The organism is Pandoraea pnomenusa, assembly GCF_000767615.3.
Classification (GTDB): Bacteria; Pseudomonadota; Gammaproteobacteria; order Burkholderiales; family Burkholderiaceae; genus Pandoraea; species Pandoraea pnomenusa.
Map to the genome: position 1 here is coordinate 2,115,503 of NZ_CP009553.3, position 461,373 is coordinate 2,576,875.

The window sequence follows — 461,373 nt, forward strand, 5'->3', positions numbered from 1 at the left end:
GGAATCGCTGGTTTTGCCCGGTCGCCTGCGGTAGATTGGCGGTGCGCCTTTTGCGCGCCGCCTTTTACGTCATCGGGCGACCGGTGATGTTGTCCGGGTTGGGCGGCACGGGCGGGTGACGTGGGCGCCCCGCGGGCCATCCCGCCTCAACCGGGCGCCGGGAGGACGAACCTCTCGGCTGGCGCATTTTCACTGGAACGATTCGATGGCAGGCATGGAACGCCCCGATCCCGACGAATTACTCGACAAGCTGCATCGCGACGAAGCGCGCGAGCAGCGCGGGCGTCTGAAGATTTTCTTCGGTGCGTCGGCTGGCGTCGGCAAGACATTCGCGATGTTGCAGGCCGCGCGCAAGCTACGCGATGAGGGCACCGACGTCGTGGTCGGCGTGCTCGAGACACACGGCCGCGAAGAAACGGCGAGTTTGCTCGAAGACCTCGAAGTGTTGCCGCAGCAGTCGGTCGAGTATCGTGGCCGGGTGTTGCGCGAGTTCGACCTCGACGGCATGCTCGCGCGCAAGCCTGCCGTGGCATTGATCGACGAACTGGCGCACACGAACGTGCCTGGCGGCCGACACCCGAAGCGCTGGCAGGACGTGCAGGAGTTGCTGGGGGCTGGCATCGACGTGTACACCACGCTCAACGTGCAGCACCTGGAACGGCTCAACGACGTGGTCGGACAGATCACCGGCATCCGCGTGTGGGAGACGGTGCCGGATCGCGTGTTCGATCTGGCCGACGAGGTGAAGCTGGTCGATCTGCCGCCTGACGAGTTGCTCGAGCGCATGCGCGAGGGCAAGGTGTACCTGCCGGCGCAGGCGGAGCGGGCCGTGCGCAACTTCTTCCGCAAGGGCAATCTGATCGCGTTGCGCGAGCTGGCGCTGCGCCGCACCGCGGACCGGGTGGACGCGCAGATGCGCGAGTACCGTGCGGATCAGTCGATCGGGCATGTCTGGCAGGCGCGCGAGCGACTGCTTGTCGCGATCGGCCCGGGCCCGGAAGGGGTGACCCTTGTGCGTGCCGCGGCGCGGCTGGCGGCGAGTCTGCGCGCCGACTGGTTGGCCGTGCATGTGGAGACCCCCGCCATTCTGAAGCAATCGCCCGAGCGTCGGGAAGGGACGTACGCGACGCTCAAGCTCGCCCAGGAACTCGGCGCAGAGACGCTGACGCTCGACGGCGCGCACGCGGCGGCCACACTGCTTGCCTACGCGCAGATGCGCAATGTCTCGAAGCTGGTCGTCGGCGCGAGCGGCGCGCGGCGCTGGTGGACGGCGCACACGCCGTTGCACGAGCAACTGGTGCGGCTCGCGCGCGGCGTGGAAGTCGTGCTGATTGCCCCGGCGGCGGGCGATGCCTCGGCGGACAGGCGCGTGGTGCGCGGCGATTGGCGCGACTGGGTCGATACGGCGGTGCCGGAGCTCGGGATCGTCGGTGGGCCGTGGCGTGCCTACGCGTGGGCGGCCGCCGTGTGCGGCGCGGTGTCGCTCGCTGCCGCTGAGCTCACCTCGTTCCTCGATCTCGCCAACATTGCCATGCTGTATCTGCTCGGCGTGATCGCGGTCGCCATGCGACTGGGGCGTGGGCCGGGAGTCTTGGCGTCGTTCCTGTCGGTGGTGGCGTTCGACTTCTTCTTCGTGCCGCCGAAGATGTCGCTCTCGGTCTCCGACACGCAGTACCTGCTCACGTTCGCCGTCATGCTCACGGTAGCGCTCGTCATCAGTCACCTGACGACGAGTCTGCGATTTCAGGCGCGACTGGCCACCTGGCGCGAACGACGGACGGGCGCGGTGTACGCGATGGCGCGCGAACTGGCGGCGGCGCTCACGACGACGCAGATTCTGGAGATCGGGGCGCGCCACGTGCGCGAGGTGTTTCAGGCGCGCGTGGCCCTGTTGCTGCCGGACAGTCAGGGCAGCGTGCGTCAGCCCGTGGAGAATGTGCAGGTCGAGACGATGCCCGCGCATATCGATACGGATGTCGCGCAATGGGTCTACGACCGTCAGCAGGCCGCGGGCCGCGGCACCGATACGCTGCCCGCGTCGGATGCTTACTACCTGCCGCTGCGCGCCCCGATGCGCACGCGCGGCGTACTCGTGGTTGCCGCGCAGCCGAACGCGGACGGCGCGCTCGGCTCACCGGAGCAGCATCGTTTGCTCGACACGTTCGCGGCGCAGATCGCGCTGGCGCTCGAGCGCGTGCATTACGTGGAGATTGCCCAGGATGCGCTGGTGACGATGGAGTCGGAGCGGCTGCGCAATTCACTGCTGTCGGCGATCTCGCACGATCTGCGCACGCCGCTGACCTCGATCGTCGGCTTCGCGAGCATGCTCTGCCGCAATGCGCAAACGCCGGGGCCGCTGCGCGCCGAGCTCGTCGATGCCATCCACGAGGAAGCGCAGCGCATGACCGGGCTGGTGACCAACCTGCTCGATATGGCGAAGTTGCAGGCCGGTGGCGTGCAACTCAATCGTCAGTGGCAAATGCTCGAGGAGGTTGTGGGTACGTCGCTGAGGGCCTGTCGCCGAGTGCTGGCCGCACACGCGGTCACCACCCGGTTGCCGGCCGACCTGCCGCTGCTTCGCTTCGATGCGGTGCTGCTCGAGCGATTGTTCGCAAACCTGCTGGAGAACGCTGCCAAGTATTCGCCGCCCGGTTCGCACATCGAGATCGCCGCGCGCGTGCGGGGCGACATGGTGGAGGTGAGCGTGAGTGACGACGGCCCGGGGCTGCCTGCCGGCACGGAGGGCCGCATCTTCGAGAAATTCATGCGGGGGGAGAAAGAGTCGTCGAAGCCCGGCATCGGACTCGGACTGGCGATCTGTCGCGCCATCGTTGAGGCGCACGGCGGTAGAATCCACGCTGACAACGTGCCACAGGGGCACGGTGCGCGCTTCACCTTCACGCTGCCGGTCGAGACCCCGCCTGAGGCTCCCCTTGGCCCGCTTGCACCGCTGGCACCACTGGCGGCGATGCGGGGCGATGCGGCGCTCCCCGGGCAGGACGACGACCGTGCATCGCCGAGTGGGCGTGAGGGCCTCGACGAGGACGCCGCCGGCCATCACGATGACGCGCATCCGACACGCGAGCCAGGCACCAACGCGACACGAGAACATGAGTGAACCGACCGTCACCATCGTGGTGATCGAAGACGAAAGACAAATTCGCCGATTTCTGCGCACTTCGCTCGAAGCCGAAGGCATGATCGTTCACGAGGCGGAGGCCGGGCGGCAGGGCATGGTCGAGGCGGCCACGCGCAAGCCCGATCTGCTGATCGTGGATCTGGGCCTGCCGGATATCGACGGCGTGGAAGTCATTCGCGAAGTGCGAAGCTGGACGGACATGCCGATCATCGTGCTGTCCGCCCGCAACGAGGAAGCGGAGAAGGTCGTGGCGCTCGATGTGGGTGCCGACGACTATCTGACCAAGCCGTTCGGCGTGTCGGAGCTGCTCGCGCGGATTCGCGCGCAGTTGCGGCGTCATCATCGCGGTGGCAACGCTGAAACGCTCGACGAGGCGTTCTCGTTCGGCGAGATCAGCGTCGATCTGGCGCGCCGCAAGGTCACCCGGGCCGGCGAGGCCGTGCACCTCACTCCGATCGAGTACCGCCTGCTAGTCACGCTCGTGCGACACGCCGGGCGTGTGCTCACGCACCGCCAACTGCTCAAGGAGGTGTGGGGGCCGTCTCACGTCGAGAGCAATCACTATCTGCGCATTTACATGGGACATCTGCGCCAGAAGCTCGAGGCCGATCCGGCCCAGCCGAAGCATATCCTCACGGAGACCGGCGTGGGCTATCGGCTCGAGGTCGACGCGACGAGTTGAGATCGGGCGGAACGGCGCGGGCGAAAACCCCTGTCGGCGACAGGGCGTCTCTCGGGATGTCGTCGCCTTTGATAGAATCGCGCAGTTCCATCCGAAGCGCTCGGCTGTTGCCTCCGCCCCGGTTGACGCACTCCGGTGCGCTCCAGTGCGCTCCAGTGCGCTCCAGTGTGTTTCGGCGGGTGTCTACGCATTACATGGCCAGTCGGCGCGTTCGCCCAAGGCGGCGCCGGACGCTGCGGCGTCGCAATACCGGGTGCGTGCCATTTTCTTCGATATCCGATGGAACCCTTGTCGGGACGACCCGACAAGCGGCGCCTCTTTTCCGGGGACGACCCCGACCATTGCATCGGAGTTCGTCATGGCCTGGATTATTCTCGTTGTCGCCGGTTTGCTTGAAGTGGCCTGGGCCGTTGGCCTCAAGTACACCGAAGGTTTTTCCCGCCTTATCCCTTCCGTTTTCACGATCGCCTCGATGGTCGGCAGCGTCTGGCTGCTTGCGCTGGCGGTGCGCTCGTTGCCGTTGGGGACGGCCTATGCGATCTGGACCGGCATCGGCGCGGTCGGCGCTTTCGTGCTCGGTATCGTGTTGTTCGGCGAGTCCGCATCCGCTGCGCGCATTGCCAGCGTGACCCTGATCCTCGCGGGCCTCGTGGGTTTGAAACTCACGGCGGCCTGAGCGCCTGAGCCCCTGAGCCCCTGAGCCCCTGAGCCCCTGAGCCCCTGAGCCCCTGAGCCCCTGAGCCCCGATCGTGCCCCGAGCCACGCCGGACGTGGTGGTTTCCCCACGTTTTCCGTGGCCGGTGGTGCGTTCACGCCACGCGCGGCATAATGGCGCGGTAACGGTCGGAAAACCCGCTGAGCGCGCGTTTGTCAGGTCGTTTCCGCGTCGGCGGTAGGAGGCGCGTGATCGTGCGACGCCGTCATGCCGGCGGCAGCGAGGTCACCATGCTTGAATCGATTGCGCTGGGCGCAGGGCTGTCTTGGGGCAGCGGCCTGCGGTTGTATCTCACGGTGTTCTGCGCGGGAATGGCTGCGCGTCTGGGTTGGCTGCATCTGCCGCCGTCGCTCGAAGTGCTGGCGTCGACGTGGGTGATCGCCTCCGCGGGTGTGCTGGCGGCCATCGAGTTCTTCGCCGACAAAATCCCCTTCGTCGACAGTGCCTGGGATGCGATTCACACGTTCATCCGCATTCCGGCGGGGATCGTGCTGGGCGCGGCCGCCCTCGGACAGATGGACCCGACGGTCACGGTGCTGGCCGGTCTGGCCGGCGGCGCGCTCGCCGGCACGGCGCATCTGGCCAAGGCGGGCAGCCGGGCGCTGATCAATACGTCGCCGGAACCATTCTCCAACGTTGCGGCCTCAGCTGGCGAAGATGTCTCCACGGTGGGCGGGCTGGCGCTGGCATTCTTTCTTCCCGCCGTTTTTCTCGTGATGCTGCTGGTCTTCGTGGTGCTCGCCTGGTGGTGGTTGCCGAGGGTCTGGCGGGGTTGGCGCTCATTGCTGGCGCGGGTCAAAGGATTGAGGAACGATGGGGTTCACTGAGGTTGCCCGCCAGGCATGGCGGATGTTCCTGCGCGACTGGCGCGCGGGGGAATTGCATCTGCTTCTCGTGGCGCTGCTGCTGGCGGTCGGAGCGCTCTCCAGTGTGGGTTTTCTCGCGGATCGGATGCAGGGCGGGCTCGAGCGCGACGCGCGTCAGATGCTCGCCGCCGATCTCGTCGTGCGCAGCGATGCCCCGTTGTCCGCCGAATTCGACCGGCAGGCGAAGGCAGACGGCCTGACCACGGCCGTCGTCGCCAACTTTCCCAGCATGGCCAGTGCGACTGGCGGGAGCGGTGGAAGCGGCCAGGTCAGCGCAAGCCGTTTGTCGTCGCTCAAGGCCGTCAGCGGGGGCTACCCGCTGCGCGGCCGGGTGCGCACCGCCCCCGACGCCGGTGTCGATACGCCGGATGCGCCCGCCGCCGACATTCCCGCCCCCGGTACGGTCTGGGTCGATTCGGCCCTGCTGGACGCCCTGCATGTCAAGCCCGGCGACTCGATCCGCGTGGGCAACCGCACGCTGCGCATCGCGGCCGTCATCACCCGGGAAATGGATCGCGGCTACGGCTTTGGGTCGCTGGCGCCGCGCGTGATGATGCGCTTCGACGAATTGCCGTCCACCGGACTGGTGCAGTTCGGTAGCCGGATTACCTATCGCTTGCTGGTCGCCGGGGCCGATGCGCAGGTTGGCAAGTTCGCCGCGTGGGCGCGTGCGGCGGCCGGGCGGGCGCGCGGCGTGCATATCGAATCACTGGAGGACGGCCAGCCGCAGGTGCGGCAGACACTCGATCGCGCCGAGCGCTTCCTGTCACTGGTGGCGCTGCTCGCCGCGGTACTCGCCGCCGTGGCCGTCGGCATCGCGTCGCGCCGCTATAGCGAGCGTCATCTCGACGCGTGCGCGGTCATGCGTTGTCTCGGGTTGTCGCGTCGCGCCCTGCGCGGCATGGTCACGCTCGAATTCGTCGGCCTTGGCCTCATCGGCGGCATGCTCGGGGTGGGACTCGGTTATCTCGCGCATTGGGTGCTGATCGCGCAACTTGGCAATGTCATCCCCGCCGGGCTGCCGGCGCCGACATGGCGTCCCGCCGCGTTCGGGCTGGCCAGCGCGATGGTGATGCTGCTGGGCTTTGCACTGCCGCCGCTGCTGCCGCTGTCCGAGGTCCCGCCGCTGCACGTGTTGCGCCGCGATGTCGTCGGGGGGGCGCGCCGTCAGGGGTGGCTCGCCTATGGTGCAAGTGCGCTGGCCTTCGGGGCGCTGCTGTTGTTCGCTGCGCGGGATCTGCGTCTTGGTGCGATGGTCGCCGGAGGTTTTGTGCTTGGGGCGCTAGTCTTCGGGGTGCTTGCGTGGCTGGCGATCCGTGTGCTGGCGGCGTGGGCGCGTGCCCGCCGCGGGGCCGGTGGCGCGATGGGCGGCATCGGATGGCGTTACGCGGTGGCCGGCCTGCGTCGTCGCGGACTCGGCAGCGCGCTGCAGGTGGTGGCGTTGGGCCTCGGATTGATGGCGCTGCTGCTCCTGGCGGTCACGCGCAACGACCTGGTGGCCGGTTGGCGTCAGTCGAGCCCGCCGGACGCACCGAACCGATTTGTCATCGACATTCAACCCGGACAGGACGCGGCGGTCCTCGCGCAGTTGCGCGCCGCGGGGCTGCCGGACGTACAGCTCTCGCCAATGATTCGCGCGCGCCTGACGGCCGTCAACGGCAAGCCGGTGACGGGCGAGCGTTACACGGAGGAGCGCGCGCGGCGTCTCGCCGAACGCGAATTCAATCTCTCGTACACGGCGGCATTGCCCGATGGCAATCGCATTACGTCCGGGCAGTGGTACGGAAATTCGACGACGCCGCAAGTCTCGATGGAAGAGGGCATTGCGAAGACATTGGGCCTGAAGCTCGGCGACACGTTGCGCTTCGAGGTGACGGGGCAGACCATCGATGCGCCGATCACGAGTCTGCGCAAGCTTGACTGGGGATCGATGCGTGTGAATTTCTTCGTGGTCATGCCGCCGGCCGCGCTGCGCGAATTCCCGACGACCTGGATCACCTCGTTTCATCTCGGGCCGCGTCAGCAGCCGGTCGCGGACGCGCTGGTGCGTCAGTTTCCGAACGTGACGGTCATCGATACGGGCGCGTTGCTTGCGCAGATTCAGCAGATTCTGGCCCAGGTGATCGACGCCGTGCAGGCGCTGTTCCTCTTCACGCTCGCGGCGGGCGTACTGGTCCTGTATGCGGCGCTGGCCGGCACCCGCGACGAGCGCATGCGCGAGAGTGGCATCCTGCGCGCGTTGGGGGCATCGTCGCGACAATTGCGCGACGTGCACCTGGCGGAACTCGTGACGGTCGGTGCGCTGGCAGGCCTGCTGGCCGCATTCGGCGCGGGAGCGCTCGGATGGGCGCTGGCGCGTTACGTCTTCGAATTCGCGCTGACCTTCAATCCGTGGCTGCCGGTGCTCGGCGTGGGCGCGGGCGTGCTGTGTGCGCTGATCGGCGGATGGAGCGGCCTGCGTGCGGTGCTGCGCCAATCGGCGCTTCGTACGCTACGGGACGTTTGATTACCGCGCCGGCACGATCTGGGGGCGGTCCGGATGCAGGCTGGAAGCCGATTGACGGCGGATCGGAAGCGGGCCGGATCTCCCGTCCGGGCGCGGCAACCTGCCGCGCCCCAGAGGCGTGGCACGCCCGACGGGCCTGGGGCACAATAACGTTCATGACGAACGAAAACACCCCGCAAACTTCCCCGGCGGACGACGATGCGCAGGACACGCCTGCACAGCCGACCGCCTTTTCCCTGCTCGGCGGCGAAGACCGCGTGCGCGAGCTCGTCGACCGTTTTTACGACCTGATGGATCTGGAGTCCGAGTTCGCAGGCATTCGCAGCCTGCATCCGGAATCGTTGGGCGACTCGCGCGACAAGCTGTTCTGGTTCCTGTGCGGCTGGCTGGGCGGCCCGAACCACTATATCGAGCGCTTCGGTCACCCGATGCTGCGCGCCCGCCATCTGCCGTTCCCGATTGCCACGAGCGAGCGCGACCAGTGGCTGCGGTGCATGGCCTGGGCGATGCAGGACATCGGTGTCGAAGGGTCGTTGCAGGAACGCCTGATGCAGGCGTTCCACGGCACCGCCGACTGGATGCGCAACCGCAACGGATAATCGCCGTCGATCGCCTGACGGGGGCAACTACGCACACGGTCAATCGCCGCGCCATCGGCCTCGCATGCGGGGGGGGCGTGGTGGGGCGGGTATCGGGTATCCTGAACGCCAATAATGATTCGCTCAACTCGATTGAGCGCGTTCAGGAGACCGTATGCAGACCGCCATTCATCAGCCCGATTCGCGCTATGCCGTTTTCCGGCTGATGGTGGCGCTGCTCATCATGACGGTGGGCAGCAGCAGTATGTATATCGTCTCCGTGGTGTTGCCCGCCGTGCAGGCCGAGTTCGGCGTGCCGCGCGCCCAGGCCGCACTGCCTTACACCTTCCTGATGATCGGCTTCGGCCTGGGCGGGATCGCGATGGGACGGATGGCCGACCGCTTCGGCGTGATGCGTCCGCTGCTCGTCGGCGCGCTTTCGCTTGGGATCGGCTTCGCGGCCAGCGGATTCGCCAGCGGCATTCTCGCGTTCACCCTCATCCAGGCATTGCTCGTTGGCGCGATGGGCAGTGCGACGACGCTCGGCCCGCTCATCGCCGATACGACCCTGTGGTTCGTTCGACGGCGGGGTATTGCCGTGGCGGTATGCGCCAGTGGCAACTATCTGTCCGGGGCCATCTGGCCGCCCGTTGTTCAGGCTTTGGTCGAGCGCCACGGATGGCGCCAGACGTATATTGAGCTCGGCGTATTCTGCGGCGTGACGATGTTCGCGCTGGCGTTGTTCATGCGCGCCCGGCCACCCGCGATTCGGCCCGTCGTGTCGGTCGCCACGCCAGCGAAGGCGGTGGGGACCTCGGCGCGTTCATCGACGGCCGGTCAACTGGCTTCGTCGCGGCCGTTCGGCCTGAGCGTCGGCATGGCCCAAGGACTGCTGAACGTCGCAGGCGTTGCCTGCTGTGTGGCGATGGCCATGCCGCAGGTGCACATCGTGGCGTATTGCGGAGACCTCGGCTACGGCGTGGCGCGTGGCGCGCAGATGCTGTCGCTGATGTTGGGCTTCGGCATCGTGAGCCGGCTCGTGTCGGGGCTGATCTGCGACCGCATCGGCGGGCTGCGCACCCTGCTGCTCGGCAGCGTGCTCCAGTGCGTCGCACTACTGCTTTTCCTGCCGTTCGACGGACTGGCGTCGCTCTACGTGATTTCCGCGCTGTTCGGACTGTTCCAGGGCGGCATCGTGCCGGCTTACGCGATTGTGGTGCGAGAGTATTTTCCTGCATCCGAGGCGGGCGGACGCGTCGGCACCGTGCTGATGGCGACGCTGCTGGGGATGGCGCTGGGTGGGTGGATGTCAGGCAAGGTGTTCGACCTCACCGGCAGCTACCACGCGGCATTCCTGAACGGCATCGCGTGGAATCTGCTCAACATGACGATCGTGATCACGTTGCTGTTCCGTTCGCGCCGCGGCCTGCGCGGGCTGCTGCCATCGCGCGTCGCCGGTTGACGCCGTGCCTGTCGTGGCCACCTGTCGTGGCAATCTACCGGCGGCCGGCTATTCGGATTTCGCGCGTGACCGGCTGCCGATGACGCTTTTGGTCTTGTACGTCACGCCGTGGTGTTCGAGGTATTCGCGAATCAGTTGACGCACCACCTGAGACGGCGTGAGATCCTGGGCGGCGCAGAGCTTTTCGAACGCGTCTTTCTTGACCGGGTCGATCAGAACGGTGAGTCGTGCGCTTTTCGTTTCCATCGCGGATGAGGTCCATTATGTTAATCAAATTATAATACATGATGGATGCCGTTCCGCCAGGCGGCCGTGACCTGCGCTGTCCGTACAGACGCTATCGGCGCAAGGGCGCGCCCATGCACGCGCGTGCGCATTCGTGCGATCGTTGCCCGGTCATGGTGTCTCGCCGCCGTGCGCGCCATCGCCATCACGCCTGACGGGGCGCGCGCCGCCGTCCCGAAGTTCGACCTGATGCGCTTGCGACGCGGATTCACTCGTCCCGGCGATCGCATCGCAGCGCGCGATGGCGTCGGCGAACGTGCTCACGTAATTCGGCTCGCCGAGGGTGGCGAGAATGCCCGCCTTGCGCAATTTGCCCCGCACGCGATCATTGGCTTCGCTGACGAGCACCACGACGCCGCGTTTGTGAAGTTTTCCGATCACCTCGTCGAGCACCTGCAACCCGGTCATGTCGATGAACGGCACGCGGCGCAGCCGGATGAGCAGCACGCGCGGATCGGAGTGTGTCTGCACCAGCGCGCGCTCGAAGTTCTCGACGGCGCCGAAGAAGAACGGGCCGTCGATCGCAAAGACGAGCACGCTCGGCGGCAGTTTCAAACGGGCCTGGGCGCCCAGCTCGCCCGAGATCTCGTCGCCGGATTGCTGTGTGACTTCGACCGACGAGGACATGCGTCGCAAGAACTGGAGCGTCGCGAGAATCACGCCGATGTTCACGGCCACTACCAGATCGGCGAACACAGTGAGCAGGAACGTGACGAGCAGGATCGCGACGTCGGCCTTCGGCGCCTGACGCGCCATGCGAACGAAGTGGCGCATCTCGCTCATGTTGTAGGCGACGATGAACAGGATCGCGGCGAGTGACGCCAGCGGAATGCGGGTCGCCAGCGGCGCGAGGAATACCACGATCATGGCGAGCGTTGCGGCATGGACGATGCCCGCGAGCGGGCTGGTTCCGCCGTTGCGGATATTGGTTGCCGTGCGGGCGATGGCCCCGGTCGCGGCAAAGCCGCCAAACAGCGGCGACAGGATATTGGCCAGCCCTTGTCCCTGCAATTCCTGGTTCGCATTGTGCCGCTGGCCGGTCATGCCGTCGGCGACCACCGCCGAGAGCAGCGACTCGATGGCGCCCAGCATCGCGATCGTGAAGGCCGGCCCAATGAGTTCGAGTACGCGCGAGAGCGTGATGGCGGGCAGCGAGAAGGCGGGAAGGCCTTGCGCGATGCCGCCGAAAGTGCTCCCGATGGTGGCCACGCCGTCGAAACGGAAGAGGGACTGAAGCGACGTTGCAAGGACCAGGCCCACGAGCGGGCCGGGCACCCGCCGCAGGTGGGGAATGCGCGGCGTGAAGACGACCGCGAGCAGTGTGAGTAGGGCGATCGCCGTTGTCGCGAGGTGCAGGCCGGGGAGCGCCTGCAGCGTGTGCCAGAACTTCTCGTGAAAGTGCGCCCCCGTGATCCTGGGCAAGCCGAAGAAGTCCGGCCACTGCCCGATCCAGATGATGACGCCGATGCCTGTGGTGAATCCCACGATCACCGGGGCGGGAATGAACCTGATCACGCCGCCCAGCCGCGCCTTGCCCATCACCCACAGCATGATGCCCGCCATGAGCGTGGCCAACTGAAGTCCGTCGATGCCGTACCGGGCCGTGATGCCCGACAAAATGACGATGAACGCTCCCGTCGGTCCGGCGATCTGCACCCGGCTGCCACCGGTACACGAGACGACCAGCCCCGCGACGATGGCGGTGTAGAGCCCTTGTTCAGGCTTCGCCCCGAGGCGATCGCGAACGCCATGGCCAATGGCAGCGCCACGACGCCGACCACCAGGCCGGCCACGATATTGGGTAGCCATTGCTGGGGACGCAGCAGGCCGGCACGGTAGGCTTCACGCAGGGCGATCATACGTGTTCTCTTCGGAGAGTATGCATTGCATTATAATGATATGCACATAAGGTGTGCGTACTCGACATATTCCTCGAGCCGCCGCACACCGATGTCGATCCCTGAATTCCGGAACCCATCCATGTCGAATGTGCCTGCCTGCCCCCAATGCTCCCTCGAAAACACGTATCCCGACGGGGACAATTTCGTCTGTGCCGATTGCGCATACGAATGGCCGATGGCGGCAGACGCTGCGGAGGATGAGGCGCAGGACGCCGTGGTGCGAGATGCGAACGGCAATGTGCTCGCCAATGGCGACGCCGTCGTGCTGATCAAGGACCTGAAGGTCAAGGGCTCCTCGATCACGTTGAAGGTCGGGACCAAGGTCAAGAGTATTCGCCTCGTCGGCGGCGACCACGAGGTCGATTGCAAGATGGACGCCGGCAACTTCATGCTCAAGGCCGCGTTTCTGCGCAAAGTCTGAGTACGGCACGTCGGGTGTGCGCGGGTGCGGCGTGTGAAAGCCCGCGAGGGCCTTCGCCGCCGCCCCGAGCCTCGCGTGGCGGGGACGTCGGGCGTCGAGAAGGCCTGCGCCTTCCCGGTGCGTGCGATGACGTTACTGAACGCGACGTAGCACTGGCATCATCGCGACGGGTCGCGCTGGCGAGGTCCTGCCGGGCAGCGAGAACAGTCGCACGGCTTCATCGAGCACATTGGCCTGACCCGACAGTTGTTCCGCGGTGGCGGCGCTTTGCTGGACCAGCGCGGCGTTTTGCTGCGTCGAGTCGTCGAGCTGCACCACGGCGCCGTTGATGCCCGCCAGTCCCTTGGCCTGTTCGCTGCTGGCCGTGGCAACCTCGTCCATGACCACCGACACCCGGCTCATGGCCGACTCGATCTTGGCGATCTGTGCCGCCATGTTCGCCACCATCTCCCCGCCGCGCTCCGACGTCGTCACGGTCTCGGTGACGATCCGCTTGATCTCCTTGGCGGACGCCGCACACCGCTGTGCCAGACTGCGCACTTCGCCGGCCACCACGGCGAATCCCTTGCCGGCCTCTCCGGCGCGGGCCGCCTCGACCGCCGCATTCAGGGCGAGCACGTTGGTCTGAAACGCGATGCCATCGATGGCGCCGACGATCGACGTGATCTGGGCCGACGCCTGGGCGATCTCCTTCATTGTGTGCTCGGTGCTCCTCACGGCATCGACGCCCTGTGCCGTGGCGTCGCGCGCCTCGCTCAGCAACGCGCTCGCCCGTGCGGCCGACTGCGCATTGTTCGAGACCGTGGCCGTCAGTTGTTCCAGCGACGCCGCCGTCTGCTCCAACGAGGCGGCCTGATCCTCCGTGCGGGCCGACAGGTTGGTGTTGCCGCCGGCGATCTCGGTGGTCGCGCGCTTCACCCCTTCGATCTGACGTCGAACATCGGACACGATGGCGATCAGGCTGACCTTCAACTGCGTGAGGTTGCGGATCAGGCTGGTGAGCTCCTGGTGGGAAGCGCTGTCGGTGCTGACCGTCAGATCGCCGGCCGCCAGACGTCCGGCGAGATCGCCGACCTGCGCGAGTTGCCGACGTCGCGCCCGCTCGAGCCAATACACGGGCACGGAGACGAGCAGCACGCTGATGCCCACGACGGCGCACAGCATCCACGCCGAAGGCAGGCGTTGCTCGAGCGACCAGCCGCCAGCGATGACCGCCGGCCCGGCGAGTGTGGTGAGGGTCGCCCGGTGACTGACGAGCCCGCGCCGCCAATTGCCCAGCAGGCCCGGTAGTCCCTTTCTCACGAGTTGTCCGGACGACAGCCGGTACCGGCTACGGTTGGCGCGCATGTCGGCGTACAGCGCTTCGGCGCTCGCGACTTCTTCGCGCCCGGGCTTGGTCCGCACGCTCAGGTAGCCCACCGTCTCACCGTTTTCCACGATCGGGGTCACGTTCGCGCGCACCCAGTAATGGTCGCCGTCGCGCCGCCGGTTCTTGACCAGCGCGCTCCAGGATCGGCCGGCGCGAATCGTTTTCCACATGTCCGCAAAGGCTTCCGGCGGCATGTCGGGATGCCGGATGACGTTATGCGGCTGCCCGATCAGGTCCTCCTTCTCGAATCCCGAAACCTCGACGAAGGCCGGGTTGCAATATTGGATGATGCTCGACAAGTCGGTCGCGGAGACCAGCATGTCGTGCTCATCGTAGTTGTACTCTCTGCCCGAAACGGCACCGTTGTTTCTCATTATTCCCCCGCGTGGTGGCCTGAATTGCCCTGTCCTGCCTTGATAAACCCGGGTCGATGCCCCGACCCATGCACTGCCGCTGCTGCAATCTTCGAAATACGTTTCGCGTCGTCGCGTGGGCGCATCGGGGGGAGAGGCTCACGTCGTCGAAACGGTTCGGGGGGCGGGGCAGATCGTCCGGTGCACGGGCTTCATGGCCCCGGATGTCTGCCTCTCATGTCTGTCTGTTATGTGCGCCTTTTATGTGTGCCTTTTATGTGTGCATATTATTAGCATGCAAGATGCATATGATGTTGATCGTAGAGACATCAAATTGCACTTCTATTCGGACTCACCCTAGTCGAAAAATGTGCATGCGTTGTCCGGTTGCCGCGTCCGCCGCGCCAGATGGCGCGGGCGGTCGTCCGGCGAGCGAGCGGGTCGGTTCGGGCAAACAGGTTCAAGCGATCGTTTGAATATCCGGCACGGGAAGGCCGTCCTCCAACGAGCGGAATCGCTGGGGATCGACCGGGCCGTCGGCCGACGACGATCCGAGCGCTTCGGTGAAGTCATAGCGACGTCGTTTCTGTTTGGCTTCGTCCAGATTGACGCACGTCGTGACGATCGGCGGGACGATCGCGCGTACGGTCGTGCTGGCCAGCGCCGCAGCCAGTTGCGCGCACTCGAGACGATTGCTGGTCGAGGCCGTGTGGTGCGGCGAAGGCTCTGCCTCGATGCCATCGTCCTCCGGCGTCAGCGCGGGCTGCGCCTCGCTCAGCCCCTCGCGCGTTGCCCACAACGCCCCGGCCGAGCCCACCGCGCCGAAGAGTGCGGCATTGGCGATGCCGTTCTGAATCGTCTTGAAATGTTCCGCGAACGGTCTGAGCGCTTGCGACAGGTTGGCCAGCCACGGCAGCCATTGCGTGTCCTTGATCTGCCTGGCGGTCTTGTCGCGATCGAGAAAGGCCGCGGTCGCCGCGAGACAGTCCAGCGCCGTCGACGCGCACAGTACCCCCGTGCCGGTCATGGCGGCACGATGCTCGAGTTTGAGCGTCTTGTGATCGGCGCCTTCGTCCAGCGCCTCGCTCGCGCGCGCGAGCGCGAAGATCGATGTGTGCGCCGCCGCTGTGACGAAGTGTTGGAACAATGCCGAGAGTCGCGCGTGCGTCAGTATCGGCAATTGCGTGTCGGTCGCCTTCGTCCGGTCCGTCGCGAGGGGGGCCGCATCCTGAGGGGGCGGGCTGTGCGACTCGGCGGACAGTGACGTCATGGCCTCGTCGAGCATGCCGGCGGAGTCGAGGTCGTGAAGGGCGCCGTCGGACAATGCGTTGGGCGACGGGCCGCGAATCGCGATGGATTGGGGCGGGAGACTGGATTTCATCGAAGGGTTCTCCTGTCGGTCATGAGGATGAGAGGGTGTCGAGCAACCGTTGTGCCGAGGCCAGCACACGCGCGTGCCGATGCGAGCGACGAGCAACGTCGAGGGCGTCGGACGCCATGTCGCGAGCCGCGCGAAGGTCGCCGCTGCGCTGGTTGCACAGCGCGCAGACGTACAGCGGCGTGGGGTCGGTGCCGTCGCAAAGGAACGCAAAGAGCAGGGGCGAGGGCGCCCGATCGCAGTCGCCAAGCGCATAGAGCACGTAGCCGAGCGCCTTGTAGGTCTCGATGCGCTCCGGATACCGCAGGCACAGACTGCCGAACGCATCGGCCGCGCCGCTCAGATCATCCGCTTCGCGTAGGGCGCAGGCGTGCGAGAAAGCGGCGGGGAAATCGTGGGGGCGCGAGCCGGTGTGCGGAGCGCGAGGGCCGAGTGTCGGCTGTGGGGGAGGTGTCGGTCGCGGCACGGCATTCCAGTGAAGTTGGGGGGAGGGAGCACTGTAAGGGGCCATGCTTGCGGAGACTTTCGGTGCGCGCCAAAGCTTTCGGGGCGTGCCGCTGGCTGCGGTGGTTTTGGGCGCGAGCGTCGCACGCGGCGTCCGCAACGGCGCAAAGTCGCCGCGCTTGGGAGAATTCGGGGAACCGAGGAACCGGGATGTCGTGGTTTCGGGGGGGGGGGGGAGGGGGGAATGGGGTAGTACGGCAGTGCGGCAGTGGTGACACTGGGGTAATCGGCGCACCAAGGCGCGGGAGGCGGGCGCCCCGTCCGTCGGAAGCGACCGTACTGGCGCAACTGCCGAGGATTGTCACTTGTCACGGGACCGAAAGTCGCGCGAACATGTCCCGTTCCCAAAGGAGGCCCCATGACGACCGAAGCGTTGTTCCGTCAAGACGCGTATCTGCGCCACTGCGAGGCGCGCATCACCCATATCGACGAGACCGGCATCATGCTCGACCGGACGGTCTTTTACCCGCTCGGCGGTGGGCAGGCCGGCGACGCCGGCCACTTGGTGCTTGCGGACGGCACCCGCCTGAGCGTTGCCGACACGCGCAAATCGAAGCGCGAGGGGGCCACGCCCGACGACGCGGTGCACGTGCCCGCCGAGGGGCAGGCCGACGTACTGGGCGCACTCTCGGTCGGCGACACCGTGGTGGCCGAAATCGACTGGGAACGCCGCTTCCGGCACATGCGCTTTCACACGGCGTCGCATTTGATGTGCGCGGTGCTGCCGCACCCCGTCGACGGATGCAGCATCACCACCGAGTACGCGCGACTGGATTTCGTCACGAATGAGCCGATCGAGCGCGAGACCGTCGAGGCCGGGCTCGCGGCGCTCGTGGCTGCGTCACGTCCGGTGGCCATCGACAGCATCAGCGACGAGGAAATGGCCGCCCGCCCCGAACTGGTCCGCACCATGAGCGTAAAACCGCCGGTGGGGTTGGGGCGCGTGCGACTGGTGCGCATCGAGGGCGTCGATTTGCAGCCGTGCGGCGGCACGCATGTGGCGAACACATCGGAGATCGGCGCGTTGCGTGTGGCCAAGATCGAGAAGAAGACGTCGCGTACGCGCCGGGTAGTGTTGGCATTTGCCTGAGTCTGGCATCATGCATGCCATCTCTGTAAGCATCAGGACGATCGATGGCAACTCCGGCAACTGACATGGTTTCGCAAGTCCCGCCCTGGCAGGCGGTACTCGACTTCTGGTTCGGCGCGTCCGATGCACCGGAGTTCGGGATGGCGCGTGTCGAATGGTTCCGCAAATCCGACGCGTTCGATGAAGAGATTCGTAGCCGCTTCGGCCCGTTGCACGAGCGAGCGCTCGACGGTGAGTTGGCCGATTGGGCGGCGACACCGCCGGGTGCCTGCGCACTGATCGTGGTGCTCGATCAGTTCTCGCGCAATCTGTACCGCGGCCAGGCGAAAGCGTTTGCCGGGGACGCGCAGGCGCTGGCGGTGGCGCAGCGTCTGGTGGAGGCGGGGGACGACCAGCGTCTGCCCACCGCGCAGCACCGGGTTTTCGTCTATCTACCGTTCGAACACGACGAGTCGCTCGATAGCCAGCAACGTTCGCTCGCGCTGTATGAGCGTCTCGCGAAGGCGTCGGGACTGGTCGACAATCTCGACTACGCGCGCAAGCACGCCGTGATCATCGAGCGGTTCGGCCGCTACCCGCACCGCAACGCCGCGCTCGGACGTGTTTCGACGCCCGAGGAGATCGAATTCCTCAAGCAGCCGGGATCGTCGTTCTGACCCCAGGGGGGGCGGGCATCGGGCGGGATCAGCCTCGACGTCGCGATCCCACCATCGTGACGCTAACGGGCTGGCGGCGCTCCCGCCAGCGAATGGCGAAATAGCCAATGACGTACGCCAGTGCGCCGCCCACGATGGAGCATGCCGTGAGCCCGGCGGCCAGATGCAGTGTCGCGGTGCCGAAGTCGAATCTCGTCAACTGGCTCCAGACGCTCTCGCCGGCGCGCGCCGCGGCCGCCACGGTCGCCTCGATTTCGGCTTGTGGCGACCACGTCAGCATCCATCGGCCCAGCCGGTGCGCCCCGAGATATACGAACGGCGCCGTGAGCGGATTGGTCACCAGCGTGCCGACGGCTGCCAGAAACAGGTTGCCGCGCAGCAGGGCCGCCGCCAGTATCGCGACGAGCATCTGTCCGAACGGAATCAGAATCCCGAAGAACACCCCACAGGCCAGGCCGATGGCCACGCCGCGCGGCGTCGCTTGCCACAGGCTGCGGCGCAGCAGCAGGCCGGCGTGCGGTCGCAGCCACCGCGATCGCAGTAGCCGCATGGGGCGAAGCATCTTTAACATGATGGGCAAGTAGCGCGTCGGAGAACGTGGACCCGTCCGGATGTCGGGGCGGACGTGCATGCGCGTGTACGCATACGACGGGAGTCTGAGTCGCCCATTCCGCAAGAGTTCAACCCCGGCGTGGAGCGCCCGGCGGTGGCTGTGGCGTGATGCTGTAGGCCCGGGGCGACGCAGAATTCCCCGCCGACGCGCAACGAGTCCTTGTCCGGAGCGGCGGAGCCATCGATTGGCGAAGGCGATGGTTTAGGCGATGGCGTGGTCGAGAGCGTTGTTGGTGAGATAGCCGACGAGGCAACCGATGGGGATCGATCGGCACCTTGGGAAATGTCCCGGCCAAGCGGCTGGCGAGCGGCCGCGCGGCTGCCGGGCTGTTACTTGCGCTGCGCGGCGATTGGGCCACGCAGCACGAAGATGCGCGTCGAGGGGAGTTGCCTGAGGCTTAGATCTGCGAGCGCTGGTTGGCCCAGCGATCGATTTGCGCCGGCTTGAAATGGCGCATCGTATCGAGCAGCGCCTCGGGCGACGTGGCGATCTGCAACTGGTCGAGCTGCGGCGCCTTGAGGAACTGTTCCGTCACCATCGACTTGAGGAAGGTCATCAGCGGATCGTAATACTGCTCGACATTGAGCAGGCCGATCGGTTTGGCGTGGTAGCCGATCTGGAGCCATGTGAAGACTTCGAACAGCTCTTCGCAGGTGCCGATGCCGCCGGGCATGGCGATGAAGGCGTCCGACAGATCGGCCATCATCTGCTTGCGCTGATGCATGTTCTCGACGACGTGCAGCTCGGTCAGGCCGGTATGGCCGACTTCCTTGTCCATCAATGCCTTCGGAATGATGCCGACGGCCTGACCGCCATGGGCGAGCACGGCGTCGGCGATGATGCCCATCAGGCCGACCTTGCCGCCCCCGTAAACGAGACGAATGCCTGATTCGGCCATGCGACGGCCCAGTTCGCGGGCGGCCTCGGCGTAGGCCGGGCGCGCGCCCGCGGCGGCGCCGCAATAGATGCAGATGGATTTGACTTCCGACGACATGCCTTACTGTGCTCCCTTGGCCGATGATTCACGTGCCATCTTCTCGTACAGCTCGCGCGAGCGGCCTTTCAGATAGGGCGCCATCTGCGAGAGGATGTGATAGCTGGATTGATGCAGCCCGGCGCCGATTTCTTCGGGATCGTTGTACTTGCGCGGGTTCATCACGAATTGATAGGACAACCAGTACGTGGAGAGCACCACCATGTTGGTGGTGACCACTTCGATCTGCTCGGGCGTGATTTCCATCTCGCCGTCGGCCACGAGCAGGTCGCACATCTCGCGCGCGAAGCGCTTCTTGTGGCCCACGATCTGCTTGAAGTGCGTCTCGAGCGTGCGGTTGCGCGCAAGCAGGTCGTTGAGGTCGCGATAAAGAAACCGGAAGCGCCACAGGAATTCGGACATGTATTGCAGATATGTCCAGACCTCGTCGAGCGTCGGCTTGTGATCGTCGGGCAGCCTCAGGCGTCGTTCGATTTCCTGCTCGAACTGCGCGAAGATGCTGTTGATGATGTCGTCTTTGTTGCGGAAATGGTAGTACAGATTGCCCGGGCTGATCTTCATCTCCTCGGCAATCGTGGTGGTCGTGACGTTGGGTTCGCCGATTTCGTTGAAGAGTCGAAGCGACACCTCAAGAATTCGTTCGCGGGTTCGGCGTGGCGGCTTTGCTTCCATGACTGTCGGCCCCGGTGGCTGGCAAGCTCGGCGAAGGAGATTCTCCGCTTGCCATTATGAGTTGAGGAGTATCAGGTATACGGCGACCGATTATACCCGGCAGCGGGGCACTGCCAAGCACGGGGGCAGGGGCGACGAGCGATATCAGAAAAACGCTGTACGTACGAGATCGACGATGACGGGACCGGCGAGCGATACCCAGGTGAGCAGGCACAGACCGAGCGCGATGAGTACCGCCGCGCTGCCGAAATCCTTCGCCCGTTTCGACAGCTCATGGCGCTCCAGCGAAATGCGGTCGATGGCCGCTTCGATGCTGGAGTTGATCAACTCGATGATGAGCACGAGCAGGATCGAGCCGATGAGCAGCACGCGCTCGACGGCCGTCACCGGCAGGAAGATGGCCGCCGGCAACAGGATGACGGCGAGCGCCAGTTCCTGCCGGAAGGCGCTCTCCTCGAACACGGCGAATTTGAAGCCGGACAGGGAATACTTCAGCGCGCGCCAGGCGCGCATCACGCCCCGGTTGCCCTTGTACGGATTCGGCTGCTCGTCGCGCGGCGGCGGGTGATCGATGAACAAGCGTCGGGTTCCTCGCCGCAACGGGCTCTGGAGGGTGGATCAGACCGCGGGCGCGAGCGACGGCTCGGGCTTGCGCGGATGCAGGTGCGAGGCGAACTCTTCGGACGCGGCCTGCCAAGAGAATCGTTCGGCCCAGGCCCGCGCGCTCTCGCGTGGGACCTTGAGGGCGTCGAGGCAGGCCTCGCGCAGATCCTCGCGCAGTGCGCCGCCTTCGCCCTCGGGGCAACCGTTCAGCACATCGACCGGACCGGTCACGGGGTACGCGGCGACGGGCAGGCCGCACGCCATGGCCTCGAGCAGCACCAGACCGAACGTGTCGGTGCGGCTCGGGAACACGAACACGTCCGCCGACGCATATACCTTCGCCAGCTCGGGTTGCGAGAGCATACCCAGGTAGTTCACGTCAGGATAGCGCGAACGCAACTCGGCCAGTTGCGGCCCTTCGCCCGCGACCCACTTCGAGCCGGGCAGGTCGAGTTTCAGGAAGGCTTCGATGTTCTTCTCCACGGCAACGCGCCCCACGTAGAGGAAAATCGGATGTGCCGAATTTAGCACATGTGCGTCCTGGATACGGAAGATGTCCAGATCGACGCCGCGCGTCCACAACACCACATTGCCGAAGCCGTTCGCTTCGAGATCGCGCTTGACGACGGGCGTTGGCGCCATCACGGCGCGCGAGGGCCCGTGGAACCAGCGCAGGAAGCGGTAGGTCGTGGCAAGCGGCAGGCCGAAGCGCGCCTGCACGTACTCGGGAAAGCGCGTGTGGTAGGCGGTCGTGAACGGAAAGTCGTTGCGCAATGCCCACTTGCGCGCGGCCATGCCGAGCGGACCTTCGGTGGCGATGTGCAGCGCGTCAGGCCCGAACGCCTCGATGCGGCGCGCGACACGACCACCCGCGAAGAATGCGAGACGGATTTCGGGATAGGTCGGGCAGGGAAGGGTTCGGAATTCCTGTGGCGTGAGCAACTCCACGCGGTGGCCTGCGGCTTCGAGCTGAGCGCGCGTGTTCTTCAACGTGCGGACCACGCCGTTGATTTGCGGGTCCCAGGCGTCGGTGATGATCATGATTTTCATCGGGCGCTCCTTCGCGCACATGGCGCGCTTCGGTAACACGCGCCAGGTGGCGCGTGAAGAGGGGGCACACGTGCGGCGGGGCCTTGCCGCGCGGGTGCGGGGTTCATCTGTGGGACATCAACGACGACGCGCGGATCGGGCTCGACCGGGGTGGGCCGACGACGCGGGCCGCGCTCGCCGTGCGCCGGCGCTCACGCGCTGACCGGCGTGACTTTCGCGGGCGCGCGGGTCGCGCGCTTGTGCGTCCAGTGGACGATGCGCAACTCGCCCTCGGCCGTCTCGACCAGCGCGGAGAGGCTCTCGACCCAATCGCCGTCGTTGCAGTAGAGCAGGCCGTCGATCTCGCGGATCTCGGGCTTGTGGATGTGGCCGCACACCACGCCATCGCAGCCGCGGCGGCGTGCCTCGTCCGCCATCACCTGTTCGAAAGCCGAAATGAAGTTCACGGCATTCTTGACCTGATGTTTCAGGTATTGCGACAGCGACCAGTAAGGAAAGCCGAACCGCGTGCGTACGCGGTTGAACCAGCGATTGAGCAGCAGCGTGAGCGTGTAGAGCGAATCGCCGAGATACGCGAGCCACTTGGCGTGCTGGATCACGCCGTCGAACAGGTCGCCGTGCGTGATCCAGAGGCGCTTGCCCGACAAGGTGGTGTGGAACGCCTCGTCGCGTACGGCAATGTCGCCGAATGCCAGTCCGCAGAACTGGCGCGCCGCTTCGTCGTGATTACCCGGCACGTACACCACCTGAGTGCCCTTGCGCGCGCGGCGCAGCATCTTCTGCACGACGTCGTTGTGCGCCTGCGGCCAGTGCCAGCCCTTGCGCAGATGCCAGCCGTCGATGATGTCGCCGACGAGGTACAGGTAGTCGGACTCATGGTGGCGCAGGAAGTCGAGCAGGTATTCCGCCTGGCAGCCTTGCGTGCCGAGGTGGATGTCCGAGAGCCAGATGGTGCGGTAGCGGGTAATGCCTTCGGGCGGCGGGTCGAGCGGATCGGGCGTGTCCGGCGGCAGATCGATGGTGGTGGGCGGCGTGGCGGGAGGGTTGGCGGGCGGCGTGGCGGGGCGGCCCGGCGGCGCGTCTGCGAAGTGACCGGCGCGAGCCGCCGGCGTTGGGATCGGCAGATCGAAGGTCGGGGTCGTCGTCATAGCGGCTCGCACGTCGCGTTGAACATGCGAGCATTGCGCCATGCGTTCATGAAGCGACGATGACAGTCATGCGCGTGTCGTGAAACTGTCTTCAGGCGTCGCGACATCGCGACATCGCGACATCGCGAATTCCGGCCGCACGCCGCAGGCGGATGACGCCGACGCAGCGCTCAGTCGCTGTGCCGCAAACCCTGCGCGATGCGCTCGAGCGTCTCGAGCACCAGGGCTCGCGCGCGGGGATGCGTGGCGAGCGACACGTGGCCCAGCCGGTCCAGGGGGAGATTGTGCGCGCCGGGCAAGACCGAGGTGCGCACCGGGTAGACGACGTTGTCGTGGTTGCTGTAGATCGACGTGATGCGCGCGCGTTCGGCATCGGTCTCGCTGTTGGCCAGCGCCACGAGCCAGTCGCTGCCCAGGCGCATCTGGTGAACGTTCGTCCCCACGCCGTTGCGCGTGTGCAGGGTGCCGAAATGCGGTGAGCCGAGGGTGATGGTGTGGGCCACTGGCAGCGTGCGGTAGCGCCTCAGGCTGGCGCGGGCGGCCAGACCGCCCATGCTGTGCCCGATGATCACGACCGGCAGCCGCGTGCGTTCGGCCAGCGCCTGCGCGGCCGTCGCGACGTTGCCGGCATAGCTGTCGATGTCGCCGAACATCTGGCCGAGATTGATGGCGTCGCAGGCATAGCCCGCTTCGGCCAGATGGCGGGAAAAACGCAGCCAGAACGCGCGGTTGCATCCGTAGCCGTGCAACAGCAGGACCGCAACGGGGCGGGCCGGACCGCTCGGCGCCGGCAGCGGCGCGGCGCTCAGCCACGGCTGATAGATGTCGAGCAACAGGATGGAGGCGGCACATTCGTAGGCCCAGATGGCCACGTTCGTGCCGGCGCTGACGCGTCGCGCCGGCGCCGGATCGCCGTTGGCCGCCATGACGAAGCCCGCGGCAAGCCCGAGTGCGTGCGCAACGGGCAGCCACAGCACCGTCCACAGCAGCGTCGTCCATACGCTGTGCCACGTGGCCCAGGTCACGATGGCGACGACCAGCGACAGGCCGGCTTCCACGCCGCCGTATATCAGGTGGGCGCGAGACGGGCGAAGCCTGGACGGTGACGTCGGGGACGTGGGCGGCGGTGGGTTCATTTGCCCAGCACGCTCACGAGGCGCGTGCCGGCGAGTCGGTCGTGCACGAACTGATGATCGGGCATCACGCGCATGGCGAGCGCCCAGAGCACCATCCAGCCCGCGAGCAGCCCGACGCTGGCCCAGCCGGTCAGCCCGAGCGCCCAGTCGATGGCCATGGCCGGGAGGACCCACAGCCACGCGAGCACGTAGCGTGCAACGGCGCGTGCGGGGCGCACGGGCAGGCCGCGCGCATCGACCAGGCGGATCTTCCAGGTTTTCATGGCCAGGGTCTGGCCGCCGTGGGTCCAGAACCAGACGAAGTAGGCGCCGAGCACGAGAAACAGCCAGGCCTGCATCGCGTGACGGTACATCAGGCCGCTGCGTTGCTGGGTCAGGGCACTGAAGAGGTAACCGGCGAGGAACAGCACGCCGAACAGCAGAAGCGACTCGTAGACCATGGCGAGTACGCGGCGGCGCAGCGTCGGTACTGCATAGGTGCCGGAATCGGCCCCCGGTGCGGCGTCGACCGGTGGGATCGGCGCCTGGGAGGGCTGGCGAGCGGACGACGAAGCAGAGGCCGGGGTGGCGGCGGGCGGAGTGACGGAGTCGGTCATCGCGGCGTGGTCTGGGATCTTTTGTCAGAGGCCCGGACGTGCCGCGCGTGGAACTCCCGCGTCGGACACGTCGAGCCGTGTGCCGCCCATTATGCGGAAGATTGCGCCCGCGAGCCAGCGCGGCGGCCCCGCGACGAGCCTTGCCCGGATCGCGGCGCGGGAATGCAAGAACGGCCGCCCTGGGGCGACCGTTTGCCATTTTCCGTATTTCCAGTGCAACGACGCGGCGCGCCAGTCGCGATCAGTTGTGGTGATAGAGGTCGGAATTGAACACGGCGTCGGCACTCCTGTCGCTGCCCGCGGCACTCGCGCCGGCGCCGCCGGCACCCGATGCGGCCGAAGCCGGCGCCGACGGCGCCGCCGAGGACGACGCCGGTTGTGCGGCGGTCGGCGCGGAGGCGCTCGTCGGCGCCGGTGCGGGCAACGCCCCGGTCTTGCCGGCGGTGATCGATTCCTTGCGGTGGACGGCGGCGTAGGGGTTCTTCACGCCTGTGCGACCCGTGGGGGGGGCGCTCACCACGTTCGGACGATTCGCCTGCTTCCGGTCGACTTCGGCCAGACGCTTCTTCTGCTCTTCGGTCAGTTCCTGGTACTGCTGCCACACCTGTGCCTTTCGCTCGGGCGGCAGGGTCTTCGCGTTCTGATAGCTCTCCCTCGCGAGTTGGCGCTGCTCGGGCGTGAGGCGCACCCAGTCGGCCATGCGGTCATGCAGCCGCTTGCGGCCTTCCGCTGACAGGGTGTGAAACCGCTTGGCGATCTCGACCCACTTCTCGCGCTGACGATCGCTCATGCGATTCCAGTCCTGGGCGAGCGGGGAGAGCGCCTCCTGCTGCGCTGGCGTGAGCCTGGCCCAGTATCCGCCCGGGCTCGGAACGGCGGCCCCGGGAGTACTGCCAGGCGCGGCGGCACTGGCCGACAGCGCGCCGACCGGCGCACTGGCAGGGCCCGCGACATCGGGTGCCGAGGCGGAGGAGATCGTCGGCGGCGCATCGGACACGGGGACCGGCGCTGGCGAGCGGCGCAGCGCTGCCGTGCCGGCGAGCGCGGCCACGATCAGCGCGGCGACCAGAAAAAGTACGTTGCGTCGCGTCACTGGGCGGTCTTGGGTGGGGGAACTACTGGGCACGCTTCAGATAGGCGTTGAAGCCATGGTCGGCATAGGCCGACAACGGCAGTTCGTCGCTCAAAACGGCGGCATCGATGTCCGCCAGATCCTGAATGTGCTGCTGATGTTCCCAGTACGCGATGCCCGCCAGGCCGATTACCAGTGCGGCAAGCGGCCAGAGCAGGCCGAGACGGCCCAGCCGGTCGAACGCGCGGCGCGGACCGCCGACGTCCGGCGCCTGCACGGAGCCCACGCCCGCGAGCGCCAGCGCCGGTTGCACCACGGCGACCGGTTCCGGCTTCTTTCGGGCGAGCGCCTCCTGGCGAGCGGCGGCCAGCCGGGCCGCGATATTCGGCGACGGTGCGTCGGACGCTTCGTCCAGTGCACGCCGCACGCGATGTGCGAAGCGGATTTCCCTCGTTTCCAGATCGTGACTCATAACCTGATCCCTTTTGCCTTCAACGCCTGCGCCAGCGCGTGCGTGGCGCGGGAGCAGTGCGTCTTGACGCTGCCTTCCGAACACCCCATCGTGGCGGCGGTCTCGGCAACGTCCATGTCTTCCCAGTAACGCATGAGGAAGGCTTCTCGTTGACGTGTCGGTAGTTTCTGTATTTCCGTCTCGATGACGGAGAGGATTTCGGCACGCGAAACGGCGTCCTCGCTGCTCTCCGTTTGCACGGACCCGTCCTCGCCCAGCAAGGTTTCCAGCGGATCGAAATCGTCGCGCTCGTCGTCGCCCGGGCCCGCCAGATTCGAGAACAGCGTGACCCAGGTGTTGCGCACCTTTTGCCGGCGGAAATAGTCGTGAATCGTGTTCTGGAGGATGCGCGTGAAGAGCAGCGGCAGGTCGGCCGGCGGCTTGTCGCCGTACTTCTCGGCCAGACGGATCATCGCATCCTGAACGATGTCGAGGGCGGCCTCGTCGTCGCGTACGGCATAGACGGCCTGCTTGAAGGCGCGCCGTTCGATGCCTGCGAGAAAATCCGCCAGTTCCTTGTCAGATGCCATCCGGTGGGGTGCGCGCAGCGTTGCGTGCCGCGCCTGTGAAATGCCGTGTAAGCGTAAAGTTCGCGTAGTCGGAGCGGATGCTACCAAAAACGCGCCCGGCTGTAACCGCTTTTGCTTTGCGTCGCCTCATGTGAGGACAGCCCCCCGGGGGCGACGGATTCCTATGATGTGAAGATTGTGCACCAGCATGGGGCGTTGCGGGGGATTCGGCGCGAAGGCCGTGGTGGCGGACTTCGCACTCATGCTGCAAATGCATAAACATGCTTGACCATTTTGCTGCGAACCGGTAAGGTTGCCAGTTCGCAATATCTGTGATTGTCTCAATATCGGCACGCCTATCCGGGGTGCCTATCATTCAGACGCGCAGCTTGAGCCCGAACCACAAGTTCGCGGGGAGAGCACCCGATCAAAATTTTTGCCGAAACTTTGAAAGGTCGACGATGAACATGCCAAGCGCGGAATTCTCCGAGGCGGAAGCTACACGCCACCAAAATACTTCCGAAGACATGATCGGCGCCGAAATTCTCGTGCGCTCGCTTCAGGAAGAAGGGGTCGAACATCTGTGGGGTTATCCCGGCGGTTCGGTTCTCTACATCTACGACGAACTCTACAAGCAGGACAAGATCCAGCACATTCTGGTGCGCCATGAGCAGGCAGCCGTCCACGCGGCCGACGCTTATTCGCGTTCCACCGACAAGGTCGGCGTGTGCCTCGTGACGTCGGGCCCCGGCGTGACCAATGCGGTCACCGGCATTGCCACGGCGTACATGGATTCGATCCCGCTCGTGATCATCACCGGGCAGGTGCCCACGGCCGCGATCGGCCAGGATGCCTTCCAGGAGTGCGACACGGTCGGCATCACCCGTCCGTGCGTGAAGCACAACTTCCTCGTGAAGGACGTGCGCGATCTCGCCGCCACGATCAAGAAAGCCTTCTATATCGCCAGGACGGGCCGTCCGGGGCCGGTGCTGGTCGATATTCCCAAGGACGTGTCGAAGGCGCGCTGCCGCTTCGAGTATCCGAAGTCCGTGTCGCTGCGCTCGTACAGCCCGGTCACGAAGGGACACTCGGGGCAGATCCGCAAGGCCATGAGCCTGCTGCTCTCGGCCAAGCGTCCCTATATCTACACCGGCGGCGGCATCATTCTGGCCGACGCGTCGAAAGAACTGAACCAGTTCTGCGATCTACTCGGCTACCCGGTGACCAATACGCTCATGGGCCTGGGCGGGTATCGCGCGAGCGATCCCAAGTTCCTCGGCATGCTGGGCATGCACGGCACGTACGAAGCCAACATGGCCATGCAGCACTGCGACGTGCTCATCGCCATCGGCGCGCGCTTCGACGACCGCGTGATCGGCAACCCGGAGCACTTCTCCTCGAACGCCCGCAAGATCATTCACGTCGATATCGACCCGTCGTCGATTTCCAAGCGTGTGAAGGTCGACATTCCGATCGTCGGCGACGTGAAGGAAGTGCTGCGCGAAATGATCGAGAACCTGCAGACGGCCGAGCATGGCCCGGACACCGCGGCGCTCGCCGACTGGTGGAAGCAGATCGAGCAATGGCGCTCGCGCGATTGTCTCGCGTTCGATCGCGAGAGCGAGATCATCAAGCCCCAGCACGTGGTCGAGACGTACTGGAAGCTCACCGACGGCGAAGCCTTCGTGTGCTCGGACGTCGGTCAGCACCAGATGTGGGCCGCTCAGTACTATCGCTTCAACAAGCCGCGCCGCTGGATCAATTCCGGCGGACTCGGCACGATGGGCTTCGGCCTGCCGGCCGCGATGGGCGTGAAGATGGCGCATCCCGATGCCGAAGTCGCGTGTATCACCGGCGAAGGCTCGATCCAGATGTGCATCCAGGAACTCTCGACGTGTCTGCAATACCGCACGCCGATCAAGATCCTCTCGCTCAACAACCGCTACCTGGGCATGGTGCGTCAGTGGCAGCAGATCGAATACAGCAAGCGTTACTCCAGTTCGTACATGGACGCGCTGCCTGACTTCGTGAAGCTCGCGGAGGCGTACGGGCACGTGGGCATGCGCATCGAGAAGTCGTCGGACGTCGAGCCGGCGCTGCGCGAGGCGATCGCCCTCAAGGACCGCACGGTATTCATGGATTTCCAAACGGATCCCACCGAGAACGTCTGGCCGATGGTCCAGGCGGGCAAGGGCATCAGCGAGATGCTGCTCGGTTCGGAAGATCTGTAAGACGACGAGGCGCGTGCGCGCCGCCAGCGGCTGCCGGCATCGCCGGCGCACGGGCGCGACGTCCCAAACCAGGACAATCCGGGATACACCATGAGGCACATTATTTCTGTTTTGCTCGAGAACGAGCCGGGCGCGCTGTCGCGTGTGGTCGGCCTCTTCTCGGCGCGTGGCTACAATATCGAGACCCTCACCGTGGCGCCGACCGAAGACCGGTCGCTCTCGCGCATGACGGTGGTCACAACGGGCTCCGACGATGTCATCGAGCAGATCACCAAGCACCTGAACCGCCTGATCGAGGTGGTGAAGGTGGTGGATCTGACCGAAGGCGCGCATATCGAACGTGAGCTGATGCTCATCAAGGTTCGCGCCGTGGGCAAGGAGCGGGAAGAGATGAAGCGGATGTCGGATATTTTCCGCGGCCGCATCATTGACGTTACCGAAAAGACCTACACGATCGAACTCACGGGGAATTCGTCGAAACTCGACGCCTTCATCGAGGGACTGGATCGTACGGCGATTCTCGAGACGGTTCGTACCGGCGGCTCGGGCATCGGACGCGGCGAGCGCATCCTGAAGGTCTGAGCGGTAGCGGCAACGCGGTAAGCGGATTTCGATCCAAATTCTGATTTCAGTTATTTTTTTGGCATTACGGGACAATTCCAAATGAAAGTTTTCTACGACAAAGACGCCGACCTCTCCCTCATCAAGGGCAAGCAAGTCACCATCATCGGTTATGGCTCGCAAGGCCACGCCCACGCGCAGAACCTGAAGGACAGCGGCGTGAACGTGACGGTCGGTCTGCGCAAGAACGGCGCTTCGTGGAACAAGGCGGTCAACGCCGGCCTGAACACCAAGGAAGTGGCGGAAGCCGTGAAGTCGGCCGACATCGTCATGATGCTGCTGCCCGACGAGCAGATCGCCGACGTGTACAAGAACGAAGTGCACGCCAACATCAAGGAAGGCGCAGCCCTGGCCTTCGCACACGGCTTCAACGTGCACTACGGCTGCGTGATCCCGCGTGCCGATCTCGACGTCATCATGATCGCCCCGAAGGCCCCGGGCCACACGGTGCGCTCGACGTACTCGCAAGGTGGCGGCGTGCCCCACCTGATCGCCGTGGCGCAAGACAAGTCGGGTGCTGCCCGTGACATCGCGCTGTCGTACGCAGCCGCCAATGGCGGTGGCCGTGCCGGCATCATCGAGACGAATTTCCGCGAAGAGACCGAAACCGACCTGTTCGGCGAACAAGCCGTGCTGTGCGGCGGTACGGTCGAGCTGATCAAGGCCGGCTTCGAAACGCTGGTCGAAGCGGGCTATGCCCCGGAAATGGCCTACTTCGAGTGCCTGCACGAACTCAAGCTGATCGTCGACCTGATCTACGAAGGCGGTATCGCCAACATGAACTACTCGATCTCGAACAACGCCGAGTACGGTGAATATGTCACTGGCCCGCGCGTCGTGACCGAAGAGACGAAGAAGGCCATGAAGCAATGCCTGACCGACATCCAGACGGGCGAGTACGCCAAGTCGTTCATTCTGGAAAACAAGGCCGGCGCGCCGACCCTGATCTCGCGTCGCCGTATCACGGCCGAGCACCAGATCGAGCAAGTGGGCGGCAAGCTGCGCGCGATGATGCCGTGGATCGCCAAGAACAAGCTGGTCGATCAGTCGAAGAACTGATTTCGACACGCCTCGCGGCACGTACGCGTCGGTATTGCCGGGCGCACGTGCCGCGAGCGTTGTCCAGTTGGGGCCGTCTGTTTTGTCGTAGCCAAGGCTATGGCAACACGGGCGGCCTTTTTCATTGTCCGCACGCCGTGGTGGGCCGGGCGCTGCCCTGTGACGTCGGTATGGCGTTTGGGGAAAAAGTGCCGCCGCGGCGCGCGCATTGTTACAATGCCGCCACGTCAACGGTTCGGCTCGATGCGGACCGAACCGCTCACTCAACTGTATTGCCAAGGACGCGAACTCAATCGCATGCATTATCCACACCCGATCATTGCCCGCGAGGGCTGGCCCTTTCTGGGTGTCGCCGTTGGCATCGCGCTCGTGGTGCATTTCATGTCCGGGGTGTTGTGGGCCGCGCCGTTCTGGGTGATCGCCCTGTTCGTCCTGCAGTTCTTCCGTGATCCGCCGCGCGAGGTGCCGCAGCAGTCGGGGGCCGTGCTCTCGCCGGCCGACGGCCGGGTCGTGGCGATCGAAACCACACAGGACACCTACGCAGGTCGTGAAGCGCTGAAGATCAGCGTATTCATGAACGTCTTCAACGTGCACTCGAATCGTGCTCCGGTTGACGGCACGGTGACCAAGGTGGAATATTTCCCCGGGCGTTTCCTCAATGCCGATCTCGACAAGGCATCGCTCGAGAACGAACGCAACGCCCTGGTGATCGACGTGGGTGGCCAGATCGTCACGAGCGTTCAGGTGGCCGGACTCATCGCCCGCCGCATTCTTTGCTACGTCAAGGCAGGCGATACGCTCGCGCGCGGTCAGCGATACGGTTTCATCCGTTTCGGTTCACGCGTCGACGTATACCTGCCGCTGGGGTCGCGCCCGCGCGTGGCCATCGGCGACAAGGTGTCGGCCACCTCGACGATCCTCGCCGAACTGTAAGCCCGTCACGGAGGTACTGATGCCGGAAAACCATCGCGGCCGCTTGCGCAACAACGTAAGGCACCTCTCGCCGTTCGGCCGCAACAAGCCATCTTCTGAGCCATTGATGAACGAAGACCAAGACCCGCATCTGGAGGACGAACTTCCGGTGCGCCCGCGCAATCGCGGCATCTATCTGCTGCCGAATGCCTTTACCACGGCAGCCCTGTTCTGCGGCTTCTTCGCGATCGTTCAGGCGATGAACGACCGCTTCGAGCAGGCCGCGATCGCGATCTTTTTCGCGATGGTGCTCGATGGCATGGACGGACGTGTCGCCCGCATGACCAACACGCAGAGCGCCTTCGGCGAGCAATACGACTCGCTCTCCGACATGACCTCTTTCGGCGTGGCGCCGGCGTTGGTGATGTACGAGTGGATCCTGCACGAGATCGGCAAGTGGGGCTGGCTCGCCGCGTTCGTCTACGTGGCGGGCGCGGCGCTGCGGCTCGCGCGCTTCAATACGAATATCGGCGTGGTCGACAAGCGCTTCTTCCAGGGGCTGGCCAGCCCGGCGGCGGCGGCGCTGGTGGCGGGCTTCGTCTGGATCACGATCGACAACAAGTTGCCCGTGAACGTTTTCTGGATGCCCTGGGTCGCCTTTGGCCTCACGATCTACGCCGGCATGTCGATGGTCTCGAATGCACCGTTCTACAGCGGCAAGGCGCTCGACGTGCGCCAGCGCGTGTCGTTCGGCGTGGTGCTGCTCTTCATGGTCGGCTTCATTCTGGTGTCGTCCGATCCGCCGCTCGTCCTGTTCGGCATGTTCTGCCTGTACAGCATTTCCGGATATGTCCTCTGGGCATTCCGCTTCCTGAAGGGCCGTCGACAGCGGATCTTCGGCGAAGTCGACGAGTAACGGCATCAGTGCAAGGGGCGTCTGCGTACGCCCCTTGTCACCTGCGCCTGTCAATGTTGTCAGGCGACCCCGCAGGCAGATGTTGTAGTCTTGAGGCGGGTAAGTCGCAGCATCCCCCCGTGGCCCGGACACGCCGTGGCGACTCTGGCCGAACCGGCGCCGTTTCCGCAGTTTCGCAGTTCGACGTAAGCAAGGAGCAATCATGGGCATTCTGGACTTCGTGAAGGAAGCAGGTCAGGCACTCCTGGGCAGCAAGGCGGAAGCCGCCGAGCCGCCCGCCCCGGGCCCCGACGCAGATGAGGCGAATCGGAAAGCGGCCGATGCCATTCAGAACTACATCAACACGCAAAACCTGAACATCACCGGGCTGACCGTGACGTTCGACGGCGCGACTCGCACGGTGTCGGTATTCGGCGTGGCCGCGGATCAGGCCACGAGGGAAAAGGCATTGCTTTGCGCGGGCAATGTGAAGGGCGTGGAGAAGGTCGATGACAAGATGTCGGTCTCGACGGCCGAACCCGAGTCGCGCTATTACACGGTCGCCTCGGGCGACACGCTATCGGCGATCTCGAAGGCGCAGTACGGCGACGCGAACAAGTACAACGTGATCTTCGAGGCGAACAAGCCCATGCTGAGCAGCCCGGACAAGATCTACCCCGGGCAGAAGCTGCGCATTCCGCCGCTCTGATCCCGCGACATTGCGCCAGTCGCCCGCCCGGCCCGGTGTCGGGCGGTTTCGTTTCATGTGACCTCGCGCGCCCGTCGATATTGGGCTGGCGGCCCGTGCCCGCGTTGCGAAAACACCCGATTGGGACTATATTGGCGCTCATGATTTGAGGCGTCATCCCGGCTTCGGGCCTTCCTCTCGCACCGCCAATGCCATGCCGTATTTCCGCCTTCGGGCCGGCCATGCCTGCGCGCGTCGCGCGCTGATCCCCTCCCGGTAGTTGCCTGCGCATTCGACGATTGCGCCGATGTTGCCGCGATGTCACGTGGCGCGCGGACGGCGGTCGTCAGGGGCGGGGCGATCGCGGGCCCGCGGATGCGCCGACCTCCCGACATTCAAAACAATCCGAACCTTACGAGATCCCCACAGGAGAGAGTCATGGCCGACAAGCTGATCATTTTCGATACGACCTTGCGCGACGGCGAACAGTCGCCGGGCGCGTCGATGACGCGCGATGAAAAGATCCGCATCGCCCGTCAACTGGAGCGTCTGCGGGTCGACGTTATCGAAGCGGGTTTCGCGGCCAGCTCGAACGGCGACTTCGAGGCCATCCGGGCCATCGCCGGCATCGTGAAGGACAGCACGGTGTGCTCGCTCGCACGCGCCAACGACCGCGATATCGCGCGCGCCGCCGAAGCGCTGAAGGGTGCGAATTCCTCGCGAATCCACACCTTTATCGCCACATCGCCGCTGCACATGGAGAAGAAGCTGCGCATGAGCCCGGAGCAGGTGCTCGAGCAGGCGAAGCTCGCGGTGCGTTATGCGCGTCAATTCACCGACAATATCGAGTTCTCGCCGGAAGACGGCAGCCGCTCCGATCTGGACTTCCTGTGCCGCGTGCTCGAAGCCGTGATCAGCGAGGGAGCGACGACCATCAACGTGGCCGACACGGTCGGCTATGGCGTGCCTGAACTCTACGGCCAACTGGTGCGAACGCTGCGCGAGCGCGTGCCGAACTCGGACAAGGCGGTGTGGTCGGTGCATTGCCACAACGACCTCGGCATGGCCGTGGCGAACTCGCTGGCAGGCGTGAAACTGGGCGGCGCGCGCCAGATCGAGTGCACGATCAACGGGCTGGGCGAGCGTGCGGGCAACACGTCGCTCGAGGAAGTCGTGATGGCGCTCAAGACCCGCAAGGATTACTTCGGTCTGGAGTTGGGCATCGACACCACGCAGATCGTGCCGGCATCGAAGCTCGTCTCGCAAATCACGGGGTTCAATGTGCAGCCGAACAAGGCGGTGGTGGGCGCCAACGCGTTCGCGCACGCCTCCGGCATCCACCAGGACGGCGTGCTCAAGGCGCGCGACACCTACGAGATCATGCGCGCGGAAGACGTGGGCTGGACCGCCAACAAGATCGTGCTGGGCAAGCTCTCGGGCCGTAACGCGTTCAAGCAGCGGCTGCAGGAGCTGGGCATCGAGATGGAGTCGGAGCAGGACGTGAACGCCGCGTTCACCCGTTTCAAGGAATTGGCCGACCAGAAGGCCGAGATTTTCGACGAGGACATTCTGGCCATCGTGTCGAACGAAGCGCAGGCCGAAGGCAACGAGCACTTCTACCTCGTGTCGATGGCCCAGCACTCCGAAACGGGCGAGCGTCCGAGCGCGCGCGTGGTGTTTACCGCGCAAGGCAAGGAGCTCGTCGGCGAGGCCGAGGGCAACGGACCCGTCGACGCGGTGCTCAATGCCATCGAATCCCAGGTGCAAAGCGGCGCCGAGCAATTGCTGTACTCGGTCAATGCCATCACGACCGGCACGCAGTCGCAGGGCGAAGTGACGGTGCGGCTGTCGAAGTCGGGCCGGATCGTGAACGGCGTGGGCACCGACCCGGACATCGTCGCGGCGTCGGCCAAGGCCTATCTGTCGGCGCTCAACAAGCTCTATTCCAAGGCCGAGAAGCTCAACCCGCAACTCACGCCGTAATGTCCGGGGCCGCCTGTACGCCGCGATCGGCCTCAGTCGGAGCAGTAGATGCAGTCGCGGTGTCGTGAATGCCGACGTGGGAAAAACGCCCGCATCCCGGAGTCCGGGATGCGGGCGTTTCGCATTGGGCGGCGCAGGGTGGGCGCAGCCGCCCGTGAGTGTCAGAACAGCGTGTTGTCGCGCCGCTCGTGCAGTGGGTCGGGGCTCACCTGCATGGTCCTGAGCACGCCTTCAGGGTCGAAGTAGAAGTTCATCATCGAGAACCAGGCACCGTCCTGCTTGTAGCGATATGTCCAGACGTCACGATGCATGCGCGCAAACGCGCTGGTCTCGACCGGCTCGCCGTAGTGATGGAGCACGTCGGTTTTCGTCCATTTGTCGACCAGGGCCTTGTTGAATTCTTCCGTGGAGAGCACCTGGGCGGTGCTCAGCAGGCGACCCTGGGCGTCGAAGTCGGCGGCAATCGTTTCCTCCCCGAAAGGCTTGGTCGGATACAGCCAGCGGGTCACGCCCGGTGTCAGCGGATAGACTTCCGGCGGTTTGCCGAGTCGTGCCTGCACGTCGGCCTGTGACATGTTGGGCGTGAGTTGCTGCCAGGTCGGCGTGATGCACGCGGTGAGCGACGCCGCGAGGGCGCCCGTCGCCAGCCAGCGCGCCACCATGGCGGTCGCGGCGTAGCGCGCGAGGTGGGCGGTGCGAGAGCGGCGCGGCAACGCGATCGCTTCGGCGACGTTCGCAGGTGCCCGGAGAGGATGCGTCATGGGTGGCCTCGCATGATGGGGGAGGTTCGTGGGAAGCGGATTGCCGACGCGCCTCGCCCCGGGGTGCCGAGCGCTTTCGGGGCGCGGGCACGAGGGCTTGGGGCGTTGGCGCGCCATGCCGATAGCATACCGCCGCCCGGGTCGTCGCGGGGCGCGTCGGCTTGCCGCGTGGGGAGTGGGGCGTTATGATGCGCGCCGAGAGAGTTACTGGGGTCTCGATGAAAGTTCAAGTCTTGCTGGCGCGCTCGTGCGCGATGCTGTGCGCCGTCGGTCTGCTGGCGGTGTCCGGCCTGGCACAGGCCGCGCCGCCGATCCGCTTCGCGCTGATCGAGGGCATGAGCGGCCCGTTCGGCAATGCCGGCGCCATGGTCGAGCGGAACCTGCGCTTCGCCATCGACCGCGTGAATGCGCGCGGCGGCGTGAAACTGCGCGACGGCGCCCATCCGCTCGAATTGACGGTCTTCGACAGCAAGGGCGGCGTGGAGGACAGTCTGGTGCAACTCAAGGCGGCGGGCGACCTCGGCATCCCGTTCGTGTTGCAAGGCAACAGCTCGGCCGTGGCTTCCGCGCTGATCGACGCCATCAACAAGCGCAACGCCCGCGAACCCGGACAGCGCATGCTGTTCTTCAACTATTCGGCGGTCGATACCGCGCTGACCAACGAACAGTGCAGCTTCTGGCACTTCGCGTTCGATGCCAACGCCGCCATGCGCATGCAGGCGCTGACCGAGGCCATCAAGGAAGACGCCGGCATTCAGAAGGTGTACCTGCTCAATCAGGACTACAGCTTTGGCCGGCAGGTTGCGGGGCTGGCGCGCGAGATGATCGGCGCGAAGCGGCCGGACGTGCAGATCGTCGGTGAGCAGTTCAGCCCGGTCGGTCGCGTGAAGGACTTTACGCCCTACCTCGCGCGCATCCGCGCGGCCGGAGCCGACACGGTGGTCACGGGAAGCTGGGGCAACGACCTGACACTGCTGGTCAAGGCCGCGCGCGAGCAGGGCATGGAGCTCAAGTTCTACACGTTCTACGGCAACGCGCTTGGCGCCCCGGGGGCGCTGGGTGACGCGGGCGTGGGGCGGGTATATGCGGTCGCCGAGTGGCATCCGAACGTGGGAGGCGAAGCGTCCGATGCGTTCTACAAGGCCTTCCGTGCCCGATATCCCGACGCGCGCGACGATTACGCACTGCTTCGCATGAGCGTGATGATCGACATGATCTCCGCGGCGCTGGAGCAGGCGGGCACGATCGACGTGACGACGGTGGCGCGTGCGCTGGAGAATCGCCGGATTCGCGAGGCGCCCGCCGACGCCTGGATGCGCGCAAACGATCATCAGATGATCGAGCCGCTGTACGTATCGGTGATGCGCCGCGCCGGCGAACCGGGGGTGAAATTCGACAACGAGGGTTCCGGCTACGGATTCAAGACCGTCATGGAACTGCCCGCGAGCAAGGTCGCGTTGCCGAGCACGTGTCGGATGGCGCGCCAGCGCTGACGGGCAGTAAACGTCGATTTGTCGCAATTTTCGGAGTAATTCGGCGAATTTGACTCGATTGTTCCGGATGTTTGGCGAATCTTGGCGCGCCGGCAGGCCTGCCGGCCCCGCCGGTCAAGGCAAAGCGCGGAAAAATGTGGCGTCGCGACGTCGACTCCCGTATAATCGCGCACTTGCAGTTTTGTTTATGTGCGACCTCGTTGCACATGTTTTTGTAAGTTCACGGCACGGCCATTCTTCCGTGACCGCGTGTATTCAAAGGAAAGACAATGTCGAACGCAGATATCAAGAAGTCGGACGTCGTGGCGCAATTCGCCCGCACCGCCAATGACACCGGCTCCCCCGAAGTTCAGGTTGCGCTGCTCACCACGCGCATCAACGAACTGACCCCGCACTTCAAGGCCCACATGAAGGATCACCACAGCCGCCGCGGTCTGCTGCGCATGGTGAGCCGTCGCCGTAAGCTGCTCGACTACCTCAAGGGCAAGGATGCGGACCGCTACCGCGCCCTGATCGAGAAGCTGGGCCTGCGTAAGTAAGCGATTGCGATTACGACGAGATGCCTGTATCAGCGTGCTGATGCAGGCATTTTGTTTTTGGGCGGTGCCGGATTCGACGCGAACGACGCGTCTTTCGGACGATCAACCTGGCGAAGTGCCGGGTTCCCGGTTTACGGGGCCTCGTCGGCAAGCAGGGCTTGTGTCATTCCAGGGTCGCATCAGACATGCACGGCAGTCGGCCGAGCAACGCTGGAATGGCATAACACTCCCCCCTGTGAGGCGTCGGGATCACCCCGGCAGCGATATCGCGCCGCTGCTGCATTCGCGCGATTCGATATAGGAGTGCAAATGTTCAATAAAGTCGTGAAGTCTTTCCAATGGGGACAGAACACGGTTCGCATGGAGACCGGTGAGATTGCTCGCCAGGCCTCGGGCGCCGTGCTCGTCGACATGGACGATACCGTCGTGCTCGCCACGGTCGTTGGCGCCAAGAATGCCAAGCCGGGTCAGGATTTCTTCCCGCTGACGGTCGACTACCTGGAAAAGACTTACGCCGCCGGCAAGATCCCGGGTGGCTTCTTCAAGCGTGAAGGCCGTCCGTCGGAAAACGAAACGCTGACGTCGCGCCTGATCGACCGTCCGATCCGCCCGCTGTTCCCGGAAGGCTTCTACAACGAAGTTCAGGTCGTGGTGCAGGTCGTCTCGCTGAACCCGGAAGTGCCGGCCGACATTCCGGCCCTGATCGGCGCATCGGCCGCACTGGCCATCTCGGGTCTGCCGTTCAACGGCCCGGTCGGTGCCGCGCGCGTGGCGTATGTCGACAGCCAGTACGTGCTCAACCCGTCGCGTGACCAGATCGCCAAGTCGAAGCTCGATCTGGTCGTCGCCGGTACGGAGCAAGCCGTGCTGATGGTGGAGTCGGAAGCGCAGGAACTGCCGGAAGACGTGATGCTGGGCGCCGTGGTGTTCGGTCACGAGCAAATGCAAACGGCCATCAACGCCATTCACGACCTCGTGCGCGATGGCGGCAAGGCCGAGTGGGATTGGGCCCCGGCCGCCAAGAACGAAGCCCTGATCGCCCAGGTGGCCGCGCTGGCAGAAGGCCCGCTGCGCGCCGCTTACCAAACCCGTGAAAAGCAGGCCCGCACGCAACAGCTGCGCGCCGTGACCAGCGACGTCATCGCCAAGCTGGGCGAAGCCGCGAGCGCCAAGGGCGAAGCGGCGCCGGACGACATCGACGTGGGCAACATCCTGTTCGATCTGGAATCGAAGATCGTGCGCAGCCAGATCCTCGCGGGCGAGCCGCGTATCGACGGTCGCGACACGCGCACCGTGCGTCCGATCACGATTCGCACCGGCGTGCTGCCGCGTGCGCACGGCTCGGCCCTGTTCACGCGTGGCGAAACGCAGGCGCTCGTGGTGGCCACGCTGGGCACCAAGAGCGACGAGCAGATTATCGACGCGCTGCATGGCGAATATCGTGATCGCTTCATGCTGCACTACAACTTCCCGCCGTTCTCGACGGGCGAGACCGGACGTGTGGGTTCGCCCAAGCGTCGTGAAATCGGTCACGGCCGTCTGGCCAAGCGCGCGCTCGTGGCTTGCCTGCCGAGCGCCGACGATTTCGGTTATACCGTGCGCGTCGTGTCGGAGATCACCGAGTCGAACGGCTCGTCGTCGATGGCTTCGGTTTGCGGCGGCAGCCTCGCCATGATGGATGCCGGTGTGCCGATGACCTCGCCGGTCGCCGGTATTGCCATGGGCCTGATCCTCGAGGGCAACAAGTTCGCCGTGCTCACCGATATTCTCGGCGACGAAGATCACCTGGGCGACATGGACTTCAAGGTGGCCGGCACGTCGAATGGCGTGACCGCGCTGCAGATGGACATCAAGATCCAGGGCATCACGAAGGAAATCATGCAGGTCGCGCTGGCGCAAGCCAAGGAAGGCCGCCTGCACATCCTCGCCAAGATGACCGAAGCGCAGTCGGGCGTGCGTACGGAGCTGTCGGAATTCGCGCCGCGCATGGTCACGATCAAGATCAACCCCGAGAAGATCCGCGATGTGATCGGCAAGGGTGGTTCGGTGATCCGCGCGCTGACGGAAGAGACGGGTACCAGCATCGACATTTCGGACGACGGCGTGGTCACCATTGCCAGCCCGAGCGCGGAAGGGATCGCGGAAGCGAAGCGTCGCATCGAGTTGATCACCGTGGAAGTCGAAGTGGGTCAGGTGTACGACGGTACCGTGCTCAAGCTGCTCGAGTTCGGTGCGATCGTGTCGGTCCTGCCGGGCAAGGACGGTCTGCTGCACATCTCCGAAATCGCCAACGAGCGTATCAAGGACATCAACGAGTACCTCAAGGAAGGCCAGTCGGTGCGCGTGAAGGTGATCCAGCAGGACGACAAGGGTCGTCTGCGTCTGTCGCACAAGGCGCTCACGGAAGAGGAAAAGCAGGGTGGTCCGGCGCTGGTCAAGCGCGAAGGCGACGCCCAGTAATTCCGGTTGTCGGCAGGTCACGAGGCGGCGCGCCAACGCGCGTCGCCTTGTAAGGAAGACGGCGGCTCTCGCGAGCCGCCGTTTTTTTCATTTTTCGCACGGATTCGCAAAATAATGCGGAAAAAATGCGGGTGAGGTATTTACAGGAAAAGGGATTGTCATTAGAATCTCATTTCTCTGTTCGGGGGGGTATAGCTCAGCTGGGAGAGCGCTTGCATGGCATGCAAGAGGTCAGCGGTTCGATCCCGCTTACCTCCACCACGGATTCGGAAGCTTGATATTCAAGCGCATCGAAACAGCAAGATTCTTGCAAAAACGATGCGAAAAACTTGAAAATAAAGCTTCACAAGCGAAGAAATGTTGTTTAGAATAGCGTTCTTCGCGAAATGCAGTAAAGCGAAACAGACAAAGTTTTGACGATTTTGTCCCCTTCGTCTAGAGGCCTAGGACATCACCCTTTCACGGTGAGTACAGGGGTTCGAATCCCCTAGGGGACGCCAGAATTGGTGCCGGTAGCGAGTCGGTATCAGTTTGAAAATGCCAGCAGTTTGTGGCGTAAAGCCCGCTGAAAGTCAGGCGGGTTTTTTTGTCGGTTTTGGAGCGGTAGTTCAGTTGGTTAGAATACCGGCCTGTCACGCCGGGGGTCGCGGGTTCGAGCCCCGTCCGCTCCGCCAAAACCTTCGAAGTTCGGTGATTTGCGCGTGAAAATGCTGCAATGCCGAGCGAAAAGCAGGAAAGCAAAGCGATTGACCTCGTGATGCTGTAGCAAGTTTGGAGCGGTAGTTCAGTTGGTTAGAATACCGGCCTGTCACGCCGGGGGTCGCGGGTTCGAGCCCCGTCCGCTCCGCCAAACGAAGAAAGCCCAGGCTAACGCCTGGGCTTTTTTTTATCTCCGCTGTTCTCTTCATGCCCCCGCTGTCGAAGGCCCGATCAACGGCTTTCGAATATTTGAGAAGCAAATTTTCCCGCTTCCATCCGCTCGCAAGGTCGAGCGCGGAATTTTCGCGCTGATCCCACTGAACGCGCAAAATTGACGCATCGGGATGCCGCGAAGGGCCCGGGCAGCGAATTCTCGTATCGAGATCCTTCCTGGCGGTGCTTTTCAGCGGACCAGACACGGTCGTTTCGGGTCGAATTTCCAGTTCGGAATGATCGATTGCATCGCAACGCTGTCGTCCCGAGCCCCCAATCCGTGCTCGAGGTACAGTGCGTGTGCCGCCTGAACCGCCTCCATATCAAGGCTAACGCCGAGTCCAGGTGCGGTCGGTACCCTGACGTTGCCGTCGATGATCTGCAACGGATCTTTGGTGAGGCGCTGTCCATCCTGCCAGATCCAGTGTGTGTCGATCGCGGTGATCTTGCCCGGCGCCGCCGCGGCGACGTGCGTAAACATGGCGAGCGAGACGTCGAAGTGGTTGTTCGAGTGCGATCCCCAGGTCAGGCCCCAGTCATGGCACATTTGCGCGACTCGCACCGAGCCCTGCATTGTCCAGAAATGCGGATCGGCCAGCGGGATGTCGACGGATTGCAGCTGAATCGCGTGGCCCATCTGACGCCAATCCGTTGCGATCATGTTGGTAGCCGTCGGCAGCCCGGTGATGCGACGGAATTCCGCCATCACTTCGCGGCCCGAATAGCCGTTCTCTGCGCCGCATGGGTCTTCGGCATAAGCCAGCACATCGTGCTTGTCGCGACACAGACGCACTGCCTCGGAAAGTGACCATGCGCCATTCGGATCGAGCGTCACGCGCGCCTTCGGGAAGCGTTTGGCGAGCGAAGTCACCGCTTCGATCTCGGCATCGCCTTCGAGCACGCCGCCCTTGAGCTTGAAGTCCTGGAACCCGTAACGCGCGTGTGCGGCCTCCGCCAGCCGCACGACGGCATCAGGTGTCATCGCGACTTCCGTGCGCACTCGCTCCCAGTCGTCGCGCGCCATGCGATTGTCTGCGTAAGGGAGATCGCTGGCATGGCGATCGCCAATGAAGAACAGATAGCCGAGCATCGCGACTTCGCTGCGCTGTTGCCCGTCGCCCAGCAGCGCGGCAACCGGCACTTCGAGATGTTGCCCGAGCAGGTCGAGAAGGGCGGCTTCCAGTGCCGTAACGGCATGAATCGTCGTGCGAAGGTCAAAGGTCTGCAGGCCGCGACCCGCAGCGTCGCGGTCGGCGAAAACGCGCCGTGTCTGGCCGAGAATGGCCTGAATATTGGCGATCGACTGACCGACGACATAAGGACGCGAATCGTCGATTGTCTGGCGTATCGCTTCGCCGCCGGGGACTTCGCCAACCCCCGTGTGGCCCGCACTGTCTTGCAGAATGACGAGATTGCGAGTGAAGAACGGTCCATGGGCGCCGCTCAGGTTCAGCAACATGCTGTCGCGGCCGGCAACGGGAATGACGCGAAGATCGGTAACGATGGGGGTTCGGCTCATGGTGGATGTGAGAGCGGGCATGAAGGTCGATGGCAGTGATACATTTGTTGTATGTCGTCAGACAACATTCTAGGGAATGCTGTTGAGACTGCCTTTGGGGGTATACCCGATTTCCCTGAGATTTAATGCGGGAAGACGGCGATAAGATCCTGATGTCGCACCATCTGAATGCCGGCACATGTTTCCATGTGTTGTCGTACAACGTGCGGCTCGTTGAGATGGAAAGGTGGTTTGGTTGCTGACTGACCGTCGAGGTCTCGGCGCTGGAGCCTGCGTCGTCAGCCTTTGATGCGTACGACCCAGCGCAGGTAAAGGAGCAGACCGAGGGCGGCGACACCCAGGCTCGCACTGTTCGCGAACCAGAAGCCGGCGGCGCCGTGAAGCCATGCCGGCGACATTCCGCCGACATCGAAACCCAATACATAGCCGCCACCCAGGCCAACGCCCCAGAGCGACAGCGCGTAGATAACCGTGGGCACCACGGCGACCTTCCACGCGCGGAGCACGAAGACCGCGGTCACTTGCAGCGCATCGAACACGTGATACAGGGCAACGATCGCGAGCAGCGGGGTCGTGACGGCGGCCACGAGCGGGTCGGCGGTGTACGCGGCCAGGATCAACGGGCGGCCGATCCACATGAGCGTTGCGAGCAGCACGCCCAACATGCCGGCAAACTCCACGCCCCTGCGTCCGACCCGGCGAGCCAGCGTAAAGTCGCGCGAGCCGATCGCCTGGGCGGTGAGCGTCGAGGTCGCAATGCCGATCGACATCGGCAGCATATACATGAGCGCACCGAGGTTTGCGGCAATCTGATGTCCGGCGAGCGTAACGTCGCCCAGGCGTGCAATGAAGATCGCCATGAACGAGAACGCCGTCACCTCGATCAGGTAGCTCAGCCCCATCGGCACGCCGAGCTTGAGCAGAGCGCGAATGGCATGCCAGTTCGGCCAGCAGAATCGCGCGAAGATGCCGAACTCGCGGAGCTTGGCGTGACGCGCCATGAGCGTGAGTCCCAGTGCGCATGACACCCAATTGATGGAAGTCGTGGCAATGGCGCAACCGGTACTGCCGAGCGCCGGAATGCCCAGGCGCCCGACGCCGTAGATCAGCGCGAGGTTCAGAGGGATTTTCAGCGCAAGCCCCGTCACCTGAATCGCCATGACGATGCGCGGCAGACCGACCGCCGTCGACAGCGAGGAATACAGTCGAAAGAGCAGCGCCGCGGGCAGGCCGAAGGCTAGCGTCTGCAGATACGCGCTCGCTCTCGCCTCGAGTTGCGGGGTCGCCTCGGAGAGCTGCAGAATGAACTGCGGATGCGACAGGATGAGTACACCCGGCACCGCGAGGAACAGGGCCAGCCAGAAGCCCTGACGCACTTCCTCGCCGATGGCGTCGCGCGCGCCGCCGCCGAACAGCTGCGCGACGATCGGCGAGAGCGCCACGAGAATGCCCATCAGCCCGACGTACACGGAAATATAAATGGAGCCGCCGAGTGCGAGCGATGCGAGATCGAATGCTGAGGCGCGCCCCACCATCGCGGTGTCGATCACGCCAAAGGCGATGACCGCCAGTTGGCCGACCAGCACCGGCCAGGCCAGCCCGGCAATGCGTTTGATGTCATGCCACATGCTGTCGCGCATCGGCTCCGGTCAGCGTGGCCGCGCGGCACGACGCCACGGACGCTCCTGCAGCACGTAGAGACGGAAGCGCTCGTCGCGGTCGGCCGCACGGCGGCCTTCCCACAATTGGCGCCACTCGTAAGGTGCGAGCGAGAGCGGTTCGCTGTAATCTTGCGAGTCCTGGCGTAACAGCACGTCGCAGTCGTCGTCGGCCGAGCCGAAGTGCATCTTGCCGAAGTAGGCGAACGACGCCAACTGTGCATCGCCCACGCGCGCAGTGCGAATGCATGTGTAATCGGCGGGAAGATGCGCGGCGATCTGTGCGGCAACGTCGCGATACGTCCGGCCGTAGTTCACGACCGGCAGCCACAGCGTCATGAGCAGCACCCACATGAGCGTGGTGCCTCCCGAGGACAGCACGACGCTGCGCCACAGCACCTTGGGGCTGCGCGACACGCGCCAGGCCACCAGTGCGACCCAGGCGCCGGTCACGATCAGCGCACTTATCAGCGTGATCCAACTGAACTCGGGCTGAAAGCCCGGCACCAGGCGACGCAGGTTACGCGCCGTGGACGCCGGAAATCCGGTAATGCCGGCGAGCCACACGATCCAGACGAAGCCGGCCAGCACGGTAAAGGACAACACGGCAAACCAGTCGATGGCGTTGACCGTGCCGCGTTTGAGCGTGGGCAGGCCAAACGCGGCGATGATCGACAATGCCGGTAGCGCGAGCATGAAGAGCTGGTTGCCCTGATGCGCCTGAAGCACGATCAGCACCAGTATCACGATGGCGAAGGCCAGTGCGATCGCGATGTGTGGGGCGCGTCGCATACCGCGCCATGAGTACAGGGACCAGGCGGCCAGCGGCCACGCCGGCCAGGCGAACAGCGCGAGGTTTTTCGCGATATAGCTCAGCGACGCGAGCGATGGGCCGCTGAACGTATCGACGCCGATGTCCGCCCACTCGCCGAGCCATTGCCGCGCGCCATCGGCCAGTTTCAACGCGGCGAGCGGCCAGGTGCAGGCGATGAGCAGTGCGACGGGCGTGGCCACCAGCAGCAGCATGCGCAGCGGCAACTGGCGACACACGATTGCCGCAGCGATGCCGGCAATCCATAGCGAGAGCACCATCATCGGCGACGAGGCGAGCGCCATCCCGCCGAGGGCAAGACCGAACCACATGGCGCCCTGGCGCGGCTTGTCGAGACTGCGCACCAGACCGTAGATGGCCATGGAAATCAACGTGAGCTGACCGACGGTGGACGTCGTTTCGTGGCCGCGTTCGGCCAGGCCGAAGCAGGCAAGCAGAATCAGCAGGGCGCCGTCGGCGAGGGTACGTCCGTAGTCGCGCGGCTCGGGTTCGCCGCCGAAGGCATACTTGAACGGCTGGACTTCGGGCCGACGGCCCAGCAAGTACGTGCCGTACCAGATGAAGGTGCAGGTCGCGTAAAAGCAAAGGCCGGTGACGACGCGAGCGGCGTCGGGTGCGTCGAGCCACGAGAAGGCGCGAATGGCGAGCGCTCCGAGCCACGAGACCAGCGGCCCGCTGTCATAAATGGGTTTGCCGGCGATGTTGGGCAGCAGCCAGTCCGACAGGTGGCCGTGCGCCATCGTCCACATCACGCCGAAGCCCGCTGCATCCTCGTTTTTCCACGGGTCGCGACCGAACAACCCCGCCAGCACATAGATGACGCAAATGGCGATGAGCAGCGAGCGGGGCAGCGCGCTGGTGGCGGAGGCAGTGATGCGAACTCGTTTCATAGGCGATACGGCAAGCCCGGCGCACCGGCCGGATGGGAAAACTCAGGAGAAGAGCCGGAACCGGCCCGAGGGTGAAGCCTGGGTGATGCTCAGGGTGCGCCCAAGGGAAAACTCGGGCGTACTGCGAAAGCCGACAGTATGACAGTAACCGGCATTTCGGCGCAGGCCAGACCCAAGAAAAAAGGGCAGCCTTAGCTGCCCCTTTCCAATGCCTTTCGCAACGCCGCGGAGGTGTTCCGCATGCCTTGTGGCCCGCTGACTGCTCTCGGGCCCGGCACTGCGTTGTCTGGCGCGTCGCCGGTGAAACTCAGGCGATCTTGCCGCCGGCGCGATTGCCGAACTTCTGACGGAACTTGTCGACACGGCCGGCCGTGTCCATGATGCGCTGTTCGCCCGTGTAGAAGTTGTGAGAAGCCGACGACGTATCCATCTTCACGAGCGGATAGGTCTTGCCATCCTTCTCGGCCGTTTCCTTGGTCTGGATCGTCGAGCGGGTGATGAACTCGAAGTCGACGCCGGGCGTCATGTCGCGGAACAGGACTTCGCGGTAAACCGGGTGGATGCCTTCTTTCATGATGTACCTTGGGTTAGATCGGTAGCCAGTCTGCGCGAGCCCCTTGGCCCGCTAACGCCGTCGCCGTCTTGCGACCGGGAAGGCGCCAACCACTTTCCGGGTGAGTAAAACGCGCATTATGCCATGAAAACAACGACTTTCGCAAAGTTTTCATGGGGTTGCGCCGGGGCGCGGCGCCGACGTGCCCGGCACCCCGCCGCCGCCGTCGGCCGGGGCGGCCGGATCTTGCAGGAAGTAGCGCGAAAACAGAGTGTACAGGGCCGGGTATTCGTCGCGAAACGCTTCCGGTGCCACAAAAAAAGCCTCGGCACACACGGCGAAAAACTCCGACTCGTGTTCCGTCGCATAGGGGTCTAGGAGCGACGTTGCGCAAAACGCCTCCCAGCGATCGTCCGGTACGTTCGCCACATGGTGGCAGAACGCCTCGTAGGCCGGGTCGAACACGTCGCACCATGCTTGCGTCGTCAGGTCGCCATGCAGGCGGCGCAACATCGGCGGCACGCCGTCCGCTTCGCCGCCTTCCATGTCGATCTTGTGGACGAATTCGTGAATCACCACGTTGTACGCGAGGACATCGCTCGCTTGCACGTCTTGCCATGAGAGCAGCACGGGGCCGCCTTCCCAGGCTTCGCCGCTCGCCTCCTGTTCGACGTCGTGAACCACGCCCGCGTCGTCCTGCACCGTCTTGCGAATCAGGAATTCGCCCGGATAGAGCACGATGCCGGTCCATCCGCGATAAAGGGCGCTTGGCAGATGAAGAATCGGCAGGCAGGCCTGAGCGGCCACCGAAACGCACATGGCTTCGGTCAGCACCAGGTCGTGCGCGGTGGAGAAGTGCTTGCTGGCGAGGAAGTCGGTCGCCAGATGACGCAACTTGTCGAGATCGGCGGCGCTGCGGCGTGCCAGAAACGGCAGGGCCGCCACCACTTCCTGCCATATGGCATCGTCGATTTCCGGGCGGCTGGGCGAGAGCTTCAGGCGAGCAAGCAGAGTCTTGAGCATGGCGGGAGGAGCCGAAGTTGCGTGATGGCGTGGCGTCGTGCGGCGAGGGGGCCGCGAGCCGATGTCACGCCGATGGCGCCTCGATTCTAATTTAGCGGCGTGCGGAGTGCCGCAAAGATCGCGTTGCCTTGCACTGCCGCGGACTGTGCCGTGACGGCGTCGGCACGGGGCCGGGGCGCGCGCGACAGTGAGCGTTCAGCGCGGTACGAGCTCCGGCGCCGTTTCCCAGCGAACGGCGCGAACACCTGGCGTGTCGCCGAGCATCGAGACGAGGCGCACGAGTGCCGCGCGACGGCTGCGTTCGCAGCGCAGTACATATTCGAGCTCGAGCAGGTAGCCGCCCGAACGCTCGGTGCGGCTGGTGTGCCCGGGGGTGAGTCTCTCGCTGCGGAGCTTATGCCGTACTTGGGCGTCGATGGCCTGGGCCTTCGAGGTGAGCGCCAGCACCACGAGGCGGTACTGCGGCGACGCGGCACTCGCGGGGCCGGTGGTCGCGGAAGTCGGCGCGAGCCGGGCGCGTGCGCGATCGAGCAGTGTGGGGATGAGCATTTGCAGCGTCATGGTGTCCTCCTGATTCAAGGGCCTGAGACGGCGACTGCCGGGGCATGGCGAGGCATGGCGCGCCAACGCTGTCGCGGTGCGGCATGACAAGGCGACGCGTGGCGCTATGCGATGCATGAAATCGACGCAAGCGTTGGCAAGCTTCGCGAGCTTGCAGGTCGGGCCGACGATGCGATGTCGGCCCGCTACAGACTCGCCAAGCGTGCCCCTTGCCGGACATGCGGACATATCCGGCAAACGGTGAACTGCGGTCAGGGGTGCGGGAAATACGGGATCGCCGTTGCTGCTGGGGCCGACCTCCCGGTCGGTCCGTCAATGCGATCGGTGCACTACCACTGCGGTGTCGAGCCCGGCAGCGGCAGTCGGAGACGACTGCGGGTTACCGGGCCAACGCCTCGCCGGTCATTGCCGACGCTTGCGTGCTACTAGAGCAACTGCCCACGGAAAACTCCGTCGTGATGAGAAAGACGTGATTTTAGAGGGTTGTCACGCATCTGTAAAGCAAATGAGGGGATTTTGCAGTCATTTGTCGCAATCTCGATGGTATTTCGGCGGATTTTGAATCGATATTGCGATTTTTGATGCGTGAGCGAGGGCGCCCGCGCCGCGTGATTGTCCGCTGGGCCCCGGCGCGGACTCAATCCGGCAGCACCTTGCCGGGATTCATGAGCCCATCTGGATCGAACGCCGCTTTCAGCCGGCGCATCAACGCCATTTCGACGGCCGACTTGTAGTGCGCCGATGCGTCGCGCTTGTATTGTCCGAGGCCGTGTTCGGCGCTGATCGTGCCGCGATGCGCATGCACGCTGTCATGGACGGCGGCGCTCACCGAGGCCTGATACTGATCCAGGAAGCGTGCGGGATCGACCCCGGGCGGCGCCATCACGTTGTAATGCAGATTCCCGTCGCCAAGATGGCCGAAGGTGACCATGCGCGCGCCGGGCGCGATGCGCTGCACGATCGGATCGGTCGCGTCGAGAAAGGCCGGAACCTGTGACACGGGCACGGCGATGTCGTGCTTGATGTTGAGCCCGGTGGCCGACTGCGCGAGCGGGATGCTCTCTCGCAAATGCCAGAGCGCATTCGATTGGGCGAGACTGTTCGCGACAATGGCGTCGCGCACGATGCCGTCGTCCGCGGCGGCGTTGAGCAAGCGCTCCAACAGGTCGCGGGCATGGGTTTCGTCCTCGATGTCGGAGAGTTCGAGCAGCACGGCCTGGGGATGCGATTGCGCGAAAGGATAACGCTGCTGAGGGAAGACCTGCGCCACGAGTTGCAGGCAGAAGTCGGACATCAACTCGAAGCCGGTAAGCAACGGTCCGGCCATGCGCTGCGCCAGATTGAGCAAGGCCAGCGCCTGCGCCGGGCTATCGAGCGCGGCGAGCGCTGTCGTGCGGGCGGCGGGTTGCGCGAAGAGTTTGAGCGTCGCGGCGGTGATCAGCCCGAGCGTGCCCTCCGCGCCAACGAACAGGTCTCGCAGATCGTAACCGGTGTTGTCCTTGCGCAGCCCGCGCAGGCCGTCCCACAGTTCACCTTGCGGCGTGACGACTTCCAGCCCGAGACACAGCTCGCGCGCGTTGCCGTAACGCAGCACGGCGGTGCCGCCCGCGTTCGTGGCGAGGTTGCCGCCGATCGTGCAACTGCCTTCGGCGGCCAGGCTCAGCGGGAAAAGCCGCTGCACCGCGGCCGCCGCGGCTTGGACGTTGGCGAGCAGGCAACCGGCTTCGGCGGTCAGCGTCATGTTTGCGGCGTCGACCTCGCGAATGCGGTCGAGGCGGCGCAGGCTGATCACGATCTGGCGGCCGCTGTCGTCGGGGGTCGCACCGCCGACGAGGCCGGTATTGCCCCCTTGCGGCACCATGGGCACGCGATGCATGTGGCACAACCTGACAATGGCGGCGACCTGTTCGGCGTTCGCGGGGCGAACGACCGCCAGTGCGCGTCCGGTGTAGCGTTTGCGTTGATCGGTCAGATAAGCCACGGTGTCCGCGGTGTCGGTCAGCACATGGTCGTGGCCGAGCAGGTCGCGACAGGCCGTGAGCAAGCGAGCGTCGTTCATGACAGGCGGGGCGTTGCGCAAATGTCACGCGAGGGCGCGGAAAGGCGTGTGGTGAACATCGCGTAAGGGCTATCGGGTGACGGCGGCACGCGCCTTTGCCGCGCGCTTGAAGGGGCGCAGGTAAAAGACGGTCGCGAAAAAGAAAATCACGCACAGCGCCGTTTCGATCCACGCGAGCGTGGCGGACGCTCCGGTGTCGGACATGCCGCGCACCACGCCTTCGGCGAGGAACAGCAGAATGAACATGCTCGACCACTGGAGCGTATACAGGTCGCCTCGCAGCACGCCTCGCAGCGGTAGCAGCAATAGCAGGGCCTTGAGCACCAGCCACGATCCCCCTGGGCGCAGCGGCGCGAGCCACAGCTCCCATGCGACGGACAATGCGATCAATGCCAGCAGGCTCGCGATGCTGATCCGGCGCAGCAATGGCGAGGCGCCCGACGATACGCTCGTCGCTGATGGACTTGTGGTCGGGTCGGGCGGCATGACAGTCATGGATGGGTCTCGTGGGCCGGCGCTGCGGCGCTGATAGCGCGTATTGCGCCGGGGCGGCATGTCGGCCATGCCGGGCTCTTGATCGGACATGCGGCTTCGCGCCTCGCCGCAAGCGTCAGGCGCACGTCCTCATTCTGCCAGCTTGCAGGCGGCGCGTGCGAGTCGCGCACCCAGCGCCGACGCCAGTTGACGTTCGTCCGCGGACAGCGGGTTGCCATCGTGTGCGAAGTGCGTGGCGCCATAGGGGGAGCCGCCGGTGCGGGTGCTCGAGAGCGCCGGTTCGGTGTACGGCAATCCCATGAGCAGCATGCCGTGATGCAGCAGCGGAATCATCATCGAGAGCAAGGTGCTCTCCTGACCCCCATGCAAACTTGCGCTGGAGGTGAATACGCAGGCCGGTTTGCCCGAAAGCGCGCCGGAGAGCCATTGCGGCGTGGTGCCGTCGAGGAAGTACTTCAGCGCGGCGGCCATGTTGCCGAAGCGCGTGGGCGAGCCCAGGGCGAGTCCGGCGCATTCTTCCAGATCGCGCAATTCGACATACGGCGGCCCGCTGTCGGGAATGTCCGGCGCGGCGGCCTCGCAGACGGTCGATACGGCGGGAACGGTGCGCACCCGCGCCTGAGCGCCGGGCACGCTGTCGATGCCGGCGGCGATACACTGCGCAAGTTGTGCCGTGGTGCCGTGGCGGCTGTAGTACAGGACGAGGATTTCGGTCATGAAGTCGATTGGGCCGCGCCGTGGCAGGCCGCGCGCGCGAGCTGGCTGGCGTGCCGGTAAACCGCCCGTAAACCTGGGGCTTGAGTGAAAAGCGAACAAAAAGTGCGGGTATTATAGGGCGTTCCCGGTGCGGTAACGGATCGGGCGCAGCGAGTGATCTCCGGTCCGGTATCCCGACCGGTCTTGCGACCCCTCACCCTCTGTTGTCGCCCTGTGCTCCGGCCGGTTGTGCGTCGCCGTTTTCTTTGAGGAGCCCGATTTGCCCAAGGTACCCCGTGTAAACTGGAACAACGTTCGACAACTGCTGCGATACGCGTTGGCGCGGGCGCAGGACGACCGGATTCCGCAAGTGGCGGGGAGTCTCACGTTTACCTCGATCCTGTCGATCGTGCCGCTGTTTGCCGTGACCTTTGCGCTGTTCACGGCCTTCCCGATCTTCAATTCGTTTCGCGACGCGCTGCAGGGGTTCCTGCTCGAGCACCTGATGCCCGAGAGCGTCAACGCGCAGATTTTCAAATACCTGAACCAGTTCGCCTCGAAGGCGACGGGACTGACGGCGTTCGGTCTGGTCGGTTTGCTGGTGACGGCCGTACTTACGTTGATGACGATCGAGTCGGCGTTCAATGTGATCTGGCGGGTGCCGCGACCACGTCCGCTCGCGCAGCGACTGATCATCTACTGGAGTCTGCTCACGTTGGGGCCGCTGCTGTTCGGCGTGAGTCTGTCGATCAGTTCGTATATCTTCACGCAGTCGATGTCGCTGGTGAGCACCATGCCGCCCGCGGTGGCTTCTCTGCTCAGTCTGATCCCGCCGGCCCTCACAAGTGTGGCGTTCATGCTGATGTATGTGTACATGCCGAATTGCAAGGTGGAGTGGCGCGACGCGCTCGTGGGCGGCATCGTCGCCGCGATCGCGTTCGATCTGACCAAGCGCGGCTTCGGCATGTACATTCGCCGGTTCCCGACCTACACGGCGGTGTATGGCGCATTTGCCGCGGTGCCGATTTTTCTGCTGTGGGTGTATCTGTCGTGGCTGGTGGCACTGCTCGGCGCCACGATTACATCGGTGCTGCCGGCCTTGCGCCTGGGACATTTTCAGTATCCGCGCTTTCCCGGCAGCGACCTGCTCGACGGCCTGACGCTCATCTACCTGCTCAATCAGGACCGTGAAGCGGGCCGCGGAGGGCTCACGACCCAGCAGCTCGCGCGGGCCATGCGCACCAGTCTCGAGCACGCCAACGACCTGCTCACGCGTCTCGAGCGGATGAGCTGGGTGGGCAGGCTGTCGATGCAACCGCCTGCCGAGCGCTGGCTGCTGCTGGCGAACCCGCGCAAGACCACGCTGGCACCACTGGTCGCGCAACTGGCGCTCAATGTCGACGAATTGGCGCGGCAACTGGAGCGCCATGCGCTCGATGGCGCGCACGTGGCGGCGATGCTTCGCGAGGGCAATTGGGACGTGCCGCTCGCCGACGCGCTTCCTTGCGACATCGGGGCCGATGACGCCACTGGGCAATGTGGCGACGGCCGTGTCGATGCGGCGAACGGCATGCGCGGCGCCAGTAACGCGGGGCGCTAAAGCTTGATTCGCCCGAGGCAGATGTCCCGAAACATGACCCAGTCGCCCATCAGGCTGTAGAGCGGGTGACGAAAGGTGGCGGGGCGGTTCTTCTCGAAGAAGAAGTGCCCGATCCAGGCGAATCCGTAGCCGCATACGATGGCGGCGGGCAGCCACCCCATATTGCCGGTCACGGCGAATGCCACGACAAAGGCGATCACGCCCCACGAACCGGCGAAGTGCAGGCGGCGGCAGACGGGATTGCGATGCTCGCCGAGATAGAACGGATAGAAGTCCGCGAACCGGTGAAACGCCGGTGCGCTGTCGTGCGTATTTCGCATGGCGAACCTCCTCGCTTCATGGTGAGGGCGACGCGTTCAGTGTCGCACGAATTGCCTGAGCGCATCGAGCAGGGCGTCGGGCTGTTCGGTCATGATGGCGTGCCCGGCGTCGACGACGGTGACGCTCACCGCCGCGCCAGCCGCGCGTAGCGCGTCGAGCAGCCCCTGCGCGGCGCGTGGGGGCGTCATCTGGTCGCGTTTGCCCAGCACGGCAAGCACTGGGCACGTTACGCGCGCGGCGGCGTTGGCGCCTTGATCGTAGCGATTGCAAGCCTCGAAGTCGGTGAGGAAGACTTTCGCCGGATTGCGTTGCGCGACGCGTTCCATCAACCGCTGATTGCCGCCCCAGGTCCAGAAGCCGGGCCCCGGCGCCGACGGCTTGGCGGCCAGTGTGCTGTGCGACCAGGCGTTGACGAGCGCGATGGCCTCGGGCTCCCGCTGCGCGGCAGCTTCGAGCAACGCATCGGACACTTTCATCGGATACGCCGTGCCCACCAGGGCGATGCGCGTCACCCGCGCCGGATGTCGGGCGGCGGCGTCGAGCGCAACCAACGATCCCATGCTGTGCCCCACCCAGGTGGCCTCGCGAATGCCGACCGCATCGAGGACGGCCACGACGTGATCGGTCATCTCGCCGATCGTGCGCAAGGGCGCGCCGGTGCTTCGGTGGTGCCCGGGCAGATCCAGCGCGAGCACGTTCATGCCGTGATTGGCGAGATACCGGCTCTGTAGCCCCCAGACGCTGTGATCGTGCTGTGCTCCATGCAGGAACACCACGGTGGGTTGTTCGGGCTGGATCGGTTTGCCTGCCGTGTAGGCGTAGACGTCGTTTCCCGCGATCTCCAAGTTCATCAGGCTTGCCCCCGGGAAGCGGATTTGACGGCCGCCTTCAGGCCACGTTTCAGATCCTGAATCAGGTCGTCGGGGTCTTCAAGGCCGATCGACAGCCGTACCGTGCCCTCACCGATGCCCGCCGCCGCCAACGCCGCGGTGTCCATGCGGAAGTGCGTGGTCGAGGCGGGATGAATCACGAGCGAGCGTGCGTCGCCAACGTTGGCGAGATGCGAGAACAGCTGCAGCGACTCGATGAAACGCCGTCCGGCTTCGCGATCGCCCTTCAGGTCGAAGCTGAACACGGCGCCCGCACCGCGCGGCAACAATTGCTTGGCGAGCGCGTAATCCGGATGCGATGGCAACTCCGGGTAGGCCACGCTCGCCACCGCGTCGTGGCCGGCAAGGAATTCCACGACACGACGGGCATTTTCGACGTGCCGCGCCATTCGCAACGGCAGCGTCTCGACGCCTTGCAGCAGTTGCCAGGCCGCCTGCGGATGCAGGCAGGCGCCGAAATCGCGCAGACCCTCCCGTCGCGCGCGCAGCAGGAACGGAGCGACGGAGTTCTCTTCGGCGAAAACCATGCCGTGAAAGCCGTCGTATGGTTGCGTCAGTTCGGGAAACTTGCCGCTTTTGTCGAAATCGAAGGTGCCGCCGTCGACCAGCACGCCGCCGATCGTGGTGCCGTGACCGCCCAGAAACTTGGTGGCCGAATGGTAGACCAGGTCGGCGCCATGATCGAACGGCCGGATGAGCCATGGTGTGGTGAAGGTGCTGTCGACCAGCAATGGCACGCCGGCGTCGTGAGCGATCTGTGCGACGCGTGGGATATCCAGGACATCGATGCCCGGATTGCCGAGGGTCTCGCCGAAGAGCAACCGGGTCTGCGGGCGCACGGCGGCGCGCCAGCCATCGATGTCGCCGGGGCGCACGAACGTGGTCTCGATGCCGAAGCGCCGCATCGTGTAGTGCAACAGGTTGTGCGAGCCGCCGTACAGCGCGCTCGATGCCACGATGTGCGATCCCGCACCCATCAGCGTGGCGATGGCCAGGTGCAGCGCCGCTTGCCCGCTGGCCGTCGAAATGGCGCCGACCCCGTTCTCCAGCGCGGCCATGCGCTCCTCGAACACCGCGTTGGTCGGATTCGAGATACGCGAGTAGACATGGCCGGCGCGCTCCATATTGAACAGCGCCGCAGCCTGATCGGCATCGGAGAAGACGAAGGAGGTGGTCTGGTAGATCGGCGTGGCGCGCGCCCCCGTGGCGGGGTCGGGCGCGGCCCCGGCGTGCAGGGCGAGCGTGTCGAAGTGCGGTACGGACATGTCGAAGAGGACCTCGCGGTTGGCTTGACGTTGACCTGACGTTGACGGCTGACGTGGACTTTACGTATACGGCAATCCTAGCATCCCCTTCGTCGTCGGCGGCACGCTTTGCGGCTTGGATCAGGGAAATTGCGGTGTTGTCCGATGCCACGCATGCGGCGATGTCCGATCGATGGCTCGGCATTGGCCGAGAACCCGCGTCGCACGGTCATGTGCGCGCCAATTGCCTTTCCTTTTCAGACGCTTTCCGATAGCATCCATTGAACGGGTTCCAACCATTATTTATACGGAGACAGCGGCGTTCGCGCCGGCGCTCCGTCTCGCAAGCCGAAGTCTGGGCGAAGTCCGGCAATACGTCGCGCGGCAGCGTTCCGCCACGATTGCCCGAGCAACACAATGAGGAGTGTGTGCCATGCGTGTGTCTGACATCCTGAAAGTAAAGGGCAACACCCTGTTCACCGTGACCCCGGAGACACCGCTTGCCGACGCCGTCGACACGATGGCAGAGCACGACATCGGTTCGCTGGTCGTCATGGAGTATGGCGATCTTGTGGGCATGCTCACGTTCCGGGAAATCATCAACACGATCAGCAAGAACGGCGGCACCGTCGGTGGCTCCACGATCCGCAAGGTCATGGACGATCATCCGCTGACGTGCACGCCGGAAACGGATGTGAACGAGGTCCGTCGCATGATGCTCGAGCGCCATGCCCGTTACCTGCCGGTGATGGACAACCGCACGCTCATGGGTGTGATTTCCTTCTACGACGTGGCTCGGGCGGTCGTCGAGGAGCAGTCGTTCGAGAATCGCATGCTCAAGGCGTACATTCGCGACTGGCCTGCCGAGGAAGCGGAAAGCGCCAAGTGAGCGAGGCCAGCCAGCGCGGGGCACGCGGCGAGGGCCACCAATCACGACTGCTGAAACAACGGCGTTTCGCGCCGTTTTTCTGGACGCAGTTCCTGGGTGCAATGAACGACAACGTGTTCAAGATCGCGTTCACGTCGCTCGTCACCTATCACGCATCGCTGTTTCAGGACGTCGACGGCAAGACCGCGGCGTTTCTGATCTCGGCGATCTTCATCGCACCGTTTCTGCTGTTCTCCGCCACGAGTGGTCAGATCGCCGACAAGTGGGACAAGGCGCGCCTGATTCGCTTCGTCAAAACGCTCGAGATTGGCATCATGGTCGTGGGCGCCGCCGGATTTCTCTGGACAAGTGCACCGCTGCTGTACGTTTGCACGTTCCTGATGGGCCTGCATTCCACGCTCTTCGGGCCGGTGAAGTACGCGTATCTTCCGCAGCATCTCGCCAATCATGAGCTGGTCGGCGGCAACGGACTGGTGGAGATGGGCACGTTCGTCGCCATTCTGATTGGCACGATCGTGGGCGGCGAGCTGGCCGGCGCGGGGGCGGGGTCGTTGCCGTGGATCGGCGGCGTGTGCCTGACGCTGGCGGTGCTCGGGCGTCTGGTGTCGACCTGGGTGCCGCAAACGCCGGCGGCGCAACCGGATCTGCGCATCAATTGGAACCCGCTCACGGAAACGTGGCGCAACCTGCGCATTGCGCGCACGGATCGGGCCGTTTTTCAAAGCCTGCTCGGCATCTCCTGGCTCTGGTTCCTCGGTGCCACGTTTCTCGCCTCGTTCTTCAATTTCGCGCATGACGTGCTCGGCGCCGATCCGAGCGTCGTGACACTGCTGCTCGCGATGTTCTCCGTGGGCATCGGCGTGGGGTCGCTCCTGTGCGAACGACTCTCGGGCGGGAAAGTGGAGATCGGGCTGGTGCCTTTCGGCTCGATCGGCATGACGCTGTTCGCCGTCGATCTTTACTTCGCGAGCCGGGGCGGCACGCCGGGCGGTGCGCTCCAGTCCGTGGGCCAGTTTGTTGCACAACCGGCGCACTGGCGCATTCTTGCCGATCTGTTCCTGCTCGCGATGTTCGGCGGGTTCTACAGCGTGCCGCTGTACGCATTGATCCAGAGTCGAAGCGCACCCTCGCATCGTGCACGCATCATTGCCGCCAACAACATTCTCAACGCGTTGTTCATGGTCGTGTCCGCGCTCATGGCGATGACGCTGACCAAGGCGGGCTTCACCGTCGATCAGTTGTATCTCGTCACGGGCATCCTCAACGCGCTGGTCGCGGTCTATCTCTATACGCTGCTTCCCGAGTTCCTCATCCGTTTCGTCATGTGGCTGTTGTTGCACACGGTCTACCGCATCGAGGTCAGAGGGGCGGACAAGATTCCGCACGAAGGCCCGTGCGTGCTGGTGTGCAATCACGTGAGCTTCGCCGATGCGGTGGTCATCGGCGCCTCCATTCGGCGGCCGGTCCGTTTCGTGATGGATCACCGGATCTTCCGAATTCCGGTGTTGTCGTGGTTCTTCCGCACGGTAAAGGCGATTCCCATCGCGCCCGCACACGAAGACGCCGAGGGGTTGGACCGCGCCTACACGCAGATCGCCGCTGCGCTGGAAGCGGGAGAGGTGGTTTGCCTCTTCCCCGAAGGCAAGCTGACCGCTTCGGGTGACCTGCAGGTGTTCCGGCAAGGCGTGCGGCGCATCATCGAGCGCACGCCGGTGCCCGTGGTGCCCATGGCGCTGCGCGGGCTTTGGGGCAGTTTCTTTTCGCGGCACGGCGGGGCGGCCATGACCCGTCCGTTCAAACGCGGCGTGCTCAATCGCCTGGAGCTGGTCATTGGCGAGCCGGTCGAACCGGCCCAGGCGTCTCCCGAGGTGCTGCGCGACAAGGTCCTCGAGCTTCGCGGCCCCTGGCCGGTCTGACGGCCACGGCGCGGCGCATTCCGAATGCGCCGCCCCGACCATCGGACGGTTCTCAAAATGCCGCCCTTTGCCCGATTGGCATCACGTTATGCCGCATGGGGCGGGGCGATGCGGCGGGATCGCTGGCATAATAGGGCTTTCCCGTCCCACCCGACCTGATCCCGTATGTCTGGCAATACGCTTGGAACCCTGTTTACCGTCACCACTTTCGGCGAATCGCATGGCCCGGCCATTGGCTGTGTGATCGATGGCTGCCCGCCGGGAATGGCGCTTGCGGAAGCCGACATTCAGCTGGAACTCGATCGCCGCCGTCCTGGCACGTCGCGTCATGTCACGCAGCGCAATGAGCCGGATGCCGTCGAGATTCTCTCGGGCGTGTTCGAAGGGGTGACAACGGGCACACCGATCGCGCTGCTGATCCGCAATACCGATCAGCGTAGCAAGGACTACGGCAATATCGTCCAGACGTTCCGTCCGGGGCATGCCGACTACACTTACCTGCAAAAGTACGGCGTACGCGACTATCGCGGCGGCGGGCGTTCCTCGGCGCGCCTCACCGCGCCGGTGGTCGCGGCGGGCGCGGTGGCCAAGAAGTGGCTCGCCGAACGGTTTGGCGTGCAGGTGCGTGGCTGCATGACGCAACTGGGCGACATCGAGATTCCGCAGACCGACTGGTCGCAGGTGCCGCGGAACCCGTTTTTTGCCGCCGACGTGAATGTCGTCCCGCGGCTCGAAGCGTACATGGACGACCTGCGCAAGGCGGGCGACTCGGTCGGCGCGCGACTTCGCGTGGTGGCAACGGGCGTGCCGGTTGGCCTGGGCGAGCCGTTGTTCGACCGTCTCGACGCTGACATTGCTCACGCGATGATGGGCTTGAATGCGGTCAAGGGCGTCGAGATCGGCGCGGGCTTTCGCAGCGTGACCCAGAAGGGCTCCGAACATGGCGACGAACTGACGCCGCAGGGGTTCGTCGGCAACAACGCGGGCGGGATTCTCGGCGGTATCTCGACGGGGCAGGACATCGACGTTTCCATCGCGATCAAGCCGACCTCGAGCATTCGCACGCCGCGTCGCTCGATCGATATGGACGGACAGCCGTCGACGGTCGAGACATTCGGTCGCCACGATCCCTGTGTGGGGATTCGCGCGACGCCGATCGCCGAAGCGCTGCTGGCACTCGTGCTGATCGATCACGCGCTTCGTCACCGGGCGCAGTGCGGCGATGTGCACGTGAATACCCCGGTCATCGCGGCACGAGCGCCGGAGTGATTGTCGCGTGACGTGGCAGCGGGTCGTGCCGACGGGACAGTTCGAGCGTTAGCTCGAGCGCGACCTTCAGAGCAAAACGCCAGACCGATCGTCTGGCGTTTTTTTCATGCGAGCGCGCTCATTCTCGACATTGCGTGATCGGGCGCTCGTCCCCGGCCGTGTAAAGGGTGCCCTCGGGGCCCTTGCTCCACCACACCAGCGTGCGGCCCACGTGCTTTTCTCCGCTCGCGGCACGCGCTGGCTTGAGCACCTCGCGTTTGCCCATCCAGTACAACGTGACATCGCCACCGAGATGGTGATCGTCGTAGACGACCAACGCGACGTGCTGGTTGTCGCACAGGTAGGACACCGACTTCGCCTGGACCGCACCGCAGCTCAGCGCGAGTGCGCCTGCCAATGCCGTGCCCGAGCGCCATACGGAAGTTCTCGACATCATGCCTCCTCGCCATTGGCGTGGGTTCAAAATCCGTGAGACTGCCGTGCGGGCGCATCGGTTGCAGGCTCGATGGCGGGCGCGACGCCAAGCGCGAACCTGTCGCCCCGACACGAGCGCGGCACCCGCCACGAACGCGATCCGGCAAACAAAAACCGCCGGGCGAACCGGCGGCAACACGCGCTTTACATGTTCGGGTAGTTCGGTCCGCCCCCCCCTCCGGCGTTACCCACACGATGTTCTGTGTCGGGTCCTTGATATCGCACGTCTTGCAATGCACGCAGTTCTGCGCATTGATCTGCAGACGCTCGGAATCGTCATCGTTCTTCACGAACTCGTACACGCCGGCCGGGCAATAGCGTTGCTCCGGCCCCGCGAACTCGGCCAGGTTGATGCCGACCGGCACGCTCGGATCCTTGAGCGTCAAATGGGCCGGCTGGTTCTCTTCATGGTTGGTGTTCGAGATGAAGACCGAAGACAGGCGATCGAACGTGAGCTTGCCATCCGGCTTCGGGTAGACGATCGGTTGGCATTGCGCCGCCGGCAGGAGGCATTCGTGATCGGCCTTCTTGCGGTGGATGGTCCAGGGCATCTTGCCGCCCAACAGCTTCTGCTCGATGCCGGTCATGAGCGTGGCGACCGTGAGGCCCTTCTTGAACCACTGCTTGAAGTTGCGCGCCTTGTTCAGCTCTTCGTGCAGCCAGGATTGCTCGAACGCCACCGGGTAGGCAGCGAGTTCGTCGCGCTGACGCGACGCGGCCAGCGCGTCGAAGGCGGCGTCGGCCGCCAGCATCCCGCTCTTGATCGCGGCGTGGCTGCCCTTGATGCGGCTCACATTGAGGAACCCGGCCTCGCAACCGACCAACGCGCCGCCCTTGAAGACGAGTTTCGGCAGCGCCAGCAGACCGCCCGCCGTAATCGCGCGCGCGCCATAGGAAATGCGTTTGCCGCCTTCCAGGAAATGGCGAATCGACGGGTGCGTCTTGTAGCGCTGGAATTCCTCGAACGGCGACAGGTACGGGTTGCTGTAGTCGAGGCCGACGATGAAGCCGACCGCAACCTGATGGTTCGGCAGGTGATAAAGGAACGAGCCGCCGTACGTTTGTGCGTTGAGCGGCCAGCCGGCCGTGTGAATGACCAGGCCTTCCTTGTGCTTGGACGGATCGATCTCCCACAACTCCTTGATGCCCAGGCCGTAGGCTTGTGGATCGCGCCCTTCGTCGAGATTGAACTTGCGCATCAACTGGCGGCCGAGACTGCCGCGCGCGCCTTCGGAGAAGATCGTGTACTTGGCGTGCAATTCCATGCCGAGCTGGAAGTTTTCCGTCGGCTCGCCGTCCTTGCCCACACCCATGTTGCCGGTCGCGACGCCCATGACGGCACCGTTCTCGTCGTACAGGATTTCCGCGGCGGGGAAACCCGGGAAGATCTCGACGCCGAGCGCCTCGGCCTGCTGGCCGAGCCAGCGGACAACGTTGCCCAGGCTGATGACATAGTTGCCGTGATTCTGGAAGCATGCCGGCAGCAGCCACGACGGCGTGGAGGTCGCCCCCGTCTCATTGAGAAACAGGAAGCGGTCTTCGACGACGGGGGTGTCGAGCGGCGCACCAAGTTCCTTCCAGTTGGGGATCAGCTCGGTCAGGGCGCGGGGGTCCATGACGGCGCCGGAGAGAATGTGGGCGCCGATCTCCGAGCCCTTCTCCAGCACGCAAACGGAGATCTCCTTGCCTGCTTCCTGGGCACGTTGCTTCAAACGGATAGCCGTGGACAGGCCGGCCGGACCGCCGCCGACAACGACGACGTCATATTCCATCGACTCCCTCGGGCCGTACTGCTCAAGCAGCTTCGGATCCATTGATGCTCCTGTTATAAACGTTAGAATTCGTGGGTGCGGCCATTTTCCGGGAATGGGGAACACCTCGCAACCGCATATTAATAGCACGATCGTTCGGTATGGTAGGTAGGAAGCTCTAGCGGCGTGCCTCGCGGCAGCGCCGTCATTCAATGGCGATCCGGGTCCGAGGGGGAAGACGATGGGGCGTTCGCTGAATCTGGAAGGCAAGGTGGCGATGGTCACCGGCGCGTCGAGCGGGCTCGGCATGCAGTTCGCCAAGGTCCTCGCGCAGGCCGGCGCCAAGGTGGTGCTGGCCAGTCGCCGCGTGGAGCGGCTCAAGGAACTGCGTGCGGAAATCGAGGCGCAAGGCGGCGCGGCGCACGTGGTGCCGTTGGACGTGACCGACTACGACAGCATTCGGGCGGGCGTGGCGCATGCCGAGACCGAAGCAGGCGCGATCGACATTCTCATCAACAACTCCGGGGTATCGACGCAGCAGCGGCTGGTCGACGTCACGCCGCAGGAGTACGACTACGTGCTCGATACGAATACGCGCGGCGCGTTCTTCGTCGCGCAGGAAGTCGCCAAACGCATGATCCGGCGTGCCAAGGGCGATGCGCAGCGCCAGCATCGGATCATCAATGTGGCGTCGGTTGCGGGGCAGCGCGCGATTTCCATGCTCGGCGTGTATTGCGTGAGCAAAGCGGCGGTCATTCACATGACACGCGCGATGGCGCTCGAGTGGGGGCGTTTCAACATCAATGTGAACGCCCTGTGTCCGGGCTATATCGATACCGAGATCAACCACGAGCACTGGCAGACGGAAGCCGGTCGCAAGCTGGTGCAGATGTTGCCGCGCCAGCGCGTTGGTCAGCCCAGCGATCTCGACGGATTGATCCTGCTGCTTGCCTCGGACGACGCCCGATTCATCAACGGCTCGATCATGACGATCGACGACGGACTGGCGGTCGGCTGAGCGCCGCGGCGGCGCGATCCGCAGGCGTTTGCCGATTGCGCAGGCTCGCTGCATTGCGGCAATCGGGGATTGTCCGAGGCAGCCAGCCAGATGGCCTCGAGCGCATAATTTCACGACGCTCACGGGATCGCAAAGGGCGTCGTGTTGACGTCGGATCCCGAATCATCTCGAGGACACCATGCGTAATCAAGGCTGGCGGGGGCTCGTTGGAGTCGCGCTTGCCCTCGCCGCAATCGCGTTGCCGGTCGGCGCGCAACCCTACAAGTCGGAATACTCGCTTTCCATCGTGCCCGATGCCGGCACGCCCTGGGCCAAAGGCACGCAGCTCTGGGTCGACATGGTGCGCGAGCGCACGCGCGGACGCATCAACATACGGCTGCACCCGGGCGCGGCGCTCGTGGGTGGGGATCAGACGCGCGAGTTCACGGCGCTGCGCCAGGGCGTGATCGACATGGCCGTCGGGTCGACGATCAACTGGTCGTCGGCCATCCCGGAATTCAATGTTTTCTCGCTGCCGTTCCTGCTGCGCAGCTACCGGTCGCTCGACGCCCTCACGCAAGGCGAGGTGGGGCGCGAACTGTTCCGTCGCGTGGAAGAGCAAGGCGTCGTGCCGCTGGCCTGGGGGGAAAACGGCTTCCGGCAACTGAGCAATTCGCGCCGCGCCATTCGCACCCCGGAGGACATGCGCGGATTGCGGTTTCGCGTGGTCGGTTCCCTGTTGTTCAACGACATCTTCACGTCGCTGGGGGCGGTGCCTACGCAACTGACCTGGAACGAAGCGGTGCGCGCGCTCAAGTCGCGCAGCATCGACGGCCAGGAGAACCCCATCACGGTCTACAACAACGTACGGCTCGACACGCTTGGGCAGCGCTACGTGACGATCTGGGATTACGTGGCGGACCCGATCCTCTTCGTGGTGAATCGGCAGGTCTGGGACAGCTGGTCGCCGCAGGACCGCGACATCGTGCGCGATGCGGCGCTCGAGGCGGCGCGTTTCGAGATCGCGCTCGCCCGCGAAGACCTGCTCGGCAATGGGCGCGGCACATGGGACGACCTGGACGCCCGTGGCGTGAAGGTGACCCGGCTCACGCCGGAGCAGCGCCAGCGCTTCGTCGATGCCACGCGCGCTGTCTACGCGAAATGGAAGTCACTCGTGGGGCGAGATCTGGTCGAGAAGGCCGAAGCCGCAGTCAAGGACGACGGCGTGGCCATCGGCGCGCGCAAGTAAGTTCGGTGTCCCGACTCGGACTTGTCTCAGGCCGGGGCACCGCCAGTCCGAAAACGCGGCCTTGCGAGGCCTGAGGCGGCCGTCTGGCGCGCGCCGCCCCATCCGAAGCGCTACACTTCATTCCCATGGCGCGCTGTCGACTCACGGCGGGGCGTCGATTTTCAACATGGGGAATTTGTGGTGTCGTCAGAATACAAGGAAGTCTTTCGCATGAGCATGCCCATTCGCTGGGGCGATATGGACGCGTTCGGCCATGTGAACAATACGGTCTACTTCCGTTACATGGAGCAAGTGCGGATTTCGTGGCTCGAGTCGCTGAGCATCGCCTCGGAAGAGAGCTCGACGGGCGAGGGGCCGGTGATCATCAACGCAAACATGACCTTCCTGCGCCAACTGCGTTATCCCGGCGATATCGATTGCCGCATGTTCATCGGCACGCCGGGGCGCAGCAGCGTCGATACGCGTTTCGAGCTGCGGCGCGCCGACACGCCGGACGTGCTTGTGGCGCAGGGCGGGGCGAAGATCGTCTGGGTGAACTACAAGGAAGAGAAGTCGGTGCCGCTGCCCGACGAGGTCCGTGCGCTGATTGGCTGACAAGGCGGGGCGTCGCCTCGCCCCGTCGCTATCCATCAATTGCCGAGCAGGCGCTGCACGAGTTCGGTGGCGGTGCCCGCGCCGTACTTCTGCATGAGCCGCGCGCGATAGATGTCCACCGTGCGCGGACTGATGTCGAGAATCTTGCCGATTTGCTTGCTGGTCTTTCCCTGGACGAGCTGCGCCGCGATTTCCCGTTCGCGGGCGGTGAGGGCGACGGCGACGCGGCGCGTTGCGGAAATGTCCTCGAACGTCCAGAGGCCGGCGGCATGGGGATCGTTGACGTCGAGCGAGCGTCCGGTGACGTGGCACCAGAACAGTTCGCCGCTCGCGCGGCGCATGATGCGCTCGTCGGAATACACGCCCTGAGCGGTCATGATCGGCGGAATGCGCTCGCCGATGCGCTCGAACTCTTTTGGCGACGGGTACAGGACCTGGAACGACTGGCCGATGAGCGCTTCGGGTTCGTAGCCGAAGATCTTGCCGAGCTGGCGATTGCAGTCTTCGATGATGCGCTGGCGCGATATGACCAGCCCGACAGGCGCAATGTGAAAGGCAGTCTGGTAATCGAACGTCGGCATGGGGGTAATACGGATCCGGTCGGGTCGTGCGCTGCGGCGCGCCGCGCGGGAAGATATGTAATTTGACGTATTGTGCCCCATTTGCGCGCCACAGTAAGCTCTATGATTGCATGAGGGGTGCCGCCATGAGGTTTCTCGAGGCGGCGCAAGCCTCGCAACGTGCGCGAGCGCGGCATAATTTCAATTCTCAACCGAGGGAAAGGGACAAACGATGAACAAGGTATACGCCAGCGCCAAGGAGGCGCTCGCCGGTGTCGTCGCAGACGGGCAAACGCTCGCCGTCGGTGGCTTCGGCCTGTGTGGCATTCCGGAGGCCCTGATCGCTGCGCTGCGCGACTCGGGCGTCAAAGGGCTCACCTGCATCAGCAACAACGCCGGCGTGGACGGCTTCGGTCTGGGTCTGCTGCTCGAGACGCGCCAGATCAAGAAGATGATTTCCTCGTACGTCGGAGAGAACAAGGAGTTCGAGCGCCAGTACCTCGCGGGCGAGCTCGAACTCGAATTCACGCCGCAGGGCACGCTCGCCGAAAAGCTGCGTGCCGGTGGCGCCGGGATCCCGGCGTTCTTCACCAAGACCGGTGTGGGCACCGTGGTTGCCGAAGGCAAGGAAACGCGCGAGTTCGATGGCGAGACGTACGTCATGGAGCGCTCGCTGCGCGCCGATGTGGCGCTGGTCAAGGCCGCCAAGGCCGATCGTGCCGGCAATCTGGTGTTCAACCGCACGGCCCGCAACTTCAATCCGGTGGCCGCCATGGCCGGCAAGATCACCATCGTCGAAGTCGAGGAATTGGTGGAGACCGGTTCGATCGATCCGGACGATGTGCACCTGCCCGGCATCTTCGTTCAGCGCATTGTGCTGAACGCGCATCCGGAAAAACGCATCGAACAGCGCACGGTACGTGCCAAGTAAGCGCCGAGATCAAGGAGATAACCATGGCATGGAATCGTGATGAAATGGCCGCGCGCGCGGCGCGCGAGCTCGAAGACGGCTTCTACGTGAACCTCGGCATCGGTCTGCCCACGCTCGTGGCAAATCATGTGCCCGAAGGCATGGAAGTTTGGTTGCAATCGGAGAACGGCCTGCTCGGTATCGGCCCGTTCCCGACGGAAGACGAAGTCGATGCCGACATGATCAACGCGGGCAAGCAGACCGTGACGACGCTGCCGGGCTCGTCGATTTTCTCGTCGGCCGATTCGTTCGCGATGATCCGCGGCGGTCACATCAATCTGGCGATCCTCGGGGCGATGCAGGTCAGCGAAAAGGGTGACCTCGCGAACTGGATGATCCCGGGCAAGATGATCAAGGGCATGGGCGGTGCGATGGACCTCGTGGCGGGGGTCGGTCGTGTGGTCGTGCTCATGGAGCACGTTGCCAAGGGCGACGCCCACAAGATCCTCAAGAACTGCGACCTGCCGCTCACCGGCGTGGGCGTGGTCAACCGCATCATTACCGATCTCGGTGTGATCGACGTGACGCCGGACGGCCTGAAGGTGGTGGAACTGGCGCCGGGCGTGACGAAGGAGGAAATTTCGCAGAAGACGGGGGCACCGCTCGACACGAGCGCTGTCTGACACTTCGGCGACGTGCCGGTCGCACTGTGCCATGCCTGGCATGCGGCGGTCGGCACACAGCCTTGCTGAGGATCGTCGGGCCGTTGAACCCGGCGATCGGTGGAAGGCGAAACGGGCGGGGGGATCCCCGCCCGTTTTGTTTTGATGCACGTACCCTGCGTGGTGCGCGACGCGCCCGAGGTCCGGCCAGCGTTACTGGGCGGCCCAGCCGCCGTCCATGTTCCAGGCGGCGCCACGTACCTGTGCGCCTGCGTCGCTGCACAGAAAGACCGCAAGCCCGCCGAGTTGCTCGGGCGTCACGAACTCACCGGACGGTTGCTTCTCGCCCAGCAGCGACCGCTTGGCCTCGTCGCCGGAGAGGTGATCGCGCGCGGCGCGGTCGTCGACTTGCTTCTGCACGAGGGGCGTGAGCACGAAGCCCGGGCAGATCGCATTGGCAGTCACGCCTGATTGCGCATTCTCGAGCGCGGTGACCTTCGTCAGTCCGACGATGCCATGCTTGGCGGCAACATACGCCGACTTGCCGACCGAGCCCACCAGACCATGTACCGACGCGATATTGATGATGCGGCCCCAGTTGCGCCTGCGCATGCCCGGCAGCGCCAGTCGCGTGGTATGGAATGCGGACGTGAGGTTGATCGCGATGATCGCGTCCCATTTGTCCGTCGGAAAATCCTGAATCTCGGCAACGTGCTGAATCCCTGCATTGTTCACCAGGATATCGACACCGCCGAAGGTTGTTTCAGCGTACTGCATCATCGCCTCGATCTCGCTTGCGCGGCTCATGTCGGCGCCGTGGTAACCGATCGGAGCGACGGGGTGACCGGCGCGGGCCGCCGCGTCGGCAATGGTCTTGCGTGCCGCATCGGCGTCGCCGAAGCCGTTCGTGATCAGGGTCGCACCCTGCGCGGCGAGCGCCTGTGCGAGCCCCAGGCCGATGCCGCTGGTGGAGCCGGTCACGAGGGCGATTTTTCCTTTGAGCATGGCGTCGTCTCCGATCGATAGATGGGGATGGGGCAGAGACAGTCTCGATGCGGCGTGCCTGTCGTCGATCGATGCGGCTCTTGAGTGACCTCATTCTAGCTTACGGTTCGAGGCAAGCGCGGTAGAATTCGGATCTGGAAATCGATCCGACGAGTCTGCCATGCCGAGCCAAGTGCCGCGTTTGTCGAGCGTTCAATGCCTGAGTCCGTCCGGATTGCATCGCATGGCGTATACGGAGTGGGGGGACCCCGAGAATCCCCGCGTCCTGGTCTGCGTGCATGGCCTGACGCGTTGCGGGCGCGATTTCGATGCGCTGGCAAAAGCCTTCGCCGATGACTACCGCGTGGTATGTCCGGATGTGGTCGGGCGTGGTCTCTCGTCATGGCTCACCAACCCCGCCGGTTACGTGGTGCCACAGTATGTTGCCGACATGGTCACGCTGATCGCGCGGTTGGATGTCGCGTCGGTCGACTGGTTCGGCACATCGATGGGCGGGTTGATCGGGATGGGGTTGGCGGGGTTGCCGGATACGCCGATTCGCAACATGCTGCTCAATGACGTCGGGCCGCATATCGATGCGCCGGCGCTCGAGCGCATCGGCAAGTATGTCGGCAATCCGAAGCGTTTCGCGTCGGTCGAGGAGGGTGCCGAGTACCTGTGGTCGATCTCGTGCGCGTTCGGTGCGCACACCCCTGAGGAGTGGCGGGCGTTGTGCGAACCGCTGCTCAAGGCGGAGGGCGACGGCTACGTGCTTCGCTACGATCCGTCGATCGGCGCCGCCTTCTCGGCGATACCGGCCGAGGCGATCGCCGCGGGCGAAGCCATGCTCTGGGCGTCGCTCGCGGCGTTTCCCGGACGCACGCTGATCGTGCGCGGCGAGACATCGGACCTGCTCTCTCGCGCAACGCTCGAACAAATGTTGGCGCACGCGCAGCACGCGCGCGCCGTGGAAATCGCCGGTGTCGGTCATGCGCCCACGTTCGTGCATGCGGACCAGATCGAGATCGCACGCCGGTTTTTTGAGGGATACGCCGATTGATGCCCGCCAGAGCGGTGGGGCGGCGGCGGATCCGAAGTCAGAAGAACACGAGGAGTCTTACATCATGGCAGTACAACGTTTCTACGTCGAAAAGCGCTGGTCGGACATGGCCGTGCACAACGGCACGGTTTATCTGGCCGGGCAAACGCCTGACGATCGTTCGCAGGACATGGCCGGGCAGACGCGTCAGGTGCTCGCGCACATCGATCGCCTGCTCGCCGAGGCCAACAGCGACAAGTCGCTGATCCTCTCCTGTCAGATCTTCATCTCCGACATGAAGTACTTCGGTGAAATGAATCAGGTGTGGGACGAGTGGGTGCCGGCAGGCAATGCGCCCCCGCGTGCCACGGTGCAGGCGTTGCTCGCCGACCCTGCCATGCTCGTTGAAATCGTGGTCGTGGCGGCTCAGCGCGAGAGCTGAGCGCGCGACCCGCATCATCGGGGCGCTTGCCGCCCCGCGTTCCGACATGAACCAACATCAAGCACCGGCACCCACCGGACCGAATGCCCCGGCGTCGACGGACGCCGTCAATCCGGCCGCGGCCTCGGGTGCGGGTGATGCACATCTGCCCGCTACGCTCGACGACGCCCTCGCGTTTGCCGAGACGCTCTGCGGCGAGCAATTGCTCTCGTCCGGCGAGCCGATCATGGCGCACGCGCGTGGCATGCTCGCGATTCTCGACACGTTGCGTGTGGACGAGGCGACGCATCAGGCGGCCGCCTTGTTCAGTGCCGTCGAGTTCTTGCCAGATCCGCAAGCCACGCTGACCCAGAAGTTCGGCGCCGAGGTGGCGGCGCTCGTCATCGACGTGCGCAAGCTCCAGCGGCTCTCCGGCGCCGGCGCGCGTGCCGCGCAGGCCATGCCCAACGACGGGCGCGATCGCGATGCCTCGGCCGAGCGCAAGTCGCAGGTCGAAGGGCTGCGCAAGATGCTGCTCGCGTTCGCGCAGGACATCCGCGTGGTGATGATCCGTCTCGCGTCGCGCCTGCAGTCGTTGCGCTGGTATGCCGCGCAGAAGATCGCACCGCCCGAGGACATGCCCCACGAGGTGCTCGAGATCTACGCGCCGCTGGCGAACCGTCTGGGTATCTGGCAACTCAAGTGGGAGCTGGAGGATCTCGCATTCCGGTTTCTCGAACCCGTCACCTACAAGCAGATCGCCAAGCTCCTCGAGGAGAAGCGCGTCGAGCGCCAGACGTTCATCGAGGGCGCCATCCAGCGGCTTCAGGATGAACTTGCGCGCGCCGGTGTCAGAGCGGAGGTGTCTGGCCGCCCGAAGCATATCTACAGTATCTGGAAGAAGATGCGCGGCAAGGCCGTCGACTTCGCGGAGCTGTATGACGTGCGGGCGTTCCGCGTGATCGTCGACGACATCAAGGATTGCTACACGGTGTTGGGCATCGTCCACAACCTTTGGCAACCAATTCCGAAAGAGTTCGACGACTACATTTCGCGTCCGAAGCCCAACGGATACAAATCGCTGCACACGGTGGTGATTGGCGACGACGGGCGCGCGTTCGAGGTGCAGATACGAACGCACGAAATGCATCACTTTGCCGAATACGGCATCGCGGCGCACTGGCGGTACAAGGAAGCCGGCCAGCGCGGCTATGGCGGCGCGTTTTCGGCCGGCGATGCTTATGACGAGAAGATCGCGTGGCTGCGTCAGTTGCTCGCGTGGAAGGACGATGTGTCCGACACGGTTGGCGCCGAGGGCGCCGCGCAGCCATGGGAGCAACTCAAACGCGCAACGATCGACGATCACATTTACGTGCTCACGCCTCAGGCCCGCGTGATTTCGTTGCCGCAGGGCGCCACCCCGGTCGACTTTGCGTACCATCTGCATTCGGAGTTGGGGCATCGCTGCCGCGGCGCAAGGGTCGATGGGGCGATGGTGCCGCTCAATACGCCGCTGCAGAACGGGCAGACGGTCGAGATCGTGACGGTCAAGCAGGGCGGGCCGTCGCGCGATTGGCTCAACCCGCAGTTGGGGTATTTGCAGAGCCATCGGGCGCGCCAGAAGGTGCGGCAGTGGTTCAACGCGATCGACCTCGAAGAGACGATCGCGCATGGGCGTACGCTCATCGACAAGACGTTACAGCGCGAAGGCAAGACGTCGGTCAATCTGGAGGAGCTGGCTGGGCGCCTGGGGTTCCGGACGCCGGATGATCTCTATGCCTCGGTGGCGAAGGACGAGTTCAGTCTGCGCCATGTCGAGCAGGCGCTGTCGGGCAATCTGCCTGGGCCGGAACCGCGTGACGAAGACACGCTCGTCGCGAAAAAGAGTCTCGATACCAGCGTGACGCAGGGGGCCAAGAGCGGTGTGCTGGTCGTGGGGGTGGGCGCATTGCTGACCCAGTTGGCCAAGTGCTGCCGCCCGGCACCGCCCGATCCCATCGTCGGATTCGTCACGCGCGGCAAGGGGGTGTCGATTCATCGTCAGGACTGTGCCAGCTTTCAGGCCATGAAGGCGCGTGCGCCGGAGCGGGTGATTCAGACCGCCTGGTCGGCGGACGTGCTGGAAGGTCGCGGTGTGGCGGCCTACCCGGTCGACATTCAGATCGAGGCGACGGACCGGCAGGGCCTGTTGCGCGATATCTCGGAAGTGTTCTCCCGGGAAAAGCTCAATGTGACGGGTGTCAGCACGCAGTCGCGAGGGTCGCAGGCGTTCATGCAATTCACCGTCGAGGTTCGCGACGGCGGGCAGTTGCAACGGGCGCTGGCACAACTCACGGGCGTCGCCGGCGTGGTGTCGTCCAGGCGTCGGTGAGGAGGGGATGCCGCGCCAAAGCCTTGATTGGCGCGGTTTCTCGTCGGCAGGCACAATAATCGCTTGGCGATTGGTCGAAAGATTGCTAGAATCTCGTTCTCTTGCAGTAGGCTCGTAGCTCAGCTGGTTAGAGCACCACCTTGACATGGTGGGGGTCGTTGGTTCGAGTCCAATCGAGCCTACCAACGAATATTTGATGCATGACAGTCCGCGAGACCCCGCAGACACAGGCGCTGGAAAACACTCATGTTGAAGACTGCCCGAACTTTCACAGTGGTGAAGGTGCGACGTTAAGTCGAGGGTGTTTTTCGTCTGGATGCAAGGAATGAAGAGACGGCCTCGACAAACAGTCGAGGCCGTTTTTTTTCGTGGTTTTGCCGCGCGGCGTGGGCCGCGCGTGACGTTTTTGCGCATGGGAGTGCGACATGATTTCGGTACGTTTGCCTGACGGTTCGCAACGCCAGTACGAGGCCCCGCTCACGGTGGCGCAGGTCGCCGGCTCGATCGGCGCGGGCCTGGCCAAGGCCGCCCTGGCCGGTCGCGTCGATGGCAAGCTGGTCGATACGTCCTACCTGATCGATCGCGACGTGAGTCTTGCCATCGTGACCGACAAGGATGCCGACGGTCTCGACATCATTCGCCACTCGACGGCGCACTTGCTGGCCTACGCCGTCAAGGAGCTGTTCCCGGAGGCGCAGGTGACCATCGGTCCGGTCATCGAAAACGGCTTTTACTACGATTTCGCCTTCCATCGCGCCTTCACGCCGGAAGATCTCGAGGCGATCGAGAAGAAGATGCACGAACTCGCCAAGAAGGACGAGCCGGTCACGCGCGAGGTGCTCTCGCGTGACGACGCCGTGCGTCTGTTCATGTCGATGGGCGAAAAGTACAAGGCCGAGATCATCGAATCGATCCCCGCCACGGAGCAGATCGGCCTGTACCGCGAAGGCAAGTTCGTCGACCTTTGTCGCGGCCCGCACGTGCCGTCGACGGGCAAGCTCAAGGTTTTCAAGTTGATGAAGGTCGCCGGCGCCTATTGGCGGGGCGATGCCAAGAACGAGCAATTGCAACGCATTTACGGCACGGCCTGGACGAAGAAGGAAGACCAGGATGCGTATCTGCATATGCTCGAAGAGGCGGAAAAGCGCGATCACCGCAAACTCGGCCGTGCGCTGGACTTCTTCCACATGCAGGAAGAAGCGCCGGGTCTGGTCTTCTGGCACCCCAAGGGCTGGACGCTCTGGCAACAGGTCGAGCAGTACATGCGCCGCGTCTACCGCAACAACGGTTACCAGGAAGTGAAAGCGCCGCAGATTCTCGATCGCTCGCTCTGGGAAAAGTCGGGGCACTGGGAGAACTACAAGGACAACATGTTCACGACGGAATCGGAGAGCCGCGCCTACGCGCTCAAGCCGATGAACTGTCCGGGACACGTTCTGATCTTCAACTCGTCGCTGCACAGCTACCGCGATCTGCCGCTGCGCTATGGTGAGTTCGGTCAATGTCACCGCAATGAGCCGTCGGGTGGTCTGCACGGCCTGATGCGCGTGCGTGGCTTCACACAGGACGACGGTCATATTTTCTGTACGGAAGACCAGATTCTCGAAGAGTGCGTGAATTACACGGCGCTGCTGCACGCCGTGTACAAGGACTTCGGCTTCACGGACATGATCTACAAGGTCGCAACGCGCCCCGAACATCGCGTGGGTTCCGACGAGAACTGGGACAAGGCGGAGTTCGCGCTGATGGAGTCGCTGCGTCGCTCGGGTTGCGAGTTCGTGATCGCCGAGGGGGATGGGGCATTCTACGGGCCGAAGATCGAGTACACGCTCAAGGATGCGCTCGGTCGCCAGTGGCAGTGTGGCACGATGCAGGTCGATTTCTCGATGCCGGAGCGCCTGGACGCCGAGTACGTGGCGGAGGACAACAGCCGCAAGCGCCCGGTCATGCTTCACCGCGCGATCCTGGGTTCGCTGGAGCGCTTTATCGGCATTCTGATCGAGCACCATGCTGGTGCAATGCCGGTCTGGCTGGCGCCGGAGCAGGTGATCGTGATGAATGTGTCGGAAAAAACCGCCGATTATGCCCAGGAAGTGACGAAAAAGTTGAAAGAACAAGGGCTTAGGGCTCGGAGCGATTTGCGCAACGAGAAAATTAGCTATAAAATACGCGAGCACTCGTTGCAGAAAGTTCCCTATCTCGTGGTAGTGGGGGACAAGGAGCAAGAGGGTAATACGGTAGCCGTGCGTGCCCGTGGCGGCGTGGATCTGGGTGTCATGCCCGTTGATGCGCTCATCGAACGTCTTGCGCAAGCGTGCGCAACGTTCCAATAACGCCTGTCGGACAGCGCGGCTAAATTTTTGACTTTTTTCGAGGATAAGCAACATCGCTACCGATAAGTCGCATCGCATCAACGGCGAAATCACCGCGCCCGAAGTGCGTCTAACTGGCGTTGACGGTGAGCAGCTCGGCATCATGAAACTCGCCGAGGCTTTCCGTCTGTCCGAAGAAGCTGACGTCGATCTGGTGGAAATCGCGCCGCAAGCGCAGCCGCCGGTGTGCCGCCTGATGGACTATGGCAAGTTCAAGTATCAGGAACAGAAGAAAGCGCACGAGAACAAGCTGAAGCAGAAGGTTGTTCAGATCAAGGAAGTCAAATTCCGACCTGGCACCGATGACGGTGACTACAACGTCAAGTTGCGCAATCTGAAGCGGTTCCTCGAAGAGGGCGACAAGACCAAGATCACGCTGCGTTTCCGCGGTCGTGAGATGGCTCACCAGGAAATCGGCGCTCGTATGCTGGAACGTCTGAAGACCGATCTCGAAGAGTTCGGCCAGCCGGAACAGATGCCGAAGATGGAAGGCCGTCAGATGATCATGGTCATCGCGCCGAAGAAGAAATAAGGTCGTGGCGGTGTCGAACGACACCGCCGGATCGTAGGAATTGCCGCGACTTCCCGCAAGAGAGGTCGCAGCGATACAGGGTGCTGTCCGACCCTGAAAATAAGTGATCCCGGGTTCTACAAGGGGCGCGAAATTGGCGTCACACCTGTGATCATGTTAAAAACCCCGGAGTTTTTCATGCCCAAGATGAAAACCAAGAGCGGTGCCAAGAAGCGCTTTCGCGTGCGTCCTGGCGGTACCGTCAAGCGTGGTCAGGCCTTCAAGCGTCACATTCTGACGAAGAAGACCACCAAGAATAAGCGTCACCTGCGCGGTGCCGTCGGCGTTCATGAGTCTGATCTGAACTCCGTACGCGCAATGCTGCCCTTCGCTTAAACCCCGACTTAGATAGGAGAGAAACATGCCTCGAGTCAAACGTGGGGTCACCGCACGGGCCCGCCATAAGAAAGTCATCGCTGCAGCCAAGGGTTTCCGCGGCCGTCGCAATAACGTCTTCCGCATCGCCAAGCAAGCGGTCATGCGCGCCGGGCAATACGCCTATCGCGATCGCCGCAACAAGAAGCGCGTTTTCCGTGCTTTGTGGATTGCGCGTATCAACGCAGGTGTGCGTCAGCACGGTATGACCTACAGCGTGTTCATCGCTGGTCTGAAGAAGGCCTCGATCGAACTCGACCGCAAGGTGCTGTCCGACATGGCCATCAACGACAAGCCGGCGTTTGCCGCGATTGTCGCTCAGGTGAAAGCCGCCGTCGCAGCCTAAGCTGTAGTTAGCGTATAGCGCGTTTTACCGCGCGCCATTCGCCAGGAGGGGGCTCTCATCGGAGCCCCCTTTTGTTTTTCGCCTGCCGCCTGCTTTTTCGTACGCTTTTTTGCTTGAACATGCGGCCATTCGACCGCCTAACTTGAGTCTGTAGCATATGGATCTGGAACTTATCGTCAGCGAAGCGCAGCGTGCGTTCGCCGCCGCTCCCGACGCCGCCGCGCTGGAAAACGAGAAAGCTCGCTTTCTTGGCAAGACCGGCCAACTGACCGAGTTGCTCAAGGGCCTCGGCAAGCTCGATCCCGAAGCACGCAAGACCGAAGGTGCGCGGATCAATGCGGCCAAGCAACAGATCGAAGGCGCGCTGCAGGCGCGCCGTCAGGCCATGGCCGACGCGCTGCTCGACGCGCGACTGTCCGCCGAAGCCATCGACGTTACCCTGCCCGGCCGAGGCCTGGGCGCCGGTAGCCTGCACCCCGTGCTCACCACCTGGGAGCGCGTCGAACAGATTTTCCGTTCCATCGGTTTCGACGTGGCCGACGGCCCCGAGATCGAAACCGACTGGTTCAACTTCACTGCGCTGAACAGCCCGGAAAATCACCCGGCCCGTTCGATGCAGGACACTTTCTACGTCGAGGGCAACGACGACGCCGGCAAGCCGCTGCTGTTGCGCACGCACACCAGCCCGATGCAGGTGCGCTACGCGCGCATGAACAAGCCGCCCATCAAGGTCATCGCGCCGGGTCGCACGTATCGCGTTGACTCGGACGCCACGCATTCGCCGATGTTCCACCAGGTCGAAGGCCTGTGGATTGCCGAAGACATCAGCTTTGCCGACCTCAAGGGCGTGTACACCGATTTCCTGCGCAAGTTCTTCGAGCGCGACGACATTCAGGTACGTTTTCGCCCGTCGTACTTCCCGTTCACCGAACCGTCCGCCGAGATCGACATGCAGTTCGAGACCGGCAAGAATGCCGGCAAATGGCTGGAGATCTCCGGTTCGGGTCAGGTCCACCCGACCGTGATCCGCAACATGGGCCTCGACCCGGAGCGCTTCATCGGCTTCGCATTCGGCTCGGGCCTGGAGCGTCTGACGATGCTGCGTTACGGCGTGCAGGATTTGCGCCTGTTCTACGAGAACGATCTGCGCTTCCTGCGCCAATTCATGTAATCGATGCCGAGGCCCCGGGCTGGCGCGCCAGATCGCTGCCGCCGGGCATTCGGAAGTGAAGTCTTAACTGCGAGCGAACTGATCCATGCAATTCTCTGAATCGTGGCTGCGTACCCTGGTCGACCCGGATTTGTCGACCGACGCGTTGGCGCATGCCCTGACGATGTCCGGGCTCGAAGTCGAGGAAACCAATCCCGTCGCCCCGCCGTTTACCGGCGTGGTGGTGGCCAAGGTGCTCGAGGTGTCGCGTCATCCGGATGCTGACCGCCTGAACGTTTGTCAGGTCGATGCCGGCACCGGCGAGACGCTCACCATCGTGTGCGGTGCGCCGAACGTGGCGCCGGGCATCAAGGTGCCGTGCGCCACGGTGGGTGCGGCGCTGCCGCCGGCGCAAGCCGGCGATGCGCCGTTCCAGATCAAGGTAGGCAAGCTGCGCGGCGTGCAGAGTTTCGGCATGCTGTGCTCGGCGCGCGAGCTCAAGCTCTCCGACGACCACGCGGGTCTGATGATCCTGCCGGAAGACGCGCCGGTGGGCATGAACATCCGTGAATATCTCGACCTCGACGACACGGTGTTCGTTGTCAAGCTCACCCCCAACAAGGCGGATTGCCTGTCGCTGCTCGGTGTGGCGCGTGAAGTTGCCGCCATCACCGGGGCGCCGCTCAAGGATCTGCCGGGGCAAGGTGCGCAGCCGGCCACGATTGCCGACACGTTGCCGGTGCGCATCAGCTCGCCGCAGGGCTGCGGACGCTTCGGTGGCCGCATCATCCGCAACGTGAATGCCGCCGCGCCGTCGCCTCGCTGGATGGTCGAGCGTCTCGAGCGCGCGGGGCAACGCAGCATCTCTGCGCTGGTGGACATCACCAACTACGTGATGCTCGAACTGGGGCAGCCGCTGCACGTCTACGATCTGAACCGACTGCAAGGCGGAATCGACGTGCGCTTCGGGCGTGCGGGCGAAACGCTCAAGCTGCTCAATGAACAGACCGTGGCGCTCGACGAGAGCGTGCTCGCCATCACTGATGCCAGCGGCCCGATCGGTCTTGCCGGCATCATGGGGGGCGATTCGACCAAGGCCGGTTTGCAGACGCAGAACATCTTCCTCGAGGGCGCCTTCTTCTTCCCGCAGGCCATTCAGGGCCGTGCGCGCAAGTACAACTTCACCAGCGATGCGTCGCACCGCTTCGAGCGCGGCGTGGACTTCGCCGGCAACGTACGTGCGCTGGAGCGTGCCACGCAACTGGTGCTCGAGATCTGCGGCGGCCAGGCCGGTCCCCTGGAGGATCAGGTGGCGCAGCTGCCCGAGCGCGCACCGGTGAAGATGCGTGTCGCACGAGCCGTCAAGATCCTGGGTGTACCGGTCTCGGAGCAAGAGATGAGTGCCATCTTCACGCGCCTTGGCTTGCCGTTCACGCTGGAAGACGGTGTGTTCGAGGTCGCTCCCCCGTCGTATCGTTTCGACATCGAGATCGAAGAAGACCTGATCGAGGAAATCGCGCGCATTTACGGCTTCGACCGTATTCCGGCCAATCCGCCGGTGGCCGCGAGCGAGATGCGCCCGACGAACGAAGGTCGTCGCTCGCAGCATGCCGTGCGGCATGCCGTCGCGGCGCGCGATTATCACGAGACGGTCGGCTTCAGCTTTGTCGACATGGAGTGGGAAGCCGACTTCGCCGGCAACGACAATCCGATCAAGCTGCTCAACCCGATCGCCAGCCACCTCGCGGTGATGCGCTCCACGCTGATCGGCAGCCTGATCGCGACCGCGCGCTACAACCTGAACCGCAAGGCCTCGCGCGTGCGCGTGTTCGAGATCGGTCGCACCTATCATCGCGACAATTCGGTGGCGTCGGGCGAACTGAGCGTTGCCGGCTACCGCCAGCCGCTCACCGTCGCCGCGCTCGCCTATGGCCCGGCGCTCGAGGAGCAGTGGGGCGCCCCCGCGCGTCAGGTGGACTTCTTCGACGTGAAGGGCGACCTCGAGGCATTGCTGGCACCGCGCACGGCGCGTTTCGTGAAGGCCGAGCACCCGGCGTTGCACCCGGGACGCAGTGCTGCCATCGAAGTGGACGGCAAGCGCGTCGGTTTCATTGGCGAGTTGCATCCGCGGTGGCAGCAGAAATACGACCTGCCGCATGCGCCGGTGCTGTTCGAGATCGAGGCCGAGGCACTGTTCGCCCGCGATGTCGCGAGCTACGAGGAAATCTCGAAGTTCCCGCCGGTCACGCGCGACATTGCGCTGGTCGTCGATCAGTCGCAGCCGGTGCAGGGATTGCTCGATGCCATGCTCGCGGCACGCCAGGACGATCCGGCATGCAGCATCGTGCAAACGGTGCGGCTGTTCGACGAATTCCGGCCGAAGGCCGGTGCCCCGTCGGGCTCGCTGGGCGCGCAGGACAAAAGCGTGGCGTTTCGTGTTACTCTGCAAGACCCCTCGGGTACGTTGCAGGACGAGACGGTCCAGGGCGCCATTAACGCACTGGTAAAACGGGTAGAAGGGTTCGGCGCGCGCTTGCGCGGTTGAGGCCCGGTAGAAATCCGGTTGCGAGTGGGTTATCGCACTGTCATCGCCATCGCGTGGGACGTATGAACGAAATGAATCCTGGTGAATTTGAAGCCATGCTCGCAGCGCAGCGCATCGCGCTGGGCCGCAGCGAAATGAACGAGGTCTCGACCGAAGCGCCGACGCTGACGAAGGCCGAACTGGCGGAGTTGCTGTTCGAACACGTCGGTCTGAACAAGCGTGAAGCGAAGGATATGGTCGAGGCGTTCTTCGAATCGATTCGCGATGCGCTTGAATCGGGTGACAGCGTCAAGCTTTCCGGCTTCGGCAACTTCCAGTTGCGCGACAAGCCGCAACGACCGGGTCGGAATCCGAAGACTGGTGAGGCCATCCCGATCGCCGCGCGTCGCGTCGTCACCTTTCACGCCAGTCAGAAGCTCAAGTCGATGGTGGAGTCTGGCGTTCTGAGCAAGTAAATCCCGGCCGCCGCATTCTGTGGCGGCCGCTGGTTTTTCGTCCGCAATTTAACCGTCGTCCCATTCTGCTCGCGCTGCGATGGATCACGTTGCCTTGCCGCCGATTCCCGCCAAGCGTTACTTCACCATTGGTGAGGTGAGCGAACTGTGTGGCGTCAAGCCTCACGTCCTGCGCTATTGGGAGCAGGAGTTCACGCAGCTGCGTCCGGTCAAGCGGCGGGGTAATCGACGGTACTACCAACATCACGAAGTCCTGCTCATCCGGCGTATCCGGGAGTTGCTCTACGAGCAGGGGTTCACCATCAACGGCGCCCGCAACCGGCTGGAGGCCGATTCGCCGCGCGGTGCGAGAGCGTCAGGCGTGGCCGGTGCGACGGGGCAGGGCGAGTCGACCCAGGACACCGCGACGGCCGAGCCCGCTCTCGATGTTGGCGATCTGCGCCGGCGTCTCGAATCGATCATCGATCTGCTCAAGTCCTGAGCCGCCGACCGGCCGGCGGCCTTCCCGTGTCCGCAACCTCGGGATTGTCCCAATGCGGCACTCGCCGAACTGTCCGTAATCCGAGATATGACACGCTGCAAGGCGGGCTGGCGCTCGTCCGTTCGGATGGGCCCGACGATTCCTTCGACCAAGAAGGGCGGAGACGACTTCCGGGGGCGCGGCGATTGCCTTACACTTGCCGGAAACAGGGGCACCTGTCAGCGATGCCTTTCCGGATCCTTATGACAACCGGGCCATCACAGACCTCTTTTGCGCGGGGGCGCGAAGGCTGAAAGGATCTCCACCTATGGCGGAACCGAGCACGGCGGAAATGCGACACGGTCGTTGGACAACGTCCTATCGCTCGATCGTCGCGATCCTGATTTTCGGTTTGCTGATCCTGATCCTGCTTTGGACGGCGGTGCTTTGGCGCGTCTCCATCGAGTACAAGGCGATTCTTCGCGACGCGGCGGCGTCGGCCTCGACCGTGGCATCCGCCCTCGAGCAGCAAACGCTGCGCGCGATTCGCCAGGTCGACCAGACCACCCGTTTCGTGAAGTACGAGTACGAGCACCGTCGCGGCGAATTCGATCTGCATCGAACGCTCAGCGAGGGCATCGTTGCCGACCGGTTCATGGTGCTCGTGAGTCTGGCGGATGCCAATGGCGATGTGTTCGCCACCACGCTGCCGGATGCCGCACGTGTGAACATCGCCGATCGCGAGCATTTCCGGGTGCATTTGCAGAGCGCGAGCGATGGCCTGTTCATCAGTCATCCCGTGTTCGGTCGCGTATCGCGCAAATGGGTGCTCCAGTTCACCCGGCGACTGAATCGCCCGGACGGCTCGTTCGCGGGCGTGGTCGTCGTGTCGCAGGAACCGAGCTACTTCACCAGCGATTTCTATACCAATGCCGTGCTCGGCCAATTCGGCCAGATCGCCGTGATCGCGGACGATGGTGCGTTGCTCGCGCGCAGCACGGGCGCGAGCGTGGCGATCACCGGCACGGGCGAGCTGCCGCCGTTCACGCCGGAGCAGCGAATGTCAGGCGTGCAGCGCGATCCCATCGACGGCATCGAACGCATCGTGGCGTACCGCCATCTGCGCGACTATCCATTGGCCGTGCAAGTGGGACTGTCGATGGACGAGGAACTGGCGGAGTACCGCCATGTCGAGCGGGTTTATCTGACGATGGCGACGTTCGTGTCGGTCGCGCTCGTGGTTTTCTTCGGGATGATCGCGTACCTCATGCAGCGCCTCATTGGCCGGGATCAACAGCTCACGCGGCTCATCTCGTACGATGCCCTCACCGGATTGCCGAATCGATATGCGCTGATGGAGTCGCTGCGCCGGGCGCTTTCCACGACAACTCGCGTGGGCAAGGTTGCGCTGCTGCACATCGATCTCGACAACTTCAAGAGCGTGAACGACACGCTCGGTCATGCGCAGGGCGACGACATCATCCGACAGGTCGCCGAGCGATTCGCGCCGCGCATGCCCGCCGAGGCCATGCTCGCACGTTTTGCCGGCGACGAGTTCATGGTGCTGCTCGAGGGCGACGATGCGCCGGCGCAAGCCGAACCGCTCGCCAACACCTTGCTCGCTTCGCTCAAGGCGCCGATGGTCGCCGACGGCACGTCGTTCGCCCTGCACGCGAGTATCGGCGTCGCGTTCTGGTCGAAGCCGGACGAAACCGAAGCCGACCTCATCAAGAAGACGGACCTGGCGATGTACTCGGCGAAGGAGGCCGGCAAGAGCACCGTGCATGTCTATACCCAGGAGATGACGTATCCGGCACACCAACTGGTCGTGTGGGAGCGTCAGATGGAACAGGCGCTGGCGAACAACGAGTTCTTCCTCGCGTACCAGCCCATCATCGCGCTTGGCGCCGATTGCGTCTGCGGCATGGAGGCGCTGATCCGCTGGCGCCATCCCGAGCGCGGTGTGCTCGCGGCGGGCGAGTTCATCCCACTGGCCGAGACCACCGGGCAGATCGTGGCGATCGGCGAGTTCGCGCTCACCCAGGCGTGCCGTCAACTGGCGGCCTGGCGCGGCACGCCGATGGCGTCGCTGAAGCTGGCGGTCAACGTGTCGTCGGTACAGTTCTGGCGCGGCGACATTGGCGAACTGGTGGAGCGTCTGATCAAGGCTTACGAGATCGAGCCGAATCGCCTCGAACTGGAAATTACCGAATCGGTGATGATCAAGAACCCGGCGCTGGTGGAAATGAAGATCCAGCAATTCAAGCGGGCGGGCGTGCGCATCGCGCTCGACGATTTCGGCACGGGGTATTCATCGTTGTCCTATCTGACGCGTTTCCCAGTCGATACGCTCAAGGTCGATCGCTCGTTCGTCGAATCGATTCCCGATTCCTCGCGCTCGTGTCTCATGATTTCCAATATCGTCAATATTGCGCGTTCGCTCGGGATCGAGCTGGTTGTCGAGGGGGTGGAGAATGACCGGCAATTGGATTGGTTGCGCCATTTCGTTCCGCTTTGTGCGCAGGGTTATCTATTCTCCCGGCCGGTGGAAATCGGGCAAATGGATTCGGTAATCGAACGGTTTGGGATTTGCCAATAAAGCAGTTGAAATCCAAATACCATGTATTCGCCTAGTTAATAGATTAAATAGGGCTTCAGAATAAATCGATTGCTTGCTGGTTTTTCGTGCGGATCGACCGTCGGAGTGCTATAGAATCACGAGGTTATCGCGACGCATGTGCGCCCGCGTCAAACGGGACGGAGCCGGGCGTGGCGGGGCGTCAACAGCCGGCAATTGTCAGGGTGGACCATTGCCGGGTAGTCAGGATCCGAAGGCGCGGGGCGCGACAAGCCGGGGATCGGGAACGAGGAAAAGGGTTCGACGCGCAGACCAGAATTGGCAGACATACGCCGGCACCACGAATGCCGATCGCGACCAGTGATGCTGTCCGGGGAAGATGACAGAAACGCGATTCGAAAGAGGCGATGCCCTTGCCAACGTAACAAGTGAAAAATAATAGAACGAGCGTTTGATTTTCGGAATGAGGATAAGGCATTGGCTTTATGCCGCCTGTCTCTCGGCTGGCGTGCTGGTCGCCTGCTGGGTCGCGGCGGACCGAACCGCCACGTCGCTGGTCGGCGACAAGCTTGCGCAGAGTGTCGACGCCGGGCAAATGGTGGCCGATCGGGTTGCCGACGGCATGGTTCACGCGATCAATACTGATCTGGCGATGGTGCGGGCCATCCCCTCGACCTTCGCCGAGGTGGATCTGCTGCGCGATGTGCTGCGTGCGTCGCAGGACGGCGGCCCGTCCCCCGATACGGTCATGCGCGCCAACGAGTTTCTGCGCGGCGCGCAGGGCTACTTCGGCGTGGACCGCATCTGGGTGATCGACGCGCATGGCGCTTGCGTGGCGGCCAGCAACTTTCGCGACACGCCGTCGCCGGTCGGCCAATCGGTGGCCGGTATGCCGTACGTGAGCCGTGCATTGCTTGGCGGGCGTTACGAGGGTTACGCCGCAGGTTGGGAGCCCCGGTCGCCCGGTCTCTATTTCAGTGCGCCCGTATACCGCGAGGGCGAGCTGATCGGCGTGGTAATGACGAAAATCGGGCTACTGCGCCTGCGTCACTGGGTCGGCAGCGGCGAATCATTCATCACCGACGGCAATGGCGTGGTGATCATGAGCCACGAACCGCGCTTCGAAAATCGCTTCGCGCTCGATGGCAAGCTCGGTTCGTTGACCGACGACGAGCGCCTGGCCCTGTATCAGCGTCAGGCGTTTGCCCGCATGCCGATTTCGCAATTCCGGCGCGCCCCTGGGCGCGCGAACGCCTGGGTGCCGCAGGCGCTGCTCGAGCGCATGTCGGCGTTCGACGACCAGCCCAAGCCGTTTGTAATCGCATCCAGGCCGAGTTCCAGCAACGACCTGATCGTCTACGCGGTCGAGGGCGTCGATGCCTGGGAGGCGCTCACGCGCCAGCACGCGAAGGACCTGGCGCTGTGCTTCCTGCTGTACCTGGGCGGCGCGGTCATCCTGGCGCTCGGCGGATGGATCTACTGGCGCGAGCGGGTTCAACACCGCCAGGTGCGCCAATCCAACGAAGCATTGCGCGCCGCGAATCATCAACTGGCATTCGAGGCCAGTTACGACGAACTGACCGGCAGCCTCACGCGTCGTTACTTCTTCCATCGCTTCGAGCAATTGCTGGAGGCGGCGCAGCGCAAAAACGAGCCGATGAGTCTCATCGTGGCCGATCTCGACCACTTCAAATCGATCAACGACACGTACGGTCACGCGATCGGCGACCAGGTCCTGTGCCGGTTCGTGCTGGTGTGTTCGTCGACGCTGCGTGGCGACGATCTGATCGGTCGGATCGGTGGCGAAGAGTTCGCGATCCTGCTGCCCGGGGCGAGCGAGCGCGATGCGCTGCGCGTGGCCGATCGGATTCGAGAGCGCTGCAAACGCGAATCTGTGGAAGGCAGCGAACCGCCGCTGCGTTTTTCGTCGAGCTTCGGCATCACGGAGTGGCAGGACGAAGACTCGCCGATGAACATGGTCGAGCGCGCCGACATGGCGTTGTATCGCGCGAAACGGGCCGGGCGAGACCGTTGCTGGGTGTTCTGAAGTCTGCGCGCGCCCCGGGCGCGTGAGAGGCGTCGAGGCGTCGCCGTGAATCTCGGCGCGGCCGCCTTGCTTGCCGACGCCGCTGCAAGCACAACTCCCATGTGGTTACCAATGTCACGTTTGGTAACCAAAGAGCTATGCCTTCCCGCGCATTTCAGCGGAACTTCCGTGTCTAATTCGTCAAGCCGCGCGGTGGTGACCGACTTGCCGTCAACCTTTGCCGCGCAAGACTCGACATCCAAACTGCGGGAGACATTATCGTGAAACGTTTACTCATGCTGGCGGGCGGGGTTGCCGTCGCCATGACGATGGCCGGCTGCGTGGCCGTGCCTTATGGCGCGCCGGCGTATGGCAATGCCTACTACGACAACTATGGCTATGCGCCGGGCTATGCCGTGGCACCGGCCCCGGTGGTGACATTCGGCGTCTCGGGAAGTTATTACCGTGGCGATTACGACCGTGGCTGGCGGGGGCGCGGTGGGCGCGGCTGGGGCTGGCGTCATTGACAGCGGTGACATGCGTCGCCGTGTCGGCAGCAAAATCGTAACAGACGGAACCGCGGCGCAACGCAGGCGAGCGCCGCGGCCGCGATCAGAACTCCGACAGCGCGAAGTCGGCCTTGGAGACGTCACATTCCGGGCAACGCCAGTCGTCGGGTACGTCGCTCCAGCGGGTGCCGGGCGCGAGGCCGTCGTTCGGCGCGCCTTCGGCTTCGTTGTAGATCCAGCCGCAGATCAGGCAGATCCAGTTCTTGAATTCGGTGGGAGTGTCCAGCGTGGTGGTCATGATGTCGGGTCAAGGGGAAAACTTTCGCGACCCGCATTGTAAGGCACGCGCCGGTTGGCGCCGGCGCGCGCATGCGGTGTTTCTGCTCACCAGTGGATCTGATTGAGGAAGATCGGTGCCATCTGGGCAAGTGAGTTGAGCAGCGACATGGCGGTGTCGCGATGGGACACCTCCTTCCACAACCGGCTTTCCTTGATGACCCGGTCGCGATCTTCCGCGGTTTTCACGTCGGGCGAACGCAGTGTCTTGATCAGATCGATGACGGACGCGCGGTCAACGGTTTCCGTGACCGAGTGGTGCGCGAGCAGATCGTCGAGATGCAAGCGTTCCGCTTCCGTCCCGGTCGTCGCCGACGACGGATCAGGCGTTGCAGCAGGCACGGACGGCTTGTCGGATTGGGTCATACGAGTCGGTCTCCCGAAAGTCACTGGAAAGCGAGACGGCGCAGCATGTGAAAGCCGGCGAGGCTCCCGCGTCATGCATGGCGAGGTATCGCATGTCTCCATCATAGGCCGAATCCCATGCGCTGCGAACCCTGCAATCCCGGGGAGCGACACCTCGACGCACATCCCTGCCTGACAGGTCGGTGCCGTGTCAAAGCCGTGACGCGGCGGCACAGAAGCCTGACCAGACGTCAAGCGCAAAAAATTTATCCAGGGTTGATGCCGAAACGGGCAATCCTCTTGACAGCCTGTGCCTGTGGGCGTTTCGAGAGGAGGGTGGCGGGTTATCCAGTGGGTTATCCACAGAAGCTGTGGGTAACTCGCCATCGACACATCGGGCGTCGACCGTGTCGATGGGATGACCTGTGCGTGACACGTCATCCTCCCCGGCTGGGCGTTACGTCAGCGAAGCAGTGGACGCAACATGAGCAAGGCGAAGAATAGCGCGACCCCCACCGGCAGCAGTCCGGTAAAGAACGCCGGCCACGGCGCACGACCGCGGCGACGGGCGCCGAATGACGAGATCAGTCCGGCGCAAAGACAGAGCACGCCCACGGCCCAGGTCGGGTTCGGGTGCTTCAGCACCCAGGCGGCAGCCGCCAGCAATCCGACCCAAGCCAACGGTAAAGCGCCCGGCGGCGGCGGGGTGACGCCAGCGGGTTTGGCCTGCGTTCGCGGGGCGGCCGGGTTCGTATTTTCGGGCAAATCGGGGCGTTTGTCGGGCATCGGGATTCCGGAAATGCGCGCGTGACGGGGGTGTCTCGCGAAAGCCGCAGCATAGCAAACGTGAAGGCCCCATGCTCAGGAGGTATGCCTGGGCAAGCCCGGCGGTGAAGGATGGCCGAACGCCGCGGACGCGATGGAGGTGACGGAGGCGGGGCGCGTGTCCGTCGCCGGGGCACGGACATGCCAGACCGAGGTGGGATCGCTGATGCGGGTCGGTGCGAACGCGGGAGGCGTGGCGCAGCGATTATCCAGATCGACATATTGCCTGAGGCGCCGAACGTTCCGAACGTCCTGGCCGTCCGGCGCATTGAGGCCGAGTGGCGCGACGAGCGCGCCAGCGGCGGCGCTGGACGGCAGGTGTACGGCAACGCAGGGCTGATGAAAGAGGTCGACCGGCGTCGGGCCGGCGGGTATCGACTGGGCGCGCACACTCGCGGAACCGATCGCCAGTATCAGGCCTCCGACCATGAGGCCGAGCCGCGAAGCGGTGGCGCAGGGGGCGTCGGCTACATGACGAATGTCATGGCACGGGGAACGCTCGAGGTGTCTCGGCGGCATGGTTCGCTCCGTCGGGGCGGACGTTGACGATCGCGACGTCGCGCCTCGCGAGGAGGACGCCGCGTGTTCGCACATTCGCAAGCCAATTTCATGCCGGAGTGCGCAAGCCAATGATTTTCTTGGGAATTTGTTGTTGTCCGGCGCGCGTTTGCCGATCGACCTGCGGGAGATGTTGCAGTTCCGAAACGTGCAGCCGAGAATCGACCCAACCGCCATTCGATGCGAAATGGCATTCTCCGATGCGCCAGATACTGTATATAATTACAGTATCCCCCTCTACGGCGAGACAGAACCTCACATGAAAGCCAATTACTCCATCGCCGACATCGAGCAGGCGATCAACTACTGGACGAGCCATCAGGCAGCGGACAGCAACCTGTCATTGTGCAAGTCGGCCCGCGCGCTCGCCAACGTGTATGGCGAGATGATCTACCGGCGTGCGACGAGCGTTGCGGCCGAATCGCTCAATGCCGAGCAGAGTCAGGCCCTCGAGACGGCCCTGCACCAGATGGAGCTGGGCCTCGCGCCGTGATCCGGACGCGGCACGGTCGCGCGAATGGTGCGCAACGCCGGCGGGACCATCGCGACCCTCATGATGAAAGGGGCGGCGACGCGAGCCGCATGGACCAGCGCTCCAGCCAGCGCTCCAGATCCCCGGCGGACAGGGCGGGCGAGAACAGATACCCTTGGCCGACGCGGTAGCCTTGCGCAACGAGCACATCGCGCTGGGTCTCGTCTTCGACCCCCTCGGCCACCACGGTCAGATGCAAGCTGTGGCCGATGCCGATGATGGCGCTGGTCAACGCGCGCACCGTTTCGTCGCGCGTGATGTCATGCACGAAGCTGCGGTCGAGCTTGAGCTCCGACACGGGCAGACGTCGCAGATAGCCCAGACTCGAATACCCGGTGCCGAAGTCGTCCATCGACATACGCACGCCCATCGCGTGCACTTCGTCGATAATGCGCAGCGTGCTCGGGTTGTGATCCATCAGCACGCTTTCCGTGATCTCGATGGCCAGGCACGACGGCGGCAATCCGTGATCGGCCAGCGCCTGCGCAATGGTGCGCGGCAGTTCGTGATCGTGGAAGTTGGTGGGCGACAGATTGACCGACACGTTCGCGATGCCTACACCGCGACGGCGCCAATCGGCCAGTTGCCGGCAGGACTCACGCAGCGTCCACGTACCGAGCTCCCCGATCAGCCCGCATTCCTCCGCCAGCGCGATGAAGCGTGACGGCGGCACGTCGCCGTATTGCGGATGAGGCCAGCGCGTCAGCGCCTCGGCACCGTACACGGTCTCGTCGAGCAGGTTGATCTGCGGTTGGTAGAACAGTTGCAGTGTTCCGCGGCGCAGGGCCTCGCGCATGGCGGTTTCCAGCTCGAGCCGCTCCTGCGCGTGAATGTTCATGTCCTCGCTGAAGAACCGAACGCTGCCGGGGCTGGTCATCTTCGCCTGATACATCGCCATGTCCGCGCGTTGGAGCAGGATATCGAATTCCCTGCCGTGGCTCGGATACAGGCTGATGCCGAAGCTGCCGGACGGTGCGAGGGTCACCCCGTCGACCTGGCAGGGTGCGTTGAGCGCGCTACGCATACGCTCGATGGCGATGTCCAGGCGCTCGGGGTCGCATTCGGTGAGCACGGCCACGAACTCGTCGCCCGACAGGCGCGCCACGATGTCCGCGCCGCGCAGCGCGCGACGCAGACGCTGCGCGATGGTGCGCAGCAGAACGTCGCCCGCCTGATGGCCCAGCGAGTCGTTGACCTGCTTGAATCGGTCCAGGTCGATGAAGATGACGGCCATGCGCGTGCTCAATTCCGTCGCGCTGGCGATGGCCTGCGCCGCGAGCACGTTCAGCATGCTGCGATTGGGCAGGCCGGTGAGGCTGTCGGAGAACGCCAGCTGGCGGATGCGCGTGCGCGACTCGTCGCGCTCGAAGGCCAGCTTGCAAAGATGCACGCACACGTCGACGAGGCGCTCGTGCAGCGCGTCGGGACCGCGCGGCGTACGGTAATAGAAGGCGAGCACACCGAGCACACGTCCATCGTTGGCGATGATCGGCATGGACCATGACGCAGCCAGGCCGAACTCGGCGGCCATGTCGCGGAAATTGGCCCAGCGCGGATCCGTGGCGATATCGGTCACGACGACCGGTCGCGCCTGAAACGCCGCGGTGCCGCAGGTGCCCACGTTCGGGCCGATGGCCAGGCCGTCGATCATCTGATGGTAACGCGCGGGCAGGCTCGGCCCCGCTTGCGGACGCAACCGTCCTTCGGCGTCGACCCGAACGACCGAGGCCATGACTTCCGGGGCGATCTGTTCGAGTTCGCGGCAAACGAGCGTGAGCACTTCCACGAGGGGCGCATCGCGCACCATGGCGGCGAGCGCCTTGTGCTGGAGCACTTCCTGAATCTTCGACTGCGTGATGTCCGTGAACAGCACCACGGAATGCGCGAGTTCGCCGTTCGCGTCGAGAATCCTGTTGGTCACCATCGACACCCACAGCGGTTGATGCTGCGCCGTGCGCACGAGCACTTCGCAATGGCAACTTCGGCCATCGCGGGCGGAGAGCATGCACCCGACCAGCGCCTGCTTGACGTCCACGGCCGCCGCGCCGTCGGACGGCTCATCGGTCGACATCTCACCGAACGAATTGCCGACCGACTGGCCCACGACATCCTCGGCCGCATAGCCGAACATGCGAGTGAAGCCGGCATTGACATAGCAGACGGTGCTTTGCGCGTCTGTGATCAGCACCGCGTTGTCGGTCTCGTCGACCCCGAGCGAGAGCAGATGCAGACGCGCGTCGTCGGCCGCCTGGCGCGCCACGCGTGCCGTCACGTCGACGGTCAGCTTGATGACGAAGGCAAGCTCGCCGGCGTCGTCGAATACGGGGTTGTAGGTGGCCTCGAGCCAGATGGGCTGTCCATCGCGTCTGCGGCGGCAGACCTGTCCGGTATGGGAGCGCCCGGAGCGCAGGACTTGCGTGAGCGCGTCGCCGCAGGTCGGGTCGTCCGGTGCGCACAGCAGCGTATGGGGTTGACCGAGCAGTTCGTCGCGGGTGTAGCCGAACTCGCCGAGCAGCTTGTCGTTGACGCCGACGATGATGCCGTCCGGCGTCAGCGTGAGCATGCCCAGCGAGTGATCGAGCGCCGCGAGCAGCGCCTCGCGTCCGGGCGTGGGATTGGCGCCGGCGGTGGACGGTGAACCGCGCACGACCATCGAAAGGACCTCCTCGGACGTCCTGTGGACATTGTCGGATGTGACTGGGGCTGACACGCCAAAAAACGCTTTCAAGTATAGCGACCTGCAACGGCAGGCTCACGTGGGAGAAACCGGGAGAGCGTCACGGGGGTGACGCCGCCCCGGGCAGCGGGCGATCGGCGCAGTGGGGCGCCGATTGCCACGTTTTCAGCGGGTCGGACGGCCTCGGGTGGCCATGGGCAAACTCGGAAACAATGTCTCGAACGAAGGCGAACGAAGGCGAACGGGCCTGGACGGCCTCAGGCGCCCCTGACGCGAATGCGCACCCCGTCAACCGAAACGGTCTGGCCGGCGCGGATCTTGCAGGTCTTGCGGGTCTCGATCCGGCCGTCGACGCTCACCGCGCCATTGGCCACCATGACCTTGCCCGCACCGCCGGAATCCACCACACCGGTGAGTTTGAGAAGATCGTTCAGCGCGACGAATTCGCCGGTCAATTCAAAAGTAACGTTTTGCATGATGGTGCGGATACTACGTAAAAACCCAACGCGCGTCGACAGCCGCCGCGCATCGTCCGGGTGCCGCTGAATTGGAGGGCGAGGAAGGTCGAACCTATCGCTCGAGCACATGCTCGATCCGGCGGTCCGGAATCAGCCACACGGCGGCGACCAGCGCATACAGCGCGAGCGACACTTCCGGTATCACGAACGCCAGTCCAATGGCCACGGCATAGACGAGTACCGACATCTTGCCCTTGAAGTCGCGGCCCAGCGCGGCGGCCAGCTTCGTGTTGCCGCCCTCGCCATGCACCGCGAGCAACGCGCGCGTGAGGATGTAGTACGCGACGGCCGCCATGAACAGGACCACGCCGTAGAGCGCCGTCGGCCACGCGGTGAAATGATTCTCGCCCAGCCAGTGAGTGACGAACGGAATCAGCGAAAGCCAGAACAGCAGGTGCAGGTTGGCCCAGAGCACGCCGCCCGAGACTCGCTGCACGACGTGAAAAAGGTGGTGATGGTTGTTCCAGTACAGTCCCACGTAGACGTAACTCAGGATATAGGTGAGGAACGTCGGAGCGATCGGCAACAGATCGGCCAGCTCGCTGCCATGCGGCGCTTTCATCTCCAGCACCATGATCGTGATGATGATGGCGATTACGCCATCGCTGAAGGCTTCCAGTCGGCTCTTGCCCATGCGTGTCCAGGTGCTTGCGGATCGAGGATAGGTATTACAGCGTCGGTATTACAGCGCGGCCACGCGGTTGCGCCCGGCCTGCTTTGCGGCATACAGCGCGCGGTCGGCGCGTTGGAGCACGGTGCCGAACTCGGCGTCGTCGGGTGCGAGACCGCCCACGCCAATGCTCGCGGAGAAGCGTATCGGCGCATTGGGGCCGGGCACGCTCGCACCGCCAATGGCCGTGAGCAATCGCTCGGCCGCCTGCATGGCGCGTTCGGCATCGGCGTCGGGCAGCAGCACCGCGAATTCCTCGCCCCCCAGCCGCCCGATCACGGTGTCCTTGCGCAGCGTGGCGCGCAGCACCACCGTCAGTTCGACAATGACGCGGTCGCCGACGGCATGCCCCCAGGTGTCGTTGATCGCCTTGAAGTGATCCAGGTCGAGCATCAGCACGGCCAGGCGGCGCTGCTGTGCCCGGGCTGCCGCGAACTGGCGCTCGGCCTGCAGGAGAAACGCGCGGCGATTCAGCGCGCCGGTGAGCGCGTCGCGCATGGCCATGTCGCCGAGCACCTGATTGACCCGGCGCAGTTCCAGCTCGTCGACGACCAGCACCGACAGGTCGGCGAGCAACGCGCGTTTCTCGTCGTCGAGCGTGCGCGGTTTGCGATCGATCACGCACAGCGTGCCGAGGCGATGCCCCTGTGGCGTACGCAGCGGGGCGCCCGCGTAGAAGCGGATGTTCGGTTCGCCCACGACCAGCGGGTTGTCCGCGAAGCGACGGTCCGCGCGGGCGTCGGGTACCACCAGGACTTCGTCGTCGAGAATCGCGTGGGCGCAGAACGCCATGGAGCGCGGTGTCTGTTCGGCTTCCAGGCCCTGACGGGCCTTGAACCACTGCCGCGACTCGTCAATTAGCGAGACGAGCGAGATCGGTGTGCCGAGCACGTACGACGCCAGCCGCACGATGCGGTCGAACGCGGGTTCGGGCGGGGTGTCGAGAATCTCGTAGCGACGCAGGGCGGCGAGGCGCTCGGCCTCGTCCGGATGGGAGTGGAAATTCAGGGGATCTGTCAATGTCGACACTCGATCGATAGCCTCCGTGACGCCGTCAATTCTGCCGCGCCCGCCCTCGCTTGGCAATCGCGGCGCCGCCGAACGTGCCGCGCCCGGCATGTGGGCCGTCCGCCACAGCGCCTGAGCGGCCAGCCGCTCGTCCTCGGGGGAGGGGGGCAAATGCCCGGCGTCGGCCGGGGCGCAAAGAGCGAGTGTCATGGCTTGACTTCGAACGCTTCGCCGGTCTCGAAGAAGTTGCCGCCGGCAATGTAGTGCAGGCTTCGCAATCCTCCCGATCCGCCCGATCCGGCGGATTCACCGGTCGCACCGGTCGCACCGGTCTCATCGGTCCCGAACTGCCAGCGTCCGTCGCGAAAGGCGCGCGGATCGGCCCAGGCCGCCACGACTTCGCCGAGAAACAGATCGTAGCGCTCCTGGTTGTGCGGCTCCGGAATCACGCGGCATTCCAGCCATGCCAGGCAGCCCTCGATGAGCGGCGCCCCGATCTGCGAACCGCTGAACGCCCGCACCCCGGTACCCGGGGCGAACTTGTCGGTATCGCGCCCGGAGATCGAGCCGACCGCGAGTGTCTCGCGTGCGATGGCGCGTGCCGGCACGTTCAGCGAGAACTCGCCCGAGGCGTCGACCAGCTCACGCGTGAGCGTATTGCGATCGATGACGACGGCGATCTTCGGTGGGGAAAAGTCCACCGGCATCGACCAGGCGGCGGCCATCACGTTCCGGCGCCCGGCATGGGCGCTGCCCACGAGCACGGTCGGGCCGTGATTGAGCAGCCGGTAGGCTTTGGGGAGTGCGACGGGCAGACGTTCGGTCATGATGGGCGCTCGGCAGGCGAAGTAAAGGATCAGGCGGCCCATGATAGCGCGCATCGGCACGCTGCCGGCGGCGCTTGACGCGACGGCTGACATCCGAAAAAGGCGGCCCGCAGGGTGAGCTGCGGGCCGTACAAACGGCACGGTGCGGGGAGCGCGTGCCGGATCAGATGTGCTCGCAGTATTTCATGCGTTCGTCCCAGTCCGGTCCCCATGCGCGTGGGATGGCATCACCCCGGTCGCCCCGATCGCCCCGATCGCCCTATACTGAGGCGCATGTCCGGGGGGGGTCTGTATTTGGCCGCCGTCTCCGGGAGCACCCCAACGGTTGTCATTGCCAACGGGAGGGCGGGGTATGCGCCGATCTCAGTCGTCGAGCGCGGGGCAGCGCGATTTGCTGACGGGCGGCACGCCCGAGGACGCGAACGTCCCGCGGCATGCCGGGTCGGGGCGCGGCATGGCGCGCACCGGTGCCAACGTCTACGTCGGCACGGCCTCATGGACCGACAAATCGCTCATTGCCTGCAAGCGCTTTTATCCGCCCGGACATACGTCGGCCGAGGCGCGCCTGCGCTACTACGCCAGCCGCTTTCCGATGGTCGAGGTCGACAGCAGTTATTACGCCATGCCGTCGGCCGTCAATGCGCAGCTCTGGGTCGGGCGCACGCCCGCGGCATTCGTGTTCAACATCAAGGCGTTCCGCCTGCTGACCGGCCATCAGACGCCGCGTATCGCGTTTCCGAAAGACCTTCAGCCCGAACTGCCGCCGGGCGGCGGGCCGAACGTCTACTACAAGGACATGCCCGACGCGCTCAGGGACGAGATCTGGCGGCGCTATCTCGAAGCGCTTGCCCCGTTGCGTCTGGCCGGCAAGTTGGGGTTGGTCCACTTCCAGTTTCCGCCGTGGCTCACCGGCGATCGGAAGAGCCGCGCGCACGTGGAGGACTGCGCGCAGCGCATGGCCGGCTACGGCGTGGCCGCCGAGTTCCGTTCCCGCGGCTGGTTCGATGGGGTGCATGCGGACGAGACGCTGACCTGGCTGCGCTTGCTCGGTTGGGTCAACACGATCGTCGATGAGCCACAGGGCTTCGCGAACAGCATTCCGCAAGTCTGGCAGACCACCACGCCGCTCGCCGCCGTGGTCCGTCTGCATGGCCGCAATCACGCCACGTGGAACGTGCGCGAGAGCACCGCGGCGTCGGATCGCTTCAACTACGACTATCGCGACGCGGAGCTTGCCGCGCTGGTCGACCCGATACGCGTGATCGCCAGAGAGGTCGCACGCGTGTACGTCGTGTTCAACAACAACTACGAAGATCAGGGGCAGCGTAATGCGACGACCCTGATGCATCTGCTGGGCGATGATGCGATGCAGTAAGATATTTCGCCAGCCGAAGCATGCGTTCTGACGTTTCGACATCGAAATAATGGAGACGACACCATGGCGACCGACCGCCGCGTAACCTTCTTTCATGCGCCCAACACTCGTTCATCGGGTGTGCTGGTGCTGCTCGAGGAACTGCAGGCCGAGTACGATCTGCATCTGCTGCGCTTCGCCACCGGCGAGCAACGTGGCTCGGACTATCTGGACGTCAATCCGATGGGCAAGGTGCCCGCGATTCGCCATGGCGACGCCGTGATTACCGAGCAGGCGGCGGTCTACATGTACCTGGCGGAGCTTTATCCGGAGCAATCGCTGGCGCCGCCGCCTGGCGATCCCCGGCGGGGGCCGTATCTGCGGTGGATGGTCTACTACGGCTCGTGCGTCGAGCCGGCAGTGGTGGACAAGTCGCTCGGGCGCGACGGCGCCGAGCGTTCACGATCGCCTTACGGCGACTACGAGTCGGTCATCTGGACCATCGATCGGCACTGGGCGCAGAACCCGGGGCCGTGGTGGCTCGGCGAATCGTTCACGGCGGCCGACGCGCTGTGGGGCAATGCGATGCACTTCCTCACGCACTTCAAACTGATTCCGCCGACCCCCGCGATCACGGCCTACGTCACCCGCTTTCGTGAGCGCGAAAGCGTGGCCCGTGCGCTCGCGCGCGATGCCGAGTTCGCGAGGCAACTGTCGGGCTGAGCGAACGGCACGCAGGGGCCGCCTTCGTCCGCCGCGCCAGGATCAACGCTCCAGGGCCTCGATGACCGGATCGCACTCGATCGGAAAATTGACCGAATTGGCGATGTAGCATTTCTCATGCGCGGCGTGGTGCAGACGCTCGGCCAGCGCAACGTCGCCGCCCGCGCGAATCGTCACGCGCGGGTGGAGCACGATCCTCGTGAAGCCGCCCTGCGTGGCCGTGTCGATCATCGTGCCGACGGCGTGGTCGACGTACGCCTCCACGACAATGCCCGCCTCCGAGCACAGATGCAGATACCAGAGTTTGTGGCAGGCGCTGGCCGACGCCACGAGCAGGTCCTCGGGATTCCAGCGCGCCGGATCTCCGCGAAAGGCCGGGTCGGACGAGCCGGGAATCGTGGGCTTGCCCTCGGCGCGAATCTCGTGATTGCGCCCGTAGTCGCGATACCCGGAGGTGCCGCTGCCCTGATTGCCGATCCACTCGATGCTGATTCGGTACTGATGTTCGCCTGATGCCATGACGTGTCTCCGCTGCGTGTGCACGCAGCCGTAGGGGTGGGAAGAAGCCTGGCGCGAGGTTTGTGCAATCGTGCGCACGATGGGCACGATGTGCGGGATGCACGGGAGGTGCGATCTTCCGCAAACGCGCCAGCAGGCCGCCTGACCATGCGGCATTTTCGCAGGCAAGCAGGCGCGGCGCTGGCCATTTTCGGCCATCAGATCATCAAGACGCCAAAACGACCGGTGCCATGCGTCGGGACGGCGTCATGCCAGCGGCTCGGTCGTCAGCGCACGCGTGAGGCCATGCATCGGGCGGCGCATGGCCACGTCGAACGGATTGGTCTGCGGGCCGATCAGCTCGGCCTGGCGACGCAACAATTCCACCACCATCGGCAGTCGATCCTGCGACAGCCTTGCGGCCAGCGTGCCCACGCTCAGTGCGGCAACGGCGTGTCCGGTGCGGTCGAACACGGGCACGGCCACGCCGGCCATGCCATCGAGCACGCCACTGTTGCTGCCGGCGTATCCCAGTTGCCGCACGCGTTCGATCTCGGTGCGCAGATAGACCTCGTCGAGCACACCATAGCCGCGCAGCCGCGGTACGTTGAAGCGAATGATCTCTTCGCGCTCGGCTTCGGGCAGGAACGCCAGAATCGCCAGGCTGCCCTGGCCGACGCCGAGCGCGACCCGTCCGCCAATGTCGCCGGTGAACGACCGGATCGGGAAGGGGCCCTCGCACATGTCGAGACATACGGCGTCGAAGCTGCTGCGCACGAGCAGGAAGATGGTGTCGCCCAGGCTGGCGCACAGCCGCAGCAGCGACGGCCGGCATAGCGTGCGCATGCCGCTCGGATTGCCGGCCTGCGCGGCCATCGCGAAGAAGTCGATGCTCAGCCGATACATCTTCGACGTTTCGTCCTGTTCCACCACATGCTCGGCGATGAGCGCGTGCAGGATTCGGTGCACGGTCGCCTGACTCAGCCCGACGGCCTTGGCGATGTGGGTGACGCGCTCGCCTTCGGGTTTGGCATCGCCCAACGCGCGAATTACGGCAAATGTGCGCTGCAGGATGCCCGTGCCGGCAGCGTCCGGCGTCGTCGTGCGAGGTGAATCGGCGGTCGTCATTTGAGCCTCAATTATTCCGTCAAACGAAATGTTAGCCTAAGCCGTCGATGCTTGAAAACTATCGCGGCATGCCAGTTTTATTAAAAACGGCCTGTATTCACCATAGCTTAGGGATTATCCCGAGGCGTTGACGCGAAACGAATCGATCCCCGTGTTGCGCAAACATTCCGTCAATCGAAATAATCAGAAAATTTATCTCATTTCGCGGAATCGTTGTCTTGCGGCAAGCAATTTGGCTCGCTACTGTTCGATGCAATTGCATTTCTAGCGGCGCACCTGCGCCCGAAGGTAGGGACCATGTCTTTCCTGACTTTGACGGATGTTTCCAAGACGTTCGGCGAGCTCAACGCCGTCTCGAACGTCAATCTCTCGGTGGAAAAGGGCGAGTTTGTCTCGCTGCTCGGCCCGTCGGGCTGTGGCAAGACCACGACTTTGCAGATGATCGCGGGATTCGTCGAAACCACGACCGGGCGCATTACGCTCGACGGGCGCGATATCACGCACATGCGCCCGAACAAGCGCGGTCTGGGCATCGTGTTCCAGAGCTACGCGCTCTTTCCGCACATGACCGTCGCGGACAACGTGGGCTTTGGCCTGGAAATGCGCGGCGTGGACAAGGCAGAGCGCCAGGCGCGCATTCGCGAGGCGCTCGCCCTGGTGCGGCTCGACGCGCTGGGTCATCGCTATCCGCGCGAACTCTCCGGCGGGCAGCGTCAGCGGGTGGCGATCGCGCGCGCCGTGGTGATCGCACCGCCCGTGCTGCTGCTCGACGAGCCGATGTCCAACCTCGATGCCAAGCTGCGCGAGGACATGCAGTTCGAGCTGCGCGCGATTCAGCGCAAGATCGGCACGACCACCATCATGGTCACGCACGACCAGTCCGAGGCACTCTCGATCAGCGATCGCGTGGTCGTGATGGAGGCTGGGCGCATCACGCAGGTCGACACGCCGTATCGCGCTTATGAGCGTCCGGAAACCCCGTTCGTCTCGCAATTCATCGGCAAGGCCAACATGCTCGCCGGCCGGGTGGCGGCACGCGACGGCGAACATCTGCATGTCGCGCTGGGCGCGCAGCTCACGCAACGCGCGTCGCTTGCCGAGCTCTCGCCGCGCGAGCGCGACCTGGCCGTGGGCGACGCGATCACGTTGTGCCTGCGCCCGGAAAAGGTCCGGTTGTGCGCGCCCGCGGCAGGCCGCTTGCCGGCCACGGTGACAAGTCGCTTCTTCCTGGGCAGCCAATGGCTCTATCGCGTGGACAGCGCACTGGGCGAAGTGCTCGTGTGTTGCCAGAACGAAGGGGGTGAGCCGCTCGACGAGGGGGCGCCGGTGGGGCTCGACTGGCAGTCCGAGGCCGTGCGCTTCATCTCGCAGGGGGCGGTCAATGCAGGAGAGCGCGCCCATGTCTGAGACGCTGCAAGTCATGCGCGCCGACGCCCCGCCCGCCGCACGCGCGCCCTGGCATGCGTATTTGCCGATGTGGCTGATGAGCGCGCCGGCCATGCTGCTGTTCGTGGCGCTGGTGCTCATTCCGTTGCTGATGACGCTCGCGCTCACGTTCTACCAGTTCGATCCGGCGAGTGGTCCGATTGCGGCGTTCCAGTTCGACAACTATCGGGAAGTCCTCTTCGACCCGTACTTCCATACGATCTTCCTGCGCACGTTCGGCATCTCGCTCACGGTCACGGCCGTGTGTGCCGTGGTCGGCACATTCGAGGCCTACGTGCTCTCGCGCATGGGCGATCCGTGGCGCTCGCTGTTCCTGCTGATCATTCTCTCGCCGCTGCTCGTGTCCATCGTGGTGCGCGCTTTTGGCTGGAGCATGCTGCTCGGCTCGGGCGGTCTGGTCAACCAGACGTTCGGCCTGCTCGGGATGGGGCCATTCAAGCTCGAGTACACGAATTTCGCGATCGTGATCGCGCTTGTGCACGTGATGCTGCCGTTCATGGTCATTCCCGTATGGACGTCGCTGCAACGGCTCGATCCGCAGACGGAGAACGCGGCGCTGTCGCTCATGGCCTCGCAGGCGACCACGCTGCGTCGCATCGTGCTGCCGCAACTGGTGCCGGGCATCCTGTCGGGCAGTCTGATGGTGTTCGGCCTGTCGGCGAGCGCGTTCGCGATTCCGAGCCTGCTGGGCGGGCGACGCCTCAAGGTCGCCGCCACCGCCGTGTACGACCAGTTCCTGAGTTCGCTGAACTGGCCGCTGGGCGCGACCATCGCCGTGCTGCTGCTGGTGGCGAACCTGATCGTGATGCTGACGTATTACCGCCTGCTCGAGCGCCGCTACTCGCGCAGCATGGGCTGAGGCGCCACGTTTTCCGCAGAACAGAATCCATTGGCCATCATGCGTAAAAACAGTCCCCTGGCGCTCGCGTTCCACGCGCTCGTCATTCTCTTCGTGCTTGCCCCGATGATCATCGTGGTGCTCGTCGCGTTCACGCCGGAGCAAACGCTGTCGCTGCCCACGCGCGGTCTCTCGCTTCGCTGGTTCCGCGCGATTCTCGACTACCCGGACTTCATCGCGTCGTTCTTCACCAGCCTGAAGCTCGCCTTCCTGTCGGCCACGCTCTCGCTGGCGATTGCGCTGCCGGCGGCGCTGGCGATCGGGCGCTCGCGTTTTCCCGGGCGCAACTTTCTCAACGGCCTGCTGCTCTCGCCGCTGGTCATCCCGGGCCTCGTGCTCGGCATCGCGCTGTTGCGATTCTTCGCGATGCTCGGCGTGACCGGCTCGTTTGCCGCGCTCACGTTCGCACACATGATCGTCGTTACGCCGTTCATCATGCGCCTGGTGCTCGCGTCGATCAGTGGCCTGGACCGCAGCGTGGAGCACGCCGCCGCCTCGCTCGGCGCCGGGTCGTGGACGACCTTTCGCCGCGTCACGATGCCAATGATTCTGCCCGGCATCACCGGCGGTTGGTTGCTCGCCTTCATCAACAGTTTCGACGAGCTGACGATGTCGGTCTTCATCACGTCGCCGCAGACGGTCACATTGCCCGTGCGCATGTACATGTACGCGACCGAGTCGATCGATCCGATGATGGCGTCGGTCTCGGCGCTGGTGATCGCCGTGACGCTGGGTGCGATGCTGCTGCTCGACCGGGTCTATGGCCTGAACCGCATTCTGATCGGCCAGCATTGAACACGCGCTTCGGAACGACATTCATGTCCCGCACTTCCCATTGCCTGCCAGACGCGAGCGTGCCGCGCGCGTCGGCGCAACCCCAGTTGACGCGCCTGGCCGAGACGGCGCGCACGCCCGTCATGTTCTATCTCGATGGTGCGCCGGTGCAGGCGCTCGCGGGCGACACGTTGCTCACGGCGATCCTCACGCACCAACGGCACCTTCGGTTCAGCGAATTCAGCGGCGCGCCGCGCGCGGGCTTTTGCCTGATCGGCGCATGCCAGGATTGCTGGGTGCGCTGCGAGACATCGGGCGGGGTCCCGGGCGACGCGCAGTGCATCCGCGTGCGCGCCTGTTCCACGACGGTACAGGCCGGCATGCGTATCCTGACCGATGCGCCCCGCGCCCCGCATGCCGATGACGACCGGGGAGGCGCGCATGGCTGAGCCCGCCAAGGTCGTAGTCGTCGGCGCCGGTCCCGCCGGCGTGCGTGCGGCGCAGACGCTCGTGTCCGCCGGACTCCGCCCGGTGGTACTCGACGAAAACCCGCGCTGGGGCGGACAGATCTACCGGCAGCCGCCAGCGGATGCGGGTTTCGCCCGTTCCCCGAAAACGCTGTACGGGTTCGAGGCGGCGAAGGCCGAAGCGATTCATCGCACCATGGCCGAGCTGCTGCCTCGGGTCGACTACCGGCCCGAGACGCTCGTATGGGCCTGCGATCCGAAACAACTCCACACCATGCACGGCGGCCGCGAGACGCCCGTCTCGTTCACGCATCTGATCATCGCCAGCGGTGCCACCGACCGCGTGTTGCCGGTGCCGGGCTGGACGCTGCCGGGCGTGTACACGCTGGGGGGCGCGCAGGTCGCGCTCAAGGCCCAGGGTTGTGCCATCGGGGAGCGCGTGGTGTTCGCGGGTACGGGACCACTGCTGTATCTGGTTGCGTATCAGTACGCGAAGGCCGGGGCGAACGTGGTGGCCGTGCTCGACACGAACACGTTCGTTCGGCAGGCCCTGGCCACGCCGCGTATGCTGAATCAACCTGCCACGCTGGCCAAGGGTCTTTACTATGTCGGCGCATTGCGTGCGCGTGGCGTTCGCGTGGAGCACGGTGTCACGCTCGAGGGGATCGAGGGGGGCGAGGGGAGCAAGGGGGGCGGGAAGCGCGACGGCGTGCAGGCGATTCACTGGCGTCGTGACGGGCGCAGGCACACGCTTGCGTGCAGCGCGGTCGGGTTGGGCTTCGGCCTGCGTCCCGAGACGCAACTGGCCGATCTGGCGGGCTGCCGCTTTGTCTTCGACACGCTTAATCAGTGCTGGCTGCCCGAGCGCGACGCGGCTGGGCGGAGCTCGCAATCCGGGATCTATCTGGCGGGCGACGGCGCGGGCATCGCGGGGGCCGACGCGGCCGAGCTGGCCGGTCGGCGCGCGGCGCTCGCCGTGCTCGAGGATATCGGTATCACGACACCGGCCATCGCCACTGCGACCGACGGGCCGGACGCGCTCACGCTCGAGCGCAAGCTCGCGAGCATCCGGCGTTTTCGAGAGGGCATCGAACAGGCGTTCGCCCTGCCGCGCGATCCCTCCGCCGACTGGCCCGACGACATGCTCGTGTGCCGTTGCGAGGAAATTGACGCGCGTACGCTGCGCGACTGCGTGCGGCATGACGGCGTGACCGAGATCAACCGCCTCAAGGCGCTCACGCGCGTCGGCATGGGCCGCTGCCAGGGCCGCATGTGCGGCGAGGCAGCGTGCCATCTGCTGGCCGAGGCGAGCGGACAAACCCTCGCACAGGTGGGGCGTTTGCGTGCGCAGGCGCCTGTGAAACCGATTCCGATCGCCCCCATGCTGTTCGACGAGAACGTCGCGGCGATTCCCGAGGAGGCCCGCGATGAGTAGCGCGCTCAATACCCGTCATACGCCGCACACCCGGCATTACGACGTCGTGGTGGCCGGCGGTGGGCTCGTCGGCGCGTCGGCCGCGCGCGCGCTGGCCGAGCGTGGCATGCGTGTCGCATTGTTCGAGCGCCGCTACTGCGGCGCGCAGGCCAGCGGCGTGAACTATGGCGGCGTGCGTTGCCAGGGACGACCGGAAGAGCAGCTTCCGCTTGCCATGCGCGCGCGCCGGCTGTGGGACCGGCTGCCGGAACTCATCGGCATTGATGGTGAGTTCGTGCGCTCCGGGCACCTGCGCCTGGCGCGCCGCGAGAGCGATCTTGCACCGCTCGACGCGTGGTCCGGGATGGCGGCCGGTTACGGTCTGGCCACCACCGTGCTGCGCGGCGCGGAATTTCGCAAGCGTTTCCCCTGGCTGGGCGAGGGCGCGGTGGGCGGTTCGCTGTGCATGAGCGACGGCCACGCGAATCCACGGCTCGTGTCGCCGGCGTTTGCACGCGCGGCACGCGCGCTGGGCGCCGAGGTCCACGAGCGCACGCCGATCACGGCGATGGCGCATGACGGCGTGCGTTTTCAGCTCACGGCGCAGCCCGAGACCGGCGAGCCCCTGAACGTGAGCGCCGACTGGCTGCTCAATACGTCGGGTGCCTGGGCCAATCACATCGCGGGCGCCTTCGGCGAGCGCGTGCCGATGCACGCCATCTATCCGAACATGTGGGTGACCGAACCGCTGCCAAGGTTCATCGGCCACAATCTCGGCGTGTACGGTGGCGGCGTCTACGCGCGTCAGGTCGAGCGGGGCAACTGCGTGATCGGCGGCGGGCGCGGCACGGGCAACGGCGAGTATGCGCAGCCGTCGGCCGACACCACCCGCGCGGTCATGCGCGAGGCGTGCGCGTTGTTGCCCGCGTTGCGCAACGCGCTGCTCATCCGCACCTGGAGCGGCGTGGAAGGCGAGACCCCGGACAACAACCCGATCATCGGCATGAGCCGCACCACGCCCCGGCTCGTGCATGCCTTCGGCTTTTCGGGCGGCGGCTTCCTGCTCGCGCCCGGCGTCGGCGAAGTGCTGGCCGACCTCGTTACCCACGGCGAGACGGAAACACCGATCGGCGCGTTTGCCGTCGACCGGTTCGCCGCCGTGAGCGAGGCCGCCTGATGCGCCAGGCGCGAACCCTGGTTCCGAGTCTGTCTCAACCCACACAGTCCTTACACCCTGAAAACGCAAGGAGAACCACGATGAAGCTATCCCGAAAGGTCGTCATGTGCGCTGCGGCGCTGGCATTGGGCGCGAGCGGCGCGGCCTGGTCGCAGTCCAAAACGCTTTACGTCGGCATGAACGGCGGCTCGATGGAAAAGGCTTACACAAGTCAGGTCTTTCCGGAATTCGAGAAGGCCAACAACGTGAAGGTCGTGGTCGTGCCCGGCACGTCGTCCGATGTGCTCGCCAAGCTGCTGGCCAACCGGAACAGCCCGCAACTGCATGTCGTGTTCCTCGACGACGGGGTGATGGCGCGTGCCATCGCCATGGGCGTTTGCCAGAAGCTCGACGACTCGCCGGTGCTCAAGGAGCTCATGCCGTCGGCCCGCGTGAAGGACGACATGGCCGCGGGTGTGCAACTGGGCATGACCGGTATCGGCTACAACACCAAGATCTTCAAGGAGAAGGGCTGGGCGGCACCGACGTCGTGGACGGACTTCGCCGACCCGAAGTACAAGGGCAAGGTGGTGTTCCAGTCGGCGTCGAGCAGCACGTTCGGCCTGCATGGCTTCCTCGCGCTCAACCGGATCTGGGGTGGCAGCGAGACGAACGTCGAGCCGGGCTTCAGCAAGTGGGCGACCACCGTGGGGCCGAATGTCGTCGAGTACATCCCGAACTCGGCCAAGCTCTCGGAAATGATCCAGACCGGCGAGGCGGCGATCTTCCCGCTCACGCCCACGGCCGTGAGCGAACTCCAGGAAAAGGGCATTCCGGTTGCGTACGTCGCGCCCAAGGAAGGCGCCGTGCAATTGCTGGTTGACCTGTGCGTGGTCAAGAACAGCCCGGACAACGCGATGGCGCAGAAGCTCGCGCAGTATCTCCTCTCGGCCCGCGGGCAGACGCTGGCCGCCGCGGCGGGCGCCTATATCCCGACCAATACGCAGGCCACCATGCCGCCCGCCATGCAAAAGCGCCTGGGTAAGATCGACGACCTGGTCAAGAACCTCAAGACGGTGGACTGGGACGCCATCAACCAGCGCCGCGCACAGTGGGATCAGCGCTGGAATCGACAGATCGAGCAATAAGCGCCGAAACGGACGGCCTCGCACGTGAGCCTCTCGCGTGTGCGGCGATGTCAGGGAAAAACGCCGGATACCCGAGAGGATCCGGCGTTTTTTTGCGGCGCGATTTCGGATGGTGTCGGGCGGGGGCTACATGGCGTCGGATTTCGCCGCAAGCGCGCCGAAGGCGCTCACCAGCGCCGCGTGGTCGGCGGGCATGACAAAGGCGCGCAGCGAATGCGCCGGTTCATCGAGCATCAGATAGCCCAGGCTCCACGTCGAGAACGCGCCACTCGTGCGTGGCGTGCCGTCGATCAGGATTTCGATGTCGGTATGATGGCGCGACGCCTCGATGCGCCCGCGTGCATCCGCGATCGCTGCATGAGGTCCCTCGATGTACTGATAGAACACTGCGCCGTCGTAAAGCAATACGCCGGTGACGCCGTGCGCCGCATTGAACCCGCGGGAATTGACGATGATTTTCGACAGTTCCAGCGGATCGAGATCGGGCAGCGCGCGGCTGACGTATGCGTAGCACTCAAGCAATTTTGGTGTCCCCAAGACAGTCCACGCGAACTCGCACGCGAACTCGCACGCGATAGGCATCCGAACGATTTGGCGAATGGATGTCGACGAAGCGCACCGGCCAAGCGTACGCGCACATTAGAATACTCGATGTGCGGTGTCCCGGTGTGAACGGCGCCGGGGTCGTGTCGTCCCACGATCTCGGCCGGGAACATCGCAACCTTTCGTTGTCATCCCGCAAGGCCATTCGATATGACCCAACGCTCGGGAGTACTTTCGCAAAAGAAGTGGCCGGCAAGGCTGCGTGCCCTGTCGGAAATGATCGATGCCCGGCCGTCGGCAGTGGGTTGGGCAGGCACCGCGATGGCGCTTGCGATCCTCATTGGCGTGGGCGTGTTGTTGCGAATGGACCAGCAGGCCCGGGAGACGCTTGTACTGGAGCGGGCGCAGAGCGTGGCATCCGTGGTCGCGGCAAGTCTTGGCGCCAATATCGCCGTCTATGACGCGTTGCTCAAGGAGATGGTGCGCGAGGCGGAAGACCCCGCCACCCCCGTGTTTCCCGAGCGCGTGCGCGAGCGCGTTCGTTTCGGTCAGGCGCTCGTCCGCGATTTTCTCGATGATGCCTACATCGTCGACAAGAGCGGCATCATCGCGGCGCCGCTCCGCGCCATGGAGGCGGCGCCCGAGAGCGTGGCGGACCGCGATTACTTCCGCTCGCACCAGATGAACCCGTCGCTCGGGCTCTATATCTCGCAGCCCTATGCATCGCGCAATCACCGGGGGACGCTATCCGTCGCGCTCACGCGCCGGATAGCGGCGCCGGATCATTCGTTCAATGGTGTCGCCGTCATTGCATTGCGCCTGGACCACCTGGGCTCGCTGGTCAAAGACATCGATTCGGCCGATCTTCGGACGATCGACATCGTCGAAGAGAAAGGCGCCGTGCTTTCCTGTGATCCTTGCATCGGATCGCGCCTGGGAGCGCTCGTGTCGCTGCCGGGAAATGCCACGCGCGAGCGCAACCTGACCGAAGCGTTGTCTTTCCCGTTGGGCGTACGAGCGCGGGAGTATCGCTCCGTGCGCGTGCCGGGGGCTTCGATGTACGTGGTGGTCACGCCGTCGACGCAAGCGGCGATGCGCGAATGGCGGCGTAACGCCGCGCTGCTGGGTGCGATCGCCGCCACTTGCGCGGCCACATTGATTGCCGGGTCATGGTTGCTGGTGGCGGCGATGCGGTCGCGGGCGGCAGCCGTCGCGCAACGCGAACGTCTCTCGGCAACGGACGGCCTGACGGGGCAGGGCAATCGCCGTGCGCTCGACGCGAAACTGGCCGATGCGTGGCGTCGCGCGCAGCGTTCCGGCAATCCGCTGTCGGTGCTGATCGCCGATATCGATCACTTCAGACACTTCAACGACACCTATGGGCACGCCGTGGCCGACGATGTCTTGCGCGCGGTCGCCTCGAATATCGGTGGACACATGCGTCGGGATACCGACCTGACGGCGCGATACGACAGCGATGCGTTGGCGGTGGTGTTGCCCGAGACCGATGCGGCGGCCGCGGCCGTCATGGCGGAGCAATTTCGCCGCGACGTCGAGCGCCTGCATATCGCGCACGAGGGCAGCGCGACGGGGACGCTCACGATCAGCGTGGGCGCGGCGACCGGCGTGCCTGGGGAGTGCGACAGTGCCGAAGTGCTCCTGAAGGCGGCCGAAGCGCAGCGCCGGCTTGCCAAGCTGGCCGGGCGAAACCGGGTCAGTGCGGTGGTGGTGCACCGCGAAAACGCGGGCGCGTGAGTCCTTTATGGCGAGAGCATTGCGGCAAGCCGCAACAGTTCCCCCTGGCGATGGCAACCGGTCTTGCGCAAAATCGAGGAGAGTTGCGTGCGCAACGTGCTGGCGCTCAGCTTCAGCACCTCGCTGCACTCCCCGATGGTCAGCCCCGCCACAAGATGGTGGAACAGGCGCGCTTCGGCCTGCGTGAGCGCGAAATGGTGGCGCAGGGCGGCTTCCGTGGGCACATTGAAAATGCTGCGGCGTTCGATGCGAATCCCGACCGCTGAGCGCAGCCCGTGATTCATTTCGTGCCCCACGGCGCGCATCGTTAGGCGAAACGCGTTGCCCCATGAGTCGGGCAGTACGAGCGAGGCGGGTTCGCGTGAGGCGCCGACCCGTTGCAAGGCCTGCGTCAGGCGTGCCTGCCATTCGGACTGGCGATGCACGAGCTTGCGCTGCCGGATCATCAGTTGGCTGTCGTTGCCGCCGAGCAGCGAATCGAGTCCCGGCGCCGAGGCCAGTATCCAGGCGTCCGGGGAGGCGATGGCGAACCCCTCGCGCTCGGGGTCGAGCATCTGGCTGAGGATATCGAGGCTGGCGCGCGTGGCGGCGCGGCGCGTTGCGAAGGCAGCGGCGAGCTGTCGTTCGTACTCGGCGATTCGCGCAGCATGCGCAAAGGACGGTTCGACCACATGCATGCGCTGGATGCTCAGTGCCGTGAGGGCGTCGTCGTCGTTGCAGATCACCACGCCGACGAGCTACTGTAGCTGGTGCGGCCGCATGAATTCGTTCCAGAACACGCGGTCGTTCGCCGATTCGTGCTTCAGCGCGATGGAGGAGTCGAACCAGGTGCCCGCCGGCGCGTCCCAGAAGCGCCGCGTCGAATCGTCATACTGGTAGAAGCGCTGGGAATATTCTTCGATCAGGCCGGCCTCATGTCCGGATTGCTCGACGAAGCGCACCGAACGGCTTTGCTTGTCGTGGCAGAGGAACGTGGCCGCATCCGCGCCGAGAAATTCGCGCGCCGTCTGCACGACATCCAGCCAGTCCGCCTGACCGGCGCCCACGGCCCGCACCGCTTCCGATGCTCGTCGAAAACTGACGTCGTCCGACATGGGACCCCCCGTTATCGCTTATTGCCGAGCCGTTGACTCGCTTTTTCGCGAAGTGTAGCAGAGCGGGCTGTCGATATTGATAGGGAAGTCTACTGTGATTTATGCAGGCGACAATGTGTCGCGTCGCTGCGACAATGCGAGCCATGCCGGGATCCGGCCTGCGCGAGGCGGTGTGAAAGCGCAAGGGCGCGGAGACCGCACGTTGCAACCGGGTCCATCCAACGGGGAGCCATTGTGAACCACGGCAAATTCATCGTCGTCTTTCTGAGTCTCGCAGCCGCATTGCTGTCCGGCCAGGCCGGCGCGCAGTCCTATCTGGGGGCGGGAGATCTTGGCAGCATCCGTCAGGCCAACCAGTCGCCGGCCCGAAGCCCGGCGGTCACGGCGGTCGGTGCGCCGTCGATCGGCGTGACGGATGCCCAAAGCGCCAGCGCCACCATCAACCGCACCGCCAGCGAGCGCAACGGTGCCGCGTCCACGTCGAACGAACAGGCACTCTCGGCAAGAGAGCGCGCGCTCGACACGCGCGACCTCCAGCACCCCCGCCAGACCCGCTCGTTCGATGCCATCCCACGGCCCACGCGGGCACAGTGACCGCGCGTGCACGCGCCGCAACGTCGCGTTACTCGGCCATCGCGGGAATGGCGCCTTCCTGGAAAAGCACGCGTGGCGCGTCCATCGTGCCGTCTTCCTCGTCGACCAGCACCTCGTAGGCGGCGATCCCCGCGAAGCCGGACGCCATCGATTGTGCGATGCGCACCGCACCGAATTCCGTGCTTGCCTGGCGCAACTCGCCCGGCTGCAACACACCGTCCTTGTTCTTGCGGTACGGCACGACGATAAACCTGATGGATTTGGTGTCGCTCATGATGTCTCTCTCGATGATGGGAGTGATGAGCGGAAATGTAGCATGAATACTGTATAAAAATACAGGTATTTTGCGAGGCCCGGCACGCTCGTCTTTCGGGGCGCCGGGGCGTTCCGGTCCGAGGCGCGCGCCTGCTAATATGTGACGTCGACGACGGCGGGCGAGCACATCGTCGGCGGACGCGCTCGGGGAGTTCGCCTCGAAACACTGGACGCAGACCATCGTGAGCGGGGAAGACATGAAAGTCGTTGCCGTGCAAGCCAATCTCGACGAGACGGTCGATCTCGTACGCAAGTTCGCCCATGACGAGTTCGCCAGGTCCATCGGCGTGGAATCGCCGTCCGATCAGGACATCCGGGGTTTCCTGCTCGACCGTTTGCGCTGCATGCGCCTCAATGCCGTGGAGTCGGGCGCCGACCCCACGATCCAGCGGGTTTTCGACTGCGTGTACGTGATGCCTGTGTTCACAAAGGTCGAAGGCACCCGCGTCGTGGAGGCGCGCCTGGTGGTCATGCCCGACGCGAAATTCGCCCTGCGCGCCTATATCCCGATCTCCGACTAGGCGCGCACGCGCCGGCCGCTTGCCTGCCGCCACCTCGCCACGAGCCGCACCGGACAAGGCGATGCGGGGTGGCGCGATGTCCAAACAACATCGCGTAATGTCTAAATTACTTCTTAATGGTCGTCTATTCCCGCTCAGCTTGATAGCCTGCCGGTCGACTCGCGACATGCGACCACAAAACAACAGGCATTGAGAGCGTGGAATGAATGCAGGCAATCTGATTTCGGCGAACCGGCTCGAAGACGGCTTGGTCGTCTGGCTGGACAAGCATCACGACTGGGTCGACGACCTTGCGAAGGCGGAAGTGTTCGATGAGCATGGCCTCGAGTCGGCCCAGGCGGCCGCGCAGGTCGCGCTGGCGGCCAACCGGATCGTCGATCCGATGCCGCGCCCGGCGCAGATCGGACCGACCGGCCCTGTGCCGGTGGATTTCCGCGAGCAACTGCGCTCGCGCGGCCCGTCCGTGCGTGCGGACCTCGGCAAGCAGGCATCGGACGCCGCCTTCCAGGCCGCGCTCGCCGACGCGCCGGCGCTGAGCGTCGCGCCGGAACATGCGGGCATCTATCGCTACGATCCGTCGGAGCGCGAGTTCCTCAAGGACCGTGCCAACGAGTTCGGCAAGCAGGTGGCGCGTCGCCTGAGCGGAGAACTGCGCGAAGACGACTTCAAGGTCTACCGCCTGATGAACGGCCTGTACCTGCAACTGCATGGCTACATGTTGCGGGTGGCGATTCCCTATGGCACGCTGAGTGCGGTTCAGTTGCGGCAGCTGGCCTTTGTGGCCAACCGTTACGACAAGGGTTACGGCCATTTCACCACGCGTCAGAACCTGCAATTCAACTGGCCGACGCTGACCGATGCTCCCGAGATCCTGTCGAAGCTCGCCGACGTCGACCTGCACGCCATTCAGACGAGCGGTAACTGCATTCGCAACGTCACGACCGATCAGTTCGCCGGCGCCGCCCGCGACGAGATCGTGGATCCGCGCGTATATGCCGAGATCCTGCGTCAATGGTCGACGGACCATCCCGAGTTCACCTATCTGCCGCGCAAGTTCAAGATTGCAATCACGGGCGGCCAGACCGACCGTGCGGCCGTGCGCTTTCACGATATCGGCATTCTCGCGCGCACCAACGAACGCGGCGAAGTGGGCTTCCAGATCTATGCCGGCGGTGGTCTGGGGCGCACGCCGATCGTTGCCACGCTCGTACGGGACTGGCTGCCCGAGGGCGATCTGCTACGCTTCGTCGAGGCCATCCTGCGCGTGTACAACGCGCTGGGCCGCCGCGACAACATCTACAAGGCGCGCATCAAGATCCTCATCAAGGAAATGCAGCCGGCGAAGTTCATCGAGATGATCGAGGACGAATTCGAGCGTATCGCGCAAACGCATCGGCCGTTGCCGGACGAGGTCATCGCCGCGATTCGCGAGCGATTCATCGTGCCGGAATTCGCGACGCTGCCGCACACATCCGCCGCCTTCGAGCAGTCTTACGCGAGCGACGTCGATTTCCGTCGCTGGGTCGACACCTGCACCCATGCGCACAAGGTGCCCGGCTACATCAGCGCGGTTGTGTCGCTCAAGCCCGCCGGCGGTATCCCGGGCGACGCCAGTTCGCAGGAAATGCTGTTGCTCGCCGACCTGGCCGAGCGTTATTCGCACAACGAGTTGCGCGTGACGCACGAGCAGAATCTGGTACTGCCGCACGTCAAGCGCGACAAGCTCCATGCCCTGTGGACGCGCCTGAAGGCGGCCGGACTGGCGACGCCCAACATCGGCTTGATTTCCGACGCGATCGCGTGCCCGGGCCTGGATTACTGCGCGCTCGCCAACGCCCGCTCCGTGCCCGTGGCCCAGCGCATCGCCCTGCGTTTCACACCGGAGCAGCAACGCGACATCGGGCCGATCACGCTCAACGTGTCGGGCTGCATCAACGCGTGCGCGCACCATCACGTCGCGCACATCGGCATTCTCGGTGTCGACAAGGCGGGCAAGGAAAACTATCAGATCACGCTGGGCGGCTCGGCGGACGACAACGCCGCGGTCGGCAAGATTCTCGGCCCTGGCGTGAGCTACGACGACGTGCCGCAGGTGATCGAGAACATTCTCGATCGCTATCGCTCGCTCAGACACGAGGGCGAGCGCTTCATCGATACGCTCGCTCGTGTGGGCGCAGAACCGTTCAAGGGAGCTTTGAATGTTGATTGATCGAAACGGGCTGCCGGCCGCAGACGTCTGGACCTATCTCGGTGACGATGCTTCGGCGACGTCGGGGGCGCGCAACAAAGACGTGCTGCCGCTGGACGCCTGGCTGTCGGCGAACGCGCAAGGCGCGGCGCCTGCCGGTGTGCGCGTGCAGGGCCACGACGACCCGGAACGCATCGCGCCGTGGCTGGCGCAAGTCGAGCTCGTCGTGATCGAGTTTCCGAAGACGCGAGACGGACGGGGCTTCACGCTTGCCAGGGTGCTACGCGACAAGTGGGGTTTCGAAGGCGCCATCCGTGCCGCCGGTCCGTTGCTGCCGGACCAACTGGCGATGCTGTGGGCCTGTGGCTTCGACAGCCTGCTCTCGCCTTCGGACGTGCCGACGGCCCGCTGGCAAGAAGCTGCACAAGTCGCCGCCGGACGCGCGGCCCGCCCGCGCACGCTGCTTGCGCGCCTGACAGCTTGATGCACTCAGCGCGGTCGCCGACCGCACAGGGCCTCGACGGAAAGCCGCCAGAAATGGCGGTTTTTTTTCGCCCCAACGCGACGGCGCGACGGCAGGGGAGAGGCTCATGTTCATGAATCGGGGGAGTGAATTTCAATTTAGTGAAAATTTCACGTAAATATGTCGGTTAATTTCACATAGGTGAAATCTCTAATATCGACAGCGATTTCGGCTGCCCAGAATGCAGGCGCAGGTCACAGCAACGTCTCGCTCTGGAATGTCACATATGGAAAGCACCAAAATCGGTAGTTTCGTCGCCCGGGAGCCTCGCACGGGAAGCCGCACGCGCGACGTGATTGCGGCAAACTTCGGTACGTTTTTCGAATGGTTCGATCTTCTGGTGTACGCGATGTTTGCGATCACCATTTCCAGGCTGTTCTTTCCGCAGGGCGATCCGCAGTCGGCGCTGCTCCTGAGCCTGATGACGTTCGCGAGTTCGTTCCTGATCCGGCCGGTGGGGGCGGTGGTGCTGGGCATCATGGCCGACAAGGTCGGCCGGCGCGCGACGTTGAGCTTTGCCGCGATGCTCATGCTCGCCGGCACAATCCTGATCGCGATCTCGCCGACCTATGACGCGATCGGCGTCTGGGCGCCGGTGATTCTCGTGACGGGACGGTTGTTGCAGGGCTTTTCGGTCGGAGGGGAGTTCGGCACCGCCAACTCTTATCTGACGGAGCAGAGTGCCTCGCGCAAGGCATTCTTTGCGAGCCTGCAGTTCTCGGCGTCGGGGCTCGCCGTGCTTGCCGCGTCGCTTTTCGCCTATTTCTCCAACCACTTCCTCTCGCAGGACCAGATCTACGCGTGGGGCTGGCGCTTGCCATTCCTGTTCGGCTGTCTGATCGGGCCGGTCGGCCTGTACATCCGCTCCAGGATCGAGGAGACAGCCGACTTCGAGCAGGTCAAGCGCGAGGGGGCGACGGTGCACAATCCGCTGGCCGAGACGTTTCGCTCTCACAAGCGCTTTGTGCTGATCGGCGCCGTCGTGGCGGCCGCGGGCGTCGTTGCCAGTTTCCTCAATCTCTACATGCCGACGTTCGCCATCAACAATCTGGGGCTGACGAAGGACGACGCGTTCATCGCCTCGATCTGCAGTGGCGTGGTCTGCACGCTCGTGCCGATGCTCGGCGGGATCACGGCCGACCGGCTGGGCACGGTCAAGGTCATGCGCACGGCGCTGGTGCTGGGCGTGATTCTCGTCTTCCCGCTGTTCCAACTGCTCACGCGATCGCCCTCGCTGCTCACGCTGGCGGTGTTCCAGTGCACGCTCTCGGTCGTGTTCTACAGCTTCTACTTCTCGCCGATCGGCTCTCTGCTCTCGCAACTGTTCCCTACGTCCTGCCGCACCACCGGCGTGTCGATTGCCTATGTGATCGCGCAGACCTTCTTCGGCGGCATCACGCCGCTGGTGGTCGGTTTCATGGTGAAGGCCACGGGCAGCGTGATGGCCCCCGCTTACTACATCGTGGTCATCGCGGTCTTCGCGCTGATCGGCCTTTACGCCAGCCGCAAGCACGTGACGTAAGCCGTGCCTCGATATCTTTGAAGTATGATTGAAACTTGCCTGGCGCAAGTTTCAGTCCCCCCCCATTTGCGCCTTCGTCGCGATCCTGATTTTCCATTGCCATGCCATCGAAGCCGAAAGCCGCTGCCGTACCGACCTCCTCCGTGATTGCCGGGCATGAGCCGGAGACCGAGACGTTCGCCCCGGTGACGGGCGATTTACCCGAGGACGATTCGGCTCAGGCCAGCGACCGGGAGCTGGGCATGCGCCTGCGGGCGATGCGCACCGAGCGCAAGTTCACGCTCAAGGCGCTTGCGGCACGTACCCACATGTCGATCGGCATGTTGAGTCAGATCGAGCGAGGCGTGAGTTCGCCGTCGATGCGTTCGTTGCGCCAGTTGTGTCATGCGCTGGGGGTCGACGGTGCGGCGCTGTTTGCGTCGGCGCCGGCCGAGGCGGGAGGCGCTCCGAGCGCGACCGAACCGAGCGAGTTCGTCGTGTGGGCGAGCCAGCGCAAGCCGCTGCGCCTGGCCGGCTCGGGCGTGACGAAGTCGCGGATCACCCCGGCGAACTGTGCGTCGCTCGAGGCTTTCCTGATGGAGCTGGCGCCGGGGGCATCGTCCGACGCGAACTTGCTGGTGGCGAGCGGTGACAAGGTCGGCTACGTGCTGAGCGGCAAGTTGCGTGTCCATATCGACGACACCACGCTGTTGCTGGGGCCGGGCGATACCTACGGCTTCACGGGCAACCGGCCGTATCGCTGGGAAAACGCTTGGGACGACACGACTGTCTTCATGGTCGTGAACAGCAACCACTTCTACGTCTGAGCGGGTTCGCCGCGCGGGCATCCCGATTCATCTTCTCTTCTCGATGGGTAATTTATGGCTAGCGTTCTCCCCAAACAGGTCGATGTCGCGATCATCGGGGCCGGCATTATCGGACTGAGCACGGCGTGGGCACTGGCCAGGGCCGGCGTACGCGTGGCGGTGTTCGAGAAGGGCGTGATCGCGGGCGAGCAGTCGTCACGCAACTGGGGCTGGATCCGGACCGTGGGCCGCGACCCGAGGGAACTGCCGCTCGCGATGCACGCCATCGACCTGTGGAAGGAAATTCAGGCACAGCACGATGTGGGGTATCGGCAAACCGGTGTGGCCTATCTGGCGGAGACCCAAGCCGACATGGACGGCTATCGCACATGGCTCGACAAGGCGGTAGGGCTGGGTGTGCCGGCGCAGCTGCTTGATCGCGAGCAGCTGCCTGGTCTGTTCAAGACACGCTCGGCGCGCGCCTGGATCGGCGCATTGCATTGTGCGGTGGATGGCGTGGCGGAGCCGGATCGGGCCACGCAAACGATCGCGAAGCTCGCCATCGCTGCCGGCGCGCAGGTATTCGAGCAGACGGCCGTGCGCTGTCTCGACCGCACGGGCGGACTTGCGAGCGGCATCATGACCGAGCGCGGGCGGGTGGCGGCCGATGCCGTGGTGCTGGCCGGTGGCGCGTGGTCTCGATTGTTCTGCGGCAATGCTGGCGTGAGTTTTCCGCAACTGAAGGTGCATGCGTCGGTACTGCGCACCACGCCGGTCGACGCGGGGCTCGACCTTGCGATCAATGGCAAGGATTTCACCTGCCGCAAGCGTGCCGATGGCGGGTATTCGGTGTCGCAACTGGGGGCGTCGGTGGCCGATCTCACGCCCGACAGCATTCGCCTGTGCCGGCAATTCTTCCCGGCGTGGCTCTCGGAGAAGAAGTATCTGAAGCTGCGCGTCGGCAAACGCTTTCTGGACGAGTTACGCATGCCGACCCGCTTCGGCGCGAACGACGTCACGCCGTTCGAAGTGCATCGCACGCTCGACCCGGCACCGGGAATGAAGTCGATTGGCGTGGCGCTCGACAAGCTCAAGCAGGCGTTTCCGGCGTTCGAGCCTGCGCAGGTCGCGCACGCGTGGGCCGGCTTCATCGACGTGACGCCGGACGCGATTCCCGTGATCTCGGGCGTCGATGGGGTGCCCGGTTTCTATCTGGCGTCGGGCTTCTCGGGCCACGGGTTCGGCATTGGTCCGGCCGCCGGGGCGCTGATGGCGGATTTGGTGCAGGGCAATTCGCCGCGCGTCGATCCGCACGCCTTCCGTCTGTCCAGGTACGACAAACGGTGAGCGACGGGCCTCGAACTTTCCCGGCATGACGAACCGAGGCAGGGCGTCGCGATGCGTGCCGGCTGGCATGTGTGTTCGTCGTGCGCTGTGCTTCACGCGCTGTTCGTCGTGCGATTCATTCCAGAATTTTTTCCCATCGATAACGAGGTGAGTTGTGGCCGAGAGTCATTCGCGTCTGGTGCGTTTTAGCGCCGGTCCCCTGGAGCATCCCATTGTCGGCAAGCCGAAGCGCCCGATGGAGGGCGATACCGTGTTTCGCAGCATGCAGGGCTTTGAAGGTAACGGGGGACGCGCGTCCTCGGGCGTCTGGGAGAGCACGGCGGGCAAGTTCCGGGCGGACACCACGGGCTATATCGAATTCGGTTACATCCTCGAAGGCGAGTGCCGCGTGGTCGATCCGGACGGCACGGTGCACGCCCTGAAGACCGGCGATCCGTTCGTGATGCCCGAGGGTTACAAGGGCCACTGGGAGGTCGACGAATTCGTCAAGAAGGTCTGGTTCGTGTCGCTCACGGATTGAGGCGGGGGCGCGCCGACTTGACTTGACGGGGCGGGAGCGCCGTGGCTCGCGGCATCGACCTGTCCTCGTCAACCGTCCGTCGAAACCGTGATCGCTTCCCACGCGTTGAATTCCTCGTTCAACGCGGACAGCTTTGCCCGAACGAGCCCGAGCGCGTCGCTGCCGAGCAGGAGATGCGCGGGAGGATGGTCCGCCGCAATGGCGGTCAACATGGCGCGCGCGGCTCGCACCGGGTCTCCCGGTTGCTTGCCGCTTTTTTCCTCGCGCGCACGCCGCACGGGATTGAACGTCTCGTCATAGTCGGCAATCGAGCGAGGCGTTCGCGCCATCGAGCGGCCTGCCCAGTCGGTGCGAAATGAGCCCGGCGCCACCGCCGTCACCGCGATACCAAACGGTGCGACCTCTTTGCCAAGCGCCTCCGAGATGCCCTCCAGTGCAAACTTGCTGCCACAGTAATAGGCGATTCCCGGCATCGTGATGTAGCCGCCCATCGACGTGATGTTCAGAATGTGGCCGCGGCGGCGCGCACGCATGTACGGCAGCACAGCCTTCATCATGGCGACCGCGCCGAAGACGTTCACGTCGAACTGCCGCCGCATTTCCGAGAGTGGCGATTCCTCCATGATGCCTTCGTGCCCATAACCGGCGTTGTTCACCAGTACGTCGATCGGCCCGACCTCGGCTTCGATGGCGCTTACGGCGCCGTCGATACCGACGAAGTCGGTGACGTCGAGCACACGTCCCCACGCGGCGTTTGCCGACAGTGACTCGAATTCCCGTCTCGCCTCGTCGCTTCGCACCGTGCCGATGACCTTGTGCCCCGCCGCCAGGGCTTCGCGTGCAAGCGCGCGTCCGAAGCCGCTGCTGACGCCAGTGATGAGAAGTGTCTTGCCGGGTGTCATGGAGGTATCTCCCAAATGTCGATGGAAGATTGCATGTTAGGCTTGTGAAGGTGCGGAGTTAATCCAAATTCCGCGAACTTTCTTGCACAAAACTATGAATCTCGGACCGGCTTCAAATTCGCTGTCTTCGCCGTCGCCACGGTCCGCACCTTCCCCGCGAGGTCGAACGCGCATGGTCCCCTTGCTGGAAGCGTTGGCGCCGGATGAGGGTTACAACCTGACGGCGCTGCCGAGCGTTCGCGTCCTGCGCTCGAATCGTCCGTTGTCGCGCACCCCCGTTCTGTACGATCCGGGCATCGTCATCGTCTGTCAGGGCACCAAGCGAGGCTATTTCGGTGATCGGCTATACCTATACGACGAGCAGCATTACCTGGCCGTATCGGTGCCCGTGCCGTTCAGCATGGAGACGGATGCCTCCGAAGATCGTCCGTTGCTCGCGTTGTACCTGCATCTGGATTTCGCATTGGCGGCCGAGCTTGCGGAGCGGATTGCTCACGAAGGGGGCGCGGCGTCGGGGGTGGCGCCGCAGAGCATGATGTCGACGCCGATGGAGGACGCGATGCGCGCCTCCGTTCTGCGCCTTCTCGAGGCGCTGCATCGGCCGCTGGAAGCGGCGGTGTTGGGGGAGGGACTGCTGAGGGAGCTGTATTTCCGCGTGCTCACCGGCGCGCAGGGTGGCGCGATGCGCGAGGCGTTGGCCATGCGCGGGCAGTTCGGCCGGATCGGCCGCGCGCTGCGATTGATTCACGCGAACTACGCACAGCGTCTCGACGTGCGCCAACTGGCCCGGGAGGCGGGCATGAGCGTGCCGAGTTTTCACAGTCATTTCAAGGCGATCACGCGGGTCTCCCCGATGCAGTATCTGAAGTCGACACGGCTGCATCAGGCGCGTCTGTTGATGGTGCGTCGGGGGATGACGGCGGAGGCTGCGGGCCTTGCCGTGGGGTACGGGAGTGCGTCGCAGTTCAGTCGTGAGTTCAGGCGTCTGTTCGGTTCGACGCCCGCGGCGGAAGCCCGGCGTATGCGCGAGAGTTTCGCGATTCCGGCGGAGTTTGCCGATACGCCTTATGTCTCGTCGCACTGAATTTTGCGCGACCGCTTCACCCGGATGCTGCGCGGGAGCATACTGCGTCGCATGCGTGGCGGGTGTCGCGCATGAACGGACTGCCCAATGCGGTTTCACACGGATCGGAATCCTCAATGACAACGTTTCAACGCCGCGCTCATCCGGAGCGTCATCGCACCGAACACATCGGCTGGTTGCGTGCCGCCGTCCTGGGGGCCAATGACGGCATCATTTCCACGGCCAGTCTGGTCGCGGGCGTCGCCGCGGCCCATGCGAGCCATGCCAGCATCACGACCACGGCGGTCGCGGGACTGGTGGCCGGGGCCATGTCGATGGCGGCTGGCGAGTTCGTATCGGTCTATTCGCAGGCCGACACGGAAAAGGCGGATTTGACGCGGGAGCGCGAAGAGCTGAAGAACAGCCCCGAAGCGGAGCATCGGGAACTGGCCGCCATCTATGTACGGCGGGGCCTGGATCACCAGCTCGCGGACCAGGTCGCCACGCAACTGATGGCGCACGATGCGCTGGGCGCGCATGCGCGTGACGAATTGGGGATCTCGGAGGCGTTGAGCGCGCGTCCGCTGCAAGCCGCGCTGGCTTCCGCCGGGAGCTTCGCCGTCGGGGCCGCCATGCCGCTGGCGGTGGTTCTGCTGGCACCCGAGCAAAGCCTGCTCTATTGGGTGGTGGCAACGGCGATTGTTTTCCTTGCCCTGCTCGGTGTCGCCGCCGCCGCCGTGGGCGGAACGCCTTTGTTCAGAAGCGCCTTGCGCGTGGCCTTCTGGGGCACCCTGGCCATGGCGGTGACTGCCGGCGTGGGGGCCGTGTTCGGCACCACTGTCTGAGTCGGTAGACGGTTCGACCGCGGTGTAGCCGTCGCAGACGGCTACACGGTTACCACGTCGGTCGGATCGTGTACGCGTGCCGGAAATAGGCGCGACCAAACTCGGTCGGTTCGAAGTGCTTGCCGACAGGGCGGATCAGTTCTCGCGCGAGCAACGCGTTGATCACCGCATCCGACGGCTGCTGAGGGCTTTTTTCCGCGATGCGCTGGAGCGCGGCGGTAATGGCTTGCGCTGAAAGGGCGAGCATGATGTGCTCCTGTTGGATTTGTAGGAAACCCTCGGGATTGCGTTTCGATAGAGACGCTCAGTGGGGGCGTTGAAGGGCGTGGACGGCCGGTGAGGCGCGCAACCGGGTCCATTTTCCAACGCGACCGTGTCGGCATCGTGTCGCGGAAGCGGTCTTTCGGCTGAGTTCCATGGCGTCATCAATCGACGCGACCGAAAGGAACCTCGCCGGGTTCGACGGCGCATGCCGCGCAAACGGAAACCAATGGGCGGGTGCGGTCATGGGCGTTATGTTGGCACTAGGCCTGCGCCGCGCTTCGGTCGAAAAAGCCGTCGACGAGCGAGCGTGCGTACTCATCGCCGGCGCGGCGTGCGTCACCGATCGAATCGAACAGCACGCTCTCGAGTCGAAAGACGCGCGAGTCGTCCGACGGCGCCCGGTCTTCCGCGTCGACCGGGCTGATCCGTACCGAGACGGCGAGTAGTCTTTCGTGCTTGCGCCCGTTCGGATCGCCGGCAGGGTCGTGAAACACCAACGTTTCCAGGCGAAAACCTCGATACGACGGGGTTATGTGGGACATATTTCCTCCGACGGGATGAGCAGATTCACGTCACCGTGCATGCGCGAGGCGAGCGGGAAGGCGGAGCGCGAAAGGATCAGGCGGGCTTGATATTGGACGCCTGCAAGCCCTTGGGGCCGCGTTTGACGTCGAACGTGACGTGCTGATTCTCTTGCAGGCTGCGGAACTCGGTGCGTCCCTGCGGCTGAATCTCGGAAAAATGCGCGAACAGATCGTCGCTGCCGTCATCCGGCTTGATGAAGCCGAAGCCTTTGCTGTCGTTGAACCATTTGACGATTCCGGTGCTCATGTGAACTCCTGGTTTTCCCGGCGAGCCGACAACGCGAAATGCGTGACTGGGCGCCAGTGGCGGACAAACAAGAAATTCAGAGATCGGAAGTGTCTCGCAAAGATCGGTGAGATCGACGCTTGATCGATAAACGTCAGACTTGATGTTCGATAGATCACTTATACGCGGGTTGGGTACCTAACACAATGAATATTGTGTAAGTGCACTTGCGCGCGACGCGACGTCCGGGGGCGCTCAGGTTGCCTGAAAGTCGGACGCGCGCCCGCGGTTGTCGGCTGGCACCGCTACAAACGAAAAACCCGCACAGCCAATGACTGTGCGGGTTTTTCTATTCTGGTCGGGGCGAGAGGATTTGAACCTCCGACCACCTGCACCCCATGCAGGTACGCTACCAGGCTGCGCTACGCCCCGTGAGAGATGCGTCTGGAAGATGCATCGCTCGAAAGAACGCGATTATAGCAGAGCTTTTCGCGGGATTGAAAGGGGCGATGCAGGCCGGACGCATATTTTTTTGCGTGACGGGCGTCATCGCTGCGTTCGTCGCGCATCATGCATCGATTCACACCGAATTTTCGGGCGTCCAGGACGACCTATTTCCGCTCCCGAGCACGGTGATGGTTATCCCGAATGTCGAATTCGAAGGCGCTCACGATAATGGAATTCTGCCGACATCCTGCCCCCTCGTGGCTCGGAGACAAGCCATGCCGCAAACCCTGAATTTCGAGGACGCGCGCGATCTGCTGCTCGCACAGCGCGCGCACTACGATGTGGCGTATCGTGACTTCCGCTGGCCGGTGCTGACCCGCTTCAACTGGGCGCTCGACTTCTTCGATCCGCAAGCGCAAGGCAACGATCGGCCCGCCCTCTGGGTCGTCGAAGAGGATGGGCGCGAGACGCGTCTGTCGTTCGCCGAGATGTCGGCGCGCTCCAACCGCGTCGCCAATTTCCTGCGTCAGCGAGGGGTCGCGCGCGGCGACCGTGTACTGCTCATGTTGCCGAATCAAGTCGAACTCTGGGACCTCATGCTCGCGTGCATGAAGCTCGGCGCCGTCATGATTCCCGCCACGACGCTGCTCGCCGCCGGCGATCTCGTCGACCGACTCGAGCGCGGTCGCGTGCGGCACGTGATCACCACCGCGCGCGAGGCCGCCAAGTTCGCCGCGCTCGCCGGCGACTACCAGCGCCTTGCCGTGGGCGAGGCCCCGCCCGAAGGATGGACGCCGTTCGCCCCGGCCTACGAGGCCAGCGATCGGTTCGTGCCCGATGGCGAGACCCTGGCGACCGATCCGCTGCTGCTGTACTTCACGTCGGGCACGACATCGCGTCCGAAGCTCGTGCTGCATACCCATCAAAGTTACCCCGTGGGGCACCTCGCCACCATGTATTGGCTCGGACTCCAGCCCGGCGACCTTCACTGGAACATCAGCTCGCCCGGTTGGGCCAAGCACGCATGGAGTTGCTTCTTCGCGCCGTGGAATGCCGGCGCGGCGATCTTCATCTATAACTTCTCGCGCTTCGACGCCCGCACCGCTCTGCAAACCGCGGCACGCTGCGAGGTCACCACCCTCTGCGCCCCACCCACCGTCTGGCGCATGATGATTCAGGAAGATCTCGCGCGGCACCCGGTGAAGTTTCGCGAACTCATCGGTGCGGGCGAGCCGCTCAATCCCGAAGTCATCGATCAGGTCAGGCGCGCCTGGAACATCACTATCCGCGACGGCTACGGCCAGACCGAGACGTGCTGCCAGATCGGCAATTCGCCCGGCCAGCCGGTCAAGGCGGGCGCGATGGGGCGTCCCATGCCCGGCTACCGCGTCGTGCTGCTCGATCACGACGGCAACGAGACCGACGAAGGGGAGATCTGTCTCGCGCTGGCGTCGCGTCCAACCGGACTGATGCAGGGGTACGAGGATGACAGGGAGAAGACCGCCGAAGTCATGCGCGACGGCTATTACCACACCGGCGACGTCGCCATGCGTGACGAGCGCGGCTATTTCACTTACGTGGGCCGGGCCGACGACGTCTTCAAGGCATCCGACTACCGCATCAGCCCGTTCGAGCTCGAGAGCGAACTGATCAAGCATCCGGCGGTGGCCGAGGCGGGCGTCGTGCCGAGCCCCGATCCCGTGCGCCTCGCGGTGCCGAAGGCCTTCGTGTCGCTTCGCAGCGGCTTTCAGGCGGACGATAAACTCGCTCTCGATATCCTGCGTTTTTGCCGCGACCATCTCGCGCCATACAAGCGGATTCGGCGCATCGAGTTTTGCGAGTTGCCGAAGACGATCTCCGGAAAGATTCGGCGTGTCGAATTGCGCCGGGCGGAGGAGGGGCGTGCGCTGGAGTTGCGCCGCGAGATGGAATTCTGGGACGTCGACTTTCCCGATCTCAAGTGACGTGCGGCGCCATGCTCATCGGATGTGCTGAATCACCAGCTCCGCACCGAGCATTGCCAGGCCGACAAAGAAGCATCGGCGAAAGACCGGCGCACTCACACGGGTGCGCACCCACTGGCCGAGGAACATCCCGCCCAGCGCCGGGACGAGCGCCAGCAGGGAAACCCCGATCGCATGTCCGTGGAAGATGCCGTCGTGCGCCAGCCCCGCGGCAAGTGCCAACGTCGACACGGTAAACGACAGCCCCAGCGCCTGAACCAGATCGTCCCTGTCGAGGTCGAGCGCCTGGAGAAACGGCACGGCAGGGATCACGAATACGCCCGTCGCCGCCGTGACCAGGCCCGTGATCGCGCCAATGCCACCCCCGAGCGCACCGGTCGTCGCCCGCGACCAGTGCCCGGGCACATGCAGGCGCACGGCCGCGAGCCCCAGCGCCGCATAGACGAGCAGCGCCACACCCAGTGCCATGCCGGCCACATTGCCGCCGTTGGCAAGCCATCCGCTGCCGGCCCAGGTGCCGACGCAGATGCCGAGCAACATCGGCCACAGTCTTCCGGCCAAAGCCGCGAAACGTGGACCGGCGAGCAGTTGCCAGACGTTGGTAACGAGCGACGGTACGATCAGTAGTGCCGCGGCTTCGGCGGTCGGCATGGCCAGGCCGAGCAATCCGACGGCCACCGTCGGCAGGCCCAGTCCGATGACCCCCTTGACGAAGCCCGCAAGCAAAAAGGTAACGAGCCCCAGCGAGAGCACGGGGATGAGATGGGTCATGTGTTGGATCGTCGTCATGGCGCCAGTATCGGCGTCGCGCATCGGGCCGCCAATGCGGCATTCGCGCAGGCGGACTCAGGCAGACGCTGAGGCTGGCGCGAGCGGTGAGGCTTGCGCCCGGACGGCGTCCGACGCGGTTTGGCGTTTTCAGTTATGCTCAGGCCAAATTCGCGCCGTGCCGCGCATCGGGCGCGTCCCCCGGAGCCCTCGCTCCGGCGGCCGTGCCGATGCCATCGGCACCCCGTAGACCCCCGTCGCTGCCCCCGCACCGATCATGGCCTTCGTCATGAGGGGGCGCCGGCGACGACAGCCATGCCAATGCATTGCGCCTGCCCAGAGGGATGGAAGTTGGAAAACCAGAATCGTCAACACGAACACATCGCACACGCCGGTCAGGAGGCCGCTCACGGGCTGCTCGATCGGCGTCTGGCGCTCATCATGCAACCCGCCCACCGCGCGCTGCTCGCTGATGGCCTGTCCGGCATTGAACGCGAGACCCTGCGCGTACAGGCCGATGGCGCGCTCGCACTGACCCCGCATCCGCGTGCCCTCGGTTCGGCGCTGACCAACGACGAGATCACCACCGATTACTCCGAAGCGCTGCTCGAGTTCATCACGCCACCCCAGCACGACGCCGCCGACGTCATTGCCCGGCTCGACGAGATCCACCAGTTCGCCTATCGCAAGCTCGGCGCGGAACTGCTGTGGAGCGATTCGATGCCGCCCGCGCTGCCGCCGGAAGACGTGATTCCCATCGCCGACTATGGCACGTCGCACATCGGCATGCTCAAGCACGTGTATCGCCGCGGTCTCGCGCTGCGCTACGGCAAGCCGATGCAGTGCATCGCCGGTATTCACTACAACTTCTCGCTCGCCGAGCCGGTGTGGGAACTGCTTCGCAAGCACGAGGGCGCAACCGAGTCGCCGCGCGATTACCAGTCGGCCCGCTATGTTGCGCTCATCCGCAACTTCCGCCGCTATAGCTGGCTGCTGATGTATCTGTTCGGTGCGTCGCCGGTGTTGCATGCCGAATTCCTGCGCGGACGCGAACACGGCCTCGACGCTTTCGACGAAGGCACGCTCGGCCTGCCCTACGCGACCAGCCTGCGCATGAGCGACCTGGGCTATCAGAACAGCGCACAGTCGGAGGTGTCGCCGTGCTACGACTGTCTGCCCAGCTACATCGATGCGCTCACGCAAGCGGTGAGTCAGCCGCACCCGGCGTACGAGGCGCTTGGCACGAAGCGCAATGGCGAGTGGATCCAGCTCTCGACCAATCTGCTGCAAATCGAAAACGAGTTTTATGCCACGATCCGCCCTAAGCGGGTCACATACAGCGGCGAGCGCCCCGTGCAGGCACTCGCGCGGCGCGGCGTGCAGTACGTGGAGGTCCGCTGCATCGACATCGATCCGTTCCTGCCGGTCGGTATCGACGTCGACACCGCACGCTTCATCGACGCGTTCCTGCTGTTCTGCGCACTCGAAGACAGCCCGTCGTGCTCGAATGCCGAGAACATGGAAAATCGCGACAACTTCGCGCATGTCGTCAAGGAAGGCCGCAAGCCCGGCCTCGTGCTGCATCGCGGCGGCGAAGCCATTACGCTGTTCGACTGGGCGCAGGCGTTGCTCGATCGCATCGATCGCACGGCGGCGGCCTTCGACGCCCAGCGTGGCGGCGCTCATTATGCGCACTCCATGGCACTGCAGCGGGCCAAGGTGCAGGACGTCTCGCTCACGCCGTCGGCGCGCGTGATGGCGGCGCTCGAACCGCTGCGTGGCACGAAGGGCGGCGCATTCCAGGCGTTCGCGCTCGAGCAGAGCAAGCGTCATGCGAAGACCTTGCGCGACATGCCGCTCGACCCGAAGGTCGAGGCGCATTTCGAGGCGCTCGCGCAGAAGTCGCTGGCATCGCAGGCCGAACTGGAGCGCACGCAAGTGGGCGACTTCGACGCCTTCGTGGCTGCCTATCGCGCCGGCACGCTCGGGACGGTCAGCGTCTGAGGACGAACGAACCGCTCTACGAAACAAGCGCCCTTCAGGGCGCTTTTTTTACGAGCGTGGCATGGCGTCAGGCGAGCACGCCGAGTTGCCAGGCGAAGAAGACCGCCAGCCCGGCGCCGATAGTGAGCAATTGGTGACGCGTGGCCGCGCACACGGCGATCGCCACCAGCGCGGCCACGAGTTGTGGATTGCGCCAGGTCAGCTCCAGTCCATTGCCGTGGGGCGCGAGCGTCATCGGTACGATGATGGCCGTGAGCACGGTGACGGGCACGAACGACAGCGCCTCGCGCAGCCACTCCGGGAATCTCACCCGGTCGCCCAGCACGAAGATGCCGGCCTTGACCGCCAATGTCACGGCCGCCATGCCGAGAATCGCCAGAACGTAGTTCATTGCGCACCTCCCGCCGGCTTGCCAGACGCGCGCATGCCACCGGGTTTGCGCGCATCGTCTTCGCCGCTCTTGCGGGACGGGCGTGCGCCGTTGCGACGCTTCGCATGCAGCATGATCATGCCGGCCGCGATGCCCAACGCCACGGCCGCGAGCAGGCCGAGCTTGTAGGGCAAGCCCTGGCATGCGTAGGCGCTCGCGCCGGCGACCACGGTAGCCACCGCCCAGGGCACGCGGGCCATCTGGGGCACGATGATCGCAATGAACGTGGCGACCATGGCGAAATCCAGGCCCAGGGTTTGCAGGCGTGGGAAGGCGGCGCCGAACAGCAGACCCGCGAGCGTCCACACCTGCCAGTTGAGGTACATCGACAGCCCCGAGCCGAGGAAGTACCACTGCCCCAGTGGATCGTCCGGGTGACGATGGAAGTGACCGCTGGTGACGGCGAAGGTCTCGTCCGTGAGCAGGAATCCCAGCACCGTGCGCCACCGCAGATCCAGATGCTTCACATGGGGCAACAGGTTCGCGGCGTACAGCATGTGACGCAGATTGACGATCAACGTGGTGGCCCACAGCACCGCGTAACCTACGCCGGTGGCGAACAGGCCTGCGGCGATGAACTGGCTCGAGCCGGCGAAGACAGTGAGTGACATGAGCTGCCCGTGCCATGGCGCGAGCGGCGTGGTGGCAACCAGCGCACCGAAAATCAGGCCGAACGGTGCTGCGCCGACGATCATCGGCAGGGTGTCGCGAGCGCCTGCGGCGAAGCTTGCCGCACGGGACGGAGCCGGCATGGAAAAACGTTCCTCGATAGAAGTCGACCGAAGTCGATGCAGGTCAATGGAAGCGGCGCGGGCAGGATCGCGCGCCAATGCCCGGAGCTTAGCGCCTGCCCGGGCCGACGCGCTTGTACGTTCTTGCGCTTAAAGTGCGTGATGTGCTTGAGGTGCTTGAGGTCGAAGGCCCGTGCTCATGAAAAAGCGGCCACCGCCTGGGTGGCCGCTCAGCGCATGGACGATGCCCGGCGCGACTCAGGGATGTTTGAACAGGTCGAGAATGCGCGCCTTTTCGCGGGCATCCACGCCGCCGGGCGAGGGCGGCTGGGCGGCCGCCGGTGGCGGCGCGGCGGGTTCGGGGGTGCTGTTGCCGAAGAACGGCAGCGAGAAGCCCCCGCTGTTGTCGTCGATGCCGATGCTCGCCACGAAGCCGTTGCCGGGCAGCTTGTCCGACTCGTAAAGCTCGCCGTTGACCACGCTCACGCCCGGCGGCATGGCCATCTGCTGCTGCGGCACGCCGTTCAGGGCAACGCTCATGTATTTGGTCCAGACCGGCAACGCCAACTGCGCGCCGAATTCGCGGCTGCCGAGCGTTTTCGGTTGATCGAAGCCGAGCCAGGCCACCGCCACGAGCGTGTGCTGGTAACCCGCGAACCACCCATCGAGAGCGTCGTTGGTGGTGCCGGTCTTGCCGGCCAGATCGGTGCGTTTGAGCACGTTCGTGCCGGCGCCCGTGCCGCGCTGCGCCACCGATTGCAGCAGGCTGTTCATGATGAACGCGTTCGGTGCCGAGATCGCGCGCGCGGCGTTCACATTCGCGATGACCGGCGTGGCCTTGTTGAGCACGTTGCCGCGCGCGTCGCGAATTTCGCTGATCAGATACGGCGCGACACGGTAGCCGCCGTTGGCGAACACCGCGTAAGCGCCCGCCAGTTGCAGCGGTGTGGTCTGGCCCGCGCCGAGCGCCATCGGCAGATACGGCGGCACCTTGTCGGCGTCGAAGCCGAAGCGCGTGGCGTATTCCTGCGTGTATTGCGTGCCGGCGAATTGCAGCAGACGAATCGCCACCAGGTTCTTCGAGCGCTGCAGGCCTTCGCGTACGGTCATCGGACCGCTGAAGGCGTCGTCGTCGTGCGGGTCCCAAGCCTGCCCGCCGGTCTGCGAGGGCGGCAGGTTGAGCGGGCCGTCCATCACCATCGTGGCGGGGCTCACCCCTTTCTCGATGGCCGCCGAATACACCACGGGCTTGAACGTCGAGCCCGGCTGGCGCCAGGCCTGCGTGGCGCGGTTGAACTTGCTCTGATTGAAGTCGAACCCGCCGACGAGCGCGCGGATCGCCCCGTCGTCGGGCGAGAGCGAAACCAGCGCGCCTTGCACCTCCGGCAACTGCGCGATGCGCCACTTGCCGCGCGCGTCCTTCATCACGCGGATGATCGAGCCCGGGCGAATGCGCAGCTTCTCGCTCGCTCTGGACGAGAGTGCCGACGACGCGAAGCCGATGCCGTCGCCGCTGACCACTACCGCGTCGCCCGAGAGCGGCACCGCGGTGACCTGCGACGAGCTGGCGGCTACCACGACCGCCGCGACGAGGTCGCCGTTGTCAGGATGTTCCAGCAATGTGTCCTCGATCAATTGCTGTCGATCGGGCATGGCCGCCGGCAGCTCGACGAATCCCTCCGGCCCGCGGTACGCATGACGGCGCTCGTAATCGAGCACGCCCATGCGAACGGCGTCGTAGGCCGCCTGCTGCTTTTTCGAATCCAGCGTCGTGATGACCGTCAGGCCGCGCGTGTATGCGTCGTCCTTGTACTCGTCGTACACGGCCTGGCGCACCATTTCGGCCACATACTCGGCATGCACGTTGTACTCGTTGCCCGCGGTCCGGGTGCGGATCGGTTCGTGCAGTGCATCTTCGTATTGGTTGCGAGTGATGTAGCCCAGGTCGAGCATGCGCTTGAGGATGTATTCCTGACGGATTTTCGCGCGCTTCGGATTGACGATCGGATTGTAGGCCGACGGCGCCTTCGGCAGGCCGGCCAGCATGGCGGCCTCGCCAAGCGTGATGTCCTTGAGATCCTTGCCGAAGTAGATGCGCGCGGCGCTCGCGAAGCCGTAAGCGCGCTGGCCCAGATAGATCTGGTTCATGTACAGCTCGAGAATCTTGTCCTTCGACAGCGCGGACTCGATCTTGTACGCGAGCAGCATTTCGTAGATCTTGCGCGTGGCGGTCTTCTCGCGCGAGAGGAAGAAGTTGCGCGCGACCTGCATGGTGATCGTGCTGGCACCCTGCGCGGCGCCGCCGTGCAGTACGTCCGACACCCCGGCTCTCAGGATACCGATGAAGTCGACGCCGCCATGATCGTAGAAACGATAGTCCTCGATCGCGAGCACGGCCTTCTTCATCACGTCCGGAATCTGGTCGATCGTGACGAGACTGCGGCGCTCCTCGCCGAATTCGCCGATCAGCACGTTATCGGACGTGTAGATGCGCAGCGGTACCTTCGGGCGATAGTCGGTAATGACGTCGAGCGGCGGCAGGTTGGGGCGCATCACGATCAGCGCATAACCGACGATCAGGGCGCCGACGACCGCCAGGCCAGCGAGCGTGGCCAGGACGACGGCAAGCGTGCCGAAGCCGCGCTGACGACCATGGCGGCTGGTCGAGGCAGCAGGCGCCTGGGATGCGATGGCGGGGGCGTGTTGGCGGATTTGGCGGTGTTGGCGCGCCGGATGAGACGGCGTGCGAGGCGGCAAACAATGCTTCAAGGACATACCCAACGAAAATTGCAGGATGGGAACAGGCCGGCCGGCCTAGCGCTGCGTGGATCCCCGCCGCGCGGCGAAATCGGAGCAGTATGCCACGCCCGGCGCGTCACCCTCCAAAAAAATGGGGGGAGGCCCGGAAGGCATACCACGTATGGGTCAGCGACGGGCTTCCGTGGCCATGCGCAGGGCGAGCGCCCCAAGCACGCCGCCCATGAGCCAGCGCTGGATGCGCAGCCATGCCGGACGCTGGCCGAGGAATCGCGCGATCCCCCCCGCCGACAGGGCGACACCGGCGTTGACCATCACGCTGCACACGATCTGCGTGGCGCCGAGGGCCAGCGACTGCGTGAGCACGCTGCCATGCTCGGGATGCACGAACTGCGGCAGCAGCGCCAGGTACAGCATGGCGATCTTCGGGTTGAGCACCGATGTGAACAGGCCCATCAGGAACAGGCGGCGGTTGCCGTCGCGCGCCAGGGCGCGAACCTCGAACGGGGAGCGCCCGCCCGGCTTGAGCGCCTGCCAGGCCAGCCAGAGCAGGTAGAGGGCGCCGCCGAAACGCAGCACGTCGTAGGCAAACGGCACCGCGAAGAGCAGGGCGGTGATGCCGAAGGCCGCGCACAGCATGTAGAAGACGAAGCCCAGCGCCACACCGCCCAGCGAAACGAGTCCCGCGGCCGGTCCCTGGCACAGGGAACGCGAAATCAGGTACATCATGTTCGGCCCCGGGGTGAGGGCCATACCGATAGCGACCAATGCGAAGGCCAGCCAGGTCGAAAGTGCAGGCATGTTCGATGCGTCTCAAATGGGCAAGCTGCACGATACCACGGTGCCGACGGGTTCGCCGGTTGGCCCGAACCGCTCGGTCACGCGATGCGAAATCAGCCCAGCCGTTTGAGAAACACGGTCATTTCCTTTTCGGCCTGACGGTCGCCGTGCGCCTGGGCCGCCGCGATGCCGCGCGTCCAGGCATCGCGCGCGCCTTCCACGTCGCCGGCGCCCTGGCGCGCCTTGCCCAGCAGCTTCCACGCAGCGGTGTAGGCCGGGTCGAACGCCACGCATTGCGTCAGATGGGTGGCCGCGACCGGATAATTGCCGGCGTCCAGATAACCCTTGCCGAGGCCGAAGCGCAGCAGCGCGTTGTCCTTGCCGGCGGCCAGCAGTTTCTCGAGTCCTTCGATCATGATTTGTATATATGTAATTGATATATAAAAAACGTAATAAGATTGCGAGGCTTCCCCGATCACCGGCGGCGCGATGGTCATTCGCCGTGGCGTTTTCCGTTTCGGCGTTCGAGACGCCCGACGCCACCTCGTATGCGTCGACGACTTGACTTGCATCAACCGGACGCCGCGACATCCCGTGGCGCATGGGCACGTAAACCCGCACGATGCTCAAGTCTGGTGCACATCGCGCCGATGTGACAAGTGATAACGGCCCGTCAGAGGCCCGGATCCACGGGTGGTGACCCATTACGAAAGACGGAGACGACAGAATGTTGCGTAGCTTCTCGATCAAGGCACGCCTTGGCATCACCATGGCGCTGCTGGCGGTATTGTTGATTCTGTTAGGGGCCCTGGGCATCGCGGGCATGACGCGCACCGGTGACGCATTGCGAGAGACGTATGCCAATCATCTCGCGGCCACGGTGGCACTTGGCAAGGACAACGCGACGCTCGCGCGCACCCGGGCCATTCTCGACCGCGTGGTGCTGCATCCCGAATCGCCCGATGGCGACAAGATCGCCGCCCGCGCGCGCGGCATGATCAAGGACGCGAATGCGGCATGGGCCACGTATCAGGCGTTGCCGCGCGAGGCGCAGGAGGCGCGGCTCGCGGATGAGGTCGCGCGCCAGCGCGCGACGTTCTTCGACAAGGGCATGAATCCGATGCTCGCCGCCATCGATGCGCGCGACCGCACGGCGATGGACGATCTCACGATGAACGCGCTGCCCAAGTACTACGCGGCGCTCACCGCCGCGAGCGACGCGCTCGCCGCGTACAAGCTGAAGCTTGGGCACGACACCTACGAGGCGTCGATGACCGAGCTCGCGGCGTTTCGCTGGCTGAGCATCGGCGCGACGGTGTTCGGCGTGCTGATCGCCATCGCTTGTTACTTCTCGTTGCGCGGCGCGATCATGCGTCCTCTCGGCGAGGCACTGACGCACTTCGATCAGATCGCGGCAGGGCGCCTGGACAATCCGGTGGAGGTGCGCGGCAAGGACGAGATGTCGATGCTCATGCGCGGGCTTGACGCCATGCAGTCCCGTCTGGCGGACACGATTCGCGGTGTACGGCGCAGCTGTGACGCCATGGCGACGGCCACCGCCGAAATTTCCGCGGGCAATACCGACCTGTCCGCGCGCACCGAGCAACAGGCCGCGTCGCTCGAGGAGACGGCGTCGTCGATGGAGCAACTGACCGCAACCGTGAAGCAGAACGCCGATAACGCCCGGCAGGCGAGCCAACTCGCGGTCAACGCGTCGGATATCGCCGCGCGCGGCGGTCAGGTCGTCGCACGCGTCGTCGACACGATGCAGGGCATCTCGGCGAGTTCCTCGCAGGTGGTGGACATCATCGCCGTGATCGACGGCATCGCGTTCCAGACCAATATCCTGGCCTTGAACGCGGCCGTGGAAGCGGCGCGCGCAGGCGAACAGGGGCGGGGCTTCGCGGTGGTGGCGGGCGAGGTGCGCACGCTCGCGCAGCGCAGTGCAACGGCTGCGCGCGAGATCAAGGGACTCATCGAGACGTCGGTGCAGAAGGTGGCCGACGGCTCGACGCTCGTGACCGAGGCCGGCCGCACGATGGACGAGATCCTTCAGGCGGTGCAGCGCGTGACCGACATCATGGGCGAAATCTCGGCCGCGTCCGACGAACAAAGCGGGGGTATCGAACAGGTGAACCAGGCCGTCACCCAGATGGACACCGTGACGCAGCAGAACGCGGCGCTCGTGGAGCAGGCGGCGGCTGCCGCGGCGTCGCTCGAAGACCAGACGAACGCCTTGCGCGAGGAAATGGCGCGGTTCCGCCTGGGCGACGAGGGAGGCACGAGCGGTGCCGCACGGCGACCGGCGCTGCATGCCGTGGGGGCGTCGCCGCTGTCGCTGGCGGCCTGAGTCGGGGGCGCGAGACGCCGGTGCGCGGGCAAAAGCGGGGCAGGTTCATGGCGGCGGCACGCCGAACCGGGTAACATTGCCCATCTTTTGCTCAGTTGAGGGTGTCGAAGTATGAAGCGAATGGCGCTGATGGCGGCGGTGGCCGTGGCTGTTCTGGCAGGTTGCGGCCCGATCAACCAGATGAGCCGGCCCGATCCGGCAACGGGTCGACTGCTCGACCAGGGGACCGGGGCTGACCGCTTCATGGTGCTCAACTGCATCTACCACGGCTGGAGCGAGCTGTCGCAGAACGTCGATTCGACGTCGTACGCCCGTCAGGGGGCCGACCGCGTGCGTGTGTATCGAGGTCAGGACGCGCAGGGCAACGCTATCTACAATCCCTACGTCGACATCATGCAAGGCGGCTTCGGCACGCGTTTGCAGTATTTCGAGACGCCGGGCAGCCATCTGCCGCGCGATTTCGAGAATACGGTCAAGCGTTGCATGGTGCCTTACTCGGGCAGCAACGACTGAGCCCGATCCAGGCAATTCCATGACGGCAAGCCCCGGCACGATGTGGCCGGGGCTTTTCTTTTTTCAGCCGTGAAAGTCCTCGCGCGCCTCGATGACTTCCTTCACCACGCCCTGGCGCACCAGAAAGTCGCCGAATTTTTCGCCGGCGTCGCGCTCCTTCGCGTAGCGATGGAAAAGGGGCGTGAGCTCGGCCACGACCTGGTCTTCGCTCACCGACTCCTTGTACAGCTTGTTCAGGCGCTGGCCGTGGAAGCCCGCGCCGAGGTACAGGTTGTACTTGCCCGCCGATTTGCCGACCAGTCCGATTTCCGCGATGTACGGCCGCGCGCACCCGTTCGGGCAGCCCGTCGTGCGAATGGTGATCGGCTCGCCCGCGAGGCCGGCGTCGTCGAGCACCGACTCCAGCCTTGTGACGAGGCCGGGCAGGGCGCGTTCGCTCTCCGCCAGCGCGAGGCCGCATGTCGGGAAACCCACGCACGCCATGGAGTTGATGCGCAGGGCGCTCTGGTGCTTGCCGTCGAGCAGGCCGTATTGACTGACCAGCGCTTCGATCTGCGCCTTCTTCGCGTCGCTCACGCGCCCGACGATCAGGTTCTGGTTGCCCGTGATGCGAATGTCGCCATCGTGCACTTTGGCGATCTCGCGCAAACCGGTCATGAGGCGATAGTCTTCCCAGTCCTTCACGCGGCCGTTCTGGATGAACAGCGTGAGATGCCACAAGTCGTCGGCGCCCTTGAGCCAGCCGTACTGATCGCCGTTGGTCGTGAACCGGAAGTCGCGCGCCGGGGCGAGATGCCACCCGAGATACTGGTTGAGTGTTTCCTTGAACCACTCCACGCCGCGGTCGTCGATGGTGTACTTCAGGCGGGCATGCTTGCGATTGGTGCGGTCGCCGAAATCGCGCTGCACGAGCAGCACCTTCTCGGCCACGTCGACGATGCGATCGGCCGGCAGGTAACCGATGACGGTGCCTGTGCGCGGATACGTCGCGGCGTCGCCGTGCGTCATGCCCATGCCGCCGCCCACCGAGACGTTGAAGCCTTCGAGCTTGCCATCGGTGCCCACGATGGCGATGAAGCCCAGATCGTTGGCGTAGACGTCGACGTCGTTGTTCGGCGGAATGGCGATGGCGATCTTGAACTTGCGCGGCAGGTAGTGCTTGCCGTAAATCGGCTCGTGATCTTCCTTGCCTGCCCCAAGACGCTTGTCGCCGAGCCAGATTTCGCGATACGCGGTGGTCTGCGGCAGAAGATGGCGGTCGATCTTCAGGCACCAGTCGAGTGCTTCGGCGTGGGCCGGTGAGAGGTGCGGATGGTTCGAGACGAGCGTGTTGCGATTGACGTCGCCGCACGCGGCGATGCTCGTCATGGCCACTTCGTCCACGCCCTTGATCAGCGGGCGCAACTGGTGCTTGAGCACGTTGTGATACTGCACCGTCTGGCGGGTGGTCAGCCGGATCGTGTTGCCGCCGTATTTCTGCGCGAGCTCGTCGAGCTTGAGCCACTGCGCGGGCGTGCACACGCCGCCCGGCATGCGCAGCCGGATCATGAACTGATACGCGGGTTCGAGTTTCTGCTTCTGCCGCTCGCTACGCAGGTCGCGATCATCCTGCATGTAGGAGCCGTGGAACTTGAGCAGTTGCGCGTCCTTCTCGAAGATCGCGCCCGTGAGTGGGTCGGCCAGCCCCTCGGCAATGGTGCCACGCAGATAGTTGCTGGCGTCCTTGATCTTCTCGACTTCGGAGCGCGCCGGGGCGGCGCTGGTAGGCGTAGTTTGCGTCATGTGGGCCTGCTGTCTCTGTGAGCGCGCGGTGCGGGTGCTCGGGCGCGCCTCATGTGCGAATTGGGGACGAACCGTACGCTTATCGCGTTCTCATCGGTGGCGTGTCGCTTGCGTGTCGGGGGCGTGGCGCGCGCCACGTTCAGTACACGTCGCGCTGGTAGCGCTTCTCGCGCTGCAATGTCTTCACATACTCGGCCGCGGCGTCGGGTGCGAGGCCGCCGTGCTCCGCGACGATGTCCACGAGCGCGGTGTTCACGTCGCGGGCCATTTGATCGGCGTCGCCGCACACGTACAGGTGTGCGCCTTCCTGAAGCCACGCATACAGCGCCTTGCCTTGTTCGCGCATGCGATGCTGGACGTAGACCTTGTCTTCGGTGTCGCGCGAGAACGCCAGGTCGATGCGGGTGAGCGCGCCGTCCTTCACATAGCGCTGCCATTCGCGCTGATACAGGAAGTCGGTACGGAAGTTGCGGTCGCCGAAGAAGAGCCAGTTCCTGCCCGGCGCATCGAGTGCCTGCCGTTCCTCGACGAAGGCGCGAAATGGCGCAATGCCGGTGCCCGGGCCGATCATGATCACCGGTGCGTTGCTGTCCGCAGGCAGCTTGAAGTTGCGGTTTGCCTCGATATACACCGGCACCGACTCGCCTTCGCGCGCGACGTCGGCCAGATAGGTCGACGCCACGCCGCGACGCGCACGGCCATGACTCTCGAAGCGCACGGCGCCCACGGTAATGTGGACCGCTTCCGGGTTGGCGGCAAGACTCGACGCAATCGAATACAGACGCGGCTGGAGCGTGCGCAGCGTGCCGACGAATTCGGCGGCCTTGACCTTGCGCGCCGGGAACTGACGCACGACGTCGAGCACGTCGCGGCCGTGGAGATACTCCCGCAACGCCGTTTCGTTGCCCGCCGCGAGCAAGGTCTTCAATTCGCTCGATTCAGCCAGCGCGGCATACTTCTCGAGGAAGGCGCGCGAGAGCGTGGTGATGTCGTACGCGCCCAGGAACGCGTCGCGCAGCGACAGCGTGCTGTCCTGCGTGGTGGTCGTGGCCTGCGGATCGAGCGCGAGCGTGTCGATGAGTTCGTCGACCAGCGCCGCGTCGTTCTTGACCACCACACCAAGCGCGTCGCCCGGCTCATAGGTCAGGCCCGAGCCTTCGAGCGACAGTTCGATGTGGTGCACTTCCTTGGACGAGCCGCGACCCGAGAGTGTGATGTTCTCGATGACGCCGGCGTCGAACGGGTGCTTGCGACTGTACTGACTGGCCGCCGCGCCGGTGGAGGACGTAGCGCTCCCACCCAGGGCGGCGAACGTGAAGGTGTCGATGAGCGATGCGGCGCTCGCATTGCCGCCCGTCGTTACCGTCGCCCCTGCGGTACCGGCGGGCGCGGCCACGCGCGAGAGCGCCTCCACCGCGTCTTCGATCCAGCGCTCGGCCGGAGCGTCATAGTCGACGTCGCTGTCGACGCGCGGCACGAGACGCTCCGCGCCGAGTGCCGCGAGTCGGGCGTCGAAGTCCTTGCCGGCCTGGCAGAACTTCTCGTAGCTCGAATCGCCCAGGCCGAGCACGGCGAAGCGCGTACCCGCGAGCCTGGGGGCCTTCTCGCCGTGGAGGAATTCGTAGAAATCGCGCGCGTCGTCGGGCGGTTCGCCCTCGCCCTGCGTGGAGACCGCCACGAGCAACAGCTTGTCGTTCTTCAGGCGCGAGGCCTTGTAGTCGCCCATCGCGAACAGATCGACCTTGAAGCCGGCGGCAACGGCGCGCGCCTTGGCTTGCTCCGCCACTTCCTGCGCGTGGCCGGTCTGGGAACCGTAAAGGATGGTCAGCGCTGGTGCGGTGGCGCCGGTATTGGCCGGCGTGGCAGCAGGCGCGCCGGCCTGGCGCACCGAGTGATTGATGCCCGCCAGAAAGCCCCGCACCCAGGCGAGTTGCTCGGTGGAGAGTCCGTCGACCAGTTGGCTGAGCAACTGGGCCTGCTGGGAGGAAAGGGGCGTCTCTTGCATGTCGTGCTTGGCTCCAGGGGCCGGATCAGCATGGGGGCCAGGGCGGGTCGATCCCGCCAGGCCACCCCCAGATGGACCGGCAAGGGGATACGCAACACCTTATCGGCTGGTGCTTAGAAATTAAAATAATAAAATTTAATTCTTATATATCTATTTTCCATATAAGCATAAAGACGGGGCGTCTTGGCGGGCAGGGACGGGGGGATGGCAATGTGCGCGATGACGGCATGTTCGCGGTAGGTTCGATGGCAGTGCCGCTCATTGGGGGTCGGATGTGGGCACGATGCGACCATGGCAAACGGGCGTTCGAACGGGGCCGGGCCGGCGCCGGGGACGCATGCGGCGGGCACGCCGGAAGTCCCCGTGTGACGGCTTTCCGGGGGGATGGCTGTCGGTAAAACGTGCTATGCTCCTCGCCGTGATTGATCAGGTCCTTCCAAGCACCACTTGATTCTCGCAATCCGCTAATCGGTCAGGCCGTGTCGCGGAAGGTTTCGTAACCCGCTATTTCTCGAGACACTCGTAGAAAAGGTGAGCGCAAAATGAGTTTGATGGAACAATTCCAAGCGAACTCGTATCTCTTCGGCGGCAATGCCCCCTATGTCGAAGAACTGTACGAGTCGTATCTTGATAATCCGGCGTCCGTGCCGGACAACTGGCGCCAGTATTTCGACGCGCTGCAAAACGTTCCCGCTGTTGATGGTTCCAACGCCAACGACGTGGCTCACGCCCCGATCGTGGAGTCGTTCGCCCAGCGCGCCAAGGCCAATGCCTTCGTGTCGCACGCCGGCGCATCCGACCTGGCCGTGGCCCGCAAGCAGGTTCACGTGCAGTCGCTCGTGGCAGCCTACCGATTCCTCGGCGCTCGCTGGGCCAATCTGGACCCGCTCAAGCGTCAGGAGCGCCCGGCCATTCCGGAACTGGAACCCGCGTTCTACGACCTGACCGAAGCCGACATGGACAGCGTGTACTCGGCCGAGAACACGTACTTCGGTTTCGAACAGGCCAGCCTGCGCGATCTGCTCAAGGCGCTGCGCGACACGTACTGCGGCTCGATCGGCGCCGAGTACATGTACATCAGCGATCCGGTGCAAAAGCGCTGGTGGCAGGAGCGTCTGGAGAAGGTGCGTGCAACGCCCAACTTCAGCGCCGACAAGAAGAAGCACATCCTCGAACGTCTCACGGCCGCTGAAGGCCTCGAGCGTTATCTGCACACCAAGTTCGTCGGCCAGAAGCGCTTCTCGCTCGAAGGCGGCGAATCGTTCATCGTGGCGATGGACGAGCTCGTCCACCACGCCGGTGCGAAGGGCGTGCAGGAAATCGTGATCGGCATGGCCCACCGCGGCCGTCTGAACGTGCTGGTCAACACCCTCGGCAAGATGCCGTCGGACCTGTTCGCCGAATTCGAGGGCAAGCACGTCGACGACCTGCCGGCCGGTGACGTGAAGTACCACAAGGGTTTCTCGAGCGACGTCTCGACGGGCGGTGGTCCGGTCCACCTGTCGCTGGCGTTCAACCCGTCGCACCTGGAAATCGTGAACCCGGTGGTCGAAGGCTCGGCCAAGGCCCGTATGGACCGTCGCGGCGAAGCCGACGCGGCCAGCGTGCTGCCGGTGCAAGTGCACGGCGACGCGGCATTCGCCGGTCAGGGCGTCGTGATGGAAACGCTGAACCTCGCGCAAACGCGCGGCTACGGCACGCACGGCACGGTGCACATCGTCATCAACAACCAGATCGGCTTCACCACGTCGGATCCGCGTGACGCTCGTTCGACGACGTACTGCTCGGATGTGGTCAAGATGATCGAAGCGCCGGTGCTGCACGTGAACGGCGACGATCCCGAAGCGGTCGTGCTGGCCATGCAACTGGCCCTCGAATTCCGTCAGGAATTCAAGAAGGATGCCGTGGTGGACATCGTTTGCTTCCGCAAGCTGGGTCACAACGAGCAGGACACCCCGGCGGTCACGCAGCCGCTGATGTACAAGAAGATCGCCCAGCACCCGGGCACGCGCGCGCTGTACGCCGAGAAGCTGGTCACGCAAGGCGTGATCTCGGCCGACGAGGGCGACGGCTTCGTCAAGGCCTACCGCAAGGCCATGGACGACGGCCATCACACCATCGACCCGGTGCTCTCGAACTACAAGAGCAAGTACGCCGTCGACTGGGTGCCGTTCCTGAACAAGAAGTGGACCGACGCCGGCGACACCGCCGTGCCGCTCAACGAGCTCAAGCGTCTTGCCGAGCGCATCACCACGATTCCCGCGAACTTCAAGGTTCACCCGCTCGTCGAGAAGGTCATCAAGGACCGCGAGAAGATGGGCAAGGGCGAGCAGCCGCTCGACTGGGGCATGGGCGAGCATCTGGCGTTCGCATCGCTGGTCTCGTCGGGCTTCGCCGTGCGCCTGACCGGTCAGGATTCGGGCCGCGGTACGTTCACGCACCGCCATGCCGTGCTCCACGACCAGAACCGCGAGCGTTGGAACGACGGTACGTACGTGCCGCTGCAACACGTGGCCGACGGTCAGGCCAACTTCACGGTGATCGACTCGGTGCTGTCCGAAGAGGCCGTGCTGGGCTTCGAATACGGTTACTCCACCGCCGAGCCGAACACGATGGTGCTGTGGGAAGGCCAGTTCGGTGACTTCGCCAACGGCGCTCAGGTCGTGATCGACCAGTTCATCTCGAGCGGCGAAGTGAAGTGGGGCCGCGTGTCGGGCCTGACGATGTTGCTGCCGCACGGCTATGAAGGCCAGGGTCCGGAGCACTCGTCCGCACGTATCGAGCGTTACCTGCAACTGTGCGCCGACACGAACATGCAAGTGGTCCAGCCGACCACGCCGGCACAGATCTTCCACCTGCTGCGTCGTCAGATGATCCGCCAGCTGCGCAAGCCGCTGATCGTGTTCACGCCGAAGTCGCTGCTGCGTCACAAGGAAGCCGTGAGCGACCTGTCGGAACTCGCCAAGGGTGGCTTCCAGACGGTCATCGGCGAGACCGATGCCTCGATCGACGCCAAGAAGGTCAAGCGTGTCGTTGCCTGCTCGGGTCGCCTCTACTACGACCTGATCGCCCGTCGTCGCGAAGAAAAGTCGAGCGATGTCGCGATCGTGCGCGTGGAACAGCTGTATCCGTTCCCGCACAAGGCGTTCGAGAACGAACTGAAGAAGTACGAAAACCTCGCCGAAGTGGTGTGGGCCCAGGACGAGCCGCAAAACCAGGGTCCGTGGTTCTACATCGAACACCACCTGATTGATGCGATGAGCGCGGGTCAGAAGCTGGCTTACGCGGGTCGCGCGGCTTCGGCCTCGCCTGCCGTGGGTTACTACGCCAAGCACTACGAACAGCTCAAGTCGCTGCTCGACACCGCGTTCGGTCGCCTCAAGGGCGCGACCGTGAAGCAGTAACCGGTCAGGTCTTACAGCGGTCGTCCTCCCCCAGGGACGGCCGCTGCCGTATTTCCGAATTGAACGTTTATCGAATCCAGGATCCAGAAATGGCCATTGTTGAAGTCAAAGTCCCCCAGTTTTCCGAGTCGGTTTCCGAAGGCACGCTGCTCGACTGGAAGAAGAAAGTCGGCGAAGCTTTCGCACAAGATGAAACCGTGATCGAAGTCGAGACCGACAAGGTCGTGCTCGAAGTGCCGGCGCCGGCAGCCGGCGTGCTCGTCGAGGTGAGCGCCGCAGCGGGCGATACCGTGACGTCCGAGCAGATCATCGCCAAGATCGACACCGAAGCCAAGGCAGGCGCTGCCGCCCCGGTCGCCGCCAAGCCGGCCGAAGCCGCTGCACCGGCCGCCGCCGCCGCACCGGCCGCTGCCCCCGCGGCCGGCGGCGCGTCGGGTGGCATTGCCAGCCCGGCCGCAGCCAAGGTGCTCGCCGAGAAAAACCTGTCGGCCACTGATGTGGCCGGCTCGGGCCGCGACGGCCGCGTGACCAAGGGCGACGCCCTGGCCGCCGGTGCCAAGCCGGCCGCCGCTGCCACGTCGTCGGTTCCGGCGCCGGCCCCGCGCGCCTCGCTGCCGGCCGTCTCGGCCCCGGTGGGCCGCGACACGTCGCTCGAAGGCCGTCCGGAGCAGCGCGTGCCGATGTCGCGCCTGCGCGCCCGTATCGCGGAGCGTCTGCTCCAGTCGCAACAGACCAACGCCATTCTGACCACGTTCAACGAGGTCAACATGAAGCCGGTGATGGATCTGCGCAACAAGTACAAGGACAAGTTCGAGAAGGAGCACGGCGTGAAGCTGGGCTTCATGTCGTTCTTCGTGAAGGCCGCCGTCCATGCGCTCAAGAAGTACCCGGCCGTGAACGCCTCGATCGACGGTAACGACATCGTCTATCACGGCTACTTCGACATCGGTATCGCCGTGGGCTCGCCGCGCGGTCTCGTGGTGCCGATCCTGCGCAATGCCGACCAGATGAGCCTGGCCGATATCGAGAAGAAGATTGCCGAGTACGGCAAGAAGGCTGCCGACGGCAAGCTCTCGATCGAGGAAATGACCGGCGGTACGTTCTCGATCTCGAACGGTGGGGTGTTCGGCTCGATGCTCTCGACCCCGATCATCAACCCGCCGCAGTCGGCCATCCTGGGCGTGCACGCCACGAAGGACCGCCCGGTCGTGGAAAACGGCGAGATCGTCATCCGCCCGATGAACTATCTGGCCATGAGCTACGACCACCGTATCATCGACGGCCGCGAAGCCGTGCTGAGCCTCGTCGCAATGAAGGAAGCGCTGGAAGATCCGGCTCGTCTGCTGCTCGACCTGTAAGCGTTAGCGCGCACTGCGCGGCGTTGCCCGGCCATGCGCAGCGTGGCCGGCGCCCCGCGCCTCCTCCTGCCGTCAACCTTCACTGAGTCTCAAAATGGCAAACAAAGAATTTGATGTCGTCGTCATCGGCGCCGGCCCCGGCGGTTATATCGCCGCGATCCGCGCCGCCCAACTCGGTTTCTCCGTCGCTTGCGTCGAGAAGTGGACCAACCCGGCCGGCAAGATGGTGCTGGGCGGTACCTGCCTGAACGTCGGTTGCATTCCGTCGAAGGCGCTGCTCGCCTCGTCGGAGGAGTTCGAGAAGGTCGGTCACCATCTGGCCGATCACGGTATCACCACGTCGGATGTCAAGATCGACATCTCGAAGATGCTCGCGCGCAAGCAGGGCATCGTCGACAAAATGACTGGTGGTATCGAGTTCCTGTTCAAGAAGAACAAGATCACGTGGCTCAAGGGTCACGGCAAGTTCGTCGGCAAGACCGACGCCGGTGTGCAGATCGAAGTCTCGCCGACCCAGGACGGCGAAACCGAGACGGTCACGGCCAGGAACGTGATCATTGCCACGGGTTCGAAGGCCCGTCACCTGCCGGGCATGCCGGTCGACAACAAGCTCATCTCGGATAACGAGGGCGCGCTCTCGTTCGACACCGTGCCGAAGAAGCTGGGCGTGATCGGCGCCGGTGTGATCGGTCTGGAGCTGGGTTCGGTGTGGCGCCGTCTGGGTGCCGAAGTCACCGTGCTCGAAGCCATGCCGGAATTCCTGGCTGCCGCCGACGCGGGCGTGGCCAAGGAAGCCGCGAAGCAGTTCAAGAAGCAGGGTCTGGACATTCACGTCGGCGTGAAGGTCGACGAAGTGAAGACCGGCAAGAACAACGTCACGATCCATTACACGGACAAGGACGGCAAGGCGAACACGCTGGAAGTCGACCGTCTGATCGTGTCGGTCGGCCGTGTGCCGAACACCGACAACCTCGGTCTGGAAGCCATTGGTCTGGCGGCCGATCAACGCGGTTTCATCCCCGTCGACGATCACTGCAAGACGTCGGTGCCGAACGTGTACGCCATTGGCGACGTGGTACGCGGCCCGATGCTGGCCCACAAGGCCGAAGACGAAGGCGTGCTGGTCGCCGAAGTCATCGCGGGCCAGAAGCCGCATATCGACTACAACTGCATTCCGTGGGTCATCTACACCTCGCCGGAAATCGCATGGGTCGGCAAGACCGAGCAGCAGCTCAAGGCCGAGGGCCGCGAGTTCAAGCCGGGTCAGTTCCCGTTCGCGGTCAATGGCCGTGCGCTGGGCATGGGCTCGTCGGACGGTTTCGTGAAGGTGCTGGCGGACGCCAAGACCGACGAGATCCTCGGCGTGCACGTGATCGGCCTGAACGCATCGGATCTGATCGCCGAAGCCGTGGTGGCAATGGAGTTCAAGGCCGCGTCGGAAGACATCGGCCGTATCTGCCATCCGCACCCGTCGCTGTCGGAAGTGATGCGTGAAGCGGCGCTCGATGTCGAGAAGCGCGCACTGAACAAGTAAGCGGATTCGCGCTGACTTGCAGGAACAAAGGCGAGGCGACTCGCCTTTGTTTTTTCCCGATGACCCTTGCCCCCCGGCCCGTCGCCGTACCGCATGAACGTTCGCGAATACTACCAACAAGAGCTCGCCGCGCGCGGCTACAAGCCCGACGAGGCGCAGGAGCGCGCCGTCGATCGTCTGCAACAATGCTACGACGAATGGGCGGCATACAAGTCCCGTCGCTCGAATACCCTCAAGAAGTGGCTCGTGCATCCGGAACTGCCCAAGGGGGTTTACCTGTGGGGCGGGGTGGGGCGCGGCAAGAGCTTCCTGATGGACAGCTTCTACTCGGTGGTGCCGCTCCAGCGCAAGACGCGGCTGCACTTTCACGAGTTCATGCGCGAAGTGCACCACCAGTTGCAGGCGCTTAAGGGCTTGCCCGATCCGCTCGACGAACTGGCCAGGCGCATCGCCAAGCGATACCGCCTGATTTGTTTTGACGAATTTCACGTGTCCGATGTGGCCGACGCCATGATCCTGCACCGGTTGCTCGCCGAGTTGTTCAAGAACGGGGTGCAGTTCGTGATGACGTCCAACTATCGTCCCGACACGTTGTATCCCGACGGTCTGCACCGCGACCGTGTGCTGCCGGCGATCAAATTGCTGGAAGACCGGCTCGACGTGCTCAACGTGGATGCCGGCATCGATTACCGCCGTCGCACGCTGGCGCAGGTGCAGGTGTATCACTACCCCCTCGGCAACGAGGCCAACCGTGCGCTGCGCGCGGCGTTCAGCGAGATTGCCGGTGTGCCCGACGAAAGCCCGCTGCTGCATATCGAGCAACGCGAGCTGAAGGCGCTGCGCCGCGCGGGTGGCGTGGTGTGGTTCGATTTCCATACGCTGTGTGGCGGTCCGCGTTCGCAGAACGACTATCTTGAACTGGCCAACCGCTTCCACACCGTGGTGCTCTCGGACGTACCTCGCATGACGCCGCGCATGGCGTCGGAGGCGCGACGCTTCACGTGGCTCGTCGACGTTTTCTACGACCATAAGGTGAAGCTGCTCATTTCCGCCGAAGTGCCGCCCGAGGCGCTTTACACGGAAGGTACGCTCGCCAACGAGTTCACGCGCACGGTGTCGCGCCTGGTGGAAATGCAGTCGCGCGAATATCTCGAGGCCCCGCGGCGCGTGGTGGACACTTCGCTGACCTGAACTTCAGGTGGCGTCGCATCGTTGGCCGACGCCTGCTGGCGGAAACAGGGCGCGACACGGGCTCGGTCAGGCCGGGATAAGGCCGCGATAAGGCCTGGATAAGGTCGGGAAGCCCGGGAAGGGCGAGATAAACGCGCAAAAATGCGCCCGATGGGACTGAGGAATCGGTGCCCGATCAGCGCATGTCACGGGGCCGATCTTGTCTGTTCGACCCGGGGGTGACCGTCTTCAGCGTCCGCCGCGTTGTCGTCCGTTGGGATTGCGTGACGGAGGCGGAGGAGGCGGCGCCGGCGGTTGGCGCTGCTCGCGGATATGGTTGTAGATGTCGCCGCGCAGGTCGCCCTGCGGCCGTATTTCCTGAGGCTGCGGGCGCGACGGTCCGGAGCGTGGGCCGCCATGATGATCGCCGCGACCGTTGGGACGTTCGGCACCCTGTGCGAACCAGCCCTGGAAGAACTGACTGGCCGACGCCGCCTGGGCCGTTGCGCTCATCGCGGCGCCGGCCAGCATGACGATACCCATCATCCGGACAAGTCGGGTGTGACGCATGGTGCCACCTCCTTGTCGGTTGGATTGCCGCGCGTCGGACCCGGGTTGCACCAGCCGGCGTGCGGATGAGAGACATGCAGCATGGGCGACGAACGTTGCGGCTACGCTTCGAGAGTAAAAGGGTGGACGCCCGCGTGCTGTAAAGATTTGTAAAGCAATGTAAGCCGGAGGGTGCGGGCTGGCGTGCGTCCCCTACCATGCGCTGTTTGAACGTCGGAGTCTGGAAATGCGTAAGCTGTCGATCGTCACGACCTGCGTCGTGACCGTGGTTGTAGTGGTGGGGCTGCTGTTCGGCACACCGTATTACACGCTGTGGCGTGCGCGCGAAGCCGCGAACGCCCGCGATGCCGACACGCTCTCGTCGTACGTCGATTACCCCGCCGTGCGCGACAGCCTGAAGACGAGCCTGCACGATCAAATGGCGCGTCAGATGGACAAACAGCGCAGCAATCCACTGGGTGCACTGGCGCTGGCACTTGGCGGTTGGGTGTCAGATCGGGTGGTCGAGGCATTGCTCACGCCCGAGGCCGTTGCCGCGATGCTGCGCGGTGACAGTACCGGCCTGCCGCCTGCACCAGGCGCTCCGGCCCCGGACCAGGTGGCGCCTCAAGCACCTCCGACATCCCCAGCACCCCAGGCACCCCAGGCACCGCAGCAACCGTCCGGTACGCCGCCGCCTTCCGACGCGCCGTCCAATGGTGGGGGGCCGCAAGGTGCGGACACCGCCCCGCCGCGAACGACGACGCGCACCGAGTTCCAGGATTTCAACCACTTCCTCGTGCACGTGTCGCGCAGCGACCGCCCCGAGCGCGTGGTGACGTTTACGCTCACCCGGCGCAATCTCGTGCAGTGGCGCCTGAGCGCCATCGCGCTGCCGCCGCTGTAATCGGCGCGGCGCGTTGCACACTCGCAGGAAGATCCCTTTGAAAGCGATGTTGAACGGCATGTTCCGGCGGCGTCTGCTCGCCGCCGGTTGCCTGCCTGCCTTGTTGAGGCTGTGCGTGCTCTACGCACTAAGCGCGATGAGCGCGACCGTGACACCGGCGTTCGCGGACACGCTTTCGCCGGTCGGGGTGTGGCGCATCGTCGACGAGACCGGCGACCCGAAGGCGCTGATCGTCATCTCCGAGCGCGACGGCCAGTATGTGGGGACGCTTGTCAGGAGTCTCGGGCGACGCGATGCGCTCGAGCGTCGCTGTGATGGCTGCACCGACGACCGCAAGGGCAAGAAGCTCCAGGACATGGAGATCATTCGCGGCCTGCGCAAGGACGGTGACGAATACACCGGAGGGAAGATTCTCGATCCGGACAGCGGCAGCGAATACGGCTGCAAGATCCGCGTGGTGGACGGCGGAAAAAAGCTCGAAGTTCGAGGTTATTTCGGCATCTCCTTGCTGGGCCGCACACAGACGTGGATTCGCGAGCCTTAGCCGATTTTCCCGGGACATCGATTGACGTGCACATAAGCCAGACGTGTGAGCTCAGCTAGAGGACTTCCTCAGCACGACGTCACGCCTTTGGCGTAATCTTCAAAGCGACTCACGTGCGAACCGGTGCATGCGCCGGGGTGCTCATCGCCAGCGCGAGTCCTACGACAATCAATCCGTATCTGGGAGGATGACAATCATGAAGCAGATCTCGAATGCAACGTCGTGGCGACGTTTGGGTGCTCACGCGCTTGTCGCCGTGGCGTTGCTCGGCGGCGTTGCCAAAGCGGCCATGGCGGCCGACAACAACTCGCCTGTCGGCGTATGGAAGACGATCGACGACAACACCGGCAAGCCGAAGGCCCTCGTCACGATCTCGGAGCAGAATGGCCAGCTCGTGGGCGTGATCACCAAGGGATTGGGGCCGAACGACGATCCGGAGCGCATCTGCACGAAGTGCACGGACGAGCGCAAGGACCAGAAGATGCTCGGCATGCAGATCATTCGCGGCATGCAAAAGGACGGCGATACCTACGACGGCGGCACCATTCTCGATCCGGAGAACGGCAAGGTCTACAAGTGCAAGATGACCGTGAAGGACGATGGCCAGAAGCTCGACGTGCGTGGCTATATCGGCATTTCGCTGTTGGGCCGCACGCAGACCTGGGAACGCGAGCAGTAAAGCAGGGTGATGCAAGCGGTCGTCGATGCGGCCGCGAGTTCGGACGCAGCGGCCATCACGTGTGCATCGACCTCGGCGCGATTTCGTCGTCGAGGCTCAGGAAAGGCCCCGGACGATACGTCCGGGGCCTTCTCGTTCATGCGTGGCCAGACGCCGCGAGGGTTGCCGCGGCGATGCCGCGCCGAGGGAGTCGCGCCGCCGATGCGATCCGTGACCTGCCTCGGATGCCTCGCGCCTGCGTCACTCGAGCGGTATGAAGTTACGGCTTGCCGATGCCATCGAAGGCAGACGTGCCAGACGTGCCAGACGTGCCAGACGTGCCAGACGTACGAATAGCGACCGAATCATCTGCGGCATCGAATGACGCTCGATCGATTCGGCGAGGCTGCTGGTGGCCGGGGAAGACGCCGGTTGCGTCCCGCGCGAACCCGACGGCGCCGCGGGCGGCAGTCCGATGCGTGTGCCGACCGGATGCGGCATCGACAGCCGTGCCAGCCATGCCACCGTCGTGCCGATCAGGGGAATGCGCTCGGCGATTTCCGTGGCGGTGCGCACCACGCTTTGAACCCGCGAGAGCACTTCTCCCTGCACGTGATAGGCGTCCACGCGCGAGGACGCCGGTGTCGCGTGATGCCGGGCCACCGTGCGCTCGTGCAGTCCGGCGGCGTCGAATGTCAGGCCGTGCGATCGCTCCACCACGGAGGTCTGCGCCGAAGCGAGGCCACCGCCCAACGAGTGCCCCGTGAACATCAGCCGCGACGCCGGGTACAACTGCGTCAACGTCTTCCCCCAGGCGATGGCCGCCTCGTATTGGCGTGAAGGTAACCCCAGCGCCTGCAAAACATTCTGCTTCCAGTCGACGTAAGCGCGTGCCGCGATGTTCATCTCCGTGCCGCGATTGGCGGCCAGGATGTTGCCGCTGACGGGGTCGGCGTAAACGGCACCAAAGAACCCGGACCCCCCGGGGCCGTTGTCGTCATGCGCGTCGATGCGTTGCACGCGCGCGGGCAGGATCTGCGGGATCGACTGGTCGAAGTAGACGTCATGATCCACAAGCGCAGCGGTCACGACGTTACGTTGTTCGAGCATCTTGCGAGGCATCGCGTCGATGCCGTGCGTCTCGATCCACGCATCAATCTCGTCGACGCGTTGCGCGACAGCCACGAGACGCGACGTCTGATATGCCGACGCTTTCGCCTCGCTTTCGTCCACGAGTGATGTCAATTGTTCGAGCACGCTGTCGAAAGCCGCCGCCTGTTGCGGGTCCGACGGGCGCACCGGGGACGAGCGCCGGCACAGCTCGCGCGTCGCATCGATCCATGCCTGCGTCAACGCCCTCGAGCGACGCTCGTGCGCGTAATGCGGATCGGCGTCATGTCCGATTCGGGGAGACGTCTGGACGCCGCGCAAGGTGCGTCGCCATCGCGCGCTGGCGATCCGTTGCTCACGCGTCAGGGCATGCCACTGATCTGATGTTTCGGATGCCGAAGAATGGTGCGCTTGCTCGGGGTTTGCATCGCCATGGGTGGTGGGGGCAGGCGTTTCGTCGAGGACGACGTGGGGCGTTACGGCAGGGGCGTGCCGCAGACTTGTTGGGCCAATCATGATGTCGGTGCGTCAGGGGAAGCGTCGTGGGAAACCGCGCGCGGGTCGCCCGGCGTCGGAACATGACGCGGGTAAGGGCGACGCGGTGGCGGAACGGCGAGCGATTCTGCTCGCGCGCGACGCTGTCGGACACCAGGAATGGCTCATTTCCCAAACGTCGGGCCATGACGACAGGGGGGCAACACCCGAGCACGACAAAGCCCGGGCAGTGTCGCTTCACTGTCCGGGTTTGCCGACGTCATTGGCGCCTGCACGCCGCTGACGTTCCCCCTCGCGATCTTCGGATGCCGACGCGTCCGCTTACCTGGCCAGCCCGCCCAACAGTCCGGTGACCGGCGCCAGCACACCGGCGGCACTGCCTGACCCGGTCGTGCCGCCCGAGCCCGCGCTGGCGAGCGACGTGAGCGGGGTCGTGACGGTGCTCAACAGCGTGGTGACGGTGCCGAGCGGATTCGTGGCGCTGCTGCCGCTTCCACCGACGCCCCCGGTGCCGCCGGTCACTGCCGTGGCGCCACCGAGCAGGCCGGTGAGGCTGCCCAGCGGATTGGCGCCCGACGTGCCGCCGCCTGCTGTCCCGCCGAGACCGCCGAGCAGACCGGTCAGGGCGCCCAGCGGATTGTTGCCACCGGCCGTTGCGGGCGACACCGTCGTATTGCCGACGTTGGCGAGCACATTGCCCAGCGCGTTCGGGCTCGTTGCGCCCGTGTTGCCGAACAGCAGACCGCCGGCGCTGGTCGCCGTGTTGCCCAGTGCCATGAGCGGATTGCCAAGGCTGGCGACCACGGCGTTCGGCGCGGCGCTCTTCACCTGGGTGCCCGCCAGATTCAGCGCGCCGCCCAGCGTGCCCAGCAGGCCTGCCACCGGCGTGCCCAGCCCGGTCGTGTTCCCCACGGTCTGCGTGGTGCTCACCACCGTATTCGTAATCGGCGAGATGGCGGACGAGAGCGCCGTGGTCGCCTGCACGACGGGTGCGCTCCCGAGCGCCTGCGTGAGCGCCGCGCCGCCGCTCACGCCACCCTGGCCGACGGTGGCGACCGCATTGCCCAGCACGCCCGTGAGCGAGTCGACAGGGGTGTTCGCGAGCGGGCCGCTCTTGCCGATGCCCGCGATGCCGCTGCCGAGCGATTTGCCCGCGTTGCCGAGATCGGTCACGACACTGCCGGTGCTCGCGAGCGTGGTGCCGACCGGGTCGGTGCCTGTCTTGCCCAACTGTCCGAGCCCGCTGCCCACGCCGGTGCCCAGATCGGTCACGGCGTTACCGGTTTGCGTGAGGGCCCCGCCAAAGCCCTGCGTGGCCTGCGGCGACACGCCCGGAATCGTCGTGCCGGACACCTGGTTTCCGACGGCGCTGACCACGGAGCCGACCGAGCTCACCACACCGTTGCTCGACGTTGTCGGGTTCGTCGGGTTGTTGGGGTCGTTCGGATTGGTCGGTGTGTGGGGATTGTTGGGGTTTGTCGGCGTGTTCGACGTCGCGCCACTGCCGCCGCCCGAACTGGAGCAGCCGGTGACGCCGAAGAGCGCTGCGACGAGCGCGGCGAGCAAGGTGGGGTGAAGCCATTTCGACATGACATGTCTCCTCGAACAGGGACGAGCGCTTCCGGGGGGGCGTAGCTCGCCGGCGGCCGTCAGGCCTTGGACGTGGGGCCCCTGGCACTGGACACCAGGCCAGCGATGTCCTGGTCGGCCTCGAAGCGCAGACGGAAGGTTTCGCTCTTCAGGGTGCGAATGCTCTGCACCAGGAAGTCGTGGATCGCGGCGAGTTCGCTGTGGTCGTAGGCGGCACTCACGGCGGTGAGCTCGCGCGAGACGGACGACAGGAACTGCTCGATCTGAGCGCAGCGTTCGGCGATCGGATGGATCATCACCATGCGGCGGTCGTGCGGATTCTTTTCGCGCTCGACGAAGCCGGCGCGCTCGAGCCGGTCGATGACGGTGGTGATGCCGCCAGAACTCACGCCCATGAGCTCGGCCAACTGACCGGCGGTGATCGATTCGAGTTCGAGAATCAGGTCGAGCGCGTTCAGATCGGTGACGTTCAGACCGAGCTGTTCGGCCAGCGCTGCGTGATAGAGCGCGGTGTACACGGCGAGCCGGCGTCCGAGCGAGCGGACGATGCCGGCGACGAGATCGTTTCGGTTCGTATGTCGGTCGCTCATGGTGCCGTGCGTTGCGTTGAGCGGGGAGGCAGTGGCCGTCGCCCCGGAAGCAGCGCCCGAATCGGCGCCGTACGTGTTGTGGCTCTGGCGGGCGCCGACACCGCCGGCGGTCTCGCGCATGGCCGGGGGTTCGGCATATTGCGAGGCGGATTCGCCAAGACCGCGCATCAGCACGCCGGTGTCGGATAGGAAGCGGGCCATGGCATCTCCTTATCGATGAATTGCCTGGGGCATGCGCGGCGCCGGAACGTCGGCGGCGCGCGCGATGCCATGTGTCACTTGCGATTTACTTGCCGACGCTGGCGACGCTGCCGAGCGGGGTGGTCACCGGTGCGAGCAGACTGCCGAGGCCGGCGGTGGCGCCACCCGAGCTGCCGCCGGCCGCGCTCGTCACGCCGGAGAGCAGGCCCGTCACGGGCGCGAGCGGGCTGGCGCTGCCGCCCGACCCCGACGCGGCACCGCCCAGGCCGCCCAGCAGACCCGTGACCGGCGCAAGCGGGCTGCCCCCGCCGCTGGTGCCGCCAAGTCCACCCAGCAGACCCGTCACCGAGCCGAGCGGATTCGCGTTGCCGCCCGCCGCGGTCGATCCGAGGTTGCCGAGCAGCGAGCCGAACGGGTTGGCCGTGCCGGTCGAGGTGGATCCGTTCAGGAACGAGCCGACGCCGCCGACTGTGTTGCCGGTGGCGATGACGGTGTTGCCGAGCGCCGTCACCACACCGTTCGACGAGGTGCCCTTCATCGTCGTGCCGACCGTGCCGACCGTGTTGCCGACCGTCGTGAGCAGGTTCTGCACCGGGCCGCCCAGACCGGTCGTGGTACCTACCGTGCGGGTGGTGTCGGACACGACGTTGGTGACCGGGTTGATCGCCTTCGAGAGCGTGGAAGTGACCTGCGTGACCGGTCCACCCGTGAAGGCCTGCTTCAGAATTGCGCCGCCCGCGATGCCGCCCTGGCCGACCGTGGATACCACATTGCCCACGGCGGACGTCAGTCCGTCGACCGGCGTGCCGGCGAGCGGGCCGCTCTTGCCGATGCCGGCCACACCACTACCCAGTTGAACGCCCGCCTGGCCCAGATCGGTCACGACGTTGCCGGTGCTGGCAAGCGTGGTGCCGACGGAATCGCCTGACGTGCCGGTTTGGCCGAGACCCGCGCTCACGCCGTTGCCGAGATCGGTGACGGCGTTGCCGGTGCTCTTGAGTGCGCCGCCGAATCCCTGTGACGCTTGCGGCGAGACGAGCGGCAACTGCGTGCTGGCGACCTGATCGCCGAGCGCGCTCACGACGTTGCCGGCGGAGCTCACGACGCCGCCCGCGTTCGTTGCGGTGGTGCCCACGGCGTTCGGCGTGCCCGTGGTGCCGGCCGAGGTGGCACCGCTTCCGCCACCGCCGCTCGAGCAGCCGGTCAGTGCGATGGCGGCGATGGCGGCCGAGGCGAGAAGCGTGCGTTGGAGTGCGAGGTTCATGGTGTCTATCTCCTGTGTCGTTCTGAAAGTTTCGATTCGGTTTCGGCGCATCGCCGCTTACTTCTTCGCGCCGAGCAGGCCGCCCAGCAGACCCGTCACCGGGGCGAGCGGGCCGGTGCTTCCGGTGCCGCCGGCGCTGGTTGCGCCGCCGACCGCGCCCGTGACCGCGCCGAGCAGGTTGGTCACCGGCGCAAGGGCGCCGCCCGCGGTCGCGCCGCCAGTGCCACCGGTCGCGCCGCCGGCCACGGCGCCGAGCCCGCCGGTCAGACCCGAGACGAGATTCGTCACCGGGGCGAGGGCGTTGCTGCCCGGCGTGCCGCCGGCGGCGCCGCCGAGCGCCCCCGTCACGCTGGCGACGAGGGTGGTGACCGGTGCGAGCGGGCTGCCGCCCGAGGCGCCGCCCGTGGCGCCACCGAGCCCGCCTGTCAGACCGGCGACGAGATTCGTGACCGGGGCGAGGGCGTTGCTGCCCGGCGTGCCGCCAGCGGCACCGCCGAGCGCACCCGTCAGGCCCGAGACCACGCTCGTGACCGGGGCGAGCGGGTTGGCGCCGCCAGTGGCGCCACCCAGGCCACCCAGGCCGCCTGTCAATCCCCCCAATGCCGACGTAAGCGGCGCGAGCGGATTGGCGCTGGTCGGCGTGCCGTGCACGGCGCCGCCGAGACTTGCCACGGTGTTGCCCACGCCTGCGACGATGCCGCCAACGTCCGCGGCGACCGGGTTGTTGAGTTGCCCGCCGATCTTCGTGCCCACGCCGGCCAGACCGCCGCCCACGGTGGCCAGCAAGCCGGCAACCGGCGTACCCAGGCCCGTCGCATTGCCGACCGTTTGCGTGGTGTTCGTCACCACGTTCGTGATCGGAGTGATCGCGGAGGAGAGCGACGTCGTCAGTTGCTGCACCGGCGCGCTCGTAACGGTCTGCGTGAGCCCGGTACCGAGCGACTGGCCGGCCATGCCGACCGAGGTCACGACACCGCCGAGCAGCGTGGTGACGCCGTTGATCGGCGTGCTGCCGAGCGGGCCTGTCTGACCGAGACCGGCGACGGCGCTGCCCAACTGCGTGCCCGCCGTGCCGAGATTCGTCACCGCCCCGCCCACGCTGGCGAGCGTCGGGTTGAGCGGGTCGCTGACCGAACCGAGCTTGCCGATGCCGTTGGTCAGGCCCGTGCCAAGTGTCTGCACGGCGGTGCCGGTGGACACGACGGCGCCCGACAGACCCGATTGCGTTTGTGTGCTCAGCAGCGGGAGTTGCGTGCCGGCGAGCGTCGTGCCCACGTCGCTGACGGTCTTGCCGACTTGGGTGACAACCCCCGTGCTTGCCGTACCGGCGACCGTGCCGATCGGGTTGGTGGTCGCGCTCGTGCCGGTGCCGCCATCGCCGTTGCCGTTGCCACCCGTGTTGCCATTGCCGCCGGTGCCCGAGCCGCCGGTTCCCGAACCGTCGCTGACCGTTCCGGCGCCCGTGCCGCCGCCACCGCCAGCGCCGGCCGTGGTGCCGCTGCCACCGCCGTCGCCGAGCGAGCCGCTGGTGCCCCCGGAGCCTGAGCTGGCGCAGCCGGTCATCGTGATGACGGCAAGCAGGCAGGCGGAAGCGAGCAGGTTGCGTTGAAGGTTGTTCATGATGGTGTCCTCTGGTCGTTGTCGTTATCAGGCGAGCACGGCTTGTGCCGCCAGACGGTTGTTCATGCGTTGTGCGATGAGCGCGAACAGCAGCGCGTCGACAGCGGCGCTGCCGAAGCCCGTCATTGCATGGGCCGAATGCGTGGCGTGGCCGTTGGCCGGATCGAACGGTGTGGCGGTGGCGCGCACGCCACCGCCGTCTTCACCGCCCCTCCCTGGGCTTGCGCCTCTACGATCGTTGCCGCCGATGCGCTGACGCTGCGCGGTGATGGCTTCGGTGCGCTGCGTCGGTTGCTTGGTATTGCCAATGATCATGGTGTCCCCCCGGTGATCTTCAGCGTTGCGATGCAGGGGTATGCGCAAGAGGTGTGCCAATCAATGATTTCGGATTTGAAGACTTGCTCTAGTTTTTCCGTCAAACGGCTGAAAAGCCTGTATTTATTTGCGTTTTGGAAAACAAGAATCTTTTGGATCGAGAGATCGGTGTTCGCAGGGAACGGGTAAAAGTCAGGGTTAACGCGATCGGAATATGGCGAGTGTCGGGCGCAAATCCGTTCCCGTTACGTCGGGCGTTACGGGTAACGTTACGTAACGCCGCTGTTCGAAAAGCCTTCGGGGTGCCGACAAATTGAAGCGCCTGGATGCGTCGTATCCGCTTCAATGCGAATTCGCGCTGATATGGTCGTCGTGCTCGAATTGGGTTGTTACAGCACGCGTGGCACGGCTAGTTATCGACATTGAAATCGAATCGAATGACGAACCAATCTCTCGGGCGCGGGGCGGGGCCCGGAACGCATCATGAATGGAAAGGATGGGAAAGACTGCGCGTCTGGCTCGCCTGTGCCGGCGTGCCAAGGCGGTTTCGACGCGCGATACGGAGCGCGCTATAGAGCGTGTTGCGGAGCGCGTTCCCGGGTGGGAAACCGGGCGCGAAACCGGGCGCATTACGAGGCCCGGTTGTTGAAGTGCGTCCGCCCCCGGAATCAGACGGGGCGGATGTTGCACTCGACAATCGCGTCGGCAGCGTGGAAATGAATGAAAAGTTATTTAAACGGCTGGTGTATTCGATTCGCGATTGGATGTGGCGTCGCGCAAATCATGGTTTTCCCTCGCAAGCGTTGTGCTGCGTGGTTTTGGAGTATTGTTTGATCAACCCATGTAACGATTTCTTACACTCTCGGTGGTGATTGGAACCAAGACTCTAGTTTTTGCGATTTACTTTAAATTACGATCAGAAAAAATCAGCGCGCCGCCGCAAATGATGTGTCGACAAGCAAAGAATTGGTGGCGTACAACGTAAAAGAGGTTCGAAAGCCTTGCTGCGCAACGAACCTGAGGCCGAAGTCCAGAGTTGATGAGTGATTTGGCGGGATGCGTCACGCGGCCGACAGGCCGGTGATGCGCCGCCGTGGGTGAACGGGCGCCTCGCGCCTTCATGAGGGAGACTGATATGAAACTCGGCAAACGTATTCGACTGTTCGCTCGCGACGAGCGAGGTGTCACGGCGCTGGAATACGGCATTCTCGCCGCGATTGTCGCCGTGATCATCGGTGGCACGATCTACGCCAACCTCACGGGCACGTTCTCGACGGTCTTCTCGAAAGTGACCTCTGCCGTGACGGCTGTCGGTGCCTGACGTTCGCTGACGCTCACTGACGTCGACCGGCGGGCGCCGAGCGTGTTCGCGGCTGCCGCCGCCCATGCAAAAAAACACAACGGGCGCCGCAGTCATCGAGACGCCGTTGCGGGAAGTCGGATGCTGTATTCGCGGGGATGCGCATCATGAAAGCAATGCGAGCGGGAACAAGACATCGAGGGCACCGTCTTTCGCGGCAACGCGGCGTTACGGCACTGGAGTACGGAATTCTGGCGGCGATCGTGGCGCTCATCATCGGCGGGGTCGTGTACACGAACCTGAGCAGCGCGTTGACGACGGCCTTCAGCACCGTGTCGTCGGCGGCGACGTCGGCGGTCTCGCATTAGCGCGGGGAGCGCATTGCTCGGCATTGCTCTGCATTGCTCGTATCGAGGCGGAACATCGCGTGCTGATATTGCTGACTCTGTTGTGCGTGCCGATCGTGGTCACCGACCTGATTGCGCGCCGTATTCCGAACGTGTGGCTATTGTGCGTCGGTGCGCTCACGCTGGCCTGGATGGCATGGCGTGCGTGGCACGGCGAACCTCGGGTGTGGTGGGTGCATGGCCTGGGCGCGCTCATCGGGCTGATCGGGTTGCTGCCGTTCTGGTGGCGCGGTGTGATGGGAGCGGGCGACGTGAAGCTGTTCGCGGTGATCGGGCTGGTGGCGGGATATCCCGCGTTGCTGCCGGTCTGGTGTCTGGCGAGCGTGGCGGCCGGCCTGCATGCCCTGGTGCTGTTGGCCGGACGGGTGAGGGGCCTGGCGCGGTGGCGTGACCGGTTTGCGGCATCGCGAGCCTGGCAAAGCATTCTGCGTTGGCGGGATGGACGCATCGGATTGCCCTACGGGGCGTATCTGGCCGCCGCGGCGCTCGTCGTAAGGTGAACGGCAGATTGGAAGTCGTTGGCGGCGGCGAAGCCGGTACGGCGTGAGGGCGTCGTTCGAGATGTCGCCGAGGTGGCGTGTTGGGGGACGAGTGCTGCAAGAAGCGGCACCGCTAGAACGGGAGGCGCGGGCGACGCCGCGCAAATGAGCAGCACCAATGCGTCGCCAAACACGGCCACACAGCGCCGTGCGCGACGGGGAGTTTCGTCATGAAGCGGTTTGGGGCACAGGCAGCATCGGCATGGCCGGGACGGCTAAGTGCGCGCTCGCGCGGCGTCGCTGCTCTCGAATTCATGCTGATCCTGATGGTCCTGCTGCCTGCCTTCTATGTCGCCGTCGCTTTCTCCATCAATATTCTCGCCCGACAGATGCTCACGCAAGCCGCCTCCGAGGCCGGCCGTGCAATGCTGCGCGCGGGTACGATGGCCCAGCGTCAGAGCTACGCCACGTCGGCGATCGCCAACACGCTGACCTGGCCGTCACCGTCGGTCGTGAGCACCAGTTTTCCGGCTGACGCCACGTATCCCTGTCCGGCATCGGGGTCGGCCACCAGTTCGCAATGCATCGTTCACGTGACGCTGACATTGACGCAGCCCATGACCGTCAACTGGCCGGGGTTGGGGGCGCTCGTGCCGGCCAGTGTCGTGGGCGCGGCGGCGGTCACACTCGATACGTCCACGATCGGCGGGAGTTAGCCGTGTCGCCGTGTGATTTGCGTGCCGGGCTCGAAACAAGCGATGTGCGGTTTGCCAGGTTGTCATGCCGCCGGTGCGCCGGCGTCCCGCAGGTAGTGACTGAACGGCCGAAAGGCCCCAAGCCATGAACAAAGCCACCAAGATTCTTGCTGCCGTGCTGGTTGTCGCCGGCGTGCTGCTCGCGCTCTTCGCGTTGCGTCTGGGGACGTCGAACGCGCCTGCGCCCGCGACCACGCCGTCGCCGGTGACGCAAACGCTCACGCAACGCTTCCCGGCCGTGGTGGCGGCCAAGGCGCTCGCGCCGGGGCAGCCGATCGGCGCGGGCGACGTGAAGATCGAGGCGTTCAATAGCCAGACGGTGGGCGGTTTCTCGAACCCGGCCGATGTGGTGGGGCGCGTGCCGCTCGTGGCGCTGGCGCCCGGCGTGGCGCTCACGCAAGGCACACTCGCGCATGGTCTCTCATTGCAACTCGCGCCGGGCGAGCGTGCGGTCGCCATCCCCGTCACGGAAACGGTCGGGGTGAGCAACCGGATTCGCCCGGGCGACTACGTGGACGTCTTCTTCACCCTCAAGACCAACCAGGCGGGACCCAACGGCGCCGTGGCGGATGACACGCAGGCACGTCTGCTGGCCTCGCGCGTGCGGGTGCTGACCTACGGCAATGCGTCGCTCGACGACGTGACGCCGCCGCCGGCGTCGCCCGGCGTGGCCTCGACGGTGCAGGCCGTGGCGTCCACGGCACCGCCGCCGCAACCGGCGAGCAACCCGCCGCCGGTGCCCGCTACGTCCGCCGTGGTCGCCGTGCCGGTGGCCGACGTCAACCGGGTAATGCTCGGCACACAGCAGGGAAAAATCATGCTGGCACTTCGCAATCCGGGCGATGACGCCATGCCCGACACGTCGCTGTTCCCGTCGCCGCCGCCGGTGCTGGCTGGCAAGGCCGGTCTGAGGGTCGACGATCGCGCTGCGCTCTCCACACCCGAGAACCAGGCCTACGCCGGGATCGCCGCGACCGGACTCGCGGGAGAGCCGGTGCGTCGGGCGACGGCGTCGCGTGGGTCGGGAACTTCGGGCGGCGGGACGGGCGGCGCCATCGAGGTGGTGCGCGGCGCCGAACGATCGACGGCCGCTTATTGAGCCACACGAAGCCGCCGACAAACCCATCAACCGACACAGTGACCGATACAGCCACGCCATGACCAGAAGCCAGGTTCGCACTGCCAAACGAGAGACGAGACGCGTTACGGGACTGCTGTTGTGCTTCGCCGCGTTGCTCGCGTGCTCGGCGTCGGTATCGGTACGCCTGGCCGATGCGGCCGACTCGGGCGTGAGCGCCGCAACGCGCTCGCTGACGATGGGCGTTCGCGAGCAGCGCGAGTTGCCGGTGCCAGGCTCGCTCGAGCGTGTGGCGGTGGCCGACCCCACGGTGGCCGACATCGTCGTGCTCAAGGGCACCGGCGGGCGGCGCGGTTCGGTACTTGTCGTGGGCAAGAAGCCGGGTACGACGCAGGTCTCGGCGTGGCCGCGTGGGGGGGAGCCCGTGCGCTGGGAAGTGCATGTCACCGGGGATCTGCAAGGGGCGCTCGGCGACACCGGCACCGCCAGCGTCGATGCGCGCGGCAATGCAGCGCTCATCAAGGGCCACGCGAATACGATGATCGAGCACAGCGGCCTGCAATCGGCGGCCGTCGATGCGTCGGGCAAGGGCGGGGTGGTCGTCGACCGCTCGACGGTGGGCGACACCGGGGTGGTGCAGGTCGACGTGAAGATCGTGGAGATCAATCGCAACATCCTCAATCAATTGGGTGCGAGCTTCAGCGCCTCGCGCACTTCGGGCTCGGGCAGCTTCGGCGTGGGCTCCACGCTCAACTCGGCGTTCCGCAGCGGCGCCGTGCCCAACTTCGGATCGTTCTTCGGCACGATCACGCGCGGCGCATTCAATCTCGCCGCCGAAATCGACCTGCTGCAAACCAATGGTCTCGGTCGCGTGCTGGCCGCGCCCACGCTGGTCGCCCTCTCGGGACAGAGCGCGAGCTTTCTCGCCGGCGGCGAGATCCCCGTGCCGCAGGCGGGTGGGCTCGGCACCACGAGCATCATTTACAAGCCGTTCGGCGTGGGACTCACGGTGACGCCGACGATCCTGTCACCCAATCGCATCGCGCTGAAGGTCGCGCCCGAGGCGTCCGACATCGATTACACCAACGCCATCGTGACCAGTTCGATCCAGATCCCCGCGATCACGACGCGCCGTGCGGACACGACCGTCGAACTGGGCGACGGCGAAAGTTTCGTCATCGGCGGCCTGATCTCCCGCACCACGACGGCTGCCGTCGACAAGGTGCCGCTGCTCGGCGATCTGCCGCTCATCGGCGCATTTTTCCGGAATCTGAAGTACAGCAGCGCCGAAAAGGAGCTGGTCATCGTCGTCACGCCGCATCTGGTGAAGCCGGTGGCCAAGGATGTGGCTATGCCGTTGCCCGGAGATACGCGCGAGAAGCGCCCGGGGCCGGTGTGGGGCGACTATCTGATGGGTGGGGCAAGCGACAGCGAGCTGCCGGGATTCTCGAAGTAGCGCCGGCACCGTCGTCACGACGGGGCCGGGCGACGCGGGAGCCGCAGCGCTGCGCGCAAGCAGTAAGGAGTGCATAAATGAACGCACCGACGCGAATACTGGACACCATGACCGAGTTGCACCGTTTCCTCTTTTGCAGTGCGCATGCGGGCCACGGACAGTGGCTCTCGGCAGCGCTTCGCGAAGCGGGCGTGGTGCTGCAGGAAGCGGGGCGTCCGGCGCAATTGCAGCAGCGCATTGGCGATCTCGATCCGCAGGTCGTGCTGCTCGACTTTTCGGGCGAGCCGACCGGACACGCCGACGACGCGCCCGAAGGCGGCATCGCCCAGGCCGTCGAGCTCGCACAGATGCTCAAGCGCGTGGCGCCCAAGCTGCCGCTCGTGGCCGTGGGATCGATGGCTCGCGCCGACGGCATGAAGGCCGCGATTCGCGCCGGTGTGCACGATTTCATCGACGTGCACGCCACGCATGACGAGGCGCTCGAGGTGGTTCGTCGCGTGGTGGATCACACGCCGCCGCCGGGCCCGAGCGCTGCACAGCGCCACGGACGCTTCGTCGTTCTGCTGGGCGCACGTATCGGCGTGGGCTGCAGCACGCTCGCGGCGCATCTCTCGCAACTCGGGCAGGAGATGTCGGTCGGGTCCGTCGACGACAAGCCCGCCAGGCTCGCGAAAGCGGCGGCCGGCAAGGACGACAAGGTCGATACGTCGTTGCTGGGTCATGTCGCGCTGCTCGACCTCGGGTTGCCCTCCGGCGACGGGCTGCTGTACCTGAACACGCAAAGCCAGTTCAGTTTTGCCGAGGCGGTACAGAACCTGCGGCGCTTCGACGAGACGCTGGTGCACACCGCGCTCTCGCATGCGCCCAGCGGACTCGCGGTGCTGCCGTTGCCGCTTGACCTGGGCGACATGCGCAGCGTGGCGGCCGCCGACGCACTCGCGCTGACCGACCGTCTGCGCGCGTTCTTCGATCTGATCGTGGCAGATCTGGGAGGCTTCTCGAACCCGGCGTTCGTCGCGAGCCTCGTACGCGCGGCCGACGAGGTCTGGCTGGTGGTCGACCAGAGCGTGGGGGCGATCGTTTCGCTTGCGTCGATGTTGCGCGATCTCGAGGAAAAGGGCGTCGATCGCGGCCATTTGCATCTGGTGCTCAATCGCTACGACCCGCGCTATGGCATGGCGGCCGATCAGATCGCAAAGCGCTTCGATGTGCCGCTGCTCGCCACGTTGCCCGACCGCCCGCTGGCCATGCTCTCGGCGACCAACCAGGGCAAGCTGATTCTCGACACCGCGCGCGGCGATCCCTATGTGCGCGCTTTGCAACCGCTCGTCGAACGGCTGCTCTCGGCGCAGCATGCGAAGACCGCAGCGCACCGCCAGCCTTCGGGCTGGTTGGGGCGATTCATGGGAAAGCACTGATATGACCGACTCCATCGAATTCGCCGACGACAAGCGCGCGTTCGCCAACTCGCAGCAATTCCAGGACATCAAGAACGCGGCGCACGAACATCTGCTCGCGCGCATCGAGGAACTCGGCGCGGAGTTCGGGCGCTGGAGCCGTGGCGCGATCCAGCAATTCGTCGACCTCGAGATGGACGGCTTCGTGCGCCTGCGCCGCATTCCGATCAACGAGTCGGAGCTGCGCCAGATTTCCGACGCGCTCACCAAGGAACTCGCCGGTTTCGGTCCCATCGAGGATCTGCTGGCCGATCCGGCCGTGGAGGATATTCTCATCAACGGCTACAACGACGTGTACGTGTCGCGCAAGGGTGTGCTGGCCCGTGAAGCGCTGCGCTTCTCGGACAACCAGCACCTGTTGCGCATCGTACGCCGCATTCTCGCGCCCATCGGTCGTCGTCTGGACGAATCGAACCCGATGGTCGATGCGCGCCTGCCCGACGGCGGTCGTCTGAACGTGGTGATCGAGCCGCTTGCCGTGGACGGACCGGTCGTCTCGATCCGCAAGTTCCGCAAGGACCCGCTCAAGCCGTCGGACCTGCTCGCGCTCGGCAGCTTCAACGAAGAAATCTACGCGCTGCTCGAAGCGGCCGTGCGCTCTCGTTGCAACATTCTCGTGTCGGGGGGCACCAGCTCGGGCAAGACGTCGCTGCTCAACGCGCTTGCCAGTTTCATTCCGGCCACCGAGCGGGTCGTGACCGTGGAGGACACGGCCGAGCTCTCGCTCAATCACCCGCACGTGGTGCGCCTCGAGTCCCGCCAGGGCGGGTTCGACGGTTCGGGCGAAGTGACGATCCGCGACCTGATCCGCAACAGCTTGCGCATGCGCCCGGACCGGATCATCGTGGGTGAGGTGCGCGGCTCCGAAGTGCTGGAAATGATGCAGGCGATGAACACGGGCCACGAAGGCTCGATGGCGACGATTCACGCCAACTCGCCGCGCGAGTGTCTCTACCGCCTCGAAATGCTGGCGGGCTTCGCGGGCTTCCAGGGCAGCGAAAGCAGCCTGCGCCGGCAGATTACCAGCGCGCTGGATTTCATCGTGCAGATCGGGCGCCTGTCGAGCGGGCGACGCCGAATCTTGTCGATCACCGAAGTCACCGGTGTTTCGGATACGGTGATCTCGACGCAGGAACTGTATCGCCACGAGACGGTCGTGGGGCCCGACGGGGAAGAGAAAGATCGCTGGATTTCACTGGGGCTCCAGCCGCATTCGCCGAAGCTGCAACGCTACAGGGAGCACACGCGCAACGCGGCGGCTGCCGCCGCGCAGACCCAGGGCAACCCGCCGCCCGATTCCGGCGGCGGCGGATTCTTCGGACGCCGGCGATGAACGCCGTCGTGCTGTGGGCCGCATGTATCGCGCTGCTGCTGGTGGCGGCGGGGCTCGAGCTTTGGCGCCGCGCGCAACTGCGCGCCAAGGCGCAGGCGACGAGCGCGTTCATCGAGAGGCAGCTTGCCCAGACCGCCCCGCGCTTCGGTACCCCCGGCACACCCGGTGACGCCGGCGCGAACGGCGCGAGGCGCGCGCCCCGGCGCAAGTCATTGCCATGGGAGTTCTTCTTCGAGCGCGCGGGCGTGCAGCCTGATCCGACGTTCTACACGTTGCTCATCGCGCCGGGGCTGGCGCTGGTGCTGGGGTTCTGGCTCTGGCACGGGCCGCTCTCGGCGATCGTCATTCTCGTGATGTATGCCGTGGGCACCGTTCTGCGTTACTGGTTCAAGGCGGCGCGCCGGCATCGCAATATCGTGCGGCAATTGCCGGTGTTTCTCGACGGCATGGTGCGCATGCTCACGGTCGGCAACAGTTTGCCCGCCGCGTTTCAGACGGCTGCGGGCAATGCGGACATGCCACTGCGCGAACTGCTCGAGCGGGCGGTGCGGCAGGTGCAGGCGGGGGTCGATCTGGATGTGGCGCTCAAGCAGATCGCCCGCGTGTACCAGGTCGAGGAGATCTACCTGTTTGCGGCGGTCGTCGATCTCTCGACGCGCTTCGGCGGGCGCGCCGATCAGATTCTTGCGCGCATGGCGGGTTTCATGCGCGATCGCGAGCAGGCACAGGCCGAACTGTATGCGCTGTCGTCCGAGACCCGTCTGTCCGCCTGGGTGCTCGCGGCGCTGCCGATCATCGTGAGCGCGATGCTGATGCTGCTCAATCCACGATTCTTCGAGCCGATGTTCCAGGAGCCCTCGGGGCAGAAGTTGCTGGCCGTCGGCGTTGGGCTGGAAGTGCTGGGCGGCTTCTTGCTGTACCGGCTGGCCAAGTCGCTGTGAGCGGGCAAGGGTGACGTCCATGAACTTCTCGTCCCTGTCGAACCTGTCGGGCAATTCGCATCTGTGGATGATGCTCGGCGTGCTGATGGTCGCCGCCGGGCTGTTGCTGGCCGCCTCGGCCATCCTGTTGCGCGCCATGCGCCAGGGGCGCAACGAACGAATGATCGACCAGGTTCTCGCGAGCCGCCAGCAACAGGCGCTCGCCGCGCTGCGTGCGGCCAGCGCACCGCTCGGCCATCGGGCGCCGGGCGACGATGCCGCGACGGACCCCGGCGAGGCGGGCGAGGGCGTACGACGCGGCTGGCGTGCCGTCTTCGACCGCGCAGCGGCGCTCGGCAAGCAGTGGTCGGAGACGCGTCTGGGGCAGCACCTGATCGCCGCAGAGGATCGCCTGCTGCTCGCGCAGTGCGGCTGGGACAGCGTGCGCGCCAAATCGTTGTTCCTGTTCTCCCGCGTGGCGCTCGCCGTGGTACTGCCCCTGCTCGTGTGGCTCTGGTTTCCGGGCGGCGGCGGCCTGAGCACGATCGTGCGCCTGCTCGGCGCGGTCGGCGTCGGCCTGCTTGCGCCAAAGTTCTACGTGCAGCGCAAGGCGGCTGCGCGCCGTCGCGATCTGATCGAGGAACTGCCGCTGCTCATCGACCTGCTGCGCCTGCTCCAGGGCGTGGGGCTGTCGATGGACCAGAGCCTGTATGTGATGGTGTCGGATTTCCGCGAAGTGCTGCCGATCCTGTCGAAGGAGTTCGAGAACGCCAACCGGCAATATGCCTCGGGGCGCGGGCGCGAGGCGTCGATGGGCCGTTTGCGCGAGGTGTACGACAACGACGATCTGCGCGCGCTGGTGCGCCTGATCGTCCAGGTCGAGCAGCACGGCGGCGCCGTGCAGGAGCCGTTGCAACAGTTCAGCGACCGGTTGCGCGAGCAGCGTCGTCAGACGATGAAGGAGCGTATCGGCAAGCTCACCGTGAAGATGACTCTGGCGATGATGCTGACCCTCCTGCCCGCGCTGATGCTGGTGGTCGCCGGGCCGGCGTTGCTCTCGCTGACCAAATCCATGGAGGTCATGCAGTGAATCGACCCATTCCGACATCAGGACCGAACGCCCGTGAGGTGCGTCGGTCGATCGACATCGCAGGTATTGGCGACATCGACCCCGTGGTGCGCGTCGGGCCGGCTGCCGGCGTGCTCGCCCGTGCATTCGCGGGCGTCTCGCTTGCCGCGCTTGGCTTGTCGTTGCTCGCCGCATGTAGCGCCACGAATATCGGCGGGTACGGTGCACCGTCGGCCGCCGCGCTCATGCAAGCCCAGCAGAACGATGAAGAGAAGGCCAAGGCGGCCAGGCCCGACACTCGCGAGTTGTACCTCTCCATGATTCGGCAGATGCAGGAGCACGGTTCCTACTTCGCGTCGCTCGCGCACATCGACCAGTTCCGCATTCAGTATGGTGCTGCGCCGGATGTCGATCTGCTTCGCGCCGATGCGTTGCGCGAGACCGGCCAACCGGATGCGGCCGAGCAGGCTTACCGGGCATTGCTCGGCGGAACCGAATCGGCAGCGGCATGGCACGGTCTCGGTCTGGTGGCGGCGCAGCGCAAGGACTACGCGAGCGCGGCGCAGGCGCTTCGCGAGGCCGTGACGCGTGCGCCGACCGAAGCGTTCTATCTGAGCGACCTCGGCTTCGCCCTGTTGCGCAATGGCGAGACGAGCGCCGCGCGCGTGCCGCTCGCACAGGCGGCCGAATTGCGCCCCGACAACCGCAAGGTATTGAGCAATCTCGCCGTTTATCTCGTGGTGACCGGCGAGCGTGCGCGCGCCGAGGACATGATGACGCGCGCGAAAATGCCGCCGTCCACGCGAGAGGCCATCAACAAGCTTGCCGCCGATATCAAGGCGCACGCGAAGGCCAGACGGGCCGCGGCCGCGGCGGACGCAGCGCGCCTGGCCGCGCTCAAGGCCGCGTCGTTGAGCATGCTTGCGTCGGGTGCGTTGCCGGTCGCCGCCACTCGCGGCGCCGCCAACGACGCAGGCGCCACGATGGGCGACTCGGGTCCGGTGGTCGTGCAGCTGTCGCGCCCGGCGCAGGCACCGATGCAGCCCGCTACGGCAGCTACGGCAGCTACGCCTGCCACACCCGCCACGCCCGCGACGGGTGGCGCGGAAGCAAAACTCGCACGCGCGGCGGACGTCGCGCGCAGCGATATGCCGACATCGATGCTCGATCGTTTCGGGCGGTCTCAATGACGCCGCGGATCGTCCGTACCCGCGAGGCGACGAGCGACCCGCTCGGGAAACGAGTCACGCAAATTCAGGGAGAGGTGATCATGGCTGTCCAGACATCACAACGCGCCTCTGGCACCCGGCCGCCCCCCGCAATGCGGCTTGCGGTGGCCATGCTCGCGCTGTGGGCGGTTGAAGTCGTCGCGCAAATCAATCCGCCGATTACGGGGAGCATGGGCGGCACGGACGCTCGCGCCGTCGCGCCCACACAGGCGCAGTCCGCACCGGTCGCGCGACCGCAAGCGGTGCCGACAATAACAACGACCGGCGCGCCCGGTGCCGCGACGGCGGCAACGGCAACGGCAACGGCAACGGCAACGGCAACGGCAACGGCAACGGCCGGTGCGCCGCAGGCTTCGCCGATCCCGGCCAATGTCGTGCGCCGCACGACCCCGCTGCGCGTTGGCGAACATGCCGCGGACGGCATGCTCGGCGATGAAACGCAAGCGTTGCTGGCATTGCAGGCGAGCGGCATGGCCGCTGGCCCAGGCCTGCCGATGCTCGGCGCGACGACCACGCGGGCGTACAAGCGTTACCTCGACAGCTTCGCCTATCCGATTCCCGAATTCTTTTCGGCCGTGGTGCAAAACAACGGCGCCGGCGGTGGGAGCGGCGGTGGCGGGGTCGGGGGCGCAACGGCGACGGGGGCTGGCGCGAGCCAGTGAGGTGCCATGACAGTGCGTGCGCCCGTGCACCCAACGGATCGTGCGCTGCCGCCCGGCAGGCGGCAGCGCGGGTCGGTGCCGATCCTGGCCTTCGTCTTCGTGATCGTGGTGATGATTCTCGCGGTCGCCATCGACGCGGGCTTCGCGTTCATGAAACGGCGCGATCTGCAGCGCGCCGCCGACATGGCCGCGCTGGCCGGCGCGCAGACATTGCCCGGGTGCGCCAACGCAACGTCGTATGCCACCGCCGTGCAGAACAACGTCAATGCCAACATGGGAACCACCGCGACCGACTTGCAGGTGACTTCGGCGTGCGGTTTCTGGACCTCGCCCGCGGCGACGGCCAGCGGCCCGGGCACCTTCGTGGCGGCCACGTCCGCGAATGCATCGACCGGCAATGCGGTCTCGGTCACGCTTTTCCAGCAGGTGCCATCGTTCTTTCAACTGGCCGGAACCCGCACGATCACCGCCACGGCAACGGCGCGCAAGGCGCCGGCAGTGGTGACGTTCACCGTGGATTCCGGCTTGCTCGCGCTCAATACGGGCAACTCGGTGCTCGGTCCGTTGCTCACGTCGCTCGGCGTGAATGCCGCGGCGTATATCGCCAACGGACAGCAGCTCGTGGGTGCGACGATCACCCCGAGTGGCCTGCTGCAGGCGCTGGGCGTGCCGATTACCGGCGACGTCACCGTCGCATCGCTGCAGGGGCTGGCGACCGTGAAGAATCTTACGGTGGGCACGTTGCTGAGCGCTACCCAAACGGCGCTCGCCGCCCAAAGCGGTGCGCTTTCGGCGTCGGTCACGGCGCTCAACGGTGTGGTGAGCGCGCTGGCGGGGTCCAACGCACTGAGCCTGCCGGTGAATCTCTTCGGCACGGCCACCACGCCGGGCGTGTTCGCCAACATCGACATGGCCGGGGTGAGTGCCGCCAACGCGCTGACGGCCAATGTGAATGTGATGGACCTGATCTCGACGGCGATCATCGGTGGCAGCGGCACGAGCGCGATCTCGATCCCGTCGCTCTCGATTCTCGGCAATACGGTGAGCGCGAAGGCCAGCATCATTTCACCGCCGCAGTTGGGCATCGGTGGCGTGGGCGCCACGGCGAGCACGGCGCAGGTGCGCGTGTTTCTCCAGGTCAATACGCAGGCCAACGGCTTGCTGGGCGGCGTGCTCAACATCGCCGGCACCAGGCTGACCCTGCCGCTCACGGTCGAGCTCGCCCAGTCGACGGCGACCGTGACGGCCCTGCAATGCGGTGCGACCCCTTCGGCAACACTTCAGGAGACCTCGGGGCTCGTGAATCTGTGCGTGGGATCGGACGCATCCGGCAGCGTGCAGAACACGAGCGCCGCGAGTTGCACGACGGTGCTGACCAATCGCGTGCCGATCGCCACGCTGCTCGGGGCGATCACGGTCAACGGCAAGGTCAGCGCCTCGCTGGTGACCAGTACCACGCCGGCGCCGACCAAGACCTTTACCGGCCCGTTTCCGCAAACCTGGGGGCCGGTCGGCTCGACGGTGAACCTGAGCCAGATCGTGGGGGCGCTGCTCGGCGGCCTCACGGTGGACGTGGGCACGCAGCCGATCGGCAATTCGTCGGGCGCGAGTCTGAGCAATGTCACCAACGGGCTGCTCGGCGTCGTCCCCAATGCCGGACTGGGCATCACGACCGTGAACAATTACCTGAATACGGCGGCGTCGAACCTGCAAGCGACGCTCTCCAGCCTGAACACGACGCTGGGCGGCGTGCTCACGCTGAACGTCGGATCGATCGTCGGCGGCCTGACCGGCACGATCACCGGCTTGGTCAATACGGTAGGGAGTATTCTGGGCGGGCTGCTCGGCAACGTCGTCACCACGCTGGCCGACACAGGATGCAGCCTGAGTGGCAACCCGACGAGCTGTCGCGCGCAGTACATCAACGACAACAACATCATCAGCACGAGCAACCTCACGCCGGTGCTGACGAGCGTGCTCTACACGCTGCTCAACCCGCTGCTCGCGCCGTTGAGCGCCCTGATCAACAGCGCGCTGTCGGCGCTCGGCATCACGATCGGTACCACGACGGTGACCGTCGACAGCATCAACTGTCAGAACGGCCTCGTTCAACTGGTGTATTAGGGCAGGGCGACGACAATGGCCAATGGATCACGAACGCTGCCCTGACCCGGATTCGGCATCGGGCCGGACTACGGAACTTCACCATGCCGGACGCCGGGGGCGTTCGGCAAAACGCGGATCAGCATGAAAAGCAAGCCAGTACGTGAAGACCTCGACGTGTACGTGTGGGAAGGCAAGTCGGACATTGCCGACCGGGTGGCGCATTGCCTCGCGAGCTTCGACATGGAAGTCATTCGCGCCGACGGCATCGACCTGTCGCGCGAGCGCACCAGGGCGCGTCCGTCGATCGCCGTGGTCAGCGTGTCGGTCATTGAGGGGGCGTCGACCAACGCACAGGAGTGGCAGCTCGGTCACGGCATGCCCGTGATCTGGGTGGCCACGTCGCCGCGCGAGAACGATCCGCGCGTATATCCGCCCGAGTACAGCAATATCCTCACGCTCGACTTCACGGGCGCGGAGCTGCGCACGCTCATCTTCAAGCTCTCGGGCGCCATTGCCGACGCCGACCGCGCGCCCACGCCGGCCGATCCGCTCGTCGCGCGATCGAGCGCCATGCTCGGACTGCTCGCCGAGGTCGATGCGTTCGCCGATTGCGATTCCAACGTCCTTATTCACGGCGAAACCGGGGTAGGCAAGGAGCGCATTGCGCGCCTGCTGCACGACAAGCACAGTCACTACGGGCAGGGGCCGTTCGTGGCGGTGAACTGCGGCGCGATCCCGGACGGGCTCTTCGAGTCGCACTTCTTCGGCCACGCCAAGGGCGCGTTCACCGGAGCGCTCTATTCGCACAAGGGCTATTTCGAGCAGGCCAACGACGGCACGCTCTTTCTCGACGAAATCGGCGATCTGCCGCTGTATCAACAGGTCAAACTGCTGCGCGTGCTCGAAGACAGCGCGGTCACGCGCCTGGGCTCCGCACAGCCGGTCAAGCTCGATTTCCGGCTGGTGGCGGCGACCAACAAGAATCTCAAGTCGATGGTGCGCGACGAGCTGTTTCGCGCCGATCTGTTTTATCGGCTCGCGGTCATCGAACTGCATATCCCGAGCCTCGAAGAGCGCGGCGCCATCGACAAGCTGGCGGTCTTCACGGCGTACCTGGACAAGGTCGTCGGCAAGCTCGCCGGCGATGGCGATGGCGACGTCGCGGCGCAGGTGCCCGGGTGGCTTCGCGAACTGGTCGAAGGCGGTGTATTTCCCGGCAATGTGCGCGAAATGCGCAATATCGCCGAGCGCGTCGGCATCATCTACCGGCAACTCGGCGGCTGGGACGAGCGTCGCATCCGGCCGATCTTCGACGCGCTGGCGATCAGCCCGGCCACGCGCGGCGACGATACCGCGCGCGCCGGTGCTTCGGCCGATCGCGCTCGCTGGGACGCCACCGAACGGGCCCGTATCGTGGCGGCGCTCGATGCCAACGGCTGGCGCCGTCAGGACACCGCCAACGCGCTGGGCATTAGCCGCAAGGTGCTGTGGGAAAAAATGCGCAAATATCAGATCCTCGGCAACGACTCGGAGTTGGCCAGCGAGTACGAGGGGTAAGCGGGCGGACCGGGCACGGGGCACGGGGCACGGGGCATTTTCCGCGGCTTGCGTGGGCGCGTGCGCAATGTGTCGGCTTGTGACGGGATTTTTCCGACAAGCAGGTTCCGCTCGGAGGAACTCGCGCGTTCGCCGGAGTTGCGCGGTATCAACAGTTGAAATCGCGCCTGCACAATTCAGCATTCCCTGCTTGGAAGAGCGCCCCGCAATGGATAGAATTGGCGGCTATTGCGGGCGTGCGGTTATCATTCAACAAATACGCAGGTCTCAGATCCTCGGGACGGAGTCCGGGGTGGCGAATGAATGCGACGAATAAGGGTCGACAAACGATCCAGTCGATAACAGGAAAACAGATCAGATGAAAATCAGTGATTGCCGGGGGCGGTTTTGGTTAGGCGTGGGGGTGGCATGCCTGGCTGCGTGGGGAACGTCGGCAGGCGCCGCCGAACCGGTCAAGGATGTCACCGGCGCAACGCCTTCGCAACTGGCAGCGCCCGCCGCGCCTGCTGCGCCTGCTGCGCGTTCGCAGACCACGGCGCCGGCCGCCGCATCGGGGACCATCCAGGAACTGCGCGATCGCATCCAGAACAAGGAAGTCACCGAACTTCGCACCACATACAACGGCCGCTACGGGGCGAGCCTGTTGTTCTATCCGCAGACGATGGGTTACTACGTCGCCCTGTTTCACGAAGGCCAGTTCTGGCGTGCCGTCAAGCTGAACAACGAGAAGAAGGCCGAATCGCTGTACGCCGACTTCGTGCGCCAGACGCAAGTGCTCGCCGACGTGGAAATCCGCCGGATCAAGCTCGAAGCGCAGCGGGCCATGATGGAGCGCCAGTTGGCCGAGAGCGAAGCGCGCCTGAACGCCGTGCAGAGCGATCTGGCAATTCAGCGCCAGCAGGAACAGGCGCTGGCCCAGAATCAACAGGCCGTGCGTGAGCAGGCCTCGGCGCTGGAAACGGAACGCAACGCGGCGCGTATTCGCCTGACGGACCTCCAGGGCCAGATCCGCTCGCTCGAAGCCGAGCAGAACAGCGCAGATTCCGACCTCGTGCGCTCGGTCAAGGGGGCCGGCACGCGCAAGCCGGCACGTCGTCGCTGATTGCCGCCGATCGCCGCCGATCGCCGCCGCCTCGCCTGAGGCGGCGCGCTGACGGAGGGCCCCGACCGGCCCTGCGGCCCTTCGGAGGCAGCGGGCACCTCGCAGCAAAAGATAGCCGCCTTCGGGCGGCTTTTTCGTGGGCGCTACACGCATTTGCGGGGACTGTCGACTCACGAATCGCGCATGCCTGGGATATGTCGCGCATTTGCAACTCGAAATACGGGACTCCCCGCGCGGTCCCGCGCCGCCGAGACGCGGTAAAACCCTCGGCGTGCCGCACTGGTCATGGGGCGCGGCGCGAATTATCCTAGCGTGGCATGTCGCGCATTACCCCCGGAAATCCGCACCTGCCCGGACTGGCGAGGGAACCGGCGCCCAGTTAGAATAGCGCCCATTTTGTGCAGCGCAATAAAGCGATTACCCAAACCTTATGACGCAAAACATACGACACGGGCACCGCCCTCAGGCCATGCCCGCGCTCATGGTGGCGGCCATTGGCGTGGTCTTTGGCGATATCGGCACCAGCCCGCTCTATGCGCTCAAGGAATGTTTCGATCCGCAACACGGCATTCCGTTTAATCAACAAGCCGTGTTCGGCATCATCTCGCTGCTGTTCTGGGCACTGGTGATCGTCGTCTCCTTGAAGTACGTGTTGTTCGTGATGCGCGCGGACAACCGCGGCGAAGGCGGCGTGCTTGCGCTCATGGCGCTCAGCCTGCGCAGTGTGCGGGCGGGCAGCAAATGGGCCGCGGTGCTCATGATGCTCGGTATGTTCGGCGCTTGCATGTTCTACGGCGACGCGGTGATTACACCTGCGATTTCCGTGATGTCGGCCGTCGAAGGCCTGGAGATCGCCGCGCCGTCGCTTTCGCGCTTTGTGCTTCCCATCACGATCGTCATCCTGATCGTCCTGTTTTCGATGCAGAAGTCCGGCACGGCCAAGGTCGGCCGCCTGTTCGGGCCGGTGATGGTGACGTGGTTCGTGATTCTCGGCGTGCTCGGGGTCTACAACATCGTGGCCGCGCCCGAGATCGTCAAGGCGATCAATCCGTACTACGGCATTCATTTCATCCACACGCACGCGCTGCAGGCGTATATCGTGCTCGGCTCCGTGTTCCTGGTGCTCACGGGCGCGGAAGCCCTGTACGCCGACATGGGGCACTTCGGGATTCGTCCGATTCGCTTCGCCTGGTCGTTCCTCGTGTTTCCCGCGCTGGCATTGAACTATTTCGGTCAGGGTGCGCTGTTGCTGACGAACCCGAAGGCCATCGAGAATCCGTTCTTTCTGATGGCCCCGGACTGGGCGCTCATGCCGCTGGTGATCGTCGCGACCGCAGCGACCGTGATTGCATCGCAGGCGGTGATCTCGGGCGCGTTCTCGCTCACGAGCCAGGCCATTCAACTCGGCTACGTGCCCCGCATGAAGATCCTGCACACGTCCGATCGTGAGATCGGGCAGATCTATATGCCGGTGATCAATTGGGCGCTGCTGCTGGTCATCGTCTGGATCGTGTTGGCATTCAAGTCGTCCAGCAACCTGGCGGCGGCGTACGGTATCGCCGTGACCACGACCATGGTGATCACTACCGTGCTGGCCTGCGTCGTCATGGTGAAGGTCTGGAACTGGAACAAGTTTCTCGTCGCGCTGGTCATCACCGGCTTCCTGGTCGTCGACTTCGCGTTCTTCGGCGCCAACCTGATCAAGGTGGAAGAGGGCGGATGGTTGCCGCTGGCACTGGGCGCATTCCTGTTCTTCATGCTCATGACGTGGCACAAGGGACGTCAGTTGCTGCGCGAGCGCACCGCCGCCGACGGTATCCCGCTCGGCCCGTTCCTGCAGGGTCTGCTGGCGCACCCGCCGCACCGCGTGGCAGGCACGGCGATCTACCTGACCGGCGGCAATTCGCTCGTGCCGGTGAGCCTGCTCCATAACCTCAAGCACAACCGCATCCTTCACGAACGCACGATCTTCCTGACGTTCCGAACCGTCGACGTGCCGTACGTGGAAGATTCGACCCGTATCGAGGTCAAGGACCACACCGGCGGGCTGTTCAGCGTGGTAGCCACCTTCGGCTTCAACGAGACACCCGACGTGAAAGAGGTGCTGCATCTGCTCGAAGAGAAGACGGACATGCACTTCGAGTTGATGGATACGTCGTTCTTCCTCGCACGCGAGACCGTGGTCCCGACGAAGCTGCCGGGAATGTCGATCTGGCGCGAGCGCCTGTTCGCCTGGATGCATCAGAATGCGGCCAAGCCGACCGACTTCTTCAGCATTCCCGCGAACCGCGTGGTGGAGCTGGGCACGAAGATCGAGATCTGATGCGAAGGAGGCGAGCGGCGTAACACGCCGCGCGCAGTATCGAAAGCTGCCGGTGGAGCGAGGGCTCCGCCGGTTTTTTTTTGCACCTTCGGTTCGGGGGCGAGGCATCGACGAAAAAAAACCGCCGTCGCGAGACGGCGGTTTTCGTGCTTGCTCCGCGGTGCGGCGATTCGACTGCCGCGCGGCGTGCTTGTCACACGGCTCAGCGCTTGAGCTTGGCGAAAGCGGCTGCCATGGCGCTGACCGTTTCCGGTTCGCGCTGACGCGCGCCACCACCGCTGCGATGGCCGCTGCCACCATTGCCGCCGCGTGCACCGCCGCCGTTGCCCGGGCGATCGCCCGCGCCGGCCACCGGGAGGTCGTCGTTGAGCCGCATGGTGAGCGAGATGCGCTGACGGCGCGGGTCGACTTCGAGCACCTTCACTTTCACGATGTCGCCGGCCTTGACGACCTCGTGCGGGTCCTTGATGAACTTCGTCGACATGGCCGACACGTGCACCAGACCATCCTGATGCACGCCGATGTCGATGAACGCGCCGAAGGCCGCCACGTTCGTGACCACGCCCTCGAGCTGCATGCCGGGCTTCAGGTCGGTCAGTTTCTCGACGCCTTCCTGGAACGTGGCCGTCTTGAATTCGGGGCGCGGGTCGCGACCCGGTTTCTCGAGTTCGGTCAGGATGTCCTTGACGGTCGGCAGGCCGAAGCGTTCATCAACGAATTCGTTGGCCGAGACGCTGCGCACCACCGAGCCATTGCCCATCACTTCGCCGATGGACTTCTTGATCCTGGCGAGGATACGTTCGACGACCGGGTACGCCTCCGGGTGCACCGACGAGCGATCGAGCGGATTGTCGCCGCCGTTCACGCGCAGGAAGCCCGCGGCCTGCTCGAACGTCTTGTCGCCCAGGCGCGGCACCTTCTTGAGCGCCTCCCGGTTCGGGAAGGGGCCGTTGCTGTCGCGGAAGTCGACGATATTCTTGGCGAGCGTGCTGTTCAGGCCCGACACGCGCGCGAGCAACGGTGCCGATGCCGTGTTCACGTCCACGCCCACGGCGTTCACACAGTCCTCCACCACGGCATCGAGCATACGGGCCAGCTCACGCTGGTTCACGTCGTGCTGGTACTGGCCAACGCCGATGGCCTTCGGCTCGATCTTCACGAGCTCGGCCAGCGGGTCTTGCAGGCGACGGGCGATCGACACGGCACCACGCAGCGACACGTCGAGTTCCGGGAATTCCTTGGCGGCGAATTCGGATGCGGAATAGACCGAAGCACCGGCTTCCGAGACCACGATCTTCTGCAGCCTGAGCTCGGGGTGGCGCTTGATCAGTTCCAGCGCCAGCTTGTCGGTCTCGCGCGACGCCGTGCCGTTGCCGATGCTGACGAGTTCGGCGCCGGTGGCGGCGGCGATCTTGGACAGGCGGGCAAGCGAGCCGTCCCAATCGCGGCGCGGCTCATGCGGGTAGATGGTGTCGGTGCCGAGCAGCTTGCCGGTTGCGTCGACCACGGCGACCTTCACACCGGTGCGCAGGCCCGGGTCAAGGCCAATCACGCCCTTCTGGCCGGCCGGCGCGGCGAGCAGCAGCGCCTTGAGGTTGCGCGCGAACACGCGAATGGCCTCGCTCTCGGCGCTCTCGCGCATTTGCGTGAGCAGTTCCGATTCGAGGTGCGGCTGCACCTTCACGCGCCAGCACCAGCGGCACACGTCGGCAAGCCACTTGTCGGCGGCGCGGTTCTGTTGGCGAATGCCGAAGTGGCCGGCGATCACGCCCTCGCACGGGTGCGGGACCTGCGCATCGAGTTCTTCGCCCAGGCCCAGCTTGACCATCAGGATGCCGAGATTTCGTCCACGGAACAGCGCGAGCGCACGGTGCGACGGCACCGCGGCGATCGGCTCGGCGTAGTCGTAGTAATCGCGGAATTTCTCGCCTTCCTCGCTTTCCTTGCCTTCGACGACCTTGGAGGACACGACGCCCTGATTCCACAGATAGTCGCGCAGTTTGCCGAGCAGCTCGGCCGTCTCGCCGAACTGTTCCGAGAGGATGTCGCGGGCGCCGTCGAGGGCGGCCTTGACGTCCGCCACACCCTTTTCGGCGTCGACGAATTTGGCGGCCTCGGCTTGCGGATCGAGCGTCGGGTCGGCGAGCAGGGCCTGCGCGAGCGGGTCGAGGCCGGCTTCGCGGGCGATCTGCGCCCGGGTGCGGCGCTTCGGCTTGTAGGGCAGATAGAGATCTTCGAGCGTCTGCTTCGTGTCGGCCGCCTCGATGGCGGTGCGCAGTTCGTCGGTCAGCTTGCCTTGCTCGTCGATGCTCGCGAGGATCGACGCACGGCGCTCCTCGAGCTCGCGCAGATAAAGCAGGCGCTCTTCGAGCGTGCGCAGCTGCGTGTCGTCGAGGTTGCCGGTCACTTCCTTGCGGTAGCGCGCAATGAAGGGCACGGTGGCGCCTTCGTCCAGCAGTTGCACGGCGGCGGCGACCTGACGCGGCTGCACGCTGAGTTCGTCGGCGATGCGTTGAACGATCTGAAGGGCTACGTTTTGCGTCATGAGTGTTGCGATTTACCCAAGTGCCAGGAGCGGGGCATTTTGCCATAAACCGCGGGCGCGTCCGGGCCGGCAATGCTAAAATTTGGCATCACTCTGCTCAACCTCATGATTTCTTTCGCAAAATTGTTTCCGCGCCTGACTTTGCATCGTGAACGCCGCGCCTCGCGCGTCGTTGCCGCAGTGTTCGGCCTCGCGGCGGTTGCGGCCGCCGTGCCCGGCGCGTCGTTCGCGCAAGGCCTTTCGGCCACCGAGGCGGCGGGGCGCACTTCGTCGCAGATCCGCGTGCCGCAGGTGCCGTTCGATGCAACAGCCGACCGCGTGCCGGCATCTGCCAGTCAGGCCGCTGCGGCCCGGATCGAAGACGACAAGCCGGTCGCCTACGACGATCAACTCGACCTGCATCCCGCCGACGACGATTTTGCCGGCCGGCGCGCCTTGCTCGATCGCCAGCGCGCCTGGATCGATTACCGGTTCGAAGAGGCGAAGTACGAATGCGCGTCGAAGTTCTTCGTGAACTACTGCATCGACAATGCGCGCGACGAACAACGTGAGGCGCTGCGTGCGCTGCGCAGCCAGCGTCTGGTGCTCGAAGACCAGGAGCGCAAGGCGCGCGCCGAGGAGCGCGACGCCCGTCTGGCCGAAAAGCGCGCACAAACGCAGGCCGAAGCGCCGCAACGCGCAGCCGAGCGCGCGAAGAACGTCCAGGATTATCAGACGAAGCAAGCGGAATATCAGCAGCGCGTGACCGAGCGAACGGGGCAGGCACCGCAGCGTGCGGCAAACGCCGAGCAGTACAATGCCAAGCAGGCCGAGCAACAGCAGAAGCTCGACGATGCCAAGGCGACGGCGGCGCAGAAGGCGGCCGAGCGTGAAGAGAACGTACGTAAGTACAACCTGAAGCAACAGGAAGCGATCGAGCGCCAGAAGAAGTCGGACGAGCGGCGCAAGGAGTCGCAATCGGGAAGTACGCCGGCACAGAAGGCGCTGCAAGGACAGTAACCTGTTGGCGCCGCGCTCGGGCGCCGTGCGCCGCACCCCGTAGCGCCGGGGTGGTGTGCGCAACGGCCTCGCGTCACTGCGTTACCGCCGACCGGCCTTCGGGGCATGACGTCACTGGCCATGACGGGAAACATTCGAGAGTTGCAGGAGAGTTGCCACGATGCAGCACGATCTTCACTCCATTGGACGCCGCATCATCGAGTTGCAGATCGAACACCGCGATCTGGACTACCTGATCGACAAATTGCTGACGGAGCCCGCGTACGATGAACTTCAGGTCACCCGGCTCAAGAAGCGGCGCCTGAAGATCAAGGACACGATCACGCTGCTGCAAGTGCAGCAGATGCCGGACCAACCCGCGTAAGCGGGGCGCCTGCGCGGCGTTCGAGGCGACTGCCTCGACGTTCGCGCCATTTTTTTCCATTGCCGGCGTCGCGAATCCCGCTGTAGCGATTCGCGGCGCCTTTGAGTTTCTGAGCCGTTTTGACCGATTCCGCCGCACCCAGCGATTCCCCTGACGCTTCCCTGAGCCCCGACGCGCCCACTTTCCATGGACTCAAGCCGCTCGCCGCCAAGCGCGAGCGCGAGTTGCAGGAGATCTTCGGCGAGGGCGGGATGCTTGCGCGCGCGATCGACGGCTACCGCTCGCGTGAACCGCAGACTGAAATGGCGCGCGCCGTGGCGGCCGCCATGGACACGCACGACACGCTGATCGCCGAGGCCGGAACGGGCACGGGCAAGACCTACGCCTATCTCGTGCCCGCCATGTTGTGGGGCGGCAAGACGATCATCTCGACCGGGACCAAACACCTGCAGGATCAGATATTCGCGCGCGACATTCCGACCGTGCGCAAGGCGCTTGCCGTGCCGGTCACCGTGGCCATGCTCAAGGGCCGCGCGAACTACCTCTGCCACTATTATCTGGAGCGTGCTCAGCAGGAAGGCCGCTTCGCGTCGCGGCACGAAGCGGCGCAGTTGCGCGAGATCACCACGTTCGCGCAGATCACGCACAGCGGCGACAAGGCCGAACTGGCGTCGGTGCCCGAGAATTCGCCGATTTGGGCGCAGGTCACGTCGACACGCGATAACTGCCTTGGCCAGGAATGTCCGCGCTACAAGGACTGCTTCGTGATGCAGGCGCGCAAGGAGGCGCAGCAGGCGGACATCGTCGTGGTGAACCATCACCTGTTCTTCGCCGATGTGATGCTGCGCGACACGGGGATGGCCGAGTTGCTGCCAAGCGCGAACACGGTGATCTTCGACGAAGCCCATCAGTTGCCCGAAACCGCGACGCTCTTCTTCGGTGAAACGGTTTCGACGGGACAGTTGCTGGAACTGGCGCGCGACTGCGTGGCCGAGGGCCTGATCCATGCGCGCGACGCAGCCGACTGGGTCAGGCTCGGCGCCAGTCTCGAGCGTGCCGCGCGCGACGTGCGCCTGACGTTCGGGCAGGACAACGCGCGCATGTCGGTGGCGCAACTTGCGGACGATCACGAACTGTTCGGTGCGCTCGATGCGGTGGATCTCGCCCTGCAGGACATGATCGAGACGCTCCAGCACCAGGCCGAACGGGCCGAAGCGCTGGGGGCATGCGCGCGCCGCGCCGTGGAACTGCATCAGCAGCTCGAGCGATGGCAGATGGGGGTGACGCCACCCACGCCAGGCGAGACGCCGTTGCCGCTGCTGGATCCCGAGGCGCCGCGCGTGACCGACGGCAAACGCGAGAAGGCCGCCAGGGCGCGCGAGGCGGAGGCGGCCCGCGTGGCCGCCGAAGCGAAGGCCGCGCAGCAAGCCGAGGCGGGGCAAGGCGAGGGCAGCGAGCCGAAGACGTATACGCCCCCGGAGACCGTCCGGTGGATCGAAGTGTTTTCGCAGGCGGTGCAACTGCATCAGACGCCGCTATCGATTGCCCCCATTTTCGCCAAGCAGCGCGCAGGCGCGCCGAGGGCGTGGATCTTCACGTCGGCGACGTTGTCGGTGAAGGGCAATTTCATGCACTATGCGGCGCAACTGGGGCTCGATGCGGGCAAGTCGCTCACGCTCGCCAGTCCGTTCGACTATCCGAACCAGAGCCTGTTGTATGTGCCTCGTGGCTTGCCGCAGCCGTCCGCGCCGGGCTTTACCGACGCCGTGCTCGACGCCGCGTTGCCAGTGCTCGAGGTGAGCGGCGGGCGCGCGTTCGTTCTGTGCACGACGTTGCGCGCCGTGAATCGTGCGGCGGAGCGCCTGCGCGATGAATTCGAGCGGCGCGGCTGGACGTATCCGTTGCTCGTGCAGGGTGAGGCGAGCCGAACCGAGTTGCTCGACCGTTTCCGCGCGCTCGGCAACGCCGTGCTCATCGGCAGCCAAAGCTTCTGGGAAGGGGTGGACGTGCGCGGTGAGGCGTTGTCGCTGGTCATCATCGACAAGCTGCCCTTCGCGCCACCCGACGATCCCGTGTTGGCTGCGCGTCTGGACGCGCTGACGAAGAAGGGGCTCAGTCCGTTCGCCGTTCATCAATTGCCGCAGGCCGTGATTACGCTCAAGCAGGGTGCGGGGCGGCTGATCCGCTCCGAGGGGGATCGCGGGGTGTTGATGATCTGTGATCCGCGTCTTGTCGACAAGCCTTACGGGCGCCGTATCTGGCAAAGTCTGCCGCCGTTCAAGCGGACCCGGGAACTGCCCATCGTGCGCGGCTTTTTCGACGAGATCGCCGCCGGCGCGAACGGTTGAGTCGTCGCGGGCGAGCATAAAAAAAGCCAGACCCGCGGGTCTGGCTTTTTCGTGGGCGCCGTGTCGGCGCTCGCTGTTCCGGTCAGCGCCAGATCTGCCACCAGGATTTCTTGTCACCGCTCGTGTCGGTGCGATGGCCGACCGTCAGGTAACCGCTGTTCGGATAGGTCTTCTCCATCACACGGCGGGCGTCATCGCGCAGTTCGGTCATGCCGAGCTTGTCGTACGACTTGATCATGATGCCGAGCGCATCTTCCAGCGCCGGTGCCTTGTCATATTCCTTGAGCGCGCTCTGCGCCCGGTTCACGGCGGCAAGATAGGCGCCGCGACGATAGTAGTACTCGGCGGCGTGAACCTCATGGGCCGCCATTGCATTGACGGCGTAGCGCATGCGCAGGGCCGCATCGTTCGCGTACTTGCTGGTCGGATAGTGCTCGACCAGATACTTGAAGCTGTCGTAGGCCGCACGCAGGGCCTTCGGGTCGCGCTCGCTCAGATCCTGGCCGGAGAAGCGGCCGAACAGACCCAGGTCGTCGTTGAAGTTGATCAGACCCTTGAGGTAATAGGCGTAATCGATCGAAGGGCTGTCCGGATGCAGCCGGATGAAGCGATCGACGGCGGCCAGCGCCTGTGCCGGCTCGTTGTCCTTGTAATAGGAGTAAGCCGTGTTGATTTGCGCTTGCTGGGCATGCGGGCCGAACGGGTCGCGGCCTTCGAGCAACTCGTAGTACTTCGCGGCCTTGGTGTAGTCGCCGCTATCGAAGCTGTCCTTGGCTTCCGAGTATAATTTGTTCGTCGACCAGCCGGCCGTTTCGTCGACTTTCTCCGGCAAAATGCCGCAGGCGGCCACGCCGCCGACCACGACTGCGGCCAGCATCAGTTGTTTGACAAGTTTCAGGGCTTGCATGCTCGTTGGCTTCACTTCTCGATGACCCGATCAATTCTGCCGGATTATAGCGTAACCGCCTCATTTGCCACGGAAATTGCGGAGGATTCGTCTGACGACGACCTCGATTCGCTTCCCGACGCTTTTCCGAGTGCCCCCCATGTCGCCCTTGCCGCGGGAGAATCCCCGGGGGCAGCCGCGCCCGACGGTGCCCCGGACGCCGCGCCGCTGCGCGCCATCCTGCCCGAATCGGTCGCAGGCGAGCGCCTCGACAAGGCGCTCGCGCAGTGCTTTCCCGAATATTCCCGAAGCCGCTTGCAGGCGTGGGTCGAAGACGGTCGCGTGACGCTCGACGGCGAGACGGCGAAGGTACGCCAGAAGGTGGCGGGCGGCGAGGCCGTATGCATCACCCCCGCCGCGCTGCCGGAACAACTTGCGTTCGCGCCGGAACCGGTGCCGCTCGATGCGGTGTACGAAGACGCGACGCTCGCCGTCTTCAACAAGCCTCCGGGGCTGGTCGTGCATCCGGCCGCGGGCAATTGGTCCGGCACGCTGCTCAACGGCTTGCTGCATCGCTACGGCCAGGCGGCGGCAGACCTGCCGCGCGCGGGGATCGTGCATCGACTGGACAAGGAGACCTCGGGCCTGATGGTCGTGGCGCGCACGCTGGTGGCGCAGACCGATCTGGTGCGGCAATTGCAGGCGCGCACGGTCAAGCGACACTATGCCGCGCTGGTATGGGGGCGCGCGCCGCAACGCACCCTCGTGGACGCGCCCATCGGGCGCGACCCTCGCGAGCGTACCCGCATGGCTGTCGTGCACGGTCAGGGCGGCAAACCGGCGCGCACCCGCGTCGTCACCGTCGCCAGTACGGAATGGGACGGCTCCCCGGTGTCGCTCGTGCTCTGTTCGCTGGACACGGGGCGAACGCACCAGATACGCGTGCATCTCTCGCACCTCGGGCATTCGCTGCTGGGCGACCCGCTATACAAGCCTCGCCACAAGCGACCGACCCTGCCGGGTGGCTTCGCACGGCAGGCACTGCACGCCTGGCGGCTTGGACTGATGCACCCCGAAGACGGACGGCCCATGCATTGGCAGGCGCCTTTGCCTGACGACATGCGTGAACTCATGACCGCGCTCGGGCTCGAATTCGACTTCTCAACGCTCCCCGATTCGCTCGATGACTTCTTTCCTGCCTGAGTTCCTGCCGGAGCAAGACCCGATGCCCGCGGACTGGATCGTGCCCGACTGGCCGGCCCCCGCCAATGTCCGCGCCGTGTTCACCACTCGCGCGGGCGGGGTCAGCCAAGGCCCGCAAGCCACGTTCAACCTGGGTTACAAGGCAGACGACGATCCCGATGCCGTGCGCATCAACCGCGAATTGCTGGCTGCCCGCACGGGCGTGCCGTCGGCGTTTGTGGCGCAGGTCCACGGTCCGCGCGTGGTCGACGCCGGCACCGCACTCGACGCCCTGAATGCCGGTGAGCCGTTGCAGGCCGACGCCAGTGCGACGAGCGCCGTCGGTCTGGCCAGTATCGTGATGGTGGCCGATTGCCTGCCCGTGTTGCTGTGCGATGCCCGGGGGCGCGCCGTCGCCGCCGCCCATGCGGGCTGGCGTGGACTTTGCGCCGGGGTGATCGAGCAGACGGTGCGGGCACTCCGCGCTCGCCTGCCGCAAGACGACGCGGACGCGCCCGTCATTGCGTGGCTCGGGCCGTGCATCGGCCCGACAGCGTTCGAAGTCGGTCCCGAGGTGCGCGAGGCGTTCCTTGCCGCGGCCACGCCGCAAGAGCACGATGCCACTCGGGCCGCCTTCGTCGCGCACGGCGCCCCGGACGTTGGCAAGTCGATGGCGGATCTTTGCGCGCTTGCGCGTCTGCGGCTCGCGCGCGAAGGCGTCACAAGCGTGTCGGGCGGCAAATGGTGCACCGTCGCTGAACCGTCTCGCTTCTACTCCTATCGCCGTGACCGCACGACCGGTCGCATGGCCGCGCTCGTCTGGCGTACTAATTGAGATCGCGCTCCGGCGAAGTGCCCGCTGCGGGGCTGGCCCCGGGCGAGGCGGCGCCGGCATCGGACGCGGACGGCGTGAGTGCAACACCGCCTGCGTCAGAGCGTCGCATCGCGCGGGAGCGCCGGATGCGGCTTCCCGCGATGTAAAGCCAGAGGGCGACGGGCGCCACGCCGCCGCCGAGGAAGATCATGACCCCCAGCCATGCGGACGGCGCGGTGATGGCGACCATCGCAATGACATAAAGCCAACCGAGAATGACGATAAACATCGGGGCAAACGCGCATTCAAAAAAAGGTGCTGCAACGCGACAATGCGCTCAGGACGTACGCCGCAAGCCATTGACACGCCTGCGCGCGCACGCAAGAATGCTTCACAGGCGGGGCGCATCGCTGTAAAAGCGATGCACGCCGCCGCGTTTCGGGCGCCGGCCCGTGAACGCAACGGACGTGACACTCAGGCTATCATGAATCGCGCCAGTGCCAACTTCGATCCGGCTTCGTTTGCCGCCTCGTTTGCCCAGCAGTTTCCCTCCGCTTCGCTCTCCGCTCAGGACATGTCGCAGTGGTTCAAGGCCGCCCAACAAATGTTCGGGGCATTGCCGGGGGCTGCCGGCCCGTCGTCCGCTGCCGCCAATGGGGCTGCCAGCGCCGCGAATCCGTTCGCGGGACTTTTCGAACTTTTCAAGGCGGGCAGTCTGCCGCATCCGGCACCGATGCGTGTCGACCCGGCGCGACTGAACGCGCTTCAGTCCGAATATGCCCGTGAATTTTCCGAACTTGTCGCCAGCTTCAACCAGCCGGGGCTCGACACGGCGCCCACGTTGGGCGACCGTCGATTTGCCGGCGAAGGCTGGCGGAATCCCTTCTATGCACTGCCGGCGGCGCTTTATCTGCTCAACGGCCGCTTCCTGATGCGCATGGCCGAGTTGATCGACGCCGACGCCAAGACGCGCGAGCGGATTCGCTTCGCCGTCGAGCAATGGGTGGCGGCGAGTTCCCCGGCCAATTTCATCGCCACCAATCCGGATGCGCAGCAGCGCCTCGTGCAGACGCACGGCGACAGTCTGCTCGCAGGCGTGCAGAACATGCTCGTCGACATGGGCAAGGGCAAGGTCTCGCAGACCGACGAGGCAGCCTTCGAGGTCGGTCGCAACGTGGCGACGACCGAGGGCGCGGTGGTTTTCGAGAACGACCTGATCCAGTTGATTCAGTACAAGCCGCTCACGCCGACCGTGCATCAACGGCCGTTGCTGGTCGTGCCGCCCTGCATCAACAAGTACTACATCCTCGATCTGCAACCCGAGAACTCGCTGGTCCGCTACGCGGTGGAGCAAGGGCATACGGTGTTCGTGGTGTCGTGGCGCAACCCCGACATGTCGCTCGCGCACAAGACGTGGGACGACTACGTGGGCGAAGGGCCGATTGCCGCGATCGACGTGGTGCGCGAGATCAGTGGACAGTCGCGCATCAATGCGCTGGGTTTCTGCGTCGGCGGCACGCTGCTGGCCGCGGCGCTGGCGGTGTTCGCGGCAAAGGGACACAAGGGCCCGAAATCGCCGGTCGCGAGCGTGACCCTGCTCACGACATTGCTGGACTTTTCCGATACCGGCGTTCTCGACGTCTTCGTGGACGAGCCGCACGTTCAGTTTCGCGAGCAGACGATCGGCGGCGGGCTCGGTCAGCCTCCGGGACTCATGCGTGGCGTGGAGCTGGCCAATACATTCTCGTTCCTGCGTCCGAACGATCTCGTGTGGAATTACGTGGTCGACAGCTACCTGAAGGGCAACGCGCCCCAGCCGTTCGACCTGCTTTACTGGAACGGCGATGGCACCAATCTGCCGGGGCCGATGTTCTGCTGGTATCTGCGCCATCTCTACTTGCAGAACGAATTGAAGCAGCCTGGCATGGTGCAAACGTGCGGCGTAGCGGTGGATCTCGGGGCCATCGACGCCCCGGCATATGTCTTCGGTTCGCGCGAGGACCACATCGTGCCGTGGACGTCGGCCTTCCGCTCGCTGCCGTTGCTCGGCGGTGAACGTCGCTTTGTGCTCGGGGCGTCGGGCCACATTGCCGGCGTGGTCAATCCTCCGGCGAAAAAGAAGCGCAGCTACTGGCGCAACGACGACACGGGCGTGGACGCCGGCGACTGGCTCGCGGGCGCGACGGAACACCCGGGAAGCTGGTGGACCGATTGGAGCGAGTGGCTCGCGGGCTACGCCGGCAAACGCATCAAGGCGCCAAAGGCGTATGGTAATGTTGCTTATACCCCCATCGAACCGGCGCCCGGCCGCTATGTGAAGGCCAAGGCCTGAGTGTGGCGGCGATCGGCAAGTGCCGCGAGACGCCGAAGCGCGTCCACGGACACCGAGCGGGCACCCCCCCGGTTCGAACCATTTGAAAACGAGGAAAGAGACATGTCGGATATCGTGATTGTGTCGGCTGCGCGCACTGCGGTCGGTAAGTTTGGCGGTTCGCTTGCCAAGGTGGCGGCGCCGGATCTGGGGGCTATCGTGATCGATGAGGTCCTCAAGCGTGCGAAGCTCAAGGGTGAAGACGTCAGCGAAGTCATCATGGGGCAGGTGCTCACGGCCGGCTCGGGCCAGAATGTGGCGCGTCAGGCTTCGATCAAGGCCGGGCTGCCCGCCATGGTGCCGGCCATGACCATCAACAAGGTGTGCGGCTCGGGCCTGAAGGCCGTGATGCTGGCCGCCAACGCGATCAGCGCCGGGGACGCCGACATCGTCGTGGCCGGCGGCCAGGAAAACATGAGTGCCGCGCCGCACGTGCTCCCGGGCTCGCGCGACGGCTTCCGCATGGGCGACGCCAAGCTGATCGATACGATGATCGTCGACGGCCTGTGGGACGTCTACAACCAGTACCACATGGGCATCACTGCTGAGAACGTCGCCAAGGAATACGGCATCACGCGCGAGATGCAGGACGCCTTTGCGGCCGCATCGCAAAACAAGGCGGAAGCGGCGCAGAAAGCAGGCCGCTTCGACGACGAGATCGTGCCGGTCTCGATTCCGCAGCGCAAGGGCGACCCGCTGGTGTTCAAGACCGACGAATTCGTGCGTCACGGCGTGACCGCCGAAGCGCTGGCCGGTCTGAAGCCGGCGTTCGCGAAGGACGGCACGGTCACCGCCGCCAATGCGTCGGGCATCAACGACGGTGCCGCCGCCGTGGTGGTGATGTCGGCCAAGCGCGCCGAGCAGCTTGGCCTCACGCCGCTTGCGCGCATCGTCGCGTATGCCAACGCCGGCGTGGATCCGAAGGTGATGGGGATCGGCCCGGTGCCGGCCTCGCAGCGCTGCCTGTCGCGTGCCGGCTGGAAGGCGAGCGATCTGGATCTGATGGAAATCAACGAAGCGTTCGCGGCGCAGGCGTTGGCCGTGAACCAGCAAATGGGCTGGGACACGTCCAAGATCAACGTGAACGGTGGCGCGATCGCCATCGGTCACCCGATTGGCGCGTCGGGCTGCCGTATTCTGGTGACGTTGTTGCATGAAATGGCACGTCGCGACGCGCGTCGCGGTCTGGCATCGCTGTGTATCGGCGGCGGCATGGGCGTGGCGCTGGCGGTCGAGCGCGTCTGAGACATCGAGGGCGCCAGGCGCTGAAGCGCAGGGCGCGACTCGCGCGGTCCACCAAAAAAAGCACTGAACCGTCAGGGTCGTGCACGTGCAACGCGCACCGGCGATGGCGGGTCATCAGGAGACGAAAGGCATGCGCGGGAACGCGCGGCCTGCGCGTCGGTCAATTGGCAGTCGCAACAGGCGGCAGATTTGCCGTTATTTAGGGGGAAGCGTTCCATGACTCAACGCATTGCATATGTGACAGGCGGGATGGGCGGTATTGGTACGTCCATTTGCCAGCGGCTGTACAAGGATGGCTTCAAGGTCGTGGCGGGCTGCGGTCCGAATTCGCCGCGTCGCGTGAAGTGGCTCGAAGATCAGAAGGCGTTGGGTTTCGATTTCGTCGCATCCGAAGGGAATGTCGGCGATTGGGATTCCACGAAGGCGGCGTTCGACAAGGTGAAGGCCGAGGTCGGCGAAGTCGACGTACTGGTGAACAACGCCGGGATCACGCGCGACGTGGTGTTTCGCAAGATGACGCGTGAAGACTGGGACGCGGTCATCGACACCAACCTCACGAGCCTGTTCAACGTGACCAAGCAGGTGATCGAGGGAATGTGCGAGCGCGGCTGGGGCCGCATCATCAATATTTCGTCGGTCAACGGGCAGAAGGGCCAGTTCGGTCAGACGAACTACTCGACGGCCAAGGCTGGCATTCACGGTTTCACGATGGCGCTGGCGCAGGAGGTGGCGACCAAGGGCGTGACGGTCAATACCGTGTCGCCGGGCTATATCGGCACGGACATGGTGCGCTCGATCCGCCAGGACGTGCTCGACAAGATCGTGGCGACGATTCCGGTCAAGCGTCTGGGCGAACCGGGCGAGATCGGGTCCATCGTGGCATGGCTGGCGTCGGACGACTCGGGCTTCTCCACCGGTGCGGACTTCTCGCTCAACGGCGGTCTGCACATGGGGTAAGCGGTAACGGGGCGATGGCCCGTGCGGGCCGAGAGCAGGTGCCGCGCTCCGTTGCGGGTTAGGGCTTTGCCGCATAGCAGCAAACGTCCTAGAATCGATAATATGTGACTAACCCCGACCGCCGGTCGGGGAAGTCCTTCATAAAAGCAGGAAACCCACCGCATGGCCGCGAGCAAGAAGACTGACGAACGCCTGATCAAAAAGTATCCGAACCGGCGTCTGTACGATACCCAAACCAGTACGTACATCACCCTTGCCGATGTGAAGCAATTGGTGCTCGAGACCGAGGAGTTCAAGGTCGTCGACGCCAAGACGGGCGAGGACCTGACCCGCAGCATTCTGCTGCAGATCATTCTGGAAGAGGAGACCGGCGGTGTGCCGATGTTCTCGAGCGCGATGCTCGCCCAGATCATCCGCTTCTACGGCCATGCGCTGCAGGGGATGATGGGGACTTACCTCGAGAAGAATATCCAGACGTTCATCGAAATTCAGAACAAGCTGGCCGATCAGTCGAAGGGCATCTATGAGGGCGCAGCCTTCAACCCGGACGTCTGGGCGCAATTCATGAACATGCAGGCGCCGATGATGCAGGGCATGATGACCAACTACATCGAGCAGTCGAAGAACCTGTTCGTGCAGATGCAGGAGCAGATGCAGAGCCAGGCCAAGAACATGTTCAGCACGTTCCCGTTCCCGGGCGCGCCGGGCGCCCCCGGCGGCATGCCGGGCAAGGATCCGAACAAGAAGCCCTGAGCGGTCCGCGCCGAGATAACGGGTGTCCGCGCGGCGCGCCCGCTGTCTCATGGCCAGTCGGGCGGAGGCAGGGAGCGCTCGGCAACGATAGTTGGAACGGACCGCGGGCGAACAAGGTAAAATACGCGGCTTCGCGCAATCGTTACCGTATTTACCTGATCAGGATTTCGCCCCATGTCCCGCCCATCGCCCGCCGGCACCCCCAAAGTCGGCTTCGTTTCGCTCGGCTGCCCCAAGGCCCTGGTCGACTCCGAGCAGATCCTGACGCAATTGCGCGCCGAAGGTTACGACATCGCCGGTACCTATGACGGTGCCGACCTCGTTGTGGTCAACACCTGCGGTTTCATCGACGACGCCGTCCAGGAAAGCCTCGATGCGATCGGCGAAGCACTCGCCGAAAACGGCAAGGTCATCGTGACCGGTTGCCTGGGCGCCAAGAAAGACGCCGCCGGTCAGGACATCGTGAGCGCGGTGCACCCGAAAGTGCTCGCCGTGACCGGTCCGCACGCCGTGGGCGAAGTCATGAGCGCGGTGCACACACACCTGCCCAAGCCGCACGATCCGTTCACCGATCTCGTGCCGCCCGCGGGCATCAAGCTCACGCCGCGTCATTACGCGTATCTGAAGATTTCCGAAGGCTGCAACCATCGCTGCACGTTCTGCATCATTCCTTCGATGCGCGGCGATCTCGACTCGCGCCCGGTCGCGGAGGTGATGCTCGAGGCCGAAAACCTGTTCAAGGCGGGAGTCAAGGAGTTGCTGGTGATCTCGCAGGACACCAGCGCCTACGGCGTCGATGTGAAGTACCGTACCGGGTTCTGGGCCGGGCGTCCGCTCAAGACTCGCATGACCGAACTGGTTACGGCGCTGGGAGAGTTGGCCAGGCAGTACGGCGCGTGGGTGCGTCTGCACTACGTCTATCCGTACCCGCACGTCGACGAGATCATCCCGCTGATGGCCGAAGGCCATATCCTGCCGTATCTCGACGTGCCGCTTCAACACGCGCATCCCGACGTGCTCAAGCGCATGAAGCGCCCGGCCTCGGGCGAGAAAAATCTCGAGCGCATCCAGGCGTGGCGCAAGATGTGTCCGGACCTCACGATCCGCAGCACGTTCATCGCCGGGTTCCCGGGCGAAACGGAAGCCGAATTCGAATACCTGCTGGACTTCCTGCGCGAAGCCGAACTCGATCGCGTGGGTTGCTTCGCCTACTCGCCGGTCGAGGGCGCGAAGGCGAACGAGCTGGCGGGCGCCCTGCCCGACGAAGTGCGCGAGGAGCGCCGCGCGCGCTTCATGGAGGTGGCCGAGGAGATTTCGGCGCAACGCCAGCAGCGCAAGGTCGGCACGACCCTCCAGGTAATCGTCGACGAAATCAATCAGGATGGCGGCGTGGCCCGCTCCGCGGCGGACGCCCCGGAAATCGACGGCCTCGTGTACATCGAACCCACCGCGAAGGCCGCGAAGCGCCTGAAGGTCGGCGAATTCGTGAACGTGACTGTGACCGGCGCCGACGGTCACGACCTGTGGGGCGAGGTCGTCTGATGGCGCGCGTGGAACCGCAACCGGCGGCGCCCGTTCCCCAGGTGCTGGCCATGGGCGAAGCGATGGTCGAGTTCAATCAGTCGCCGAACGACGCCCGCCAGTATCTGCAGGGCTTCGGCGGCGATACGTCGAACTTCGTCATTGCGGCGCGCCGTCAGGGGGTGACGACCGGCTTCGTGAGCGCCGTGGGCGACGATCTCTTCGGCCGCATGTTGCTCGACCTGTGGCGCGACGAAGCGGTCGATACTCGCTACGTGACGGTGGACCCGCAGGCGCCAACCGGCGTCTACTTCGTGTCCCACGACGAAAACGGCCATCACTTCGACTACCTGCGCGCCGGGTCGGCCGCGAGCCGCTATCGTGCGCAGCAGTTGCCGTCCGATGCGCTCGCCGGCGCATCGTTTCTGCACCTGTCCGGGATCAGCCTCGCGATCAGCGTGAACGCCTGCGACGCCGCGTTCGACGCCATGTCGAGCGTCCGAAAGGCGGGCGGCAAGGTGTCGTTCGATACGAACCTGCGCCTGAAGCTTTGGCCGCTGGCACGCGCTCGCGCCACGATGCGCGAAGCGTTCGGGCTGACCGACGTCTGCCTGCCGAGCTGGGACGACGTGACCGCCGTGACCGGCCTCGACGACCGCGACGCCATCCTGGACGAAATTCTTTCCCACGGCGTGAAGGTTGTGGCGTTGAAGCTGGGTCGGGAAGGGTGCTACGTTGCCACGCCGCACGAACGGCGCATCGTCGCACCGTATCCCGTGCAGGCGGTCGACGCCACCGGTGCCGGCGACTGTTTCGGCGGTGCGTTCGTGGCGCGGCTGGCCCTCGGCGACGATCCGTTCGCGGCGGCGCGCTATGCCAACGTTTGCGCCGCGTTGTCCACGACCGGCTATGGCGCCGTGGCCCCGGTGCCGCGCACGGACGCCGTGCTGGCCATACTGGCCACTGAAGCTTCCCTCCAGTGACCCTTACATCGCGGGAACCCGCGACGGCGCTATACTCGTTGCCAACTGATATCCACCCGGAGAAGAGACATGCAACGAGAAGTCGTGATCGTCAGCGGAGTTCGTACCGCGATCGGTGATTTTGGTGGCAGCCTGAAGGATTTCGCGCCGACGCAGCTCGGTGCGATCGTCGCCCGCGAAGCCATGGCGCGCGCGCAAGTCAGCGGCGAAGACGTCGGACACGTGGTGTTCGGCAACGTCATTCATACCGAACCCAAGGACATGTATCTGGCGCGCGTCGCCTCGATCGAGGCTGGCGTGAGCCAGCACGCGCCGGCCATGACGGTGAACCGCCTGTGCGGCTCGGGGCTACAGGCCGTGGTCTCGGCCGCGCAGTCGATCCTGCTCGGCGACGCGGAAGTGGCAATGGCGGGTGGCGCGGAGAGCATGAGCCGTGCCCCGTACGTGATGCCGGGCGCGCGCTGGGGTACCCGAATGGGCGAATCGCGCCTGGTCGACATGATGCTCGGCGCGCTGCACGATCCGTTCGCCAACATCCACATGGGCGTGACGGCGGAGAACATCGCGAAGCAGTGGGGCATCACGCGCGAGGATCAGGATCGTCTCGCCGTCGAGTCGCACCAGCGCGCCGCGCGCGCGATGGCCGAGGGGTACTTCAGGGATCAGATCGTTCCCATCTCGATCAAGACGAAGAAGGGCGAGATCGCGTTCACGACCGACGAGCACGTGCGGGCCGACGTACGTCTGGAAGACATGGCGAAGTTGCGTCCCGTGTTCGAGAAGGACGGCACCGTGACGGCGGGGAATGCGTCGGGCCTGAACGATGCCGCGGCCGCGCTGATCCTGATGGAGCGCGCCGAAGCGCAGCGCCGCGGCGCGAAGCCGCTGGCGCGTCTGGTGAGCTATGCGCACGCAGGCGTGGACCCCAATTACATGGGCATCGGTCCCGTGCCGGCCTCGCGCAAGGCGCTCGAGCGTGCCGGACTCCAGGTCGGCGACATCGACGTGGTGGAGGCGAACGAAGCCTTTGCCGCCCAGGCCTGCGCGGTCACGCGCGATCTCGGCTTCGATCCGGCCAGGGTCAATCCGAACGGCTCGGGCATTTCGCTTGGCCATCCGATCGGCGCGACGGGGGCACTGATTACCGTCAAGGCGCTGCATGAACTGCAGCGCATCGGTGGCCGGTACGCGCTGGTGACGATGTGCATCGGCGGCGGCCAGGGCATTGCGGCCGTGTTCGAGCGCGTGTAAGTTACACCCGGGGGCCGGCGTCGTTGCCGGCCCGAGTCTTTTCCGGAGCCGTGATGACGCAAGACAACCGCAAGCCCCTCGATACGCCGGAAGCCAACGGCTGGCACTGGCAGACCAACATCCTGCACGCCGACACGCAACTCCCGGCGGGCTTCTCCGCGATGCCGGTGCCGGTGGCGCGCGCCTCCACGGTGGTTTTTTCCGATCTGGCGGCGATGCGCTCGCTCGACTGGAAGAACGACAGCCAGTGGCGCTACGGTTTGCATGCCACACCGACCTCGATGGAGCTCATGCGTCGTCTGGCGGCGCTCGAGGGTGGCAAGCACTGCCTGCTGTTCCCGTCGGGGCTCGCGGCCATCTCCAATGTGTACTTCGGGCTGCTCAGGCACGGCGATGACGTGTTGATTCCGGACAACGCCTATGGCCCGAACCGCGAGCACGGTGACTGGCTGGCCGAATCGTTCGGCATCACGGTACGGTATTACGACCCGATGGTCGGCGACGGCATCGGCGCGCTGATTCGACCCGAGACGAAGCTCATCTGGCTCGAGGCGCCGGGCTCGGTGACGATGGAAGTGCAGGACGTGCCCGCGATCGCGCGCGTCGCCCGCGCGCGTGGCGTTGTCACCGCCATCGACAATACGTACTCCGCAGGATTGGCGTTCCGGCCGTTCGATCATGGCGTGGACATCTCGGTACAGGCGTTGACGAAATACCAGTCGGGCGGCAGCGACGTGCTGATGGGCGCCGTGGTGACCGTCGACGACGATCTGCATCACCGTCTCAAACAGGCGCGCATGCGCATGGGCGTGGGCGTGTCGGCCGACGATTGCAGTCTGGTGCTGCGCAGCCTGCCGAGCATGCGCTTGCGCTTCGAGGCGCACGATCGCGCCGCCATGACGCTGGCCACGTGGCTGAATTCGCGTCACGAGATCGCGGCGATGCTGCACCCGGCGTTCGAGGACTGCCCGGGACATGCGTGTTTCCGGCGCGATTTCACCGGCGCGGGCGGCCTGTTCTCGGTAGTATTCGACGAGCGCTATTCTCAGGCGCAGATCGACGCGTTCATCGAGGGGTTGCGGCTGTTCAAGATCGGATTCAGCTGGGGCGGTGCGCACAGCCTGGTCGTGCCGTATCGCGTGTCGTCCATGCGTACGGCAACGCCATGGGTGCACAAGGGCTCGCTCGTGCGTTTCTATGTGGGGCTGGAGGATGTGCGCGATTTGCAGGCCGACATCGAAGCCAGCCTGAAGGCGCACCTGGGCGCCTGAGCGGTTGCCGCGACGACCGGCGAGCGAATCTCGCAAGCCGTCGTGGCGCGGACGATGGAAGCTGGCGGCTCCTCCGTTCCGAATCGCAGCGATAGGATGACGCCCGCGGTCGCGGGCGCGCCGCATCGCTGCCGCCGCCATGTTCTCCATCGTCCTGACGCCTGTCGTTTTTCCCTCGCCGCCCTCCACGGCTCGTCCGGGCGCGCAAGCCGGCATCCGATTACCGGAGCACGATCCGGCCCGGGCCTCGACCCATGCGCTTCACGCCGACTCCCCCAACCCGTATGCGACGCTGAACGTCGTCCACGATTCGCGGCCGTTGGACGCTTTCATCGGTTATCCCGTCGAGCAACAGTGCGTCATTCCCGGCGAGCGCTCGCGCGTCTTTCGCGAGATCGGCAACACCGGATACGCGATCAAGGTCTACGACGACACGCATACCGCAGCCCGACCCGAGCGAGGGCTGGCCCGCGCAAACCACGAGGTGGCGTGCTTCAACGCGCTGTACGGTCCCGGCGGCGCGGAGGTATTCGTCACGTGTGACGCCCGGCTTTGTGTGCGCATGCGTCTGCTCGCGGGCATGCCGGTGCGTGGCATGCTTCCGTCGGCGCTCGGCTCGAAGGCGCAGGTCAACGAGTCGCTTTACGCGCTCAGGCGGCAATTGATCGAGAGCGGCGTCATTCATCACGGTCTTCACGCCGAGAACCTGCTTTATCACGAAGGGGCCTTTCTGCCCATTGGCTTCCGGGAAGCGTATGTCACCCCGGTAAAGTCCCACTCGCTGTTCGCCGTCAACGATTGCCAACTGGATTACACGCGACATCAGCTCTTTGCCTTGATCGACAGCCGTTCGCCGGAGATTGCGGAAACGACCGCCACGCGAGCCGATCTGTTGGGCGAAGACGTCGCGCAGGCGCTTCATCCGCGCTGCGGCTACGTGAGCCCGGATCCTCGGGATGCGTCCCAGGTATACAAGCTGCTGTTCCGCTTTCATTTGCCTGACTTCTGGGCCGGCGCGCCGGAAGGGCCTGCCAAGCTCGGGCGGGCGATACGCGAGAAGCGAATGTTCGAGGCGTACTACGGCGAAGGGTCCGCACGGCTGGTGCGTACCAGAGACGGGGATATCTTTCTGCACATGCAGCGCATGACGGGCAAGCCGTTGACGGCCGGGACAGTCGATGCCGATAAGCTCTACGATTTGCTCTTCGCCATGAACGAACGCTTGTTGGCGCGGGGCATCCTTCATGCGGGGTGTTTTGCAAACTCCGGCGTGCTGTTCGATGCCGCGACCGATCGACTCAATCCGCTGAGCTTTGGCGACGCGTGGCCGAGCCCAGATGTGCCGGAAGCGCGGGCGGACGCCCGGCACAGCGGCTGAGCGCCGCACGCGCGTGCACCCGAACCGGCCACGTTCCTGCAAGCTCGGGCCGTGCTGCCGCGACGATTTCTTCATCCGGTTCATGTCACCCATGCCATCGACGTCTCTCATGCCGCCTCCCACCGAAGTTCGCGTCGTATCGCCATCCGCGATATCGCCCCAGACCTTTGCGCCAATCCCGTCGCATTCGAGCGGTGAGTGTTCCGCGATGATTCGCGACCCCCGCACGCGCGACGATCTTCTGGGGGCACCGGGCGAGCGCAGGCCAATCGGTGGCGGCGACGGCGGAGCGGTATTCGAGGATCTTCGCGATCCCGAGTTCGTCATCAAGATTTTTCACGGCCCGCGCGCGAGCGGCATTGATGGCGTCGATGGCATCGATTTCATCCGGGCGGCCGTCGAGCATGAGGCGGAAATGTTCAACCGGTTCTACGGCGCGTGCAGTGCCGAGGCATTTTTCACGCGCGACGATTACCTCTGTCTGCGAATGCGCCGGGTGCCGGGCAAGCCCATGAACAAGGTCTGGCCATCGGAGTACGGCGAGTCGAAGCGAGAGATCCTGGAGGCGCTCGACACCATGCAGGCGCAACTGGTGGAGGTGGGCGTGACGCATGGCGATCTTCACAGCGCCAACGTGCATTTCGACGCGCAGGCCCGTCGCTTCTGGCCGGTCGACCTGGGCGCCGCGTCGGCATTTGCCTTGTCGCGGATGGGGCCGGACGCGCCAACGCCTGGCCCGCTGGCATCGGACGATTCGCACATTATGTCGCTGCAGGCGCGGGTGTCTGCGCTGATGGACAGCCATGTGCCGGAAGTGGACGAAGTGCATGCGCCACTTTTCGAACTCGTGCACTGGCAGTCCTGCGTCCGGATGGCGGCGCGGTGCGGCGAGGTTTTTGCCGATCCTGCGGATGCGGCGTACGTCTACAAGCTGCTGTTCTCCTTCAGCTTCACGGATTTTGCACCGGGCGTCGACACGGGGCCGCGGGAACTGCAACGTGCCGTCAACGAGTTGCGCCACTTCGAGCGGTACTACGGGAGCGGGGCGGCAAGACTCATACGTACGAGCAACGGCTGCTATTTACTTCGCATGCAGCGGGTGCCGGGCGTGCCGGTCAGCGGACTGTCGGCGATGCCGGACGACTATCCGGCCGCGTGGGCCGCCATGATGCGCAGGTTGGGTGCCGCGGGCATGGCGCATCCGGATCTGCGACCGGATCATCTGATCTACGACGCGACGACGCAGTTGCTCAACCCGGTGAGTTTCGCGTCGTGCCGTCTCGCGGCGACGCCGGGATCGTCCGGCGGGCGCGAGCACGAAGCGTGACGACGGGGGGCTCAGTCGTTGCGGAACAGCGACAGCAGGCCGTCGAGTCCCACGTAGTCGAAGGCGACGGACGCTTTTTCCCGCACCACCGGCTTTGCGCGAAACGCCACGGACAACCCGGCGAGGGCCATCATTTGCAGGTCGTTCGAGCCGTCGCCCATGACGATGGCCTGCTCGGGCGCGGCGCCGAACCGGGCCGTCACTTCGGCGACGGTGCGGGCCTTGACTTCCGCATTGACGATCTCGCCGAGCACCCGCCCGGTGAGCTTGCCATCGACGATCTCCAGCGTGTTCGCACGGGTGACGTCCAGGTTCAGGCGAGTCTTCAGCCGTTCCGTGAAAAACGTGAAGCCGCCCGAGACGAGCAGCGTGCGAATGCCGAGCGCCTGCACGCCACGCAGCATGGATTCAGCGCCGGGCGAGAGCCGCAGGCGCTCGTCGTACACCTTCTCGAGCGCGGAGGCGTCGAGCCCCTTGAGCAACGCCACGCGACGCGTGAGGCTTTCGTTGAAGTCCTTGATCTCCCCACGCATCGCGGCTTCGGTAATCGCCGAGACCTCGGCCTTCAGCCCGCAGTAGTCGGCGATTTCGTCGACACACTCGATCGTGATCAGCGTCGAGTCCATGTCCATTGCCACCACCTTGAAGTCCGTCAGACGGCGCGCGCTGTCCACGAGTACGGCGTCGACCTGATGCTGCTGCGCGAAGCCTGCCGCCGCCGCGCGCAATGCCGGCGTGTCGGCAACGTCGGCGATGCGTGCCGCATTACCGGCGAAGGTCACCGGTGCGCCGGGCACCAGCGCGTGAATGGCGGATTGCAGCGCGTCTGAAGTCGGTGGGGAGGCAGGGGTGCCCAGAATGACGAGATCGTGGTTCATCGTGGAATCGGAAGTCTTGCGAATACGTGCGACCGCCATTCTACCCGGGTTGCGCGTCGAGCCGTCGGCGGGGTGTACGTCGGGAAGCCCGTCCGGTGGCCGATGAGCGAATCGTGGCAGTGGTGCCTGCCCGCGGACTCGAAGATGGCAGCGGGATGCCGTCGGAACGGCGAACACCGGTTCAAGGAGGCCGCATGCGGATCAACGGCGGGGGGTACGCCCCGTGGCGCCTTCACGGCGCCGAGACGCCGGGGGAGGCGGCGGCGCGCACACGCGCGCAATGGTGCGAGCAAACCCAGGATCTCGCGCCGGTGAGCACGATGGACTGGCGCGTGCAGGTCGTGTATCGATTCGCCGTTTCCCCGGAACGCTGGGGGCCGGTCGCCGCGCAACTGATGCGGGGCCTGCTCGGCGGGCAGGACGTCCTGCGCGACGCAGGCAACGCGGCGCACTGGACGCTCGGCGAGACGTCGCTGTACGCGCTGCTGTCTGAACACCCCGGGGCGCTCCCCGCGCGCGCGGGCGCGACATGTGGATTGACGTTGTGTCAGGACGGCTGCCGGTTTGGCGTGTGGCATGATGGCCGACCCGACTGGGGAGTACCGGACCTGCCGTTCGGCGGACTTTGCCATGCGATTCTTGCCGCCTTGCAAGGGGGCTGCATCGACGACATCACGAGCGCCGACGCGCAATGGCTCGGTGAACGGTTGCCCGCGTTCGTGAGGCGGCATCCCGCGCTGGCGACGCGGGCATGGGAGCACGTCATGGCCGGCATGATCGACGCCGATGGCGTGGCGGCGCCCAATGGGCCCGGCCCGGTGCGTGCGTTGGCGCAAAGCGCTGCGTTGCTGGGTGCGGCAGGCATCGCCGGTTATGTCCTGTCCGATTTGGCGATGTGGGGGATTGTGGTCAGCACGTCGCTGGAAGCCGCTGCCATGGCGCGTGCGATAGTGGCATTGCCACGGGGGGGCGACGTGCATGCGCGAGCGCGATACGCAGCGGCACTGGCACTCGCCTTGCCGATGCTGACGTGCGCGGAAATCGGCGCGCTCGTCGTCAGGTTCATGGGCGTGCATGCACAGCTGGATTTTTTTCATCTGACGAGTGCGATTCGACGCCGACTCGAGAGCCGGAGCCCGGGACAGACGCCGGGCGAAGTGATCGCAGGGCTCAATGCGCGTGACTTTGTCCGTGCGGCTGCCCACAACGCCGGTCGAGCATTTCGCCTGCAACCGTGCACGGCCGCACAGGCGCTCGATGCGCTGCTCGCGCTGATGCATCAACACGGCGCATTCGCGCTGTCGGGCGGCGTCGAGCATGTGGCGGCGGCCCATCGGCAGTTGCAGCTGCGGCGGTGGGCACATACCTGCGATCAGTGGGACGCCGACGATCGCGCGCGGGCCAACGCCGTCAGGCAACTGACTGCCGCCCCCTATCCGACACACGCGCCGCACGTGCCGACGACGCGATCCGCCGCCGCGCCATTGCCACCGCCGTCCGCACCGCCGCCCGTGAATTCCGGCGACGTTGCGCAGCCGCTGCTGGGTGGGGCGGCGCGGCTGGTCGGCGCGGGCGCGTCGCTGGCGACGCTGTGTGGACACTGGCCGACGCGAAAGCGTCAGGTCGTTGCGGGGGGGGCGTTGCTACCGGTCGCCGCACTCGCGGGCGTCGTGGCATACCGCAAGGTGTTCGGCGAGACGCCCATGGGCCCGTCGGGCGAAGCGTTGCTCGGCGGCGACGATCCGGGGCATGCCTCACCCGCGGGGGACGCACAGCGCGCGGATCCGTCGGATGGATCGGACCTGGCGGATCGATCGGAGCCGCGGTTCGACGCACGTGACGTACTGTCGCTCGATCAGGTGCTGACCTTGTACGAGAGTGGCGAGGCCGTCCGGGATGCGCTGCGCGATCTCACGTTTTATGAGCGTCAGACGGTGACGTATACGAGAGCCTTGATGGAGCGCGTGCTCGGCGATCGCACCACGCTGGGTTACGCACGAGACGAGGCCCTGCCTTGGGACGCCATCGTCGAGGTGCGTTATCGCGAGCAGGGATTTCACTTTCAGGGGCACGGTGCCAACGCCCAGCTCGTGACGCCCGAAACGTTTTCTCTGGCGCAGATCGCGCTGGGCCACCACTTTCGCAAGGAGTATCTCAAACTTGGCGGGTCGCGCGAGGTGACGTCGGTTTCCTCCCGCGATACCCGCGCCGAGCGCTTGCTCGCCGCCGTCGACAACGACGCCTTTCGGCAGGCGCTGCATGATAGCGACGTGGCGGCCGTGCAGACGCTGGAGCGTTCCCGAGAGGTGGCGTCGGCCCATGCACAACTCGCGCGAGCGGTGTTCGTCAGCACGCTGTACCGCGCGATTGCCGAGCGCGCCATCGGCTGCGGCGCGGACCGGTTCCTGCTCGAACAGGACGATCAGGCGATGGCGGCGCGAACACAGTTGATCACGTTCCGGCATCACGTGATCGCGGATCTTGCGGCTTACGTGGTCCGCGAGGGAGAGTTGGCCGTACTGATCTCCATCAAGCGGGGTGACTACTTCGTGTGGCGCCCGTCCACGGAAGACACGCAGGCGTTCAAGTCATTCATGCGCGACCACATGTCCATGGTCGATGCGTCGAAGCTCGACAGTCCAATCTTCTGGGAGCAACGAAAGTTTCGCATCGCCGCGGCGTCGGCCGGCGACACGGTGCCTGCGCGCGCGGCGCAGCACGGTGCAAATGTGACGCCCGCGCGAGCGTCGACGATCGATGCGCTGTACGAGGCCCTGCTGCCGTATCCCGACTTCCGGTTCATCGTGCCCGAGCACCTCGACGACCTGATGTGGTCGGCGAGGGTGCGCCACATTCGGCTCAATATCGACGTGCACATCGTGACCGAGTCATGGCGCAAACTTCGCCATTGGGACCAGGTGCGGTTATCTGCGTTCGACGGACTCAAGGTCATGGCCATCGCCATTTGCGGCGTGCTGGTTCGCAGCTTCGGCTGGAAGGCCGAGTTGGTCTACGGTGCAAGTGCGGCGAGCATGATGGGGGCTGGTTACGGCGTGCTCTCGCAACGTTCGGCCGGTGCGGACCTCACGGAGCTGCGCAGCATTCACCGTCAGATGCTGTTCGCCAACGCCATGCGGATGTTCTTCCGGCGTCCCGACAACCAGTCCTTGTCCGACGCCGTCAACGTCTTGCTCACGCATCTGAGCGATGTGCCACCCGTCTATGCGCTGGTCGATCGCATCCTCGACCCGAGCGTGGTCCCAGACGGGGCGCGCGAGGAGTTGACCCATCTGGCGACTGCGCTCACGCAGTTCTCCAGGCATTCCGGCGTGCCGGACACCCCGTGGCGCGTGTTGAGCCGATTCCGCACGGATTTGCGCATCGGTGGCGACGGTGCACAGCGCCCGCCGCTACGAGAGGGGCAGGACAACGTGCATGATTTCCTCGGTCCGGCATGCATGCCGGTCGAGTCGGAGGCGCAACTCATGCGCGTGCCCGCCGGCTACCTGATCGCCTTCGCTGACACACGGGGGCGCATGCTGTTCGCGGGGGTCACGTGCGGCGCGGGACGCATCGCCGGCGCGTGTACCGACGACAGCATTGCCACACTGCCGAACGGCGGATTCGGCATGGTCGGCGGCGCGGCGCATGACAGTGCGTTGAAGTTCACGGGCAACGGTTGCGTCGAAAGCGACGGCCGCGCTTTTCAAGTGTTTATCGAGCCGCTCAAGGATCTGATCCCCGTGATCCTCATCGGCACGCCGACGCGCGCCGCCGCGATCGATTCCACGCGCGCGGGCGCGTCGTCCGTCCGCCCGCCACCGTCCAAGCCCGCACCGCCGGCACCCACGACCCGGCGGCCCACGCCCGACTTCAACGAACCCACCTACGAGACACTCCGGCAGCGAGCCTTTGCACGATGGGCATACTTTGTCGATCGATGGAAAGCGGGGTATGTGTTCGGTACGCAGCCCTGTAGCGGCGAACCGGTCATAACGCCGCCCGCCGCGAGCCCTGCCGACGAGGCGCCGGAGTTGGACATCCGACAGCGCATCGAAGCACCATGGAGTGACGCGCGTTTTCGGACATCGCTCGTTCGCACGCTTGCCCGCATCGAAGCGGGCCTGCTGTTCTGGTACCTCCCGAGGGTCCCGCAGGTCCACCAGACATTGATTCGCGAACGGCTCGCGGGGGCAACCGAGCTGTCGATCGTGGAGGTCTCGGGGTGCCGGATAGCCGGCGTTGTGGCATTGCGAGGCGCCTTCGACCATTTGCTCGTGTCGCTCGTCACGGGTGAAGCGCTCCTGCTCGGCACGCGCCTGGACGTGCCTGGGAACCCCGCGCTACAGGCGTTTCTCGCGCCCCACGTCACGCGTTTCGATGCCGAACGGCTGAAAAACGTGCTGAGCGATACCGCGCAAGGAAGCGCGCCCGCCTCGGCGCTGCGCATGACATTCGCCCGGCGCGGTCACGAAGACGTGGCGGGCGGCCTGCGGCAATGGTTGCTCTCGGAGGTGGGCTTGGCGGGCGAACTGACGGGGCTGCCCAGGCGCCCGGCGAGCGACATGCTTTACCCGATCGCCTACGCGGCACGTGACTTGCCGCCGCGTCAGGGCGAACGGCTTCTCGCGGACGTCCGCCGGGCCTGCGCGACGGCGGCCCACCCGCTCCCGCGTCCCGGCACGTGTCATTACGACACGCTTGCACAGTCCGGATACTGCATGGGATTGCCGTTCGCGCATTTCCTCGGCGAATCCATCGAGGATTTCGTGATGGGAACCTCGACGCCACTGTCGGCGCAACACGACAGTCAGTGGCTCGTCGACTTCGCCGGCGACTACATCGCACGCGTGTGGGCGTGTTATGTCCCTCACATCGCGCATCGCGACGCGGCACACCTGGTGCGCTCGGGGCTCGGCAACCACGCGTTCGGGGCCGCGTTGCTCGACGCGGCCGCCTACGAAGGCAGCGGGCATTTCGGGCCCGTGCTGCCATCGATCTGGCGGGGGATCCCGACCGGAGGACGAGTGTGTGAACGTCGCGACCTTCGCTTGTCCTCCGGCGTCGAGATCATGAGCCTGGACGCCTTGCGCAATGTGCCGTCGGGGTATCGGGTCTTCGTGGTGGAGGCCGACGAGCATCGGATCCTGGAACCGGTCCACATCATGAGTCTGGGCGATGGCCTCGCGGCGATGCATCACATCGACGACGACGGTGCGGTGCAGTCCACGGCATACTATTGCGTCGATCTGGCGCGCGGCAACGCACCGATACGGTTCAGGGATGGGCGATGGTGGCTCAATGGCGCCATACCGGTTCGCTTGTGGGCGGAGCGCGGCACGCCGGGCATCTTTGCAGAGATTCCCGCGCCGCCCGCGAGCGACGCGACCCTGGACACCGCGGACATCCTTCGCGCCTTGCTCAACGACAAGCAGATCGGAGCGGCGATTCAGCAGAACGTGGCGATGGGGCATTGGGCGTTGACGGGTGCCGAGCGGCACGTGCTCGGGAAGATCGAGGGGATTCTGACGCAGTTCGGCGTGACGTCGATCCGCTATCGCATCGTGCTGGCGTGGTCGCGTCCCACGCAGCTCAGACCGTCGATGTCGTTCGCTGTGATCGGGCGCACGTCTCGCCCGCAGGGTGACACCGATGGCGACCGGAATCTCGTGGTCGACCTGTTTGCGTCACGGGTGCTGGGCGCACAAGAGGGCGTCTCGACGGCCGGCAATGTGTTGGGCGAGCACGCGTGGGCGCAGATGTATGTGGCCAGGGCCGGCAATCAATGCATCAAGTACCGCACGGCGATTCACGCCGATCTCGCGGTCGACCTTGCGCTGGAGTACCAGAGCGAGCCGGGTGTGTCGCCCTACGACGAGCGAGGCGACGGCACGCTCCTGCACGCCCCCGACTGGGCGCACTTTCCGCAACCTGGATGGCATCCCGACGATCGATAGTGCTGCGGCATGTCATGTGGCGCGAGCTTCGCGACGCACCCGGCTCGGGGGCGTCGGACTGAATTTCTGCCAGACGCGCCGCAAATGACGACTCGAACCGAAGCCCGCGCGCTCGGCAATGTGCTCGAGGTCCAGTTGGCTGTTGCCGAGCAGCTCACGCACCAGTGCGATGCGCAGCCGGTGGACATAGTCGATGGGGGCGGTGTCCGCGTGCTCGCGAAACAGCCGCGTGACCTGACGCTCGCTCACGCACGCAATTTCCGCCATGCCGGCCAGGGTCCAGTCACGCGCGGGGTCGGCGGCAATCGCGTCCTGCACGCGATGCAGCGCCGGATGCAGGTGGTTGCGCCCTTCGAGCCATGGGGAGAGCTGCGGATCGGCGCCCGCGCGACGCGCATACACGACCATCTGTCGTGCCACCGCAGCCGCGCACAACGGGTCAGTCGTCTCTGCGATGAGGGTGAGCATCAGATCGAGCCCGGTGGTCACGCCGGCGCTCGTCCATACGTTGCCGTCGTGCACATAGAGACGGTTGTCGGCTACGCGAGCACCTGGCGCGAGCATGCGCAGCGCGTCGCAACTGGCATGGTGAGTCGTGCATGCGCGCCCGTCGAGCAAACCCGCACGGGCGGCGAGCAGTGCGCCGGTGCAGATGCAGGCGAGTTGATGCGTCGGCCGCACGACGCCGCGCAGCCAGTCGACGACCCGGGCTTCGATCGCCTCCCCGGTCTCGATGTGCTGCGTCGGGTCGGCGGGGTCCGCAGTCGTGGCGCAAGCCTCCGGCAGGACCGTCGGCAACGGTTTGGACACCGTTCCCGTGACGACGAGCCACGTCCCGTCGGGCAGCGTCTCGGGAAGCGTTTCCAGCGGCGAGACGCACAGACCGATGGACGTGGTGGCCGAGCGCTGCGCGCCAACGTAGCGCAGCGAGAATCGAACCGCGTCCTGCTGGTGATTGGCAATGCGCAGCGCTTCGGCCGGCGCGGCGATATCGAGCAACAACGCGTTGGGCGTGACCAGAACGTAGACGGGTTGTTCGCGCGGCATTGTGGGTAATCCCGTTGAGGACGGATTCGGACAGACCTCGAAGTTACACCGCGGCGAGCGCTTCCTCAACCGTGACGATACGTGCAAAGCGATTCACCAGCACCGTTTCCGTGCGCTCCTTCAACTCGGCGACGGACAGTTCGCGGCCGGTGCCCGGGTGCGTCATCGGGAAGGTGAGGGTGGCCTCGGTCACGAAATCGACGGCGTAGCCGGCGTCCGAGGCGGCACGCGTGGTCGTCTCGCAGCATTGTTCCGTACGAATGCCCGACACGATCAGCCGCGTGATGCCGTGCTCCACCAGCCAGGCGCCGAGTGTCGAGCCGGCGAGGGCACTGTGCTTGACCTTGTCGAGCGTGAAGTCCGGTGCGATGCGCAGTTCCTTGAGCGTGCGCACAAAGCCCGAGTCCCGGGCGAACGGGCCTGAGCTGACGTGAAACACCTGGACGACGGGCACGCCGCGCGCGACGGCACCGTCGATGAGCGCTTGCTGGCGCTCGAAGTACTGGGCGAGATCGTCTTCGCGCCAGAACGGGCGCTGGCGAAAGGATTCCTGGGCGTCGATGACGAGCAGGGCGGTCCGGGACGATGGGGTTTGCGACATGGCGTGGCTCCGGTGGGGTGGCAATGACCCCATGTTAAGGCGGGGTCGTGGCGCACGACAGCCCCTGGAGAGACCGGAACCGGACGGATTCCGACATCGAATTCAGACCTCGCAATGCCGAATCCCGGTCGACACCTCGCGCAGTACCGGCGTCAGATCGATGCGTGCGTACCCGCGCCTTCCGCCTGTGCCCGCCGGTACAACGCGGCCGCCAGGGCGACGTCCTGCGCCCCCATACCGAGCGATTTGAACAACGTGACAGCCGTCGCGCCGGAGCGTCCGGCGTGCTGGCCGATGACGAGTTCGCCGAGTTCGGCGAGCAGGTCTTCCGGACCGATGCGGCCCTCGGCGGCGGCGGCCAGGTAATCGCCGGACTCGTTGACGGTCGATTCGCGGCGATCGACGAACAATTCAGCGCGCGCCATGAGTTCGGTATGGGCTTCGCGATGGCGTGGCGTACTGCTGCCGACCAGATTGACGTGCGCCCCGGGGGCGATCCACTCGGCCTGAAGGATTGGCTCGGTCGTGTTGGTGACCGTGACGACGATATCGGCGTCGCGTACCGCGGCCTCGACAGTGGACACCGCCTCGAGGCCGAACGCGTAGTTCGGCTGCTCACGATCGACGAAGGCCTGGGCCGACGCCAGCGAGCGGCTGGCCACGCGCACGTGGGTCAACCCTCGCCCGGCGGCTAGCGCGGCGAGGTGCCAGTGCGCCTGATGGCCCGCGCCGATCAGCGCGAGCCGGCAAGCGTCGGGGCGAGCGAGCAGTCGCGTGGCGAGCCCGGTGACGGCCGCCGTTCGAATGCCGGTGATCTGCGCCGCGTTCATCACGGCAAGCAGTTCGCCCGTCTCGCCGCTCATCAACAGCACGCAGCCCTGATGAGGGTCCTTGCCGAGGCGGCTGTTCTCGGGAAAGAACGTGCCGACCTTCGCGCCGTAGACAGGTGTGCCACAGGCTTCGGCGCCGAGGAAGGCAGGCATCATGCCCAGCATGCCCTTGGCGCCGAGCGCCTCGGGCGGGCGGATGATCTGGCGTAGCGGCAGGTGGATCCGGTCGCGCGCGAGCGCTGCGAACATGTCGGACATGACCGGAATGGCGTCGGCCACAGGCATGAGTGCGGCGATTTGCGCGGCGTCGAGTAGCAGAACGGCCGGGGAGGGGGAGGTGGCGGGCATGCGGGGGTCCTTGTGCGCGGTCGGGGTGAACGAGCGTTCACGGGTGGCCAAACGAAGACGCGACCGTCGGGTCGCGTCTCAGGTGTCATGCAGGGCTTGGAGCGCCGTGTCTCAACCGTTGGCCTGCGCCGCGAGTGCGGCTTCGATGTGGCGGTTGAATGTGGTGGTGTCGGTGTTCGTGCCGCAAAGCAGCACCCCGACGCGTTTGCCCATGAGCGTATCGCGCAGCGGCCCCATGAGCGCGGCCGTCGCCGCGGCGCAGGCCGGTTCCACGGCGAGCTTCAGCTGGCGGAACAACGTCAGCATGCCGGCGCGCATCTCGTCGTCGGTGACGGTGACCAGTTCGTCGATGTGACGGCGGCACAACGTGTAGCTGTACAGCTCCGTATGCGGCGCCATGAGACTGTCCGCGATGCCGGTCATCGGCCCCATCTTCACCGGGCCGTTGGCGGCGAAGCTCTGTGCCATGGCGTCGGCGCCGGCCGGCTCCACGCCGTACACCTTCACGTGCGGGGCGAACAGCTTGAAGGCGGTTGCGACGCCGGAGATCAGTCCGCCGCCGCCGATCGGCACGATCACGGCGTCCAGATCCGGCGCCTGCTGTGCCCACTCGTAGCCTAGCGTGGCCGTGCCGAGTACCGTGCGGTAGCCGTTGAACGGATGCACGAAGTAGCGGCCTTCCTCCTGTTCGACGCGTTTGACGATGTCGAATGCCTCGTGCACGTTTTCCGCGAGGATCAGGTCGGCGCCGTATTCGCGGCACAGCGCGGAGCGTGCCGGGCTGGCAGTCTTGAGCATGACCGTCTTGGCGCCCACGCCCATCGCCTGCGCGGCGTAGGCCACGGCCACGGCGTGGTTGCCCGCGGACACGCACGTCACGCCGGCCTTGCGTTGCGCGTCGTCGAGCGCGAGCAGGTTCGAGAATGCGCCGCGGGCCTTGAACGTGCCCGATGCCTGCAGCAGCTCGTACTTGAAGGTCACACGCGTGTCGCCGAGCGTCGGGAAGTCGTTTCGGGTGAACACCGGCGTGGTGCGCACGTAAGGCTTGAGCCGCTCGTGCAGGGCGGCGATGGCGTCCTTCGTCGGCACCGGTTGGCCGTCAATGGTTTCGGCGTGCAGTTCGGGGAGCGATTGTGTCACTTGAATTCTGTCTCCTAAGTCATGGGGCCCGGGCGATGGGGACACCGCCCGGGGCCGCCTGCATTGGGCATCAGCGCATGCCGAGCGAGCGGCTGCGTAGCAACGCGGCAATGCTGATCACGGCCGCGAAAATCAGGTAGAAGCTGGGGGCGAGCTTGTTGCCCGTGGCACCGATCAACCACGTGATGATAAACGGTGCGAAGCCGCCGAACACGGTCGCGGCGATGTTGTACCCGAGCGAGAGACCGGTGGTGCGCACCTGCACCGGGAACAGCTCGGTGAGCAAGGCGGGTAGGGCGCCGAAGTAGGTCGTCATGAGCAGGCCGAGCACGATCTGGAACACCATCAGCGAGCCGAACGTCGGGTGCGCATCGAGATAGTGGAACATCGGGTAGACGAGGATGAGCAGCGCCACGGCGGCGCTGAGCATGGGCTTGATGCGCCCGTGCGTGTCCGACCAGTGGCCGACGATCGGGGCGACGATCAACTGCACCACCCCGGTGAGCAGCACCGCCGAGAACGCCGCCGACGACGGCAGGCCGAGTTGCTTGACGGCATACGTCGGCATGTAAAGCACCAGATAGGTCGCCACCGTGGCCATCACGACCACGCCGATGGCGAGCATCAGGCGTTCCTTCTGGCTGGCGAAGGTGTCGCGCAGCGGGCTCTGCGTCGGCTCGATGTCGAGGAACTCGGGCGTCTCGTCCAGGCGGCGGCGAATGTAGTACGCGACCGGTCCGATCAGCAAACCGAAGAAGAACGGCACGCGCCAGCCCCAGGAGGCCATCGCCTCGGCCGACAGATTGCCGGTCAGCAGCGCGCCGAAACCGGCGGCAAGCAGCGTGGTGAGGCCTTGCGACGCCACCTGCCAGCTCGAGAAGAAGCCGCGGCGCTGCGGCGCGTGCTCGGCCAGGAACGCCGTCGCGCTGCCGAATTCGCCACCCGCCGAGAAGCCCTGCACCATGCGCGCGATGACGATGCCCACCGGCGCGAGCACGCCGATCGACGCATACGTCGGCATGACCGCGATGAGCAGGGTGCCCACCATCATCAGCAGAATCGAGAGTGTTAGGGCGGCCTTGCGTCCCGCCCGGTCGGCGTACGCGCCGATCACGATGGCGCCCAGCGGCCGCATGAAAAACGACACACCGAACGTGCCGAGGGTGAGCAGCAGCGAAATCGTATCGTTGCCGGTCGGGAAGAACAGCTTCGCGATGGTGACGGCAAAGAAGCCGTACACCACCAGGTCGAACCATTCGAGCGCGTTACCGATCGAGGCCGATACGATCACACGCCATGCGTGCGGGGAAGTGCGGGCGGACGAGGCCGTCGCGTTGGGGGCTGCGCTTGCGCTCATGGGCGAGATCTCCAATACCTGTGTGGCGTAGGTGCTTGTTATGTGATTGTTCTGCTGCGACGGGATGTCCTGTGCGCCTTTGCGTGAGGCGTCTTGTACTGTCTGGTGCCTGATACGAGCTGCGTGATACGTAATACGTGATGCGTGATGCCTGTCTCGTGAAGCGGTGCCGCCATGGGAACGGGCCGCATCCCGCAAGCGGAATACGGCCCGGCTGGACGTACGCGACGTCGGGCCTGCGGGTGCTGCCGGTCGGTGCATTGCACACGCTCGGCCGCACGTGGTGTCAGGCGCCGACGGTATTGCTGCGAATCAGCTTATGCAGGAACGATTCGCACTGGGCGATCTGTTCAAGCGAGACGAATTCGTTGGGTTTGTGCGCCTGTTCGATGTTGCCGGGGCCGCACACGATCGACGGCACGCCCGCCCGTTGGAACTGACCGGCTTCAGTGCCGTAGGCGACCTTGCGCTTGTCGGCGTCCTTGGTGAGTGCGCGCACGAGTTGCGTGATGGCGTCCTGCTCGGACGCATCGAGCGCGGGCGCGGCGGCGATCTTCTTGAACTCGATGCCCGCGTTCGGGTGCTCCTTCTGCATCTTCGGCACGAGTTCGTCCATCGCGTATTGCTGGATGCGCTGGAAAATGCCTTCCGCGTCGACACCCGGCAGGTTGCGGTACTCGAAGACGAATTCGCACAGCGCCGGGATCGTGTTCAGGGCGATGCCGCCCGAGATCGTGCCCGTCTGTGCCGTGGTGAACGGCACGTCGAACAGTTCGTCGAACGGACCGTTCTGCTTGAAGTGGTCGGCCAGATCACGGATGTAGCAGATCAGACGCGCGGCGTACTCGATGGCGTTCGAACCCTTCGGAGTGAGCGACGAGTGGGCAGCGTGGCCCCGCACGCAGCACTGATAGGCATTGATGCCCTTGTGCGCGACGATCACGCGCATGCTCGTCGGCTCGCCGACGATGCAGCCGTCCGGACGAATGCCGCGCTCACGCAATTCGGCGAGCATGACCGGTGCGCCCACGCAGCCGATTTCCTCGTCGTACGAAAACGCGAAGTGGAACGGTGTCTTGAGCTTGGCATCGCGCATTTCGGGCAGCAGCGTCATGACCGAGCCGATGAAGCCCTTCATGTCGCAGGTGCCGCGGCCATACAGGTTACCGTCGCGCACGACCGGCTTGAACGGATCGGTGTCCCACGGCTGGCCGTCGACGGGCACCACGTCGGTGTGGCCCGAGAGCACAATGCCGCCCTGGGTATTGCCATCGGCCGCAGGCAGCGTGACGAACAGATTGGCCTTGCGCTGGGTGGCGTCGTACGACAGCCACGGCTCGACGCCTGCCTGCTGGAGGCTGTCGCGTACCGTCTCGATCAGGCCGAGGTTCGATTCGCGGCTGGTGGTGTCGATACTGACCAGCTTCTTGATCCAGTCGAGCGATGCCGGTTCGGTCTCGGGGGTAGCCTGAGCCGCAACGGCTTGGGGGGAAGCGCTTGTCATTCGAATCTCCGTGAATCTTCCAGTCCTTCGTGCAACACGCGTAATGCGTATCGATACTGGGAAATCTTACTCAAAAATAATTTAGAGGTAAAAGGTTGTGCGAACAACCATTCTTGCCTCGCGGGAATTGGCGCGTCCGCACGGACGTCGTGCGGGCGCGCCTGAAAGGAAAGACGATGAAATTGCTGCAATGCACACCATTTTGCGGCGTGAAGCGACACGGCGGTGCGCACGCGGCGTGTTGACGCCGTGGCGTTGGTGCGTCGGCGATTTTCCTCGTCGGCGCGCCTGGCCGGAGGCGTCGCGCGGATCAGGCCGCTCTCGCGCTGGGTGATCCGAGCGCACGCAACGTCTCCTTGATGGCACGCACGCGATCGGTCAGTTGCGCGTGCTTGACCTCGATGCGCAGCTTGTCCTGGCCAGCGAGCTTGATGTGGCGATGCTTCTGCACCAGCTCGATGATGCGCATCGGATCGACGGCGGGCGTGGGCTCGAATTGCAGCGCGATGGCTTCCTCGCTCGCATCGATCTTGAGGATGCCGAGCGGTTTGGCCAGCAGCCGAAGGCGGTGCGTCTCGATGAGCGCCTGGGCCTGCTGCGGCAGCTTGCCGAAGCGGTCGACGAGCTCTTCCTGGATGGTGTCGATGGCGTCGGGCTGCGTACCGTTGGCCAGCCGCTTGTAGAGCGAAAGGCGCTCCTGCACGTCGCCGCAGAAGTCGCTCGGTAGAATGGCCGGCACGTGCAGGTTGATCTCGGTGGTGGCGGCCAGCGGCGCGGTGAGGTCGGGTTCGCGTCCTGCCTTCAACGCGCTCACGGCGTCGGCCAGCATGTCCGTGTAGAGTTGGAAGCCGATCTCGTGAATCTCGCCGGACTGCTTGTCGCCGAGCACTTCGCCCGCGCCGCGAATTTCCAGGTCGTGCATGGCGAGGTAGAAGCCCGCACCCAGCTCTTCCATTTGCTGAATCGCTTCGAGACGTCGCTGGGCCTGCTTCGTGAGCGACTTCGGATCGTGCACGAGCAGATAGGCGTAGGCCTGGTGATGCGAGCGTCCGACACGTCCGCGAAGCTGGTGCAGCTGCGCGAGGCCGAATTTGTCGGCGCGATGCATCAGGATCGTGTTGGCGGTCGGCACGTCGATGCCGGTCTCGATGATGGTCGTGCACAGCAGCACGTTGGCGCGTTGCGTCACGAAGTCGCGCATGACGCGCTCGAGATCGCGCTCGTGCATCTGGCCATGCGCGACGACGATGCGCGCTTCCGGCACGAGGGCTTCGAGCTGCGCCTTGCGATTTTCGATCGTCTCCACCTCGTTGTGCAGGAAGTACACCTGCCCGCCGCGTTTGAGCTCGCGCAGCATGGCTTCGCGAATGACGCCATCTTCCTCTCGTCGGACGAACGTCTTGATCGCGAGCCGCTTCTGCGGCGCCGTGGCGATGACGGAGAAGTCGCGCAGTCCCTCGAGCGCCATGCCCAGCGTGCGCGGGATCGGCGTGGCGGTGAGGGTGAGCATGTCGACCTCGGCGCGCAGCGCCTTGAGCGCTTCCTTCTGGCGCACGCCGAACCGGTGTTCCTCATCGATGATGACCAGCCCCAGTCGCTGGAACTGAATGTCGTTCGAGAGCAGCTTGTGCGTGCCGATCACGATATCGACCTGGCCTTCGTTGATCGCCTTTACGCTGGCGTTGACTTCCTTTGTCGTCTTGAAGCGCGAGAGTTCCGCGATGCGCACGGGCCAGTCGGCAAAGCGGTCGGAGAACGTCTGCGCATGCTGCTCGGCAAGCAGCGTGGTCGGCGCGAGCAGGGCGACCTGCTTGCCGTCGAGCACGGCGATGAATGCCGCGCGCAAGGCCACCTCGGTCTTGCCGAAGCCCACGTCGCCGCACACCAGGCGATCCATTGGGCGGCCGCTCGTCATGTCGCTCATCACGGCAGCGATGGCCGCGGCCTGGTCCGGCGTTTCCTCGAAGCCGAAACTGTCGGCGAATTTCTCGTAGTCGCGCGGCGAGAGCTGGAAGGCGTAGCCCGAGCGCGCCGCGCGACGGGCATACAGGTTGAGCAGTTCTGCCGCGGTGTCGCGAATCTGCTGTGCCGCCTTGCGCTTTGCCTTTTCCCACTGCCCCGAGCCGAGCGAGTGCAACGGTGCCGTGTCCGGATCGGCGCCGCTGTAGCGCGATATCAGATGCAGCTGCGAGACGGGCACGTACAGCTTGCTGTCGCCCGAATACTCGAGATGCAGGAACTCGGTCTCTCCTTCGCCGAGGTCCATGCTCACGAGGCCCTGGTAGCGCCCGATGCCATGCTGGCTATGCACCACCGGGTCGCCGACCTTGAGTTCGGCCAGATCGCGCACCATGGAGTCGACGGACGTCGCCTGTTCCTGACGGCGCTTGCCGGCGCGGCGCGCGAGACCTTCGTAAAGCTCGTTCTCGGTGATGAACGCGAGGTCCTCGGTCGGCAACAGGAAGCCGGCGGCGAGCGGGGCGACGCCGATGGCGAAGCGGGCGTCCGACGTCAGGAAATCTTCGAGCGATTCGACCGAAACGGGACGCAGATCGTGGTCGTGCAGCAGTTGCAGCAGCGTCTCCCGGCGTCCGGCCGAGTCGGCGCACAGCAGCACGCGCGCAGGCGTGCGAGCGAGGTAGGCGCGCAGCGCGGCGAGCGGGTCGTCGGCGCGCCGGTTGATCGCCAGCGGCGGCAGCGCCGTGGCCCAGGTGCCGTCGCCCGGTGTGGGCAGGGTCAGGCGTGCGAAGGGCTTGGCGAGCGTGAAGAAGTCCTGATCGAGCAGGAACAGTTGCTCGGGCGGCAGTACCGGCCGCTCGCGATCGTGCGACAGGAAGTTGTAGCGCTGGCGCGTGTCGTTCCAGAAGCGGGTAATCGCCGCGTCGAGGTCGCCCACGAACACGAGCTGCGCGTCGGCCGGCAGATAGTGAAAGAGGGTGGCCGTTTCTTCGAAGAACAGCGGCAGGTAGTACTCGATGCCCGCGGAAGGCACGCCGCTGCCGATGTCCTTGTAGATCGGACTGCGGCTCGGATCGCCCTCGAACACCTCGCGCCAGCGACCCCGAAACGCGGTGCGCGTCGGCTCGTCGAACGGAAACTCGCGCCCGGGAAGCAAGCGGACTTCCTTGACGGGATACAGGCTGCGCTGCGTGTCGGGATCGAAGGCGCGAATGCTGTCGACGGTGTCGTCGAACAGGTCGAGACGGTAGGGGAGTGCGGAGCCCATCGGGAAGAGGTCGATCAGGCCACCGCGCACGCAGTATTCGCCCGGGCGCATCACCTGACTCACGTGCTCGTATCCCGCGAGCGTGAGTTGCGACTTCAGCCGCGCTTCGTCGAGTCGCTCGCCCTGCATGAAGAAGAACGTATAGGCCGCCATGAAGCTCGCCGGGGCCATGCGATAGAGCGCCGTAGTCGCCGGCACGAGCACGATGTCGCAACGCTTTTCCCCGAGATCGTGCAGCGTGGCGAGGCGCTCGGAAACCAGATCCTGGTGCGGCGAGAACGTGTCGTACGGCAGCGTCTCCCAATCGGGCAGCAGACGTACGCGCAGTTCGGGCGCGCACCATTTGAGTTCCTGCTGCAGACGCAGGGCGTCGGTGGCCTGAGCGCAGACCACCGCCAGCAGCGGCAGGCGTTCGCGGTTGTCCTCGAAATAGCGGGCGATGAGCAGGGCATCGCTCGAGGCGTGCGATCCGGCGAAGGCGTAACGCTGTCCCGCTTTCACGAGCGGCACGGGCGCGGTAGTACGGGCTGGGGCGTTGGCGGATGACATAGGAAAACGTTGCAGAAATGGCAAAGCACGGGGCTCCATTCGCATGGGGCCCCGTGACAGTCAGCGACTATTATAAAATCCCTGCTTTACCCTTACCTGCGTTTTATCGTGAGCGACCGACTTTTTGCCGTCATCCCGTGCGCCGGGGCCGGCGTGCGCGCCGGGGCCGACGTGCCCAAGCAATACCGAAGCGTTGGCGGACGGGCGATGCTTCACTATGCGCTCGCTGCGTTCGACGCCTGTTCCGAGTTCGCTCAGACGGTGCTGGTGCTCGCGCCTGACGACAATCACTTCGACGGGCGGCGCTTCGGTCCGCTGCGTTTCGCCGTGCGTCGCTGCGGAGGGCCGTCGCGGCACGCGTCGGTGCTCGGCGGTCTGCAGGCGCTCACCGAGTTCGGGGCGCAGGACAGCGACTGGGTGCTCGTGCACGATGCCGCGCGCCCGGGCATCACGCCCGCACTGATCCGCGCGCTGGTCGAGGCGCTTCGCGACGATCCCGTCGGTGGCATTCTCGCGCTGCCGGTCGCCGATACGCTCAAGCGCGAAGCGGCGTCGGGAGCGAAGGGCGAGCTGGCGGCCGTGGGGGCGACCGAGTCGCGCGATGGCCTCTGGCAGGCGCAAACGCCGCAAATGTTCCGTTTGGGCATGCTGCGCCACGCTCTCGAAGACGCGCTCGCCGCCGGCGCGGAAGTGACCGACGAAGCCAGCGCCATCGAGCGCATGGGCCACGCACCGAAGCTGGTTCGCGGCAGCCTGCGCAACTTCAAGGTGACGTACCCCGAGGATTTTGCATTGGCCGAGGCGTTTCTCGGCGCGGTCCGGTCGGCCTGAGCGCCTCCGATTCGACGCATCGATTTTTCGCATTTGGCGACTCTCCATGACTGAACAAGCCGGTTCCTCCTCCTCCTCGCTCGCCGTGCTCGGCGCGCTTTCCAAACTCCGCATCGGTCAGGGCTACGACGTTCATGCGCTCGTGCCGGGCCGCCCGCTCGTGATGGGCGGCGTCACGATTCCGTTCGATCGCGGACTGCTTGGCCACTCGGACGCCGACGTGTTGCTGCACGCCATCACCGACGCGGTGCTGGGCGCCGCCGCGCTCGGCGATATCGGCCGCCATTTCCCCGACACCGATCCGACATTCAAGGGCGCGAACAGCGTGGTGCTGCTCAAGGAAGCCATGCGGCGCGTACGCGAGCACGGTTACGAACTGGTCAACGTCGATTGCACGGTCATTGCGCAGGCGCCGAAACTGGCGCCGCACATCGCTGCGATGACGCAGTCGATTGCCGACGCGCTCGGCATTGCCGTCGGTCAGGTCAACGTGAAGGCCAAGACAAACGAGAAGCTCGGGTATCTGGGGCGTCAGGAGGGGATCGAGGCACAGGCGGCCGCATTGCTCATCGCACCCTGAGCATTGAGCGCACCAGAAGGTGATGATCGCGCAACGCGCAGGCCTCGTGCCGAGGCTCGCGGTCCCGTGGTTGGCAACGGCGGGATGTGACAATCCGCAAGATGTGAAAACGGCGCTACCGGGATGCACCCGGTAGCGCCGTTTTTTTGCGCCGCGTCTGACGGCCCGGGCCGTCAGACGATCAGACCGTCAACGCGTCCTCGAGACGACGCGGCACGACCTTGGCATTGCCCGGACATCAGGCTGCCTCGGCGCTGAGCACCTGAGCCGCAGCGTTGATGACGGCGGCGATACGACCGACGTCGCGCAACTGGGCGGTGCTCATCTTGTGCTCGTTGACGAGCAACGCCGCGTGCGACTGCACGCAGAAGTGGCACTTGCCGACGATGGACGCGGCCAGCGCGTACATTTCGAAACGGCGCTGGTCGACGCCACCGCGCGTGGCATAGCCGTTCATGCGCAGTTGGGCCTTCTCGTTCTTGAGCTCGGCGTTGTCGGCCATCTCGAGATACGGATACCAGGTGTTGTTCATGCCCATGAGCGCGGCTGCGGTCAACGCGCCTTCGAGCTCTTCCGGGGCCAGCACGCCGGCTTCGCGAATCGCCTTGACGATCGGCTGGCTCTTGGCGGCGAAAGCGGCGGCGAGCGCCACCCCCACGGCGTCGTTGCCTTCCAGCGAGGAGCGGACGATGGTGCCGTCGAGGTTCAGGCGGATGTCCTTGGCGTAGTCAGGGATCTGGGCCTTAATCGCGGTGATGAATTCCATAAATTTCTCCTATTGCGTGGGGCTGAAAAAGCCCGCTCGCGCGGGCTTCGAGACGACGCTTACAGCGTTGCACCGCCAACAGCGCGGTTGCACGGGCAGAGTTCGTCCGTTTGCAGACCGTCCAGAATGCGCAGCACTTCTTCCGGGTTGCGGCCGACGTTCAGGTTGTTCACCGAGACGTGCTGAATGACGTTGTCCGGGTCAACGATGAACGTTGCACGCAGGGCCACGCCGGCAGCCTTGTCGCGCACGCCGAGCTGGTCGATCAGCGAGCCGGTGGTGTCGCCGAACGAGTAGTGGTTCAGCTTGTTCAGGTCCTTGTGCTCACGGCGCCATGCGAGCTTCACGAATTCGTTGTCGCCCGAGCCGCCCATCAGCACGGCGTCGCGGTCTGCGAAATCGTTCGCCAGCTTGCCGAATTCAACGATTTCGGTCGGGCACACGAACGTGAAATCCTTCGGGTAGAAGTAAATGACTTTCCACTTGCCCGGGAACGAGGCTTCGGTGATCGTTTCGAAAGCCGACACGCCGTTTTCTTCGTGGTTGTTGAAACCAGGCTTGGCAGCTTCGACCGAGAACGCTTCGAGTTTGTCGCCGACAGTCTTCATCGATTACTCCTAAATTAGTGCGGTTTATGTCGAGATATCGCAGGGGACATCGCAACTGGCAACTGACCGGAATCTCACGATCCCGGTCAACCAAAGTAGTGTACGCTATTGACGAATCGATCGCAATAGTTTCTTTTTATGCGGGGGATAGTTAAATCAAATCCCGTCGATAGGATTTTGCGCAGCGCATGCGGGGCAAGCCTTGAGCATAGCCAAATTTCGGCACGACATCATCTATTTAGCAAGTGGAAATGACACGATGATTTCAAGGCCGGTACCCGGCCGGACGTTGCGCAGCGTGGCGAGGCCCTTGTAGCGGCTGGCGATGCGCTGGACGATGGCCATGCCCAGCCCCGTGCCGTCGGCTTTCGTGCGGGCGGTGTCCACGCGATAGAACGGACGGAACACCAGTCCCAGTTGATCCTCGGGAATCCCCGGCCCGGTGTCGCGCACGCGCATTTCGACGCGTTCGCCGATCACGCGCGTGGAGATGTGGACGTTGGCGATGTCGGTCTGGGCATCGCGTCCGTACTTTCGCGCGTTCTCGATCAGGTTCGTGAGCAGGCGCTTGAGGTCGGTGCGTTCGGCGAGTACGGGGGCGCCATCGGCCAGATCGGTGCTCAGGCTCAGATCCTCGCGACCTTCGAAGGCGGACACCGTCTCGCGCGCGATGTCGGACAAATCGAGCGACTGCATCGTACGAGAGGCGGGGCGCGCGTAATCGAGGAAGCGGCCGATGATCTCGTCCATCTGCTCGATGTCGCTGATCATGTCCCGTTTGACGGACTCCTCGGACGGGCTCATTTCGGTTTCCAGCCGCAGACGGGCCAGCGGCGTGCGCAGGTCGTGGGAGATGCCGGCGAGCATCAGCGCGCGGTCCGCCTCCAGGCGTTCGAGCTCCTGCACCATCTGGTTGAAGCTGCGATTGGCCTCGGCGGCTTCGCCCATGCCGCGTTCGGGCAGTGGGTCCGGACGATGTCCCTCGCCGATGGCGCGCGCCGCGTGCGCCAGTCGCGCGAACGGGCGGTTCACGAGTGCCGTGATGAACGCGGCGCCAATGAGCGAGAGCGCAAGCGCGAACGTGCCCCAACTGAAAAGTTGAAGACCGGTGGCCGTGTCGATCCGGTCTTGCTCGATGGCGACCCAATAGTCGTCTTCATCGATCTTGAAGCTGATCCACATGGCGGGGATTTCATTGACCGAGGCGGCGATCACCGTGTCGGTGCCGAGGCGTCGCTGCACGTCGCGCGCGATCAGATCCTGCACCACGCTGCCGGGCTGCTTCTCGATCTTGTCGGCGGGTTCGCGCGGATACACGCGAATGCCCTCGTTGCTCTCGAGATCCTGCAGCAGCGCCCGGCGCAAATCGGGCTCGGAGTAAAGCAGGGCGGTACGCGTGAGTTTGACGATCGAGACAAGCTGCTGCGCGACGCGCTGCGCGCGCGGCTCCCGCTCGATCACGCGAAAGCTCTGGTACCAGGCGGCGAGGCTCACGCCGATGAGCAGGGCAATGAGAAAAAAGGTACGCCAGAACAGACCGCCGAACAGCCCGCGTACCATCCGGATCGGATGCATGGGGTTGCTCCGCTAATGCGTGATTCGGGCCTGTCGACAGTCCCGGGGCACCCCAAGACACACGCTCGTGCGATGGCCGGGGAGAGACGGATGCGGCACGTCACCGGCCGGCATCGGACAACGCACAACGCCGGTGCGCGAGTGAATCGCGACCGGCGTTGTTTTACGATGCGAGACGTGGGCGCGGACGATCACGCGCCGCCGTCCGGAATGAACACGTACCCGAGGCCCCAAACGGTCTGAATGAAGCGCGGGCTGCCCGGGTCCGGCTCGATGAGCTTGCGCAGACGCGAAATCTGCACGTCGAGGCTGCGATCGAAGACTTCGTATTCGCGCCCGCGCGCGAGCTCCATGAGCTTTTCGCGCGAGAGCGGCTGGCGCGGATGGCGCGCGAAGACCTTCAACACGGAGAATTCGCCAGTGGTGAGCGCGATTTCCTGCCCGTTCTTGGTGAGTGTGCGCGTGGCCAGGTTCAGGGCGAAGTCGCCGAACTCGAACGTCTCCATCGTTTCGCTGGGCGCACCGGGAAGTTCGGGCGGTGCCTGGCGGCGCAGCACGGCGTGGATGCGGGCGACGAGCTCGCGCGGGTTGAAGGGCTTGGGCAGGTAATCGTCAGCGCCCATCTCGAGACCGACGATACGGTCGACATCCTCGCCTTTGGCCGTTAACATGATGATCGGCGTGCGATCATTGGCGCCACGCAGACGGCGACAAATAGAGAGACCGTCTTCACCGGGGAGCATCAGGTCCAGCACGAGCAGATCGAAACGCTCGCGCACCCAAAGCTTGTTCATGGCCGTCGCATTTTCAGCCACGAAGACATTGAAACCCTGTTCCCCGAGGTAACGACGCAGCAGGTCGCGCAGGCGCGGATCGTCGTCGACAACCAGAATTTTGGGAGAGTTTTTGTTTTCCATGCCACGTATCTTAGCCCGAAATGTTGCGAACTGAGGAGGCCGCCAAAGCGGGTTACAAAGGGTTACACAATTTACCCTACGGCTTGTGCGCTGACCATAGGCAGTGGGTACACTTGCACGCCTGCCAGGGCGAAAACCTGTCGTACGGCATGAAGGACACACGCACAAGATGAGATGGGCTGCTGAGTTGACGCTACTGTTCGGGGGAATCATGCTCTGGGGACACCTGGGCGTGACGTATGCCCGTCCCGTCCCCCATTTCAGTGCGCAATCCCATGGCAGCAGTGCGGCCCGGGTGCAGCATGCGGCGCCGGCGCCGCGCAATGGCGGGAAAGCCGCCCCTGCGAGTGACGCCGCCGCCGAGCGTCGGGGCGACGAGTTGCCCAACCCGCCGCCGGGCCGTCGCCCGAACGGCCATATGTCGGCAGACGACCGACGCCTGCTGCGCCAGCATATTCAGGACGCCGTGCGCGAGCTCTACAGTCACTAGCCGACAGACGGTGCGTGCGCCGACAATGCGTCGCGACATGCGCCCATCGCTTCTCACCAAACGCCACTGATGTCATTTTGACGCGAGCGTCCCATGAAGCCGAATCGAAATCCGCCAGCCTCTGCCGACGCTGGCTTTTTTTGTGCTCGCCGATCGCCCCCGGGCGTGTCGCCGACGGCGTGCCGCTCGGCAGCGACATGCTCGCCGCCGTCCGCTGTACCGCAGACGCTTGGCTTCGTGCCACGTTGCATTGCCCTGCTGGCCGGACTGGTTGTCACCGCGCTGGGCACGTCACCCGACGCTTACGCGGCCGGGGCAAGGCACGTCGCCTCCGCACCTGGGCCGCGCGCGAGTTCGCGCAACGTCGATATGTCGAAGCGTCTGCTTGGCGAAGACGACGCCCGCTACCTGCTCACGCGTACGGGCTATTCCCCCGATGCCCGTGAGCTTGCCCCTTTCGTCGGGCTGACGCGCGCACAGGCCGTCGACCGTTTGCTTGACGAATCGCGACGCACCGCCGTGACCGAGCCGCCGCCCTGGGCTGCGGATCCGCCGCTCTACGACGCGCGCGTGAAGTCCATGACCGCCGAGCAGAAGCGCGATCTCAACGAGCGGCGCAACCGGATGGCGGCGTCGCTTGCCGCCTGGTGGGCGCAGGAGATGGCGACCACGCCGTCGCCGTTGACCGAGCGCATGACCATGTTCTGGCACAACCACTTCGTGTCGAGCAGCGACAAGGTGCGCGAACCCGTCGTGATGTACCGGCAGAACGTGCTGCTGCGGGCAAATGCGCTGGGAAACTTCGGCACGTTGCTGCATGCCGTCTCGAAGGATCCGGCGATGCTGATTTATCTCGATGGGGCGGGTAGCCGGAAGGGGCGGCCCAACGAGAATTTTGCGCGCGAGGTCATGGAGCTTTTCACGCTCGGGGAAGGTCACTATACGGAGCAGGACGTGCGCGAAGCCGCACGCGCCTATACCGGATGGAGCATCGACCGTCCGACGATGACTTATGTCTGGCGCGCCAACTTGCACGATACCGGCACGAAGACCGTGCTGGGCCAGACAGGCGATTTCGATGGCGACCAGGTGCTCGACATTTTGTTGGCGCGTCCGGAGACGGCTACCTTCGTCACGGGCAAGTTGTGGCGTGAATTCGTGTCGCCCACACCCGATCCGCAGCAGGCGGCACGCGTGGCGAACGCATTTCGGGCGAGTGGCTACGATATCCGCGTGGCCCTGCGCGCCTTGCTGCTCACGCCGTCGTTCTGGGATCGCGACGCGCGCGGCACGCTCGTGAAGTCGCCTTCCGAGTTCGTGACGGACACCGTGCGAGAGTTCGATATCGGCTACGACGATCCGCAAATGCTCGCGCGGCAGATGGGCGTGCTCGGCCAGGCCCTGTTTCGTCCGCCGAATGTGAAGGGGTGGCCGGGCGGCGACGCCTGGATCGACAGCAGCACCTTGCTTGCGCGCAAGCAATTCGTCGAGCGCATGTTCCGGGCGACGGAGAAGGCGAACGCCGGCGCAGCGTCGATGGTGCCGTCGATGTCCATGCGTACCGACGTGCGCCGCACGGCGTTGACGATGGCCCCGTCGATGCCGAGGACGGTGGCGGGCGTGCGTTTCGATCTGGCGCGTTGGCTGCAACCGTACGCGTTGGGGCCGGTGGATGTACCGGACGCGCGTGCCCGGGAGGCACTGCAACGGGCGGTGTTGCCGATGGCCCCCGCTGCGCCGCAGACCTCCGGTGACAACAGCGCGGCGTACCTACAGGCGCTGTTGATGGATCCGGCGTATCAATTGAAGTGAGACGACGGGCCTGACGGCATGACGTCGGGCGCGGTGGCAACGGCGATGACCAATGGCCGATCGCCAATGGGCGATGCCGACAGGCGAATGGATGGCACGCAATGCGAGGTGTGAAATGCGTCGACGCGATTTTCTGACTTTCGCCGGGGGGCTTGGGGCGGCATGGCTCGCGCCGTGGCCGGCGCATGCTGCGGCACGTGATCTCTCCGGCATGATGCCGGGCGGCAGAGTGGGCGCGGTGGGCGCAGTCGGCGCAGGCGGTGATTACGGCAATCTGTTGATTCTCATTGAACTCAAGGGCGGCAATGACGGCTTGAATACCGTCATTCCCTATGCCGATCCGTTATACGCGAGTCTTCGCCCGAACATTGGCGTCAAGCGTGACCAGGTGGTGCAACTCGACGCGCATAGCGGCCTGCATCCTGAGTTGCGCGCGCTGCTGCCGATGTGGCAGGCGAAAGAATTGGCGGTGGTGCAGGGCGTGGGGTATCCGGAGCCGAATCTCTCGCATTTTCGTTCCATCGAGATCTGGAATACGGCGTCGCGCGCGGACGAGTACTTGCGTGACGGTTGGTTGTCGCGCGCGTTTGCCGAACGGCCCGTGCCGGCCGGGTTCGATGCGGACGGGGTGATCGTCGGCAGCGCGGAACTGGGACCGCTGGGCGGTGGGGCACGTGCGGTGACGCTGACGAATCCGGCGCAATTCCTGCGGGAGGCGGGGCTGGCGTCGGCGCATGCGGCGCGGGTGAGCAATCCGGCGCTCGCGCATGTGCTGCGGGTGGAGAACGATATCGTGAAGGCGGCGGATGGCCTGCGTCCTCGCCAGGGCCAGTACACGTTACGCACGCCCATGCCGGCAGGGGCGTTCGGCAACGTAGTGAAGACGGCGTTGCAGGTCGTGGCTGCCGCTGACTCACCGTCAGGCATGCCACAGCCGGGGCGCGGGGTGGCCGTGCTCAGGTTGACGCTCAACGGATTCGACACGCACCAGAATCAACCGGGGCAGCAGGCGAATCTGTTGCGTCAGTTGTCGCAGGGGATGATGGCGTTGCGCTCGGGGCTGACGGAGCTCAATCGTTGGCAATCGACGTTGATCGTGACGTATGCCGAGTTCGGGCGTCGGCCGCGCGAGAACCAGAGCAACGGCACGGATCACGGCACGGTGGCGCCGCACTTCATTGCGGGCGGTCGTGTTCGTGGCGGTCTGTACGGTGAAGCGCCGCGACTGGATCGACTCGACGGCAACGGCAATTTGCCGTTCGCCGTCGATTTCCGCGATGTGTACGCGACGGTATTGCAGCGCTGGTGGGGGGTGAATCCGCGGCCGGTGCTGGGTGGCGTGTTCAGGCCGCTGGATGTGTTTCGGACCTGAGTGACGTGCGCGCCTGGAGGGTTCAGCGTGCGCGCCAGGCGCGCCAGAATTTGCGCAGGGGCGTGAGGTCGATGCGCTGGTGCAGGACTTGATAGTCGCTGGCGGCGACTTCATCCATGAGGGCCAACTGCAGGGATGCGAGTGCCAGCAGGGGCTTTTGCTTGCGGCGATCCGTTTGAGGAATGGCGCGGGCGGCGTTGGCGATCGCCTGGCTGGCGCGTTCATGCTGGAACTTCATCAGTTCGACGAACGCGGGCGAGTACTTGCCGTTTTGCAGGTCGGCGGCGGTAACGCCGAAGCGCTGTAGTTCGTCGATGGGGAAGTAGACGTAGCCGGCACGGGCGTCGACACCTGCGTCGGTCACGCGTCGGCCGAGCGTGATGGCGTGGCCGAGTGCGCGGGCGAGGGCGGGGGTGCTGTCGTTGTCGAAACCGTAGATGTGCGACGCGAGTTCTGCGGGGGCGCCGCCTGCGGCATCGCAATAGTGCGACAGGCCGGCGAAGTCGAGGTAGCGCATCTGCGAGAGGTCCATTTCGGCGCCATGCAAGACGGCCTCGAACTGGGCGCGGTTGAGTCTTGCGTTGTCGATGACGGGGGCGAGTGCGCGTGCGACCGGGTGGGCGGGGGCGCCGGAGAAGAGGCGAGCGAGCTCCTGGCGCCACCAGTCGAGCTTCGCGTGGGCGACGCCGGGGTCGTGCACGGCGGCATGAATGTCGGCGATTTCCTGGCAGAAGGCGTGGACGGCGTAGGCGGCATCGCGCTTGGACGGCGGGAGCTGAAGGAGCGCGTAGTAGAGCGCGGAGCCTGGCGGGCCGGCTTTCTGTCGGCAGTAATCGTTGGCCTGAGCGGGGCTGGCTGGGGTGCCGGTGCTTTGGTTGGCGTTCTCGGCGTTGTCGTGGGGTTGCATGCGAATGGGGTATCGGTTTGGTCAGGTGCCCGGATGCCGGTGCGCGGGCGCGCAGTCGGGGCAACTGCCATGAATTGGTGCGAATTTTAGCATTGCGCGACGAGAAGACGGGCCGCGTGCGCGGGCAGGCCTGGGGCGCGCGGGGAATTTGCCGCTGAAAATCACTTCATGTAGAATGCTCGCCTGCTTTGACGCGTGCAACGGGGGCGACAAGTCGCCCCTTTTCATGTCCGACAGGATGCACGACGTCAACCCGATGCCGGGATGCCGTACCTTACCCAGGTCACGACACCCACGGGCTGCGAGGATGGCGAAATTGGTAGACGCACCAGGTTTAGGTCCTGACGCCCGCAAGGGTGTAGGGGTTCGAGTCCCCTTCCTCGCACCAACTCCCCGATTTGGCATCGGTTTCGTAGGTCTTACTTCTTCCCGAAATACCTCGCAAACGCTCGCCGACCTAGCCTAGAGCACTCCTTCCCACAAGCGTCGCTGATCGCCTGCGGGGTCTTCCTCAACGCGGTTATCACCTGCGGCCAGAAGCATGGTCGGGCGCTGCGTCAGTTGGAAGCGTGGCCAGGACGGCAGTGCGCTGTGCGAGGGCCGGCCTTCGCGCATGAAGGCGATCCAGGTTTCGTGAACCACACTGGCGAACGCATCCAGTGCGGGCGTTTCGCGATACAGCATGGAAAGAAAGGGCTCGCGGAAGTTCTTCCAGACCATCGGCAACTCCGACGCATGCACGGCAAAGCCCCGGAAAGGGGCCTCCACTGATGCCTGATCGTAGCGGTACATGTAGCTCTCGCCACCATTGCGGGCATGCGCCTCGGCCAATCTCAGCATGGGCACCCAGTATTCCTCGGCGCTCAGCAGGTCGATACGTCGCAGAAACGCGTGCTGGTCAGGGAAGGCGTCGCGATAGCGCTGGGCCATGCGCTCGATGGTGGGCACATCGAGCTGCGCCATCTCGCGAGCCGCGATGGGCGCAGTGGCGGCCTCGCCTTTGCGATAGGCAGCCAGCAATTCGGGACGGAAGAAGATCAGCGATTCATTGCGGTTGCTGCCGACGAGCAGGCGCAAGTGGCTCGCGTGCCCTTGTTCCAGACTCAATTGCGGCGAGCGCGGCACGAAGTCGCCATCGATGACCGTGCGGAATGCGAAGTTGCGCGGATAGGCGGCAGCCGTGGCGATCTGCGCCTTGATCAACTGATCCGCCGGCAGGCTGAGCAGGCGCGCGCGAAGTGCCTCGCCGCGGCCATTCGGCTGTACCTGTTCGGCGAAGAGATGCGCCACCTTGTACGCCTCGTCCAGCGAATGCGTGGTGAGGGCGCCGCCACTCTCGATGATTGCCTGCTGGAACATACCGCGTGCCGCCGGCAGCGTCAGCAGCGTGGAGACATTCTTCCCTCCGGCCGATTCGCCCCCCAGCGTGACGCGCTTGGGATCGCCCCCGAACGCCTGGATATTCCGCTGGACCCATTGCAGCCCCATCACCTGATCGCGCAGGGCATTGTTGCCGGAGCCGCGATAGGACTCGCCCAAAAGGTCGCCAAGTTCGAGGAAGCCAAGCGCACCGACGCGATACCCGATGGTCACGCACACGACGCCATTGCGCGCGAACTGCGTGCCGTCGTAGATGGGCTGGCTGGTGGCGCCGAACATGTTGCTGCCGCCATAGATCCAGACGAACACAGGATGCGGGCCCGGTGTGTCCGGCGCCCACACGTTCAGGTAAAGACAATCTTCGCCCTGTCGCGCATCACCGAGGAAATTACGGCCGGTGCCGGCCTGGATGCGCACCGGCTGCATCGGCGCAGGACCGAAGGAGGACGCATTTTGCGGCTGGGTGAATCCGGGATGCGGCTGCGGTGGGCGAAAACGCAGTTCGCCCACCGGCGGCAGCACAAACGGAATGCCCTTGAACACGCGCACCTGATCTTCCACCGCACCACGCACCGGACCCGCCGGCGCGTCAATCGTGATGGCCCGACGCAACGGCTGCGGCTCGCGTGTCGACCGGGCCTGTGTGAGCAACGGTGCCAAGCTCCCCGCTGCTGCCAAACTCGCGCCTTGGGCGATGAATCGTCGACGTCCTGTCTGCATGCTTCATTCTTCCGGCGGATTGATGGATTTGTGTGATCCGGGCGCCAAGGTCGCTGGCACGTCCGTGGCGGCCGCCGCACTGGTGACGAATAACGTCTATTCGCGTCGCAGAACCATGCGGGCCACGGGCAAGGAACCTGCCAGGCCGTGTTACAGAAAGGCAGGGATGGCATCGGCCAGGAACTGAATGCCCTTGTAAATCTGGTACGTGCCGTAGGTGGCGCCGGCCACGAGGGCTCCCTTGCCTGCCGCGACAATATAAGGAATAGCGGGGATGAACATCATTTTGGCCTCCGGTCGTCAGCGCATTCGTGCCCGGAAATTGGTGTTGCCCGAGCGGTGACGCCAGAGTATCAACGCGAGCCATCGCGGTCACCTGTGATAAATCGCAGCGACGTCCGCGCCGCGTCCCCCAGTGCGACTGCGCCGCGGACGCGGGGTGATTACCCATCCGACGTGCCGATCAGACGCGCCTCGAAATGCCTTCCCAAAGTCAGGTGAAGATCTCCATACGACGATGCCACGCTGTAGCGTCGAGCCCCCGCGTTAATCGGCGTCGCTTGCATCGCGCCCGTCGGCGCGCGGGAGGTTCCACTGGTACCGCAGCGACAGGTAACGAAGTGCGAAGCACGCCGCAAGCGCGAACCAGGTCCTGCCGCTCGACATCCATCCCATCCGTTCGCCGACAACCTCGATGCCCGCGCCGACAAGTGCCGCGGACGCATAGATCTCGCGCTGCAGTATGACGGGGACACGATTGAGAAGCACGTCGCGCGCCACGCCGCCGCCAACCGCGGTGGCAACGCCCAGCAGCACCGCCACCTCGGCGTTGTGGCCATAAATCATGGCCTTCTGCGCACCCGTTACGGCAAACAGCCCCAGTCCGATGGAGTCGAACAGGATCACCGGGTGGGCAAGGCGCACCACCAACGGGTTCGCCGCGATCGCCATGAATGCCGCAGCCATCGAAACCGCAAGGTAGCGCCAGTCTGTCAACCCGGCCGGCGGCACGGCGCCGATGCACAGGTCGCGCAGAACGCCACCGCCGCACGCGACCGTAAACGAGATGACCATCACACCGAACCAGTCGAGGCCGCGGCCTCGGGCCGCGACCGCACCGCTGATCGCAAACGCGAACGTGCCCGCCAGGTCGAGCGTTGTGAACAGGCGATGGTCGTTCAGGCCGGCTAGCGCCAATTCATGAACGTTCATGGACTCTATTCAGACGGCGACATCGGGTGGACATAGCCAGGCAGCGGCGGCAGTCAGCATGGCTTGCAAGCCCGTCTCAAGCGTGGGATGAATCTGCGGCGCGAACTTCGGCGAGTGATTGCTGGGAATTTTGTTGACGGCCTTTTCCCGCTGCGCCGTGGCAAACACCGCGGGGTCGGTGCCGCCGACGAACCAAAACACGTACGGCACACGCCAGGTACGTCCGAAGACGCTGAAATCCTCGCTGGCCGACGCTGGGCCTGGCGCCAGCGTAGCGTTCTCGCCAAATTGCCGATTGAATGCCTGTGCCACCCGTTCCGTCGCGACGCGGTCGTTTTCGGTCAGCGGATAGCTGTTGATGGTGGTGAACTCCGGGGGGCGCTCGGCACCGGAGGCATCGCACTCCGCACAGCAAATACGACGGATGGACTTGAGCATGTAGTCGCGCGTATCTTCGCTGAACGTGCGCATGTTCAGCTTGATGGTGGCATCGTCGGGAATGATGTTTTCCTTGGTGCCGGCCTGCAGGGAGCCGATCGTGAGCACGGCCGGCTCGTTCGGCGCGATCTCGCGAGACACGATGGTCTGGAGCCGCAGCGTGGTCGCCGCAGCCATGATCACGGGATCGATCGAGGTCTGCGGCTGTGAACCATGCGAGCCGCGCCCGAAGAGCTTGATCTTCAGGCTGTCGCCGGCGGACAGCGTGACACCAGGACGGTAATTGACGGTGCCGGCGGGCCCGACCATCACATGCTGTCCGAGAATAATGTCGGGCTTCGGAAAGCGACCCTCGCCCCAGTCCCGCACCATGGCATGCGCGCCCTCGGCGGTCTCCTCGCCGGGCTGGAACACGATCATGAGCGTGCCCCGCCAGGCGGCGCGATTCGTGGACAGGACACGCGCCGCGCCGATCATCCACGTGACGTGCATGTCGTGGCCGCACGAGTGCGCCACCCCGACCTCGACGCCGTCCGCATCGCGCGCTGTGACGCTGCTGGCATAGGCCAGCCCCGTGTTCTCTGCCATGGGCAATGCATCCATGTCCGCACGCAACATCACGGTCGGACCGTCGCCGTTCTTCATGACACACACCACGCCGGTCACGCCAACCTCGCGTGTTACCTCGTAGCCAAGGTCCTGCATCGTGTCGGCAACGATTTTCGCTGTACGGACTTCCTGCATCGACAACTCGGGATGCTGGTGAAGGTCCTTGTAGAGCGCTTCCAGATCGGCCATCAGGGCGGGTGCGGCGGAGCCGAGCGCTTGGGTGAGGGCATTCATGGTAGCTCCAGAGAGGGCCGAATCACGTTGGGCGAGATAGGACGAAACGCTCGCGAGGCGATGGTCGCCGCAGCGTTCGGTTGGCGCGCATATGTGCCTACGTTGCAGCGCACGGCTGGCGACATGTCGCGTTCTACCCGCCGAGCGCGGGGGAAGCGATGGCGCCCACACCAATGCCGATTCCCAGTCGGCGATGGCCTCCGTGTGCCGCATCGCGATGAGGCGTCCAGAGCAAAACGGAGGAGGGCGTTGGCCATGGGAGCGCTCTTGGAAGGCGGCCTTATCAAGGCTGTCGAAACACAATACGCCTCTCGGAATCGCCGATCAATCAGGGGATTACTGATGCAAGTGCCAAGACTGATGGGGCGGGCTGAGGTGAGCCTTTCGATGGGATTCCTGCCGCCCGACGCACAGCGCATGGTCGAGCATCTCGCAACGCGTGCGCCCGCCGCGGCATTGCCGCGCCCCCGCACGACCGTGGAACGCCCCCGGACACCGATGCGGAGGCGCTTGCACTGCTTCAATGTTCCGGGACGGTCGGCAAAGCAGCGTCGCGTCGCCGGAACATCTCAATTCCTTGCGATATAGTTAGGATGACAAATCATTGTGCGCTGAAGTCAGGCATTCCCTCCGCGGCCATCGTGGGTTCCCACGCGATGATCTGGTAGCTTGCCACTCCGGCCTGACGAAACGGGTCTTCCGAAATCCATTGCGTAACTTCGTCGAGCGTGTTGGCTCTGGCGAGAATCACGCCACCGGTTCGCGGCGACTTCCGGCCCGAGAGCAGGAAGTGTCCCGCTGCGTAATGGCGGTTCAGAAAAGCGCGGTGCGCTTCCATGTGGGTATCCACTTCGGACAGCGGGCGAAGGTAGTCGAGAAGGATGAGAAACAACATGAGGGTCCTCGTTGGGTTGGCTCAGGGGCGCAGCAGCACGGCACCTGCGGTTTGCCCGGCTTCCAGCCGGCGATGTGCCTGTGCCGCCTCGCTCAATGGCAGGATATCGCCGATCGTCGGTCGCAGCCCGGCCTGAAGTTGCCGGATCGTGGCAAGCGCCCCTTCGCGGTAACGTGCTCCATCCGTCATGAAGCGGAACACCCCCGGCCGCGAGAGCGCCACGGAGCGCGTCGGACCCAGCAGCGACAAATCGAGCGGTCCGGGGTCGCCAGCCACCTGACCGACGTTGGCGACCATCCCGTAGGCGCGCACGCAGCCGAGGGTGTCGACCAGGGTCTGTCCGCCGATGCCGTCGACAGCGTAATCGACGCCCCGGCCGTCGGTCAGCCGCATGACTTCCGTCACGAAATCCGTCTCGCGGTAATTGATGGCATGGTCAAGGCCGTGTTCCATGGCCAGCGCTGCCTTGGCCGGCGAGCTGACGGTGCCGATGACGCGAGCGCCCAAAGCCTTCGCCCACTGCACCAGCACCAACCCCAGCCCGCCGGCCGCTGCATGCACGAGCACTGTATCGCCAGCCTTCAGCGGGTAGACGTACGTGAACAACATATGCGTGGTGATACCCCGCAGCAGCAGGCTGGCCACCGCGTCGTCGGATATGTTGTCCGGCAGGGCGATAGCGCGGTCGGCCGGCAGGTTGCGGGCGCTGGCATAGCCGCCCGTGGGCGGGCCGGCATAGGCGATGCGCTGCCCCGGTCGCACCGAGTCAACGCCCGGCCCGAGCGCCTCGACGACCCCGGCCGCCTCGACCCCAAGCACCGCGGGAAGCGACGGCAACCGGTAGAGACCGGTGCGGTGATAGACATCGACGTAGTTCACGCCGATCGCGGTGTGCCGCACACGAATTTCACCGGCCGCCGGCGCGGGCAACGTGCCTTTCACGGCGGTCAATGCCGAAGCGTCGCCATATTGACCGATGACGATCTGGGAAACGGAAACGGCGGATGTGTCGGGAAATGATTCGAGATGGGTCATAGAGGTTCTCCTGAGGAATGAGCTTGCAAGCGCAGCTTACGTTGAGCAAAATGGATCAACAATTCTCAAGAATTCGACATTTATTGTGCAAAAAAACACAGATGGCGATGCGGCCAGTGCGGCCGAGAAGCGCGCGCTGCAATGGGATGACATCCGCTATTTCCTCGAGTTGGCGCGCACAGGCAGCCTGTCTGGCGCGGCACGGCGGCTCAGGGTCGAGCATTCGACCGTGGCAAGGCGTGTCGAGGCACTGGAGCAGTCGCTGGGGATTCGGCTTTTCGATCGCTTGCCCAAGGCATGGTCGCTGACGGCGGAAGGCGAGACGCTGGTGGCTCAGGCGGGGCGACTCGACGATGAGGCGCAGGCGTTCTCGCGAGTGGCGCTCGGTGTCTCGTCCTTGCAGGGGACGGTCCGGCTCTCGGCCCCGCCAGCGTTCGCCGGTCATTTCCTCGCACCCCGGCTGGCCGCCATGCGCGGAAGATGGCAGAACATCGACCTGGAGGTGATCGGGGAAACGCGCGACGCCAATCTGGCGCGCGGCGAGGCGGATTTGGCGATCCGAATGTCCCGGCCCACTGCGGCGGGCCTGGTAGCCCGTGCCATTGCGGACATGGGGTATGGACTTTACGCAGCCCATGGCTATACCCGCCGACCGGCCGACGCGTGGGAGTTTCTCGGTTACGACGACAGCCTCGACCAGGTGCCGCAGCAGCGCTGGCTGGCCGAGGTCGCAGGCCGTCGACGCTTTGTGTTCAGGAGCAATGACCTCACGGCACTGCTCAATGCCACACGCGTCGGCCTCGGCATTGCGGTCCTGCCCCACTTCCTGGCCGCCAACGACGACGCACTGGCATTGGTGCCCGACCCGGTCTGTCCCACGGTACGGAAGCTATGGCTGGTCATGCATCCCGATGTCAAACGTTCGCCGCGTGTGCGATTGATTGCCGATCTTCTCGCGGAAGTGGTCGTCGAGGCGCAAGCGCTGATGTCGGGCATTGCGCCACGGTGATCCGACCCAGGGCACAGCGTTTTGCGGTGTCGCAACAGCACGAAGCATCGAAGAACTACAAATTCGTGCAGAAATGCCGCTGTCCGACATGCCGTGCTGAACGGGCATGTCGGCACGACGGCGCATGAACCGGCGGTGCGCGTCGGCATGAAAACTGCAAGTCAGACGGGCGATGTCATCGTGAACCACGCGCAATTTCGCCGGAGACTGCATTTCATGACCGATCGCGTGCCGTCGCAAGACGAATGTCTCGATTACCGGCTCCTGCATGAAGACGGCGATGAAGAGACCATCGGCACCCACCACGGTTGCGTCGGCAACGGCTATTGGCCAGCACACGTCCCATGCGACACCTATTGCACGCCCGGCCCGATTTCGGATGGCATGTCGACGAACGGCGAAGAATGCCTTGAAAAGCGTCGGGCACGAACACAGCCCAAAGGCACGCGTGCATCCGATCCGGCGCTCACGCCAGCATGGGAGCGGCTCATACGAGACGCATCCGAGTGATGGCATTCGCGCCGCAACCGGCAATGCCTTGCATACTCCGCACCGCGCCAGGTTCCCACGGAGGCCGCCAATGAGCGTTTCGGAATTTGTAGATGCCTATCTTCGATACGCGATCGTTCCTGCCTGGCTCATCGCGGGATTGGCCGATTGGGCATGCCATCGCCGCGCCCATATCGAGCGCAATGCGGGGGCGAAGGAATCCGCCATGCATCTGGCGCAAATGCTCGAAGTCGGTATTCCATTGCTGGTCGCACTGATTTTCCGAATCAACGCGATCGTGATCGCCATCATGCTGCTGGGCCTGATACTTCACGAAATCACGGCGTTATGGGATGTTCACTACGCGAAGCAAAAGCGTGACATCGGCACCATTGAGCAACATGTGCACAGCTTTCTCGAGCTGCTCCCGATTTGCGCGGTGACGCTGGTCATCGGCGCGAACGCGGAGCGGGTGTGGCGTGCCATCGTGCATGCGAGTCCGCAGGACTGGACGATGTCTCTCAGCCCAGTGCCGTTGCCGTACATCGGTGGGGTGGTCACGGCAGCCATTCTTTTCGCCGTGATTCCCTATGGCGAAGAGCTCGTTCGGTGTGTGCGGCATCCTCGACAGGCCGCTCGGCAGCGGGCCGCGCAAGCGACGCTTTACGCCGCGCGGACCCGTGCCCCCAAACGTCAGTGACGGGATGACAGCAGCGTCTCGCGTGCCTGCTCCGCGCGCGAAGCCCCAATGGCGGACTCGACGTGCTTTCTTTCCTCCGGGGGGGGCAGCACGGCCGGATAGCCGAGTGTATCGATCCACAGTTCCCTGGCCCAGCCCATCGTGTGGTACAGATGGTGGTCCTCCTGATGCTCGACCGCGGCCACCGCCTCTGACAGCACCGCTTTCAGATCCCCCTCCGATTTGCCGGCGATCATGGCAAGCAACTCCCAGTTCTGATGGTCTTTCGTCTCGGCGAGCACCACGCACTCCGCTGCAACGATTTGCGCGAGCGTCGGATTGCCGGCGTTGCTTGCCAGAGCGATGGCCTTGACGAGCGACGCCCCGTGGTGGGCAACGATATCCCGTCCCGGCGATTGCGCGTCCGGATCGAGGCCAAGCGCGGAGATGACGTTCAACAAGACTTGCTGGTGTTGTCGTGTCTGCTCGAGATATTCGGTCCATTCCTTCTTGAGGTCTGCATTTTTTACACACCCCAATGCCGCGGAGTAGACCTTCTCGCCTCCAAGCTCGGTCTCGTACGCCTGGTACAAAAGCTCGCGAATACCTTGCTCGTGCGGGTTGTGCTTGCTTGATGCCATGTTGTTTCTCCTTGAGTGAAAGTGCCGCGTCGACTTCAGCAGACGACGCACGCAAGTCTCATGCCGGTATCTGGTGGCATGGAAATTGCGGCGAATACGGCAAATACGGCAAATACGGCAAATACGGCAAATACGGCAAATACGGCAAATACGGCAAATACGGCAAATACGGCGAGGCAGCGAGACGGCGAGACGGCCCGGGCAGCGATGCGACGATGGCGTTACGACGTCGGGCCCCAATTCAGACCCCAACCCAGGTCGAAAGCGCGGGAAGGACACAGCCCGGGCAGCCATTGCGCGAAAGCGCGGGAGGGCGACCATGAGAACAACACGCGAGCCGCGTGGTGCGCATACCGAGGATCGACGCAGCGACAAGCCGCGTTCGTTTTTGCAACGACTCGGCCCCGGTCTGCTGACCGGCGTGGCCGACGACGATCCCAGCGGCATCGGCACCTATCTGCAATCGGGCGCGCAATTCGGGCACCAGGTCCTCTGGTCGGCTGTCGTCACGGTGCCGTTGATGGTGTGCATCCAACTCGCCTCGGCACACATCGGCAGCGGCACAGGACATGGCATCCTGAGAGAGGTCAGAAAGCACTATTCGGCCAGAATCGCGACATCGCTGGCGCTTCTGATCGTCATCGCCAACATCATCAACGTGGGTGCCGATCTGGCCGCCATGGGCGATGCCGCCTCCGTCACGCTCGGTGGGCCCAATTACGCGTATGCGCTGCTCTTCGCCGGACTCACCCTGTTCCTGCAGATCCGCCTGAAGTACGAAGTCTATGCGCGGTATCTCAAATGGTTGACGCTCGCGCTGTTCACTTACGTGGCGAATCTCTTTGTGGTCCATACGGACTGGCACGCCGCGTTGCGGGACGTGGTGTGGCCGCGCATCACGCCGACGAGGGAGTACGCCACGACGCTGGTCGCGATCCTGGGCACGACGATCAGTCCTTATCTCTTCGTCTGGCAGTCCGCCCTGGAGGTCGAGGAAATCAAGGCGAACGGCGATGCGCATGCGCGCGGCGACGCCACCGCGCAAGCGAAGACCGAGGCGCGGCGCATTCTCTCGGACACGTGGGTCGGCATGCTCACCTCCAATTTCATCGCGGTGTGCATCATGGTGACCGCGGCATCCGCGTTCTTCGGACATGGCGTCCATCAGATCGAATCGACTCGCCAGGCGGCGCACGCACTGGCACCCGTCGCCGGCAAGTCGGCGATTCTCCTGTTCGCGACCGGCATGATCGGATGCGGGTTGCTGGCCATCCCCTCGCTCACCGGTAGCGCTGCCTACGCGCTTACCGGCGCGCTCAGACTGCCAGGCGGCATGAGCCAGACGCCACGCAGCGCGGGCACTTTCTATGCCGTGATCGTCGTCTGCACGGTGCTCGGTGCGTTGCTGTGCTTCAGTCCGATCAGTCCCGTCAAGGCGCTTTACTGGAGCGCGGTCATCAATGGTGTCGCGGCGGTGCCTTGCATGGTGATGGTCATGTCGCTTTCGTCGCGCAGGGCCGTCGTGGGCAAGATGGTCAATGCCCGCGCAGTGACGATCGGAGGATGGTTCGCCACGGCGCTCATGGCCGTGTGCGTTGTGGTGATGTTCTACACGATGATGGCGTGAGGGGCGGGCGGGCAAGACAACTGGCCATCCAGGTGGTAATATACGTTCCGTAGCTATTTCGTATATATGGAGCCCGCCACATGGGTATCGTTAAGATTTCGGAGCAAATGCACGAGGCGCTGCGCAACACCAGCGGCGCGCTGAGTCGCTCCATCAACGCGCAGGCCGAACACTGGCTGCGCGTGGGCATGCTCGCCGAGCTCAACCCGACGTTGAGCTATGGCGAAATCTGCCGTCGTCTCATCGAGTCCGACGGCGCCACGGTCAGCGAGACCGCGGCAGCCGTTCCTCCCGCAACCGGTGCACCCGTCACCGCATTGAACAAGGTGGCCTAATGGTGCGCGAACGCGTTGTCATCCGCTCGAAAGAAGAAATTGCGCTGTCGCGTCACGCGGGGGAACTGGCGGCACAGGTGCTCGCGATGATCGGCGAGTACGTCAGGCCTGGCGTCACGACCGACGAACTCGACCGGATCTGCCACGACTTCATCGTCAACGACCTCAAGGCGATTCCGGCCAACATCGGTTACCACGGGTACCCGAAGACAGTCTGCGCGTCGGTGAACCACGTCGTGTGCCATGGCATTCCCGGCGACAAGAAACTGCATGACGGCGACATCGTGAACATCGACGTCGCGCTCATCAAGGACGGCTGGTTCGGCGATACAAGTCGCATGTACTACGCCGGCAAGCCGAGCATTCTCGCCAAACGCCTGGTCGACACGACCTACGAGGCGATGCTCGCCGGCATTCGCGCCGTGCGCCCCGGTGCCACGCTGGGCGACGTGGGCTACGCCATTCAGTCGGTCGCGCATCGCGAGGGTTTCAGCGTGGTGCGCGACTACTGCGGACACGGCATCGGCACCACCTATCACGACGATCCTCAAGTCTTGCACTATGGCCGCCCGAATACCGGTCTTACGTTGCGCTCGGGCATGATCTTCACGATCGAGCCCATGATCAACGCCGGCAAGCCCGACACCCGGCAACTCGCCGACGGTTGGACGGTCGTCACGCGCGACCGCTCGTTGTCCGCTCAATGGGAACACATGGTCGCCGTGACGGACACGGGCTTCCAGGTACTCACGCAGTGGCCCGATGGCCTCGGCGAGTTCGCCCGGTATGGGGCGGTCGACGGCAGCATCGCCATCACTGCGAACTCGCCCAGCATCGCGAACGTCAATGCCGCCTGAGCGGCGGATGCGTCGAAACGCCCCCGATGTCCGAGGCACGAAGTCCGCGCCTCAGACGTCGTCCGGGGCGTCTTCCAGCGTGAGCAGGCGATCGGCAAAACGCCGGTAAATCCAGGCGGACACGCTCGATGCGAGCGCCACCCAGGCAATGGAAATCACGGTCTGCAGCACCAGCGTGCCAAGCACCACCGTCGTGGCGCCAGGCAAGTAATGCAGCGCGGCCGCGAAGAGCATCGTCAGCACCAGACCCGCAACAATCAGCGGCAGGATGGTGGCCAACGTTGTCCCGAACATCACCCAGAAGTGCCCGCGCGAATCCTGCCATGCCGCCTGCCACCGCTTGCTGCGTCCCGCAGCGATTTGCGGGTAGATAAGCGACACGCGTACCAGCACATACATGAGGGCGCAGAACAGGAGCGCGAGCAGCGTGCCGATGATGGCGAAGGAATTGCCGTGCCCCGACAGGCGCAGCGCCAATGCCAGGCCGAAGGCGATCACGAACCATACGATGGCGAGCCCAACGACAATCTGGATCGACGCCCACAGATAACGCCAAAGATCGCGCCCGTACCACGATGTCTGCTGCGTGGCCTGGGCGCCGAGCACTGTGTATCGCATGACGTGAATGGCAAGCACGCAGAACGCGACGAGATTGACGATCACCACGCCGAACGACATGAGGGCGATGCGCACCCGATAGGCGAGCGGTTCGCCGTTTTGGGCGGCTTGCATGGTGAGCTCCTTGAGCGAAATGCTCAGCGCCGAGGTCACCAGAATCACCACCGCGATGCTCAGGCACAGCAGCGGACGATGGCGCAGCGCCCGGAGGCCGTCGCGCCATGCCCCCGTAAAACACTGCTTGAACGTGATTGGTTCCATGTTTCTCCCTGAGCGAATTTTGCTTCGGTCATCGAAGCTGTCTGGCGCCGGTGTGGCGCGCCGCCGCCATTCTTGCAGATCGGCCTGGGGCTGACAATTTCGCTGCGAAAGCCGACGTCGTCAGCAGATACAGGAAAGCGTGGGAAGTGCGCAAAGTGCGGGAAGTGCGCTGCGCCGGGAAGGCAGGGAAAGCGAAGAGAGGGGGCGAGCAGGGAAGGAGAAGTGCCCGCGAACGCGCCGGGGTGAGGGCAACGCCCGCGATGCCGAAGTGGCATCGCGAGCGGGCAGGGGATTCAAGCGGCCATGACCTTGCGCAGCACTTCGGCGTGGGTGACCACGCCGACCAGCCGCGCGGCGTCGTCAAGGACCGGCAGCGTGCCGTGACGCTGCGTCATGAGCAGCGGCACCAGCTCCGAGATCGGCATGCCGGTCGTGGCGGTTTGGAGATCGCCTTGCATGAGGTCTCGAACCGCAGGACGCTGCCGCGTACCGATCGACACGCCGAAACGCGGCCAGTGCTGACGGCGGGCGCGCCGCGTGTGCAGATCGTGACGCGTCACAAGACCGATCACGCGATCTCCATCGACGACCGGCAATGCATCCAGTCCATGCCGTTGCAGCAGGCGCCAGGCGGCTGGCGCTTCGTCGTGCGGTTGGACCTTCGCCAGCGGGGGCCCCATGACATCGGCGGCCGTCAATTCGCGGGCCCGGCGCGCGAACGCCTCCCGTTGGGTATCACGCAGCAGGCTGGCCAGATCGTCGGCGGAGATGTCGAGCAATTCGCTGCGACGTGCCAGCGCCTTTTCGGCATCGGCCGTCGTGACGGGAATTGCCTGCGCATTGACCGGCCGGGCCGGAGCCTGTGCCCGCATGGCGTGCGGATAACGATGGCCGGTCAGCGCGTGATACCCGATCGCGGCGCCGAGCAGCACGACGGACTGCACCGCAATGGGCTCCAGCACGAAACCGTAGCCGAGCGCATGAACGGCCGGCCCGCCGAGCACGGCAGTCAGCGCCACGGCACCCGAAGGCGGATGCACGCAGCGAAACGTGAACATCAAGGCGATGGCCACGCCGACGGCCGCCGCGGCCGCCACGACCGGCGATGCAATGTAGGTTGCGCACGTCACCCCGACAACGGCTGCCACCAGATTGCCGCCGAGAATCGACCAGGGTTGGGCGAGAGGACTGGCCGGCACGCCGAACAACAGAACGGCCGACGCCCCCATCGGGGCCACCAGCCAGGGAATGTACCCCTGTGGGCCGAGCATCCAGAGCATCAGGCCACCCGTCAGGCCGATGCCGCACAGCGCGCCGAACCCCGCTCGCAATCGCTCGCGCCAGTGCACGGCGACCACGGCAGGCAGGAAGCCCACGGCCCAGTCCCGCAAATCACGTCGTGTCATTGCCATTTCGTCCCTCTCCACGCGCACCGGTTTGGAGCGTCTGCTTGATATTTTGTGCATGATATATCGTATATCGATGAATTGGGAGGGCATGAGCGCGTGATTTTAATGCTGCGGCGCAGCGAAATCTCGACCTCGGTCTGCGCGCGGGTCGGGCGATGCACCAAATCAAGGAAAACGAGACGAGGCGGGGAAGCGGACCGGAAAACCGGCGTGAACCTTGCTAGCGCGGGAGGGGGGTGTCCGCGACGTAGTGCGCCGCAGGGGGGACGTCCGGCAAGCCGGCGAGACGACGGGCATTCGCGGCGCTCGCGACGGATGAACGCAGGTCAGTGCATCGAGGGCGCTGTCCGGCAAGGGCCTCGGGGCCACTGGGTGAGGCGTTGGTCAACGCCGGGCGGCTTCAGTCTGGCGAAGCAAAGGGGATTGGCGGGGCTCGAGAAGGATGGAAGAGATGGAAGAGGGGCTCCGCATCGACGGCACCACCCGGCGAAAGCCATGCGGCTCCCGGGTGGGGCGTCGAGCAGCGCCGGTCAGCGACCGCTGCCGAGGACGATCTGCGAGATCACGCCGGTGGTGATCGCGACGAGCAGAAAGTCACCGCCAACGCCGACCCAGTGATAGCCGCGCGGCGGTGGGTTCAGACGGTACTGGCGATAGTCGTCGACCACGTACTGCCGGTCGCGATATTGCTGCGGCACGCGATCGCCGCGGCGCCAGTTGGGGTGTTGCCATGAATCCTGGTCCGGCCCCGGGCCCGGCTGCGCGCGCGGCGGCGGGCCGCCGCGAGGTCCATTCATGTGCCCCTTCTGAGGGCCATGCCCCGGCGGGCCTCCATGCGGACCATGGGGACCGCCGGGACGCTGCCCCGGAGGACCGCCGCGATCACCCGGACCCCCCATGGGGGGCGGGCCGCCTTGCGCGAGTGTCATTGTCGAGGAAACCGCCAGACCGGCGGCGAGGCACAGCGACAGCGTGTTGCGCATCTTCATTGTTTGCACTCCTTATCGTAGGGCCGAGGGGCCTGACGCGGGGAAAGCATCCGAGATGACTTGCCAGCGACGATCGTCGCGTTCTCGCCCTTCGTCTTCCATACGTCCATACGACGCGCGGCGAAAGCGAAAATCGTTCGTCCATCCTACCATTGCCGGGCAAAAAAAGAGCCCGGACCTGCCGAATGTCGTATGACGTCGGGCAGTGCCGGGCAAGCAGGGACGCAGGGAAGAAACCCTTTTCATTACCTTTCCGACGCTTACGAGGAACTGTCGGGCGGGTGCATCGGAACCGGCGGCGCCATCGGCGCACATCGGGGGCGGGTCAGTGCGCCACTCGCCTTGGGGGACACGAGGGCGTCCGCCGGTTCGATGCATCCTTTTGACGTGAGGCGGCCATACGGCCCGTTGTCCCCACGTCGGCGCGCAATCCGTTGCTGACTGTCGCGCCGTCCTGCCAGGCTCGATTCAGCGAATTAGCGCGCTGCCACGGTTGCGCCCGAGGTGGGCGCCTCGGCCGTCGGCGTCGGCTTGGCCGGCGCATCGGCACCAGCCGTATCGCCCCAGCCGCCGCCAAGCGCGCGGATGAGATTCACGGTCGACACCGCCTGCGCGCCGGCCAGCTGCACCGCGCTGCGCTGTGACTGCAACACGGTCCGCTCGGCATCGATCACGTCGAGATAGGCGATCGAGCCTTCCTGATATTGCACGCGCGAGAGTTGCGCCGCGCGGTTCGATGCCTTGACCGCGTCGTCCTGCGCGCGGGTCTGCTGCGCGAGCAGACGCAGGTTGGACAGGTTGTCCTCGACTTCCTGGAACGCCACGAGAACCTGCTGGCGATAGTTGGCGACATCCTCTTCGTACTTGGCGCGGGCGCGCGACAGATTGCCGCTGCGCGCGCCGCCATCGAAGATTGGCATGGAGAGCAGGCCACCCACGACCGGGCCGAGCAGGAACGTACGGCTCGACCAGTTGAACAGGTCGCCCAGCGTCGCCGCTTCGAACCCACCGGAACCGGTGAGCGAGAGCGACGGGAAGAACGCGGCCTTTGCCACGCCGATACGCGCGTTGGCCGCGGCCATGGCGCGCTCGGCGGCGGCGACGTCCGGGCGCCGTTCGAGCAGCGCCGAGGGCAGTCCGGCCGGAATCTGCACGGTGACCGGCACGAGTGGCGACGGCGCGAAAGTGAATTCCGCCGGTGTCTTGCCCAGGAGAATCGCCAGGCTATGCTCGGACGCCGCGCGCAAGCGCGCGACGGCCAGCGCATCGGACTGCGCCGTGGCGAGTTCCGCCTTCGCACGCGCCACGTCGAGCTCGCCGATGTCGCCCTCGGTGAAGCGGCGCTGAACCAGTTTGAGCGCTTCCTCGCGCAGCTTCACGGTCTGCGTGTACAGCGCCTGCTCGGCGTCGAGTTCGCGCAGGCTGAAGTAGTTCTGCGCCACGTCGGCCTGCAAGGCGAGTTGCACCGAGCGGTACAGCGCTTCGCTTTGTTCCGCGTCGGCACGGGCCGCGGCCACGTTGTCCGACACGCGACCGAACAGGTCGACTTCGTAGCCGACGCTCGCTTGCGCGCGCCACAGCGTAAATGGTGCGATGTTCGTGCCGTCCGGCTGCATCTGCGAGGCAGGCGAAATCTTCTGGCGCGTCGGCCCGAACCCGGCATCGAGCGTGGGGAAGAGGGCGGCGCGTGCCTGCCGCTGCACGCCGCGCGCTTCCTGCACGCGGGCGGCGGCTGCCTTCAGATTCTGGTTGGCCGAGAGCGCGTCCTGCTCGAGCTTGTCGAGCGTGGCATCGCCGAACACTTTCCACCATTCGCCGCGCGCCATCGCCTCGGCGGGCTCGGCGGTTTTCCACGTACCGGCCTCGCCGGCCGGCAGCGTGACGGGCGAGGCCTCCTTGAATGCCGTGGGCGTACCCTTGTCGGTCACCGACGGCACTTCATACGTGGGGGCCATCGAGCAGCCCGCCACCACCAGCAGGGTGGCGAGCAGCGTCGAGACACCCAGACTGCGTTTGATCCATTGCGATTGCATGATTGGCATCCTTCAGACTTCGGCCTTGACGTTGTTGGGCATGGTCGACGCGTGTGCGCTGTGCAGCGGCTTCTTGCCTGCCAGCGTGCGCAGCAGCACGTAGAACACCGGCGTCAGGATCAGGCCGAAGCCGGTCACGCCGATCATGCCGAAGAACACGGCCACGCCCATGGCATGACGCATTTCCGAACCGGCGCCGGTCGACATCACCAGCGGCACCACACCCATGATGAACGCGATGGACGTCATCAGAATCGGGCGCAGACGCAGGCGGCTGGCCTCGATGGCCGCGGCCACCGCCGTGCGGCCTTGCATTTCGAGCTCCCGGGCGAATTCCACGATCAGGATCGCGTTCTTCGCGGACAACCCCACCAGCACCATCAAACCGATCTGCGTGAAGATGTTGTTGTCTCCCCGCGTGAGCCACACCCCGAACAGGGCCGACATGATGCTCATCGGCACGATCATGATCACGGCCAAAGGCAGCGTCAGGCTCTCGTACTGCGCGGCAAGTACCAGGAACACCAGCAGCACGGAGATCGGGAACACCCACAGCGCCGAGTCGCCCGCGAGAATCTGCTGATACGTCAGGTCCGTCCATTCGAACTTCACGCCGCGCGGCAGCGTCTCGGCGGCGATGCGCTCGACGGCCGCCTGCGCCTGGCCCGACGAATAGCCCGGTGCCGGGCCGCCGTTGACGTCGGCGGCGGTGTATCCGTTGTAACGCACCACCATTTCCGGACCGTAGGTCGGCGTGACCTTCACCAGCGAGGAGAGCGGCACCATGTCGCCACTGCTGTTGCGTGTCTTGAGCAGACCGATGTCCTCGGCATGGGCGCGGAACGGCGCATCGGCCTGCACGCGCACCTGGTACACCCGGCCGAACTTGTTGAAGTCGTTCACGTACAGCGAGCCGAGGTAGATCTGCATGGTGTCGAACACGTCGGTGATCGGCACACCAAGCTGCTTGGCCTTGACGCGATCGAGGTCCACGTTCAGTTGCGGCACGTTGATCTGATACGACGAGAACGTCGGGCCCAGTTCCTTCGTCTGCGAGGCCTTCTTGATGAACGCCTGTGTCGCATTGTTGAGCGCCTCGTAACCCAGCGCGCCGCGGTCTTCGATCTGCAGCTTGAAGCCGCCGAGCGTGCCCAGACCCATCACCGGCGGGGGCGGGAACACGGCGATGAACGAATCCTTGTTCTTCGAGTACTCGGCGTTGAGCTTCGCCGCGATGGCGGCGGCCGACATCGACTTGTCCTTGCGTTCGGCAAACGGCTTGAGCGTGATGAAGGCGATACCCGCCGACGACGAGTTCGTGAAGCCGTTGACCGACAGGCCCGGGAATGCCACGGAGCTCTTCACGCCGGGGATCTTCAGCGCAATGTCGGTCATGTCGCGGATCACCTTCTCCGTGCGATCGAGCGATGCGCCGTTGGGCAACTGCGCGAACGCCACGAGGTACTCCTTGTCCTGGGCGGGCACGAAGCCACCCGGTACCACTTTGCCCAGCAGGATCGTCGCGCCGATGAGCACGGCGAAGATCGCCATCATGAGTGCCTTGCGACCGATCACGCGCGTCACGCCCTGGCCGTACTTCTCCGAGCCGCGATGGAATACACGGTTGAACGCCCGGAAGAAGCCGCCGAGATAGCGGTTCATCTGGCGGGTGAGCCAGTCGGGCTCGGCGTGATGGTCCTTGAGCAGCAGGGCAGCCATGGCCGGCGACAGCGTGAGCGAGTTGAACGCGGAGATCACCGTCGAGATGGCGATGGTCATCGCGAACTGCTTGTAGAACTGTCCCGTGAGGCCGGACATGAACGCGAGCGGCACGAACACGGCCACGAGCGTGAGCGCGATCGCGATGATCGGCCCGCTCACTTCGCGCATGGCCTGATATGTCGCCTCCTTGGGCGAGAGCCCGGCCGCGATGTTGCGCTCCACGTTCTCGACGACCACGATGGCGTCGTCGACCACGATCCCGATGGCGAGCACCATCCCGAACAGCGACAACGCATTGATCGAGTAGCCGAAGCCGAGCAACAGCGCGAAGGTGCCCACGATCGACACCGGCACGGCCAGCAGCGGAATGATCGACGCACGCCACGTCTGCAGGAACACGATCACCACGATCACCACGAGGGCGATAGCCTCGAGCAGCGTGTGAATCACGGCCTTGATCGACGAGCGCACGAACTGCGTCGGGTCGTACTCGATGCGGTACTCGACGCCCGGCGGCATGTCTTTTTGCAGATCGGCCATCGCCGCGCGAACCTCGTCGGAGATTTGCAGCGAGTTCGCCCCCGGCGACTGGTTGATACCGAGACCCACGGCCGGCTTGTTGTCGAGCAACGAGCGCAGGCTGTACGACGACGCGTCGAGTTGCACGCGCGCCACGTCGCCCAGATGCGTGACCGCACCGTCCGGCGAGGTCTTCAGGATGATGTCGCGGAACTCTTCTTCCGTGTTCAGGCGACCGCGTGCGTTCACGTTCAGTTGCAGCGGCGTGTTCGGGCCGGCCGGTGTCGCGCCGATCACTCCGGCCGCGACCTGCACGTTCTGCTCGCGAATTGCCTTGACCACGTCGGACGCCGTCAGGCCGCGCTGTGCAACCTTGGCGGGATCGAGCCACACGCGCATCGAGTAGTCGCCCGCGCCCCACAACTGGACTTCACCCACGCCCTGGATGCGCGAGAGCCGATCCTTGACGTTGATCAGCGCGTAGTTGCGCAGGTACGTCATGTCGTAGCGATTGTTCGGCGAAATCAGGTGCACCACCATCGTGAGCGTCGGCGACGACTTGATGGTCGTGACCCCCAGGCGTTGCACGTCGTCCGGCAAGCGCGGCAACGCTTGCGCCACGCGGTTCTGCACGAGCTGCTGGGCCTTGTCGGGGTCGGTGCCCAGACGGAAGGTCACGGTCGTGGTGAGGTTGCCGTCGCTGTTCGCCTGCGACTGCATGTACAGCATGTTTTCCACGCCGTTGATCTGCTCTTCGAGCGGCGACGCAACGGTTTCGGCGATCACTTTCGGGTTCGCGCCGGGGTACTGGGCATGCACGACGACCGACGGCGGGACCACTTCCGGGTACTCCGAAATCGGCAGCTGGAACACGGCGATCAGGCCGGCCAGCAGCGTGACGACCGAAAGAACCCCCGCGAAGATGGGCCGGTCGATAAAGAATTTTGAGATGTTCATGACGAAACTCTGGGGTGTCGTTCAGGGCGTCGCATCGATTACGAGCGCGACGCCGTTGCCGCGGTGGCCGTGGCCGCCTGGGCAGGTTTGGCCGGCTTGGCCGGTTTGGCCGCCGGAGCGGCCGGTGCAGCGTCGGCCACGGCAATGTCGTGACCGTCGCCGGTGTCGCCCGCCATCTTCACGGTCTTGGGCGTCACCGGGTCGCCAGGGCGCACGCGTTGCAGGCCGTTGACCACGATGCGCTCGCCTTCCTTCAGGCCGCCGGCGATTTCCACCAGCCCCCCGTGGCGCTCGCCAAGCTGGACTTCGCGGTACTGCACCTTGTTGGCCGGATCGACCACGAGCACGAACTTCTTGCTCTGGTCGGTGCCGATGGCGGCTTCATCCACGAGCAGCGCGGGGTGCGGCTCGCCGCCGCCGACCCGAATGCGAGCGTACAGTCCCGGCACCAGCGCGCCGTCGGCGTTGTCGAAGCGTGCGCGCACGCGGATGGTCCCCGACGTGGTGTCGAAGCGGTTGTCCACCGAGTACACGGTGCCCTTGCGCGAATAGCCCGACTCGTTGGCCAGGCCCAGGTCGACCGGCACGCCGCTCTTGCCCGTATCGCGTGCGAGGTAGCGCAGATACGTTTGTTCGTCGACATCGAATGCGGCATACATCGGCGAGACCGAGACCACCGTGGTCAGGGCCGGCGACTGTGCGCCGGCCGAGACTGTGTTGCCGACGGTGATTTCCGCGCGCGACACGCGTCCGGCCACCGGCGCCACGATCTGGGTGTAACCGAGATTGATGCGTGCTGTCTCGAGCGCCGCACGCGCGGCCTTCACATTGGCCGCCGCTTCGCGTGCGGCGTTTTCCTTCTGATCGAAGTCTTTCTTCGCGATGGCGTTGTCGGCGATCAGGCGCTGCGCACGTGCGAGGTCGGTGCTGGTAAACACATCGCGTGCCTGCGCCGATGCGAGTTGCGCGGCCGCGCGGTCGACTTCCGCCGCGTACGGGCGCGGGTCGATCGTGAAGAGCGGGTCGCCCTTTTTCACGAGTTGCCCGTCCTTGAAGTGCACGGCCGTGATGGTGCCCGACACGAGCGGCTTGATGTCGACGCGGTCCACGGCGTCGAGCCTGCCCGAGTAGCTTTGCCAGTCGGTCACGGTGCGCGAGATGACGTTGGCGACATCGACCTCGACGGTCGGCATGACTTGCGCGGCGGGGGGCGTGCTGGCGTCGACGCGCACGACGGTCAGCGTGCCGATGGCCACGAGCGCGGCGGTCGCGGCGGCGGCAATGAGTACGGGTTTGCGAGCGAGGGTGGTCATTATTGAATATCTCCGGGATCGGATGGACTCACTGGGTAGGGCCGGCGGCGGGCGGCGCCAGCCGGCGTGTCAGGAACGCGGCCACCTCCCGCAATGCGGCGGGAAGCGCGGCCAGACCGTGATGGGATGCGCTGCGATGGCGCGTGACCTGCGTCGGCACGCCTGCGGCGATGAGCTCGGCGGCATACTTTTCGGCTTCGACGTGCAGCAGGTCGTGTTCCGCGGATGCGATCAGCGTGGCCGGCAGACCGGCCAGCCGACGCGATTCGAGCGGCGCGGCGTAGGGATGCAGGCGCTGCGTCGCATGCGGCAGATACTTGCGGTAGCACTGCGCGCACTCGCTCGCCTCGATGTCGCTGGGCGTGCGGCCGTCGGCCAGGCGCGTCATGCTCGGATCAAGCAGCGGGGCGAGCAGGGCCTGCGCCGAGATGGCGATCTCGCCGCGATCCCGGGCGATCATCGTGAGCGCGGTGGCGATGTTCCCGCCGGCATCGTGACCGGCAACCGCCAGGCGGCGCGGGCTGGCACCGTACCGGCGGGCATGGCGTTGCAGCCAGCGCGCGGCGTTCCAGGCGTCCTCGGGCGCGGCCGGAAACGGATGCTCGGGCGCGAGCGAGTAGCCGACCGAGACGACGAGCGCCGGTACATGGGTGGCGAGATATCGGGCGGCCGCATCGCCGTCGTCGAGCGAACCGGCGCAGAAGCCGCCGCCGTGGAAGTACAGGACGGCGGGCAGGTGCGCTTCGAGCGGCACGACCACGCCCGGTTGTCCCGCATGCGCGTGGGCCGCGCCCACCGATGCGGAGGGTCCCATCGGGCGGTACAGGCGCAACGTGACCGGACCCACGTGGCCGGCGATGCTCACTTCCTCGATACGCAGTCCGTCGTCGTTGCCCGGGCGACGGGTATGCGTCGTCGTTCCCTTGCTTCCCGATTGCGGCTTGGCGTTGCTGGACATATGGCTTTGGGCTCGCGCGAGCGATGCCCCTCTGATGACATTCGATGGAGCGAAGTCTAGAGGCCACGGACATCCGGATAAACGCCTATAATTTGGCAACACTGTTCGGCCAGCTCGACTAATCGACCTGAGCCTTGCGGGCATTGGCTTATGCCGTCGACCAATAAGCTTAGGCGTTCGGCATTGCCGCGAAATTCGCGGATCGGTCAGTGCAACCGCGTTTTCATTGGGGAAATATCATGGATCGCTTGCAAGCGATGCAGGTCTTCACGCGAGTGGTCGAGGCGAACAGCTTTTCGCGCGCGGCCGACAATCTCGGGTTGCCGCGCACCTCGGTGACCACGATCATCCAGAACCTCGAGTCGCATCTGGGCACGCGCCTGTTGCAGCGCACGACCCGGCGACTCAACCTCACGCCCGACGGCGCCGCGTATTACGAGCGATGCCTGCGAATTCTCGCGGACATCGAAGAGACGGAATCGTCGTTTCGCGAGAGCAGCCAGCGCGTGCGCGGCAAGTTGCGCATCGACATGCCGGGCTCGCTCGGCAAGCTGGTGGTGCTGCCGTCGCTGTGCGAATTTCACGACCGCTACCCGGAAATCGAGCTCATGGTCGGCATGGGCGACAAACCCGTCGACCTGATTCAGGAAGGCGTCGATTGCGTGCTGCGCGTGGGCACGCTGCAGGATTCGAGCCTCGTGGCGCGCCGTGTCGGGTTGTTCCAGAGTCTGACGTGCGCATCGCCCGCGTATCTCGAGCGCATGGGCATGCCGCATACGTTGGAGGATCTGCAGCGGCACACCGCCGTGCACTACTTCTCGAGTCGCACGGGCCGGGTGATCGATGAGCAGTTCCTCGTCGACGGCAAGGAGGTCGAAATCCACATGCAGGGTTCGGTCGCCGTGAACGACGCCGAAGCCTATCTCCAACTCGGGCTGGCGGGCTTCGGCACGGTGCAACTGGCGCGCTTCATGGCGCTGCCGTATCTCCAGTCGGGGCAACTGGTCGAGATCCTGCATCAGTGGAAGCCACCGCCCATGCCCATTTCCGCCGTCTATCCCCATAACCGCCATCTGTCGCCGAAAGTGCGCGTATTTGTCGACTTCATCGCTGAACTTTTCGAGCGATGCCCGTTGTTGCAGGGGCTCGACGAGACCGCCGGGCAGTGCAAGCCCACGGTCGCGGCGGCCGACGCGGAGGGCAAGGCCAACGATCGCTGGGCCGCCTACGGCACCGAGATGGCGCCGCAGGAGGTTGTGGTTTGACCCGGCAGCGGGCGGCGCGGGTTCGCCTCGCGACGCCGGCGGATGTGCCTGCGATGGCGGTCGTGGAGCGCAGCGCGGCGGCGCGCTTTCGAACCTTGCCCGAGTTGGCCTGGCTGGCCGACGGCGAGCCGATCGCGGCAGCGGACCAGCTCGCGTGGATCGCCGCCGGCACCGCGTGGGTCGCGACCGACCCCGACGATGCCCCGGTCGGATTGCTCGATGCCGAAGTCTTCGGCACCGCGCTCCATGTCTGGGAGCTGTCGGTGCATCGGTCGTGGCAGGGCAGGGGGATCGGGCGCGCATTGCTCGACGCGGCGATCGGGCATGCCTGCGAGGCCGGACTTGGTGCCGTGACCCTGACCACGTTCCGGGATGTCGCATGGAATGCGCCGTTCTACGCCCGCGCGGGCTTCGAGACGATCAACGACGACACCTTGTGCGCGCGTTTGCGCGCGGTACTGGCACGCGAGCGCGCCGCGGGACTTTCTCCTGCACGGCGCTGCGCCATGCGGCGCCGACTGGTCACCGGATAGCCGTTCGCGCGGCCCGCTGAATTGCCGCCTTCTCCGCCCTCTCAATCTCCTCCATCTCCTCCGCGGTCCCACCGTTCCAACCGTTCCCATCGGTTCCGCGTTTTCCGCCTTTCCCGCGTTTCCCGCGTTTCCCACGTTTCCCGCCTTTGCTCGCGTCGCTTTTTGCGTCGGACGGCCCGCCACGTGTGGGCGATTCGTGCATGCCGCGACATGGGCGCGATGCGACACTGAGTCCCTCTTTTCCATAACACCGGGGACGCCATGCGGGGTGCCGCCGCAACCGTCGCATCACTTCAGTGGCCATGTGCCGACACAGACCCCGCCGCGCCGCGGCCGGGGCTTGCGATGCGTGTCGACGCGCTTGACATCGCGCTGGGCCGGATCGACGCGGCCGACGCCGCCGCGCGGCACAAGGCGATGCATGCGTTTCTCGCTAGCGGCCGCGGCGCATGCGACGCGCCATGGCTCACGCATTTCCGGACGACGGAACACGACAGCCAGTCGCTGGCAAAGGCGCTTCACGTTTGCCACGTCGCCTCGCAGCCGCATGGGCTGACGTTCGTGCGGGATACCTTTGGCCAGGCACGTGTCGACACCTGGGTGCGCGATGTGTTGTCGCAACTGCGTGCCGACGCGCGCGACGCATTGTTTCTCTGGCGGCCGCATCCCGGGAGCGATGCCGATTTGCCTCGCGTGCTGTCGTCGGGCGTGGTGACGCTCGCCGTGCCCGGAACACCGGGCTGTCGCGTGCCGTTGTTGGCGCCGTGCGTGCGAGACGCGGGCCTCGACCTGACGCCGGACGAGATGGCGCAGGTGCTCACGACGCCATGCGTCCGTCACCGCATGGACGGCAGGGGCACCGTGCTGTACGCCCTGACGCAGACGGCCCTGGACGACGACGGCAAGGCCGCCGCGGCCGGGCTCGTGGATCTCGTGCGGGCGTTCGACGGCAGCCTGCCGTGTGCGCTGCACGACCTCGAGTCGCGCGGATTGTTAAGGGAATTGCGACGTCTCGCATTCAATACGCAGTCGACCAAGGAGAGTCTGCATGCTGGTCAATGAGGTAACTACGCAACCGGTCAGTCCGTACATCAACAAGCAGTTCGACGAACCCGGGATCGACGACATCCGGCGCAGCATCGCCGCGTTCGACGCCGAAATGCGTCCCGAGCGCGGCGCCCTCGAGAGCCAGCGGCAGGTGATCGCGCAGTTTCGCGACGCGATGGCGCGGACCTCGTCAGTCGAGCGATTCCGGCAGCTTTTCGGGATGCACGGGAGCCAATGGCGCCGCGGCGACGCGGTGACGTGTCATATTGCGTCGTATTTCGTCGGACTGCGTGTCGAGCTAGCACGCATCGGGCAACCGGCCTTCGATGACGCCTGCCGCCGGCAACTGCATTCGCTCACGCCCGAGGCGCGCGCCGACATGCTCGCCCGCCCGGCGCTGGGCGATTTCGGCGCGATTGTGCTCACGGCACCTGGCGTGGGATTGCGTTGTCCGCTGACGACAGCGGGCATGGGCGAGGGAGGCATCCATCTCACGCAGGCCGAGGCGGTATCGCTGCTCGGCGCGTCAGTGCGGCCGGACGAATCGCGCACCATCCTGCAGACGCTGAGCGACATGAAGCTGAGCGACCTGTCCATGCATGCCACCTACGCGCTGCTCAATCTCGCACTCGACGGCGACGGCAAGGTGCCCGAGTCGCTCGACGGCACCGCGTTTCGAAAGCTGTTCTGCGACCTGTTCGATGCGCTCTGGCGCGACAAGCATGCCGAGAGTGCGACGCTCGGCGCATCGAACTTCTTTGCCCAGGAGGGCGACAACCTCCGACTCGGGCATATCGACTGGTTATCCGCGAAGGCCGCGGATGCGCAGGCGCAGCGGGTGCGCGGCATGGCGCTGCTTTGCCTGGGCGGCGAGCGCTCGCGCGTTCGGCAGGAGTTGCGCCTGGCGAGCGCATTGCACGCGGAACTGGCCGCGGGACGGTATGAGGGGGTAAGGCGTTACGAAATCGCGGCGACGACCTATCTGGCGGCGGCGTCGAAGCACGAGGCGCTGAGCCATCTCGATGCCGCCGCGTTCGCGTACGGCTTCGCGGCGAAGAATTTTGCGCGTTGCCCGGGCAAGGCGGCGAACATGCGTGCGGCACTGGAGCAAGCCGTTCAGTGTCATGGCAAGGCCAACGCGATGAACGCCGCGCACCTCGTCGTCGAGTGCGCCGATATTTACGCGTTGCGCGGCGCCAGTGAGGAGACGGTCGCCCTGTACGAGGCAGCGGCGAAGCAATTCATACGGCTGGGCAATCGGGAGGAGGCGCAGCGCAATACCGCGCGCGCGAAGGATCACAGGACCCGCGTCGATATTCGCACCATCAACCGCGCGCTGGAAAGCCGGCGCAGCATGGCGGATCGCGTGCGTGGAACGGGGTTGGACGCCGCGGCGGCAGTGCGGCCCGACGAGCCCGTGCCGGGCGCGCCGGATCCGGTGGCCGCATCCTGAATCGGGCATGCGCGCTGCGCGCTGCGCGCCATGGGGGGGCGTTGGGTGCTTGGCGCGCCCAACGACACGGCCGTGCTCAGTGCGCGGCCGCCTCGGCCACGCGTTGGCCGATATGCGCGAGCGCCTCGTCGACCTGGTCGATGAGAATCAGGCACAGGTCGCCCGGTTGCAGACGCCCCAGCGCCGTATCGATGGCGAGAAACTCGCCATGGATCTCGTCGACGTGGCTGGCACGGCGCGCGCCGGCAAGACCTTCTCGCAGAAGCTTGAGCACTTCGCCGTCTTCGCGGCCGCGTTGGCACTGGTCCTGATAGAGCAGCACGTCGTCGAAGGCGTCGCCGAGGATCTCGGTCTGGCGGCGGATGTCCTCGTCACGACGGTCGCCCGCACCCGAAATCACCACTGAACGGCGACGCGCCGGCATCGTCTCGACGGCCTGCGTGAGCGCGGCGATGGCGTCGGGATTGTGACCGTAGTCTGCAATGACCGTGGCGCCCTTGTAGTCGAACACATTGAAGCGACCCGGAGCGGTGCCCGCATCGTTGACGAACGTGGCCAGACCGGCACGGATCGTCGTCGCATCGATGTTCAGCGCCCAGGCCGCGCCGATTGCCGCCATCGCGTTCTCGACCTGGAAGCCGATGGCGCCGCCGCGCGTGAGCGGAATCGCCGACAGGGCGTAGCGGGTCTCCTCGGCGCCCTGAGCCGTGACGATGCTGCCGCCGTCGACATACACCACGCGTCTGCCTTTGGCGCGGTGCGTGGCCAGTACCGGATGCGCCGCATCCATGGCGAAGTAGGTCACGTCGCCGGGACAGGCGTCGGCCATGCGCGCCACCATGGGATCGGCGGCGTTGAGCACGGCCATGCCGCGCGGCGCCACGTTGCGCACGATCACGCTCTTGAGCACGGCGAGGTCTTCGACCGTATTGATATAAGACAGGCCCAGATGGTCGCCCATGCCGATGTTGGTCACCACGGCCACGTCGCAGCGGTCGTAGGCCAGGCCCTCGCGCAGCAGGCCGCCGCGCGCGGTTTCGAACACGGCCGCATCCACGTCCGGGTGCATCAGCACGTTGCGCGCACTGCGCGGGCCACTGCAATCGCCCGTGTCGATACGCTGGCCGCTGATATAGATGCCGTCGGTGCCGGTCATGCCCACGCGCAATCCTTGCTGGGCGATGAGGTGAGCGATCAGGCGCACCGTCGTCGTCTTGCCGTTCGTGCCCGACACGGCCACGACCGGAATGCGTCCGTCGTCGCCGTCGTCGAACATGGTGGAGACAATCGCTTCGCCCACCGCGCGGCCCTTGCCGTACGACGGCTGAAGGTGCATGCGCAGCCCCGGCGCGGCATTGACTTCCACGATGCCGCCGGCCTGCTCCTCGAAGGGCTTGGTCACGGTTTCGCACACGGCGTCGACCCCGGCGATGTCGAGCCCGACCTGCAGTGCCGCGGCCACCGCGCGCGCGGCGATTTCCGGATGCACGTCGTCGGTCACATCGGTGGCGGTGCCGCCGGTCGACAGGTTGGCGTTATTGCGCAGCACCACGCGCGCGCCGGCTTCCGGCACGGAATCCGCGCCCAGGCCCTGCTTGGCCAGTGTGGCGAGGGCGATGTCGTCGAAACGAATCTTGGTCAGCGACGTGGCATGTCCTTCGCCCCGGCGCGGATCGGCGTTCACCGCATCGACGAGCTGACGCACGGTGTGCACGCCGTCGCCGGTCACTTGCGGCGGGTCGCGACGCGCCGCCGCCACCAGCTTGTTGCCGATCACGAGCAGACGGAAATCGTGGCCCGGGATATAGCGCTCGATGATCACGTCGCGGCAGATGTCCTGCGCGACCTCGAACGCCTTTTCAATTTCCTCGCGCGTGCGCAGGCGCACGGCCACGCCCTTGCCCTGATTGCCGTCGCGCGGTTTGACGACGACGGGGGCATCGATTTCCTGCACCAGCTTCCACGCATCTTCGATGTCGTGCACGGTACCGCCAAGCGGCACCGGCACGCCGGCCGCGTGCAGCAGCGTCTTGGTCAGGTCCTTGTCCTGTGCGATCGATTCGGCCACCGCCGACGTCCGGTCGGTTTCGGCGGCCTGAATGCGACGCTGCTTGCTGCCCCAGCCAAACTGCACCATCGAGCCTTCGGTCAGGCGGCGATAGGGGATGCCCCGAGCGACGGCGGCGTATACGATCGACCCGGTCGACGGGCCGAGACGCACATCTTCGTCGAGATCGCGCAGGCGGTACAGGGCGTCGGGCAGATCGAAGGGCGTATCTTCGAGTGCGGCGTTGATGAGTTGCTGCGCCAGATCGAACGCCAGGCGGCCGACCGGCTCCTCGCTGTACTGCACCACGACCTGGAACGTGCCGGGCTCGATGGTTTGCGTCGTCTGGCTGAACGTGACCGGACAGCCGGCGGCGGCTTGCAGGTGCAGCGCCGTGGTGGCGAGCGCGTCGGCGAGCGACACCGGACGCTCCTCCGCGTCGGGCGTGAGCGCGGGCAACTCGGGGAAGCGGGCGCGCAGGCGGGCCTCGAAACCGGCCAGATTGCCGATCGAGTATTCCAGATCGGTGCAGGTCACGATCGCCTCGATGGCGGTGTGACGGCTCCAGAGGTTCGGACCGCGCAGCGCGCGGATACGGGAGACTTCCATAAATTGCAATCCCTGTCTGTCCACTTCGCGTCCCTGTATACCGGTTGGTTGGCGAGAAAAAACGACTGTGGCTTGGGTGTTCGGTAACTAACTAACAGGCGCCTCGGAGACGGCGGCGCGGGACGCGCCCGCGAACCGCCGCTCAGGCGCGGCAACGGCTCGTGGGCGTCAGGCGGCCATGGCCCGCATCGGTTGACCCATCCACAGATGCACGAGATCGAGCATCGCGGCAGCACCGCCTTCGTCGGCCTGCAGCAAGAGCAAATCGCCGCTCGCCAGTTCGGCCAGCGCCGCTTCGGCCGCCGTGCGGCGGGTGCCGGCGTCGACCACTTGCACCTTGCGCTCCACCGCTTCGATGCCGGTGCGAAGCTGGGCGCGCGATTGCGCCAGCCCGCGCTTGCGGGACACGCTCAAGTCGTCGCACAGCACTACGCGCTCGAAGGTCTGGCCGAGCAGGCGGCCTTCGGCTTGCAGGTCTTCGTCCATGCGGTCCAGACCCGGGCCGTAGACCGCGATGCGGCGCTCGGCAGGCAGGGTGGCCAGCGCGTCGACCAGTGCCTTGAGCGCCGGCGCGTTGTGTGCGTCGTCGACCACGACCGTGGCGCCTTGCTTCTCGAACAGCGTAAAGCGGCCCGGTGCGTCGACCTGGCCGACGTCGAACGTCGTCACGCCTGCGCGCAGGACTTCGAGCGCCACGCCCATGGACCACGCGGCAGCCACGGCGGCGAGCACGTTCTCGACCTGGAAACCGACCCGGCCGGCATACGTCAGCGGCATGTTTGCCGTGGCGCCCACGCCGACTTCCTCCGTTCCCGTCGCGAGCACCACCTGGCCGTCACGCACGAACACGGTGCGCTTGCCGGCGGCACGGTGCTCGGCGATGGCGGGCAGATGCTCGTCCAGCCCGAAAAAGATCACGTCGCCGTCGCAGAGCTCGGCCATTTCCACGACCAGCGGATCGCGGGCATTGAGCACGGCCACGCCGTCGGGCAGCACGACATCGACCTGGGTGCGCATTACGCTGAACATTCGGTCGACGTCTTCGACGAAATACTGACCCAGATGGTCCGGGCGATCGATGTTCGTCACGATGCCGACCTGGCAGCGGTCGTAGGCGAGGCCTTCCGAGAGAATGGCGGTGTTGTCGTTTTCGAAGACGGCAGCGGTCACGCTGGCGTTCATCAGCACGCGGTTCGCGGCGTCCCAGTTTGCGCGGTCGCCACTCTGGACAAGGCGCTTGTCGAGGAACAGGCCGTCGCTGCATGCCAGACCGGTGTGCTCGCCCGCCAGTTGCAGCAGGTGCGCGAGCAGACGGGCCGTCACGGTCTTGCCGTTGGTGCCGGTAATGCCGACGACCGGAATGCGGCCGCTGTCGCCGTCGGGGAAGAGGTGATCGACGATAGCCCGGCCCACGGGGCGTGGCGAGCCGTCAGCCGGCTTCAGATGCATGAGCAGGCCCGGCCCGGCGTTGACTTCGACGATGGCGCCGCGCTGCTCGGCGAGCGGGCGGGAAATGTCTTCGGCCACCAGATCGACGCCGGCGATGTCCAGCCCGACGATACGTGCGGCAAGCGAGGCGTGCGCGGCCACGCTCGGATGCACGCGGTCGGTGACATCGAACGCAACGTTGCCGTTGCGCTGGATCAGCACGTTCTTGCCCTCTGGCGGCACCGAGTCGGCGTCGAAGCCCTGACGCCGGAGTTCGAGCCGCGCGGACGAATCGATGCGCACGCGATTGAGCGGCTGGTCCTCGGCGCTGCCGCGACGCGGGTCACTGTTGATCTGGCGCTCGATGAGTTCCAGAATGGTGTGCTGGCCGTCGCCGACGACCGACGCCGTTTCGCCCATGGCAGCCGCCACGACGCGTCCGCCCACCACCAGCAGGCGGTGCTCGAGACCCGGCACGAAGCGCTCGACGATGACGCCGTTGCCTTCTTCGAGTGCCACCTCGAACGCTGTGGTGACTTCTTCTCGCGTGGTGAGATTGATGAACACGCCCCGACCGTGGTTGCCATCGTAAGGCTTCACGACGACCGGCAGGCCGATGTCTTCGGCCGCTTCCCACGCGTCTTCGGCGCTGTCGACGAGCCGGCCTTCCGGCACGGGCACGCCGCACGATTCGAGCAGTTGCTTGGTGAGGTCCTTGTCGCGCGAGATGCTCTCGGCGATGGCCGGGGTGCGGTCGGTCTCGGCCGTCCAGATGCGGCGCGCGGCGGCGCCGTAGCCCAGTTGCACGAGATTGCCGTCCGACAGTCGCAGATGCGGAATGTCGCGGTCGTCGGCCGCATCGACGATGCACGCGGTGCTCGGGCCGAGACAGTGCTTGTCGACCAGGCCCCGCAAATGTTCCACGGCAGCCTCCACATCGTAGGGGCGGTCCTCGATCGCGGCCATGACGAGGTCGCGCGCGGCGAACAGCGCCGCGCGGGTCACGTCTTCATGCCAGGCGCGCACGATGACCTTGTAGACACCCCGGATCGGCGTTTCGCGTGCCTTGCCGAAGCCGCCGGGCATGCCGGCGAGGTTCTGAAGTTCGAGCGTGACGTGTTCGAGGATGTGGCCCGGCCACGTACCTTCGCGCAGGCGCTGAAGAAAACCGCCGCGCTCGCCGATGCTGCAACGATGCTCGATGAGCGTGGGCAGCCACGCGGAGAGCCGCTCGGGAAACCCCGGGATCTTGTTTGACGGGAAGTCTTCGAGTTCGCCGATATCGACCCATGCCTCAAGCACCGGCCGATATGTCCACATATTCGGGCCGCGCAGCGACAGGACATCGAAAATCTCAATGTCTTTCTTTTTCATCTAAGGCTAATTACGCGTGAGGGCGGGGTTTCGGAGAGGCCGGCAACGCCAGTTTCAGACGGGACGGCCGGTCGCGCTCTTACAGTTAACTGGTTACTTAACGCAAAAATTCACATTCGGTTGACCGTCACAACAATATTTCCATGTTGCACCGTGTCATGCGGGAACTCCGCGCCGCAAAAGGCGTCGCTGTGGTTATACTTGCGGCAATTTCGCGGACTGACAGGGAAAGTTCGCCTCGTTTTCTACCCCGTTTGCCGATGTCCGCCCCTTGAGGACACGTCTGCCGCAGCAATGACCGACACCTCCACTCCGGCGGCTTCTTCCGCCGCCACTCCGACCGCGTCCTCCGAGAGCAGCCCCGCCGGCGCCTCGACTTCCGTGTCGTTCGCCTCCCCCCGAAACGCTGCCGCCGAGCCATGGTATCCGGCGCTTGCCGCCCAATTGGCCGACGGCGAAACCGTGCTGGCGTGGCTCTCGCTCGATCTCGACGCCCGGCTTCACTTCGCGCAGGGTGTCGCCGTGGCGACGGACCGGCGCATTCTCGCGCGCGAGGCGCAAAGTGGCCGGCCGACGCCCGCGGCCCACGCTTGGCAGTCGTGGCCGTATCGCGCCGACTTGTCGATCACGCATGCCGACCACGCCGGCGTGGGCTCGCTCGAGCTTTGCGACGCCCGCGAGAAACTGGCTACCTGGCGCTACACGCTGGGACACAACCCGGCGGCGCTGGCGTTGATGGACACCATCGTGCGTGAGCGCGACGCGCTCGTCGCGGGTCATGCCGCCCGTCACGAGCCCGAAGCGCCGGGCGTCTGCCCGATCTGCCAGGCCGAACTGCCGGCGGGCGACGACGAGTGCGCGCAGTGCAACCCGGAAGCCGAGGCCCCGCCGTCGACGTGGGCGCTGCTGCGATTGTGGCGTTTTGCCAGGCCGTATCGCTTCCAGCTTTTGGCCGGCTTTCTGCTCACGCTGTGCGCCACGGGCGCCACGCTGATCCCGCCGTATCTGACGATGCCGCTCATGGACAACGTGCTGATTCCGTTCCAGAACGGCAAGCCGATCGATTACATGCTGGTCGGCAAGTATTTGTCCGGGCTGCTGGGCGCGGGGCTGGTGGCCTGGGTGCTCGGCTGGGCGCGCACGTACCTGCTCGCGAAAGTGTCGGAGCGTATCGGCGCCGACCTGCGTACGGCCACGTATTCGCATCTGCTGCGTCTCTCGCTGGAATATTTCGGGGGCAAGCGCACCGGCGACCTGATGGCGCGCATCGGCTCGGAAAGCGACCGCATCTGCGTGTTCCTGTCGCTGCACCTGCTCGACTTCGCGACCGACGTGCTGATGATCGTCATGACGGCAGTCATTCTGGTGTCGATCAATCCGTGGCTGGCGCTGGTCACACTCGTGCCGCTGCCGTTCATCGCGTGGCTGATTCATCTGGTGCGCGACCGGCTGCGTCACGGCTTCGAGAAAGTCGACCGGATCTGGTCCGAAATCACCAACGTGCTGGCCGACACCATTCCGGGCATTCGCGTGGTCAAGGCCTTCGCGCAGGAAAATCGCGAGGTGGCGCGTTTCAAGGAGGCCAACCGTCACAACCTCGTGGTCAACGATCGCGTGAACCGGGTGTGGTCGCTGTTCTCGCCGACGGTCACGTTCCTGACGGAAATCGGCCTGCTTGTCGTGTGGATCTTCGGCATCTGGCAGGTCTCGAAGCATGAGATTACCGTCGGCGTGCTGACGGCCTTCCTCACCTATATCAGCCGTTTCTATACCCGTCTCGATTCGATGAGCCGCATCGTGTCGGTCACGCAAAAGGCCGCAGCTGGTGCGAAGCGCATCTTCGACATCCTCGATCACGTCTCGAACGTGCCCGAGCCGGTCAACCCCGTGCACCTCAAGGAAGTGAAGGGGGCCATCGATCTGCGTGACATCGGCTTCCGCTACGGCAACCGGGCGGTGATCCGGGGCATGGACCTGCGCATCGCGCCGGGCGAGATGATCGGTCTGGTCGGACACAGCGGCTCGGGCAAGAGCACACTGGTGAACCTGATCTGCCGTTTCTACGATGTGGCTGAAGGCGCGATCCAGATCGACGGCGTGGATATCCGGGCGCTGCCGGTCTCCGACTTCCGCCGCAACGTGGGCCTGGTGTTGCAGGAGCCGTTCCTGTTCTTCGGCACGATCGCGGACAACATCGCCTATGGCAAGCCCGACGCGACACGTGCCGAGATCGTCGCCGCCGCGCGCGCCGCGCACGCGCATGAATTCATCCTGCGTCTGCCGCATGGCTACGATTCTCTCGTGGGCGAGCGCGGGCAAGCCCTCTCGGGCGGCGAGCGTCAGCGAATTTCCATCGCCCGAGCGTTGCTGATCGATCCGCGAATCCTCATTCTCGACGAGGCAACGTCGTCGGTCGACACGGCCACCGAAAAGGAAATTCAGAAGGCGCTCGACAATCTCGTCAAGGGGCGCACGACGATCGCCATCGCGCACCGTCTCTCGACATTGCGCAAGGCCGATCGTCTTGTGGTGCTCGATCGGGGCAGGATCGTCGAAGTGGGCAACCACGACGAACTGATCGCGCGCGAGGGCGCCTATTACAAGCTCTACCAGGCGCAGCAGCGCAACGTCGACACGGACGCCGACGAGGCCGTGGCATCGGCCGAGGCCGCCGCCAGCGTGGCCGCGGTGACCGCCGCCCCGGTCCAGCCGCTGTCCGTCAACTGAACCGTTCGCGAAGACTCCCATGCAGATCGATTTCACCTTGTCGCGCAACGCCTTTGGACGTTTGGTGCTGACCGATGCCGCCGGCATCGCCCACGAGGGCGTGGTGCCCGTGCGCGCTTTTCCCATTGCCGCGCCGGAAGAGGGGCTGGCGCTCGTGAGCGTCGACGGCCGCGAGCTGGTTTGGCTCGACTCGCTCGACGCGCTGCCCGCCGCCATGCGCGTGCTGGTGCAGGAAGAGCTCGCCGCGCGCGAGTTCATGCCGGAGGTGCTGCGCATCGTTGGCGTATCGACGTACGCAACACCCAGCAACTGGACGGTCGAGACCAACCGCGGCGAGGCCACGTTCGTGTTGCGCGGCGAAGAGGACATTCGCCGGCTCGGCGCGCAGACGCTGCTCATTACCGACAGTCACGGCATCCACTTCCTGATTCGCGATTCGTCCAGGCTCGACAAGCCCAGCCGCAAGATTCTGGACCGCTTCCTCTGACCGGGGCGGGGTGTTTCGCGAGCCTGCATTTCGCGCGATGACGCGGCACTGGTAAAATCGCTGCTTTTGCTTTTTGCGGTGATGCCGATGTGGTTCAAGAATCTTCAGTTGCACCGAATTCCTGCCGGTTGGTCCATGAGCGTCGCGCAAATGGAGGAGGCGCTCGAGAAGCATGCCTTCCGCGAGGGCGGCAGCCTCGAAATGCAGGTGCAGGGCTGGGCGCCGCCGAGAGACGGCGGCGAGCTCGTGCATAGCGTCAACCGGCAGTTCCTATTGGCGTACCGCGCCGAGAAGAAGCTGCTGCCGACGACCGTCGTCAATCAGGTCACGCGTGCGAAGGCGGCCGAGCTCGAGGAGCAGCAGGGCTTCAAGCCCGGTCGCAAGCAGATGCGCGAGCTCAAGGAGCAGGTCACCGACGAGTTGCTGCCACGTGCCTTCGGCATTCGCCGCGACACGCGTGTGTGGATCGATCCTGTCAACCGCTGGCTGGTGATCGACGCCGCCTCGCCCGCCAAGGCCGACGAGGTGCGCAGCCTGCTGCTGAAGACGCTCGACATCACGCTCGAGAGCGTGGAGCTCAACGAGGCGCCGGTGGCCGTGATGACGTCGTGGCTGGCGGGCAACGACGCGCCGCCGGGGTTCACCGTCGACCAGGACGTGGAGCTGCGCTCGAATACCGACGAGAAGGCCGCCGTGCGCTATGTGGCGCATCCGCTCGACGGCGCGGACGTTCGCCAGCACATCGAGGCGGGCAAGCGTTGTACCAAGCTGGCGATGACGTGGAACGACCGCATCTCGTTCGTGCTCACCGATGCGTTCATCATCAAGCGCGTGACACCGCTCGACATCATCAAGGACGCCGCCGATCCGACGGCCGAAGGCGAGGCCGAGAAGTTCGACGCCGACGTGGCCCTCATGACCGGTGAGCTCGCGCGCATGCTCGACGACCTTGTCGAAGCCGTGGGCGGCGAGCGTCAGATGGACAAGGCCGCCTGAGTTCGCCCGACGCGTCCGATACGTCCGATACGTCCGATACGTCCGATACGTCCGATACGTCCGACGTGTGCCAGGCGGACGCGGACGGACGCGGACGAATAGCAAGCTTCGCCGCGCGCTGCACCGGTGTGGCAGGCGTCATCCAGCATGAAAAACGCCGCGATGTCCGAAAGGGGCGTCGCGGCGTTTGCTTTGCGGTGTGCGGATCCGGCGCGGGCGCGATCCGTCGGGCGCGCATGCGCCGGCAAGGCGCAGTGGGAGCGTTGCCGTGCGTCAACGCTCCGGCCAACGCCATGCCGCGCGCAACCGATCTCGCATGAAGTCGATGAACGCGCGCGTGCGCGGCGCCAGATGTGGACTGTGCGGATACACGGCATGCAACGGTGACGCCGGAATCGGCAGATCGGGCAGCACGCGCACGAGGCGTCCCGCCTCGATATCGTCGCCCACGTCCCAGATCGACTTCTGGGCAATGCCCGCGCCATGCAACGCGAGTTCGTGGGCCGTGTCGCCGTCGTCCACGACATAAGTGTCGCGCACCTGCACCCGAACCGTTTCGGACTGCCATATGAATCGCCAGTCGCCATGCGGTGAATTACCGAACAGAATGCAATCGTGCTGTTGCAGTTCACCTGCGTCGCGCGGCGTGCCGCGCCGTGCGAGATAGTCGGGCGAGGCGATGAGCACGCGATAGTTCGGCGCGAGTTCCTGCGCGACGAGGCTGGAGTCGGGCAAGGTCCCGACGCGGATCGCCACATCGATGCCGTGCGCCACCAGGTCGACCCACAGATCGCTCAACGAAAGATGGATCTTCACGTCGGGATGCCGCTCGCGAAACGCGACCAGCAGCGGGGCGAGCTGGCGGCGTCCGAACGCGCGTGGCGCGCTGATGCGAAGCACGCCGCCGACGGTGTCCGACTGACGCGACATCAGCCGCTCCGTCTCCGCAATTTCCGCGAGGATCCGCCGGCAGCACGTGTGAAAGACCTGCCCCTCCTCGGTCAATGCCTGCCTGCGCGTGGTGCGGTTGAGCAACCGCACCCCCAGTCGCTGCTCGAGCAGTCCGAGCCGCTTGCTCACGACGGCCAGCGACAGCCCCATCTCGCGAGCGGCCGCCGACAGGCTCCCCGTGGCAACGATGCGGTCGAAGAGGGTGAGGTCCAGCGTATGCTCGATCATCGCGCTTCGATTCTCAATAATTTGAAGAGAGTGATTCCATTTTTTAAGGGATTATCGTTTTTTACGATCAGGATCACAATAGCCTCATGACATGACGACGCCGTTGGCGCGCAAGCGCCCGCCAGGCACCGATGTCGCCTTTCCCGCAAGGTCTCACTTCTTCATTCAGGAGTTTTAGCATGTTCGATTTCGAAGGTCAGCGCGTATTGGTCATTGGGGGCAGTTCCGGCATTGGTCGCGCGGCGGCGCAGGCATTTGCAAAAGCGGGCGCCGCCGTGACGATCGCCTCGCGCAGCCAGGCGAAGCTCGACGCCGCGCTTGCCACGATCGGCAGTACCGCGCGCGCGGTTGTGCTCGACACGGGCAACGCCGCCGCGGTCGAACGCTTTTTCGAGGAACACGCCCCGTGGCAGCACGTTGTGATTTCCGCCGCCCAGACCCCCACGGGGCAGGTGCGCAAACTCTCGCTCGAAGACGCGCATACCGCGTTCGACAGCAAGTTTTGGGGGACCTACCACGTGGCGCGTCACGCGCGCATCGAGGCGGGCGGTTCGCTCACGCTTACGTCGGGCTACCTGAGCGTGCGCCCGAGCACGGCGTCGGTGGTGCAAGGCGCGATCAACGCCGCCGTCGAGGCGCTCGGCCGCGGCCTTGCGCTCGAACTCTCCCCCGTTCGCGTGAATACCGTGTCGCCGGGGCTGACCGTCACCCCGCTTTGGAACAAAATGGCCGAAACCGACCGTGAGGCGATGTATCGCAACGCCGCCGAGCGTCTGCCGGCGCGCCGCGTGGTGGCCGCGGACGATGTCGCCAATGCGATTCTCTATCTCGCGGGCACGCCGAGCGCCACGGGCTCGACCGTGCTCATCGACGCGGGCGGGGCCATCGCCTGACATCTGGCATTTTCGGGAGCACATACATGCATATCGATCTGAAAGACAAGCTCGCGCTGGTAAGCGCGTCCACGGCGGGCATCGGGTTCGCCATTGCTCACGGTCTGGCCGCCGCCGGTGCGACGACGATCGTCAACGGTCGTTCGACCGCGAGCGTCGATGCAGCGGTGGCCAGGCTTCGCGAAGCACTGCCGCATGCACAGGTACGCGGCGTGGCGGCCGACCTGTCGACCGCATCCGGGTGCGACGCGCTCGTGTCGGCGGTACCGGATGTGGACATTCTGGTGAACAACGCGGGCGTGTTCGGGCCCCAGAATTTCTTCGACATCCCGGACAGCGAGTGGGAGCGGTTCTACGACATCAACGTGCTGAGCGGCGTGCGCCTGTCCCGTGCCTACTTGCCCGGCATGGCGCAGCGAGGCTGGGGGCGCGTGATCTTCATCTCCTCGGAATCCGCGCTGAACATCCCCGAGGACATGATTCATTACGGCATGACGAAAACGGCGCAATTGGCGGTGTCACGCGGACTGGCCAAGCGTATGCGCGGCACGGGCGTCACGGTCAATGCCGTGTTGCCCGGGCCGACGCTGTCCGACGGCATGGCGGGCATGCTGCGGCAGGCGGGCGTGCCCGAGAACGCCGACATGGTGCAGGCGGCGGCGGAGTTCGTGCGAGCGCACCGCCCGTCGTCGATCATCGGTCGAGCGGCAAGCACGACCGAGGTCGCGAACATGGTCGTCTATGTTGCGTCGCCGCAGGCGTCGGCCACCACGGGCGCCGCCTTGCGCGTGGACGGTGGTGTGATCGATTCGCTATGAGCGTTCGTCCTGTATGACACGATGGCCGTCCGGCGAACCGATGTCGACGGACGGTCATGGCGGCGCCGGGCCGGAAATTGCTGCGCCGCGACAGGCGTGCGATATCCATGCGGCGCATTTTGACCTGGCGCAAAACACGGTATACCCGAATGACTTTCGAGTACCCATTTCGATAGGGATTGCCTAGAATGGAAGCGTGCCATCCCGCCATGTCGAAGTTAGGAGGCCGCCATGCTTACAGGGAGCTTGATAGCAATGTTGGTGATCGTGCTGGTCGTCGGCGCGGCCGTCGCCTGGCTCGTGGATCGCAACTGGTGCCGTGAGCACCCGAGTGCGAGGCACACGTGGCGGCGCACCCGTCGTGGCGACATACGGCACAGCTGAGTTGCGCCGGATTGTCGGGGCAATGCGCTCCGCCCAATGAAAAGCCCGCCTTCCGGCGGGCTTTTTTGTTGCGGCTGACACCTCTACTGCAGGCTGGGGGGGCTCAGGCGACGGCCTGGAGGACGTACTTGCCCTGGACAGTCAGGCGCGGGGACTTCACACCCGGCTCCAACTCTTCCCATTCGATCAGTTTGCTTTCGAGCAACGATTCGAGGTCCGGGCGATTGAGCTCCACTTGCTCCGGAGCGTCCTTCACCAGCATCAGGGTGGCAAATTCATGATGACTCAGCATCTTCGTCTCCCGGTTTGCGGTTCCACTAGGGGTCCCTCGTCAGGGACTTTAAGGATAGGTCACGAATATGGCACTTGCGCGACAAAATTCGCACTTTCGTTGCTGCTATGCAGCAAGCGTTGCCATGGACTTTTCCACCGCCAGAGTAGCCTTTGGCGATGACGAGAGTGTGTCAATCCCCAGGCAGGGGCAAGTGTCGAGTGGTGTGTGAAACATAGGCATATGCTGCAATGCAGCACGGTCGATATTTGAGGCAATCATGGGGTTGCCCTGCTGATTTGCGGTTTGCTCGCACGCAAGGAACGGTAGAATGGCCCAATTTGCCAGCAATTCGCGCACACTCACCTGACATGCCGCAAAAGAAAACGCCGTACTTCGAGTTACGCAGTGGAGCCGTCGATACCCTGCATTTCGTTGTCAAGACGCCGCAATTGGACACCCTGCGCTCGGAACTGGCGCAACGTTTCGAGGCGACCCCGGAGTTTTTTGCGGGCGACACGGTCGCCATCGACGTTCGGCGTCTGGCCGGCGACGAGCGCGTTGCCGTGCCCGCGTTGGCCGAAATGCTGGCCGAATTCCGCATGAAACCCATCGGCGTGGTCGCCAATGCGGAACAGGCCGAGTGGGCAGTCGTCGACGGTCTTCCGCGACTGGACAGCCACGAGCGCCGAGTGCCGCGTGCGGCACGCGAGAGCGCGAGCGAGGCTGAGGCCGAAGCGAGTGTCGCCGAGGCGGCCGCGCCTGCCGCGCCGGCGCCGTCCGAGGCGTCGGCGATTCCTTCGACCATCATCGACCGTCCGCTTCGCTCGGGTCAGCAGATCTACGCAAAGGGCGATCTGATCATCCTCGATCTCGTGAGTTATGGGGCCGAGGTGATCGCGGAAGGTAATATTCACATTTACGCGCCGCTGCGGGGGCGGGCACTGGCAGGTGTGAAGGGCAAGCTCGATGCTCGCATCTTCTGCACCTGTCTGGAACCCGAGCTGATTTCCATCGCCGGCATATACCGGACTGGCGAATATGCGCTGCCGCCCGAAGTTCAGGGGCGGTCGGTGCAGGTGCGGCTGGTAGACGACAAACTGATTTTCGAGCCCCTCGGGCTCAAATGATTCGTAGCTAATTTCATCCTCAAGTTTGGGAAGGCATCGACAGATGGCAAAAGTGATTGTGGTGACCTCTGGCAAGGGTGGCGTCGGCAAGACGACGACCAGTGCCAGCTTTTCCGCCGGCCTCGCCTTGCAGGGGCACAAGACGGCAGTCATCGATTTCGACGTGGGTCTGCGCAATCTCGACCTCATCATGGGGTGCGAGCGCCGCGTGGTGTATGACCTCATCAACGTGATTCAGGGCGAGGCGAACCTCAACCAGGCGCTTATCAAGGACAAGTCCTGCGAGAACCTCTTCATCCTGCCCGCCTCGCAGACGCGCGACAAGGAAGCGCTCACGCAAGCCGGCGTCGAGAAGGTCATCAAGGACCTGAGCGACATGGGCTTCGAGTACATCGTGTGCGATTCGCCGGCCGGTATCGAATCGGGCGCGCTGCTCGCCATGCATTTCGCGGACGAAGCCCTCGTGGTGACGAACCCGGAAGTGTCGTCGGTGCGCGACTCGGATCGCATTCTGGGCATTCTTTCGTCGAAGACGAAGCGCGCCATCGAAGGCAGCGAGCCGATCAAGGAACACCTGCTCATCACGCGTTACAACCCCAAGCGTGTCAACGACGGTCAGATGCTGTCGCTCGAGGACATTCAGGAAATCCTGCGGATCAAACTGATCGGCGTGATTCCCGAGTCGGAATCGGTCCTGCATGCCTCCAACCAGGGCACGCCGGCGATTCATCTGGACGGCACCGACGTGGCCGACGCCTACCGTGACGTGGTGAGCCGATTCAAGGGCGAGGACAAGCCCATGCGCTTTACCGACTATCAAAAGCCGGGGTTGTTGCAGCGCATCTTCGGCTCGAAGTAAGGAGCGCCCATGTCCTTCCTGTCTTTCCTCCTGGGGGAGAAGAAAAAGACCGCCGCCGTGGCGAAAGAGCGCCTGCAGATCATTCTGGCGCACGAACGCGCGGGCTCGTCGCCGCCGGCGGATTATCTGCCGGCCTTGCAGCGCGAGCTGGTTGCCGTCATCTCCAAATACGTCAAAATCGGACAAGACGACATCAAGGTCAGTGTCGAGCACCAGGACAACCTGGAAGTGCTCGAAGTGAAGATCGAACTACCGCAAACCTGAGCGTGCGCCGCCGACCGGCGCGCATTCTCCGGTCACGAATGTCCTGTCAGGCAAAAGCCCGCCACCCGCTGGTACGGATGGCGGGCTTTCGTCTTGCCCGCGCCGTGCGCGCGGCGCCGATGGCACGAGATTGCGCCGGATCGTGCCCCGTGCACGGCCACGGATCAGAACTTGTAGTCCGGGTTCCTGGGATCGAACGTGGCGTCTGTCCACTGCATTTTGCGCACCTTCTCGAAGCGCATCTCCTCGATCTTCTGTCCCGAGGCATCCCACGCCTCGATGCCGCGCGGCAACCCCGTCTTCAGATCGATCAGCACGCGTGACTTCCTGGCGTAGTGCTGCGGCGGCCCGGACGGCGCTTCCCATTCCAGTGCCGCCACGCGCACGCCATTCAGTTCGGATGCCGAAATTCTTGCGGGCTTGTCGGAGAGGCCTTCGGCACGGAAGCTTCGTCCGTCGTGCGCGATCCGTTCGGCGATGAATGCGAAGCCGAGATCGCGCACGGTGTGGTTCGATTGCGAGCGGGCGAGGGGGCCATCGATGCTGCTCCAGATCGACGTGAAGCCGAGAATGCCGCCGAGGTGGCCGTACATTTCCTTCGGGTTCTTCGTCTCGTCGTAGATGATCTCCTGCCCCGCATGCGCGCCGCCGGGCAGCCACTTCGCGTAGATCTGCAAGGGCTTCTCGCGAATCTTCACGAACATGCGATCGGGCGTAGTCTGCCACTGGTCGTTGATGCGCTCGTGGCGCGTGAGCTCGTACTGGTATTCCGGCAGTGCGGCGGATTCCGCCTTGAGTACGCGAACGAGCGCGTCGGCCTGCAGCGCCTGCAGGCGGGCGACGATCGCCTCGTCGCGCATTTTGGCCAACTCGCCGCTCTTGATCGCTTGCGTGAGCCACTGGGCCTGTGCGGCGACGGGCATCGCCGCGAGCCTCGACGCTTCGGCGTCAGGTGTGCCGGTGTCCGGGGCGACGGCGCTCGACGGCGTGGCTTCGGGCTGCGGCTGCGCTTGCGCGCGCACATCGGCGACGTGCAGCGCGGCCAGGAGCAGCGGCAGCGAGATCGCCAGCCGAATCGTTCGCGGCGTGCGGCGAGCGGCCCGGCTGGCGCGCTGAGCCGGCACGTCGGGCATGGCGGGCATGGCGGGCATGGCGGGCACGTCGGGCATGGCGCGCATGAGGGTTCGATGGATCATGTCATTTGTCTCCCTGGTTCGCGGGTGTCGGCGCGTGCGAGTCGCGCCCGTCGCTCGGTGCGGTCGTGGCGTGCGCAGCGCGCGAGTGACTTTCGTCATGCGTGCCGCGCAGTTCGCGCCGCAGAATCTTTCCCACGGTCGTCTTGGGCAGTTCGCCCTGGCGGAATTCGACGATGCGCGGCACCTTGTAGGCGGTCAGGTGTGCGCGGCAGTGCGCGAGGATCGCATCGGCATCGAGCTGCGGATCGCGAGCCACGACCACGAGTTTCACGCGCTCTCCCGCGATCGGGTCGGGCACGCCCACGACTGCCGCCTCGCGCACCCCGGGGTGGAGCATCACGACGTCTTCGATCTCGTTCGGATAGACGTTGAAGCCCGACACGAGGATCATGTCCTTCTTGCGATCGATGAGCCGCACATAGCCGCGCTCGTCCATCACGCCGATGTCGCCGGTCATCAGCCAGCCGTCGGCATCGATGGTGCTGGCGGTCTCCTCGGGGCGCTGCCAGTAGCCGCGCATGACCTGCGGGCCGCGCACGCACAGCTCGCCCGGCTCGCCGAGATCGGCCCACGTGCCGTCTTCGCGCCGAAACCTGACTTCGGTCGACGGCGCTGGCAGTCCGATGGAGCCGGTGAATTCGAACGTGTCCATATGGGCGAGATCGACCGGGTTCATCGTGACGATCGGCGAGCATTCGGTCAGCCCGTAGCCCTCGATGATCGGCTTGCCGGTCACCTCACGCCAGCGCTCGGCAATGGCGCGCTGCGTGGCCATGCCGCCCGCGAGCGAGAGCTTGAGCTTCGAGAAGTCGCGCGCGCAGAAGTCGGCGTTCTCGAGCAAGCCGTTGAAGAGCGTGTTCACGCCGGTCACGCCGGTGAAGGTCTCGTTGCGAATGATGTACACGACCTTCTTCACGTCGCGTGGATTCGCGATGAGGATGTTGCGCCCGCCCAGGCTCATGAAGATGAGGCAGTTCACCGTGAGCGAGAGGATGTGATACATCGGCAACAGCGAAAGGTTCACCTCGATGTCGCCGTTGAGCTGATCGGCAGCCCACGCTTCGGTTTGCAACAGGTTGGCGAGCACATTGCCATGGGTGAGCATTGCCCCCTTGGCCACGCCGGTCGTTCCGCCCGTGTACTGGAGGAATGCGAGATCGTCGCGCATGAGCGGCACGGGCATCGGCGCATGTTTCGCGCCCTGCGCGAGCGCACGACGCAGCGGGATCGCCTGCGGCAGATCGTAGGGGGGGACCTGCCTGCCGATGTGTCGCATGAGGAAGTTGACGGCGCGTCCCTTCAGATTGGCGCCGGGGGCGAGCAGATCGCCGATCTGTGTCACGAGGACCTGCTGCACGTCGGTGCCGGCAATCGCGTCCTGAGCGGTCTTCGCGAAGTTCTCGAACACGACGAGGGTGCGCGCGCCGCTGTCGACCAGTTGATGCTTCAGTTCGCGAACCGTGTACAACGGATTGACGTTGACGACGACCCCGCCCGCGATGAGCGTGCCGAAAAGGCAGATGGGGTATTGAAAGCAGTTCGGCATCATCAAGGCGACGCGCTCGCCTTTTCGCACGCCCTGCGATTGCAGCCACGCCGCGAACGCATGGGCCTGACGCGCCACTTCCGCGTATGTCATTTCGCTGCCGAGGCTCACGAACGCGACGCGTTCGCGGTACTTGTCGACCCACTCGTCGAACGCCTGCACGAGCGACGTGTAACGTGTCACGTCGATATCGGCGGGCACGCCGGGTGGGTAGGCACGCAACCAGACGCGCGCCTGCGCTACGGCTTGATCCATCATCGTCTCCCTGTATCGTTCACCGACCCGGCGGCGCGGCGCGGCTGCTCTGACGGCAACTCGACGTTCGCGCCCGGTCCGGCGATACCTATTGCCCCTTCATTGGCGTTACCTCATTCGCGCTCCAGCATGGCAACGACGCCTTGACCACCGGCGGCGCAAATCGAGATCAGGCCGCGTCCGCCGCCGCGCTCGGCGAGCCGTTTGGCGAGCGTGGCAAGAATTCGCCCGCCGGTGGCGGCGAATGGGTGACCGCAGGCCAGCGAACTGCCGTTCACGTTCAAACGACGGCGATCGATGCTGCCCAGCGGCGCCGCAAGCCCCAACCGGTCGCGGCAGTACTGCGGGTCCTCCCATGCCTTGAGCGTGCACAGCACCTGAGCCGCGAACGCTTCGTGGATTTCATAGAAGTCGAAGTCCTGCAACGTGAGACCGGCCTGCGCGAGCATGCGCGGCACGGCATAGGCGGGCGCCATGAGCAGGCCCTCACGCTTCGCGTCGTCGGGATTGAAGTAGTCCACGGCGGCCGTCCGCGAGTAGGTCAGATAGGCGAGTACCGGATGGTTGTGCGCGCGCGCCCAGTCCTCGCTCGCGAGTAGCACGCAGGATGCGCCGTCGGTCAGTGGCGTGGAATTCCCCGCGGTGAGGGTGCCGGCGGCGCTGCGGTCGAACACCGGTTTGAGGTCTGCCAGTGTCTCGAGCGAGACGTCGGGCCGCAGGTTGTTGTCGCGCTGCAAGCCGCGAAACGGCGTCATGAGGTCAAGGAAGAAGCCGCGCTCGTACGCCGCGGCCAAATGTCGATGGCTCGCGAGCGCGAGTTCGTCCTGCGCCGCGCGATCGATTTGCCACTGTTTTGCCATCAACTCGCAATGCTCGCCCATCGACAGGCCGGTGCGCGGCTCGCCGTTGCGCGGCAGCGCCGGGCGGAACAGCATGCCCGGGCGCACCTTGGACAGCGCGCCGAGCTTGCCGCCCGTGCTGCGTTGGCGATTGGCCTCGAGCAGGATCTTGCGCAGGTGCTCATTCACGCCGATCGGGGCGTCCGACGCGGTGTCCACGCCGCCCGCGATAGCGACGTCGATCTGGCCCAGCGCGATCTTGTTGCCGGTGAGGATGGCCGTCTCCAGGCCGGTGCCGCAGGCCTGCTGGACATCGTAAGCGGGGGTTTGCGGCGCCAGCGTCGTGGACAGCACCGATTCGCGCGTGAGGTTGAAGTCGCGCGCATGCTTGAGGACGGCGCCCGCGGCCACTTCCCCGAGGCACTCCCCATGCAGGTCGAAGCGGTCGACGAGGCCTTGCAACGCGGCCGTGAGCATGTCTTGATTCGACGCGGTGGCGTAGGCGGTGTTCGAGCGCGCGAACGGAATGCGGTTGCCGCCGAGAATCGCCACGCGCCGTAAGGCAGGCGCCGGTGCGGTCGGTTTGAATGCGCTCATGACTGGGGTTCCGTGTCGAAAGAAGAGGAAAAGGGCGCCGGCGCTTGCCAGCGTCCGCGCAGATGGGGGACGGTGCCCGCCGCATCGCGCAACTCGAAGACATCGCCCCGCGGCGCGCGCCAGAAAGTGACTTCGCCCGGCAGCAGCACGGGGGTCTTGAACTCGACGAGAAGATCGAGATCGTCGGCATGGGCAGGTACGACCTCGGCGAGCGCGCGCGCAAAACTCCACATGCCGTGGATGATTGGGCGTCGAAAGCCGAAAAGCCTTGCCGTGACGGGCCAGAGATGGATCGGGTTGTAGTCGCCCGACAGGCGCGCATACCGGCGGCCGAGGTCGGCCGGCACTTGCCATGTGCGCAATGCTTCCATGGGTATGCCGGCGGCCAGTTCGGCCCGGTAGGGCGTGCCGAGCGCATCGCGCACCCCGGTGCGCAGGTACAGGCTCTCGCCGGTCCACACCACCACGCCGTCGCGGCGCGCCGTGGTGACGACGGTGAAAACCTGTCCCTTGTCGTGAGCATGCAGCGCGCCGCTTCGCACGTCGAGATCGATCCTCTCACCCGGCGCGAGTGTGGCGCTCGAGCGGATCCGGTTGGCCAGGTGCACCATGCCGAGCATGGCGAACGGAAACGCACGATCCGTCATCAACAGCATGTGCAGCGGGAAAGCCAGCAGATGCGGCCACGTTGGCGGTACTGCGTTCGCGTCGCGAAATCCGCACAGCTGTGCGTAACGGGCGATGGCCGCCGCATCGAGCGCGACATTGCGCCTCGCGAACGCCAGCGTCGGGAGCGCGCGCGCCTCGGCCGGCTTGCGAGAGGTCAGCAGCGCGCGCAGGTAGAGATGCAGCGGCGAGGGCAGGTGCGTGACGTCCACGGCGGGCAACGCGTCATGCACGTCGTCGCAGGGGCGGGGGCGGTCGTTGGGCATCGCGTTGTACTCCACGAGGATGACTCAGGCGCCGAGCAGGCTCTGCCCGCACACACGCACGATCTGTCCGGTCAGGGCGCCCGAGGCCGGGTGCGCCAGCCACGCGATCGCTTCGGCCACGTCGACGGGCTGGCCGCCCTGGCCGAGCGAGTTCATGCGGCGTCCGGCTTCGCGAATGGCGAAGGGCACCGCCGCGGTCATCTGCGTCTCGATGAAGCCCGGCGCCACGGCGTTGATGCTGATCCGGCGCTCGGCCAGGCGCGGCGCCCACGCCTGCACCATGCCAATGACCGCGGCCTTCGAGGCGGCGTAGTTCGTCTGCCCGCGATTGCCTGCGATCCCGCTGATCGACGCCACGCCCACGATGCGGCTGGCCGCGCGTAAAACGCCCGCGTCGAGCAACGCGGCATTGAGTCGTTGCGGCGCGCCGACGTTGATGTCGAGCACGCTTTGCCATTGCGCCTCGCTCATGCGCACGAGGGTCTTGTCGCGAGTGATGCCGGCGTTGTGCACCAGCATGTCGAGTCCGTTCGGCGCGTGCACGGCCAGATGCGCGATCAACGTGGCACCCGCCTCGGGCGCGGCGATGTCGCAGGTGAGGGCGCTGCCGTTCAGGCGCGTGGCGACCGTCTCCAGCGCGCTTTGCGCGGACGCGATATCAACGCAGACGACGTGGGCACCATCGCGTGCGAGTACGGTGGCAATGGCTTCGCCGATGCCGCGTGCCGCACCGGTGACGACGGCGACCTGACCGGCCAGTGGGCGTTGGTCGCGCATCGGCGGTGTATCGAACACGGGAGCTTGCAGCGTCACCGCCTGGCCGCTGACATAGGCGGCCCGCGGCGACAGAAAGAACCGCAGCGTGGAGTGAAGCGCCTCGCGCGCCTGCGGCGCAACGTACAGTAGTTGCGCCGTCGCGCCGCGTTTGACTTCCTTGGCCAGCGAACGCACGAACCCTTCGAGCGCGCGTTGCGCAACGCTGGCCCGCGGTGTCGGCGCGAGCCCCGGCGGCAAGCCGAGCACGAGCACGCGCGCGCATCGGTCGAGCGTGGCGACGGTGTCGTGGAAGAAGTCATACAGCGCGCTCAGTGCGTCGGTGTCTTCGATGGCGCTCGCGTCGAACAGCAGTGCTTTCGGCCGCACGCCTTCGTCCGGATTGAAACGTCCGCTCATCGTGCCGGCCTTGTTGGCGTACGAAATCCAATCCAGGCGCTGCGTATGCGCAAGACTCGGTACCCCGAGCCAATGCAGCTCGCGAGCCAGTCCGGGCAACAGTGGTGCGTCGCCGGCACCGCCTACGACGGCCAGTGGCGCGGGCACGGCGCGGGCCTCGGCGCCATGCTGGCCATCGACGCGATCATCGCGATCATCGCCGTATGGTGGCATGCGCTCCAGCGGTACGGGACGCGGCAGGCCCAGCGCATTGGCCAGGCGGCTGCCGACGGGGGAGTTGGCGAAAGCCAGATATCGGTCGGACGTCGTCACGGCGCGTTCACCCTCGAGATCGCGAAAAGAAAGGCATCGATGTCGGCGCTCGCCGCAATCACGAGATGAGCGCGGTGTCGGCCGGTTCCTGCCGTTGCGCACGCTGCATGTCGACGACGCGGCCGAAGTCGGCCGGGAAATCGTCGACGGCGACTGCACGTGCGGCGTAATCGGCGTATTGACCCAGCAACTGCTGCTCGTCGTCGCTCACCAGTTGCAGCCGCGCGGCATGCGCCACCCATTGCGTGAATTCCGGCAGGCTTTGCGGCATCGTCGGCAGACGGCCTTCCTTGACGGCGATGCGCAGGCGTTGTTCGATGGCCGCCACTTGCGGTGACATCTGGAAGACGATTTCGCCGTAGGCCAGTTCGTCGATTTCCGGACGCGGGGAGTAGCTGCCCGCGATCAGGCGTTCGCGGGTGTCGCCCGGCGTCTGCATCAGGTCGGCCACGCGCGCGGCAAGCGCATCGGACGGCTTCGCGTAAGGCAGGCCGAGCGGCGCGAGCTTCCAGCGCATCCACCAGGCGACCGGGCGCGACGGATAGTTGGCGAGCACGCCTTCGAAGGCCTCACGCGCTTGCCACAGCGCGTCCTGCGCGGCCCAGTGCACGAGCGGCAAGTCGGCTTGTGGGCGCCCCTCGTCCTCATATCGCTTGAGCGTCGCCGTGAGCACGAACAACTGCGACAGGATGTCGCCCAACCGGCCGGTAATGCTCTCGCGGCGTTTGAGCGAGCCGCCGAGCACGGCCATCGAGACGTCGGCCGCAATCGCGAGCAGTGTCGAGAGGCGGTTTGCCGCGCGGTAGTACGCATGCAGCTCGGGCGCCGCGTTGGATGGCACGGCCGAGAATCTCGCGTGCGTGACGCCTTGCAGTGCGCCGCGCACGATATTGCTCGCCACGAAGCTCAGGTGGCCGAAGAGGGCGTCGTCGAAGGCGCGCACGGCAGCTTCGTGATCGGTCGTCTGCGCGGCGGCGAGTTCCTTGAGGACGTAGGGATGGCAGCGGATGGCACCCTGGCCGAAGATCATCAGGCAGCGCGTCATGATGTTCGCGCCCTCGACGGTGATCGAGACCGGTACCTGCTGGTAGGCGCGCGCGAGGAAATTGTTGGGCCCCATGCAAATGCCCTTGCCCGCGACGACGTCCATGCCGTCGTTCACGACCTTGCGTGCGCGCTCCGTGACGTGGTACTTCGCGATGGCAGAGATTACCGAGGGCTTCTCGCCGAGATCGACGGCCAGTGCGGCCATGCGGCGCGCGGCATCCATCGCGTAGAGATTGCCCGCCATGCGCGCGAGCGCTTCCTGCACGCCCTCGAACTTGCCGATGGGCGTGCGGAACTGCCGGCGTACGGCGGCGTACGCGCCCGTGGCGCGCACGGCGATCTTCGAATAGCCGACGTTCGACGACGGCAGTGAGATCGCGCGGCCCGCGGCCAGACATTCCATCAGCATGCGCCATCCCTTGCCGACCTGTGCCTGACCCCCGATGACCCAGTCGAGCGGAATGAAGACGTCCTTGCCCGAGTTGGGGCCGTTCTGGAACACGGCGTTGAGCGGCCAGTGGCGCCGACCGATGACCACGCCCGGATGGGCCGTCGGAATGAGCGCGCAGGTGATGCCCGGCTCGTCGTCGCTGCCCAGCAGATGGTCGGGATCGAGCGCGCGGAAGGCCAGGCCCAATACGGTCGCGATGGGGCCGAGCGTGATGTAGCGCTTGCTCCACGTCACGCGAAAACCCAGCGTCTCGCGGCCCTCGTGCACGCCCCGACAGACGATGCCGACGTCGGGAATGGCGGCGGCGTCGGAGCCGGCGTAGGGGCTGGTCAGCGCGAAGCAGGGAATTTCCTGTCCCCTCGCCAGACGGGGCAGGTAATAGTGCTTCTGCTCCTCGGTGCCGTAGTGGAGCAGCAGCTCCGCCGGACCCAGGGAGTTCGGCACCATCACCGAGACCGCGGCCGCGGAACAGCGCGACGCGAGTTTCATCACCACCTGGGAATGTGCGTAGGCGGAGAATTCGAGGCCGCCGTAACGTTTGGGAATGATCATGCCGAGAAAGCCCGCGTCCTTGGCGTACTGCCACGCCCTGGGCGGCAGGTCTTGCCAGACCTGCGTGCTTTCCCAGTCGTTCGAGAGGTCGCAAAGGTGCTCGACCTCGTTGTCCATGAACGCCTGCTCTTCAGCGCTCAGCTTCGGGGCCGGTAACGCCATGAACTTGCGCCAGTCGGGGCGGCCCGAGAAGAGGTCGGCGTCCCACCAGACAGTGCCGGCTTCGATGGCGTCTTTTTCCGTCTCGGACATTTCCGGCATGATCGTGCGGAACTTGGCGAGCGCCGGCGCGGTGATCCATGCCCGACGCAGCGGATCGATGCTCAGCACGAGCGGGGGCAGCACGAAGGCGACGGCGAGCACTGCGGTCGCGACCGTCCCGATCAATCCCGTCGCAACGCCCGCGCCGAGCCACAGCGCCATGGCAACGAGCCATTGCCATGCGCGAGCCCGATACAGGAGCAGCGCGCACACGCCCACCACAAACGCGAGAATCCATACAGCCATGATGTTTTCCTCCCTTTGGGTTCAGTCCCGACGCCCGCTACCGTACGTGTCGGCGCTCGAGCCGATCGCCGTTGCCGGTTAGCGGGTGGCAAGCGGGTGGCAAGCCGGCGGCAAGCGGGCGGGACTGTCTTCCTCGCGCCGTCTGTCGGCGAGTCTGGTCAGGGGGGCGGTGTTGCGTTGCCCCGTCCCCCGACTGGCACGACGACGGCGTTCTTGTTTGATGACCCAGCGGCATGTTGGTGCGCCGGGAATTGGCACGTCCGAGTGTTGCTTCGACCGGAGAGCGGCAGGACGCGCTTTCGGTCGGACCCCCTTCGGCGCGGGCCTCGGGGTGCGTCGATTTTTTCAGGCGCTCGCCAGCGAGCGGCCGTGGCCGCCCGGCATCGCCGCGGATGCGTCGGGCGGGGCGTTGCCGTCACCGGAGGCGGCGCCGTGATCCGCTCCAGGGGCGGCGCCCGCTTCGCGCGGCGGCGTGACGTCGGCGTCCCTGGCCAGTGCGAACACGGCGGCGAAACTGGCGAGCTGCGCTTCGCCCGGCATCGGCGCCTTGAGCGCGGCGACCATCAGCGCGGTCAGGCGGGCGACGACCTGCAGGTCGCCCATGGGCTGGCCCTGCGCGAAGGTATCGATCAGACGCGACGTGTCGCTGCTGGCGAGTACGCCCGACAGGGCCTGCAATGCGAAGTGAAGGCGCCAGCCCAGTTCCTGACGCGGAAGCTCCGGCAGCGCCCGGGCGAATGCTTCGAAGAACCGTTCGAACACCGGTGCGTAATGCTGTTGCAGATACTCGCGGATGAAGGGCGACGGATCCGCGTAGACCCGGCCGAGCAGGCGCAGGAACGCAGGGCCGCCGATCTCGCGATGGTGCGAGATGGCGAGCGCCGGGATGAACATCGCCCCAAGCACATGCTCGCAGGTGAGCTGCCCGTTGGGCCATTCGGCCTCGGCCCGGGTGAGCAATGCCAGCCGTTCGTCGTTCAGGCGGTCGAGACGTCGCGCCAGCATCGCCTGGAGCAAGGTTTCCTTGCTGCCGAAGTGATAGTTGACGGCCGCCAGGTTGACCTCCGCGCGCGATGTGATCTGGCGCAGCGACATGGCTTCGTAACCGTACTCGATGAACAGGTCTTCCGCGGCGTCGAGTATCCGCAATTTCGTGTCGCCGGCTTGTCGGCCGGCTGCAAGGCGTGGGCTCACGGCGATTTCTCCTCGGCGACGCGGCGCGATGCCGCATCCATCCAGTCTCAATGAACCGATGTTTCATTCAAACGTTCGATTGAATCCTAGGCGGTTCGCACGTCCTCCCCAAGACCTTTTTCTGGGTGAGACCCTCTAATATGCAATTCCGGTCCGTCGAGGCGCCGTTGGCGGGTCGGGTGCGCGACGCAGTCATCACGCCGCGCGATGGCCTCATTTCGCGGATTTCCGGCCGGAAAGTCTGGAGGCGGGGCAATAGTTTGCTAAAATGTTCCGCTTTGTGTGCAAAACCGTTTTGGCGCGACCCCGATTCTCTCGGGGGCGGAGGGAAGCCGGCGTCGCATCGTCGGTACCGGCCCAAGGTTGATTAACTGACAGGGTCCGCTTGCGGCCATCCCTCGCCGTAACACAGAACGACCCTCTGGAAGGACGAATATCCTCATGACTATCGCTGTTGAAAACCTCGGCAAGCTCGAGCGTCGCTTTACCATCGCCCTGCTCAAGCAGGACGTCGAAAAAGAAGTTGCTACGCGCATCCAGAAGCTGTCGAAGACGGTTCGTATGCCGGGCTTCCGCCCCGGCAAGGTGCCCCTGAAGATGGTCACCCAGCAGTATGGTGGTCAGGTCGAAGCCGAAGTCGTGAGCGACAAGGTCGGCCAGCAATTCTTCGAAATCACGAAGGAGCAGGATCTGCGCGTGGCGGGTCAGCCGCGCTTTGCGCCGAAGGCCGACGCGGCCGAGACCGAATACGCGTTCGACGCGACGTTCGAGGTCTACCCGGAAGTCAAGATCGGTGATCTGGCCAACGCCGAAGTCACGCGCACCTCGACCGACGTCTCGGAAGCCGAGATCGATCGCACCATTGATATCCTGCGCAAGCAGCGCGTGCACTACCACGTGCGCGGCGAAGCCGGCGAGCACGGCGACGGCGGCTCGGTCGAGGCCAAGGACGGCGACCGCGTGACGGTCGATTTCGTCGGCAAGATCGATGGCGAGGCATTCGCCGGCGGCAGCGCCGAAGACTTCGTGTTCGTGCTCGGCGAAGGCCGTATGCTGCCCGAATTCGAAAAGGCGACGCTGGGCCTGAAGGTTGGCGAGTCGAAGGAGTTCGAACTCAAGTTCCCGGACGAGTACCACGGCAAGGAAGTGGCCGGCAAGACCGCCACGTTCACCGTGACGCTCAAGCAGGTCGAGTGGGCTCACCTGCCGGAAGTCAACGCCGAGTTCGCCAAGTCGCTCGGTATCGCCGACGGCAGCCTCGAGAAGATGCGCGCCGACATCAAGGAAAACCTGTCGCGTGAAGTCAAGCGTCGCACGCAGGCGTTGCTCAAGGATCAGGTGATGAACGCCCTGATCTCGGTGGCCGAGCTCGAGGTGCCGAACGCCCTGGTCGAACAGGACCAGGAGCGTCTGGTCGCGATGGCGCGTCAGGACCTCGCGCAGCGCGGTGTGCCCAACGCCGGCAACGTGCCGATCCCCGCGGAAATGTTCAAGGAGCAAGCCGAGCGTCGCGTCAAGCTGGGCCTGATCCTGGCCGAGCTCGTCAAGCAAAACGACCTGCAGGCCAAGCCGGAACAGATCAAGGCGGAAGTCGAGGAATTCGCGAAGAGCTACGAAGACCCGCAGGAAGTCGTCCGCTGGTACTATGGCGATCAGCAGCGCATGGCGGAAATGGAAGGTTTCGTCGTCGAGAACAACGTTGTCGAGTTCGTCCTGGGCAAGGCCAAGGTCACCGACAAGCAAGTTAGCTTCGAAGAGCTGGCTGGCAACACGCAAGCGTAATCGACCGCGTACGACCGACTGAACCGCCGCGGCCGCAAGGCCGTGGCGGTTCTTTTCCAAATGGCCCCCGGGCCTCCTCCCTGCGGCGCGCAAAACCATCTCGATAGAAGGGTCGAACCGATATGCTTACCCGTTCCGAATTGCTCGCCCAACTCGCCTCCCAACCCCAGAGCTCCGCCCTCGAGACGCAAGGCCTTGGCCTCGTGCCGATGGTCGTCGAGCAAAGCGGGCGCGGTGAGCGCGCTTACGATATCTATTCGCGACTCCTGAAGGAGCGCATCATTTTCCTGGTGGGCGAGGTCAACGATCAGAGCGCCAACCTCGTCGTCGCCCAGTTGCTGTTCCTCGAGAGCGAGAATCCGGACAAGGAAATCTCGATGTACATCAACTCGCCGGGCGGCTCCGTCTCGGCGGGCCTGGCCATCTACGACACGATGAAGTTCGTCAAGCCGCCGGTCTCGACCCTGTGCCTGGGCATGGCGGCCAGCATGGGCGCGTTTCTGCTTGCGGCCGGCGAGAAGGGCAAGCGCTTCGCGCTGCCGAACGCGCGCATCATGATTCACCAGCCGCTGGGTGGCGCGCGCGGTCAGGCGTCGGACATCGAAATCCACGCCCGCGAAATCCTGTTGCTCAAGGATCGCCTGAACCGCCTGCTTGCCGAGAATACCGGGCAGTCGCTCGAAGTCATCGCGCGCGACACCGACCGCGACAACTTCAAGTCGGCCGCCGACTCGGTCGAGTACGGGTTGATCGATCGCGTATTGGAAAAGCGTCCCTGATCGCGGCCCGACTCCGGGGCGATCGACGGTTGAAAGGCGTGACGCGGCATTCGGTATTTTCGTCTCGAAAATGCGGGTGTTCGCGTCAAGTCTTTGTCGTAAAAGGGAATTTGTCACTGTCGCGGGTGGGCCACACGCTCGCGCGGCATGGCGTTACAATGGAATTCACGTATGCCGCGTTTGCCGCCCCCGATGGGGGACGACCGGGGCGCAAATTGCTAGCAGGCTGACACAGATATGGTGGATAAAAAAAGCACTTCCAACGGCGAAAAGCTGCTCTACTGCTCGTTCTGCGGAAAGAGTCAGCACGAGGTCAAGAAGCTCATCGCGGGGCCGTCCGTGTTCATCTGCGACGAGTGTATTGATCTGTGCAACGAGATCATCCGTGACGAGGCCGCGGCAGCCGAGGACGAAAGCGGCAGCGGCGGCAAGTCCGATCTGCCCTCGCCGCAGGAGATCCGCGAGAGCCTCGATCAGTACGTGATCGGCCAGGACCGCGCCAAGAAGATTCTGGCGGTGGCGGTCTACAACCATTACAAGCGGTTGAAGCACCTCGGCGACAAGCGCGACGAGGTGGAGCTGTCCAAGAGCAACATCCTGCTCATCGGGCCGACCGGCTCGGGCAAGACGCTGCTCGCACAGACGCTGGCGCGTTTGCTCAACGTGCCGTTCGTGATTGCGGACGCCACGACGCTGACCGAAGCCGGTTATGTCGGTGAGGACGTCGAAAACATCATTCAGAAGCTTCTGCAGAACTGCAATTACGAGATCGAGCAGGCGCAGAAGGGCATTGTTTATATTGACGAAATCGACAAGATCAGCCGCAAGTCGGACAATCCGTCGATTACGCGCGACGTGTCGGGCGAGGGGGTGCAGCAGGCGCTGCTCAAGCTCGTCGAGGGCACGATGGCTTCGGTGCCCCCGCAAGGCGGTCGCAAGCATCCGAATCAGGATTTCATCCAGGTCGACACGACGAACATTCTGTTCATCTGCGGCGGTGCCTTCGACGGTCTCGAGAAGATCATCATGAACCGCACGGAGAAGACGGGGATCGGCTTCGGTGCGACGGTCAAGACGGGCGAAGAGCGCGATGCCGGCGAATTGCTGCGCGACGTCGAACCGGAAGACCTGATCAAATTCGGTCTGATTCCGGAACTGATCGGCCGTCTGCCGGTGGTTGCCACGTTGGGTAAGCTTGACGAGGACGCCCTGGTGACGATTCTCATCGAGCCGAAGAATGCGCTGGTCAAGCAGTACCAGCGTCTGTTCATGATGGAGGGCGTGGAGCTGGAAATCCGCCCGGCGGCGCTGCATGCCGTGGCCCGCAAGGCCATCAAGCGCAAGACCGGGGCGCGGGGCCTGCGTTCGATCATCGAGCAGGCGCTGCTCGAAGTCATGTACGAGCTGCCGTCGCTCAAGGGCGTGACCAAGGTGATTCTGGACGAAAACGCCATCAGCGGCGACGGAAAGCCGCTTTTGATCTACCAGGAGCCGCCCAAGGTTGCCGGCTCCAATTGAACGGTCAACTCAATGCCACCGAAAGCCGTTCATGGAAACATGGGCGGCTTTTTTTCCTTCATACTAGTGCCACGGGCAATGAAACCCCGAGTGGTGCACCTTATCGGCGAAAGGGCCTCTCGCGGCCTCTTGTAATTCTCGCCGGCGGCCTCAATTAGCAGGAACACAACGGTATCGTTAAATATGGGGAACGAGATGTCAGGCACCCAAATCCTCCCGCCCGAAGCGATTCAACTGCCCCTGTTGCCTTTGCGCGACGTGGTCGTGTTTCCGCACATGGTGATTCCCCTTTTCGTGGGGCGTCCGAAATCGATCAAAGCGCTTGAAACCGCCATGGAAGGCGGCAAGCACATCATGCTGGTCGCCCAGAAGGCGGCCGCGAAGGATGAGCCCACGGCCAAGGATCTCTATGAGATCGGCTGCGTCGCGAATATCCTGCAAATGCTCAAACTGCCCGACGGCACCGTCAAGGTGCTGGTCGAGGGGATTCAACGCGCCCGCACGCTGAGTGTGGACGAAGAGGAAACCCAGTTCACGTCGGAAGTCATGCCGCTCGAGCCGGATGATGGCAATTCGCCGGAATCCGAGGCGCTGCGTCGTGCCATCGTCGCGCAGTTCGATCAGTACGTGAAGCTCAACAAGAAGATTCCGCCGGAGATCCTGACGTCGCTGTCGGGCATCGACGAAGCGGGTCGTCTGGCCGACACGATTGCGGCCCATCTGCCGCTCAAGCTCGAGCAGAAGCAGAAGATTCTGGAGATGTTCCCGGTCATCGAGCGACTCGAGCATCTGCTCGCGCAACTCGAGAGCGAGATCGACATTCTTCAGGTGGAAAAGCGTATCCGCGGCCGCGTGAAGCGCCAGATGGAGAAGAGCCAGCGCGAGTACTACCTGAACGAACAGGTCAAGGCGATCCAGAAGGAACTGGGCGAAGGCGAAGAAGGCGCCGATCTCGAGGAGCTCGAGAAGCGCATCAAGGCCGCGCATCTGCCGAAGGAAGCCAAGAAGAAGGCCGACGCCGAACTCAAGAAGCTCAAGCTGATGTCGCCGATGTCGGCCGAAGCGACGGTCGTGCGCAACTACATCGACACGCTGGTCGGTCTGCCGTGGCGCAAGAAGAGCAAGGTGAACAACGATCTGTCGAATGCCGAGAAGGTGCTCGACGAGGATCACTTCGGTCTCGAGAAGGTCAAGGAACGCATCCTCGAGTATCTCGCCGTGCAGCAACGCGTGGACAAGGTCAAGGCGCCGATCCTGTGCCTGGTCGGGCCTCCCGGCGTGGGCAAGACCTCGCTCGGCCAGTCGATCGCACGTGCCACGAATCGCAAGTTCGTGCGCATGGCATTGGGTGGTGTGCGTGACGAGGCTGAAATCCGCGGTCACCGTCGCACGTACATCGGATCGATGCCCGGCAAGATTCTGCAGAGCCTGTCGAAGGTTGCCGTGCGTAACCCGTTGTTCCTGCTCGACGAAGTGGACAAGATGGGCATGGACTTCCGTGGCGATCCGAGTTCGGCGCTGCTCGAAGTGCTCGATCCGGAACAGAACCACACGTTCTCGGATCACTACGTCGAAGTCGACTTCGATCTGTCGGATGTGATGTTCGTGGCCACCTCGAACTCGCTGAACATTCCGGCACCGCTGCTCGACCGTATGGAAGTGATTCGTCTGTCGGGTTACACGGAAGACGAGAAGGTCAACATCGCCCAGCGTTATCTTCTGCCGAAGCAGAAGAAGAACAATGGCCTGAAGGAAGGCGAGATCGATCTGACCGAAGCCGCCATCCGCGACATCATTCGTTACTACACGCGCGAAGCGGGCGTGCGCTCGCTCGAACGCGAGATCTCGAAGATCTGCCGCAAGGTCGTGAAGATGCTCTTGCTCAAGAAGGTCGAAGGCACCTCGATCAAGGTCGATGCGAGCAATCTCGACAACTTCCTGGGCGTGCGCAAGTTCGACTTCGGTCTGGCCATGAAGGAAAACCAGATCGGCCAGGTCACGGGTCTCGCGTGGACGGAAGTGGGCGGCGATCTGCTGACCATCGAAGCGGCGGTGATGCCGGGCAAGGGCAACATCATTCGCACGGGTTCGCTCGGCGATGTGATGAAGGAGTCGGTCGAGGCGGCGCGCTCGGTGGTGCGTTCGCGTGCACGGCGCCTTGGCGTGACCGACGAGCAGTTCGAGAAGCGGGATATCCACATTCACGTGCCGGAAGGTGCGACGCCGAAGGACGGCCCGTCTGCCGGTATCGCCATGACGACCGCGCTCGTGTCGGTGCTCACCGGTATTCCGGTGCGCGCGGATGTGGCGATGACCGGTGAGATCACGCTGCGCGGTGAAGTCCTGCCGATCGGTGGTCTCAAGGAGAAGCTGCTGGCAGCGCATCGCGGCGGCATCAAGCTCGTGTTGATTCCGGAAGAGAACGTGAAGGATCTCGCCGAGATTCCCGATACCGTCAAGAACGCGCTGGAAATCGTGCCGGTGCGCTGGATCGACAAGGTGCTCGAACTCGCGCTCGAACATGCGCCGGAACCGCTGCCGGAAGATGAAGCCAAGGCGGCGCCTGTCACGCCCACGGCGGATGCCAGCGGCAAGCAGGATGTCATCAAGCACTGACAGTCATTGATCATCGGGCAGCGTTGGCGGAGCGACAGGTTCCGCGAATGATCGCCTAATGGGAAACGACGGAAAAAGCTCGGGGTTTTCCCCGGGCTTTTTTTATTGACGCAAAGTGCTCGAAAATAGCGACCGGAAAGTTCGGATTCAGGAGTACTTTCTATGCTGCCGGAACGGTGCAAAACGGCTTGACATCAGGGTTTCCGGCTTGTCTAATGGCAAAGCCAGCGGACCTCGCAGATCAATGTCAAGGCGCGCAAAGAGCGCCTCCGCGGCTCAATCGCCTACTATCCTTGCAAGGGGGTTACAGTGAACAAGACGGAACTGATCGAACATATCGCGGGTGAGGCCGACATTTCGAAAGCGGCCGCGGGTCGAGCACTTGACGCAATGGTGGGAGCAGTAAAGAAGGCGCTGAAGAAGGGTGATGACGTAACGATGGTGGGCTTCGGCACGTTCTACGTGGCCAAGCGCGCAGCGCGCGCAGGGCGCAATCCTCGCACCGGCGATGTGATCAAGATCAAGGCAGCGAAGGTTCCGAAATTTCGCCCTGGCAAAGATTTGAAAGATACGATAAACTAACGAGCTTTCCTGCTTCGGCAGGGGACAGCATCAAGAACAACACTTGAATCGGGAACGGGTGCTTAGCTCAGCTGGTAGAGCGGCGCCCTTACAAGGCGTAGGTCGGGGGTTCGAACCCCTCAGCACCCACCAGTTCCAGATCTTGGGGAGCGGTAGTTCAGTTGGTTAGAATACCGGCCTGTCACGCCGGGGGTCGCGGGTTCGAGCCCCGTCCGCTCCGCCAAATTGTGAAAAGGCGAACTTCGGTTCGCCTTTTTTGCCATATGACGTCCTAAGACGCTTCCAGACGACTTTTCCGATTTCGTATGTTCGACTTCATCCGCCGTCATCAACGACTGGTCCTCATCTTCCTGACGGTGCTGATCGTGCCGTCGTTCGTGGTGTTCGGCGTGCACGGCTGGCAGGAATACGCCTCGGATGCCGGCACGATTGCCAAGGTCGGCGATCAGACGGTGACACGCCAGGAGTACGACAGCGTGCTGCGCGCGCAGACCGAGCGCATGCAGCAAATGTTCGGCGGTGCGGTCGACGCAAGCCAGATCAATACGCCTGAAATGCGTAGCGCCGTGCTGGATAACCTGATCCAGCAGAAGTTGCTCACGCAGGAAACGCTCAAGAAGAACCTGTCGGTGCCTGATACGCAAGTGCGTGATGCGCTGCTCGCGATTCCGGCGATTGCGCAACTGCGCCGTGCGGATGGCTCGATCGATCAGGCCGCGTACGAGCAACTGCTGTCGGCGCAGAATCTGACGCCGCAACGTCTCGAGGCGCAGATCCGTTTCGAACTCGCGTCGAATCAACTGCCCACGAGTGTGCAGGCGAGTGCGATGCTGCCGAAGACGGTTCTCGACCGATTTGCACAATTGCGCGCCCAGCAGCGTGAAGTGTCTGCACTGAACTTCCCTGTGTCGGACTTCGCCAGCAAGATCACCCCGACGCAAGCGCAGATCCAGTCGTACTACGACGCCCACAAGGCCGCCTTCCAGACGCCTGAGTCCGCCGAGATCCAGTACGTGGTACTCGATCCGAAGGCAATGCCGGCGTCGGCGCAAGCGGCGCCGAGCGACGACGCGCTGCGCAAGATGTACAACGACAACCTGAAGCAGTACACCACGCAGGAAGAGCGTCGTGCATCGCACATTCTGATCGCATCGCCGGCAGACGCATCGCCGGCCGACCATGCAAAGGCGAAGGCGAAGGCCGACGCCTTGCTCGCGCAACTCCGCAAGAACCCCAACGACTTCGCCAAGCTGGCGAGCGAAAACTCGGAAGACCCGGGCTCGAAGGCCAAGGGGGCGATCTGGGCTTCTTCACGCGTGATGCGATGGTCAAGCCGTTTGCCGATGCCGCTTTCGCCCTGAAGAGCGAAGGGGACATCAGCGATGTGGTGAAGAGCGATTTCGGCTATCACATCATCAAGCTCACCGGCATCAAGCCGGCGCAGACGAAGTCGTTCGACGATGTGAAATCGCAACTGGCCGAGCAGTATCGTCAACAGGAGTCGGCCAAGGCGTATGCCAAGCTCGCCGACCAGTTCACCAACGCGGTGTACGAGCAGCCTGACAGCCTGCAACCGGCCGCTGACAAGCTGAACCTGAAGGTGCAGACGGCGACCGTCACGCGCAAGCCGGATCCGTCGCAGGCACAGGGGCCGTTCGGCAACGAGAAACTGCTCAAGGCCGTGTTCGGCGACGAGTCGCTCAAGAACAAGCGCAATACCGAAGCCGTGGATGTGGGCCAGGGCGTGCTGGTCTCGGCGCACGTGGTCAGCTATCACCCCGCGGCCACGCCGCCGCTCGCGCAGATCGCCGCACAGGTCAAGGAAAAGACGATTGCCGACCTGGCCGAGCAGGAAGCAAAGAAGGCCGGTATCGCGAAGCTCGACGCGCTCAAGAAGGGTGGGGACGCGACGTTCGGGGCCGCGCAGACGGTATCGCGCGACAATCCGGGCAAGCTGGCACCGGCCGCGCTCACGGCCATCTTTGGCGCGGATACCTCGAAGCTGCCTGCCTACGTGGGCGTCGAGCTAGGCGATGGGCAAGGTTACGCCGTGTACCGCATCAGCAAAGTGACGCAGCCGGCCGCTCAGGATCCGCAGCGTCTTGCCGCGGAAGCACAACAGTTGAATCAACTGGCCGCACAGGCCGAGTGGAACGCCTGGTTGGGTGATCTGCGCGCGCGCTCGAAGGTCAAGGTGGTCAATGATGTCACCAAGGCGTCGAGCAACTGAGCGCCTGAGCGACAAGAAGACGACACAACGAAAAACGCGGCCGTGTGGCCGCGTTTTTTTACGTCTGGATCATGCGCCCGATTTCGGTGTGCGGGTGTCTGCCGCTTTTCCCGATGGCTTGCCTCCCGGTTTGAGCAGCGGTTTCACCGTCGGCCACACGTTCTGCAAGATCTGGGGATGGGCTTTGGCAAGCGGATGGATCTGATCCTGCTGGAACCAGTCAGGGTGCTCCACAACGCCGGCCAGCAGGAACGGCACGTAGCCCGTCTTCTCCTGTTTGGCGAGCGCGGAGAACATGTTGAAGAACTGTTCGCTGTAGTCGGGGCCGTAGTTCGGCGGAATGCGCATGCCGACGACGATCACACGGCTGCCTGCCTTGCGTGAAGCGGCAATCATCTCGCGCAGGTTCGTGCGTGTGAGATCGAGTGGAATGCCGCGCAAGGCGTCGTTGCCGCCCAGTTCCAGAATGGTGATGGCGGGGTGGTAGCGCGCCAGCAGGGGCGCGAGGCGGGCACGTCCGCCGCTCGTCGTGTCGCCGCTGATACTCGCATTGACGACGCTATAATCGAACCCGTTTTGCGTGATCGTCTGCTGCAGCAGATTCACCCAGCCGGCGCCGCGAGCGATGCCATATTCCGCCGAGAGGCTGTCGCCCACGACCAGGATCGTGGGCGCTCCCGAACTTGCGGCGTTCGCCGCGGTCCCTGAGAGCATGCACCAGCCAATCAAGGCTGAGGCGGCCAATTTCAAGAACTCTCTTCTTGCCATGTCGTTTTCCGAAAACGTAATTGAGGTGCGGGGCCTGGGGAAGCGGTTGCGCGATGCCACCGGTGAGCTGGTCATTTTGCAGGATATCGATTTCTCCGTCGCGAAAGGCCAGAGCGTTGCCATCGTCGGCGCCTCGGGATCCGGCAAGTCGACACTGCTCGGGCTGATGGCGGGCCTCGACACGGCGACCGACGGCAGCATCACGCTATTGGGCAAACCGCTGGGTGAACTCGACGAAGAGGGGCGTGCGGCATTACGGCGCGGTGCCGTGGGATTCGTCTTTCAATCATTTCAGTTGATGCCGCATCTGACCGCCCTCGAGAACGTGATGCTGCCGCTCGAATTATTGGGTGAGACACGCGACGTGCGCGATCGTGCCGTAGACATGCTGGACCGGGTGGGGCTGGGGTCGCGCCTTACGCATTACCCGAAGCAGCTCTCCGGCGGCGAACAGCAACGTGTGGCGCTCGCACGTGCGTTCGTGACCGGGCCGGTCGTGCTGTTTGCCGACGAACCGACGGGAAGTCTCGACACGGCGACTGGCGAACGAGTCATCGACCTGATGTTCTCGCTCAACAAGGCGAGCGGCGCTACCCTGGTGTTGGTCACGCACGATCTGGCGATCGCACAGCGCTGCGATGCAACGGTGCAGCTCGCCGGCGGGCGGTTGGTCCGGCGCGAACCGACCTGATCCAGCGACGCCCGTCTCACACTCCGTCAGCGTTTTTCCTTTAGCGCTTCGCCCGCCAGTCGGATCAAGGAGGCGGTCGAGGCGTCATGGGCATCGGACCGGAGCGAATCCGGGTCGACGAGCTCCGGTTCGATGGCGCGGCACAACGTCTTGCCGAGCTCCACGCCCCATTGATCGAACGGATTGATGTTCCAGATGGCGGCCTGCACGAATACCTTGTGCTCATAGAGCGCGATCAGCGCACCCAGTCGCTCCGGCGACAATTTATCGATGACCAGCGTGTTGCTGGGACGATTGCCGTCAAAACGGCGTTGCGCGCCCAGAGGGCCACCTGCCTGTTCCGCCGTGGCCATCGAACCGCCCTGCAGCAATGCCTCGCTCTGCGCGAAGCAGTTGGCGAGCAGCTTGCGGTGGTGATCGAGCAGGCCGGGGGCGTCGTACTGCGGCTCGAGCACGGCGATGAAATCCACCGGCACCAGCGTGGTGCCCTGGTGGAGCATCTGGAAGTAGGCGTGCTGTCCGTTCGTCCCTGGCTCGCCCCAGATGATGGGCGCCGTTTGCCACGCCACGGGGGTGCCGTCGACCTGTACCGACTTGCCATTGCTCTCCATGTCCAGTTGCTGGAGATAGGGGGGAAGCTTCTGCAGCGCGTCGGTATACGGCGCGATGGACAACGTCTGGGCGTCGAAGAAATTCCGGTACCAGACGCCGAGCAGGCCGAGCAACACCGGCATGTTGGCTTCGAGCGGTGCGTGGCGGAAGTGCTCGTCCATGGCATGGGCCCCGGCGAGCAGCGCTTCGAAATTCCGTGCGCCGAGATACAGCATGATGATGAGCCCGATGGATGACCACAGCGAATAGCGGCCACCGACCCACTCGCCGAACTCGAAAACGTTCTCCTTGCGGATGCCGAATCGCACAGCCTCTTCTGCATTCGTCGACACGGCGACGAAATGCCTGCCGAGTTCGCTTTCCGGAATGCCGTGATCGACGAACCAGGCGCGAATCGTGCGCGCGTTGGTCATCGTCTCGAGCGTCGTGAACGTCTTCGAGCACACAACGACCAGTGTGCTTTCGGGGTCCAGGGAAGGAAGTGTGCGGGCGAGTTCCGTGGGATCGATGTTGGCGATGAAGTGTGCCGACAGATCGTGACGCCCGTAGACGGCGAGCGCATCGCAGACCATGCGGGGGCCGAGATCCGAGCCGCCGATGCCGACATTGATCAGATGCCGGATGCGCTTGCCGGTGGCACCCACCCACGCGCCGCTGCGCACACTGTCGCTGAACGCGCGCATCCGGGACAGCGTGTCGCTCACGCCGTGACTGACGTCGCCCGAGGCATCGTGAAACGCCATCGTGCGCGGCGCGCGCAGGGCCACATGCAGGGCCGCGCGTTGCTCGGTCACGTTGACGTTTTCGCCCGCCCACATGGCGTCGCGTTTGGCGGGCAGGTTGCATTCGCGTGCCAGATGCGTGAGCAGCGTGCGGGTCTTTTCGGTGATCCGGTTTTTGGAGTAGTCGAGATACAGGCCGGCCGCACGCAACGAGAAGTTTTCGACGCGTGAATTGGCGCCCCTGCCGGCAAACCAGTCGCGCATGTGCTGCCCGGCGATTTCGTCGCGATGCTCGAGCAGGGTACGCCAGGCGGGGAGTTGATCCAGACGAACGGATGACTTGTACGGCATGTGCGATAGGAACATTTCGATAAGGCGAAGTATAACGGGAGTCGCCGCGCATACGGCCCGAAATCGGGTGCGGGGCGGCGCGGATACAGGCTTTGCGCCGCCTGGACCGTCTTATCGGGGGGGCGGGCGGCGTCCCACGAGTGGGCTGAACGCTTCGCGTCGCACGCGCCGAGTCGTTCAGCCGCAGTCCCAGTTCGGTGCGGATGGCGGGCAAAAGTTCAGATGCCGTGAGACCTGCCGGCCCCTGTCCCGCGCTCACGCACCGCTCGGCGGCCCGCCCGTGAAGCCAGACGGCGCCCAGCGCGGCGGGTGTCGCCGGCATGCCCTGGGCAAGGAGAGCGCCGATGACGCCGGTGAGCACATCCCCCGTGCCGGCCGTGGCCAGTCCGGCATTGCCGGTCGTGTTGATCCAGGTGTCGTTGCCGTCGTCGATGACCGTGCCCGACCCCTTGAGCACGATGGTGGCGCCGAAATGCTGCGCCAGCGCGCGCGCGCACGCCAGCCGGTCGGACTGAATGCGCGCGACGTCGCAGCCTGCCAGGCGAGCGGCCTCGAGCGGATGCGGCGTCAACACGGTAGGGCCGGCACGGCGGCGCACTCGCTCGGCGAGCGAGGGCTCGATGGCGAGCAGATTGAGCGCATCGGCATCGATGACCAGCGGCGTATGCTCCAACGCCAGGGCCCGGGCAAGACAGGCGGTCGACGCCGCCGAGGTGCCGAGTCCCGGTCCGATCGCGACCGCCTGCATGGTGGCCAGATCCAGGCTTTCTGCCTGACGCAGCATCAGTTCGGGGTGAACGGGATCCCAGGACGGGCCGTTCTGGGCGACGAAACCGACGTAGACGCGCCCGGCACCCGACATCAGTCCGGCGCGCGCGCAGAGCAGGGGCGCCCCGACCATGCCCTCATGGCCGCCGAGTACCGCGAGCGATCCGTAACTCCCCTTGTGGGATGCATGATGGCGTTGCGCCAGATGTGGCTCGAATACTTCCGGCGCGTTCGTGCGGATGCTGCTGGCCGTGAGCCCATCGCCGGCCCCGAGCGTGGCCACGAGCACGTCGCCGGACAGGTCGCGTCCGACACCCGTGAAAAGTCCAGGGCAGGCGCCGAGCATGGCAATCGTGACGTCCGCCCGGATGGCCGGACCGTCGGCGACCCCCGTGGCGGCCATAAGTCCGCTCGGAATGTCGATCGCCAGCACCGGTGTGCCCTGCGCGTGGGCGTAACCGATGTTCTCGACGAGTGTGGCGGCCGCGCCGTCGAGCGCGCGCGACAGGCCGATACCGAACAGGCCGTCCACGATCCATGCGTAGGCGGAAGGCTGCGGCCACGTCGTTGGCGCGGGGCGCACCGGCACGCCGGCGGCGATCGCCTCGTCATGCGCCCAGATGGCGTCGGGTGCGCCCGGGGGCGCAAGCTGCCAAACGTCGACGAGCACGCCGCGCCGCTGCAATTCGCGCGCCGCCACGTAGGCGTCGCCGCCGTTGTTGCCGGGCCCCGCGAGCAACAGGACCGGATGGCGACCAGCCGTTGCCAGTGCGGGCAGATGGGCGTAAAGCCAGCCGGCGACGGCCGTCCCGGCGCGGGACATCAAGGTGTGCGGCGGCAGTCCGGCCGCGGCGGCTCTCTCGACATCGCGAAGGGCCGCGGGAACGTATAAGTCGCGGCAGGGGGCGCCGGGGTCGGAGGTGAAGGTGGCATCGGTGAGCGCCACCGACGTCTCGGGAACCGGGGCCGGGGGGCGACTCACGGGCCGAGCCAGTGGACTCGCGCTGGCGGGCGCGGCAGGGAGGTTGGCGTGCAGAGGGTCGGACATGGCTGGCAAAGCTCCCGTAAGCCTGGGCGTTACCGCGTTACCGCTTTATCGCTCTATCGCGCTGTCACCGGGCGCAGGCCGCGCGACGCATGCCGGATGTCATGCGAGGCGCGGGGCGGACGGCAGGGAAACCAGGGACGCGATGGCGCGCAGGCAACCTAGGTGTCGATCAGCAGATTATGCCGATATTGCGCCGTTCTGCCTGCAAGGATGTCTCCCGATGCCTTGTCGGCGGCGTCCGACGGGCCGCTCAGCGATCGTACCGGGCGAGCGTCAGGCCGTTCAGATCGATCTCGGGCGTCTGTCCCGAGATGACGTCGGCGAGCACACGCCCCGAACCGCAGGCCATGGCCCAGCCGGTCGAGCCATGGCCGACGTTGAGGAAGATGCCCGGCAGGTGCGTTGCCCCGAGCAGCGGCGGGCCGTCGGGCAACATCGGCCGTGCGCCGACCCACGATCTGGCTTCGCGATACTTCCCCGCGCCCGGGAACCAGTCGGTCGTCACCTTGTAGAGCGTGGCGATGGCGCGTTCGCGCAGCACCAGCTCGGTGTCGCCGAGTTCGGCTGTCCCGGCAATGCGCAGCCGGTTGCCCTGAGGCGTGATGGCGGTTTTGTACGACTCGTCCATGACGGCGATGCGCGGACTGAACAGCTCGTTCTTGACGGGAACCGTGATCGAGTAGCCCTTGATCGGCCAGAGCGGTAGATCGATGCCCAGCGGGCGCAGCAGTTCCGTGCTCGCCACTCCTGCCGCGATCACGACGGCGTCGGCGTCGAGCGTGGCGCGCCGGCCGCCTTCGGCGTGGCTCGAGGTCTCGACGGTGACCCCGGCGCGCCCAAGGTTCGAGCGCACCGACAGCACGCTTGTCTCGGTCGCCAGCGTCACGCCCATGTCACGTGCGATCTGGGCCAGGCGCTTGGTGAAGAGCGGGCAGTTGCCGGTTTCATCGCGCGGCAGGTGCAGGCCGCCCGCGAGTTCGGCGTCGGTGGAAATCGCGGGCTCGAGCTTGCGACACTCCTCGGCCGTGAGCAGGCGGTGCGGCACCTCGTTCTCGGCGAGCATGGCGCGCGCGGGCTCGTTCATCTTGATTTCGCGCTCGGTGCGGAACAGTTGCAGGTAGCCTTGCGTGTGCTCGTATTCGAACACATGGACGTCGCGCAATTCGTGGAGGCAGCGTTGGCTGTAGAACGCAAGGCGCTGCATGCGCTCGCGGTTCGCGCGATAGCGTTCGAGCTTGCATTCGCGCAGCCAGCGCGCGGCCCAGCGCCACGTCCCCGCCGACAGGCCCGGCCGGAAGATGAGCGGGCTGGCCGAGCTGAACAGGTAGCCGAGCAGCTTGCGCGGCATGCCGGGCGCTGCCCAGGGCGTGACGTAGCCCGGCGCGATGACGCCTGCGTTGCCGAAGCTGCTCTCTTGCGCGACCGTGCTGTTGCGCTCGACGAGAGTGACCGTATGCCCCGCGGCGGCCAGATAGTAGGCGGTACACGTGCCGATAACCCCGCCGCCGATAACGATGACCTTCATTCCCAACCGTCTGGTGTGTGGCGAACGCCCGTTCGTTCGCTTGTTAGTGTCGTATTAGTGTCTTGCCAGTGACGTTTTGTGCCGGGCCTCGCCTCCGGGGTCGCCGGGCGGCGCGAGCCGTGTTCCGATTTCGAGTTCGGTACGGGGCGCATAGGTTACCAGAGAGCGGCCGCGACAGGGCGGCAGCGGGCCAGAATACGTGTTGCGCACTCGGGTATAACCCGGGGTAAGCAGGGTATAATCCCGGTTTGTCGTTCCCCCGCGTTTTGAACGCCTCGCCTTCCGTCCTTCCATGAATCACATTGCCTGCTTCGCCGGCGCCTTGGCGCTCTCCGAATTCCGCCAGCAACGTCTTCTGCAGACCCTGCAAGCCATCGACAGCTCGATCGTGCGCGTCGACGCGCGCTACGTGCACCTCGTGGCCAGCGTCGAGCCGCTCTCGAGCGAGGATGTGGCACGTGTCGCCGGTCTGCTTACCTACGGTGAGCCGGTGCGTGACGAGCCGGTGGGCGATCAGCTGCTCGTGATCCCGCGGCTGGGCACGATCTCGCCCTGGGCGAGCAAGGCGACGGACATTGCCCGCAACTGCGGCATCGATCACGTGCGACGCATCGAGCGCGCGGTCGAATACACGATCGGCGTGAAGTCAGGACTGCTCGGCGGCAAGAAATCGCTGCCGGCCGACGTGCTCGCCCGCGTGGCCGCCGTGCTGCACGATCGCATGACCGAGACGGTCGTCGCCTCGCGCAAGGACGCTGAAGCGCTGTTCGTCGAGCTGCCGGCCAAGCCGCTGCAGACCGTCGACGTGATCGGTGCCGGACGCGGCGCGCTCGAGGCCGCCAACCGTGACCTGGGCCTCGCGCTGGCCGACGACGAGATCGATTACCTGGTCGATGCCTTCACGAGCGTCAAGCGCAATCCGACCGACGTGGAACTGATGATGTTCGCGCAGGCGAACAGCGAGCACTGCCGTCACAAGATCTTCAATGCGCAATGGACCATCGACGGCCAGGCGCAGGACAAGTCGTTGTTCCAGATGATCAAGAACACGCACCAGCTGCATCCGCAGGGCACGGTGGTTGCGTACTCGGACAACGCTTCGGTGATGGAAGGCGCCGAAGTCGAGCGCTGGTATCCGCGCGGCGCCGACGGCAAGTACGGCCGCAGCGTGGAACTCACGCATACGCTGATGAAGGTCGAGACGCACAACCACCCGACGGCGATTTCGCCGTTCCCGGGGGCGTCTACCGGCGCGGGTGGCGAGATTCGCGACGAAGGCGCGACGGGGCGCGGCTCCACGCCGAAGGTGGGGCTGACCGGCTTCACCGTGTCGAACCTGGCGCTGCCGGACGCACGCGAAGCGTGGGAGAACGATCGTGACGTGGCGGTGCCGCCGTCGCTGCGCAAGCCCGACGACACCGGCGCGGACTACGGCCGTCCGGACCGCATCGCCTCGCCGCTGCAGATCATGATCGACGGTCCGCTGGGCGGCGCGGCGTTCAACAACGAATTCGGCCGTCCGAACCTCGGTGGCTACTTCCGTACCTATGAACAGAACGTGGGCGGTCGTGTACGCGGCTATCACAAGCCGATCATGATCGCCGGCGGCATGGGCAACATCGCCGCGCAGCACACGCACAAGCACGATCTGCCGGCCGGCACGCTGCTGATCCAGATCGGCGGTCCGGGCATGCGCATCGGCATGGGCGGCGGCGCCGCAAGCTCGATGGCGACGGGCACCAACACCGCGGAACTGGACTTCGACTCCGTGCAGCGCGGCAATCCGGAAATCGAGCGTCGTGCGCAGGAAGTCATCAACTGGTGTTGGCGTCAGGGCGAGGCCAACCCGATCCTGTCGATTCACGACGTGGGGGCGGGCGGTATCTCGAACGCCTTCCCCGAGCTGGTCGACGGTGCGGGCAAGGGCGCGCGCTTCGACCTGCGCCAGGTGCAACTGGAGGAGTCTGGCATGTCGCCGGCCGAGATCTGGAGCAACGAGGCGCAGGAGCGTTACGTGCTCGCGATCGCACCCGACAGCTTTCCCGCATTCCAGGCCATCTGCCAGCGCGAGCGTTGCCCGGTGGCGGTGGTCGGCGTGGCGACCGACGAGCGCCAGCTGAAGCTCGTCGATCCGATGCATCCGGAATCGCCGGATCCGGTGGACATGCCGATGGATGTGCTGCTGGGCAAGCCGCCGCGCATGCATCGCGACGTGAAGCGAGTGCAGGCGGCGCTGCCTCCGGTGGACGTGACCGGCCTGTCGCTCGACGACGTGGCGCGTGCGGTGCTGCGTCATCCGACCGTGGCAAGCAAATCGTTCCTCATCACCATTGGCGACCGCACGGTGGGCGGCCTGACGGCGCGCGACCAGATGGTCGGTCCGTGGCAGGTGCCGGTGGCCGACTGCGCCATTTCGCTGATGGACTACGCCGGCTATCGTGGGGAAGCGATGACGATGGGCGAGCGCACGCCGCTGGCCGTGATCGACGCGCCCGCATCGGGCCGCATGGCGGTTGGCGAAGCCATCACGAACATTGCGGCGGCGCCGATTGCGTCGCTCGACCAGATCAAGCTGTCGGCTAACTGGATGGCAGCCTGCGGCACCGAAGGCGAAGACGCGGCGCTGTTCGACACGGTCAAGGCGGTGGGCATGGAGCTGTGCCCGGCACTGGGGCTGTCGATCCCGGTGGGCAAGGATTCGCTGTCGATGCGCACCAAGTGGGAAGACGCCGGTCGCGGCAAGGACGTGGTGGCGCCGGTCTCGCTGATCGTGTCGGCGTTCGCGCCGGTCGAGGACGTACGTGGTCATCTCACGCCGCAACTGCGCTCGGCCGCCGACGTTGGCGAGACAGTGCTGATCGCCATCGATCTGGGGCGCAACAAGCATCGCATGGGCGGCAGTATCCTCGCTCAGGTGACGCAACAGATCGGCGACGTGGCGCCGGATCTCGACGATCCGGCCGACCTCAAGCGCTTCTTCGACGCCATCCAGAAACTCAATCGCGACGGCAAGCTGCTCGCGTATCACGATCGTTCGGACGGCGGTCTGTTCGCCGCGGTCGCGGAAATGGCGTTCGCGGGGCATGTCGGTGTGTCGCTCAACGTCGACATGCTCACGCTCGACGACGGCTTCGAATCCGATTACGGCGACGCGAAGGACTGGGCCAAGCAGACGGCCGGTCGCCGGGAAGACAAGACGCTGCGCGCGCTGTTCTCGGAAGAGCTCGGCGGCGTCATCCAGGTGCGCGCATCGGAGCGCGACGCCGTGCTGCAGGCGCTGCGCGAAGCGGGTCTGTCGGCGTGCACGAACGTGATCGGCAAGCCGAACACGACTGACGTCATCGAAATCTATCGCGACGCGAAAAAGGTCTTTGGCGCGCCGCGTGCGGAACTGCAGCGTGTGTGGTCGGAGGTGAGCTGGCGGATCGCGCGTCTGCGCGACAACCCGGCCGCGGCCGACGCCGAGTACGAAGCACTGAACGACACCAGCGATCCGGGCCTCTCGCCGAAGCTGACGTTCGACCCCAGCGAAGACGTCGCGGCACCGTTCATCGCGACGGGGGCGCGTCCGAAGGTGGCGATCCTGCGAGAGCAGGGCGTGAACTCCCACCTCGAAATGGCTTACGTGCTCGACAAGGCCGGCTTCGACGCGTACGACGTGCACATGAGCGATTTGCTCGCGGGCCGTCACTCGCTCGAGACGTTCAAGGGCTTCATCGCCTGCGGCGGTTTCTCGTACGGCGACACGCTGGGCGCCGGCGAAGGCTGGGCCAAGACGATCCTGTTCAACCCCTCGCTTGCCGAACAGTTCGCCGGGTTCTTCAATCGCGCCGACACCTTCGCTCTGGGCGTATGCAACGGTTGCCAGATGATGAGCAACCTGTCGAACCTGATTCCGGGCGCCGCGGCGTGGCCGAAGTTTACGTATAACCAGTCGAAGTACGAAGCGCGTCTGACGCAGGTCGAGGTGCTGGAATCGCCGTCGCTCTTCTTCAAGGACATGGCGGGCTCGCAACTGCCGATCGTGGTCGCGCACGGCGAGGGCTACGCCAACTTCGGTCAGCAGGGCAACATCGACCAGGCGATTGCCGCGATGCGCTTTGTCGACCATCGGGGGCAGCCGACGGAGCAGTATCCGTACAACCCGAACGGTTCGCCGCGCGGGCTGACGTCGGTGACGACGGCCGACGGTCGCTTCACGGTGATGATGCCGCATCCGGAGCGCGTGTTCCGCACGGTGCAGATGAGCTGGGCACCTGCCCAGTGGGGCGAAGACAGCCCGTGGATGCGCATGTTCCGCAACGCGCGTCGCTGGGTCGCCTGATTGCCGATTCGCGAGGGCGATGTGCTGTCGCCCTTGCCGGCATGCATGAAGGCCGCTTGCCTCGTTCGTCAGGGCAGGCGTCTTTCCTGGCGCCGGCGCGGATAGCGGCTCGCCCGGTCAAGCCGGGAAGGCCACAAAAAAACCCGCCTTTCGGCGGGTTTTTTCGTTCGGCGATGCCGTTGTGGCAGTTACTGAATCTTGGCCTTTTTCTCGAGGCCTTCGATGAAGCCTTGCAGCTTCTCTTCCTGCATCTGCTGCACGAGTTGCGGCTTGACGTCCGACAGCGGCGGGATTTGCGCGTCGCGCACGTCGTCGAGCTCGATCACGTGATAGCCGAACTGCGTCTTGACCGGGGCCTGGGTGTATTGGCCCTTCTGGAGCTTTTGCAGTGCATCGGCGAATTCGGGCACATAGGCATTGGCCGGCGACCAGTCGAGGTCACCACCATTCTTTGCCGAACCCGGGTCCTTCGAATACTGTTTGGCGAGATCTTCGAACTTCGCGCCGCCCTTCAGTTTCGCGATGATCTCCTTGGCGGTGTCTTCCGACGGCACCAGGATGTGGCGCGCGTGATATTCCTTGTCGCCGAACTGCTTCTTCAGTTGATCGTAGCGGGCTTGCACTTCGGCGTCGCTCACCGGCGAGGTCTTCTGGAAGTCGGCGATCAGCGCGCGGATGAGCACGCCTTGCTCGGCGAGCTTGAGCTGCGCCTTGACGTCCGGTTGCGAGGCCAGACCCTTGCTGACGGCTGCCTGCGCGAGCACTTCGCGCTTGACCAGTTCTTCGCGCACCTGCTGCTGCAACTGCGGCGAGTTCGGCTGACCCTGACGGACCATTTCGCGCACCATGGCGTCGGCGCGCGACACAGGCACCGGCGTGCCGTTCACGACGGCGACGTTCTGGGCGAGCGCAGGGAGGGAGACGGCGGTCAGCGACACGGCGGCGCCGAGCGCCATGGCCGTGCGGGCGAGTTTCAATGCCATGCTGTTTTTCCTAACGAATGACGAAGGCAGGGTTAATCGACGGGGGACGCGTCGCATGCGGGTCACGCTTCACCGGGGGCGAGCGCGACGATGGCGAGGGCGTGAATGCCGTTCTGCATCAAATCGGCTAGCGCATCATACACCAGGCGATGACGTGCCACGCGGTTACGTCCGGTAAAGGCGGCCGAGACGATGCGCAGATTGTAATGGCCGCCCGAGGCGGCGCCGGCATGGCCCGCATGGCGGGCGCTGTCGTTCTCCAGTGCGAACTCGAGGGGGGCGAGGGCCGCCGTGAGGCGCGCTTCGATTTGCTGTTCCATGCTCATGACGGAGGCTTCCTGACGGACGTTGGACCTTATTCGTCCTGCTTGATGTACTTCGCGAGCCAAAGGCTCTGCACGACGATGAACACGACCATGAGGCCCATGCCGCCGAAGAGCTTGAAGTCGACCCAGGTATCGGTCGAGAAGTGATAGGCGATTACCAGGTTGAGCGCACCCATGGCGAGGAAGAACAGCGCCCAGCTGAAGTTCACGGCGCGCCACAGGTTCTCGGGCAACGCCATCTGCTTTTCCATCATCGCGCGGATCAGGTTCTTGTCGAACACGAGTTCGGCGACGAACAGCGTGATGCCGAAGAGCCAGTAAAGTGCCGTGGGTTTCCACTTGATGAAGGTTTCGTCGTGCAGCAGCATGGTGGCACCGCCGAACACCACGATGATCGCCAGACTGACCCATTGCATGGGCTCGACCTTGCGGTGTCGCAGCCACATCCACAGGACCTGAGCAATCGTCGTCGCGATGGCAATGCCGGTAGCGACGTAGATGCCGGCGAACTTGAAGGCGACGAAAAACAGGATGACCGGTAACAGGTCGAAAAGAAATTTCATGAAGTCTCGGCTTGGGGGCTTCGGGAGATTTGGCGTCCTGAGCCCGCGAATATCGGAGGGCCGGGCGCAAACCCGCATTATATTTCAAAGCCCCGGCGGGCGAGCGCGGCGACGCGCGAAACGTGCGGCGCGCACGAGCGTCGCGGCCGCCTCGATTTACTCGATGATTTCAATGCGTTTGACGTCGATATCGTTGGGCTTGAGTCGATGCTTGTCGACTTCGCCCCAGATGCGCACGTGCGTCTTCTCGGTAATTTCGCGACCCGGCGGCAGGTGCTTGTCGTCGAGCTCGATTTCGATGGTCTTGCCGGCGGCGTCGCGGAAGGTGTAGTGCTCGTGTTTGAGCTTGTTGACGATGTAGCCCTCGATGACGGCTTCGACGTCCTTCGGTGCGGCGAGTGCCTGCTCCACTGTCACGGCACGTGGCATGACGGCGGGCACGGCAACCGTGCCGCCAGCCGAAGCCGACGGCACGTTGACCTGAGCCTGCGCCGGGGAACCGAAGGCAAACGCGCCGGCGATGAGCGTGGCGGCGACGGGCAGGAAGGCGAAGCGATTCGATTTTATGGACACGACATGGACTCCCTAACAATTTGGGTGGACGCAAGCCTACTGCCAAAAAACGCCGATTCAGGGTGAAATGCCGTCGATTTCACGCCATTTCACCGGTATTTTGTGGCACATGGCCACTGTTTGAATGCCTCGATCCGCCAAAGTTCTGTGCTCCGCCGTCGCACGGCGCTCAGTCTTCCTTCGGCGACTCCGTCTGGCCGTCCTTGTCCTCGAAATCGAGCGAAGCGGAATTGATGCAGTAACGCAATCCGGTCGGCTGCGGGCCGTCTTCGAACACGTGGCCGAGGTGGGCGTCGCAATTGTGGCAGCGCACTTCCACGCGCACCATGCCGTGACTGTAGTCCATCACTTCGTCGATGCCCGATTTGTCGATGGGTTTCGAATAGCTTGGCCAGCCGCAACCGGCGTCGAATTTCTCGGTCGACTGAAACAGCGGCGCGCCGCAACACACACAGCGATAGGTGCCGTCCTTCCAGTGATCCCAGTAGCGGCCCGTGAACGCGCGCTCGGTCGCGGCGTGGCGCGTGACCTGGTATTCGACGTCGTCGAGTTGGGCGCGCCATTCGGCGTCGCTCTTTTCCACTTTGCTCATGAGGTTCTCCTGATGGGTGACGGCCGGTGGTTGCCGTCACGCGTCGTATGACTGCGCACTCGCCACAGATGGGGGCGGCGTGCGTGTTTTGCAATGCGCCGCGCTGGCGCGAGGCCGCTCACGACGAGCAACTGACCTCGAGTTGTCCGGCCCAGTCGGGGGGTAATTCGGCGTAGCGTTCGAATTCCGGCTGTTCGTCGTAGGGGCGCGAGAGCACCTTGAGCAAGGTGTCGACTTCCGAGAAATCCTTCTCGTTGGCGCGCCGGATCGCAATTTCGGCCAGATGGTTGCGCAGGATGTACTTGGGGTTGACCAAGTGCATGGCCACCGCGCGCTTCGCATCGGTGCTCGCCTCGTGCCGCAGGCGGGCGCGATAGTCCACGGCCCAGGCGTCGAAACCTTCGCGATCGATAAACATGTCGCGCAACGGGGCGTCGGCTGACGGGGCGTCGAGCTGGAGTGTGGCGAGCTGACGGAACAGATGCGTGAAGTCGACGCGCCCCTCGTGCATCAGCTTGAATAGCCGGTTGATGAGCGTCTCATCATCCGCATGCGACTCGCGCAAACCGAGCTTGGCGCGCATGCGCAGATCGATTTCCTCGGCGAAGCGGGTCTTGAACACGGGCAACACCGACTGCGCCTGCTCGATGGCCGCATCGCCTTCGCCGAACAGCGGCAACAGTGACTGCGCGAGGCAGAACAGGTTCCAGTAGGCGACATTCGGCTGCGCCTGGTACGCGTATCGGCCCTGCGAATCCGAATGATTGCAGATGTGGTGGGCGTTGAATCCGTCGAGGAATCCGAACGGACCGTAGTCGATCGTCAGTCCGAGAATCGACATGTTGTCGGTGTTCATCACGCCGTGACAGAAGCCCACGGCTTGCCAGTGCGCCACCAGTTCGGCCGTCGCGTCGCACACCGCCTCGAGCATCGCGAGGTACGGATTGGCGGCATCGCGGCAATGCGGATAGTGGTGATCGATCGTGAAGTCGGCCAACTGGCGCAGCGCCTCGTGCTGATCGGCGGCCCAGAAATGTTCGAAGTGTCCGAATCGAATGAAACTCGGCGACAGGCGCGTGACAACCGCGGCCGTCTCGATGGTTTCTCGACGCACGGGGGCATCGGAGCCGATCACGCACAGCGCGCGCGTGGTCGGCACGCCCAGATGGAACATCGCCTCCGAACCGAGAAATTCGCGAATCGACGAGCGCAGCACCGCACGGCCGTCGCCCATGCGCGAATAGGGCGTCAGTCCGCCCCCCTTGATCTGGATTTCCCAGCGTCCTCCCGGACCGTCCGACTCGCCGAGCAGCAGTGCGCGACCGTCGCCCAATTGCCCGGCCCAGACACCGAATTGATGCCCGGAATAGACGCTCGCGAGCGGGTCGCCGCCGGTCAGTGGTGCGTTGCCCGCAAAGGTGGCGAGAAACTCGGGGTCGCGTGCCGCGGCGGGCGACCAGCCGAGCAGCCGGGCGGCGTCGGCCGAGAAGCCGACCAGGTAGGGCTCGGGCAACGGTTGCGGCGACAGGCGCGTGTAGAAATCCGTGCCGAGCGTGGCGAAGCGGTTGATCAGACGGAGCGGTCCGAACGGTTCGAGCGAATGAGGCGCAGCAGCGCAGCGGTCGTTGGCCGGCATTGGGGACGTTCCTGATGGTGAACAAACATTCTACTTGAGGTATCCGTCGCGTGCTGCCGGGGCCTCGCCCCGGCGGGCTGGCACGCGCCAAGTGCTCCCGCGGCGCGCGGCGTGCCGCGGTGTTGCGGCGCACAAGCGAAGGGCGTTGACCCGCAGCGCGCGCGCGTCAAGAATGATTCTCCGCGGTGCTCACGAATGCACGCATCACACGTGCCAAGTCGCGCTTCACGCGCAACGCGCGGCGCACGAATGCCGATCGCTGTTCCCGACGTATCCCCGTAATTCCGGTATTTCCGACTTTCCTGGAGATTCGACGCATGGCAACACCGCTCCTCGGCCAGATGATGGCCGCGCCGCTGCTGATTTCCTCGCTGCTCACGCACGCCGCCCGTCACCACGGCGATACCGAGATCGTGTCGCGTCGCGTGGAAGGCGACATTCACCGTTATACGTGGCGTGACGCCGAGCGGCGGTCGCGACAGCTTGCCCAGGCCCTGCGCCGCCTTGGCGTGCGTGACGGCGAGCGCGTGGGCACGCTCGCGTGGAACGGCTACCGCCATCTCGAGCTTTACTACGCCGTCTCGGGCATGGGGAGCGTGATTCATACTGTCAATCCGCGCCTGTTCCCGGAGCAGATCGCCTACATCGTCAATCACGCCGAAGATCGCTTCGTCGCGTTCGACATTGGTTTCCTGCCGCTGGTCGAGGCGATCGCGCCTCAGTGTCCGGGTGTCGAGGGCTGGATTGCCCTGGCCGACCGGGCGCATCTGCCGCCCTCGCAGTTGCCATTGCTGTGCTACGAGGACATCGTCGAGGCGGAAAGCGGCGATTTCGTCTGGCCGTCCCTCGACGAGCACACGGCGTCGGGCCTTTGCTACACGTCGGGCACGACCGGCAACCCGAAGGGCGTGCTCTACAGCCATCGCTCCACCGTGCTGCATGCCTTCGGTGCGTCGTTGCCCGATGCGATGGCGATGTCGGCGCGCGACGCCGTGCTGCCGGTGGTGCCGATGTTCCATGTGAACGCGTGGGGACTGCCGTACTCCAGCGCGCTCGTCGGTGCCAAGCTCGTGTTTCCGGGCAAGGATCTCGACGGCAAGTCGCTTTATGAACTGTTCGAGGCCGAGGGCGTGACGTTTTCGGCGGGCGTGCCGACCGTGTGGCTGGGGTTGCTCACGTACGTCAAGTCCATCGGTGCGCGTTTCTCCACGCTCGAGCGTACGGTGATCGGAGGATCGGCCTGTCCGCCGGCCATGCTGCAGACCTTCGAGAAGGACTACGGCGTACGCGTGATTCACGCCTGGGGCATGAGTGAGATGTCGCCGCTGGGCACGCTGTGTCATTTGCGCAAGCATCATCGCGACCTGCCGGCCGAGGCGCAGCAGCATATTCTGGAGAAGCAGGGCACGGCGATCTATGGTGTCGACCTGAAGATCGTGGGGCCCGACGGCGAAGCGTTGCCCTGGGACGGCAAGGCGTTCGGAGACCTTTACGCCCGGGGGCCGTGGGTGCTGGAGCGTTATTTCCGCGCCGACGCGTCGCCGCTGGTCGACGGCTGGTTCCCTACCGGCGACGTGGCGACCATCGATGCCGAGGGATATGTGCAGATCACGGACCGAAGCAAGGACGTCATCAAGTCGGGCGGCGAATGGATCAGTTCGATCGACGTCGAGAACATCGCCATGGCGCATCCGGAAATTCACGAGGCCGCGTGCATCGCCATGCCGCATCCGAAATGGGAGGAGCGGCCGCTGCTCGTGGTCGTACGCAAACCCGGCTCGTCGCTGTCGCGCGAGGACGTGTTGGCGTTCTATCAGGGGCGCGTCGTGAAGTGGTGGATTCCGGACGACGTCGTCTTCGTCGACGAAATCCCTCACACCGCAACCGGGAAGATGCTCAAGCTCAAACTGCGCGAGAAGTTCCGCGACCATCGCGCGGCGTCTTAGCTTCGACGCTCGCGTCGCGTCCCGGCCGGCGCCCGTCGGCCCGGGGCATAGGCCATGGCAGCCAGGGTGGCGGCGTGCCCCGACCGGGGCTGGGAAAGCGCCGAGCGCTGCCTCGGACGCATCCGAAATCCTGTAATGGCGGCGCTTTTCGCGCGATTCGTCAGCGGTCGCCGCGTCCGTCCCCTCTATAATGTCAGCCTGAAATTTCCCCGACGCGGCGGCTTCTGCCGCGTCTTTTCCTGACGATTCCGAAGGAGACGCAGTGCATCTGCTGAGTGCCACCGCCGGCCTCGTACTCGTGAATGGGGTGAGCTATGGCTTGCTGCTATTCATGCTGTCCAGCGGACTCACGCTCATCTTCAGCATGCTGGGGGTGCTGAACTTCGCGCATGCGAGCTTCTACATGCTGGGCGCGTACTTTGCTTACGCGCTGTCGGCGCGGATCGGGTTCTGGGCGGCGCTGATCGCGGCGCCGCTGCTCGTCGGCGCTGTCGGGGCATTGTTCGAGCGCAGCGTGCTTCGGCGGCTACGGGCGCGCGGCGTGCTGGCGGAGTTGCTCGCCACGTTCGGGCTGGCCTACGTCGTGGTCGAGCTGGTGCAGTTGGCGTGGGGGCGTGGTCCGGTGGACTATGCCGTGCCGGCCGTTCTCGACGGGACCCTGATCGGCATCGCGGGGGTGGCGGTGCCTGCCTACCGATTGTTCCTGATGCTGCTGGCGTGCGCGATTGCGCTTCTGGTGTGGGGGACGCTGCGTGCCACGCGCGCCGGGCTCGTGCTTCAGGCCGCGCTGTCGCAGCCCGCGATGACGCAGGCGCTCGGCTACGACGTGCCCGCGCTATACACGGGCGTGTTCGCCTGCGGCGCGGCGCTGGCGGCGCTCGCCGGCGCGGCAGGCGGCAATGTGCTCGTCACCGAACCGGGGATGGCGGCAACGGTGGGCAGTGTCGTGTTCGTGGTGGTGGTGGTCGGCGGGCTCGGATCGTTGGGCGGGGCTTTCGTGGCATCGCTGCTCATCGGGCTGTTGCAAACGTGGGCCGTCACGAGCGATGCGAGCCTGGTGGCGTGGTGGCCCTCGGCGCAGGCGGGCGCGCTCGCCCCCCTGGCACCCCTCGCGCGCCTGAGCGTGGCGCAGCTCGCGCCCGCGGTGCCATATCTGTTGATGGTGGCGGTGCTTTTGTGGCGCCCGCGCGGGCTTGCTGGCGTGCGGGAGGGATGATGCGGGACATCTCCCTGGTCGCCGCTCCGATCGCGCGTCGAGCCATCGCGTGGGTGTGCTTCGCGGCGGTCCTCGGCGTTGCCCCCTGGTGCTTTCCTTCCGACGCCGCCCTGACACTCATGACGCAAATGGGAACGGCGGCGATTCTCGCGCTGTCGTTCAATCTGCTGCTCGGGACGACGGGACTGTTGAGCTTCTGCCACGCGACCTATGCCGGCGTGGGCGCCTACGCCGCGGTGTGGTGCATGAATCGTATCGGCTTGCAGGGCTGGCCCGTCTCGATGGCGCTGGTGCCGCTTGCGGGCGCATTCGCCGGAGGCATTGCGGGCGCCACGTTGGGCTTTGTCACCACGCGTCGCGCCGGCATGACGTTCGCCATGATTACGCTGGGCGTCGCGGAACTCGTCTGGGTGATGGCCGCCATGCTGCCTGAGTGGTTCGGCGGCGAGCGCGGCATACCGACGGACAGAACGCTCGGCGCGGCTTGGTTCGGTGTGACGTTCGCGACGCAGCGCGAAGTCTACGGGCTGGTCGCGTTCTGGTGGTTCGTCTGCGCCACGCTGATGTACGGCGTGACACGCACGCCGCTGGGGTTTCTTGCGCGCGCCGTACGGGATAACGACGGGCGGGTCGCGTTTCTCGGACAGTCGCCGGCCGCGGTGCGCTACCGCATGCAGATCATCGCGGCGGCGTTCGCCGGTCTGGCCGGCGCGCTGGGTGCGCTGAATTTCGAACTGGTCAGCGCCGATACGTTCAGCCTCGAGCGCTCGGGCGTCGTGCTCGTCTTCACGGTGCTCGGCGGTGCGGCCTACTTCGTCGGACCCATGATAGGCGCCGTGATCGGGGTGTTGGCGACCGTGGTGCTCGCCACATTCACACGGGCGTGGCAGCTCTACGTAGGGCTGGGGTTTCTCGCCGTGGTGATCTTCGCGCCCGGCGGCGTCGCGGGGCTGATGGCGGCGCACGTGCAGGCGTGGCGTTGCGGCGCGGTACGTCGGCTGTGGAAGCCCTATGCCGGGGTTTGCGTCGGCATGGCGCTGTTTGCCGGCGGCCTGGTCGCGATTGTCGAGATGACCTACGGTTCGCGTCTGGCGGCCGACGCCGGGGTGTCGGCGAACGGCGGCGCGAGCACACCCGGCGCAGGCGCATGGGCGCTGGCCGCGCTGGCGGCCGTGGCCGGGCTGGCGGTGCTTGTGCGCACGGGGGCTCGATTGCGTCGCGCGGTGGCCGCTTTGCGCATGTCGGCGCAGGAGGGGCGATGAAGCGCGCGACGAAACACGCGACGACCGCCGCGACGCCCGCACCAGTGCTCAGCATCCGTGGGCTGCACAAGTCGTTCGGCCGGACGCAGGTGTTGTGCGGTGTCGATCTGACGCTGACGGCCGGGGAGCGTCTGGCCATCATCGGACCGAACGGCGCTGGCAAAAGTACCTTGTTCGACGTGATTACCGGCCGAACGCACGCCGACAAGGGCCGTGTTCTGCTGCACGATCGCGACGTCACCGGGCGCGCGCCGCACGTCATCAGTCGTCGCGGGCTGTCGCGCAGTTTTCAGACGTCGCAGTTGTTCGGACACATGAGCGTGATCGACCATCTGCGTTGCGCGGGACTTTGGCCGAGCGGCCACCGCTACACCTTCTGGCGGCGCATGCGTGGACTTGACGACGTGACACGGCGCAGCGAAGCCTGGCTGGCGCGCCTTGGACTGGAGGCTCGGCGCGACGTGCCGGCGGGCGCGTTGAGTTATGCGGAACAGCGCGTGCTCGAAGTCGGGATGTGCGCGGCGTCGGCGGGCAGCGTGATGTTGCTCGACGAGCCGACCGCCGGGATGAGTCAGTCGGAGTCCGCGCGCATGGTGGCGCTCATTGCGGAACTGAGCCGCGGGCGAGCATTGCTGATGATCGAGCACGACATGCGGGTGGTTTTCTCGCTGGCGGACCGAATCGCCGTGCTCGCGCGAGGCGCGGTCATCGCCTGCGACACGCCGGAGCGAATTCGTCAGCATCCGGATGTTCGTACCGCGTATCTGGGCGAATATGCCGACGCGCTCGGACCCGCCGGCGCCGGGGAGGCCCGCGATGCTTGAGCTGATCGACGTCCGTGCGGGGTATGGAGGAAGCCGTGTCCTGCACGGCGTCACGATGCGAGTGGGTCCCGGGGAGATCGTGGCGGTGCTCGGCCGCAACGGCGCAGGGCGCTCCACGTTGGCCAGGGCGATCATGGGGCAAGTGCCGCGAGAGGGTGAAATTCGCTGGCAAGGACGATCGCTGGTCTCGCTCGCGCCGCATCGAATCGCACGCTTGGGCATTGGCTACGTGCCGGAGACGCGCGATGTCTTCGCACCCCTGACGGTGACGCAGAATCTGCTGCTGGGCCAGCGGGCAAGTCGCGGGCTGTTGGGAGGATGGGGACGTCTGCGCGCAGGGCGGCAGCGCTCGGGTGAGGCCATTGCGAATGAGCGTCGTGCGCTTACACTCGCGCAGGCATTCGAGCGGTTCGAGGAGCTCGCCCCGCGCCGGGACACGCCGGCGGGGGCGCTCTCCGGCGGCGAGCAACAGCTGCTCGCGCTGTGTCGGGCCATGATGGCCGGGCCGTCGTTGCTGATCGTTGATGAGCCGACCGAAGGTCTGGCGCCTCGTGTCGTCGCGCGAATCGGGCGAATCCTCACGGATCTTCGGGCCACTGGCGTGGCGATCCTGCTGATCGAACAGAAGCTGTCGCTCGCGCTCACGTGTGCGCAACGGGTTGCGGTCATGGGCCGAGGCGCGCTCGTCTTCGAGGGCGAGCCGGAAGCGCTGGTCGCCGCGCCCGCGGTCCGGCGCGAATGGCTCGAGGTCTAGCGCTGCGCTAGAATCGAACGATCGTATTGCTGCGGCCTGCGTGCTCGCGGCACCCCCAACGAACGGACAATACAAGGATAGAGACAACGATGAGCACGGCTTACGAGATTCGCGACGGCATAGCGGTCATTACGCTGGAGAATCCCCCGGTCAACGGCCTGGGACATGCGACCCGCGCGGGTATCGCCCAAGGGCTGGCCAGCGCCCAGGCCGACGCGCAGGTGCGAGCCATCGTGCTGATCGGTGCCGGCAAGGCATTTTCCGGCGGGGCAGATATCCGCGAGTTCAATACGCCGAAGGCCACGCAAAGTCCGCTGCTGGTGGACGTGATTGCCGCGCTCGACGCCTGCACCAAACCCGTGGTTGCCGCGGTCCATGCCGTCGCCATGGGCGGCGGTCTGGAGCTGGCATTGGCGTGTCACTACCGGGTGGCGCTGCCTGGGGCGCAGATCGCATTGCCGGAAGTCAAGCTCGGGCTGTTGCCTGGCGCGGGCGGCACACAACGACTGCCGCGCGCCATCGGTGTCGCACGTGCGCTCGACATGGTCGTGACGGGCCGCGTGGTGAAGTCGGAAGCCTTGGTCGGCACGCTCTTTTCGAAACTGTTCGAGGGCTCGCATGACGACCTGCTGACTGGCGCCATTGCCTTCGCCAATGACGTGGCCGCGCGCGGCGAGACGTTGCCGAGGTTGCGCGATGTCGCGATCGACGACCCAGACGGCGCCGCGAAAGCGGCCATCGACGCCGCGAGAGAGAAAGTCCAGCGAGAGCAACCGCACTTTCCTGCCCCACATAAATGCGTGGCGGCCGTGGAGGCGGCACTGTCGCGTGCGTTCGACGACGGCGTGAAGTTCGAGCGCGAGTGTTTCTTGGCACTGGTCAGCTCGCCCGAGTCCAAGGCCTTGCGTCATGCCTTTCTCGGCGAACGCGCGGCGGGCAAGATCGCGGATGTGCCGGACGATACGCCGGTGCGCACGATCGAGCGCGTGGCCGTGATCGGCGCCGGCACGATGGGCGGCGGCATTGCCATGACGTTCGCCAATGCGGGACTCCCGGTCACGCTCGTCGATACGACCGACGCCGCACTGGCGCGCGGTCTCGAGACGATGCGCGGTAACTATGCGCGTGCCGTCACGCGCGGCAAGCTCGCTGCCGATGAGGCGGACAAGCGCCTGGCCCGCATTCACGGCAGCACGGATTTCGCGGCGGTCGCCGACGCCGACCTGATCGTCGAGGCGGTCTTCGAGGACATGGCGATCAAGCAGGTCGTCTTTCGCGAGCTCGACAAGGTGGCCAAACCCGGCGCGATTCTCGCATCGAACACGTCGACGCTCGATCTCGACGCGCTCGCGCGGACCACGTCGCGGGCGCATGACGTGGTCGGTATGCATTTCTTCAGCCCGGCCCACGTGATGCGTCTGCTCGAAGTGGTGCGCGGCGCCGACACAGCCAAAGACGTGCTGGCCACCGTCATGAAGCTCGCCAAGCGAATCGGCAAGTTGGCCGTGGTGGCACGTGTGTGTGACGGTTTCATCGGCAATCGCATGCTCGAGCCGTACTTCAAACAGTCGCAGTGGATGGTCGAGCAGGGCGCAACGCCCGCGCAGGTCGACGCCGCCATCGAGCGGTTCGGCTTCGCGATGGGGCCGTTCCGAACCAGCGATCTGGCCGGCAACGATGTCAGTTGGGCGATTCGCAAGCGACGTCACGCCGAGCATCCCGACATTGCATATCCGAAGATCGCCGACGTGCTGTGCGAGGCCGGCCGGTACGGACAGAAGACGCACGCTGGCTGGTATGACTACGCCGAGGGTGACCGCACACCGCGCGAATCGGCAAAGGTGGCGCAGATGCTCGACGACTACCGCAGCGCGAACGGTATCGCCCCACGTGTCTTTTCCGACGAAGAGATCGTGGATCGCCTGGTCTACGCGCTTGTGAACGAAGGCGCCAAAGTGCTGGCCGATGGAACGGCGGCTCGCGCGTCCGACATCGACATGGTGTATCTGAATGGTTATGGGTTCCCGCTCTGGCGCGGCGGTCCGATGCTCTATGCCGACAGCATTGGCCTCGAGAACGTGCTGGCACGTGTGCGCGAATTCGCCCAGGGCGAGCATGGCGAAGATTGGACCCCGGCGACGCGACTCGTCGAACTGGCCGAGGCGGGCAAGCGCTTTAATGGTTGACCGGTGCTTGGCAACTGCTGATCCATACGATGTCGGGCGACGGGTTCGCCGGATCGACGTGACGCTATCGCGGGACGGCAGATGAGGGATGTGGAAATGAAACCGATGGACGAAGTGCTGCTCGTGATCGACGTGCAGAACGATTTCATGCCGGGTGGGGCATTGGCGGTGCCGAACGGTCACGAAGTGGTGCCGGTGATCAACGGACTCGCGAGTCGGTTCGCGCATGTGGTGCTCACGCAGGACTGGCACCCGGCGGGGCATGTCTCGTTTGCGCGCAACCACGCGGGGCGACAACCGTTCGAGACGATCGCGCTGCCATACGGCGAGCAGGTGCTGTGGCCGGCGCATTGCGTGCAGGACACGCACGGCGCGGCATTACATGCGGATCTTGATATTCCGCACGCGCAGGCCGTGGTGCGCAAGGGCTATCACGCAAATGTCGACAGCTACTCCGCTTTTCTCGAGGCGGATCGACGTACGCCGACGGGACTGGCCGGATACCTGCGCGAGAAGGGTGTGCGGCGCGTGCATTGCGTCGGTCTCGCGACGGACTTCTGTGTGGCGTGGAGCGCGCTCGACGCGCGGGCGGCAGGCTTCGACGTCTGCGTGATCGAGCACGCGTGCCGGGCGATCGATCTCAATGGTTCGCTGGCCAGCGCGTGGGCGTCGCTTGCCGCGGCAGGGGTATCGCGGGAGTAAAAAGGGCCAGCGGGCCAGCGGGCCGGGGGTAGGGCGCATTGCGCGTGGCGACGACGATGGAAGGCATGACAGGCGCTGCGTGCAAGGTGCAGGGCTGTTAGGGGACAATGTGATGATGAACAAACAATTTCGGCAGTTCCGGAGTGCCCTATGAGCGCGGTGACGATCCACTCGGGCTTTATCGATCTTCTCGGTATTGAATTGGTGCGCGCCGAGGATGGCGCGTCGGAGTTGCGTTTGCCGCTCGCACCGAAGCATCTCAACAGCTGGGAAGTGATGCACGGCGGCGTGACGATGGCGCTGCTCGACGTGGCGCTGAGCACGGCGAGCCGCAGCGTGGCGCCAGAGGGCACGGGGGTGGTCACCATCGAGATGAAGACGAGCTTCATGCAGCCGGGCTCCGGCGAAATGCGCGCCTACGGTCGCTTGCTGCATCGTTCGACCACGATGGCCTATTGCGAAGGCGAAGTGCGCGATGCGAACGGAAAGCTGGTGGCCAAGGCGATGGGTACGTTCAAGTATCTGCGACGCCTCGCGGTAGGGCGCGACGTGCGCGAGCAACGCCGGCCGAGCGAGCCGCGAGGCGACTGACCGGCAGTATTGGTCTGGTGAAGCGTGCCGCAAAGCGCGCAGGACACGGAGGAAATGCCATGACGATCAACCGTCAGATTCTGCTGGTTTCGCGCCCGAAGGGCGAAGCCACGCTCGACAATTTTCACCTCGCGGCCCCCGAGCTGCCGGAATTGGGAGAGGGCCAGGTGCTGGTCCGTAATTTCTATCTGTCGCTCGACCCGTACATGCGGGGCAGGATGAACGACACCAGGTCGTATGCGCCGCCGCAACCGCTCGATACCGTGATGATCGGTGCAACGGTCGGCGAAGTGATCGAATCGCGCCATCCCGACTGGCAGCCGGGCGATGCGGTTTCCGCGATGTTCGGCTGGCAGGAGTACGGCATCTCGGACGGCAGCAATCTTCAGCGACTTCGCGACTCGCGCGTGCCGATGAGCGTGTATCTCGGGGCGGCCGGCATGCCGGGTGTGACGGCCTGGTACGGCCTGAGCCGCATCATCTGCCCGAAGCCCGGGGAGACCGTGGCGGTGAGTGCGGCGTCGGGCGCGGTGGGCAGTGTCGTGGGGCAACTCGCCAAACGCGCCGGATGCCGCGTGGTCGGGATCGCCGGCGGCGAACAGAAGTGCAACTATGTTGTGCAGACACTCGGCTTCGACGCCTGTGTCGACTACAAGGCCGGCAACATCGACGAAGCGCTGCGCGCGGCGGCGCCGGACGGTATCGACGGATACTTCGAGAACGTCGGCGGCGAGGTATTCGACGCCGTCATGCGCAACCTCAACGCCCATTCGCGCATTGCGCTGTGCGGCATGATCTCGGGCTACAACGGCGCGCCGATTCCGATGAAGTATCCGGCGCTGCTGCTCACGAACCGGGTCCGCCTCGAAGGCTTCATCGTGACCGAGCACATGGACGTCTGGCCGCAGGCGCTCAGGGAACTCACGGATGCCATCGCCGCCGGAGAACTGCGCTACCGCGAGACGATCACGCAAGGCATCGAGAACGCGCCGGCCGCGTTTCTCGGCCTGCTCAAGGGCGAGAACTTCGGCAAGCAGATCGTGAGACTGGTGTAGGCGCGCGGCACATCGGGCGCCCCGGCGTCATGGCGCGCCCGATGTAATGCAGCGAAGGTGCATCAGGTTCGCGCAATCTGGAAGCGATACCGTCGCAAATCGTTCAGATCGTCGGCGCTTTGCCCCGGCGACACGGTCGACTCGGTGAGTTCGAGCGTGCCGTCGCGGTGATAACGCAGCAGCGTCGTGCACCGGGTGCCATAGGCGGGAGACGCGATGAAGGCCGCGGACAGCGCCTTCTCCCACGCGGGCGTCACGCCGGTTTCGGGCAACGCGTCGTCGGGCGCCTGGGTTGGATCGCGCATGAGCGTGAGCAACGTCATGTCGTCGGCGCCCTCGGCCAGGGCAGCCCCGAGCGCGCCGCGACGGCTCACCAGCTTCGGCCAGGGCGTGTCCAACAGGGCATTCGAAAGCCCGTGAATGCCTGCGGCGATCGGGTGGGCGACGGGACGGGGGCGCCTGTGCGGGTCGCCGTCATGGTCGCTGCGGGCATCGTCGCGATTGCCGAGCCAGAACAGCTTGCCCGCAGGCAGATCTCCCGTCAGCAGGTTGAATCCCGCATATTCATGGGCATGTTTCTCCACGCGCGCGAGATCGCCGTCAAACGGTGTGGCGTCGAGCATTGCCGACACCAGCAGTCCGCGCGAAGGCGCGTCCTTCGGAGCCATCGGCGCCCTGCCGTCGCGGAAGTTCGTGAGCGCGGCAAACCGTCCCGAGCGATTGACGCCCAGCCACGTTCCGCCGCCGCGCAGGTCCCGTCCGCCCAGCACGTCAGTGCGATCGCGCCACCAGTGCATCGGCTCGGCGGGACGCTCGAAGAACTCGTCGCGATTGGCCAGCAGAACCAGCGGGGTGGGGGCGTCAGGTGTCCAGGAGAAGACGATCAGGCACATGGCGTTTGGGCGGCGGTCGCGTCGACGAAGCACTCGACATGGCGCTCGCCCTGCACCAGCGTTGCCAGGCCGGACTCGGCAACCAGCGAGGGCAGGGCGGCGACGAAGGCGTTATCGACACTGTCGTATCGCTCCATCCAGGTGGCGAACAAGGTGGCGGCATCGCTTTGCGGCGCATCCAGCCGCCATTGAAGGCGTCCCGCCACGCCGAAGCGAGCCGCCGCCAGCGCAAGGAGCTGCGCGACGGCTTGCCGCGCGGCGTCGGCATCGTGCGTCGAGACGCGGTAGTAGACGTAACAGTCCATCGGCTGTCGCGGCGCGCCGTTCAGGACACAGTGGCGGACGACGCCGACGAGGCGGGCGACTCGGTGGGATCGAAGATGTCGTAAGGCAGTTCGGCAAACGCAAGTGCCGGGCCGTCGGCCGCACCCAGGCGCACATCGTTCGCCTCGCGCGCGGCGAGCTTCAGTTCGACCAGTGCGTCGTAGCCGCCGCTCGGCGCGATGGCAGCCTGCACGATCATGCCGCACGGCTGGTCGGGGTCGCTCGTCTCGACGAGCGCCTGACCCGGTTGGGGCGGCGCGCCGTCGATATGGGCGAGATGCAGGCGTCGCTTGATCGTGCCGCGATACTGACTGCGAGCAACGACTTCCTGCCCGGGATAGCACCCCTTGCGGAAATTCACGCCACCCACGACTTCCCAGTTGATCATTTGCGGCACGAACTGCTCTTGCGTCGCACTCGTGACGCGTGCCACGCCGCTATGCACATCCAGCCAGGCGGCGATGTCGGGGGCGACCGTCACGACCCCGGCCGCCTGCGTGAGCGACGCCCATGCGGCACCGGCCTGCGCGACCGGTACGCTCCACAGGAAGCGTGGCAACGCGCGGGCGGTACCGGCGTCCGGCAGACGTACGAGGCTCGTCGGTGCGTCGCCCAGTGTGCCGTGCGCGGCTGCGAGCGCCGAGTCCGACAGCGAAGCGAACGTCCCGGCGAGCACGGCTTCGGCAGCCGGGCCTCCGACCTGAAGCAATACATGAGTCGCCGTGCCGTCGGTGAGTTTCGCCTTTGCGCGCAATACGAACATCGACAAACGCTTCTGGACGCCCGCCTGCACATCGGCGCCGCATGCGAGGTAGATCGTCGCGTCGGCGGAGGCGTCGCGCCACATCAGGAACGTGGCGAGCAGGCGGCCCTTCGCGGAGCAATAGCCCGCCAGGCGCGCCTGTGCCGGCGCGAGACGCTCGACGTCGTTCGTCAGCTGTCCATGCAGGAAGGCGGCGGCGTCGGCGCCGTTCACGGCAATCAATCCGGTATCGCTCGCGAGCGACACGAAACTGCCGTTGCGCAGCGCGTCGAACTGAGCGGCGAGCGCGTCGGCATCGAGCGAGAGTTCTGTGGAAGATGCGGCTGCCGCTTGCGGCAGAAGGTCACGCCATTGGGAGGTCATAAACGAGGGTGCCTGTCAATCTGTGAGGGTTCGGCAAGTCAAAGTATTATATTGGGTCTTCCGCCAGGACGTGCGAGCCCGGTTCGATGCGCGAAATGCGTCGCGAGATACCCGTGCGGCCCGATCGCCCCGGCTGACCGAGTCCCCCCGAACCCGCGGCCGCCCTCGAATGGCGCACGTGGCTTACTCATGCAATTCATGTATTTCATCAAACGCCTGTTGGTATTGTCGATCGTCGCGGCGCTGGCGGCGGGCGGCGCCTTTTACTATTGGGCGCAGACGCCGCTCCAATTGGGCAAGCCGACGCTCGACGTGACGATCAAGCCCTACAGCTCGGTGCGCAGCGTGGCCACGCAATTGCGTAGCGGCGGCGTACCGGTGCATCCGCTGCTGTTCAACCTGCTGGCACGGGTGATGGACGTGGGAACCCGTCTGAAGTCCGGCAACTACGAGTTCGCCACGGGCGTCACGCCCATCGAAGTCATGGAAAAGCTCGCGCGCGGCGACGTCAATCAATACGTCGTGACGATCATCGAAGGCTGGACCTTCAAGAAAATGCGCGCCGAGCTCGACGCGAACCCGGCGTTGCGCCACGACACGGCCGGTCTGCCGGATGCCGACATCATGCAACTCGTGGGCGCCGACCGGGCCGAAGCCGAAGGCATGTTCTTTCCGGATACCTACCTTTTTCCGAAAGGCACGAGCGATATCGACATCTACAGGCGCGCGTATCGCCTGATGCAGAAGCGTCTGGACGAAGCATGGTCCGCGCGCGCACCGGGCCTGCCGTACACGACGCCGTACGAGGCGCTTATCATGGCATCGCTCGTCGAGAAGGAGACGGGGCAGGCAGTGGAGCGCGCGCAGGTCGCAGCCGTGTTCGTGAACCGTCTGCGCAAGCGCATGCTGCTGCAAACGGATCCCACGGTGATCTACGGCATGGGAGACCTGTACACGGGGCGCCTGCGCAAGCGCGACTTGCAGACGGACACGCCGTACAACACTTACACGCGCGCGGGTTTGCCGCCGACCCCGATCGCATTGCCGGGCGTGGCGTCGCTCGCGGCGGCGCTCAACCCCGCGCCGACCGACGCCTTGTACTTCGTGGCGCGCGGCGACGGCACGAGCCACTTCTCGACGAATCTGCAGGAACACAATCGCGCCGTGGACAAATATCAGCGAGGTGAGCAATGACGCATTCTCCCGAAACGCCGGCCGTCACGCCGGGCAAGTTCGTGACGTTCGAAGGGATCGACGGCGCGGGCAAGAGCACGCACGTCAACGCGTTTGTCGACACGCTGCGTCAGGGGCTTGCCGCTGTGGAGCGCAATGTCGTCGCCACCCGCGAGCCGGGCGGCACGCCGCTGGGCGAAGCGCTTCGCAAGCTGGTGCTCGACGAGCCGATGGCGCTCGAAACCGAGGCATTGCTGATGTTCGCCGGACGCCGCGAGCATCTGGTCAAGGTGATCGAGCCGGCGCTCGCGCGCGGCGACTGGGTCGTCTCCGATCGGTTCACCGATGCCACGTTCGCTTACCAGGGCGGCGGGCGCGGGTTGTCGGACGAGAAGCTCACGATTCTCGAGCGCTGGGTGCAGGGCACTCGCCAGCCCGACCTGACCATTCTCTTCGACCTCGATCCGGCGATTGCCGCCGCCCGTCTGGCCGGCGCCCGCGCGCCGGACAAGTTCGAGCGCGAATCGGCGGCATTCTTCACCCGGGTTCGCGAAGCCTATCTGCGCCGTGCCGAGGCATCGCCCGAACGGTTCGTCGTGATCGACGCCGCCCAAAGCATCGACGCCATCGCCGCAAAGCTCGCCGGCGTGTTCGCCCGACTGGGCGTACCCGGGCACGTGGCGCGCTGATGCGCAATACGCGCAGTACGTGCAATACGCGCAGTACGCGCGATAATCCGGTCATGTCGTCGACGGGCGCGGCACGATCAGGGCGTTGACGCCCAGACCGGCGTGGCATTGTCGCGCCGCTTTCGCTCTCCCGGCCAAGGAGCTCACATGCTTTATCCGTGGCAGTCACAAGACTGGACACGCCTGAACGACCTGCGCGCCCAGATGCCGCACGCCTTGCTGCTGCAAGCCGTGCCGGGCATCGGCGAGATCGCGCTGGCCCGTACGTTTGCACAGGGCTTGCTGTGCGAATCCCCGCGTGACGACCATCTGCCTTGTGGCACATGCGGCGCGTGCCAGTGGTTCGCCAGCGGCAATCATCCGGACTTTCGCGCCGTCTGTCCCGAAGCGCTGGCCGACAGCTTGCCTGGCGCCGAGGCGCGCGCCGATGCGGACGGCGAGAAGAAGACCAAGACGCCGAGCAAGGAAATCAAGATCGAACAGGTGCGCGAGGTGATCGACTTCGCGAGTCTGGGCTCGCATCGGCAAGGGCGTCGCGTCGTGCTGCTGTATCCGGCCGAGGCGCTCAACGTTCACGCGGCGAATGCCTTGCTCAAGACGCTCGAGGAGCCGCCCGAGGGGGTCGTGTTCCTGCTGGTGACGACGCAGCCCGATCGTCTGCTCCCTACCATCCTCTCCCGCTGCCGGCGGTTGGTGCTGACCCGCCCGGACGCGCAGCAGGCCACGCAATGGCTGATGGGCGAAGCGGGGCTCGATGCGGCCACGGCCGGTGCGGTGCTGGCCGAGGCGGGCGGCGCGCCGCTGGCTGCGCGCGCGCTCGCGGCGCCCGACGAGCGCGGCTGGCGTGACTGGATGCTCGGCCAGCTCGCGCAGGGCGCCGCCATCGATGCGCTTGCGTGCGCTGAACAGCTCCACAAGGGCAATCTGCCCGGCATTCTGGAGACGCTCCAGCGTTGGTGCTTCGACGTGCTCGCCGAGCGCATGGCCGGGGCGGTACGCTTTTTCCCGGGGCAGGCGCCGGCGTTGCGTCGCTGTGGCGAGGCAACGGATGACGTTCGTCTGCTCGGTTTCCTGCGCGAGCTCGCGCAGCAGCGTCAGGTGCAGCATCACCCGCTCAACACGCGTGTGCTGCTCGAGGCGCTTTTCCTGCAATACAAACAGTTGTTCGGTGGGCCGGCGTCGCTTTGACGCAGGGCCTCGGCAACCGATCGCACATCATGTTCATCGATTCGCACTGTCATATCAATTTCCCCGAACTGGCCGAGCAAATGCCCGACCTGCTCGCGCGCATGCGCGAGAACAAGGTGAGCCACGCGCTATGCGTGAGCGTGGATCTGCCGACGCTGCCGCAGGTGCTGGCAATCGCCGCCCAGCATGAGAACGTGTTCGCGTCCGTCGGGGTGCACCCCGATTACGAGGACACGCCCGAGCCGAGCGTCGACGATCTCGTGCGACTCGCAGCCACGCCGAAGGTCGTGGCCATCGGCGAGACCGGGCTCGACTACTATCGGCTCGAAGGCCGCACCATCGAGGACATGGCGTGGCAGCGCGAGCGCTTTCGCACGCATATCCGGGCCGCGCGGGCAACGGGCAAGCCGCTGATCATCCACACGCGCTCGGCCGCAGAGGACACCTTGCGCATCATGCGCGAGGAACACGCTGGCGAACCGGCGGGCGTGATGCATTGCTTCACCGAGAGCTGGGAGGTGGCCCAGGGCGCGCTGGATCAGAACTTCTATATTTCGTTTTCGGGCATCGTCACGTTCAAGAGCGCCCGCGACTTGCAGGACGTTGCGCGCCGCGTGCCGCTCGAGCGCATGCTGATCGAAACCGATGCACCGTATCTCGCGCCAGTGCCGTTCCGCGGCAAGCTCAATCAACCCGGCTATGTGCGTCACGTGGCCGAATTCATTGCCGACTTGCGCGGGGAGCCGCTGCAAAAGATTGCCGAGGCGACCACGGAAAACTTCTTCCGGTTGTTCGCCGCGGCCCGGCCCTGATCGTCAGGGCGATTCGTCACTTCCCTTCGTCTCATTCACGAACGACCGACAGGAGCACCCGATGCGAAAATTTTTGATGGTCCGAGCCTGGCTGTTGCTCAGCGTACTTTCGCTGACGGCATGCGCGACAGCGGCCACGTCCAACACGGCGCTGGTCAAGGCGGTCGTGTTCAACGACACCAAGGCGGTGGCACAGGCGCTCAAGGCGGGCGTCGATCCGAACTCCCGAGACGAAAAGGGCAATCCGCTGCTCGTGATCGCCATGCGCGAAAAGTCGGCGGACGTGGCGACGTTGCTCATCAACGATCAACGCACCGACCTCGATGCGACCAACGCCGCTGGCGAAAACGCGATGATGATTGCGTCGCTGCAGGGCCTCACGCCCATGGTCAAGCTGCTGATCGACAAGGACGCCGAGGTCAACAAGAAGGGTTGGGCACCGTTGCACTATGCCGCGACCAATGGCCATGACGACATCGTGCAGATCCTGCTTGACGCCTCGGCGTATGTCGACGCCGAATCGCCCAACGGCACCACGCCACTCATGATGGCCGCGCGCGGTGGCCACATCACGACCTGCAAGGTGCTGCTCGACGGCGGCGCCGATGTCCGCCTCAAGAACCAACTCGGCATGACGGCCGTTGATTTCGCAATGCAGTCGAATCAGAAGGAAATCGCGGACGGTCTGCGCAAGCGACTCGAGCAGGTCAACGCGTCGCGCCCGGCGGGCAAGTAAGCCGACAGGCCGCTCGTCGTCAGGAGGCGTCGCGCGGCGCGCCGTGGCGCCCGGCGCCCCCGAGAAAGGCGCGGGCGCCCGCGATGCCCTCCGAGAACACCACGTCATACCCGGCGGCGCCTTCCTGGCGCAATGCCGCTTCAAGGGATAGGTCCCACTGCGCGTAAGCCGCGCGACGGTCGGCGCGCAGGGCCCCCTGCGGCAGCGCTGCGAGTTGTTGCGCCAGCGCGAGCGCCCCCTGGCGCGCCATGCCTTGCGGCACCAGCCGGTTCACCAGCCCGATCTCGAACGCCTCCTGCGCGCCCACGGCGCGGCCTGTGAGGATCATGTCGAGCGCGCGGCTCATGCCGATCAGCCGCGGCAGACGTACGGTGCCGCCGTCGATGAGCGGCACCCCGAAACGGCGGCAAAAGACCCCGAATGTCGCGGATTCGTCCGCGACACGCAAATCGCACCACAGGGCCAGCTCGAGGCCGCCCGCCACGGCATGGCCGCTGACCGCGGCAATCACGGGTTTGTCGAGGTGGCGACGCGTGAGGCCCATCGGGCCGTCGCCACTGCCATCGGGCGTCACCATATTGCGCCGCTCGGGGTCGTCGAACGCCGAGAGATCGGCGCCGGCGCAGAACGACGCGCCCTGGCCGCACAACACCGCGACGCTCGCATTGGCGTCCTGCTCAAATGCGATCAGCGCGTCGCGCAGGGCGGTCGCCATCGCGCGGTCCACCGCGTTGCGCCGCGTAGGGCGCGAGAGGGTAATGATCGTCACAGGCCCGTCTGTCTCCAGTTCCACGCACTGGGTGGCTGGAGGTGAGGTACGTTGGCGCATGGCATCTCTCCTTGCGGTGGTTTGCCCGGTCTTCCCGGGCGGCCTGAGTCTCCGGTCAGGCGGCAGCAGGTTGGGCGCAGCGCAGCAAGGCCGGTGTCTGGGCCGCCGGTGAGCGCAGGTCGGCGATGAAACGATCGCGCCAGGTCGACAGGTCATGCTCGCGCAACGTACCCATCATGCGTTCGTGGCGGACTTGCCGCTCGGACAGCGACATGTTCAGCGCGGTGCGCAGCGCTTCGGCCATGCCGTCGATGTCGTAAGGGTTGACGATGAGGGCACCGTCGAGCTCCTGTGCGGCACCGGCGAAGCACGACAGCACGAGCACGCCCGGATCGGCCGGGTCCTGCGAGGCGACGTATTCCTTGGCGACCAGGTTCATGCCGTCGCGCAAGGGCGTGACGTAGCCCACCTGCGACGCCCGGAAGAACGACATCAATACCTCGTGATCGTAGCGCTTGTTGATGTAGCGCAGCGGGGTCCAGGCCAGATCGGAGAAGCGTCCGTTGATATGACCGGCCTCGGCTTCCAGTTGACGCCGAATCTCGCCGTAGCCTGCCACGTCGGAGCGGCTAGGCGGCGCCACCTGCACGAAGCTCACCGTGCCTTGCTGGTTGGGCCAGAGTTCGAGCATGCGCTCGAACGCACGGAAGCGCTCGAGCATCCCCTTGGAATAGTCGAGGCGATCCACGCTCATGATGAGCTTGCGCTCCTGCAGGCCTTGCTTCAGGTCGAGAATGTGCTTGACGGTGGCACGCGCGGTCGCCTGCTGCTGAATCTCGTCCGGATAGACGCCGATCGGATAGACGCCAGTGCGCAGCGTGCGTCCATATGCGGTGATCGTATCGTCGTCGTGACGTGTCGCGCCGGCATGACGCAGCAGGTAATCGGTGAAGGCGGTGCGGTCGGTCTCCGTCTGGAAGCCGACGAGATCGTACTCGCACATGGCGCGCACGAGCGCTTCATGAGGCGGCACCGTCATCAGGACCTGCGGAGACGGAAAGGGAATGTGCAGGAAGAAGCCGAGCCGTTGTTGCAGCCCGATCTGCCGGCATGCCTGTGCGAATGGGAGCAGGTGGTAGTCGTGCACCCAGATCAGGTCGTCGTGCTTGAGCAGCGGTGCGAGCAGCGAGGCGAACCGCGCGTTGACATGACGGTAGCCGTTGTAGTCGTCGCGCTGGAAGCGTGTGAGGTCATCGCGATAATGAAACGTGGGCCAGAGCGTCGCGTTCGAGAAGCCGCGGTAGTACGTGTTGTAGTCGCGCCGCGTGAGCGGCACGGTGGCGAAGGTGACGTTGTTGCGATGCGCGATCTCGGGCGCGGTCGCCGGTTCGGCATCGATTTCACCATTCCAGCCGAACCACATGCCTCCGGTGTCCCTGAGCGCGTCGAACACGCCGATGGCCAGACCGCCGGCCGTGGGTTTGCCCTCGGTGATCGGGGCTACCCGGTTCGACACGATGACTAAGCGACTCATACTCCTTCCTCCTATCGGGTTTGGCGCGGGGAGCCCTCACGCAACGTGAGCAGCCAGGACGTGAGCGCATCCGGCGAGGGTAGCCGGTAGCGGGCACAGGTCTCTCCCTCGCCGATCTTGATCGTGACGCCACCCAGGGCGTTCACGTCGGCAAAACCGGCCTCGTCGGTCAGATCGTCGCCGGCGAACAGCGGCGTGCGTCCGGCGAACGGGGCTTCCTTTAGCAGTGTAGTAATCGCGTGCCCCTTGCTGACATGCCGGGGACGCAACTCGAAGACGAGCTTTCCCGGCTGGAGCGCGAAGCGCTCGGCGTGCAGTGCGGCAAGCGCCTGCATGGTCTCGCGCGCCACACCCGCGAGCTCCGGCGCGCCGCGATAGTGCAGCGCGAGTGCACTGCCCTTGTTCTCCAGCAACAAGCCGGGATGCCGGGCAACGAGCGCTTGCAGCGGCGCGACCATGCTCGCAATGGCGGTCGTGTCCGCGGCATGACCCGGAGCGCGCACGAGTTCGCCGTCGCCGTGGCGGATCTCGGCCCCATGCAGCCCGGCGGCGGGCACCCGCAGCGGGGCGAGCAGACCGTCGATATTGTCGATGGCGCGTCCGGAGACCACCGCCACCGCGCCGCGCGTGCGTTGGAACAGACTGGTCAGCACGCGGGTGGTGTCGAGCGGCAGCTTTACGGCATCCGGGCGCGGCGCGAGCGGCGCGAGTGTGCCGTCCAGGTCGAAAAAGAACGCCATTGCGCTCACGTCGACATCGCAATGATCGGCCGGCGTCGTGACCGGCGGGGCGCAAGGGGTAGACGCATTGGGTTGCATGGCTCTCCGTCGCTGTCGTGCCGCAGGTCGACAGGTCATATCCGGGGCCGGGCGTCAGGCGCGGGGGAGGGAAGACGAGATGTGACTTGCGGCGATTCGGTGGGCGGGAGCGCGGACATCCGCGCGGATAAAGCCATCCTAACTCGTCGAAAAGCGGTAGGGCGTCGTCCGATGTATGAAATTCCTGTCGGATGACGCCTACAACGAATGGAAAGATTGATTGGTATTGAATATGAGAATCGTTTGCAATACCATTCGTTACTTGCGCAAAGCGCTCCATCGGGGAACGCGGCATACGGTACACCTGCCGCGCGCGCGCCCGGCGCGCCATCTCGGCGCCCGGACGTGCGCTGCACGACAACAATGATGAAAAGACTGTGGTTTCAATTGCATTGGTGCTTCGGCATCACTGCCGGGCTGGTGTTGGCGGTGGTCGGCCTGACCGGCGCACTGCTTTCCTACTATGAGGAATTGACGCGGGCGTTCAGTCCCGGCGTGATGACGGTCGCCGTGCGTGATGCGGCGCCGCTGTCCGTGCCCGAACTGGTCGCGCGAGTGCACCGCGCCGAACCCGGGCGCCGAATCCTGCTCATGACCCTCGCGCGCTCACCCGAAGACGCGGTAGGCGTGCGTCTGGCCGTTGGCGACGGGCGACGTGGCGAGACGTACTTCGTCGACCCCTACACCGGGCAGATGCTCGGGCGCTCGACGGCCGATGTCGTGTTTCGCTTCATCATGGACATCCACCGCTTTCTGACGGTGGATGGCATCGGCAAGCAGATTACCGGCGCGGCGACGCTGCTGCTGTTCCTGCTTGCGTTGAGCGGGCTGTACCTGCGCTGGCCACGCCGTATCGGCAACTGGCGCGCGTGGCTCCACATCGACTTCAAGAAGCGCGGCCGGCCGCTGCTCTGGAACTTGCATGCGGTGATCGGCACCGTGGTGCTGGTGCCGTATCTGCTGTCGGCCACCACGGGGCTCTATTGGTCGTACGACTGGTGGCGCGGCATGCTGTTCACGATGGCTGGCGTGGCTCAACCGGTGCGCAACAAACCGTCCTCGCCCCCGAGGACGGCGGGCAAGGGGGGCGAAGCCCAGCCTGCGGGCGGAGGGGCGGGAAGCAAAGCCGCGCTGCCGGACCTGGCGGCGACGCCCGCGTCGGATCTGGCGACCGCGTGGCGCCAGTTCACCGCGCGCGTGCCCGATTACACGAAGGTCTATCTGCGCCCGGCGCAGAAGCCGGGCGGCGCGCTGCAAGTGACCTGGCTCGACACCTCGGCACCGCACGAGCGCGCGTTCAGCCGCATGGACATTGCACCGGCATCCGGGGAGATCCGCAACGAGGAGCGTTACGCGTCGAAGACGACCGGCGGCCAGTTGATGACCAGCATCTACGCACTGCATCGCGGCAGCTTCTTCGGTCAGGCGGGCATCGTCGTGATGCTGCTCTCGAGCCTGATGATGCCGGTGTTTTTCGTCACGGGTTGGATGCTCTATCTGGACCGTCGCAAAAAGAAGCGGACGCTGGCGGCGGCGCGGCCGATGCGCGGTGCCAAGGTCGACATGGCGCCGCAGGAGGGCGTGCTGATCGGCTATGCGAGCCAGAGCGGCGTGGCCGAGGGCCTCGCGTGGCAGACGGCCGGCATGTTGCAGGGCGCCGGCGTGCCGGCCCAGATTCAGCCGCTGGCCCAGATCGGCCAGGCGCAACTGGCGGCAGCCCGGCAGGCGCTCTTCATCGTCAGCACGTTCGGAGACGGCGAGCCGCCCGACAGCGCGCGCCGCTTCGCGCAGCAATTGATGAATCAGGCGATGGCCCTGCCCACGCTTCGCTTCGCGATGCTGTCGCTGGGCGACAGTCATTACGACCGCTTCTGCGGATTCGGACGCAAGCTGGACGGCTGGCTGCGGGCACAGGGCGGCGTGGCGGCGTTCGAGCCGATTGAAGTCGACCGCGGCGATCCCGGCGCATGGGCCCGCTGGCAGTTGCGACTGGGCGAATGGCTGGGGCACCCGCTGGTGCCCGACCGGACCGCAGACGCCCCCGGCTTTCAGTCATGGACCCTGGCCGAGCGCGACGTCCTCAACCCCGGCAGTACCGGACTCCCGGCCTATCATCTGGCGTTCACGCCGCCGCCCGATGCGCACTGGGTCGCCGGAGACCTGGTCGAGGTACTGCCGCGCCACGCCGCGGCGCGCATCGACGCGTTTCTGTGCGCAAGCGTATGGACTCCCGACGTGCGTGTGAGTGTTGCCGGACGCGAAACCACGTTGGGTGAAGCGCTGCGCGACCGTGTGCTGCCCGAGGCGGCGCCGCCGGCCGGCATCGATTTGCAGGACTGGCTCTCGCGTCTGGCGCCGCTGCCGCGGCGCGAATACTCGATTGCGTCCACGCCGGCCGAGGGCCGCCTGATGCTCCTCGTGCGTCAGGCGCGCAACGCCGACGGCTCGCTCGGTTTGGGTTCGGGCTGGCTCACCGAGGGCGCGGTGTTGGGCGAGGCGGTCAGCATGCGCGTGCGTCGGAATCCAGGCTTCCATGCGCCGTCGGACGCGAGCGGCATGATCCTGATCGGCAACGGCACCGGACTGGCGGGCCTGCGGGCGCATCTTGCACAACGCATCGCCCAGGGACATACCCGCAATTGGTTGATCTTCGGGGAGCGCCAGGCCGGGCATGACAGCTTTTATGACACGACGCTGCACGAGTGGCGGGCGCAGGGCGGGATCGCGCGACTGGATCGGGTGTACTCGCGTGATCAGGCGCAGCGCGTCTACGTGCAGGATCGTGTGCGCGAAGTGGCGCCGGAAATCGCGCAATGGGTGGCCGACGGCGCGTCGATCTACGTCTGCGGTAGCCTCGCCGGCATGGCACCCGCAGTGGATGCCGCGTTGTCCGACGCCCTTGGCGCGGAGGTTGTGCTCGATCTCGGCGCGCTGGGCCGCTATCGACGCGACATCTATTAGACGTGAACCGGTGGTGTGCTAACGTAACGCAAGGGCTCGACGTCGATCGGGCCCTTTTTCCGTGACGCGCCATGGAGATCCATGGTTCGGGGCGTCGAGCCATCGCGCGAGGAGGGGCAATGACGGCAACGTGGCAAATCGTGGTGCATGGGCTGGTGCAGGGCGTCGGCTTCCGCGCGGCGTGCGTGGTCGAGGCACGCAGGATCGGTCTGGCCGGATGGGTACGCAACCGGCGCGACGGTACCGTCGAGGCCATTGCGCATGGCGAGGCCGAGCAGTTGCTGGCGCTGTGCGAGTGGATGCGTCAGGGGCCGCCCGGCGCGCAGGTGTCGTCGTGCGATGTCGATCGGACGTGGGTAGCGGAGTTGCCGCTCAAGGGCTTCGAGCAGCGCGCCAGTATCTGATGCGCGGGGGCAGGCGCCTTTGCCGCCATCGGGGGGGGGCGGCCTGCCGATGGCACGCTCGGTGGGGAATGCCGGACGCAGCGGCCGATAGGGTAGGGAGGGCGTCCCCGGCGCCTCGAGGCCGGGCCGGGGACAGGTAATCGGGCGTTCAGGCTGCCAAGGGCAGGGCGTCGGAGGTGGCGCCGAGCGTCGGCTCGCCTCTGGCACCGGCCTGGGCGTGTGCCGTTTCGTGAGCCGAGAGGCGGAACAGGGCAACCGACTCGCGAAGCCTTGCGGCCTGGGCCTCGAGCGCGGCGGCAGCTGCCGAGGCCTCTTCCACGAGCGCGGCGTTCTGCTGGGTCATCTCGTCCATCTGGGTGACGGCGCGATTGACCTGTTCGATGCCGCTCGACTGCTCGACGCTCGCCGCCGAAATCTCGCCCATGATGTCGGTGACGCGCCGCACCGACTGCACGACGTCCACCATGGTGGCCCCGGCGCGTTCCACGAGCCGCGTGCCGGTCTCCACGCGATTGCCCGAGGCTTCGATCAGTCCCTTGATTTCCTTTGCCGCCGACGCGCTGCGTTGGGCCAGCGTGCGCACTTCGCCCGCGACCACGGCGAAGCCGCGGCCTTGTTCACCGGCGCGCGCAGCTTCCACCGCGGCGTTGAGCGCCAGGATGTTGGTCTGGAACGCGATGCCATCGATGACCGTCAGAATGTCGGTGACCTTTTGTGAGGCGTCGGCGATGTCGCGCATCGTCGTCACGACTTCCTGGACGACGTCGCCGCCGCGCGTGGCGGTCTCCGAAGCCGTCACTGCCAGCTGGCTGGCCGCACGGGCGTTTTCGGCGTTCTGCTTGACCACCGCGGTCAGTTCTTCCATGCTCGCGGCGGTTTGCTCCAGCGACGAGGCCTGCGATTCGGTGCGCTGTGAGAGATTGGCGTTGCCGTCGGCGATTTCCCGGGCGCTGGCGTGGATCGCTTCAGTGCTCTCGCGCACCGTTCCCACGGTGCCGGCGAGCCCGTCGCGCATGCGGCCGAGAGCGCCGAAGAGTTGCCCCATTTCGTTGTTCGTGCGTTGTTCGACGCGCTGGCTCAAATCCCCGGCGGCCATACGCTCGAAATGCGTGATCGCTTCACGAATGGGGCGCAGCACGGCGCGCGCGAGCATGGCACGCCCCCACAGCGCGAGCAGCAGCGCCACGGCCAGCGTGGCGCCCAGGGCGATGCGCATGACGTTGTAGCGCGTCTGCGCCGCCTCGAAGCGGGCCTTCTGACGCGCAATCTGGATGTCCTGCAACTCCCGCATCAAGCCATCGAGCGCGTTGTACGCCGCGGGTGCGACGCGCGCCTGAATCTGATGAAAGCCGGCCACATCGCCCTGCGTCAGGGCATTCCGGGCCGGTGTGATGACCTTGTCGAAAAAGGCACGACGCTTTTCGTCCGCTGCCTTGGCAACCTCCGCTTCGTGCGCATCCTCCTTGGGACGATTCAGATAGGCCTTCCACAGCGCGTCCGACGTGGCGACATATTCCGCGCCACGCTTGAGAACTTTTTCCGATTCATCCGGATCAGCGCCGAGGCTCACGTAAGACGCGTAGGTTGCCATCGACATCCGGGTACGCAGAATTTGCTCGCCGGTCCCCTTGAGTTCCGCCAGCGCGGGCGTGTCCTCCTCCGCCATCTTGCTCAGGGATTGGTTGCTGGAACCGAGTGCCTGAAGGCCCAGCACGCTGACGAGAACGAGTAGTGCACCAAGCAAACCGAGGACCAGTGTCAGGCTGGTCCGAATCGTCATGTTCTTATACATATGGATTGGTGGATTGAATGCCCGGGTCGCGGATTGAGAGCGTGCGGCCTCCCCGTCGATCGGTGTGTGCAAGGCGGGGCATAGGGATTATCGGCACATGAGAGGCAGAACTTGAGTCATTCGGCTCGGGCGATTCCGAAAACGCGACGCCGGGAAAGGAAGATCAGAATTTGCGCAGCCGCACAAAACCGGCAAAAGGCGAGACTTTGAAGCTCATTTGGTTTCTTCAGTACGCCGAAGCGCACGAGCCGTGACGTGGCGTCAACGATGCGATGAATCTTGGTAAATTCAACAACCCGCATGAGCCGGCCGGCGCCGGGCGGTGCGAAGTGCGCGGCATGCAGGCGCGAGGCGCCGAGAGGCACGCCCTCCCGGATCCCGACACGTTTCGGCTGGCGCTGGTGCACGAATTGCGCGCGCCGCTCCAGGTGCTTCAGGGCCATCTCGATGCGCTGCGGGCGGAGGCGTCGGTGCCGGTGGCACCGGAAGGCGGCAGCCACACCGTCGAGGGCGTCGACGAGGGTGGCGCGCTGCGGCGCTCGCGCCTGAACGCCATGGGCAGCATGCTTCGCGTGGCGGCCGGTGTGGTGGACGACGTGCTGCAATTGCGGTGCCTCGGGGACGGCGGGGCGGACCTGCCGCTTCAGGCGTCGGATTTCGAGATTCGTGCCTGTCTGGACGAGGAAATCCATGCGTTCGGCGAGATCGCCCGCCGCAAGGGGCTTGCGCTGGACTGCGACATTGCGGATGACGTTCCGTCAACGGTGACAGGGGACGCCGTGCGGCTGCGTCAGATCGTGCGCACGCTGGTCGACAACGCGCTGAAATTCACGCTCTGCGGCGGCGTGGCGGCGACCGTGTCATGGCGGGCGGGCGCCCCCGACGACCCCGGCAGCACAGGTGGAACGGGCAGCACCGGCGCGCTCGTCGGATCGCCGCTATCCGGCTGGCTGACCGTTCGCGTCAGCGACACGGGGCCCGGTATTCCCGCGGGCATGGAGAACGAGGTGTTCGCCGCGTTTGCCCGGGGCGACCGAGCGGTGCCGGGTTCGGGGCTTGGATTGTGGATCGCACGGCAATGGGCGAATCGCATGGGCGGGGCCTTGTACGTGGAACCGTCGACGACGGGTGCCCGGTTCCGGTTGTCCGTGCCGTTGGCCACGCCACGCGTGGCGCCCGCACGGACTCCGAGGCCCGCACCGGTCGATATGGCGCCCGCGCCCGTGAACGTGCGTCCGGGGTTGCACGCGCTCGTGGTCGACGATCATGTGATGAATCGCGCCGTTCTGGCCGACCAGCTGGCGTCGCTCGGTTGCCGCGTCGAGCGCGCGCAGGACCTGACGCAGGCGTTGCTGCAATGGGTGTCGCACGAGATCGACGTGGTGCTCACGGACGTGCACCTCGGCGGCGCCTGCGGACTGACGCTCGCAAAGACCCTTCAGGCGCTGGCGCCGGTGCTCGGCCGTCGACCGCCCGTGGTGTTTGCCGTGACGGGATCGATCATTGCCGCGCGCGCGGCCCGTGAGGCCGGCATCGATGCCGTGCTGACGAAGCCGGTGTCGTGTGCGAAGCTGGGGCGGGTGCTTGCGCTGCGGTGGCCCCGCGAGACCGGGGAATGGTCTGCGTCGCCAATGCCCGTGGCGTTGCCGGCGGTGCGGCGGGCACCGTTGTCCGAGGATCCATGCGCCCGTCGTCTGATGCGTGACGAGATGGCGAAGGATCTGGCGCGCTTTCGGCGTCTGATCGGCCGCCGTCGCCGGGAGGACCTGGATGCGGCGCAGGCTTTGCTCCATCGCATGCGTGGCGCCTGCCGCATGTTCGGCGATCCGGCGTTGACCGCGCGCTGCGACGGGTTGAGCGCGAAGCTGGCGGATTGCAGGCGTCTATCGGCCGATGGCGGGGATCAGAGGTAGCGACACACCGCGAGGTAATGGCAGGCAGTACCCCCGATGGCGAACAGATGCCAGACGAAATGCCCGAACTTGATGTGGCCGTCGAGGGAATAGAAGACGGCGCCGATCGTGTAGGCGGCGCCGCCCGCGTAGAGCCATCCGGCACCGGGCCCCGGAATCGCGGCCAGCACGGGGCCGGCGACCAGTACCGCCATCCAGCCGAGCCCGATATAGAGCAGCGTCGAGACGAGCGGCCGGTCGAGCAGGCCGAACGCTTTCGCAAGCAGGCCGGCGATCGCCATGGTCCATACCCCGGTGAGCAGGGGCAACCCCCACGGATCGTTCAGGATCTTGAGCGTGAAGGGCGTGTACGTGCCTGCGATGAACAGGAAGATGGCGCAGTGGTCGACGCGCATGAACAGCCGCTTCGCACGTCCGTCCGGCAGCCCGTGATAGAGCGCCGACGCCAGGTAGACGACAACCATCGTGGCGGCAAACACGCCCAGGCCGATTTGTTCGGCCGTGTTCGGCAACGGCAGGCGATTGGTGCCGAACAGGAAGGGAATGGCAGCAAGTGCGGCGAGGCAGGCGACGCCGTGACTGATGCTGTTGGCGAGCTCTTCGCTGCGGGTTTGTTCTCGTGCCAGCGCCTTGGCGCGGGATTCGGCGGTGAGCATGACGACGGGGGCCTTATGCGGGATGCGTCTTGCGCCACTGGCGAACGGCCTCGAGCGTGTTGGCGACGTGTTTGTCGGGATTGAGACTGACGTAGCTGTAGATCACCTTGCCGTCGGGCGCGATCACGTAGGACACGCGATTGGCATAGTCCGGCTTGAGCGAGAGCACGGCGTCGTAGGCGCGCATGATGTGCTGATTCGTGTCGGCGGCCACGGCGAACTTGCTGCGGCACTCGGATACGGAGAATTTGTTGAGCGTGTCGATGTTGTCGTGCGACACGCCGATTACCGTCGCGCCGAGCGACTTGAAGGTGTCGGTGGCTTCGGCGAAATCATGTGCTTCGATGGTACAGCCCTGAGTGAACGCGGCCGGATAGAAGTACAGCACGACGGGGCCTTTCTTCAGGGCGTCGGCCAGCGAGAAGGTGAAGACCTTGCCGCCCAGCGAGGCTTGCGCCGAAAAATCGGGTGCGGGCGAACCGTTCTTGAGTGCCGCGTGGGCGGGGATGAAGCACCAGGCCGTGACGCCGATAATCGCGGCGGCGGCCGTCAGTCCGAACCAACGTTTCATGCGAGGCTCCCGGAGTGGATGCTTAAGGATAGAGGCTTGCGCGCACCCTGTCCAACGTGGCCCTTGCGCCGGGCGCGCCGTCCGCACCCGCGCACAGACGGCCCCGTCGACGCGTCTGACGCTGGCAACACCGATGCGCCCGCGAAATTACGACGCCGCGGAGACACCGCCCGTGTGACCCTCGCCGATCGGCAGGACGGTGGTCGACTTGATCTGCGAGAGAGCAATCATCGAGTTCACCTCCTGGACCATCGGCAGTTGCGAGAGGCGCTCGAAGAAAAAACGCTCATAGGCATCGACGTCGCGCGTGACGATGCGCAGCAGGAAGTCGACATTGCCCATGAGCACATGGCATTCGAGCACCTCCGGGAACGCCTGGATCGCCTTCGAGAACTCCGGCAGGGCGTTGCGGTTGTGGCCCGCGAGCTTCACGTGCGCGAAGAGCATCACGTTCAGGCCGACTTTCTTCCGGTCAACCAGCGCCACCCGACGCTCGATCACGCCTTCCGCGTCGAGGCGGTCGATTCGCCGCCAACATTGCGACTGCGATAACCCGATTCGCTCGCCGATTTGTGCCGCCGAAAGCGAGGCATCTTCCTGCAGGATTGCGAGAATTTTTTCGTCAAATTCGTCGAGTTGCATGATTTATTCCTTGGCAAGGCAATATTTGAATGAATCATGTGAAATTGGTGGGGATTTGTCAACGATACGCGAAGCATTTACCGACGGGTTTCCGTAAGCTTGAGCTTCATAAGGCGCATTTGCCGCAACAATCCGTCGTTGTCCGGCGGAATCCGCAGGAACACAAGACATCATGAAACTCGATCTGACGCTGCCCGCCAGCGAAACCGCAACCGGGGCCGTTGCCCAGCCCGTCGCCCCGCTGTCCGCCAAGGGTGCTGATCTGATTGCGCGCACGCTGGTCGAGATTGGCGTGCAGACCGTGTTCTGCTACCCCGGCGGCGCGAACCTGGAGATGCTCGATGCGCTCTCGCGCGTGGCCATCACGCTGGTGCGCACCGAACATGAGCAGGGTTCGGTCTTCGGTGCGCAGGGTTATGCGCGCGCCACCGGCAAGCTCGGCGTTTGCCTGGCCACTTCGGGCCCCGGCGCGACCAATCTCGTGACGGGTATCGCCGACGCCGCAAGCGACTCCGTACCGGTGCTCGCGATCACGGGCAACGTGGCCACGCATTGGCTTGGCAAGAATGCGTTTCAGGAGGTGGACATCGTCGCCATCACCCGACCGGTGACGAAGCTGGCGCGCCAGGTGCGCGAGGCGCGCGACATTCCGGCCGCCATCCGCGAGGCGGCCGCCTGCGCGCTGGCCGGGCGTCCTGGTCCGGTGCTGCTCGATTTTCCGAAGGACATCCAGCAGGCCCGTCCCGATCAGCCGACGGACAAGCGCTTCACGGTTCCCGCGCCCGCCGGCATGAGCGACGAGACGGCGCAGCGCATCGCCGCGTTGCTCGCGCAAAGCGAGCGTCCCGTCATCTATGCCGGTGGCGGGGTCATCGCCTCGGGCACCGGCGCTCAGCTCGCGGCGCTTGCCGAGGCGCTCGATTGCCCGGTCGCGCTCACGATGATGGGCCTTGGCGCCTTGCCGGACGACCATCGTTTGCTGCTGGGGCCGCTGGGCATGCACGGCGCCTATGTCGCGAACGTGGCCGTCAACGAGGCGGATCTGGTGCTGGCGCTCGGCGTGCGCTTCGACGATCGCGTCATCGGCGATCCGAGCGCGTTCGCGCGTCACGCCAAGATCGTGCATATCGATGTCGACGCCTCGGAGATCGGCAAGAACAAACCTGTGACGCTCGGCGTCCATGCCGATCTGCGAGATGCGTTTGCCGGGCTGCTGGCGCACGCGAAGCGCCGCATCGTGCCCGGCTGGCATGCGTATCTGCGCGAACGTCGCGAGGCGCACCCGCTGCGCGCGACCAGAGTGGACGCGGGCGGCAGTGCGGGCGTGCTCACCGGTGTCGACGTGATCTCGGCGCTCGCGGCGCAGCTTCCGCCCGAAGCGGTTGTCACGACAGGTGTGGGCCAGCATCAGATGTGGGCGATGCAGCACCTGCGTCTGCGCGCGCCGCGCACATTCCTGTCCAGCGCGGGCTTCGGCACGATGGGCTTCGGTCTGCCCGCGGCCATCGGCGCGAAGGTCGCGCTGCCCGACGTGCCGGTGATCGACATTGACGGCGACGGCAGCCTGAACATGTCCGTCAACGAACTGTCGACGTGCCGCCGCTACGGACTGGGGGTCAAGGTGCTGGTGATCAACAACCAGTGGCTCGGCATGGTTCGACAGTGGCAGGACATGATCTACGCGCGCAATCGCGTGGCGTCGTCATTGGTCGATCCGAACACGCCCGACGGGGCCGACGACGGCCGTCCCTACCCGGACTTCGTGACCATCGCGGCGGGCTACGGCGTGGCGGGCGCGCGAGTCACGCGGGCCGACGAGCTGCGGGGCGCCCTGGAACGCATGCTCGCCGACCCGAGCGAGCCGTACCTGCTCGATGTACTGGTCGCTCGCGAGGACGACGTCTATCCGATGATTCCCGCAGGCAAGACGTATCGCGACGTGGTCTTCGGGCCCGGGCAGGCAGCGGGGCCGATCGCCGCGGGCGCGTTCTGACGCGCGCCGCGCAGGCGGGGCGCGGCAGGCCGGCTGGTTTGACGACGCGCGCCGGCGACCGCCAATGTGGCGCGCATCCGCGCGCCATCCAGGCATTACCGTCCAGTGAGAATTCGACGTCTCGTCGCGAGATCGCAACGACAAAACCCGCTTCGGCGGGTTTTTTTCGTTTCCCGGACGGCCAGGAGTATCATTGCGCTCTTTCAAGAATTCTCGCCAAGGAAATCAACATGTTGACGAAGCGCCTCGTGCTGGCCGCCGCCTGTTTTCTGACGACCTTCGCCGCGGTGCCCGCAGCGCAGGCCGCTGAACCGACCTACACGGTCGGCGCCGGCGGTACGTATCGCCCGTTCGAATTCGAAACGCCGCAAAAGGAACTGGTGGGTTTCGACATCGACGTGATCAAGGCGGTCGGCAAGGCAGGCGGTTTCAACGTGAAGCTGGTCAGCACGCCGTGGGAAGGCATTTTCGCCACGCTCGATCAGGGCGATCGCGACATCATCATCTCGGGCATCACCATCACCGACAAACGTCGTGAAATGGTCGACTTCTCGGCGCCGTACTTCCCGGCCGACCAGGTCATCATCACCGCGCCGGGCGCCAAGGTCGCGAGCCTGGCCGATCTCAAGAAGCTCCAGGTGGGCGTGGTCAATTCGAGCACGGGCGACATCGCCGTCTCGGAGGAACTGGGCCGTGCAAGCACTGCGATCCGTCGCTTCGACAACACGCCGCTCATGCTCGAAGAGCTGTATCGCGGCGGTGTCGACGCCGCCGTGGGCGATGTCGGCGTGATCAAGTTCTACATCAAGAGCCATCCGGAAAAGCCGTTCAAGTTGGTGTACGACAGCAAGTTCAAGCGCCAGTACTTCGGCATCGCCGTGAAGAAGGGCAACAAGGTTGTCCTCGACAAGATCAACACGGGCCTGAAGAAGATCGTGGCCGACGGCACCTACGCCAAGATCTACAAGCAGTGGTTCGACTCGGAAGTGCCGACGCTGCCGCAACAATAAGCAACGCGTGTAACATTCGCGCCACGCGCGCCACATAGCTGGCCTCTCGCGGCCCGTGAGCTGATCGTCGAGTTCCGACGTCAACCCCCGGGCCGCGAGCGTTTTTCTGCCGGGCAACCGGTTCGTTTCATTTCGTGAGAAAGGTGCTTCATGGGTGGGTTCCAGTGGAACATCATCAGCGAGTACATGCCCCTGTTCGTCGAGGGCACGCTGATGACGCTCAAGTGCACGGTGATCTGCGTGATCGCCGGTACGCTACTTGGGCTCGTGCTCGGCGTCGGCCGTCTGGCCGAGGCGCGTCACGGTTTCTACAAGTATTTCCTTCGCTACGTGGTGCAATACCCCGTACGCTTTTACGTCAGCTTTTTCCGCGGCACGCCGCTGTTCGTTCAGATTCTTCTGATTCACTTCGCGTTGATGCCCGTGCTGATCAATCCGTCCGAAGGGCTGATCGTGAGCGGCGACCTCGCGCGTGAAATTCGCTCGCAGTACGGCGCGTTCATGTCGGCGGTGCTGGCCATCTCGCTCAATGCCGGCGCCTACGTCTCCGAGATCTTCCGTGCGGGCATCCAGTCGATCGACCGCGGGCAGGCAGAGGCCGCACGCTCGCTGGGCATGACCTATATGCAGACGCTGCGCAAAGTCGTGCTGCCGCAGGCGTTTCGCCGCATGCTCCCACCGTTGGGCAACAACGCGATCGCCATTGTGAAGGACTCGTCGCTGGCGTCGGCCATCGGTCTGGCGGAGCTGGCGTACGCCGCGCGCACCGTGTCGGGCGCGTACGCGCGCTATTGGGAGCCGTACCTGACGATTTCGCTCATCTACTGGGCGATCACGCTGGTGCTCTCGGCTTTTGTTCAACATCTGGAAACGAGGTACGGCAAAGGTGATCGTCGTCAATAACCTGCAAAAGCAGTACGGCGATGCGCACGTGCTGCGCGGCATTACCTGCCGCATCGAAGAGAAGGAAGTGGTGTGCGTGATCGGCCCGTCGGGCTCGGGAAAGAGCACCTTCCTGCGCTGCCTGAACGGGCTTGAGGACGTAAGCGGCGGCGAAGTGCTCGTGAACGGCTTTCACGTGGAAGATCCGAAGACCGACATGAACGCGATGCGTGCGAGCGTCGGCATGGTGTTCCAGCGCTTCAACCTGTTTCCGCACATGTCGGTGCTCGAGAACCTGATTCTGGCGCCAATGCAGGTCAACGGCATCAAGCGTGCCGAAGCCGTGACCATCGCCGAGCAACTGCTGCGAAAGGTCGGCCTGATCGACAAGATCGACGCCTTTCCGAACCAGCTCTCCGGTGGCCAGCAGCAGCGCGTGGCGATTGCCCGTGCGCTGGCCATGAAGCCGACCGTCATGCTCTTCGACGAGCCGACCTCGGCGCTCGACCCGGAACTCGTGGGCGAAGTGCTCGAGGTCATGAAGTCGCTCGCCGAAGAGGGCATGACGATGGTCGTGGTTACCCACGAAATGGGCTTTGCGCGTGAAGTCTCCGACCGCGTCTTTTTCATCGATCAGGGCGTGATCATGGAAGAGGGCAAGCCGGACCAGATCTTCTCGGCCCCCAGGCACGAGCGCACGCGCGAATTTCTGCGCAAAGTTCTGTAAATCTCGCGATGACGGGGCGCGCGAAGGTATATGCGCGCGCCGCATCTGATTACAATGCGAGGGTACGCGCGTCGAGTGCCGCGAAGGCAGCGGCACACGCACCCCGCAGGCACCCTGAGCGCCCAGCCAGGATTTTTTCTCACAGGACAGTGACCCGTCCCCGGGGCCTGTCCCGCAATCGCAGATTGCATTCCGATTTCACGAGGAAGTCATGAGCCAGCCAATCGCTGTGACCCGCCAGACGTTCGACGACGTGATGGTGCCCAATTACGCTCCCGCCCAGATGGTGCCCGTGCGCGGCGAAGGCTCGCGCATGTGGGACCAGCAGGGCCGCGAGTATGTCGACTTCACCGGTGGCATCGCGGTCAATGCGCTCGGCCATGCCAATCCGGAACTCGTGAAGGTCATCGAGGAGCAGGCGCGCAAGGTCTGGCATATCGGCAATGGCTACACCAACGAGCCGGTGCTGCGTCTGGCGAAGGCGCTCACCGAAGCCACCTTTGCCGACAAGGCGTTCTTCTGCAATTCGGGACTCGAAGCGAACGAAGCCGCGCTCAAGCTCGCGCGCCGTTACGCATACGACCATGCCGCCGAGCGCGGCGGCAAGGAAAAGAGCGAGATCGTTTCGTTCTACAACTCGTTTCACGGTCGTTCGCTGTTTACCGTCAGCGTGGGCGGCCAGGCGAAGTACACCGAAGGTTTCGGCCCGATTCCGGCCGGCATCATGCATCTGCCTTACAACGACCTGCAGACCGCCGAGGCCACCATCTCGGACGCCACGGCGGCCGTGATCGTCGAACCGGTGCAGGGCGAGGGCGGCGTTCTGCCGGCGGATCCGGAGTTCCTGAAAGGTCTGCGCGCCCTGTGCGACAAGCATGGCGCGTTGCTGATCTTCGACGAAGTGCAGACGGGGGTGGGCCGCACGGGCACGCTGTACGCCTATGAACAATACGGCGTCACGCCGGACATCCTGACCACGGCGAAGGCGCTGGGCAATGGCTATCCGATCGGCGGGCTGCTGACCACCAGCAAGATTGCCGCGAGTTTCTCGCCGGGCACGCATGGCTGCACCTACGGCGGCAATCCGCTTGCCACGGCGATCGCCGGTCGCGTTCTCGAACTGATCAATACGGCTGAAATGCTCGGCGGTGTGAAGACGCGTCACGAGCACTTCGTCAAGGGCATCGAGGCGATCAATGCGCGCCACGGCGTGTTTGCGCAGGTGCGCGGCATGGGGTTGCTCATCGGCGCCGTGCTCAAGCCGGAGTTCGCCGGCCGTGCGAAGGACATCGTGGCCGAAGCCGAGAAGCAAGGGCTGATGCTACTGGTGGCGGGCGGCGACGTCGTGCGCTTCGCGCCGTCGCTGAACATTCCATTCGCCGACATCGACGCCGGCCTGGCATCGCTGGAAAAGGCGGTAGCTGCGGTCGCCGCCACGGCGAAGGCCGCCTGAGCGCGCCAGGACACCGACTCCCACTCGCGCCAGCCCGTGCCGCAAGCTCGGGACTTCGGGCCGGACCGGCGGATCGCGCCGCTCCGGCCCGTGCCTTGACGGCGTGCCTCCAGTCTTCTTCTTCGTCGGATATGTCCATGAACCGTCAATCGAAACTGGTCACGCCGACGCAGGCGCCGGACGAGGCGCCTGATCCGTCGACATCGTTGCGCGTGGTACGCCTGGCGGGGCCGGGCGATCTGCCGGCATTGTTGCAGCTTGCGACGCTGGCCGGGCCGGGGATGACGTCGTTCAAGCCCGACCGGGCGGCGCTCGAGGCCCGCCTGACGCGGGTGGCGGCAACGCTCGACGGTCGGGCGCCGACGGCCGAGCAGGGCTACCTGTTCGTGATGGAGGATGTTGCAACGGGTGGGATTACGGGAGTCTGCGGGCTGGAAGCCGCTGTCGGGCTCGACCAGCCGTTCTACACGTATCGCAAGGATACGATCGTGCACGCCAGTCGCGAGTTGAATGTGTGGTCGCGCATGCTCACGCTCTCCCTGTCGAACGACCTCACGGGATACAGCGAACTCTGCTCGTTGCTGCTGGACCCGGCCTGGCGCGGGCACGGCAACGGGGCGCTGCTGTCGAAGGCCCGTTTCCTGTTCATGGCGCAGTTCCCGGAGCGCTTCGGCACGCACGTGTGCGCCGAGTTGCGCGGCTTCTTCGACGATGACGGCCAAAGTCCGTTCTGGCAATCGCTCGGCCAGCATTTCTTCAAGATCGACTTCGACCAGGCGGACTATCTCACGTCGATCGGCAAGAAATCATTCGTGGCCGAGTTGATGCCGAAGTACCCGATCTACGTCGACTTTCTCTCGCCGCAGGCCCAGGCGGCCATTGGCGTCACGCATCGCGATACCCTGCCCGCACGTCGTCTGCTCGAGCAGGAAGGCATGCGCTCCGGCGCGCATGTCGACATCTTCGACAGCGGCCCGGTGCTCGAGGCGCGTGTGGCCGATCTGCGCGCGGCGCGCGATAGCCGGTATCCGAGTGTGAACATTGCGCAAGACGCTACCGTCGCCAATCCCGAACCCTATCTGGTGGCGCGTCTGGGGCTCGCGGAGTTCCGTGCCACGCTGGTCAATGGGCGTCCCGAGCGGCGCACGTTCACCCTCAGCCCGATGGCGGCCCAGGCGCTCGGCGTCGCGCAGGGCGAGCGCATCCAGGTGTTGCCGCTCAAGCCGCCGCGTGCCGAAGCCGTCTGAGCGATCTCAGAACTGGATCGTGGCAGTGACGGTGTCGGTGTAGACGCCCGGCAGCGGCGTCGACTGCGACGGTACCCGGGCATAGATCGGAACGAACTGGACCAGACCCGAGCCGATCCCCGTCAATTGCGACGTGCCGGACGTGCCGTCGCCCCAGATCGTCGTGCGGGCGCTGTCCAGATACAGCTGATAGTCCACGCTCGCGCCTGTGGTACCGGTCATCCGCCGCGTGCTCACGCTGCCCGAGATCCCGCCCGAGAGTGCTACGCGATACGCATCGTTGTTCGTGCACTGGATGGTCAGTTGTCCGCTGCCGCTGACATCTGTCGTCAACGTCGACTGCGAAGCAAAGGTGATATTGGTCGCCGCGATGGTGCAGTTGTTGATGACGGTCACGTTGCTCGTGAACGGCACGCCTGGGGCCGCAGTCATGGCGCTGCCGCACGCGGGGGCGGGCGCGAGCAGTGCGTAGGACGCGTATTGCAGACTGATATCCGCCGCACCGAACGTGTGTGAATACACTGTGTTGGCGTCACCGCTGGTGGGCACGGTCGTTTGCGCGGCATCGATCTTGCCGTAGAAGCTGACGTTCTGCGTCAGGGTGCCGCCCAGCGGCGGGGCTGTCATGGTGAGCGCGATCATGTTGCCGGGGCTGCTTCCCCAGGTGTTGGCGTAGGCGGCGTCGACGAAGAGGCCGAAGCGGATCGCATTTGCGGCGTTGGTGAGGGTGAGCGGCGGCACGGCGTTCAACGCCAGGCATGCCTTGACGTTAGGGTTGGCGCCGAGCAAAGGCCAGGTGCATGTCACCGGAATCGTGCCGGTGGCGTTGAGCGCTGCGCCGGAAATCGGGCTGAACGCGGTGAAGGCGAGCGACGGTGTGCCGACGGAGCACGTCTGCGCCGAGGCGTTCGCGGTGATCAACGCGACGGCCGCCGCCAATGTCCGGCAGCCTCGCGCGGGTGTCCCGGGCGTCACGACGGCGCCTCTATGGTGGGCGCGCGGGGACGTCCCGGGCGCCGCTCGGCAAGCGTGCCGAACGCCACGCACTCGAGGGGGCCGATGCGCGCAATGTTGCCGTTGGGCGACTTGGACCATTCGAACGACGCGCGGCATCGCTGTGAACCGTCATGCGCCTCGAGCGTATTGCGCATGCCGAGATCGTCGACGAAGACTTCGCCGTCGTAGCCCACGATCGTGACGAATCCGCTTTGTACATGACGCACGGCGGTGCCGGGGCGCAGGGGCTGTCCCGTCGACCCGACGAGGGTGACCAGTGCGGCGCGATATCGCCGCACGGGAAAGCGCACCAGCACGCCGCTGCCCGATTGCGGCGCGATGCGGCGTTCTGTCGTCGTGACTTCCAGGTCGGCGGGCAGGTGCATGGGGTCGATGCCGATCCGCGTGGCTTCGTAGCCGCTCAGGTCCGGCACGAGATAGTAGCCGCGCGCGTCCGTTCGACCGACGCGCACCGATTCGCGCAACACCGGTACGCCCGCCTGACCGTCGGCGCTCACGAGTGCGAAGGCGTCGTAAGCGTGTCGCGTCGCATGCACACCGTGGTCCATGACCACGAGCGCGCCGGTCACGCCAATGCCGGTGCCTGTCTCGCGTCCCACCCTTTGCACCAGAGCGGATATCTGACCGTGCCGGCCGAGGTATTGCAGTTCGCCCTGTGCCGTGTGGCGCGAGAAGGCCCGCCCCGCGAGCACCTGCCACCCCCAGCCGCCTTGATAGTCGGGCGTTCGGCTCGCGCCTGCCCAGGTTTGCGTGCCGCCACCCTGGCTGGTCATCGAGGCGCTGCCCAATGCATTGCCGCCGAGCAGCACGCTGAGCATGGCGAACACCCCGTGCACCCCGCGACGTGCGAAGTCGCGAAAGCCGCCCAGCGATATCATGCCGCGCGTGCCCGCTGGGAACGTCAGGCTCGCCGACAGCACGCGCGTGGCCGGCTGGCGCCGCATGCGCTGGGCGAACCAGGCGAGCGAGGCGGTGCTGCCGCGACCAAGCGGGAGCGAGAGGCTCACGCGGTCGCTTGCACGCGGCACGGGCGTGCCGTCGAGCGACGCGATGTCGCGATAGTGCCCGATGGCGCGAACCATGCGGGCGTCGACGCTCAGGTATCGAGACAGATACTGATAGCCCGCACTCCATTGCGCGCCGGCACCGCGCCCGCTGGACGCCGCGACCGACACGCCGGCGACCCCGGCGTGTCCCAGCGCGGCGAGCGCGCCCACGCCACCCAGCGCGAGACGGCGGCCTGCCTGTAACTGGGCCTCCACGGTCACCGTGTCGCTCGCGCCGTAGCGCGCGGCGATCGATGCGACGGGATCGCCCCGATACGAGAACGAGCGGATGCCGTAAGCCTCGCGCGGCCAGCCGGCTTCCACGGAAAAGCTCGAAAGTCCGCGGGCGAGCAAACGCGGATCGATGTATAGCGGCACTGTGGTGATTTGCTCACGCCCAAGCGCATCTCGGGTGACCACGCTTGCCTGGAGGTCGCCGGTTAGGCCGGGGGCCTCCTGAATGACGAAAGGGCCCGGCGGTACGCGTGCCCCCATGCGTCGCACGCCGTCCAGATACAGGTCCACCGACGATGGCACGACGGCGCTGCCGCGCAACGCCGGTACGGGAAACGTGACGAGATCCGGTCGCAGACTGAAATTTCGCCGCCATTGCATCCCCGCGATGCGCAGCGATCGCGTCCATGACAGCGAGCCCGTGATCAGATCGCCGGCCGTCCAGCTCGCCAGACGCGCCGGATCGTCATGCTGCCACCAGGTGTCGTATCGGCGGTAGCCGCGCCGCCAGCGCGAATGCTCGGTCACGCCGGTCTGCCGCAGCGTGCCGCCCGGCCAGAAGCCGCGAAACTCGCTCCATACGGAGGCACGCGTGAACCGGTCGCGCTGCACGTAGCCGTCGTAATTGACGACGACCCCGGTGCCCGCCGTCGCGCGGATCGGCGCCGGTGCCGGAGCGCCCAGCGTGTACGGGGCGAGCCACTTGTCGTCCACCGTCAGCTCGAGTGTCTGCGTGGGCGCATCGTAGGCGTAACGAATGCCGCGCAGGGCGTCGAGCGCGACTTCGGTCACGTCCTGCGTCGATAGTTCCGGCGAGTTCAGTCCCAACGCCCGAAGGTCGCCCGCGCGCACGAACCAGCGTCCCCGTCGGCGCACGAAGGGCGCCATCAGCCCGGTGGGCTCGCCGTTGACGACTACCGCGAGCACGTAGGGGCCGTCGAGTCGCGCGGGACGCGGCGCGTTCGACGCGCGCGCCGGGGCCGCAGATGGCGGCGCCGACTGTGCCGGGAGATTCGACGAAATCGTGGGTGTCGATGGCGTCGATGGCATCGATGAAGTGGATGAAAACGAGGCGTTCGAGGAGATCGAGGAAGTTGATGAGGTCGGCGAATTCAGTGTTGCGGTGGATACGGCGTCGTCGAACCCAGATGCCACGGGCAGGCGCGTCGGCGGCCCGGGGTCGTCGGCGATGCGATGCGCGGATGCCGCGTGCACGTCCGTCGCCCGGCCCAGCCATGCGAGGGCCGTCACGATCGCGGCAATGGTCATTGCCACGGCCGCCCTCCGGGTGGGCAGGGACGGGGCCGCGAGGCCGGCGGGGCGCGCGGCGTGGTGAATGCCCCTAGCGCGTGCCATCCGACGCTTCGTCAGCGGCAAAGCGCATCGGGACGGCATCGATGCGAGACTCGACCGTAAATGGCGCGATGGGCGGCGAACCCGAAGGCCAGCGCACGGCAAAGCGCCGCGTTTGTCCCGCGAGCACGTAGCCGAGCAAGCCATGCGCGAGCTCCACGCTGCGCCCGGTCGCATCGCGCACTCGCGTCGCGCCAAGTTGCGCATGCCGCGCGCCGTCGTTGCGCACCGCCAATTGCCGTCGCGCGATGTCGAGATCGAAGTGCAGCTCGGGGCTGTGCTCGCGACTTGCCTGCACGAACACCGGCACCGAGTAGCGCAACCGGATGGACACGCCTTCACCTGGAGGCAATCCGACCGGCGGCAATTCGTCGACCAGCAGCCGGTAGCTTTGCTCCCGTTGCGCGGGGCCGCGCGCCGCGCGTACGAGTCGCACGATCTGCCGCTCGCCGGGTTCGATGCGGATGATTGGCGGGCTGGCGATGAGCGCACGCGTGGGTGTGAGCACGTTTTCGCCGTTGCGCTGGGCCCAGGCGTACAACCGCAACTGACCGTGGATCGGCAGTTCGCCGGAGTTGCCCAACGTGAGCGTGGTGGCTGGCTGCGAAGGCAACAGGTTGACGATGACCGGCGAGACTTGCAATGTGGCGCCATGCCCGTCGGGCACGCCGAGCGTGAGCAGCGCGACGAAGGCGCCGCGGCATGCACGGGCGGCGTGGCGGTGCGAGGCAAGTCTCGACGGGTGCATGATCGTCCCCGCGATTCAGAAGTAGACGGTCGCCGTGACCGTGGACGAATAGACGTCGGGTTCGGGCATGGTCGCCGAGAGCGTGGCCTGGCCATAGACGGTATAGGTCTTCGCCACGCCGCTGCCCGAATCGCTCAACGTGTTCGATCCCTGTGTATTTCCCCACGGCGTGGCATAGGCCGCGTCCTGGTACAGGCCGAACGGAATCGTCGTGGCGTTGCCGGTGATCGTGCCCGCGAGCAGACGATTGGTTTCGGTCGAGTTCGGCACGGTGCCCGCGTTCAGGCCGATGTTGTAGCCTGTGGACGCCGTGCAGACGACCGTGAGCGACGACGTGCTCGCGACGGGTCCGGTTGCCGATCCCTGCACGGCGTTGAACGTCATCGGCGTGGCGGCGATCGTGCATCCGGGCAGGATCGTCAGTTGCACGCGCATCTGAGCCGTCGCCGACCCGTTGGTGTATACGGCTGCCCGGGCCGGCCCGCTTTGGCTCAACATGCCAACGACGGCGCACAGGGCGAGACACAACAAGGAACGATTCATCGTCATTCTCCTTAGTATTCCTATTCGTTGGTGCGGCGGTGACGGTATCCGACTACGTAATGGATGGCAGAACGGACGGCAAAAGGTCACGCTTCTTTTGCACGTTTTTTGCGTAGTTTAGGAGGGCATTGGGCTGAAATGTCTTCGCGGCCAATGCTTTCGGAATAGTCCCATGCTGTGCGGGAGAGCATGCTGGCTGACCGAGATGGACATACGCGCAAAGCGCATGTCGGTGGGGCCCGCAATGCGCATGGAACGCCGCGGGGGGGCGATGCGGGGCGATCCGGGCGCACACCGGCGTTGGGCGCGGGGCGGCGCCGATCGGGAGATCGGGCAGGGAGCCGTCCTGCGTTTTGGGGGAGAAAAATCGCGCCGGGATGATGTCAATCAAAAGGCGTGCCAGCGGCACGAGGCAACGTGTAATTTTCACTTGATCTTGCGACGACGCAGTCTCTAGAATGACTTCTTGTCGCATATCGGACGCCATTCACGCCATACGTGTGATAGGCGGCCCGTTGGACGTGTTCGCTACCTGCGGATATTTCTCGAGAGGGATGCCATGCTCAGACTTCTGTCGAAATACTGGTGGTTGCTGGTGCTGCGTGGAGTACTGGCCGTTGCCTTCGGGGTCGCGGCGTTTGCCTTGCCCGGCGTGACGATCGCGGTGCTGGTGCTGTGTTTCGGCGCGTTTTCGTTTGTCGATGGTGTCTTCTCCCTGGCCGGTGCGTGGAGCGCGCGCAAGGAACATGCCGACTGGTGGCTGCCGTTGCTGCAAGGCATTGCGGGCATCGTGATCGGCGTGCTCACCTATCTCAACCCGGCGTTGACCGCCGTGGCGTTGCTTATCTATATCGTGGCCTGGAGTTTTGTCACCGGCGTTTTGCAGGTGGCTGCCGGAATCGCGCTGCGTCGCGAGATCCAGGGCGAACTGTGGGTCATTCTCTCCGGTGTGTTCAGCATTCTGTTTGCCATCTTCATCATGTGGCAGCCCGGCGCGGGTGCGCTTGCGCTGATCTGGGCGATCGGATCGTGGGCCATCGTCTGGGGCGCACTGCTCGTGATGGCCGGTTTCAGGCTGCGGGGCGCCGCGCATGGCGCTTCGCGAACGCCCGCAGGATCGTTGCGGTCCTGAGCATCCCTAACCATGTCCCGACCGGAAATGCCGGGACGCGTTCTTTTTCTTTCGTCCGCAAGGGCTGCAGTTGCCTGTTGCTGACGGCTTCCCCCTGGCAGCCAGCGGGCTGCCTGACGTCAGGAGTGTCAAATGGCTCTGAATCATACGCGTAACACCCTCGGTGAAAAGATCCGGATCGAATCGGTCAATCAGCTCAATCGCGGGTTGGTCAACGGCATCGACGTTCAGCGCCAGGCCAAGCAGGCGCACTGGAATGTGCACGGTCCGGGCTTTATCGAACTGCACTTGTTGTTCGACGAGGTCTACAACGCCGCCATCGAATGGACGGATCTTTGCGCCGAGCGTCTCGTGGCACTGGGCGGCGTGGCCGACGGACGCGTGCAGACGGTTGCCAAGGCGACCGAACTGCCGGTCTACAAGAACGAGTTCAAGCGCGGGCTGGATCATGCGGCGGCGCTGGCCGAGGCCCTGGCGGCGTACGGCGAAATCATCCGGGGCCTGATCGATGCGTCGGCCGAGATCGGCGACGCCACCACGTCGGACGTTTTCACGGAGATCTCGCGCGGCGTGGACGACCATCTGTGGAAAGTCGAGGCGCACCTGCGCGGCGAGTGATCCCGGCGTCGCCGGGGCGCCGCAGGCGCCCCGGCGCGCAAGCGACCGTCCGGCTTCGCATGGCGCGAATCGGCGAGCGCGCGCACCCGGTGAGTCCGGGGTGCTGTTTCCCTGACCATCCCCCGGAGTCACCATGACCACCCGCAATCTGAGCCAGATGTTCCAGCCGAAGTCGGTCGCCGTCATCGGCGCGTCCCAGCGTGAACGGCGCGTGGGCACGACCGTGCTGCAGAACGTCATCGACGGCGGGTTCACGGGGGAGATCTACCCGGTCAATCCAAAATATTCGTCGCTCGCGGATCGCAAGTGCTATCGCGACGTGAGCGATTTGCCGCAGGCGCCCGATCTCGCCATCGTCTGCACGCCACGCGAGACCGTGCCGGGCCTTATCCGGGATCTCGGCGAGCGCGGGACACGCGCGGTCGTTGTCCTCACCTCGGGGCTCGCTCGCGAGCGCGACCGCCATGGCGTCACGTTGCAGGAGCGCATGCTCCAGCATGCCAAGCCCCATGTGCTGCGAATTCTCGGGCCGAACTGCATCGGGCTGCTGAGCCCGGGCATCGGTCTGAACGCCAGCTTCGCGCATATGGGCGCGCGCCCGGGCAAGCTGGCGTTCGTCTCGCAATCGGGCGCGTTGACGACCGCCGTGCTCGACTGGGCCGATGCCCGCGAGATCGGCTTTTCGCATTTCGTTTCGCTGGGCGACAGCGCCGACGTGGATTTCGGCGATATGCTCGACTACCTCGCGAGCGACCCCGGTACTGACGCGATCCTGATGTACATGGAGTCCATTCGCGACGCACGCAAGTTCATGTCGGCCGCGCGGGCGGCCGCACGCAACAAACCGGTCGTGGTGATCAAGTCCGGTCGCGTGCCGGAGGGGGCGCAGGCCGCCGCCTCGCATACGGGGGCGATGGCGGGGGCGGACGATGTGTACGACGCCGCCATCCGTCGTGCCGGCATGCTGCGCGTGGATACCACCGATGAACTGTTCGCCGCCGTGGAGACGCTCGCGCGGCTGCGGCCGTTCTGGGGCGACAAGCTCTCGATCATGACCAACGGCGGTGGCGCGGGTGTGATGGCGACCGACGCGCTGGTACTCGACGGCGGCAAGCTTGCCCGTCTGTCCGACAAGACGCGCGCGGCGCTCGACGCAGCGTTGCCAACGACACTGGGCCGCGTCAATCCGGTCGACATTGGCGGCGATGCTGACCTGGCGCGCTACACGGGCACGCTGGCGGCGTTATGCGAAGATCCGGAGACCGCGGCCGTCCTGTTCATCCAGGCGCCCACGGCGGTCATGCCGAGCCTCGATGTGGCCAATGCACTCGCCGCGTTGCCGAAGCCGTCGAAGAACATTTTCACGTGCTGGCTCGGCGGCGAGACGGCGGAGCGGGCCCGGCGCATTTGCCGCGAGGCGGGGCTGCCGACGTACGACACGCCGGAAAATGCCGCTCGCGCGTTTCTCGAGGCGGTAAATTATCGTCGCAACCAGTCGTTGCTGATGGAAACGCCGCCCTCCATTCCCCCGGGCTTCGCGCCCGATGTCGCACGGGTACGCGCCATCATCGACGGGGTGATGCGCGAGGGGCGGGCGTTGCTCTCGGAGCCGGAAGCCAAGGGTGTGCTGGCCGCATACGGCATTCCGGTCGTGGAGACGCTCGTTGCCGAGACGCCTGAGCAGGCGGGAGCGCTGGCGCAGGGCCTTGGCTTTCCCGTGGCGGTCAAGCTTGTCTCTCCGGACATTACACACAAGTCGGACGTCGGCGGTGTGGTGCTCAACATCGAGACGGCCGAGCAGGCATGCGATGCGGCCCGCCAGATCCGCAAGCGCGCGCTCGCCGCGAAACCGGACGCGCGCGTGACGGGCTATTCGGTCCAACGCATGGCCAACGGGGCAGAGGCGTTCGAACTGATCGTGGGTGTGGCCACCGACAACGTGTTTGGGCCGGTACTGCTGTTCGGGCAGGGCGGCACTGCCGTCGAAGTGATCGCCGACCGGACCATCGGTCTGCCGCCGCTCAACCTGAACCTCGCGCGCGACATGGTGGCGCGCGCCCGGGTGTCGAAGCTGCTCGCGGGCTACCGCAATCGTCCGCCGGCCGATCACGAGGCCATCTACCTCACCCTGGTCAAGCTCTCCCAGCTCGTGTGCGACGTGCCGGAGATCGCCGAGCTCGACATCAATCCCCTGTTCGCCGACGCGCACGGCGTTCTGGCGCTCGACGCCCGCATCGTGGCGCGCAAGCCGGCATCGGCCGGGCACGGGCGCCTCGCCATCCGGCCCTATCCGCAGGAACTGGAGAGCACGGTCGACGCGGGCGGCAAGCCGGTGCGAGTGCGCCCGATCCGGCCCGAGGACGAGCCGGCCTATAACGCTTTTTTCCACACGCTCACCCCGCAGGACGTGCAGTTCCGCTATTTCGGCCTGATCAAGGAGCTCTCGCACTCGCAAATGGCGCGCGTGACACAGATCGACTACGACCGCGCGATGACGTTCGTGGCGACCGAGCGCGATGAGCAGGGCAACACGCGCCTGCTGGGAGTGGTGCAGGCGCTGGCCGATCCGGACAACACGGTCGCCGAGTTCGCGGTGACCGTGAGTCCGGCCGCGCAGGGTCGCGGCCTCGGGCGCGCCCTCATGGAGCACATCGTCGATTACAGCCGCCGGCGCGGCACGGGCGAGCTCATCGGCTATGTACTCACGGCAAATACGCGTATGCTGACACTCGCCCGTCATCTGGGCTTTGTCGAAGACAAGGAGATGGAGGCGGGCGTTCTTCACATCCGGCTGCCGTTGCAACAGACAGCGCAGGCGCAGGAGACACGCAAGGCTTAGCGGCCACGGCCCGGCGCCGCGCGTTGTCGGCCCGCGTGCGTCGGCAGGGCGGCCGCCTCGACCAGGACGACGAATGCTAGTGAATTGCGTGGCCTATGAGGATGGCCGCAAGATTGCCGATCTGCACCCCGACGAAATCTCCGATTACCTTGAGCGCCCGCATTGCTTCGTATGGGTGGCGCTCAAGGACCCCGGTCCCGGCGAGCTCGCGCAGATGCAACATGAATTCGGTCTGCACGACCTTGCCGTGGAAGATGCGCAGCACGGGCACCAGCGTCCGAAGATCGAGCAGTACGGCGACTCGCTCTTCGCCGTGCTGCACGTGCTCAACAAGGACGCCGACGGCGACTTCTCGCTCGGGGAAGTGGCGATTTTCGCAGGGCAAAATTACGTGCTTTCCGTGCGTACGAACGCCACGCAGGGGCTCGGCGCCGTGCGTGCGCGCGCGGAGAAAGAGCCCCATTTGTTGCGGCAGGGCTCGATCTTCGTGCTCTACGCGCTCATGGACGCCATCGTCGACAGTTACTTTCCCGTATTCGACGACCTCGAAGCGCAACTCGAGGCGATCGAGGCGCAGATCTTCACGCCGAGTGCGCCGGCCAAGGGGCGAGCCATCATCGAAGACCTGTATCAACTCAAACGACGCCTCATTACGTTGCAGCACGCCTGTGTGCCGCTCATGGAGGCGGTCAGCAAACTGTTCGGCGCGATGGCGCCGAAGCTCTGCGGCGGCATGCAGGAGTACTTCCGGGACGTGTTCGACCACCTTCAACGCATCACCAAGAATGTCGATCTGCTGCGCGAAATGGTCACGACGGCACTCTCGGTCAATCTCGGCATGATCTCGCTGTCGGAGAACGAGACGACGAAGCGTCTGGGGTCGTTTGCCGCACTCTTTGCCGTGCCCACCATGATCGCCGGCATCTACGGCATGAACTTCGCCGACATCCCGGAATTGAAATTCCGGTACGGCTACCCCCTCTGCATCGGGGCCATGATCCTCATCGATTTGCTCCTGTACCGGAAATTCCGCAAGGCCGGCTGGTTGTGACGCAGCCGCGAGGCCCGCGCAATCTGTGTCAGGGGCGTGTCGCGGCATGCCCTTCAGCGCGCCGTGTTGCCCCGTGGCAACGGGTCGCGTCGCGCACCGTTTTCCGTCGTGACCGGCGTAGAGTAATTGCACTAGAATTCCCCAACGCCGCGTCAGACGGCAGCCAAGGGTTGAGAAATACAACAAACACCAGGCGCTTAGGGGTCAGATATTGAACGCACCACTCTCGGGGATCCGCGTCATCGAGTTCTGTCGAGGCGCGGCGGGCGCTTATTGCGGCTTGCTGCTGGCCGACATGGGGGCCGATGTCATCATGGTCGACGATCCCGTCGACGATCTCTCCAACGATAGCCGGAGTCCGCTCGGCGAATCCGCACAACTCGGCCTGCGACGCAACAAGCGCTCCGTGGCGCTGGATTTGCTTACCCTCGAAGGCCGCAGCCTCGCGCACACGCTCGTGCGCGGCGCCGACGTCGTCATCGAATGCCTGCCGCCGGGCACGCTCGCCAGTGCCGGCCTCGGCTACGACGCGCTGTCGGGCGTGCAACCCCATCTCGTCTACGTATCGATCTCCGCGTTCGGGCAGGAGGGGCCGCGCTCCGTGACGCAGCCCACGGGCGTGCCCGCGCTCCAGGCGCTTCGAGGAATGCTTGGTGCGGCGCCGAGCGGTCTGGAGCCGCCACGCGATTTGCCGGTGGCTGACCTCGCTGCCGGGCTGTATGCGGCGTTTTCCACGTCCGCGGCGCTCGTGGCCGCGAGACTGCAGGGGCGGGGTGTTCATATCGACGTGCCGATGCTCGGCGCCACGCTCGCCATTGCGGCATTGCGCGGTGGCGACGAAGGTGCCGAGGCGGCGCACCGCGCGGGGCTGGTGCCGCCCGCGACCATGGGCAGGGACCGTGACGGTGCCGTCGGCGCGAATCCACCCAACGCGGGCGTCGCTCGTGCCGCGCCGCGCGTCGGAGCCCTGGAGCCAGGCGACGCCGAGGGCGACACGATGCGATTCGGCGGGCCATCGGCACCCTGGCCGACCTTCCGTGCCCGCGACGGCTATTTCGGCATGGATCTCGACGGACAGGCTCACTGGCAAGCGATTTGCGCGCTGGTGCACCGGGTCGATCTGCTCGACGACGCCCGCTTCGCCAACGCGCGGGAGCGTGCCCGGCATCAGGCCGTGCTGCGCGACGTGCTCGAAGCGGTTTTCGTCCTCGAGGACCGCGGTGTCTGGCTGGCCCGGCTCGTCGCGGTCGGTGTGCCATGCACGGCCATCAGTACCTATTCGCGGGTGCTGGCCGATCCGCAGGTGGCACACATGGGCTGGGTGCGGCCCATGGTGTTGCCTAGCGGAGAGACGACGCACACCATCGTCTCTCCCGTTCGTCTGAACGGGCGCAGTCCGGTATCGCCGATGGATCCGCCCGCACCCGGCGAGCACACGAGTGACATTCTTGCGGAGCTGGGGGCGGACGGGGGCGACGTGACGGCTCGGCCTGTGAGCGGCCCCGGCCGTTTTTGACGCAGGCCGCTCCGGCGCCGACAAACGTATGCCCAGACGGCGCCTTCGGGCGCCGTCGGCGTTTTTGCGGTCTGCGGGGCATCGCCTCGCGACGTCTGGTACTTGCCCATCCCCGTTGCCAGGCGGGGCTTTCGCGCCGCCCGATGTCTCTATATAATTCATGGTCATAAGCTTATGACTATTAGTGATTAGGCGTCTCGCCGATCACTTCCCCCCGATTTTTTGCTGGATGCCGACCGATGATTGCCGATCTTTCGAGTATGTCTCCCACGGCTGCGTTGCTGGGCGCCGCAGTCGGGCTCGTGCTGGGATTGACGGGGGCGGGCGGGGGCATCTTCGCGGTACCGGCGCTGGTCTTCGGGCTGGGGTGGGGGGTGTCGCAGGCAGGTCCGGTTGCGCTTCTTGCGGTGGGGGTCGCCGCGGCCGTGGGCAGCGTGCAAGGGCTGCGCGCCGGTCTGGTGCGCTATCGCGCGGCCATGCTCATGGCCGGGATCGGTGTTTGCGTGGCGCCGTTGGGGACCTGGCTGGCGCATCGGCTGCCGGAGCGCTGGCTGGTTGGGCTGTTTGCCCTCGCCATGCTGGTTGTGGCAGCGCGCATGTACCGCGCGTCCCGCGGGCTGTCGGCAAACGCCGCGAAGGCCGTAACGGCAGCGAATCTACCCGCAAGTGAGACGGCGAACCCGTCGGACGATCAGGCCGCATCCCAAGCGGCAAGTCAGGCGGCAAATCAGGCGGCAAGCAAGACGAGCGAGGCGCTGCCCCCGTGCCGGTTGAACCCGGCGACGGGCCGCTTGCACTGGACACCGCGTGTCGCGGGCGTTCTGGGGGCGATCGGCGCGGTTTCCGGCTTTGCGTCCGGCTTGCTTGGCGTCGGCGGCGGCTTCGTCATCGTGCCGGCCTTGCGCCGCTTTACCGATATCACGGTGCACGGTGTGGTGGCCACTTCGCTGTTCGTCATCGCGCTCATTTCCGCGGGCACCGTGGCTAACGCGTGGTGGCAAGGCATGCATCCGGGCGCTCAGGGCTGGGTTTTCGTTGCGGGCGCGGTGGTCGGCATGCTCCTCGGTCGCGCGCTGGCGCCACGGTTGGCGGCCTCCCGGCTGCAACAAATCTTCTCGACGCTCATGGCCGCCGTCGCCATCGGCATGTTCGTCAAGGCATTCGGCGCCTGATTCGACGAACGCCAGCGCGGCTTGCGATTCTCGAACACTTCGAAAATCGCAACGCCTTTCGAGTGATCTTCAATATCGATCGCCGTGACGGTCCGCGCGATCCCGCCATGCCTTTCATTTCCGTTCGTGACGCGACAATGAATCTTTTCGTCACAGGACTGTCCATTGAAACGTTGCCCGAGCACCACGTCTCGCTGAATTGAATGTCTTGCGCGTGAAATGCCTTCAATGTGCGCGATGCATGCAAATCACGGACGGTAATGCTCTTAATTTGGACTAGGATGATTCCTATAAACAGATCCAAAACGGCAGGATTTTGTAGATTTATCCTATATTTCCGCTGGTCGTAAAACGGCGCGTAACGACGTCGCCTCGCCGATGCGTCACGCGGCGTTGCGATCGGCTTTGGCATCGATGACCACGACACACATTGAGACTTCCACGACCGTCTTGCCTGACTCCCCGGAAGCTTGCACACCGGCGAGCCGCCGTGCCGCCGCGATCCGGCAACGGGTGATCGTCTCGACGGCGATGGCGATGGCATTGCTGGCGGGGTGCACCGAGTATCAGGCGTCGACGCCCAGTGTGTCGGGCGGCGAAGCGGCGCACGAGGGCTCGTCGTTGTCGGCGTCGGCGCAAGCGGGAGCAGACGCGAAAGTGGTGGAAGCCCGCATGCGGCCGGTCGCGGCGGCTGTGGCCATGAGTGGTACGCCGCAGGTGGGGCGCGTGGTAAGCGGGACCTATCGATGGATGGCCGATTGGCCGGAGACCGAGAGCGTGCATCTGTGGGAGGCCGCGCCCGGCCCGACACGCATTCGTGTGGTTGGACGCGCACGGGAGATGATGCCGTCGGCGGGATTGCGCGGGGTGCGCATTCGCTACTGTGTCAAGCCGGTCATCGGCACAGGCGCCTCCCGGTTGACCGGGCACAAGACGTGCTCGGCCTGGACAACCGTCGACGGGCCGAAAGCGGCCCATGACGCCGGATAACCGTCGAATAGCCGCCCGACAGCGTCAGATCGACACCGGATGTTGCCGGAGCGCCGGATTGCCGGACAGCGCCGGCGAGCGACGAGTTACGCCGAATAACGTAGCCGCGGCGGCGCGGGGGACGATTCCGTCCGTCAGCGCCGCGTAGCGACAACGTGGTCACGCCTTCGTGACCAACGAGTGTGTCGGCAAGACGCACATTCCTCTTTCTGGAAGCCATGATGCGTAGACACGGCGGAGAATCGCGCGCGCCCACGGCTGACTTCTTTTAAAAGGATTCCGCACATGATGGTTAAAATTCTGATTGCCGACGATCACCCGATCGTCGCCTCGACGCTGCGTGAAATGCTCTCCCCGGACCCCGGCTTTCACGTGCTCCCGCCGGTTTCCAATTCGACTGAGCTCTTCAAGGCGCTCGAGACGAATTCCGTGGACGTTCTGATCACCGACTATTGCATGCCGGGCGGCGCGTTCGGCGACGGCCTGGTCATGATCAACCGCGTACGGCGCAAGTATCCGGATGTGAAGATCATCGTGTTCACGTCGATCGAGCAACCGGCCATCATTCACGCGCTCGACAGTTGTGGCGTGCTCGGTGTGATGACCAAGTCCGACGATCTTCGCGAAATCACCGTCTGCGTCGAGCGCTGCCGCCGGGGCATGAGTTACCGCGGCGGGCGTGCCGAGCAGATTCTCGAGGAACAAATGCGTCGCAAGCCGACCGCGCGCCGTCCGCTGTCTCCCAAGGAGATGGAAGTGCTGCGGATGTATCTGGACGGCCAGAACGTGTCGCAGATTGCAGGCGCGCTCAAGCGCTCGGCCAAGACGATCAACAACCAGAAGCGCATGGCCATGTGCAAGCTGGGCTGCCGGACCGACATGGAATTGTTCAAGCTCCACGTGTCGAGCCCGGTGCAGTTTTCGCGTGACGGCGAGACCGAAACGCCGAGTGCCGCCTGAGCGCGTGACCCGATCGGACATTGGAGCATATGCCCGCCAGAACGATGACGCGTGACATCGCGATCGCCGGCCGCCTGCTGCGTATCGGCGGCCTGCTCGCACTTCTTTTCGGCTTGTCGGTCTGGGTGGCGGCGGTCTCGTACGCGTTGTTCGGCACCTTGTGGCAAAGCGGCCAGAAGACCGAGTCCTTCTTCGCCGCCGTCGGCCGTGAAATTCGCGACCTCGAGATCTTCAACGAGCAGGCCCGTGCCATGGCGCAAGCCACCCAGGCCAGCAAGGTGCGTCAAGGCGGGGCCACGCGGGCATTGACCGATCGCATTCTGCAGCCGCTGCTCGGCATGAGCCCCGGCAGCGCACGCCGTATCAGCGGCGTGGGATGGGACAGCGAGTTCGAGATCGTCAAGCTGGCGGACATTCCCCCTGAACGTGCCGCCCTGTATGCGCGCCTGACGCTGCGACTCATGGTGCTCGACGCCAACTTCTGGAGTCCCCTCGACGGTCAGGACGAAACGTTCATCATTTCCGCGGATGGCGCCTTTGCGGCCTATCGACCGGCGATCGGACGCGCGTCGTTCACGCCGTCGAAGCTGGCGAGCGACACGCAGGCGATGATCGCCGAGATCAACAAGGTGGAGCGCTATCACGCGCGCATCAGGGGCAACAGCGAAGGTCCGTTCTGGACTTACAACTACGAGCATCCCGTCACCCATCTGAAGACCGTATCGAGCTTCGTACCGATTCGCGATCTGGATGGCCACCTGGTGCTCTACGTTGGCACCAGCATGTCGCCGGACATGATCGTGCCGCCGCGCATGCGCAATCTGGAACGCTCGGGGAAGCGCTGCAACTGATCTCGGAAGACGGGCTCATCATTGCAAGTGCAGGCCAGCCGCTCGCCTCGCTGGGCAATCTGCGAACGCTTGTGACATTGCCGCTCTTCGGGGGCGCACAGATGACGCTGCGCTCCGACGGTCAGCGCCTCGTCTTCGAGCGTCGCCTGTCGTCCACGCCCTGGTTCGTGCGCTACGCGGTTCGCCCGAAAGAGCTGTTGCGCGAGAATGCCACGCTGCTGCTCGGCGCAACCCTCCTGCTGTGTCTCTACGCGGCGGGCGTGTTCGCCGGGATGCGCTACATGCGACAGCGCATCATCGAACCGGCGCGCCAGCGCACGAAAGCGCTGCTCGAGCGCGACGCCTTCACTCAGACCCTCATCGAAACCGCGCCGGTCGGCATGGCGATCATCGACCCCTTCGAGCCGGCCGTGGTCATGAGCAATCCGGCGTATGCCGGCACCGTCGATCTGTTGCGTCATCTCGGCGACGGAGAGCTCACGCGCATGTATCGGCAGTTGCACAGCGGTGTGGTCGCGCGCCCCGTGCGACGCTTGCTCAGTGCGATGGACGACGCGGGAGAGCGCCACTATGCCGTGAGTTTCGTCGACACGGTGTTTCGCGAGCAGCCGGTGCTGATTGGCACGCTGTCGGACGTCACGGAGCAACGCCGGTTCGAGCTGGAGCAACGCAAGGCGCGCCTGGCAGCGGAAAGCGCGAATCGCGCGAAAGACGTCTTCCTGACTACAGTGAGCCACGAAATGCGTACGCCGTTGTACGGCACGCTGGCGTCGCTGGAGCTGTTGAGTGCGCAGAACCTGGGCGACGATCATCGCTATTACGTCGACGTGATGGAGAGCTCGACGCGCAACCTGCTCGATCTCATCAACGACCTGCTCGACTACTCGCGCATTCAGGTGGGGCGCTTCGAGCTGAATTCGCGCGACGGTTCCCTGCTCAAGGAGCTGGAGGCGGTCGGGCTGTCGTTTACCGGCCGCGCGCGATTGCAGGGACTGACGCTCGACTGGATGATCGATCCCCAGTTGTCCCGCGCCGTGCACACCGACGCGCTGCGACTCGGCCAGGTCGTCACGAATCTCGTCGGCAACGCGATCAAGTTCACCGAGAAGGGCCACGTGGCGTTCAGTGCCATGATCACTCGCGCCGACATGCAGGGGTGCGACGTCGCGTTCGCTGTCAGCGACAGCGGGGTCGGCATTGCGGCGGCGGACCTCGCCGATTTGTTCAAGCCCTTCGGCAAAAGCACGACAGAGCCGGGCATGCAGCACGGCACCGGACTGGGGCTGGCCATCTCGCACCAGTTCGTCGGCATGCTGGGCGGCGTGCTCCAGGTCGACAGCAAGGAGGGCGAGGGCACGACGATGCGTTTCACGCTGCGACTGCCGTGGGCACCCGACAGCGAGGCGCCTGCCGTCGTCGCCGCGGGCGAAACGTTCGCATATGTCAGTGCGTTGCCCCGTCGGCATTGGTATCTCGAAGCGCTGATTCGTCGTGCGGGCTATGAGCCCATGCAATACAGCGACGCCGTGACGTGGTCCACCGGCAGCGGGCGTTCGCAGGACGCGGGGTTGCTCCTGTTCGCCGACGAATGGCCGGTCCGGGGGATGGCCGGCGCGCAGGTCTACCTGCTGCGTGCGACACCGGTGGACCGCCCGGCGGGAAGTATGCCGGCATGGCCGAAGGACATTGCGTTGCTGCAACAGGCGGAGCTTTGGGATGCGTTGGGCGCGGTGCCACGTCGAGGACATGCGGCATCCGGTGGCGTGCAGGACGCCGCCCATGCACAGACCCGCGTGCGACCGCTGGCAGGGTGGTATGTGCTGGTCGCCGACGATCATCCGATCAGCGGCATGTTGCTCTCGCGTCAACTCGAGGGGCTCGGCGCGATGGTCGACTGCTACCACGATCCGCGCGAAGCGCTCGATGCGTTCGACGCGGAATCGCACATGCTCGTGATCACCGACGCGAACATGCCGCATGTATCTGGCCACGCGCTGGCGACCGCGATCAAGTCCAGGGCGCCGCATGTGCCGGTCGTGGTCGCCACGGCGGATGTGACGCTGCGCAACGATCGCGACGCCAGATCGCCCTATGACGCGGTTGTCTACAAGCCCGTGGACGCCCGTTCGCTGCTTCGCGTGATCGAACTCGTGCGTACACGCTACCCGTCGCTTTGCGTCGACATTGCCCCATTGGCGGATTCGGCGCGTCAGGTGGAAAGCGCGCTCGAGCCGGCGCCGGAGCCGGCGGTGGCCCGGGATTGGCGCTTGCCGCTCTCGGACATGCTCGATACGTTCGTGAAGATCGCGGATCAGGACATTGCAAACTGCCGGGCGGCATTGACCGAACTGTCGCGCGAAACGCTGCGGCATTCGGCTCACCGGCTGCGCGGTGGCTTCATGGCGTTCGGTCTGAGTTCACTCGCGTCGCTCGCGGCGCAGTTGGAACATCTGGCGCCGCAGGCGTCGGCCGGACAGATGGAGGCCGCGTTCGATGCGCTCGACGTCGCGTGGAACGACTGGCTTCGCGCCCAGGGGCACGCCATCGCGAGCCACGCCTGACGCGGCCATTACGAGGCGGCGTGGCTATTCCACGAAGTATTCCGAAATCAACTGCCGCAGCCATTGGTTGCCGGCATCCTGATGGTATCGCCGGTGCCAGAACACATTCGTCTGCAAGGCGGGAAGACGCACAGGCGGCTTGACGAATCGTAGGCCGAACGGGGCCGCGGCACGCTCGGCAAACTTCTGCGGTACCGTGACGACGAGGTCATTGGCGCTCACCACGTACGGTACGGCAATGAAGTGGGGTACCCAAAAGTTGGCGTCGGCGCCGAAGCCTGCTTGCGCGAGCAACTGATTTACGCGCGCATAGGGATTGTCGCCGGTGGCGACGAACAGATGCCGCGCTGCCTGGAATTCCTTGAGTCCCGAGCGTGCGTTGTCCAGCGCGTGGCCGATGCGAAACATGCTCACGTATCGTTGGCTGAACAGCCGGCGTTGGAAGAATGGCCCGGTCAGATCGTCAAACGCCCCGACGGCCAGGTCGATGCGCCCGGCCGCCATGGCTTCCTTCAGGTCGGGCAGGGTCGTTCGCACAGTGCGCACCCGTACCCCCGGTGCCAGCCGCGTGCACAGATCGACCAACGCCGGCATGAAGTACACCTCCCCGACGTCTGTCATCGCCAACGTGAATTCCCGCTGACTGCTTGCCGGATCGAACGCTTCCCGGTGGTTGATCGCCCGCGAAATACCCGAGAGCGCCGCGGAAACGGGTTCGGCAAGTGCCTCGGCAAACGGGGTTGGCTGCATGCCGGCCCCGGTGCGCGTGAACAACTCATCGTCAAAGGTCTGGCGCAGACGTGCCAGGCCATTGCTCACGGCCGGCTGCGACAGACCCAGTTCGCGTGCCGCCTGGGAGATGCTTCGATGGGTCAGCACCGCATGAAAAACGACCAACAGGTTCAAATCGACGTCGCGTAATGAAATCATGGCTCGGCGATTAGTATTCGCATTATGAATATAGTGGATTTGTCTATTTATATCGCAAAATTTGATGGCTTGTCGGACAATAAACGCATTCGAAATCAGGAGACGAGGGCATTCATGCGCCAAGCAGACCAAATTCAGGGGGAACTGGGCTATTTGTCCGGCTTTGCCAACGAGTTCGCGACCGAGGCACTTCCCGGCGCATTGCCGATCGGGCAAAACTCGCCGCAGCGGGCGCCGTATGGCCTCTACGCGGAGCAGCTTTCCGGCACGGCGTTCACGGCGCCGCGCGGCCATAACCGTCGTTCGTGGGTCTACCGGATTCGTCCTGCCGCCATGCACAAGCCGTTCGTGGCCGTGGAGCAGACGCGTTGGCTGAGCCGCTTCGACGCGGTACCGACGCCGCCGAATCAGATGCGCTGGGATCCGCTGCCGATGCCCGACGCACCCACCGATTTCGTCGACGGCATGGTGACGATGGCCGGCAACGGCGGACCGGATGGCGGCCACGGCTGCGGTATCCATGTCTACGCCGCCAACAAGTCGATGGACGGCCGGTTCTTCTACAACGCCGACGGTGAATTGCTGATCGTGCCGCAGGAAGGGCGTTTGCGCATCGCCACCGAATTTGGCGTGCTCGAAGTGGAACCCTATGAGATCGCCGTGCTGCCGCGCGGCGTGCGTTTCCGCGTCACGCTGCCCGACGGTCGTGCCCGCGGGTATGTGTGCGAGAACTATGGCGCGCTGTTCCGACTGCCGGATCTGGGCGTGATCGGCTCGAACGGCCTGGCGAATCCGCGCGACTTTCTCACGCCGGTGGCGGCCTACGAGGACGTGGAAGGCGACTTCGAACTGGTGGCGAAGTTTGGTGGCGCCCTGTGGCGCGCCGAAATCGGCCACTCGCCGCTCGATGTGGTGGCCTGGCACGGCAATTACGCGCCGTACAAATACGATCTGCGTCGCTTCAACACGATCGGCTCGATCAGTTACGACCATCCGGATCCGTCGATCTTCCTGGTGTTGCAATCGCAAAGCAATGCGCCGGGGGTGGACGATATCGATTTCGTGATTTTCCCGCCGCGCTGGTTGGCGATGGAGAACTCGTTCCGTCCGCCCTGGTTCCATCGCAACATCGCCAGCGAGTTCATGGGCCTGATCCACGGCGTGTACGACGCCAAGGCCGAGGGTTTCGTGCCGGGCGGTGCGAGCCTGCACAACTGCATGTCGGGCCACGGCCCGGATGCGGATACGTTCGAGAAGGCGTCCGCCGCCGATACGAGCAAGCCGCACAAGGTCGACGCGACAATGGCGTTCATGTTCGAGACGCCCGCGGTGATTCACCCCACGCGTTTTGCGCTCGAGACCAAACAGTTGCAAGACAACTACTACACCTGCTGGCAAGGTCTGAAGAAGCACTTCAACCCTGACCGGAAGTAAGCGGCGCCTGTCGCGTCACGATATTACCGAACCCTGAGACGGCCGGCTGCCTGCGCTTTGTGCGGGTTGCCGGCCGAAGCGCTCCCCCGAAGAAGGAACTCCCTCATGTCCGCACTTCCGCAAAGCTGGGTCGCGTCTGCCAACACCGGTACGACGGACTTCCCGCTGCAAAACCTGCCGTATGGCGTATTCAGCACCGCATCGCAACCGTCGCCGCGTGTTGGTGTGGCCATTGGCGACCAGGTGCTCGATCTGGCCGCGCTCGAAGCGGCCGGCGTGCTCCAGGCGGGGCCCTCGCCCGTCTTCGCGCAATCGTCGATCAACGCGTTTGTCGCGTTGGGCAGCGCTGCCTGGCGAGCCACGCGTGCGCGCCTCATCTCGCTGCTGGCCGCAGACGGTGATGCCGCACTGCGCGAGAACACGACGTTGCGCGCGAAAGCGCTTGTGCCGCTCGCCGACGCCACCTTGCACCTGCCGGTGCAGGTCCCGGGCTACACCGACTTCTACTCGTCGAAGGAACACGCCACGAACGTGGGCAGCATGTTCCGCGACCCCGCCAACGCGCTGTTGCCGAACTGGCTTGAGATCCCGATCGGTTACAACGGCCGTGCCAGCTCGGTGGTGGTGAGCGGCACGAACATCCATCGTCCGAACGGGCAGATCAAGCTGCCGGATCAGCCGCGCCCGATTTTCGACGGTTGCCGCAAGCTCGACTTCGAACTCGAAACCGGCTTCATCGTCGGTCGCGAGACTGCGCTCGGCGAATCGCTGAGTGTCGACGCCGCCGAGGCCGCCATCTTCGGCATGGTAATTCTCAACGACTGGTCGGCTCGCGATCTGCAACAGTGGGAATACGTGCCGCTCGGCCCGTTCAACGCAAAGACGTTCGGCACGTCGATCTCGCCGTGGGTCGTGACGATGGAGGCGCTCGAGCCGTTCCGAGTGGCGGGTCCCGAGCAGCATCCGGAACCGCTGCCGTACCTCCGCCAAGTCGGCAAGCACGCCTTCGACATCGAACTCGAAGTGTCGATGCAGGCCGAAGGCGATGCGCAGGCCACGTCCATTTGCCGGACCAATTTCCGCCACATGTACTGGAGCATGGCGCAGCAATTTGCGCATCACACTGTCTCCGGCTGCAATGTGCGCGTGGGCGACCTGATGGGCTCGGGCACGATCAGCGGGCCGACGCCCGACTCGTTCGGCAGCCTGCTCGAGTTGACGTGGAACGGCAAGCATCCGATCACCCTCGCCAGCGGCGCCAAGCGCACCTTCATCGAGGACGGCGATACGGTCGTGATGACGGGCTGGTGCCAGGGCGACGGCTATCGCATCGGCTTCGGCGAGGTCGCGGGCAAGATTCTGCCTGCCAAGGCGCAATAACGAGCGACCCGGGACATGAGACCGGCCATGCGCCAATAGGCCGGGTCGGGTCTCACTGACGCTCGTCGAATGCCGTTGCGCGGTACCCGGTCTCACACCGGTCGCCGCGCTCGGAGACGCACAGCGCGCTGTGCCGGTTCGCCGGCCGGCGCGCTTGTCGTTTCCGCAGACGCCATGCGTGTTCGTATTTATGCCCCCGAGGTGGGGGGCGACGCAAGGCGCAGCCACCAAGGATTGACGCGCCCGACGAGCAGGCTGGCGCTCACGCGGCAACGTGTCGGTGTGTACTCAAGTTCGTTGCCGACGCGGCGCAGTAGCGGTGGGTCGCCGAGGCGCGCCCTGCGCGGAATGCGCGGCGCGCGTGGCTTGTGCTGAGCGCGCGCAAGACGTGAGGTGCGCGAGGAAGCTGCTGCGTTGCGTGACATTCGAGCTCTCCCGAATCATGTGAGTAGGGAAGCATTTAGCCACGCCGGGGCGAAGTGCGACAGGTGAAGCGGTCTGAAAAATCGGGCCGATTTGCGTGACGAGGAGGTTTTCCGGACCGCGCAAATCGGCGCGCAGGGTTATGGCCTCCGATTGCCGGGGGGTGTCCCGGCAGCGGGTGCCTTGGCGAGCGCATTGGCGCCAGACGAATCGTCGGCGGTCGACCTGCCCTGCGTGCCCGGCACGCTCGTCGCATCGGGGACTGCCGCCGAAGATGGCGAGGGCGCCCCGCTGGGTGCCATCGGGGGGCGGTTCAGCCCTTCGTTGATCCATGCCGTCAGCAACGTATAGGTCACCGCGAGAATCACCGGCCCGACGAACAGGCCGACGATACCGAACGTCAACATGCCGCCGAGCACGCCGGCGAGAATCAGCGTCATCGGCAGGTCGGCGCCACGCCGAATGAGCATGGGACGCATGACATTGTCGAGCATGCCGATGAACACCGAGAGTACGAGCAGGAGCGTGGCGAGGGTGGGGCTGTCCTGCCAGTAAAGCCACGCGACGCTCGAGAGCAACACCGGAAACGGCCCGATCTGCGCAATGCACAGCACGAGCATCAACGCGGTCAGGAAGCCGGAAAGCGGCACACCCGTGAGCCATAATCCGAGCCCACCGAGCAGCGATTGCGTCACGGCGGTCACGACGATGCCCAGGGCCACCGCGCGAATCGACATGCCAGCCAATCGCACCGACTCCTCGCCGCGGTCACCGCCCAGTCGACGCGCCATGCGAATGAGTGCGCGCGCCGCACGTTCGCCTTGCATGAACAAAATGCCGGAAATGATGAGCGTCAGGCCGAGGTGGACCACGAGCAATCCGATCGACCCGAGCTTTGCGAATCCCCAGGACGCCGCCTTCGCGGCGTAAGGCTGGATCTTCGCGACCAGACCATCGGGCCCGGCCGCGGCAAGGGTCTGCCACTCCTCGCTGGCGCGCTGGCCAATCACCGGCAGGCGGGCGAGCCAGTCGGGCGGCATCGGCAGGCCGCGTTGACCGAACGCATGCACCTGTTCGCTGATATCCGACGCGTGACCGATCAATGTGCCGATCGCGGCCGACAGGGGGGCGACGACGATGATCAGCATGCCGATGATCATGACCGTGGTCGCCAGCCAGCGCTTGCCCCACAGGCGCCTTTGCAGGCCGACGAGCAATGGCCAGGTGGATGCCACGATCGTGACTGCCCAGATGAAAGCCGGGAGGAAGGGCAACAGGACCCACAAGGTACCGATCATCAACAGGCTGAGCACGAGGATGACCAGCAGGTTACGGGCGAGTTCGCTCGGGGTGGTGGAAAGCATAGGCGCTCCGGCAGGCAGGGCGTGACGCGTCGTGCGGTGCGTCCGAAAGGGGATTCATGCGCATCGATTGCGCTCTGGGAGCAAGATGCCACGCCGGGCCAGCCACGGCAAGTGCGCGCAACACTTCGTCACAAAGGCGTCGTGCGGGGCGCTTCGTCCGCCGAGGATGCCGAAGACGCAGAGGAAGGTGAGGACGAGCGTTGATCCGGCGCGACGCAGGTGCCATGCCTGCGCGTTTGCGGCTTCGACACCGGCGGCGCACGAAGCGCCCGTTGCGAGGCGGAGGCGAGTGGAAGGCGCGGGATGACGTCCCCGATGTCCGTGCCGGGCATCGGCAAGAAGACCGAATCGTCGCCGGATGTGTCGCCGGGGTCCGTGAGGGAGTCGCTCGCGTCGCTCGGAAGGGCGGGTCGGCCGAGCGGGCTGTCCGGTGTCCCGGCATACGAACTGGTCGACGCGCGGCCCGAGTCGGCCTGCGATGTCACGGTGGCCGTGCTGACCTTCGGACGGCCGCGTCGGCGCGTGTATGCGGTGGCCATGTCGTCGTTTCGCGCCGCCATGCCCTGCAACGCGACAATGCCGCCGATCAGTCCGTACAGCACACCGAGCACGGACAGCCCGTGCCAGTCGACGTCGGTCCCCTGCTGGCCCGCCGCTGCGGGCGCCGATGTGGCGTTGGCCGAGAGCGGGGCGCCGGGCTCGGCCATTGCCTCGCCGTCCTGAGCCTGCGCGGCGCCGTCGTGCAGGGTCGACAGGAAATAGAAGCCCAGCGTCAACGTCGCCCATATCGCTTTCGGGGCGGTCGACCGTACCAATCCCGAGAATTGGTGCCAGACGGACGGCCAACTGCCGCCGGCGCCAGTATCGGTGCCGGTGCGACAGATCAGGTCGGCAAAGCGGTCCTGGATGGCGATTTCCAGCGCCGCATACTCCCTCGGCATGGAAAGACGGTCGATGGCGGGTCCGAGCAAAGCGCCGGGAATCGGGGCGAGCAGAATTTCGAGTGCGGAGTGAATCGTGTTGCCGAAACGGTGCGACATCAGTCCGGGAACGCACGCCGTCAGGCCGGCTTCGGCGACCACGCGTCCCAGGTTGCGCAGCAATCCGTAGCACAGGACGAAGGCGGCAACGTGCCCGAGCACTTCGCGTACCGGACAACGAAGCATGCGCGCCAGGGCCTCCTGAGCCTGCGCGGGCGTGGCTCGTCCCAGGCGGCTGGCGAACGTGGGATGGACGGCGTTGAAGCGCGCCATGCCGAGCAGATTGACGAGCACCACGCCCGCCGCCTCCACCGGTGGCCACAGCACGGACCGCGAGCGCCCCGGATCGACGAGATCGGCCAGCATCGACAGCAGTGTCGAGCCGAGCGCAAATGGCAATGCATCGCGCTCGAGGCCTGCACGCGTGGCCCGCCATGAAAGCCCGGGATGCTCGTGGCGAATGAGTTCGCCCAGGCGCTGCCGGAACTTCGCGGCGTCCAGTCCGCGCTGCGACAGGATCTGCGCCTCCACCCGCAGGTGCGGCTGCAGATTGTCGAACCAGACAGGATTGGGTCGGTCCTCCGAAGCGCGGTCCGTGTCACCGTTTCCCGGCGACGCGCGGAAGCGATGCAGGCGTTCGAACCGGCGCAGCGCGGGCAGCGCAACGTCGTCGCGAAGTGCGGTGTAGATCTGCTCGGTGCGTGAAACGCTGTCGTCCACGACGCGGCGAATCGACGGCGTCGCCGTCGCCTCGTTCGAGACTTGCAGCGGCGCGGGGCGGCGGGCCACCAATTGCCGTTCGTCATGTCGCGCTCGCACGCGTGTCGGTGCCGCGGGGCCCGGTCGACAGGCCGACGTGCCAACCGCCGTCTGACGGGCGTGGGCGAAATCGTCGGCGAGGCCGCCATGGCAGGCGACATTCGGCGTGGATGGGGCGTGATTCGCGTAGATATGGAGGAGCGTCGAGCTGGCGGATTGCGAGGAGAACCATGAGTTGGGCATGTCGTCGATGGACAGCCGGACACACGCAAATCCCTTTGCCCGCGCCGCTCGCCGCCATTTCGCAGATGAAAAGATGTCGGCGATGGTACCTTCAACCCCGTGCCCCGACGACGCCCATTTGTGCGTTTGGAAACGTTCATGCGCGAAGTTGCGTAGGGGCGAGGGCCCGCAGGCGCTTCGCCGTCCTCCCGCCGGCCAGATGTCGACGCCAGGTGTCGCCCCGTCGCCAGCGCGCGCTCAGGCCGGCACAACCATCACACCGGCGCGCAAACCGTTTGCGACATTCGGATTCGGAAACACGATGCGCTCTTCCGGGTGCGAGACGATGTACGTGTTCTCGCCATCGCGCGCGAGCACCGTGCCGGCCGGGTAGGGCGTGAAATTCGGCGTGTCGGCGGGCACGTCGAGCACGAACGCGTCGGTGTGTCGAACGATTTCCGCGGCCACGCGAAAACGCCGCGCCTGCCGGGTCTGGCCGCTGTCACGTGCACCCATCTCGTCGCCTGAGAGCCAGCGCCGCAGCGCGGCGTCGATGCCGACGAAATCGGCGAGCCGGTTCTGGCCGAAAGGCGCGACTTTGCCGAGTTCCAGCGTGCAGCTCTCGGCGCCAAAGCGGGCGCAGGTGTAATAGGAGAACGTCACGGAAGGTTGCTCGGTCAGCATGACGGCGTCGATGTCGGCGGCGGCGAGCGTGTCGAGCCATGCATCATCCGGCACGTGCTGCGCCGTGCCGGGCACCACGGCGAAGCGCGGGAAAAGCGACGCGCGGATCGCCGTGTGCATGTCGACATGGCGTCGCTTGCGGCGCACGCCGCCGACGCCCGAGAAGAACTGCCCCACGATGACCTCGAGCTCACGTGCGCGCTGTACGGCCGGGGATTCGGCGCGCGTGGCGTGAGCGCCCTGGAACAGCCGGTTGAGGTCGTACTCGAGATAGCGCTTGCCCGCCCGCACGGCGTCCGGGTTGCCGAGCACGACGAGCACGCGCTCGCGCAACGTCAGGCGTGCGTCGGCGATATCGCGCAAGATGCCGTCGACGATTTCGATCGGCGCCGTCTCGTCGCCGTGAATGCCGCACGAGAGAATCGCATCGAAACGATGGCCGTGGGTCGTGCCGCCTGTTGCTGCCGGCGTCAGTTCGAGCACGCCCTCCGCATGTCGTCGCCAGCGAACGCCGCAGGGGTCGATGCCTTCGCCGTGAGGGGCATCTGGCGATTCATGCGAATCGCGTACGTCGCTTAGCCAACGACGCAGGGGTGAGCGATCAGCAGCGGTCATGGTGGGGAATCTCCGGAAACTCAGGCCCTCATTCTATGCGTGTCTTCGCGATGACCTTGATCTGACGCGGACGATGTCGGTCTGACGCGGGCTTGGCGCAACGTGCGACGCGCGCACATTGTTCCGGCTCTCGAATCCGTGTCATCATGATCCGCATTGCACGCCGCGCTATCGGGCGTGGCCTCGGGAATTGTCGTTCATGGCCGATCTCTATATCGAAGGTCTCTGGCGCGGCGCCGGCGGGGCGGAACTCCAATCGGTCGACCCCGTGTCGGGCGATGTCGTCTGGCGCGGCCACGCGGCCGATGCGGCGGATGTCGACGCCGCCGTGCAGGCCGCGCGACGCGCGCAGCACGATTGGTCGCGTTGGCGACTCGACGAGCGACTTGAGGTATTGCAGCGCTTTGCCGCGCTAGTGACGGAACGAACACAGTCGCTGGCGGATGCCATTGGCCGAGAGACAGGCAAGCCGCTGTGGGAAGCGCGTACGGAAGTGGCGACCATGGCCGCCAAGGTTGCGCATTCGGCGAAGGCCCATGAGGAGCGCACGGGAGAGCGACGCAGCGCCGTCGCGGACGCTCGCGGTGTGGTTCGACATCGCGCGCATGGCGTCATGGCGGTCTTCGGCCCCTACAACTTCCCCGGGCATCTGCCTAACGGGCACATCGTGCCCGCGCTGCTCGCGGGCAATACGGTGGTGTTCAAGCCGAGCGAGCTGGCGCCCGGCGTCGCCGAGCAATCGCTGCAATGCTGGATCGACGCCGGCGTTCCACCCGGTGTGCTCAATCTTGTGCAGGGCGCACGCGATACCGGTGTCGCGCTCGCCGCGCACGACGGGATCGACGGCGTGTGCTTCACCGGAAGCTCGGCCACGGGGCGCGCGCTGCACCAGCAATTCGCGGGACGCCCCGAGAAGATCCTGGCACTGGAGATGGGCGGCAACAATCCGCTGGTTGTCGACGTCGTCCGCGATCTCGATGCGGCCGTGCACGTGGCCGTTCAGTCAGCGTTCTTGTCGGCCGGGCAACGTTGCACATGTGCACGCCGCCTGATCGTGCCGCGCGGGGCGCAGGGCGATGCTTTCATCGAACGGCTGGCGTTCGTCACCCGGCGCATCGCCGTTGGGCGTTATGATGCCGACCCTCAGCCGTTCATGGGCGCGGTCGTGTCGTTGCAGGCGGCCCGCCGCATGATCGCCGCGCAGGCGGAACTGATGGGGCTTGGCGCGCGTATCGTCGTGCCGCTCGCGCAACCCGACGGGAGAAGCGCATTGCTCACCCCCGGCATTATCGACGTGAGCGCGCTCGCGGCGCGCGATGCGCTGCCGGACGAAGAGTATTTCGGTCCGCTGTTGCAACTGCTGCGCTACGACACGTTCGACGAGGCGATCGCGCTGGCCAACCGCACGCGCTACGGGTTGGCCGCGGGCCTGTTGTCGGACGATCCGTCTCGCCATGCGCGGTTTCTCTCCGAAATCCGTGCGGGCATCGTCAACTGGAACCGGCCGACGACCGGGGCCGCCGGAAGCGCACCGTTCGGCGGCATCGGGGCGTCGGGCAATCATCGACCCAGCGCTTGGTACGCAGCGGATTACTGTGCGTACCCGATCGCATCCATGGAAGCCGATCACCCGGTCATGCCGGCGTCCCTGAGTCCGGGGCTGGACTTCACGGTGGCTTGACCGCATGCATCGCATCCACGATGCCGCTGCTCCGTAACTTCGTTATTCAGGAATCGTCATGACGCGTTTTGCCATCGAAGCCAACTTCGACGGATTGGTCGGCCCCACGCATAATTATGCAGGGCTGTCGTTCGGCAACGTTGCCTCGGCGAACAACGCCAATCGCGTCTCAAATCCGCGCGAGGCGGCGTTGCAGGGGCTGGCCAAGATGAAGGCGCTGGCCGATCTCGGTTATGCCCAGGGGGTATTGCCGCCCCAGGAGCGCCCGTCGGTGGCCATGCTTCGCACGCTGGGGTTCTCCGGCAGCGACGAGGCGATGATTCGCGAGGCCGCGCGCACCGCGCCCGCGTTGCTGGGCGCCGCCTGTTCGGCGGCGAGCATGTGGACAGCCAACGCCGCAACGGTGAGTCCGTCGGCCGATACCGCAGACGGCCGGGTGCATTTCACGGCGGCCAACCTTTGCAGCAAGCTGCACCGTGCCATCGAACACGACACCACGTCGCGCGTGCTGCGCGTCGCGTTCGGCGACGCCTCGCATTTCGCGCATCACGACGCCCTCCCGGGCTGGCCGTCGCTCGGCGACGAGGGCGCGGCCAATCACACGCGCCTGTGCGGCGCCTATGGCGAGCGCGGCGTCGAGTTCTTCGTGTACGGCCGTGACGATCTCTCGAGCGCGCCCGCACCGCGCCGCTTCCCCGCGCGTCAGACACTACAGGCCAGCCAGGCGATTGCGCGGCTGCACGGGCTGGCCGAGGACGATGTGGTGTTCGCGCAGCAACACCCGGACGCCATCGACGCCGGTGTTTTCCACAACGACGTGATTGCCGTGGGCAACGGCAACGTCCTGTTCTGCCACGCGCAGGCGTTCGTCGATCAACCGGCGGTGTTGGCGCGGCTGCGCGAGCGGCTTGCCGCGCGCGGCGCCGAGTTGGAGGTGATCGAAGTATCTTCTGACGCCGTCTCTCTTGAAGACACGGTCGGCAGCTATCTTTTCAACAGCCAGTTGCTCGCCCGCCCGCCGGATGCGGGGGACGGAATGCGTCTGGTCGTGCCGCAGGAGTGCCGTGAGCGCACGGCGGTCTGGCGCTATCTCGAATCGCTCGTGGCCGACGACGGCCCGATTCGCGAGCTGCATGTCTTCGATCTGCGCGAGAGCATGCGCAACGGTGGCGGGCCGGCGTGCCTGCGGCTTCGGGTTGTGCTGACGGAACAGGAGCGGCGGGCAACACACGCCGGCCTTTGGATCGACGACGCGCGCTATGCCGCGTTGACCGACTGGGTCAAGCGCCACTATCGAGACCGGCTGGCCGTGAGCGATCTGGCCGACCCGGCGCTGCTCGACGAGTGCCGCACCGCGCTCGACGACCTTACCCGCCTGCTGGGCCTGGGCGCAGATCTCTACCCGTTCCAGCGCAATGCCTGACCCGACGTCCGGTGCACTTGCACATGCGGTTCTGTTTGCTATCTGTTACCTCTGGGAGGAGTTGATTCGATGACCACGATCATTGGTTTGTCCGGCAGCCTGCGCAAGGGCTCTTACAACACGGCGCTGCTGGAGGCGGCCAAAGCGGTGGCGCCGGCGGGCGTCACGCTCGACATTCGCACGCTGCACGGCATTCCGCTATACGACGGCGATGTCGAGGCGAGCGAGGGAATTCCGGCGGCCGTCACCACGCTCAAGGACGCCATTGCGAACGCCGACGGCGTGCTCCTGTCGACCCCCGAGTACAACAACGGCATGCCGGGCGTCTTCAAGAATGCCATCGATTGGCTATCGCGGCCGCCTGCCGATAGCGCGCGAGTGTTTCGCGGCAAGCCGGTAGCGATCATGGGGGCGTCGCCCGGCGGCTTCGGCACGATCCTCAGCCAGGACGCATGGCTGCCGGTGCTTCGCACGCTCCAGACGACCCCTTGGTGGCAGGGCCGATTGATGGTGTCGCATGCCAACAAGGCCATCGACGCCGACGGCAAGCTGCAGGACGATGCGGTGCGCCAGCAATTGGCCGCCTTCGTCGAAGGCTTCGTGATGTTCCTGAGACAGGGAAATGTTCATGGCTGATTAAGTGCATTTAAATCAATGGCTTGCGGGAATATATTGAGGTGATTTATTCGGTGTGCAGGTGACGCGAACCTTCCCCAATCGCCATGGACGAACGGATAAGCGATGCGATTTACCCATCGTCCGGCGATGCACTATGCTGGATGGAACGTGTCGGCCGACACGTCGATCGCGTCCTGCCTTTCACCCGGGGTGTCGCCATGCAAATCGAGTTTCCGGATCACCGTCCCGTGTTCAACTATGAGGACCTGACGATCGAATTCGCGGTTGTCGTGAATGGCCGCCCGATCGATTGCGCCGTATCCGCCGAAGCGCTGGAGGATCACTTCGGCGCTTATTCGGCGCGCGCGGACGATCTGCTGCATGCCTTCGAACACGGTCGCAGTCATATCGAGGCGCTCACGCGTCAATACTTGACGATGGGGCTGGCCGGCCCGGTGCTGCTGCGCAGCGGGCATTTTCGCTGGGTGCGCGAGGCGCGGCGTCAGGAGGCGGGGCGATAACCGCCACTGGCGCTGACGCCTTCTCTACGGAGACGTTGACATGCGTCAACGGTCGGCATGATTAGGCATGCGACTCAATTGGCGAGCCAAAGGGTTCGGCGTAGACTTCAATTGTCATTCGGGTGAACGCGCGATGCGTAACCCGAGCGGCACTATTGCCGATAACGATAAGGAGTCGCCATGGGTTCGGAATTCCGCGTCGTCATTGCCTCGATCGCGGCGTTCATGACGCTGGGCGGGGCATTCGCCACCATTCACGGGTTGCTGTACGACAAATCGCAAGTCATGCACGGCGGCGTGATCACCGTGCTGTTCGGCATTCTGTTCATCGTCGTGATGCTCACGCCGTGGCCGCGCGACGAGGAGCGCGATACACCGTCCAAGCCCTGAAGGGGACTAACGTTCCCGTCGATGGCGACCTACACTGCTAAGTGAGGGACGCCGTCGAAGCCGCCCGGGCGCCGCGTGAGCGGCGCTCGCATCGATCTCCTGCGTGCAGCGCTTCGCAACGGGCGTGGCCTCGTGGTGAGGTGACGTATGTGTTCCGATCTGCGCGTCGCAATTGCCTCCATCACTTCGTTCGTGATGCTCGGAGGCATTTTTGCCACGATTCACGGTCTGCTGTTCAACCTGCCCGACGTGTCGCGCTACGGCGTGGCCGCCGTCCTGCTGGGGGCGACCTGTACCGCGACCATGTTGATTCCCTGGGGCGCGCGCGACCAGACGTGAGATGCCCGAGGCCGTTGACGTCAGGTCCCGTGCATGGGGCGTCGTGAAGCGTGGTGCGTCGTCTGGGAGACCGGATCGCGGCTTCAGCGGGCCGTCGGGCCGAGGCGCGCGCGCAGGCACATGAACGCAGGCACCTGTGACAGTTCGTCGTAGAGGCGACGATCGACGGCTTTCATTTCCGGTTGCGGCAGAGGCTCGACCATGCGCTCGAGCTGCCAGCCAGCGCCTGCGGCGGCGTTCAGAATGTCCGCCAACGGGCGACGGAACGACTCCACGTACGGCTTGGGTTCGCCAAATCCGCTCCAGTACATCCCGAATTTCGTGGTGTCGAAGTACGGGCGGTTGCGGCGAGTGCGCTCGTCGAGCCAGTCGCGCATCGGATGTCCCATCGACCAGACGAGTGTCGCGCCCGGGCGCGACACGCGGGCGAACTCGTGAAACGTCGGCACGAGGTCTTCCACATAATCGAGGGCAAGTGCGCTCACGATGGCGTCGAAGCTGTTGTCCGCCAGCGTCTCGAAGCGGGTGCCGAGATCCTGAATATCGAACTTGGCGTTCATCCCTTCGCAGCGCCGGCGCGCCAGCGTGATCATCTCCGGCGTCACGTCGATGCCATGCACGCTCGCGCCTTGTTCGACCAGCCAGGCGCTGTTGATGCCCGGGCCGCAACCGGCGTCGAGCACGTGAAGCCCGCCCACGCTGCCGAGCAGCGCGCGGGTCGCGGGGCGCTCGTAGAGCGCATTGTGCGGTTTCGTGACGGCAATTTGCGCGTAGCGCTCCGCGAAGCTGGCATAAGCGGCGCGTCCCATCGACGCCGAATCGGATGACGACATGCGTGACTCCCTGAGCGAACGGAAAAATGGGGGGCGATTGTAACGCCAAAGCGCCCGATGTTCATGGCAGGCGTCACATGGCGACGGCACGGGGGCGCCGGGGCCATGGCAATGCGAGCCGGGCCTTCGATGTGGGACAATATCGGGCTTCGACGCCGCCCATCGACTCGAGCGCCCGTGTTTCCAGGTATTCGACGGGTGCGGCGGCTGCCGTGACACCGATATCCTGCCATTCCGATCCCAGCGCATGACCCCGACCCACGTTTCCCGGACCTCGCCCGATCTTCCGACCTCGGCGAGCGTCGACCCCATCGATGTCGCCGTGATCGGCGCCGGCCCGGCGGGGCTGATGGCCGCCGAAGTGCTGGCGGCGGACGGGTGGCGTGCCCACGTGTATGACGCGATGCCGTCGGTGGGGCGCAAGTTTCTGATGGCGGGCAAGGGGGGCATGAACCTCACGCACAGCGAAAGCGCCGGGCCGTTCGTGGCCCGCTACGGCACGCGTGCGAATGAAGTCGGACAGTGGTTGCGGCGCTTTGGTGCCGACGACGTGCGCACCTGGGCCCACCGGCTGGGCATCGATACTTTCGTTGGCACCTCGGGGCGAGTGTTTCCCGTCGACATGAAGGCGGCGCCGCTCCTGAGGGCGTGGCTCGCACGCCTGCGCGCATCGGGCGTCCGCCTGCACGTCCGGCATCGCTGGCTGGGTTGGGAGCCCTGCGCGACGTCGGACGGCGTGCATCGGCTCCGGTTCGCCACGCCGCAAGGCGAGCTGGAGATCCGCGCCAAGACCGTTGTGCTGGCGCTGGGTGGCGCGAGCTGGCCGCAGTTGGGATCGGACGCCGCATGGGTGCCCTGGCTACGCGAACGCGGGGTGGACGTTGCGCCGATGCGTCCGGCCAATGCCGGGTTCGAGGTGGACTGGACGCCGCACATGCGTGAGCGGTTCGCCGGCCAGCCGGTCAAATCCGTGACCCTGTCGCTGCCCGGCGGGCAGGCGCGCCGGGGCGAGTTCGTGATTTCGGAGCATGGCATCGAGGGTAGCCTGGTGTACGCCATGTGCGCCCCGATTCGTGATGCGATCGCCGCCGATGGCCAGGCTACGGTCTACCTCGATCTGCTGCCTGACTGGCCGCTGGAGCGGGTGGTCGGGGAAGTGAATCATGCGCGCGGATCGCGCTCCATGGCGAGCCATCTGCAAAGCCGGCTGGGGATCGCGGGCGTGAAGGCCGGTTTGCTGCGGGAGTGCCTGCCGCGCGAGACGTTCGATTCGCCGGCGGCGCTCGCCGCCGGCATCAAGCGGCTGCCATTGACGTTGCTGCGCACGCGCCCGATCGCCGAAGTCATCAGCAGCGCCGGTGGCGTGTCGCTCGACGCACTGGATGCGCACCTGATGATCCGCGCGCTCCCGGGCGTGTTCTGTGCGGGAGAAATGCTCGACTGGGAGGCGCCGACAGGCGGCTATCTGCTTACGGCCTGTTTCGCGAGCGCGTGCGTGGCGGGCGACGGCGCGGCTACCTATCTCAAGTCGCTGCGCTGAACGCTCGCCGACACTTCGGGCCGGCGCGTGGCGGGGCGCGCGCTCAGGGGGCGCCCGGGATCCCGGGATTCGCCCGCGGGGCGCTCCGGCGTGCTCAGGCGGGCCGAACGCCCAGGCGCCAGAGCGAGGTGACTTCGGCACGGCGCGCCGCGTGCAACGGATCGCTGGCGTCGCCCGCCTTGGGGTGGTGCGGTCGCACGTCGTGGCGTGCGAGCACGACCAGTCCGGCCCCGTGAATCCACGAGAGCAGCGTCTCGCGCGTGCGCAGGCCCAGATGCTCGGCCAGATCCGACAGGATCAGCCAACCTTCGCCGCCGGGGCTCAGGTGGGCCGCCAGGCCATTGAGAAAGCCCTTGAGCATCTGGCTGTCGGGGTCGTAGATCGCATGCTCGATCGGCGCGTTGGCCTTTGCGGGCAACCAAGGCGGGTTACAGACGATCAGTGGCGCGAGGCCTTCCGGGAACAGGTCTGCCTCGACGATCCTCACGCTTCGCTCGTATCCCAGTCGCGCGATGTTCTCGCGGGCACACGCCAGTGCGCGGGCGTCCCGGTCGGTGCCGATGACCTGCTGCACGCCGCGGCGCGCGAGCAGGGCGGCGATCACGCCGGTACCCGTGCCCACGTCGAACGCCACCGACTTGGCCGGCAGCGGCGCCTGATCGATCAACTGGAGATACTCGCCGCGCACCGGCGAGAACACGCCGTACCACGGGTGGATGGACGCGCCGAGCGCGGGGATCGCCACGCCTTTCTTGCGCCATTCGTGCGCGCCGATCAAGCCCAGAATTTCGCGCAACGAGGCCACCGATGGCATGTCGTCGGGCGCGCCCCAGGCCTCGGTGCACGCCTCGCGAACGTCGGGCGCGCGACGTAACGGAATGCCGTAATCGGCGTCGAGCGGGATGAGCACCATGCCCAGAATGCGTGCGCGCTGGGCCTGCGCCATGCGATGCTTGTGAAACGCCTCGGCCGGGCCGGTGGCGGCGTCCGCGTGGCCGGAGGTCTTGCGGCGCTGGCGATGCGGCGGACGATCCACGCGCCGGGCCATCGCCTGCATCAACTGCCGTGCATTCTGGTAATCGCCGCGATACAGCACGGCGGTGCCGCCGCAGGCGAGGTGGTAGGCCTCGTCGGCGGTGAGGGTGTCGTCGACGACTTCGACGCGACGCGGCGCCGCCACACCCGCTTCGGAGCGCCAGCGCGCTGTCAAGGGGCGACCGTCTTCGGTCCAGGCAAGCGTCGGGGTGGTATTCATGCGGTGTCTTCTGTCATTCGTGACGGCGCGATTGCGCCGGAAGCCCGCATTATGCCTGTGTTGACGGACCGACGTCCGGATTTGGCCGCCTCGGGCGCGGTACTACGCAGCGCGGCCGGGGGCGTCGAACAGCAAGGCGATGGCTTCGCGCAACACGCCTTCCAGTATCGGATCGATACCTTGTACCGGGCCGTCGGGCATGGCGGGCGATGGTCCCCCATGGCGCAGCGCGGCGGCCATGTGTGTGAGGATCGACGCGGCGGGGTGAACGGGCGCGGTGTGATCGTCACCGTGCGGTACGGTGTCGGTGATGGCGTTCGCCACGCGTTCCAGTCCGATGAGTGCCGGCCACCAGCGCGCGGCCCGGCGGCTCACCAGCGGCGGTTCGGACAGGGCGCGTTGAAGCGCCACGCGGGCGTCGTCCAGCGATTTGTAGGCGGCGCGCCGGGCCGCGAACGCCGCGTCCGCGTCATGTGCGTCGGCCAGCGCGGCATAGCGTCCCAATGCGTCGACGGCGTTGGCCACGCGCTCGTCGAGCTGGCGACGCTCCCACTTCGCCCACGGCAGATAGCCCACGAGGAGCACGATAGCGCAGGCCGCGACGGCATCGACGAAGCGCGCGAACGCGATGTCCTGACTGCCTGGCTGCAGCGCGCCCATCACCAGCATCAGGATGGGCAGCAGCAACGCGCTGAACAAGCCGTAGTTCCGCCGCAGGGCCCACGGCAGGCAGGCCGCGAGCGGGATCAGGGCGGCCAGGCTGACCAGACCGTTGCGGTCCACGGCCACGACCGCCGCCGAAACGGCCACCCCGACGATGCTGCCCACGCCGCTTTGCAGCGCGCGGGCAAATACGGAGCCGAAGTTCGGCTTGAAAATCACCACGACGATCAGAGGCACCCAGTACGAGCGCGGCAACTCGGTCACGGCGATGCATAGCTGGGCGGCGAGCACGCACAGACCGATGCGCAGCAAATAGCGCCAAACGTCGGGCCACGGCCACTTGGGCACCCAGCGAGGATGCGCGACTGCCCGTGCCTGATGCCGTGCCAGCGCCTCCAGCGGCGCCTCGACGGTCCGCACGGTGCCGCTGAGCAGGGGTTCGGCGCGGTGCAGCGCGGCGGCCAGCGATGGCGCGTGATGGTCGCTCGCCACGGCGGCGGCCGCTTCGACGTCGATGGGGCGGTCACGCGCGATGCTTCGAGCGATGCCATACAGTGCACGCCCGAGCGGTGCGGGCACGGGTTGCCCCCCTGCGCCAGGGCGATGACCGCCGAAGTCATGGGTTCGGCCGCCAGCACCTGGGCGGCGCGACGCTCCAGCAGGTCCCGGCCGCTTGCGGTGCTGGCGCGCGCCGTGAGCAGTGTGTCGCAGGCAGCGGCGATGGCGTTCTCGAGCGAGCGGCGCGCCAGCCGCACGCGTGGCGTGCCGCTCGCATCGAGGACGTTCGCCAGTTGCTGGTAAATGGCGGCGACGGCGTCGCGCTCGGCCGCGCCCGGATGCCGGAGCCAGTGAATGGCCATGAGCAGCACGCTGAAGACGCCGCCGGCGGCCAGCAGCAGGGGCGCTCGCCATTCAGGCGGCGGCAGCGCCAACCCCCATCCCACCAGAAGGTAAATGGCGCCCTGCAGGGTCGCCGCCGACGCCACGTTGCCGAACGTGCCCGCGAAGCTGAGCAACAGGATCGCCAATTGCAACAGCACATGCGCCAGCCACGGGTGGGTCAGGCCCACGTCGTGAATCAGCATTCCCGCGTGGAAGCCCACCACGCCGGTGGCGATGGTCAGCAGGATGGAGCGCGCGCGCGAGCGGTAAGGACCGGTGCGGTCACCGGTGATGGCGGGCAGGGCGCCCAGGGCGATGAGGGACGCGTCCGCGCCATGGCCGATCGCCGCGCCGATGGCGGTGGGGATGGCGACGGAGAGCGCGGCGTGCACGGCATCCCAACGCGAGAAGGCGACGGGCTCCAGCCGGGCGAGACGCGAGACCCAGGCAACGCGGCGGCCGGGTTCCGTGGAAGCGGACATGATCCGGGCGTGCGCGCGGTCGTCAGGACGCGCGCGGCGAGGCGTCGGCGTCCGTGAGCGGCATGAGCCGGCCCTGGCCGCGAATCCACGCGTGATCGGCTCGCGCGGCCATCTCTCTGTCCCCCCGGCTGTCGCCATAGGCGAACAGCACGCGCGGCGGATTGTCGCCCCACCACGCCTCGAGGCGCCGTACCTTTTCGGGACCCCAGCAATTGGGCTTCGAGAATTGCCCGGAAAAGCGTGCCTGCTCGTCGTAGGCCAGCTCGGTGCTCAAGACGGCTTCGAACCCGACGGACGCCGCCCAGGGGCGCAGGTACAACCCCGGCGACGCACTCACCAATACCACGCGATGCCCTAGCGCACGATGCTGCCGCAATCGGGCGAGCATCTCCGGACGCAGCAGTCGGGGCAGGCGGTGAGCGACGAAATGTTGTGCGTCTCGCTCCAACTGGGCCTTTTCGCGCGCGCCGAGCGAGGCGCGCAGGAACGCCGCCTTGGCGGTGCCCCGGTCGACGACGCGCAGGGCGGCGCCGATGAGCCATGGCGCGGCGAGCACGGCGCCCGCGACGAATCGCGGCGTGCCGATCGTGTCGCGCACGAACACACGCAGGCTGTCAGTGGTGGAAATCGTGCCGTCGAAATCGAAGGCGGCGACGATGGAGGTGTCCGGCATGCGAGCTCAGTGCGCCGCGCGCGAATTGGCAACGGCGACGAGGTGGGGCCAACGCTCTGCGGCCTGCCGATAGGCCGCCACGGCTTGTTCGTCCCGATAGAACGGCAACACGTCGCTGCCGATGACGTCGCGCAGGCGATCGACGTCCGAGGGGTGGCGTCGCTCGATCATCGTGTCGGCGTTGTCTGGCAAGGGGGTGTGGGACGGTTCGTTCCGGGTCATGTCGGGCATTCTATACGGTGGCGAAGGCGCACGGCAACGATGGTTGTCGACCCGTCGGCCGTTGTACCGGCGGTACGACACCCGGAGCGCAATGTGCGCTTGATTACTTGCGTGCAGGCAAGCTAGCATGGCGCAACGTACCGTTTCCTGAGACACGGGCAACGCTGTCCCGCCGGACCCGGGCAACCTTCGGATTGCTGCACGACGACGCTCGGCGTCGGGTCGATCAGGCGAGGCGCGCGTCGAGATGGCGAGATTGCAGCCCACGAACAGATGAGGCATCGACAATGCGGCTTCGAGAGTCTTGCTCGCGCTACAACAACGTTACAAAAGTCACCGCCGTCTGTCTGCTGGTCGTTGCGGCGATGGGTCCGGCGGGCGTCGGGCCCGCGCAGGCGGCTCCCGCGGGTGCCGGCAAGACCGGCAAACCTGCCACAGGCGCTGCCGCGGTCGCGGCCCCGGATGTGGCGTCCGGTGCCACAGCGGCATCCGACGCCGGTGCACTCGTCCTGGCGCCGCCCGCGCCCGGCACGAGCCAGCGGACGGTCACGTTCGCGCAACTTGGACAGACCAACGGTTTGCGCCTGCGCGGCACCGAAGGGTCGGGCGACGTAAGCTTCGGAATCCGACTCGATCAGACCGTGGCGTCGGCGCTGCTGCGTCTGCGCTACGCGTATTCTCCCGCGCTGCTTCCCGATCTCTCGCAACTCAAGGTATATCTGAACGAGGAGTTGATCGCCACGCTGCCGTTCAGCAAGCAGGACGGGGGCAAGAACCTCGTGCGCGAGATTGCGCTCGACCCCCGCATGCTCTCGGGCTTCAATCGCGTGCGTCTCGTGCTCATCGGGCATTACACGATGGAATGCGAGGACCCGACGCATTCCAGTCTCTGGGCCGACGTGAGCCCGCAAAGCGAGATCGTCACGAGCACGCAACCGCTTACGCTGCGCAACGACCTGGCCACGCTGCCGTCGCCGTTCTTCGATCGCCACGACAACCGCGATCAATCGATCCCTTTCGTTTTCGGCGCGCCGCCGTCGCTTGCCGTGGTGCACGCCGCCGGTGTGGTGGCGACCTGGGCGGGGGCGATCGGCGACTACCGCCGCACGCGCTTCCCGGTCTCGGTGAATGTGCTGCCGTCGAAGCACGCCATCGTGTTCGTCACGAACGACACCCTGTTGCCCGGGTTGGCGCTCTCGAAGGTCGATGCGCCGACGCTGCGCATGATGTCGAACCCGAACGACCCGTCGCTCAAGCTGCTGGTCGTTCAGGGGCGTGACGCCAAGGACCTGGAGACGGCGGCCCTTGCGCTCGTCTCCGGGCGCGCCGCGCTGTCGGGCGATACCGCGCGCATTGCCGCGCTCACGCCCTTGCCGCCGCGCCCGGCCTACGACGCGCCGCGCTGGGTTCGCACCGACCGTCCGGTGAAGTTCGGCGAGCTGGTGGAGAACCCCAACGACCTGCAGGCGAGCGGCTACATGCCGTGGCCGATTCGTATCCCGCTGAACCTGCCGGCCGACCTGCTGACCTGGCAGAACACTGGCGTGCCGATGGAGCTGAAGTATCGCTATACGCCGCCGGTCAAGGCCGACGACTCGTCGCTGAGCGTGTCGATCAACGACCAGTTCGTGCGGGCGTATCGTCTGCGTGCGGCCGGTGCCAGCGCCGACCGAAGCCACATGCTCGTCGATCTGCTGTCCGACGGCACCATGGCCGATCGCAAGTCGGTGCGCATCCCGGCGTTCCAGGTGGGCGCGCGCAACTCGCTGTCGTTCCAGTTTGCGATGGAGCCGCACAAGGAAGGCTTGTGCAGCCAGACGATCACCAATGCGGCGCGCTCGGCCATCGACGCCGATTCGACGATCGACTTCAGCGGTCTGCCGCACTACGCCGAGATGCCGAACCTGAACTTCTTCGTCGGCAGCGGCTTCCCGTTCACGAAATACGCCGATCTCGCGCAGACCGCCGTCGTGACGTCGAAAACACCCGACACCGCGGAGCTCGAAACGGTGTTCTCGGCGTTGGGCCAGTTTGGCCGTTCCACCGGAACCTATGCCGACCGCTTCGAGGTGCTCGACACCACGCAGACTGACCGCTTCAAGGATCGTGACCTGCTGCTCGTGGGCGGTAAGGACGTGGCGGCGCTGCTCAACAAGTGGGGCAAGAATCTGCCTCTGATCATCGACGAGCAGAGCCGCGTGCTGTCGGCGCAGCCGCAGGGTTTTCGCGGTGATGGCGCCACGGGGTCTTCCATGGCGGCGAGCCGCGTGGCGCCCGAGCGCATGGATGCGCAGTCGGACGGGATGTTGGCCGCACTGATCGGCTTCGAATCGCCGGTGAGTTCGTCGCGCTCGGTCGTGGCGATCAATGCGTCGAACGACGCGGCATTGCTCAAGGTCGTCAACGCCATCGACGACAACGTGCGCGGCTCGGCGATCCATGGCGATCTCGCGGTGGTGACCGACAATCGCACCGAGTCCTTCCGGCTTGGCAAGACCTACTTCGTGGGAGACGTGAGTTGGTGGACTCGCATTCGCTACCACCTCTCGAGTCACCCGATCCTGGTCGGCCTTGTGGCCTTGCTCGCGGCATTTGCGATCGCGCTCAAGTGCTTCGGCTGGCTGCAGCGTCGCGCTGCCCGTCGTCTGGAGAAGTAAATGGAATGCGCCGAGAGCTACGGCCGGCGCCGTCGTGCCGTGTTACGTGCGCTTGCAGCGTGCGGCGCGGGGCCGGTGCTCGCCGGCCTGTCGCAGACGGCGCACGCCGCGTCGCCGAACGCGGCACGTCCCGCGACATTCACCGACGGGGCGGGCAACAGCATGGGTGCGCGGTCATGCGCGGGTGCCGGCTGGCCTGACTGGACGCGCTTCAAGGCAGGCTTTCTGAGCGACGACGGACGCGTGATCGACCGCAGCGAGAGCGACCAGCGCACCGTGTCGGAGGGGCAGGCGTATGCGTTGATGTTCGCGCTCGTGGCGAACGATCGCGCCGCCTTCGACAGGGTACTGGATTGGACCGTCAACAACCTGGCGAGGGGCGACCTCACCGCGCATCTTCCCGCGTGGCTCTGGGGGCGAAAGGACGACGGCCAGTGGGGCGTGCTCGACACCAATCCCGCGAGCGACGCCGACATGTGGATCGCTTACGCGCTAGGCGAGGCGGGCCGACTGTGGAAGGAGCGACGCTACTTCGCACTGGGCGCACTGCTCGCCCGGCGCATTGCCGCCGAGGAGACAGATTTCGTACCGGGGCTCGGGCGCACGCTGCTCCCGGCGCCCGTCGGCTTCCACCCGGCCAAGGATCTCTGGCGACTCAACCCGAGTTACGTGCCGATGCAGGTGGTCAGGCGTCTGGCAGGATTGTTCCCGGACAGTGGATGGGCGCAACTGATCACGTCCTCGCTCAAGCAGATCACGCTGACGGCGCCGCCGCTGGGTTTCGCGCCTGAATGGGCGATGTATCGCGCCGGTCGCGGCTTCGAGATCGATCCGGAAACGAAGGGCGAAGGCAGCTACAACGCCATCCGTGTTTATCTCTGGGCAGGCATGCTGGCACCGGGAGGCGATGACTTTCGCGCGTTGACGCATAGCTTCGGCGGCATGCTCAAATACGTTGCGCAGCATGGCGCGCCGCCCGAGCGGGTGAATACGCGCGACGGTACGGCGAACCGCGACGGCGGGTCCGGCTTCTCGGCGGCGCTCGTGCCGCTGCTGCACGCCGTGGGCGACACGGCGCAAGCGCAGGCGCAGGCGGCGCGCGCACGCTCGCTCGATGCGCAATCGGCCCCGGGCTACTACAGTTCGGTGCTTTCGCTGTTCGGTCTTGGTTGGCAGGACGGGCGCTACCGCTTTGCCGCCGACGGCACGTTGCAGGTGCCATGGGAGGCGGCTTGCGCCACACGCTGATCCGCTCCGCATGCATGACATGCCTGTTGATGGCCGCAGGCGCTGTGCACGTGCGCGCGGCTCCGGGGCCGACGTCGTCGACTGCCGGCGCCAACGGGGCCAACGCCGGGGCCGGCGGCGCGGTCGCGGCCAATCGCGACGTCGGCAATCTGCTCGCCAGCGCCGTGCTCTGGCAGGCCCGACATCGCAACGATCTCGCGCGTGCCGCGCTGGAAAAGGCGTTGCTCGTGCAGCCCGACCAGCCGGATGCCCTGTCGCTGCTCGGCCAGATCGAGATCGAGGAAAATCATCCGCAGCAGGCAAACCAGGCGTTGCAGAAGCTTCGTGCGCGTTATCCGAACGCCCCGGCGACGAAAGCCCTGGCGGATGTGATCCGTGTGAACACGGTCGACAAGTCCCGAATCGCACGTGCGCGATTGCTTCAACGCAGCGGCCAGGCCGACGCCGCGTTTGCCGAATACAAGGCGCTGTTCCCCGACGGCCCGCCGACGGGCCAACTCGGCGTGGAATACTTCCGGGCGCAAGCCAATGCGACCAACGGCTGGCCGGCCGCGCAACAGGGGTTGGCCGATCTGGCCAGACGCTCGCCGAACGATACGCGCGCTGCCCAGTCGCTGGCCGAGCTCATGATCGACCGGCCTTCGACGCGGCTCGCGGGCACGCGCATGGTGGCCGAGCTCGCGGCGCGCCCGAACGCCGACATGAACGCGCTGCTGCCGCTCTGGCAGAAGGGGTTATCCAAGGCCGACGGCAACCTCGCCTGGCTGCCGCTGTATCAGCGTTATCTGGCGCTCGCGCCGAACGATGCCGACATCCGCTCGGCGTATGACAAGCTCAACGCGCAGCAGGCCGCCCGCACGCGCATGCTCAGCGATCCCGCATACCAGTCGCGGCAGGCGGGCATCAAGGCGCTTGATCAGGGGCGCCTGGGCGAGGCCGAGAAGTCGCTCGATGCGGCGCGCGCCAAACGGCCGAACGACGGCGAGTTGCTCGGCTCGCTCGGGCTGGTGAAGATGCGCCAGGGCGATCACAAGGCGGCCCAGGCGCTGTTTGCCGAAGCGCTGCGCAAGGATCCGGAGAACGCGGGCAAGTGGCGCAGCCTGCTCAAGACATCGCAGTTCTGGGGCGCCATGTCGGCCGCGCGCGAAGCCCGCGACGCCGGCCGACTGGCCGAAGCCGACCGTCTGGTGCGCAGCGCGCTGGCAAGCGATCCTCGCAATCCTGACGGACTCGCATTGCTCGGCGACATTGCGCTCGACGACAAGCGCGATGACGACGCCGAGCGACTTTTCCAGCAGGCGCTGAAGATCGAGCCCGACAACGATACGGCGCTGCGCGGAATGATCACGCTGTATTCGCGCCAGCAACGCCGCACGGCGCTTGCGAATCTGCTCGGCGACCTGCGCCGCCGTTTCCCACAGGACAAGGCGCGCTTCGACAAGGCAGAATCGGCGGCGCTCGCCGACGACGCCGAGCGCCTGATTGCCCGGGGGCACAACGGCCCGGCACTCGCGGCGCTCGAGCGTGCGGTCGCACTCGATCCGGGCAACGCCTGGACGCGTTATTCGCTCGCCAGCCTGTACCGGAAATTGCGTCTGCCGCAAATCGGCCGTGAGGTGATGGCCGAAGGCATGCGAGTGCCGCTCGACCCTGACGACCGGGCGCAAATGCTGTATGCGCAAGCGATCTACCTGAACGTGATCGACGACGAGGCCGGCGCGCGCGCTTCGCTCGCGCAGATTCCGGCGGCGAACGCCACACCGTCGATCAAACGCATGCAAACGACACTCGCCATTCGCGATGCGGCGCGCGAGGCACGCGAGGCACGAGCGGCCGGCGACGACGCACAGGCCGAAGCGCGCTATCGCGAAGCGTTGGCCATGGCGGGCGACGATCCCGAGCTGATCGGCGAAGTGGCCCGGGCGCGCGTGGCGGCCGGTCAGCCGGAGCAGGGGCTGGCGCTCATGCGCGATTGGCTCGCCGCGCATGCCGACAAGCCGCAGCCGGATGCCCAGCTGCGCTATGCCGAGCTGCTCAACACCGCGGAGCGGGATGCGGAGCTCGGTACGTTCCTGGCCAGCATGGACCCGGCCGTCCTTGGCGCCGATCAGCGCGACGAATGGCGGGACCTGCAGGATCGGCTCGCGCTGCGCCAGGCCGACCGCGCGCGCGCGCTGGGCGACTTCACCACGGCACGCGCGAAGCTCGATCCGTTGCTCTCGCGCCAGCCGCCCGACAAGCGCGCCTTGTCGACGTTGGGCGACATCTATTTCGACGAGCGGCGCTATGACGACGCTCGCAAGATCGCCGAAGATCAGATCCGTCAGGACCCGAACGATCAGGACGCACGGCTTTCGCTCGTACGCGTGCTCTACGAGATGCAGGACGACGAGGCCGCCAATCGCGAGCTCGATCGCGCGCTGGCCGAGGCGCCGCCCGACGACGTCTGGACGCAGTTGGCCGCGGTACGACGCCTGAATGCGATGCAGCGCTACGACGAAGCCATCGCGTTGAACGACAGGCTGCGCGCGCAGTTTCCCGATACGCCTGCGGTGACGGTGCAACGCGGTCGAATCGCGCAATCGCAACGCCACTACAACGAGGCCAAGGCGTGGTACGACCAGGCACGCAAGGAAGAGATCGTGCAGGGGGCATTGCCGGGCTATGACGGCATGACATCGGCCGAATCGGCGATCGATTCGCTCGAGGCGCGGCGCAACAGTTATGTCGCGGCGGGCTATGAAATCGACCAGAAGAAGGGCGACGGCGGCATTTCGATGTTCAACGCGCGGGCCGTGCCGCTGTATGGTCAATATGCCGTGGGTTACGACGGCCATGTGTTTGCCCAGACCGATTACGTCAGCGCGGACTCGGGCGACCTGCCGCTCAATGGCACTTCGGAATTCGGCACGCTGCCGTTGCTGAACGTGCCGTCGTTTCGAGCGGCCAATCCCGGGGTGCTCGCCGACTATGGCACGAAGCGGCAGAAGGCGCACGGACAGGCGCTCATGCTCGGCTACGAGAACGACTGGATTCGCGCCGACATCGGCCACACGCCGATCGGCTTCCCCGTATCGTATGTGACGGGCGGCGTGCGCCTGTTCGGCAATCTGGGGCGCTATAACTATTGGGTCGATGCGTCGCGCCGCCCGATGACCGGCAGCATGGTGTCATACGCCGGCGCGAATCTGCCGCTGCCCGAGATCTTCGGGGACGGCAAGTGGGGCGGCGTGAGACGCGACGCGCTCACGTTCCACGCGTCGCGCGACTTCCCCAAGTGGGGCATCTTCGGCGAGGCAAGCGTGGCGCGGCTCACCGGGGAGAATGTGCTCAACAATACGGAAGTGTCGGCGCGCGCCGGCGTGGATCTGCCGCTCATCTACAAGCGCGACATGCGCATGAACACGGGCGTGACGCTGTTCTTCGACAGCTTTGCGCAGAATGAGCGTTTCTATACCTATGGCCACGGCGGCTATTACAGCCCGCAGACCTACGTGTCTCTGACACTGCCGCTGGAGTGGTACGGTCGCACCCAGCGCTGGTCGTACTACCTGCGCGGCTCGGTGTCCTTCTCGCAAAGTCAGGAGAAGTCGATGCCTTACTTCCCCACGAACGGCGCGCTGCAAGCGGCCAGTGGCGACCTCACGTATGGGTCCGGCGGCGGTTTCGGTGTCGGTTTCTCGTTGCTCGGGCGTGCCGAATACTGGATCAACCGGCACTGGGTGATCGGGGGGCAGGTGCAGTTCGAACGCTCCGACTACTATGCGCCGAACCGCTTCCTTGTCTATATGCGGTACCACTTCGATGCCCGTCGCGGCGATGTCCCGATGCCGCCGTCGCCGGTTCGCCCGATCTGGAGTTACTGACTTATGCGCGACTGCATCGATGTCACCTTCAACGCGCCGGATTTGCGTGCACCGCGCCCGGCGGCCAGTGCCACCGACTGGGAGGTCGCATGCTGACGCTCATCGCCGTCGTCTCGAGCGCGGGAGGGGCTGGCCGCAGTACGGTGTGCGCACACCTGGCCACGCAACTGGCTCATGCGTCGCATCCGGCCGCCGTGATCGAGCTCGATGCGCAGAACAGTCTTGCCGCGCTGCTCGGCTTGCGCGAAACCTGCGAGGCGGGCGTGCTGACCGAGGGTGTCGCGCCCGATGGTTGGCGCACGATCGTGCGCGACACTCCGCCAGGCGTCGCGCTGCTGCCCGCCGGACACAGCAATGCCGCGAGCGTCGCAGCCATGGCGCAGTGGCTGCGCGACGACACCGGCGGACTGCGTCGCCAACTCGGCGCTGCGGGATTGCCCGATGGCGCCCGGGTGTTCATCGACACGCCGCGACTTCCGGACGCGATGACACAGGCATTGATGGCGAGCGCCGATCTGGTGCTGGGGGTCGTGCCGGTCACCACGACCGGCTGCGTCACGCAACCCGATCTGATGACCGCATGCGCCGGACGTGTGCAGATGGTGCCGAACCTGGCCGCAGCGAGCTCGCCGCTCAACAACGACTTGCTGCATCTGATCCAGGGGCGCGGTGGGGATGCCGTCGTGCCGTTGCGCATTCACCGCGATGAAGCCGTCGGTATTGCCGGCGCCGCCGGCGAACCGTTGGCGAAGGCCGGACACGGCTCGCAGGCCGCGCTCGACTTCGTTGAGCTCGCGGCCTGGGTGCTGCGCGCCACGACGCCCGACGACGGGACCGGCACGCCGGGCTCGGCGGGGAGGGCGGTACCATGATCCGCGATACGCTGGCGTCCGTGTACAAGCTTGGGCGCGAAATCGCGGCGCGTCGCCTGTCCGTGCCGCATCGACCGGACGGTCGCCCGCCCGGTGTGGTGCAATGGCTGCTCGCCGCGACGCTGCGGGCGCCGGAACACCGCCTGTGGATCACGCGGCGGGGCGATCATGTCGTGGCGCGGCTGGCCATGCGGCTCGACGTGCGCCAACTCGACCAGTGGCGCGACTGGTGGCTGCGCGCACTGTTCCAGCCCCCGCGCAGCGGACGGCCCGACTACCCGGGGCGTGCCTTCGCGTGGATCAATGAGCGCGTCACGCAGCGACTCGACCTGCCCGTCGACGCGGGCTTCTGGAAGATGGTGCGGGCGCTGCTGTGGCGTCGCGCGGACCGGCGTCCGCCATTTCCGCCGTACTCCGCGTGGCTCGCATTTCGCGCCTGCAACGAACGCGCGCGGTTGTGGGTGGTGCAGACGCTCTTCGGCATTCCGCCCGACACGCCGGCACAACTCGCGCACCGATTCGACAAACAACTCGAGCGCGTCATGGCCTGGCGCCTGACCTCCACGATCGTTGCGCTGTTTGGGCTGATGGGCGTGTTCTGGATCGTGACCACGCCGTTCGATCCCTTCGAGCAGTTGTTGTTCTCGCTGTGCACACTCGCGCTGGCACTGGTATTTCGCCGTCTCGACAGCCAGTACTCGGTGCTGGTGCTGATCGGCCTGTCGCTGATCTCGACGATTCGCTACGTGTGGTGGCGCCTGACGCAGTCGCTCGCGTTTGACACGCTGCCCGAGGCCATCGTCGGCTACACGCTTGTTGCCGCCGAAATGTACACATGGATGATCTTGCTGTTCGGCTACATCCAGACCGTCTGGCCGTTGCATCGCCGTATCACGCCGCTGCCGCCGGACACGCGCCTCTGGCCAAGCGTTGACGTCTACATTCCGACCTACAACGAGGGGCTCGATGTGGTGCGCCCGACCGTGTATGCCGCATGCGGGATCGACTGGCCGCCGGAGAAACTCAACATCTATCTGCTCGACGACGGGCGTCGCGACGAGATGCGTCGGTTCGCCGAGCAGGCCGGCGTGCATTACGTCACGCGAGCGGACAATCGCCATGCCAAGGCGGGCAATATCAATCACGCGCTTGGCCAGACGCAGGGCGAGTTCATCGCGATCTTCGATTGCGATCACATCCCCGTGCGCTCCTTCCTGCAAACGACGATGGGCGCGTTTCTCAAGGACGAACGTTGTTCGCTCGTGCAGACCCCGCACCATTTCTTTTCCGACGATCCTTTCGAGCGCAACCTCGCCACGCGCGGTGCGGTGCCAAACGAAGGGCGGCTTTTCTATGGCGTGGTGCAGGACGGCAACGACTTCTGGAACGCGTCGTTCTTCTGCGGCTCCTGCGCGGTGCTGCGCCGCACGGCACTCGATGAAGTCGGTGGCGTGGCCGTGGAGACCGTGACGGAGGACGCCCATACGGCGCTCAAGATGCACCGTCGTGGCTGGAATACCGTGTATCTGAAGGTGGTGCAGGCGGCGGGGCTGGCCACCGAGTCGCTCTCCGGGCACGTGGGGCAACGCATTCGTTGGGCCCGCGGCATGGCGCAGATCTTTCGCGTGGACAATCCGCTGTTCGGGCGCGGCCTGAAGTTCGGCCAGCGGATCTGTTACGCGAACGGCATGCTGCATTTCTTCTATGGCATTCCGCGTATTATTTTCCTGCTCGCCCCGATCTGCTACCTGTTCTTCGGTCTGCACATCGTGCAGGCCGCGGCGCTGAGCATTTGCGCCTATGTCCTGCCGCACATCGCCCATGCGAACATCGCGAACTCGCGCATCCAGGGCAAATACCGTCATTCGTTCTGGTCGGATGTCTACGAGGCCGTACTGGCGTGGTACGTGGCGCTGCCGACCACGGTCGCGTTCATCAATCCGCGCTATGGCAAGTTCAACGTGACGGCCAAGGGTGGGCTGATCGAGCAGAGCTTCTTCGACTGGAGCATCTCGAAACCCTATCTGGTGCTGCTGGGTTTCAACTTGCTGGGCTTTCTCGCCGGCATCGTCCGGTACTTCTACGGACCGTCGGGCGAGGGCGGGGCCCTGGGGTTCAATCTGGCGTGGGTGACGTTCAACCTGGCGGTGCTCGGAGCGGCTGTCGCGGTGGCAACGGAAGTCAGGCAGGTACGGCGCACGCACCGCGTGACGATACGCCTGCCCGCCACGCTCTATCTGCCCGACGGCCGCGCGATGGCATGCCACACGCGAGACTTCTCGGGCGGCGGTCTGGCGCTGCAATTGCCGGTAGCGCTGAACTTGACGGCCGGTACCGAGGCGCAGGTGGCGCTCACGCGCGGCGAAACCGAATACGGCTTTCCGGTAAGCGTGGTCGGCGCGCGAGGACATGACCTGTTCCTTGCCTTCTTGCCTCTCACGCCGGAGCAGGACAAGCATTTGGTGCAATTCACCTTCGGGCGTGCCGACGCGTGGCGCGACTGGGACGCGGAGCGCACGCGCGACGAGCCGATCAAGGCGCTTTTCGAAATGCTGGCGATGGGCCTGCGGGGCTATCAGGTGCTGGCGAACTATTTGCTGAGCAAACTGGTGACTCGCTGGCAGAATCGTCTGCGCGGCGCACGTCATACGTGAGGAAATCCCACGATGGGTATCTGGAACCTCTATTTCATTCTCAAGCTGTTGCTGCTGTGGGCGGGCATCATCGGCTTCCATGTGCTGCCGAACCTCGTCTTGGCGCTGTTGCTCGCGATTCGCCTGCGGCCACGCTGGGCGCGCATCACCCGGCAGGTCATTGCCATTCCGGTGGGCGCGGCATTGCTTTACTACGACTCGAACCTGCCGCCGTTCGGCCGCTTCATCGAACAGCTGCCCGCGCTGCTGCAGTTCCGCTTCTCCTACATCGTCGAGTTGCTCGGGCGCTTCGTTTCCGCGCGTGACTGGCTGCTGCTGGCCATCCTGCTGCTTGTCTACTGGATCGTGAATCGTTGGGTGCGAGTGACGACGTTCGTGCTGCTCGCGCTGCTGATCGTGCCCGGCATGCTGCGCGTGAGCTCGCTCGTGTCGGTTCCGCCGGTGGTGGCCGCGCAGGGCGATACCGCGGCGGTGGCGACCGGCCCGGCCGCGGACGCGAACGGCGCCGCGGCGACGACGGGCGAGTTCGTTGTCGGCGACGGCGAGGTGCCTCCGGGCCCCACGCCGAACGCGGCGCTCAGCAGCTTCTATGCACGTGAGCTCACCCGCTCGGTCTCGTTGCCGGCCCAGGCGGGCGCGGGGCCCGACTACGACATCATCTTCCTGCACATCTGCTCGCTCGCGCAGGACGATCTGGACGTCGACAATCTGGAAAACCAGCCGCTGCTCTCGCGCTTCGATTTCATCTTCAAGAACTTCAACTCGGCGGCGAGCTACAGCGGACCGGCGGCCATCCGCGTATTGCGCGCCGGCTGCGGTCAACCGACGCACAAGGCGCTGTACGACCCGGCAGGCCCGCAATGCTATGTCATGAGCGATTTGAAGAATCTCGGCTTCACGCCCTCGCTCGCCATGAACCACGACGGGCACTTCGACAATTTCATGCAGGAGGTGCAGCAAAACTTCAATGTGCCGGGCGTCGCACCGTTCGACAACACGCACACCCGCGTGTCCATGCGCGCCTTCGACGAAACCCCGATCCGCTCCGACGGCGACGTGCTGCAAGCGTGGTGGAAACAACGCACCGCGATGCCGGACAAGCGCGTGGCGCTCTACTACAACACGATCTCGCTGCACGACGGCAATCGTCTCGAAGGCTCGAAGCTCTCGAGCGTGCAGAGTTACCCGATTCGCGCAAAGGCCATGTTCGACGACTTTGGCCAGTTCATCGACACCATCGAGAAGTCGGGGCGCAAGGCGATCGTCGTGTTCGTGCCCGAACATGGGGCGGCACTGCGCGGCAGCAAGCTGCAGATTTCCGGCATGCGCGAGATTCCGCTGCCCGAAATCACCCATGTGCCGGTGGCGGTCAAGCTGGTGGGCTTCGGCGCCGGCGCGACGGCCTCGCATGGCAGGCCGATCGCGATCTCCACGCCCACGAGTTATCTGGCGCTCATGACGCTTGTCTCGCATCTCGTCGCGAACAACCCCTTCGCGGGCGCGCCCGACCTGGCGCCTTACGCCAACGATTTGCCACAGACAGCCTTCGTGTCGGAAAACGAACAGACAACCGTCATGAAGTACGGCGGCAAGATCATGATTCGCGGCGTGGATGGCGTCTGGCTCGATCTGAAATCCGTCGAGTAGCGCTCAAGCGGTCCTTGAACCGCTCGCACACCGGTTTGCCCGGAATCGCGCATACTGTGCGTCTTGCCCGAGCGTGCTCGCCCGGGCGCGTGCGCGCGGACGGTACCGCGCAGTACCATCGCCAGAACCGAACCTTCCGGGAGTTACCGTGCAATACACGAAATTCGGCCGCACCGGCCTGACCGTTTCCCGCCTGTGCCTGGGGACCATGACGTTCGGTCTCCAGACCGAAGAGGCGGCAAGCCACGCCATCCTCGATCGCGCTACCGACGCGGGCGTGAACTTTATCGACGTCGCCGACGTTTACCCGCTCGGCGCCGACACGTCGCTGGCAGGCCGTACCGAGGAGATCGTCGGCCGCTGGCTCAAGGGGCGGCGCGACAAGTTCATCGTGGCCACGAAAGCCTGCGGCCAGATGGGGCCGTCGCCGTGGGACAAGGGGGCATCGCGCAAGCACCTGCTCGACGCGATCGACGCCTCGCTGGCCCGTCTGGGAACGGATTACGTCGATCTGTATCAACTGCACTCCGACGACACGGAAACCCCCATCGACGAGACGCTCGAAGCCCTCGATACCATCGTGAAGTCGGGCAAGGCGCGCTACATCGGCGTGTCGAACTATCTGGCGTATCGTCTCGCCCGGGCGTTGGGCCGCGCCGACGTGCTGCGCGCGACGCGTTTCGTTTCGGTGCAACCGCGCTACAACCTGCTGTTCCGCCAGATCGAACGCGAACTGCTGCCGCTCGCGAGCGAGGAAGGTCTTGCCGTGATTCCCTACAATCCGCTCGCCGGTGGGCTGCTCACGGGCAAGTATCGTCACGACGCCGCGCCCAACGAGGGCCGTTTCACCGCAACGGTCGGCAAGGCCGGCGCGATGTACCAGCAGCGCTACTGGCATGAGCGCGAGTTCGAGACCATCGAAGCGCTCAAGGGCATCGCGAAAGACGCCGGCGAGTCGCTCACGCGACTGTCGCTCGCCTGGGTGCTGGCCAATCCGGTCGTCACCTCGGCCATCATCGGTGCGAGTCGCGTCGACCAGTTGAGCGAGACGCTCGGCACCATCGATTACGCCCTCGACCCGGCGCTCAAAGCGAAGCTCGATGACGCCTCGCACGCGTATCGCTGGGGCGACGCAGCGCGCTAAAGCGAGATGACGTGCCATCGCGTGCCATCGGGCTGCATCACGCGCCATGGCGCGCGATGCAGCCCGATGAAGCACGATGAAGCACGATGTCGGGCCGTGAGCGGCCGTCGTGCGGAGACACGGTTCGCTGTTTTCCGATCCGCGCCGGCGCTGGCTCGCGCCACGCTGGCGCAGGTCGGTCATCGGGCGGTATAGTGGAAACATCGCGCGGCCGGTTTGCCAGTCGAAACCCTCGGGTGCGTGCGATTTTTCGTCACTTTCCACGCGAGGCCTTCCATGACAAAACGCATCCTGCTGGCCACCGACGGTAGCGAGTCGTCGCGCCGGGCGTTGCGCGAGGCCGCCGCCTTTGCCCGCAAGGGCGACGTGATTCGCGTCATTCATACCGTCGAAGATCCCGTGACGCTGCTCACGTCGGCCTTCGGCAAACTCATCGATCTGGAACAGGTGCGCCGGGACATGCAGCGCGAGGGCGAGGAGCATCTCGCCCGCGCGGTGCTGTACCTGCGCGAAGAGGGATTCGACGACGCGCAGGCGCACCTGATCGATCTGCGAACGACGGGCGAGACAGTGCCCGAAGCCATCAGGCGCGAAGCCATCGAGTGTGGCGCCGACATCATCGTCGTTGGCACGCACGGCCGCAGCGGTGTGCGGCGTGCCATGCTGGGCAGCGTGGCCGAACAGATCCTGCGCAGCGCCGAAGTGCCGGTGATGCTCGTTGCCGGCGAGGCGCGTCCGCATGCGCCACTGCGTGCCGGCGGGCACTATGAACAGATCCTCGTCGCGCTGGACGACAGTGAGACGTCGCGCCGCGCTTTCGACTATGCGCTGTCGCTCGCGCGCACCCATGGCGCATTGCTGCGCGTGGTGCACGTGCTCGATCTACCGGGCCCGTTCATCGCCGGCTTCGACCCGGAGCCGTTGCTCCATGCGGTACGCGCGGTCGGCGACCAGGTGCGCAACTGGGCGCGACAACGGATGCATGAAGCGGGCGTGCCGGGCGAGGTGGAAATGCGGGAGATTCAGCCGGTTGGCGAAGGGGTGGCCGATCAGATCATCGCCTCGGGCAAGGATGCCGACGTCGATCTGATCGTGCTTGGCACGCATGGACGGCGCGGTTTCCGGCGCTTCGCGCTGGGCAGCGTGGCCGAGGAAACCGCCCGCAACGCGGGTCGGCCGGTGTTGTTGTTGCCCGCCCACGCGAGTCATGTCTGACATGACTGGCATGCAGGGCGGGCCGGCGGTCCGGGCGGTCCGGGGGCTTCGGCCCCGTGCCGCAACGTCTGAGCGCGTCGCGGCGTCAGGGCAAGGCAACGCGCTTCAGGCGGTCGGGCCGAGTTCGGCGAGCAGCGTCTTGAGCGGCGTCGCGGCATCGGCCAGACGAGCGGGGTCGATGACCGCGCGACGGCCGACCAGTTCGCGAGCGGCCAGAAACTCCTGCGCACGGTTGATGCTTGCCGCTGCAACCATGGCGCCGTCGCGCAGATAGAACAGCATGAACACCGCCGCGCCCTGTGCATCCGGCAAACGGCGCTCGACGACGGCATCGTGACCCTCTGTCATGCCGACCATCTGCAACTTCGCATTGAATTGATCCGACCAGAACCACGGCTCGGTGGCAACGGCCTTCGGCGTTTCGCCATGGACCACGCTCGCGGCCACCTTGGCCATTTCGCTGGCGCTGGGCACTGACTCCAGTCGAATGCGGCGGCCCAGGGCCGGGTGCGCGTGATGCGCGCAGTCGCCCACGGCGAGAATCGCCGGGTCGCTCGTGCGGGCGAATTCGTCGACGACGATGCCGTTGTCGACCTGCAAACCGGCGGCCTGCGCCAGCTCGGTGTTGGGGATCAGGCCGATGCCTACGACGACCACGTCCGCCGGCAGGCGCTTCTCGCCGGCGACAACCGCCACGACGTTGCCCGATGCATCCCGCTCCAGCGCGGTGACGCCGACACCGGTTTGCACGTCCACGCCGTTGTCGCGATGCAGCGTGGCGAAGAAGCCGGCCAGGTCGGCTTCCGCCACACGGGCGAGCAGACGCGGGGCAGCCTCCAGGAGGGTCACCGACGTACCGGCCTTGACGGCGCTGGCCGCCACTTCCAGACCGATATAGCCGCCGCCGACCACCACGACGCGCTTGCCGGGGGTGAGCGCCTCGCGCAGGCGCTGCGCGTCGGCGATGTTGCGCAGGTAATGGACATTCGGCGCCTGAGCGCCCGGCAGCGGCAGCGCACGGACCCGCCCGCCCAGCGCGAGCACCAGATGGTCATAGCGGAGTGTCTCGCCGTCATCGAACGTCACGGTGCGTGCGGCGCGGTCGATGGCGGTGGCCGTCACGCCCAGCCGCACATCGATCTCTGCCTTCTCCCAGGCATCTGCCGGACGAATCAGCAAACTGGCTTCGTCGGCCTGACCGGCCAGAAACGCCTTCGAGAGCGGCGGGCGGCGATACGGCAGGTGCGTTTCGCTGCCCGCAAGGACGATGCGGCCAGAGTAGCCGAGTTGGCGCAGGGCGAGGGCGGTTTCGCCGCCAGCCTGGCCGGCGCCGAGAATGACGGTGGTGGAAATGGCTTCGGACATGGACATGAGAGCTGAAGAATTCGGCCGCCAGTGTAATGCATCGGCGCATCGGTGGCGTCCCGGATACCGCCAAGACAGCATTTGCGCGCGATGCACCGGAGGCATTCGATACCCGCGATCATTCCGCCGCGCCAGGCCGAGTCCGCGTGTTATGACAGATAAAACCTTCGTCGCAAAGGTGTCGTTCCAGTGTTCATGCGGGTTTGCGGCCCGTCTTGCATTCCCATGCGGATTCAGGAGTAGAGTGAATTCGTCGCGCAATACTGCCGCCGATGAAGGAGACACCATGTCCTGGACAAAAGAACAGAAGCATGTGGTAACGGCAAGCTATCTTGGGTGGACGCTCGACGCGTTCGATTTCTTCCTGATGGTGTTCGTGCTCAAGGACATCGCGAAGGAGTTCAACACCGAGCTGGGCAGTGTGGCGTTCGCGCTGTTGCTCACGTTGGCGATGCGTCCCGTTGGCGCCTTCATCTTCGGTCGGTTGGGCGACAGGTTCGGGAGACGACCGGCGATGATGGCCAGCGTGCTGCTCTATGCCGTGCTCGAACTGGCCTCTGGCTTCGCGCCCAGTCTTACGGTACTGCTGATCCTGCGGGCCCTGTTCGGTATTGCGATGGGGGGAGAGTGGGGCGTTGGCGCGGCGCTCACGATGGAGAGTGTGCCGACGCATTCGCGTGGCATCGTGTCCGGCTTGCTGCAGGCGGGCTATCCGAGTGGCTATCTGCTGGCTTCGATCGTGTACGGCCTTTTCTACGAGAGCATCGGCTGGCGCGGAATGTTCTTTGTCGGCGTGTTGCCGGCATTGCTGGTGTTCTACATCCGCCGGCACGTTCCGGAGTCGCCCGCGTGGGCGAAAGGAAAGGCGCGCAGCGCGGCGCCGCGCGCCAACTTCGTGCAGGTGCTCACGCGCGACTGGAAGCTCGCGCTCTACGCGATCGTGCTGATGACGGCATTCAACTTCTTTTCGCACGGTACGCAGGATCTCTACCCGACGTTCCTTCAGGTGCAGCACAAGTTCGATCCGCACACGGTGAGTTGGATCGCCATCACCTACAACATTGGCGCGATCATCGGCGGCCTGTTCTTCGGGGCGATTTCGGAGCGGATCGGCCGTCGGCGCGCCATCATCATTGCCGCGCTCATCGCGTTGCCGGTGCTGCCGCTGTGGGCGTTTTCCAGCGGTGCGGTGATGCTGGCGATTGGCGCGTTCCTCATGCAGATCTCGGTGCAGGGTGCGTGGGGCGTGATACCCGCTCACCTCAACGAACTCTCGCCCGACGAGATTCGCGCCACGTTCCCGGGGCTGGTGTACCAGTTGGGAAATCTGCTTGCCTCGGTGAACGGCAATCTGCAGGCGAGCATCGCGAAGGCGCATGGCGGCAACTTCGGCCTGGCCATGGCGCTCGTTGCCGGAACGGTGGCCGTGGTGATCGCGGTGATGATCTGCTTCGGTCGCGAACGTCGCGGCGTGGTGCTGCACACCGGCGAGGAAAACACCGGCGCCGCCGGGCTGCCACCGGGAGCGACGGCCACGAGATAGCGAGGCCGCGATCCGGGCCGGGCGCGCCGCCGGTTTTGATGCGTACCCGGGGTGCGGAAGAGCTCTGAAAGGGCTGAAAGGGTTGAAAGGGTTGACGGGTGTCAGCCCTTTTTGCTGTCCGAGTGGTCTCGCAGGTTGCCGAGCAGCACCCCGCAAGGTGGTGTCGCAGGCGGTGCGAAGAACAGCATCTCGACTTGATGGATGAGGGCGGGCGCGAACGCGTCGCCGCCGACCTGCGGGGCGATCAATTGCATGAGCACCGGTGAGCCGGGTGGCGGATGCAGCGCGTGCACCAGCAGGCAGAAGTACATGGCGGGGTGCTCGGCGCGGACCACGCCGGCGGCCATGCCTTGCTCGATCAGCGGCGCCATGCGGTCGTACACCGGCATGACCAGGTGACCGTGCAGGATCGCGCCGCGTTCGCCGGTCTCCGAGGCGTGTTGCGCAATGAATTGCTTGTGCTCGGGATGCCGTACCGCGTGCGCGGCAATGATCTCGATGGCTTCCTTGAGCCGATCGGTCACGGGCCGCGACGTATCCAGCGACAGCGCGCGCAAGCGTTCGGCGGGTTCGGCCAGTGCGGCTTCGAGCGTGTCGACGCAGGCGCGCCACAACTGCTCCTTGGAACCGAAGTGCACGCGAACCAGGCTGGCGTCGACCTTGGCCGCACGGGCGATGCCGCGCAGATTGGCGCCATCGTAACCATGTTGCGAAAAGGCATGGATGGCCGCGCCGAGCAGCGCGGCACGGCCATCGGGCAGGTGTTTGGGGCGTCGGCCCCGGGTGGTCGGTGTGGCAGTCATCGTGTGGCGACATCTTGCGATGCTGGCGCGGGCTGCACCCGGCGCTGCGTCTGCGGCGCCGGGTTCCCGCTTCCGGAAGCGCCCTGGCCGGTCGTGTCGGCGGCGGGCTCGGGTGGCACCCCCATCGCGTAAAACAGTAGCGCAGTATCCGACAAACGTGCGCCGGTTGCACGTACTGTCGTCAAATAGGCGTTCCAGTACTGCTGCTCGCGCCCGCGCGCCGCCGACACCGGCAGCGCCCCCAGACGCACCCGCGCCGCCGTATCGCGATAGATCTGTTCGGCCGCCGCACTCGCGTTGTCCGCGTGCAGCAGGGCGGTATTGTCGGCCTCGAGCGAGGCGAGGGTGTCCGCCACGTTCCGGAACGCCGTGAGCACGGTCTGCTTGTATTGGTCGACGGACGCTTCGTATGTCGCCATCGCGGCACGCCGCTGGGCAAGCAGGGCACCGCCGTGGAAGATCGGCTGCGAGATCGACGCGGCAATGCTCCAGAGCGACCCGGCGCCCGAGAGGACGGTCGGCCAGTTGAAGCCGCCCTTGCCCATCGACGCCGTGAGCGAGAGGCTTGGGAACATCTGCGCCGTCGCCACGCCGACTTCGGCCGACGCCGCCTTGAGCGCCATTTCCGCGGCCTGGATATCCGGGCGCGATTTCAGCAGTGTCGACGGGACCACGACGGGTACGCGCTCCGGCACCTTCAGCTCACCCAGTGCGAGATCGTCCGGCGCCTGATCGGGCGTGCGCCCGAGCAATACGGCCAGGGCGTGACGCGTGGATTGCCACTGCGCTCTGAGGCCCGGCAGCGACGCAGCCAGCGACTCGGCGTTCTGGGCCGACGCCAGGGCGTCCGAGCGGGAGACCGCGCCGAGCGCTTCGCGTCGCGCCATGTCGGTGGCGTCGGCCTGTGCGAGCGCGACGAGGCGCTCGGTCGCCTTGACCTGCGCGCCGAGAACGGACGCGCCGATGGCGCCGGAGACGATGTTCGCCGCGAGCGCCTGGCGTGCCGAGGCCAACTGGAACGCCTGCTGATCGACCCGCGCGGCGAGCGACGCATTGGCGAAGCGCGATGCACCGAAGAAGTCGAACGTGTAGCGCGCCTGGATCTGTCCCACGAACATGTTGTACAGCGCGGTCGGCGGCCCGAATGTGGGAATGCCGAGATTGCGCTCGCGCGCGGCCTGGCCGCCGATGTCCACCTCGGGGAAGAGCGACGACCCCACTTGTGCTTTCAGCTGTTCGCGCGCGGCCTGCAATGCGCGCTCGGTCGACGCGAGGTTCGGGCTGTTGCGCAACCCTTCGTCCACGAGCGCGTCGAGCTTGTCGGAGCGATAGGCATGCCACCAGGCGTCGACGGGTGCCGCGCCGACGTCGAACTGCTGCGACGCGCCCTGTGCGCTGACCGTGCGCTCGGGCGGCGCGCTCGCGCCATAGTGGGCGGGCGAGGGCATGGCGGGCGGTGTGTCGCCGGGCGTGAACGAGCAGGCCCCCAGCCACAGTGGCAGCGCGGGAACGAGCGGGGCGCACCAGCGCAGGGTACGACGCGGGATCATGAGCGGCCTCCTTGCGAGGTGTCGGCGTGCGAGGCGCGTTCGTCGTGGCGCACGCGGAATGCCGTGGCGTACAGCGCAGGCAGGAAGAACACGGTCAGGATGGTTGCGCTGGTGATGCCGCCCATCAGCGCGGTCGCCATCGGACCGAAAAAGTTGCTGCGCAGCAGCGGGATCAACGCCAGCACGGCCGCGGCCGCGGTGAGCGTGATCGGGCGGAAGCGCCGCACCGTGGCGCTGACGATGGCGTCGAAGCGCGGGTGACCCGCGGCCACGTCCTGTTCAATCTGATCGACCAGGATCACCGAGTTGCGCATGATGATGCCGAACATGGCGATCACGCCGAGCATGGCGACGAAGCCGAACGGCTTGCCGAACAGCAGCAGGGTGGCGACCACGCCGATCATGCCCAGCGGCGCCGTGAGCACCACCAGCATGGTGCGTGCGAAACTCTGCAACTGGATCATCAGCAGCGTGAGCACCGCGATGATCATGATCGGCATTTGCGCATTGATCGACGATTGGCCCTTGGCCGACTCCTCCACCGAACCGCCGATCTCGATGCGATAACCGACCGGCAGCGCCTTGCGGATGTCGGCAAGCTTCTTGTCGACCGCGTCGGTCACGTCGATGCCCTGCTTGCCCGGGCGGACGTCCGAGCGCACGGTGATCGTGGGCTGGCGGTCGCGCTCCCAGATCACGCCGTATTCGAGGTCGTCGACCACGTGACCCAGTGTGGCGAGCGGTACGGGACCGTTGGGTGTGGGCATGGCCAGCGTGGCGAGTTTTGCCGGATCGACGCGTTCGGCCTTCGGCGCGCGCAACGTGATCGAGATCAGTTTGTCGCGCTCGCGGTACTGGCTGATGTCGTAGCCGGTGAGCGTCATGGCGATGAAGTTCGCGATGTCGGTCGAACTCACGCCGAGCGCACGTGCCTTTTGCTGATCGACTTCGAACCGCACTGAGCGCTGCGAAGGTTCGTCCCAGTCGAACTGCACGTCCACGGTGTCGCCGTTGGCCCGCATGACGTCGGCGACCTGCTCCGAGATCTTGCGCACGGTGCCGATGTCGTCGCCGCTCACGCGGAATTGCACCGGGAAGCCGACGGGCGGTCCGTTCTCGAGTCGCGACAAACGGGTGCGCACACCGGGCAGGGCGTCGCGCAGCTTCGGCTCCAGCCATTGGGCGAGCGCCTCGCGATCTTCCACCGATTTGGCGGTGATCACCAACTGGGCGAAGTTCGGCGTGGGCAGTTGCTGGTCGAGCGGTAGATAGAAGCGGGGCGCGCCGGTACCCACGAAGCTCACCGTGTGATCGATTTCCTTGCGGCCCTCGAGGAGCTTTTCCACGCGCTGCGTCTCGCGCAGGGTCGCCTGGTACGACGCCCCTTCCTGCAGCCGCAAGTCGACCATCAGTTCCGGGCGGTCCGAGCTCGGGAAGAACTGCTGCGGTATGAGCGAGAAGCCTGCCATGGCGATGAGGAACAACACCACCGTGATGACGAGCACGACGAGTTTGCGCTCGATGCACCAGGTGAGCCAGCCACGCAGCCGGTTGTAGAACTTCGTGTCGTAGACTTCGTGCTCGTGATCGTCGCCATGATGGGCTTCGCGTGGACGCTCGGGCAGCAGCTTGTAGCCCAGCAGCGGTATGAGGACCACGGCGGCGAGCCACGAGGCGAGCAGGGCGATGGCCGAGACCTCGAAGATCGAGCGGGTGTACTCGCCGGTGCTCGACTTGGCCAGCGCGATGGGCAGGAAGCCCGAGACGGTCACCAGCGTGCCGGTGAGCATCGGGAAGGCCGTGCTCGTGTAGGCGAAGGCGGCCGCGCGTTTGCGGTCCCAGCCCTGGGCGAGCTTCACGGCCATCATTTCGACGGCGATGATCGCGTCGTCGACGAGCAGGCCGAGCGCCAGGATCAACGTGCCGAGCGAGACCTTGTGAAGGCCGATGTCGAAGATGTACATGAACAGCGACGTGACGGCGAGCACGACCGGAATCGAAATCACCACCACCATGCCGGTGCGGAATCCCAGCGACACGAGACTGACGATCAGCACGATGGCGACGGCTTCGGCCACGGCTTCGAGGAAGTCGTCGACCGAATGCGACACCGACTCCGACATGCTGGCCACTTCCGTCAGTTTCAGGCCGGCGGGCAGTTGCGCGCGCAGTGACGCCATCGTGCTTGCCAGCGCCTTGCCGAGATGCACGACATCCTGCCCGGTCTGCATGGTGATGCCGATGCCGAGCACGGGTTTGCCGCCGAAACGCATCTCCGAGACCGGCGGATCGACGTAGCCGCGCTTGATCGTGGCAATGTCGCCCAGGCGGAACGTGCGATCGTTCACCCGGATGAGCGTGTCGGCGAGTTCCTGCACGTTGCGGAACTGACCGCTCGGACGCACCACCAGGCGGTCGTTGGGGGCTTCGATGGTGCCGGCGGGCGACACTGCGTTCTGAGCGTTGACCGCCTGCGCGATCTGGTTCGGCGAGATGCCAAGACGCGTGAGCTGCGTGTTGCTGATCTCGACATAGATGCGCTGGTCCTGATCGCCGAAGTAGTCCACCTTGGCCACGCCCGGCACACGCAGCAGCACCGTGCGCAGCGAATCGGCGTAATCGCGCAGCTGGGCCGGGCCGAAGCCGTCGCCTTCGAGCGTGAAGATGTGCGTGTAGACGTCGCCGAACTCGTCGTTGAAGAACGGGCCCTGCACGCCGGGCGGCAACGTGTACGCGATGTCGCCGACCTTCTTGCGCACCTGATACCACTCTTGCGCCACTTCGCTCGCGGGCGCCGAGTCCTTCATCGCGAAGAACAGCAACGACTCGCCGGGACGCGAATAGCTGCGCTGGAAGTCGATTGCGGGCATCTCCTGCAGCTTGCGCGCGAGCCGGTCGGTGACCTGCTCCTGAACCTGCTTCGCGGTGGCACCGGGCCAGAACGTGCGGATCACCATCACGCGGAAGGTGAACGGCGGGTCTTCGGATTGCGCAAGTCGCGAGTACGCGAGGATGCCGAAGATCGTGGCCATCGCGATCAGGAAGACGACCAGCGCGCGATGGCGCAGCGCCCACGCGGAGAGGTTGAAACGTCCCTCCTCGTGACGGTAATCGATCGGCTCCACAGGGGACTGGGGTGTCGTCTGGGGCACGGGCGGCTTCCCGTCCTGCGTGCTCATGACGCGAAGTCCTCGGGGTGCAGCGGCGCGATGACGCGGACCTTCTCACCCGCCGTCACCGTATGAACGCCCTGCCAGACAATGCGCTCGCCCGGCGTGATGCCGCTTGCGACCGTGATCGTGCGCTCGCCATAGCGCGCGATGCGCACGCGGCGCAGCACGAGCGTGTCATCCGGCTTGACCACCCATACCGCCGGCTGATTGCCGTCGTGGAAGAGTGCGGTCGAGGGCAGCGTGATGGGCTGAAGCGACGGTGCCTGCGCGTCGCCGGCGGCGCTCGCCGTTGACGTCGGCGAGGTGAACGGCTGCGCGAAGGCGACGTTGGCCGTCATGCCGAGCTTCACGTCGGGACCCGGCGAGAGCAGTGATAGCTTGGCGCGGTAGGTCCGGCTTTGCGGATCGGCCGCCGGCGCGATCTCGCGCACGCGCGCCTGCCACGTCTTGCCCGGCACGGCGGGCAGCGTGACGCTTGCCGTCTGGCCGACCCGGAAGGCGCCGAGCGCCACTTCGGGCACATCGACGATCACGTCGACGTCGCCCGTCCAGGCCAATTGATATACCGGTTGGCCGGCGCTGACATTCTGTCCGGTGTCGGCCTGTTCCGCGGTGATCACGCCGTCGCGAACGGCCGTGAGGTTGCCATAGCGCAACTGGTCGCTCGCCAGCGCAGCCTGCTGGCTGGCCTGATTGCGTTGCGCGAGCGCGCTTGCATAGGCGTTCTCCGATTGCTCGAGTTGCGCCGGGGCGATCAGGTTTTCACGCGCCTGCGCGCGGTCGCGGGTGACCGTTTGCGTGGCGTAGTCGAGCTGATGCTGGGCGGCGTCGAGCTGTGCGCGAGCGCTGGCGGCATTCTTCGACAGGTCGGCCGGATCGAGCCGGGCCACGACCTGACCGGTTTTGACCGCGTCGCCCAGGCGCACCGAGCGATCGATGATCTTGCCCGCGACACGGAACGACAATGGCGTGGAATAGCGCGCCTCGATCTGTGCGGGCAACGACGCGATGGGCGTTTGCGCCGCCAGCGTCGCGGCAACCGCGACAACCGGGCGCGGCGGCGGCTCGGGCGGCGCTTTGCGTGAGCAGGCCGCCAGGGCGGCCGCGGCCAGCGCCGTGGAGGCGAGCGCCAGCGTGAGCCGGCGGCGGCGTGGTGCGATATCGGACAGGAAGGGCATCATGCGCTCGTGACTCACAGGGGGTGAGAAATTAAATCTACGGGCGATGATATATGGATTGCCCATGCCCCGCAATGGGGCGTCATCGACATTTCACGTCGGCCTGTGACTATCGACAGGGGGGCGTCATTGGTTTGTTTCGAAGCGCCGGGCAAAGCCCGATCGCCGAATTATTTTGGAGTACGATGCCTGTGAGCGGTACGCCCGCGCAGGCGCTTCGAGCGCACGTGTCATTGGCCGGGGCCGCGTCAGTGTTCCATGGCTTGCGATCGGCAATGTGACGCAATTGCGGCAGCACGTGCCATGCCGGGCGCCGTCCTGGCGCGTGAGGCTTGACCAAAGTCAAGCGAAGGTCATGCCAGGGTGTCGAATGCGGGAGCAAGCCGGAGGTTCGCGACTATGCTGGAGGTATCCGAAGTTTAACGACCGACGTCAGGACGAGGGACCAATAGCCATGACAACACGAATCGCTTTGGTGACTGGCGGCATGGGTGGGCTGGGCGAGGCCATCAGCCTGCGTCTTGCCGATGCCGGATACCGCGTTGCAGTGACCTGTTCCCCCACGAATCACGATTGCGAAGGCTGGGTCGAGCGCATGCGCGAGACCGGTCGTGAATTCGCTGCCTATCGTGTCGACGTTGCCGACTTCGCGTCATGCGAGGCCTGCGCGAGGGCGGTGGAATCCGACACGGGGCCGGTGGACATTCTCATCAACAATGCGGGGATCACGCGCGACGCCACCATGCGCAAGATGACGGCCGAGGACTGGCAGTCGGTATTGCGCACGAATCTGGACAGCGTTTTCAACATGACCCGCCCGCTCTTCGGGGGCATGGTGGCGCGTGGTTGGGGACGCATCATCAACGTCGCGTCGGTCAACGGCAGTCGCGGCGCTTTCGGGCAGGCGAACTATGCGGCGTCGAAGGCGGGCATGCACGGATTCACCAAATCCCTCGCCCTGGAAGTCGCCAAATCGGGGGTCACCGTCAACACCATCTCGCCGGGGTACCTCGCGACGAAGATGGTCACAGCGGTGCCAAAGGAAGTGCTCGAATCGCGCATTCTTCCGCAAATTCCGGTCGGTCGCCTCGGACGGCCCGACGAGGTGGCCGCGCTCGTCGCATTCCTCGTATCTGACGACGCCGCTTTCATCACCGGAAGCAACCTCGCCATCAACGGCGGCATGCACATGGAATAGCGCGTCGCGCGGCATGGCTCATTACTGCTCACTACTGCTTACTACTGACTTAGGAGATTCAAGATGTCAAAGGAAACGAATCCTGCGCTGGCAATGGTCAAGCTTGGCACGGCGAGTGCGCTGGGCGCCTACGGCATCATGCTGGAGGCCGCGCAGCGCATGCACCAGTTGCAGGCCGCGCGCGATACGGAATTGCTCAAGACCCATGCCGAGGCGGCGCGATCGCTCGGCGGGGCGAAGGACTTCAATGCATTGTTCACCGCGCAGTTGCAGTTGATCAATGGCCAACTCGCGCAACAGAACGAGTTCTGGCGCGAGTGGCTCGCGGTGGTGGCGAACAATCAGATGCTGTGGGCGGAGCATTGCCGCAAGACGGGCGAGGAGCTCCAGCATGGGATGGCGGGCGCCATGGCGGTGCCGGACATGATGGGGGCGGGCGTGGCGGCCGGCGACGCGGCCCGGGCGGCTGAAGCACCGTTGCAGAAGTGGTTCCAGGCGTTCAACGACGCCACGCAAGGCACCATGGATGCCTGGCGTCGCATGTCGAGCGAAGCCGCGCAGGCGACGGAAGCGGCCGTGTCGCAGTCATCGCCGCTCAACGGCCGTGTGGCGCCCAAGCGCGGCGGCGCGCAGGCTCATCGCTCCAGCACGTAATCGCCGGGCGCGTCGCCCAGCGGGTTTTCCGGTGGCCAGGGCGCGGCGACGGACTCGCCGCCGCCCCGTGCGAGCAGCCACGCCTGCCAGGCGGGCCACCACGAGCTCGGCATGGCGGACGTCGCGTCGAACCATGCGTCCGGATCCCGATAGGTCGACCCCGCCGTGCGCGTCGCCACCCGATAATGGCTGCTCGGGTGTCCCGGCGGACACACCACGCCCACGTTGTGGCCACCCGAGACCAGCGCGAATGTGAGGTCGCCGTGGTAGAGCAGATGCAGCTTGTAGACCGATCGCCACGGTGAGATGTGGTCGCGCTCGGTAGCCACCACGAACATCGGCGTGCGAATGTCCGCGAGTGCGACCGGTTGCGCGCCGAGTTTGAGCGCGCCGGAGGCCAGCGCATTATTCAGATACAACTCTCTCAGACACTGACTGTGCAGACGCGCGGGAATGCGTGTCGTATCGGCATTCCACACAGTGAAGTCAGTCGTTTGCGCGGGCTTGCCGAGCAAATAGTCACGCATGAGCCGTGACCAGATCAGGTCGCGCGAATTGAGCAACTGGAAGGTCCCGGCAAGTTGCTCGCCGCTGATGAACCCCTGGCGCCACATCATCGCTTCCAGGTAGGCAACCTGACTGGCGTCGATGAACAGGCCCAGTTCGCCGGGTTCGCTGAAGTCGGTTTGCGCGGCAAGCAGCGTCACGCTGGCGAGGGCCCTGGCATCCAGGTCGCCGCGCCCGCGCCGCCGGGCGAGGGCGGCCGCGGCAATGGCGAGGAGCGTGCCGCCGAGGCAGTATCCGCAGGCGTGCACCGGCACTTCTCCCGTCAGACGCCGAACCTCGCGCAGGGCGGTGAGCAGGCCGGTGTCGAGATAGTCCTCGAGACCCCGGTCCCGCGCCTGGGGGCCCGGATTGTGCCAGGAGATCATGAAGACGGTGAGCCCCTGTTCCACAAGAAAGCGCACCAGCGAATGCTGTGCCTCCAGGTCCAGGATGTAGTACTTCAGCAGCCAGGACGGCACGATCAGTACCGGTTCGCGCCAGGTTCGCGGCTGCATCGGGGCGTACTGAATCAACTCGAAGCAGGCGTTGCGATACACGACCTTGCCTGGCGTGGCGGCGATCTCATGCCCGACGCGAAACGCTTCGCAGGCCTTGGGTCCGGCGCCGGGCGCGTGGCCGGCCGCCATGTCCTGGAGGTCGGACCACCAGCGTTGCGCGCCGTCGACGAGGTTCTGCCCGTGCGACGCACGAATCGCGGCAAGCACTTCAGGGTTCAGGAACCACTGGTTGCTCGGCGCGAAAACGTCGAGCCATTGGCGCGCCATGAAGCGCACCACGTCGCGATGGTGCGGATCCACCCCCGGAATATCGCCGGTCATCTCGTCGACGAAGTATTGCGCACGCAGAAAGCGGTCTCTCCACCAGGAGAACGGCAACGCATCCCAGGCGGGATCGCGAAAGCGCCGGTCGGCCGGTGGCGGACCGCCCGTGGCCTTCGATGGGGCGGCGGACTGGTCCAGGTGGGTGAATGCCCTGAAAACGTCGAGCTGATGGCCGGGCGCGGTCATTGCGTGCATCGCCCAATCGGCCCATGCGAGCGCGACGGCCGCTGGAGAGACGTTGCCGGTAAATCGCGCCGTGGTGGCCATGGCCGCGCGATCGAGATGGTCGGCAAACGTCGATGCCGCCGAGGTCGGCGCCTTCTCGGGCGCGTGCGGTTCCTTCGTGTGGGCGGCACTCGCATGGGCAGGGGCCGTGCCGGCAGGCGTTGCGCGCCGCGTGTGCGATCCCGTGAGCCGCGTTCCGCGCGAGCGCGATGCCGCCTTGGACGCCGGCGGCGGTTCGGGTTGCCGAACTTCCGACGGCGCCGACGGTGACATTTTGCTGCGGTCTGGCATGGCGGACTCCGTTTCGATCTGCCGCAGGCATGCGAGCGCCTGCCGGTTGCGACAACGAGAAGAGGGGATGCCGCGAGCTTCCGGTCGCCGCGTCAATGAGGTATCAGGCTTTGTCTGCCGCGTGGCCCGGCGCCTCGCGGATCGCCGTCGAACCGGTTCGCGCGTTTCGAAACATGCCACGAATGCGACGAATATAACGCAGACCCCGCGAGACTTCCGTGATCTGCGACAAGTTGCGCGGTCGTGACGAGGACTTATCGGGCGGGGGCCGACGGCAAGCCAGGGGAAACCACCGGAGTCCCGGCGGCGGGCGACAGCGGCGCCGGGCGCGGCTGCGGCTTGCGTGCATGCCAGCTGATGCGGCGAAAAGGCTGCTCGCGGCCCGACAGGGTCAGCGCGATATGCGTGATCCACCGCTGCGTCGGCACCCGTTCGCCGTGCAGCCACATGACGAGCACGAACAGGCTGGCGGCCATCGGCAGTGTCTTCAGGTTGGGGGCGTCGTCGTGTCGGGTGAACCACGCGAAGGCCGCACCCACGGTGAAACCCACGGCGCATCCCGCCACGGACTCCGAAATCGAATGCGCCGAGAGGGCCACACGTGACACACCGACGGCCACGCTTCCCGCCATGGCCGCGAGCGTGCCGAGCGTGCGCCAGGGCCACGCGACGCGACGCAGCAGCAGCCACGCGATGACCGGGTAGACCGTGGCGGCGAGCATCGTGTGCCCGCTCACCCCGGTGAAGTCCAGCTCGCGCAGGCCAAGGCCCCAGCCGAGGAACACGATCTTGGAGATGGCGACGACGAGGGCGGCGGCGCCGAAGAGCATGCCCCATGCCAGCGCCATGCGCCAGGCGCGGGCGAAGAGCAGCCAGAGCGTGAGAGCGGCGGCGGCGGGGACCGTCACGGCCGCACCGCCGAAATTGGTAATGGAAATCCAGGCGCTTGACATGACTACCGAAAAATCGGCCCGGCGGGGAAAGCCGGGCAAACGCATTATCTTACGCGCACGTGCGTTCGAGGTGGACGCCACGAACGCACGGCACGCAGCTCAGAGCGTCCGACATCGGTCGAGGTCTTTCGTTCGCCAGTGCGCGGGCGTCAGTTCGTCGTGGCGGCGTGAAGATGCGCGGTCGATCCGCCGGTGGGATTGCCTGGCGCGCACGGTGGCACATCTTCCGGGAATAAAACGGTAGCCTCGGCGAATGTGATTCAATGCAAGCAATGACGTGGCGTTGCCAACGTCAGACCGGCCCACTCCGGGCACTGCGCTTGCCGGGATGGGACGACGCCTCGCCCGGCGATCCGGAGCGATTGGCCGTGCGCCGGGACGAGCGCGAACTGGTGCGCGAAGCGCTCGCGGCGCCGGACGCCCGCCGCACGCGTGCGTCCTTGGCTGCGGCGACACCGGGCGCACCGGTGACACCTTCGGCGCAGGTCACACGCCTTGCGCGTTTGCCGCTCGACGGCACCCATGGGGGAGGACGTGATGAACCGGCCTGATGATGCGGACGTGACGAAGGCGCCAGAAGTGCCGGGCGGCTTACCTGAGGACGGCGGACGCATGCGGCGTGCCGTCCCGGGGGTGGGGGAAAGCGATGCACCGGGCGACGGCGAGGCGACCTCGCCCGGCAAGGCGTCCGGACAGAAACCGGCGCCGTCGCGTTCAACGCCCGGCGCGCCTGTCAGGCCGGCCGAAGCGGCATGGGGGCCGAGCCTGGCGCCGTGGCTGTTCGGGGGCGCGGGCGGCGCGATCCTGGGGGGACTGGCCGTGACGATGGCGCTGCTCGTGGGTCGTCCGCCGACGCAGCCCGAACCCGCGCCGGACGTGGCGGCGACCCAGGGCCTGCAACCGCAGGAAATCGTGGCGAGCCACGTGCGCGCGCTGCTGTCGCAGCATCCCATCGATGTGATCTCGACGGATCGACACACCGTCAAGCCGTGGTTCAACGGCCGCATCGATTACGCGCCTGCGGTGGTCGACCTGTCGGCGAACGGCTTCCCGCTCGCAGGGGGGCGTATCGACTATGTCGGCGGCCGCACGGTGGCCGTGCTCGTCTATCGTACGGACAAGCATCCGATCGACGTGTATGTGTTTCCGGCGCGCGACAAGGCGGCTGCCGCACCGATGATGACCGGCGCCGACGGTTACGCGATCGCCCGCTGGCGGCGCGGCGGCATGACCTACTGGGCGATCACCGACGCCGAGGCCTCGCACCTGCGGGTCTTCGTGGAGGCGTTGCAGGCGGCGACCTGATATCGTTGCGTCATGGTTCGTGCCCCCTGGAGTGAGTCATGCCGCAAGTGCCGTCGCCGAGTCCGTCGAAGGTCGAGAATGTCAAGAATGCGCCCGCGGCGCCCGTCAATCCGGCTTGGCAGGCGGCGCAGTACGTCAAGTTCGAAGACGAGCGCACGCGCCCTGTGCGCGATCTCGTGGCGGCGATCCCGGAACTGCCGGAGCGGGCGCACGCGCGAGTGGTCGATATCGGATGCGGCCCCGGCAATTCCACGGAAGTGCTTGCGGCCCGATATCCCCACGCGGAGGTGCTCGGACTGGACAGCTCGGGCGACATGATCGACGCGGCGCGCTCGCGTCTGCCGCAATTCCGCTTCGAAGTCGCCGACATCGCCACCTGGCAGGCGGGCCCGTTCGACGTGGTGCTGGCCAACGCCGTGCTGCAATGGCTGCCGGATCACGAGACGCTGTATCCACGCCTCGTCGCCTGCCTGGCGCCTGGTGGCTCGCTGGCGGTGCAGACACCCGACAATCTGGACGAACCGGCGCATCGACTGATGCGGGAGGTGGCAGCCGACGCGCGGTGGGCCGACCGGCTCAAGGGCGTGGAGCGCACGGCGCGTCACGACGCAATGTTCTATTACCCGCTGCTGCGCGCCCTGTGCTCGCGCATCGACATCTGGCGCACCACTTACCACCATCCACTCGCGGGCGGTACTCCGGCGGTGGTGGAGTGGTTCAAGGGCAGTGCGTTGCGACCGTTCCTTGCAAGGCTCGACGAGGGCGAGCGCGAGGCGTTTCTCGCCCGCTACACCGACGAGATCGCCAAGGCCTATCCGGCACTCGCCGACGGTACGGTGCTGCTGCCGTTTCCGCGGCTTTTCGTAGTCGCCACACGCTGAGCGCGACGGCGCCGGCCGCTGGCCCGGTGTAAAGTAACGGCCATGAGCGCCGCTCGTCCTCCTCACCAGCCTTTCCGCAATGCCCCGTTGTACTGGCGCTCGTCGCTGGTGCCCGGGGCCGACATGGTCACGGCGGAATACAACGACCATACGTTCGCGCCGCACTGGCACGACGCGTATACGTTCGCGTGCATCGTCGAGGGAGCGGAGCGCTATGCCTATCGCGGCGGGGAGCACGTGGCGGATGCCGGGTCGGTGGCCATCATCCATCCCGGCGAAGTCCACACCGGATCGCGGGAGACCGACTTCGGCTGGCGTTACCGCGTGTTCTACCTGCCGGTGGATTTCGTGCAGGGCGTGCAGCGTCAGTTGACCGACCCGCTGCCCGGGCTGGCGGCATGCGCCGATGCGCTGCCCTGGTTCGGCGATGACGTGGTGCGCGACGTGCAGGTCATGCAGCGGTTGCTTGCCGCCCATCGCCTGCTGCAGACGGGCGCCGATCCGCTGCTCGCCCAGAGCGTGTTGATCGATGCGGTGTCGATGATGTTGGTCCGCCACACGCAGGCGCGTATTCCCGAGACGCCCACGCATCGCGACAGCGTGCGCGTCGAGACGATGAAGGCGCGCTTGTCGGCCGATCTGACCGAGCCGATGTCGCTCACGTCGCTGGCCGAAGCAGTCGACCTTTCCCCATTTCACGCCGCGCGTCTGTTTTCCCGAGAGACGGGCCTGGCGCCGCATGCGTGGCGCAATCAGTTGCGACTGGCGCGAGCGTTGCCCGCACTGCGCGCGGGCGTCTCCGCCACCGACGTCGCACTGGCGCAGGGCTTCAGCGACCTGTCGCACTTCACCCGCTATTTCCGACGCGCGTTCGGTGTGTCGCCCGGAAAATGGAGCGCCGGTCGGGGCGTGTAACCGGTCACGTTCGCAGGGCGAACGTTGCATGCCTCGAGCCTGTGCACGCGTCGGCGCCCCGTTCATTCGGGCTGTTGCATGCGCGCATTGTGCGTCGTGGATCGACGTTTTCACCTGTGAAACACATTGCGGACCGGGCGTTTCAGGGTATTCCATAGGTTTGCCTGAAACGGCTCAAGTTTTCCCGCGAACGATTCGTTAATCCTCGTCAGAGGTACCGGGGAAGGTATCGAACGAGATCCGCCGCGCGAGTCAGGCGGGGGATCTTTCTCGACACGCAGGACGAATCGCTGGACGCGCAAGGCAATGTTCAAGAATCTGAGTATCAGCAAACGGCTTATCGCCGCCTTTTCCCTCAACGTGGTCATGCTGCTCGTCGTGGCGGTGGTGGCGGTCACGAAGATGTCGACGATGGATGCGAACACGCAGCTCATCGTCTCCGACCTGAACCACAAAATTCTGGAATTCCACAATCTGAAGGATCGTGCGGCGCACGTTGCGGTCATTTTGCGCGACATCGTGATGTCGGCCGACGCATCACAGATCGACGCCCGCCTGGCCAAGATCGACGAGTTGCGCGAAGCCAACAACAAGGGCATCGCCGGCATGGCCACCATGTTCTACACGGAGAAGGGCAAGGCGCTGTATCGCTCCCTGACCGAGGCCAACGTGGTCTACAGCAAAGAGCTCGACACGATCAGGACACTGGTGCGCAGCGGTGACTTCGCCCAGGCGAAGGCAGAGTTGATGGGGCCCATGCAGAAGGCTCAGGTTGCTTACTTTTCGCCGCTCGACGACCTGATGGGCGTGGGCAAGGCCGTGAGCGCGAAGGAAGCTGCCGACGCCAATGCGGCCTATACCTCCGCGCGGCTGTGGCTGATGCTGACGTTGCTGGCGTCCGTGGTGCTGTCGGTCATTGCGGGGCTGGCGATCGTGCGCTCGGTCACGCGTCCGGTGAAGGCCGCCGCCGAGGGGGCCACGGCACTCGCGCGCGGCGATCTCACCTATCGTGTCCGCGTGGACAGCACCGACGAAATTGGCCGGATGGCGACCTCGCTCGACACCGCGATCGACCAGCTCAGCCGCCTGGTGCGCAATATCCAGAGCGCGTCGGGCGCGATCGACAACGCCGCGCGCGAGATCGCGCAGGGCAATACCGACTTGTCGCAACGCACCGAAGAGCAGGCGGCTTCGCTCGAGCAGACGGCCGCGTCGATGGAAGAGCTGACCTCGACCGTGCGCCAGAACGTGGAGCACGCAATGCAGGCGCGGCGCCTGTCGCAAGAGGCGTCGGGCGTTGCCGATGCCGGAGCGCAGAGCGTGCGGGCCGTGATCGAGACCATGCAGGCGATGGCCAGCGCCTCGGCCCGCATGAGCGACATGATCAGCGCCATCGAGGGCATCGCATTCCAGACCAACATCCTCGCGCTCAATGCAGCGGTCGAAGCGGCGCGCGCGGGCGAGCAGGGCCGCGGCTTCGCTGTCGTGGCCGGCGAAGTCCGTACGCTGGCCCAGCGCTCGGCGGGCACCGCCAAGGACATTCGCGAATTGATCGCCGCGTCCATCCAGCAGGTGCAGGATGGCACCTCGCGGGTGGAAGTCGCCGGGCAGACGATGGACCGGATCGTGGTGTCGGTGCGCCGCGTGAACGAACTGATTGCCGAAATCGCCGCCGCCAGCGACGAGCAGGCTCGCGGTATCGAGCAGGTCAACCAGGCCGTCACGCAGATGGACCAGGTCACTCAACAAAACGCGGCACTCGTCGAGGAAGCTGCCGCCGCCGCCGAGCATATGCGCCAGCAGGCCGCCGATCTCGTGAGCGAGACGTCGAAGTTCCGCGTCGACGCCGACGTCGGGCTGTCCCGAGTTGCCACGTTGCCGGAGCCCCGTCGCGAGACCCCGGCAGGTGCCGGCGCGCTCATCGCGCAGCGCGCCGCCGCCTGAGGTCGCGGGCGACGTGTCAGGCGGCGTTTGCCGGGGCGGACGTTTGCGCGCCGAATGCGGCGTCGATCGCGGCCACGGCATCCACCAACTGTTGCGCGAGCGCCGGTGACGCATTCGCCATCGGCGCTCGCAGCACGTCTTCCAACAACCCTTCGCGCGCCAGCCACGCCTTGAGCGGGGCGGGATTGGCGTCGGCGAAGAGCAGCCTTACCACCGGCATGAGCGCGTGAAACAGCACGCGTGCCACATCGAGCTGTTGCGCGCGCACGGCGCGGTAGAGCGCGGCGAAGTGAGCCGGGCGGCAATGCGCCGACGCAATGATCGCGCCGTGGCCACCCATGGCGAGTGTCGAGAGCAACTGGTGGTCCTCGCCGGCCAGCACCGACAGACGGCCATCGGCGATGAGCGCCTGCGTGGTGTGCGCATTGCCGCCGCAATCCTTGATCCCCTGGATGTTGTCATGGCCGGCAAGGGTGAGCAGCGTGTCGAGCGTGAGCGTTGCGCCGGTGCGGTAGGGAATGTCGTAAAGCACCAGCGGCGCGCGCGACCGGTCGGCCAGGGCGTGGAACCAGTCGAGCAGGCCCGCCTGCGACGGCCGGATGTAGTACGGTGCCGGGCTCAGCACACCGCACAGCGGCAGACCGTTGAGAGCGTCGAGTCGCGCCAGCGTGTGGCCGAGATGGTTGCCGGCGAGCCCGGCGATCACCGGCAGCGAGCCGGCTTCGCACAGCACGGTGTCGAATACGGCGAGTTGCTCGGCATCGTCGAGCGCGGCGGCCTCGCCCGTGGTACCGCAGATGACGAGACCGGCGATGCCGGAGTGGCGATAGTGCGCCACCAGCCGCCGCAGGGCGGCGTGATCGACGGCGGTATCGGCTCCATCACGCCGCAATGGCGTGACAAGTGGCAGCCAGATGCCGCGCAATGTCGACGATGTGGCCGAAGCCGTGGACGCGAGGTGAGGCTGTGCGACGTGCATGAATGTCTCCCAGGACGCAACGCGCGGCTAAGCGAGCCGCGAACGCGTGATGACCCTTACGGAAACCGCGCAGCAGGGCGACGAGGAGTTCAGATACGCGGGGAGTGCGAGGCAGGCGCGCGCAGGGCGCTGTGCGGGACTGCCGGGTCCACGTGGCTGTTCCGTCGCTCAACTGACGGAACAGCACGCTCCGGTCAGTTGAGCGACTGTTTTTTGCTTTTGACGAACGCACCCGGCTGACCCATCGGGACAGCGTGCAAGGCTTGCGGGAAGCAAAGGCGCGAATTTGTCATGCAGCGACTCTATCCGCTTTGCGCGTGTCACGTCAAGCGCGTCGACCTGTGGCGTGTCACCGTTGGCCCATCGCGGCCAGGCGGTTGTAAAGCGTCTTGAGGCTCACGCCGAGCGAGCGGGCGGCGCCCGGTTTGTCGCCGGCGTGATGGGCGAGCGATGCGGCGATGAAGTGCTGTTGTGCGTCGGCCAGCTTGATTTCGCGGGGTAACGCCACGGTGCCGTCGAGTACCGCGGGGATGGCGGGCGAGACCGGATCGGTCGCGACTTGCAGCACGTCGTCCGCGAGAATGAACGCGCGCTCGATCGCGTGGTGCAGTTCTCTCACGTTGCCCGGCCAGTGGTGTTGTCCGAGCCGACGCATTGATTGCGGCGAGAGCGTTTTGGCCGTGCGGGCACGCGCGTTGAGGGTACGCAAATGCGCTCTGGCCAGCGCGTCCACGTCGGCTTCCCGATGCCGAAGCGCGGGCACGTGCAGCACGAACGCCGCAAGACGGTACAGCAGGTCGTCGCGAAGCCCCTTGTTGCGCAATGCGTGCAGCACGTCGTGGCGTGTGGCTGCGATGACACGCACGTCGACGGGGATGGGGTCACTGCCCCCGACTCGCACGATGACGCCCGACTCGAGTGCCCGCAACAATTTGACTTGCATGGCAGGCGGCATATCGCCGATCTCGTCGAGAAAGAGCGTGCCCCGATGCGCGGCTTCGAAGACCCCGCGCCGACGCTGCGTCGCACCCGTAAAGCTGCCGCGCTCGTGACCGAACCATTGGGACTCCGCAAGATCGGCGGGCATGGCACCACACGGCACGGCAATGAACGGCCCGTCACGGCGATCGCTGGCCGCATGCATGGCGCGCGCGGCCAGTTCCTTGCCGCTGCCGCTCTCGCCGAGAATCAGCACGCTCAACGACGTTCGCGCGACCCGATCGATCTGTGCACGTAGCGCACGTATCGCCTCGGAGTCGCCGAGCAGTGCCGCCGTGGCCGCGTGGGTAGGCTGAGGTGTCATTCCTGTGTGACGTGAAGTGCGCCGCGAATATCCCGCACGCTTTCGAAATCGACATTGAAATTTTGTAGTCGGATCGCGTGCCGCATAGGAAGTTTCGATGGCGATATGCCGAACGGCATCGCGGATCACGCAGTCGAACAGCCATCTGCCGCCCTACGGAGGAGCCATGTCAGTCGATTCCGACGCGTTGCGACAAGCTGCCTGCCGGTCGCCGATTTTGCTGGTCGGGCCCGACAAGGTGACGCGCGACACGTTGTACGCCATCTGTCCATCCACCATGCCGCCACCCACGTGGGCGGGCACGCTCGCCGACGCGGATGCGTGCCTTGCCCGGACGTTGCCGTCACTGGTGATGACCGGTCTGGAGATGCCCGACGGCAGTGGCTTCGATGTGCTCGACGGATGGGCGCACCGCCGCGATCTCGATGTCGTGATGTGCACGGCGCGTCCGCAGTGGGAGAGCGCGGTGCAAGCGCTGCGGCGCGGCGCGCGCGATTACCTCGTATTGCCTGAAGACCGCGATCGCGCGGGCGAATGGATGGTGAGGGCGTCCGAACCCGTCCCTGGGCGGGATCGTGTTCGCGCTACCGCCGGGAAGACATGGAGCTACACGGATCGCACCGACTCGACCGATCACCCAACAGCTTTGGGGCGCATGCTTGGCAAGTCCGATGCGATGCGCCGGGTCTTCGATGCCCTCGCGCGTGTCGCGCCGACCGACGCCGCGGTCTTGCTCACCGGCGAATCGGGCACCGGCAAGGAACTGGCCGCGCGTGCCGTGCACGATCTCAGCGAGCGGCGCGACCGCCCATTTCTGGCAGTCAACTGCGGGGCGATCGCGCCAAACCTCGTGGAGAGCGAGGTCTTCGGTCACGATCGCGGCAGCTTTACCGGCGCTGAACGTCGGCACCAGGGACTTTTCGAACGCGCCGATGGCGGCACCCTGTTTCTCGACGAAGTCGCCGAAATGCCGCTCGCCTCGCAGGTCAACCTGCTTCGCGTGCTCGAGACGGGCAGGCTCACACGTCTTGGCGGCACACAGGAGATCGCCGTGGACGTGCGCATCGTCGCCGCGACCAACGTCCGCCCGGATGAGGCCATGCAGGCGGGCAAGCTGCGCCCCGACCTCTACCATCGGCTGAACGTGTTTCCGGTTACCCTGCCGCCACTTCGCGAGCGGGGCAGCGACATTGCGTTGCTGGCGCAGGCGATGCTCGACGAGGCCGGCGACCGCGATGGCGTGCGCATGCACTTCACGCCGCGCGCGCTGGCGGCGCTGTCGCAGCATGATTGGCCGGGCAATGTTCGTGAACTGCGCAACTTCGTCCAGCGTGTGCGCATTCTCACCGCCACCCCTGAAATCGACACGCTGCCGCCGCCGATCCTGGCGGAGATTGCCGCATTTCCCGTACGCGACCAACTGACGCACATCGCGCTCGACGCGCCGCTGGCCGAGCTCGACCGCCAAGTCATTCTCGGGGCGCTGGCGCAATGTGGGGGTGTAAAGGCGCGCGCGGCGCGTCAACTCGGCATCAGCCTGAAGACGCTGTACGCGCGCCTTGCCCAGCTACGCACGACGACATGAATCACGCACCCTGCACGTCGTGTCGACGCGCGAATCGCGGCGTGACGTGACAAGGGGATAGACCAATGTGCTCATCCGGGAGGAACCATGAAATCGCTGCATCGTTCACGACAGGAGGTCAGCCGTATGCGCGCCGCAGGCGCGTCGTTCGCAGGCGTTGCCCTCATGGCGAGTGCGCTCGCCGTGGCGCAGGAGCTGCCCAAGGGGGTGCCGGCGCAGGACGGCGGCACCGATCAGGCCGGACTGACGGCGGGGCAGGAAGTCACGCATGGCAAATCGGCCGCGACCCGCACGGCGCAACCGACGGCAGGTCTGGACGTCGAGTTCGTCGACAAGGCGCAGAAGGCGGGAAAATCGGAGGTGCAGGCCAGTCAGGTTGCCGTGCGGCGATCCGCGAACCCGGCCGTCAAGCGCTTCGCTCAACAGATGGTCTCGGATCACAGCAAGACCAACGAGGCACTGCGCCGGTTGGGCGCGAAGAAAGGCGTGAGCGTTCCCAACGACGCTGCCGTCGACCCGGACATCGAAGCGCTCAAGCGCAAGACGGGACGCGAGTTCGACGTCGCCTACATGGCGCTGGCCGGACCCGATGCGCACGAGCGGGCCGTCACGCTCTTCCAGTCGGAAGCGGAGAAGGGGCGAGACCCCGACTTGCGCGCCTTCGCGCAGCAAACCCTGCCGACACTGCGTCATCACTTGAGCGAGGCGCGCGAAGTGTCCGCCAAGGTCGAGATGGGGAAGTAAGTGCAGGACTCACGAACGTATGGGCCCTCGGGTGGGGCGCCCGACGAGCAGGCACTGCTGCGTGAGGGCCGCAACTGCTGGCGCATCGCGCCGGCGTCCCGCATGCGCATGCTGGTCGATGGCGAGGCCTATTTCAGCGCGCTGCGCGACGCGCTGCGCGCGGCGCGTCACACCGTGTTCATTCTCGGGTGGGACATCGACAGCCGGATGCAACTCACGCCGAACGGGCCGGACGACGGCTTCCCGTCGGGCTTGCGGGACTTCCTCGACGCGCTGGTGCGACGCCGCAAGGGGCTGCACATCTACGGTCTGAGCTGGGACTTCGCCATGCTGTATGCGCTCGAGCGCGAGTGGCTGCCGTCGGTCAAGCTCGACTGGCAGACGCACCGCCGGCTGAGCTTTCGCCTCGACGGCAATCATCCGACGGGGGCCTCGCACCATCAGAAGATCGTTGTCATCGATCAACGGCTCGCCTTCGTCGGTGGGCTCGACCTCACCCGTTGTCGCTGGGATACATCGCGGCATGCGCCGGACGAACCGGGGCGACGCGATCCGTCCGGCCTCGCGTATCCGCCGTTCCACGACGTTCACGCCATGGTGGACGGACCGGCCGCGCAGGCGCTCGCGACACTCGCGGAAGATCGCTGGCATCGCGCGACGGGCATCCACGTCGACCTGCGCCTCAGGGACGCGCGCGACGCGCCTTACGCGCCGCTCGATCCATGGCCGGCCAGCGTGGCGCCGGATCTGACCGATGTTGAGGTCGCGATCTCGCGCACGGCGCCGGCCTTTGACGGGCGACCCGCAGTCCAGGAAATCCAGGCACTGTATCTCGATGCGATCGCCAGCGCCCGCCACCGTCTCTACTTCGAGAACCAGTATTTCACCGCGACCCCGATCGGCGATGCACTCAGCGCGCGACTGGCGACGCCCGGGTGCCCCGACATCGCCGTGGTGTCGCGGCGCGCGGAGACGGGGTGGTTGCAGGAGCAGAGCATGGGGGTGCTGCGTGCACGCCTGTACCGGCGGCTGCGCGAGGCCGACCCCACCGGACGTTTCCGCCTGTATTGCCCCGAGGTGCCGGGCATCGCCCCGGCTTGCGTGAACGTGCACAGCAAGGTGATGGTGGTCGACGACGCGCTGCTCGTCATCGGTTCGGCGAATCTCAACAACCGTTCCATGGCGCTCGATACGGAGTGCAATCTGGCGGTGGCCGCGAACGGGGACGCACGCATTGCCGCCGGCATTGCCCGCGCCCGCGATCGATTGCTGGCCGAACACCTCGATGTGCCGGTGTCATCGGTGTCACTCGCGTTGTCGCGCGATAAAGGGCTGCATGCGGCGATCGAGGTCCTGCATCGCCCCGGCATGCGCACGCTCGAGGCCTTCGAGCCCGAACTGAGCGAGGCCGACGATGCTGCGTCGCCCGGCCCGGTCGTGCTGGATCCGACGGAGCCCATCGACTTCGAGAACGTGATGGGCACGGTCATCGCCACGCGGGCGCGCCCACGGCTCATCGGACGCATTACGGCGCAGGTCGTGCTGCTGCTCGTGCTCGCCGGGCTCGCGCTCGCCTGGCGTTACACGCCGCTGCGCGAGTGGGCCGACGTGCGTCGCGTGCTTGGTATCGTCGAGCACATTCATCGCATGCCGTTTGCGCCGCTCGTCATGATGGCGGTCTATCTCGGGGGCGCGCTCATCATGGTGCCGGTGACGGTGCTGATCGTTGTGACGGTCATTGTCTTCGGACCCGTCATGGGGGCGGTTTACGCCTTGATGGGGACGGCCGTGGGGACGGTCGCCGGCTACGGGGTCGGACGCGTGGCGGGGCGAGACGCCGTGCGGCGTCTGGGCGGACGTCGCCTGAATGCCCTTAGCCGGCAGATCGGCAATCACGGATTGCTGGCCATGGTCGTGCTGCGCCTGATGCCGCTGGCGCCGTTCACGCTGGTCAATCTTGTCGTCGGAGCATCACGTATTCGCTTGCGGGATTGTTTGCTGGGCACGCTGATCGGCATGTCGCCGGGGATACTCGTGGCCGCCGCGCTGGTCGATCGCGTCGCGGCCCTCGCGCAGCGACCCAGCGGGTTTACCGCGGCGCTCCTGGCCGCGGTGCTGGTGTTGCCCGGCATCGGCGTCGTCGTGCTTCGGCGACGCATGGGAGGTGCTGGCGACGATGACGGCGCAGCCACCCGCGCCGGTGCGCGCCATGCGACGGATACGATGCGCGCGCCGGTTCGATGCGATGCCCGTCCGGAGGCGGTGAGTCGTGAGCTCACGCTTGCCAGCTACAACGTGCATGGCGGCGTCGGCACGGACGGTCGCCACGCGCCGGAACGCGTGGCTGGCGTGCTCGGCGAGATCGACGCCGATATCGTGGCCTTGCAGGAAGTGGAAGCGAGCGCCACGGGCGTAGGCATGCTGGCCCAATTGGCCGAAGGCCGTGGCATGCATGTGATTCCCGGACCGACGCTCACGCGTGCGGGAATGGATTTCGGCAACGCCATCGTGACGCGCCTGGCGCCCGTGGCGGTGCGGCACATCGACCTGAGCGTGCCGGGGCGCGAGCCGCGTGGTGCGATCGACGCGACACTGGCGTGGCATGACGCGCAGGGTCGCGAGATGCAATTGCGGGTCATCGCCACGCATCTGGGACTGCACCCGGGCGAGCGTCGCGAGCAGGTGCGTCGTCTGCTCGAGTGCCTGGCGAATCAGCCGCGCACCGCGACCGTATTGCTGGGCGACGTGAACGAGTGGTTTCTCTGGGGACGACCGCTGCGCTGGCTACACCGGTATTTCGAGCGCGCGCCACACGTGGCCACATTCCCGTCGCGTTGGCCGTTGCTTGCGCTGGACCGGATATGGACGTCGCCGCGCGCCCATCTGCGCACGGTACGACGCCACGCGTCGCCGCTCGCCCGGCGCGCTTCCGATCATTTGCCGATGGTCGCCACGCTGCGCACGACGGCGCCGCGTGGGAGCGTGGTTCACGCGCGAGCCGATGCCTGTGCATGGTCGGATCCTGCGACCGCCATGTCCGACGACGCCTTCGTGCGTGTCTGCCGAGACTGCGCCCGCCGGTGACGTCTCGTACGGCAGGACACCGCGTCAGACGGCCACGGCACGCTCCAGCGCGGCAATGTCGATCTTGCGCATCGTCATCATGGCCTCCATGGCCCGTCGTGCCAGGGATGTGTCCGAATGCGTCACGAGATCGAGCAGTCGCTGTGGTGTGATCTGCCAGGAGAAGCCCCACCGATCCTTGCACCAGCCGCACGCCGATTCGGTACCGCCGTTGCCGACGATGGCATTCCAGTAGCGGTCGGTATCTTCCTGGGTTTGCGTGAGCACCATGAAGCTCACGGCTTCGTTCGGCGTGAACTCCGGACCGCCATTCAGGCCGACGAAGTGCTGGCCGAGCACCGTGAATTCCACCGTCAGCTCCTCGCCCTTGCCGACACCGGGGATCGGCGAGCGGTGACCGGCGTCGACATGGCTGTCGGGAAAAGTGGCGGCGTAGAATTCGGCCGCTTCGCGCGCGTCGCCGTTGAACCAAACACACGTGACGAGCTTCGTCATGTCAGTCTCCTCTGATGCGCCGCTCGCACGAGCGGCAGGCCCGCAATATCGATCTTCCCGCCTCCATCCTAGTCGACCCGCGCAGGATCGGGTAGGACGCCATGCCATCGGTGTCGAAAACGGGATTGCCGCTGTTCGCGACGCGCGTGGCGCGGCGACGCTATGGAGCCGTGCCAACGCCTGATCGTGCGTCGTCGTCCTGAGCGTCAGGTATTGGAATTTCCCCGGACGGTCGCATTGTGGCGGTGATACGTCTGAGTGGAAGCCAGAAAATGTTTTAATTCGCAATCCAATGGATTTATCGAAAACATGTGAATCAATGTTGAATCAAAAGCGCATATTTCTTCGCGCGGGCACAGGTCTCGGGGCCCGTGGTACGGTCGCCACGGGGCGAATCTTTGTGATTGCCAATTTGAATCGCTCAAGTGACAATCGGCGTCATCACCCGAATTCGATTTCGGGATTCGGGCGAATCCGAGCATAAAACAACCGATTTCTTGAGCAACACGGGCCGGGGCGGATAGGCAACATATTGCTGTAATGTGCACATATTGGAATCGCCGGGAGATCGGCGAGCGCTTCGTGTCCGTTCGAAATGAATGGAATTCGTAACAAAAGACGTTCTGGCGAGCTGCATGGAGCTGCTGCTGGACGCCGTATTTCTCGTCGATCGCACCGGCACACTTGTTTACGTGAGTCCGGCGAGTGCTGCCATCTTCGGGTACGCGCCTGAGGAGCTGATCGGGCGTTCGATGCTCGAATTCGTTGCGAAGGAAGACCGGGAGCGAACGATCGAGGAATCGAAACGCGTCATGTCGGGCGTTCCCCGAATCGGATTCGAGAATCGGTACGTGCACAAGGACGGCCACTATGTGCACATCATGTGGTCCGCCCGTTGGTCCGAAGCCCACGGGCTGCGCATTGGCGTGGCGCGCGACATTTCCGCCAGGAAGCATGCCGAGGCAATGCAGCGGGCAACCTACTCGATCTCCGAGGCCGCTCACGACGCGGCCGACATCCGCTCCCTGTGCCGGGCCGTCCATGACACCCTGTCCACGCTGTTTCCCGTCGATGCGATGGTCGTGGGGACTTGCGACGCGGCTATCGCATCGTGGGAAAAGGCGTACCAATACCGCGAAAGCGCCAACGTTGCGTTGCTCGACTGGTCTCAGGCCCGCGCGCTATCGATGCAGGCGACGCACGGCCAGCAGCCGCTGTGGCGACTGATCGAGGCCGACCCCGGGGCGGCGGCAGAGGCGATCTCGTCCGTGCGTGCCATTGAGTTCTTGCCTGATGGGAATGAGCAGGGTAAGCGTCCGGCTCTCGTCGTGCTGCCCATGGTCACGGCGCGGCGTGCGGTAGGCACGCTCATGATCTACGGTCCGGCGGGAGCCTTGCAGGTCGACGCCGCGCAGCGTCTGCTGGCCTTTGTTTGCGATCAGACGGCGCTGGCAATCGAGCGAAAGCAGCTCATCGACGATCTCTATCACGCGGCGAGGTTCGATGAGCTGACCGGACTGCCGAACCGTCGCACGTTCGGGGAATTCGTCGGCGAGGCGGTGAGACGCGCGCAACGCACCAACGGCAAGCTCGCGCTGCTGTTCGCGGATATCGACGGCTTCAAGGACGTCAATGACAGCCACGGCCATGCCGTGGGCGACCGGCTGCTGTGCGAAATCGGCGGACGCATGAAGGCAGTCGTGGGCGAGGGCGGATTCGTGGCGCGCTACTCGGGCGACGAGTTCGTCGCCATTCTCCAGGACACCGAGATCGTCGAGCGCATCGACTTCGCGGTAACGCGCTTGCGTGCCGAGATCGAGCAGGCCATCGATGTTGACAATGCCGCCGGAAGCGTGAGGGTGGGCGTGAAAGTGAGCGTGGGAGTGGCGGTGTTCCCGGACGACGGCGAATCGATGAGCGAACTCATTCGAATTGCCGATCAGCGCATGTACGCGAACAAGTCCGAGCGTAAGTCGGGCGGCCCGAGCTTTCTCGAACGGTTGGTGTAAAGCGTCATTGCGCGGCGTGGCTGACCGAGCGATTTCGCCGTGATCGTCAGCCGAGGGTCTGCGTCGGCCAGACCATTTCGATTTCGACGGCAATCGAGCGCGCCAGACCGTCGAGGTCGGGGAAAAGCGACGCATTCGTGACGTTCATCCGGTACAGCCATTTCATCGCGTCGGCGCGCAGCGTCGATGGCAACACGATCTTGCGCAGCAGCGGCTCGTCGCTTTCGTAGCCGTCGAGAATTCGATGCAGCGGGCGGTCGATCACGCCCGGCAACACGAAAGTTCCCGACTGGGCGATCAGGCGCCCGTCCATTTCCTCCGGCTCTCCAAACCAGACCACCTCGTTGTCGTTGCCGAGGAAGTATTTCTCCATATTGCCCTTCACACGCGGATCGATCGTGTCCCGGGTGAGCCATGGCGCGTGACGCGGCCGCGCGCGGTCCGCATACAGCGCGGGGGTATTGAGTGCAAAGATGGCTGCGTCGGTTGTTGCGCGCTCCAGTGCGAAGAACGCGGCGACGAACGGGGATTTGGTGAAGTCGAGCAGGCGGGTCGGTGCGCCGTGGTGCTGCATCAGGCCAAGGCAGCGCAGGTCATCGTGCAGCAACTCGGGCCAGGGGACGTGGTTGTGCGCCTTGCGGCGAAAGATGCGAATGGCGCGCGCTTCGCGGCTGCGCCACTGCTCCTTGTCCGATACATAGGCGTGGAGGTAGCGGGACAGCGAGCTTTGCAGGTGCCAACGCTGGTCCTGCTGCCCGCGAAACGCCCATCCTTCGAAGCGCGAAGAGAGTTCCGTGAAATCCTTCCAGCTCTCGACGACGGTGGTGTCCATAGTGGGCGAAATCCTTGAGTCGGCCTGCAGCGATGCGCTGGGCGAAGCGTTCATGCCGGTTTTGTGAGCTCGCCAACGCAGCGCCAGCGATGCGTCGGCCACTATAGTACGGCGACCGTGACAGCTCAAGCATGTTGGCGTCGGCATCTTCGGGCGAATGACCGATGACGCCGACTTACGCTGCTCGGACCGGTGCGAGGTGGCGCGTGAGGGCTTCGAGGGCGGCGTCGGGCGTGATGTCGGAAGTGTCCAGCGTGATGTCGGCCAGCCGGTAAAGCGATTCGCGCGCGTCGAGCATGCGGTGGATGTGATCGAGGGCTTCGTTGCGCAAGGCCTCGGTGGCGATGCGTGCATCGTTCTGCCGCATGACACGCTGGAAGTGAACGTCGGGCCTGGCGCACAGCCATACCGTGCGGAAGGCGCGGAGCACGCGCTCGTACGTCGGCGCTTCCGACACGATGCCGCCGCCCGTGGCAAGCACCACGTGGTCATGCTCGGCAATGATCCGCTCGATGCACTGGCGTTCGATGCGCCGCATCGCCGCCTGACCGTAGAGCGTGATCACTTCGCCGATGGCAATGCCGGCATCGCGCTCGACTTCCTTATCCAGTTCGATGAAGGGCGCGCCAATCGCCTCCGCAAGCATCGGGCCCAACGTCGACTTGCCCGCGCCGCGAAGTCCGATAAGGGCGATGCGTTGCCCCGCACGGCGCCCGTCCGCGGGCTGCGGCACGACGATCTCGCGCCGCAACCGCGAGAGCACTTCCGGCGGTTGCTGGCGCAAATATTCGACCAGGATGAGCAGATCGCCGTCGTAGGCGGTGCGCTCGGCCACCAGCGTCTCCACGCCGACATTCAATGCTTCAGCCAGCTTGTGCAGTACGGCAAGCGACACGTTGCCGGTACCGGCTTCCACGCGCGCGAGGTACGGCAGCGACACGCCGGACTGGGCGGCAAGTTGCTTGCGCGTCATGCCGCGCTGTGCGCGCAGCGTGCGAATTCGCATGGCAAGCGACGCCAGGCGCGACGTCACGCCCGCACCGACGTCGTCGAGCTTGGCAGGCAGGTGCGCATCGGCAGGCAGTTTCGGCATGGGGCGGCAGGGATTCGAAGATGTCGCGCGTAAATATACTATGGGATAGCTCTCTCGCGACAACCCGTGCGGCGTTCGACGACGACGGGTTGCGATTATTGTGCAATAAATTTCCTTGAGTGGTGGATTATCCCTGTTAACCCTGAACTGCATTGCACAAATGGCGAAACGTGGAAAATATCTTATAAGATACTTTCTACGTTTCGGAGCCAATGCAGACATGACCTATTCCCACTTGCGAGTTCACGTTGAAGACGCGATCGCTTTCGTGACGCTCGAGCGTGCCGAGAAGCGCAACGCTCTGTGCGACGCCGCCATCGATTCCCTCGAGGCGGCGTTCCGCGATTTCGACGACAGTGTGCGCGCCGTGGTGTTGAGCGGCGCGGGCGAGCACTTCTGCGCGGGGCTCGACCTCTCGGAGAACAGCACGCGCGACCCGATCGACGTACTGCGTGTCTCGCAGCGCTGGCACAAGGTATTCCACGAGATCCAGTTCGGGGGACGCCCGGTGATCGCCGTGTTGCATGGCGCCGTCATCGGTGGGGGCCTGGAGCTGGCGCTCTGTGCGCATGTGCGCGTTATCGAGCGAAGCGCGTTCTTCCAGTTGCCCGAAGGCAAGCGCGGCATCTTCGTCGGTGGCGGCGCGTCGGTGCGCGTGGCGCGGATTCTCGGGCCGGATCGCATGACGGAGATGATGCTCACCGGCCGTCGCTACGATGCGGCCGACGGCGAACGACTCGGCTTGGGGCATTACCTGACCGAAGCAGGCGAGGGGCTCGCCCTCGCCACGCAACTCGCACGCGACACGGCGCAGAACAGCCCGTTGTCGAACTGGGCGACGATTCACGCGCTTTCGCGCATCCATGACATGTCGATGGGCGACGGCCTGTTCACCGAGTCGGTGACCAGTGCGCTGATGCTCGCCACACCCGAAGCGCGAGAGCGCATGGAACGATTTCTCGGCCGCGCGTCGCGCTAATCGTGCGGCCCACCACGGAGACGAACGTGAAATACGACAACATCGAGCAGGTTGCGGTGATCGGCACCGGCGTGATTGGTGCGAGTTGGGCGGCCTATTTTCTGGCGCGCGGGCTGCGCGTATGCGCATGGGATCCCGCGCCCGGCGCACGCGAGCGCTTGCGCGAAGCGGTGGATGCCCATTGGCCTACGCTCATCCGCATCGGTCTGTCGCCCGACGCGAACCGCGACGCGCTGACGTTCCACGACACGCTCGAGGGCGCGCTGTCGGGTGCTGGATTCGTGCAGGAAAGCGGCCCTGAGCGCGAGGATCTGAAACAGGCGCTGTTTCGCAAGATGGACGCGGCGTTGCCTCCGGACGTGGTGATCGCATCGAGTTCGTCGGGGTTGCTGATGAGCCGGGTGCAATCCGTGTGCGCGCACCCGGGCCGCGTGGTGCTCGGGCATCCGTTCAACCCACCGCATCTGATTCCGCTCGTCGAGGTGATCGGCGGCGAGCAATCGTCAGCCGCGGCGATCGACACCGCGATGCAGTTCTATCGCGCAATCGGCAAGCGACCCATTCACGTGAAGAAAGAGGTCAAGGGGCATATCGCTAACCGGTTGCAGGCGGCGCTATGGCGCGAAGCGATGCATCTGGTCGATACCGGCGTGGCGTCGGTCGGGGACATCGACGACGCCATTGCCTACGGCCCGGGCTTGCGCTGGGCAGCGCTCGGCCCGTTCCTGAATCTGCACCTCTCCGGCGGCGCCGGTGGGATCGCGCATCTGCTCGACCATCTGGGCCCGCCCATCGAGTCATGGTGGGCCGATCTGGGTGAGCCGAAGCTGACCGACGCGCTCAAGGCGCGTATCACCGCGGGGGTGGAGGCCGAACTGGCGGGGCGCGGCAACGCCCGGCTCGAAGCCCAGCGCGACGAGATCATTCTCGGCATTCTCGCGAGCAAGCCGTAACGCCCGTCACCGCGGTGGGGAGGCGGCCGGCGCCACGGGGCAAGACAACCGGTGCGCTGCGACGCAACGCCGATGTCGTCGGCCTGTCGGCCGATGAAACGATTGAACGAACGATTCAAGGAGACACGCATGAGCAAGCCGAAAGTCATCGTCACCATTGCCCCCACGGGGGGGATGGCCCACAAGTCGCAGAATCCGCATTTGCCCACGCAGCCCGACGAGATCGCACGCGACGTCTACGATTGTTACAACGCGGGCGCGAGCGTCGTGGCGATCCACGCGCGACGTCCGGGTGACGATGGTGCCACGTGCGATCCGGCGATCTACCGCGACATCAACCGCCGCATCCGCGACAAGTGCGACATCGTCATCAACAACTCGACCGGAGGCGGCGTGCATGGCGACATGATCGGTCAGGCCGCCAACGGCTATTGGGAAATTCTGTGGGAGGAGCGCATCAAGGGCATGGAGGCTGGCGCCGAGATGTGCACGCTCGATGCCACGACCATCATCGCGAGCTTCGGCGGCAAGGAGCTGCTCATGCACACCTCGCCCGAGCGCTGCAAGCAATTGGCCGTGGAAATGAAAAAGCGCGGCATCAAGCCCGAGTGGGAAGTGTTCAGCCCAACGCACATCGTGCAGGACCTGGCCACGCTTACCGCGGCAGGCTTCGACGAGGAGCCCTTTTTCGTGAACCTCGTGCTGGGCGTGCATCGCGGCTTTCAGAACGCCATGCCTTACACCCCGCGCGTATTGCAGCAAATGGTCGACATGCTGCCCAAGGGGAGCATCTTCTGCGTATCGGGCATCGGCCCAGCGCAGTTGCCCTCGGCGATGAACTCCCTGCTGCTCGGCGGTCACGTGCGCACGGGCCTGGAAGACAACCTCTATTACGAACAAGGCGTGCTGGCGACCAACCAGCAGTTGACCGAGCGCATCGTGCGCATGGTGCGCGATATGGGCTACGAGCCCGCAACGCCGGCCGAAGCCCGTGAAATCATGGGCTTGCCGCGTAACCGGGAGGTGCTGCCGGAGTTCGCCATGCGATGAGTTTCAGCGGTGCGTAGTTGGCTGTCCGGCCCCGATAACGAAAAGACAAGGAGACATGTCACATGGCGGCAAACAGATTCACGCGCGGTATCGCTTTCTCGCTGTCCACGCTCTCGTTTTGCGTGGCTGCATTGTGCACTTCCACCCAGGCGGGCGCGCAACCGGCGGCCGTCACCATCGGCGTAACACTCTCGAGCACCGGTCCCGGCGCATCGCTGGGCATCCCGGAGAAGCAGGCCATCGGCATGCTTGCGCCCACGCTCGGCGGTCTGCCGGTGCGCTACATCGTGCTTGACGATGCCACCGATCCGACGACGGCGACAAAGAACGCACGGCGCCTGGCCACGGAGGACAAGGTCGATGCGATCATCGGGTCGTCGACGACCCCCGCTTGCCTGGCCGTGGCGGCGGTGGCCGCCGACACGCGCACGCCGCAATTGGGGCTGTGTCCGTTCGTGCCGAGCGCGGCACAGATGCGCTACGTCTTTTCGCTGCCGCAATCGGTGGCAGTGATGGCCGACGCGGTGCTCGACGACATGAAGGCGCACAAGGTGAAGACGCTTGGCTTCATCGGCTTCAGCGATTCGTATGGCGAGGCGTGGCTCAAGGACATTCAGGCGCGCGCGGGCGCGCGGCAGATCCAGGTCGCACCGATCGAGCGCTACGCGCGTAACGATCAGTCGGTCACCGCGCAGGCGCTCAAGATGATGTCCGCCAATGTCGACGCCGTGATCATCGCCGCGAGCGGCACGCCGGGTGCGTTGCCCATGAGCACGTTGCGCGAGCGTGGCTACAAGGGGCGCATCTACCAGACGCACGGTGTCGCCAACAACGATTTCCTGCGCGTGGCCGGCAAGAGCGCCGAGGGGGTGATCCTGCCCGTGGGCAACATTCTGGTTGCCGAACAGTTGAGCCCCAGCCACCCCGGCAAGGCAGTGGCCACCGATTTCGCGAAGCGCTACGAAGCGCAGTATGGCGCCGGGTCGCGTAATCTGTTCGCCGGGTACGCCTACGATGCCTACCTGGTGCTCGATCGCGCGGTGGCGGTGGCCGTGAAGCAGGCGCAGCCGGGCACACAGGCGTTTCGCGACGCCCTGGTCTCGGCCATCGAGCAAACCCGTGGCCTTGCGGCAACGCACGGCATGATCAATGTCAGCGCGCAGGACCATTCGGCTTATGGCGAAGACGGTCGTGTGCTCGTCACGGTCAAGGGCGGAAAGTGGACCATCGACTGAATCCCGGCTTCGCAGCGGCCGGCACGCCACGCCTCGCCCGGCCGGATATCGAACGGGAGGCGCGCGCCGACGGCAGTTTCATCATCCGGTCGCGTACCCCGCTGGGCGCTTACGCACGCAGTCCTGCCGATTGGTTGGTGCAGTGGGCCGCGCGCACGCCCGACGCCGTGTTCGTGGCGGAGCGCGCGCAACCGGGCGAGCGTGGCCCGGCGTTGTGGCGGTGTGTGACGTATGGCGACGCGCTGCGCCGCGCTCGCGGCGTGGCGCAGGCATTGCTGGATCTCGGCATTGCCCGCGATCGCCCGGTCGTGATCCTGTCCGACAATAGTGTCAATCATGCGTTGCTCGTGCTCGGCGCGATGATGGCGGGGCGTCACGCTGCCATCGTGTCGTCGGCGTATTCGCGAATTGCGAAGGACATGAGCAAGCTGCACGGCATTCTCGCGCGTCTCGACCCGTCGCTGATCTATGTGGAAGACGGCGATGCCTATGGGCGTGCGCTCGACGGCGCACCGATTCGCTGCCCGATCGTCGCGACCCGCAACGGGCGCGCGGGCTGGCTGTGCTTCGATGCGCTGGCGGGGACCGAGGTCTCACCTGCCGTCGACATCGCATTCGCGCAGGTGCGAGCGGAGGATACGGCCAAGCTGCTGCTGACTTCGGGCTCGACCGGCAAGCCGAAGATCGTTGTCAACTCGCACCGCATGCTCGCCGCGAACCAACAGATGATCGCGCAGTGCTGGCAGTTCATCGACGAGGCCGCGCCGGTGGTGGTCGACTGGTTGCCGTGGAGCCACACGTTCGGCGCCAATCACAACTTCCATATGGCCCTGCGCAACGGCGGTGCGTTCTATGTGGATGACGGCCGCCCGGTGCCGGAGCTGATCGAGCGCTCGGTCGAGGCGCTGCGCGACGTATCGCCGACGTTGCACTTCAACGTGCCGAAGGGGTTCGAGGCGCTCGCGCCGTTCCTGGAAGACGACGAGGCGTTCGCCGCCAGATTCTTCGCCCGCCTGCAAGTGCTGTTTTACGCGGCGGCGAGTTTGCCGCCCGCGCTCTGGCAGCGCTTCGAACGGCTCGCGTCGCGCCATTGCGAGACATTGCCGTTCTTCACGTCGGCGTGGGGGGCGACGGAAACCTCGCCGCTCATCACCAGCGTGCATTTTCCGATCCCGGGCGCGGGCAACATCGGCGTGCCGGCGCCGGGCAACGAGCTGAAGTTCGTGCCCAACGGCGACAAGCTGGAAATGCGCGTGCGAGGCCCGGCGGTATTCGAGCGCTATGCGGGCGATCCCGCCGCGACGGCGCAGGCGTTCGACGACGAAGGGTTTTATCGCACCGGCGACGCCGGTCGCCTGTCGGATCCCCGGGATCCGGGGGCAGGCGTGATTTTCGACGGCCGCGTATCGGAAGACTTCAAGCTGACCAGCGGGACATGGGTCTCCGTCGGCGCGCTGCGCTTGCGGGCGGTCATGGCCCTCGCACCCTACGCGTCGGATGTGGTGATCGCCGGGCACGACCGCGACGAAATCGGTTTGCTGATCTTCCCGAGCCCTGCCATGCGCGCAAAGGCGGTGGAACTGGCGGGCGATGCCGCGCATGCCGGCAAGGCGATGGCGATGCATGGCGAGGTGCGTGCCGCGATTGCGTCCGCGCTCGACCAATTGGCTCAGGATGCGGGCAGTTCGCAGCGCGCGGCGCGCGCTGCGATACTGGGGTCGCCGCCATCGCTGGAGTTGGGGGAGATCACCGACAAGGGCTACGTCAATCAGCGAGCGGTGCTCAATTTGCGTGCGGACGATGTTGCGAGACTGTATTCGACGTGCGAGTCGGTGATTCGCCTGCCGCCGCTCTGACACGTTCGGCGGCCCGCGCGGGGCCAACCTGCAAGCGTAGGAATGTGAGCGCGAAGGCGCGCCGGTGGCACAACGTGCACCGACCGGCGCGCCAGGCCTTCATTGCCCGGGAAGATGTCGCTCAGGCGAGCGCGTCACCGTGGCTTTCCGGCAGGAAGAAGTACACGATGACGGCCGCGAGCAGGAAGAAGCCGGCTGTCGCCCCCAGTGCGGCGCTCACGTTTTCGCCGCGCGAGAGCAGGCCGACCGCGGCCGGGGCGAGTGCGCTGGCCGCGCGCCCGGTGTTATAGATGAAGCCTTGGGCGGTGGCGCGCACCTGCGTCGGAAACATCTCGGCGAAGGTCGGGGCGAAGCCGCTGTAGAACCCCGTGCCGAAGAACGCCACGACCGGACCGAACGCCAGCAGGAGCAGGGGCTCGCGAATCGCCACGTAGAGCGGCACCGTGACCGCCGACACGAGGAAAAAGAGCAGGAACGACTTGCGGCAGCCAATGCGATCGGCGATGTAGCCGAAACACACGAAGCCGGCCGCCGCACCGATCTGCATGATGACGATCCAGGTGGTGGAGCGCAGCAGGTCGAAGCCCGGTCCGCCCTGATCGACGGGCGTGGCGAGATACGCCGGGATCCACGTGAACAATCCCCAGTAGCCGCACATTGCCGCCGCCGTGAAGGCGAGACCGACCATCGTGCTGCGGGCATACGGGCCGAAGAGCATGCCCAGCGTCTGCCCCAGCGTGAGACGCACGCGCTGATCGCGCCAGATGGCCGGTTCCTCGACGTGCCGACGGACCCAGAACGCCAGCACCGTCGGCAGCAGGCCGAACGCGAAGACCCAACGCCAGCCGAAGTACGGCAGGATGACGGCGGCAACGATCGCGGCGACCGCGTAACCGACGGCAAACGCGCTCTGCACCCACGCCATGACTTTCGCGCGATGCTCGGCGGGCCACGTCTCAGTGATGAGGGCGGCGCCGGCCGACCACTCGCCGCCGATCCCGAGCCCGAGCAGGAAGCGGAATACCAGCAGTTGCGTCACCGAGTCGGCGAAGCCGCACAGCGCAGTCCCGATCGAGTAGCACAGGATCGACAGAATCATCGAACGGGTGCGGCCGATGCGATCGGCGAGAAAGCCGAAGAACAATCCCCCGAAAGCGGTGGCCAGCAGCGTGAGCGACGCGATCATGCCCGCCACGCCCTTGTCGAAGTGCAGATCGGCGCTGATGTAGCGAATCACCATCGCGAACAGCATCAGATCCATGATGTCGAGCATCCAGCCGATATACGCCGAACCAAATGCCCGCCATTGCGCGGGGCTCGCGCCGCGATACCACGGCCGGCGTGCCCCGCCCGCCGATTTCAGGGCGGTCGTGCCAGTGTCCATTCTTGTCTCCTTCATGGATGTCATCGTTATATCATGTGCTTTGTATCGATTATCGATACGAGCAGGAATGATTTCGTTTGAATAGTAGCAGGACAATCCGGAGTCGGGTGTTGTGGTAAACCATAAATGGTGCTTTGCGTATCGATGAACGATACTTCGTATCAGCATTGTCTCGATGGTCGGGGCAAGCGATGGGTTACAGGAGATCGAGAAGTGAAGCCGTTTCAATTGCGTTTGTACGAGGACGTCATCGCGCCGAACCACGCGCCTGTCTATCTGCCTGCGGCGAGGCGCGCGATTTTTGTCGTGCGCGGTGACGTAGCCATCGAGTTCGAGACGGGAGCGCAGCATCATCCTGCGCACAGTGCCTGGCTGGGCGAAGACGATGTGGCATTGAACGCGGGCAGCGAAGGTGCGACGCTGTGGCGCTGGGAACTGATGTCGGGCGATGCGCCGACACCGGGCGAGATCGCTTCCGCCCCGGGGGCGTCGTCGACGCTCAAACTGGCCGCGCCCATCGAGCTGGACCCGCGGCAGCGCTGGCTGATGCGATGCGACAAGGTACAATTCCCCCCCGGCGGCGTGGCGCATACGCACGTGCATCAAGGACCTGGCGTGCGCTGCACGCTCGAGGGCGAGATCACGATCGAAACGCTCGGCGCGTCGCATACGCACGGGCCCGGCGAGGCCTGGCTCGAACTGGGGCACGCGCCCGTGCTCGCGCCCACGACCGAGGCGCGCGACACGACATTCATCCGCTGCTTCATCCTGCCGCGGGCCTGCCGGAATCGCAGTTCGATCCGTTATGTCAACGCCGAGGACGCGAACAAGAACAAGCCGCAGCGCTACCATGTGTTCGGCGAGCGTTTCATCTCGCTCGACGCGCAGTAGTCACCGTGCGGCGCCAGTGACAAAGGACACGCAGTGAAACCATCGAAGGACACCCCGAACGGCGTAAGGCCCGGCGCGCACGATGCCGCCACGACCCTGCCGAATCCGTCAAGCCAGGGCGAGGCGGGCGGCGACGAACTCAACACGTCGTCGACTTCGGTGATTTCGCTGCGCATTCTCGAGTTGCTGGCCGAGCGCAATGCCGAGTGTGGGGTGACGCATCTGGCCGAAGCGCTTGGTGTGCCCAAGGCGCGCGTGCATCGTCATCTGACGGCGCTGCGACAGGAGGGCTACGTGGTGCAGAACCCGCGCACCAGCCGCTATCGCATCGGCTGGCGCCTGTTCCTGCTGGGCCAGAAGCTCGTCAAGCAGTTCGATGTGGTGGGGCTGGCGCGCCCGGTCATGGAGGAGTTGCGCGATGCCGTGGGGCAGACCATCGTCATCAGCTCGTTTACCGAGAAGGATGTGGTCGTGCTCGACGTCATGCGCGGGCGCAGTCCGTTGGAGATCCTGCTGCACCCGGGTACGCAGTTCAAGCTGCACAGCGTGGCGCAGGGCAAGATCGCCCTGGCATTCGGCCCGCCCGAACGACGTGATGCCGTGCTCTGCGGGCCTCTCGAAGCGTGCACGCCCCACACGATCACCGATCCGATGCGGCTCTCTCACGAACTCGCGCTGGTGCGCGAACGCGGCTGGGCCGACGCGCCGGAGGAAGTGTTCCTCGGCGTGAATGCATTGGCCGCGCCCATCGTGCAGGACGATGGATCGCTCTTCGGCACCCTCGCCATCGTCGGCTCGATTCATTACTTGCCGGCGCATCCCAATCCGCAAACGGTCGCCGCGCTGACCGACGCCGCGCGGCGCATCTCGCGCCTGCTGGGGGGCGCTCGCGGCAATTGACCCCCGCGTCTGCGGTCGCCGCGTCGGCATAACGGCGCGCGTCAGGGGTGAGCCATTCGCGTGGCGCCGGGGTGGCCGGGCAGGCAGCCGAGGCCTTCCAGTGTGCTTTGCACGGCCACGTCGAGCGGCGTATGCGGTTCCTCTCCCAGCACCGCGACAAGGCGCGTGTTGTCCATGCGCACTGGCTGCCGCCAGAGATAGCGCATTTCGCGCATTTCGCGCATTTCGCGCAGCGTCGTGACGAACGGGGACGCAAGTCCGACGAGCCACCAGGGGAAGCGGCGCACGGTCGCCTTGACGCCGCACTGTGCCATCACGCGAACGATTGCCCCGGCCATTTGCGTGCCATCGGCATCCCAGTGGCCTGCCATATGAAAATTCGAGAATTCGCCGAGCGTCGCGCGTCGTTCGATGAGGGCCAGCATGGTGCGGGCAACGTCAGGCAGGTATGACCATTGATGCCCCACGCCGGGCGAATTCGGTACCCGCACCGTGCGCGTGATCCTGCCTGGCCTTACCAATCCTTGTCCGAACCAGCTGTTGCGTGTCTGTGCGCCGAAGAAGTCTCCGGCGCGCACGACGATGGTTTGCACGCCATGACGCGCCGCATCGCGCAAACGGCTTTCCATGGCCGCGCGAATCCGTCCCTTGCGGGTCAGCGCCTGTTGTGGAGCGTCTTCATGTAGCACGGGGAACGTCTGGGGACCGTAGTTGTAGACCGTGCCCGGCAACACGATCGTCGTGCGGTGCCGGGTGGCCGCGACGATGGTGTTGTCCAGCATCGGCAGTACCTGCGTATCCCAATTCCGATACCCCGGCGGATTGACCGCATGCACGATCACGTCGCAATTGCGCGCGGCGGCGAGCACGTCGGCCGGGTGCATGGCGTCACCGTCGAGCCACTGCACGCTGCTCGAAGCAACCTGCGTGCGCGGCGCACCGCCGCGCCGCAGCGCCCGCACCTGCCAGCCGGCCGCCAGCAACTGGCGGGTGACTTCGCCGCCGATGCCGCCCGTCGCGCCCAACACGAGGGCGCGGCCGACGCCGTTGCGAGATTCGGGGGTCATGGTGTCGCTCCTGAGATGAGGAAAGTGACGCCATTTTCAGTCTTGGCCAGCTAATTTAAAATTACCGTAAATCATCTATCGGTTAAACATTTTTGTATGACTGAGCATCTGAGCTGGGATCTCTATCGGACCTTTCTCGCCGTGTTGACCGAGGGATCGCTCTCGGGCGCGGCGCGCGTGCTCGGCATGACGCAACCGACGGCCGGGCGGCATGTTGCGGCGCTCGAAGCAGCGATCGGACAGTCGCTGTTTACCCGTTCGCAGACGGGATTGCAGCCGACGGATGCGGCACAGGCGCTTCGCGCGCACGCGCAGGCGATGCAGCACACGGCACAGGCATTCGAGCGCGCGGCCGCCAGTCATGGCGACGGGGTGAGCGGTGTCGTGCGCATCTCGGCGAGCGAGGTCGTGGGCGTGGAAGTCCTGCCGCCGATCCTGAGCGCACTGCGGCGCGCGCATCCGCAACTGATCATCGAGCTGGTGCCGACGAACCGCATTCAGGATCTGCTGCATCGGGAGGTGGACATTGCCGTGCGCATGGCGCCGCCGCAGCAGGAGGCGCTGGTCGCACGCCGCGTGGGAAGCATCGACATCGGTTTGCATGCCCGCGACGACTATCTCGCGCGTTACGGCCAGCCTGCCTCGCTGGCCGATCTGGCACACCACGCGGTGATCGGTTTCGATCGGATGACGCCATTTCTGCGGGAGGCCACTCGGCGCTTTCCCAACTGGACGCGAGAGCGTTTCGCGTTTCGTGCCGACAGCGATCTGGCGCAACTCGCCATGCTGCGCGCCGGGTACGGGATCGGTGCTTGCCAGGTGCCGCTCGCGCGGCGTGACAACCGGCTGGTTCGCTTGCTCCCCGCGGCGTTTCGCTTCAGGCTTCCCACCTGGGTCGCGATGCACGAAGACCTGCGTGCGAATCCGCGCTGTCGGGTGACATTCGATGCGCTCGTGGCCGGATTGACGAGCTATATGGCCGAATAGGGCTGGCGCGCGGCTCGCATGTCACGTGTGTCGGCGTGTCGATTCCGTACCGCAATGGGGAAGATTCGTGATATACAATATATCAAAAATATCGACAATCACGAGACAATCACCGCGCCATGTTCGACGCTTCCTTGTTTGGCCGCATGTCCGCAGACGTCCTGGTGTCGCCTTCCCGCGCGGCGGAGGCGGGGCAGGCGGAGTCCGGCACGCCTTCGAGTTCCCCGTCGGCCCTTGCCGCATTACCTCCCGGGCGGCACCCGCTCGGCCTCAGTGAGACGCGCGACGCCGTACTGTATGTGCCGCCGGATCTGCCGACGGACCAACCGGTCGCACTTTTCGTCATGTTTCATGGTGCGGGCGGGTTCCCCGAGAAGGTGTTGCCGCACATCGAACCGCATGCCCGGCAACACAAGTTTCTCGTGCTTGCTCCGCATTCGACCTTTCCGACGTGGGACATCGTGATCGGCGGCAACGGCCCTGATCTCGAGCGTCTCGAGCAGGCGCTGCGCATCGTGGCGCAGCGGTATCGCATCGATGCTGGCCGAGTGGCGTTCGCGGGCTTCTCCGACGGCGCGAGCTACGCGCTGTCGATCGGCGTGACGAATGGCGATATCGCGAGTCATGTCATTGCGTTCTCGGGCGGCTTCATGTCCATCTTCATGCAGGAAGGACAGCCGCGCGTCTTCGTCGCGCACGGCCTGATCGACGAACAATTGCCGATTGCGACCAGCGGTCGCGCAAACGCCCAAAAGCTCAAGGCGGCAGGCTATGACGTGGAGTACGTCGAATTCGATGGGCTGCACATCATCGAACCGGGCGTCGTGGCACGCGCCATCGATTTCTTCCTCGCCTGACACGCGCGCTGCCACAACGCACAGCACGCACGGGCAACACCGCCTTACGGGGAGTGCCGTTCATGGATTTCGAAATTCCCGAGTCACTGATTCATCCCTTGCTGCAACTGATCGGCGCCGATTCGGCGCTGGGCAAACAACTGACCGCCTATGGTGTGTGCCGGGGCAACATGATGGTGTCGAGCGAGTGGTTCGACGCAAAGTCGCTCAACACGCTCTACCTCCTGTGCAAGACGCAGAACGAACGCGCGCTGATGTTTCAGATGCTCGCGCTCGACAATGCTTACAACGCGCCGCAGGCACGCGTCATCCCCAGCCTGGACAAGCTGGTGCCGGGCCTCGTCGCCTACCTCGCGCGCGACGTCATCGACGGCTGGCTGTACCAGCGCCATCGCGACGGCGCGTTGTTGCCATGGCTCGTGCGGCGCCTGCGCTACGTGGAGCCGGAGCAGGGCGCGCCGTATGTCGTCATCGACATGCTGGCGAACACGATGCAGTCGGCCAACTCGAACCTGACGGAGCAGCGCTTGCGCCGTTCCGGCATGACGACCTCGCTCGTTTTCACGCGCGACGACATCGCCAACCGCACGATTCCCGAATTGCTGGCCGAGTTCGGTTTCTACAAGGAGTGTGCCGAGTTCAAGCACGAGTACGAGCAGCACGCGCAACGCTTCCTGAAAGTGCAGCGCGCGTTCGGCGCGCAATTCGTCATTCGTCGCGCGGCGTTCTCCGTCGATCCGAAGGGGGTGACGGAACTGATTCGCGTGGTGGACGGTACGGCGGCCAGGTGCGTGAACGACGAAGAGCGGCTGGAGCGCAACTTCGAGATGGCGTGCGATGCGGACTTCTGGCGCAACGCCGAAATCGACCGGGCGTTCGAGACGATACCGCTGCATTGCTATGTGCACGTGTTTCATCTCGACTGGCATCGCAATCTCTGGGTACACGTGCAGAACATGACCGAGTACGAGTACCAGCCGGGGCTGCGCGACAAGCTCGTGCTGCCGTCGCACCATCATGACCTGATCGACATCCTCACGTCGAACATGAACGTGATGATGCCGGACTTCGTGCCCGGGAAATCGGGGGGCGCCACGATTCTGTGTCAGGGAGCGCCCGGATTGGGCAAGACCCTGACGGCCGAGATCTACTCGGAGGTCGTGGGCAAGCCGCTGTATCGCGTGCACTCTGGGCAGTTGGGCACCACCGCCGCGTCGGTAGGGGCCACACTCATGACCATCCTGCGTCGCGCGATGCGTTGGAACGCGATCCTGCTGCTCGACGAGGCCGACGTGTACATCCGGCGCCGCGACAACGATTTGGAGCACAACGCCATCGTGGCGGAATTCCTGCGCTCGCTGGAGTACTTCCACGGCTTGCTCTTCATGACGACGAACCGCAGCGGCGATGTCGACGACGCCATCCTGTCGCGCTGCATCGCCACGATCCACTACGATACGCCTTGCCCGGAACACGCGCGCCGGCTCTGGCGCATGCAGGCGGAGCAGGTGGGGGCGTATCTCGACGACAGCCTGATCGAGACGTTGGCGAGTCGCTATCCGAAGGCCAGCGGGCGCGACATCAAGGAGCTCATGAAGCTCGCCAGCCGCTACTGCAAGGTCAAGGACATCCCTTATACGGAGGACGTGTTCCGGCTGTGCGGGCTGTTTCGTGGCTACGACGCATGACATACCCCGGCGGCGAGCGCAGTGCGCGCATCACGGAAATTCATGACACCTTGCAGCATGTCGATATCCGGGAAAACTAGAGGCGCGCGCGGGCGCCCGTCTGGCTATATTGGAGCCGAACCGGCGCCGGCTTGTCGGCTTGCCGTGGACGCAAGCGCATCGCGGCTTGTGCGCCCATGAGATTGCTGCGCCGCGCCATTCGATCGGCGAGGCAAGGAGATGCAGTGGAGACGCATGGTGAACTGCACCGGGCGATATTGAACAATATCCCGGACCAGGCCTGGCTCAAGGACACCGAGTCGCGGTACATCCTGGTCAATGAGGCCTTCATGGCCGCCTGCGGCCGCACGGAAGCCGAAATCATCGGTCGCACACCGGACAAGGTCTGGGCCTCCGAATGGGGGCGCGTCTACCTGGCGACCGACAGGGCGGTGGTGGCCAGTGGCGTGCGACGCCGCTACGAGGAAAGCCGGCCCGGGCCAGACGGCACACCGCACTGGTTCGATACGGTCAAGATGCCCGTGCATGATGCGCATGGTCGCATCGTAGGCACTGTCGGCATTTCTCGCGACATCACCGATCGCAAGCGCTCGGAAATGGCGTTGCTCGATTCCCGCGCACAGTTGCGCCAACTCTCCGCCTACCTGCAGACGGTGCGCGAGGCGGAGCGCACACGATTGTCTCGCGAACTGCATGACGAACTCGGTCAATGGCTTGGCGGCCTGCGTCTTGGGCTGAGCTACCTCGAGACCCAGCCCGACGCATCGGCGCACGATCGGGCCGCGCACATCCAGATGCTCAAGGATCTGGTCGACGAGACGATCGATGCGGTGCACCGCATCGCCGCCGACCTGCGCCCCGCCGTGCTTGACGAACTCGGTCTGCACGCCGCGCTCGAATGGCTCACCGAGACGTTCTCGCAGCGTCACGGCCTGCCCTGCGAACTGGTCATGCCTGACACGGTGACGGCGTGCCTGGACAGCGAGTGCAGCACGGCCATTTTCCGGATCGTGCAGGAGTCGCTCACCAATGCGAGTCGTCACGGACAACCGTCGTACGTGCGCGTGGTGTTCGATCTGCGCGAGGGCCACTGCCATGTGAGCATTGCCGACGACGGCAGGGGCATGGATACCGCGCAGGCGAGCCATGGACAGCGCCTCGGCCTGATGGGGATGCGCGAGCGCGCACTGATGCTCGGCGGTGCGTTCGACATCGAAAGCGCGCCAGGGCAGGGCACGCGCGTGAGCGTTCGTATCCCCGCCCGCTCGGCCGCCGCAGCGACGGATCGCCCGGACGCGCCGAATGCCGCGACAATCACCAACGCAGCGGGGTGGTCATGCGAGTGATGATTGCCGACGACCACGCGATCATTCGCGATGGCCTGAAGAAGATCATTTCCACGGCGCCCGACATGAGCGTGGCGTCCGAAGCCGTCGATGGCAACGACGTCCTGAATCGACTACGCCTGAGCGCCGTCGACGTGCTGCTGCTCGACATGTCGATGCCCGGCAAGAGCGGCATCGCACTGATCGCCCAGATCAAGGCCAGCTATCCGACACTGCCGATTCTCGTGCTGAGCATGTATCGGGAATCGCAGTACGCGGTGCAGGCGATCCGGGCCGGCGCGGCCGGCTACCTCACCAAGAATGCCGAGTCGGAGCAACTGATGAGCGCCATCCGGCGTGTGGCGCGCGGGGGCACCGTCGTCTCGCCGCTGGTCGCCGAGAAGCTCGTTCGACAACTTCAGCAGCCTGCCGAAGCGCTGCCGCACACCCGGCTCACCGCACGCGAATTCCAGATCTTCCAGATGCTGGTCGAGGGCAATGGCATCAACGACATCGCCCGATGCCTGTCCCTCTCCGCCAAGACGGTCAGCACCCACAAGGCGAACGTCCTGACAAAGATGGACATCCCATCGACCGCGGGACTGGTGCACTACGCCATCGAGCACGGCCTGATCGTCGCCGGCACCGACGCCTGACGCCGCGGCGCGGACCACGCGCCGGGCCATCCTCCCTCCTGCGCTTCCGCATGCTGCAGCGCGTCTAGGGAAATTCCTAGACGAAAACCAGCAAATCCCGATGCCCCTTCCGCGGGCGCGCTTCTAATCTTGCTTCAAGCCCCGATGCGAGGCAGGCGCGATCAGCGCCGGCTACGCGGCCGGGGCACGCTTTCATTGCCACCCGGCCGGCGTTCGCCAGCTGATCCGTTCAACTCTGTGAAGTAAGGAGACCGCACCATGCATGTGGACCTGCTGATCAACAACGTGTGCGTGCGCGACGACGCGCCGCTCGTGGACATCGCGATCGAGGGCGGACGCATCGCCGCGATGGAGCCGGGCATCGACGCCAGCGCCGACGAGCAGATCGACGCGCAGGGCCGTGCCGCCATTCCCGGGCTCATCGAGGCGCATCTGCATCTCGACAAGGCGCTGCTGCACCGCCGCCTGCCTGCGCGTTTCGGCACGCTGGACGAAGCGATTCGCGTGACCGGCATTCTCAAGAGCAAGCAGGAGCGCGAAGACGTGCTCGATCGCTCGCGCCAGGTGCTCGACATGGCGATCAGGAACGGTACCACCGCCGTGCGCGCGCACCCGGACGTCGATCTGATCCAGGGGCTGATCGGCGTGGAAACACTGCTCGCGCTCAAGGACGAGTACGACAGCCTGCTCGACTTGCAGATCGTGGCGTTTCCGCAAGAGGGCATTCTCAAGTCGAAAGGCACCTACGAGCTGATGATCGATGCCTTGCGCATGGGGGCGGACGTGGTCGGCGGATGTCCTTACAACGAATTGAACTGGGACGACACCCGTCGCCACATCGACATCGTGTTCGAGCTCGCGCAGCGCTTCGGCGCGCCGATCGACATGCATGCGGATTTCGCCGACGACACCAGCGATCAACGCTTCGCGGCGATCTCCTACATTGCCCGGAGAACCATCGACACCGGTTATCAGGGGCGCGTCTCGCTCGGACACGTGACGAGCCTCGGCGCACTCGACAACGATGCACTCGCGCCGGTGATCGAACAGATCCGGCTGGCCGGCATCAGCATCGTGACGCTGCCGGCGACCGATCTGTACCTCGGCGGGCGCAAGGACACGCAGAACCCGCGGCGCGGCCTGACGCCGGTCAAGGCGTTACACAGTGCCGGGGTGAACGTGGCGTACTCGTCGAACAACGTGCGCAACGCGTTCACGCCGTTCGGCAAGGCCGACATGCTGCAGATCGGCAACCTGCTCGCGCACGTGGCCCAGTTCGGCGTGCCGGAGCATCAGCAGGCGATTCTCGACATGGGCACGTACAACGCGGCGCGTGCCATCGGGCTGGCGCATGACTACGGCATTGCGGTGGGCAAGCAAGCCGATCTCATCATTCTCGATACGTTCAGGGTGGCCGATGCGCTGCTCGACATCCCGCCACGCCTGTGGGTGATCAAACGCGGCCGCATCACGGTCGTGACGCAGCACAGCTGCGAGATTCACCGGCATTCATGTTGTTGTGCGCAGTGAAGTTCCCACATAACTCAAGGAGACAATCATGAAGAAGCTGCCTGCGGAAGTCGTCGCCTCATTGCTTGCGGTCACCACCATCCCCATCGCGATGTTGCCCTTGCACTTGCCGCCATGGGCCATCTTCATCAGTTGGGCTGCCACCTTTGCAATGGGAGGGCCGACGCTGGTCAACCTCAAACGCATCTGGGCGACGCTGCCTGTCGGCGCATTTTTCGCGTTTCTCATCGTGCTGGGGTTCAGGCAGGCGGCCACGCAGTTCAGCGGCAACGCCCTGGTGCTCGCCGAGATGGCGATCCTGTTTGTCGGCAACGGATCGATGATGGCGCTCGCGCGCGTTTTCCCGCAGCTCAACTTCATTCCCGGCATGTTCTTCGGGTTCGCCACGTACTTCGCCACACTGTTCGGCGGCTTCGGCCCGGTGGCGCAAGACCCGTATGCCGCGCTCGGCGCGGCCGTGGCGATGAACGCGCTGGGGCCGGTGTATGCCTGGGTCAAGGAGCGGTACTCGGCACCGGAAGTCACGCATCCACGCCTCTGGAAGGGCTGGAAGGCGGAAGTCTGATCGAGGGGAGACGGCATGACGTTCACACAAAAAGTCACGGCACCGACGGGCGCGACCGGCGACACCGCCAGTACGACGCGGCGCAACTTTCTGATGGGCACGGCGGCGCTGGCCGGCAGCGCGGTCATGCCGATCGCCGCCGCCGAGGCGGCCGAAGCGGTGGCCGCGGCCCCGGCGACCATGCGCGCCGAAGGCAACGCGCCGGCCGGTCCGCGCCTGGCGCAGTCAACGCACGGCATGGTCACCAGTCCGCACGAACTGGCAAGCGAGGCCGGGCTCGAGGTGCTGCGCGCGGGAGGCAACGCCATCGAGGCGGCGATCGCCATCGGCGCGGTGCTGAGCGTCACTTACCCGCACTTCACCGGTCTGGGTGGCGATGCGTTCATGGTGATCAGCGATAGCGACGGCAATGTGCGTACGCTCTCGGGTATTGGGCAGGCGCCGGCGGCGTTGCCGGTGGGGTTGTCGTCAGGCACCCCGATTCCGGTGCGGGGGCCGGGCGCCACCCTCACAACGGCGGCCACCGTCGCGGTCTGGGACAAGGCATTCGCGCTCAGTCGCGATCAATGGGGAGGGCGGCAGGCATGGTCGTCGCTGTTCGCGCGCGCCACGGAGTACGCCGCGAACGGCTTTCCCGTCACGCCTTCGCAACACTTCTGGCAGACGTTTCGTGCCAACGACATCGCCGGATGGGAAGGCTTTTCCTCCGTCTTCATGCCGAACGGGCGGGTGCCTCAGGCGGGCGAGCGATTCCATCAACCGGCGCTCGCGCGCAGTCTGGACCGCATTGCCACGCATGGCGGACGGGAATTCTACGAAGGCGACCTCGCCGGGCGCATCGCCGCGGGGCTGAAGCGCATCGGCTCGCCATTGCGGGCTGGCGATCTGGCGAAAGCCCGGGCACGCGAGGAGGTGCCGTTACGCGTTGCGTATCGCGACGGCGAACTGCTCGGGTTGCGGCCACCCACGCAGGGAGTGACCACCCTCGAAATCATGGGCATTCTCAACCGTTTCGATCTGAAATCGATGCCGGAGGGCAGTGCCGATTACTATCACGTCCTGGTCGAGGCAGTGAAGCTCGCCTTCATCGACCGAAACCGCTACGTGGCCGATCCGGACTTCGGTGACGTGCCGGTCGACCGACTGCTCTCGAGCACCACGCTTGACGCACATGCCCGCAGCATCCGCATGGACCACGCCATGCCGTGGCCGCATGTGTACCGCACCGGCGACACGGTGTACATCGGCGCGGTCGACAGCCAGGGCAATTGCGTGAGCATGCTGCAAACGGTGTACTTCGACTGGGGAAGTGGCGTGGTGCTTGGCGACACCGGTGTGCTGTGGCACAACCGGGGCGCCGCGTTCAGCGTCGATCCGAAGAGCCCCAATGCCCTGCAACCCGGCAAGCGCCCGTTTCACACGCTCAATCCGGGCATGTACCTGAAGCAAGGCCGCCCGCATCTGCTATACGGCACACAGGGCGCCGACGGTCAGCCGCAGACGCTCGCCGCCGTGCTGACGCGCCTGATCGATTACGAGATGGATCCGCTCACGGCGCTGCGCCGCCCGCGATTCCTGCTCGGCAAAACGTTCTCCGACAGCCGCGACAGCCTCAAGCTCGAACAGGACGCGGGCGACGAAGTCTTCGCCGCGCTGGCGGCGCGGGGACACGAGATCAGCCCGCTGCCCCCCCAAAGTCAGTTGGCCGGGCATCCCGGGGCGATTCGTCTCGGTTCGCACGGACAGATGACGGGGGCGCACGACCCTCGCAGCGATGGGCGTGCCCTGGGCCTTTGACGCGTGGCGTGCCCGGGCGCGGCTTCGCCGTGTCGTGCGCCCGGCCACGCAGCGAACTCCAGTTGCCGGACGTTCGTTGTACGTGATACAAGAGATGCCATCCATTGCAATCGTAAATACATCACATGGCCGGCAGTGTGAAATCGAATTGTCCGATCTTCGATCTGGATCTGTTGCGCTCGATCATGATGGTCGCCGACTGCGGCAGCTTCACCATGGCGGCGGCACGCCTGCATTCGACACAATCGACCGTGAGCCAGAAGGTGCGGCGTCTCGAAGACATGGTCGGGCACAAGCTGCTCGATCGCGGCAACCGCGAGGTGCATGTCACCGATGCGGGGGAATTGCTGCTCGGTTACGCCCGTCAGATGCTCGCGCTCAACGACCAGATGTGCGAAGCGCTCTCGGGGGCGGTCGTGGCCGTGACGGTGCGTCTGGGCGTGCCGGAGGACTTTGCCACGGGGGCGACCACGCAGGTGCTCGCCCGCTTCAATCGACAATATCCGCAGGTCAAGCTCGAGGTCACGAGCGGTCTGAGCCGGGACTTGCTGGGTAGCTACGATCACGGCGAACTCGATCTGGTTCTGGTCAAGCAGCGTCGCAACAGTCGCGAAGCCGTGGCCAGCCGGCCGGAGAAGCTCGCGTGGATCGACAGTGCGAAGCATCCGTCGTTCGCGCTCGATCCGGTGCCGCTCGTCACCTTCCCGACACGCGGTCTCTACCGCGACGACATGATCCATGCGCTCGAATCGATGGGACGCAACTGGCGCATCAGTTTCACGAGCTCGAGCCTGAGCGGTATTCAGGGGGCGGTGGCCGACGGAATGGGAATCAGCCTCGTGCCCCCGCGCGCGGTTTTGCCGGGGCATGAGGTGCTTGGTCGCGCTCAGGGGTTGCCGGTGGTCGACGCATTCGAGCTTGCCATCTTCCACCGCCCGAGCGCCGACCCCATGGTGGTCGCGCTGGCCAAGGTGCTGACGGGAATGCTGGACACGAAAGCGCGCGCGTCGAAGTGAGCGACGCGTGCGTGTCGGGCGATGCGGCCCGGCAGTGCCGGGCCGCGGGATTACTTCGGCTGGATGCCCAGCGTCAGGTTCATGTGACGGTTGACGTCCTTGTACAGCAGATAGCGGAACGGGCCCGGGCCGCCGGCATAGCAGGCCTGCGGACAGAAAGCGCGCAACCACATGAAGTCGCCGGCTTCGACTTCCACCCAGTCCTGGTTCAGTCGGTAGACGGCCTTGCCTTCGAGCACGTACAGTCCGTGCTCCATCACGTGCGTCTCCGCAAACGGAATCACGCCACCCGGCTGGAACGTCACGATATTGACGTGCATGTCGTGGCGCATGTCCTGAATGTCGACGAAGCGCGTGGTCACCCAGCGACCATCCGTGCCCGGCATCGGGATCGGCGCGACGTCCTGCTCGTTTTTCACGAATGGCTCGGGATATGGCAGGCCTTCCACGGCCTGGTAGTGCTTGCGAATCCAGTGGAAACGGGCGGTGCCCTGGCTGTGGTTGCGCAGCTGCCAGTCGGTGGCCGGCGGAACGAACGCATAGCCGCCGGGGGCAAGCGTGTTTGCCTTGCCCTGAATGGTCACGGTGATCTCGCCTTCGACGACGAACAGCACGCCTTCAGCCTTGTCATCCTGCTCGGGCTTGTCGCTGCCGCCGCCGGGACCCACTTCCATGATGTATTGCGCGAACGTCTCGGCAAAGCCAGAGAGGGGGCGGGCCAGTACCCACAACCGGGTGTTGTCCCAGAACGGGAGATGGCTGGTGACGATATCGCGCATCACACCCTTCGGAATGACGGCGTAGGCTTCGGTGAACATGGCGCGGTCGGTGAGCAGTTCCGTTTGGCCCGGATGCCCGCCGTGAGGCGCGTAATAACTAGTCTTCGACATGGTTGATGGCTCCTGATGCATTCTGTTTTTCTCCCCATCGCTCGTCGCGGGGCTCGCAGGCAACGATCCGCACCTGGGGGCGCGCGCGGATCGCTTCACCTTGGCGCGACGATCGAGAACGGCGCCGTGGCCTCGCGCAGGCCACGACATCGCGCATGACAGTCAGGTCGGGGTGGACCCTGCTGTGTCCCGCAACAGGGCCGGATCGAGCGCGAGTGGCGCGGGTCCGCCCCAGTAACGTCCGCGACGAATCACCGCGCGCGCGGCCGGTGCGGCGGCCACGGCCGCAGCGGCATTCGGTGCGTCGAAGACGAGGAAACTTGCCTCATTGCCGGCACGCAGACCGTAATCCGTCTTGCCGATGACCGCGGCGGCCGATTCGGTGGCCATGTCCAGCGCCACGTGCAGCGCGTCGTCGGTGTAGAAGCCGGAGCGGTAGCCGATGAGCATGGCGCGCTGGAGCATGTCGCCGTTGCCGTACGGCCACCAGCTGTCCTGAATGTTGTCGTTGCCCGTGAAGACACGCACGCCCGCTTCGCGAAGGCGCAGGATCGGCGGGAATGCACGATCGCCGGGGGCGTTCGTCATGATCGACACGCCGGCGTCGGCAAGCGTCCGGGCCACAGTGTCGAGCGCTGCCGCACCGATGTCGCCCAGACCGTACGCATGGCTCACCGACACGCGCCCTTGTAACCCGGCTGCCTGCGTGCGTGCCGCGATGCGATGCAGTTGTGCCAGGCCGATGTCGCCGGGTTCGTGCAGATGGATATCGATCTTCGTGCCGTGCCGCTCGGCGATGCCGAAGATCACATCCAGCTGACCGTGCGCATCACCGTCGAGCGTGGTCGGATCGATGCCGCCCACGACCTGGACGCCCTCGCGCACGGCGGCTTCTAGCACCGCTGCGGTGCCGGGGCAACGGATCACGCCGGCCTGGGGGAACGCCACGAGCTCGATGTCGAGCCACTCGCGCCATTTGTCGCGCATGGCCATGACCGCGTGCAAATGCGTGAGGCCCGTGCTGGCGTCCACATCGACGTGACAGCGCATGGCAAGCGTGCCGAACGATACGCACTGACGCATGAGTGCGTCGGCGCGATCTTCCATGGGGGCGGCGTCGGCAATTTCCTGCTTCTCGGCGGCCAGCCGCTCGCGCAGTGTCGAAGCGGGGCGATGCGGTCGCCAGCGATCGCCCACGAAGCTTTTGTCCAGGTGGATGTGGCCGTCGACGAAGCCGGGCAGCACCAGCTTGCCTTGAAGATCGATGACCTGAGCGTGGGCGGTGTCGGGCGTTTGTGGACCAACGTAGGTAAAGCGACCGTCGCGCGTAGCGAGGGACAGGGGGCTGCCGTCGGCACCGACGGCGCCAACGAAAACGCGGTAAGTCATGGAACGGCCTCTGTTGCATGCCCCTGGCCTCGCTGGCGTTGCGTGACGTGGCGCCAGTGCCGCGAGGTCTCTTGGGAGGTGAAACGATGAAACGGCGGGGAAAGACTCACAAGATAGCGAAGCGATCCCGCATCGACAAATTAAATATCAAAATACAACGCATTCGATTTTCAAATGCTGCGCAAGCGCAATCGCACGCGCGGACGCGATGGCGCATCTTCGATCGCCTACCGCACCGCGATTCGCAACGGCCGCCGCAGTCGACTGAGTATGTTGGCGCCGCGGTCGGTGATGGTGAGTCCCACGCTCAGTTCGGTCGATCCTGCACGTTCGACTTCCGCCTGCCAATAGACGTCGGGCGCGGCCCGTAGGGCGGGGTGTTCGGGGTCCCCCATCGACGGCGCATGGCGAGGCGAGTCGGCGTGCATGTGCAGATGCCACTCGCCGAACACCGCCGTGTCGGTCGACGACAGGTCGAGCAGCACCGCGTGTTCCCCCTGCATGGCCAGCGGTGTCCAGCGCAGGCGCACGCAATTGCCGGGCGCCGCGTCGATACGCCAGGGTGGCATCCGCGCCGCGTCGGGTTCGACTTGCCCCGGGGCAAGCGTGAACCATCCGCCAGGTTCGGCGTGGCGCTGGGAAGGTGCCGCGTGCGTTTGACGCGCGAGCAGCGTCACGGTGTCGATGACCAGCAGCACGTCGATTACGGTGTGGGCATCGGGCGTCTGTACGTCGGACATGGAAGTTCCTCGCCGTTACGCTCGGGCGCCGCGACCCGGCGGGCCGTCACGCCCGCCGCGCATCGCGGTATGGCTCGGCTCAGTGGTTGCGAATGGTGATGAACGGGTCCCATTGATAGCAGCCGCACAGGTTGCCACTGCGGTCGAGCACCATGAACTGGAAGTGATACGTCACGCGGCCGGTCTTGAGGGTTTCGCAAGACCAGAAGTAGTTCGAGCACTTCTGCTTCTTCGGCTTGGTCGGGTCAGGCGGATTTGGCACGGGGATGGTGACTTCCGCCTCGCGAGGCGAGGGCGGCGAGATCAGGTCGTTGCCCTGATTGCCGATGAACTTGTAAAAGATGCACGACTGCTCGAAGCCGAGCGACAACGAACACTCGCGCCAGCGGATGACGTCGCCGACCGTCGCCGCGACGTCGAGTTCGCCGCCCGCCTGGCCGCTCACCACATTGCCTTGCGTCACGATCATGAAAACATGCTTGAAGTCGATGATCGGTGGATTGGCCATGCTGCAATTCTTGCCGTACCGGTCGACGATCGTCTTGGTGTCGATGCTGACCAGCACATCGGTGATTTCGGACATGTGTGTCTCCACGAGAGCCTGGGTGGAACGCCGTCGGTGACGGCCCGCGAGCGCTGCGCATGGACGCGGCGCGCGAAATGCACTGAAGCATTTCACCGATGGAGGCTAGTTGGCGTCGTGGTGAGATTCAACCACGCGAGGCTGGCGCGATATGAGTGACATTGGCGCCACGTGGCGCGCCAGTATTGGCGCGACATGCCCGATAGGGAACGTACCAATCACGAAATTGGAACGTCATGACCCAAACAGCCCATGCGCGCGACACGGCATGGGCTGTCGGTTATTTCGCGTTGCGGGCACCGGGCGGGCGCCCCGCGGCGTCAAGTCGGTTTGCGACTGTGTTGCAGACGCTCGAGCACGTGGATGCTCAGGCGTGCGGTGTGGCTGCGCATGGCGTTGTATGCGCCTTCGGCATCGGACGCGAGCACCGCTTGCACCACACGCTCGTGCTCGTCGAAGGATACGGTGAAGCGCTCCTCGACGTCGGACTGCGCCGCGCGAAACGGCGCAAGGCGTTCCCGGTGGCTGTCGATCAGCGCCATGAGCGTCTTGTTCTGCGTGCCCGCACTCAGCAACTGATGGAATTCGCGGTTGAGCGCGAGATACCCCGCCTCGTCCCCCGCATCCATGCACTGCTTGCTCTGGATGTGGATCATCTCGAGTTGCTTCTTCTGCATCGCGCTCATGCGTTGGGCACTGAGGCGGCAGCACAGCGCGTCGAGTTCGCACATGGCTTCGAGCATGTCGGACAGGTCGTCGACGCTGATGCTTGCCACGACACCGCCCTTGTGCGGCGTGAGTTCGATCAGGCCTCGTGCGTTGAGCTCTCGCAGCGCTTCGCGAATCGGGGTGCGCGACGCCTTGAAGCGCTCGGCCAGGGCGACTTCCTCCAGCTTCTGTCCCGGCGGCAAGCGCCCATCGATGATCTCGCCCGTCAAAACGCGGCAGATTCGTGCGGCAATGGTTTCGGCCATGCGTGTCTATCTCGCTCCGTGGATGTGTTTTTCTGATCGGATTGTATACATGGGGATTATACGGGTGTTTTTTTCGATGCTCGTGTTCCACAGCGAGACAGCGCGGACCTGCCATGGAAAGCAACCATCATGTGCCTTCTCATTGCATCCAAAAATACGTTTTTGAATGCAAATTGCTGAGATAGTATACATAAAGCCTCTGCCGGGCGTTCCGGCACGAGCTGACATCTCACTTTGAAGGAGACATCTCACCATGGCCAAACTGCGTCACATCGCGCTTTCCGTGCCGGATCCCTGGAAGGCGGCGGAGTTCTACATGCAGGCGTTCGATTTCAAGAAGGTCGGCGAGACGGATTCGTCGCTCGCGCGCGGCGTTTATCTGTCCGACGGCGTCATCAACCTGGCGCTGCTCAATTACAAGGATGACGAGGCCGCCGGAGATCGCGGACGCGAGTACGTCGGGCTGCACCACATCGGCATCTGGGTCGAAGACGTCGAAGCCTCGCGCGCGAAGATCGAGGCTGCCGGCGGCCGCTACTACATGGGCGAGGTGCCCGTGAAAAGCAACATCTTCTACGAAGTGAAGTTCTTCGATCCGAACGGCGTCATTTTCGACGTGACGGCCCACGGCTGGGGCGGCGCATCGCGAGATGGCTCGGGCAGGGACGAGGCGCCGAAGCTGCGCCACGAGGGCCTCCAGGCCGATCGCAACGGACTATGACACCACGGCGGGGCCGGTCCCCGCCATCGTCCTGATCATGCTCGAGCGGTGACCTTGTCGTCGGCCAGGAAAGGCCATCAGGGGTAACCCGCTATAACAAAATCGCCCGTTTGTATAAGCAAATAGCGGTAGAAATTCAATTTCTTTGCTATGTATAATCATTGCAAAGATTGTATACATACAACGTGCGGGCGGCAGACGTCCCCGGGAAGTCGATGAAGGGGAGCGCCGTGACAACAACGAGAAATTTCAGGAGACGGCATGAAGAAGCGAGTGTTGTGTGCATTGCTGCTGGGTGCAATGCAGGGCGGTGCGTACGCGCAATCGACCGGGGGCGTCACGCTTTCGGGATTTGTGGACCTGAATCTGGAGCAGCTGTGGGGTTCGGGGGCGAATGGCGGCAAGGTCACACGTGTTTCGAGCGGCGGCCTCAACAACTCCCGCTTCAACCTGAGCGGATACGAGGAGCTCGGCGGCGGCAACCGCGCGTTCTTCACCTACGAACCGATGTTCTCCGCGAACACTGGTACCCAGTCGGTGCAGGCGCGCCAGTCGTTCGTGGGGATCAAGGGACCGTGGGGCGAATTCTCGCTGGGCCGCCAGTTCACGCCGTCTTACTGGATCGCGGGCTATGCCGATCCCAGTTGGGCGGCCGACTTCAGTATGGTCAACAACATGGAGTTCTTCTACGCGTCGTATCGCGTCGATAACGCCATTCAATACAACACGCCGCGCTGGCATGGCCTGATGGGACGCTTCATGGCAACCACCGGCGTGGGCGACGGCACGCGCTCGGGCCGCTTCTACTCGGCAGGGCTCGAATATCGCAACGGCGGCATCTTTCTCGGCGCCGTGAGCGAGCTGCAATACACACGCGACATCTTTTCATCGAGCCAGATCCGCTCGTCGCGCGACAACTACTTCGCCGCGACGTACCGATTCGGTAGCGTCGAGCCGACGTTGATCTATCACACCTACAACGGTTACTACGCCTACCCACCGTATGTTGCGTTCAACGTGCGCGGCTGGGATATCCAGGCCGGCGTGCGCTACGCGTTGACGGATCGACATCGCTTCTACGCGAGCTTCGTCCATCGGCAGGACGACGACAACAAGGCCCTCTCGAACGCCAATGGCTTCGTGGTGGGCTACATGTACGGCCTGTCCAAGCGCACGACGCTTTACGCCACGTATGCCCGCGTGCAGCACAGCAACGACACGGCGGTGCATTACCCGGTGACCTTCCAGGTCGGACCGACCGGCACGCAGAACCCGTCCGGGGTGCAGTTCGGCATCCGGCACGCGTTCTGACGGGGCTTCGCACGCATGCCATCACGCTGTCGGCGCGCCTTGCGCCGACGGGAAGATTCTAGAAACGAAGGAGGAAGACATGTTTCGCAAGCAGACACTCGGCGTGTCGTTGACCGCTACCGCAGTGCTCGCGGCGCTCACGATGACGCTCGCCGCGCACGCCTCTGCGCCCGACAGCGCACCGGCCCCGGCCGCCGCCACGCCGGCGCAACCCTCGGGCACGCCCGGCACGCCGAACGTCAAGGACCCTTACCTGGCCGGCTGGTTGCGCCTCACGCCCGATCGCGAACCCAAGCCGCTCAAGGCGGGCGTCGACTACGGCATGGATCCGGCAACAGGCAAGTTCATCTGGCCGAAGGCCACGCCCGAGGTTCACACCGGGCAACGTTTCCCGGGTGAGCTCGCGAGCTGGGACAAGAATAGCTACACGAAGAACGTCAAGGTGCTGGCTTTCTATCCGGGGGTGGGCTCGCCGTTCCATGCATGGAACAACATCGCCGACTTCAATGGCAAGCGCTATTTGTACATTCACGATCGCGACTATCTGCGCATCATGGATGTGACCGACCCGGCAAACGGCAAGGTCGTGTTCTCCAGGGGCGGCGTGTGGGGCCCGAAGGGATCGAGCGAGAAGTTCGATCCGAACAATGTGCACGACTATCTGGGCGGCGCCACCATCGTGTGGAACAAGAAGCTCGGCAAGCCGATTCTCGTCGCGTCGTTCGAGATCGGGCGTTACGGCCTCATGCGTGACAAGTCGAAAGAGCCGGAAAAGGTTGCCGCGCAGCGCAACTACAACTCGCTCAAGGGTTTCCGGGTGTTCGAGATGAACGGGCCACTGCCGTCGGACTGGAAGCTCATCGCCACGCGCACGACCGATTACCGGCACCCGAACGCGCCCATCGGCCAGCAACAGGGCTCGGGCTCGCTCGATTCGCCGGAATTCTACGGCGGCAAGTATATGATCCTCTCGGCCGCGCCGGACGATAGCTACGCGCTCACCGAATATCCGAACTACCTTTACTCGCCGGGCTATCAGGTCTGGGACATGTCGGATCCGGCCAACCCGAAGTTCGTCTCGCAGATTTCGGTGCCGGGCCAGATCCTTGGCAACGCCGGGCACGAGCAGGCCTATTTGCAGAATCCGCGCGCAGGCAATCGCACGTCCTGGATGGGCTCGCGCATGCCGATCTTCCTGCCCAAGCCGCTGGAGCAGGGCGGCAAGGTGGGCTTCGGCGCGATGGGCGGATTGGGGCTGTGGTCGTTCGACCTGTCCGATCCGGCCCACCCGAAGGTGCTGGGTAACGTGAATACGGCGCCGAGTTTCGCGGGCACCGAGTACGACAACGCGGATGTGAGCCAGTACGAGCGCACCGGCTACGTGCTCACGAGCGGCTATCCGATGAACCGCGACTGCTATGAGCCGTACAAGGACATCTTCGTGGTCGACGCACGTAATCCGGCCCACATGAAGGTCGCGGCGAAGCTACCCGAGCCGGAAGTGCCCGAAGGCGCGCCGTTTACGAGTTTCTGCCAGCGCGGTGGCAATTTCGGTCCGAAGCGGTCTAATTCGATCGGTCAACCGGGAACGTGGCGCCAGGGCATCGTGCCTTATTCGTTCTACAACGCGGGCGTGCAGATCTTCGACGTGAAGGACCCTGCCAAGCCGAGCATTGCGGGATATTTCGTACCGGGTCTGGCGGATGAGTCGGAACTGCCCGTCTACACGCTCGGCAAGGGGGTGTTCGCGATGTACACGGAGTACGACCGCAACATCATGTGGGCCTTCACCGAGAACGGCGCCTACGCACTGTCGAGCCCGCTGCTTGGCGAGCCGGTGATGAAAGCGCCGGCCAAGCCCTGGCCGGCGCGTTGAGCTTCGCGATTGCGCGGCACGACTTGTCGTGCCGTCGCCGCAGACGACTTCACAGGGCCTCCAAAGCGTGAAGTGTTGAAGCGGGCAGCCTCCGATGGTCTCCCGGTTGCCCGCTTCCTTTTTACGCGCCGGCGTGGCGGCGCTCGACCGTGTTTGCCGCCGCAGGCAGTGGCGCGCCCGCGAGGTGCGCGTGCAGGTTCGCGAGCAGCAGGTCGATCTGCGCCTGCAGCGCGGCGGGAGAGCGACCGGAGATGTGCGGTGTGAGCACCACGTTCTCCAGCATGCGCAATGCGGACGGCACGTCGGGCTCGGTCTCGAAGACGTCGAGGGCTGCACCGGCGATCACGCCGTCGCACAGCGCTTCGATCAGGGCTGCGGTATCGACGACGCTGCCGCGCGCCACGTTCACGAGAAAGCCGTCGCGACCGAGCCTTGCGAGCACGTCGGCATCGACAAGGTGATGCGTGGCAGGACCACCGGGGCAGGCAAGCACCAGGAAGTCGCTGGCATCGGCGAGTGCGGCAACGCTCTCGAAGTGATCCCAGCGGCAGTCGGTGCGCGGCGTGCGAGTGTGATAGCCGATGGACATGCCGAAGGCCTGCGCGCGCACGGCGATCGCGTGTCCGATGTTGCCAAGGCCCACGACGCCCAGCCGTGCACCGTTGAGGGTGGGACGCGGGGCGCGGTGCCGGGCCCAGCCTCCGGCTTTCACGGCGCGATCGAGGGTGATGAGTCCGCGCGCGCTTGCGAGCATCAAGGCCAGCGCGTGATCCGCAACCGTCTCGCCGTTGGTGTTGGGGGCATGAGCGACCGCGATGCCGCGCGCGGTGGCCGCGGCCAGATCGACGTTCTCGAAGCCCGCGCCGAAGGCGCACACGAGTTCGAGCCGAGGCAGCGCATCCATTTGCGCGGCGCTCAGTCCGGTCGTGCCATTCGTCAACAGCAGGCGCACGTTCGGCGCGAACGCGATGTCTTCGATCCGAGTTCGATGCGTGTCGACGTCGTGAAGACGAAAGCCTGCGGCCAGCAATTGTTCGCGCGCGGTGGCCTCGAGCGCAATGAAGTTCAGAAGCAGCGGTGCATCGGTCATGGCGGTGTCAATCGTCCCGATCGTTAGGATGGAAAAATTAAATACAAATAAGTTGCTATGTATACATATGCTATGTATTGTATCTTCATATAGCAATCAAAAAGACAGCCGATGGGTGAAAACGCGATCGGCTCCTGCACGGAAGACAAGGAAGACAAGGAGGATGGTGTGACCTGGTTTGGCATCGCAACTTATGAATCGCTGGCGCCGGGGGCGGGCGCCGCCCGCCGCACGGCGCTGGTTCAGCACGGGCGTTTGTACGATCTGGCGGCGGTGCTGCGCGAATCGCATGCCGATGACGCGCTCGCTGTGGCGCAGGACCTGACGTCGGTGATCTCGGATTGGTACGTGCATGGCGAAGCACTGGACGCGGCGGTGCGCCGGGCGCTGGACGCCGGCTTGCCCGCGAAGATCGGCGCGCTCGCCACTGGCGACTATCGCCTGTGCGTGCCGTACCAGCCCGGGCGCATTTTCGCGACCGCGTCGAACTACTACGAGCACGCGGCCGAGATGGGCACCAAGCTTGCGCCGCGCAGCGAGAGCTCGCCGTACATGTTCATGAAAGCCGAGACGAGCGTGACGGCGACGGACACGGAAGTCGTGCTGCCGCCGCACGCCGAGCGGGTCGACTGGGAGGTGGAGCTCGCCGTGGTGATCGGTCGTCCCGGCCGCCACATCCCGGTGGAACAGGCGCACGAGTGGATCGCCGGTTACACGGTCATCAACGACGTGAGCGCACGGGATCTGAACCGCCGTACCGACTATCCGTTCACGCACGACTGGTTTCGCGGCAAGAGTTTCGATACCTTCGCTCCTCTGGGGCCCTGGTTCGTGCCGCGCGACGTCATTCGCGATCCCCAGAATCTGCGCATGACGCTGTCGGTCAACGGCGAAACGATGCAGAACGATACGACGGCGGGAATGATCTTCAACATCGCGGAGCAGATCGCCTACCTGTCCGGCATTCTCACGCTCAAACCCGGCGATCTGATCGCCACGGGCACGCCGACCGGCGTGGGCATGGGGCGCGGCGTGTATCTCAAGGCGGGTGACGTGATGGTCGCGGGGATCGAGGGCATTGGCGCCATCGAGAACCGCGTCGTCGCACAGCGCAAATAACAACGGCCGTTCTCGTGGCGGTCAGGAGGAGGCAGCAATGCAGCAGTGGCAGTGGGCAAGGCGCTGGTGGACGGCGCTCGCATTTGTCGGTGCGTTCGGCGCAGCCGGTTCGGGCGCGCTGTGGGCGACGCCGGTCGCCGCGCAGGACAAGGTGAAGTTCAACCTTTCGTGGTTGCCGCAAGGCAGTACCGGCGGCGTGCTCGTCGCGATCAACAAGGGCTACTACCGCGACGTGGGCCTTGAGGTGTCGGCCATCGTCGGGCACGGCGGCCAGCGCACCGTCAACGAGATCGACCAGGGGCTGTTCGAGTTTGGCTACGGCGATCCGATCAGCGTGATGCTCAACCGCGCGCAGGGTGGCAAGACGAAGATGGTCGGCTCGATCAACGCGGTGTGGCCTGGCGCGATCTGCTACCTCGTCAAGCCCGGACGGTCCCTTGAGAAGCCTGCCGATCTCAAGGGCCTGTCGATGGGCGGCGGTGGCGCGTCGCCGCTGCAGAACATCGTGCCGGCCTGGCTCAAGGCCAACGGCCTGGCGCCCACGTCGATCAGGCTGCTGCGGCTCGACCCGTCAACGATCAACCCCTCGTTCCTGCAGGGCCGGGTAGACCTGACCGAGTGCTGGGAGGGGGCGAACCTGCAAGTGCTCAAGTCGCTCGCTGCCAGACAGGGGCGCGAGATCGGCTCGCTGCGCTATCGCGACTTCGGGCTCGACATGGTTGGCAACGGCATTGTGACGACCGAAAAGATGATCGAGCAGAAGCCCGATGTCGTGCGCCGCTTCGTGCAGGCGACCTATCGCGGCTATGCCTGGATGCGCGAGCACCCGGCCGCGTCGGCCGCCGTGATCGCCTCGCAGTACCCGATGCTCGACAAACAGGTGATGACCGAGCAGATCCGGCAGATGGCCGCGCTGCAGAGCGATCGCGAGACACAGGGTCACAAGCCGGGGTGGTTGCCGGTGCCGCGCATGGAATCGACCGCGAAGTTCGTGCGCGACGCGTTCCATCTGTCCCCGACGCTCAAGGCGACCGATCTTTATACCAATCAGTTCGTCGAATGAGCTCGCGCGTCGAAGCCATACAAGGAGTGGAGATGACAAGCCCCAAACCCAAACTCAATCCCCGGCGTCTCGGCCATCTGGTGCTGGTCGTGCGCGATATCCGGAAATCGGCGCAGTTCTACACCGAGGTGCTCGGACTGACCGTCTCCGACTGGATCGGCGACCAGATGGTGTTCCTGCGTGCCGCGAGCGATCACCATGACCTTGCGCTCTCGCAGATTCCCAAGGACTCGCCGGATATCGACGATCTGCCGCGCTACAGCCGCCCGGGCATGGAGCACTTCTCCTATCTCGTCGACAGCGTCGAGGAGATGGAGCAGGCCGTGGAAGTGCTGCGCGCGCACGACGTGGAGATCGTGCGCGGCATTGGACGGCACGGTCCGGGTGCGAATTACTTCCTCGTGTTCAAGGATCCGGACGGCAACAACGTCGAGCTGTACTGCGAGATGACCCAGATCGACGCCGAGCATCCGTACGAGGCTCGTGTGTGGGAGCGCAACATCGAGAGCTTCGACCGGTTCCGCTTCGAGCGCTTCGTTGTGCCGCCGCCGCCTGGCATGGTCAAGGAAAAGTCGGGCGGCAAGGCCTAGCCGCGCGACCTTTCGGAGGAGACATCGAATGAAACGCATCGCACAGACGATCGTATTTTGGGGCGTGCTGCTCGCCCTGTGGGAATTGGCCGTGACGTACTTCAAGGTGCAGTCGTACCTCATGCCCCCGCCGTCGGCCATCTTTCGCGCGGCCTGGGAAGTCCATCCGCAGATGCTCGCCGATACCTGGGTGACGACGGTGGAAGTCCTGGCCGGCTTCATTGCGGCCGTGGCCGGCGGACTCGTGATCGGGGTGGTCATCAGCTACAGCGCGCTCGCGCGCCGCACGCTGTATCCCCTGGTCACGGCGTTGCAAAGCATGCCGAAAATCGCGCTCGCGCCACTCATGATCGTGTGGTTCGGTTATGGCTTTGCGTCGAAGCTGGCGTCGACCTTCCTGTTCGCGTTCTTCCCGGTCGTGGTCGCCACGATGGGGGGACTTGCGTCGGTCGCGCGCAACCTCGACGAGCACTTCCGCGCGCTGGGCGCGAGCCCATGGGACACGTTCTGGCGGCTCTATCTGCCGGCCGCACTGCCCGCGTTCGCCGACGGTCTGAAGATTGCCATGCCGCTCGCGGTCATCGGTGCGATTGTCGGCGAGTTCATCGGCTCGGAAGAGGGCCTGGGGCACCTGATCGTGTTCGCGTCGGCGGCCGCGCGCACCGACGTCATGTTCGCGGCCATTCTGATGGTGACCTTGCTGGCCGTGGTCTTGTATTGGGCGATCGAGCGTTTGGCCCGGTTTGTCTGGTGGCGGGGGATCAACGTATGAGCAATGCAACGGGTACGGTTGCGCAGTTGCATGCCGCGCGCGCTGCCGATCAGGAGACGCATGACGCTTCGCGGGGGCCTGGCGTTGGTGCAGCGCCCGCTGCGCAAGGCGCGGACACCGTGATCGAGGTACGCCACGTCGACAAGGCCTATGCGGCGAAGCAGCGCAAGGGCGTGCCGGTGCGGATTCTCGACGACGTATCGCTCTCGATTGCCGATCGCGAGTTCGTGTCGATTCTCGGCGCGAGCGGTTGCGGCAAGAGCACGTTGTTGCGCATCGTGGCCGGACTGGTGCCGCACGACGGCGGCGAGGTCCGTGTGGTGGGCCAGCGGGTATCGCGTCCGGTGCCTGACATCGGCGTGGTGTTCCAGACCAGCAACATGCTGCCCTGGCTGACGGTACGGCAGAACCTGCTGCTTGGCACGCGCTTGCGCAAGATCCCGAAGGAGAAGAGCGAGCCGCGGGTACAGGCGTTGCTGGAGATGCTGGGGCTCTCGCAGTTCGCCGAGCATCATCCGCATGAATTGTCGGGCGGCATGCGTCAGCGCGCGTCGATCGGACAGATCCTGGCGCTCGAGCCGAAGGTGCTGCTCATGGACGAACCGTTCGGCGCCCTCGATGCACTCACGCGCGACAACCTGAACGTCGAGCTGCTGCGCATCTGGCAGGAGCACCGGCAGACGGTGCTGCTCGTCACGCACAGTATCGAGGAGGCGGTCTTCCTGTCGGACCGGGTGATCGTGATGTCGGCCCGTCCGGGCAAGGTGCAGCAGGAAGTCGTGATCGATCTTCCGCGTCCGCGCTCGCCGCAGACGATCAAGCAGCATCCGCGCTACGCGGGCTACATCGCGCAGCTCTCGCAATTGATGGGGGTTTATTGATGGCGGCGCAGTGGCAACTGGCGCGGGCGCGAATGCGCGAAATCGGGCCCGTCTGGGCCCAGGACATCGCGGCCGGGCGCCGTGCGGTGATCGACGCCTATACGCCGCTGCTCGCACAGGCCTCGACGCTCGGCTACGTCGTCGAGCGGGATCTGGCCTACGGTCCGCATGTCCGTCACCGCCTCGACATCTACCGGCCGGAGGTGTCGGCCGAGTCGCCCGCGCCGGTCGTCGTGTTCGTTCACGGCGGTGGCTTCGTGCGCGGAGACATGAACGCCAACGCGCAAATCTACGGCAACGTGCCGCGCTATTTTGCCCGTCATGGCTGTATCGCCGTCAACGTGGAGTATCGCCTGGCGCCTGAAGCCCCATTTCCCGGTGGCGCACAGGACGTGGCCGCCGCCGTTCGGTGGGTGCGCGACCATGTGAGCGCATATGCGGGGCAGGGCGGCGCGGACCTGTCGCGCATGCTGTTGATTGGGCATTCGGCCGGCGGATCGCACGTGGCCAGCTACCTTTGCGATCCTCGTGTGCGCCCGGCAATGCCGGAAGTCGCGGGCGCGGTGCTCATCAGTGCGCGCCTGCGCGCCGACGTGTTGCCGGACAATCCGAACGCGCCCGGCGTGGTCGCGTATTACGGTGAGGACCCCCAGCGCTACGGTGCCGACGCGCCGACGGCGCATGTCGATGCCATGCCGGTGCCGGCGATGGTCGTCATCGCGGAGTTCGAGAATCCGCATCTCGACACCTACGCACTCGAGTTCTGCTATCGGCTGGCGTTGCGCGACGGACGCGCGCCGCGCTTCGTACAGGTGCGCGACCACAACCACACATCGATCGTGGCGCATCTCGATACGGGCGATGAATCGCTCGGCAGAGAAATTCTGCAATTCCTGCACGAAATCGATCCGTCGCCCTGATGCAGGTCGTGCCTGTCTGACGTGCAGAGCTGCGTAGTTGTTGCAGCCGCGTGCGGGCAGCGCCGTTCATCTCCCTCTCTCTTCCAGGAACTGTCATGGTCGATCACGAATTGACCGGGGCGTTTGCGCCCGTCGTCACCCCGTTTCACGCGGATTGGACGCCGGATGCCCCCGTTTTGTCGCACATTGCGAATGGTTGCTCTCGCACGGTGCGGGGCTCGCCCCGTTTGGCACCAACAGCGAAGCCAACTCCCTCGACGCCCACGAGCGCATGACGCTGCTCGACCATCTCGTCGGGCATGGTCTCGACGCCGGTCGCATGTTGCCCGGTACCGGCTGCTGCTCGTTGCCGGAGACTGTCAGGCTCACGCGTCATGCCGTGGCGCATGGCTGTGCCGGCGTGCTCATGCTGCCTCCCTTCTTCTACAAGGGCGTGACGGACGATGGCCTGTACGCGTACTACGCACGGGTGATCGATCAAGTGGCCGATTCTCGCCTGCGCGTGTACCTGTATCACATCCCGGCACTGTCGGGCGTGCCGATCACAATGCCCGTGATCGAACGGCTGATCCGCGATTTTCCGACGACGGTCGTGGGCATCAAGGACAGCTCCGGCGACTGGAATCACCTGAGTGAGATGCTCGACGCGTTTCCTGGCTTCGGCATCTTCCCGGCTTCGGAGTCGCTGGTGTCGCGTGCCTCGGCCAGGGGCGCCAGGGGCTGCATTTCCGCCACGGTCAATATCAATCCACAGGTCATTGCGCGCCTGTGCCGTGAGTGGGCGGGCGGCGGCGGTGCAGCGCTCCAGGCGCAGGCCGACGCGGTGCGCGGCGTCGTGCAGTCGTTTCCGATGATCGCGGCGCTCAAGGCCGTGCTCGCGACGCAGCGCGACGATCCAACCTGGCAACGCGTGCGGGCACCGCTCTCGCTGCTCACGCGCGAACAGCACCAGCGACTGCATGCGCAGTTGGCCGCGTGCGGCTTCACGCTGCCGGGTTGAGCGAACATGCGCGGCGCGTTGCGGTTTCGGGAGTCACGTCGTGGTTTGCCGCGCCGGCGTCCGGTGCGTGCCGACGCACGGCTGCCGGGCATGCTGATCGGCCTGGCGATGGGCATGGGCGTTTGCCAGACCGGTCAGGCGCAGGTGCAAATCTACGGACATCTCACGCCGATGATGGATTGGGTCTCCGTGAGCGGACGACAGGCACCGGCATCGGCCGTGCGTCCGACGCAAGCCCCGGCGGGCGCCGTCAGCGCACCGGCGCTGAGCGGCACGCGCCTGTTGTCGAGCATTTCGTACTTCGGCATGCGCGGCAGGGAGGATCTGGGCGATGGGTACGCCGCGATCTGGCAGATCGAGACCCCGGTGGCCTTCGACGGCAAATCGACCGGCGCCATTGCCGGGCGCAATTCGAACGTCGGCGTCAAGGGCCCGTTCGGCACGGCGTTCATGGGCAACTGGGATACGCCTTATCAGTGGTCGACGCTCGCGGTCGGGTCGCCGGTGCGCAATCCCTATACCGGCGATCTCAGCACGATCCTGAGCAATCCAGGCTTCAACGTGCCGAACACAACCACGCAGTCGGGGCGTGTGAATGGCGCCGCCGACGCCACGTTCAACCGCCGTCAGGGCAACAGCCTCCAGTACTGGACCCCGGAGTGGGCGGGCTTGCAACTGCGATTCTCTTACTCGTTGTCGAACGGTTCGGTGGCCACGCGAGCGGGCGACATCACGCCGCAGGTGTTCGGCGCTGGACTGGAATATGCGAACGGCGGGCTGCGCGTTCGCTACGCATATGAAATGCACAAGGACTACTTCGGGCTGGCGTGGCTCGGCGCCCCGCCGTCGGCGAATCCGTCGAACGTCGGTTCGCGTGCGACGGGCTCGCGCGACGACGCCCACAAGGTCCTGATCGTCTTCACCTACGCGAACACGAAATGGGTCGCGGGCTGGGACCGCCTGACGTATCGCACCAACGACGGCACCGTCGGCAATCTCGATCGCTACCGGCGCGACGCCGTCTACGCGATGGTGCAGCACTGGTTCGGCGGCGGCCGTCACTCGGTGTGGATTGGCGGTGGCTACGCGATGGACGGCGCTTGCTCGCGCACGGGGGGGCACCGTGCCGCACCGACGGCCTGGGGGCGACGCAAATGCACCTCGGCTACCGCTACGACTTTTCCAAACTTACCGACGTGTACCTCG

386 protein-coding genes, 9 tRNA genes and 4 pseudogenes (1 of these 399 running past the window's edge) are annotated in these 461,373 nt (G+C 65.3%); 236 read left to right on the forward strand and 163 right to left on the reverse strand.

Going from position 1 to position 461,373, the window contains the following annotated elements; genetic code table 11:
* The first annotated feature begins 214 nt into the window (after window positions 1-214).
* The 7 genes from LV28_RS33525 (at window position 215) to LV28_RS33555 (ending at window position 9,948) form a co-directional block, all read left to right on the forward strand.
* Window positions 215-3,118, forward strand: coding sequence for a DUF4118 domain-containing protein (locus LV28_RS33525; protein ID WP_069106825.1), 2,904 nt, complete (start codon window positions 215-217; stop codon window positions 3,116-3,118).
* Window positions 3,111-3,821, forward strand: a complete 711-nt coding sequence (kdpE, locus tag LV28_RS33530) for a two-component system response regulator KdpE (RefSeq protein WP_023595444.1) — start codon at window positions 3,111-3,113, stop codon at window positions 3,819-3,821. The genes LV28_RS33525 and kdpE overlap by 8 nt, the downstream gene beginning before the upstream one ends.
* Window positions 3,822-4,179: 358 nt before the next feature.
* Complete coding sequence (gene sugE, locus LV28_RS33535; protein WP_023871646.1) at window positions 4,180-4,497, forward strand: quaternary ammonium compound efflux SMR transporter SugE; 318 nt, start codon at window positions 4,180-4,182, stop codon at window positions 4,495-4,497.
* A 269-nt stretch (window positions 4,498-4,766) separates the two neighbouring features.
* Window positions 4,767-5,363: a DUF4126 domain-containing protein gene (locus LV28_RS33540; RefSeq protein ID WP_025248989.1), complete on the forward strand. Its 597-nt coding sequence runs from the start codon at window positions 4,767-4,769 to the stop codon at window positions 5,361-5,363.
* Complete coding sequence (locus tag LV28_RS33545; RefSeq protein ID WP_255315168.1) at window positions 5,350-7,908, forward strand: ABC transporter permease; 2,559 nt, start codon at window positions 5,350-5,352, stop codon at window positions 7,906-7,908. Before LV28_RS33540 ends, LV28_RS33545 begins: the two co-directional genes overlap by 14 nt.
* A 155-nt stretch (window positions 7,909-8,063) precedes the next feature.
* Window positions 8,064-8,507 (forward strand): group II truncated hemoglobin, encoded by a 444-nt coding sequence (locus LV28_RS33550; protein WP_023595448.1) that lies wholly within the window; start codon window positions 8,064-8,066, stop codon window positions 8,505-8,507.
* 154 nt (window positions 8,508-8,661) lie between these two features.
* Window positions 8,662-9,948 (forward strand): MFS transporter, encoded by a 1,287-nt coding sequence (locus LV28_RS33555; RefSeq protein WP_023595449.1) that lies wholly within the window; start codon window positions 8,662-8,664, stop codon window positions 9,946-9,948.
* 48 nt (window positions 9,949-9,996) lie between these two features.
* Here the strand turns inward: LV28_RS33555 and LV28_RS33560 are convergent, their stop codons facing one another.
* Together LV28_RS33560 and LV28_RS33565 are read right to left on the reverse strand one after the other, a co-directional pair.
* The gene (locus tag LV28_RS33560) at window positions 9,997-10,194 is read right to left on the reverse strand and encodes a ribbon-helix-helix protein (protein WP_023595450.1); all 198 of its coding nucleotides are present in this window, start codon (window positions 10,192-10,194) and stop codon (window positions 9,997-9,999) included.
* A gap of 150 nt (window positions 10,195-10,344) precedes the next feature.
* Window positions 10,345-12,092, reverse strand: a pseudogene (locus tag LV28_RS33565) (SulP family inorganic anion transporter).
* 121 nt (window positions 12,093-12,213) lie between these two features.
* On the opposite strand from LV28_RS33565, the gene LV28_RS33570 reads away from it, so the two are divergent.
* Entirely contained in the window at window positions 12,214-12,555 is a 342-nt protein-coding gene (locus LV28_RS33570; protein WP_023595452.1) for a zinc ribbon domain-containing protein YjdM, read from the forward strand.
* Between the two features lie 132 nt (window positions 12,556-12,687).
* On the opposite strand, the gene LV28_RS33575 is transcribed toward LV28_RS33570, so the two are convergent.
* The 3 genes from LV28_RS33575 to LV28_RS33585 form a co-directional block, all read right to left on the reverse strand.
* Window positions 12,688-14,298 (reverse strand): methyl-accepting chemotaxis protein, encoded by a 1,611-nt coding sequence (locus tag LV28_RS33575; protein ID WP_048806382.1) that lies wholly within the window; start codon window positions 14,296-14,298, stop codon window positions 12,688-12,690.
* Window positions 14,299-14,737: 439 nt separating this feature from the next.
* On the reverse strand, window positions 14,738-15,658 hold the full coding sequence (locus tag LV28_RS33580; RefSeq protein ID WP_038617890.1) for a hypothetical protein: 921 nt from the start codon (window positions 15,656-15,658) through the stop codon (window positions 14,738-14,740).
* A 19-nt stretch (window positions 15,659-15,677) separates the two neighbouring features.
* A complete protein-coding gene (locus LV28_RS33585; protein WP_141571904.1) occupies window positions 15,678-16,166 on the reverse strand; it encodes a hypothetical protein in 489 nt (162 codons plus the stop codon).
* 351 nt (window positions 16,167-16,517) lie between these two features.
* Between LV28_RS33585 and LV28_RS33590 the strand changes: the two genes are divergently transcribed.
* Complete coding sequence (locus LV28_RS33590) at window positions 16,518-17,249, forward strand: alanyl-tRNA editing protein (RefSeq protein ID WP_023595456.1); 732 nt, start codon at window positions 16,518-16,520, stop codon at window positions 17,247-17,249.
* Between the two features lie 65 nt (window positions 17,250-17,314).
* Window positions 17,315-17,905, forward strand: coding sequence for a DUF924 family protein (locus tag LV28_RS33595; RefSeq protein ID WP_038617887.1), 591 nt, complete (start codon window positions 17,315-17,317; stop codon window positions 17,903-17,905).
* A 28-nt stretch (window positions 17,906-17,933) separates the two neighbouring features.
* Here LV28_RS33595 and LV28_RS33600 read toward each other — a convergent pair whose 3' ends face one another.
* From LV28_RS33600 to LV28_RS33650, 11 genes are all read right to left on the reverse strand, one after another.
* Complete coding sequence (locus tag LV28_RS33600) at window positions 17,934-18,455, reverse strand: DUF2062 domain-containing protein (protein WP_058371637.1); 522 nt, start codon at window positions 18,453-18,455, stop codon at window positions 17,934-17,936.
* Window positions 18,456-18,915: 460 nt separating this feature from the next.
* Window positions 18,916-19,512: an LOG family protein gene (locus LV28_RS33605; RefSeq protein WP_023595459.1), complete on the reverse strand. Its 597-nt coding sequence runs from the start codon at window positions 19,510-19,512 to the stop codon at window positions 18,916-18,918.
* A 3-nt stretch (window positions 19,513-19,515) separates the two neighbouring features.
* Window positions 19,516-20,184: a TetR/AcrR family transcriptional regulator gene (locus LV28_RS33610; protein ID WP_023595460.1), complete on the reverse strand. Its 669-nt coding sequence runs from the start codon at window positions 20,182-20,184 to the stop codon at window positions 19,516-19,518.
* 144 nt (window positions 20,185-20,328) lie between these two features.
* On the reverse strand, window positions 20,329-20,763 hold the full coding sequence (locus tag LV28_RS33615; RefSeq protein WP_023871638.1) for a diacylglycerol kinase: 435 nt from the start codon (window positions 20,761-20,763) through the stop codon (window positions 20,329-20,331).
* Window positions 20,764-20,802: 39 nt separating this feature from the next.
* Window positions 20,803-21,837 carry a glycosyltransferase family 4 protein gene (locus LV28_RS33620; RefSeq protein ID WP_023595462.1) on the reverse strand — a complete coding sequence of 345 codons (1,035 nt, stop codon included), beginning with the start codon at window positions 21,835-21,837 and terminating at the stop codon, window positions 20,803-20,805.
* Window positions 21,838-22,028: 191 nt separating this feature from the next.
* Window positions 22,029-22,961 (reverse strand): UDP-2,3-diacylglucosamine diphosphatase, encoded by a 933-nt coding sequence (locus LV28_RS33625; protein ID WP_048806680.1) that lies wholly within the window; start codon window positions 22,959-22,961, stop codon window positions 22,029-22,031.
* Window positions 22,962-23,155: 194 nt separating this feature from the next.
* Window positions 23,156-24,043, reverse strand: a complete 888-nt coding sequence (locus LV28_RS33630; RefSeq protein WP_052408607.1) for an esterase/lipase family protein — start codon at window positions 24,041-24,043, stop codon at window positions 23,156-23,158.
* Window positions 24,044-24,117: 74 nt separating this feature from the next.
* A complete protein-coding gene (locus LV28_RS33635) occupies window positions 24,118-24,717 on the reverse strand; it encodes an RDD family protein (RefSeq protein ID WP_023595466.1) in 600 nt (199 codons plus the stop codon).
* Window positions 24,718-24,958: 241 nt separating this feature from the next.
* Window positions 24,959-25,810 (reverse strand): DUF3106 domain-containing protein, encoded by an 852-nt coding sequence (locus LV28_RS33640; RefSeq protein ID WP_023595467.1) that lies wholly within the window; start codon window positions 25,808-25,810, stop codon window positions 24,959-24,961.
* A 22-nt stretch (window positions 25,811-25,832) separates the two neighbouring features.
* Window positions 25,833-26,261, reverse strand: coding sequence for a DUF3619 family protein (locus LV28_RS33645; RefSeq protein ID WP_023595468.1), 429 nt, complete (start codon window positions 26,259-26,261; stop codon window positions 25,833-25,835).
* The gene (locus LV28_RS33650) at window positions 26,258-26,830 is read right to left on the reverse strand and encodes an RNA polymerase sigma factor (protein WP_023871635.1); all 573 of its coding nucleotides are present in this window, start codon (window positions 26,828-26,830) and stop codon (window positions 26,258-26,260) included. The genes LV28_RS33645 and LV28_RS33650 overlap by 4 nt, the downstream gene beginning before the upstream one ends.
* Before the next feature lie 440 nt (window positions 26,831-27,270).
* On the opposite strand from LV28_RS33650, the gene LV28_RS33655 reads away from it, so the two are divergent.
* From LV28_RS33655 to LV28_RS33685, 7 genes are all read left to right on the forward strand, one after another.
* Window positions 27,271-29,040, forward strand: coding sequence for an acetolactate synthase 3 catalytic subunit (locus LV28_RS33655; protein ID WP_023595470.1), 1,770 nt, complete (start codon window positions 27,271-27,273; stop codon window positions 29,038-29,040).
* 90 nt (window positions 29,041-29,130) lie between these two features.
* A complete protein-coding gene (gene ilvN, locus LV28_RS33660) occupies window positions 29,131-29,622 on the forward strand; it encodes an acetolactate synthase small subunit (RefSeq protein ID WP_023595471.1) in 492 nt (163 codons plus the stop codon).
* A gap of 81 nt (window positions 29,623-29,703) precedes the next feature.
* Window positions 29,704-30,720, forward strand: a complete 1,017-nt coding sequence (ilvC, locus tag LV28_RS33665) for a ketol-acid reductoisomerase (protein WP_023595472.1) — start codon at window positions 29,704-29,706, stop codon at window positions 30,718-30,720.
* 297 nt (window positions 30,721-31,017) lie between these two features.
* Entirely contained in the window at window positions 31,018-31,653 is a 636-nt protein-coding gene (locus tag LV28_RS33670) for a phosphatidylserine decarboxylase (RefSeq protein WP_025248997.1), read from the forward strand.
* Window positions 31,654-31,672: 19 nt separating this feature from the next.
* Window positions 31,673-32,548 (forward strand): CDP-diacylglycerol--serine O-phosphatidyltransferase, encoded by an 876-nt coding sequence (pssA, locus tag LV28_RS33675; RefSeq protein WP_023595474.1) that lies wholly within the window; start codon window positions 31,673-31,675, stop codon window positions 32,546-32,548.
* Window positions 32,549-32,750: 202 nt separating this feature from the next.
* Window positions 32,751-33,236: a peptidoglycan-binding protein LysM gene (gene lysM / locus LV28_RS33680; protein ID WP_023595475.1), complete on the forward strand. Its 486-nt coding sequence runs from the start codon at window positions 32,751-32,753 to the stop codon at window positions 33,234-33,236.
* Window positions 33,237-33,653: 417 nt separating this feature from the next.
* Window positions 33,654-35,198, forward strand: coding sequence for a 2-isopropylmalate synthase (locus LV28_RS33685; protein ID WP_023595476.1), 1,545 nt, complete (start codon window positions 33,654-33,656; stop codon window positions 35,196-35,198).
* A gap of 161 nt (window positions 35,199-35,359) precedes the next feature.
* Here LV28_RS33685 and LV28_RS33690 read toward each other — a convergent pair whose 3' ends face one another.
* Entirely contained in the window at window positions 35,360-35,959 is a 600-nt protein-coding gene (locus LV28_RS33690) for a hypothetical protein (RefSeq protein WP_025248999.1), read from the reverse strand.
* A 218-nt stretch (window positions 35,960-36,177) separates the two neighbouring features.
* On the opposite strand from LV28_RS33690, the gene LV28_RS33695 reads away from it, so the two are divergent.
* From LV28_RS33695 to LV28_RS33725, 7 genes are all read left to right on the forward strand, one after another.
* On the forward strand, window positions 36,178-37,452 hold the full coding sequence (locus tag LV28_RS33695; RefSeq protein WP_038617880.1) for a branched-chain amino acid ABC transporter substrate-binding protein: 1,275 nt from the start codon (window positions 36,178-36,180) through the stop codon (window positions 37,450-37,452).
* A 269-nt stretch (window positions 37,453-37,721) separates the two neighbouring features.
* On the forward strand, window positions 37,722-37,991 hold the full coding sequence (gene rpsO, locus LV28_RS33700; RefSeq protein WP_023595479.1) for a 30S ribosomal protein S15: 270 nt from the start codon (window positions 37,722-37,724) through the stop codon (window positions 37,989-37,991).
* Between the two features lie 303 nt (window positions 37,992-38,294).
* Window positions 38,295-40,451, forward strand: a complete 2,157-nt coding sequence (gene pnp / locus LV28_RS33705; protein WP_023871630.1) for a polyribonucleotide nucleotidyltransferase — start codon at window positions 38,295-38,297, stop codon at window positions 40,449-40,451.
* Between the two features lie 185 nt (window positions 40,452-40,636).
* Window positions 40,637-40,712: transfer RNA gene (locus tag LV28_RS33710), tRNA-Ala, on the forward strand.
* 163 nt (window positions 40,713-40,875) lie between these two features.
* Window positions 40,876-40,951 (forward strand) — tRNA-Glu (locus tag LV28_RS33715).
* 97 nt (window positions 40,952-41,048) lie between these two features.
* Window positions 41,049-41,125: transfer RNA gene (locus LV28_RS33720), tRNA-Asp, on the forward strand.
* A gap of 99 nt (window positions 41,126-41,224) precedes the next feature.
* Window positions 41,225-41,301: transfer RNA gene (locus LV28_RS33725), tRNA-Asp, on the forward strand.
* 252 nt (window positions 41,302-41,553) lie between these two features.
* Here LV28_RS33725 and gudD read toward each other — a convergent pair.
* The 9 genes from gudD to wrbA form a co-directional block, all read right to left on the reverse strand.
* The gene (gene gudD / locus LV28_RS33730; RefSeq protein WP_369798645.1) at window positions 41,554-42,882 is read right to left on the reverse strand and encodes a glucarate dehydratase; all 1,329 of its coding nucleotides are present in this window, start codon (window positions 42,880-42,882) and stop codon (window positions 41,554-41,556) included.
* Window positions 42,883-43,160: 278 nt separating this feature from the next.
* The gene (locus LV28_RS33735; protein WP_023871628.1) at window positions 43,161-44,510 is read right to left on the reverse strand and encodes an MATE family efflux transporter; all 1,350 of its coding nucleotides are present in this window, start codon (window positions 44,508-44,510) and stop codon (window positions 43,161-43,163) included.
* A 21-nt stretch (window positions 44,511-44,531) separates the two neighbouring features.
* Window positions 44,532-46,262 (reverse strand): ArnT family glycosyltransferase, encoded by a 1,731-nt coding sequence (locus tag LV28_RS33740; protein ID WP_023595483.1) that lies wholly within the window; start codon window positions 46,260-46,262, stop codon window positions 44,532-44,534.
* Window positions 46,263-46,569: 307 nt separating this feature from the next.
* Window positions 46,570-46,836 carry a type B 50S ribosomal protein L31 gene (locus LV28_RS33745; RefSeq protein WP_023595484.1) on the reverse strand — a complete coding sequence of 89 codons (267 nt, stop codon included), beginning with the start codon at window positions 46,834-46,836 and terminating at the stop codon, window positions 46,570-46,572.
* A gap of 150 nt (window positions 46,837-46,986) precedes the next feature.
* Window positions 46,987-47,838: a M90 family metallopeptidase gene (locus tag LV28_RS33750; RefSeq protein WP_023595485.1), complete on the reverse strand. Its 852-nt coding sequence runs from the start codon at window positions 47,836-47,838 to the stop codon at window positions 46,987-46,989.
* Between the two features lie 195 nt (window positions 47,839-48,033).
* Window positions 48,034-48,399, reverse strand: a complete 366-nt coding sequence (locus tag LV28_RS33755; protein WP_023595486.1) for a hypothetical protein — start codon at window positions 48,397-48,399, stop codon at window positions 48,034-48,036.
* 637 nt (window positions 48,400-49,036) lie between these two features.
* The gene (locus tag LV28_RS33760) at window positions 49,037-50,458 is read right to left on the reverse strand and encodes an FAD-binding oxidoreductase (RefSeq protein ID WP_038617877.1); all 1,422 of its coding nucleotides are present in this window, start codon (window positions 50,456-50,458) and stop codon (window positions 49,037-49,039) included.
* A gap of 69 nt (window positions 50,459-50,527) precedes the next feature.
* Window positions 50,528-50,944 (reverse strand): DUF2069 domain-containing protein, encoded by a 417-nt coding sequence (locus tag LV28_RS33765; protein ID WP_029753874.1) that lies wholly within the window; start codon window positions 50,942-50,944, stop codon window positions 50,528-50,530.
* A gap of 138 nt (window positions 50,945-51,082) precedes the next feature.
* Window positions 51,083-51,670, reverse strand: coding sequence for an NAD(P)H:quinone oxidoreductase (gene wrbA / locus LV28_RS33770; RefSeq protein WP_023595489.1), 588 nt, complete (start codon window positions 51,668-51,670; stop codon window positions 51,083-51,085).
* Between the two features lie 259 nt (window positions 51,671-51,929).
* Between wrbA and LV28_RS33775 the strand changes: the two genes are divergently transcribed.
* Entirely contained in the window at window positions 51,930-53,249 is a 1,320-nt protein-coding gene (locus LV28_RS33775; protein ID WP_023595490.1) for a YihY family inner membrane protein, read from the forward strand.
* Here LV28_RS33775 and LV28_RS33780 read toward each other — a convergent pair.
* From LV28_RS33780 to LV28_RS33790, 3 genes are read right to left on the reverse strand one after another with little or no spacing between them, the layout of a single operon-like run.
* Window positions 53,246-53,569 carry an Mpo1-like protein gene (locus tag LV28_RS33780; protein ID WP_023595491.1) on the reverse strand — a complete coding sequence of 108 codons (324 nt, stop codon included), beginning with the start codon at window positions 53,567-53,569 and terminating at the stop codon, window positions 53,246-53,248. The genes LV28_RS33775 and LV28_RS33780 overlap by 4 nt on opposite strands.
* 36 nt (window positions 53,570-53,605) lie before the next feature.
* A complete protein-coding gene (locus tag LV28_RS33785) occupies window positions 53,606-54,421 on the reverse strand; it encodes an alpha/beta fold hydrolase (RefSeq protein WP_038617872.1) in 816 nt (271 codons plus the stop codon).
* Complete coding sequence (locus tag LV28_RS33790; RefSeq protein ID WP_038617869.1) at window positions 54,421-55,725, reverse strand: O-acetylhomoserine aminocarboxypropyltransferase; 1,305 nt, start codon at window positions 55,723-55,725, stop codon at window positions 54,421-54,423. The genes LV28_RS33785 and LV28_RS33790 overlap by 1 nt, the downstream gene beginning before the upstream one ends.
* Window positions 55,726-56,137: 412 nt before the next feature.
* Here LV28_RS33790 and LV28_RS33795 point away from each other — a divergent pair, with 412 nt between their 5' ends.
* The 3 genes from LV28_RS33795 to aroC all read left to right on the forward strand — a co-directional run bounded on the left by LV28_RS33795 (window position 56,138) and on the right by aroC (window position 59,778).
* On the forward strand, window positions 56,138-56,593 hold the full coding sequence (locus LV28_RS33795; RefSeq protein WP_023595494.1) for a CBS domain-containing protein: 456 nt from the start codon (window positions 56,138-56,140) through the stop codon (window positions 56,591-56,593).
* A complete protein-coding gene (locus LV28_RS33800; RefSeq protein ID WP_024788510.1) occupies window positions 56,590-58,509 on the forward strand; it encodes an MFS transporter in 1,920 nt (639 codons plus the stop codon). The genes LV28_RS33795 and LV28_RS33800 overlap by 4 nt, the downstream gene beginning before the upstream one ends.
* 165 nt (window positions 58,510-58,674) lie before the next feature.
* A complete protein-coding gene (gene aroC, locus LV28_RS33805; protein WP_038617866.1) occupies window positions 58,675-59,778 on the forward strand; it encodes a chorismate synthase in 1,104 nt (367 codons plus the stop codon).
* 118 nt (window positions 59,779-59,896) lie between these two features.
* Here the strand turns inward: aroC and LV28_RS33810 are convergent, their stop codons facing one another.
* Together LV28_RS33810 and LV28_RS33815 are read right to left on the reverse strand one after the other, a co-directional pair.
* Complete coding sequence (locus tag LV28_RS33810) at window positions 59,897-60,214, reverse strand: MliC family protein (protein WP_023595497.1); 318 nt, start codon at window positions 60,212-60,214, stop codon at window positions 59,897-59,899.
* 182 nt (window positions 60,215-60,396) lie between these two features.
* Window positions 60,397-62,066 (reverse strand): annotated as a pseudogene (locus tag LV28_RS33815) (electron transfer flavoprotein-ubiquinone oxidoreductase).
* Window positions 62,067-62,244: 178 nt separating this feature from the next.
* On the opposite strand from LV28_RS33815, the gene LV28_RS33820 reads away from it, so the two are divergent.
* The 3 genes from LV28_RS33820 (at window position 62,245) to LV28_RS33830 (ending at window position 64,843) form a co-directional block, all read left to right on the forward strand.
* Window positions 62,245-63,021, forward strand: coding sequence for an SDR family oxidoreductase (locus tag LV28_RS33820; RefSeq protein ID WP_023595499.1), 777 nt, complete (start codon window positions 62,245-62,247; stop codon window positions 63,019-63,021).
* A 178-nt stretch (window positions 63,022-63,199) separates the two neighbouring features.
* Entirely contained in the window at window positions 63,200-64,249 is a 1,050-nt protein-coding gene (locus tag LV28_RS33825; protein ID WP_023595500.1) for a DctP family TRAP transporter solute-binding subunit, read from the forward strand.
* A gap of 180 nt (window positions 64,250-64,429) precedes the next feature.
* Window positions 64,430-64,843, forward strand: coding sequence for an acyl-CoA thioesterase (locus LV28_RS33830; RefSeq protein WP_158443195.1), 414 nt, complete (start codon window positions 64,430-64,432; stop codon window positions 64,841-64,843).
* A gap of 35 nt (window positions 64,844-64,878) precedes the next feature.
* On the opposite strand, the gene LV28_RS33835 is transcribed toward LV28_RS33830, so the two are convergent.
* Window positions 64,879-65,424 carry a PAS and helix-turn-helix domain-containing protein gene (locus LV28_RS33835; protein WP_023595502.1) on the reverse strand — a complete coding sequence of 182 codons (546 nt, stop codon included), beginning with the start codon at window positions 65,422-65,424 and terminating at the stop codon, window positions 64,879-64,881.
* 211 nt (window positions 65,425-65,635) lie between these two features.
* On the opposite strand from LV28_RS33835, the gene LV28_RS33840 reads away from it, so the two are divergent.
* Both LV28_RS33840 and LV28_RS33845 read left to right on the forward strand, forming a co-directional pair.
* Window positions 65,636-66,334, forward strand: coding sequence for a CoA transferase subunit A (locus LV28_RS33840; RefSeq protein WP_023595503.1), 699 nt, complete (start codon window positions 65,636-65,638; stop codon window positions 66,332-66,334).
* A 23-nt stretch (window positions 66,335-66,357) separates the two neighbouring features.
* Window positions 66,358-66,996, forward strand: a complete 639-nt coding sequence (locus tag LV28_RS33845) for a CoA transferase subunit B (RefSeq protein ID WP_023595504.1) — start codon at window positions 66,358-66,360, stop codon at window positions 66,994-66,996.
* A gap of 192 nt (window positions 66,997-67,188) precedes the next feature.
* Here LV28_RS33845 and LV28_RS33850 read toward each other — a convergent pair whose 3' ends face one another.
* Complete coding sequence (locus LV28_RS33850) at window positions 67,189-67,980, reverse strand: 3-hydroxybutyrate dehydrogenase (protein WP_023871620.1); 792 nt, start codon at window positions 67,978-67,980, stop codon at window positions 67,189-67,191.
* Window positions 67,981-68,140: 160 nt separating this feature from the next.
* Here LV28_RS33850 and LV28_RS33855 point away from each other — a divergent pair, with 160 nt between their 5' ends.
* The 15 genes from LV28_RS33855 to LV28_RS33925 all read left to right on the forward strand — a co-directional run bounded on the left by LV28_RS33855 (window position 68,141) and on the right by LV28_RS33925 (window position 85,195).
* Window positions 68,141-69,019 (forward strand): alpha/beta fold hydrolase, encoded by an 879-nt coding sequence (locus tag LV28_RS33855; protein ID WP_023595506.1) that lies wholly within the window; start codon window positions 68,141-68,143, stop codon window positions 69,017-69,019.
* A gap of 64 nt (window positions 69,020-69,083) precedes the next feature.
* Complete coding sequence (locus LV28_RS33860; RefSeq protein WP_023595507.1) at window positions 69,084-69,440, forward strand: RidA family protein; 357 nt, start codon at window positions 69,084-69,086, stop codon at window positions 69,438-69,440.
* 46 nt (window positions 69,441-69,486) lie between these two features.
* Window positions 69,487-71,790, forward strand: coding sequence for a RelA/SpoT family protein (locus LV28_RS33865; protein ID WP_023595508.1), 2,304 nt, complete (start codon window positions 69,487-69,489; stop codon window positions 71,788-71,790).
* A 108-nt stretch (window positions 71,791-71,898) separates the two neighbouring features.
* Window positions 71,899-71,975, forward strand: a tRNA-Val gene (locus LV28_RS33870).
* A gap of 240 nt (window positions 71,976-72,215) precedes the next feature.
* Window positions 72,216-74,123, forward strand: a complete 1,908-nt coding sequence (thrS, locus tag LV28_RS33875; protein WP_038617863.1) for a threonine--tRNA ligase — start codon at window positions 72,216-72,218, stop codon at window positions 74,121-74,123.
* Between the two features lie 52 nt (window positions 74,124-74,175).
* Window positions 74,176-74,694 carry a translation initiation factor IF-3 gene (gene infC / locus LV28_RS33880; protein ID WP_072619107.1) on the forward strand — a complete coding sequence of 173 codons (519 nt, stop codon included), beginning with the start codon at window positions 74,176-74,178 and terminating at the stop codon, window positions 74,692-74,694.
* Between the two features lie 177 nt (window positions 74,695-74,871).
* Window positions 74,872-75,069 (forward strand): 50S ribosomal protein L35, encoded by a 198-nt coding sequence (rpmI, locus tag LV28_RS33885; RefSeq protein ID WP_010806049.1) that lies wholly within the window; start codon window positions 74,872-74,874, stop codon window positions 75,067-75,069.
* Window positions 75,070-75,094: 25 nt separating this feature from the next.
* The gene (gene rplT / locus LV28_RS33890; RefSeq protein WP_010806048.1) at window positions 75,095-75,454 is read left to right on the forward strand and encodes a 50S ribosomal protein L20; all 360 of its coding nucleotides are present in this window, start codon (window positions 75,095-75,097) and stop codon (window positions 75,452-75,454) included.
* A gap of 157 nt (window positions 75,455-75,611) precedes the next feature.
* The gene (gene pheS, locus LV28_RS33895; protein WP_023595511.1) at window positions 75,612-76,625 is read left to right on the forward strand and encodes a phenylalanine--tRNA ligase subunit alpha; all 1,014 of its coding nucleotides are present in this window, start codon (window positions 75,612-75,614) and stop codon (window positions 76,623-76,625) included.
* 85 nt (window positions 76,626-76,710) lie between these two features.
* Window positions 76,711-79,149, forward strand: coding sequence for a phenylalanine--tRNA ligase subunit beta (pheT, locus tag LV28_RS33900; protein WP_023595512.1), 2,439 nt, complete (start codon window positions 76,711-76,713; stop codon window positions 79,147-79,149).
* 62 nt (window positions 79,150-79,211) lie between these two features.
* Window positions 79,212-79,604, forward strand: coding sequence for an integration host factor subunit alpha (locus LV28_RS33905; protein WP_023595513.1), 393 nt, complete (start codon window positions 79,212-79,214; stop codon window positions 79,602-79,604).
* Between the two features lie 79 nt (window positions 79,605-79,683).
* On the forward strand, window positions 79,684-80,085 hold the full coding sequence (locus LV28_RS33910; RefSeq protein ID WP_023595514.1) for a MerR family transcriptional regulator: 402 nt from the start codon (window positions 79,684-79,686) through the stop codon (window positions 80,083-80,085).
* A 307-nt stretch (window positions 80,086-80,392) separates the two neighbouring features.
* A complete protein-coding gene (locus LV28_RS33915) occupies window positions 80,393-82,663 on the forward strand; it encodes a putative bifunctional diguanylate cyclase/phosphodiesterase (RefSeq protein ID WP_023595515.1) in 2,271 nt (756 codons plus the stop codon).
* A 442-nt stretch (window positions 82,664-83,105) separates the two neighbouring features.
* Window positions 83,106-84,689, forward strand: a complete 1,584-nt coding sequence (locus tag LV28_RS33920; RefSeq protein WP_081326853.1) for a sensor domain-containing diguanylate cyclase — start codon at window positions 83,106-83,108, stop codon at window positions 84,687-84,689.
* A 260-nt stretch (window positions 84,690-84,949) separates the two neighbouring features.
* Window positions 84,950-85,195: a hypothetical protein gene (locus LV28_RS33925; RefSeq protein WP_023595517.1), complete on the forward strand. Its 246-nt coding sequence runs from the start codon at window positions 84,950-84,952 to the stop codon at window positions 85,193-85,195.
* A gap of 85 nt (window positions 85,196-85,280) precedes the next feature.
* On the opposite strand, the gene LV28_RS33930 is transcribed toward LV28_RS33925, so the two are convergent.
* The 4 genes from LV28_RS33930 to LV28_RS33945 all read right to left on the reverse strand — a co-directional run bounded on the left by LV28_RS33930 (window position 85,281) and on the right by LV28_RS33945 (window position 87,202).
* Window positions 85,281-85,475 carry a rubredoxin gene (locus LV28_RS33930; protein ID WP_023595518.1) on the reverse strand — a complete coding sequence of 65 codons (195 nt, stop codon included), beginning with the start codon at window positions 85,473-85,475 and terminating at the stop codon, window positions 85,281-85,283.
* 86 nt (window positions 85,476-85,561) lie between these two features.
* Window positions 85,562-85,879: a hypothetical protein gene (locus LV28_RS33935; protein ID WP_023595519.1), complete on the reverse strand. Its 318-nt coding sequence runs from the start codon at window positions 85,877-85,879 to the stop codon at window positions 85,562-85,564.
* Window positions 85,880-86,320: 441 nt separating this feature from the next.
* On the reverse strand, window positions 86,321-86,644 hold the full coding sequence (locus LV28_RS33940; RefSeq protein ID WP_038617853.1) for a hypothetical protein: 324 nt from the start codon (window positions 86,642-86,644) through the stop codon (window positions 86,321-86,323).
* Window positions 86,645-86,719: 75 nt separating this feature from the next.
* Window positions 86,720-87,202, reverse strand: coding sequence for a hypothetical protein (locus LV28_RS33945; protein WP_147291571.1), 483 nt, complete (start codon window positions 87,200-87,202; stop codon window positions 86,720-86,722).
* 298 nt (window positions 87,203-87,500) lie between these two features.
* On the opposite strand from LV28_RS33945, the gene LV28_RS33950 reads away from it, so the two are divergent.
* Complete coding sequence (locus LV28_RS33950) at window positions 87,501-87,734, forward strand: DUF3717 domain-containing protein (RefSeq protein WP_023595522.1); 234 nt, start codon at window positions 87,501-87,503, stop codon at window positions 87,732-87,734.
* Between the two features lie 58 nt (window positions 87,735-87,792).
* On the opposite strand, the gene LV28_RS33955 is transcribed toward LV28_RS33950, so the two are convergent.
* The 5 genes from LV28_RS33955 to LV28_RS33975 form a co-directional block, all read right to left on the reverse strand.
* Window positions 87,793-90,426, reverse strand: coding sequence for a sensor domain-containing protein (locus tag LV28_RS33955; protein ID WP_038617847.1), 2,634 nt, complete (start codon window positions 90,424-90,426; stop codon window positions 87,793-87,795).
* Between the two features lie 281 nt (window positions 90,427-90,707).
* On the reverse strand, window positions 90,708-90,926 hold the full coding sequence (locus tag LV28_RS33960) for an RNA-binding S4 domain-containing protein (RefSeq protein ID WP_023595524.1): 219 nt from the start codon (window positions 90,924-90,926) through the stop codon (window positions 90,708-90,710).
* A gap of 94 nt (window positions 90,927-91,020) precedes the next feature.
* Complete coding sequence (locus LV28_RS33965) at window positions 91,021-91,602, reverse strand: TMEM175 family protein (protein ID WP_023595525.1); 582 nt, start codon at window positions 91,600-91,602, stop codon at window positions 91,021-91,023.
* Between the two features lie 48 nt (window positions 91,603-91,650).
* The gene (locus LV28_RS33970; protein ID WP_255315167.1) at window positions 91,651-92,856 is read right to left on the reverse strand and encodes a GGDEF domain-containing protein; all 1,206 of its coding nucleotides are present in this window, start codon (window positions 92,854-92,856) and stop codon (window positions 91,651-91,653) included.
* Window positions 92,853-93,473, reverse strand: coding sequence for a flavin reductase family protein (locus LV28_RS33975; protein ID WP_023871614.1), 621 nt, complete (start codon window positions 93,471-93,473; stop codon window positions 92,853-92,855). Before LV28_RS33975 ends, LV28_RS33970 begins: the two co-directional genes overlap by 4 nt.
* 352 nt (window positions 93,474-93,825) lie before the next feature.
* Between LV28_RS33975 and LV28_RS33980 the strand changes: the two genes are divergently transcribed.
* A complete protein-coding gene (locus tag LV28_RS33980; RefSeq protein ID WP_081326854.1) occupies window positions 93,826-94,848 on the forward strand; it encodes a DUF72 domain-containing protein in 1,023 nt (340 codons plus the stop codon).
* Between the two features lie 63 nt (window positions 94,849-94,911).
* The gene (locus LV28_RS33985) at window positions 94,912-95,550 is read left to right on the forward strand and encodes a glutathione S-transferase family protein (protein WP_023595529.1); all 639 of its coding nucleotides are present in this window, start codon (window positions 94,912-94,914) and stop codon (window positions 95,548-95,550) included.
* Window positions 95,551-95,592: 42 nt separating this feature from the next.
* Here LV28_RS33985 and LV28_RS33990 read toward each other — a convergent pair whose 3' ends face one another.
* The gene (locus LV28_RS33990; RefSeq protein ID WP_038617845.1) at window positions 95,593-96,069 is read right to left on the reverse strand and encodes an OsmC family protein; all 477 of its coding nucleotides are present in this window, start codon (window positions 96,067-96,069) and stop codon (window positions 95,593-95,595) included.
* A gap of 246 nt (window positions 96,070-96,315) precedes the next feature.
* Window positions 96,316-97,176 carry an IclR family transcriptional regulator gene (locus LV28_RS33995; RefSeq protein ID WP_023595531.1) on the reverse strand — a complete coding sequence of 287 codons (861 nt, stop codon included), beginning with the start codon at window positions 97,174-97,176 and terminating at the stop codon, window positions 96,316-96,318.
* Window positions 97,177-97,473: 297 nt separating this feature from the next.
* Between LV28_RS33995 and LV28_RS34000 the strand changes: the two genes are divergently transcribed.
* From LV28_RS34000 to LV28_RS34030, 7 genes are all read left to right on the forward strand, one after another.
* A complete protein-coding gene (locus tag LV28_RS34000; RefSeq protein ID WP_023871611.1) occupies window positions 97,474-98,583 on the forward strand; it encodes an ABC transporter ATP-binding protein in 1,110 nt (369 codons plus the stop codon).
* Window positions 98,576-99,481 (forward strand): ABC transporter permease, encoded by a 906-nt coding sequence (locus LV28_RS34005; protein WP_023595532.1) that lies wholly within the window; start codon window positions 98,576-98,578, stop codon window positions 99,479-99,481. The genes LV28_RS34000 and LV28_RS34005 overlap by 8 nt, the downstream gene beginning before the upstream one ends.
* A 39-nt stretch (window positions 99,482-99,520) precedes the next feature.
* The gene (locus tag LV28_RS34010) at window positions 99,521-100,315 is read left to right on the forward strand and encodes an ABC transporter permease (protein WP_023871609.1); all 795 of its coding nucleotides are present in this window, start codon (window positions 99,521-99,523) and stop codon (window positions 100,313-100,315) included.
* 23 nt (window positions 100,316-100,338) lie between these two features.
* Entirely contained in the window at window positions 100,339-100,743 is a 405-nt protein-coding gene (locus tag LV28_RS34015) for a (2Fe-2S)-binding protein (protein WP_025249013.1), read from the forward strand.
* A complete protein-coding gene (locus tag LV28_RS34020; protein ID WP_038621200.1) occupies window positions 100,736-102,196 on the forward strand; it encodes an NAD(P)/FAD-dependent oxidoreductase in 1,461 nt (486 codons plus the stop codon). The genes LV28_RS34015 and LV28_RS34020 overlap by 8 nt, the downstream gene beginning before the upstream one ends.
* Entirely contained in the window at window positions 102,189-103,352 is a 1,164-nt protein-coding gene (locus LV28_RS34025) for an NAD(P)/FAD-dependent oxidoreductase (protein ID WP_023871606.1), read from the forward strand. The genes LV28_RS34020 and LV28_RS34025 overlap by 8 nt, the downstream gene beginning before the upstream one ends.
* Before the next feature lie 80 nt (window positions 103,353-103,432).
* Window positions 103,433-104,479, forward strand: a complete 1,047-nt coding sequence (locus LV28_RS34030; protein ID WP_038617843.1) for an ABC transporter substrate-binding protein — start codon at window positions 103,433-103,435, stop codon at window positions 104,477-104,479.
* Between the two features lie 126 nt (window positions 104,480-104,605).
* On the opposite strand, the gene LV28_RS34035 is transcribed toward LV28_RS34030, so the two are convergent.
* Entirely contained in the window at window positions 104,606-105,001 is a 396-nt protein-coding gene (locus LV28_RS34035) for a BLUF domain-containing protein (protein WP_023595538.1), read from the reverse strand.
* A 231-nt stretch (window positions 105,002-105,232) separates the two neighbouring features.
* Here LV28_RS34035 and LV28_RS34040 point away from each other — a divergent pair, with 231 nt between their 5' ends.
* Window positions 105,233-106,777: a GGDEF domain-containing protein gene (locus tag LV28_RS34040; protein WP_048806378.1), complete on the forward strand. Its 1,545-nt coding sequence runs from the start codon at window positions 105,233-105,235 to the stop codon at window positions 106,775-106,777.
* A gap of 5 nt (window positions 106,778-106,782) precedes the next feature.
* On the opposite strand, the gene LV28_RS34045 is transcribed toward LV28_RS34040, so the two are convergent.
* Both LV28_RS34045 and LV28_RS34050 read right to left on the reverse strand, forming a co-directional pair.
* Complete coding sequence (locus LV28_RS34045) at window positions 106,783-107,505, reverse strand: helix-turn-helix transcriptional regulator (RefSeq protein ID WP_038617840.1); 723 nt, start codon at window positions 107,503-107,505, stop codon at window positions 106,783-106,785.
* A 9-nt stretch (window positions 107,506-107,514) separates the two neighbouring features.
* Complete coding sequence (locus LV28_RS34050) at window positions 107,515-107,871, reverse strand: hypothetical protein (protein WP_038617838.1); 357 nt, start codon at window positions 107,869-107,871, stop codon at window positions 107,515-107,517.
* Between the two features lie 234 nt (window positions 107,872-108,105).
* On the opposite strand from LV28_RS34050, the gene LV28_RS34055 reads away from it, so the two are divergent.
* Window positions 108,106-108,465 carry a hypothetical protein gene (locus LV28_RS34055; protein WP_038617836.1) on the forward strand — a complete coding sequence of 120 codons (360 nt, stop codon included), beginning with the start codon at window positions 108,106-108,108 and terminating at the stop codon, window positions 108,463-108,465.
* A gap of 28 nt (window positions 108,466-108,493) precedes the next feature.
* Here LV28_RS34055 and LV28_RS34060 read toward each other — a convergent pair whose 3' ends face one another.
* Window positions 108,494-108,739, reverse strand: a complete 246-nt coding sequence (locus LV28_RS34060; protein WP_023595542.1) for a hypothetical protein — start codon at window positions 108,737-108,739, stop codon at window positions 108,494-108,496.
* A gap of 238 nt (window positions 108,740-108,977) precedes the next feature.
* On the opposite strand from LV28_RS34060, the gene LV28_RS34065 reads away from it, so the two are divergent.
* From LV28_RS34065 to LV28_RS34095, 7 genes are all read left to right on the forward strand, one after another.
* Complete coding sequence (locus tag LV28_RS34065; protein ID WP_025249017.1) at window positions 108,978-109,301, forward strand: hypothetical protein; 324 nt, start codon at window positions 108,978-108,980, stop codon at window positions 109,299-109,301.
* Window positions 109,302-109,503: 202 nt separating this feature from the next.
* Window positions 109,504-111,510 carry a DUF2849 domain-containing protein gene (locus LV28_RS34070; RefSeq protein ID WP_038617833.1) on the forward strand — a complete coding sequence of 669 codons (2,007 nt, stop codon included), beginning with the start codon at window positions 109,504-109,506 and terminating at the stop codon, window positions 111,508-111,510.
* On the forward strand, window positions 111,500-111,973 hold the full coding sequence (locus tag LV28_RS34075; RefSeq protein WP_023871601.1) for a DUF934 domain-containing protein: 474 nt from the start codon (window positions 111,500-111,502) through the stop codon (window positions 111,971-111,973). Before LV28_RS34070 ends, LV28_RS34075 begins: the two co-directional genes overlap by 11 nt.
* 265 nt (window positions 111,974-112,238) lie before the next feature.
* A complete protein-coding gene (locus LV28_RS34080) occupies window positions 112,239-113,534 on the forward strand; it encodes an MFS transporter (RefSeq protein WP_023871600.1) in 1,296 nt (431 codons plus the stop codon).
* A gap of 101 nt (window positions 113,535-113,635) precedes the next feature.
* Window positions 113,636-114,340 carry a helix-turn-helix domain-containing protein gene (locus tag LV28_RS34085; RefSeq protein WP_023595547.1) on the forward strand — a complete coding sequence of 235 codons (705 nt, stop codon included), beginning with the start codon at window positions 113,636-113,638 and terminating at the stop codon, window positions 114,338-114,340.
* A 54-nt stretch (window positions 114,341-114,394) separates the two neighbouring features.
* Entirely contained in the window at window positions 114,395-115,666 is a 1,272-nt protein-coding gene (locus LV28_RS34090) for an NAD(P)/FAD-dependent oxidoreductase (RefSeq protein WP_023595548.1), read from the forward strand.
* A gap of 154 nt (window positions 115,667-115,820) precedes the next feature.
* Window positions 115,821-116,186: a cupin domain-containing protein gene (locus tag LV28_RS34095; RefSeq protein ID WP_023595549.1), complete on the forward strand. Its 366-nt coding sequence runs from the start codon at window positions 115,821-115,823 to the stop codon at window positions 116,184-116,186.
* 68 nt (window positions 116,187-116,254) lie between these two features.
* On the opposite strand, the gene LV28_RS34100 is transcribed toward LV28_RS34095, so the two are convergent.
* Window positions 116,255-117,088, reverse strand: a complete 834-nt coding sequence (locus LV28_RS34100) for an oxidoreductase (RefSeq protein ID WP_025249020.1) — start codon at window positions 117,086-117,088, stop codon at window positions 116,255-116,257.
* Between the two features lie 172 nt (window positions 117,089-117,260).
* On the opposite strand from LV28_RS34100, the gene LV28_RS34105 reads away from it, so the two are divergent.
* Both LV28_RS34105 and LV28_RS34110 read left to right on the forward strand, forming a co-directional pair.
* Window positions 117,261-118,172, forward strand: coding sequence for an AraC family transcriptional regulator (locus LV28_RS34105; protein ID WP_048806377.1), 912 nt, complete (start codon window positions 117,261-117,263; stop codon window positions 118,170-118,172).
* Between the two features lie 116 nt (window positions 118,173-118,288).
* Entirely contained in the window at window positions 118,289-118,996 is a 708-nt protein-coding gene (locus tag LV28_RS34110) for a VIT1/CCC1 transporter family protein (RefSeq protein WP_023871596.1), read from the forward strand.
* 49 nt (window positions 118,997-119,045) lie between these two features.
* Here the strand turns inward: LV28_RS34110 and LV28_RS34115 are convergent, their stop codons facing one another.
* From LV28_RS34115 to LV28_RS34130, 4 genes are all read right to left on the reverse strand, one after another.
* A complete protein-coding gene (locus LV28_RS34115) occupies window positions 119,046-119,243 on the reverse strand; it encodes a hypothetical protein (protein ID WP_025249022.1) in 198 nt (65 codons plus the stop codon).
* A gap of 277 nt (window positions 119,244-119,520) precedes the next feature.
* A complete protein-coding gene (locus LV28_RS34120; RefSeq protein ID WP_141571879.1) occupies window positions 119,521-119,802 on the reverse strand; it encodes a hypothetical protein in 282 nt (93 codons plus the stop codon).
* A 76-nt stretch (window positions 119,803-119,878) separates the two neighbouring features.
* On the reverse strand, window positions 119,879-120,091 hold the full coding sequence (locus tag LV28_RS34125) for a cold-shock protein (protein ID WP_023595555.1): 213 nt from the start codon (window positions 120,089-120,091) through the stop codon (window positions 119,879-119,881).
* Between the two features lie 334 nt (window positions 120,092-120,425).
* A tRNA-Pro gene (locus LV28_RS34130) sits at window positions 120,426-120,502 on the reverse strand.
* Window positions 120,503-120,792: 290 nt separating this feature from the next.
* Between LV28_RS34130 and LV28_RS34135 the strand changes: the two genes are divergently transcribed.
* On the forward strand, window positions 120,793-122,481 hold the full coding sequence (locus LV28_RS34135) for an AMP-binding protein (RefSeq protein ID WP_038621191.1): 1,689 nt from the start codon (window positions 120,793-120,795) through the stop codon (window positions 122,479-122,481).
* Between the two features lie 15 nt (window positions 122,482-122,496).
* Here the strand turns inward: LV28_RS34135 and LV28_RS34140 are convergent, their stop codons facing one another.
* Complete coding sequence (locus LV28_RS34140) at window positions 122,497-123,252, reverse strand: sulfite exporter TauE/SafE family protein (RefSeq protein ID WP_023871591.1); 756 nt, start codon at window positions 123,250-123,252, stop codon at window positions 122,497-122,499.
* Between the two features lie 378 nt (window positions 123,253-123,630).
* Here LV28_RS34140 and gshA point away from each other — a divergent pair, with 378 nt between their 5' ends.
* Window positions 123,631-125,253, forward strand: coding sequence for a glutamate--cysteine ligase (gene gshA / locus LV28_RS34145; RefSeq protein WP_255315224.1), 1,623 nt, complete (start codon window positions 123,631-123,633; stop codon window positions 125,251-125,253).
* 67 nt (window positions 125,254-125,320) lie between these two features.
* Here the strand turns inward: gshA and LV28_RS34150 are convergent, their stop codons facing one another.
* The 5 genes from LV28_RS34150 to LV28_RS34170 all read right to left on the reverse strand — a co-directional run bounded on the left by LV28_RS34150 (window position 125,321) and on the right by LV28_RS34170 (window position 130,448).
* On the reverse strand, window positions 125,321-125,644 hold the full coding sequence (locus LV28_RS34150; RefSeq protein ID WP_023595621.1) for an AzlD domain-containing protein: 324 nt from the start codon (window positions 125,642-125,644) through the stop codon (window positions 125,321-125,323).
* On the reverse strand, window positions 125,641-126,435 hold the full coding sequence (locus tag LV28_RS34155) for an AzlC family ABC transporter permease (RefSeq protein ID WP_023595622.1): 795 nt from the start codon (window positions 126,433-126,435) through the stop codon (window positions 125,641-125,643). Before LV28_RS34155 ends, LV28_RS34150 begins: the two co-directional genes overlap by 4 nt.
* 237 nt (window positions 126,436-126,672) lie before the next feature.
* A complete protein-coding gene (locus LV28_RS34160) occupies window positions 126,673-129,189 on the reverse strand; it encodes a penicillin-binding protein 1A (protein WP_023871589.1) in 2,517 nt (838 codons plus the stop codon).
* Between the two features lie 150 nt (window positions 129,190-129,339).
* Window positions 129,340-129,972, reverse strand: coding sequence for a LysE family translocator (locus LV28_RS34165; RefSeq protein WP_023595624.1), 633 nt, complete (start codon window positions 129,970-129,972; stop codon window positions 129,340-129,342).
* Between the two features lie 92 nt (window positions 129,973-130,064).
* Window positions 130,065-130,448 carry a hypothetical protein gene (locus tag LV28_RS34170; RefSeq protein WP_023595626.1) on the reverse strand — a complete coding sequence of 128 codons (384 nt, stop codon included), beginning with the start codon at window positions 130,446-130,448 and terminating at the stop codon, window positions 130,065-130,067.
* Between the two features lie 230 nt (window positions 130,449-130,678).
* On the opposite strand from LV28_RS34170, the gene LV28_RS49495 reads away from it, so the two are divergent.
* Both LV28_RS49495 and LV28_RS34180 read left to right on the forward strand, forming a co-directional pair.
* A complete protein-coding gene (locus LV28_RS49495; protein WP_023595627.1) occupies window positions 130,679-132,301 on the forward strand; it encodes a methyl-accepting chemotaxis protein in 1,623 nt (540 codons plus the stop codon).
* Window positions 132,302-132,412: 111 nt separating this feature from the next.
* Window positions 132,413-132,814 (forward strand): hypothetical protein, encoded by a 402-nt coding sequence (locus tag LV28_RS34180; RefSeq protein WP_023871587.1) that lies wholly within the window; start codon window positions 132,413-132,415, stop codon window positions 132,812-132,814.
* A 63-nt stretch (window positions 132,815-132,877) separates the two neighbouring features.
* On the opposite strand, the gene LV28_RS34185 is transcribed toward LV28_RS34180, so the two are convergent.
* On the reverse strand, window positions 132,878-134,596 hold the full coding sequence (locus tag LV28_RS34185; RefSeq protein ID WP_023871586.1) for an NADPH-dependent assimilatory sulfite reductase hemoprotein subunit: 1,719 nt from the start codon (window positions 134,594-134,596) through the stop codon (window positions 132,878-132,880).
* A gap of 139 nt (window positions 134,597-134,735) precedes the next feature.
* Window positions 134,736-136,601 carry an assimilatory sulfite reductase (NADPH) flavoprotein subunit gene (locus tag LV28_RS34190; RefSeq protein ID WP_038617828.1) on the reverse strand — a complete coding sequence of 622 codons (1,866 nt, stop codon included), beginning with the start codon at window positions 136,599-136,601 and terminating at the stop codon, window positions 134,736-134,738.
* Between the two features lie 542 nt (window positions 136,602-137,143).
* On the opposite strand from LV28_RS34190, the gene LV28_RS34195 reads away from it, so the two are divergent.
* The 4 genes from LV28_RS34195 to zapE all read left to right on the forward strand — a co-directional run bounded on the left by LV28_RS34195 (window position 137,144) and on the right by zapE (window position 144,088).
* Window positions 137,144-140,005: a 2-oxoglutarate dehydrogenase E1 component gene (locus tag LV28_RS34195; protein ID WP_023595631.1), complete on the forward strand. Its 2,862-nt coding sequence runs from the start codon at window positions 137,144-137,146 to the stop codon at window positions 140,003-140,005.
* Between the two features lie 89 nt (window positions 140,006-140,094).
* Window positions 140,095-141,363: a 2-oxoglutarate dehydrogenase complex dihydrolipoyllysine-residue succinyltransferase gene (gene odhB, locus LV28_RS34200; protein WP_023595632.1), complete on the forward strand. Its 1,269-nt coding sequence runs from the start codon at window positions 140,095-140,097 to the stop codon at window positions 141,361-141,363.
* Window positions 141,364-141,457: 94 nt separating this feature from the next.
* Window positions 141,458-142,897 carry a dihydrolipoyl dehydrogenase gene (lpdA, locus tag LV28_RS34205; protein ID WP_038617825.1) on the forward strand — a complete coding sequence of 480 codons (1,440 nt, stop codon included), beginning with the start codon at window positions 141,458-141,460 and terminating at the stop codon, window positions 142,895-142,897.
* A 93-nt stretch (window positions 142,898-142,990) separates the two neighbouring features.
* Entirely contained in the window at window positions 142,991-144,088 is a 1,098-nt protein-coding gene (gene zapE, locus LV28_RS34210; protein WP_023595634.1) for a cell division protein ZapE, read from the forward strand.
* Between the two features lie 228 nt (window positions 144,089-144,316).
* Here the strand turns inward: zapE and LV28_RS34215 are convergent, their stop codons facing one another.
* Window positions 144,317-144,637 (reverse strand): hypothetical protein, encoded by a 321-nt coding sequence (locus LV28_RS34215; RefSeq protein ID WP_141571873.1) that lies wholly within the window; start codon window positions 144,635-144,637, stop codon window positions 144,317-144,319.
* Between the two features lie 226 nt (window positions 144,638-144,863).
* On the opposite strand from LV28_RS34215, the gene LV28_RS34220 reads away from it, so the two are divergent.
* The 3 genes from LV28_RS34220 (at window position 144,864) to LV28_RS34230 (ending at window position 146,746) form a co-directional block, all read left to right on the forward strand.
* Window positions 144,864-145,523 carry a DUF2939 domain-containing protein gene (locus LV28_RS34220; RefSeq protein ID WP_048806376.1) on the forward strand — a complete coding sequence of 220 codons (660 nt, stop codon included), beginning with the start codon at window positions 144,864-144,866 and terminating at the stop codon, window positions 145,521-145,523.
* Window positions 145,524-145,659: 136 nt separating this feature from the next.
* A complete protein-coding gene (locus LV28_RS34225; protein WP_048806678.1) occupies window positions 145,660-146,067 on the forward strand; it encodes a DUF2147 domain-containing protein in 408 nt (135 codons plus the stop codon).
* A gap of 196 nt (window positions 146,068-146,263) precedes the next feature.
* Window positions 146,264-146,746 carry a DUF2147 domain-containing protein gene (locus tag LV28_RS34230; protein ID WP_023871582.1) on the forward strand — a complete coding sequence of 161 codons (483 nt, stop codon included), beginning with the start codon at window positions 146,264-146,266 and terminating at the stop codon, window positions 146,744-146,746.
* A 240-nt stretch (window positions 146,747-146,986) separates the two neighbouring features.
* Here LV28_RS34230 and LV28_RS34235 read toward each other — a convergent pair whose 3' ends face one another.
* From LV28_RS34235 to LV28_RS34260, 6 genes are all read right to left on the reverse strand, one after another.
* Complete coding sequence (locus LV28_RS34235; protein ID WP_038617822.1) at window positions 146,987-148,078, reverse strand: Tle-like phospholipase domain-containing protein; 1,092 nt, start codon at window positions 148,076-148,078, stop codon at window positions 146,987-146,989.
* A 573-nt stretch (window positions 148,079-148,651) separates the two neighbouring features.
* Window positions 148,652-149,920 (reverse strand): collagen-like triple helix repeat-containing protein, encoded by a 1,269-nt coding sequence (locus LV28_RS34240; RefSeq protein WP_048806375.1) that lies wholly within the window; start codon window positions 149,918-149,920, stop codon window positions 148,652-148,654.
* A gap of 59 nt (window positions 149,921-149,979) precedes the next feature.
* Window positions 149,980-150,711, reverse strand: a complete 732-nt coding sequence (locus LV28_RS34245) for a MarR family winged helix-turn-helix transcriptional regulator (protein WP_023595642.1) — start codon at window positions 150,709-150,711, stop codon at window positions 149,980-149,982.
* 85 nt (window positions 150,712-150,796) lie between these two features.
* Complete coding sequence (locus LV28_RS34250; protein ID WP_038617819.1) at window positions 150,797-151,975, reverse strand: collagen-like triple helix repeat-containing protein; 1,179 nt, start codon at window positions 151,973-151,975, stop codon at window positions 150,797-150,799.
* Window positions 151,976-152,032: 57 nt separating this feature from the next.
* A complete protein-coding gene (locus LV28_RS34255; protein WP_038617816.1) occupies window positions 152,033-153,595 on the reverse strand; it encodes a collagen-like triple helix repeat-containing protein in 1,563 nt (520 codons plus the stop codon).
* Between the two features lie 27 nt (window positions 153,596-153,622).
* Window positions 153,623-153,910, reverse strand: coding sequence for a hypothetical protein (locus LV28_RS34260; RefSeq protein ID WP_023595645.1), 288 nt, complete (start codon window positions 153,908-153,910; stop codon window positions 153,623-153,625).
* Between the two features lie 1,135 nt (window positions 153,911-155,045).
* Here LV28_RS34260 and LV28_RS34265 point away from each other — a divergent pair.
* From LV28_RS34265 to LV28_RS34340, 16 genes are all read left to right on the forward strand, one after another.
* Complete coding sequence (locus LV28_RS34265; RefSeq protein WP_023595646.1) at window positions 155,046-155,231, forward strand: Flp family type IVb pilin; 186 nt, start codon at window positions 155,046-155,048, stop codon at window positions 155,229-155,231.
* A 155-nt stretch (window positions 155,232-155,386) separates the two neighbouring features.
* Window positions 155,387-155,578: a Flp family type IVb pilin gene (locus tag LV28_RS34270; protein ID WP_031627202.1), complete on the forward strand. Its 192-nt coding sequence runs from the start codon at window positions 155,387-155,389 to the stop codon at window positions 155,576-155,578.
* Between the two features lie 59 nt (window positions 155,579-155,637).
* Window positions 155,638-156,117 carry an A24 family peptidase gene (locus LV28_RS34275; protein WP_218026208.1) on the forward strand — a complete coding sequence of 160 codons (480 nt, stop codon included), beginning with the start codon at window positions 155,638-155,640 and terminating at the stop codon, window positions 156,115-156,117.
* A 209-nt stretch (window positions 156,118-156,326) separates the two neighbouring features.
* Window positions 156,327-156,812, forward strand: a complete 486-nt coding sequence (locus LV28_RS34280) for a TadE/TadG family type IV pilus assembly protein (RefSeq protein ID WP_023595649.1) — start codon at window positions 156,327-156,329, stop codon at window positions 156,810-156,812.
* 124 nt (window positions 156,813-156,936) lie between these two features.
* Window positions 156,937-157,950 carry a Flp pilus assembly protein CpaB gene (cpaB, locus tag LV28_RS34285; RefSeq protein ID WP_038617811.1) on the forward strand — a complete coding sequence of 338 codons (1,014 nt, stop codon included), beginning with the start codon at window positions 156,937-156,939 and terminating at the stop codon, window positions 157,948-157,950.
* Window positions 157,951-158,008: 58 nt separating this feature from the next.
* Window positions 158,009-159,385, forward strand: coding sequence for a type II and III secretion system protein family protein (locus LV28_RS34290; protein ID WP_029753893.1), 1,377 nt, complete (start codon window positions 158,009-158,011; stop codon window positions 159,383-159,385).
* 77 nt (window positions 159,386-159,462) lie between these two features.
* The gene (locus LV28_RS34295) at window positions 159,463-160,803 is read left to right on the forward strand and encodes a CpaE/TadZ family protein (protein WP_031627204.1); all 1,341 of its coding nucleotides are present in this window, start codon (window positions 159,463-159,465) and stop codon (window positions 160,801-160,803) included.
* A 1-nt stretch (window position 160,804) separates the two neighbouring features.
* Window positions 160,805-162,175 (forward strand): TadA family conjugal transfer-associated ATPase, encoded by a 1,371-nt coding sequence (locus tag LV28_RS34300; RefSeq protein ID WP_023595652.1) that lies wholly within the window; start codon window positions 160,805-160,807, stop codon window positions 162,173-162,175.
* Window positions 162,172-163,116 carry a type II secretion system F family protein gene (locus LV28_RS34305; RefSeq protein WP_038617803.1) on the forward strand — a complete coding sequence of 315 codons (945 nt, stop codon included), beginning with the start codon at window positions 162,172-162,174 and terminating at the stop codon, window positions 163,114-163,116. The genes LV28_RS34300 and LV28_RS34305 overlap by 4 nt, the downstream gene beginning before the upstream one ends.
* A gap of 67 nt (window positions 163,117-163,183) precedes the next feature.
* Window positions 163,184-164,185 carry a type II secretion system F family protein gene (locus tag LV28_RS34310; protein WP_438361528.1) on the forward strand — a complete coding sequence of 334 codons (1,002 nt, stop codon included), beginning with the start codon at window positions 163,184-163,186 and terminating at the stop codon, window positions 164,183-164,185.
* Window positions 164,182-165,354, forward strand: a complete 1,173-nt coding sequence (locus tag LV28_RS34315) for a tetratricopeptide repeat protein (RefSeq protein WP_147291570.1) — start codon at window positions 164,182-164,184, stop codon at window positions 165,352-165,354. Before LV28_RS34310 ends, LV28_RS34315 begins: the two co-directional genes overlap by 4 nt.
* Before the next feature lie 80 nt (window positions 165,355-165,434).
* Window positions 165,435-166,055 carry a DUF3613 domain-containing protein gene (locus tag LV28_RS34320; RefSeq protein ID WP_155765750.1) on the forward strand — a complete coding sequence of 207 codons (621 nt, stop codon included), beginning with the start codon at window positions 165,435-165,437 and terminating at the stop codon, window positions 166,053-166,055.
* Between the two features lie 6 nt (window positions 166,056-166,061).
* On the forward strand, window positions 166,062-168,179 hold the full coding sequence (locus tag LV28_RS34325) for a pilus assembly protein TadG-related protein (protein WP_023595657.1): 2,118 nt from the start codon (window positions 166,062-166,064) through the stop codon (window positions 168,177-168,179).
* A gap of 123 nt (window positions 168,180-168,302) precedes the next feature.
* The gene (locus LV28_RS34330) at window positions 168,303-169,718 is read left to right on the forward strand and encodes a sigma 54-interacting transcriptional regulator (protein ID WP_023595658.1); all 1,416 of its coding nucleotides are present in this window, start codon (window positions 168,303-168,305) and stop codon (window positions 169,716-169,718) included.
* Window positions 169,719-170,076: 358 nt separating this feature from the next.
* Window positions 170,077-170,820, forward strand: a complete 744-nt coding sequence (locus LV28_RS34335) for a DUF2968 domain-containing protein (protein WP_080685102.1) — start codon at window positions 170,077-170,079, stop codon at window positions 170,818-170,820.
* A gap of 430 nt (window positions 170,821-171,250) precedes the next feature.
* A complete protein-coding gene (locus LV28_RS34340; RefSeq protein WP_023874600.1) occupies window positions 171,251-173,143 on the forward strand; it encodes a potassium transporter Kup in 1,893 nt (630 codons plus the stop codon).
* A 202-nt stretch (window positions 173,144-173,345) separates the two neighbouring features.
* Here LV28_RS34340 and LV28_RS34345 read toward each other — a convergent pair whose 3' ends face one another.
* Window positions 173,346-175,688, reverse strand: a complete 2,343-nt coding sequence (locus tag LV28_RS34345) for a Tex family protein (RefSeq protein WP_023874598.1) — start codon at window positions 175,686-175,688, stop codon at window positions 173,346-173,348.
* Between the two features lie 141 nt (window positions 175,689-175,829).
* Here LV28_RS34345 and LV28_RS34350 point away from each other — a divergent pair, with 141 nt between their 5' ends.
* The 3 genes from LV28_RS34350 (at window position 175,830) to LV28_RS34360 (ending at window position 179,399) form a co-directional block, all read left to right on the forward strand.
* A complete protein-coding gene (locus LV28_RS34350; protein WP_141571859.1) occupies window positions 175,830-176,687 on the forward strand; it encodes a hypothetical protein in 858 nt (285 codons plus the stop codon).
* A gap of 160 nt (window positions 176,688-176,847) precedes the next feature.
* The gene (locus tag LV28_RS34355) at window positions 176,848-177,051 is read left to right on the forward strand and encodes a YdcH family protein (protein WP_023595663.1); all 204 of its coding nucleotides are present in this window, start codon (window positions 176,848-176,850) and stop codon (window positions 177,049-177,051) included.
* Window positions 177,052-177,170: 119 nt separating this feature from the next.
* Window positions 177,171-179,399: an ATP-dependent DNA helicase gene (locus LV28_RS34360; RefSeq protein WP_038617796.1), complete on the forward strand. Its 2,229-nt coding sequence runs from the start codon at window positions 177,171-177,173 to the stop codon at window positions 179,397-179,399.
* 82 nt (window positions 179,400-179,481) lie between these two features.
* On the opposite strand, the gene LV28_RS34365 is transcribed toward LV28_RS34360, so the two are convergent.
* A complete protein-coding gene (locus tag LV28_RS34365) occupies window positions 179,482-180,306 on the reverse strand; it encodes an outer membrane protein assembly factor BamD (protein WP_023874595.1) in 825 nt (274 codons plus the stop codon).
* A 21-nt stretch (window positions 180,307-180,327) separates the two neighbouring features.
* Between LV28_RS34365 and LV28_RS34370 the strand changes: the two genes are divergently transcribed.
* Window positions 180,328-181,488 (forward strand): RluA family pseudouridine synthase, encoded by a 1,161-nt coding sequence (locus LV28_RS34370; protein WP_048806372.1) that lies wholly within the window; start codon window positions 180,328-180,330, stop codon window positions 181,486-181,488.
* Window positions 181,469-182,302 carry a peptidoglycan editing factor PgeF gene (gene pgeF, locus LV28_RS34375; protein WP_023874593.1) on the forward strand — a complete coding sequence of 278 codons (834 nt, stop codon included), beginning with the start codon at window positions 181,469-181,471 and terminating at the stop codon, window positions 182,300-182,302. The genes LV28_RS34370 and pgeF overlap by 20 nt, the downstream gene beginning before the upstream one ends.
* Here the strand turns inward: pgeF and LV28_RS34380 are convergent.
* The gene (locus LV28_RS34380) at window positions 182,295-182,570 is read right to left on the reverse strand and encodes a hypothetical protein (RefSeq protein WP_023595668.1); all 276 of its coding nucleotides are present in this window, start codon (window positions 182,568-182,570) and stop codon (window positions 182,295-182,297) included. The two genes, pgeF and LV28_RS34380, sit on opposite strands and share 8 nt — an antisense overlap.
* 285 nt (window positions 182,571-182,855) lie before the next feature.
* On the opposite strand from LV28_RS34380, the gene phaC reads away from it, so the two are divergent.
* The 10 genes from phaC to LV28_RS34430 all read left to right on the forward strand — a co-directional run bounded on the left by phaC (window position 182,856) and on the right by LV28_RS34430 (window position 195,338).
* Complete coding sequence (phaC, locus tag LV28_RS34385; protein WP_115344532.1) at window positions 182,856-184,613, forward strand: class I poly(R)-hydroxyalkanoic acid synthase; 1,758 nt, start codon at window positions 182,856-182,858, stop codon at window positions 184,611-184,613.
* Window positions 184,614-184,715: 102 nt separating this feature from the next.
* The gene (locus LV28_RS34390; protein ID WP_023595670.1) at window positions 184,716-185,897 is read left to right on the forward strand and encodes an acetyl-CoA C-acetyltransferase; all 1,182 of its coding nucleotides are present in this window, start codon (window positions 184,716-184,718) and stop codon (window positions 185,895-185,897) included.
* Window positions 185,898-186,113: 216 nt separating this feature from the next.
* On the forward strand, window positions 186,114-186,854 hold the full coding sequence (locus LV28_RS34395) for a 3-ketoacyl-ACP reductase (protein WP_023595671.1): 741 nt from the start codon (window positions 186,114-186,116) through the stop codon (window positions 186,852-186,854).
* A 162-nt stretch (window positions 186,855-187,016) separates the two neighbouring features.
* The gene (gene phaR / locus LV28_RS34400) at window positions 187,017-187,607 is read left to right on the forward strand and encodes a polyhydroxyalkanoate synthesis repressor PhaR (protein ID WP_023595672.1); all 591 of its coding nucleotides are present in this window, start codon (window positions 187,017-187,019) and stop codon (window positions 187,605-187,607) included.
* Between the two features lie 174 nt (window positions 187,608-187,781).
* Window positions 187,782-189,149 (forward strand): 30S ribosomal protein S12 methylthiotransferase RimO, encoded by a 1,368-nt coding sequence (gene rimO / locus LV28_RS34405; protein WP_023595673.1) that lies wholly within the window; start codon window positions 187,782-187,784, stop codon window positions 189,147-189,149.
* The gene (locus tag LV28_RS34410; protein WP_023595674.1) at window positions 189,149-190,111 is read left to right on the forward strand and encodes a sugar kinase; all 963 of its coding nucleotides are present in this window, start codon (window positions 189,149-189,151) and stop codon (window positions 190,109-190,111) included. The genes rimO and LV28_RS34410 overlap by 1 nt, the downstream gene beginning before the upstream one ends.
* A gap of 69 nt (window positions 190,112-190,180) precedes the next feature.
* A complete protein-coding gene (bktB, locus tag LV28_RS34415) occupies window positions 190,181-191,362 on the forward strand; it encodes a beta-ketothiolase BktB (protein WP_023874590.1) in 1,182 nt (393 codons plus the stop codon).
* Between the two features lie 53 nt (window positions 191,363-191,415).
* On the forward strand, window positions 191,416-192,633 hold the full coding sequence (locus tag LV28_RS34420) for a cystathionine beta-lyase (protein WP_038617791.1): 1,218 nt from the start codon (window positions 191,416-191,418) through the stop codon (window positions 192,631-192,633).
* A gap of 319 nt (window positions 192,634-192,952) precedes the next feature.
* Complete coding sequence (locus tag LV28_RS34425) at window positions 192,953-194,011, forward strand: OspG family effector kinase (protein ID WP_023595677.1); 1,059 nt, start codon at window positions 192,953-192,955, stop codon at window positions 194,009-194,011.
* Window positions 194,012-194,219: 208 nt separating this feature from the next.
* Window positions 194,220-195,338, forward strand: coding sequence for an OspG family effector kinase (locus LV28_RS34430; RefSeq protein ID WP_038617785.1), 1,119 nt, complete (start codon window positions 194,220-194,222; stop codon window positions 195,336-195,338).
* 11 nt (window positions 195,339-195,349) lie between these two features.
* Here the strand turns inward: LV28_RS34430 and serB are convergent, their stop codons facing one another.
* On the reverse strand, window positions 195,350-196,216 hold the full coding sequence (gene serB, locus LV28_RS34435; protein WP_038621169.1) for a phosphoserine phosphatase SerB: 867 nt from the start codon (window positions 196,214-196,216) through the stop codon (window positions 195,350-195,352).
* Between the two features lie 194 nt (window positions 196,217-196,410).
* On the opposite strand from serB, the gene LV28_RS34440 reads away from it, so the two are divergent.
* On the forward strand, window positions 196,411-202,173 hold the full coding sequence (locus LV28_RS34440; RefSeq protein WP_038617782.1) for a hypothetical protein: 5,763 nt from the start codon (window positions 196,411-196,413) through the stop codon (window positions 202,171-202,173).
* A gap of 12 nt (window positions 202,174-202,185) precedes the next feature.
* Here LV28_RS34440 and LV28_RS34445 read toward each other — a convergent pair whose 3' ends face one another.
* From LV28_RS34445 to mfd, 7 genes are all read right to left on the reverse strand, one after another.
* Window positions 202,186-203,220, reverse strand: a complete 1,035-nt coding sequence (locus LV28_RS34445; protein WP_038617779.1) for a GlxA family transcriptional regulator — start codon at window positions 203,218-203,220, stop codon at window positions 202,186-202,188.
* Between the two features lie 43 nt (window positions 203,221-203,263).
* On the reverse strand, window positions 203,264-203,821 hold the full coding sequence (locus LV28_RS34450) for a cysteine hydrolase family protein (protein ID WP_038617776.1): 558 nt from the start codon (window positions 203,819-203,821) through the stop codon (window positions 203,264-203,266).
* A gap of 152 nt (window positions 203,822-203,973) precedes the next feature.
* The gene (locus tag LV28_RS34455; RefSeq protein ID WP_038621167.1) at window positions 203,974-204,999 is read right to left on the reverse strand and encodes an ornithine cyclodeaminase family protein; all 1,026 of its coding nucleotides are present in this window, start codon (window positions 204,997-204,999) and stop codon (window positions 203,974-203,976) included.
* A 111-nt stretch (window positions 205,000-205,110) separates the two neighbouring features.
* On the reverse strand, window positions 205,111-206,139 hold the full coding sequence (locus LV28_RS34460) for a threonine/serine dehydratase family protein (protein WP_023595684.1): 1,029 nt from the start codon (window positions 206,137-206,139) through the stop codon (window positions 205,111-205,113).
* 70 nt (window positions 206,140-206,209) lie between these two features.
* The gene (locus LV28_RS34465) at window positions 206,210-207,496 is read right to left on the reverse strand and encodes an MFS transporter (protein WP_023874581.1); all 1,287 of its coding nucleotides are present in this window, start codon (window positions 207,494-207,496) and stop codon (window positions 206,210-206,212) included.
* A 286-nt stretch (window positions 207,497-207,782) separates the two neighbouring features.
* Window positions 207,783-209,000, reverse strand: a complete 1,218-nt coding sequence (gene argE / locus LV28_RS34470; protein WP_025249045.1) for an acetylornithine deacetylase — start codon at window positions 208,998-209,000, stop codon at window positions 207,783-207,785.
* 310 nt (window positions 209,001-209,310) lie between these two features.
* Window positions 209,311-212,775: a transcription-repair coupling factor gene (gene mfd, locus LV28_RS34475; protein WP_038617773.1), complete on the reverse strand. Its 3,465-nt coding sequence runs from the start codon at window positions 212,773-212,775 to the stop codon at window positions 209,311-209,313.
* A gap of 108 nt (window positions 212,776-212,883) precedes the next feature.
* On the opposite strand from mfd, the gene ispD reads away from it, so the two are divergent.
* Together ispD and ispF are read left to right on the forward strand one after the other, a co-directional pair.
* A complete protein-coding gene (gene ispD, locus LV28_RS34480) occupies window positions 212,884-213,606 on the forward strand; it encodes a 2-C-methyl-D-erythritol 4-phosphate cytidylyltransferase (protein WP_023595688.1) in 723 nt (240 codons plus the stop codon).
* Window positions 213,607-213,652: 46 nt separating this feature from the next.
* Window positions 213,653-214,186, forward strand: coding sequence for a 2-C-methyl-D-erythritol 2,4-cyclodiphosphate synthase (ispF, locus tag LV28_RS34485; RefSeq protein WP_023874574.1), 534 nt, complete (start codon window positions 213,653-213,655; stop codon window positions 214,184-214,186).
* A gap of 238 nt (window positions 214,187-214,424) precedes the next feature.
* Here the strand turns inward: ispF and LV28_RS34490 are convergent, their stop codons facing one another.
* The 4 genes from LV28_RS34490 to ompR form a co-directional block, all read right to left on the reverse strand.
* The gene (locus LV28_RS34490) at window positions 214,425-214,952 is read right to left on the reverse strand and encodes a carboxymuconolactone decarboxylase family protein (RefSeq protein WP_023595690.1); all 528 of its coding nucleotides are present in this window, start codon (window positions 214,950-214,952) and stop codon (window positions 214,425-214,427) included.
* A 59-nt stretch (window positions 214,953-215,011) separates the two neighbouring features.
* Window positions 215,012-215,560 (reverse strand): peroxiredoxin, encoded by a 549-nt coding sequence (locus LV28_RS34495; RefSeq protein WP_023595691.1) that lies wholly within the window; start codon window positions 215,558-215,560, stop codon window positions 215,012-215,014.
* A gap of 234 nt (window positions 215,561-215,794) precedes the next feature.
* Window positions 215,795-217,135: an ATP-binding protein gene (locus LV28_RS34500; protein WP_115344360.1), complete on the reverse strand. Its 1,341-nt coding sequence runs from the start codon at window positions 217,133-217,135 to the stop codon at window positions 215,795-215,797.
* Between the two features lie 191 nt (window positions 217,136-217,326).
* Entirely contained in the window at window positions 217,327-218,052 is a 726-nt protein-coding gene (gene ompR, locus LV28_RS34505) for an osmolarity response regulator transcription factor OmpR (protein WP_010808867.1), read from the reverse strand.
* 169 nt (window positions 218,053-218,221) lie between these two features.
* Between ompR and LV28_RS34510 the strand changes: the two genes are divergently transcribed.
* The 3 genes from LV28_RS34510 (at window position 218,222) to LV28_RS34520 (ending at window position 221,726) form a co-directional block, all read left to right on the forward strand.
* Entirely contained in the window at window positions 218,222-218,542 is a 321-nt protein-coding gene (locus tag LV28_RS34510) for a hypothetical protein (RefSeq protein WP_144347317.1), read from the forward strand.
* Between the two features lie 369 nt (window positions 218,543-218,911).
* Window positions 218,912-220,354 (forward strand): DUF1800 domain-containing protein, encoded by a 1,443-nt coding sequence (locus tag LV28_RS34515; protein ID WP_025249048.1) that lies wholly within the window; start codon window positions 218,912-218,914, stop codon window positions 220,352-220,354.
* Window positions 220,355-220,469: 115 nt separating this feature from the next.
* Window positions 220,470-221,726 (forward strand): DUF1501 domain-containing protein, encoded by a 1,257-nt coding sequence (locus LV28_RS34520; RefSeq protein ID WP_038621165.1) that lies wholly within the window; start codon window positions 220,470-220,472, stop codon window positions 221,724-221,726.
* A 22-nt stretch (window positions 221,727-221,748) separates the two neighbouring features.
* Here LV28_RS34520 and hpnD read toward each other — a convergent pair whose 3' ends face one another.
* Window positions 221,749-222,633, reverse strand: a complete 885-nt coding sequence (gene hpnD / locus LV28_RS34525; protein ID WP_038617768.1) for a presqualene diphosphate synthase HpnD — start codon at window positions 222,631-222,633, stop codon at window positions 221,749-221,751.
* A gap of 301 nt (window positions 222,634-222,934) precedes the next feature.
* Between hpnD and LV28_RS34530 the strand changes: the two genes are divergently transcribed.
* Window positions 222,935-223,021 (forward strand) — tRNA-Leu (locus tag LV28_RS34530).
* Between the two features lie 74 nt (window positions 223,022-223,095).
* Here LV28_RS34530 and LV28_RS34535 read toward each other — a convergent pair.
* The 6 genes from LV28_RS34535 to LV28_RS34555 all read right to left on the reverse strand — a co-directional run bounded on the left by LV28_RS34535 (window position 223,096) and on the right by LV28_RS34555 (window position 229,156).
* The gene (locus LV28_RS34535) at window positions 223,096-224,673 is read right to left on the reverse strand and encodes a carboxylesterase/lipase family protein (RefSeq protein WP_058371640.1); all 1,578 of its coding nucleotides are present in this window, start codon (window positions 224,671-224,673) and stop codon (window positions 223,096-223,098) included.
* A gap of 210 nt (window positions 224,674-224,883) precedes the next feature.
* Window positions 224,884-225,015, reverse strand: a complete 132-nt coding sequence (locus tag LV28_RS49330; protein ID WP_255315166.1) for a hypothetical protein — start codon at window positions 225,013-225,015, stop codon at window positions 224,884-224,886.
* A gap of 264 nt (window positions 225,016-225,279) precedes the next feature.
* Window positions 225,280-225,915: a trimeric intracellular cation channel family protein gene (locus LV28_RS34540; protein ID WP_025249051.1), complete on the reverse strand. Its 636-nt coding sequence runs from the start codon at window positions 225,913-225,915 to the stop codon at window positions 225,280-225,282.
* A 39-nt stretch (window positions 225,916-225,954) separates the two neighbouring features.
* A complete protein-coding gene (locus tag LV28_RS34545) occupies window positions 225,955-227,226 on the reverse strand; it encodes a M20 family metallopeptidase (RefSeq protein WP_038617765.1) in 1,272 nt (423 codons plus the stop codon).
* Window positions 227,227-227,827: 601 nt separating this feature from the next.
* A complete protein-coding gene (locus tag LV28_RS34550) occupies window positions 227,828-228,121 on the reverse strand; it encodes a YciI family protein (protein WP_023595701.1) in 294 nt (97 codons plus the stop codon).
* Between the two features lie 21 nt (window positions 228,122-228,142).
* Window positions 228,143-229,156: a quinone oxidoreductase family protein gene (locus LV28_RS34555; RefSeq protein ID WP_048806369.1), complete on the reverse strand. Its 1,014-nt coding sequence runs from the start codon at window positions 229,154-229,156 to the stop codon at window positions 228,143-228,145.
* Between the two features lie 85 nt (window positions 229,157-229,241).
* Between LV28_RS34555 and LV28_RS34560 the strand changes: the two genes are divergently transcribed.
* The 3 genes from LV28_RS34560 to LV28_RS34570 all read left to right on the forward strand — a co-directional run bounded on the left by LV28_RS34560 (window position 229,242) and on the right by LV28_RS34570 (window position 231,354).
* Window positions 229,242-230,165 carry a LysR family transcriptional regulator gene (locus LV28_RS34560; protein WP_023595703.1) on the forward strand — a complete coding sequence of 308 codons (924 nt, stop codon included), beginning with the start codon at window positions 229,242-229,244 and terminating at the stop codon, window positions 230,163-230,165.
* 135 nt (window positions 230,166-230,300) lie between these two features.
* Complete coding sequence (locus LV28_RS34565) at window positions 230,301-230,675, forward strand: hypothetical protein (protein WP_141571741.1); 375 nt, start codon at window positions 230,301-230,303, stop codon at window positions 230,673-230,675.
* Window positions 230,676-230,745: 70 nt separating this feature from the next.
* Entirely contained in the window at window positions 230,746-231,354 is a 609-nt protein-coding gene (locus tag LV28_RS34570; RefSeq protein ID WP_023595705.1) for a hypothetical protein, read from the forward strand.
* On the opposite strand, the gene LV28_RS34575 is transcribed toward LV28_RS34570, so the two are convergent.
* Complete coding sequence (locus tag LV28_RS34575) at window positions 231,348-231,974, reverse strand: hypothetical protein (protein WP_023595706.1); 627 nt, start codon at window positions 231,972-231,974, stop codon at window positions 231,348-231,350. The two genes, LV28_RS34570 and LV28_RS34575, sit on opposite strands and share 7 nt — an antisense overlap.
* Window positions 231,975-231,985: 11 nt before the next feature.
* On the opposite strand from LV28_RS34575, the gene LV28_RS48730 reads away from it, so the two are divergent.
* From LV28_RS48730 to map, 4 genes are all read left to right on the forward strand, one after another.
* A complete protein-coding gene (locus tag LV28_RS48730; RefSeq protein WP_147291568.1) occupies window positions 231,986-232,297 on the forward strand; it encodes a hypothetical protein in 312 nt (103 codons plus the stop codon).
* Window positions 232,294-233,601 (forward strand): NRAMP family divalent metal transporter, encoded by a 1,308-nt coding sequence (locus LV28_RS34580; protein ID WP_048806368.1) that lies wholly within the window; start codon window positions 232,294-232,296, stop codon window positions 233,599-233,601. Before LV28_RS48730 ends, LV28_RS34580 begins: the two co-directional genes overlap by 4 nt.
* Before the next feature lie 80 nt (window positions 233,602-233,681).
* Complete coding sequence (locus LV28_RS34585) at window positions 233,682-233,936, forward strand: ParD-like family protein (RefSeq protein WP_023874549.1); 255 nt, start codon at window positions 233,682-233,684, stop codon at window positions 233,934-233,936.
* Complete coding sequence (map, locus tag LV28_RS34590) at window positions 233,936-234,793, forward strand: type I methionyl aminopeptidase (protein WP_038617760.1); 858 nt, start codon at window positions 233,936-233,938, stop codon at window positions 234,791-234,793. Before LV28_RS34585 ends, map begins: the two co-directional genes overlap by 1 nt.
* A 51-nt stretch (window positions 234,794-234,844) precedes the next feature.
* Here the strand turns inward: map and LV28_RS34595 are convergent, their stop codons facing one another.
* From LV28_RS34595 to LV28_RS34625, 7 genes are all read right to left on the reverse strand, one after another.
* The gene (locus LV28_RS34595) at window positions 234,845-235,672 is read right to left on the reverse strand and encodes a hypothetical protein (protein ID WP_038617758.1); all 828 of its coding nucleotides are present in this window, start codon (window positions 235,670-235,672) and stop codon (window positions 234,845-234,847) included.
* Between the two features lie 293 nt (window positions 235,673-235,965).
* Window positions 235,966-237,078 (reverse strand): HPP family protein, encoded by a 1,113-nt coding sequence (locus tag LV28_RS34600; protein ID WP_023595711.1) that lies wholly within the window; start codon window positions 237,076-237,078, stop codon window positions 235,966-235,968.
* Window positions 237,079-237,611: 533 nt separating this feature from the next.
* The gene (locus LV28_RS34605; protein WP_038617756.1) at window positions 237,612-238,070 is read right to left on the reverse strand and encodes an RcnB family protein; all 459 of its coding nucleotides are present in this window, start codon (window positions 238,068-238,070) and stop codon (window positions 237,612-237,614) included.
* 476 nt (window positions 238,071-238,546) lie between these two features.
* Window positions 238,547-240,103: an efflux transporter outer membrane subunit gene (locus LV28_RS34610; RefSeq protein ID WP_023874547.1), complete on the reverse strand. Its 1,557-nt coding sequence runs from the start codon at window positions 240,101-240,103 to the stop codon at window positions 238,547-238,549.
* Between the two features lie 12 nt (window positions 240,104-240,115).
* A complete protein-coding gene (locus LV28_RS34615) occupies window positions 240,116-243,301 on the reverse strand; it encodes an efflux RND transporter permease subunit (RefSeq protein ID WP_023874546.1) in 3,186 nt (1,061 codons plus the stop codon).
* A 38-nt stretch (window positions 243,302-243,339) separates the two neighbouring features.
* A complete protein-coding gene (locus tag LV28_RS34620) occupies window positions 243,340-244,614 on the reverse strand; it encodes an efflux RND transporter periplasmic adaptor subunit (protein WP_023595713.1) in 1,275 nt (424 codons plus the stop codon).
* 28 nt (window positions 244,615-244,642) lie between these two features.
* Window positions 244,643-245,572, reverse strand: a complete 930-nt coding sequence (locus tag LV28_RS34625; RefSeq protein ID WP_023595714.1) for an alpha/beta hydrolase — start codon at window positions 245,570-245,572, stop codon at window positions 244,643-244,645.
* A gap of 239 nt (window positions 245,573-245,811) precedes the next feature.
* Here LV28_RS34625 and LV28_RS34630 point away from each other — a divergent pair, with 239 nt between their 5' ends.
* The 4 genes from LV28_RS34630 to LV28_RS34645 all read left to right on the forward strand — a co-directional run bounded on the left by LV28_RS34630 (window position 245,812) and on the right by LV28_RS34645 (window position 249,870).
* Window positions 245,812-246,837 carry a LysR family transcriptional regulator gene (locus tag LV28_RS34630; RefSeq protein ID WP_023874544.1) on the forward strand — a complete coding sequence of 342 codons (1,026 nt, stop codon included), beginning with the start codon at window positions 245,812-245,814 and terminating at the stop codon, window positions 246,835-246,837.
* Window positions 246,834-247,370 carry a GNAT family N-acetyltransferase gene (locus LV28_RS34635; RefSeq protein ID WP_028730880.1) on the forward strand — a complete coding sequence of 179 codons (537 nt, stop codon included), beginning with the start codon at window positions 246,834-246,836 and terminating at the stop codon, window positions 247,368-247,370. The genes LV28_RS34630 and LV28_RS34635 overlap by 4 nt, the downstream gene beginning before the upstream one ends.
* 345 nt (window positions 247,371-247,715) lie before the next feature.
* On the forward strand, window positions 247,716-248,432 hold the full coding sequence (locus LV28_RS34640; RefSeq protein ID WP_023874541.1) for a hypothetical protein: 717 nt from the start codon (window positions 247,716-247,718) through the stop codon (window positions 248,430-248,432).
* Complete coding sequence (locus tag LV28_RS34645; RefSeq protein WP_038617754.1) at window positions 248,419-249,870, forward strand: hypothetical protein; 1,452 nt, start codon at window positions 248,419-248,421, stop codon at window positions 249,868-249,870. Before LV28_RS34640 ends, LV28_RS34645 begins: the two co-directional genes overlap by 14 nt.
* A 76-nt stretch (window positions 249,871-249,946) precedes the next feature.
* Here LV28_RS34645 and cphA (LV28_RS34650) read toward each other — a convergent pair whose 3' ends face one another.
* Entirely contained in the window at window positions 249,947-252,526 is a 2,580-nt protein-coding gene (gene cphA, locus LV28_RS34650) for a cyanophycin synthetase (RefSeq protein WP_038617751.1), read from the reverse strand.
* A gap of 168 nt (window positions 252,527-252,694) precedes the next feature.
* Window positions 252,695-255,328, reverse strand: coding sequence for a cyanophycin synthetase (gene cphA / locus LV28_RS34655; protein WP_038617749.1), 2,634 nt, complete (start codon window positions 255,326-255,328; stop codon window positions 252,695-252,697).
* A gap of 294 nt (window positions 255,329-255,622) precedes the next feature.
* On the opposite strand from cphA (LV28_RS34655), the gene LV28_RS34660 reads away from it, so the two are divergent.
* The 3 genes from LV28_RS34660 (at window position 255,623) to LV28_RS34670 (ending at window position 259,538) form a co-directional block, all read left to right on the forward strand.
* Window positions 255,623-258,055 (forward strand): cyanophycin metabolism-associated ABC transporter, encoded by a 2,433-nt coding sequence (locus tag LV28_RS34660; RefSeq protein WP_038617746.1) that lies wholly within the window; start codon window positions 255,623-255,625, stop codon window positions 258,053-258,055.
* Window positions 258,056-258,074: 19 nt separating this feature from the next.
* Window positions 258,075-258,542 (forward strand): cyanophycin metabolism-associated DUF1854 family protein, encoded by a 468-nt coding sequence (locus LV28_RS34665; RefSeq protein WP_038617743.1) that lies wholly within the window; start codon window positions 258,075-258,077, stop codon window positions 258,540-258,542.
* Between the two features lie 87 nt (window positions 258,543-258,629).
* Window positions 258,630-259,538, forward strand: a complete 909-nt coding sequence (locus LV28_RS34670; RefSeq protein WP_023874537.1) for a recombination-associated protein RdgC — start codon at window positions 258,630-258,632, stop codon at window positions 259,536-259,538.
* Between the two features lie 273 nt (window positions 259,539-259,811).
* Here the strand turns inward: LV28_RS34670 and LV28_RS34675 are convergent, their stop codons facing one another.
* Window positions 259,812-260,717, reverse strand: coding sequence for a LysR family transcriptional regulator (locus LV28_RS34675; protein WP_038617739.1), 906 nt, complete (start codon window positions 260,715-260,717; stop codon window positions 259,812-259,814).
* Between the two features lie 179 nt (window positions 260,718-260,896).
* Between LV28_RS34675 and LV28_RS34680 the strand changes: the two genes are divergently transcribed.
* Complete coding sequence (locus tag LV28_RS34680) at window positions 260,897-261,610, forward strand: SDR family oxidoreductase (protein ID WP_038617737.1); 714 nt, start codon at window positions 260,897-260,899, stop codon at window positions 261,608-261,610.
* A gap of 26 nt (window positions 261,611-261,636) precedes the next feature.
* Window positions 261,637-262,428 (forward strand): SDR family NAD(P)-dependent oxidoreductase, encoded by a 792-nt coding sequence (locus tag LV28_RS34685; RefSeq protein ID WP_038617735.1) that lies wholly within the window; start codon window positions 261,637-261,639, stop codon window positions 262,426-262,428.
* Between the two features lie 487 nt (window positions 262,429-262,915).
* On the opposite strand, the gene LV28_RS34690 is transcribed toward LV28_RS34685, so the two are convergent.
* Complete coding sequence (locus LV28_RS34690) at window positions 262,916-263,104, reverse strand: hypothetical protein (RefSeq protein WP_023595727.1); 189 nt, start codon at window positions 263,102-263,104, stop codon at window positions 262,916-262,918.
* 350 nt (window positions 263,105-263,454) lie between these two features.
* On the opposite strand from LV28_RS34690, the gene minC reads away from it, so the two are divergent.
* The 3 genes from minC to minE are packed head-to-tail and all read left to right on the forward strand — an operon-like array spanning window position 263,455 to window position 265,336.
* Window positions 263,455-264,213 (forward strand): septum site-determining protein MinC, encoded by a 759-nt coding sequence (minC, locus tag LV28_RS34695; protein WP_023595728.1) that lies wholly within the window; start codon window positions 263,455-263,457, stop codon window positions 264,211-264,213.
* 43 nt (window positions 264,214-264,256) lie between these two features.
* Entirely contained in the window at window positions 264,257-265,072 is an 816-nt protein-coding gene (minD, locus tag LV28_RS34700; protein ID WP_023595729.1) for a septum site-determining protein MinD, read from the forward strand.
* A 9-nt stretch (window positions 265,073-265,081) separates the two neighbouring features.
* A complete protein-coding gene (gene minE / locus LV28_RS34705; RefSeq protein ID WP_023595730.1) occupies window positions 265,082-265,336 on the forward strand; it encodes a cell division topological specificity factor MinE in 255 nt (84 codons plus the stop codon).
* Window positions 265,337-265,500: 164 nt separating this feature from the next.
* Here minE and LV28_RS34710 read toward each other — a convergent pair whose 3' ends face one another.
* From LV28_RS34710 to LV28_RS34740, 7 genes are all read right to left on the reverse strand, one after another.
* The gene (locus LV28_RS34710; RefSeq protein ID WP_255315165.1) at window positions 265,501-266,532 is read right to left on the reverse strand and encodes a DUF1571 domain-containing protein; all 1,032 of its coding nucleotides are present in this window, start codon (window positions 266,530-266,532) and stop codon (window positions 265,501-265,503) included.
* 1 nt (window position 266,533) lies between these two features.
* Entirely contained in the window at window positions 266,534-268,333 is a 1,800-nt protein-coding gene (locus LV28_RS34715; RefSeq protein ID WP_069106826.1) for an AMP-binding protein, read from the reverse strand.
* 113 nt (window positions 268,334-268,446) lie between these two features.
* The gene (locus tag LV28_RS34720; protein WP_048806365.1) at window positions 268,447-269,769 is read right to left on the reverse strand and encodes an acetyl-CoA C-acetyltransferase; all 1,323 of its coding nucleotides are present in this window, start codon (window positions 269,767-269,769) and stop codon (window positions 268,447-268,449) included.
* Window positions 269,766-270,701, reverse strand: a complete 936-nt coding sequence (locus LV28_RS34725; RefSeq protein WP_025249062.1) for a MaoC family dehydratase — start codon at window positions 270,699-270,701, stop codon at window positions 269,766-269,768. The genes LV28_RS34720 and LV28_RS34725 overlap by 4 nt, the downstream gene beginning before the upstream one ends.
* Window positions 270,702-270,725: 24 nt before the next feature.
* Window positions 270,726-272,186: a 3-oxoacyl-ACP reductase gene (locus LV28_RS34730; protein WP_038617731.1), complete on the reverse strand. Its 1,461-nt coding sequence runs from the start codon at window positions 272,184-272,186 to the stop codon at window positions 270,726-270,728.
* Window positions 272,187-272,244: 58 nt separating this feature from the next.
* The gene (locus LV28_RS34735; protein ID WP_038617729.1) at window positions 272,245-274,743 is read right to left on the reverse strand and encodes an acyl-CoA dehydrogenase; all 2,499 of its coding nucleotides are present in this window, start codon (window positions 274,741-274,743) and stop codon (window positions 272,245-272,247) included.
* 345 nt (window positions 274,744-275,088) lie between these two features.
* The gene (locus tag LV28_RS34740; protein ID WP_023595737.1) at window positions 275,089-275,937 is read right to left on the reverse strand and encodes a TetR/AcrR family transcriptional regulator; all 849 of its coding nucleotides are present in this window, start codon (window positions 275,935-275,937) and stop codon (window positions 275,089-275,091) included.
* A gap of 441 nt (window positions 275,938-276,378) precedes the next feature.
* On the opposite strand from LV28_RS34740, the gene tig reads away from it, so the two are divergent.
* The 8 genes and pseudogenes from tig to LV28_RS48355 form a co-directional block, all read left to right on the forward strand.
* Window positions 276,379-277,719 (forward strand): trigger factor, encoded by a 1,341-nt coding sequence (tig, locus tag LV28_RS34745; RefSeq protein WP_038617727.1) that lies wholly within the window; start codon window positions 276,379-276,381, stop codon window positions 277,717-277,719.
* A gap of 122 nt (window positions 277,720-277,841) precedes the next feature.
* Complete coding sequence (gene clpP / locus LV28_RS34750) at window positions 277,842-278,498, forward strand: ATP-dependent Clp endopeptidase proteolytic subunit ClpP (protein ID WP_023595739.1); 657 nt, start codon at window positions 277,842-277,844, stop codon at window positions 278,496-278,498.
* A 237-nt stretch (window positions 278,499-278,735) separates the two neighbouring features.
* Window positions 278,736-280,016: an ATP-dependent Clp protease ATP-binding subunit ClpX gene (gene clpX / locus LV28_RS34755; protein WP_023595740.1), complete on the forward strand. Its 1,281-nt coding sequence runs from the start codon at window positions 278,736-278,738 to the stop codon at window positions 280,014-280,016.
* 195 nt (window positions 280,017-280,211) lie between these two features.
* Entirely contained in the window at window positions 280,212-282,632 is a 2,421-nt protein-coding gene (gene lon, locus LV28_RS34760) for an endopeptidase La (protein WP_023874528.1), read from the forward strand.
* 279 nt (window positions 282,633-282,911) lie between these two features.
* The gene (locus LV28_RS34765; protein WP_470381988.1) at window positions 282,912-283,214 is read left to right on the forward strand and encodes an HU family DNA-binding protein; all 303 of its coding nucleotides are present in this window, start codon (window positions 282,912-282,914) and stop codon (window positions 283,212-283,214) included.
* 56 nt (window positions 283,215-283,270) lie between these two features.
* Window positions 283,271-283,346: transfer RNA gene (locus tag LV28_RS34770), tRNA-Val, on the forward strand.
* Window positions 283,347-283,360: 14 nt separating this feature from the next.
* A tRNA-Asp gene (locus tag LV28_RS34775) sits at window positions 283,361-283,437 on the forward strand.
* A gap of 82 nt (window positions 283,438-283,519) precedes the next feature.
* A pseudogene (locus tag LV28_RS48355) lies at window positions 283,520-284,622 on the forward strand (SurA N-terminal domain-containing protein); the annotation flags it as partial.
* 891 nt (window positions 284,623-285,513) lie between these two features.
* On the opposite strand, the gene LV28_RS34785 reads toward LV28_RS48355, so the two are convergent.
* Window positions 285,514-286,158 carry an arylesterase gene (locus LV28_RS34785; RefSeq protein ID WP_025249065.1) on the reverse strand — a complete coding sequence of 215 codons (645 nt, stop codon included), beginning with the start codon at window positions 286,156-286,158 and terminating at the stop codon, window positions 285,514-285,516.
* 52 nt (window positions 286,159-286,210) lie between these two features.
* Here LV28_RS34785 and LV28_RS34790 point away from each other — a divergent pair, with 52 nt between their 5' ends.
* Window positions 286,211-286,903 carry an ABC transporter ATP-binding protein gene (locus LV28_RS34790; protein WP_038621152.1) on the forward strand — a complete coding sequence of 231 codons (693 nt, stop codon included), beginning with the start codon at window positions 286,211-286,213 and terminating at the stop codon, window positions 286,901-286,903.
* Between the two features lie 26 nt (window positions 286,904-286,929).
* On the opposite strand, the gene pgi is transcribed toward LV28_RS34790, so the two are convergent.
* The 3 genes and pseudogenes from pgi to LV28_RS34805 all read right to left on the reverse strand — a co-directional run bounded on the left by pgi (window position 286,930) and on the right by LV28_RS34805 (window position 291,929).
* Window positions 286,930-288,588: a glucose-6-phosphate isomerase gene (gene pgi / locus LV28_RS34795; protein WP_023595746.1), complete on the reverse strand. Its 1,659-nt coding sequence runs from the start codon at window positions 288,586-288,588 to the stop codon at window positions 286,930-286,932.
* Window positions 288,589-288,844: 256 nt separating this feature from the next.
* A pseudogene (locus LV28_RS48365) lies at window positions 288,845-290,404 on the reverse strand (NAD(P)H-hydrate dehydratase); the annotation flags it as partial.
* Window positions 290,405-290,654: 250 nt separating this feature from the next.
* A complete protein-coding gene (locus LV28_RS34805; protein WP_038617719.1) occupies window positions 290,655-291,929 on the reverse strand; it encodes a D-amino acid dehydrogenase in 1,275 nt (424 codons plus the stop codon).
* Window positions 291,930-292,221: 292 nt separating this feature from the next.
* Between LV28_RS34805 and purL the strand changes: the two genes are divergently transcribed.
* The gene (gene purL, locus LV28_RS34810) at window positions 292,222-296,253 is read left to right on the forward strand and encodes a phosphoribosylformylglycinamidine synthase (protein WP_023595749.1); all 4,032 of its coding nucleotides are present in this window, start codon (window positions 292,222-292,224) and stop codon (window positions 296,251-296,253) included.
* Window positions 296,254-296,441: 188 nt separating this feature from the next.
* On the opposite strand, the gene LV28_RS34815 is transcribed toward purL, so the two are convergent.
* The 6 genes from LV28_RS34815 to LV28_RS34840 form a co-directional block, all read right to left on the reverse strand.
* The gene (locus LV28_RS34815) at window positions 296,442-297,236 is read right to left on the reverse strand and encodes a peptidylprolyl isomerase (protein WP_023595750.1); all 795 of its coding nucleotides are present in this window, start codon (window positions 297,234-297,236) and stop codon (window positions 296,442-296,444) included.
* A 62-nt stretch (window positions 297,237-297,298) separates the two neighbouring features.
* Window positions 297,299-297,562 carry a BolA family protein gene (locus tag LV28_RS34820; protein WP_023595751.1) on the reverse strand — a complete coding sequence of 88 codons (264 nt, stop codon included), beginning with the start codon at window positions 297,560-297,562 and terminating at the stop codon, window positions 297,299-297,301.
* Window positions 297,563-297,591: 29 nt separating this feature from the next.
* A complete protein-coding gene (locus LV28_RS34825; protein WP_023595752.1) occupies window positions 297,592-298,125 on the reverse strand; it encodes a septation protein A in 534 nt (177 codons plus the stop codon).
* Between the two features lie 156 nt (window positions 298,126-298,281).
* Window positions 298,282-298,698 carry a YgiW/YdeI family stress tolerance OB fold protein gene (locus LV28_RS34830; protein WP_023595753.1) on the reverse strand — a complete coding sequence of 139 codons (417 nt, stop codon included), beginning with the start codon at window positions 298,696-298,698 and terminating at the stop codon, window positions 298,282-298,284.
* 169 nt (window positions 298,699-298,867) lie between these two features.
* Complete coding sequence (gene msrB / locus LV28_RS34835) at window positions 298,868-299,290, reverse strand: peptide-methionine (R)-S-oxide reductase MsrB (RefSeq protein WP_023595754.1); 423 nt, start codon at window positions 299,288-299,290, stop codon at window positions 298,868-298,870.
* Window positions 299,291-299,408: 118 nt separating this feature from the next.
* Window positions 299,409-300,926, reverse strand: coding sequence for a protein adenylyltransferase SelO (locus LV28_RS34840; protein ID WP_081326861.1), 1,518 nt, complete (start codon window positions 300,924-300,926; stop codon window positions 299,409-299,411).
* A gap of 317 nt (window positions 300,927-301,243) precedes the next feature.
* Between LV28_RS34840 and LV28_RS34845 the strand changes: the two genes are divergently transcribed.
* The 9 genes from LV28_RS34845 to LV28_RS34885 all read left to right on the forward strand — a co-directional run bounded on the left by LV28_RS34845 (window position 301,244) and on the right by LV28_RS34885 (window position 311,462).
* Window positions 301,244-302,872 (forward strand): 3-(methylthio)propionyl-CoA ligase, encoded by a 1,629-nt coding sequence (locus LV28_RS34845; RefSeq protein WP_023595756.1) that lies wholly within the window; start codon window positions 301,244-301,246, stop codon window positions 302,870-302,872.
* A gap of 262 nt (window positions 302,873-303,134) precedes the next feature.
* Window positions 303,135-304,088 carry a branched-chain amino acid ABC transporter permease gene (locus LV28_RS34850; RefSeq protein WP_081256033.1) on the forward strand — a complete coding sequence of 318 codons (954 nt, stop codon included), beginning with the start codon at window positions 303,135-303,137 and terminating at the stop codon, window positions 304,086-304,088.
* Entirely contained in the window at window positions 304,088-305,350 is a 1,263-nt protein-coding gene (locus tag LV28_RS34855) for a branched-chain amino acid ABC transporter permease (protein WP_038621146.1), read from the forward strand. Before LV28_RS34850 ends, LV28_RS34855 begins: the two co-directional genes overlap by 1 nt.
* Complete coding sequence (locus LV28_RS34860; protein ID WP_023595759.1) at window positions 305,347-306,174, forward strand: ABC transporter ATP-binding protein; 828 nt, start codon at window positions 305,347-305,349, stop codon at window positions 306,172-306,174. Before LV28_RS34855 ends, LV28_RS34860 begins: the two co-directional genes overlap by 4 nt.
* Window positions 306,167-306,928 carry an ABC transporter ATP-binding protein gene (locus LV28_RS34865; protein ID WP_038621144.1) on the forward strand — a complete coding sequence of 254 codons (762 nt, stop codon included), beginning with the start codon at window positions 306,167-306,169 and terminating at the stop codon, window positions 306,926-306,928. The genes LV28_RS34860 and LV28_RS34865 overlap by 8 nt, the downstream gene beginning before the upstream one ends.
* A gap of 89 nt (window positions 306,929-307,017) precedes the next feature.
* On the forward strand, window positions 307,018-309,114 hold the full coding sequence (locus LV28_RS34870) for a 3-hydroxyacyl-CoA dehydrogenase NAD-binding domain-containing protein (protein ID WP_038617716.1): 2,097 nt from the start codon (window positions 307,018-307,020) through the stop codon (window positions 309,112-309,114).
* Window positions 309,115-309,210: 96 nt separating this feature from the next.
* Window positions 309,211-309,816 carry a bifunctional nicotinamidase/pyrazinamidase gene (gene pncA / locus LV28_RS34875; protein ID WP_025249077.1) on the forward strand — a complete coding sequence of 202 codons (606 nt, stop codon included), beginning with the start codon at window positions 309,211-309,213 and terminating at the stop codon, window positions 309,814-309,816.
* 150 nt (window positions 309,817-309,966) lie between these two features.
* Window positions 309,967-310,407, forward strand: coding sequence for a PaaI family thioesterase (locus LV28_RS34880; protein WP_023595763.1), 441 nt, complete (start codon window positions 309,967-309,969; stop codon window positions 310,405-310,407).
* 59 nt (window positions 310,408-310,466) lie between these two features.
* Complete coding sequence (locus LV28_RS34885; protein WP_038617711.1) at window positions 310,467-311,462, forward strand: NADP-dependent oxidoreductase; 996 nt, start codon at window positions 310,467-310,469, stop codon at window positions 311,460-311,462.
* Window positions 311,463-311,524: 62 nt separating this feature from the next.
* On the opposite strand, the gene LV28_RS34890 is transcribed toward LV28_RS34885, so the two are convergent.
* Genes LV28_RS34890 through ygfZ form a run of 3 tightly spaced genes read right to left on the reverse strand, consistent with a single transcriptional unit; the run spans window position 311,525 to window position 313,805 of the window.
* Window positions 311,525-312,355: an NRDE family protein gene (locus tag LV28_RS34890; RefSeq protein WP_038617708.1), complete on the reverse strand. Its 831-nt coding sequence runs from the start codon at window positions 312,353-312,355 to the stop codon at window positions 311,525-311,527.
* On the reverse strand, window positions 312,346-312,660 hold the full coding sequence (locus tag LV28_RS34895; protein ID WP_023595766.1) for a DUF4936 family protein: 315 nt from the start codon (window positions 312,658-312,660) through the stop codon (window positions 312,346-312,348). The genes LV28_RS34890 and LV28_RS34895 overlap by 10 nt, the downstream gene beginning before the upstream one ends.
* 20 nt (window positions 312,661-312,680) lie before the next feature.
* The gene (ygfZ, locus tag LV28_RS34900) at window positions 312,681-313,805 is read right to left on the reverse strand and encodes a CAF17-like 4Fe-4S cluster assembly/insertion protein YgfZ (protein WP_038617705.1); all 1,125 of its coding nucleotides are present in this window, start codon (window positions 313,803-313,805) and stop codon (window positions 312,681-312,683) included.
* A 198-nt stretch (window positions 313,806-314,003) separates the two neighbouring features.
* On the opposite strand from ygfZ, the gene mltG reads away from it, so the two are divergent.
* The 5 genes from mltG to LV28_RS34925 all read left to right on the forward strand — a co-directional run bounded on the left by mltG (window position 314,004) and on the right by LV28_RS34925 (window position 318,403).
* Window positions 314,004-314,999, forward strand: coding sequence for an endolytic transglycosylase MltG (mltG, locus tag LV28_RS34905; protein WP_038621142.1), 996 nt, complete (start codon window positions 314,004-314,006; stop codon window positions 314,997-314,999).
* Window positions 314,996-315,667, forward strand: coding sequence for a dTMP kinase (tmk, locus tag LV28_RS34910; RefSeq protein ID WP_023595769.1), 672 nt, complete (start codon window positions 314,996-314,998; stop codon window positions 315,665-315,667). Before mltG ends, tmk begins: the two co-directional genes overlap by 4 nt.
* A gap of 147 nt (window positions 315,668-315,814) precedes the next feature.
* Window positions 315,815-316,855, forward strand: coding sequence for a DNA polymerase III subunit delta' (gene holB / locus LV28_RS34915; protein WP_023595770.1), 1,041 nt, complete (start codon window positions 315,815-315,817; stop codon window positions 316,853-316,855).
* A 29-nt stretch (window positions 316,856-316,884) separates the two neighbouring features.
* Complete coding sequence (locus LV28_RS34920) at window positions 316,885-317,667, forward strand: TatD family hydrolase (RefSeq protein WP_025249084.1); 783 nt, start codon at window positions 316,885-316,887, stop codon at window positions 317,665-317,667.
* Between the two features lie 61 nt (window positions 317,668-317,728).
* On the forward strand, window positions 317,729-318,403 hold the full coding sequence (locus LV28_RS34925) for an ankyrin repeat domain-containing protein (RefSeq protein ID WP_023595772.1): 675 nt from the start codon (window positions 317,729-317,731) through the stop codon (window positions 318,401-318,403).
* Window positions 318,404-318,422: 19 nt separating this feature from the next.
* Here the strand turns inward: LV28_RS34925 and LV28_RS34930 are convergent, their stop codons facing one another.
* From LV28_RS34930 to otsB, 3 genes are read right to left on the reverse strand one after another with little or no spacing between them, the layout of a single operon-like run.
* Window positions 318,423-319,232 carry a crotonase/enoyl-CoA hydratase family protein gene (locus LV28_RS34930; protein WP_048806363.1) on the reverse strand — a complete coding sequence of 270 codons (810 nt, stop codon included), beginning with the start codon at window positions 319,230-319,232 and terminating at the stop codon, window positions 318,423-318,425.
* Window positions 319,233-319,287: 55 nt separating this feature from the next.
* Complete coding sequence (gene otsA, locus LV28_RS34935; protein WP_023874502.1) at window positions 319,288-320,706, reverse strand: alpha,alpha-trehalose-phosphate synthase (UDP-forming); 1,419 nt, start codon at window positions 320,704-320,706, stop codon at window positions 319,288-319,290.
* Between the two features lie 11 nt (window positions 320,707-320,717).
* Window positions 320,718-321,446: a trehalose-phosphatase gene (gene otsB / locus LV28_RS34940; RefSeq protein ID WP_023874500.1), complete on the reverse strand. Its 729-nt coding sequence runs from the start codon at window positions 321,444-321,446 to the stop codon at window positions 320,718-320,720.
* A gap of 444 nt (window positions 321,447-321,890) precedes the next feature.
* Between otsB and LV28_RS34945 the strand changes: the two genes are divergently transcribed.
* Both LV28_RS34945 and LV28_RS34950 read left to right on the forward strand, forming a co-directional pair.
* Window positions 321,891-324,485 carry a PepSY domain-containing protein gene (locus LV28_RS34945; RefSeq protein ID WP_048806362.1) on the forward strand — a complete coding sequence of 865 codons (2,595 nt, stop codon included), beginning with the start codon at window positions 321,891-321,893 and terminating at the stop codon, window positions 324,483-324,485.
* A gap of 119 nt (window positions 324,486-324,604) precedes the next feature.
* Window positions 324,605-324,889 (forward strand): acylphosphatase, encoded by a 285-nt coding sequence (locus LV28_RS34950; protein WP_023595778.1) that lies wholly within the window; start codon window positions 324,605-324,607, stop codon window positions 324,887-324,889.
* Between the two features lie 148 nt (window positions 324,890-325,037).
* On the opposite strand, the gene LV28_RS49500 is transcribed toward LV28_RS34950, so the two are convergent.
* Window positions 325,038-326,669 (reverse strand): methyl-accepting chemotaxis protein, encoded by a 1,632-nt coding sequence (locus tag LV28_RS49500; protein WP_269203725.1) that lies wholly within the window; start codon window positions 326,667-326,669, stop codon window positions 325,038-325,040.
* Window positions 326,670-326,953: 284 nt separating this feature from the next.
* Here LV28_RS49500 and LV28_RS34960 point away from each other — a divergent pair, with 284 nt between their 5' ends.
* A complete protein-coding gene (locus LV28_RS34960; RefSeq protein WP_038617695.1) occupies window positions 326,954-328,594 on the forward strand; it encodes a hybrid sensor histidine kinase/response regulator in 1,641 nt (546 codons plus the stop codon).
* Here the strand turns inward: LV28_RS34960 and trhA are convergent.
* From trhA to LV28_RS34975, 3 genes are all read right to left on the reverse strand, one after another.
* Entirely contained in the window at window positions 328,585-329,250 is a 666-nt protein-coding gene (gene trhA / locus LV28_RS34965) for a PAQR family membrane homeostasis protein TrhA (RefSeq protein ID WP_023595781.1), read from the reverse strand. The genes LV28_RS34960 and trhA overlap by 10 nt on opposite strands.
* Before the next feature lie 13 nt (window positions 329,251-329,263).
* The gene (locus tag LV28_RS34970; protein WP_023595782.1) at window positions 329,264-329,821 is read right to left on the reverse strand and encodes a peroxiredoxin; all 558 of its coding nucleotides are present in this window, start codon (window positions 329,819-329,821) and stop codon (window positions 329,264-329,266) included.
* A gap of 147 nt (window positions 329,822-329,968) precedes the next feature.
* The gene (locus LV28_RS34975; RefSeq protein WP_023595783.1) at window positions 329,969-330,463 is read right to left on the reverse strand and encodes an Lrp/AsnC family transcriptional regulator; all 495 of its coding nucleotides are present in this window, start codon (window positions 330,461-330,463) and stop codon (window positions 329,969-329,971) included.
* 172 nt (window positions 330,464-330,635) lie between these two features.
* Between LV28_RS34975 and ilvB the strand changes: the two genes are divergently transcribed.
* The 6 genes from ilvB (at window position 330,636) to astA (ending at window position 337,775) form a co-directional block, all read left to right on the forward strand.
* A complete protein-coding gene (ilvB, locus tag LV28_RS34980; RefSeq protein WP_025249089.1) occupies window positions 330,636-332,456 on the forward strand; it encodes a biosynthetic-type acetolactate synthase large subunit in 1,821 nt (606 codons plus the stop codon).
* Between the two features lie 230 nt (window positions 332,457-332,686).
* The gene (locus tag LV28_RS34985; protein WP_023595785.1) at window positions 332,687-333,466 is read left to right on the forward strand and encodes a basic amino acid ABC transporter substrate-binding protein; all 780 of its coding nucleotides are present in this window, start codon (window positions 332,687-332,689) and stop codon (window positions 333,464-333,466) included.
* Between the two features lie 150 nt (window positions 333,467-333,616).
* Window positions 333,617-334,369 carry an amino acid ABC transporter permease gene (locus LV28_RS34990; RefSeq protein ID WP_023595786.1) on the forward strand — a complete coding sequence of 251 codons (753 nt, stop codon included), beginning with the start codon at window positions 333,617-333,619 and terminating at the stop codon, window positions 334,367-334,369.
* Complete coding sequence (locus tag LV28_RS34995) at window positions 334,353-335,075, forward strand: amino acid ABC transporter ATP-binding protein (RefSeq protein ID WP_023595787.1); 723 nt, start codon at window positions 334,353-334,355, stop codon at window positions 335,073-335,075. Before LV28_RS34990 ends, LV28_RS34995 begins: the two co-directional genes overlap by 17 nt.
* 211 nt (window positions 335,076-335,286) lie before the next feature.
* Complete coding sequence (locus LV28_RS35000) at window positions 335,287-336,528, forward strand: aspartate aminotransferase family protein (protein WP_023595788.1); 1,242 nt, start codon at window positions 335,287-335,289, stop codon at window positions 336,526-336,528.
* A 206-nt stretch (window positions 336,529-336,734) separates the two neighbouring features.
* Complete coding sequence (astA, locus tag LV28_RS35005; protein WP_023874494.1) at window positions 336,735-337,775, forward strand: arginine N-succinyltransferase; 1,041 nt, start codon at window positions 336,735-336,737, stop codon at window positions 337,773-337,775.
* A 6-nt stretch (window positions 337,776-337,781) separates the two neighbouring features.
* Here astA and LV28_RS35010 read toward each other — a convergent pair whose 3' ends face one another.
* The 4 genes from LV28_RS35010 to LV28_RS35030 all read right to left on the reverse strand — a co-directional run bounded on the left by LV28_RS35010 (window position 337,782) and on the right by LV28_RS35030 (window position 342,716).
* The gene (locus LV28_RS35010) at window positions 337,782-338,696 is read right to left on the reverse strand and encodes a Csu type fimbrial protein (RefSeq protein WP_051399270.1); all 915 of its coding nucleotides are present in this window, start codon (window positions 338,694-338,696) and stop codon (window positions 337,782-337,784) included.
* A 50-nt stretch (window positions 338,697-338,746) separates the two neighbouring features.
* The gene (locus LV28_RS35015) at window positions 338,747-341,341 is read right to left on the reverse strand and encodes a fimbria/pilus outer membrane usher protein (protein ID WP_255315223.1); all 2,595 of its coding nucleotides are present in this window, start codon (window positions 341,339-341,341) and stop codon (window positions 338,747-338,749) included.
* Between the two features lie 73 nt (window positions 341,342-341,414).
* The gene (locus LV28_RS35025) at window positions 341,415-342,173 is read right to left on the reverse strand and encodes a fimbrial biogenesis chaperone (protein WP_023874488.1); all 759 of its coding nucleotides are present in this window, start codon (window positions 342,171-342,173) and stop codon (window positions 341,415-341,417) included.
* A 15-nt stretch (window positions 342,174-342,188) separates the two neighbouring features.
* Window positions 342,189-342,716 (reverse strand): Csu type fimbrial protein, encoded by a 528-nt coding sequence (locus tag LV28_RS35030; RefSeq protein ID WP_023595794.1) that lies wholly within the window; start codon window positions 342,714-342,716, stop codon window positions 342,189-342,191.
* Between the two features lie 559 nt (window positions 342,717-343,275).
* Between LV28_RS35030 and LV28_RS35035 the strand changes: the two genes are divergently transcribed.
* The 10 genes from LV28_RS35035 (at window position 343,276) to LV28_RS35080 (ending at window position 356,406) form a co-directional block, all read left to right on the forward strand.
* The gene (locus LV28_RS35035) at window positions 343,276-343,848 is read left to right on the forward strand and encodes an HdeD family acid-resistance protein (RefSeq protein ID WP_023595795.1); all 573 of its coding nucleotides are present in this window, start codon (window positions 343,276-343,278) and stop codon (window positions 343,846-343,848) included.
* Window positions 343,849-343,980: 132 nt separating this feature from the next.
* A complete protein-coding gene (dps, locus tag LV28_RS35040) occupies window positions 343,981-344,466 on the forward strand; it encodes a DNA starvation/stationary phase protection protein Dps (RefSeq protein WP_023595796.1) in 486 nt (161 codons plus the stop codon).
* A gap of 133 nt (window positions 344,467-344,599) precedes the next feature.
* Complete coding sequence (locus LV28_RS35045; RefSeq protein WP_038617691.1) at window positions 344,600-347,305, forward strand: bifunctional acetate--CoA ligase family protein/GNAT family N-acetyltransferase; 2,706 nt, start codon at window positions 344,600-344,602, stop codon at window positions 347,303-347,305.
* Window positions 347,306-347,378: 73 nt separating this feature from the next.
* Window positions 347,379-348,356 (forward strand): magnesium/cobalt transporter CorA, encoded by a 978-nt coding sequence (gene corA / locus LV28_RS35050; RefSeq protein WP_023595798.1) that lies wholly within the window; start codon window positions 347,379-347,381, stop codon window positions 348,354-348,356.
* 211 nt (window positions 348,357-348,567) lie between these two features.
* Window positions 348,568-349,872: a CaiB/BaiF CoA transferase family protein gene (locus LV28_RS35055; protein WP_048806360.1), complete on the forward strand. Its 1,305-nt coding sequence runs from the start codon at window positions 348,568-348,570 to the stop codon at window positions 349,870-349,872.
* A 260-nt stretch (window positions 349,873-350,132) separates the two neighbouring features.
* Window positions 350,133-351,044, forward strand: coding sequence for a sulfite exporter TauE/SafE family protein (locus LV28_RS35060; RefSeq protein WP_038621136.1), 912 nt, complete (start codon window positions 350,133-350,135; stop codon window positions 351,042-351,044).
* A gap of 450 nt (window positions 351,045-351,494) precedes the next feature.
* Window positions 351,495-352,034: a hypothetical protein gene (locus LV28_RS35065; protein ID WP_147291567.1), complete on the forward strand. Its 540-nt coding sequence runs from the start codon at window positions 351,495-351,497 to the stop codon at window positions 352,032-352,034.
* A 285-nt stretch (window positions 352,035-352,319) separates the two neighbouring features.
* Window positions 352,320-352,994 carry a response regulator gene (locus LV28_RS35070; RefSeq protein ID WP_023595804.1) on the forward strand — a complete coding sequence of 225 codons (675 nt, stop codon included), beginning with the start codon at window positions 352,320-352,322 and terminating at the stop codon, window positions 352,992-352,994.
* A 44-nt stretch (window positions 352,995-353,038) separates the two neighbouring features.
* Window positions 353,039-353,845: a hypothetical protein gene (locus LV28_RS35075; RefSeq protein ID WP_058371643.1), complete on the forward strand. Its 807-nt coding sequence runs from the start codon at window positions 353,039-353,041 to the stop codon at window positions 353,843-353,845.
* Window positions 353,846-353,946: 101 nt separating this feature from the next.
* Entirely contained in the window at window positions 353,947-356,406 is a 2,460-nt protein-coding gene (locus LV28_RS35080) for an ATP-binding protein (protein WP_069106827.1), read from the forward strand.
* 24 nt (window positions 356,407-356,430) lie between these two features.
* On the opposite strand, the gene LV28_RS35085 is transcribed toward LV28_RS35080, so the two are convergent.
* Entirely contained in the window at window positions 356,431-357,336 is a 906-nt protein-coding gene (locus LV28_RS35085; RefSeq protein ID WP_023595806.1) for a LysR family transcriptional regulator, read from the reverse strand.
* A 114-nt stretch (window positions 357,337-357,450) separates the two neighbouring features.
* Between LV28_RS35085 and hmgA the strand changes: the two genes are divergently transcribed.
* Both hmgA and fahA read left to right on the forward strand, forming a co-directional pair.
* Window positions 357,451-358,770, forward strand: a complete 1,320-nt coding sequence (hmgA, locus tag LV28_RS35090; protein ID WP_023595807.1) for a homogentisate 1,2-dioxygenase — start codon at window positions 357,451-357,453, stop codon at window positions 358,768-358,770.
* 105 nt (window positions 358,771-358,875) lie between these two features.
* Complete coding sequence (gene fahA, locus LV28_RS35095; protein ID WP_025249098.1) at window positions 358,876-360,150, forward strand: fumarylacetoacetase; 1,275 nt, start codon at window positions 358,876-358,878, stop codon at window positions 360,148-360,150.
* A gap of 563 nt (window positions 360,151-360,713) precedes the next feature.
* Here the strand turns inward: fahA and ydiK are convergent.
* The 3 genes from ydiK to astE all read right to left on the reverse strand — a co-directional run bounded on the left by ydiK (window position 360,714) and on the right by astE (window position 365,197).
* On the reverse strand, window positions 360,714-361,937 hold the full coding sequence (gene ydiK, locus LV28_RS35100) for an AI-2E family transporter YdiK (RefSeq protein ID WP_023595809.1): 1,224 nt from the start codon (window positions 361,935-361,937) through the stop codon (window positions 360,714-360,716).
* Window positions 361,938-362,065: 128 nt separating this feature from the next.
* Window positions 362,066-363,919 (reverse strand): hypothetical protein, encoded by a 1,854-nt coding sequence (locus LV28_RS35105; RefSeq protein WP_038617684.1) that lies wholly within the window; start codon window positions 363,917-363,919, stop codon window positions 362,066-362,068.
* 237 nt (window positions 363,920-364,156) lie between these two features.
* The gene (astE, locus tag LV28_RS35110; RefSeq protein WP_038617682.1) at window positions 364,157-365,197 is read right to left on the reverse strand and encodes a succinylglutamate desuccinylase; all 1,041 of its coding nucleotides are present in this window, start codon (window positions 365,195-365,197) and stop codon (window positions 364,157-364,159) included.
* 199 nt (window positions 365,198-365,396) lie between these two features.
* Here astE and astD point away from each other — a divergent pair, with 199 nt between their 5' ends.
* From astD to LV28_RS35140, 6 genes are all read left to right on the forward strand, one after another.
* A complete protein-coding gene (gene astD, locus LV28_RS35115; protein WP_038617680.1) occupies window positions 365,397-366,878 on the forward strand; it encodes a succinylglutamate-semialdehyde dehydrogenase in 1,482 nt (493 codons plus the stop codon).
* Window positions 366,879-366,936: 58 nt separating this feature from the next.
* A complete protein-coding gene (gene astB / locus LV28_RS35120) occupies window positions 366,937-368,301 on the forward strand; it encodes an N-succinylarginine dihydrolase (protein ID WP_038617678.1) in 1,365 nt (454 codons plus the stop codon).
* 69 nt (window positions 368,302-368,370) lie between these two features.
* Window positions 368,371-368,937, forward strand: a complete 567-nt coding sequence (locus LV28_RS35125; protein WP_038617676.1) for an NADPH-dependent FMN reductase — start codon at window positions 368,371-368,373, stop codon at window positions 368,935-368,937.
* 200 nt (window positions 368,938-369,137) lie between these two features.
* Window positions 369,138-369,440, forward strand: a complete 303-nt coding sequence (locus LV28_RS35130; RefSeq protein WP_023874471.1) for a DUF1488 family protein — start codon at window positions 369,138-369,140, stop codon at window positions 369,438-369,440.
* 180 nt (window positions 369,441-369,620) lie between these two features.
* Complete coding sequence (locus LV28_RS35135) at window positions 369,621-369,830, forward strand: DUF2964 family protein (RefSeq protein ID WP_023595816.1); 210 nt, start codon at window positions 369,621-369,623, stop codon at window positions 369,828-369,830.
* Window positions 369,831-369,977: 147 nt separating this feature from the next.
* Window positions 369,978-370,169 carry a DUF2964 family protein gene (locus tag LV28_RS35140; protein ID WP_023874470.1) on the forward strand — a complete coding sequence of 64 codons (192 nt, stop codon included), beginning with the start codon at window positions 369,978-369,980 and terminating at the stop codon, window positions 370,167-370,169.
* A gap of 83 nt (window positions 370,170-370,252) precedes the next feature.
* On the opposite strand, the gene LV28_RS35145 is transcribed toward LV28_RS35140, so the two are convergent.
* A complete protein-coding gene (locus LV28_RS35145; RefSeq protein WP_023874469.1) occupies window positions 370,253-371,002 on the reverse strand; it encodes a class I SAM-dependent methyltransferase in 750 nt (249 codons plus the stop codon).
* A 247-nt stretch (window positions 371,003-371,249) separates the two neighbouring features.
* Between LV28_RS35145 and LV28_RS35150 the strand changes: the two genes are divergently transcribed.
* Window positions 371,250-372,542, forward strand: a complete 1,293-nt coding sequence (locus LV28_RS35150; RefSeq protein ID WP_023595818.1) for a TIGR03862 family flavoprotein — start codon at window positions 371,250-371,252, stop codon at window positions 372,540-372,542.
* A gap of 94 nt (window positions 372,543-372,636) precedes the next feature.
* Here LV28_RS35150 and LV28_RS35155 read toward each other — a convergent pair whose 3' ends face one another.
* From LV28_RS35155 to LV28_RS35175, 5 genes are all read right to left on the reverse strand, one after another.
* Complete coding sequence (locus tag LV28_RS35155) at window positions 372,637-373,797, reverse strand: methyltransferase (protein ID WP_038617674.1); 1,161 nt, start codon at window positions 373,795-373,797, stop codon at window positions 372,637-372,639.
* A gap of 102 nt (window positions 373,798-373,899) precedes the next feature.
* Window positions 373,900-374,772 carry an FUSC family protein gene (locus LV28_RS49345; protein WP_058371645.1) on the reverse strand — a complete coding sequence of 291 codons (873 nt, stop codon included), beginning with the start codon at window positions 374,770-374,772 and terminating at the stop codon, window positions 373,900-373,902.
* Complete coding sequence (locus LV28_RS49350) at window positions 374,721-375,824, reverse strand: YccS family putative transporter (protein WP_058371646.1); 1,104 nt, start codon at window positions 375,822-375,824, stop codon at window positions 374,721-374,723. The genes LV28_RS49345 and LV28_RS49350 overlap by 52 nt, the downstream gene beginning before the upstream one ends.
* Window positions 375,825-375,846: 22 nt before the next feature.
* Complete coding sequence (locus tag LV28_RS35170; protein ID WP_023595821.1) at window positions 375,847-376,497, reverse strand: HAD-IB family hydrolase; 651 nt, start codon at window positions 376,495-376,497, stop codon at window positions 375,847-375,849.
* A 6-nt stretch (window positions 376,498-376,503) separates the two neighbouring features.
* Window positions 376,504-376,719 carry a hypothetical protein gene (locus LV28_RS35175; protein WP_141571682.1) on the reverse strand — a complete coding sequence of 72 codons (216 nt, stop codon included), beginning with the start codon at window positions 376,717-376,719 and terminating at the stop codon, window positions 376,504-376,506.
* 287 nt (window positions 376,720-377,006) lie between these two features.
* Between LV28_RS35175 and bcsB the strand changes: the two genes are divergently transcribed.
* The 8 genes from bcsB (at window position 377,007) to LV28_RS35215 (ending at window position 392,022) form a co-directional block, all read left to right on the forward strand.
* Complete coding sequence (bcsB, locus tag LV28_RS35180; protein WP_048806359.1) at window positions 377,007-379,376, forward strand: cellulose biosynthesis cyclic di-GMP-binding regulatory protein BcsB; 2,370 nt, start codon at window positions 377,007-377,009, stop codon at window positions 379,374-379,376.
* A complete protein-coding gene (gene bcsZ, locus LV28_RS35185; protein ID WP_038617669.1) occupies window positions 379,377-380,624 on the forward strand; it encodes a cellulose synthase complex periplasmic endoglucanase BcsZ in 1,248 nt (415 codons plus the stop codon).
* Between the two features lie 29 nt (window positions 380,625-380,653).
* Window positions 380,654-384,490 carry a cellulose synthase subunit BcsC-related outer membrane protein gene (locus LV28_RS35190; protein WP_158516337.1) on the forward strand — a complete coding sequence of 1,279 codons (3,837 nt, stop codon included), beginning with the start codon at window positions 380,654-380,656 and terminating at the stop codon, window positions 384,488-384,490.
* Window positions 384,491-384,579: 89 nt separating this feature from the next.
* A complete protein-coding gene (locus LV28_RS35195; protein ID WP_023595827.1) occupies window positions 384,580-385,362 on the forward strand; it encodes a cellulose synthase operon protein YhjQ/BcsQ in 783 nt (260 codons plus the stop codon).
* Window positions 385,359-388,016 carry a UDP-forming cellulose synthase catalytic subunit gene (gene bcsA, locus LV28_RS35200; RefSeq protein ID WP_038617666.1) on the forward strand — a complete coding sequence of 886 codons (2,658 nt, stop codon included), beginning with the start codon at window positions 385,359-385,361 and terminating at the stop codon, window positions 388,014-388,016. Before LV28_RS35195 ends, bcsA begins: the two co-directional genes overlap by 4 nt.
* 12 nt (window positions 388,017-388,028) lie before the next feature.
* Window positions 388,029-389,663, forward strand: coding sequence for a cellulose biosynthesis protein BcsG (gene bcsG, locus LV28_RS35205; protein ID WP_025249107.1), 1,635 nt, complete (start codon window positions 388,029-388,031; stop codon window positions 389,661-389,663).
* Window positions 389,664-389,811: 148 nt separating this feature from the next.
* Window positions 389,812-390,807 carry an aldo/keto reductase gene (locus LV28_RS35210; RefSeq protein WP_023595830.1) on the forward strand — a complete coding sequence of 332 codons (996 nt, stop codon included), beginning with the start codon at window positions 389,812-389,814 and terminating at the stop codon, window positions 390,805-390,807.
* 276 nt (window positions 390,808-391,083) lie between these two features.
* Window positions 391,084-392,022: a universal stress protein gene (locus LV28_RS35215; RefSeq protein ID WP_048806358.1), complete on the forward strand. Its 939-nt coding sequence runs from the start codon at window positions 391,084-391,086 to the stop codon at window positions 392,020-392,022.
* Between the two features lie 105 nt (window positions 392,023-392,127).
* Here LV28_RS35215 and LV28_RS35220 read toward each other — a convergent pair whose 3' ends face one another.
* A complete protein-coding gene (locus LV28_RS35220; RefSeq protein ID WP_038617662.1) occupies window positions 392,128-393,393 on the reverse strand; it encodes an NAD(P)/FAD-dependent oxidoreductase in 1,266 nt (421 codons plus the stop codon).
* A gap of 280 nt (window positions 393,394-393,673) precedes the next feature.
* Between LV28_RS35220 and LV28_RS35225 the strand changes: the two genes are divergently transcribed.
* Window positions 393,674-394,930 (forward strand): MFS transporter, encoded by a 1,257-nt coding sequence (locus LV28_RS35225; RefSeq protein WP_023874456.1) that lies wholly within the window; start codon window positions 393,674-393,676, stop codon window positions 394,928-394,930.
* 101 nt (window positions 394,931-395,031) lie between these two features.
* Here LV28_RS35225 and LV28_RS35230 read toward each other — a convergent pair whose 3' ends face one another.
* The 4 genes from LV28_RS35230 to LV28_RS35245 are packed head-to-tail and all read right to left on the reverse strand — an operon-like array spanning window position 395,032 to window position 401,634.
* Entirely contained in the window at window positions 395,032-395,733 is a 702-nt protein-coding gene (locus tag LV28_RS35230) for a TetR/AcrR family transcriptional regulator (protein WP_023595834.1), read from the reverse strand.
* Entirely contained in the window at window positions 395,730-397,283 is a 1,554-nt protein-coding gene (locus tag LV28_RS35235) for an efflux transporter outer membrane subunit (protein ID WP_025249110.1), read from the reverse strand. The genes LV28_RS35230 and LV28_RS35235 overlap by 4 nt, the downstream gene beginning before the upstream one ends.
* Complete coding sequence (locus LV28_RS35240) at window positions 397,280-400,399, reverse strand: efflux RND transporter permease subunit (RefSeq protein WP_048806660.1); 3,120 nt, start codon at window positions 400,397-400,399, stop codon at window positions 397,280-397,282. The genes LV28_RS35235 and LV28_RS35240 overlap by 4 nt, the downstream gene beginning before the upstream one ends.
* Before the next feature lie 59 nt (window positions 400,400-400,458).
* Window positions 400,459-401,634: an efflux RND transporter periplasmic adaptor subunit gene (locus LV28_RS35245; protein WP_023595837.1), complete on the reverse strand. Its 1,176-nt coding sequence runs from the start codon at window positions 401,632-401,634 to the stop codon at window positions 400,459-400,461.
* 454 nt (window positions 401,635-402,088) lie between these two features.
* Between LV28_RS35245 and phbB the strand changes: the two genes are divergently transcribed.
* Together phbB and LV28_RS35255 are read left to right on the forward strand one after the other, a co-directional pair.
* Window positions 402,089-402,832 (forward strand): acetoacetyl-CoA reductase, encoded by a 744-nt coding sequence (gene phbB, locus LV28_RS35250; RefSeq protein ID WP_023874451.1) that lies wholly within the window; start codon window positions 402,089-402,091, stop codon window positions 402,830-402,832.
* Window positions 402,833-402,895: 63 nt separating this feature from the next.
* The gene (locus LV28_RS35255; RefSeq protein ID WP_023595839.1) at window positions 402,896-403,486 is read left to right on the forward strand and encodes a phasin family protein; all 591 of its coding nucleotides are present in this window, start codon (window positions 402,896-402,898) and stop codon (window positions 403,484-403,486) included.
* On the opposite strand, the gene LV28_RS35260 is transcribed toward LV28_RS35255, so the two are convergent.
* Both LV28_RS35260 and LV28_RS35265 read right to left on the reverse strand, forming a co-directional pair.
* Entirely contained in the window at window positions 403,468-405,390 is a 1,923-nt protein-coding gene (locus tag LV28_RS35260; protein ID WP_028730870.1) for an alpha/beta fold hydrolase, read from the reverse strand. The two genes, LV28_RS35255 and LV28_RS35260, sit on opposite strands and share 19 nt — an antisense overlap.
* A 254-nt stretch (window positions 405,391-405,644) precedes the next feature.
* Window positions 405,645-406,343 (reverse strand): phosphatase PAP2 family protein, encoded by a 699-nt coding sequence (locus LV28_RS35265; protein WP_023874449.1) that lies wholly within the window; start codon window positions 406,341-406,343, stop codon window positions 405,645-405,647.
* 263 nt (window positions 406,344-406,606) lie between these two features.
* Between LV28_RS35265 and LV28_RS35270 the strand changes: the two genes are divergently transcribed.
* The 5 genes from LV28_RS35270 to LV28_RS49505 all read left to right on the forward strand — a co-directional run bounded on the left by LV28_RS35270 (window position 406,607) and on the right by LV28_RS49505 (window position 411,388).
* On the forward strand, window positions 406,607-406,894 hold the full coding sequence (locus LV28_RS35270; protein WP_038617659.1) for a hypothetical protein: 288 nt from the start codon (window positions 406,607-406,609) through the stop codon (window positions 406,892-406,894).
* The gene (locus LV28_RS35275; protein ID WP_052408603.1) at window positions 406,881-407,648 is read left to right on the forward strand and encodes an anti-sigma factor family protein; all 768 of its coding nucleotides are present in this window, start codon (window positions 406,881-406,883) and stop codon (window positions 407,646-407,648) included. The genes LV28_RS35270 and LV28_RS35275 overlap by 14 nt, the downstream gene beginning before the upstream one ends.
* A 38-nt stretch (window positions 407,649-407,686) precedes the next feature.
* Complete coding sequence (tam, locus tag LV28_RS35280; protein WP_081326868.1) at window positions 407,687-408,529, forward strand: trans-aconitate 2-methyltransferase; 843 nt, start codon at window positions 407,687-407,689, stop codon at window positions 408,527-408,529.
* A gap of 42 nt (window positions 408,530-408,571) precedes the next feature.
* Window positions 408,572-409,444 (forward strand): AraC family transcriptional regulator, encoded by an 873-nt coding sequence (locus LV28_RS35285; RefSeq protein ID WP_023595846.1) that lies wholly within the window; start codon window positions 408,572-408,574, stop codon window positions 409,442-409,444.
* A gap of 306 nt (window positions 409,445-409,750) precedes the next feature.
* Window positions 409,751-411,388 carry a methyl-accepting chemotaxis protein gene (locus LV28_RS49505; RefSeq protein ID WP_069106828.1) on the forward strand — a complete coding sequence of 546 codons (1,638 nt, stop codon included), beginning with the start codon at window positions 409,751-409,753 and terminating at the stop codon, window positions 411,386-411,388.
* 16 nt (window positions 411,389-411,404) lie between these two features.
* Here LV28_RS49505 and dapA read toward each other — a convergent pair whose 3' ends face one another.
* Window positions 411,405-412,367, reverse strand: a complete 963-nt coding sequence (dapA, locus tag LV28_RS35295; protein WP_048806357.1) for a 4-hydroxy-tetrahydrodipicolinate synthase — start codon at window positions 412,365-412,367, stop codon at window positions 411,405-411,407.
* 349 nt (window positions 412,368-412,716) lie between these two features.
* The gene (locus LV28_RS35300) at window positions 412,717-413,670 is read right to left on the reverse strand and encodes a sigma-54 interaction domain-containing protein (protein WP_048806356.1); all 954 of its coding nucleotides are present in this window, start codon (window positions 413,668-413,670) and stop codon (window positions 412,717-412,719) included.
* Window positions 413,671-413,836: 166 nt separating this feature from the next.
* Between LV28_RS35300 and LV28_RS35305 the strand changes: the two genes are divergently transcribed.
* The 3 genes from LV28_RS35305 to LV28_RS49365 all read left to right on the forward strand — a co-directional run bounded on the left by LV28_RS35305 (window position 413,837) and on the right by LV28_RS49365 (window position 419,083).
* Window positions 413,837-415,255 (forward strand): sigma-54-dependent transcriptional regulator, encoded by a 1,419-nt coding sequence (locus LV28_RS35305; protein WP_048806657.1) that lies wholly within the window; start codon window positions 413,837-413,839, stop codon window positions 415,253-415,255.
* 87 nt (window positions 415,256-415,342) lie between these two features.
* On the forward strand, window positions 415,343-415,999 hold the full coding sequence (locus tag LV28_RS35310; RefSeq protein WP_023595851.1) for a DUF4142 domain-containing protein: 657 nt from the start codon (window positions 415,343-415,345) through the stop codon (window positions 415,997-415,999).
* On the forward strand, window positions 416,000-419,083 hold the full coding sequence (locus LV28_RS49365; RefSeq protein WP_069106829.1) for a VTT domain-containing protein: 3,084 nt from the start codon (window positions 416,000-416,002) through the stop codon (window positions 419,081-419,083).
* A gap of 24 nt (window positions 419,084-419,107) precedes the next feature.
* Here LV28_RS49365 and LV28_RS35320 read toward each other — a convergent pair whose 3' ends face one another.
* A complete protein-coding gene (locus tag LV28_RS35320; protein ID WP_023595853.1) occupies window positions 419,108-419,578 on the reverse strand; it encodes a VOC family protein in 471 nt (156 codons plus the stop codon).
* Window positions 419,579-420,213: 635 nt separating this feature from the next.
* Here LV28_RS35320 and LV28_RS35325 point away from each other — a divergent pair.
* Complete coding sequence (locus LV28_RS35325; protein WP_048806355.1) at window positions 420,214-421,587, forward strand: sensor domain-containing protein; 1,374 nt, start codon at window positions 420,214-420,216, stop codon at window positions 421,585-421,587.
* A 46-nt stretch (window positions 421,588-421,633) separates the two neighbouring features.
* On the opposite strand, the gene LV28_RS35330 is transcribed toward LV28_RS35325, so the two are convergent.
* Together LV28_RS35330 and LV28_RS35335 are read right to left on the reverse strand one after the other, a co-directional pair.
* Window positions 421,634-422,419, reverse strand: coding sequence for an FRG domain-containing protein (locus LV28_RS35330; RefSeq protein ID WP_023595855.1), 786 nt, complete (start codon window positions 422,417-422,419; stop codon window positions 421,634-421,636).
* 175 nt (window positions 422,420-422,594) lie between these two features.
* The gene (locus LV28_RS35335; RefSeq protein WP_023595856.1) at window positions 422,595-423,512 is read right to left on the reverse strand and encodes a helix-turn-helix transcriptional regulator; all 918 of its coding nucleotides are present in this window, start codon (window positions 423,510-423,512) and stop codon (window positions 422,595-422,597) included.
* Between the two features lie 220 nt (window positions 423,513-423,732).
* On the opposite strand from LV28_RS35335, the gene LV28_RS35340 reads away from it, so the two are divergent.
* The 5 genes from LV28_RS35340 (at window position 423,733) to LV28_RS35360 (ending at window position 429,585) form a co-directional block, all read left to right on the forward strand.
* Window positions 423,733-424,491, forward strand: a complete 759-nt coding sequence (locus LV28_RS35340; RefSeq protein WP_023874433.1) for a crotonase/enoyl-CoA hydratase family protein — start codon at window positions 423,733-423,735, stop codon at window positions 424,489-424,491.
* 26 nt (window positions 424,492-424,517) lie between these two features.
* Window positions 424,518-425,444 carry a 3-hydroxyacyl-CoA dehydrogenase NAD-binding domain-containing protein gene (locus LV28_RS35345; RefSeq protein WP_024788492.1) on the forward strand — a complete coding sequence of 309 codons (927 nt, stop codon included), beginning with the start codon at window positions 424,518-424,520 and terminating at the stop codon, window positions 425,442-425,444.
* A 129-nt stretch (window positions 425,445-425,573) separates the two neighbouring features.
* On the forward strand, window positions 425,574-426,494 hold the full coding sequence (locus LV28_RS35350) for a beta-keto acid cleavage family enzyme (protein WP_023874429.1): 921 nt from the start codon (window positions 425,574-425,576) through the stop codon (window positions 426,492-426,494).
* Window positions 426,495-426,556: 62 nt separating this feature from the next.
* Window positions 426,557-427,729 carry an ABC transporter substrate-binding protein gene (locus tag LV28_RS35355; RefSeq protein WP_023595860.1) on the forward strand — a complete coding sequence of 391 codons (1,173 nt, stop codon included), beginning with the start codon at window positions 426,557-426,559 and terminating at the stop codon, window positions 427,727-427,729.
* A complete protein-coding gene (locus LV28_RS35360; RefSeq protein WP_081326869.1) occupies window positions 427,714-429,585 on the forward strand; it encodes a feruloyl-CoA synthase in 1,872 nt (623 codons plus the stop codon). The genes LV28_RS35355 and LV28_RS35360 overlap by 16 nt, the downstream gene beginning before the upstream one ends.
* Before the next feature lie 121 nt (window positions 429,586-429,706).
* On the opposite strand, the gene LV28_RS35365 is transcribed toward LV28_RS35360, so the two are convergent.
* Complete coding sequence (locus LV28_RS35365; RefSeq protein WP_038617656.1) at window positions 429,707-430,969, reverse strand: MFS transporter; 1,263 nt, start codon at window positions 430,967-430,969, stop codon at window positions 429,707-429,709.
* Between the two features lie 213 nt (window positions 430,970-431,182).
* Between LV28_RS35365 and LV28_RS35370 the strand changes: the two genes are divergently transcribed.
* A complete protein-coding gene (locus tag LV28_RS35370) occupies window positions 431,183-431,860 on the forward strand; it encodes a cupin domain-containing protein (RefSeq protein WP_023595863.1) in 678 nt (225 codons plus the stop codon).
* 33 nt (window positions 431,861-431,893) lie between these two features.
* Window positions 431,894-432,760, forward strand: coding sequence for an IclR family transcriptional regulator (locus LV28_RS35375; RefSeq protein ID WP_023595864.1), 867 nt, complete (start codon window positions 431,894-431,896; stop codon window positions 432,758-432,760).
* 41 nt (window positions 432,761-432,801) lie between these two features.
* Here LV28_RS35375 and LV28_RS35380 read toward each other — a convergent pair whose 3' ends face one another.
* Window positions 432,802-433,827, reverse strand: a complete 1,026-nt coding sequence (locus LV28_RS35380; RefSeq protein ID WP_038617652.1) for an NAD(P)H-binding protein — start codon at window positions 433,825-433,827, stop codon at window positions 432,802-432,804.
* Between the two features lie 96 nt (window positions 433,828-433,923).
* On the opposite strand from LV28_RS35380, the gene LV28_RS35385 reads away from it, so the two are divergent.
* The 9 genes from LV28_RS35385 (at window position 433,924) to LV28_RS35425 (ending at window position 444,248) form a co-directional block, all read left to right on the forward strand.
* On the forward strand, window positions 433,924-434,814 hold the full coding sequence (locus tag LV28_RS35385) for a LysR family transcriptional regulator (RefSeq protein WP_023595866.1): 891 nt from the start codon (window positions 433,924-433,926) through the stop codon (window positions 434,812-434,814).
* 119 nt (window positions 434,815-434,933) lie between these two features.
* A complete protein-coding gene (locus LV28_RS35390; RefSeq protein ID WP_023595867.1) occupies window positions 434,934-435,671 on the forward strand; it encodes an alpha/beta hydrolase in 738 nt (245 codons plus the stop codon).
* A gap of 62 nt (window positions 435,672-435,733) precedes the next feature.
* The gene (locus LV28_RS35395) at window positions 435,734-437,359 is read left to right on the forward strand and encodes an AAA family ATPase (protein WP_023595868.1); all 1,626 of its coding nucleotides are present in this window, start codon (window positions 435,734-435,736) and stop codon (window positions 437,357-437,359) included.
* Between the two features lie 224 nt (window positions 437,360-437,583).
* Window positions 437,584-438,705: a PAS domain-containing sensor histidine kinase gene (locus LV28_RS35400; RefSeq protein ID WP_048806354.1), complete on the forward strand. Its 1,122-nt coding sequence runs from the start codon at window positions 437,584-437,586 to the stop codon at window positions 438,703-438,705.
* Window positions 438,696-439,340 (forward strand): response regulator, encoded by a 645-nt coding sequence (locus LV28_RS35405; RefSeq protein WP_038617648.1) that lies wholly within the window; start codon window positions 438,696-438,698, stop codon window positions 439,338-439,340. The genes LV28_RS35400 and LV28_RS35405 overlap by 10 nt, the downstream gene beginning before the upstream one ends.
* Window positions 439,341-439,598: 258 nt before the next feature.
* Complete coding sequence (locus LV28_RS35410; RefSeq protein WP_080685114.1) at window positions 439,599-440,870, forward strand: amidohydrolase family protein; 1,272 nt, start codon at window positions 439,599-439,601, stop codon at window positions 440,868-440,870.
* A gap of 28 nt (window positions 440,871-440,898) precedes the next feature.
* A complete protein-coding gene (locus tag LV28_RS35415) occupies window positions 440,899-441,435 on the forward strand; it encodes a DUF1097 domain-containing protein (protein WP_023595873.1) in 537 nt (178 codons plus the stop codon).
* 15 nt (window positions 441,436-441,450) lie between these two features.
* Window positions 441,451-443,232 carry a gamma-glutamyltransferase gene (ggt, locus tag LV28_RS35420; protein WP_023595874.1) on the forward strand — a complete coding sequence of 594 codons (1,782 nt, stop codon included), beginning with the start codon at window positions 441,451-441,453 and terminating at the stop codon, window positions 443,230-443,232.
* Between the two features lie 125 nt (window positions 443,233-443,357).
* Entirely contained in the window at window positions 443,358-444,248 is an 891-nt protein-coding gene (locus LV28_RS35425) for a LysR substrate-binding domain-containing protein (RefSeq protein WP_038617645.1), read from the forward strand.
* A gap of 50 nt (window positions 444,249-444,298) precedes the next feature.
* Here LV28_RS35425 and LV28_RS35430 read toward each other — a convergent pair whose 3' ends face one another.
* From LV28_RS35430 to LV28_RS35450, 5 genes are all read right to left on the reverse strand, one after another.
* The gene (locus tag LV28_RS35430; RefSeq protein ID WP_038617643.1) at window positions 444,299-445,138 is read right to left on the reverse strand and encodes a bifunctional allantoicase/(S)-ureidoglycine aminohydrolase; all 840 of its coding nucleotides are present in this window, start codon (window positions 445,136-445,138) and stop codon (window positions 444,299-444,301) included.
* Window positions 445,139-445,300: 162 nt separating this feature from the next.
* Window positions 445,301-446,527 (reverse strand): amidohydrolase family protein, encoded by a 1,227-nt coding sequence (locus tag LV28_RS35435; RefSeq protein ID WP_023595877.1) that lies wholly within the window; start codon window positions 446,525-446,527, stop codon window positions 445,301-445,303.
* A gap of 227 nt (window positions 446,528-446,754) precedes the next feature.
* A complete protein-coding gene (locus LV28_RS35440; protein WP_038617640.1) occupies window positions 446,755-447,267 on the reverse strand; it encodes an AidA/PixA family protein in 513 nt (170 codons plus the stop codon).
* 79 nt (window positions 447,268-447,346) lie between these two features.
* On the reverse strand, window positions 447,347-447,850 hold the full coding sequence (locus tag LV28_RS35445; protein ID WP_023595879.1) for an inclusion body family protein: 504 nt from the start codon (window positions 447,848-447,850) through the stop codon (window positions 447,347-447,349).
* 320 nt (window positions 447,851-448,170) lie between these two features.
* A complete protein-coding gene (locus LV28_RS35450) occupies window positions 448,171-448,824 on the reverse strand; it encodes a GntR family transcriptional regulator (RefSeq protein WP_023595880.1) in 654 nt (217 codons plus the stop codon).
* Between the two features lie 253 nt (window positions 448,825-449,077).
* Here LV28_RS35450 and LV28_RS35455 point away from each other — a divergent pair, with 253 nt between their 5' ends.
* The 3 genes from LV28_RS35455 (at window position 449,078) to LV28_RS35465 (ending at window position 452,732) form a co-directional block, all read left to right on the forward strand.
* On the forward strand, window positions 449,078-449,545 hold the full coding sequence (locus LV28_RS35455) for a VOC family protein (protein ID WP_023595881.1): 468 nt from the start codon (window positions 449,078-449,080) through the stop codon (window positions 449,543-449,545).
* A gap of 261 nt (window positions 449,546-449,806) precedes the next feature.
* Window positions 449,807-450,856 (forward strand): porin, encoded by a 1,050-nt coding sequence (locus LV28_RS35460; protein WP_023595882.1) that lies wholly within the window; start codon window positions 449,807-449,809, stop codon window positions 450,854-450,856.
* Between the two features lie 79 nt (window positions 450,857-450,935).
* A complete protein-coding gene (locus tag LV28_RS35465; protein WP_038617637.1) occupies window positions 450,936-452,732 on the forward strand; it encodes an LVIVD repeat-containing protein in 1,797 nt (598 codons plus the stop codon).
* A gap of 121 nt (window positions 452,733-452,853) precedes the next feature.
* On the opposite strand, the gene LV28_RS35470 is transcribed toward LV28_RS35465, so the two are convergent.
* Complete coding sequence (locus tag LV28_RS35470) at window positions 452,854-453,822, reverse strand: 2-hydroxyacid dehydrogenase (RefSeq protein WP_023874416.1); 969 nt, start codon at window positions 453,820-453,822, stop codon at window positions 452,854-452,856.
* A gap of 168 nt (window positions 453,823-453,990) precedes the next feature.
* On the opposite strand from LV28_RS35470, the gene LV28_RS35475 reads away from it, so the two are divergent.
* The 8 genes from LV28_RS35475 to LV28_RS35510 form a co-directional block, all read left to right on the forward strand.
* Window positions 453,991-454,941 (forward strand): fumarylacetoacetate hydrolase family protein, encoded by a 951-nt coding sequence (locus LV28_RS35475; RefSeq protein ID WP_023874415.1) that lies wholly within the window; start codon window positions 453,991-453,993, stop codon window positions 454,939-454,941.
* Between the two features lie 37 nt (window positions 454,942-454,978).
* Window positions 454,979-456,004, forward strand: a complete 1,026-nt coding sequence (locus LV28_RS35480; RefSeq protein ID WP_038617634.1) for an ABC transporter substrate-binding protein — start codon at window positions 454,979-454,981, stop codon at window positions 456,002-456,004.
* Between the two features lie 32 nt (window positions 456,005-456,036).
* Entirely contained in the window at window positions 456,037-456,594 is a 558-nt protein-coding gene (locus LV28_RS35485) for a VOC family protein (protein ID WP_024788786.1), read from the forward strand.
* 28 nt (window positions 456,595-456,622) lie between these two features.
* A complete protein-coding gene (locus tag LV28_RS35490; protein ID WP_023595888.1) occupies window positions 456,623-457,366 on the forward strand; it encodes an ABC transporter permease in 744 nt (247 codons plus the stop codon).
* Complete coding sequence (locus LV28_RS35495) at window positions 457,363-458,247, forward strand: ABC transporter ATP-binding protein (protein WP_023595889.1); 885 nt, start codon at window positions 457,363-457,365, stop codon at window positions 458,245-458,247. Before LV28_RS35490 ends, LV28_RS35495 begins: the two co-directional genes overlap by 4 nt.
* A 32-nt stretch (window positions 458,248-458,279) precedes the next feature.
* Window positions 458,280-459,167, forward strand: coding sequence for an alpha/beta hydrolase (locus LV28_RS35500; RefSeq protein ID WP_255315164.1), 888 nt, complete (start codon window positions 458,280-458,282; stop codon window positions 459,165-459,167).
* Between the two features lie 196 nt (window positions 459,168-459,363).
* Window positions 459,364-460,167: a dihydrodipicolinate synthase family protein gene (locus LV28_RS35505; RefSeq protein ID WP_306630550.1), complete on the forward strand. Its 804-nt coding sequence runs from the start codon at window positions 459,364-459,366 to the stop codon at window positions 460,165-460,167.
* Between the two features lie 63 nt (window positions 460,168-460,230).
* A protein-coding gene (locus LV28_RS35510) for a porin (protein WP_069106831.1) crosses the window boundary here: on the forward strand, window positions 460,231-461,373 show its 5' portion. It continues 171 nt past the right edge of the window; only the first 1,143 of its 1,314 coding nucleotides appear in the window; it begins with the start codon at window positions 460,231-460,233; its stop codon lies off the right edge, out of view.

What these genes read in the sequence shown, in the direction of transcription:
- LV28_RS33560 (WP_023595450.1), bottom strand. Translation starts at nt 10,194, where the DNA reads ATGGAAACGAAAAGCGCACGACTCACCGTTCTGATCGACCCGGTCAAG.
- LV28_RS34410 (WP_023595674.1), top strand. Translation starts at nt 189,149, where the DNA reads ATGGCGCGCGTGGAACCGCAACCGGCGGCGCCCGTTCCCCAGGTGCTG.
- LV28_RS35320 (WP_023595853.1), bottom strand. Translation starts at nt 419,578, where the DNA reads ATGACGAAGCTCGTCACGTGTGTTTGGTTCAACGGCGACGCGCGCGAA.
- LV28_RS33550 (WP_023595448.1), top strand. Translation starts at nt 8,064, where the DNA reads ATGACGAACGAAAACACCCCGCAAACTTCCCCGGCGGACGACGATGCG.
- rpmI (WP_010806049.1), top strand. Translation starts at nt 74,872, where the DNA reads ATGCCCAAGATGAAAACCAAGAGCGGTGCCAAGAAGCGCTTTCGCGTG.
- LV28_RS34245 (WP_023595642.1), bottom strand. Translation starts at nt 150,711, where the DNA reads ATGGCCCGCTTCCTATCCGACACCGGCGTGCTGATGCGCGGTCTTGGC.
- LV28_RS34040 (WP_048806378.1), top strand. Translation starts at nt 105,233, where the DNA reads ATGACCCAACGCTCGGGAGTACTTTCGCAAAAGAAGTGGCCGGCAAGG.
- LV28_RS34820 (WP_023595751.1), bottom strand. Translation starts at nt 297,562, where the DNA reads ATGAGCATGGAACAGCAAATCGAAGCGCGCCTCACGGCGGCCCTCGCC.
- LV28_RS33540 (WP_025248989.1), top strand. Translation starts at nt 4,767, where the DNA reads ATGCTTGAATCGATTGCGCTGGGCGCAGGGCTGTCTTGGGGCAGCGGC.
- LV28_RS33945 (WP_147291571.1), bottom strand. Translation starts at nt 87,202, where the DNA reads ATGCCGCCGAGACACCTCGAGCGTTCCCCGTGCCATGACATTCGTCAT.
- LV28_RS33915 (WP_023595515.1), top strand. Translation starts at nt 80,393, where the DNA reads ATGGCGGAACCGAGCACGGCGGAAATGCGACACGGTCGTTGGACAACG.
- LV28_RS34725 (WP_025249062.1), bottom strand. Translation starts at nt 270,701, where the DNA reads ATGCCCAACGACCGCCCCCGCCCCTGCGACGACGTGCATGACGCGTTG.
- LV28_RS33600 (WP_058371637.1), bottom strand. Translation starts at nt 18,455, where the DNA reads ATGCGGCTACTGCGATCGCGGTGGCTGCGACCGCACGCCGGCCTGCTG.
- LV28_RS35170 (WP_023595821.1), bottom strand. Translation starts at nt 376,497, where the DNA reads ATGCCGGACACCTCCATCGTCGCCGCCTTCGATTTCGACGGCACGATT.
- LV28_RS35030 (WP_023595794.1), bottom strand. Translation starts at nt 342,716, where the DNA reads ATGAATCGTTCCTTGTTGTGTCTCGCCCTGTGCGCCGTCGTTGGCATG.
- tmk (WP_023595769.1), top strand. Translation starts at nt 314,996, where the DNA reads ATGACGCATTCTCCCGAAACGCCGGCCGTCACGCCGGGCAAGTTCGTG.
- LV28_RS34195 (WP_023595631.1), top strand. Translation starts at nt 137,144, where the DNA reads ATGAGTTTGATGGAACAATTCCAAGCGAACTCGTATCTCTTCGGCGGC.
- LV28_RS34710 (WP_255315165.1), bottom strand. Translation starts at nt 266,532, where the DNA reads ATGATCCATCGAACCCTCATGCGCGCCATGCCCGACGTGCCCGCCATG.
- LV28_RS34735 (WP_038617729.1), bottom strand. Translation starts at nt 274,743, where the DNA reads ATGGCTGTATGGATTCTCGCGTTTGTGGTGGGCGTGTGCGCGCTGCTC.
- LV28_RS34085 (WP_023595547.1), top strand. Translation starts at nt 113,636, where the DNA reads ATGCCATCGAAGCCGAAAGCCGCTGCCGTACCGACCTCCTCCGTGATT.
- LV28_RS34100 (WP_025249020.1), bottom strand. Translation starts at nt 117,088, where the DNA reads ATGACACCCGGCAAGACACTTCTCATCACTGGCGTCAGCAGCGGCTTC.
- LV28_RS34300 (WP_023595652.1), top strand. Translation starts at nt 160,805, where the DNA reads ATGACCGACTCCATCGAATTCGCCGACGACAAGCGCGCGTTCGCCAAC.
- LV28_RS34025 (WP_023871606.1), top strand. Translation starts at nt 102,189, where the DNA reads ATGAGTAGCGCGCTCAATACCCGTCATACGCCGCACACCCGGCATTAC.
- LV28_RS34950 (WP_023595778.1), top strand. Translation starts at nt 324,605, where the DNA reads ATGACGGCAACGTGGCAAATCGTGGTGCATGGGCTGGTGCAGGGCGTC.
- LV28_RS33635 (WP_023595466.1), bottom strand. Translation starts at nt 24,717, where the DNA reads ATGACCGACTCCGTCACTCCGCCCGCCGCCACCCCGGCCTCTGCTTCG.
- LV28_RS34225 (WP_048806678.1), top strand. Translation starts at nt 145,660, where the DNA reads ATGAGCGCGACCGTGACACCGGCGTTCGCGGACACGCTTTCGCCGGTC.
- pheS (WP_023595511.1), top strand. Translation starts at nt 75,612, where the DNA reads ATGGATCTGGAACTTATCGTCAGCGAAGCGCAGCGTGCGTTCGCCGCC.
- LV28_RS34970 (WP_023595782.1), bottom strand. Translation starts at nt 329,821, where the DNA reads ATGAAACGTTGGTTCGGACTGACGGCCGCCGCCGCGATTATCGGCGTC.
- thrS (WP_038617863.1), top strand. Translation starts at nt 72,216, where the DNA reads ATGATTTCGGTACGTTTGCCTGACGGTTCGCAACGCCAGTACGAGGCC.
- LV28_RS35190 (WP_158516337.1), top strand. Translation starts at nt 380,654, where the DNA reads ATGGCCGCAGGCGCTGTGCACGTGCGCGCGGCTCCGGGGCCGACGTCG.
- LV28_RS35140 (WP_023874470.1), top strand. Translation starts at nt 369,978, where the DNA reads ATGTGTTCCGATCTGCGCGTCGCAATTGCCTCCATCACTTCGTTCGTG.
- LV28_RS33840 (WP_023595503.1), top strand. Translation starts at nt 65,636, where the DNA reads ATGAACAAGGTATACGCCAGCGCCAAGGAGGCGCTCGCCGGTGTCGTC.
- LV28_RS35235 (WP_025249110.1), bottom strand. Translation starts at nt 397,283, where the DNA reads ATGATCCCGCGTCGTACCCTGCGCTGGTGCGCCCCGCTCGTTCCCGCG.
- serB (WP_038621169.1), bottom strand. Translation starts at nt 196,216, where the DNA reads ATGAACCACGATCTCGTCATTCTGGGCACCCCTGCCTCCCCACCGACT.
- LV28_RS34065 (WP_025249017.1), top strand. Translation starts at nt 108,978, where the DNA reads ATGAAAGTCGTTGCCGTGCAAGCCAATCTCGACGAGACGGTCGATCTC.
- pgi (WP_023595746.1), bottom strand. Translation starts at nt 288,588, where the DNA reads ATGCCGTACAAGTCATCCGTTCGTCTGGATCAACTCCCCGCCTGGCGT.
- LV28_RS34080 (WP_023871600.1), top strand. Translation starts at nt 112,239, where the DNA reads ATGGAAAGCACCAAAATCGGTAGTTTCGTCGCCCGGGAGCCTCGCACG.
- LV28_RS34440 (WP_038617782.1), top strand. Translation starts at nt 196,411, where the DNA reads ATGCGGATCAACGGCGGGGGGTACGCCCCGTGGCGCCTTCACGGCGCC.
- LV28_RS34605 (WP_038617756.1), bottom strand. Translation starts at nt 238,070, where the DNA reads ATGAAGATGCGCAACACGCTGTCGCTGTGCCTCGCCGCCGGTCTGGCG.
- LV28_RS34625 (WP_023595714.1), bottom strand. Translation starts at nt 245,572, where the DNA reads ATGTCCAGCAACGCCAAGCCGCAATCGGGAAGCAAGGGAACGACGACG.
- LV28_RS35230 (WP_023595834.1), bottom strand. Translation starts at nt 395,733, where the DNA reads ATGACTGCCACACCGACCACCCGGGGCCGACGCCCCAAACACCTGCCC.
- LV28_RS33990 (WP_038617845.1), bottom strand. Translation starts at nt 96,069, where the DNA reads ATGGCATCAGGCGAACATCAGTACCGAATCAGCATCGAGTGGATCGGC.
- LV28_RS35270 (WP_038617659.1), top strand. Translation starts at nt 406,607, where the DNA reads ATGCAAGCAATGACGTGGCGTTGCCAACGTCAGACCGGCCCACTCCGG.
- LV28_RS34885 (WP_038617711.1), top strand. Translation starts at nt 310,467, where the DNA reads ATGACGATCAACCGTCAGATTCTGCTGGTTTCGCGCCCGAAGGGCGAA.
- LV28_RS34020 (WP_038621200.1), top strand. Translation starts at nt 100,736, where the DNA reads ATGGCTGAGCCCGCCAAGGTCGTAGTCGTCGGCGCCGGTCCCGCCGGC.
- otsA (WP_023874502.1), bottom strand. Translation starts at nt 320,706, where the DNA reads ATGAGTCGCTTAGTCATCGTGTCGAACCGGGTAGCCCCGATCACCGAG.
- LV28_RS35395 (WP_023595868.1), top strand. Translation starts at nt 435,734, where the DNA reads ATGGATTTCGAAATTCCCGAGTCACTGATTCATCCCTTGCTGCAACTG.
- LV28_RS35060 (WP_038621136.1), top strand. Translation starts at nt 350,133, where the DNA reads ATGTCTCCCACGGCTGCGTTGCTGGGCGCCGCAGTCGGGCTCGTGCTG.
- LV28_RS34010 (WP_023871609.1), top strand. Translation starts at nt 99,521, where the DNA reads ATGCGTAAAAACAGTCCCCTGGCGCTCGCGTTCCACGCGCTCGTCATT.
- LV28_RS35000 (WP_023595788.1), top strand. Translation starts at nt 335,287, where the DNA reads ATGAGCCAGCCAATCGCTGTGACCCGCCAGACGTTCGACGACGTGATG.
- LV28_RS33695 (WP_038617880.1), top strand. Translation starts at nt 36,178, where the DNA reads ATGAAAGTTCAAGTCTTGCTGGCGCGCTCGTGCGCGATGCTGTGCGCC.
- LV28_RS35105 (WP_038617684.1), bottom strand. Translation starts at nt 363,919, where the DNA reads ATGCCCAACTCATGGTTCTCCTCGCAATCCGCCAGCTCGACGCTCCTC.
- LV28_RS34190 (WP_038617828.1), bottom strand. Translation starts at nt 136,601, where the DNA reads ATGCAAGAGACGCCCCTTTCCTCCCAGCAGGCCCAGTTGCTCAGCCAA.
- LV28_RS34595 (WP_038617758.1), bottom strand. Translation starts at nt 235,672, where the DNA reads ATGGAACCAATCACGTTCAAGCAGTGTTTTACGGGGGCATGGCGCGAC.
- LV28_RS34110 (WP_023871596.1), top strand. Translation starts at nt 118,289, where the DNA reads ATGACAACGTTTCAACGCCGCGCTCATCCGGAGCGTCATCGCACCGAA.
- pgeF (WP_023874593.1), top strand. Translation starts at nt 181,469, where the DNA reads ATGACTTCTTTCCTGCCTGAGTTCCTGCCGGAGCAAGACCCGATGCCC.
- cphA (WP_038617749.1), bottom strand. Translation starts at nt 255,328, where the DNA reads ATGAAAAAGAAAGACATTGAGATTTTCGATGTCCTGTCGCTGCGCGGC.
- LV28_RS34165 (WP_023595624.1), bottom strand. Translation starts at nt 129,972, where the DNA reads ATGCCTGCACTTTCGACCTGGCTGGCCTTCGCATTGGTCGCTATCGGT.
- LV28_RS34395 (WP_023595671.1), top strand. Translation starts at nt 186,114, where the DNA reads ATGACTCAACGCATTGCATATGTGACAGGCGGGATGGGCGGTATTGGT.
- LV28_RS34680 (WP_038617737.1), top strand. Translation starts at nt 260,897, where the DNA reads ATGTTCGATTTCGAAGGTCAGCGCGTATTGGTCATTGGGGGCAGTTCC.
- purL (WP_023595749.1), top strand. Translation starts at nt 292,222, where the DNA reads ATGAATCACATTGCCTGCTTCGCCGGCGCCTTGGCGCTCTCCGAATTC.
- LV28_RS33610 (WP_023595460.1), bottom strand. Translation starts at nt 20,184, where the DNA reads ATGGAAGCAAAGCCGCCACGCCGAACCCGCGAACGAATTCTTGAGGTG.
- LV28_RS33835 (WP_023595502.1), bottom strand. Translation starts at nt 65,424, where the DNA reads ATGCCGACGTTCGATTACCAGACTGCCTTTCACATTGCGCCTGTCGGG.
- LV28_RS35450 (WP_023595880.1), bottom strand. Translation starts at nt 448,824, where the DNA reads ATGGCCGAAACCATTGCCGCACGAATCTGCCGCGTTTTGACGGGCGAG.
- LV28_RS35435 (WP_023595877.1), bottom strand. Translation starts at nt 446,527, where the DNA reads ATGACTTACCGCGTTTTCGTTGGCGCCGTCGGTGCCGACGGCAGCCCC.
- LV28_RS34030 (WP_038617843.1), top strand. Translation starts at nt 103,433, where the DNA reads ATGAAGCTATCCCGAAAGGTCGTCATGTGCGCTGCGGCGCTGGCATTG.
- LV28_RS34880 (WP_023595763.1), top strand. Translation starts at nt 309,967, where the DNA reads ATGAGCGCGGTGACGATCCACTCGGGCTTTATCGATCTTCTCGGTATT.
- LV28_RS34125 (WP_023595555.1), bottom strand. Translation starts at nt 120,091, where the DNA reads ATGAGCACCGGAATCGTCAAATGGTTCAACGACAGCAAAGGCTTCGGC.
- LV28_RS34420 (WP_038617791.1), top strand. Translation starts at nt 191,416, where the DNA reads ATGACGCAAGACAACCGCAAGCCCCTCGATACGCCGGAAGCCAACGGC.
- phbB (WP_023874451.1), top strand. Translation starts at nt 402,089, where the DNA reads ATGACAACACGAATCGCTTTGGTGACTGGCGGCATGGGTGGGCTGGGC.
- holB (WP_023595770.1), top strand. Translation starts at nt 315,815, where the DNA reads ATGCTTTATCCGTGGCAGTCACAAGACTGGACACGCCTGAACGACCTG.
- clpP (WP_023595739.1), top strand. Translation starts at nt 277,842, where the DNA reads ATGCTTACCCGTTCCGAATTGCTCGCCCAACTCGCCTCCCAACCCCAG.
- LV28_RS34495 (WP_023595691.1), bottom strand. Translation starts at nt 215,560, where the DNA reads ATGAAGACTGTCGGCGACAAACTCGAAGCGTTCTCGGTCGAAGCTGCC.
- LV28_RS34310 (WP_438361528.1), top strand. Translation starts at nt 163,184, where the DNA reads ATGATGCTCGGCGTGCTGATGGTCGCCGCCGGGCTGTTGCTGGCCGCC.
- bcsZ (WP_038617669.1), top strand. Translation starts at nt 379,377, where the DNA reads ATGGAATGCGCCGAGAGCTACGGCCGGCGCCGTCGTGCCGTGTTACGT.
- astD (WP_038617680.1), top strand. Translation starts at nt 365,397, where the DNA reads ATGGCCGATCTCTATATCGAAGGTCTCTGGCGCGGCGCCGGCGGGGCG.
- pssA (WP_023595474.1), top strand. Translation starts at nt 31,673, where the DNA reads ATGCCGGAAAACCATCGCGGCCGCTTGCGCAACAACGTAAGGCACCTC.
- LV28_RS34155 (WP_023595622.1), bottom strand. Translation starts at nt 126,435, where the DNA reads ATGCCGGCTCCGTCCCGTGCGGCAAGCTTCGCCGCAGGCGCTCGCGAC.
- LV28_RS49350 (WP_058371646.1), bottom strand. Translation starts at nt 375,824, where the DNA reads ATGTCCGCTTCCACGGAACCCGGCCGCCGCGTTGCCTGGGTCTCGCGT.
- LV28_RS35500 (WP_255315164.1), top strand. Translation starts at nt 458,280, where the DNA reads ATGCGCGAAATCGGGCCCGTCTGGGCCCAGGACATCGCGGCCGGGCGC.
- LV28_RS34170 (WP_023595626.1), bottom strand. Translation starts at nt 130,448, where the DNA reads ATGACCATCGCGCCGCCGGTGATCGGGGAAGCCTCGCAATCTTATTAC.
- LV28_RS34895 (WP_023595766.1), bottom strand. Translation starts at nt 312,660, where the DNA reads ATGGACTGTTACGTCTACTACCGCGTCTCGACGCACGATGCCGACGCC.
- ilvN (WP_023595471.1), top strand. Translation starts at nt 29,131, where the DNA reads ATGAGGCACATTATTTCTGTTTTGCTCGAGAACGAGCCGGGCGCGCTG.
- LV28_RS33545 (WP_255315168.1), top strand. Translation starts at nt 5,350, where the DNA reads ATGGGGTTCACTGAGGTTGCCCGCCAGGCATGGCGGATGTTCCTGCGC.
- LV28_RS34825 (WP_023595752.1), bottom strand. Translation starts at nt 298,125, where the DNA reads ATGAAATTTCTTTTCGACCTGTTACCGGTCATCCTGTTTTTCGTCGCC.
- LV28_RS35445 (WP_023595879.1), bottom strand. Translation starts at nt 447,850, where the DNA reads ATGTCCGAAATCACCGATGTGCTGGTCAGCATCGACACCAAGACGATC.
- LV28_RS34615 (WP_023874546.1), bottom strand. Translation starts at nt 243,301, where the DNA reads ATGAACATCTCAAAATTCTTTATCGACCGGCCCATCTTCGCGGGGGTT.
- trhA (WP_023595781.1), bottom strand. Translation starts at nt 329,250, where the DNA reads ATGCTCACCGCCGAATCCCGCGCCAAGGCGCTGGCACGAGAACAAACC.
- LV28_RS34090 (WP_023595548.1), top strand. Translation starts at nt 114,395, where the DNA reads ATGGCTAGCGTTCTCCCCAAACAGGTCGATGTCGCGATCATCGGGGCC.
- LV28_RS34325 (WP_023595657.1), top strand. Translation starts at nt 166,062, where the DNA reads ATGACAGTGCGTGCGCCCGTGCACCCAACGGATCGTGCGCTGCCGCCC.
- LV28_RS34320 (WP_155765750.1), top strand. Translation starts at nt 165,435, where the DNA reads ATGGCTGTCCAGACATCACAACGCGCCTCTGGCACCCGGCCGCCCCCC.
- odhB (WP_023595632.1), top strand. Translation starts at nt 140,095, where the DNA reads ATGGCCATTGTTGAAGTCAAAGTCCCCCAGTTTTCCGAGTCGGTTTCC.
- LV28_RS33580 (WP_038617890.1), bottom strand. Translation starts at nt 15,658, where the DNA reads ATGAAATCCAGTCTCCCGCCCCAATCCATCGCGATTCGCGGCCCGTCG.
- LV28_RS34845 (WP_023595756.1), top strand. Translation starts at nt 301,244, where the DNA reads ATGGCAACACCGCTCCTCGGCCAGATGATGGCCGCGCCGCTGCTGATT.
- LV28_RS33955 (WP_038617847.1), bottom strand. Translation starts at nt 90,426, where the DNA reads ATGGTCGTGCGCGGTTCACCGTCCACCGCCGGCGCCAATCCCACGCCC.
- bcsA (WP_038617666.1), top strand. Translation starts at nt 385,359, where the DNA reads ATGATCCGCGATACGCTGGCGTCCGTGTACAAGCTTGGGCGCGAAATC.
- LV28_RS33785 (WP_038617872.1), bottom strand. Translation starts at nt 54,421, where the DNA reads ATGAACTTGGAGATCGCGGGAAACGACGTCTACGCCTACACGGCAGGC.
- LV28_RS34685 (WP_038617735.1), top strand. Translation starts at nt 261,637, where the DNA reads ATGCATATCGATCTGAAAGACAAGCTCGCGCTGGTAAGCGCGTCCACG.
- bktB (WP_023874590.1), top strand. Translation starts at nt 190,181, where the DNA reads ATGCAACGAGAAGTCGTGATCGTCAGCGGAGTTCGTACCGCGATCGGT.
- lon (WP_023874528.1), top strand. Translation starts at nt 280,212, where the DNA reads ATGTCAGGCACCCAAATCCTCCCGCCCGAAGCGATTCAACTGCCCCTG.
- LV28_RS34675 (WP_038617739.1), bottom strand. Translation starts at nt 260,717, where the DNA reads ATGATCGAGCATACGCTGGACCTCACCCTCTTCGACCGCATCGTTGCC.
- LV28_RS34380 (WP_023595668.1), bottom strand. Translation starts at nt 182,570, where the DNA reads ATGTTTATCGTCATTCTCGGTTGGCTTTATGTCATTGCGATGGTCGCC.
- LV28_RS34450 (WP_038617776.1), bottom strand. Translation starts at nt 203,821, where the DNA reads ATGTCGCAAACCCCATCGTCCCGGACCGCCCTGCTCGTCATCGACGCC.
- LV28_RS34575 (WP_023595706.1), bottom strand. Translation starts at nt 231,974, where the DNA reads ATGGCATCAAGCAAGCACAACCCGCACGAGCAAGGTATTCGCGAGCTT.
- LV28_RS35150 (WP_023595818.1), top strand. Translation starts at nt 371,250, where the DNA reads ATGACCCCGACCCACGTTTCCCGGACCTCGCCCGATCTTCCGACCTCG.
- LV28_RS33950 (WP_023595522.1), top strand. Translation starts at nt 87,501, where the DNA reads ATGAAAGCCAATTACTCCATCGCCGACATCGAGCAGGCGATCAACTAC.
- LV28_RS35470 (WP_023874416.1), bottom strand. Translation starts at nt 453,822, where the DNA reads ATGACCGATGCACCGCTGCTTCTGAACTTCATTGCGCTCGAGGCCACC.
- LV28_RS33765 (WP_029753874.1), bottom strand. Translation starts at nt 50,944, where the DNA reads ATGCCGCCCGACCCGACCACAAGTCCATCAGCGACGAGCGTATCGTCG.
- LV28_RS34985 (WP_023595785.1), top strand. Translation starts at nt 332,687, where the DNA reads ATGTTGACGAAGCGCCTCGTGCTGGCCGCCGCCTGTTTTCTGACGACC.
- LV28_RS34610 (WP_023874547.1), bottom strand. Translation starts at nt 240,103, where the DNA reads ATGCAATCGCAATGGATCAAACGCAGTCTGGGTGTCTCGACGCTGCTC.
- LV28_RS35335 (WP_023595856.1), bottom strand. Translation starts at nt 423,512, where the DNA reads ATGCCGAAACTGCCTGCCGATGCGCACCTGCCTGCCAAGCTCGACGAC.
- LV28_RS34255 (WP_038617816.1), bottom strand. Translation starts at nt 153,595, where the DNA reads ATGAACAACCTTCAACGCAACCTGCTCGCTTCCGCCTGCCTGCTTGCC.
- LV28_RS35410 (WP_080685114.1), top strand. Translation starts at nt 439,599, where the DNA reads ATGCATGTGGACCTGCTGATCAACAACGTGTGCGTGCGCGACGACGCG.
- LV28_RS34230 (WP_023871582.1), top strand. Translation starts at nt 146,264, where the DNA reads ATGAAGCAGATCTCGAATGCAACGTCGTGGCGACGTTTGGGTGCTCAC.
- bcsG (WP_025249107.1), top strand. Translation starts at nt 388,029, where the DNA reads ATGGGTATCTGGAACCTCTATTTCATTCTCAAGCTGTTGCTGCTGTGG.
- LV28_RS34345 (WP_023874598.1), bottom strand. Translation starts at nt 175,688, where the DNA reads ATGACGCAAAACGTAGCCCTTCAGATCGTTCAACGCATCGCCGACGAA.
- LV28_RS33590 (WP_023595456.1), top strand. Translation starts at nt 16,518, where the DNA reads ATGACGACCGAAGCGTTGTTCCGTCAAGACGCGTATCTGCGCCACTGC.
- ydiK (WP_023595809.1), bottom strand. Translation starts at nt 361,937, where the DNA reads ATGCTTTCCACCACCCCGAGCGAACTCGCCCGTAACCTGCTGGTCATC.
- LV28_RS34340 (WP_023874600.1), top strand. Translation starts at nt 171,251, where the DNA reads ATGACGCAAAACATACGACACGGGCACCGCCCTCAGGCCATGCCCGCG.
- mfd (WP_038617773.1), bottom strand. Translation starts at nt 212,775, where the DNA reads ATGTCATCCGCCAACGCCCCAGCCCGTACTACCGCGCCCGTGCCGCTC.
- LV28_RS34390 (WP_023595670.1), top strand. Translation starts at nt 184,716, where the DNA reads ATGTCGGATATCGTGATTGTGTCGGCTGCGCGCACTGCGGTCGGTAAG.
- LV28_RS34015 (WP_025249013.1), top strand. Translation starts at nt 100,339, where the DNA reads ATGTCCCGCACTTCCCATTGCCTGCCAGACGCGAGCGTGCCGCGCGCG.
- clpX (WP_023595740.1), top strand. Translation starts at nt 278,736, where the DNA reads ATGGTGGATAAAAAAAGCACTTCCAACGGCGAAAAGCTGCTCTACTGC.
- argE (WP_025249045.1), bottom strand. Translation starts at nt 209,000, where the DNA reads ATGACAAGCGCTTCCCCCCAAGCCGTTGCGGCTCAGGCTACCCCCGAG.
- LV28_RS33760 (WP_038617877.1), bottom strand. Translation starts at nt 50,458, where the DNA reads ATGAACGACGCTCGCTTGCTCACGGCCTGTCGCGACCTGCTCGGCCAC.
- LV28_RS35485 (WP_024788786.1), top strand. Translation starts at nt 456,037, where the DNA reads ATGACAAGCCCCAAACCCAAACTCAATCCCCGGCGTCTCGGCCATCTG.
- LV28_RS35405 (WP_038617648.1), top strand. Translation starts at nt 438,696, where the DNA reads ATGCGAGTGATGATTGCCGACGACCACGCGATCATTCGCGATGGCCTG.
- msrB (WP_023595754.1), bottom strand. Translation starts at nt 299,290, where the DNA reads ATGAGCAAAGTGGAAAAGAGCGACGCCGAATGGCGCGCCCAACTCGAC.
- LV28_RS33930 (WP_023595518.1), bottom strand. Translation starts at nt 85,475, where the DNA reads ATGACCACCACGCTGGACACTCCCACCGAATTCAAGAACTGGATCTGC.
- LV28_RS35480 (WP_038617634.1), top strand. Translation starts at nt 454,979, where the DNA reads ATGCAGCAGTGGCAGTGGGCAAGGCGCTGGTGGACGGCGCTCGCATTT.
- cpaB (WP_038617811.1), top strand. Translation starts at nt 156,937, where the DNA reads ATGAACAAAGCCACCAAGATTCTTGCTGCCGTGCTGGTTGTCGCCGGC.
- LV28_RS35045 (WP_038617691.1), top strand. Translation starts at nt 344,600, where the DNA reads ATGACCACCCGCAATCTGAGCCAGATGTTCCAGCCGAAGTCGGTCGCC.
- LV28_RS34840 (WP_081326861.1), bottom strand. Translation starts at nt 300,926, where the DNA reads ATGCCGGCCAACGACCGCTGCGCTGCTGCGCCTCATTCGCTCGAACCG.
- LV28_RS34215 (WP_141571873.1), bottom strand. Translation starts at nt 144,637, where the DNA reads ATGCGTCACACCCGACTTGTCCGGATGATGGGTATCGTCATGCTGGCC.
- LV28_RS34870 (WP_038617716.1), top strand. Translation starts at nt 307,018, where the DNA reads ATGAGCACGGCTTACGAGATTCGCGACGGCATAGCGGTCATTACGCTG.
- LV28_RS34715 (WP_069106826.1), bottom strand. Translation starts at nt 268,333, where the DNA reads ATGGATCAAGCCGTAGCGCAGGCGCGCGTCTGGTTGCGTGCCTACCCA.
- LV28_RS34930 (WP_048806363.1), bottom strand. Translation starts at nt 319,232, where the DNA reads ATGCGCCAACGTACCTCACCTCCAGCCACCCAGTGCGTGGAACTGGAG.
- LV28_RS33860 (WP_023595507.1), top strand. Translation starts at nt 69,084, where the DNA reads ATGGCAGTACAACGTTTCTACGTCGAAAAGCGCTGGTCGGACATGGCC.
- LV28_RS34330 (WP_023595658.1), top strand. Translation starts at nt 168,303, where the DNA reads ATGAAAAGCAAGCCAGTACGTGAAGACCTCGACGTGTACGTGTGGGAA.
- minE (WP_023595730.1), top strand. Translation starts at nt 265,082, where the DNA reads ATGTCCTTCCTGTCTTTCCTCCTGGGGGAGAAGAAAAAGACCGCCGCC.
- map (WP_038617760.1), top strand. Translation starts at nt 233,936, where the DNA reads ATGGTGCGCGAACGCGTTGTCATCCGCTCGAAAGAAGAAATTGCGCTG.
- LV28_RS34805 (WP_038617719.1), bottom strand. Translation starts at nt 291,929, where the DNA reads ATGAAGGTCATCGTTATCGGCGGCGGGGTTATCGGCACGTGTACCGCC.
- LV28_RS34270 (WP_031627202.1), top strand. Translation starts at nt 155,387, where the DNA reads ATGCGAGCGGGAACAAGACATCGAGGGCACCGTCTTTCGCGGCAACGC.
- LV28_RS34005 (WP_023595532.1), top strand. Translation starts at nt 98,576, where the DNA reads ATGTCTGAGACGCTGCAAGTCATGCGCGCCGACGCCCCGCCCGCCGCA.
- LV28_RS35195 (WP_023595827.1), top strand. Translation starts at nt 384,580, where the DNA reads ATGCTGACGCTCATCGCCGTCGTCTCGAGCGCGGGAGGGGCTGGCCGC.
- LV28_RS35440 (WP_038617640.1), bottom strand. Translation starts at nt 447,267, where the DNA reads ATGTCCGACGTACAGACGCCCGATGCCCACACCGTAATCGACGTGCTG.
- LV28_RS35430 (WP_038617643.1), bottom strand. Translation starts at nt 445,138, where the DNA reads ATGTCGAAGACTAGTTATTACGCGCCTCACGGCGGGCATCCGGGCCAA.
- LV28_RS35355 (WP_023595860.1), top strand. Translation starts at nt 426,557, where the DNA reads ATGGCGGCAAACAGATTCACGCGCGGTATCGCTTTCTCGCTGTCCACG.
- LV28_RS33645 (WP_023595468.1), bottom strand. Translation starts at nt 26,261, where the DNA reads ATGAGTCACGATCTGGAAACGAGGGAAATCCGCTTCGCACATCGCGTG.
- LV28_RS35340 (WP_023874433.1), top strand. Translation starts at nt 423,733, where the DNA reads ATGACCTATTCCCACTTGCGAGTTCACGTTGAAGACGCGATCGCTTTC.
- LV28_RS34975 (WP_023595783.1), bottom strand. Translation starts at nt 330,463, where the DNA reads ATGCAACTCGACGAATTTGACGAAAAAATTCTCGCAATCCTGCAGGAA.
- LV28_RS34000 (WP_023871611.1), top strand. Translation starts at nt 97,474, where the DNA reads ATGTCTTTCCTGACTTTGACGGATGTTTCCAAGACGTTCGGCGAGCTC.
- LV28_RS33855 (WP_023595506.1), top strand. Translation starts at nt 68,141, where the DNA reads ATGCCGAGCCAAGTGCCGCGTTTGTCGAGCGTTCAATGCCTGAGTCCG.
- LV28_RS34665 (WP_038617743.1), top strand. Translation starts at nt 258,075, where the DNA reads ATGCAGATCGATTTCACCTTGTCGCGCAACGCCTTTGGACGTTTGGTG.
- LV28_RS34785 (WP_025249065.1), bottom strand. Translation starts at nt 286,158, where the DNA reads ATGCTCTCAGGGACCGCGGCGAACGCCGCAAGTTCGGGAGCGCCCACG.
- LV28_RS34580 (WP_048806368.1), top strand. Translation starts at nt 232,294, where the DNA reads ATGAGAACAACACGCGAGCCGCGTGGTGCGCATACCGAGGATCGACGC.
- LV28_RS35275 (WP_052408603.1), top strand. Translation starts at nt 406,881, where the DNA reads ATGAACCGGCCTGATGATGCGGACGTGACGAAGGCGCCAGAAGTGCCG.
- rplT (WP_010806048.1), top strand. Translation starts at nt 75,095, where the DNA reads ATGCCTCGAGTCAAACGTGGGGTCACCGCACGGGCCCGCCATAAGAAA.
- LV28_RS35325 (WP_048806355.1), top strand. Translation starts at nt 420,214, where the DNA reads ATGGAGCTGCTGCTGGACGCCGTATTTCTCGTCGATCGCACCGGCACA.
- LV28_RS34075 (WP_023871601.1), top strand. Translation starts at nt 111,500, where the DNA reads ATGTTGATTGATCGAAACGGGCTGCCGGCCGCAGACGTCTGGACCTAT.
- LV28_RS33755 (WP_023595486.1), bottom strand. Translation starts at nt 48,399, where the DNA reads ATGACGCTGCAAATGCTCATCCCCACACTGCTCGATCGCGCACGCGCC.
- LV28_RS34620 (WP_023595713.1), bottom strand. Translation starts at nt 244,614, where the DNA reads ATGACCACCCTCGCTCGCAAACCCGTACTCATTGCCGCCGCCGCGACC.
- LV28_RS35460 (WP_023595882.1), top strand. Translation starts at nt 449,807, where the DNA reads ATGAAGAAGCGAGTGTTGTGTGCATTGCTGCTGGGTGCAATGCAGGGC.
- LV28_RS33655 (WP_023595470.1), top strand. Translation starts at nt 27,271, where the DNA reads ATGAACATGCCAAGCGCGGAATTCTCCGAGGCGGAAGCTACACGCCAC.
- LV28_RS34140 (WP_023871591.1), bottom strand. Translation starts at nt 123,252, where the DNA reads ATGACCCATCTCATCCCCGTGCTCTCGCTGGGGCTCGTTACCTTTTTG.
- phaC (WP_115344532.1), top strand. Translation starts at nt 182,856, where the DNA reads ATGTCGCAGTGGTTCAAGGCCGCCCAACAAATGTTCGGGGCATTGCCG.
- ispF (WP_023874574.1), top strand. Translation starts at nt 213,653, where the DNA reads ATGACTGAACAAGCCGGTTCCTCCTCCTCCTCGCTCGCCGTGCTCGGC.
- LV28_RS33920 (WP_081326853.1), top strand. Translation starts at nt 83,106, where the DNA reads ATGAGGATAAGGCATTGGCTTTATGCCGCCTGTCTCTCGGCTGGCGTG.
- LV28_RS34335 (WP_080685102.1), top strand. Translation starts at nt 170,077, where the DNA reads ATGAAAATCAGTGATTGCCGGGGGCGGTTTTGGTTAGGCGTGGGGGTG.
- LV28_RS33965 (WP_023595525.1), bottom strand. Translation starts at nt 91,602, where the DNA reads ATGGGCAAGAGCCGACTGGAAGCCTTCAGCGATGGCGTAATCGCCATC.
- LV28_RS34265 (WP_023595646.1), top strand. Translation starts at nt 155,046, where the DNA reads ATGAAACTCGGCAAACGTATTCGACTGTTCGCTCGCGACGAGCGAGGT.
- tam (WP_081326868.1), top strand. Translation starts at nt 407,687, where the DNA reads ATGCCGCAAGTGCCGTCGCCGAGTCCGTCGAAGGTCGAGAATGTCAAG.
- LV28_RS35300 (WP_048806356.1), bottom strand. Translation starts at nt 413,670, where the DNA reads ATGACACCTCAGCCTACCCACGCGGCCACGGCGGCACTGCTCGGCGAC.
- LV28_RS33975 (WP_023871614.1), bottom strand. Translation starts at nt 93,473, where the DNA reads ATGACCGAACGTCTGCCCGTCGCACTCCCCAAAGCCTACCGGCTGCTC.
- LV28_RS34185 (WP_023871586.1), bottom strand. Translation starts at nt 134,596, where the DNA reads ATGACGCAAACTACGCCTACCAGCGCCGCCCCGGCGCGCTCCGAAGTC.
- cphA (WP_038617751.1), bottom strand. Translation starts at nt 252,526, where the DNA reads ATGGAAGTCTCCCGTATCCGCGCGCTGCGCGGTCCGAACCTCTGGAGC.
- LV28_RS34550 (WP_023595701.1), bottom strand. Translation starts at nt 228,121, where the DNA reads ATGTTGTTTCTCATCCTTCTCGACTACCTTCGCCCGCTGTCCGAAGTG.
- LV28_RS33905 (WP_023595513.1), top strand. Translation starts at nt 79,212, where the DNA reads ATGAACGAAATGAATCCTGGTGAATTTGAAGCCATGCTCGCAGCGCAG.
- LV28_RS33820 (WP_023595499.1), top strand. Translation starts at nt 62,245, where the DNA reads ATGGGGCGTTCGCTGAATCTGGAAGGCAAGGTGGCGATGGTCACCGGC.
- LV28_RS34060 (WP_023595542.1), bottom strand. Translation starts at nt 108,739, where the DNA reads ATGAGCGACACCAAATCCATCAGGTTTATCGTCGTGCCGTACCGCAAG.
- LV28_RS35310 (WP_023595851.1), top strand. Translation starts at nt 415,343, where the DNA reads ATGAAATCGCTGCATCGTTCACGACAGGAGGTCAGCCGTATGCGCGCC.
- LV28_RS34445 (WP_038617779.1), bottom strand. Translation starts at nt 203,220, where the DNA reads ATGCCGCGCGAACAACCCGTCTACGTTCTGGTCACGCCCAACGCGTTG.
- LV28_RS34660 (WP_038617746.1), top strand. Translation starts at nt 255,623, where the DNA reads ATGACCGACACCTCCACTCCGGCGGCTTCTTCCGCCGCCACTCCGACC.
- LV28_RS34240 (WP_048806375.1), bottom strand. Translation starts at nt 149,920, where the DNA reads ATGTCGAAATGGCTTCACCCCACCTTGCTCGCCGCGCTCGTCGCAGCG.
- LV28_RS34520 (WP_038621165.1), top strand. Translation starts at nt 220,470, where the DNA reads ATGCGTCGACGCGATTTTCTGACTTTCGCCGGGGGGCTTGGGGCGGCA.
- LV28_RS34925 (WP_023595772.1), top strand. Translation starts at nt 317,729, where the DNA reads ATGCGAAAATTTTTGATGGTCCGAGCCTGGCTGTTGCTCAGCGTACTT.
- LV28_RS34500 (WP_115344360.1), bottom strand. Translation starts at nt 217,135, where the DNA reads ATGCATCCGATCCGGATGGTACGCGGGCTGTTCGGCGGTCTGTTCTGG.
- LV28_RS35385 (WP_023595866.1), top strand. Translation starts at nt 433,924, where the DNA reads ATGACTGAGCATCTGAGCTGGGATCTCTATCGGACCTTTCTCGCCGTG.
- LV28_RS35015 (WP_255315223.1), bottom strand. Translation starts at nt 341,341, where the DNA reads ATGACCATTGCCGCGATCGTGACGGCCCTCGCATGGCTGGGCCGGGCG.
- hmgA (WP_023595807.1), top strand. Translation starts at nt 357,451, where the DNA reads ATGCGCCAAGCAGACCAAATTCAGGGGGAACTGGGCTATTTGTCCGGC.
- LV28_RS33605 (WP_023595459.1), bottom strand. Translation starts at nt 19,512, where the DNA reads ATGTCGTCGGAAGTCAAATCCATCTGCATCTATTGCGGCGCCGCCGCG.
- LV28_RS34600 (WP_023595711.1), bottom strand. Translation starts at nt 237,078, where the DNA reads ATGACACGACGTGATTTGCGGGACTGGGCCGTGGGCTTCCTGCCTGCC.
- LV28_RS34865 (WP_038621144.1), top strand. Translation starts at nt 306,167, where the DNA reads ATGCTTGAGCTGATCGACGTCCGTGCGGGGTATGGAGGAAGCCGTGTC.
- LV28_RS34280 (WP_023595649.1), top strand. Translation starts at nt 156,327, where the DNA reads ATGAAGCGGTTTGGGGCACAGGCAGCATCGGCATGGCCGGGACGGCTA.
- otsB (WP_023874500.1), bottom strand. Translation starts at nt 321,446, where the DNA reads ATGGCGTTCTTTTTCGACCTGGACGGCACACTCGCGCCGCTCGCGCCG.
- LV28_RS49495 (WP_023595627.1), top strand. Translation starts at nt 130,679, where the DNA reads ATGTTGCGTAGCTTCTCGATCAAGGCACGCCTTGGCATCACCATGGCG.
- zapE (WP_023595634.1), top strand. Translation starts at nt 142,991, where the DNA reads ATGAACGTTCGCGAATACTACCAACAAGAGCTCGCCGCGCGCGGCTAC.
- LV28_RS34670 (WP_023874537.1), top strand. Translation starts at nt 258,630, where the DNA reads ATGTGGTTCAAGAATCTTCAGTTGCACCGAATTCCTGCCGGTTGGTCC.
- LV28_RS34370 (WP_048806372.1), top strand. Translation starts at nt 180,328, where the DNA reads ATGACCCGATCAATTCTGCCGGATTATAGCGTAACCGCCTCATTTGCC.
- LV28_RS34720 (WP_048806365.1), bottom strand. Translation starts at nt 269,769, where the DNA reads ATGAGCGCATTCAAACCGACCGCACCGGCGCCTGCCTTACGGCGCGTG.
- LV28_RS35035 (WP_023595795.1), top strand. Translation starts at nt 343,276, where the DNA reads ATGCTCAGACTTCTGTCGAAATACTGGTGGTTGCTGGTGCTGCGTGGA.
- ompR (WP_010808867.1), bottom strand. Translation starts at nt 218,052, where the DNA reads ATGGAAAACAAAAACTCTCCCAAAATTCTGGTTGTCGACGACGATCCG.
- LV28_RS33850 (WP_023871620.1), bottom strand. Translation starts at nt 67,980, where the DNA reads ATGCTCAAAGGAAAAATCGCCCTCGTGACCGGCTCCACCAGCGGCATC.
- LV28_RS33685 (WP_023595476.1), top strand. Translation starts at nt 33,654, where the DNA reads ATGGCCGACAAGCTGATCATTTTCGATACGACCTTGCGCGACGGCGAA.
- LV28_RS34150 (WP_023595621.1), bottom strand. Translation starts at nt 125,644, where the DNA reads ATGAACTACGTTCTGGCGATTCTCGGCATGGCGGCCGTGACATTGGCG.
- rpsO (WP_023595479.1), top strand. Translation starts at nt 37,722, where the DNA reads ATGTCGAACGCAGATATCAAGAAGTCGGACGTCGTGGCGCAATTCGCC.
- minC (WP_023595728.1), top strand. Translation starts at nt 263,455, where the DNA reads ATGCCGCAAAAGAAAACGCCGTACTTCGAGTTACGCAGTGGAGCCGTC.
- LV28_RS33960 (WP_023595524.1), bottom strand. Translation starts at nt 90,926, where the DNA reads ATGCAAAACGTTACTTTTGAATTGACCGGCGAATTCGTCGCGCTGAAC.
- LV28_RS33995 (WP_023595531.1), bottom strand. Translation starts at nt 97,176, where the DNA reads ATGACGACCGCCGATTCACCTCGCACGACGACGCCGGACGCTGCCGGC.
- aroC (WP_038617866.1), top strand. Translation starts at nt 58,675, where the DNA reads ATGTCTGGCAATACGCTTGGAACCCTGTTTACCGTCACCACTTTCGGC.
- LV28_RS33585 (WP_141571904.1), bottom strand. Translation starts at nt 16,166, where the DNA reads ATGGCCCCTTACAGTGCTCCCTCCCCCCAACTTCACTGGAATGCCGTG.
- LV28_RS35465 (WP_038617637.1), top strand. Translation starts at nt 450,936, where the DNA reads ATGTTTCGCAAGCAGACACTCGGCGTGTCGTTGACCGCTACCGCAGTG.
- LV28_RS33595 (WP_038617887.1), top strand. Translation starts at nt 17,315, where the DNA reads ATGGTTTCGCAAGTCCCGCCCTGGCAGGCGGTACTCGACTTCTGGTTC.
- LV28_RS33670 (WP_025248997.1), top strand. Translation starts at nt 31,018, where the DNA reads ATGCATTATCCACACCCGATCATTGCCCGCGAGGGCTGGCCCTTTCTG.
- LV28_RS34960 (WP_038617695.1), top strand. Translation starts at nt 326,954, where the DNA reads ATGAATCTTGGTAAATTCAACAACCCGCATGAGCCGGCCGGCGCCGGG.
- LV28_RS34115 (WP_025249022.1), bottom strand. Translation starts at nt 119,243, where the DNA reads ATGCTCGCCCTTTCAGCGCAAGCCATTACCGCCGCGCTCCAGCGCATC.
- LV28_RS34305 (WP_038617803.1), top strand. Translation starts at nt 162,172, where the DNA reads ATGAACGCCGTCGTGCTGTGGGCCGCATGTATCGCGCTGCTGCTGGTG.
- LV28_RS33525 (WP_069106825.1), top strand. Translation starts at nt 215, where the DNA reads ATGGAACGCCCCGATCCCGACGAATTACTCGACAAGCTGCATCGCGAC.
- astB (WP_038617678.1), top strand. Translation starts at nt 366,937, where the DNA reads ATGACGCGTTTTGCCATCGAAGCCAACTTCGACGGATTGGTCGGCCCC.
- LV28_RS33735 (WP_023871628.1), bottom strand. Translation starts at nt 44,510, where the DNA reads ATGTGGCATGACATCAAACGCATTGCCGGGCTGGCCTGGCCGGTGCTG.
- LV28_RS35330 (WP_023595855.1), bottom strand. Translation starts at nt 422,419, where the DNA reads ATGGACACCACCGTCGTCGAGAGCTGGAAGGATTTCACGGAACTCTCT.
- LV28_RS35145 (WP_023874469.1), bottom strand. Translation starts at nt 371,002, where the DNA reads ATGTCGTCATCCGATTCGGCGTCGATGGGACGCGCCGCTTATGCCAGC.
- LV28_RS35070 (WP_023595804.1), top strand. Translation starts at nt 352,320, where the DNA reads ATGATGGTTAAAATTCTGATTGCCGACGATCACCCGATCGTCGCCTCG.
- rimO (WP_023595673.1), top strand. Translation starts at nt 187,782, where the DNA reads ATGTCCCGCCCATCGCCCGCCGGCACCCCCAAAGTCGGCTTCGTTTCG.
- LV28_RS33740 (WP_023595483.1), bottom strand. Translation starts at nt 46,262, where the DNA reads ATGAAACGAGTTCGCATCACTGCCTCCGCCACCAGCGCGCTGCCCCGC.
- ilvB (WP_025249089.1), top strand. Translation starts at nt 330,636, where the DNA reads ATGAAACTCGATCTGACGCTGCCCGCCAGCGAAACCGCAACCGGGGCC.
- LV28_RS34430 (WP_038617785.1), top strand. Translation starts at nt 194,220, where the DNA reads ATGATTCGCGACCCCCGCACGCGCGACGATCTTCTGGGGGCACCGGGC.
- LV28_RS34570 (WP_023595705.1), top strand. Translation starts at nt 230,746, where the DNA reads ATGAGCGTTTCGGAATTTGTAGATGCCTATCTTCGATACGCGATCGTT.
- corA (WP_023595798.1), top strand. Translation starts at nt 347,379, where the DNA reads ATGCTAGTGAATTGCGTGGCCTATGAGGATGGCCGCAAGATTGCCGAT.
- LV28_RS35175 (WP_141571682.1), bottom strand. Translation starts at nt 376,719, where the DNA reads ATGACCCGGAACGAACCGTCCCACACCCCCTTGCCAGACAACGCCGAC.
- LV28_RS35215 (WP_048806358.1), top strand. Translation starts at nt 391,084, where the DNA reads ATGACAAAACGCATCCTGCTGGCCACCGACGGTAGCGAGTCGTCGCGC.
- LV28_RS35285 (WP_023595846.1), top strand. Translation starts at nt 408,572, where the DNA reads ATGAGCGCCGCTCGTCCTCCTCACCAGCCTTTCCGCAATGCCCCGTTG.
- LV28_RS35455 (WP_023595881.1), top strand. Translation starts at nt 449,078, where the DNA reads ATGGCCAAACTGCGTCACATCGCGCTTTCCGTGCCGGATCCCTGGAAG.
- LV28_RS35220 (WP_038617662.1), bottom strand. Translation starts at nt 393,393, where the DNA reads ATGTCCATGTCCGAAGCCATTTCCACCACCGTCATTCTCGGCGCCGGC.
- LV28_RS34890 (WP_038617708.1), bottom strand. Translation starts at nt 312,355, where the DNA reads ATGTGCCTGATCGTCTTCTCCTGGACACCTGACGCCCCCACCCCGCTG.
- LV28_RS35080 (WP_069106827.1), top strand. Translation starts at nt 353,947, where the DNA reads ATGACGCTGCGCTCCGACGGTCAGCGCCTCGTCTTCGAGCGTCGCCTG.
- LV28_RS33825 (WP_023595500.1), top strand. Translation starts at nt 63,200, where the DNA reads ATGCGTAATCAAGGCTGGCGGGGGCTCGTTGGAGTCGCGCTTGCCCTC.
- LV28_RS34945 (WP_048806362.1), top strand. Translation starts at nt 321,891, where the DNA reads ATGAAAAGACTGTGGTTTCAATTGCATTGGTGCTTCGGCATCACTGCC.
- LV28_RS33650 (WP_023871635.1), bottom strand. Translation starts at nt 26,830, where the DNA reads ATGGCATCTGACAAGGAACTGGCGGATTTTCTCGCAGGCATCGAACGG.
- LV28_RS33780 (WP_023595491.1), bottom strand. Translation starts at nt 53,569, where the DNA reads ATGCGAAATACGCACGACAGCGCACCGGCGTTTCACCGGTTCGCGGAC.
- LV28_RS49500 (WP_269203725.1), bottom strand. Translation starts at nt 326,669, where the DNA reads ATGACGATTCGGACCAGCCTGACACTGGTCCTCGGTTTGCTTGGTGCA.
- LV28_RS33690 (WP_025248999.1), bottom strand. Translation starts at nt 35,959, where the DNA reads ATGACGCATCCTCTCCGGGCACCTGCGAACGTCGCCGAAGCGATCGCG.
- LV28_RS34120 (WP_141571879.1), bottom strand. Translation starts at nt 119,802, where the DNA reads ATGTCCCACATAACCCCGTCGTATCGAGGTTTTCGCCTGGAAACGTTG.
- LV28_RS34510 (WP_144347317.1), top strand. Translation starts at nt 218,222, where the DNA reads ATGAGATGGGCTGCTGAGTTGACGCTACTGTTCGGGGGAATCATGCTC.
- kdpE (WP_023595444.1), top strand. Translation starts at nt 3,111, where the DNA reads ATGAGTGAACCGACCGTCACCATCGTGGTGATCGAAGACGAAAGACAA.
- LV28_RS34070 (WP_038617833.1), top strand. Translation starts at nt 109,504, where the DNA reads ATGAATGCAGGCAATCTGATTTCGGCGAACCGGCTCGAAGACGGCTTG.
- LV28_RS35125 (WP_038617676.1), top strand. Translation starts at nt 368,371, where the DNA reads ATGACCACGATCATTGGTTTGTCCGGCAGCCTGCGCAAGGGCTCTTAC.
- LV28_RS34355 (WP_023595663.1), top strand. Translation starts at nt 176,848, where the DNA reads ATGCAGCACGATCTTCACTCCATTGGACGCCGCATCATCGAGTTGCAG.
- LV28_RS34815 (WP_023595750.1), bottom strand. Translation starts at nt 297,236, where the DNA reads ATGGCATTGAAACTCGCCCGCACGGCCATGGCGCTCGGCGCCGCCGTG.
- LV28_RS33865 (WP_023595508.1), top strand. Translation starts at nt 69,487, where the DNA reads ATGAACCAACATCAAGCACCGGCACCCACCGGACCGAATGCCCCGGCG.
- LV28_RS33845 (WP_023595504.1), top strand. Translation starts at nt 66,358, where the DNA reads ATGGCATGGAATCGTGATGAAATGGCCGCGCGCGCGGCGCGCGAGCTC.
- pncA (WP_025249077.1), top strand. Translation starts at nt 309,211, where the DNA reads ATGAAACCGATGGACGAAGTGCTGCTCGTGATCGACGTGCAGAACGAT.
- LV28_RS33790 (WP_038617869.1), bottom strand. Translation starts at nt 55,725, where the DNA reads ATGTCCGTACCGCACTTCGACACGCTCGCCCTGCACGCCGGGGCCGCG.
- bcsB (WP_048806359.1), top strand. Translation starts at nt 377,007, where the DNA reads ATGCGGCTTCGAGAGTCTTGCTCGCGCTACAACAACGTTACAAAAGTC.
- LV28_RS34365 (WP_023874595.1), bottom strand. Translation starts at nt 180,306, where the DNA reads ATGCAAGCCCTGAAACTTGTCAAACAACTGATGCTGGCCGCAGTCGTG.
- LV28_RS34690 (WP_023595727.1), bottom strand. Translation starts at nt 263,104, where the DNA reads ATGCTGAGTCATCATGAATTTGCCACCCTGATGCTGGTGAAGGACGCT.
- LV28_RS35225 (WP_023874456.1), top strand. Translation starts at nt 393,674, where the DNA reads ATGTCCTGGACAAAAGAACAGAAGCATGTGGTAACGGCAAGCTATCTT.
- LV28_RS33795 (WP_023595494.1), top strand. Translation starts at nt 56,138, where the DNA reads ATGCGTGTGTCTGACATCCTGAAAGTAAAGGGCAACACCCTGTTCACC.
- mltG (WP_038621142.1), top strand. Translation starts at nt 314,004, where the DNA reads ATGTATTTCATCAAACGCCTGTTGGTATTGTCGATCGTCGCGGCGCTG.
- LV28_RS34250 (WP_038617819.1), bottom strand. Translation starts at nt 151,975, where the DNA reads ATGAACCTCGCACTCCAACGCACGCTTCTCGCCTCGGCCGCCATCGCC.
- LV28_RS35380 (WP_038617652.1), bottom strand. Translation starts at nt 433,827, where the DNA reads ATGACCCCCGAATCTCGCAACGGCGTCGGCCGCGCCCTCGTGTTGGGC.
- LV28_RS35255 (WP_023595839.1), top strand. Translation starts at nt 402,896, where the DNA reads ATGTCAAAGGAAACGAATCCTGCGCTGGCAATGGTCAAGCTTGGCACG.
- LV28_RS35490 (WP_023595888.1), top strand. Translation starts at nt 456,623, where the DNA reads ATGAAACGCATCGCACAGACGATCGTATTTTGGGGCGTGCTGCTCGCC.
- LV28_RS35085 (WP_023595806.1), bottom strand. Translation starts at nt 357,336, where the DNA reads ATGATTTCATTACGCGACGTCGATTTGAACCTGTTGGTCGTTTTTCAT.
- pheT (WP_023595512.1), top strand. Translation starts at nt 76,711, where the DNA reads ATGCAATTCTCTGAATCGTGGCTGCGTACCCTGGTCGACCCGGATTTG.
- LV28_RS34860 (WP_023595759.1), top strand. Translation starts at nt 305,347, where the DNA reads ATGAAGCGCGCGACGAAACACGCGACGACCGCCGCGACGCCCGCACCA.
- LV28_RS33940 (WP_038617853.1), bottom strand. Translation starts at nt 86,644, where the DNA reads ATGCCCGACAAACGCCCCGATTTGCCCGAAAATACGAACCCGGCCGCC.
- LV28_RS34050 (WP_038617838.1), bottom strand. Translation starts at nt 107,871, where the DNA reads ATGTCGGACGACGTCAGTTTTCGACGAGCATCGGAAGCGGTGCGGGCC.
- LV28_RS35260 (WP_028730870.1), bottom strand. Translation starts at nt 405,390, where the DNA reads ATGCCAGACCGCAGCAAAATGTCACCGTCGGCGCCGTCGGAAGTTCGG.
- LV28_RS35245 (WP_023595837.1), bottom strand. Translation starts at nt 401,634, where the DNA reads ATGCCCTTCCTGTCCGATATCGCACCACGCCGCCGCCGGCTCACGCTG.
- LV28_RS34490 (WP_023595690.1), bottom strand. Translation starts at nt 214,952, where the DNA reads ATGGAATTCATCACCGCGATTAAGGCCCAGATCCCTGACTACGCCAAG.
- LV28_RS34855 (WP_038621146.1), top strand. Translation starts at nt 304,088, where the DNA reads ATGCGGGACATCTCCCTGGTCGCCGCTCCGATCGCGCGTCGAGCCATC.
- LV28_RS34260 (WP_023595645.1), bottom strand. Translation starts at nt 153,910, where the DNA reads ATGATCATTGGCAATACCAAGCAACCGACGCAGCGCACCGAAGCCATC.
- dps (WP_023595796.1), top strand. Translation starts at nt 343,981, where the DNA reads ATGGCTCTGAATCATACGCGTAACACCCTCGGTGAAAAGATCCGGATC.
- LV28_RS35130 (WP_023874471.1), top strand. Translation starts at nt 369,138, where the DNA reads ATGCAAATCGAGTTTCCGGATCACCGTCCCGTGTTCAACTATGAGGAC.
- astE (WP_038617682.1), bottom strand. Translation starts at nt 365,197, where the DNA reads ATGACCGCTGCTGATCGCTCACCCCTGCGTCGTTGGCTAAGCGACGTA.
- LV28_RS35350 (WP_023874429.1), top strand. Translation starts at nt 425,574, where the DNA reads ATGAGCAAGCCGAAAGTCATCGTCACCATTGCCCCCACGGGGGGGATG.
- LV28_RS35425 (WP_038617645.1), top strand. Translation starts at nt 443,358, where the DNA reads ATGGCCGGCAGTGTGAAATCGAATTGTCCGATCTTCGATCTGGATCTG.
- LV28_RS34790 (WP_038621152.1), top strand. Translation starts at nt 286,211, where the DNA reads ATGTCGTTTTCCGAAAACGTAATTGAGGTGCGGGGCCTGGGGAAGCGG.
- LV28_RS49505 (WP_069106828.1), top strand. Translation starts at nt 409,751, where the DNA reads ATGTTCAAGAATCTGAGTATCAGCAAACGGCTTATCGCCGCCTTTTCC.
- LV28_RS34640 (WP_023874541.1), top strand. Translation starts at nt 247,716, where the DNA reads ATGCGTGTCGACGCGCTTGACATCGCGCTGGGCCGGATCGACGCGGCC.
- LV28_RS34465 (WP_023874581.1), bottom strand. Translation starts at nt 207,496, where the DNA reads ATGAGCGCAAGCGCAGCCCCCAACGCGACGGCCTCGTCCGCCCGCACT.
- phaR (WP_023595672.1), top strand. Translation starts at nt 187,017, where the DNA reads ATGGCCGCGAGCAAGAAGACTGACGAACGCCTGATCAAAAAGTATCCG.
- LV28_RS34220 (WP_048806376.1), top strand. Translation starts at nt 144,864, where the DNA reads ATGCGTAAGCTGTCGATCGTCACGACCTGCGTCGTGACCGTGGTTGTA.
- LV28_RS35265 (WP_023874449.1), bottom strand. Translation starts at nt 406,343, where the DNA reads ATGTCAAGCGCCTGGATTTCCATTACCAATTTCGGCGGTGCGGCCGTG.
- LV28_RS34160 (WP_023871589.1), bottom strand. Translation starts at nt 129,189, where the DNA reads ATGTCCTTGAAGCATTGTTTGCCGCCTCGCACGCCGTCTCATCCGGCG.
- LV28_RS33620 (WP_023595462.1), bottom strand. Translation starts at nt 21,837, where the DNA reads ATGAAAATCATGATCATCACCGACGCCTGGGACCCGCAAATCAACGGC.
- ggt (WP_023595874.1), top strand. Translation starts at nt 441,451, where the DNA reads ATGACGTTCACACAAAAAGTCACGGCACCGACGGGCGCGACCGGCGAC.
- LV28_RS33970 (WP_255315167.1), bottom strand. Translation starts at nt 92,856, where the DNA reads ATGACACTCGCTCTTTGCGCCCCGGCCGACGCCGGGCATTTGCCCCCC.
- sugE (WP_023871646.1), top strand. Translation starts at nt 4,180, where the DNA reads ATGGCCTGGATTATTCTCGTTGTCGCCGGTTTGCTTGAAGTGGCCTGG.
- LV28_RS34585 (WP_023874549.1), top strand. Translation starts at nt 233,682, where the DNA reads ATGGGTATCGTTAAGATTTCGGAGCAAATGCACGAGGCGCTGCGCAAC.
- LV28_RS33570 (WP_023595452.1), top strand. Translation starts at nt 12,214, where the DNA reads ATGTCGAATGTGCCTGCCTGCCCCCAATGCTCCCTCGAAAACACGTAT.
- LV28_RS33575 (WP_048806382.1), bottom strand. Translation starts at nt 14,298, where the DNA reads ATGAGAAACAACGGTGCCGTTTCGGGCAGAGAGTACAACTACGATGAG.
- wrbA (WP_023595489.1), bottom strand. Translation starts at nt 51,670, where the DNA reads ATGACCGAAATCCTCGTCCTGTACTACAGCCGCCACGGCACCACGGCA.
- LV28_RS34290 (WP_029753893.1), top strand. Translation starts at nt 158,009, where the DNA reads ATGACCAGAAGCCAGGTTCGCACTGCCAAACGAGAGACGAGACGCGTT.
- LV28_RS33810 (WP_023595497.1), bottom strand. Translation starts at nt 60,214, where the DNA reads ATGATGTCGAGAACTTCCGTATGGCGCTCGGGCACGGCATTGGCAGGC.
- fahA (WP_025249098.1), top strand. Translation starts at nt 358,876, where the DNA reads ATGTCCGCACTTCCGCAAAGCTGGGTCGCGTCTGCCAACACCGGTACG.
- LV28_RS34105 (WP_048806377.1), top strand. Translation starts at nt 117,261, where the DNA reads ATGGTCCCCTTGCTGGAAGCGTTGGCGCCGGATGAGGGTTACAACCTG.
- lpdA (WP_038617825.1), top strand. Translation starts at nt 141,458, where the DNA reads ATGGCAAACAAAGAATTTGATGTCGTCGTCATCGGCGCCGGCCCCGGC.
- ygfZ (WP_038617705.1), bottom strand. Translation starts at nt 313,805, where the DNA reads ATGACCTCCCAATGGCGTGACCTTCTGCCGCAAGCGGCAGCCGCATCT.
- LV28_RS35305 (WP_048806657.1), top strand. Translation starts at nt 413,837, where the DNA reads ATGTCAGTCGATTCCGACGCGTTGCGACAAGCTGCCTGCCGGTCGCCG.
- minD (WP_023595729.1), top strand. Translation starts at nt 264,257, where the DNA reads ATGGCAAAAGTGATTGTGGTGACCTCTGGCAAGGGTGGCGTCGGCAAG.
- gudD (WP_369798645.1), bottom strand. Translation starts at nt 42,882, where the DNA reads ATGAGCCGAACCCCCATCGTTACCGATCTTCGCGTCATTCCCGTTGCC.
- LV28_RS34645 (WP_038617754.1), top strand. Translation starts at nt 248,419, where the DNA reads ATGCTGGTCAATGAGGTAACTACGCAACCGGTCAGTCCGTACATCAAC.
- LV28_RS34545 (WP_038617765.1), bottom strand. Translation starts at nt 227,226, where the DNA reads ATGAATGCCCTCACCCAAGCGCTCGGCTCCGCCGCACCCGCCCTGATG.
- LV28_RS34630 (WP_023874544.1), top strand. Translation starts at nt 245,812, where the DNA reads ATGGATCGCTTGCAAGCGATGCAGGTCTTCACGCGAGTGGTCGAGGCG.
- LV28_RS33980 (WP_081326854.1), top strand. Translation starts at nt 93,826, where the DNA reads ATGCGCCGATCTCAGTCGTCGAGCGCGGGGCAGCGCGATTTGCTGACG.
- ilvC (WP_023595472.1), top strand. Translation starts at nt 29,704, where the DNA reads ATGAAAGTTTTCTACGACAAAGACGCCGACCTCTCCCTCATCAAGGGC.
- LV28_RS34515 (WP_025249048.1), top strand. Translation starts at nt 218,912, where the DNA reads ATGTCGAAGCGTCTGCTTGGCGAAGACGACGCCCGCTACCTGCTCACG.
- LV28_RS33935 (WP_023595519.1), bottom strand. Translation starts at nt 85,879, where the DNA reads ATGACCCAATCCGACAAGCCGTCCGTGCCTGCTGCAACGCCTGATCCG.
- LV28_RS33910 (WP_023595514.1), top strand. Translation starts at nt 79,684, where the DNA reads ATGGATCACGTTGCCTTGCCGCCGATTCCCGCCAAGCGTTACTTCACC.
- LV28_RS34990 (WP_023595786.1), top strand. Translation starts at nt 333,617, where the DNA reads ATGGGTGGGTTCCAGTGGAACATCATCAGCGAGTACATGCCCCTGTTC.
- LV28_RS34180 (WP_023871587.1), top strand. Translation starts at nt 132,413, where the DNA reads ATGAAGCGAATGGCGCTGATGGCGGCGGTGGCCGTGGCTGTTCTGGCA.
- LV28_RS35365 (WP_038617656.1), bottom strand. Translation starts at nt 430,969, where the DNA reads ATGGACACTGGCACGACCGCCCTGAAATCGGCGGGCGGGGCACGCCGG.
- LV28_RS34455 (WP_038621167.1), bottom strand. Translation starts at nt 204,999, where the DNA reads ATGCCCGCCACCTCCCCCTCCCCGGCCGTTCTGCTACTCGACGCCGCG.
- LV28_RS34295 (WP_031627204.1), top strand. Translation starts at nt 159,463, where the DNA reads ATGAACGCACCGACGCGAATACTGGACACCATGACCGAGTTGCACCGT.
- dapA (WP_048806357.1), bottom strand. Translation starts at nt 412,367, where the DNA reads ATGCACGTCGCACAGCCTCACCTCGCGTCCACGGCTTCGGCCACATCG.
- LV28_RS34555 (WP_048806369.1), bottom strand. Translation starts at nt 229,156, where the DNA reads ATGACCCATCTCGAATCATTTCCCGACACATCCGCCGTTTCCGTTTCC.
- LV28_RS33985 (WP_023595529.1), top strand. Translation starts at nt 94,912, where the DNA reads ATGGCGACCGACCGCCGCGTAACCTTCTTTCATGCGCCCAACACTCGT.
- LV28_RS49330 (WP_255315166.1), bottom strand. Translation starts at nt 225,015, where the DNA reads ATGTTCATCCCCGCTATTCCTTATATTGTCGCGGCAGGCAAGGGAGCC.
- lysM (WP_023595475.1), top strand. Translation starts at nt 32,751, where the DNA reads ATGGGCATTCTGGACTTCGTGAAGGAAGCAGGTCAGGCACTCCTGGGC.
- LV28_RS33745 (WP_023595484.1), bottom strand. Translation starts at nt 46,836, where the DNA reads ATGAAAGAAGGCATCCACCCGGTTTACCGCGAAGTCCTGTTCCGCGAC.
- LV28_RS33750 (WP_023595485.1), bottom strand. Translation starts at nt 47,838, where the DNA reads ATGCTCAAGACTCTGCTTGCTCGCCTGAAGCTCTCGCCCAGCCGCCCG.
- tig (WP_038617727.1), top strand. Translation starts at nt 276,379, where the DNA reads ATGACTATCGCTGTTGAAAACCTCGGCAAGCTCGAGCGTCGCTTTACC.
- LV28_RS34135 (WP_038621191.1), top strand. Translation starts at nt 120,793, where the DNA reads ATGCCGCAAACCCTGAATTTCGAGGACGCGCGCGATCTGCTGCTCGCA.
- LV28_RS34920 (WP_025249084.1), top strand. Translation starts at nt 316,885, where the DNA reads ATGTTCATCGATTCGCACTGTCATATCAATTTCCCCGAACTGGCCGAG.
- hpnD (WP_038617768.1), bottom strand. Translation starts at nt 222,633, where the DNA reads ATGCAACCCCACGACAACGCCGAGAACGCCAACCAAAGCACCGGCACC.
- LV28_RS35075 (WP_058371643.1), top strand. Translation starts at nt 353,039, where the DNA reads ATGACGCGTGACATCGCGATCGCCGGCCGCCTGCTGCGTATCGGCGGC.
- LV28_RS35155 (WP_038617674.1), bottom strand. Translation starts at nt 373,797, where the DNA reads ATGAATACCACCCCGACGCTTGCCTGGACCGAAGACGGTCGCCCCTTG.
- LV28_RS35390 (WP_023595867.1), top strand. Translation starts at nt 434,934, where the DNA reads ATGTTCGACGCTTCCTTGTTTGGCCGCATGTCCGCAGACGTCCTGGTG.
- LV28_RS35495 (WP_023595889.1), top strand. Translation starts at nt 457,363, where the DNA reads ATGAGCAATGCAACGGGTACGGTTGCGCAGTTGCATGCCGCGCGCGCT.
- LV28_RS35025 (WP_023874488.1), bottom strand. Translation starts at nt 342,173, where the DNA reads ATGCACCCGTCGAGACTTGCCTCGCACCGCCACGCCGCCCGTGCATGC.
- LV28_RS33555 (WP_023595449.1), top strand. Translation starts at nt 8,662, where the DNA reads ATGCAGACCGCCATTCATCAGCCCGATTCGCGCTATGCCGTTTTCCGG.
- LV28_RS35135 (WP_023595816.1), top strand. Translation starts at nt 369,621, where the DNA reads ATGGGTTCGGAATTCCGCGTCGTCATTGCCTCGATCGCGGCGTTCATG.
- LV28_RS35415 (WP_023595873.1), top strand. Translation starts at nt 440,899, where the DNA reads ATGAAGAAGCTGCCTGCGGAAGTCGTCGCCTCATTGCTTGCGGTCACC.